We start from the raw sequence: 446,248 nt of genomic DNA, 5'->3' as shown, positions 1-446,248 counted from the left end.
GCACGCTTGGCATTGCCGAGCGTCAGGGCTGCAATATCCGCCACATTGGTAAATCGGAATTCACCTTCGGGCGCTCATTGAACTGGGGTTGCGAAGCAGCGGGCGGCCAGTACCTTGTTTTCATTTCGGCGCACTGCATCCCGACGCATGACGGATGGCTCCAAGCGCTGCTCCAGCCGCTGATCGATGGTGAAGCCGATTATACCTATGGCCGCCAGATTGGTGATGTGGGCTCCAACTTTTCCGAGAAGCGCCTGTTCGAGAAGTACTTTCCATCTTTCGACCGCGTTCCGCAGGAAGGCTTCTTTTGCAACAATGCCAACGCCGCGATCCGGAGAGATGTCTGGGCGCGCTACCGATTTGACGAAGAATGCACAGGCCTTGAGGACATGGTTCTGGCACGCCAGATCGTCATGGATGGTGGCAAGATCGGATATGTCGCGTCTGCGCCGGTTGTGCACATACATGACGAGACCCTCGGCCAGACCCGCAAGCGCTATTATCGCGAAGCGTTGACCCTGCGCACGATCATGCCGGAAGTGCATGTGTCTGCCTTTGATGCGTTGCGCTATTTCATTGCTGGCAGCTTGCATGATCTGGGCGCGGCCTGGAGCGAGCGCTCCCTGTTCAAGCACATGTCGGACATCGTTGGGTTCCGCTTCATGCAATATCTCGGCACTTATCGGGGCCATAATGAACATCGCCGCCTGTCGAGGGCACAAAAGGAAGCCTATTTTTATCCGAAGCCGCCCCAGGATGATTCTGGCCACCTGGAGCCGGCCATGCTCGTGCCGGATGAGCGGCGCGTCGTGCGCACGGCTGAATAAACAGCAGGCAAAATAAGTTTCATTTGTAACTTTTTTTGCCTCAGGTGCTTCATTAGCACAAGATCTGGGCGCATAAGGGTGTTTTGGATACGGCACCAAAGCTGAACCGGAGCACGCAATGCCTCTTGATACAAAAGATGCCCCCAAGAACCGCTATGCGGGTGCGCCTCGCGCAGCGGATTTCACGATCGACCAGGACTGGGCTTCCTATTCTGCGGCCGAACACGACAGGTGGGACAGACTGTTTCGTCGCCAGCAGGAGGTGACATACAACCGGGCCAGCAAGACGGCGCTGGACGCCATGGCAGCCTTGGAGCTATCGGCATCGGGAATACCTGACATGGAGCAGCTGTCAGACAGGCTCGAGGCCATCACGGGATGGCGCGTCGTACCGGTGGCTGAACTTGTTCCTGACGAGATATTCTTCGATCATCTTGCCAATCGCCGCTTCCCCGCAGGCGCCTTCATCCGCCCCGAGGCGGAGTTCGACTACCTGCAGGAACCGGATATCTTCCATGACATATTCGGCCATGTGCCGATGCTGGCGAATCCTGTGTTCGCCGATTTCATGGAAGCCTATGGCAAGGGTGGGCAGCGCGCGATGCAACTTGGCCAGCTGCACAATCTGGCGCGGCTTTACTGGTACACGGTGGAATTCGGCCTGATCCGCGAAGCAGGTGGCTTGCGCATCTATGGCGCCGGCATCCTTTCCAGCCCGAATGAGACAGTGTTCGCGCTGGAAGACGACAGCCCGAACCGGATCGGCTTTGATCTGGCCCGGATCATGCGGACCAAATACATCATCGATGATTTTCAGCAGACCTATTTTGTTATCGACAGTTTCGAGGCGCTGCTGGAGGCCTGCTACAAGGACTTCGGCACCGTGTACGGCGATGTCAAAGGCAACCCGGATCTTGAAGCCCATGAGATCGAGCCGGGCGACGAAGTAATTACGCTCGGCACACTGGACTATTTCCACAAGCGGAAGGCCGTGCGCTGACGCCCTCTTGACCGTTCTGCAAAAAGCCCGCACCCCGCTATGATGCATTATGTTCCCCGCATTCTCGTCACCGGCGGCGCCGGCTTCATCGGTTCCTTCCTGTGCGAGCGCCTGCTCGAGACAGGGGCGGAAGTCCTCTGCGTCGACAATTTCTTCACGGGCCGACGCACCAATGTCGCCCACCTGCTCGATAATCCGAAGTTCGAAGTGATGCGTCACGATGTGACGTTTCCGCTCTTTGTGGAAGTCGACCAGATCTACAATCTGGCCTGCCCGGCTAGCCCGATCCACTACCAGTTCGACCCGGTCCAGACGACCAAGACCAGCGTGCACGGCGCCATCAACATGCTGGGCCTCGCCAAGCGAACACGGGCGCGCATCCTTCAGGCCTCGACATCTGAGGTCTATGGAGATCCGGCGATCCACCCCCAGACCGAAGACTATTGGGGCAATGTGAACCCGATCGGGATCCGTTCATGCTATGACGAGGGAAAGCGCTGCGCCGAAACGCTGTTTTTCGACTATCACCGCCAGCACAAGGTGGAGATCAAAGTCGCCCGCATTTTCAATACCTACGGTCCACGCATGCATCCGAATGATGGCAGGGTCGTTTCCAACTTTATCGTGCAGGCGCTGAAGGGCGAGGACATCACGCTTTATGGCGACGGCGAGCAGACACGCAGCTTTTGCTATGTGTCCGATCTGGTGACCGGTCTGGTGTCGCTGATGGGATCAGGCCCCGATTTCGTAGGCCCGGTGAATATCGGCAATCCGGGCGAGTTCACCATCCGTCAGCTGGCCGAGCGCGTGATTGCGCTGACGGGCGCGAAGTCCAAGCTCGTGCATCGTCCGCTGCCGCAAGATGACCCCAAGCAGCGCCAGCCAGATATTTCCCTTGCACAGGAAAAGCTTGGCTGGGCGCCCACGGTGTCGCTGGACGAAGGTCTGAAACCCACGATTGCCTATTTTGAGAATGAGATTCGGGCGATGAGCTGACTGAGTTGACCAGTGGGCCCGGCAGGACTCGAACCTGCGACCAAACCGTTATGAGCGGTCCGCTCTAACCAACTGAGCTACAGGCCCCACTGAGCCCCCGGTTTAAGCGCGCGGATAACCTGTGGCAATGGCGCAAATCACCCTCTTTGGCCATGTATTTGCATTGATGATGCATGATAGGTCGAGCGAAACGGCGTTACGTGCCGGATTGGTATTGAATTGGCCGATTTCGGCTGCGAGGGTGTGGTTATGAAGCAGGTTTTGGTGACAGGCGGCGCGGGCTATATAGGCACGCATACGTGCGTGGAGCTGATGGCCCAGGGCTATTCGCCCGTTGTCGTGGACAATTTCTGCAATAGCAGCCCGGCATCGCTGGACCGTGTGCGGCGCCTGACAAACCATGAATTGCCTTCCTATGAAGCCGATATTCGTGACACGGCGCAGATCATCGAGATTCTGAAAAAGCATGATTGCGAGTCGGTCATCCATTTTGCCGGCCTGAAGGCGGTGGGCGATTCCGTCGCCAAACCACTGGAATATTACAGCGCCAACGTGATGGGCTCGCACAGCCTGCTGACTGCCATGATGGAAGCCGGTACGAAGCGTTTTGTGTTCAGCTCCAGTGCCACGGTCTATGGCGAGCCAGTCTTCCTGCCCTATACCGAAAGCCACCCGCTCAGCCCGACGAGCCCCTATGGCCAGACGAAGCTCGCCGTCGAGCAGATGCTGAATGATCTGGTGGCGTCTGGCAGTATGACGGATGTGGCGATCCTGCGCTATTTCAACCCGATTGGCGCCCACGCCAGCGGCCAGATTGGCGAAGACCCCCACGGCGTACCGAACAATCTGATGCCTTATGTGGCGCAGGTGGCGGTCGGTCGCCGAACGGAACTGAACGTCTTCGGCAATGATTATGATACGCCCGACGGGACGGGTGTGCGGGACTACCTGCATGTGGTTGACCTCGCCCGCGCGCATGTCCTGGCGCTGCAACGGTTTGAACGGGAACCGGGCGCGATCACAGTTAATCTCGGCACGGGGCAGGGCACGTCAGTTCTCGAGCTTGTAAAGGCCTTCGAAGCGGCCAGCGGACGGGAAGTTCCTATCAATTTCGCGCCCCGGCGCAGCGGTGATATCGCTGCTTTCTGGGCCGACCCAAGTCAGGCGCAATCCTTGCTAGGCTGGCAGGCTGAATACGATATCAGCGACATGTGCCGCGACCAGTGGGCCTGGCAAAGCCAGAACCCGAATGGATACGAGACGAACTGATATCGCAGTCGTTTTTCCAGTCTGAGGCAACTTTCGCCGTCTTGCGGCCTTAATCCTTTGGGACACAGGGCCATCAACAAGAATGGAAATCCAGACATGCTGAAACAGACCAAAATGATCGCTGCAATGAGTGTTTGCATACTGGCGCTTGCGCCAGTTGCCTGCGCGCAGATGCCAACGACGACAAAGGGAGCCTCCCTGACAAGCACAGGGCCATCAATGATGAACAACAATTCGATCCAGCCTGAAACCACTCTGGATGTCAGTGCAGAAGGCGAAGTCATGCGCGCCCCCGACATTGCCTACATCACGGCAGGCGTTCAGGCCGATGCCGCCACCGCGCAGGAAGCCATGCAGCAGCAGGCCAATGCGATGACCGGCGTGTTCGATGCGCTCGCCAAGGCGGGTGTCGAGAAAAAGGACATGCAGACGTCGAACTTCTCACTGCAGCCACGCTACACCTATATCGAAGTTGACGAGGGCAAGGGCCGCACACGCGGCGAGCAGCGCCTCGACGGCTATACAGCGTCCAACCAATTGACCGTGAAGGTTCGCGATCTCGACAATCTGGGCGCCACGATGGACAGCCTTGTGTCGGCCGGTGGCAACACGTTCTCGGGCATCAGCTTTGCCCTCGACAATGATGACGAAGTGCGCGCCGAAGCGCGCCGCAAGGCCGTTACCAACGCGCTGTCGAAAGCAGAGCTGTACGCGACCGCAGCTGGCATGAAGGTCGGCCGAATCGTGACCATGACGGAAGGTGGCGACTATAGCCCCCAGCCAATGGCCATGATGGCCCGCGGCAAGGAAATGGCGATGGATGCCTCGACTCCCATTTCGGGCGGCGAAGTCGGCTACACGGCGCGTGTGAATGTGCAGTTCGAACTTGTGAAATAAGCGGCGAGCAGTCGCTTTTTCAAACCAACGGCGGTTCCTAAAGGAGCCGCCGTTTTTGATTCAGCCTGAGGTCTAAACGTAACCTTCCGCCAGCAGGTCCTTCATGTCCACGATGCCGATGGGGCGCCCGTCTTCGACGACAAAGGCGTTCGAGATGCGGTTGTCGCTGAGCCGCTTTATGACCGTTGCGAGGCGTTCTTTGGGGGCGATTGTGCGCGGATCGGGGGTCATCACGGACCTTGCGTCACCATCCAGCTTGCCGGCGAGCATGGCGCGACGAAGGTCACCATCGGTGACCATGCCGACAATGCGTCCATCGGGCCCGAGGACAGCCACGCAGCCCTTGCGGCCTTCCGAGACGGCCAGGATGACCTCCTGCACACTCGCATCCGTGGCGACGACGGGGATGTCATCAGGGCGGTCGGTAACATAGTCGCCCGCTGTTTGCAGGGAGCGCCCAAGCTTGCCGCCCGGGTGGCGCGAACCGAAATCCTCTCGGCTGAAGCCGCGTCGGTCCATCAGGAGGATGGTCAGCGCATCGCCAAGGGCGAGGGCCATGGTTGTGGATGAGGTGGGCGCGAGGCCATTCGGGCAGGCCTCAGCCACCGTTGGCATGTGAAGGACGACGTCCGACAGGCGACCAAGGGTCGAATCGGGGGCGCGGGTCATGCCGATAACGGGGATGGAATTGCCACGGCAATAGCGCAGGAGGTCGACCATTTCGCGGCTTTCGCCGGAATAGGAGATGGCCAGCAGGACAGAGCCCGGCACGATCATGCCAAGGTCGCCGTGGCTGGCTTCGGTCGGGTGGAGGAAGAAGGAGGGCGTGCCTGTCGAGGCGAGGCTGGCGGCGATCTTCTGGCCAATGTGGCCCGACTTGCCGACGCCGGCGACAATCACATAGCGATCCGTCGCCATGACCAGGTCTGCCGCACGGATGATGGTCTCGTCGAGGCCGGCCTCAAGCTTTTCCAGAGCGTCCCGCTCGATGCGGATAACATTGCGCGCAAGTTCGATTTCTGACTCGGTTTTCAAGGAAGACTCCCTAGAGGCTTTGCGCACAGGCGTCTGCCCGATTGGGAGGGTTCGTCAAGCCTTGGTCGTGTGTTCGGCTGCGTGTGAGTCTAGTTGCCGAACTGGCGAGCCTCGTATTCGCCGACCGTAAAGGCGGGGCGACCGGCGGGAATGACAACCGTTGCGCCAACAAAACTTGTCGGGGTTGCATCACCCTGCTCGAACTCAACCGTTTCATCAGCCGTCTGCCCGGCATCCGCCATCAGAATCTCGCTGGCATCTTCGGCCGTTTCTTCATCCGGCTCCATAGCGACTTCGGCAACCTCGACCGTCTGTTCCACTTTCGGTTCAGGGGTTTTCGGCACGGCCGTCAGGCCACGCAGTGTCGTCGTGGTGGGCTGGAGAGCGCCAAGCGGCTTGCCGTTGAGCATTGGGACGGCCGCACCATTCGGATTGACGGTTGTCGTGTTGAATTCGGAGAAGGCGATCTGGAGGCGGCGGCTTGGATCCATTGGATCAGCCGGCAGCTCGTAGCTCTTGAAAGCGGCTTCGACGAGCGCCTCGACATGGGCGTTGCGCGATTTGGACGTGCTGCCCCCCAGCATGATGGCGACGATACGGTGACCGTCGCGCTTGGCAGATGTCATCAGGTTGAAGCCCGAAGCGCGGGTGTAGCCGGTCTTGATGCCGTCCACGCCGTCGACAGTGTCGAGCAGTTCATTGTGGTTCTTATAGGTCTTGCCGGCCCAGGTGAAGCGAGGGCGTGAGAAGTGATGATAGGACTCGCCATGGTCGTCGATCATGGCCTCAGCCAATATGGCCAAGTCGCGGGCGGTGGTTATCTGGCGGTCATCAGGCAGACCGGATGCGTTCACGAAGCGCGTGTTCTGCATGCCAAGGCTTTTTGCTTTGACAGTCATCAACTGAGCAAAGCGGCTTTCAGAGCCGCCGAGACGTTCGGCAACAACGACGGCTACGTCATTGGCGGATTTCGTGACGAGCGCGCCGATGGCGTCGCTGACTCTGATCGTCGAGCCGGGCTTGAGCTTGAGATTGGATGGCGCCTGGCTGGCGGCGAAGCGCGAAACGGGGAGTTGTTCATCAAGCGACACGTCGCCGGAATTGATCGCATCGAACAGCATGTAGAGCGTCATGACCTTGGTCAGGGACGCCGGATAGCGTGGATCATCGGCGTTGCGAGCGTGGAGAACTTCGTTTGTGTCTTTGTCGATCACAATGGAGGCGTACTTTTCGGCGAAGGCCGCTGGCGTACTGAAGCCGGTCACAACGAGCATTGCCGCCAAGGCAAGCGTTCGGATCGCCAAACCCCAAGTATGCTGTCTCATTGTGGTCTACCTCCGCGAAAGTATGAACCCCGAACCGCCCAAGGTTTACGATAGAGTCCCAAAAATGCGTTGACCACACCTTAACACAGGCGAAGCGCTCAAATTTTGGCAATCTCCGGGTTGCTGTGCAAAAAGCGTGCAGGAATGCTTATGTTGCAGCGCACAATTTTTGTTGCGTAAGCGAATAAAATGTACTATATAAGGCGAACACGAGGAAAAAGGATTCGCCCCATGGCCAAGTCACCTAATTCAGCTCCAAAGTCCAAAACCGCTCCTAAAGCTGCCAAAGCCGAGGCGCATGCGACCGAAGCCGCGACCAAGATGCTGGATGACGGCATGGAAAAAGTCTCCGACATGGCCAGCAAATTCGGCACCTACGCTGAAGACGGCATGAAGAAAATCGCTGAGCACGCCTCCGCTTCAACAGAAGTGATGCGCACGATCGGCAGCCGCAACATGGATTTCTTCACACGCACGCTTGAGCAGGGTGTTGAAGCAACACAGGCCATGACCAGCGCGAAAGACCCGCGCCAGGTTGTCGAAATCCAGACCGGTTTCGCGAAATCCATGATGTCGGCCTACACATCCGAGATGAGCGCGCAGGCTGAGCTTTGCATGCTCGCATGGCGCGACGCTGCCAAGCCTTTCACGAAAGTGTGGGCCACGAAATAACTCCCTAACATCCAGACGGAGTCCACGCCGTCTGACTGTAGAGTGAGTAGAATGAAGAGCCGGACCTCATTGGTCCGGTTCTTTGTTTGTGGGAGCCATGTTTTTCGTGTGGCATCTGCCCTGAAGCAGATTACCATGCTCCTCATGACCGATTTCATCGATTTCCAGACATTCAAGCGCCCGGCCAAGCCAAATAACTGGCTCGTTGCTCCCGACGGTTTCATTGACGCCGCGTTGCCCGACGAATCCTCGCCGGTGTATGACCGCACGCCTGACGCCCTGTTCAAGGATGTCATGGAGATGATCGCCGCGCGAAGCGACTGGAAGATAAAGGCGTCCGACCCTTCGACCGGACGGATCAGTTTCATCGCCGTTACGAAACTTCTCCGGTTCAAGGATGATGTGGATATTCTGGTGCTTCCGGTGGAGGCCCATGACGGGCAATCGACACTCGTCGTCTACTCCCGTTCGCGGGTTGGTTACTCGGATCTCGGTACAAACGGGAAGCGGGTGAACGCACTCCTCAGTGCGCTCGCCATGCCCTAAAAGCAGGCATGACATGCTTTTGCCTCGCTTCGTCCCTTCAATCTCTCGCAGGAACGTATATCTTATGGCCATGAGCGAATTGTCTGAACACGTCCGGATGAGCGATCCGAACCTGCCGGGCCCGCCGGCGGGAACACCGCCGGGCGGTGGCGACGGTATCGGTGTCGATATTGTTACCCAGACGCGGATCAAGACGAAAAAGCCTTCGCTTTACCGGGTTCTGCTGCTCAATGACGACTACACGCCGATGGAATTCGTCGTGTACATTCTGGAGCGGTACTTCAACCGCTCACGCGAGCAGGCGACCCGGATTATGCTGCATGTCCACCAGAAGGGCGTGGGGCTGTGCGGGGTGTACACCTACGAAGTGGCTGAAACAAAAGTCGCTCAGGTGCTTGACCTTGCCAAACGCCATGAACACCCTCTCCAATGCGTTATGGAGAAAGAAGACTAGTTTTTATCACCCCCGACCTGAAAGGTCTGACACGTGCCACGATTGTCCCACTCTCTCGAAACCGCTCTCGAAAAGGCGCTCACACTCGCGTCCGAACGCGACCATGAGTATGCCACGCTCGAGCACCTCCTGCTGGCCCTTACGGAAGACGAGCATGCCCGCGAAGTGATGGGGGCCTGCAAGGTAGATATCGAAGCACTGACTGCCGACCTCGTTCGCTACATTGATGAAGAGCTTTCCAGCCTCATTCTGGAAGAAAGCGAAGGCCGCGTTCAGCCAACGGCCGCATTCCAGCGCGTCGTCCAGCGCGCCATCCTTCATGTCGAAAGCTCGGGCCGCGATGAAGTGACGGGCGCCAATGTGCTGGTCTCGATCTTCTCCGAGCGTGAAAGCCACGCTGCGTATTTCCTGCAGGAGCAGGACATGACCCGCTATGACGCAGTCAACTTCATCTCGCATGGTGTGGCCAAGCAGCCCGGCATGTCCCGCCCCTCCAGCCCGCGCGGCGCGGAAGGCGGCGAAGAAGAGGCCGTCAAGCAGGGCCACGAGGCGCTCGACGCCTATTGCGTCAACCTCAATGCCAAGGCACGCGCCGGCAAGATCGATCCTCTGATCGGCCGCGATGCCGAAGTGAACCGCTGTATCGAAGTGCTCTGCCGCCGCAACAAGAACAATCCGATCCTCGTGGGCGACCCGGGCGTGGGCAAGACGGCGATTGCCGAAGGCCTCGCCAAGAAAATCGTTGACGGCGAAGCCCCGGAAATCCTCGACGAAGCGATCATCTGGTCGCTCGACATGGGTGCACTGCTCGCAGGCACACGCTATCGTGGTGACTTCGAGGAACGCCTCAAGTCCGTGATGAAGGAACTCGAGCAGCAGGAAAAAGCGATCCTGTTCATCGACGAGATCCACACGATTATCGGCGCCGGCGCGACATCTGGCGGCGCAATGGATGCCTCGAACCTCTTGAAGCCCGCGCTTCAGAATGGCGGCCTGCGCTGCATGGGTTCGACGACGTTCAAGGAGTACAAGCAACACTTCGAGAAGGACCGCGCGCTTAGCCGCCGGTTCCGCAAGATCGACGTGGTTGAGCCGACTGTGCCGGATGCCATCAAGATCCTGACGGGCCTGAAATCCCGCTTCGAGGATTTCCACGGCCTGCGTTACACCAATGATGCCATCAAGGCGGCCGTTGAACTGTCGGATCGCTACATTACTGACCGCAAACTGCCGGACAAGGCGATCGACGTGATCGACGAAGCCGGCGCGGCCCAGTGGCTGCTGCCCGCCAACAAGCGCAAGAAGCAGGTTGGCATTAAGGACGTGGAAGCCGTGGTCGCCAAGATCGCGCGCATCCCCCCGAAACAGGTGTCCAGCGACGACATGATCGCGCTGAAATCACTGGAGACGGACCTGCAGCGTGTCGTGTTCGGTCAGGATGCCGCCATTACGGCGCTCTCGGCTGCGATCAAGCTGGCACGCGCGGGCCTGCGCGAACCGAACAAGCCCATCGGCTCGTATCTCTTCACCGGCCCGACCGGCGTCGGCAAGACCGAAGTGGCCAAACAGCTCGCCTCGATCATGGGCGTCGAAATGCTGCGCTTCGACATGTCGGAATATATGGAACGACACACCGTTTCCCGCCTGATCGGCGCGCCTCCGGGCTATGTCGGTTATGATGAAGGCGGCCTGCTGACAGACGGCGTGGACCAGCATCCGCACTGCGTGCTGCTGCTCGACGAAATCGAGAAGGCCCACCCGGACCTGTTCAACATCCTGCTCCAGGTCATGGACAATGGTGCGCTGACGGATGCGAATGGCCGCAAGGTCGACTTCCGCAATGTCATCCTGATCATGACGACGAACGCGGGCGCTTCCGATGCCTCCAAGAACTCGATCGGCTTTGGTCGCGGCAAGAAGGACGACGAACAGGAAGAGGCGCTCAAGCGCCTGTTCACGCCGGAATTCCGCAACCGTCTCGATGCAACGATCACGTTCGGCGGTCTCACACCTGCCATCATCGACCGTGTCGTCGAGAAGTTCATCTTGCAGCTGGAAGTCCAGCTGGAAGATCGCAATGTCTCGATCGAGATCACCAAGGCGGCCCGGGACTGGCTGGCCAAGCGCGGCTTCGACCCCGACATGGGCGCGCGGCCTCTGTCACGTACGATCCAGGAGCACGTCAAGAAACCGATGGCCGAAGAGCTTCTTTTCGGGAAGCTGCAAAAGGGCGGCGTAGTCAAGATCGACGTGGACAAGAAGGACGAGGAAAAGCTCGCTTTCAAATACGTCGCGGAACCTGCCAAGAAGCGCTCCGCCAAGAAGGACGATGCCGAAGAGCCGGCCTGATAGGGCGAGCTCCACGCGTAATGATACAAAGGCCGCCTTCTCTGCAGGGCGGCCTTTTTCATTAGGCTCGCTTTTCTCGTTCTGGTCGGTAAAGTCGCCGCAAAACAGAACACGATCAGGGAGAGATATGTATGGCCGGAACGGTTAAGGGCAGTTGCGATCCAAAGTTTGCCGAGTTGAAGGAAGAATTCGAACGCAATTTTGCGGAGCGAGGCGAAGTCGGCGCATCGGTTTGCCTCTCGGTGAATGGCGAGACTCTGGTCGACCTCTGGGGCGGAAAGGCCAACCCGGAAACCGGCGAGGACTGGCAGGAAGATACAATCTCGATTGTCTTCTCGTGCTCAAAGGCCGCGACCTCCGTCTGCGCCCATATCCTGATCGACCGGGGGGAGTTGAACCCCGCTGCGCTTGTCGCCGACTACTGGCCCGAATTTGCCAAGAACGGCAAAGAGAAGACCACCGTCCAGATGATGCTGAACCATGAGAGCGCGCTGCCGACGCTGCGCGATCCGGTCAAGCCGGGCGGCTATACGGACTGGGACTATATGATCAAGCGCCTCGAGGATGAGGAAGCTTTCTGGGAGCCGGGCACGCGCAACGGCTATCATATGATCAATTTCGGCTGGACCGTCGGTGAACTTGTCCGGCGTGTATCAGGCAAGTCGCTCGGCACGTTCTTCCGCGATGAAGTGACGGCAAAGACAGGCGCGAAATTCTGGCTCGGCCTGCCGGAAGACGAAGACGTCCACATCGCGCCCATCCACACATATGCACCGCAGCCCGGCGATGTGCCCACCGAGTTCACGATCAAGCTGATAACGGAGCCGGACTCGATCCAGCACAAGTCGTTCATGAACAGTGGCGGATGGGACTTCAACGACCGCAAAAGCCAGGCAGCCGAGATTGGCGGCGGCGGTGGTCTTTCCAATGCGCGCGGACAAGTAGCCATGTACACGCCGCTCGCCTGCAATGATGGCAGCCTGGTCTCGAAGGACCGCGTTGCCAACATGAGCATGGTGTCGACCGCGACCCAGCGCGATGCGACCCTGCTCATCCCCACACGTTTTGCCTCCGGTTTCATGAAGTCGATGGACAATCGCGCGCTGAACCTCGGCCCGGGCACCAGCGCCATCATGGGTGACAAGGCCTTCGGCCATGTCGGCGCCGGTGGCTCCATCGGCTTTGCAGACCCCGAATGCGGCATGGCCTTCAGCTATACGATGAACCAGATGGGCGGCGGCCTCTTGCTGAACGATCGCGGCCAGCCGCTGATCGACGCGGCCTATAAGGCGCTTGGCTATCGCACGAATGCGCCGGGGGCCTGGGTGAAGTGAAGTTCGGGCCGGAGACCTTTGGCGAACTTAACGCCGAGGACTATGACGCCCTCCACGATCCGGGCACGACTGAGGAATCCGTTGCGCTGATCAGCGACATTGCGGCGGGTGGGCGTGTGCTGGAACTCGCCATCGGCACGGGCCGGGTGGCCCTGCCACTGGCGGCGCAGGGGCTGGAAGTTCATGGTATCGAAGGCTCACCTGAAATGGTGGCCAAGCTGCGTGAGAAGCCCGGTGGCGATGCCATTCCGGTCGTGATCGGCGACATTGCAGATGTCGCCATCGAGGGTGAGTTTGACCATGTGTTCCTGGTCTTCAACACGCTGTTCAATCTCACCACGCAGGAAGCGCAGGTGCGGTGTTTCGCCAATGTGGCCAAGCGCCTGGCGCCGGGCGGCACATTCCTAGTCGAGACATTTGTACCCGATGCCGAAAAGGCGCGTAGCGGCCAGAACGTGCGCACGATGAAAGTGGGGTTCAGTTCTGTCTGGATCGAAGCGGCGCTACACCACCGTGTCGAACAGCGAATCGATTTCCAGCGCATGCGCATCACGCAGGATGGCATCCGCATGGTGCCGCTTGTTATGCGCTATGCTTGGCCCGCCGAAATGGACCTGATGGCGCAGCTTGCCGGGCTCAGCCTAAAGCATCGCTGGGGTGGCTGGAAGCGAGAGCCGTTCACAGCCGAGAGCGGCATGCATGTATCGGTGTACGAAAAGCCCGCTCACGCAGGCTAGGCCTTCCGCCATTGGCCCGTTCCGAGTCCGTTCAGAGTCCATTCGCCGACCTGTGCGCGGATCAGGCGGAGGGTTGGGTGGCCAACCGAGGCGGTCATGCGGCGCACCTGCCGGTTGCGGCCCTCGGTGATCGTCAGGCTGATCCAGCTGTCGGGCACGGACTTGCGCACGCGGATTGGAGGATCACGTGGCCAGAGGTTTTCCGGTTCGGGGATAGCCTCGGCCTTGGCCGGGGCGGTCTTGCCGTCCTTCAGGCTGACGCCTGTGCGCAGAGCCTTGAGGGCGGCCTCGTCGGGCACGCCTTCGACCTGGACCCAATAGGTTTTCGGCTGCTTGAATTTCGGGTCGCTGATGCGGTTCTGGAGCTGGCCGTCATCGGTGAGGACAAGCAGGCCTTCACTGTCCTGGTCGAGGCGGCCCGCGGCATAGACGCCGGGTATGGTAATGAAGTCCGACAGGGTCTTGCGCGGCGAGCCTTCGGTGCCCTTGTCGGTGAACTGGGACAGCACGCCGAAGGGCTTGTTGAAGAGGATCAGGCGGGGCATCGGCCTATCCTTGCTGGATGACCTCATGGATCGCTTTCAGCTGAGCGAGCAGCGCGCGGGCACCGGAGACAGGCAGGCAGCTCGGCCCGTCGCAGAGGGCGGCGTCCGGGTCCGTGTGGAATTCAAGGAAGACGCCATCGGCGCCTGCGGCCACAGCAGCCTTTGCAATCACGGCGACACCATCCCGGCGCCCGCCGGTGGATGCGCCAGCGGTGCGCGGGTCAGCGCCCGGCAGCTGGACGGCGTGGGTTGCGTCGATGGTAACCGGGCAGCCGAGTTTCTGCATTTCGGGAATGCCGAGCATGTCGACCACGAGATTATTGTAACCGAAGCTGGAGCCGCGCTCGCAGAGGATGACGCCAACATCGGCGGCTTCGCCAATCTTGGTGACGATGTTCTTGGTGTCCCATGGCGCGATGAATTGGGCTTTCTTGACCTGCACGATGCCGCCAGCCTTGGCGGTGGCGCGCGCTGTGGCGACAACAAGGTCTGTCTGGCGGCAAAGGAAGGCGGGTATCTGCACGATATCGGCAATGGCAGCGACCGGCTCGGCTTGCTCGGCCGTGTGCAGGTCTGTGCAGATTGGCACGTTCAGCTCCGCCTTGACGGCTTTCAGGATCTTCAGGCCTTCCTCAAGGCCGGGACCACGATAGGAATGGATGGAGGAGCGGTTGGCCTTGTCGAAGCTGGCCTTGAAAACATAGGGCAGGCCTAGCTCGGCACAGATCGCCTTCAGCTCGGCACCGACTGTCAGCGCCAGCTCTTTGCTCTCCAGAACGTTGAGACCGGCAATGATCGCCAGCGGTTTGCCCTTGCCGATGGTCCAGCCGGATTTTGCATGCGTCAGCGCCGTCATCGTCATCTCTCCTGAAAGTGTCTTTGCACGGGAGATAACCCTGTTTCGGCGGCAAGGTAACCCGCGTCCTTCAGGTCGCAGAATCAAAGAAGCCGCCCTGTCGAGGGGCGGCTTCCGTGAGCCCATGGGGCTAGTCAGGTCCGGGCGGCGTTACAGCGGCCCTACCGCGTCTCTAGGTGTTGATTGGAGGCTGCTCCAGCCAGACACCATAGGACACAGACCCAACGGCCTCACCTGGTTTCTCACTCGACATGGATCACCTCCTTTCAAACGTGCTGCTTGCACGGACTTTGTCCCGGACCATCCAGAACAGGACGAAGTTAAGCATGATTTGCGCCAACACCAAGTTAAGAACGCGCTTTTTGCGTGAACTTTTTGGTTGAAAAAGAAAAACGCCCGGACGTGACGTCCGGGCGTGAATCAAGTGATGAAATTTCAGGCACTTAGCTAGTTTGTACCGATCACTCCAATGGCGAGGCCGATGATGGCGCCGGTCGCCACGGAGGCGAGAATCGCATCGCCCCGGTCATAATCGCGGGCCCAATAGTAACCACGCGGCGGGTCATAGAGGCCGTAGCGGCCATAGTCGCGGATATAAACGGTCTGCGGATGGGGGTGATAATATCCCCCAACGGCATAGCGCGGGACGTAGCGCGGCGGTGGCGCATAGTAGCGCGGCGGGGTGTAATAGACGCGTGCTGGTGCCCGACCGTAATAGCGAGGACCGCTATAGTGGTTATGGTAGTTGTTGTGGCGGTTGTGACCGCGGTAGTCACGACGGTCATCGCGGCGATGGTGACGCCTGTCGTCACGGCGGTCATCCCGGCGACCATCCCGTCGGTCATGGCCACGATAATCATTCTTGCCGGAATAGTGGCCTCCGCGGTCATCATGGCCACGTCGGCCCTGGTCGGCGCTGGCCATAGGGGCGATCAACAAGCCAACCGCTGCAGTCGCCGCTACAAGACGGGAAATACTCTTGAACAGTTTCATGGCACTCTTGCCTCCGATGTTCGGCCGTCCTGACCAATGCCGGAACCGCCGATAAGTTGCCGCACACCTGCGCGACCTTGAAGCAAGAATTAAGCCTTTCGGGCTGAACTGTGCCTGAACACCATGTTAAGGAACCGCCATGGCAGATTTCGGCGATCTTCACGTATCAGGCGAGTTGACGGTTCCCGCCTGGGAACTGAGCGAAGCCTTCGTGCGGGCTTCGGGCCCGGGTGGCCAGAACGTCAACAAGGTTTCGTCGGCTGTTCAGCTGACCTGGGTTGTCGAGGCATCGTCCATTCCGGCAGAGGTCAAAGCGCGGTTCGCCAAGCTCTATGGCAGCCGGATGACGAATGATGGCCGCATCATTGTTGAAGCCAGCGAACACCGCAGCCAGCCAATGAACAGGGAGGCCGCCCGCAAGCGCCTCGCGCAAATGATCCAGAAGGCGTCCATCCGCCCCAAGCGCCGCATTGCGACACGGCCAACGGCTGGCAGCGTGCGCCGGCGCATCAAGGCCAAGAAGCGCCGGGGCGAGATAAAGTCGCTGCGAGGCGATGTAACGCCGGAGGACTAGCTTTCCAGCTCGGCCTTGATGGCAGCATCCAGCTTTGCCATGTCAGCGCCCTCGATATGAGTGCCGCCAACGAAGAAGCCTGGCGTTCCGCCGACTTCGAGCTTGCGGCCCAAGTCTTTCATGTCGGAGAGCTGTTTCTGGATTTCCATCGACTTCATGTCGGCGCGCATTTTCTGCACGTCGATACCGAGTGATTCGGCGATTGCATCGATGCGCTTGTCGGTGAGGTCATCGTTCGACTTCAGCTCCATAAGGGCGACGTGCATCTTGTTGTACTTGTCCTGCTTGCCTGCGGCGAGCGCGGCAAGGGAGGCAGTCTCGCTGACGCCGCCGAAGATCGGCAGTTCCTTGAAGACGACACGCACCTTGCCATCATATTGGGCTGGCAGGCCCTGAACGGTCTCGACCGAGCGTTTGCAATAACCGCAGCGGTAATCAAAGAATTCGACAACCGTCACTTTTGCATCGGCCGGGCCGATCGAAGGATCGCTGGCAAGGTTGTAGAGCTTGTCTTTCTGGCTCGAGATGGCTGCTTGCTGCGCGGCGGCTGCGCTAGCGCGCTGTTTCTCGCCGAGCGCCACGAGGGCGTCTTCGATGACTTCGGGATTCGCGACGATGTATTCGTGCACGATCTCTTCGATCTCGGCCTTGCTCATTTGGCTGGTTGGCTTGCCCTGCGCGCAGGCTGGGGTCAGGGCAATGGCGGTCATCGCCGCTGCGGTGAACAGTTTGCGTATCATGGGGTGGGCCTTTTCAGTATTCGAATACAATGTCGTCGCTAACCGCCATGTATACGGCCAGCGCGGGCAGCGTCCATCACTCCTGACAGAAAGTTGATCAGCGCCGGTCTGTCGTGATGTCGGTTGCGAAATTGCCGAAAGGCATGTCGCGACCGTTGCTCTGGATGGACAGACGTGGGCCCCGGTTGGCGCGGTCATAGAAACTGCGATTGTCCGGATTGTTTGGATCGGTGATCAGCATGATGTCGTCCGCCCGGCGGAAGTTAGGCGTACCACGCTCAAGCTGGTCGGCAGCGCGGTGGGCAAAGGCATTGGCCCTGACGATGTCACCGATTGCGTAAGCGGATTCTGCTGTGGCGAGCTGTGCCTCGGCGCGGCGACCCTGTTTGTCCAGCGTAATGGCGAGCTGCGCCCAGGCGAAGGCATTATCTGGCTCGGCGATCAGTGCGTCGCGCAGGGAGGCTTCGGCGGCTTCCACATCGCCCGGTTCATCGCGGGCATTGAGCGAACGGGCATAGTTGATGAGCAGCAGCGGCTGGCCGGGTTTCAGCTCCAGCGAGCGCTTGTGCGGGGCAACCGATTCAGCCGTGCGACCGCTCTCGAACAGGATCTGGCCTTTCAGCTCGTGGAAGTAAGGATTATCCGGTTCGCGCTCAAGAAGGATGTCGACCTCTTTCAGGGCAACATCGATGTCTGAGACCTGCAGTGCTGCGATGGAGCGGGCATAGTGCGCCGGCTCGCCGTCATCGGTGGCGGGATATTCGTTGCGTACCTTGTTGGCCGTATCGAGGAAGCCGATCAGCTTGGCGCGCATCATGTCGTACTGATACTGCTCGTGCTCGGTCGGCGGTTCGTCCATCAGGCCGGATTGCTCGGCCAGTTGGCGCACGGCGCGGATACGGTCAGAGGCCAGCGGGTGGGACCGGAAATAGGGGTAACGGCGGGCGTTCGAGAGGACTTCCTGGTAACGGAACTTGTCGAAGAAGCGGACGATGCCGCCCGTCGATTCGTGCAGCTGGCTCAGGTATTCCACGGCAGCGGCGTCGGCCATGGATTCCTCGGCGCGCGTGTGGACGAAGAAGTTCAGCGCGGCGAATTGCTGCGAGCTGCCAATCAGGGCTGCACCGGCGCCGCCCTCACCTGCGGCGAGGGCAAGAATGCCGAGGCCGATCGAGATGAGCGCGGGGCGCGAGGCGATCTCGGCGGCGCGTTGGCGGCTGACGCTGTGGCCACACGCGATGTGGCAGGTTTCGTGCGCGATGACGCCCTTGATCTCGTCAGGCGAGTCGGCGGCGATAATCAGGCCGGTATGGATGTGGATGTTCTGGCCGTTCGCCACGAAGGCGTTCAGGCTGGGATCGTTGATGATGTAGAAGCCAACATCCTTGGGGTTGAGGCCTGCGACGGTCAGGATCGGGTCGGTCCATTCGCGCAGGGTTTCCTCGATTTCGGCATCACGGATCAGGCTCTGCGCCGATGCGGTGAAGGCAAAGGCGGCAGCGGCAAGGCTCGTGGCAGCAAGACGCAGCAATTGTCGCGCCATGTCAGGCGTCTCCTCTTCGTGGAACCAGACACCCTGAGCTTAAGCAGCTACGCCAGTATTGGCGAGGGGGTAGGCACATCCATGACAGTAATGTCAGGAATTACCTGAGGCGAATATGAATGAAAGCTCGGGATCAAGCTGGATGCCTGTCTCGGCCCCGGCGGGTAGGGACAGCGCACGCGGCACAAGGGATGTCAGTTGCAGGTCGCCGACATTCATCATGAGACGCGCCATTGGCCCGGTCAGTCGGCTGGAAACAACAGTGGCACTTACAGGAGAGGTGGCATCAGGGATGACGCCTTCGGGCCGGATGACGACGATGGCGTCCGGGGCGATGGCCTCGCTTAGCAGGCCTGCGGGAAGGTCATGGCCCGCGATAATGTTCACGGGGCCCAGCGCTGCGGCAATGTCGGCGCCCTGAGGCTTCAGGTAGACATCTGCGGCTTTGCCCTGCTGCAGGATGCGGCCGGATTTCATGATCGCGATATGATCGGCACTTTCCAGCGCTTCGGCGGGGTCGTGGGTCACCAGCAGGGCGGGCACGCCCGCGGCGCGGATAGCGTCGAGGGCTTCGTCGCGCACGGTTCCACGCAGCGACGGGTCCAGGCCCGAGAAGGGCTCGTCCATCAGGATGGCCGCCGGGCGCGGAGCGAGGGCGCGAGCGATGGCAACACGCTGTTGCTCGCCGCCTGAAAGCTCATGCGGATAGGCGCCGCTGCGGGCACCAAGACCGAGACGTGAGAGCCATTGGGTTGCAATGGCGCGGGCCTCATCCTTCGGCAAGTTGGCGAGGCCAAAGGCGACATTCTGGAAGGCGGTCAGGTGTGGAAACAGCGCGAAATCCTGGAAGATCAGGCCGATACGCCGCTTCTCGGGGGCCAGTGTGTGGCCGGGTTCCGAGAGGATGGTGTCCCCGAGGCAGACCTTGCCTGTGTCGACCGGCTCCAGGCCTGCGAGCAGGCGCAGGAGTGTCGACTTGCCGGCGCCGGAGCCGCCGAGCAGGGCCGTGATGGCGCCTGGCTGCAGGTCCAGCGACACGCCGGATACGACGGCGAGACCGTCATACACGCGGCTGATATTCTGCGCCGAGAGAGGGGTTGGGACGAGGGTCATTCAGGGGCTCCGGGGCGCGCGCGGGAAAGGCGCCAGGACAGGAAGATGACGGGCACAAGTCCGGCCAGCGTGATCAGGAGGGCGGGCAAAGCGGCGGCGGCGAGGCGCTCGTCGGTGGCATAGGCGTTTGCGCGTACCGCCAGCGTATCCCAGTTGAAGGGGCGAAGCATGAGGGTTGCAGGGAGTTCCTTGAGGGATTCCACAAACAGGATGAGGGCGCCGGCTGTTGCGCCCGAGAGGGCAATCGGCAGATCAACTTCGCGGGCCCGGCGCAGGGGCGAGGCGCCGAGACTGCCAGCAGCCTGACTAAGCGAGGCAGGCGCGCGGGCGAGAGCGGCGACCATCGGCTCGGCCCCGGCAGCGGTGAAGCGGCTGGCATAGACCCATGCCAGTGCGATGAGGGCTGACGCGCCGGTCAGCGTAAATGGCAGCAGGCCGAGCACGACCAGCGCACCCATGGCGAGCACGGCGCCGGGAATGGCATAGCCTGACGAAGCGGTAAGCCGGGCAAAGCGCGGCAGCAGGCCGGAAGCGCGCTGGGATAGGGCGATTACAAGGGCCAGCACGAAGGCGAGTGCGGCGCCTGCGCCTGCGAGGATCAGCGTGTTCATCAGCGCAGGGCCAATCGGGGCAAGTGTTTCGCTCGTTTCCACGCTGCGCCAGATGAGGCGACCGACAGGCAGGCCGAAGGAAATCAGGAAGATCGCGATGCAAAGCGCTGTCGCCCTGGCAGCGGCTAGTGGCGTGAGGGGCGCGCGGGCGACGGCGCGCCAGCGGCGGGAATTCTGCTCGCTGCCCCGGCGTCCCCGGCTCCATCGCTCGAACAGGACAAGGCTCAGCACGAGCGATAGCAGGACGAGCGCGAGACGGGCCGCGGTGGCAGGTTCGCCGAAGCTCGTCCAGGCGCGCACGATGCCATAAGTGAGCGTCGGCACGCCGAGATATTCAGCGGCGCCATAGTCTGCGGCGGCTTCCATCAGCGACAGCGACAGTCCGGCCGCGATGGCCGGGCGTGCGGCGGGCAGGGCGACGCGCCAGAAACTGCGGGCGGCACTGGCGCCGAGGCTGCGGGCCGCTTCAAGCGAACAGACCGACTGAGAGATGAAGGCCGCGCGGGCGGTGAGGTAGACATAAGGATAGAGGGTCAGCGCCAGAACGAAGGCGAGACCGGGCAAGGAATGGATGTCCGGGAACCAATAATCGCGGGCGCGCCATCCGGTCGCCGTGCGAAGGGCGGCCTGGATCGGCCCACCAACGCCCATCAGGTCACCATAGGCATAAGCCAGCACATAGCCCGGCGCGGCGAGGGGCAGGATCAGCAGCCACTCGAATACGGCCCGGCCGGGAAAGCGGTACATGGTGACGAGCCATGCAGCCGGAACGGCGAAGGCAAGAATGAACAGGCCGGTCAGCGCGAGCGTGCCGATTGTGCCGAGCAGATAGCCGGTCAGGAGCGTCGTGCGAATATGGTCCCACGCGTCGCCGCCGCCAAAGACCAGACCGGCCACAAGCGTGGCAGCGACTGGCACCGCAATGACAAGGCCCGCCAGAAAGGCGGGCCCGTCACTTGCGCGAATGGCAAGGTTTCGGAAGGGCGCTACACGGGCCAAGCGGATCAGTTCCAGCCGGCCCGGTCGTAGATTTCCTGTGCCTCAGCCTGGTGCTCACCGAGTTCCTGCAGCGGGAATTCGCTCGGCTTGAAATCGGGAAGCTGTTCAAGCCCAGCGGGCAGCGGCATGCCGGCAACCATCGGGAATTCCTTGGTGGCGCTGGTCAGCATCTGCTGGCCCTCTGCGGTGGTCAGCCATTCGATGAAGCGGACGGCATTCTCCTTGTTGGGCGCATGTGCAGCGACGGCCGCGCCGGATACGTTGATGTGCGTGCCGACTCCGTCCTGCTCGGGAAAGGATAGCGCGGTCTTTGCCGTGACGGCTTTCTCGGCGTCTGTGCCTGTGGCCATGCGCACCCAGTAATAATGGTTGATCAGGGCGGCAGAGCATTCACCTGCCGCGATGGACTCGATCTGCGTCGTGTCACCGCCCTGGGGTGGACGGGCAAAGTTGGCAACGACGTTGCGTGCCCACTCAGCCGCCTTGTCAGAGCCCCATCGACCGATAAATTCGCCCATTAGCGAGAGATTGTAGACATTGGAGCTGGAGCGCATGCAGATTTCGCCGTGTAGCGTGCCGTCGGCCAGATCCTGATAATGGGCAACCTCTTCGGGCTTCAGGCGGGTCGGATCGTACACGATGATCCTGGCGCGCCGGGCGAGGCCGAACCAGTTGCCTTCGGGCTCGCGGAAATGCGGCGGGATCAGCGATTCCAGTGTCTCGGAGCGAATGCCTTGGGTGAAGCCGCCTGCCTGAAAGCGGTAGAGCGTGCCTACATCGGAGGAAATGATGACGTCAGCGGGGCTTTTGTCGCCTTCGGCCTTCATCGTTTCGATCAATTCAGGTGCACCAGACTCGCGGAAACGGACATGGATGCCAGTTTCCTTCTCAAACATATCGTACATGACCTTGTCGGAATCATAGTGCCGGGCGGAATAAACATTCAGCACACCGGCGCTGGGAACCGCAGGCGCAGCAACGGGTTCAGCTTTTGTTGCCGCAGGTTCAGCAGGTTTGCCGCAAGCGACCGCGAACAAAGCGATAGCGGTGAGTAATACGGGAAACTTCATGAGATGGAACGATCCTTGTCTGGCTGGCGACTATCAAACATAATTGAGAATGGATCGCAACAAGTGAGGGTAGCGACGTTTTGCCCGAATCTTGCACAGGACGGTCAAGGAATTGGTTTTTCAGCCGAAATGACTCCGCACAGGCCGTCTTCTTCGGTAAATCAGGGACTAACTCCGGTCAGAATAACAGGGGTGGTGGGACATGAATGACATCGTATTGGACCTGGATCTGGGGACGCCAGAGGAACAGGCACTTTGGGAAATGGCTGTCGACTTCTTCGTCAACATGCTCAGTTCCAACGACAATGCCGTGGGTGGGGATGCCCCGGACATGATGGTCCATACGGCTTTCAAGCCGAACGGACGCATCAGCAAGAAGCTGATCTTCCAGGACAGGACATGGGCAGATGCCTTCATGAGCTTCTGGGAAGAGCAGAAAATGCAGGCGGCCGCCGCCTAGGCGTTTCGCTTGACGGCCAAGTCGCCTAGAGAGCCGGGATGAGCCCGAACCCCCGTTCTGCGCATGTCGCCATTATTGGCGCTGGCATTATCGGCCTCGCCTGTGCCTGGGAACTGGTACAGCGCGGCGCGCGCGTGACCCTCTATGATACGCAAACGCCCGGGCGCGGGGCGAGTTGGGCCGCTGCCGGCATGCTGGCACCCGCCTTCGAGGCCGCAGCCGAAGACGGCGCGCATCCGCGGCTGTTCGATCTTTGCATGGAAAGCGCGGCGCTCTGGCCGGGCTTTGCCGCCTCTGTCAGCCAGGCATCAGGGCGCGATCTTGGCTTTTCGCCGGGGCCGTCGCTGGCGCTGGCCTTTGACGGGGCCGAGGCGGCTGGCCTGCACCGTCTCTCAGCCGCCCTGACGCGGCATGGCGTGCAGAGCGACATGCTGCTGCCCGAGGCCGTATGGGACATTGAGCCCGCTGTTTCGCGGGGCGTGCATGGCGCGCTGAGGCTGCCAACTGACGGACAGGTGGACAATCGTGCCATCGTCTCGGCCCTGATTGCGGCCCTTGGTGAACACGAGGCGGTCCGTTTTGTGACCGTTCCGGCACCGCTCGAAGACCGCGACGGGCGCCTCTTCATCGAGGGGCATGACATGATCCTCGCTGCAGCGGGCTGGAACACGGCGGCTATCAAGGTGCGCCAGAATGGCGATGATTTCAGCCTCGTGAACTGGGACACGGCGCTCGACGAGATTGATTGCTATGGGGGGCAGATGTTGTCGGTCTCGCGTGAGCCGGGCTTGCCGACCATGACGCTGCGTTGTGGCGGCATCTATATCGCGCCAAAGCCTGACAGAGTAATCATCGGCGCCACGATGGAGCCGGGCAGGGCGACGCTTGAACCTGACGAGGGCGCGATTGCCGAGCTGCGCGCGGAAGCGGTGCGGCTGTGCCCGGCGATTGCCTATGCGCCCGAACTGGAAACGTGGGCCGGTGTGCGGCCTGGCACGCTGGATCACGCGCCGCTGCTTGGGAAAACGCGGGCTGAAGGGCTATTCGTCGCCTCAGGTCACTACCGGAACGGCATCCTGCTCGCCCCGATCACCGCGAAGATCATGGCGGATGCGATGCTCGACGGGAAAACCGGCGAACTGGCGGCGGCATTCAGCCCGGCCCGCTTTGCGGCTGCGACCGCCTGACGCCGCGCTCATGCTGGACGGGCGCCCCTGCCGCGCCTAAGTCTCCTGACAAGCAGGAGGAAACGCATGCACCAGATCGCCCCCATGAGCGAAGACCAGATGGCCATCAAGGACGCCGTCGCCAAGACGATTGCGCCTTTCGATGACGAATACTGGGGCAAGACGGACGAGACCGGCAAATGGCCGGAAGAGTTCTGCGATGCCATGGCCAAGGGCGGCTGGCTGGGCATCACCTTCCCGGAAGAATATGGCGGCGCGGGCCTCGGCCTGACCGAAGCGGCCTTGATGATGCAGACGGTGACGCGCTCGGGCGCGGGCTATTCCGGCGCGTCGGCGATCCACCTCAACATATTTGGCCCTAAGCCGCTGGAGAAGTTCGGCACAGCGGAACAGAAGCAGGAAAACCTGCCCAAGATCATCTCGGGCAAGGAGAAGATGTGCTTTGCCGTGACCGAGCCGAACTCCGGGCTGGATACGTCGTCGCTGGAGACCAAGGCCGAGCGGACGAACAATGGCTATGTCATCAATGGCCGGAAGATCTGGACCACGGGCGCGCAGCGCGCCGACAAGATCCTGATCATCGCCCGCACGACGCCGAAGGACCAGTGCGCCAAGCCCTATCTTGGCCTGTCGCTGTTCTATACCGACCTTGACCGGGGCAAGATCGAGGCGAACCCAATCCCGAAAATGGGCCGCAAGGCGGTCGAGTGCAACACGCTGTTCATTGACGGTCTGGAAGTGCCGAAGGAACACCTGATCGGCGAGGAAGGCGCGGGCTTTAAATACCTGCTGCAGGGCCTGAACCCGGAGCGCGTTCTGTTTGCCGTGGAAAGCGTCGGCCTTGGCTTTGCCGCGCTGGAGCGCGCCGCGCGCTATGCGCAGGAGCGGGTCGTGTTCGGTCGGCCGATTGGCCAGAACCAGGGCATCCAGCATCCGCTGGCGCGCAGCTGGGCTGAACTCTCGGCGGCGGAATTGATGGCCTACAAGGCGGCCAGCCTTTACGATGCCGGGCAGGATTGCGGTGCCGAGGCTAATGCCGCGAAATATCTCGGTACCGAAGCTGGCTTCACCGCCTGCGAGACCGCTGTGCTGACGCATGGCGGCATGGGCTATGCCAAGGAATACCATGTCGAGCGCATGATGCGCGAAGCCATGCTCGCCCGCATCGCCCCCGTCAGCCGCGAAATGATCCTGAACTTCATCGCCGAACGCGTGCTGGGCCTGCCGAAGAGTTACTAGCTGGCCTAAGGCTACATCTCATCTGCGTCCTTCATGTGTTGGAAGAATTCTTCCTTGCTGTTGGTGCGCGGATAGGGGGTGAACGGAACAGGGACTTCGAGGAAGGCGCAGAGCGGCCCCCAGCCGTCTTTGGCCGAGTGGACCAGCAGGCGCTCGGGCGGAACGGTGGCTTTCACGTTTGCTTCGTGCGCGTGGAAGGTGGCGATCAGTTCGTCCTTTTCGCGGGCGTCGCCGAAGCTGCGCTTCAGCACCTTGCTGACCATTGTGAACCACTCGGTCGCCTGCGGTGGCCATGTTTCGGGCGCCCAGACCGTGGCGAGGATGGTCTCGGAGATGCTGGTATACCAGCTTTCGGCAGAGCGGGTTGAGAGGATGATCCTGGCATCCGGATAGGTCCCGGCGACGTCCTGCCAGAAGGCGGCGGTTGGCCAGTCCACGGCTGATTTGTAGCCATCATAGATGGCCGCATAGTCGGGCTTGCCGGCCAGTGCAGCGTTCCAGAGCGGGACTTGCGCCTCGCCATTATGGATGACTTCGATCATGTGATGGCACGGGCCGAGGCCCAGTTCCTCAAGCGCCAGCTTGAGCGACATTGTGCCGGTGCGGCCGAATCCGGCGCTGATAACAGATAGTGTCATGTGTCCCTCCCACGCCCGGTTCTCCGGGCCTCATTCAGGAGGCTAGCACGGTTACGGAGCATTCTGTAGCGGGGCCTTCGTCCTTCTTCCGGCGGAGGCGGATAGGGAACTTGGCGCTCTACGTGCCGATTGGCTTTCTCAAACCTGCAATTCGGACTAGGCTCTGCAAAAGCCTTGGGAGGGCGTTTGCATGCTTTATTTGATACTCGGTCTGGTCATCTTTTTCGGGGCGCACCTATTTACGACATTCCGGTCGCGGGAGCCGGGAAAGGATATCAAGGTCAAACTTGGCTATCCGACCTATATGGGGCTTTACAGCCTTGTTTCGATTATCGGTTTTGTGCTGATCTGCTACGGGTATGGCGCGTCGCGCGGGGCGGGTATCCTCTATACGCCGCCGAACTGGGGCAAGCATGTGAACATGCTGTTGATGCTGCCGGCACTGATCCTGCTGGTGGCCTCGCAATTGCCGACCGGGGCGATCAAGAAGGCGGCAAAGCACCCGATGCTGGTGGCCGTGAAGCTCTGGGCCTTCGGGCATTTGCTGGCCAATGGCGAGTTGAACTCGGTCATCCTGTTCACTGTTTTCCTGGCCTATGCCGTGATTGACCGGATCGCGGTCAAGAAGCGCGGTGACTTGGGTCCGGCCAAGGATGCGCCGTCTTCGGTGATGGCAGATGTCGGGTCTGTGCTGATCGGGGCAGGGGTCTACGTGGGCTTCGTGCTGTGGCTGCACCAGATTCTGATCGGCGTGCCGATTGTTTGATAATTCGCGGTGAACCCACCTGTTTGGCGGGTTTGGCTCACTATTCGCGTAAAGCCTGCAGGAGTGTGACCCATGAATTATGACTTCAATTACGCCCTTGCGGTGTTTCTCGACAATGTAATGAACCGCTATGCGGCCTTCGACGGTCGGACCAGCCGCCGGGAATTCTGGCATTATGTGTCCATCGCCTTCATCATCTCGATCACGCTGAGCATTCTCTCTGAGATTCCGTATCTCGGCGCGATTTTCAGCCTGTTGAGCCTGCTCATCAGCCTCGCCCTGCTGCTGCCGGGCATCGGCATTGCCATCCGGCGGATGCACGATATCGAGCAGAGCGGCATCATGGTGCTGATCCCCATCTACAATATTTACCTTGCCTGCCAGCCGGGAACGCCGGGAACCAACCGTTTCGGACCGGAACCTGCAAAGGCCTGAACAAGCCCCTGCGCGTTGACTTGTCTTGCTCGCCGGGCGCGGTCAGGCTAAGTCGCGGCCCATGTCGAAACAAACACAGACCCGTCGCAAGACCGTCAAGGACATCGCCGCTGCCAAGGGGAAGACGCCGATTGTCTGCCTCACGGCCTATGATGCGCCCATGGCGAGCCTGCTGGACCCGCACGCCGACCTTCTTCTCGTGGGCGATAGCGTGGGCATGGTCGTCCATGGCCTGCCATCCACCGTTGGCGTGACGATGGAAATGATGATCCTGCACGGTCAGGCCGTGATGCGCGGCGCCGAGCAGGCGCTTGTCGTGGTCGACATGCCGTTCGGGTCTTACGAGACGAATAATGATGATGCCTTCCTGAATGCTGCCCGCATCATGAAGGAAACGGGCTGTCAGGCCGTGAAAATCGAGAGCGGCACCTATGCGGCCGGACAGATCGCTCACCTTGTGGAGCGCGGCGTGCCGGTGATGGGCCATATCGGTCTGCGCCCACAGGCGGTGAACGTAGACGGCGGTTTCCGCGCCAAGGGCCGCACCAATGCCGAGCGCGACCGGGTGATTGCCGAGGCCCGCGCGTCCGCGGATGCTGGCGCCTTTGCCATCGTGATTGAGGGAGTAGCTGAAGACCTCGCCGCCGAGATTACGGCTGAAGTGAGCTGCCCGACCATCGGTATTGGCGCATCAGCGGCCTGTGACGGGCAGGTGCTCGTGACGCATGACATGCTGGGCCTGTTTGATTGGACACCGAAATTCGTGCGCCGCTACGCCGATCTCAGCAAGACGATCAGCGAGGCGGCAGCGGCCTATGCCGACGATGTCCGCACGCGCCGCTTTCCCGGAGATGCTGAAACCTATGCCCTGCGAAAACCTGACCCGGAACAGCGCTGACACGTTGCAGCCTGCCAATAGCGCGTCTAGGTTCCTGACCGAGTCACCAAACCCACCGGAGCGACTGAATTGAGCGATATTTTCGGAGAAGTCGACGAGAGCCTTCGACAGGACAAACTAGAAGGCTGGTGGGGTCGCTACCAGTATTTCGTGTATGGCGCCTTTGGCCTCGTACTCGTCGCGGTGGCCGTGAATGAGTTTGTGCTCATCCCGCGCACCGAGGCGGCGCGTGCCGCACGCGCCCTGGAAATGGAAAAAGGCCTGTCAGAGCTGCATAATGGCTCCTATGTCGAGGCCCAGTCGGCGTTTTCAGACCTTGCCGAGGGTGGCAGCAAGATGGCGCCGCTCGCAGCGAACTATCTGGCCCAGACGCTCTATGAGGGTGGCGGTGATGCCAAGGGGGCTGCGGATGCCCTGGCTGCGATCGGAACGGTCGAGGGCGGCCCTTATGAGCGCCTGGCCCTGCTGAAGAATGCCTATTTCCTGGCTGACGGCCAGTCCATGGTCGAGCTGGAAGCCACTCTGGGCAGCTTGGTTGATGATGAAGGTCCGCTGGGTGCCCTGGCGCGCGAACTTGTTGCCGCCAAGGCGTTTGCGACCGGCGACACGGCCCGCGCCCGTACGGAATTCAACCGGCTGCGTTACGACGCAGCTGCACCTGAAGGCGTCAAGCGCCGCGCAGAGCTTGCATTGGCCGCCATTCCTGCCGGCGCCGAAACGCTCGAAGCGCCTGCGGAAGCCGCGCCTGAAACACCTGACACAGTAACCGAAGCGCCGGCTCCCGCGCCCGCCCCTGCAGAGTCTGAGGAGACTGGCCAATGAGCTCATCGCGTAAACTGGCTGTCGCCATCGCCCTTGGCGCGACGCTGTCGCTTGCTTCGTGCAGCAGCTTCCCGAGCTTTGGCGGCAACAAGGCCAAGGAAAAATCGGCCGAGGACAAGGCTGGCCGGATCACGATGGTTCTGACCGATGAGGCCGTAAAGCCAAACCCTGAACTGGCGGACGTCGCCATCGAGCTGCCGGAGCCACAGGTCATCAAGGCCTGGACCGAGGCCGGCTCCAATGCCACGAAAGTGGTCGGCAATGTCGCCGCCGGTGCGGATCTGAAGATTGCATGGAAAGCCGATGTCGGCGCCAAGTCCGACAAGAAATCGGCTATCACCACGCCGCCGGTGACCAATGAAACCACCGTGTTCACGATGGACGCCGACCAGACCGTCGTCGCGACAAACCTGTCGAACGGCAAACAGGTCTGGAAGAAAAAGCTGAAAGGCCTCACCAAGCGCGACAAGCAGGCGCTCGGCGGCGGTCTCGCCGTGACGGGTGATACGCTGATCGTGGCCAGCGGCTACGGCTTCGTTTCGGCGCTTGATGCCGCTACGGGCACGGAAAAGTGGAAGCGCGAGATGGGCGCACCGATGACGGGCGCGCCGACCATCAAGGATGGCCGCATCTTTGTCGCCTCGAACAATAACGAGATTTTCGCGATGTCGCTGGAAAACGGCGAGACCGAGTGGAGCGATCAGGCGATTTCGGAATCGGCCCGTGTACTTGGCAGCTCCAGCCCGGCTGCCGTCGAAGACTTCATCATCGCACCTTATTCTTCGGGCGAAATCATCGCCTATCTCGCCTCCAACGGTCGCCGGCTCTGGACGGATGCGATCTCTCAGGCTGGCCGGTTCACGCCAATTTCCGAGATCAACGATATTGGCTCGCGGCCCATCCTGTCGGGCGGGCTCGTTTTTGCATCCAGCCAGTCGGGCGTGACGGTTGCCATTGACGGTCGTAGCGGTACGCGGATCTGGTCCATTCCGACCGGTTCGACACAGGCCCCGGCGCTTGCGGGCGAGTTCATGTTCCTTCTCGGGACCGATGATACGCTCTCGGCGATCAACCCGGCTAATGGCGAGGCCTATTGGGTCACCCCGCTGCGGAAGTTCAAAAAAGAGAAAAAGAAGAAGGGCCGGATCAGTTATGCCGGGCCGATCATCGCCTCCGGGCGCATCGTGATTGTCTCGTCGCTGGGAGAACTGCTTGCCTTTTCGCCCCAAACCGGGCAGCAGACCGACTCTGTCAAGCTGGGGTCGACCGCTTATCTCGAACCGATCGCCGTACAGGACAAATTGCTTATCCTCACCGATGAGGCCAAGCTGATCGCCATCCAATAGGGCGCACGGCCCCCAAAGCCCGCCCGTAACTTAGTGAACGGGCAGGCTTATGCCGCTGAAACTCGCCATTCTCGGGCGTCCAAATGTCGGAAAATCGACGCTGTTCAACCGGCTTGCCGGCAAGAAAATCGCGCTGGTCGATGACCAGCCGGGCGTTACGCGTGACCGCAAGCAGGCCGAAGGGCGCCTTGCCTCGCTGCCGCTGATCCTTGTTGACACGGCTGGCTATGAAAACGTGCATGATGACAGCCTGCAGTCGCGCATGCGCGAGCAGACCGAAGCGGCGATTGCCGAGGCCGAGGTGGCGCTTTTCCTGATCGATGCGCGCGTTGGCGTGACGATTGAGGACCAGAGCTTTGCCCAGCTGCTGCGCAAGGCCAATATCCCGGTCGTGCTGGCGGCGAACAAAGCCGAGGGCAAGGCGGGCCGCGATGGACTGAACGAGGCCTGGGAACTTGGTTTCGGCGAGCCTGTTGGCCTTTCGGCCGAGCATGGCGAAGGTATGGCTGACCTCTTTGAAGCGATCCGTCAGGCGCTGGGCGAGGAGGCCTTCGAGCGCGCGCTGGAAGAGGCCGAACCTGATTATACGCGTTTCGGCGGCGAAGACATTCTCGAGAAACTTTCCCATATCGACATCGACGACATGTCGCTGTCAGACGATGATCTCGTCGCCGCCATTGAAGAGGCAGACGTCGATATCGAGCCAGAGCCTGTGCGGCCCGACAAGCCGATCAAGCTGGCCATTGTGGGCCGCCCGAACGCTGGCAAGTCGACCCTTATCAACCAGCTTCTGCAATCAGATCGCCTGCTGACCGGCCCTGAAGCGGGGATTACGCGCGATTCCATTTCCATTGACTGGGAATGGGAAGGCCGCCGCATCCGCCTCGTCGACACGGCGGGCCTGCGCCGTAAGGCACGAGTGCAGGAAAAGCTGGAGCGCATGTCGACCGGCGAGACCATACGCTCGCTCAAATATGCCGACATCGTTGCGCTGGTCATGGACGCCGACGAAGCGATGGAGAAACAGGACCTGCAGATCGCCGACCTCACGCTTCGCGAAGGCCGGGGCATCGTGCTGGTCATCTCCAAGTGGGACAAGGTGAAGGATCCGGACGCGGCAGCGAAGCATATTCGCGACCTGTCCAGCCGCCTCATGCCGAATGCCGGTGGGGCGCCAATCGTGTTCCTCTCGGGTCTGACCGGGCGCAATATCGAGAAACTGATGCCTGCTGTCGTCAGCGTCTATGCCAACTGGACAGCGCGGGTGAAAACCGGCGACCTGAACCGCTGGCTGCGCCATACGGTGGAGCGCCACCCGCCGCCATCGGTGCACGGCAAGCGGATCAAGCCTCGCTACATGGCCCAGATGAAGGCGCGTCCGCCGACGTTCGTGCTGATCGCCTCGCGCGGTGAGCAGATGCCGGATCAGTACAAGCGCTATCTGGTGAATGGTGTGCGGGATGCGTTCGACATGAACGGCGTGCCGATCCGCCTGTTCGTGCGGCAGGGCAAGAACCCCTATGCCGACAAGGCCGCCGCCCAAACGCCGGCGAACCGCTACAAGGCCAAACCGAAGACCAAATTCTAGGGCTTTGGCGGGCGCTAGGCATCGCCCGCCAAATTACAAGACTTGGACGGGGGCGCTTCCTGCGTGTAGGCATGTGCAAAATGCAGTCATGACAACACATAAGGGAGACACAGATGGCATCCAATGTTCCGACCAAAGGCTTGCAACTTCGCTCACACGTAAAGTCCGGTGGGGAGCTTGAGCTCTCACTGGTCGAGGTGGACATTCCGGCGCCCGGCCCTGACGATGTGATCGTGCGTGTCGAAGCGACACCGATCAACCCGTCCGACCTTGGCCTCCTGCTCGGCGCTGCCGATATGAGCACGGCAACTGCTTCAGGCACGGCGGATCGGCCTGTTGTCACAGCCAAGGTTCCGGCTGTCGGGATGCGTGCCATGGCACCGCGGGTCGATGAGTCCATGCCTGTCGGCAATGAAGGTGCAGGCACGGTTGTGGCTGCCGGGTCGTCCCCGGCGGCGCAGGCGCTGCTCGGCAAGACGGTCGCCGGCCTTGGCGGCGAGATGTATTCCCAGTACCGCACGCTCAACGTGGCCCAGTGCATGGAGCTGCCGGAAGGTGCAACCGCGCGCGATGGCGCCTCGTGCTTCGTGAACCCGCTGACATCGCTCGCGATGACGGAAGTCATGCGCATGGAAGGTCACAAGGCCCTGCTGCACACGGCGGCGGCCTCTAACCTTGGCCAGATGCTGAACAAGATATGTATCGCTGACGGCATCGATCTCGTGAACGTGGTCCGCTCTGACGCGCAGGAGAAAATCCTGCGCGATCTCGGCGCGAAACATGTTGTCAATTCCACCTCGCTTGGCTTCATGAACGACCTGATCCAGGCGCTGGCCACGACGGGCGCAACGCTTGGCTTCGACGCTATCGGCGGTGGCCCACTGGCCGGGCAGATCCTCGTCGCGATGGAAGCGGCGGCGAACATGAATGCCAAAGAATATAGCCGCTACGGTTCGGCGACGCACAAGCAGGTCTATATCTATGGCCGTCTCGATATGAGCCCGACGACGTTGCCACCGGGTGTTGGCATGGCATGGGGCGTGGGCGGGTTCCTGCTGACGCCGTTCCTGCAGAAGGTGGGCGCCGAAGGCCGCGCCAAACTGCGCGCCCGCGTGGGCAAGGAACTCAAGACCACGTTTGCCAGCCATTACACGTCCGAAATCTCGCTGGCCGAGGCCCTGCAACTGCCCGTGATCGAGGCCTATAACCGCCGCGCAACGGGCGAGAAATATCTCATCAATCCGAGCAAGTAGACGCCCGGAACTTTAGCGAAAGCAGATGGCAGGCGAGGTATACGGTATGGCAAAGCTTCACGTATTGATCGCGATGACCGCCCTTCTGGCGGCCTGTTCCAAGGCGCCCCCGGCACAAGACGTGTCGGAGGCGCCTGTCGCCTGGCGTCCGTTCACCGATGATAGTCCGTGGAATATGCCGATTGCTGCCGACGCTGTGGCTGACGCGGACTCGGCTGAAATGATTGAGGCGCTTGCCGAAGCTGGCAGCCTTTTTATCAATATCGATCAATGGTCTGTGCCGGTTTATTATATCGACATGTCAGAGACGCCGACGCAGACGGTCTATGATTATTATCCGGGTGAATATGGTCGCGGTTTCGAAATGCCGCGTGAAATTCCGATCCCGGAAGATATGGCCACGCAGAAACCCAGCGCGGGCTATATCGCCATTGTCGACAAGAAAAGCGCCCTCGAATGGGACTTGAACCAGGCAAGCAAGAACGATGACGGCAAGTGGATGACCGGCTTTGGCGTGGTTTCCAGCTTGCGCGGCAAGGGCGTTTATCCGGCATGGAATGAAGCGGAGACGCCCAATGAAGCGGCCAGCGCACTGCCATCCGGATTTCCGCTGGTGGCGGGTTTGATCCGTGTCGACGAAATAGAGAGCGGGCGCATTCCGCATGCGCTGATGATCGCCAGCCCGACTATTCGCTCGGACGTTTTTGTTCGACCTGCCAGCACGGCGCGCCTGCAGCGCAGCGGTTTTACGCCCAGCACGACCGGCCTGCCGCTTGGCGCACGCCTCCAGCTCGATCCGGCCTTCAATATCGAAAAGTCAGACCTGTCGCCGACGGGCAAGATCATCGCGCGCGCCCTGCAGACCTATGGCGCCTTTGTCGGGGATCAGGCCGGCGCCAATGTCCTGTTTGCCGAGGCGGGGCCGGAGCAGCTGGCCGAGTGGCCCGGCCTGTTGAAAGCGGATGAGCTGGCAGCCGTCTTCTCGCCAGAGATGATGGCGAAGCATTTCCGTGTCATTGATATGGGAGAGGCCCTGCCGGCAGAGCCTGTACCTGCGCAGCCTTAGCTCGGCAGCGAGGTGTCATAAGGGCTGTCGAGCGAGAAGACCGGAATGGTCGCCACAATCTCGAAACCGCTTTCATCCTGCAGGTCATATGTGCCGCTCATCATGCCGGATGGGGCGGCAAGCGGCGCGCCGGACGTGTAGCTGAAACGCTCGCCGGGTTGTAGTGTTGGCGTCTGGCCGATCACGCCTTCGCCATCGACGGCCTGCATGCGACCTTGCGCATCGACGATCTGCCAATGGCGGCGAACGATGGTCCAGGCCTGGTCGCTCTCATTCTCTACGTCGACCGTATAGGACCACATGAAACGACCGCGCGAAGGCTCGGATTCGTCATGCATGAACTTCGGGCGGACGCGAATGCGCACGCCTTGCGTGATGTGTTCATAGAGCGGGGGAGCGTGTCGCCTAGCCATCATGTGAAATTGATCTGAATTCCTTCACACACTGTTAAGAGCGTTAACAACATCGGCTTCAAGATCGTCAGGATCTTCAAGGCCAACCGAGAAGCGGATCCAGCTGCGGTCGAGGCCCATGGCGGCCTGCTCTTCGTCGGTCAACGCGCGGTGCGTTGTGCTGGACGGGTGGCAGGCGAGGGACTTGGTGTCGCCGAGATTGTTGCAGATATCGACAAGCTCCAATGAATTCAGGAACTTGAATGCCGCTTCCTGGCCGCCTTTGACGGACAGGGCGATCATCGTGCCGCCGCTCGTCATCTGGCGCTTGTGCACTTCATAGTGCGGATGGTCCTTGCGATGGGGGTAGCGCACGGCAGCGACATTTGGATGGGCCGCAATAACGTCAGCGATACGGGCCGCGCTGGCGCTTTGGGCATCGACGCGCAATTTCAGCGTTTCGAGCCCCTTGAGCACGACCCAGGCGTTGAACGGCGCAGCGGCCGGGCCAACATGGCGCAGGTACGGATCGTACACTTCTTCCATATATTGGGCGCTTGTCAGGATGGCGCCAAGCATGACGCGGCCCTGACCGTCCATGTGCTTGGTGCCGGAATAGACGACCACATCGGCGCCAAGCTCCAGCGGCTTTTGCAGGATGGGCGTTGCGAACACATTGTCCACGACCAGAACGGCGCCGGCTTTCTTGCACAGTTTCGACACCGCTTCGATATCGACACCGTCGAGCAGCGGGTTGGCCGGGCTTTCGATCAGCACGAGCTGGCAGCCCTTGGCGATTTCGCGTTCCCACGCCTCAAGGTCTGCGCCGTCGACGAACACCGTTTCGATCCCGTATTTTGGCATCAGGTTGGCAATGATCCAGCGGCACGAGCCGAACAGGGCTGTCGCCGCGACGACGCGATCGCCAGACTTGAGGGGCGCGAGAATCGCTGAGGAAATGGCGCCCATGCCGCTTGCCGTGACGCGGCAGGTTTCCGCATTCTCGATCAGGGCGATGCGCTGTTGCAGCATTTCGCAGGTCGGGCTGCCATAGCGGGAATAGACGAATCCCGGCTCTTCACCCTTCATGCGGGCCATCGCCTGTTCGGCGCTGTCATAGGCATAGCCGGACGTCAGGTAGAGCGCCTCGGAGATCTCGCCATGCTCTGAACGCATCAGGCCGCCGCGCACCGCTTTGGTTGCTGCTTTCCAGCTGGCCTTGCCTGATGAGTCTGACCCGTTTGCCATGGTAGTATAGTCCTTGTCTTTCCTGTACCGGGTCTTATGCCTGAGAGCACAAGGGGTGCAAGTGATGGTGCAGGAAACGGGCGTTTTGCCCGACCATGAAATTGAGGCGCTGGTCGCCGAAGGTGCAATCCGCAGCGACCTGGCGCTGGAGGTGGGGCAGGTGCAGCCTGCGAGCCTCGACCTGCGACTTGCGCAGGATGCCTACCGCCTGCGCGCAAGCTTCCTGCCTGGCAAGGACCGGACGGTGGCCGAGATGCTGCAGGAGCCCGGCGTGCATATGCACCGCATCGACTTGACGGAAAAAGGCGCTGTTCTGGAGACAGGCTGCGTCTATCTTGTGCCCCTGCAGGAGCACCTGCGTCTACCAGCCGGTATCTCGGCGCGAGCGAACCCGAAAAGCTCCACCGGCCGCATCGACGTGTTTACGCGATTGGTGACGAACCGGGGACGGGCGTTTGACGATGTACCTATGGGCTATTCCGGGCCGCTTTACCTTGAAGTGAGTCCGCGCACCTTCCCGATCATGGTGCGGCCGGGCGACCGGCTGGCGCAGGTGCGGTTCAAGCGCAAGCGTCCGGATGCGCTGAAGGAACGGGTCGTCTCGATTGATCTGGAGCCGCCTGCAGGCCAGCCAGCAGGTTACCGCGCCAAGCTCCATTCCGGTGTGGTCGATTTGCGCGGGATTGGCGCACATGAGGCGGGCCAGTTCTGGGAGCCGGTCTATCCGCGCCATGGGCGCATCGTGCTGAACCCGGAAGACTTCTACATCCTCGTCAGCCGCGAGACGGTGAAAGTGGCCGCTATGGAAGCGGCCGAGATGGCCCCCATTGCGCCCGAGCTAGGGGAGTTCCGGGCCCATTATGCAGGCTTTTTCGACCCGGGCTTTGGGGTGAACAAGGGCGGTAGCCGGGCCGTTCTGGAAGTCCGCTCGCGGGATGTGCCGTTCATCCTTGAGCACGGCCAGCCGGTCGCCAAGCTGATCTATGAGCCGATGGCGGCGAAACCGTCAGGCCTCTACGGCGGCAAGGGCTCCAACTATCAGGGGCAGGGCCTGAAGCTCTCGAAGCATTTCGCGCTCTAAGCTTCGCCCCACAGCCGCATCAGGTTGGCGATGGATTTTGACAGGGTGAGATATTCGGGCGAGCGCACATCATGCGTCTGTCCGAGTGTGGCGCGAAGGTTTTCAAGATCGAACAGGATTTCGCGCGCAGCCGCGTCGCGGATGCTGCTTTCGATCCAGCCGACGCAGACAATGCGCTGGCCGGATGTGACGGGCCGCACCTGATGCAGGCTGGTTGAAGGATAGAGGACGAGGTCTCCAGCGGCTGCCTTGGCATGGTGCGTGATGCCGGCATGGTTGATCTCCAGCTCGCCGCCTTCGTAGCTGCCCGGCTCTGACAGGAAGAGCGTGAAGGAGAGGTCTGTGCGCAGTCGCGCCTCGCCTGTACCCATGAACGGGTTATCGACATGCAAGCCATACATACCGCCATCCTGTGTACGGCTGACGAGCAGCGGCGAGAAGCGACGCGGTTGGGCGGCGGCGGCCAGCACGGGATGCGCGCGGATCGCTTCGCCCAGCATGTCGCGCAGCTTCGCGCCGGTGCGGGAGGAGAGGTCTGCCTGCTCATTGTGCTTCACGGCGCGAGCTGCAGAGCCAGCCGTGGCGGCGCCGTCTACCCAGCGCAGTGTGGCGGCGAGTTCGGTGGCTGTGGCCAGTTGGCCTGCGTCAAGAACGCCCGAAAGGGTAAGAAACATGCTCTTCCTACTTGCGAATGAGTTTCATTTCTGTAAGGCGTGTAGCCCATTACGAGGACACGCGTAAGGGTCGCAAATGCCACACATCTATCACAGCTGGACACGTCTTGGACTGGGCGCACTGATGGGCACGACGGCGCTTGCCGGTTGCGGCCAGTCTGCATCAACGCCCGCGCCTGCTGCTGAGCCGGCGGCAGTTGAAGCGCCAGCTGTCGCGGCTGAAGCACTCGCCGCCGCTCCTGCGCCCGTCGGCTCGGTTGGTGGCGAAGGCGAGGGCGGCGTGGCGATTGAGCTGGCCGAGACCGACCCTGTCGTGTTCAACATCGCGCTGGCTGTCACCGAAGCTCATATCCTGGCGGCGCGTGATGCCTATGCCGATGGCGAGACTGAAGCGGCGGCAGAAATGTTTGCCCATCCTGTGAGTGAAGTCCTGTTCGACATGGAGCCTGTGCTTGAAGCGCGCGGCGTGACACTTTTCGACGGCTTGCTGACGGATGCATCCATGGCCGCTTCGGCTGGCGAGACGCCGGAGCAGATTTCGGCCCGCACGGATGCCATTATCGCGGCCCTGCGCGCGGCAGCTCTCAAGGCGCCTGAAAATGGCACGGCGCCCGCCGATATTAAGATGCACGTCATTGCCGACATGATCGAACGGGCCGTCGCCATGTATCGCAGCGCCGCAGCGAGCGGCGTTTATGAGCCATATCTCGACGGCTATGGCTTTCACAAAGTGGCCGAGACACAGTTTGCTGCGGCGAGGGACGAGATCGCGGCGAGCAATCCGGAGGCGGCTGCATCCATTGGCAATGCCATCGCGGCGCTGGCCGAAGCCTATCCAAGCGCTGCCCCGCAGGACGCGCTCATGGCCGATATTTCGCAACTGACGGTGCTAGCCTCCGACGTGACCCTGTCGGTCAACTAGTATCTCAAGGATGCGGGATCGGGATACCGTGGCGGCCTGACAGGGCGCGCAGGATGGCATCCTTGTCGTCGATAAAGGCGACATCGCCGTTGTGTTTTACGTCCTCATGATCCGCTGTTTCGCCCGCAAGGATCAGCACCGGGCATGACTGGTTATCCGGGCCAAGCAGGCGCACGAGTTCGGTGCGCGGACGTGGCCACGCGATACGGTGCACGTCGATAAGCGCAGCGAGTTCGGGGAACGAAGCCAGCAAGCCTTCCATCAGCGCGCAATGCCAGCAATAAAAAACGTCACCGGGATAGGCGGGGTCTGAAAAGCCCGGCTGCAGCAGGAACAACTGATCTTTCCTACTCATCGAGATTAAGCCTCATCTCCACGATGTGCTGGGCGAACCCGGCCTTTTCATACGCACTGATGGCGGGCGTATTGCCGGAATAGACGGTGAGGCGCACTTCCGGCAGGCCCTTGGCTTTTGCCCAGTCAAAGAAGTGGGCCATCAGCAGCTTGTTGAGGCCCTGACCGCGATAGTCGGGGTGCACATACATGAAGCCGAGATAGGCGTGGTGCGTATCCTGTACATATGACTTGGACTCTTTCGTGCGGGCATATCCCGAGGCGACGAGTTGGCCATCGACTTCCACAACTACCACTTCCGCAGCATCTGAATCGATCAGCTCGCCGATATCGTAATAGCTCACTGGGTCTGGCTTCAGCGTGTGATCATAGGGGCGTTCGGCGGCGATGATGCCCTGCTCGAAGGCTTTCAGCGTTTCGAGCTCGTCGCGCGTGGCTGACCTGACTTTCACGGGGATGCCTCCCTTACGAGCGGGCAGCGACCAGTTGCCGATAGGCGATGCGCTGGCCGGTGCGGGTCTCATCCGTCGAGACCAGTTTAACCAGTTCGGCGGCGACTTCGTCCGGTGACGGCAGGGTCATCGGGTCTTCGCCGGGTTTGGCCTTGGCGCGCATGTCGGTGCGCGTGCCGCCGGGATCGAAGATATTGATCTTCAGGCCCATGTTCTCGGTCTCGTCAGCCCAGCCCATGACCATGGCCTCAAGGCCTGCCTTGGACGCCTGATAAGGGCCCCAGAAGGCAACGGGCTTGGCGGCAACGCTGGACGTGACAAAAACGGCGCGCGGCGCAGGCGACTTGCGCAGCGAAGGAGAGAGCACAGAGATGAGACGCCAATTGGCTGTCAGGTTGATCTCGATCGTTTCCTCGAAGCTGCGCGGACCGACCGATTCCAGCGGGCCGAGCGTGCCGAGGATGCCAGCATTGGCGACGAAGCCGTCGAGCCGGCCGAACCTGTCAGCGATCACCTTGCCGAGCGTGTCGATGCCCTTGGCATCTTTCAGGTCCATCGGCACGAGGATCGCCTCATTGCCCATGGCGCGGATCTCGTCGTCGAGCTTTTCCAGCGCCGCTTTCGAGCGGGCGATGGCAATGACGAGGTCGCCTTGCCGCGCAAGATGGAGCGCAGCGGCGCGGCCGATACCGCGCGAGGCGCCGGTGACGAGAACGAGTCTGGGTTGGTCAGTCATGCCGGGCCCTTAGCGCAGGGCCTACGTGTCGTCCAGCAGGGAGAGCTGGCGTTCCTTGTCCGACTCGTCGTGCTGGTGGTCGACAAGTGGGGTCGGATAGTCGCCCGTGAAGCAATGGTCGGCAAACTGGGGCTGCATGTTGTTGCGCACAGGCTCGCCAATGGCCTTGTAGAGACCAGGCACGGAGAGGAAGCCGAGGCTGTCGACTTTCAGTTCCGCCACCATTTCTTCGTGCGTGTGGATCGCGGCGAAGAGTTCGGACTTGGCGGCCATGTCGATGCCGTAGAAATCAGGGTTCACGATGGGCGGGCTGGCCGAGCGGAGGTGAACCTCCTTGGCGCCGGCTTCGCGGACCATCTGGACGATCTTCTTCGACGTGTTGCCGCGCACGATGGAATCGTCGACCAGGATTACGCGCTTGCCTTCGAGTACGGCCCTGTTCGGGCTGTGCTTCTTGGAAATCGCCGCCTGCCGGCCAATCTGCGTCGGCTGGATGAAGGTCCGCCCGACATAGTGATTGCGGATGATGCCCATGCCGAACGGGATGCCTGAAGCTTCAGAGAAGCCGAGCGCAGCCGGCACGCCGCTGTCCGGCACCGGCACGATGACATCGGCATCCGCCGGCGTTTCCATCGCGAGCTGGTGGCCCATGCGGCGGCGGACTTCATAAATGGAACGGCCCTGAACAATACTGTCAGGGCGCGCAAAGTAGACGTATTCGAAGATGCAGGGGCTGGAGGCGCGGGGCGGGAAAGCCCGGATCGATTCGATACCGTCGTCGGTAATAACGACCATCTCGCCATTCTCGACTTCGCGCACGAATTGGGCGCCGATAATGTCGAGCGCGCAGGTTTCCGACGCGAGCACATAGGCCGTACCAAGCTTGCCGATCACGAGCGGACGCAGGCCGATCGGGTCGCGTGCGCCGATCAGTTTCTTGCCGGTCAGGCCGACAAGGGCATAGCCGCCTTCGATCTGTTGGAGGGCATCAACAAGACGATCCATGAAGCGCGGCTTGGGGCTGCGCGCGACGAGGTGAAGGATGACTTCGGTATCCATCGTCGACTGGAAGATCGCGCCATCGCGCACCAGCTGGTGGCGCAATTCGCGGGCATTGGTCAGGTTGCCATTATGCGCAACGGCGAAACCGCCGAAGGACAGGTCGGCAAAGATGGGCTGGATGTTGCGGAGCATCGGCCGGCCCTGCGTCGAGTATCGGTTGTGACCGATCGCGGCATAGCCGGGCAGGCGGGTGCGCAGATCGCCGCCGAAATGGTCTCCGACGAGGCCCATATGGCGTTCCGATGGGAAGCGCTTCCCGTCATATGTGGTGATACCGCAGGCTTCCTGTCCGCGATGCTGGAGGGCGTGGAGCCCCAGCGCGGCGTAAAGACTGGCTTCTGGATTGCCGTAGATTCCGAAAACGCCGCACTCTTCACGGGGTTTGTCATCGTCATGATCGAACAGGATCATATGAGACCGGAGCCTCCTTTTTGCGTGACAGGTTCGTGACGTCTATTGGCCTGTTTCGGCCTTTGAGGGAAGGGTCGAATGCACATCCTGACCGACTTTCGTGGCGTTCTCGTTCACATAATCGGCAACACTGCTGAGTACGGGGTAGCAGGCTGCGTTCTGAATGAAGCCGGGAACCCGGCTCTCATCGAGCGCGAGGTGGAGAAGGACCACGAAGAATACAAGGGCTATTGCGCCGCGCGCGATGCCAAAGGCGAGGCCCGCGAAATGGTCGAACAGGCCTATGCCTTCGGCGCCCTGGATGTTCTTGGACAGCCGCTGCCCGAACCAGGCCACCAGGACATAAACGCCGATGAAGGCGGTCACGATCAGCACGGCATCTGCCAAGGGGATGGTGAATATGCCGAGATCGAGCTGCGCCAGGTTTTCCGGCAGCATGGCTGTTAAAGGGGCGCTGAAAAACTTGCGCGCATAGATAGCTGCTGTGAGCGCGCCGATGAAGGATCCCATTGTCGCGATTTCGCGCAGGAAACCCCGGGCAAACGCCATAATCGCGGAAATGACGATAACAGCGACGGCGATGGCGTCGAAAGCTGTAACAGAATCAAGCATTAAGGGCGTCCGGGGCGAGCAATTCTACGAGTTCGATAAGCCTCTTAATCGGTATGATCGTCAAGCCATCGACTGCCGCAGGGCTGCCTTCGGGCACATAGGCGCGGGCGAAGCCGAGCCGCGCAGCCTCTTTCAGACGCTGCTCGATACGGGCCACGGGCCGGATTGCCCCAGAAAGGGACACTTCGCCAAAGAAGACGGAGCGTTCCGGCGCGGCATTGTCAGATAGCGACGTGAGCAAGGCGGCAGCGGCGGCAAGGTCGCCGGCCGGTTCGCCGATGCGGTAGCCGCCAGCGACGGAGAGATAGACGTCCATGCCCGCAAAGCCGATGCCGCAGCGCGCTTCGAGTACGGCCAGCAGCATGGCGAGGCGGCCTGTGTCCCAGCCGACCACGCTGCGCCGGGGCGTGCCATAGGCGCTTTTGGCGACAAGGGCCTGCACTTCGGCCAGCACGGGTCGCGAGCCTTCCATGGCTGCAAACACGGCGGCGCCGCCTTCTGCGCCACCGTCTGACGACAGGAAGAGAGCCGAGGGTTCCTTGGCGGGGGCGAGGCCATATTGGTGCATCTCGAAGATGCCGATTTCGTCGGTCGGGCCGAAGCGGTTCTTCACGGCGCGCAGGATGCGGAACTGGTGGCCGCGCTCGCCTTCGAAATAGAAGACGGTGTCGACCATGTGCTCGACCACACGGGGACCGGCGATCGTGCCTTCCTTGGTGACGTGGCCAACCAACACAAGCGCGGCGCCGGATTTCTTGGCCCAGCGCGTGAGTTCCTGTGCGCAGGCGCGGACCTGGCTGACCGAACCGGGGGCCGCTTCGAGACTGTCGGACCACATGGTCTGGATGGAATCGATGACGACGAAATCAGGCTGGGCGGCCTTTAGCGCCGACAGGATCTTGCGCAGGTCGGTCTCGGTGGCGAGCTGGACGGGGCTTTCGGCCACCTTGAGCCGGACGGCCCGTTCCTGGATCTGGGCGGCGGCTTCCTCGCCCGACACGTAGACCGTTTTGAGTCCGTTCCGTGCCAGTCGTGCGGCCACCTGCAGGAGCAGTGTGGACTTGCCGATGCCCGGATCGCCCCCGATCAGTGTCGCGGAGGAGGGAACGAGCCCGCCGCCAAAGGTGCGGTCGAGTTCCTCCACGCCCATGACGATGCGCGTCGGCGCTTCGGTCTTGTCATTGAGGGCGACGAATTCTGTCTTGCTGGAACGCTTGGTGCCGACTTTAGCCGGGGCGAGGCCGCCCGGCACGGCCGCCACGGCTTCCTCGACGAGCGTGTTCCACTCGCCACAGCCATTACACTTGCCGGTCCACTTGGAATGGACCTCGCCGCAGGACTGGCAAATGAAGGCGGAGGTGGGAGCTTTGGCCATGGGTGAGACCTAGCGGTGTTTGGCCGTCAACGGAACGGGCCAGCGAACACAAAGTAGGCACCAGCTGCTATCAGGCCGAAGCCGATGGCATGGTTCAGTGTGAATGCCTCCCTGAGGTACAGCACCGAGAACACGGCGAAGACGACGAGGGTGATGACTTCCTGCATTGTCTTCAGCTGGGCCGTGGACCAGACCGCATGACCGATACGGTTGGCGGGCACCGCGAGGCAATATTCAAAGAAGGCGATGGACCAGCTGACAAGCACGACCAGCCAGAGGGCCTTGTCGGTATGCTTGAGGTGGCCGTACCAGGCGAAGGTCATGAAGACGTTTGAGGCGAGCAGGAGCCCGATGGGGGCGAGGGCGGGCCATGACAACAGGTTGGGCATTGAGCAAATCTCCGGGAAGGGCCGAAGATTCATAGACCGATACGCGGCGCGCCGGAATGGAGCAAAGTCTACTGGCGCTTTCCAATGGCTCTCGTGCAGCAGAACGAGAACATGCCGGCCGAGATGATCAGCGATGGCAGGAGAAGGAGCGGATTAATCTCACTCGAAGCGCCAGACATCCGGCTCAGGACAAGCGCGAGAAAGCCGAAAATACCGATCATCAAGGAGAGAACCCCGTAGATCAGCCATCTCGTGGATTTGATATACATCGCTGCAGTCTCGCGTTTTGCTTCAGGCCCCTAGCAGCTTTACTGACCTCTTTTCTTGCGCGCTATCATATTGTCCATGCACCGGGTCAATTCTTCGATCGTGTCTTCGTCCTGGCATTCGAGTTCGACCCGCGGGGCAGGTGATCTTTCAAGGCATTCGCTATAAGCCGCGAAGGACTGGTTCTTGGCGCTGTCACACTCAGCCTGCGCCGTGCCGGGCTTGGGATCAAAGGCCGTTTCTGGCATCCACGCATATTTGACAAGCCAGTCGTCATCGAGATCAAGTGCGCATTCGCCCCATCCCCCATCTGATGGCGCCTTGTCACAGGCGCTGAGAGAGGTTTGCTCGCCGCCGGTATAATGAAGTGATGCGTTGACGAAATAGTCACGCGCGGGCCAGCTCAAGCCCATTGAGATGACTTCGCCATCTTCTTTGACCAGTGCGAACACCCAATCGGGAAAGTCGAGATCGGCGAAAGCCTTTGTGTAGAAATCGCGTTGGCCCTGCAGGGCGCTTGGCGAATAGCTGCGCGAAATGCCGCTTGGCTTAACGGCCACGCAGGATGCTTTCAGGCAGAGGTCGTTTTCACCCAGGGGCGGTGCGACATCGAGCTGCTTTGCCAAGACAGCAAACTCATCCTTGTGGGAATTGTAATGAGATTTGAAGGACATGGCACTTCGGAAGAAACGTGCGTCATTGTCCCAGCGATCAACGACCATGAACGCAATGAAGATAAAGCCGCCGATACCAATCAGCATCAGCAGGGGGTTCTTGGTCATGTGCGAGCCTCCACAACTAGGGCCAGGCCGAACCTTTGACCCCATTCCATTGCGCGCCTAAGTTGCGCAATTTCGTGAAGATATTGTTTCTATTCCGGGTTGATTTGTTTTTTATGTCGAATTTCGGGAAATGCTACATCGCCGGCTGGATCGGGCCGCTTGCGCGGCCGTGGACGAACTGGTCGACATATTCATTGCCGCTGTGATCGACATCGGCCGCCTTGCCGCGCCAGATGATCTTGCCTTCGAACAGCATGGCGATCTCGTCGGCGATCTTGCGGGCAGACGGCATGTCATGCGTGATCGAGACGGCGGCGGCGCCAAGCTCGCGCACCTGTTCGAGGATCAGGTCGTTGATCGCATCGGCGGTGATCGGGTCGAGGCCGGTCGTCGGCTCATCGAAGAAGATCAGGTCCGGTTCGGAAATGATCGAGCGGGCGAGCGAGACGCGCTTCTGCATGCCGCCGGAAATCTCGGCGGGGTAGAGTCCTGCGACTTCTGAGCCGAGGCGCACTTTCTTCAGCGTGGCAATGGCGCGTTCCTTCGCGTCGCTGCGCTTGAGGCGTTCCTTGTGGATGAGGCGGAAGGCGACATTTTCCCAGACGGTAAGACTGTCAAACAGGGCGCCGGACTGGAACAGCATGCCGACGCGGGCGCGCATCATTTCGCGCGGCTTGCCGGTGGACTGCGTTACGTCATGGCCGTCGAAGAAGACCTTGCCGGAATCGGGCGTCATCAGGCCGAGCGCATTCTTCAGCATGACGGACTTGCCAGAACCCGACCCGCCAATGACGACAAGGCTCTGGCCGGGGGCCACATCAAGATCGACGCCGCGCAGCACTTCATTCCGGCCGAATGTTTTGACCACATTCTCGAGTTTGAGGATCGGTTCGCTCACAGGCCCAGCTCCGCAAACACATTGGACATGATGTAATTGGTCGCCAGAACCAGCACGGCGGCGCCAACCATGGAGAGGGTTGCTGCGCGGCCAACGCCTGTGGCGCCTGCCTGTGATCGGTCACCCTGGTAGCAGCCCATAATGGCAATCACGGCGCCGAAGACGACCGCCTTGGTGAGGCCGACAATGATGTCGTCAGTCGTCACGAAATCGAGCGTGTTGCGCAGGTAAGTCGCCGAATCAAAGTCGAGGCTGAACACGCTGACCAGCCAGCCGCCCATGACACCGATAATGTCTGAGGCTGCCACAAGGATGGGCAGCGAGATGATGGCGGCCAGAAGGCGCGGTGCGTAAAGGTAGCGGAACGGAGAGGCGGACAGGGTTTCCAGCGCGTCGATCTGCTCGGTGACGCGCATGGCGCCGATCTCGGCGGAAATGCCTGCGGAGACGCGTCCGGCCAGCATCAGGCCCGTAATCACGGCGCCAAGCTCGCGCGTGATGCCGAGCACCACGATGTTCGGCACGAACTGTTCGGCGCCGAAGCGGCTGCCGCCACTATAGATGTTGAGGGCGAGCGCGGCGCCGATAAAGACCGCCGACATTCCTACGACCGGAAAGGAATAGAAACCGATCTGGATCATCTGGCGCCAGATCTGGCCGAAGAACCAGCGCGGCGTGACAGCTGCGAAAGCCATGCGCCCGGCGAAGGTCGAGAGGCGGCCGATTTCGGCGAAGGTGCCGAGTACACCAGTACCGATCCAGCGCAGGGGATTGGGGAAGCCGCTTTTATGCGTAGACACGTTCGACACGATTGCTCAGTCCCGTCAGGAGTTCATAACCAAGCGTGCCCGCGCGGGCGGCCTGATCTTCGAGTTTGGCATGCTCGCCGATGAATTCAACGCGCGCGCCTGCTTTTGCCTTATCCTGTGCCTTTGAAACATCAATAGTCGCAAGGTCCATCGAAATCCGGCCCAGCACGGGGCAGGCAATACCGTCGAGATAGGCTATCAGGGCGTTGGCGCCGCCGCGCAACAGGCCGTCTGCATAGCCGATGCCCACTGTCGCGAGCACGGCATCCTGCGCCAGCTTATGAGTCGCGCCATAGCCGACACTTTCGCCCATTTCTGCATCGAAAACGCTGAGTATCGCCGCGTCCAGGGTCAGGCCGGTGCTAATCCGCAGGCCCTTGGGCGGGCGGGTGCCACCATAGAGGGCCAGTCCTGGGCGGATGAGGTCATACCCATAGGCCTTGCCGAGATAGCAGCCATCGGAATTGCAGAGGCTCGCCGGCGTATCAGGGAAGACGTCGCTTATGCCGCTGAAGGCCTTTTGCTGGGCGGCATTCATCGGGTTGGCTTTATCGTCGGCACAGGCGAGATGGCTCATCACCAGAACGGGCTGCAGTTTGTGTAGCGCGGGCAGGGCGGTTGCCAGCAGGGACGGCTTCAGCCCCAGCCGGTTCATGCCGGTGTCGAAATGCAGGGCGGCAGTCCCCTTGGGCGCGCTGGCCCAGGCTTTCACATGGTCCGGTGAAGAGAGGACGGCTGTCAGGCCAGCCGTGACATAGGCCGACATTTCCTTCCGTGTCGGCCCGTTAAGCACGAAAATGCGCGGGCCGAGACCCAGCGTCTTGCGCAGGGCGAGGCCCTCTTCAAGATAGGCCACGAAAAAGCTGGAACAGCCGGCGCGCATCAGGGCCCGCGAAACGGGCCCGGCGCCGAGACCGTAACCGTCAGCCTTGACGACTGCAGACGTTGTCGCGCCCGGATGGAGCCCGTCCAGCGCCCGCCAATTGGCGACGATATTGGACAGGTGGATCGTGGCGCGAGGCAATTGGCTCATTGTTGCGATTTAGAACGCTTCGCGGCCTAAGTCACTTCCTCGCGGCGTGCTCTTTCCAAGCCTCGCCCTTCATGTTCCAGACGGGTGTGAAGAAGACCATCCAGAGAATGATCAATGTCATGCCGCCGGCCGGTACGATCGCGATCTTCTGCGGGCCGAATATATCGACCAGCGCGCCCATCAGGGCGGCGCCAAACGGAGCGCCCGCCATGAAGCCTAGCTGGTAAATGGAGAGCACGCGGGCGAGCTTTTCCTTCGGGGCGGCATCCTGAACGATCGACCGGCTCATCGCGATCGAAATGCCGGCGGCAAGGCCCCAGACGAAAACGATGGTGAGAAAGCCCCAGTGCGGAATATCCCACATCATCGCGAGGATACTGCTTGAGCCGAGGAATTGCGCAATCAGCAACAGGCGGCCCTGGCGTTTGATGCGTCGGAAGATCGACAGCACGACGGAGGAAACGAACGCGCCCATCCAGAAGGTGACGAACATGTCCCGGATACCGTCGGAGCCGAGATGGTAGACGTCGCGATTGACGATTGGGAGGACGACGAGGAAGGCGCCGATCACGAAGATGCCGACGCCGAACATGAGGGCCGTCATGGCCCAGAGCTTTCCGTCAGCACGCACGGCGCGGAAGCCCTCGGCAATGTCGCCGAATGTGGCGCTGATGCCGGTGCGTCCGGTGCGCACTTGACGGCCTCTCGCGAGGTTGAGTGCAAAGAGGGTGCCGACGGCGAGGACGATGCCTTGTGCCAGCAACAGCTTTTCGGCGGCGATGGGGCCGACGCCGAACCCGCCCATCCATTGCGGCATGCGGGTCATCTTGTCGGCATAACCGGCGAGGATCAGCCCTGCGATCTGCGCCAGGAATTGCGCCATCGTGGCGAGCGTCACACCGAGCTGGAGGGTGACGCCCGAACCTACGCGCATGCGCCGTTCGACCACTTCGTTCACGATGGAATCGCGGGCCGGCATCATGAAGGCGCCGACCGTGCCGATGGTCAGGCCATAGATGATCATGCCGACATAGGTGAGCTGCCCGCGCGCCACGGCGACTGCCAGGAAGAGCGCAGGGATGGCGGCAAGCAGGTGGAGAATGATCAGCAGGCGGCGGCCGTCCGCGCGTTCGGCCACCACGCCGCCGATCAGCAGAAAGATCACCGAAGGGCCAGACAGTGCCATATTGGCGAGCCCGAGGGCCAGTCCGTCCAGATGGAGATGGTCGCGGCCCGTAATCAGGTAGGGGAACAGAACCATCTGCAGGCCGAAGGCCATGAACCAGCTGCACTGGACCATCAGGTAGGCAGGCAGTTCGATCTTCACGCCGCGGCGCAGCTGTTTCGCGCGCCAGTGTGTTGCCGTGGACAGGAGGGAGGCGCCTGCACCGAGCGCTTCGCTGACGCCGCTGACCGGGGAGGTCACGTCACCGGCTGCACCCTCGGCCATATCGTCGACGAGTTCTTCGATCCTGTCGCTCATATCGGCTCCCATGGACGATAGCGACTGTATCTACGGCCTAGGCTGGGGGAAAGTAAATCAGCCTGCATCGCTTGCCAGCAGATGCAGGCTCAGTCTTTTTTTTGCTCCGCGGCCTTTATGCGGTCGATGAGGCTTTGCAACTTGTCAGGAACCGGTTCGTTGAGCGCTTCCTGATAGCGCTCACGCAGGGCGTCCCTGAGTCGCTTGGACACGGCGCTGCCGTCTGCGTGGAACGGAGCAACTCCGCCTCGCTTTGGGGTCTTGTCCTGATCGTTGCTCACTTCAGCGCCATGTGTGTCTATTCTTCCCCGGCAGTCCTTTAGCGGCAGGGTTGCGATTACTCAACTCGCCTTTCGGGGAATTTGAATATTCAGCGTCTACATTGTGTCATGATAAGTAATAAAATACAGAAAAAGCATTAGATGCTTTACCTGCGCGCAGGTTATTGAGTACTGAACATTATTGTCCGGTGTCTGAAGAATATATTCCCGGATTTACTTTCAGTATTTTGGACAAATCATGTAACGTCATATGCGTGATGACCTTCGTTTCGACGCCGCTACTCAGGTGAATCGCGTGTAAGTTGTTGTGCTTTGTTACATCCAGAAACTGAAAGAATCGGGCCTCAAGCTCAGCCATGTCTACGCGCATGTTCGCCGGGCTGGTGGAAATCATCGATTCCAGAAATTGTGCGATAAGCTCGTCCTCAGGTCTGCCGTATCTGTTCAGGAAACCGGTTATCGCGCGGAAATGAGGCAGGAGATGAGCCGCGGCGTCTGACAGTGCCCGGACCGGCGCCGCAGACGAAGCAGATCGGCTGACGCCTGCATATGTTGCTACAGAATCGGATACAGAGGCGCCGGCCACGGCTGGCTCGTTCTGGTTTCGGGGCCAGTTACCCTCAGAGATATGACGATCTGTCTTTTTTCGGGGCATTGGTTCGACTGTCCAGGGTTGCATACGCTGGATTGCACCTCATAATTTTTGGCTATCCGTAATCAACTTGTGACGCATGCGTTTGTTCCCCGGCCTGCGCAGTCCCTGCCTGCAGCACCTCTTCTTTTGCCCGCTCCTTACTTTAGCAAGTGCGGTGCGGACGATCAGGGCGGTCAAGGGTGAGTTGCCTTGCCGCCTGAGTGTTTGTAGCCTTCGAGTTGGCGCGTTGCCTCAAGCAGATGCCAAGGGTGGAGTATCATGAGACTGTTCAGGCACCTCGTTAGTTGGGCGCTCGCCCTGTTTCTGATTGTCATGTTCGTGCAGGCGACGATCTATCCGCTGCCGAACCCGCCTGAGGGCTCAGTAAAGTTTTTCGATCCGCCTGGAACCAATATCGTTTTCCAGACCCTTGCCGAGCGTTCGGGCCAGACACTGTTCGAGCCTGCGGGGCGCATTCTTACGGGTGTTCTGGAACTCGTTGCAGCGCTGTTCCTGCTTTTCCCCTTCACACGGCGCTTTGGCGCGATCATCTCGGCCACCATTCTGGGCGCCGCCGTGGCATTTCACCTGTCACCCTGGCTTGGCCGAGAAGTTCCACTTTCACTGGCACCGGGCGAAACGGCGACGGATGGCGGCATGCTTTTCATGCTGGCGATCATCATGCTGGTCTCCAGTCTGCTTATGCTGGTGGTGCATCCCGGACGGCCCGAGTGACCTCATGAATTGATATCTGCGCCTGTACGGGTCGTTAACGGTTTGCGTTCAATCTAACGGCGTTGCGACGCAGGCAAGCCGATGGACGATATGGAAGCGCAGATGAATTCGCCTAAAGGAGGGCGTGCCCGGGACGCCTTGTTCAGGCGGCTGCTGGACCTTGTTGCCATGCCAGCCTCCCGTCTTGCTCACCAGGACCGTAACATGGTGGGCGATATCCTGCTGGACATGTTGTTTCATGCTACGACAGAGGAGCGCAGCCTTTGCGCCAGTCGGCTGGCGACGAGCCGCGAGGCCCCACGCCGTCTTTTGCGCTATCTGGCGCAGTGTTCCTTTGAAATTGCCCAGCCGCTGCTGGAGCAGAATGAGGCATTCGACGCCTGCGACCTGAGCGAGATTGTCGAGTCCACGTCGACCGAGCATCGTATGGCTATTGCCCGCCGCAAGGTCGTGGCGCCGGGTGTTAGCGCGGCACTGGCCGAGCATGGCGAGCCGCACGTGGTGCGCGAACTGGTGGCGAATCCGGGCGCTGTCCTGCCAGAATCTGCTCTCGACAAGCTGCTCACGCGGTCGCGCGACGAATCCCAGCTTTGCGCGCTTATGGTCGAACGGCTGGAGCTGCGTCCGTCGCAGGCAATGGCCATGTTCTGGTGGTCCGATGGCGCCACGCGCCGCAAGATTCTCCAGCGCCACGCAGCTGATCGCCTTGAAGTCATCGAGACCTGCAAGGATGTATTCGAGATGATGGCGGCGGAGAAATGGGCTGACCCGGTCGCGCGCAAGGCCCTGCAGCTGATTGAAAGGCGCCAGCGCAATCGTGAAGCGCTTGAGCGCAGCCCGTTCGACAGCCTGGAAAGCGCGATCAATTCAGCCGCCATGGAAGGCATGAACGCCGAACTTGCTCAGGAAATCGGCTACCTCTGCGGCATCAAACCGGTGACGATTGCCAAGATACTCTCCGACAAGGGCGGTGAGGGGCTCGCCGTGCTATGCAAGGCGACCGGCGTGAAGCGCGACTTCCTGCCTGTTCTCTGGGCATCGCTGCGTCGTCCGCTGGAAATCGACAATGACGAGATGCATCCGCAGTTTGCCATTGTCGCGGAAACCTACGAGATTTTGACCGTCGCTAAGGCCCAGACCACCTTGCGTTACTGGAACTGGTCACTGTCCTCGGCCTTCTCACCGCAGGCATTGCGCGAAGCGCAGGCATCAGGCGCTCCGGCGAACGAAGAAGCGGCGTTCTCGACGTCCCAGCGCACGGCCCGACTGGTTTTTGGTAGCTAGGCTGCGAAAAAGTATCAAAGAGGCTTCCCAAGGGGCCTCCAGCCATTTAGGTCAGGCACTCGTGGATTGGGTTGATACGGGAGCTGAGACGCATAGTGGCGTACTTTCTAGGGCTTTTGTTTGCACTGGTTGCGTTCTGGATCGGCATGTCCGGCCATTTCGAACCCCTCCTGCTGGGACTTGGCGTTGTATCGCTGGTTCTCACGATGATCCTCGCTTACCGGCTTGATATCCTTGACCGCGAAGGTGCGCCCTATGTGCGCGTTATCGGCTTTGCGATGTATTTTCCCTGGCTGATGAAGGAAATCGTCAAGGCCAACTGGACGGTCATCCGGGCCTGCCTGCGCGCCGACCTTGATATCGCGCCGACGCTTGTGAAGCTGAAGACGATCTGCACGTCAGACCTCGCCAAGGTGACGTTCGCCAATTCCATCACGCTGACGCCCGGCACCGTTACGGTCGAGATCGATGGCGACAAGCTGCTCGTGCACGGTCTCTACGAACAGGATTCGCAGCCAGAAGCCTTCACCGAGATGGATCGCCGTTCGGCGCGCGCCATTGACGGCAAGGGAGCCGCCGCATGACCGCCGCCGCCTTGATCGCTATCCTGCTTGGCATGATCCTCCTGCTTATTCGCACGCTGATCGGACCAACGCTTTATGACCGCGTACTCGCGGTGAACTCATTCGGCACGAAGACGGTGCTTGCGCTCGGCCTGCTGGGTTATGTCATGGGGCGCCCTGAGTTTCTCGACATCGCGATCCTCTACGCCATGATCAACTTCGTCTCGACGATCGCGATCCTCAAATTCTTCCGCTACCGTTCCTTCCAGGTGCCGCTCGTGCGCCGCGGTGGTGCCCAGGGAGGCAAGCGCTGATGTCTGACCTGCTCGCCAACCTGCTGCAATTCTTTGAGATGGTGCGCTATCCGGCCGGATCCGCCCTGTGCCTCGTCGGCGCCATTCTATGCGTTATCGGCACCATCGGCGTGATGCGCTTTCCCGATTTCTACACGCGCATGCATGCGGCCAGTATCACCGACACTTCCGGCGCAACGGTCATCCTGATCGGCATGGCGCTGATGGCACCGGGCTGGCTGATCGTCGCCAAGCTGGCCACGATTTTCTGGCTCCTGTTCCTGACCAGTCCGGCAGCGTCACACGCTGTCGTCAATGCGGCGCACACGGCGGGCCTCCAGCCCCTGATTGGCCGGATCGGCAAGAAGGCCGATGACGAGGAGGGCGCAGCATGACCGGCGTGCTTGAGGGCGATATCGGTATCGCATTGGTCAATATCCTGCTTCTGGCAGTTCTGTTCGTCGTCGCCATCTCGATTGCGCGCCTGCGCAACCTGTTCGCCATCGTCATGCTGTCGGGCATCTATTCGCTTGTTTCGGCGACATGGTATGTCGTGGTCGATGCTGTCGACGTGGCTTTTACCGAGGCTGCTGTTGGCGCCGGCATGTCCACAGTCGTGCTGCTGGGCGCCATGCTGCTGACCTCGCGCACCGCCAAGCCGGACAAGAAATTTGCCCGTCTTGGGCCGCTTCTCGTTGTCATCGCGACAGGCGTGATGCTGATCTATGCGACGGTTGACCTGCCGGCGCTGGGCGACCCGAACTCGCCCGTGAACCAGGGCGTTGGCCTCACCTACATGCAGATCAACTGGGCCGACACGGGCATCCCGAACGTCGTTACCTCGGTTCTGGCCAGCTACCGGGGATTCGATACGCTCGGCGAAACAACCGTTGTGTTCCTGGCCGGTCTCGCTGTCGCGCTGCTGCTTGGCTTCGGTGAGCGCTCGCTTGCGGAATCGATCAAGCGCGAAGGCAAGCTGCCGGGAAGTAACGGCAAGTCTGCTTCTGAAACCGGCAAAGAGGAGGACGCTTCGTGAACAGTGATCATCACGTCATTCTTCGTGTCGTGTCGAAGATGCTCATACCGATCATCATGATGTTTGCGTTCTATACGCAATTCCACGGTGATTTCGGCCCCGGTGGCGGTTTTCAGGCCGGCGTGATCGTCGCTGTTGCGGTCATCCTTTACGCGCTCGTCGCGGGTGTTCCGGCCGCCATGCGCGCCGTGCCACCAGCTTTCACCCGCTCGCTCGCCGCTATTGGCGTCATGATCTATGCGGGCGTCGGCTATTGGGCGCTCTTCAAGGGCGGTCATTTCCTCGAATATCAGGCGCTCTTCAACGAGCCGCCGGGGGAACATCACGGCCAGCATATCGGCATCATGCTCATCGAACTCGGCGTCCTCTGCGGCGTGTCTGGTGCCATGTTGACCATCTTCTATGCCTTCGCCGGCCGCGTTGCCGAAATCCGCGACAAAGACTGGTAAGCCATGCTGGAATTCATTCTCGAACGGGCAAACTACTGGGCCATCATCGGATTGATGATGATCGGCCTCTACATCACGTTTGCCAGCGGAAACCTCATCAAGCGCCTTGTCGGCCTGTCCCTGTTCCAGACTTCGGTCTGCCTGTTCTACGTGACGCTGGGCAAGGTTGCCGGTGGCACCGCGCCGATCCTCTATGGTGAAGACGCCGTCGAGCATGGCGGGGGGCACGGCGCAGAGGCCGCGCATCATGCGACGGAAGTCGCCGGCGGCCACGCGCTCGGCAATGCCAGCGCGCCGGTGGAGCTGGTCCACACCTATTCCAACGTGCTTCCCCACGTTTTGATGCTGACGGCTATCGTTGTTGGCGTGGCCACGCTGTCGGTTGGCCTCGCACTGATCGTTCGCATCCGTGAAGCCTATGGCTCGATCGAGAGCGACGAAGTCCGCGAGATCGACCTTGAGACGGCACTCGCGCAGGAAGCCGAGATTGACCAATGGCTCCATGAGGCGGGCGCATGATCGAAATACTGTTGAGTTCCGCGCCGCAATGGGCGCTGATGCATGCCGCGCCGCTGCTCGTGATGGTGCCGCTGATGCTGGCCCCGCTGCTGGCGCTTGTGCCGAGCGGCCGCGTGGCCTGGCTGGTCAGTGTTGCCGCGACCGCGATATCGCTGGTCTTCGCGCTTATCCTGCTGGGCATTGTCCAGTCGCCTGAGTCGGGCGGAGCGATCCGCTATGCCATGGGCAACTGGATGCCGCCGCTTGGGATCGAGTTCCGCATTGATGCGCTGAACGCGATGATCCTGGTCCTGGTCACGACCATCGGCCTGCTGGCATCAATCATGTCTTATCCGACGGTTCTGGCCGAAGTGCGCAAGGAGAAGACGGCGCTGTTCTACTCCGCTTTCCTTGCCTGTTTCGCAGGCCTTTGCGGCGTGGCGAGCACGGGGGATGCGTTCAACCTTTTCGTCTTCCTTGAAGTCAGCTCAATCTCGACTTACGTGCTTGTGGCGCTGGGCGCCTCGCGCGACCGCCGCGCTCTTCATGCGGCCTTCAACTACCTGATCATGGGTACGATTGGCGCGACCTTCTTCATCATCGGCGTCGGCTTCCTTTATGCCGCGACCGGCACGCTCAACATGGTCGATATCGCCTCGAAACTGCCGGCCCTGCAGGGCAGCCGCACAGTGCAGGCAGGCTTTGCTTTCATCGTGGTGGGCCTTGGCCTGAAGGCCGCCATGTGGCCGCTGCACCAGTGGCTGCCGAATGCCTATTCCTACAGCCCCAGCTTCGTCACCATGTTCCTGTCGGCCACGGCGACCAAGGTGGCGCTCTATGCCCTTATCCGTTTCCTCTTCTTCGTGTTCAGCCCGACCTTCGCCTTCGAGCATGCTGCCTTTACGGCGCTGCTGATGCCGGTCGGTATTGCGGCCATGGTGGCGTGCAGCTTCCAGGCTGTGTTCCAGACGGACGTGCGCCGCGTGCTGGCCTATTCGTCGGTCGCGCAGGTTGGCTACATGATCCTCGGCATATCGGTCGGCACGGCAGCTGGCCTCAGTGCGGGCCTGTTCCATCTCCTGAACCATGCGATGATCAAGGGCGCGCTCTTTATGGCGGTTGCCGGTGTCGTGCTCACCTACAAGGGCACAAATATCCGTGACTTTGCCGGCCTTGGCCGCTCCGCTCCCTGGACGATGACGGCTTTCGCGATTGCTGGCCTCTCGCTCATCGGCGTGCCGTTGACAGCAGGCTTCCAGTCCAAGCTTCAGCTGGGCTACGCTCTCTTCGAGCATGGCTGGTGGTGGGCGGTGATCCTCGTCGTGTTCTCAAGCTTCCTGGCTGTGATTTATGTCGGCCGCATTCTTGAAGCGGTCTTTTTCCAGCCGCCGGTCAATCCGCGCAAGACGCATAAGGAAGCGCCCATCGTGCTGCTCGTGCCGCTCTGGATACTGGCGCTGGCCAACATCTATTTCGGTATAACGACCGAGATCCCGCTCGGCCTCGCCCGTGATGCAGCTGCGGCGGCCTTCGGACTGGAGGCGTTCCGATGAGCCCTGACATGCTGATCCTTGCTGCCCTTTGCCTTCCGCTGCTGATTGCTGCGGGCATTGCCGCCGCTGGGCGTTTCCCGAACGTGCGCGAGGGTGTGACCCTTATCGGCTCCGTGATCCTGCTGGGCGTGGTGATCGCGCTGGCCGTGGCCGTGTCGAATGGCGAGACGCCGTATCTTGATCTCGGTGCGGCGGCGCCGGGCCTGTCCTTCACGTTCAAGCTCGAACCGCTCGGCGCGCTCTTTGCGCTGGTCGCGAGCGGACTCTGGATCGTCAACTCGTTCTATTCGATCGGCTACATGCGCGGGAACCGCGAACGCAACCAGACGCGCTTCTACATCTGCTTTGCCTTCGCCATTTTCGGTGCGCTGGGCGTGGCCATGTCGGGCAACCTGTTTACGCTGTTCGTTTTCTATGAAGTACTGACGCTGTCGACGTATCCGCTGGTCGCGCACAAGGGCGATGCAGCAGCCAAGCGCGGCGGGCGCATCTACCTGCTGACGCTGCTCGGCACATCCATTGGCCTGTTCCTGACGGCGGTGATGTGGACATGGACGCTCGCCGGTCAAAACCTCGACTTCGTGCAGGGCGGCCTGCTGGCGGGCCTGAACATCAGCCCGGCCGTTTCGACGGCACTGCTCCTGCTCTTTGCTTTCGGTATCGGCAAGGCGGCGCTCATGCCGGTGCATTTCTGGCTGCCCAACGCCATGGTTGCGCCAACGCCCGTATCGGCGCTGTTGCATGCCGTGGCCGTTGTGAAGGCTGGCGTGTTCACCGTGATGAAAGTGTCCATTTTCATCTTCGGCGAAGACCTGCTTCAGGCCACGCCGGGGCGCGAATTCATTCTGGGGGTCGCCTGCTTCACGATGATTGTCGGCTCGCTTGTCGCGATGACCAAGGACAACCTGAAGGCAAGGCTCGCCTATTCAACGATTGCCCAGCTCGCCTATGTGACGGCCGGTGCGATGATTGCCAACCAGGCCGGTTTCCTCGGTGGCAGCATCCAGATCGCGGCCCACGCTGCAGGCAAGATGACGCTCTTCATGTGTGCAGGCGCGATTTATGTCGCCACGGGCGCGACCAACATTTCCCAGATGCGCGGCCTTGGCCGCCGCATGCCGATGATCTTCATCGCCTTCTTCATCGCCTCGCTTTCGATCATCGGCATTCCGCCAATGGCTGGCGCTTGGGCGAAGTATGAGCTGATGCAGGGCGCCATCAACAGCGGTGACACCTATGTGCCGTGGATCCTGATCGGTTCTTCGCTGCTGAACATCGCCTATCTGCTGCCTATCCCGATCCTGGCGCTTATGCCGCCACCGGGCTCGCCTGAGCCGAAGGCGTTCAAGCGGCCCGGCGGTGCGCCTGCGCTGACCGTGGCGGCGCCGGTCTTCACCGCGGCGCTGTGCATCATCCTCTTCTTCCTCATGGGGCCGCTGGCTGATTTCCTCGCGCCCTCCGTTGGCGGCAGCGCTGCAGCCATCGTCACAGGAGTCCAGCCATGAGCAATGACACGCCTGAAACCCGCGACAAGTCCGGCCGTTTCCTCAGCCGTGCTGCCGAAAAGGCGCACGACCTGCACACCGTTTCCGACGAGGGTGTCCACCCGATGGCAAAGATCCTTTTTGGCTGGACCGAAGCCAAGAATATCGGCGCCATCATGTTCTGGGGCCTCGGCATTCTAGGCGCGGTCCTGATCGTGGCCGACGTTTTCGTGCACCGGCATGACTATTTCACCTTCGCCAATTCGACCGGTTTCTACGGTCTTTACGGCTTTGCCTGCTTCGCCTTTGTGGTGCTGATGGGCTGGCCACTGGGCAACCTGTTGCGACGTGGCGAGAACTATTATGGCGATGCCGGCGGCCCGCCCGCCGACGTTGACCCGGACAGGCCCCTGCCGCCTGAAAATGCACATCCGACTTATGAGGGAGACGACTGATGCCGGCCTTCCTGACCGCCCTGAACCCTGGCTGGCTGTTGATCCTTGCAGGCGTTGTGGCCATTTTCCTGCCCATGCGCCGCGCGCGTCAGGGCATTGCCATTGCCGCGCCGCTAATTGGCATCGCGCTCCTGGCCATGGCCGATCAGAATGTGAACCACCTGACAGCCAGCGTTATGGGCATGGACCTCGTGCTCTACCGCGTCGACGGCCTGAGCTTTGTGTTCGGCCTCGCCTTCCTGATCGCTGCGCTGCTGAACGCCATCTATGCCTGGCATACAGATGACCGCGTGCAGGACGGTATGGCACTGGCCTATGGGGGCGCGGCTGTTGCGGCGGCCTTCTGCGGCGACCTGATGACCCTGTTCATCTTCTGGGAGATCACGGCTGTAACCTCAGTCTTCATGGTGCTCGGGGCAGGGACGCGCGCGTCCTATTTCGCGTCAATGCGCTATCTTGGCGTTCAGATCCTGTCGGGCGTGCTGCTGCTGGCAGGCATCGCCTATGTCTACAAGGATACGGGCGGCATCAGCCTCAAAGTGTTCGAAAACCTGGCTGAGCCGGGCGCACTGCTCATCTTCATCGCTTTCGGTATCAAGGCGGCTTTCCCCTTCCTGCACAACTGGCTGCAGGATTCCTATCCGAAGGCCTCGGTTGTCGGCGCAGTTGTCCTGTCGGCCTTCACGACGAAACTTGCGGTCTATGCCTGTGCGCGCATGTTCCCCGGCCAGGATGCGCTGATCTGGATCGGCGCGATCATGACCTGTTTCCCGGTCTTCTTCGCCGTGCTCGAGAACGACCTGCGCAAGGTTCTGGCCTATTCGACGAACAACCAGATAGGCTTCATGATCTGCGCAATCGGCGTCGGTACACCATTGGCGCTTAATGGCGCCGTGGCCCACGCCTTTGCCGACATCATGTTCAAGGGCCTCCTGTTCATGTCCATGGGCGCCGTCCTTTACCGGACAGGCACGACCAAGGCCTCCGAGCTGGGCGGCCTTTACCGCTCCATGCCATGGACGACTGTGTTCTGCCTCGTCGGCGCCGTGTCGATTTCGGCCATGCCGCTCTTCTCTGCCTTCGTGACCAAATCGATGATCCTCAGCGCCGTGGCGCATGCCGGACTGCCGATCATCTGGCTGATGCTGATGTTCGCTTCCGCAGGTGTGCTTGAGCACTCGGGCATCAAGATCCCGTACTTTGCCTTCTTCGGGCATGACAGCGGACGCCGGGTGAAAGAGGCGCCGTTCAACATGTTGCTCGCGATGGGCATGGCGGCGTTCATCTGTATCGCCATCGGCATTCCGGCCATCGTTCCGGGCCTCGGCTATGAGTGGCTCTACAACCTGTTGCCATATCGCGAAGAGGCGATGTCGTACCAGCCGTTCACCTTCGAGCATATCCTGACGCAGATGCAGCTGCTCGTACTCGCCACGTTCGCCTTTGTCGTGCTCAAGCGCTTCGGCCTCTACCCGCCCGAAAAGCCCGGCACGATCCTCGATACCGACTGGGCCTATCGCAAGGTCGGGTTCGGCATGGCCAAGTGGCTTGGCACGGTCTGGGGCAAGGTTGGTCCGGCCATGACGGCTGTGTTCTTCGGCATCACGGGACGGGCCTATAACCGGATCGAGGCAGCCTTCAGCCCACGCGGCGAACTGGCGCGTGGCGGCCTGACGGGTGCGATGGCGATCTGGACGGCAGCGTTGCTGGGGCTTGTGCTTCTGCTTGCCTTTGTAACAGTCGGCTAGGTATCTATTGGCATCGCAAGTGCCTGTAGATAAATGCAAAGTTGTCTTTAGCCTGTCAGGGCTGCATTTTTAATATTTACTATTAGTGTTCTTCAGATACGCCAGAATATAGTCTGGCTGGGGAGATGCTGATGACTGATGCTCCAAAGAATACTGCACGGGATAGTGTGGTCATCGAACTTGCGAGCGAGATTGTGGCCGCTTTCGTTCGGAACAACTCGGTTTCGGCAGCCGAGCTGCCAGATCTTATCCGAAGCGTCCATGCGTCTCTTTCCGCACTCGGCACAACAGAAACCGACCAGAGCCGGCAGAAACCGGCTGTATCGGTGAAGCGCTCGCTCGGTGAGGATTTCCTTGTCTGCCTTGAGGACGGCAAGAAGTTCAAATCGCTGAAGCGCCACCTGCGGACCAAGTATGACATGTCGCCCGATGAATACCGGGAGAAATGGAACCTGCCACCAGACTATCCGATGGTCGCGCCAGGTTACTCCAAGCATCGTTCAATGCTGGCTAAAAAGATGGGTCTCGGAAAAGGCGAGAAAGCCTAGTTGTTGATCGCGAATACTGTTCGTTACGATGCCGCAACGAAATAAATTTGTAAGACTGGTTAACAAATCCTGTAGTTGACTCTTGATCTGCGACTCCACTCGCGCGATAGGTGATTCTGTCGAATCACCTTGGGGGTGGCCCACGATGCCTAAAAAACCAGTATTCCAGGGCGTAACCATCGCCCAGCAAGCCTTGATAGATTACTGGAAGCAGCTGCGCGATGATGCCGGTTGCGTCCGGCGCGAGGCGATTGATCCCGGCGCGCTTCGCAGCATGCTGGCCAGTATTTCCATCGTCCAGTTTGACGAGTCCGGTGATGGACGGTTCCGGATCGCCGGTTCCCGTCTGCGGGACATTTTCGGCATGGAGGCGCGGGGTCGTCGGGTTGCCGATGTCATCGGCGAGCATGGCGATGCTTTCGCCCTCGGTCTGTCTGTCGCACTTGAACGGCGTGCGCCTGTTGGCGGTGTTATCGAGCAGTCCAACGGGATGCATGCGTGGCTGCGTTTGCCGCTCTTGGATTCCAACGGCGAGCTGACCATGGTGCTTTGCCATGACGAGATGTTGCCCAGCCGCCGCCTGATCCTGCCAAACAAGGACTCTGTCCACACTTCTTCCCCGCGCGCGGCCGCCTGAATCGCCTGCATTGCCTGATGTCGTCTTGATGAAATAGGAAAGTTATCCTACACCTTCCGGAGCCGGGTAGTCTTCTGCCTGCCAACCAGAAGGAGACAGTGATGGCGAAATTCGATCCACAGAAAGACGAGGACCGCGCCTACCTGGCGGCGGCACTGACGGCCTTTGCGCTTGGCCTGAAGCTGGAGGCGGTGCTCTCGCCGGAGCGGGGCAGCCCGATAGAAGCGCGCGCCAGGCATATCGCGATGTATCTCACGCACGTGGCGCTGGGCATGAGCCTCGCCCGGGTGGCGCGTGCCTTTGACCGCGACCGCTCAACCGTCGCCTATGCGTGCCACCTTGTGGAGGACAAGCGCGATGATGCGGATTTCGATGACTGGCTCGATCAGCTGTCGCTGGGCCTGTCGAGCGTTGTTCTACTGGGCATTGCGCCGCAACAGGCCTGTTCCGCTTCACTCAGGCGGTGAGGGCCGCATGGGCGTCGTTGCGAATGCGCTCCAGCATGGAGGCGAGGCCGTTGGAGCGCTGGGCTGTCAGCGCGCCCGATACGCCGATCTCGTCGAGCAGGGCCTTGGCATCAAACGCCGCGGCCTCGGCAGGTTTGGCGCCGGAATAGAGTCTTATGAGCAGTGCGATCAGGCCGGAGACGATCATCGCATCGGATTCGGCCCGCACGATCAACTGACCATCTTCAATATGGGTGACCATCCAGACCTGCGAGGCGCACCCCCGCACGATCGTCTTTTCTGATTTTTCGTCAGGTGCGAGCGCCGGGTTGGCCTTGCCGAGATCGATAATATGGGCGTAGCGCGCCTCCCAGTCTTCCAGCCAGGAAAACTCTTCGCGTATCTCTGCGGCAGCCGATTCAATGCTCATGTGCGTGAAATGGGGCATCGCGCAGCAAATGAAAACCCCCGGCGCCATGATGGCCACCGGGGGTCTGGTATTCTTGAGGGGTGTTCGGGCCTACTGGTAGACGCCGCCGATGCACTTGCCGACATCCGACAGGGCATGCTCGCCGATGCAGAACGGCACTTCATATTGCTGGTTCGCCGCGGCCACACATTGCTGAAGGTTCAGGTTTGCCATGTTGAGGCAACCCTTGGTCTCACGCTCTGCCATGGCTGAGTTGATCTGGCTTGAGTTCGTCTCGGTGCTGGCACCCAGTACGCGATAGGCCGCCAGCGTGGCGATCTGGTCAGCAACAGGTTCCTTGCCGAACTTTACGCGCTTGCGGTTGCCGGTCAGGCCGGATGTGACAGCGGCCGGGAACTTGATGGCGCTGGCTGCGCCGGACACGTTATCCCACAGTGAAGGTGCGCCCGTGCTGCCAGCCTGAACGAGAACAGAGTCGAAGCTTGTGTCGTTCATGGCGGTCACGAGGCCCAGCTTGGCAGGAATGCCGGCCGACTGGCTCAGGTTCAGGCCGCGGGCCTTGGCGCCCGAATTACCGATCTTGGCCTTGGCCCAGCCAGAAGCCTGTAGGGAATAGGCTTGCTCCTTGACGTAAGCGGCCGCGCTGTTGAGGCGGCGGCTATCAGCTTCCGTAGCGGCCAGCGCAGAGCTGACGGCCGTGTCGCCGCCGCTGAGTGTGCGGGCATAACGCACGTCGTTACGCATGCCGCTTTCCAGCGCGTCACGTCCGTAGAAGCTTTCAATGTCGTGCACGGCGGCACGGTATTCCGGGTTTTGCGAAGCGATCAGCGCGGAATACGCGATCCAGCCTTTCGACAGCTGGTCGGGATTATGACCGCCCAGCGAAGTAAGGGCATGGTCGATGTCCCCAGCTGAAGACAGTGGTTTGTCTTTCACGTCTGTGACGTCCGACTGGTACGTGGCATAGACTGCGGCTGTATCCGAAATCGGATCGGTTGCCTGCGCACTTGCGCCTGCTGCCAGTCCCAATCCGACAAATGCCGCCCCGATCATTCTGATGGTTTTCATGGTCTCAACTCTCCCTCACGCGATACGCGATAGTCTTGCCCCATCTTCCCCACCGGGGGAACCTCACCTTGCCTGTCGAAAGCATTACAAATACAGCAAGGGATGGGAACCAGCTTCAGAATGCCTAATGAATCTCTATGGGATGTTAACGAGTCCCCCAGCATGACGCATCGCCGATTAAACTTGGTTAATGTTACATGGTTGGCGCTTATTGCGGCAGCTGCCCTGATTGCTGTGCTGCGCGGCGTGGGAATCATCCCGCTGCTAATCGGTTGCGCGATTGCGATTCTCCCAGCCTGCGTGGGCCTTGTCTTCCTCCGGCAGGGGCGGGAAGCATCCAGCTTTGCGCCGCCGCTCCTTGTAATCTGCTGGACGCTGCTCGCCGTGCTCGGCGTTGCGCTGACCGGCGGACCGTCCTCTCCCTTAACCATATTGTTCGCGCTGGCGCCGCTCGTCGCGCTTAACCTTTCAGACACGGACATGGCGGCTGAGGCGGCCATCTTTGGCGTCATTGCCTACTTCGCTGTTCTCATCATGGGGCGCTTCGGCCTCTTGCCGCCAGCCATGGCAGAGCACCTGCCGCTCACCGTTGCGATTGCCTTTGCGGGCCTTGCCCTGGCCGGGCTGCTTGTCTGGGTGCTCGTGCGGGACCGTTATGCGAATGGCGCAGCCGTGCAGGCGCAGCCAGAGGCTGAGGTCGTCCCGGAGACGCCGCCTACGCCTCTGCCTGTCTTCCCCACAGCATCGGGCCTACTGCTGCTCGACATCGCCCCCGAAGGCCGCGTGCGCAATCTTTCGGGCGACCGCCTCGGACTTGCGACGCTGAAGACAGGCGCCGCGTTGAGCAGCCTGTTTGGCCCTGACGCCGACGTGGCCGCACTGCGCCCGGAAAGCGGCCTTGCGCAGGGCGAGATCGTGCTGGCCGATGGTCGCCTCGCGGCCTACGCGGCAGAGGCGCATGACGGTGGCACGCACTTGCTGCTGCATGATATCAGTGCGGCGCAGCGTCAGAGCGACGAAGCCTCTCGCGCCCTCGAAACAGCTGCGGCCAAACTTCAGGACCGCACCGCCTTCTTTGCCTCGCTGGGCCATGACCTGAAAACACCCCTTAATGCCATCCTCGGTTATGCCGACATGATGCGCGCGCAGATCCGCGGTCCGCTACCGGATGCCTACAAGGACTATCCGGATATCATCCACGAAAGCGGACAGGACCTGCTCCTTCTGGTCGACGACATTCTCGATCTCGCCAAGGCCAATGCGGACCGCCAGCGCCTTGAGCCGGAACCGGTCGACCTCGTAGCCTCCGCTCAGTCCATCATCCGACAGCTCGACAACCAGGCGGAGCGCGCTGGCGTGAAGCTGAAGATGAAGGCCGACGCTGAAGTGTGGGCCGAAGCCGATGCCCGCGCCGTGCGCCAGATCTGGCAGAACCTGGTCTCCAACGCGATCAAGTATTCCGAGCGCGGCGGCACGGTGACTCTCGATGCCTTCGAGGCCGGTGGCGCAGCCGTAATCAGTGTCATCGACCGTGGCGCAGGCATGACGGAAGATGATCTAAAGAAAGTGACAGAGCCTTTCGCGCAGGGTGGTAATTCACGCGGCCGCGCGGGGACGGGCCTTGGCCTCGCCGTCGTACGGAGCTTTGCCGAGTTGCATGGCGGCCTGCTGAACCTCACATCGCGGCCGGGCAAGGGCACACGCGCCGAGGTGACACTGCCGCTGGCAGACCCGGCCGACATCGCGCCCCTTGAGGATGCCGCCCAATAGGCGCACCGTGGCGGCCTGCGGGCCAGCCGCACATCACAGAAAGGTCCGGGAATGGTCCGTCTGCCGTCAAAGCTCTGGGTCGAAGCCCTCATCCGCACCGTTGAGGTTGCTGGCTCCTCTGCGTTCGTCGTGCAGAAGGGCGACGCTGAACGGGGCGACACACTGATCAAGGTATCACGCCTCGATGGCACCGCCGTCGCCTACACGCCCAGTACCAATCTTGAAGGCGAGCGCGTCTTCCGCAATCTGCTCTCCCAGGGTGTCGGCCCGGATGAGGCCAGCGTGGATGCCTATATCAGGCGTGCCCGCGACCGCGACAGCGACCTCTGGGTGGTCGAGATTGAAGACCGCGAGGGCCGTCATTTCCTCACCGAGGATATCGAAGACTAGTTTTGCCCCTTACACCGCGATTTCGCGGCAAGGCCGTTCAGGTAAACTCGCTGTTAACCCGTCCAAGGCAGCCTCGGCTCAAATCCACTGCCGGGGGCGTGCAGACCATGTTGTTCCTACTCAACGATACGATCGCCGAGATTGATATCCCGGAGATCCACCTGTCCAAACGCTGGAAAAGCCTCGGCTGCGGCGACCCGCACGGGATGCGGGCACGCGAGGCGCTGGAATTCGTCACCCGTGTCATCTCGGACCATGTGCGCGAGCACATGCCAATAGACGAAGTCCTGATCCAGGACCTTGGTTCACTGATCATCGCCAAGACCGGCGCCAACGCGGCGCTGTTCCCGGTGTTTGAGTCCAAAGTCAGCGAGCCCCGCCTGACCATCCTGCCGGAAGCCATCCTCAGGGCATTGAAGCAGCGTACCGAACAGGAAGGCACGCCGCCCAATATTGCCGAGATCTGGCCGCTGGCGGCCTGACGGTTTATTTCACCGAAATGGATTTGGTCGTGATGACGGTGCGTCCGTTGCGCGCCTGCAATACGTAGCGAACCGTATAGGCGCCTGCCTTGTCCGGTGCCTCCAGCGTGATCGTCGGGCCCTCTGACGTGTAGCCGTAGGTCAGTTCCCCGCTTGTGTTCGTATAGCCTTCGGGCACCAGGTCGACATAGTCACCCTGATTGGCTGGACCGGTCCATGAGACGTCGAAGCTCGTCCCCTTCTGAACGCTTGCAGGGATGTCCAGCGTCGCCTTGGCTGCAGTCAGCGTCAGTGGTGCGACTGCCTTCACGGAACGTCCCGTTGATGACTGCAGCACATAACGAAGGTCATATTCGCCCGCTTCCCCTGGAGCCTGGATCGATAGCGGGTTTTCGGCTTGCACATAGGTGTAGGACTTCTCGCCACTCGTCTCCTTGTAGCCGCGCGGCACGATGTCGACATAGTCGCCCTGATTGGCTGGCCCGGCCCATGCGACAGAGAAGGTTTCGCCTACGGTCACACTTGCCTTGGATGGCGTCACGTCGAAGGGAATGTCCTTCAGCGTCAGCGGCACAGTTTTCAGTACCGTGCGCCCATCGGCCGATTGCAGCACGTAGCGCACGTCATACTCGCCCGCTTCGCCCGGCAGTTTCACCTCAATCGGATTGACGTCGGTGACGTAGGTGTAGGCCTTTTCACCGCTCGTCTGCTTGTAGCCGCGAGGGACGATGTCGACATAATCGCCTTTCGTTCCTGGCCCGGTCCAGTCGACAACAAGCGCCTTGCCGATAGCGACGGCAGGATTGAAGGCCAGCTCGACGCGGGTGTCGGTCACCTCCAGCGGCACGGTTTTCAATACTGTGCGACCATCGCTGGCCTTGGCGACATAGCGCAGCGCGTAGGCTCCCGGTGTGCCGGGCGCGCGTAGCGTCAGCGTTTCGCCGTCCTTGGTATAGGCATAGGCCTTCTCACCGCTCGTCAGTGTGTAGCCTTCCGGCACGAGGTCGACATAGTCGCCATCATTGTTGGGGCCGCGCCATTTGACCAAGACATTTTGGCCGATGCCGATAGAAGGTTCGGCCACAATCGCGACAGCCGCATCGACCACCTTGATCGTGGTGTTCGCGATCACGGTGCGGCCCTGCGGCGCGTTCCAGACATAGCGCAGCTCATAATCACCGGGCGTTCCCGGCGCGCGCATGGACACTGGGTTGCCATCCTCTGTGTAGCCATAGGACAGCTCGCCATGGGTCTTGGTGTAGCCCGGTGGCACGAGATCAACATAGTCTTCGTCAGCGCCGGGGCCGTCCCAGTTCACTTCAAACATGGAGCCGATCTCGACACTTTCCGGGCCGGTGATCGTGGCCGTCGCGGTCGCCGCTTCCGGCGGGCCGGATTCGACAGCCTCGGCCACCGTGCTCAAGGCATCTGCCAGTTCGCCCGCGTTCGAGGCTTCTATATATTTGCCGCCCGTCTGTTCGGCGAGGCATGCGACCTGCCGGCCTTCAGCTGCGCTGAGGCCAAAGCCGATCACATGGGCCGTAAAGTCCAGTCCGCGCGCCTCCAGCGAGGCACCCGCCGCGCAGGGGTCTGCATCACAGGTCTCGATGCCGTCGGTGACCAGGATGACGGTCGCCCGCGTCTCCTCGATCTTCATGGCATTGGCCGCCGTTTCCACGGCCGCCGTCAGCGGCGTCTTGCCCATTGGTACCAGCTTGTCGACCACATCGGGCAGGGGCGTTGTGGCGCCCGGGCTGCGCAGCAATTCGATATCCTTGCAGTCGCCCTTGCGGCGGTGGCCATAGGCGATCAGGCCGGCCGATCCGATATCCGGATTGCTGGCAACCATTGTGCGCACGGCCTCGCGCGCGATATCACGCTTCGACTTGCCGTCGATCTGACCCCACATGGACCCTGAGGAATCCATGACGACCATGACCTTCATGGGCCCCTTGGGCGTTTCCACCACCGCATCTTCCGGCTTGGCAGGGGCCTCAAGGCTCACGGCGATGGGCTGGGCGCCGCTGTCGCTCTCAAGTGAGGTCTGTTCTGCAGCGATTGCGGGCTCTGAATCCGTGGAATTGGCGTCCGATGCCAGTGTTTGCGGCGCATCGGCGTCTGGTGCCTTGTCCTTGCTGCAGCCTGTAAGCATCAGCGCTGCTGCAGCGCAGCTGACGAGAATTATGTTTGAATAAGCCATGAAAAGCGTCCCCTTTATTCTGGCTGGTCTGTCCCCATGCACATCATACAACGCAATCGCGGCGTGCAAAGCCGCCTTCAACCCCTTCATTCCTGCATGCAAATCGGCTAGTGGCTGGCGGCTGAAACAGAATTGTCCGGAAATACCATGTCCCATATCGCCGAAGCCGCCCGCCGGCGCACCTTTGCCATCATCTCGCACCCGGATGCCGGCAAGACGACGCTGACCGAAAACCTGCTCCTCGCAGGTGGCGCCATCCGTGCGGCTGGCGAGGTTGCGGCGCGCGGTGCGCAGCGGCGCACCCGGTCTGACTGGATGAAGATCGAGCGCGACCGGGGCATCTCGGTTTCGGCCTCGGTGATGACGTTCGAATACAGCGATCTCGTCTTCAACCTGCTCGATACGCCGGGCCACGAAGACTTTTCCGAAGACACCTACCGCACGCTGACAGCAGCCGACTGCGCCGTCATGGTGCTCGACGCCGCCAAGGGTATCGAGCCGCAGACGCTGAAACTGTTTGAAGTCTGCCGCATGCGCGACATTCCTATCATCACCTTCATCAACAAGATGGACCGTGAGGCGCTTGAGCCGATCGAACTGCTCGATGAGGTACAGGACAAGCTCCAGCTAGACACGGCGCCGCTCTACTGGCCTGCCGCCTCCGGCCAGCGTTTTGCCGGCATGAAAGATCTCACCACAGGCGAGTTCTGCCAGTTCGACCGCCGCCCCGGCGAACCGCCGCATATCGGCCCGGCCACACGCATTCCCGGCAGCGATGAAGACCTGCTCGGAAAGCTGGATGATCATGTCTATGCGGAGCTTGTCGAAGGCGTCGAGATGGTCACAGGCCTCCTGCCGAAGTTTGATGAAGAGGCCTTTAATGCCGGCAACATGACGCCTGTCGTGTTCGGCTCAGCCCTGCGCCATTTCGGCGTCGCGGAACTCCTGAACACGCTTCGCGACTTCGCGCCGCCACCACGCGTCCAGAAGGCTGAACGCAAGGGGCAGGTGATAAGTGTTCAGCCCTCTGATAATGACGTCTCCGGTTTCGTCTTCAAGATCCAGGCGAACATGGACCCGAACCACCGCGACCGCGTGGCCTTCCTCCGCCTCTGCTCCGGCGAGTTCAAGCGCGGCATGCGCCTGAAGAGTGCCACAGGCAAACAGCTCAATATCCACAATCCGCTCATGTTCTTGGCGCAGGACCGAGAGATAGCCGAAACCGCCTATGCGGGCGATGTGATCGGCGTGCCAAACCATGGTCAGCTGCGCGTTGGCGACAGCCTCTCGGAAAGCGGCGACATCCAGTTTGCCGGTATCCCCAACTTCGCGCCGGAACTGCTGCGCCGCGCCCGCGTGAAGGACCCGATGAAGGCCAAACACTTGCGCAAGGCGCTCGAAAGCCTCGCCGAGGAAGGCGTCACCCAGCTGTTCAAGCCAGCTATCGGCTCCGACATGATCGTTGGTGCTGTCGGCCAGCTGCAATTTGAAGTCATGATCGAACGTGTGGCGGCTGAATACGGCCTCGAAGTCATGTTCGAAATGGCGCCTTATAACGTCGCGCGCTGGATGGCCTGCGATGATCCGGATAAGCTGGAAGAGTTCCTTGATCGGAACAAGTCAGCGTCAGGCACAGACCTTGACGGCGCACCTGTCTATCTGGCGAAGAATGCCTGGGATGTCGGTTACGCGCAGGAAAAGAACCCGTCGATCCGCTTCACGGCCACGAAAGAGCGCTCGCTCTAGTGTCTTAGCGTATCGTCTTCCGGGGCTTCGCCCAGAAGATCATCCGGCGGCGTTTCAAGCACGGGCGCGAAGAAGGCCTCGTGCGTTGGTGAGAAGCCCGATGTCGCTGCCGGGTTGCGCTCCAGACGTCCGCCGCCACGTTTCAGCTCGCAGCGCGCAGGCGTCTCGCCCACGACCGCGACAAAGCTCCACGCCTTGCACATGTCATTGTCGGCGCAGGCGCTCTGGCAGCTGAGCGCGTCTTCCGATGGCATCACGCTATAGGTCGCGCCAAAGCGGTAGTAGCCCTGTTCATAGCCCACAGGCGCTGGTTCAGCCACGGCATCGGCCTTCAGCGACATTGGCGCTTCGGCAAAGGCGGGCGCTACAAGGCAGGCGGCCAGTGCAAGCAGTCGGATATGGCGCATCGGTCAAACTCCCAAGTCTCCAGCGTCGGAGGCTAGGCCGCGCCGGTTAAGGAAGCTTTTACGCTCAGCTGGTCAGTGCCTCGCGCTTTTCCTCGATTTCCAGCCATTCCATCTCGGCCGCTTCGGCCTCACTACGCGCCGCGCCGATACGTTCGGATTTGGCATTGAAGGCCTTCGGATCGCGCGAATAGAGCGCCGGATCGGCGAGTTCCTTCTCCAGCTTCGCAATCTCCGTATGCAGTTTGGGGATCAGTGCGTCGATTTCTTTCTGGCGGTGCTCGTCCTTGAACGACAGTTTGTTCTGCGGCTTGGGCTTCGGCGCTTCGGCTGGCTTGGCCTTGGCGGAGCGCGCGTCATTGTCGCCATTGCGGCGCACCTGCGCCAGCTGGTCCTGCGCGTCGGTCCAGCCGCCTGCCGTCTGCACCCATTTGCCCTCGCCCAGCGGGCAGAGGCAACTCGTCACCGTACTGTCGAGAAAGGCCCGGTCGTGGCTCACCAGCAGCAGTGTGCCCTCATAGGCCAGCAGCATGTCTTCCAAGAGGTCCAGCGTCTGCAGGTCCAAATCGTTGGTCGGTTCATCCATCACCAGAAGCGTGGACGGCTTGGCAAGGCCAATGGCCAGCGCCAGTCGGTTGCGTTCCCCGCCCGACAGCGCGCCGACAGGCTGGCGCAGCTGTTCGGTCTTGAACAGGAAGTCCTTCGCATAGGCCGCAATGTGCCGCTGCTGCCCTTGAACCATCAGCGAGTCCCCGCCCGATGGCGCCAGCGCCTCCCAGATCGTGTCTTTAGGGTCCAGCGTGTCGCGCGTCTGGTCCAGGTAGGTCACGTCCAGCGTCTTGGCGTGGCGAATGCTGCCCGCGTCAGGTTCGATCTCTCCCAGCAACAGGCGCACAAGCGTTGTTTTGCCCGCGCCGTTCGGGCCGATAATGCCGATCCGGTCGCCGCGCAGGATCTTGATCGACAGGCCATCGGCAATCACCAGCGGCCCGTTCGGCGTTTCGAATGTCTTCGACAGGTCTTTGACCTCGATCACCTTCTTGCTCATCGAGTCGCCGACGCCCGCGCTGAACTCGGCCGTGTTCTTGCGATCATTCAGCGCCGCGCGCATGGCGCCGTGCTGGGCGCGCATGTCGTGCAGCTTGGCGAGGCGGCCCTGGTTACGCTTGCGCCGCCCGGTCACGCCGCGCGCCAGCCAGTGCTGCTCGGCCTTCAGCTGCGTGGTCACGCGCTTCAGCTGGCGTTCTTCTTCCACTTCGATAGCCTCGGCCCATTCGTCGAACTTCACATAGCCATCGGGCGATTTCAGAACGACGCCCTGGCGCAGCCACAGCGTATTGGTCGAGATATTCTCAAGGAAGCGCCTGTCGTGGCTCACCACCAGAACAACGCCATTGAACGCCTTCAGGCGGCCTTCGAGGTATTCGATCATCGGCACGTCGAGGTGGTTGGTCGGCTCGTCCAGCAGGATGACGTCGGGCTCGGCCGCAAAGGCGCGTGCCAGCGCCACGCGCCGCTGTTGGCCGCCCGAAAGCGTTTTCGGGTCCGTGCTGCCATCGACGCCGAATTCCATCAGCTCGGCCTCGGCCATATAGTCATATTCCAGCCCGTCGCTGACATAGGCCAGCACGGTGTCATAGCCGTCAAAGCGCGGCTCCTGCACAACGGTGGCATAGGTCGTGCCTGGCTGGCGCCACACCTGGCCGCTGTCAGCTTCGAGTTGCTCCGAGATGATGCGCATCAGCGTGGACTTGCCCGCCCCGTTGCGCCCCACCAGCGCCGCCCGCTCGCCCTTGGACAGGCTAAGCGTCACCCCCTCGAACAGGGGCTTCGCGCCAAGCGACAGACGCACATCGGACAATGAAATCAGGGGAGGTTGAGCCATCCGCGCCAGATAGCGTGTGCGGGGGGCGAGGGGAAGGGGGCAGTTTCCGTGCGCTCAGTCCTGTGCGACGGCTTTCGCGCCGCCAAGCTTGTCAGGGTTCCGCGTGATGAAGATATGGGTGATCTTCCCATTCTCGATGGCGAAGGCATTTGTCTGGAGGACATCATCGCGTTCGCGGCTGATATAGCCGGGCAGGCCGTCAATCCAGACCGAACGAATGTAAACGGCGGGCTGTAGAGTCATCTTGCGAAACATGCCTGCGAAAAGCCGAACCATGTTATCAATACCGATGATGGGGTTACGCCAGGCATGCGCCTTCCCGCCGCCGTCAGACTGCAGCACGACATTGTCGGCCAACAGGCCCTGCAACGCGTCCATGTTGCCTGAGTTGACCGCTGCAAAGAAGGCCGACACGATCTGCTCGCCTTCCTCCCGCGCGACGGGGTAACGCGGTTTGGCCTCCTGCACGTGAGTGCGCGCGCGGGCGGCCAACTGGCGCACGGCGGCGGGTTCGCGTTTCAACAGGGCGGCGATCTCGTCCATCGGCATGTCGAACACATCGTGAAGCAGGAAGGCCGCGCGCTCCAGCGGCGACAGGCGTTCCAGTGCCAGCATCAGCGGCAGGGTCAGGTCGTCAAGCCGGTCATCCTCCGTCGCAGTTTCAATCAGGGGCTCGGGCAGCCAGCTGCCGACATAGGTTTCGCGCTGCTTGCGCGACGACTTCATCACATCCAGGCAGAGGTTGGTGACGATCCGGTTCAGCATGGCCGCCGGTGTGTGCACATTGTCCTGATCCATGCCTTGCCAGCGCAGCCATGCGTCCTGCACTACATCTTCCGCCTCGGCCATCGAGCCGAGCATGCGGTAGGCAAGGCGCACCAGCATTGGCCGGTGCGACTCGAATAGGGCAGTGGCGCCGTCAGGCGGCGGCATGCTGCAGCTCACTTGTGGGGATCGCCTGGAAGCCGATCTGCAGCCGGTTCCAAAGATTGATCGCGCCGATGCCCAAGCTCAGATTGACGATTTCATCTTCGCTGAAAACGTCTTCGAGAGGGGCATAGTCCGCATCAGATGCATGCGTATCCGCTACACGCGTCAGCGCCTCAGTCCAGGCCAGTGCTGCACGCTCGCGCGCCGAGAACAGGCTGGACTCGCGCCAGGCGTTCAGCATGTGCAGGCGCATGTCGCTCTCGCCAAGCTTGCGCGCCTCAGTCACATGCATGTCGATGCAGAAGGCGCAGCCATTGATCTGCGAAGCGCGCATCTTGACCAGCTCCAGCAGGGTCGGCTCCAGCCCGCTATCCTTCAGGCTGGCCTCCAATGCAATCATTGCTTTCATCGCTTGAGGGACATGTTTGAGCGGGGCTTTGATACGGGGTGTCATGGGTATCTCCTTTGCGGTTGATACACCCCTGACGAGACACCGGCCACAGATGTGACATGGCCCTGGAATTTGTCTGCCTTAGCCTATGTTATCACGGAAGATAAATCGCCTTGGCGTTGACGAATTCCTTCATGCCGAAGCCGCCATGTTCGCGGCCATAGCCGGAATCCTTCACGCCGCCGAAGGGCATGTTCGGGTCAGCCGTGCCGAAGGAGTTGATGCGGACCATGCCGGTATCGAAATGGTCGCGGGCGAGCGCAATCGCCTTCTCCTCGTCCTTCGTAAAGATGCCGCCGCCGAGGCCGTAGCGGCTGTCATTGGCGATGCGCATCGCATCCTTGTCATCCTTGGCCTTGATGATCGAGGCCACCGGCCCGAACAATTCATCGTCATAGGCTGGCGTGCCTGGCTTGCAATTGGCGAGCACGGTCGGCGGGTAATACTGGCCTTTGCCCTCGGGCGGCTTGCCGCCGCAGAGCAGGTCCGCGCCGCCTTCAACGCTTTTCGACACCTGTTCGCACAGCGTATCAAACTGGTCCTTGCTGGAGACGGGGCCAAGCTGGGTATCGTCCTTCATCGGGTCGTCCATCTTCACGGCTTTCATGGCGTCAACAAAGCCCGTGACGAAGGCATCGTAATGCGCCTCGGTCACAATAAAGCGCTTGGCCGAAACACAGGTCTCACCATTGTTGAACAGGCGGCCCTGCACGCACGTTTTCACGGCGAGCGAAATGTCCGCGTCATCGAGTACGAGATAGGCGTCATTCGAGCCGAGTTCGAGAACGGTTTTCTTCAGGTTCTTTGCGGCCAGCTGGCCGATGTGACGCCCGGCGCCATCGCTGCCCGTCATGGTTACAGCGCGCACCAGCTTGTGTTCTATGATCTTGTCTGACGTATCATGGTCAATCACCAGCACGTCGAATAGGCCCTTGGGAAGGCCCGCCGCGAGGCAGACATCGCGCAGCAGCAGGCCACTACCGGTGCATATGCTGGCATGCTTCAGCACGACCGCGTTGCCCGCCATCAGGTTCGCGGCGAGAACGCGCACCGGCTGATAGAGCGGGAAGTTCCAGGGCTGGATGCTGTAGATCACGCCGATCGGGGAATAGGTGACGATGCCGCGCTTCTTGCCGCCGGTATGCTTGCGCTCTTCATCGGCGAGCTCGGAGGGGCCGTTATCAGCGGTGTATTCGAGAATGCGTGCGCACAGCTCGACTTCCATCTTGCCGTCCCGCAGCAGCTTGCCCATTTCCATCGTCATCAGATTGGCAAACTTGTCCGCATTATCGCGCATGCGTGCAGCGATATTGCGAAGGCTCTGCGCGCGCTCGCTATGGGATTTGGTCTTCCAGTCCGTGAACGCGGCATGCGAGGCTTCGAGTTTCCCGAAGGCTGTCTCGGTGCTCATCAGATCATAGGTTGCAAGCGTTTCGTCTGTAGCCGGATTGGTCGTGGTAATATGTTTCGTCATGAATATGTCCTGATAATTGGGAATGGGGCGCGGGTAGGCGCGCTCAGCTGAGCAATGCGAGCAGCTTCTTGGCGGCCTCTGCCGATGAGGCGGGGTTCTGGCCTGTGACCAGTTTGCCGTCTGTCACCACGAAGGAGGCCCAGTCGTCGCCCTTCTTGTAGTGTCCACCATTCTCTTTCAACATGTCTTCCACGAGGAAGGGCACGACATCGGTGAGGCCGACGCCTTTCTCTTCAGTGTTGGTAAAGCCGGTTACGGTCTTGCCCAGCACGAATGGCTTGCCGTCCTTGCCCTTCGGATATTTGAACACCGCCGGTGCGTGGCAGACGGCCCCGATGGGGCGACCGCTGTACGCAAAGGTTTCGATCAGCGAGATGCTGTCGGCATCATTCGCCAGGTCCCAAAGCGGACCGTGGCCGCCGGGATAGAAGATCGCGTCAAAGCCGTCGGCAGAGACTGTGCTGAGCACTTCAGTATTGGCGAGCGCCTTTTGCGCGTCGCCGTCGGCCTTGAAGCGTTTGGTTTCTTCGGTCTGCGCGTCGTCGGTATTGCTCTTTGGATCAAGTGGCGGCTGGCCGCCTTTCGGAGAGGCCAGGGTTATGTCGGCACCGGCATCCTTGAACACATAATAGGGCGCAGCAAACTCCTCCAGCCAGAAGCCGGTCTTGTCGCCGGTATCCCCCAACTTTTCGTGGGATGTCAGGATCATGAGAATTTTCATAGATGTGTCGCCTTGTGTTCAATGAACACGGTCACCAATGGGTTTCGATGCGCGTGGATCAGAGAGTGAATTACTGAACCACACCAACGAACCCATCAATGACTTGTTCCAAGGCGGCGGCAGTGGCTCCCACGACTCCGCTGTGCGGCGCTGGCCTACACCTGTAGCGCCACCTCTTCCTCAACCTGTCCCAAGCGGTCCTTGCCGAAGAACATTTCGTCGCCAACGAAGAAAGTCGGTATGCCGAATGTTCCGCGCGCGATGGCGGCTTCAGTATTGGCAACCAGTTTCGCTTTCACGCCCGGGTCCTGCGTTGCTTCCAGCAGCGCGGCGCCGTCGAGGCCTGCCGCATTCATGGCTTCCACGTAGACGGCCGGGTCGTCCATCTTCAGTCCGTCTTCCCACATGGCTTTCAGGCCCGCTTCGATATAGGTTGCCAAATCTCCGCGCATCTCGGCCGCCACGGCGCCGCGCATCAGTATCAGTGTGTTGACGGGAAAGTGCGGGTTGATCCGAAACGCACTTAGGCCATGCTTCTTCACAAAGCGCATCATCTCGATGCGGTCATATTCCAGCTTGCCCTTGACGTTGCCAAAAGCGATCATGGGCGCAACATTGCCCGTCGCCTTGAAGATGCCGCCTAGCAGGCACGGGATGTAGTTCACCGTCGCCCCAGTGCGCGCCACGATATCCGGCATCACCTTGTGCGACAGATAGGCATTCGGGCTGCCAAAGTCGAAAATGAAGTCGATGGTCTTGCTCATGGGGGCTTCCTCCTACCAGGTTTCTTTCCAGGGCCGCAGGTCCAGTTCGTGCGTCCAGGCCGTGCGCGGCTGCTTGTGCAGCATGACGTAATTTTGCGCGATATGATCCGGGTTCAGAACTGCGTCCTCGTCGCGCAGCGCGTCGACATTCGGCACATTCTCACGGATGAAATTGGAATCGATCGCGCCATCAATTATCGTATGCGCGACATGGATATTCTTTGGGCCGAGTTCGCGCGCCATGGATTGCGCCAGCGCCCGCAGCGCCGCCTTGGCCCCGGCGAAGGCGGCAAGATTCTCGCGCCCCCGTGTGCTAGCCGTCGCGCCGGTGAAGATGATCGTGCCATGCCCGCGCGCCAGCATCTTCTTCGCCACTTCGCGCCCCATCAGGAAGCCGGAGAAACACGCCATCTCCCACACCTTGTGATACACGCGCGCTGTCGTCTCCGTGATCGGGAAGCGCACATTCGCGCCGATATTGAAGACGGCGACATCGATAGGTGCGACATCCGCCTCAATCCGCTCAATGAGGGCAATCATGGCCTCTTCATCGCGCGCATCCATGGGCATCGCCACCGCATCATGCCCGTCATCGCGAATGCTCGCCGCCAGCGCTTCCAGCGCATCGGCATGGCGCGGCCGGCGCACCAGGCAGGCCGTCATGCCCTCGCGCGCAAAGGCCCGGCCAATTGCTGCACCGGTGTCATCCCCCGCGCCAATCACGAGACAGGCAGACTTGTCAGGCATGAAACATCCTCCCTTGTTTTTCGGTTGCTGAATAAGACCATTATTCATTTGGTTTTAATTTGCAACCAATATATTATGGCCAGATAGAAGGAGCCGCTCATGGCCAAACGCCACACGCACACTTGCCCCATTGCGGGTGTCCTGAACATTTTCGGCGACAACTGGACATGGCTCGTTATCCGCGAGGCCTTCTACGGCGCCACGCGCTTCAGCGAGATCCAGCGCAACACGGGCATCGCCAAGAATGTGCTGAGCGCCCGGCTGGACGTGCTCGTCAACGAGGGCATTCTTGTTCGGGAAGACGTCGGCGAAAACGGCACGCGCTATGCCTACCGGCTGACGGCAAAGGGCGAGTCCCTCCATCCCGTCCTGCTCGCGCTTCACCAGTGGGGCAATGAACACGTCTACGGTCCCGGCAATGAACCCGTCGTGCTGCTGGAGCGCGCCACTGGCCAGCCCCTCCAGGCGCTCGCCCCCACATCCCGCGACGGCCACCGCCTCACCCGCGCCGATATCGAAACCCGGCCCGGCCCCGGCGCCAGCAAGGCCACCGTGCGCCGGCTGGCAGAGGCGGGAGAGTAGGCCGGCGCATCGAAAGGACTGACTTTCCGCCACGTCACGCTAAACGTAATGTGAATAATTGGTAAAATTTCTCGTTGTCGGGGATTTTCGATACACCTCCTGCTTGTGAGCCGTTTCAGCGTGTGCTTTGAAATTTTGCACGTCTGGAGGAATGGGGCATGAATTTCGTCATCTGGCGCCGCGCAATCGCGGGCATGATTTTGGCGTGCGGCCTGGCCGCGTGCGGCGGCGGCGGAAGCGGCAGCGACAATGGTGGCGGATCGTCCAACGCGCCGCCGCGTTTCACGAGTCCGACTTCATTTTCCTTCGATGAGAACACCGCTTTCAGTTTCGACCTCTCAGTCTCCGATCCCGAAGGCGACCCGGTCACAATTACTGTTCTGCTTGGGGCTGACAGCAGCCTTTTCAGCTTTGATCCGCCATCGGGTGTTGCGTCGTCTGCTTGGGGTGCTTCCTTCGACTTCGAGCAGCCGTCTGACACAAACAAGGACAATGTATACGAGCAGATCGTCCGCCTGTCCGACGGGCACAATACCGTCGAAACGACCATAAAGGTAACAATAGTTGACGTTGACGAAGCGCCAGTCTTCACCAGTTCTAGCGAATTTAATCTGAATGAGGCGGCCACCGGCCCGGTATTCACATTCAAGGCGGAAGACCCCGAAGGCGCGTCAGTGTCACAATACAAGATCACGGAAGTCAGCACATGGAAGGAAATATCCGGGCGCCTTCTGGAGGCATTTTCCATTGACAGTTCGACGGGTGTTCTGTCCGTCAGGAAGCCGTTCGACGTATCTCTGGATGATCCAAATATTCCGTTTACTGTCGTTGTTGAGGCGAGCGATGGTAACATCGTCGGCAGTGGAAGTGTCGTGGTTCATCTCATCGAACAGCCCCCGCGCGTTGTTGCGGGCGTACGATTGTTTGGCCCTTACGAACGATGGCCAATTGGCGATTTCGGCAGTACGATCGGTGATATCGACGGAGACGGTATCGACGAAGTGTGGATCAACCGTCAGGTGGTCGCAATGCTTGATCAGCCTCCGCTCGAGACAGCCTATCTCGTCTGGGGCAAGACAATGCGTGAGCTGCTTCTCGACGATCCATCGGATCTGGACATTAATGCACTTACGAGTGCGCAAGCAATCAGATTTACGCATGATCCCTATGGCAGCACTGGTTATGAAAAGCGCAGCCAGCTTGTGGCGACGAGCGCTGGTGATGTCGATGGCGATGGAACACAGGACATACTCGTCGGCTTCAGGGAAATGCGTGTTGATAGCTATTTGCCGGATGTCGAGGACGGCCCTATCGCCGCGATTGTTTTTGGCGACGCGGTGAAAAAAATCTCTAACGGCGTCTATGATTTGCTCTCGCCGCCAACGCTTGGACAGGTGAACATATCGGGTGTTTCGCGACGCGACGCATTTGGCTTATCGCTCGGAGGCGGTGAATTCGATGGTGACAGCTATGGAGATATCGTCCTTGGCTCTCCGATAGAGACAAAAACCCGCGTCATTTTCGGCGATGCAGTAAGCGCCGCGAAGACGTCCGGAGACTTGGACATATCCCTTGCCCTCCCCGGAAGCACGATCCTCCTGGAGCAGTATCGCGATGTCGACTATACAGACATGAAGCGTGCGATCGGTGACAATATTGCAAGCCTGGCGGATATCACCGGTGACGGCCTTGATGAACTTGTACTAAGCGCAAGTGCTATCACTGTGCGCGATATCGAGGTCGCGGGAGGGTGGCGCTCACGGTCTGGACTGATCGTGGTTTCAGGCAGTGTGCTTCGCGATGCTAAAGCAGCGCACCTCTCCGAAATCAATGTGGCGAGCGGACCCGTGCAAACTGGAATCGTGAAAATCACCGCTGAGAATGCAGCTGTTGGCGGCATTGCAACAAATGGTGATGTGGATGCAGACGGCCTGGTAGATATTGGTGTCGCTCACATTAACGGGAGACGCTATGACCGCATCGGCACAGTGATTTTCGGGGCGACAATAAAAGCAGCTATAGATGCAGGCGGCGGGGATATCTCGATGGATTTTACCGATCCTTCGGATGGCGTTGTCATTCACTTGCCCGATGAACATAAAGGCGTTGAGGACATTTGGTACCTTCCTTATGGAAGCATTGATTATGCTTACGCAGATACAGGCAGGGAGCCGTCGGTGAGCGTAGCTTTTGCGCCTAGCTTCACGGATGGACCCGGAGATGAATTTTTGATCGGACGCGGGTCAAATACGCCGCTTGACCGCTTCATGGCTGGATCCGTGTTCGTCTTCCGCGATCGGGCTATTTCGGGGGCTGCGACAGCTAACATAAGTCTGTCAGATGACGCGTCGATCAAAAGCGCTGCACGGGTATTTCAGGGTATTTCCGTGCGAGCGATGCTTGGCAAGACTATGTTTGTCACTGATTTTGATGGCGACGGCATAGTGGATCTATCGCTTGCCAGCCCTTCGGCGGGCCCTAAAGCATCACCCTTGTCAGATTTTCATGCTGGCGCGTACTATATCTTGCCTGGCACGATTATGCAGGACGCTTTCACGTCCGATTCGTCCGGCTATGATTTGGCTTTATCATTGGCAAACAAAACGCCGGTGCAATGAAGCTGCTTAGGCATGCTACAGTTTCGGATCTACAGGGTCCGAAACGAACGCACCTCATCCGCGCCTAACACCCGCACTCGCCCTCGGCTAGGCCGTCGAGGGTCAGCGGGCCGAGTTGCGTACGGTGGAGCGCCTCCACATGGTTGCCGACGGGGCGAACCTGGCCCGCACCAATTTCCGCGCACTTATCCAAACTAAAATCGAATAAGTTTTGAAATTTCTCGTTGTTGGGGATTTCGGGCACACGTCTTGCTTGAAAGCGCGTTCGGCGTGTGCTTTGAAATTTTCTAAGTCTGGAGGAATGGGGCATGAATTTCGTCATCTGGCGCCGCGCAATCGCGGCCATGATCTTGGCATACAGCCTGGCCGCCTGCGGCGGCGGCGGCAGCGGCAGCGACAATGGCGGCGGATCGTCCAACGTGGCGCCGCGTTTCACCAGTCCCACGTCATTTTCCTTCGATGAGAACACCGAGGTCTACTTCGAGCTAACCGTTACCGATCCGGACAGTAAAACGCTGACCATCACGGATGACGCGACCGGAGACGGGGCTCTTTTCATTGTGACGATTACACCTGACGCGGCAATTGTCACACTCAATCCATCTGAGCGGACGCTTGACTATGAAGACCCGCTGGATGGCAATGGCGATAATGTCTATGAGCAGAACATCACCTTGTTCGATGGTGAGAATACGGTGCGTACAACAATCAAGGTCACCATACGGGATGTCGACGAGGCGCCGGTATATGTAAATCCCTCGATCACGGCTCCCCAGTCTGCAGTTCTGCAACTTGAAGAAAATCATACGGGTCCTCTGTACACATTCCTGGCAAGCGATCCTGAAGGCGCCGCGATACGATACACCCTTACAGATATAAGCAGGTATGGTGCGAGCGGAGACGCCAGCATGCTGCAGCAGGCCTTCTCGCTCGACAGCACCACAGGCATTCTGACGGTGAATACGCCCTTCGATTTTGAGGCGGAGGATGGCGACGAAGGAATCGGAATGTCTATAGAAGCAACCGATGGCTCGCTGACGGTGAGACTGCGGGTGCTCATAGAAATTCAGGACGTGCCCTACACTGTCGCGGAGGGCGCCCGCATAACCGGGCTTGGGAGCGGCTATTCCAAAAGCGTTGGAGATATAGATGGCGATGGCATAGACGAACTTTGGATCAATTATGGCGTGAGCTCTGCAGGCAATTATTCCTCCAATGGATACACGAGTGGAGGCGCATATCTCATCTGGGGCAAAACCCTCCGAGATGAACTTGCGGACGGGAAGGCCAATCTCGACGCGTCTGATCTGACAGCGACGAAGGCTATCAGGTTCAATGCTGTAGCTCAGGGTGGATCAGGCCGTCCAACCGATCATATCTTTGCAGTCTCGGCGGATGATGTCGATGGCGACGGAACGCCGGATCTTCTTGTAGGCTTTCCGGACGCGCGCCAGAGATATGAGGTCGGCACGGAAGTCGAGGGCCCGGTCGCCGCTGTCGTCTTTGGCAATTCGCTCGTCGACTATAGTGACCTGTCCTACAATCTCCTTTCGCCACCCGCACTCGCGCAAGTCTCGTTCACCGGTACGCCCCGGCGCGAAGCGTTGAGGCTTTCGATTGGTGCGGGCGATTTTGACGGGAACGGTCGTAGCGACATTGTCTTCGCGTCGGGTGAAACCACATCCGGCTGGGTCGTCTTCGGGCCAGCTGTAAGCGCGGCGCGGGCGATGGGTGGGCTTGACCTGACACTGGCCGCGCCAGGCGAAGTGCTGCAATTGCAAGATGCTTTACAAAAGATGCGTAACGCATATGGCTCGGTGCCTTTCAAGGTTGCAGGGCTGCCCGACATTTCAGGGGACGGAAAAGACGAACTTGTCGCCAGCGGTATTGGATACGTAGAGTCGACCGTGTTTGACCCCGAAACAGGCTCTGACCTTCCAGCCGGATACCCAGCCGCTATTCGCCTTGTTTCGGGTGCCGTCATAAGCGATGCAAAAACGACCGGTGCAACAAAGATTGATTTCTCCGACAGCGCACTCGACGCGGGGATTGTGACCCTGACCGGCGCGCGCTTGGCGATAGCCGATGTGATCGCAGGTGGCGACATAGATGCGGACGGTCTGGCCGATATTGCTCTTGGTCATCAGGGCTCGTATTATAGTCAGCGTGTCGCAAGTGTCATTTTTGGATCAGGCTTGCGGGATGCATTGCTTGCGGGCAGCGACTCGACACTGGATTTCGTCGATCCTTCAGATGGCGTGGCAATCTCACTGACAAACCAGACATTTACCCAAAACGAAAACACGCCAATGACGCTGTCTTTCGTGCCGAATGTCACTGACGGTCCAGGCGATGAGCTGATGATCGGATTTATGAATGACGGAGATATCGAATTGCAGGGTATAGGCTCCGTCCTTGTTATCAAGGACACTGCCCTGGCGGGATCATCATCCGCAACGGTGTCATTTTCGAATGATGCGATATCGCCTCTCGCCGCACGAACATTTGAAGGCTTTACGTCGGGGGGGCGTGTCGGCACCTATGTGATCGCCTCCGACATGGATGGGGACGGTATACCAGACATCTCTTTTTCAAGTTCTGACGGCTACTACTTGCTGCCGGGTACGATCATGCAGGACGTCTTTGCAGCGAGTTCGCCCACTTACGACATGGGCACTGTGCTGGCCGTCGAAGTATCAGATAATTAGGACGCAGACGAACGAATCTATCGCGCGCCCGCTGTCACGACAGGCCTGCCACCTCGCCCGCGTCCAGAATCCGCCATTCGCCCTCAGCGAGACCATCGAGGGTCAGCGGGCCGAACTGGGCGCGGTGCAATGCTTCCACATGGTTGCCGACGGCGGCAAACATGCGGCGTACCTGATGGTAGCGGCCTTCGGTGAGGGTGACGCGCGCGGTGCGCTCGCCAGTCACGTCCAGCTTTGCCGGTTTCAGCGGCTTGTCCTCGCCGCGCAGCACGAGCGTACCGCTGGCAAAGGCCTCACCCTCATGCCCTTCAAGCGGGCGGGCGAGCGTCGCGTCATACACTTTCGGCGTCTCCGATTTGGGCGAGATCAGCTTGTGCAGTAATTGTCCGTCATCGGTGAATATCAGCAGGCCGGTCGTCGCCGCATCGAGGCGCCCCACGGTCGACAGCGCCGGGGAGCGCGCCAGATAGCGCGGCGGCAACAGCTCATAGATCAGCTGCCCGCCATCGGCGCGTGAGCAGGTATAGCCCGCCGGCTTGTTCATCAGGATCACCATGCCGGGTGACGGATCCAGCGGTTCGCCATCAAAGGTCACGCCATCGAAAGGCGGCGCAAGATTCTTGCTGCCCGCTTCAATGCCCCCGATACGCCCGCGCCGCACAGCATTCTCAACGTCCTTGCGGCTGCCATAGCCAAGGCCAGCGAGGTATTTTGTTAGCACACGGAGGTCTTTCATTTTTGGCGCTTCGGACGGTCCGCGCGGATGATCTTGTAGCCGCCGGCATCCTCGATGATCTCGAACTGCTTGAAGCAGGCCTTGATCGTTGCCTCATAAGGCAGGTGGCGGTTGGCCACCATATAGAGGCTGCCGCCCGGCTTCAACGCGCGGGAGGCGGCCTGAATGAACGCCTGCCCAAGGTTTGCCGCATCTGCCCGGCCAACATGAAACGGCGGGTTCATCATCACAAAATCATAGCGCGTCTCAGACACGTCGCGTGTCACGTCGGCCCAGCTGATCGTGATATTCTCAAAGCCTTCGAGCGTCTTCTCGGCGCAGGCAATCGCGCGGTGCTCGGCCTCGTAAAGGTCAAGGTGCTTCACCTTCGGGCAATGCAACAGCACTTCCTTGGAGAGATAACCCTGGCCCGCGCCAAAGTCCGCGCCCATGCCCTTGATGTCTTCCGGAATGCACTCGGCCAGCAGTTCAGACCCCGCATCCACACGGTCCCATGAGAACAGGCCCGGCCGGCTCCACATTGCGCCATCGGCCACCGGTTGCGGCTGGTCGGCCGCGACCCAGGCTTCTGCGAGCGCCTTGTTAAAGGTTGCGCTGTCCTTGCGCGCCCAGAAGGCCCGACACTTGTGCTTGCTGAGGCTCTCGGTCTCGCCTGCAATCTCGCCCAGCGTCTTCTCGGCGGTCTTGGCGCCCAGCGTGTTCGGCAGGCAGGCCAGCACGACGCCGCCCTCCGGCGCTGACAGCATCGCGCGCGCATACAGGCCGCGGGCCTCATCCTTTTGGCGCGGCGGCAGGATCAGCGTCAGTTCCGCCGGCGTGAACGTCTCCGTGCCTGCTGGCAGCAGGGTCAGGCCCATCGCCGCCAGCGCTTCATAAGGCGGCTTGAACGTCTGCTGGCAGGTCAGCCGGTCTTTCGGCAATAACGGAATGGCCGGGCCCGGTTCTGCCCGCAGGAACAGGACGTCCCCCGTTTCCGGCACGGTTACACCACCGCCATCAAGGGCGAGCTTCAGGGTTTCAAGAACATCAGTATCCATCCGTCAGCCTGTTAGGCGGAATGAAGCGCCCTGAAAAGCCCGCACTTACTGCGGCGCTGACACGCCCGCCGCCCGGTTGGCCGCCGCCACGCTGAACGCCTGGCTCAGGCCGCGGTAGAAGGAGATGCGCTGCTCGGCTGCCTCGCTGATCACCATGCCGCTTTCGGCGCCGATCAGGCTTTCGGGCGGCTTGCCCGCGTGAACCACTTCCATCATGTCCGACCAAAGGTCTGCCGGCAGGCCGCCCCCGGTCACGCGCTTCATCGGGCTGTCATCATCATTGCCCACCCAGACTGCGCCAACATAGGCCGCAGTGAAGCCGACAAACCATGCGTCGCGCCAATCCTGTGACGTGCCGGTCTTGCCCGCCACGGTCCAGTTCTTGACCCTTGCGCGCCCGCCCGTGCCGATGGGCGCGTTCACCACGCGGGCCATCATGGCGTTCATGTCCTCGGCGAGGTCATAGGGGTACACGCGCTCGCGCTCGTATTCCGGACGCTGGTAAAGCACCATGCCGCGCGAATCCTCGATCTTGTCGATCAGGTACGGGTCCATGCGCAGGCCGCCGGATTCGAACGCGCCAAAGGCCCGCACCAGTTCCCACATCGTCACCGCCTGGCTGCCCAGCGCGATCGACGGGAAAGGCTCCATGTCGCTGGTCATGCCAAAGCGCTTCGCCAGTGCGATCACGCGCTCTTCGCTGCTCTCCTGCGCCAGCTGCGCCGCAACCGTATTGGTCGAACGTGCCAGCGCCTCGCTCAGCGTCATCGGGCCGAGATAGCCGCCGCCGTAATTGGTCGGCTGCCACTTGTCGATCGTCACCGGCTTGTCCACCATCACGTCATAGGGCGAGAAGCCGTCTTCCAGCGCGGCGGCATAGACGAACGGTTTGAAGCTCGATCCCGGCTGGCGTTTCGCCTGTGTCACGCGGTTGAATTCCGAGGTCGCATAGTCCGTGCCGCCCACCATGGCGATCACGCGGCCATCCTTGCCCATCACCAGGGCGCCCACCTGGCTGGCGCCCTGCGCCTTGCCGTCCTCGGCCATGCGCGCAATCAGCAGCTTCTCGATGGCTTCCTGCATTTTGGTGTCGATGGAGACCGTCACCACAAGGTCGCCCGGCAGCTTGGGCAGCATGGCCTTCACGCGCTCGGCGGAGGCGTCGATCACATAACCCATCTGCGGGTCATAGGTCGGCGCTTCGATGATCTTCACATCGGCTTCGCGCGCCTTTGCGGCCTGCTCCTTGGTGATGAATCCCTGATCCACCATTTCCGACAGTACATAATGCTGGCGGTCGCGGGCCCCGGCGAGGTTTTCGCGCAGGTTCAGTTTCGAGGGCGCCTTGGGCAGCGTTGCCAGTAGGGCGGCTTCCTGGATTTCCAGCTTTTCCGGTGGCTTGCCAAAATAATTGCGTGCCGCCGCATCGATGCCATAGAGGCCCGCGCCGAAATAGACGCGGTTCAGATACAGCGACAGGATCTCGTCCTTGCTCAGCTGTTTCTCCAGCTCGCGGGCCAGCTTCATTTCCTGCGCCTTGCGCTTCAGCGTCTGGCGATTGTCGAGCACGAGGTTCTTGATCAGCTGCTGTGTGATGGTCGAGGCGCCCGACACAGTCTCCCCGGCGCGCAAGTTAGAGAAGGCCGCGCGGGCAATTGCGGCGTCGTCGGCCCCGTCATGCTCGTAAAAGCGCTTGTCCTCGGCGGCGATGAAGGCCTGCGGCACATAGGCGGGCAGGGCGGCGACATTGGTGGCGCGGCCATAACGGGGGCCGCGCACGGCCACTGTATTGCCATCCCGGTCCACGAATTCCATCGCCGGTTCGCGGTGCGTCTCCCACAGCTCGGCCGTGTCGGGCAGCTTCGGCATGCCAAAGTACAGCGACTGCCATTTGTAAAAGGCAAACCCGCCCACGGCGAGCAACACACCCAGCACGACAAGGATGATCCAGCCGCGCACGGTCGTGGGCAGCGTGAAAATCGGGGGGCGCGGCACCTTTATCGTGCGCGGCCCGTTCGGAGCAGGGGATCTAGCCATGTCAGCCTGTGGATCGAATCATGAGCGAAAGTCTACATGAAATTTGATTACGGCAGGGTGAAGGCATTGTTCATCTGGCACTGCAGCTAAGGGCATATGCGTATGGTAGCGCGCCGGGGCGGGCCTAATGTGAGGACGCGTATTTCCATCAAACGCCGGGGAGGCTGCTGTTTCGACAGGTCCGTCTGGCACAACTGAGGAGTGCCTTGTCCATGTCAGGACCTTTCCGCCGTTCCATCGCGTTAACGCTGCTTTTGCCCCTCATGACCGGGGCGTGTAACGCCGCGCACGATGATGCGCCCGCACCCATGGTCATCAAGACGGACCCCCAGTCGATTGCCGACGGTCGCAAGATCGCCGAGGCGCAATGCGCCAATTGCCACGCGCTGGATCAGGATCCGAAAATCCGCCCGCAGGACGCCCCGCCGCTGCGCTACCTCCTCGCGCAGTACAATCCCGACACGCTGTCCCAGGATTTCCAGAACGGCATCCATGTTGGCCACGAGATGATGCCGGACTTCGTCTTCGGCCCCCTCGGCGCCGAAGTCGTGCTCGCCTACATTGTCTCGATCCAGGAAGAACCGCCAAAGGCCGATCCCGCAACGGAATAGGCCCTACGCCATCCCCGGCCGCCACGCGTCGCGCACATGCACGGGCAGGCGGCCCGGCTGCAGTGCGATCAGGTCATAGCGCCACCCATGCTCGGCATAGCGCGGGCGCCGGGCCATCCACACATCCGCCGCGCGGGCAATGCGTTGCCAGCTGGCCACGGTCACCGCGCCAAGCGCCGCATCGCGGTTCGCGCGTGCTTTTACCTCAATAAAAGCAACCACTTTTCCCTTCACCGCGATCAGGTCGATCTCGCCAACGGGTGTGCGCAGCCGCGTTTCCAGAATGCGATAGCCCTTGAGCCGAAGCCACAGCGCGGCGCGCGTCTCGGCGGCGCGTCCGCGCCGTTCAGCCCGCTGCCGCGCGCCCTCAGCCATTGGCTTTCAGTTGTAGCGCCCGCTGGTAGACATCGCGCTTGGGCAGGCCCAGCGCATCTGCCACAGCATTTGCGGCGGCCTTGGTCGGTTGGTCCTTCAGCGCGTCCAGCAGGGCCGCGTCGAGGTTTTCCTGTGTGACTTCCGAGTCCAGTGGCGGACCAATCAAGAGCACGATCTCGCCCCTCGGCGCCCCCGCCTCGGCATAATGCGCGGCCAGCTCGGCCAGCGTGCCCCGGCGCGTTTCTTCGAACAGCTTGGTCAGCTCACGCGCCACGGCGGCCTGCCGGTTAGCGCCCAGCGTGGCGGCCAGGTCTTCCAGCGAGGCGGCAAGGCGTGGCCCGCTCTCATAGAAGATCAATGTCCCCGGAACGGTCTTCAAAGCCTCCGCCGCGGCCCGGCGGGCGCCACTCTTGGGCGGCAGGAAGCCCGCAAACAGGAACTGGTCGCTCGGCAGGCCGCTCGCCACAAGCCCCGCCAGCATGGCCGACGCGCCCGGTATCGGGAACACGCGCACGCCTTCTTCAAGCGCGTCATGTGCCAGCTTCCAGCCCGGATCGGAGACAAGCGGTGTCCCCGCATCGGAAATCAGCGCAATCTTCGCCCCCGCCTGCATACGGGAAATAAGTCCCGGTCGCCGTTCCGCCCCATTATGGTCATGGTAAGGGCTCAGCTTCACCCTAAGCCCATAGGCAGACATCAGTTTTCCGGCCACACGCGTGTCTTCGGCCAGCACTTCCTCGACAGCAGACAGGACATCCAGCGCCCTCAGCGTGATGTCACGCAGGTTGCCGATGGGTGTGGAGACAACATAAAGGCCGGGTTGAAGTGTCTGCGCCGGTTGCCCGCCGCGAAGGCTGCCCGTAGAGTCGCCTGAGGCGTGAATCGCTTCGGGCTCAGAAGGATCAGGAGATGACATTGCTTCAACCATTGCTCAGGAAGCTCAAAGCGCCAAGCCTTGTTCTGGCTTCCCTTCTGCTCGCTACGGCCTGTGCCACAGCGCCCGCCCGCCCGCCAGTGCAGATCGGCACCGGCGAACCGCGCGTCGATCCGGTCACCGGGGAGCCTATGACGCCCCGCGAAATCGACGAAGCCCGGGTCAATGAACTCAATCCGCCGAGGTCTGTTCGCGGCGATGGTGGCCTCACACCGCCCTTCATGGAAGGCCGCGATGTCAAACGCGCCGCCGTGCTGCTGCCCTTCTCGCACCCCAATGCGCAGGTCCGCGCCGAGGCTGAAAGCATGCTGGCCGGCATCGAACTCGCTTTGTTTGAATATGCAGGCGACAATTTCCTGATCATGCCGAAAGACACGGCCGGCAAGCAGTCGGTCACCGAGGCCCGCCTCGACGAGTCCCTGAAAGAAGGCGTCGATATTGTTCTCGGCCCGCTCTTCGGCGCCAATGTGAAGGCGATCAAGCCGGTTGCCAGCAAGCAGCAAGTGCCCATCGTCGCCTTTTCGAATGATCGCAGCGCAGCCGGTGGCGGGGCCTATCTCGCCTCGATCTCGCCGGAAGAAGAAGTCACGCGCGTGATGGAATATGCTGCCTCGCGCGGCGTGCGCACCTTCGCATTCCTCGGCCCGAACACCGAATATGGCAAGCAGGTCGAAGCCGCCATGCGCTATCAGGCGGCCCAGCAGGGCGGCGTTATGGCGTCATCCGCCTTCTATGACCCGTCAGGCGGCGCGGGCGCCGAGGCGCGCCAGATCGCCAGTGTGCTGAAATCAGAAGCCGGCCGCGGCAAGGTCGCCGTGATGATCCCGGAACGCGGCGTGAAGCTGCTCTCCGTGGCTCCGCTGCTGCCTTACAATGGCGCCCCGATGCAGAATGTCATGCTCATGGGCACCAGCCTGTGGGATGATTCCAGCATCTGGCGCGAGCCAACCCTGTCGGGCGGTGTCTATGCCGCGCCAGACCCTGCAAACCTCGTCGGCTTCAAGCAGACCTACAAGCGCATCTATGGCCGTAACCCCACTGACCTCGCTGCCGTGGCCTATGACGCCGCTGCGCTCTCGGTTCGCCTCGCGACGGATGACAACATTCGCTACAATGGCGTCACCGATCCCGACGGCTTCATGGGGGTCAATGGCCTCTTTCGGTTCCGTATCGACGGCACGTCCCAGCGCGGCCTGGCCGTGATGCAGATCAATGCATCCGGCCCTTCTGTTGTGGAAAAAGGCATCACGGCCTTCGGCCCGGGGTCCAGTTAAGCTACGCACAATCTGCAGCTATCCCTTGCGGGCGGGGCCGCTTCGCCCCACATGACTGCGCACGACAGGGAAATCGGGAAGACGGCAGTAGATCATGGCAAAACGTGACTATTATGAAGTACTCGGCGTTGCGCGCGACGCAGACGAAAAACAGCTGAAATCCGCCTATCGCAAACTTGCGATGAAGTACCACCCTGACCAGAATCAGGGGAATCCCGAAGCGGAAGCCCAGTTCAAGGAAGTCGGCGAGGCCTATGGCATCCTGTGCGATGCCAACAAGCGTGCCGCCTATGACCGCTACGGCCATGCCGCCTTCGAGAATGGCGGCGCGGGCGGAAACCCGTTTGGCCAGGGCGGCGGCAATCCCGAAGACATTTTCCAGGACCTGTTCAGTCAGGTCTTCGGCGCAGGCGGCTTCGGCGGCGGACGCCGTCGCGGCGGCCCCCAGCGCGGCGCAGACCTGCGCTATGATCTCGAGATCACGCTGGCCGAAGCCTATTTCGGCAAGGACGAAACCATTCACGTGCCCCAGGCCGTGCCGTGCAAGCCCTGTTCGGGCACCGGCGCCGCGCAGGGCAGCACGCCCGAGCAATGTGACATGTGTGATGGCCACGGCCGCGTTCGCGCGCAGCAAGGCTTCTTCACCATGGAGCGCACGTGCCCGCGCTGTTCCGGCAAGGGCAAGATCATCCGCAAGCCCTGCAAGGAATGCGGCGGCGCCGGTCAGGTCCGCGAAGAGCGCCAACTCTCGGTAAAAATCCCCGCAGGCGTCGAAAGCGGCATGCGCATCCGCCTCTCGGGCGAAGGCGAAGCCGGCACGGCTGGCGGCGGCAAGGGCGATCTCTATATCTTCGTTGATGTGGTCGAGCACGACATTTTCGAACGCGACGGGCCAAACCTCTATTGCCGCGCGCCTGTGCCCATGGCCACGGCGGCCCTCGGCGGCGAAATTGAAATCCCGACCATTGACGGTGGCCGCGCCCGCGTCGCCATCCCCGAAGGCGCCCAGACCGGCCGCAAGCTGCGCCTGCGCAACAAGGGCATGCCCTCGGTGCGGTCATCCGGCCAGACCGGCGACCTCTATGTCGAAATGTTCGTCGAGACGCCGCAGAACCTGTCAGCCCGCCAGAAAGAAATCCTGCGCGAATTCTGCGACTGTTCCGGTGCCGACTGCCACCCGGAAAGCGAAGGCTTCCTCGGCCGCATCAAACGCTTCTGGGGCGGCCACGAAGACGAGAAATACCCGAACTAGGGCTTAGCGGCACCCCTCCGCCCACTCGATCACTTCATCAATCAGTTCCTGGCGTGACCATGAAAATGAATGGTCGCCAGAGAGAATGACGGCTGTCAGGTCGATGCCTGGCTCAGCTTCATAGGCCGCGACCAGCGGTTCAATCACGCTGTCGACCGGCACCGACGTGTCCTGGTCCCCGCCGATAATCAGCACGGATTTGCCTGCGAGCTTTGGCGCCAGCAGGCGCGTGTCGAACGCTTCGCGGTTGGCCTTCACCTCGGCAATCGCGTTCGCGCCGGTCAGGCCTGCCAGCATTTGCATCGTGTCCGCATAGGCTGCAAAGCCGTCCGTCCGCTGCGCCGGTGCATCCGCCAGCGGCCCCATATTGGCCGGCGCGATGCCTGCCACGCAGGCAATCGTCTCGTCCCGCGCGGCTGCTTCCAGCGCCGCAAAGCCGCCCATGGAATGGCCGACAAGGATCAGCTTGTCAGGATCGGTACGCAGCTTCTCCGCATTGGCGCGCAGGTAATCGGTCGCCGCTGCAACATCCTCGATCACATGGGTGAAGCTGTACGTGCCCTCGCTGCCCCACGCGCCGCGATAGTGGAAGAACAGGACGTTGAACCCGTCACTGCGCAGGTCCTGCGCCAGGTCCAGATTGCGCTCATTGCCCGGAAAGCCGTGCAGCAGAACCACGGTCGGATGCGGGCCCGGGCCATCGGCCAGATAGGCATGCCCGTTCAGCCGGTCGCCATGGCTCTCGAAATTCAGCTCCACGAGCGAAGGCGGGAAATCCGCATCGAAGGCAGGCGCCGGATCAGCGGCAATCGTCGGTGCGCTCGCGCAGGCAACGAGCATCAGCGCGCTCAGTGATGCGGCGGTCGAGATCATGGTCTTCATGCGTTTCCCCTTTTGGCTTTCGGTCACCCTAGGCCGGTCTGCGCACCCATGCCACGAAAAAGCCCGCCCCCGTTGGCCGGGAGCGGGCTGAATCTAGTCAGGCATAAAAGCCTAGATGCGTTCGATGATGATGGCCGGGGCCATGCCACCAGCGGCACACATCGTGATCAGGCCATAGCGGCCGCCGGAACGCTCAAGCTCGTCCAGCGCGGTGCCGATGAGGATCGAACCGGTTGCGCCGATCGGGTGGCCAAGGGCCATGGCGCCGCCATTGATGTTCACTTTCTCACGGTCAAGATCGAGATCGCGGATGAACTTCTCGGCAACGACCGAGAACGCCTCGTTGATTTCGTAGACGTCGATGTCCTTCGTCGTCAGACCGGCTTTCTCAAGCACTTTCTTCGCCGCAGGCACGGGTGCGTTCAGCATCAGTGTCGGATCGTCGCCCATGTTTGCCGTCGCAACGATGCGGGCGCGTGGCTTCAGGCCGTGCGCGTCAGCGTATTCTTTCGATGTGATCAGCAGGCAGGCTGCACCGTCAACAACGCCGGACGAGTTACCGGCATGGTGAACGTGGTTCATCTTGCCTTCGAGCTGCGGGTATTTCCGTGTCAGGAGGTTGCCGTACGTGTTGCCCTGGTCGTCGACCGGGATGTCCATGTACATGTTGAACACGGTTTTCAGGCCGCCCAGCGTTTCCATCGTGGTCGACGGGCGCGGGAATTCCTCATGATCGAGGGCCAGCGAGCCATCTTCATTGTAAACCGGCACGACAGACTTGTCGAAACGGCCTTCCTTGATGGCGCGGTCGGCGCGCTGCTGGCTGACATAGGCAAGGTTGTCGAGCGCTTCGCGGTCGATGCCTTCCAGCGTGGCGATGGCATCGGCGCAAACGCCTTGCTGGGTCTGTGGGTGGCTGGCGCGCAGGCGGGTGTTGCCGGCGTCCATGACAGGCGGTGTTTTCGGGTCAGCGGAGGCTGCCGTGTAGCTCATCATCTCGGTGCCGCCTGCGATGACGCAGTCTTCCATGCCCGACATGACCTGCGCAGCGGCAAGCGCGACAGACGTGATGCCCGAGCCGCAGAAGCGGTCGAGCGTGACGCCGGAGGCTTTCACGTCATAACCGGCATCAAGCGCCGCCATGCGGCCAAGGTCAGCGCCTTGCGCGCCGCGCTGGCTGCTTGTGCCCCAGATGATGTCGTCCACGGTGGCCGTGTCGAGCTTGTTGCGCTCGGCGAGGGCTTTCAGCACGGTGGCTGCCAGTTGCTGGGGGTGGATGTGCGCAAGGGCGCCTTTGCCCTGTTTGCCAATGCCGCGCGGTGTGCGGCAGGCGTCGATAATATAGGCTTCAGCCATGTGGGTTTCTCCCGGTTTGTATCAATAGTGATTGCTTGCAGCAGGTTTACGCGCACGTAAGCGTCAATGGAAGGGATGACGTTGGGAGAAGGGCTGCTGAATGATGAAGGGCGCCCCCGTAGGGGGCGCCCTTCTGAAGGATACCAGTGCAGGATACTGAAGGGGTGACAGTACCTATTGCAGCGACGCGAAACTGGTGGGGACGATTTCGGGTGTCGGGTATCCTTCAAAATAGGCGTCGAGGTTTACAACATCTGTATTCTCGACGGACTCAAGGACGAGTTTGTTGATGGCGGCAGCGACGAGATCGTCGACGCATTTGCGCTCCATGCGGGTTTTTGTGGCCACGCCAAGGATGGTGCCAGACTGGCTGCGGCAGACCTCGCGGGCGGTCTTTTCAATGGAGGCGTAGATTTCGCTGACGCTGGCATCAGGATTGTACGTAAAGGCGACGTCAGGCGTCTTGTCGGCCCATGCGGCCATGGCTGTGCCGGCAACGATAAAGGCGGCGAGAAAGGATTTGGTGATGTTCATTGGTTCGTCTCTTGAAAAATTTGTGCAGCGGAGTTGCTGTGACGCCGCTCTCTCACCGATCCGGACCACTGGCCTGACGGTCACCGTATGGGTTTTTGATATTCACCTGATCGTTATCTGATCAAAACCTGATCACATTGAATCAAAAGAGATTTTGTTTCGCTCGTCGCAATTGCGGAATCACGTCGATCCTCTAAAACTCGGCTTTGGCGGGAATCTGACGATGCAAACGGAAACGGAATACCATCGCGGCCCATTCCGGGTTGGACTGTGCGAGGTCGATCCGGCGCGTAACCGGATCATCTACAGGGGGGATGCAACGCCTTTGGAGCCGCGCGTGATGGATGTCCTGTGCGCGCTCGCCGATTCAGGCGGGGAAGTCGTGTCGCGCGATGCCCTGATCGACCGTGTCTGGAAGATCGAGCATGGCGCTGACGAAAGCCTGTCGCGGGCGATTTCCCAGTTGCGCAAGGCATTCAAGCTGACCGGCTGTTGCGATGAACTGATCGAGACGATCCCCAAACGGGGTTACCGGCTCATACCTGACGTCAGTTTCGACGTGGAAGAAGACGTTCCGGCGGGTCTGGTAAAACGCAAGGATGCCGCGCCGCCGCCAGCCGAACCCGCGCGCGTCATCCCCGGATGGCAGGTCCAGCTCCGGAAACACTGGCGAGTGGCCATGACAGGCGCAGTGGCTCTGATCATCGTAGTGGCCGGTCTGATCCTCACGGCAGACCCGGGACGTCAGCGGGGCCCGGCGCGCGCCGTTCCCGAGCGGTCCGTCGCCGTATTGCCTTTCGTCTCCATCAGCTCAGACATCGAAGATGGCTATTTCGCCGACGGCCTGTCGGAGGAGCTGCTCAACACGCTGTCCGATATCCCGGATCTCAAGGTCCCGGGCCGCACGGCCACGTTTGCCTTCAAGGGCAAGACCCCGAAATTCAAGGAGATCGGTGAGGTTCTGGGCGTGGCCCACGTCCTGGAGGGCAGCGTGCGGCGTTCCGGCGACCGGATCCGTATATCGGCGCAGCTGATCTCGGTCGACGACGGCTATAATCTCTGGTCGGAATCCTATGACCGCCACGCCGATGACCTCCTTCTGGTCCAGGACGATATCGCCCGCCGTGTCGCCAGTGCCCTCAACTCGCACCTGCCGGCCGGTGACGCGCCCCTGTTCGATGCCGGCACGCAAAATCCCGTCGCCTTCTCCGAATACGTCAAGGCACGCCAATACCTGAACAATCGCGGATGGGGCGTTGCCAAGGCGATATCCGGCTTCGAAGTCGCTATCGAAGCGGATCCCGAATATGCCCGTGCCTATGCCGGGCTCGCCGTGGCCCATACCGTCTCACACACCTATCTGAAATCACCTAAGGAGATTGCCTGGAAACGGGGTGAGACCTATGCCCGGAAAGCCACCGATCTCGACCCGGATCTGGCCGAGCCGTTTGCCGTGCTCGGGGGCATCGCGCTCGACCAGAACCGCTGGGAAGATGCACTCGACCATTTCGAACATGCCGAAGCGCTCGACCCGAAGGATACGACGGCCTTCCTGTGGCACGCGCAGACGCTGATGGAGCTTGGTTACCTCGAAAAGGCCAGTGAGACGATCGCCGGTGGTCTCGTGATCGATTCAGGTTCAGCCATCATGAACCTCGTGGCCGGCTATATCGCACGAATGCGAGGCAATCTCGACACGGCGGATGCCCATTTCGAGACCGCCATTAATGCGGGCATGTCCTATGCCGTGTTTGATCGCGGCCTGATCGCATTTGCCCATAACGATCTCCCGCGCGCAGCAGACCTGATGGCAGAGGCGGCTGTGCTGCAGGAGACAATTGCTGTCGAGGACAAGCCGGCGCTCGTCGCCTATTACCTCACCATCATGCGGCATGAAGCCAGCGTCGACGCAGCCGCCATGGCATTCCCCACCCTTGCTTCGGATGATGATTTCCTGACGCCGTCCTACCTGCTGGCCGGCGAAAGCAGCAATGCGCTGCGCATGATCGCGCTCGACCCTGATGGCGACAAGGACACGTTTGGCAAGCTCTGGAGCGATATTGATCCCGGCCTGCGCCAGGATCCCTACATGAAAACGCTGGTCGAAGAGACCGGCGTGCTCGCCTACTGGCGCGTGCATGGCTGGCCTGACAAGTGCCACGCCCTAGGCGACACCGGCTTTGCCTGTGACTAGACCTTGCCGTCATGGCGCCGGAAAATGGTCCGCCATGCCGGGGGACCATCCCGGCATGACGGACCCTCGCCGCCAGGGTGGGAGGAAACGGTGGCGGCGGGTCTGGGGAAGCCTTTAGCGGGACACGATCTTGATGCGGGCAGGCTGGACATGGCCCTTGCCGGGCCGCGAAGCCGGCATCTGGTAATAGCCACCAAAGCCGACATAGACGATCGACGAGCCGGTATAGATGCGCGGGCCGTCCTTGAACTTTTCGTCCTTCGCTGGCGTGTAGGTCCAGGCCGAGGCCGGGCAATTCACCTGCCGCATGTGGTTAATGTCATCGGCTTTGCCGGGCCGGGCCGACGACACGCGCTCGTCGAGCCGGTCCTTCACGATGTCGGGGCAAAGTTTCGGGTCGAGCCGCCAGTCACCGGCAGAGGCTGTGGCGCCCGCGCCGAGCGCCAGCGCTCCGAGGCAGGCAGCTTTGAGGATGAGGGAAGGGGGCATGGCGTGTCTCCTGTACGATACGACACACCTCTAACGAACGACGCCTCCGCCTCCGTCGCCAACATCTGTACAATGACGAGAGTTTAATGTGGGCCTTAGCCAAAGGCCCGATACGCATGGGTGATCGCAAGGCTGATTCCATGCAGTGCACGGTCGATTTCGCCGAGCGGGCCGATGATGTTGCGATGGATGCGGTCATAGCCATAGGCGTTTGACTTCGCTTCGCTACCGGCTTCGGTCAGCTCCTTGAATGGCGTGTCCTCATCGCGCCCGCGCGGGAAGATCTTGACCAGCATGTCGACAGCATCACTGATCCGCATGTCCAGAACCATGCGCAGCAGGTCGCGCGTATTGGTGTCGTGGCGTTCGGAAATGCGTGGCAATTGCCCGACCAGGACAAAGGCGTGCATCATCAGTGCCTGACGGATCGCATGCAGCGCGTGCAGGTCCAGCCGTCCTTCATGGCGCTCTTCGGGCGAGGGCGCATCGTCCAATTGGGCGAGCAGGCGGTCAAAGCGGCCAAGATCGATCGACAGGAGGTTGGCAATCCGGTTGATCGAGATCGCCGTCTCGTCATCGCGCAGGCCGTAGTACACAGCGCGATAGGCGCCGGCCCGCTCCGGATCGACCATGCGCGAATTGGCGATCCACACGCTCGGGTCAAACACATTGGCATAGGCACGCAGCGCCGGCAGGCTGGTCAGAACGCGGGCGTTCAGCGCCAGCAGGATAAGCGCGTGCATGCGCGGGCTCGTATTGATCAGCTCGACCAGCCGGTCATTCTCGCGTTGCAGGGACGAGCCGATGCCCGCCGCCGTGTTCGCCGGAATGCCCAGCTGCTGCAGCGTCGCATTGTGCGAGATCGCCCGCAGGGCGCGCGGTCCGGTCGGGCCGCCCGTGCGGCGCTTCTGGCGCGACCCGGCTTTCACCACCAGCCCGGCGGCAAAGTCGCCCAGAAGGCGGCCATAGTCAGGATTAACGAACAGGCGCTCATGCCACGCCCGAAGGGAGCGGTAGAAATCCCACACGAGATCGGTGCGCGTATAGAAAGGGTCTTTCGACGTGTCCGGCGGCAGCGACAGCGAGCGACGGCACCAGGCGGCATAGGTCGTCTCGGCCATCACCGGATTGGCAAAGTGCAGGAAGCCATCCCCGCCCTGGAAGCTCACCTCATGCATCAGCGGCAGGTTGCGCGCGGCCGCGCCATTGCGCGTCCACGGCGTCAGCGCATGGTCGAAGCGCTGGCCGAACGTGCCGGGCCACGCGCCGCGTCCCATGGACTCGCCATGCGTGTTGAAAATCAGCAGCGCCACGTCGGCCTTCTTGGCGGCGAGCGCCCGGGCGATCAGGTTATGGATACGCTCGATCGCCATGTCGGCGGCGACCTGCCCGATAAAGCGCCCGGCATCCGAGAAGCCAAGCTGGATCGAGAGATAGCCGCGTTCTTTCACATAGCGCAGGAATTCCGGCTCCTCGAGCAGGCGCTCGATGAAGCGACCGCCGGTTTCCAGTGCTTCGGGCGTTTCGAAGAGTGGTGAGATGTCGAGCTTGTCGGCCACGCCATATTGCCGGGCGAGATAAAGCGCGCCCATGACGGTGGCCGGGTTCTCGCTCTCGGCAATGAGGAAGCGGATCACCGAGCCGGAATCGATATGTTTCAGAATCTGCGCGCACATCATGAACTGGCGCCGCGCGGTCGACTGCTCAAGGAAGAGGTCGGCGAAGTTCACGTCCACCGGCTTGGAGTTGCGCGCCTTCTGCGACAGCTGCGCGAGGGCAAGGCGGCCCAGCTGGCGGTCCTCGGTCTCAAGCCCTAGGTCGCGATTGATGACCGTGCGCACCTGCGCAGCATTGACCCGCAGGTGGATGCGCGCCGTGCCGAGCTGCAGCGACTCCACTTCCGCCCGGAACGCAATCAGGCTGGCGGCCAGCGCATCGTCGGCCTCGGGGATAACGCCATCCAGAACAGTGGTGATCTCGGTCGCATCAATGATCATGCGCTTGCTGTGATTGCTGAGCGCATTGGCGGCCGCGACCAGCTTCTCCGGATCGGTCAGGTCCTGGTCAAACAATTTGGCGTCGCCAGCCGTCTCCTTGGCTGCGCCGCGCAGGCGTACGATCAGGCGGGCCAGCGCCGCGATCTTCGCGCTGCCAGACATGGTTTCCAAACGTTCGCCATAGCGGGCGAGCTGGTCAGCCTTTTCGCGCAGGCGGAAGGTCAGCGATTGCGACCAGTGAATGTCGGTGCGCCCGTCCAGGTCATAGCCGACCCAGCTCGCCAGCGTCGGCAGGAAGGGCCGCAGCTCGCGCCACTGGTCCGGGAATGCCTTGCGTGCCACATCGAGAATGACGCTTGCATAGACCTGCTGCGCTCCGGCGGCGTTCAGCAGCGCGTCCTGAACTTCGTCATGCTCGCCGTTGAGGTTGATGTCCTTGTTCCACTCGCGGCTATCCTCGCGGATATGTTTCAGCAGCGCCGCGCGCGTGGACTTGTTGGGCCGCGTCACATGGGCCGTGAAGGCCTGCCGAAGGGCCCGGGAAAGGGCAAAGGTGGGGTGGGCGGTAAACACGATGCCGCCCGTGTTCTGCTCAACGCTGGCCTTGAACGCGTCGAAGCCCTCCTCGGCGAGCACCTCGAGCATGCCGCGCACATCGGTCCACGCCGCCTTGGCATCGGCATCATAATGCTGCTCACGGAAACGGTCGGCGCGCTCGCTGATCAGCGTCAGGTGCAGGTCGCCGGCAAAGCGCGACAGCTCGCTGATACTGGTGCGGCCGGCCTCGACATCCTGGAACAGCGACTGGGCCAGCGCGAAGACCGAATTGGTCATCGGATCCACCGCAATACGGGCGGATTGGGCGCGCAAAAAGTCCTGCGCAGCTGCGAGTGTAAGCGGTGTCTCGGTTGCATTCGTCATGGGATCAGCACAAAGCCTCCTTTGAGGCCGATGTCAAAGCAGGTGCCCGACAGACGAGCCCTGCATTTCAGCAAGGCATTGAATGCTATTCCACGCAAGATTGTCCGTCTGGTGTGGTACGTGAAGACAATATGTCGTATCAGTAATGTGCCGTTACAGGGGCAAGTGTAGATGCAGATTCGCGCAACAGGCATGATCCTGACAAGCTTGGTCAGCCTTGGCTTGGCTATGCTGCCGGCCATTGCGCAACCGGCGGTCACAAGCACGGACAGGGTGCTCATTCCCGCGTCGGAAACGTCCAGTGTGGTCGAGCCAGCGCCCGCGCCGCTCACCAGCCCGGTGCCCGCCGCCAACCATAATGTCATCACCCCGCCGGGTGTCTGCCGTATCCTGTCGGGCGACGAATGCGCCCACACGGCCACGGCCTGCCTCAAGGCCCGCACCATCAGCCATCTCTATGCCGTTGAGTGGCGTTCCGGGGATGCGGTCGTCGTGCGCGTGCAGGACGGCATGACAGACGCGCAGGAAAAAGGCGCCCGCGGCTGCGCGGCAGATCTACAGAAATGCCTCGCAGGCAAGTGCTGAGCGCCTAGCGCCGCCCGAAGAATTTCACCGCGCCAAGCAGGCCTGCAATGGCTGAGCCGAGACCGCCCAGCAGCACGAATAGCGGGTTGGCCTGGTCGGCAAAGGCAATCGCGCGGTTGAGGCCCGAAACCTGCACCGTCACCGTGTCGCGGAACGTGCGCAGCGGCACGACCGAATCCTGGTCGATGGCATAGATCTCGAACACGAGGTCATGGTCGCCTGCCGACAGCGGCATCACCGACCAGCGCCAGACATTCTCCGTCAGCGGCGACAGTTTCTGGATTCCCGGTGAAAGTTCGACAATCTCGAAATTCGCGCCGCTCACGCGCGCTTCCACCCGCTCGGACACTTTCGCTTCGCCGGTCACGATATTGCCGCCCCTGTTCGGCAGGGCATCGACCGCCGTGTCGTCGCCCGTCGCATCAATCGCGAGGGTCACGTCGAAGGCGCGCTTGTATTCGGCTGTCTTGGGCGTCTCATGTGCCACTGGAACGGTCTGAAGGCTCTCCATGAAAGCCTCGGCATGGGATTTCGAAGGCGGGGGCGGCGGCGCAGCAACGCCAGCCGCTTCAGCAATCGCCTCGGCCGCATCGCCCACGTCGCTGAACGCTTCCTCGGCCACATCGCCAGCGTCATCGAATGCGTCCTGAACAGACGCGACACTGGCCGTCTCGTCGTCAGCAAATTCAGATGGCGACAGCGAACGCGACTTCGCCATCGAGCGGGCTTCAGGGGCGGGGGCCGCGGCCATAGGGGCCTCGTCCAGCACGTCAGGGGCCGCTTCCATGCTGGCCTCCGGCGCAGCTTCCATGGCCATCTCGGCTTGCGGCGCCGCTTCAACAGCATCCGGCATCGGGGCCTCGGTCATTTCTTCCATTGTTACCGGCGCGCCAGCCTCGGCCATTTCCATGGCCGCCGGCTCCTCATAGCTCTTCATGACAGCCGCGCCGCCGAATACGGCAGCCGCAATGCCGCCCAGCAGAAGGAGAATGGAGAAAAGTCTAAGCATCGCGCGCTCCCGATTGGCGATTCAACCCGTTAACCCTAGCAGAGTGTCACGCGGCTGGGAAACGATCCCGACTCGCTTCGTAAAATGCAATTGCGGCAGCATTGGACACGTTCAGGCTTTCCATTTCCGGCGCAATCGGTATGCGCGCCAGCTCGGCGCAGGCCTTGGCCACGGCCGGACGCAGGCCCGAGCCCTCGGCCCCCATCACGATGGCCAGCTTCGCCGTGCCCGCGACAGCATCAGCGAGGTTCCGGCGGCCTTCGCCTGCGAGGCCCACCGTGTGGTAGCCCGCCTCTGCCAGCTGCTCCAGCGCCCGGGCAATATTGACCACCCGCGCTTCCGACACCGTTTCCACGGCGCCCGCAGCGCTCTTCGCCACCACACCGGTCACAGGCGGGGCATGGCGGGTCTGCAATACGAGGCCCTCAAAGCCGAAAGCGGCCGCAGAACGGTAGATCGCGCCCAGATTGTGCGGGTCAGACACTTGGTCCAGCACGCAGATATGGCTGATGCCCCGGTCGATCAGGTCTTCGAGGCTCGCCGGATTCAGCGGCGCCGCCTTCAGTGCGAGGCCCTGATGCACAGCGCCAGCGGGCAGGCGATTGTCCAGATCCTTGCCGAGGATGATTTCCGGCGTGATTCGGGCCGCACCCAGCCGCGCCGCCGCGTTTTCGGTCGCCAGCAGCTTGTGCAGCGTGCGCGACGGATTGGCCAATGCAGCGGTCACCGCATGGGTGCCCCACAGCCAGCCTTCGCCGTCCCCGCCGCCACTGCGCTCGCGCGGGCGGTCCTGCCGTGGGCGCGGCGATCCGTCCCCTCCGGCAGGTGCTTGTGTGTTTCGGCGTTTTGGATGGTTGCGCGCCATTTCTTTCGTCCCTATAAGGCCGTCTCCTGAAGCGGATGAGGGCACGTAATTGACGTGCCTTTAGGCGGTTCGGGGCGACGGCGTCAATTATCGTAAGTCGCAGGCAGCCCTTGGAGGGGTGGCCGAGTGGTTAAAGGCAGCAGACTGTAAATCTGCCCGCATAGCGTACACAGGTTCGAATCCTGTCCCCTCCACCACTGTTTGTGTTATGGTCGAGCGACGCGTCAGGCGCGGGTATAGCATAATGGTAATGCACTAGCCTTCCAAGCTAGCTATCTCGGTTCGATCCCGTGTACCCGCTCCAGAATCGTCCCCGTTTCATTACAACCCTGCCATGAATCGCGCCGCAGAAGCCTTTGATTTAACTTAGGTTATGACTTTCGCGATTTTCCCATAATGCGTGCAACGAAAGCCTTGGGGCGGCGTAGCTGAGAGATGCGGCCCGCCCTGCGCCGCCTTTTCCAGCGAAAGGATTTCCCCATGCCGATGAAGCCCGGAGCCCCCCTCGACAAGGGCGGCGCGCCCCATCAGACCACCAAGGACGGCTACGAAGCCATGACGACCCAGCAGGGCGTGCCTGTCCGCGATGACCAGAACCATCTGAAGGCCGGCACGCCCGGCCCGATGCTGATGGACGACTTCCATTTCCGCGAAAAGATGTTCCATTTCGACCATGAGCGCATTCCGGAGCGCGTGGTTCATGCGCGTGGCTATGCCGCTCATGGCTTTTTCGAGCTGACCGACAGCCTGGAGGAATTCACAAGCGCCAAGGTGCTGACGGAAGTGGGCAAGAAAGTGCCGCTGTTCACGCGCTTCTCCACCGTGGCTGGCAACAAGGGCTCGCCGGACCTTGCGCGCGACGTGCGCGGCTTCGCGGTGAAATTCTACACCGATGAAGGCAACTGGGATCTCGTCGGCAACAATATCCCGGTCTTCTTCATCCAGGACGCAATGAAATTCCCGGACCTGATCCACTCCGCCAAGGCCGAGCCGGATCGCGGCTTCCCGCAGGCGCAGACGGCACATGACAATTTCTGGGACTTCATCTCCCTCTCCCCCGAAGCGATGCACATGGTCATGTGGATCATGTCGGACCGCACCATTCCGCGTTCGCTGCGTTTCATGGAAGGGTTCGGCGTCCACACGTTCCGCCTGATCAATGCCAAGGGCAAATCATCGTTCGTGAAGTTCCACTGGAAGCCAAAGATGGGCATGCAGTCGGTCGTCTGGAACGAGGCCGTCAAGATCAACGGCGCCGACCCTGACTTCCACCGCCGCGACCTCTGGAACGCCATCGAGATGGGCGACTTCCCCGAATGGGAACTCGGCGTGCAGATTTTCGACGACAAGTTTGCCGACAAGTTCGCGTTCGATGTGCGTGATGCGACGAAGCTGATCCCGGAAGAGGAAATCCCCGTCCGCATCATCGGCCGCATGGTGCTCGACCGCCGCGTCGACAATTTCTTTGCCGAGACCGAACAGGTTGCCTTCTGCACGGGCAACGTTGTGCCGGGCATCGGCTTTTCCGACGACCCGCTGCTGCAGGGGCGCAACTTTTCCTATCTGGATACGCAGATCAAACGCCTCGGCGGACCGAACTTCACCCATATCCCCATCAACGCCCCCAAGTGCCCCATGCGCACATTCCAGCAGGATGGCCACATGGCCATGAAGAACCCTGTCGGCCGGGCCAATTACGAGCCCAACAGCTGGGGTACCAAGGATGGCGGCCCACGCGAAGACCCGGATAATGGCTACCAGCACTTCGCCGAGCCCATCAACGGCAAGAAGGAGGCCCTGAGGCCTGAATCCTTCGCTGACCATTACAGTCAGGCGCGCCAGTTCTATATAAGCCAGACCGAGGTCGAGCAGGCCCATATGGGCGACGCGCTCGTTTTCGAACTGAGCAAGGTGGAAAAAGCCGAAATCCGTGAGCGGATGGTGGCGCATCTCGTCAATATCGACAAGGGACTCGCCGATACGGTGGCTGAAGGCCTCGGCATCAAGACGCCGATGGCCATGAAGGCTGCCCGGCCGACGATGCAGGACCTGCCTGCCTCCGACGCGCTCAGCATGCTCAAGAACCCGCCCAAGAGCTTTGCAGGACGCAAACTGGGCGTGTTCCTCTGCGACGACGCCTCAGCGGAATCGTTCAACGCCCTGAAAGAGGCGGTTGAGAAGGCTGGCGGCATGGTGGCGGTCGTCGCACCGACCATCAATGGCGTCGACCTTGATGACCGCACGCACGTTCCCGCAGACGAGAAGATTGATGGCGGGCCGTCTGTGCTTTTCGATGCGGTGGCGCTGATGCTGACCGAAGAATGTGCCGACGACATGGCGAAGAAGCCACCGGCGAAGGACTTCCTCAACGACGCCTTCGCGCACTACAAATATATCGGCTACACGCCTGACTCGATGAAGCTTTTCGAAGCCATCGGCATGGCCGACCACATGGATGGCGGCTGTATCGAACTGGGTAAACCCGCCAGCATAAAGAGCTTCGTTTCAGAAATCGCCAACCTGCGCTTCTGGGATCGCGACGGCGCCTGATAGCGCCTTTGCCTCTGCAACAGGACCAGACCCGCCAGCCTCACCGGTTGGCGGGTCTTTCATTTGGGCGATGGCGATATAGCGCTGGGATGTAGGCGTGACACCGCTGAAGGGATAGCAGGTCGTCAGGGCAAGCGTGGGGGCGCCTGTGCCGCCGGGCCTGAGCAGGCTGGCGTTTGCGTCCACGATACGGGTCTCTGTGAGCGTGTAGATGTGTGGCGTGCCGTCAGGGCCGGTGAGGGTGATCGCGTCACCAATCTCGGCGTGCTGCAGGAAGGCGAAATGGCTGTCCCGGTGGCCCGCGAGTAGCGTCAGGCCGGGCTCACCGGGGGCGGCGGAACCTTCCATCACGCCGGGGCCAAAGGCCAGGGCCTGACCGCTCGTGCCGGTGAGCACGATGGCTGAGGCGTGGAGACGGGGCAGCTCCAGCTTTGCGGCGGGCATCACGTCGGCCCAGGGCCAGGGGCGTGTATCGGATGCGCCTTGCAGTGTCTGCTCCCAGGCGTGGGCGAGGAGTATCTGCGATAGGCTGGCCTTGGCTTTCATGTACGCGCCATTGCCGAACAGGAAGAGGCCGGTGAGGAGGAGGGCTGAGGTGAGAAAGGCCCCCCTCCGGCCCCGGCGGGGCCACCTCCCCCATGTGGGGGGAGGATTCTTGGCGGCTGCGTCACATGGCATGGCGCAACCGAATGCGGCGGAAGACGAGTTTCACCATGAAGCCGAGCAGGACGAGGATGATGCCGGCGAGCAGTTTCAGGTCTGACAGTGTGCCCGTGTTCGGCAGCGGGACGCCGCGATCGACCTGCATGGGGGCGTTCATCTTTTGCGCATCAGGCTTGCGGATGGCGAGGGCGTCGACGGGGATCATCGGCGCGTCGGAGCGGATGCCTTCATGGCCGAAAACCTTGCCGAAATCCCAGCCTGCGGGGAGGTTGAGCGGCACCTGAGCGCTGTCCAGCTCAGCCCCGTCCGGGCGGCTCGGGGTCACGTCAACGGCGACGAGGCTGGTGAGGCGCGAGACGAGATGGTGGGCGAGGGCGACGCTGAGGATCTGGTCGTCGATCAGGTCCGGCAATGTGTCGGCCCGGGCGCGGTCGAGTTCCAGCGAGGCGATTTTCTTGCGGGCCCAGAGTTTGGAAATGCCTTCGCGTTTTGCCGCCTGTTTCAGGGGCAGGCCGACCTTCCAGGGCTGGTCGCCATTGACGCCGGAGACCCAGACAAGGCCGTCCTTTGCGGCGGCATGGGCGGCGATGACGAGGGTCTCGCCGGAATAGACATCCGGCAGCGGCGAAGGCCAGGCCTCGACCTTGGTGCCGTCGGGCCATGTGGCGGCGAGGCTGGTGATGGCGGGGCTTTCAAGCTTGGTGAACAGGGCGCCCATGCGCGCGGCGACTTCATCCACATCGCCAATGTATGTGTAGCTGCCCTGGCCGAGTTCGGCGGCGCGGGACATGAAGAAACTGTTGGGCGCAGAGCCGATGCCGACGGTGAAAATGCGGGCGTCGGCGCGGTACTGGGTGATGGTTTCAAACAGCTGGTGCTCGTTGCCGATGGCCCCGTCTGTGAGGAAGATGACCTGACGCAGGCGGCCGTCGCCGGTGCCATGGTCAGCGAGGGCTTCGCGCAGGGCGGGCAGCATTTCGGTGCCGCCAGTGGCCTCCAGATTGTTCACCCAGCGTGTGGCGCGGGCGCGGTTGGTTGTGCTGGCATCGAGGGGGTGGTCGAACAGGGCGTGGGTCACGGAATTGAACTCGATGACGTTGAATCGGTCCTCGGGTTTCAGACGGGCAATGGCGAGGGCGAGGCTGTCGCGGGCTTGCCTTATGGACTCGCCGCCCATGGAGCCGGATGTGTCGATAATGAAGGTGATTTCGCGGGGTGGGGGCGGCGCGGACTGGGCGGCGACGGGGGGCGTGACCATGAGGAGATAATAGGGCTCTCCGCCAATGGTTTCAGTGAAAAGCGCGGCGCTGGGGGCCTTGGAGGCCTTGGGTGTCCAGGTGAGTTCGAAGTCGCGATTGGCATAGGTACTGCCGGAGGACAGGGTGAGGTTTGCGGCGCCATTGCCGGACCATTCCGTGTCCATTGGATGGTAGGTCGACTCCAGTTTGCCGACCGGGAAGCCGGCATCGAGGGAGACGTTCAATGTCAGCGGGTTGGTATTGCCAAGTTCGGGGTTGAGGACGGGCGGCGAGATGCGGTCACGATCCGGCACGGGGTCGACGACGGCCCAGCCCTCTTCGCCGAGGGAGGCGGTGAGGATTTCGGGGGCCGGCATGTAGCGCGGGGCGACGGTCATGGGGAAGCGGAGGGAGAAGGTGTCGTCGGCGAGGTGGACGGTTTCCTGATACTCGATCTGGACGATGATGGTCTCGCCGGGGCCGATATTGGCGACGGAATTGGTGAAGAGGTTCGGGCGTTCCTGTTCGAGCAAGGCGGTCTTCTTGCCTTCGGATTTGGCCTGTTCGTAGATGGCTTTCGCCTTCTTCTTCTCCTCGATCATACCTTCGATGAAGCGATCACCGATTTGCATGCGGAGCGTATCGACGGCGCTTTCATCAGGCAGGGGGAAGACATAGACGCCTTCGACCCAGCCATCGGTCGTGTTCTCGAACCGCTGGGTGACGCGGGTGCGGGCGATGGGGCCGGAAATGTCGATCTGCACATCCGTCAACAAAGACGGGGCCTGAACGTATTTTCCTTGGGTGGAGGACTTGAAGAGCAGCGTGCCGGTGGTGGCATCATTCGGCGTGACGAGGCGGGGTTCCTGATCGGCCCAGGCGGCGCCAGCGGCAAATGCCGCCGCTGTCAGGGCCGCGCCGAGCCACTGACCTGAACGGGAGAACAGGGGACTCCAGTCTGAGACACGGGCACGGATCCTGACGGCGGCGAACATGGGAAGCTCCTTTCATTGCGGATTTGCAATGATTGGAAGCTGCGCCCCGAATAAGGCAGGAAAGGTCTCGCTTTCAGGCAGGCCCGGTACGTGTTCTGGGCCATTTCCCGATGGGATTGCGGCAGGCCTGTGCCGCAATAGGCGGCCTTCCCCATGGATTTGAGGTGGGGGAAGGCCGCTGGAGGTGTCGGGACTAGTAGGTCAGGCGGACGCCGAACTTGCCGGTCCAGGAATAGGTTTCGTACTGGAGGAGACGATCCCCGTTCGGACCTTTCTGGAAGGCGGTATAGGGTTCGTCACCCATGTTCACGAACTCGACGAAGCCCTGAACCCGGTCGGTGAAGCGATACTTGGCCGAGGCGTCGATCTGAAGGTGATCCTTCACGAAGCGGTCGGTGCCTGCCTCGGAGCCCAACTCGTCGAGATACTCGTCGCGATAGGCGGCGGTGAGGCGGAGGGACAGGCCTTCCTTCTCGTAGCCGAGCATGGCGTTGTATGTGTTCTTCGCAGCGGCTGGGAGCGAGATGGAGCGGAAGCCGCCATCGCCATCCGGCACGTCGCCTTCGGCATCGGTATAGGTGTAGTTCAGCCCGACAAGGACACCGTCGAGCAGGCCGGGGAGGAAGTCCAGCGCCTGCTGGTAGTTCAGCTCAAGACCTTTCACTTTTGCCGTGTCGCCGTTCACGGCGATTGTGGCTTCGGTGAATTCAATGCCCTGGAAGACGCCATTATAAGGCGCGACATCATCTTCGAAGGTCTGCTCGACAATGAAGTCCTTGATATCCTTGTAGAAGACGCCGGCCTGAAGGACGGTGCCGGGGTTTGGATAGTATTCGATGCTGAGGTCGCCGTTCCAGGCCTTGTAGGGATCAAGATCGGGGTTGCCGAACGAGGCTTCCAAGTCTTCGTTGATCGTGGAGTGCGGGGCCATCTGGCCGATGCCGGGACGCACGACGCTGGCGAAGACACCGGCGCGGAGGACGAGGTTTTCCATCGCCTCATACTTCACGTTCAGGCTTGGCAGCACGTTGGTGTAGTCGTTGGAGAAGCTGAGCGGGGTGGCCGTGACAGCGTCTTCGTCAACGAGGTTGCCGGCGAGGTCATCCTTGGTCTGCTCGACACGGAAACCGCCGATGACGGTGAGGCGATCCGTCGAATACTTGCCCTGCGCGTAGGCGGCGTAGATGTCTTCCTGCACGTCATAGGCGCCGGAAATGGAGTCGAGGAAGGAGTCGTCTTCGTTGAGGACAAAGCCCTGCTTGTTTGCGGCATAGAAGGCGCGGACCTTGCCGAGGTCCGGCAGGACGCCGAGCTCTGCGAGGCCGTAGCTCTGCTTGCCGGCAACGTCGGCCAGCGTGTAGCCGTCTGCGCCTTCGAAATCATCATAGATGAGGTTGTTGGCGGAGAAGGACTTCTCTCTCAGACGGATTTTGAGGCCGGTCTTGAATTCGAAATCGGCATTTCCAAGGTCGAACGTGCGGGCGATATCACCCTTGGCCGACCATTCCTTGTCCTTGGACATGCCGTCATTGATAGACAATTCCTTGAACTTGTAGGTCGATGGATCGTTGAAGGCGTCGGCCCCATTGAGGATGGTGAAGATGGGCTTTTCAAGATTGGTGTAGTCGACATTCACGCCGAGTTCGCCGGCATCCTTGAACTTCTTCTCGAAGCGGGTTGGATCCTGCGTATCGTATTCGTGTTCCTGGGCTTCGGAATAGGCCAGCTTGTAATCAAACTTCCAGGGGCCGGTGATCGTGTCGCCGCCGATCTGGTAGGACTGGATGATCTGGCTTTCGAAACGGTCTTTCAGGCCGCGACGTACACGGATCTCGTTGCCGGAGTCGAAGGTGGCGGAATTCGCGTCGCCGCTGACGGGCTCGTCGAAGGTGAAGACGAGACGCTGGCGCTTTTCGGTGTCGTCGAACCTGGAATAGATGGCGCGGGCGTAAAGCGTGGTTTCGTCCGTGGCTTTCCAGTCAAAGGAGAGCGAGCCGCCGAGGCGTTCGCGCTCGACATCATAGTCGCGATACTCAAGGTCTTCAGCGTATGTGACGCCATCATCCGTCGTATTCCAGCCGCCCATCTCGATATTGTCGGTCGAGGTCTTGCGATTGGAGAAGGAGAGGCCGCCCGCAATGCCGAACGTGTCGGTGATCGGCACGGAGAAGTCGACAGAGGCTTTTGGCGAATATTCGCCGTTGAGGTCGTTGTACGAGCCTTCCAGCTTGGTGCTGAGGAAGAGGTCTTCGCGGTCGAAGGCCTTGGTCGTGTTGATCTCGATGGAGGCACCGATCGTGTCGGCGTCCATGTCAGGCGTCAGGGTCTTTTTAACTTCAATCGATTCAACGAGTTCGGAGGCGACCACGTCCAGCGCGACGGCGCGCGTGTCGGCCTCTGGCGATGGCAGGCGGACGCCGTTGATGGAGGAGGCGTTGAGCGTCGGGTCAAGACCGCGAACCGAGATGAAGCGGCCTTCGCCCTGATCGTCGAGGATGTTGATGCCGGTGAGGCGGCGGGTGGATTCAGCGACGTTCTGGTCAGGGAACTGGCCGAGGGCATCGCGGGTGACGACGCTCTGGATCGTGTCGGAGGCGCGCTGGCGGGCGATGGCGCTTTCCATCATGGCGCGCTGGCCAACGACAAGCACGGTGTCGAGGCGCGCGTCGGCGTCAACTTCCGTGACTTGAGCATTGGCGGGTGCGGTGAAACAGAGGCTGGCCGAGGCGAGCGCTGTGGTGAGGAGAAGTGTTTTATATCGCAGTTTCATGTGAATACCCTGTCGAGCCCCTGGGAGAATTGGGGCCCGCATAGGCGGCAAACGTGACAGTCGCGCGACACTTCTTCTGCTGAAATACGACAATTTTGCCTCGGGAAACTTAACTCAGGTTAAGTGTGGTTGCACGGCAACAGGCGGGCGCGTTTTGTCAAAAAAGGTTCATGTTATCATCGCAAAAGCGACACGCTGGACGGGGTTTTCCGCGTTGCATTGGCCTGTGCGCGTGAGGGAGAGATGGCGTCTTCTCCGACCGTGATTCGCGTGGGCGTATAGTACGCTCCATGAACAGTACGCGGCACCGAAGATACGTGAACGAGCGGGAGGCGCGGGACATCCGGTTTCTTGTCTTGCTGGGGCACAGCCATGGCGAGATTGCCGAACGGCTGGGACGCAACCGGAAGACGATTGATCGCACGATCCGCGAGAAGGATCTCGGCGCACCGGAGCGACCGCTGGAACTGGCCTGGCTGACGCTGCGCCATGCCTATGAGTTGCTGGCCGAGAGCGTGGCGGATCGGCGTGAGGTGGATGTGGGCAAGCTGGCGAAGCTGAACAATGAGATGCGGCTGACGGAAGCCGCGATGCGGGCGGCAGCAGGCGATGCGCCGAAGGAGGGAATGGGGGATGGGAGGGAGCCGGATGAGGATGCAATCTGGGCACGACTTGAGGCCGTTGAGCAGGAGCGTGGGCTGGGCGGCGCTGGACTACAGGGTGCGGGCGATGGCGATGCGGATGGGGGTGAACAGTCTTCCGGAGGAGATAAAGGCCTACCTGAGACAAAATCCGTTCGTATTCGAAGCAAGGGATACGCAGGTTCCGCCGGAGGGGGCGTGGCGGACATGGTTGTTCATGGGCGGACGTGGCGCTGGCAAGACGCGGGCGGGGGCGGAATGGGTGCGCATGGCGGTACGGCGGGGATGCCGCCGGGTGGCGCTGGTGGGGCCGGCGCTTTCGGATGTGCGCGAGGTGATGATCGAGGGGCCGAGCGGGCTGCGCCGTCTTAAGGGTGCGGGAGGGCGGCCGATTTATGAGGTGTCGCGGCGGCGGCTGGTGTGGCCGAACGGAGCCGAGGCCTTCGCCTTCTCGGCGGAAGACCCGGACAGTTTGCGGGGCCCGCAGTTTGACGCGGCCTGGTGCGATGAAGTGGCCGCGTGGGCCAAGGGCGAGGCGGTGTGGGACACTTTGCAGATGGGCCTCAGGCTGGGGGCGTTCCCGCGCTGCGTGGCGACGACGACGCCGCGCCCGGTGGACCTGGTGCGGCGGCTGGTGGCGGACGCGGGCAGCATGATGACGCGCAGCACGACGCGGGAGAATGCGGTGAACCTTGCGCCGGGCTTTGTTGACATGATGGAGGCGGCCTATGCGGGATCGGCCATGGCGCGGCAGGAGCTGATGGGCGACCTGCTGGAAGACCCGAAGGGCGCGCTGTTCCTGCGCAGCATGATTGATGCGGCGCGTGTTTATGCGGTGCCGGGGATGGCCGACATTGTGGTGGCGGTGGACCCGCCGGCGACGAGCGGGCCGCGGGCCGATGCGTGCGGGATCATTGCGGCGGGCGTGGCGGAGGCGGCAGGCTTTGGGCGGCGCTGTTTCGTGCTGGGCGATGCCTCGGCGGCGGGCCTGCGCCCGGCAGACTGGGCGGGGCGGGCGGTGTCGCTGGCCGAGGCGGTGGGGGCGAGCATGATTATCGCCGAGGCGAACCAGGGCGGCGAGATGGTGCGCCAGACGCTGGAGAGCGCGGGGTGCCGCCTGCCGGTGCGGCTGGTGCATGCGCGGCTTGGCAAGCGGGCGCGGGCGATGCCGGTGGCGCTGCTGTACGAGCAGGGCAAGGTGGCGCATCTCGGCCTGCTGGCGACGCTGGAAGACCAGATGTGCCGGTTCGGGGCGGAGGGCTTTATCGGGTCGCCGGACCGGGTGGACGCGCTGGTGTGGGCTGTGTGGGCGCTGATGCTGGAGCGGACGGGAGGCCCGCGCATTCGAGCGCTTTAGGCGAGAGCGGCGAGGCCGGTGCGCAGGCCCTTGATGGCGCGTGGCGGGAGGCCTGCGTCGATGTCGGCATGCGTCTGGCGCCAGATCGGGACGGCGGCGGCGAGCGTGCGGCGGCCTTCATCGGTGAGGGCGAGGCGGCGGCTGCGCTTGTCTGCGGGATCGGGCGTTGAGGTGAGGAGGCCGCGCTTTTCGAGGGGCTTCAGGTTGGCCGTGAGCGTGGTGCGGTCCATGGCGAGGAGGCTGGCGACTGCGCCGATGCTGGGCGGCTGTGGCCGGTTCAGCGACATGAGGAGCGAGTATTGGCCGGACGTGATGCCGAGGGGGCGGAAGGCCTCGTCAAAGCGGCGCGAGAGGGCGCGGGCGGCCCGCTGCGCGGCGAGGCAGAGGCAATGGTCGCGGACGTGGAGCGTGGTTTCGAAGGGGACGGCGTGGCTGTTTGACATGGTCTATATATGTTGATATCAACGTAAATGTCAAGACCGGGACGCAAGAGGAGACACGCCATGCCCGAGACCGCCAATGCCGCTATCGAGCTTACGGGCTATAATTGGGTGCCGGACTTTGCGAAGGGCCATGTGCGCGATATCCGCGCGCGCTGGGCACTGGAGGAGGCGGGGATCGACTACCGGATGCGGCTGTTCAATGCGTCCGAGGAGCGCCCGGAAGCCTATCTGAAGGAGCAGCCTTTTGCGCAGGTGCCGGCGCTGAAAGAGGGCGATATCCAGATGTTCGAATCCGGGGCGATCATGCTGTATATTGCGGACAAGAGCGACAAGCTGATGCCGCGTGACCCGGTTGCGAAGGCACGGGTGACGAGCTGGGTGTTTGCGGCGCTGAACAGTGTCGAGACGTTCGTGATGCCGCTGATGATTATCGCCAAGTTCGAGCCGGATGCCGAATGGGCCAAGCTGCGCCGGCCGGGCGCGGAAGCGATGGTGCGCCAGAAGCTGAAGCGGCTGTCGGACTGGCTGGACGAGAAGGATTATCTGGAGGGCGCGTTCAGCATTGGCGATATTGCGATGGCCAGCGTGCTGCGCGACCTGGAAGAGACCACGCTGCTGGGCGAGCGGGCCAATATTGCGGCCTATCACGCGCGGTGCCTTGCGCGCCCGGCGTTCAAGCGGGCGCTGGCGGCGCAGATGGCGGGCTTTACCGAAGGGCCGGTGGTGGCTGCTTAGGCAGGGGCAGCGTCAGCTGACACGGGCGGCGGAAACGGCTTGATCTCCGACACGGGGCAGCGGAGGCTGCGACCTTGAATCAGGAGAGACGGGCCATGACAGATCTTACACGGCGGGCCTTCGGGGCGACGGGGCTGGCGGCGGTGGCGACGGCCTGCGCGGGGGTTCCGGCGTCGCGCGGGCCGGGCGTGGTGATGAAGCAGGTGCCGCCGGTGATTGTCGATCCGGGCCGGGTGGCGCGGGTTGTTGTGGGCCTGAGGCCCTATCGGCCGACGGGTTTCCGCGTGGAGCGGGAGATGCTGGGCGAGAAAGCAATTATCCATAATTATGGCCATGGCGGCGGCGGGATCACGCTGTCCTGGGGCACGGCGCACCTGGCCGTGGAGGAGGGCTGGGACCCGAGCGTGAAGGATTATGCCGTGATGGGCGCCGGGATCGTGGGCCTGTCGACGGCGATGCTGCTGTTGGAGCGCGGGGCCAATGTGACGATCTATGCCAAGGCGCTGTCGCCGGAGACGACATCGAATATTGCGGGCGGGCAGTGGTGGCCAGCGTCTGTGTATCAGGACAGTCTGGTGGATGATGCGTACCGCGCGAAGCATGTGGCGGCGTCGCGCTTTGCGTTCCAGCGCTTCCAGCTGCTGACGGGGCCGGAATATGGCGTCACGTGGGAAGTGAATTATGTGCTGTCGGACACGGCGAAGCCGGAAACGCCCGCGCCGAAGGGCAGCCCGATGCATGAGTTTGTCGTGAACGAGCGGGAGTATGAACCGGGCGAACTGAGCTTCAATGCGCCGTTCGCGAAGAGTTTCGACACGATGATGGTGGATACGCCTTATTACCTGCGGGTGCTGGAGCGGGACATCCGGCTGCGCGGCGGGAAGATTGTGGTGCAGTCATTTGACGATGTGGCGCAGGTGGCGGCGCTGCCCGAAGCGGTGGTGTTCAACTGTACAGGGCTTGGCGCGGGCGTGCTGTTCGGCGACACGGGCATCATGCCGGCGCGGGGGCAGCTGGTGATCCTGCAGCCGCAGGAAGAGGTGGACTATAACATCATCACCGGGAGCCATGCCTACATGTTCGGGCGGCGCGATGGCGTGGTGCTGGGCGGGACGTTCCAGAAGGGCAACTGGTCGCTGGAGCCAAGCGCGGAGGACACGGCGATGATCCTAGCCGAGAACCGGGCGCTGTTCCTGCCGCGGGGCGCGGCGGCCTAGGCGCCGTATCTGCGCCGGGACACTTGGCAGGCTATTTTTGGCACTCTATACGATCCATATATGAATCGTATATGGAGGCCTGAATGGGCATCGTGAATATAGATGACGCATTGCACGACCAGCTGCGCCGGGCGAGCAAGGTGTCGTGCCGGTCGATCAATGCGCAGGCGGCTTACTGGATCAAGATCGGCCTGCTGTGTGAAAGCAATCCGGGGCTGAGCTTCAGCGAGGTGATCGCACGGGAGATGGAAGCGGCAGGCGTTTCGGTGCCGGATCTGGCGGAAAGCGCGCATGACGAAGCAGCCTGAAGAACTGGCGCTGATGGCGGAGTCTGGGCGGCTGCTGGCCTCGGTGTTCGGCCTGCTGGATCGCACGCCGCTGGCGGGCCTGACGACGCTTGAGGTCGATGCGATGGTGGAGCGGTTCATTGTCGAAGACCTGAAGGCGCGGCCGGCGAGCAAGGGGCAGTATGATTATGGCTTCGTGCTGAATTCATCCGTGAACCATGTGGTCTGTCATGGGGTGCCGTCCGAAGCGGATGTGCTGAAGGATGGCGATATCGTCAATTTCGACATCACGCTGGAGAAGAACGGCTTCATCGCGGATTCGAGCAAGACCTACCTGATCGGCGAGGTTAACCCGGCGGCAAAGCGGCTGGTGAAGACGACCTATGAGGCCATGTGGAAGGGCATCAAGGCGGTGCGACCCGGCGCGCGGCTGGGCGATGTGGGCTGGGCCATCGAGCGGCATGCCAAGAAGAATGGCTATTCCGTTGTACGGGAATATTGCGGGCATGGCATTGGCCGCAAGATGCATGAGGACCCGCAGGTGCTGCACTATGGCAAGCCGGGCACGGGACTGGTGCTGCGCGAGGGCATGGTGTTCACGATCGAGCCGATGATCAATCAGGGGCGCCGCTATGTGCGCACCGAGGAGGATGGCTGGACGGTGGTGACGAAGGACGGGGCGCTGTCTGCCCAGTTCGAGCATACGGTGGCGGTCACCTCCGATGGCGTGTCGGTGCTGACATTACGCCCGGAAGAAATGGCGAGGGGCGCGGCGGCCTAGTTGCCGGCGCGGAAGGACTTGCGGCCGAAATAGGCGTTCTTCGGGGCGTCGTCACTGCCGGTTGGGGGCGTGTCGTCGGCGGGTGGTGTCTCGTCGGGTGCGGCTTCCTGAGCGGTGGCATCCGTGGCTTCGGTGGGCGCGAGCGTGCCGTTGAGGAGCTGGCGGATATGCGCGGCCGCGGCGCCGGCGGTCGAGACTTCGAAATCGTCGACATGCTTGTCGAGGCGGCGGGCGAGGAGGCGCGCCTGGTGGGCCGTGAGGCGCTTAAGCTCGGTTTCGAAAAGGTCATTGCCGACGGTTTCGCGCAGGAGGACCATGTCTTCCGTCGTCTGGCCGGCGGAGATCATGAGCTTGCGGACGAGGAGGCCGGCGGCGGCGGTGAAGTCCTTGTCGCCGAGCTTGGCAAAACGGTCGCGATTGTCGAGCAGGGCTGCCAGCACGCCGGCCCCTCCGGTGGCTGTCAGGGTGCTCATTTCAATAGCTCCAGGATTTCCTTCATGAGGGAGTCGATGATGCCGAGGGCCTCGCCGGGCCATTTGGCCGAGAGGGTCGGATCCGGGCCGAGTTCGATCGGGTTGGTCGCAAAGCCGGTCTTGAGAGGAACGACAGTCTTGAACATCCGGAATTCGGCTTCCTTCGAATTGGCAGCATCGCGCATGGCTTGCAGCACGACCTGCTGGTGGGGCGTGTTGTCAAAGCGGGTGGCCAGGACAACCGGCAGGTTCTCGATATCACGATCGCGCAGGTTTTTCATGATGTCGCCGGTGAAAAGATCGAGGCCGAGCGTGGACATGAAATCCGGGATCGTGGGGACGATGATGAGGTGGCTGGCCGCGAGCACGCTTTCGGTCATGACCGAGATGCCGGGCGGGCAGTCGCAGATGATGATGTCGAACTCGCTTTTCAGCAGGTCAAAGTCATCGCGCAGGCGGCGGCCGACCTGGCCTTCGAGGGCCTGCATCGAGTATTTCTTGGCCGTGAGTTCGTAGATCAGCTCGCGCTCTGTCTTGCGCAGGCGCGGAGACGAGGGGATCAGATCGAGGGGCAGCGGCTTGCCGTCATGCGTAACGTCGCTGGCATTGGTGACGACGAATTCGCCGAGGCGCTTTTGCTCGTTTGCGAAGAAATTCTCCAGCAGCCAGTCGGAAATCGTGGCGTAATCATTGATCGCCTGGAACAGGTGTTCATCGCCCTCGTGCCCGTAAACGAGCAGCGATGCGTTGGCCTGCGTATCGAGATCGACGACGAGTGTGCGCCGGCCTGAAGCCGCGAAGGCCTCCGCCAGCATGACGCAGGTGGTTGTCTTGCCGACACCGCCTTTTGAGTTGGCGATCGAGATGACGCGTGCCGACATTCTGCTAGCTCCTCTTCCCCTGTCACAAGCGCGGCACAAAGCAGATTTGGGTCTGCATGGCTATTGCCTGTTTGTTTAAAAATGCAGGGCCGGAAAGCCCATTTCCCTCAACTTTTCAGCCTAGTGCCCGAGGATTGCTAGGGAAAATTATCTTCCGTCCGACCGGCATGCTGACCGGGGTAAATTCACTCCATCGGAAGAAGTTCCATGGAGGCGAGACGAAGCATGAACTGGGGGTGGCCATTTGCAGGAATGCGGCGCGAATCGAAAGCGGCGGCACCTCTGATTGCACTATCGCAATTGGGGGTAGCGGCGTGGGGCGGGCGCGACGCGGCGTCGCTGACGCAGGACGGCTATTTGTGTAACGCGGTGGCCTATCGCTGTGTGCGCATGGTGGCGGAGGCGGCGGCCAGTGTGCCGCTGGTGACGGGGCATGAGGCGGCGGCGAAACTGCTGCGGGCCCCAGCGCCGGACATGGCGGGGGCGAGCTTTCTGGAGGGCGTTTACACGCAGCTTCAGCTGGCCGGGAATGCGTTTGTCGAGGCCGTGCAGATTGATGGGCGGGACGGGATTGCGGCGCTGTTTGCGCTGCGGCCTGACAGTGTGCGGCCGGTGACGGATGCGCGTGGCTGGGTAGAGGCCTGGGCCGTGCGCGAGCGGCGCGGGGAGCGGCTGATCCGGCGCGAGGACACGGGCTGGAGCCCGGTGCTGCACCTGAAACTGTTCAATCCGGCCGATGACGTGATGGGCCTGCCGCCCTTGGGGGCCGCGCGCCGCGCGCTGGACCTGCACAATGCGAGTGCCGACTGGGCGAAGGCGCTGATCGACAATTCGGCGAAGCCTTCGGGCGCGCTGGTCTATGGCGGCGGCGGGCGCTTGCCGGACGAGCAGTTCGAGACGTTGAAAAGCGAACTTGAGGCGCATTATTCCGGCGCGGCGAATGCCGGGCGACCCCTGTTGCTGGAAGGCGGGCTCGAATGGCAGCCAATGTCGCTGTCGCCAGCGGAGATGGATTTTCAGGAGGCCCGCAATGCGGCGGCCCGCGAGATTGCGCTGGCGCTGGGCGTGCCGCCGATGCTGCTGGGCATACCGGGGGATAATACGTATTCGAACTATCGCGAGGCCAATCTCGCCTTCTGGCGGATGAGTGTGTTGCCGCTGGCGGAGAAGATGGCGGCGGCCCTGTCCCTGTGGCTGGATGAGCCGCTGGCCGGGGATGTCGAGGTGCGCTGCGATGTGGACCGGGTGCCGGCGCTGTCGGTCGAGCGCGATGCGCTGTGGGCGCGGCTGGAGGGCGCGGGCTTTGCGACCGTGGATGAGAAGCGGGCGATTGCGGGGCTTGGCACATGAATTTCGAGAAGAAGATCACGCTGGCCTTCGTGATGGCCGTGCTGGTGCAGACCGGCGGCGCACTGGTGTGGGCCGGGGCGGCGGCGGAGCGGATTACCGTCCTTGAGCGGAGCGCCGAGGCCGGGCGGCCTGTGGGCGAGCGGTTGGCGCGTGTGGAGGCGGAGCTGGGCGCTGTGCGCGCGCAGCTGGACCGGATGGAGCGGAAACTGGAGGCGGGGGATGAGTGAATTCTATCAGTCGCCGCCCCTGCCTTCGCAGCCCCTGCCTGCGCAGGGGAAGCGGGAAGATCGGTGCGTGAACCAAGTTCCGTGTGCCCTGCGCAGGCAGGGCCACGGGCCGCGAGAGATGAAGAACCAAAACGCGCTGCTGATTGAGGGCTATGCCAGCCTGTTCGGGGTGGCGGATGCGGGCGGGGATGTTGTGCGGGCGGGCGCGTTTGCGCGGAGCCTGCGCGAGACCCGCGTGTTGCCGATGCTGTTGCAGCATCGCAATGGCGCGGTGGCCGGACGGTGGACACGGATGATCGAGGACGGGCGCGGGCTGTATGTGCGCGGCCTGGTCGAGGCGGAGAGCGCAAGGGGCCTGGCGGCACGCGGGCTTGACGGGTTGTCGATCGGGTTTCGGCCGCGCCTGTGGCGGGCGCGTGTGGAAGGCGGACGGGAGCTGATCGAGGTGGAGCTGGTGGAAGTGTCGCTGGTGGCGAGACCGATGCTGGGGGCGGCGCGGTTTGCGCTGGTGGGCGGCGCGGAACGGAAATGGGCGGCGTGACCCATTCCCGTGTTGCCAGCGGACGCTGGCATCCAGTGCGGATGGGAAAGTGTGCTGCGTGTGGGACTGGGCCCCAGCGTGCGCTGGGGAAGCGGAAAGTTTTGTGAATTTCGGAAGAGGAAAGTGAATGACCAAGGAAACGAAAATGGCGGGGCCGAAGCCGGAAGTGGCCGAGATGATGGCGGCGTTCGAGGCCTTCCGGCAGGCGAATGATGCGCGGCTCGGCGAGATCGAAGCGAAAGGGGCGAGCGATCCGCTGACGGATGAGCGCCTTAGCCGGATTGACCGGCAGCTGGAGGCCCTGAGCCTGAAGATGGCGCGGCCGGAGGCCCTGCCTGCGCAAGGCACGCGTGAAGATGATGCGCGCAGCGAGGCCTGGGGGCGTTACCTGCGCACGGGCGATGATAGCGGCATTTCGCGGCTGGATACGAAGGGCCTGAACACGGGCAGCGATGCGCAGGGCGGCTATGTGGCGCCGCCGGAGCTGGACCGCCTGATTGAGGCGCGGCTGATGGCGGCAAGCCCGATGCGTGCGATTGCGACGGTGCGGCAGACCTCTGCGGGCGTGTTCCGCAAGCCGGTGGGCCTTGGCGCGGCGGCAAGCTGGGTGGGTGAGACGGCGGCGCGGCCGGAGACAGCGACGAACGGGCTGGCGCTGCTGGAATTCCCGGCGGGGGAACTTTACGCGATGCCGGCGGCGACGCAGGCCTTGCTGGAGGATTCCTATGCCGATGTCGACGCCTGGCTGGCCGACGAGGTGGAGAGCGCCTTTGCGGCGCAGGAATCGGCGGCCTTTGTTTCGGGCGACGGGAGCGGCAAGCCGAGGGGCTTTCTCGACTATGAGATCGTTGCCGAGGGCAGCCATGTCTGGGGCAAGATCGGGTCTGTTGCGGGGGACTTTACGGCCGATGACGCGGCCGACCAGATCATCGACCTGATCTATACGCCGAAATCGCAGTTCCGGGCCGGGGCCCGTTTTGTGATGAATCGGCGCACGGTGTCAGCCGTCCGCAAGCTGAAGGATGGCGACGGACGCTACCTGTGGCAGCCCGGAAATGGCGGCGAGCCGGCGACCGTGATGGGCTATCCGGTGACCGAAGTGGAAGACATGCCGGACATCGGCACGGGCAATGCGGCGATTGCGTTCGGGGACTTCCGGCGCGGTTACCTGATTGCTGACAGGCAGGGCGCGCGTGTGCTGCGCGACCCGTATTCGGCCAAGCCCTATGTGCTGTTCTACACGACGAAACGTGTGGGCGGCGGGGTTCAGAACTTCGATGCGATCAAGGCGATGGTGTTCTAGCGCCTTGCGATCCTCCCCCGTTCGCGGGGGAGGTGCCCAACAGGGCGGAGGGGGAAGTGCCCCCATCGACCCGGCCGCTGGCGCGTCCGGGCCACTTCCCCCGCAGGCGGGGGAAGATGAAGAGATACTGCTTTCAAACCAAGGAGAAATACATGATTGAATCCGTAATCATTGCCCTGATCCGTCAGGCCGCGCTGCTGACCAAGCCGCAGCAGGAGGAGTTTACGACCAAGGCGGCGGAGGCCCTGGCGACGCTGATCAAGTCGACCGAGACGGCGATTGATGACGAGCTGGTGCGTCAGGTGGGCCTGCCGGTGGGTGGGATGATCATCAGCAAGCTGACGGCGCTGGTCTAGGCTTATCCTCCCCCGCTTGCGGGGGAGGTGCCCGAAGGGCGGAGGGGGGAGCCCCTTCGACCCGGCCGCTGGCGCGTCCGGCCCACTTCCCCCGCAAGCGGGGGAAGATAAGGGGCTATTCAAACGTGAGGTGGCAGGCGCCGAGGACGCGGAACATGTGGTAGCGGTCGCGGGCGTCGGGGGCGGTGCGCAGGTCTGAATAGGCCTTGAGGGCGATGGGGGTGGCCATGTCGACTTCTTCTTCGAAGCGGGCACTGTCGCCTGTCTCATCCTCGAAGCGGTCCGAGGCCATCTGGGCCCAGTAGCCGGCGGCGAGTTCGCTTTCGGCGGGGCGCAGGTCCGGGCTGAGGCGCTCCATAAAGGCGGCGTCCCAGTCCTGGCCAGCGCTTTGCGACCAGACGGCCCAGTAGGAGGCGCAGCGGACCATGTCGGACGGGTTTTCGGGCGTGACACCGGATTCCACACCGCGCTGGTAGTAGCCGTTCATATAGTCCGTGCTCTGCGCGGTGGCAGGCAGGGCGATGAGGGCGGTGGCGAGAAGGGTGACGCGAAGGGACAAGGGTGGCTCCGGATAGAGGGACTGGACGGGGTTATAGACTGCAAGTGCTGAACCAAAAGCAAACGGCCGGATAGAGGCCGGATATATAACAGGAATTTCAAATGACACTGACGGTGATGACACCGCCGGACGGGGAAGCTTTGTCCCTTGATGCGGCGAAGGACTATCTGCGCATCGGGACGGATGGCGAGGACGCGCTGGTGACGGCGCTGATCGCGGCGGCGCGGGCGCGGCTGGCGGGCGGCGAGGGATGAGGCGGCGCAGGCGTTTGCGTTCGAGGACAAAGGCGGCCTGCCATGGCGCGTGGCGCACCTGCGGCGGCGGGGCGACCTGCTGGACTGGGCGCGGCGCGGGGCGGACGTGACGACGAGCTGGGCGTTTCCAGAGGCGGCCAATGCGGGGCGGTTTGCCGTGGAGGTGGACACAGGGAGCGGCTTTGGGGGGCGGTTTGAGGTGGCCGTGCCCTCGGCAACGCTGGCACCGGGCGTGGCTTCCGCACGGGTGGCGGAGACTGGCGCTGATGGCCGTGTGGGTCCATGGGTTTCAATCGGCGCCGGAACATCCTAACTCTGGGGCGACAGTGATTTCACCTTATTTAGAGGAATAACCGCCCTTGGCCCTAGATCCCTATAGCGTGCTCGGCGTTCCCCGCACAGCGAGCGAGGCCGAGATCAAAAAAGCCTATCGCAACAAGGCGAAAGCCCTGCACCCTGACCTTCATCCCGATGACAATGCCAAGATGGAGGAGTTCAAGCGGGTGTCGCAGGCGTGGGATATCCTGGGCGACAAGGAGAAGAAGGCGAAGTTCGACCGCGGCGAGATTGACGGCGATGGCAACCCTGCAGGCTTTGGCGGGGGCTATCCCGGCGGCGGGGGTGGCGGCTTTCCGGGCGGCGGCGGGGCGCGCTGGCAGACGCGCGGCGGCGGCAATCCGTTTGACGGCGCGCAGGGCGACCCGTTCGAGGACATTCTGGGCGGCATGTTCGGAGGCGGCGGACGCAGGCGGAATCCGGGCCCGCAAAAGGGCCGCGATATCCGCTACCGCGTAGAGATTTCGTTCGAGGATTCCGTGGCAGGCGCGCGGCGCCGGATGACCATGGCGGACGGCACGGCGCTGGACGTGAACATCCCGGCTGGCATCGATTCCGGCCAGACGCTGCGCCTCAAAAGCCAGGGCCAGCCTTCGCCGAATGGTGGGGCGCCGGGCGACGCGCTGCTGGAAGTGGAAGTGCGCCCGAGCACTGTCTGGCAACGTGATGGCAAGGATTTGCGCATGAGCGTGCCGATCAGCCTGAAGACGGCGGTTCTGGGGGGCAGCGTGGAAGTGAAGACGCCGTCCGGCCCGGTGACGCTGAAAGTGCCGGCGGGATCGAATACGGATGCGACGCTGCGCCTGCGCGGCAAGGGCGTGCAGACGAGCACGCCGGGCAACCTCTATGCCAAGCTGAAGATCATGCTGGATGACCCCGCCGACCCCGGCCTGAAGAAATGGGCCGAAGGCAAGGCCTGAGACCTGTCAGATCAGGCGGCTGAGAGCGACGCGAGGGATCTGGCGGATTTCGGGTCGGCCTGGTCCGACGAGATGAAGGGTTCCGGACGGGCGATCAGGAAGCCCTGAATCTCCTCACACAGAAGGCTTCGCAGCAGGCTGGCCTGCTCCTCTGTCTCGACGCCCTCGGCAACGACCGGAATGTCGAGCGAATGAGCAAGGCTAATGATCGCTTCAACGATCGCGCGCGACTTGCGGTCGCCATTCATGGCCGCCACGAAGGAGCGGTCGATCTTGAGCCGGTCGAACGGGAAAGACTGGACATAGCTCATGGACGAGTAGCCCGTGCCGAAATCATCAAGGGCGATCTTGATGCCAATCGCCTTCAGTTGCATCAGGATGGTTGCGGCGAGCTGCTTGTTGAGGATGAGCGCCGTCTCCGTAATCTCGAGTTCAAGACGTGAGGGATTGAGGCCCGTCTCGTGCAAGATGTTGCGTATGTCTTCCACAAGGTCCGGATCGAGGAACTGGCGGGCGGACAGGTTGACCGCGACGGTCTCGTTTGCGTCCCATTCGATGGCAGCTTCGCAGGCGGCACGGATTGTCCAGCGGCCGATATCGTTGATCAGGAGGCTTTGCTCCGCAACCGGAATGAAATTGTCGGGATAGACCATGCCGCGCCCGGGGCGGTTCCAGCGGATGAGCGCTTCGCGGCCCACGATTGCACGCGTATGGCTGCACACTTTGGGCTGGAAGTGGAGGACGAACTGATCGCCCTCGATGGCGTCATGCAGGGCGGTTTCGAGGTCGCGCTTCTGCTCGTGCACTTCATGCAGGGCGGCATCATAGACACGGAAGCAGCCTCGGCCCGCTTCCTTGGCGGCATAAAGGGCGCGGTCGGCAGCGTTGAGCACACGCGCCGTTCCGGTGGCTTCGGGTTCGGCAAGCGCGATGCCGATGCTGGCGCCCATCGACAGGCTGCGCGTGCCGAGCGTGATGGGTGTCGCAAAGGCCTTGAGGATCTTGTTGGCGGTCCATTTGATCTGGTGGATGCTGGAGCGGCCGCGAAGGATGATGGCGAACTCGTCGCCGCCGAGGCGAGCGACCATGTCGGCAGGCGACAGGCAGCCGGAGATCCGGCGGCCGGCAATTTTCAGCAGGCTGTCGCCGGTGGAATGGCCGAACTGGTCGTTCACTTCCTTGAATTCATCAACGTCGATGATGAAGACAGTGAGGTCGGCGCAGGCATAGGGTTTGTCGCGGATGGCGGCTTCGAGTGCCATGTTGAAGGCGGCGCGGTTTGGAAGGCCGGTCAGGGTGTCGCGATAGGCCAGAGCGCGGACCTTGGCTTCCTGGCGTAGCTGGCGCGTGAGGTCGCGCACGGCAAAAACGGTGAAGCCGGCTTCAGAGTCCTGCATGGCGCGGGTGGTGATTTCCACGGTCACGTCATGGCCGCCGGAGATGTGAATGACATGCTCGGCGAGGAGCCTGTCTTTGCCATCGGCGTAATTGTCGAGGTCGTTGAGCTGGAGGATGTCGAAAATGTTGGTGCCCTGCATGTCGTCGCGCGGGATGCCGAGCATGGTTTCGGCGGCCATGTTCGCCTGGATGACCTTGCCGTTTGCGGACACCATGAAGAGCGCCTCCTGCGAGGAATCCGCCAGGGCCGACAGCTTGCGCGATTCAATGTTGCGCATCTGGACGACAAGCGAGTCGAGGCCGGCGGCGAGCGCGGCAAACATCAGGATGAGGCAGATGCTGGTGGCGATGACGACGCTCAGGGCGCCAGCGCCCATCAGCCAGCCAGTGTCAGGTATTGCGGCGAGCGGCGTCATGGTCAGGGCGGCGGTGCCGATGAAGTGAAGGCCAAGAATGGCGAGCATGGCGCAGGCCCAGCTCACCACATTGCGCACGACTGGAAGTGTGCTGAGGCGGAAGCTGTAGGCGAGGGTGTAGAAGCCGCCGCAGAATACGATGGAAAGAAGGACGAGGCGCGGATCATAGGCGATCTCGACACTGTCTTTCATCGCCGTCATGCCGAAATAGTGCATCACGATGACCGTGCCTGAGCCGAGGAGCGCTGCACTGAGCTTGCGAGCGGCGGTGCCGCTATTGCTGGCAACCGCCGTTGCGACCGTGAGTCCGATCACGGCGACCAGCGCTGACATGAGGGTCACGAAGACATCGAACGTGACCGGGAAGCCCGGCTTGTAACCAAGCAGGGCGATGAAGTGCGTGGCCCAGACACCCAGACCGGTCACGATGCCTGCGGCGATGATCCAGCGGCGACTGCCCGTTTCGCTGCGGTCGATCATGCCGCGCTGAAACACCAACAGGGCGCAGACAAGGCTGAAGCCGAGCACAAGCACGGCAATCACCATATGCATAAAATCGTGGTGTTTTGTTAATGAATTGAAAACTATAGACATTTTGTGCTTTCTTCGCGTGCATCACCTATGCGCAGGCGCGTGTATTCGTTCCACTACAGCGTGTTTTAAGTGCGTGAGATCGCAGTTCTCGAGAAAACGGACGGATAAGAGGCCGCAGATCGGTCTGGCACCCCCCTCGGGGGGGATGAATGCAGGGCCGTCTGGCTCTAGGGTGTGACCGAGATGCAGACCTGTGGGGATAAGATGAAACGATACATGTTGTTGCTGCCGCTGGCGGCGCTGGCCGCGTGCGGACAAGGAGAGGCAGCCGGGGAGAAAGACCCTTGCGCGGCGATTTCAACCATCATTGCGGCACGCGCCGAGGCCGAGCCATTTACCAGCCTGCGGGGCGAACAACGTATGCTGGGCGACAGCCCGCTGCCGGATGCCTGGGAATCCAACGCGACCTTTGACGATAGTGCCTGCCGGGTGAGCGTCATGCGCGGCTTCTTTGGTGGCGACACGAATATCCATATCTATACCTGCGACCTGTTCGAGGCGGGAACCATGGACAAGGATGCGGACGGCAAGCTGGCCGAAGCGGCCTATGAGGGTGCCGTTGGCACTGTGAAGGCGTGCCTGGGGGATGCCTGGACCTTCGCGGCGGACACCGAGGATTCGCAGTATGAGGTGTATGGCAAGACGGTCTTCAAGCCGGTCGAGCCCGAGGAGCAGGTGGGCGATTTTATCGCCGACCCGCTCTATGTGGAGATGCACTATGCCGGGTTTGGCGGCGGGCGGAACAGCACGCCAGGCTGGCTGGTGACGCTGCAGGCGCAGAAACAGACCAAGGCTGATTGACCTCAAGGCACCAGGCCCCGGCCGGCGCGAGTCGCGCCTGGGGCGATTTCCGGGCCGGAGGCGGCGTAATCCTGAACAAAACTGATTTCAGACGTTCACTTCACATTCAGGGCTTTGGACCTATACGCTGGGCCCATGAAGCGGATTCTTGCCTCTCTTGCAGCCATTGCGATGCTGTCTGCCGGACCTGCCACCGCGCAGGGCTGGGGCGATTCCTTTTCGCCCAATCAGGCGCGCGATGCCGTGCGCAATGGCAAGACCGTGCCGCTGAGCCGGATATTTGGCATGCTGAAGCAGCAATATGGCGGCTACCAGCTGGGCGCAGACCTTGTGTCCAAGCAGGGTGGCGGCGCCGAATATCATATTGACTGGATGACCGAAGATGGGCGCAAAATGCGCTTTATCGTTGACGCCCAGTCTGGCGCGATCACGGATCGTCGCGGCGGCTAAATCGTGTTAACCCGTTCTACGGAAGGTATTTTTCATGCGTATCCTGGTAGTTGAAGACGATAACGACCTGCGCCGCCAGTTGGCAGACGTGCTGTCGCAATCGGGCTATGCGGTCGATCTGGCTGCGGATGGCGAGGATGGGCACTTCCTTGGCGATACCGAGCCCTATGATGCCGTGATCCTGGACCTGGGCCTGCCGAAAATGGACGGTGTCAGCATCCTGAAGAAATGGCGCGCGGACGGGAAATCCTTCCCCGTGCTGATCCTGACCGCTCGCGACCAGTGGAGCGAGAAGGTGGCAGGCTTTGATGCCGGCGCCGACGATTACCTGTCGAAACCCTTTGTGACCGAGGAATTGCTGGCACGCCTGCGCGCGCTGCTGCGCCGGGCTGCGGGCCATTCGGCGGCGACGCTGGAAGCCGGCAAGCTGATGGTCGATACGCGCGCCGCGCGAGCCATGGTCAATGGCGAACCGATCAAGCTGACCGCGCATGAATACCGTGTGCTGTCCTACCTGATGCATCATCAGGGCCGGGTCGTGCCGCGCACGGAACTGGTCGAGCATATCTACGATCAGGATTTCGACCGCGATTCGAACACGATCGAAGTGTTCATCGGGCGCCTGCGCCGCAAGATCGGCGTTGACCGGATCCAGACCGAGCGCGGCCTTGGCTATCGCCTGATCGTGCCGGAAAACGAGGCGCGCGTTGCAGGCTAGGCGCCTGCCGTGCCAGACCGTTTGAATGGACGCAGCCGACACACCCAAGCCCCGTTTCCTTGACCGCTGGTCGAGCGTTTCGCTCGCCCGGCGGATCATGATTGCGGCGGCGATCTGGGGTTTCGTGGTGCTGATCGGCGGGGCGCTGGCCCTGTCGGCGCTCTACCGCGCCCAGACGCTGACCCTGCTGGAAGAAGACCTCGACCAGACGCTGGTGACACTGACGCGCGAGATGACCCGCGAGGAGGCCTTCCTGGCCGATGGCCGGGTGACCGATACCGAGCGCCAGTTCCTGACCAGCGATGCGCGTTTCCAGACGCAGTATTCCGGCCAGTACTGGGCCGTTGTCGGCCTGACGCCGGACCTGACGATCTCCGGCGACTTCCGCTCAAAGAGCCTCTGGGATGAACCGGTGCCGGTGACCGAGATCCAGATACGCCGCGCGGTGGCCGACCCGGGCACGACACAATTTGATGATTATGCCGGGCCGGCTGACCAGAAGGTGCGCTCTGCGGCCAAGGCGATTCTTGTGGAGAACCGCGAGACGCCGCTTATACTTGTGGCGGCGGCCGACCGGACACCGAATGATGCCGCCGCGACGCGCTTCCGCAACATGTTGTTCGGCACGATGATTGCGCTGTTTGGCGGCGTGTTTGCGGCCATGGTGGCGGGCATCCGATTTTCGCTGCAGCCGCTGAAGCGGATCGAGCGCGACATTGCAGACATCCGCGAAGGCAATCGCCAGACGCTGCGCGACGGCTACCCCATCGAAGTGCGCCCGCTGACCGAGGAGCTGAACAAGCTGATCGGGCATAACCGCGTCGTGGTGGAGCGCGCGCGCACGCATGTGGGTAACCTTGCGCATGCGCTGAAAACGCCGCTCGCCGTGCTGCGCAATGAGGCGAAGGGCGAGACGCAGCTGGATGATGTCGTGCGGCGCCAGACCGAGTCCATGCACGCGAATGTCGAGCATTACCTGAAGCGGGCGCGGATGGCGGCGCGGGCCGAGACGCTGGGCGCACGCACCGATGTGACGCAGGTGGTTGAGGCCCTGGCGCGCTTGCTGAACCGGCTCTTCGATGCGAAGGGCGTGAATGTCAGCGTCGAGGATGGCGCAGGCGCAGTGTTCCGCGGCGAGAAGCAGGATTTCGAGGAAATGATCGGCAACCTGATGGACAATGCCTGCAAGTGGGCGAAGGCGGAGGTGTGTGTGCGCATTTCCGACAGCGCCGAGGCATTGGTCATTGATGTCGAGGATGACGGCCCCGGCCTGCCGCCCGAAGCGCGCGAAGGCGCGATGAAGCGCGGCGTGCGGCTGGACGAGACGACGCCGGGCACGGGCCTTGGCCTGTCCATCGTTGCGGAGCTGGCGGAGTTGCACAAGGGCAGCCTTGAACTGGGCGAGAGCCAGATGGGCGGCCTTCAGGCAAGGTTGAGGTTTCCGAAATCATGACACGGTTGCAGGCAATTATCGTGGGGGTTTGCCTCGTGCTGGGCATCGCTGGCTATGCCGTGTTCGGGCGGCCGGGCATGGGCGACCTGCCGATGAAGGAACGCCAGGCCGAGATCATGGAGAAAATCCGCACGGCGCCGGAAACGCTGACGCCCGCCGAGACGCTGGCGCGGCTGGAGCAGACCTCCATCGACCAGCCCGACGCGCCGGAGCCGCAATATTATATCGGTGTGATCATGCGCCAGCAGAACCGGCCGGACGATGCGGCGCGGGCCTTCCAGTCTGCGCTGCGGCGGGACGGCACCTATGTGCCGGCGCTGATTGGCCTCGCTGATGTGCTGGTGGAACTGGATGGCGGCGGCGTGACCACAGATGCCGCGCGGCTTTATGCGCGGGCCTATGAGTTGGACCCGACCGAAGTGCGCGCCGGCATGTGGGCGGCCATGGGCGCAGCGCAGGCAGGCGATCAGGACAAGGCGGCAGAGATGATGCGCGCCGTGTTTGCCAACCTGCCGGAAGACGACCCGCGCCGGGAACGCTTTGCGCCGATGCTGGATGCGATTGGCCGGGAAGCGCCTGCGGAGCAGTAGGGGGTAGGGCCCTCACCTCCCATTGCTGCGCAATGGGCACCTCCTCTCCCAGAGGGAGAGGGGTTTACAGCTCTACACTACTAACACCTGTCCCTCTGGGAGAGGAGGGGCCCGCGCCCAGAGGCGTGGGAGGTGAGGGTGGCCGAAGCTTGCTGTATCTGCCGCACTGTCAAATCGGGCGGTTCCCAGTATAGATGGCCGTCATGAGAGCCCGGACCCGCAGATTGTGGACATTTGGCGTGGCGGCTGCCCTGTTGCTGGCGGCGGCGGCGCTTGCATTCTTTGCCCTGCGGCAGAATGCGAACCTGTTTTACACGCCCGAAGTGCTGGCCGAAAAAGGCCTGCCTGCGCCCGGCAAGGACGTGAAAGTGGGCGGCTGGGTCGAGCCCGGCTCGCTGACCTATCCCGGCGATGGCAGCGAAATGGTGTTCACCATTATCGACAATAGCCCTGACACGATCACCGTGAGCTTTACAGGCATTGCGCCAGACCTGTTCCGTGAGGGACAGGGCGTGGTGGCGATCGGGTCGTTTGATGCGAGCGGCAAGTTCACCGCGCGGCAAGTGCTGGCCAAGCATGACGAGAATTACCAGCCGCGTGAGCTGCGCCCGCTGGGCGCTGGCCCGGACCAGAACGCCAGCTAGATGATCGAGCTTGGCCACCTTGCCGCGTTCCTGGCGCTGGCCGCCTCGCTGGCGCAGGGCGTGCTGGGCCTGATGGGCGCACGCGCGCTGGCCGGACGCGCGGCGCTGGTGGCGCTTGGCGTGATGACGCTGTCTTTCCTGACGCTTGTGGTGGCCTTTGCGCGGTCGGACTTCTCGCTGGCGCTGGTGGCGAACAATTCCCACACGCTGAAGCCGATGCTCTACAAGGTCGCGGGTGCGTGGGGAAACCATGAAGGCTCGATGGCGCTCTGGTGCCTCGTGACGCTGGGCTTTGGCGGCGCGGGCGCGCTGTGGATGCGCACGGGGCGCGACGTGTTCGAGGCGCGGACGCTGGGCGTGCAGGGCTGGCTTGCGACGGGCGCGCTGTCTTACCTCCTTTTTGCCTCCTCACCCTATTTACGGCTGGACCCGGCGCCGCTGCAGGGGGCGGGGCTGAACCCGATCCTGCAGGACCCGGCGCTCGCCTTCCATCCACCCATGCTTTACCTCGGCTATGTCGGCTTCTCGTTCGTCTTCGCGCTGGCGGCGGCGGGCCTGATGGAGGCGCGGATTGACCGCGTGTGGGCCAAGGAGGCGCGGCGCTGGGCGCTGGCAGCCTTCGTGCCCCTCACCATCGGCATCGCGCTCGGCTCTTACTGGGCCTATTACGAGCTTGGCTGGGGCGGCTGGTGGTTCTGGGACCCGGTGGAAAATGCCTCGCTGATGCCATGGCTGATCGGTGCAGCGCTACTGCACTCGGTGGCGGTGACGGAGAAGCGCGGGAATTTTGCGGCCTGGACGGCGCTGCTGGCCGTGCTGGCCTTCCTGTTCTCGGTGATGGGGGCGTTCCTTGTGCGCTCCGGCGTGCTGACGTCCGTGCATGCGTTCGCGGTGGACCCGAAGCGGGGCATGGTGCTGCTGACCGGGCTGGTGGTTTACGGCACGTTTGCGCTCGGCCTGTTTGCGTTGCGGGCGCCGAAGCTGGAGGGTGGCAAGCCGTGGCAAATGCTGAGCCGCGAGGGCGCGCTGGCGGTGAACAATGTGGTGCTTGTGGTGGCGGCTTTGACCGTTCTGCTGGGCACGCTGTTCCCGCTGATGGCCGAAGCGGCGGGCCGGACAATTTCCGTTGGCGAGCCGTATTTCCGGCTGACTTTTGTGCCGATGCTGGCCGCGTTGCTGGCGATCCTGCCGGTGGTTCAGGTGTGGAGCTGGGCCAAGGCTGACCTCTCGATGCTGTGGAAATGGGCGGCGGGCGGTGTGGCGCTGGTGGCTGTGTTCATGGCGCTGGGCGTGGGCCTTTGGGACATTCCGCTGGGCGCGGCTTTCGGGCTGGCGCTGGGCGTGTGGCTGCTGTTCGGCTCGGTGTGGGAATTGCGACGCCGGGCGGTGACCTGGGGCCGTGTATTCAGGATGCCGTTGCGGGTTTGGGGCATGACGCTGGCGCATATCGGACTCGGCGTTTTCGTGATCGGCGCAGTGGTGGAAACCACGCAGCGCTATGAAGCGACGCTGGCGCTGCCAGCGGGTGGCTCGGGCACGGTTGCCGGGTGGAACATCACGCTGGAGGATGTGCGCGCGATCGAGGGGCCGAACTGGTATGCCGACAAGGCGGACATCACGGCGCGGCGTGGCAGCGCCAAGGCCGAGATGGCGCCGACCAAGCGCTATTATCCTGCCGCGCGTATGCCGACGACCGAGACGGCGATCCACAAGACCGGCACGGGCGACCTTTATGTGGCGCTGGGTGACCGGCGCGATGTGGACGGCGAGACGCGCTGGGTGTTCCGGGTGTATTTCAATCCGCTGATCGATTTGGTGTATCTTGGGGTTCTGTTGATGGGGCTCGGCGCGTTTTTCAGCTTGCTGCCTGTCCGGAGGAAACCTGCATGATCTTGCTGCGTGGGATGTTCCTGAGTATCGCCGCCTGTTTACTGGCTCTGACATGTGCGGCGCAGGCCCTCGACGACCCGGCCGAGGAGGCGCGGGCGCAGTCGCTGATGCGGGAGCTGCGCTGCGTGGCCTGCGAGAATGAGCCGATTTCGCAATCGTCAGCGTCAATTGCCGAGGACATGCGGGCGCGCGTGCGCACGATGGTCGGCGAGGGCGCGAGCGACGACGAGGTTCGCGACTGGTTTGAGAGCCGCTATGGCGAGTTCGTGCTGTTCCGTCCGACGGGCAAGGGTCTTAGCGGGCTGCTTCTGTGGGGCGCGCCGTTTGGCCTGTTGATTGTCGGCGGGCTGATTGCGTTCGGCGTCGCGCGGCGACGGCAGGCGGGCGTAAGCGAAGTCGAGCCGGTGGCGCCTGAAGACGTTTAATAGAGCTGCAGCAGCCCCAGATGCGGGCTGGCGAGCCACACGATCCATCCTGCCAGCGCAATGAAGGGCCCGAAGGCGATGGCCGTGTCGGAGGCCATGGGGCGCTTGCCTGCGAGGCCGGCAATGAGGGCCGCGACCAGTCCCGTCAGGGAAGCAACGAGCAGGACGGGCGCAAGGCCCGGCCAGGCAACCCACATGCCGATGGCGCCGAGCAGTTTCGCATCGCCGCGCCCGAGGCCGTCGCGCCCGCGCAGGCGCTTGTAGGCCAATTCGAGCGCAACGAGCGCGCCATAGCCGACGGCGGCGCCGATGAGGTGATGGGGCCACAGGTCCGGCCGCGTCAGGGCGACCATGATGACGCCAAAGATGAGGACGGTGAAATTCAGCGCGTCGGGCAGGCGCAGCGTGACCATGTCCACGGCCGCGAGCGCGATCAGCAGGGCGCCGAAACTGAGCGACAGGAGAATGGTGCCGGGCGGCGCAAACAGCCACGCGCTGAGGACCATCAGCGGCAGTGTAATCGCGACGAGAACGTGGACGGGCTTCATGCTGAGTTCGAAGAGTTCCGCGCGATTGAGTCTGAGTGCCACGAACGGCATGCGGGCCGTGCAAGTCAAGCCTGAGCGGCGTGTTTCGTTAGGCAGGAGCGGGCGCCGTGGCCTTGCGCCGGGGGGCGGGTTCCCCCAGTTCTTGTGTCTGTAAGCATTCAGGGAGCTGACATGGGCCAATCATATCGCGTCGAATTTCCGGGTTATGACGGAAGCATGCTGGCCGCGCGGCTGGACGAGCCGGTATTCGAGCCGCGTGCCTGGGCGCTGTTTGCGCACTGTTTCACCTGTTCGAAGGACATCTATGCCGCGCGCGAGATTACGGCTGCGCTGGTGGAGCAGGGCATCGGCGTGCTGCGATTCGATTTTACCGGGCTCGGCCATTCGGAAGGCGATTTTTCGAACACGAACTTCTCGAGCAATGTGCAGGATCTGGTCGCGGCGGCCGGTTGGCTGGAGAAGCGGCATGGCGGGCCGCAATTGCTGATCGGGCATTCGCTGGGCGGGGCTGCAGTGGTGGTGGCGGCGCATGAGATTCCGCAGGTGAAGGCTGTGGCGACGATTGGCGCGCCATCGGATGCAGCGCATGTGATCCATTCGATCCGCACCTATGTCGAGGAAATCGAGACAGAAGGCGAGGCGGAGGTTGAGCTGGACGGACGCCCGTTTCGGCTGAAACGCCAGTTCCTGGAAGATGTGCGCGGCGCAAAGGTGACCGGGGCGGCTGCCGCCCTGAAGCGGCCGCTTCTGGTGCTGCATGCGCCGCTGGATGAAACGGTCGGTATCGAAAATGCGACCGGCCTGTTCGTGGCCGCGCGGCACCCGAAATCCTTTATCAGCCTCGACAAGGCGGATCATTTGCTGACTTCGCAGGCCGACGCCAGACGCGCCGGGACAATGATCGCAGCGTGGGCCGAGCCCTATATCTACGAGGCTGGCGTGGCGATGCCGGCGCAGGAAACGGGTGGCACGCGCGACGTATTCGTGCGGGAAACGGGGCGCGGAAAATACGAAAACGCGATTGTCATCGGCGATTTTGTGGGGATTGCGGATGAGCCGGTTGACGTCGGCGGCGGCGGCAAGGGGGCAGACCCCTATGAATATCTGGCGGCCGGACTGGGCGCCTGTACGTCCATGACGCTGCGCATGTATGCCGACAGGAAGGGCTGGCCGCTGGACCGTGTGAGCGTGTCGATCACCCGTACGAGGGACTATCCGGACGATTGCGAGCATTGCGAGGAGGGACGAAAGATCGATGTGTTCCACCGCGCGATCACAATTGAGGGAGCTCTGGACGCGGACCAGCGTGCCCGGATGATGGACATTGCTGACAAATGCCCGGTCCACCAGACACTTGAGGCGGGTGCCAGGGTGCAAACGGTAGAAAACCCAATGAAATCTACCTAACTGTCTTTTAATGACCACATTGCCCCGGACATGTTTATCTAGGCAGTGTTCGGCTAACCGACACAATTTCAGTGACTTGGAGAGACTAATGAAGAATTTTGGCATTTCGAGACAAGCCCTGGTGGCGGCTGTCTTCGGCGCGGCGGCCGTAGGCACGTTCACGCTGTCGCCGAAGATCTTCAGCCCGCACGCGGACGCACAGCCCATCGCCATCGAAGCGCCGCAGGGCGCGCCCCTCAGCTTCGCTGACCTGATCGAACGGGTTGAGCCGTCGGTTGTGAGTGTGAACGTGGTGAGCGAGCGCGAAGTGGGCAAGCTGGCCGACATGGAGCAGTTCTTTGAACAGTTCCGCGGCATGCCCGGCTTTGACGAGTTCCTCGAGAACCGCGAAAAGGAAGAAAAGGAAAACCCGGAGCCCGAGACCCAGGAAGCGCGTTCGCTCGGGTCGGGCTTCCTGATTTCCAAGGATGGCTATGTGGTGACCAATAACCACGTCGTCGAGAATGCCAAAGAGATCGAAGTGACGCTCAAGGACGGGCGCGAGATGGAAGCCGAACTTGTCGGCACCGACCCGCAGACCGACCTGGCCGTGCTGCGCATCAAGGAAAAGGGCGTTTACCCCTACGTTCGCTTCGGCAACTCGCACACGATGCGCAAGGGCGACTGGGTTGTGGCGCTCGGCAACCCGTTCGGCCTCGGCGGTACAGCAACGGCGGGTATTCTGTCGGCTGACGGTCGTGATATTGGCGCCGGTCCTTACACAGACTTTCTGCAGATTGATGCCTCGATCAACCGGGGTAACTCCGGCGGCCCGACCTTTGACCTCAATGGCAACGTGATCGGCGTCAACACGGCAATCTTCTCGCCAACCGGTGGCTCGGTCGGTATCGGCTTTGCCATTCCGGCAGAGCTGGCCGATGAAGTGACCCAGGCGATCATCAAGGATGGACGCGTGTCACGTGGCTGGCTCGGTGTTGCGATCCAGGACCTGACCGAAGACATGGCCGAGGCCCAGGGGCTGAAGGATGATGCCGGTGCAATCATCGCCGACGTCACCATCGGTAGCCCGGCAGAAAAAGGCGGTCTTGAGCGCGGCGACATCATCCTCTCGGTCAATACCCAGAAGGTGAAGGATGCCACGACCACGACGCGTCTTGTTGGCAAGCTGATCGCCAATACCTCGAACAAGTTCGAAATCCTGCGCGGTGGCAAGAAAAAGACTGTCAGCGTGACGGTTGGCGAACGCCCGGATGACCTGACTGCGCGTGTTGTGCCTGCTTCGGGATCGAAAGCCCCGGCCGCTGAAGACAATAGCACGGAGCTCGGCGATCTCGGCGTCACTTTCAAGCCGATGGACGAGGAAACCCGTGAGAAGCTCGGCCTCAAGAGCGGTGAGCACGGCCTCGTCATTACGGACGTGAGCCGCAAGGGCGTGTTCGAGGAAGCGGGCCTTCAGGTCGGCATGGTGATCCTTGAAGCCAATAATGCGCCGGCCACTTCGGTGGATGCATTCCAGAAAGCGATCGCGGATGCGAAGAAATCCGGCCGGACCAAGGTGCTTGTCGCCGTGCGTATCGGTCAGATTACCAACTATCGCACCCTCGACCTGACGACAAAAGGATAGGATAAATGATGCAGGACACCTTGGTGGAGAATACAGCCGTGGGAGACACTATGCGCGTACTGGTCATTGAAGATGATGCCGAGATGGCGAACTTCATCGAAAAGGTGCTGCTGGAAGCAGGCCATAGCGTCGACAAGGCGATTGATGGTGAGCGCGGTCTCGAATTGGCCCGCTCGACCGATTTCGATGCGCTGGTTGTGGATCGCATGCTGCCCGCCAAGGATGGCCTGACCCTGCTGAAGGAATACCGGGAGGCCGGCGGCACCACGCCGGCCCTCTTCCTCTCGGCGCTGGGCGATGTCCAGAACCGCGTTCAGGGCCTGAAGGCCGGGGCGGACGACTATCTGTCCAAGCCCTTTGCGCCTTCGGAGCTGGCGGCGCGTGTCGAGGCCCTCGGCCGTCGTCAGGCGGGTGAGCCACAGGTTACCGCGCTGAAGGCCGGCGACCTGGAGATGAACCTGCTCAGCCGCAAGGTGACCCGTGCCGGCAAGAAGATCGATCTTCAGCCGCGCGAATTCCGCCTGCTCGAATACCTCATGCGCCATGCCGGACAGGTCGTGACCCGCACGATGCTGCTCGAAAAGGTCTGGGACTATAATTTCGACCCCCAGACCAACGTGATCGACGTGCACATCTCGCGCCTGCGCGCGAAGATCGACAAGGAGTTCGATGAGCCCCTGCTGCACACTGTTCGCGGCGCTGGCTATCGTTTGCAGGGCTAGACGGCCCGCCCACAGACTGGCACGAGGCGAGTCATGAAACTCGGCCTGCCGACCTTCCTGCGTACGACGACGTTCAAACTGGCGCTGCTTTACAGCGCCATGTTTGCGGCGTTCTCGGCCGCATTGCTGGTCTATCTCTATTATTCGACGGTGTACTATATCCGCAACGAATCCGACCGGCGGCTCGACCTTGAGTTCGAGCAGCTGGGCAACGCGTATTTTACCGGCGGCATGGAACGGCTGAGCCAGTCCGTGCTGGAGCGCATGACGCGCACGGGCTCGACCTATTTTTATTATCTGGAGGACTCGTCCGGCCGGAAGATTGCCGGGCATTTCGGGCGCATGCCCGTCGCGCCACCGGAAGCCGATTCCAAGACCGTCTATTTCGATTTTGACCAGCCTGAGCCGGATGGTTCTGTCATCGTGCGTTCGGCGGCGGGCAAGTTCGTTCGCCTGCGCGACAATGGCGGGGCGCTGCTGGTGGCCTTCGACACGGCGCAGCAGACGGCTATCGTGGGGCGCATCCAGCGGGCCATCTTCATAGCGGCGCCGATTGGCCTGTTCCTGTCGCTGCTGGGCGGCGTGCTGAGTTCGCGCGGCGCTGCGAGCCGAGCCGATGACCTGGCACGCACGGCGGAAGCGGTGATGGGCGGCGAGCTGGGGCGGCGCGTGCCGGTGCGCGGATCGGGCGACGAGTTCGACCGGCTGGGCCAGCGCATCAATGCCATGCTCGACCAGATCGAGAAGCTGGTGGATGCCACCCGCAACACGGGCAATGCCATCGCACACGACCTGCGCTCGCCGCTGTCGCGGCTGCGCAACCGGCTCGAGATCGCACTGTCGCAGCCGCTGTCGCAGGACGCTGCGAATGCGACGCTCAGCGAGACGGTTGAGGAAGTTGACCGCGTGCTGGCCACGTTCAACGCTATCCTTCGTCTGGCGCGCCTTGAAGCGGGCGCCGAGGGCGAACGGGTGCGCATGGATGTCAGCGAACTGGCCGAAGAGCTGGCGGAACTTTTCGATCCGGCCTGCGAAGAGGCCGAGCTCTCGTTCAAGAGCCAGATCGCACGGCACATGATGATCCTTGGCGACCGCGACCTGATCGGGCAGGCGCTGGCCAATATGCTCGACAATGCCGTGAAATATACGCCGGCCGGCGGGGCGATCTCGTTCACCGTGCAGCGCGGGCCGGACGGGACAATAGACCTGACCGTCGTGGATTCGGGGCCGGGCGTGCCTGAGGCCGCGCGGGCGCTCGTGGTCCAGCGGTTCCAGCGGCTCGATTCCGCGCGTACGCAGCCGGGCTCGGGCCTTGGCCTGTCGCTGGTCGATTCGGTGGCTGACATGCATGGCGGCCGCTTGATGCTGCAGGATGCGGGCGGCCCGCCGGAACGTCCCGGCCTGAAGGCAGTCCTGCGTCTGCCGAGGGCCTGATCCATGCTGAAGATACGCCCTCTTGCCGCCACGCCTGAGGCTGCGCTGGCCGCAGCGCTGGCGAATGCGCCTTACCTGCGGCGCCTGTCGGAACGGACCGAGGCGCGCAGTTTCGAGGCGGCCCTGGCGGATGTGACCGGCCTGCCGGCGGATACGCCCATTGAGGACGCCATGCGCGTGCTGCGCAAGGCCAAGGCGGCGGTGCACCTGTCGCTGGCGGCCGACGACCTGTCGGGCCAGCGCGACGTGATGCAGGTGACGGCGGCGCTGACAGAGCTGGCGACAGCGTCGGTTCAGGCGGCCTTGCGTGTGGCGCTGGGAAGCCGGGGCCTGACCGACACGGGCATCTTCATCTTTGCGCTCGGCAAGATGGGCGCATTTGAACTCAATTATTCCAGCGATATCGACATCGCGGCCTTCTATGAGCCGGACAGCTTTGACGGCGGGGACCGCACGCCGGGCGAGACAGCCCAGCGCGTGATGCGGGATGTCGTCAGACTGCTCGATGAGATTACGGCCGATGGATATGTCTTCCGGACGGACCTGCGCCTGAGGCCGGACCCCTCTTCGACGCCGCTTGCCGTATCGACCCATATGGCGGACGTCTATTACGAGAGTGTCGGCCAGAACTGGGAACGGATGGTCTGGATCAAGGCGCGTGCGGCGGCGGGCGATAGTGCGGCGGCGGCGCGCTTCATTCAGCGGATGAGCCACTATGTCTGGCGGCGCAATCTCGACTATTGGGCGATTGACGACATCCAGGCGATCAAGCGCATGATCAATACCAAGATCGGCGCCAAAGGGCTGGAGAACCCGGCGCCGGATATCAAGCTGGGCCCGGGCGGCATTCGCGAGATCGAGTTCTTCGTTCAAACGCAGCAGCTGATCCTCGGCGGGCGTCATCCCGCCCTGCGGGACAATTCCACGCTGGGCGCCATGGCGGCGCTGCGGGATGCGGGCATTGTGACCGGCGGCACGGCTGAGGCGCTGTCAGTCGCCTACAAGGCGCTGCGCAATGTCGAACACCGCATCCAGATGCGCCATGACGAGCAGACCCATACAATCCCTGCTGATGTAACTGAACGCGAAGGCGTCGCGGCGCTGTGCGGCTATGACTCGCTTGCCGATTTCGACCGGGACCTCCTGGAGACGCGGCAGCTGGTGCAGGAAGCCTATGACGGCCTCTTCGCGCATGAAGGCCAGCAGGACGACGCCAGCGACATCGGCAACCTCGTGTTCACGGGTGTGGATGACGACCCGGAAACCGTGCGGACGCTGGATGGGCTGGGCTTTACCGACCCGAGCCGCGCGATCGGCACGATCCGCAACTGGCACCGGGGCAGTGTGCCGGCGACACGTACGGTACGCGGGCGCGAATTGCTGACGGCGATCCTGCCGCGCATGTTGACCGCGATGGGCGAGACCGGCGAACCGGACGAGGCGTTCCGCTGGTTCTCGCGCTTCTTCAGCGGGCTGTCCTCCGGCGTGCAGACACTGTCCATGCTGCTCGCCAAGCCGGACCTGCTGGACGATCTTGTGGCGACGCTGGCGCTGGCGCCGCGCCTTGCGGAAATCCTGTCGCGCCGGCCGGATCTGCTGGAGGCACTGGTGAGCGGCGATGCGCCTGTGCCCCCGCGCGCGGATGCGGCAACGAACTTTGACGCGGCGCTGGATGACTGGCGCCGGTATCATCGCGAGCAGAGTTTCCTGATCGGGCATCGCCTGCTGCACGGACTGATCAATGCCTCCGATGCGGCGGTTCACTGGTCGCGTCTGGCCGATGAGACGATCCGGCAGATGGCGTCTGCCGCTGAAGTCGAGACCGTGCGCCGCTACGGCGAGGCGCCGGGCACATGGGGCGTGTTTGCCATGGGCAAGCTGGGAGGTTCCGAACTGACGGCGGGTTCTGACCTCGACATCATCGTGATCTATGACGCTCCCTCGCTGGAGGCGCAAAGCTGGTTCACGCGTGTGACGCAGCGCCTGATAACGGCGCTGACGGCACCGACGGCGGAAGGCGCGCTTTATGAAGTCGACATGCGCCTCAGGCCGTCAGGGCGGGGCGGGCCAGTGGCCGTGAGCCTGTCGGCCTTCGAGCGCTACCAGAATGACGAGGCCTGGACCTGGGAACATATGGCGCTGACGCGGCTACGCTTCGTGGCTGGCGATGCCGGGCTGGGCGCAAGTGTGCTGACGGTGGCCAAGGCGGCGATTGCTGCGCGGGCAGAGAAGGATTCCGGGCAGATTGCGCAGGATGTGTCCGACATGCGGATGCGGCTCTACAAGGAAAAGCCGGGCAAGGGCCTCTGGGACCTGAAAACAGAACAGGGCGGCCTGATCGATATCGAGTTCATCGTGCAGGAAGCCATGCTGATGGCGGGCCGGCCGGAGTGCATCTGGCCAAACGTTGAGGACGCCCTGAAGGGTATTCCAGCCAGCGCAGCCGAGCCCGATGCGGACTATGGCGTGCTGGAGGAAGCCCTGGCTTACCTGCATGCACTGCAACAGGTTCAGCGCCTTGCGATAGGCAGCGACATGGAAGCGGACGAGATTCCGGACGGGCTGAAAGACAGGCTATGCCGCGCTGTTGGCGCCGAGGATTTCGCATCGCTGGAGGCGCGGCTCGCGGACCTGAAAGCCAAGGTTCATGAGATTGCTGTAAGGAAACTGCACCTGGTCGCGACGGATTAGCGACCGACCTCCGTTGAACGTGTGATGGGTTAATCACGATAACGGAGGAATACCTCATGAAACGTATAACACTCGCAGCACTTCTTGGATCAGTCGCACTGGTTGTTGCCGTGCCGCTGGCCGCACAGGCCGAACGCGGTGGTGACCGTCATGGCGGCATGCGCGGCGAACATATAAAAGCCGTGGATGCCAATGGCGATGGCGACATCTCAAAAGCAGAAGTTGAAGCCTTTCAGGCCAAGATCTTTGCCGAGGCCGACGCTAACAAGGACGGCTCGCTGACACTGGCCGAAATGAATGCGCACCATGAAGCCATGGAAGCCAAGCGCAAGGCCGAACGCCAGCAAGCCATGTTTGCTAAGCTCGATACTGACGGCAATGGCAAGATCAGCAAGGCTGAATTCGAGACCCGGCCCATGCGCGGCATGGAACGCATGGACACCGATGGTGACGGCACTGTGACCGAGGAAGAACGTGAAGCGGCCCGCGCCAAGATGAAAGACCATCGCGGCAAATGGGTCCATCGCGGAGACGGTGCACCGCCTGAAACGCCAGACGCTGAATAGGCCGGGCTAACGGACAGCCAGGCGGGCCGGAGGCATGATATGCGAATTCCTTTCCTTGCATCGCAGACTCACTTGCGTCCGGCTCGCCTGGCAACCCGCTTTTCATTGCCGACCTGTGGTGAAGGCGTTTCCACTTTGCGGCATCGCAGGATAGACACGGTTTCGTGGCGTTCTCATCAGACCTTGACCAGATCACGCGTGCGGCTGCCGGCGAACGGCAGGCGGTTTCGGCGCTGGTCAATCGCTACAGCCCCGGTGTGCTGGCGCTTGCCACGCGCATGCTGGGCGACCGGGGGGAGGCTGAGGACGTGACGCAGGAAACATTCATCCGGGCCTGGAAGGCCCTGCCGGACTGGGAACCACGGGCGAAGTTCTCGACCTGGCTGCACCGGGTGGCACTGAACCTTTGCTATGACCGGCTGCGCAAGCGCAGCGAAGCGACCATGGCTGAACCGCCGGAGCAGGTGGACATGGCCTTGCGGCCTGACGATGCGCTCGACCAGGCAGAGCGTGTGAAAGCGGTGGAAGCCGCTATCGCCGCATTGCCGGAGCGCCAGGCCGCTGCCTTGACGCTATGCGCGCTGCAGGACCATTCTCAGGCCGAAGCGGCAGACATAATGGAAATCAGCGTCGAAGCGCTGGAGAGTTTACTGGCACGCGCGCGCAGAGCGCTGCGGGCCGTATTGATGGAGAGGAGTGAGGCATGACGCAGACAATGACCGATGCACGGCTGATCGAACTGATCGAAGCCTGGGGCGCGGATGCCAATGCCTATCCGGAAAGCGAGCGCGACGCTGCCAAGGCCCTTCTTGCCAAGGCGCCTGAACGCTTTGCAGCGGAGCTGAAAGCGGCGCGCGACATGGATGTGCTTCTGGGCGGCATGCCGGAGGTGATGCCTTCGGCTGCGCTGACGGCTGCCCTGATCGACAGTGCGCCGCGTGCACGGGCCGAGCGCCGGAGCTGGTTTGCCGCCATGCCCCGCTGGCCCGCTATTGGTGCGCTGGCTTCGCTCGCCATTGGGCTCGCGATTGGACTCGGAACGGCCCAAACTGCCCCGACAAGCACCACTGAAGACCCCGTCGATACGCTCGTCTATGCCGCGCTGGGCTTTGATACGACTTACACGCAGGAGGCCGCTCAATGAGCGAGACCCGTCCAACCCGCCGGATCCCTTTCTGGCTGACGCTTTCTGTTATGGCCAACCTGTTGCTGGTTGGCCTGCTGATCGGCATGGCGCTGCGCTCGCCTATGCACGGGCGCGGACCGGATGGCAGCGACGGCCCGCGTCCGCCCATGCTGGAAGGCGCGAGCCAGGAAGACCGCATGGTCGTTCGCAAGATGATGATGGAGTCTTTCCGCTCTGCCGAAAAGGAAGTGGAAGACCGGCGCGTCGTACGCAAGCAACTTGGCGAGGCGCTGCAGATTGACCCCTATGATGCCGAAGCTGTGCGCAAGGCGTTTGCGAGCCTGCGCATTGCTGATGAGACCGTGCACGCGACAATCCAGGAGTCGCTGGTTCACAGGATGGGCGACCTTACTCTCGCGCAGCGCAAGTCGCTGGCTGAAATGCTGTCACGCGAACCGGGTGATGATCGCGGCCGTCGCAGGATGCGTATGCGCGATGATGTTGGTGGCCCGCCGCCGGACGAGGATTGATCGGGACGCTTCAGCCTTGTGATTTGTGCGCAAGTGCGCCCGCATTGGCTTCCCAGTTCTGCCCGTCGAACCTGTTGATGGTTACGTCCAGTGACTGCCAGTCATCCAGGCAGCGCCATGTCACGGCAAAACCGTCCGGGTTTGAACGCGGTATGTAGAAGCTCTTGATGCCACACTTGCTGCAGAAAAGGTGCTTGGCGCCGCCCGTGTTGAATGTGTACTCCGTCAGCATGTCCTGACCGCTCAGCAGCCGGAAGCGGCTGGCGGGCACAATGACATGGATGTTGCCGCTCATGGCACAGATCGAGCAATTGCAATCCTCGACCTCGAAGGCATCAGGCAGGTCGACCTCGAAGCGGACAGCGCCGCAATGGCAGCCACCTGCATGCCTGCGCAAAGGCATCAGCCTTCTTCCTGCATATGCGTCACGAATGAATCCAGGATGACGAAGAACAGGTCCACTTCCTCCTTGCCGAGCATGTTCTCATCGGACGTCATGAACGTATAGTCGACACCGATGACATAACCGTCTTCATCCGGCTGGCCGATCAGAAAAGCCCTGCCGAACGGGTAGCTGTCATTGTACTCATTGACCTTCATGTAGTCAGCAAGTGCAGGTGAGCCAGCCATGTCGAACGTCGCAAAGATCATGTTGGAAACGCAGTATTTTTCTGCGTTACAATCCATCATACGGATGGAATAATTGTAGCCATCGCGACTGGCATCAATGCGGGCAATCGTATCATCCACCCACTCGATTGCGACATTAGTACTGTCCGTATTGCGCAGCATGACTGCAACGGCGTCAGGATTGCCTGCGTCGGCGGACGCGGTGAAAGCCATGCTGGCGGCGGCAAGTGCAAGGGCGAGAGACTTCAGCATGCGGGTATCCTTTCAGGAATCAAAGTCCGGTCTTGGCTAAATGTCTCACATTTTCAGGTCGCAGAGCAATATACGCCGTGGCCTAACCAACCCAGACGGGCGGTCTGCGCTGTGCCCAGGGCGCTGCCCGCTCAAGTTGCCCGGCCAGAGCGAAGAGCAGTGCTTCCGTGCCATACCGCCCGCCGAACAGCATGCCGATAGGAAGGCCCGATGGCGCGGTTGGCGTTGGGGCGGTCCAGTGCAGGGGCACGGTCATGGCGGGCGCGCCCATCTGGTTGAAGACGGGGCAATGGGGCGTAAAACTGGCGACAGCGGCGCCCATCGTGTCACGATCCGCGGTGAGGGCCATGACGCCAAGCTTTTCCGGTGCGCGAGAGAGCGTTGCAGACAGCGTCATGTCGAAGCCGCCTTCGTCCAGGAAGCGCTCATAGGCAATCGCGGCGGTCTGGAAAGCATTGTTGGCGTGTGCGAGTTCAATCATGGGCACGGTGCGGCCGAGTTGCGCCATGGAGAACGTGATCGGCTCCAACTCGTCTTCGCGCACGGGGCGGCCGAGCGCCTTGGCACGGTTGTCTATCATGGCGGCGATATTGGAGGAAATCGTGAAGAGGGCCGCCTTGCCGAGGGCTTCGCCGTCCATTTGCGGGGCCGCTTCGACGACGGTGTGGCCAAGGCTTTCCAGCAGGTCGGCGGTGTATTTGAGGCCGGCTTCTGCATCTGCATCGGGCTTGGTGCCATTCGGCGCGGTGCGCCAGAGGGCGATCTTTAGCGGCTTGGGGTCGTGGTCCAGTTCCGAAAGGAAAGGGCGGACGGGGGATGGCGCGTAGTAGCGGCTGCCCGCTTCAGGGCCGTGCGTAGCATCCATCAGGGCGGCATTGTCGCGCACGCTGCGGCTTAGGGCGTGGACCGTTGAGAGACCGTTCCAGCCTTCCGTGCGGCCGGGGCCCATGGGGATGCGTCCGCGTGAGGGCTTCATGCCGAACAGGCCGCAACAGGCTGCCGGGATGCGGATCGAGCCGCCGCCATCGCTGGCCTGCGCGAGGGGAAGCACACCCGAGGCGACAGCCACAGCGGCGCCGCCTGAGGAGCCGCCGGACGTGCGGGTGGTATCCCATGGGTTGCGTGTCTGGCCGTAGAGGGTGGATTCCGTGGTCGTTGTCAGGCCGAACTCGGGGGAGGTTGTGGCGCCGAAGAAGACGAGGCCTGCCTTGCGGTAGCGCGCGGCCAGCGTGCTGTCCTCGGCGGCCACATGCCCTTTCCAGGCGACGGAGCCTTGCGTGATGGGGGCGCCTTTGATGTCCACAGCGAGATCCTTGGTGACGAAAGGCACGCCAGCGAATGGACCGTCGCCGAGGGGCTGTTCAAGCTGTTGCCGGGCAATGTCGGGGAAGAGGGCCGAGAAGCAGTTGAGCTGTTCTTGCGCGCCCTCTGCACGGGAAAGGGCGGCGTCCAGCAATTCCGATGGTTTGACCTGTTTTGTGCGAACCAGTTGGGCAAGGCCCAGCGCGTCATAATCTGCGTAGTCGTCCATTGCCTTGCGTCCTCCGGCTTTTTTGCCAGTCTGGGACGTCAGGAGGCGAAAGGGAAGAGACTAGGTGTCGCCGAAGTCCTCGTCAGACAGTGTGAGGGTGACGCGGGTGCCCTTGCCCGGCCAATCGGTGCGCAGTTCGCCGCCAGCCTTGCGGGCAAAGGCATCAATGAGGCGCGAGCCGAGGCCGCTGCGGGGGCTGGCGGGCTTGGCATTCCCGGGCGTGCCGCGCCCATCATCCGTAATGGTGAGGCACCATGGCTGGTGTTCGCTGGCCCGGAAGGTAACGTGGATCGTTCCCGTGTCGCCTTCAGCGAAGGCATGCTTGGCCGCATTGGTGACGACTTCATTGGTGACGAGACCAATGGCGACAGCGGTATCTCGCGGAAGGTCTGCCGGATCGCAGTCAAGTGTGATGGAGACCGTATCGCTGAGGAAGAGAGCGCCCGACAGCTGGCGGATCAATGCCGACAGATAGTCGCGCATGTTGATTTCCTCGACATAGTCGCCGCCGCTATAAATGGCATTGTGAATGGCCGCAAAGCTGTGGACACGCGATCCGGCAATGGCCAGTGCCTCCTGGACATCTTCCGAGGGGTGATGGCGGCGCTGCATTTCCAGCAGGCTGGCCACCATGGCGAAGTTGTTCTTGGTGCGGTGGTCCAGTTCGCGCAGCAGCAGTTCATGTGTCCGGATCTGGGCATTACGCTCGAGCACGGCGCGCCGGACGGCGGCGCGGAAGAGTTCGGCGAAGATAACGATGACCAAGGCAGCTGAGCCATTTACGATGGTACGGGCGCCGTCAGCGGGATCAGCAAACTCAAAGGAATAATGATACGGCAGGACGGCATACCAAGCATAGGCAAAGGCCCCGACGAAGGTGATGAGGCCCGATTGCCAACGGCCAAATAGCGTGGAGATCAGGATAGCCGGATAGATGAGCGAGTACGGCCCCGCTGACGTGGCAAACACGTTGACCACCATGCGGGCGCCGATAGCTGCCAGCACACAGATAAGGCCAAAACCGATTTGTATGAGGATGGGAGGTATTACGTCGGGAAGACGATCAACAAGATCGAGTTCGCCCAGTCTCGATCTGCGTGTCGGCATGGACACTTGCTCCTCACCCGCCTCGTTTCTTGTATTCGAGACTGGCGCGAGCTGTACATAACATTTGTTATGAGGGCTGCTTAATCCAGAGTAACTGCCGTACCGGACACGGCGACCATCATCATGGAGCCGGACTGCCCGATGACCTGATAGTCGAATTTGACGCCTACAATGGCATTGGCGCCGAGGCGTTCAGCGTCGCGCATCATTTCATCCAGCGCCCCGTCGCGGGTCTCCCGGATCGTGCGCTCATAGGAATCTGACCGACCACCAACAATGTTGGTGAAGCTGGCCAGAATATCTTTTCCGATGTGCGCACCAATAATCACTTCGCCGCAGACTATGCCTTTATAGGCAGTGATCGTGCGGTTCTGGATGGTGGGAGTGGTTGAGACGATCATGGCTGCTACTCCGCCGCCACGTCTACGCCATCATCTTCCAGAACTTCCAGCATCTTGATTGCGCTGTCGGCGATGACGGAGCCGGGGGGGAAGATGGCGGTGGCGCCGGCGGCGTAGAGGGCGTCGAAATCCTGTGGCGGGATCACGCCGCCGACGATGATGCGCGCCGTGGCCGCGCCTTCATTGCCAAGGGCGCGCTTCAGTTCCGGCACCAGCGAGAGGTGGCCAGCGGCGAGCGAAGAGGCGGCGACGATGTCAACACCGGCCTTGCGGGCATCGGCGGCGGCTTCTTCCGGCGTCTGGAAGAGCGGACCGATCTCGACATCCCAGCCGAGGTCCATGAGGGCCGACGCGACGACTTTCTGGCCGCGATCGTGGCCATCCTGGCCCATCTTGGCGATGTAGATTTTCGGGCGACGGCCGTGTTTCTTCTCGAAGACAGCTGCGAGCGACTTGGCATCCTCGGCGCGCGGGTTGCCTTTGACGCCGCCGCCATAGACGCCCTTGATCGAGCGGATGACGGCGCTGTGGCGGCCCTGGCTGCGTTCGACGGCTTCAGAGATCTCACCGACAGTGGCCTTGGCGCGGGCAGCATCGACGGCGAGGGCGAGCAAGTTGCCCTCCGTACCGGCGGCGGCCTTGGCGATGGCGTCGAGCTTGGCGTCGACTTCGGCCTGGTTGCGGTCTGCTTTCAGGCGGGCGAGCTTGTCGAGCTGCATGCGGCGCACGGCGGCGTTGTCGACCTTCAGCACGGGCACGTCTTCGTCTTCATCGAGATGGAACTTGTTGACGCCAACGACGGTCTGCGTGCCGCTGTCGATGCGGGCCTGCGTATTGGCGGCGGCTTCCTCGATGCGGAGCTTGGGCAGGCCTTCCTCGATAGCCTTGCGCATGCCGCCCATTTTCTCGACTTCCTCGATATGGGCGAGGGCCTTGGCGGCGAGATCGTGCGTCAGGCGCTCGACGTAATAGGAGCCGCCCCACATGTCGATCGTCTGGCAGGCGCCAGCTTCCTGTTGCAGGAAGAGCTGCGTGTTGCGGCTGATGCGGGCCGAGAAGTCTGTCGGCAGGGCGAGGGCTTCGTCGAAGCTGTTCGTGTGCAGGGATTGTGTCTGTCCGCCGGTTGCCGCGATGGCCTCAAGGCAGGTGCGGATGACGTTGTTGTAAACATCCTGCGCCGTGAGCGACCAGCCGGAGGTTTGGCTGTGCGTCCGCAGGCTGAGGGATTTGACGTTCTTCGGCTTGAATTCTTTCTCGACGAGCTTGGCCCAGATGAGGCGCGCGGCGCGCATCTTGGCGACTTCCATGAACGTGTTCATGCCGATGGCCCAGAAGAAGGAGAGGCGCGGGGCAAACTTGTCGACATCGAGACCGGCGGCGACACCTGCGCGGATGTATTCGATGCCGTCGGCCAGCGTGTAGGCGAGCTCAAGGTCTGCCGTCGCGCCGGCTTCCTGCATGTGGTAGCCGGAGATGGAGATGGAATTGTATTTCGGCATGTTCTGCGACGTGTAGGCGAAGATGTCCGAAATGATCCGCATACTGGGTTTGGGTGGATAAATGTAGGTGTTGCGGACCATGAACTCCTTGAGGATGTCGTTCTGGATCGTGCCGGCCAGCTTGTCGGGCGTGACGCCCTGTTCCTCGGCGGCTGCAATGTAGAGCGCGAGGATCGGCAGCACGGCGCCGTTCATGGTCATTGACACGGACATCTTGTCGAGCGGGATGCCCGAGAAGAGCGTGCGCATGTCGTAGATGGAGTCGATCGCGACGCCCGCCATGCCGACATCGCCGGAGACGCGGACGTGATCGGAATCATAGCCGCGGTGGGTGGCAAGGTCGAAGGCGACCGAGAGGCCTTTCTGGCCGGCGGCCAGGTTGCGGCGGTAGAAAGCGTTGGAGTCTTCGGCGGTGGAGAAACCGGCATACTGGCGCACGGTCCAGGGCTGGTTCGTGTACATGGTCGGGTAAGGGCCACGGCCGAAAGGCGCGAGGCCCGGGTAATCGTCGAGGAAGTCTAGGCCCTTCGTGTCTTCGGCGGTGAAGGCGGTCTTCACGTCGATGCCTTCGGGCGTGTGCCATGGCGCGCCGAGGGATGGCGCAGCGCTCTTGACGTGCGGGGCACCGAGTTCGGCTTTGGTGAAATCAGGAAATTTGGTCATTGGGAAAGCCCCAGTTCTGCGTGCGCGAGCGTTAATGTGTGGAGCACATCGCAGCCCATGAAGATGTTGGAGTCGATGCCGGGCGCTTCGAACTTGCCCGCGAGCCAGAGGTGGCGGACGCCAGCGGCCTTGAGGGCGCTTGCGGCGGCTTCGGCCTCGTCCGGGTAGCGCGTGTCGCTGCCGCAGAGGACCGCGATCTGGCAGCCTGAGGCCTTGAAGGCGGCGACGAGTTCGGGAACCGATTTCGGCACGACAGGCGGCTCTTTGGATTCGAGGCCGCCAGCGGCGAAGAGGTTGCGGGCGAAGTCTGCCCGGCCTGAATGTTCAGCGACGGGGCCGAGCGTGGCGAGAAAGATGGCGGGCGCCTTCTTCGCGGCGGCTGCAGCATCGCGCAGGGCCTCGAAGGGTGCGGCGAGCTGGATGGGGGCGAGCGGCGTGCATGTGAGCACGGCGGCGGGCGCCTTGGGCGCAGGCTTTGGTGTGGCGGCGTCGGCTGTGGGCGCTGCGATCTCGTCGAGTAGCGGGAACTCGCTGACGCCCGTTATCGGCACCTTGCGCTTGGCGATGTCCTTTGCGCGGGCGTCGCGTGTGGCGGCGATGCGGGACTGGAACGCGCCGGAGAGGAGGCTGTCGGCATAGCCGCCTTCGCGTTCGATAGTCTGGAACTCTTCCCAAGCAGCCTTGGCGAGATCGTCGGCGAAGGTTTCGGTGAACCAGGCGCCGCCTGTCGGGTCAGCCACGCGGCCAAGCTGGCTTTCTTCCATGGCGATGATCTGGGTGTTGCGAGCGATGCGGCGGCCGAGTTCTTCCGGTGTGCCGAGCGATGAGTTGAACGGGCGGACGGTGACCACGTCTGCGCCGCCGACTGCGCCTGCGAAGGCGGCGGTCGTGCAGCGGAGCATGTTGGTCCATGCATCGTAGCGCGCGAGCATGCGGGCAGATGTGGTGGCCTGAATGCGCATCGGCGCGGGCGAGATTTCGAGCAATTCAAGGCAGCGGGCCCAGAGGCGGCGGGCTGCGCGGAGTTTGGCGACGCCGAGGCCGTAATTGGCATCGAGGGCCAGCGAGAAGGTGATGCGCGGCGCGAGCGCGGCGAGGTCAGCCTCTGGCAAGCGGCGTAGCGTGTCGACGGCGCTGGCGATCAGGGCGCCGAGTTCCTGTGCGTCGGAGCCACCGGCTTCGTGCACCATGCGGGCGTCGATGCGGATCAGGCTGGCACTTGTGAAAGGGCTGAGGCGGTCTAGCGTGTCGGCGAGGTTGGTGAACGTGTCGTCCAGCGATGCGGCAAGCGTGCCCGTGCGGGCGAGCGCGCCGAGTGGATCGAGGTTGAACGCGAATTTAAATGCGCCAAGGTCGGCAGCGCCTTCTGCCCATGTGGAAAGCAGGCCAGCGGCGATGAAGCCGGGTTCGTCGACCGGATCCAGGGCGATGGTGGCAATCGTGGCATCGACGCCGTCGAGCGCGGTTTGCAGGTCGGCGAGGCCGAGGACCTGAACGCCGTTTTCGCCTGCTGGGTCGAGCGTCAGTTCGATTGATGAGACGCCGCGCTCAAGGTCGCGCAGGATTTCAGCGTTCGTGGTGGCGGGATCTGGATGGGTAAAGGCCTGGCGGATGTCCCAAGGTAGCCATGCGTCTGGCGCGGCGGTGGCGCCGCGCAGGTAGGGCGCCGCACCGGGCGTGCCGAGCGGGTCGGTCGCGGAGGGGAAGTTGCTTTCGCGATAGAGCGGATGGACCTTCAGCCCGTCTGATGTCGTGCGGGTGATTGTGTCGATACCCTTGCCCTTGAGCGCCTTGTCGACGGCGGCCAGCCATTCGGCTTCGGTTGCGTCCGCGAACGCGCTGCTGAGGGGGAGGATGTCATCTGCCATGTCGTACAATGCCTGTATTCATTTCTCTGGCTAGGTAATGGAGTTGACGCAGACGTAAGGCAAGGCCCCGGATACGATATGCGACATTGAAACGGCTGCTGCCGTAGGGGCATGGCACGCCCGGCCGCTTATTGCCAAGGGGCGCCTGATCCGGTCAGGATAGGCGGGCGAGACGGGCTAACGGAGGATTCGCATGAGCACGACATACGAGAAGCCTTCCACGTTGCGGACCGGGCAGGGGCATGAGAGCGGGAAGGTCGGCTTCGTCGAGCTATTCTTCGACCTGGTTTATGTTTTCGCTATCACGATGCTGTCGCATTCCTTGCTGCACCACTTCACGGGAATCGGGCTGGCGGAAACGGCCTTCCTTCTGGTCGCTGTCTGGTGGGTCTGGGTCTATACGACATGGGCGATGAACTGGCTTAATCCGGCGGCGACCTCCGTGCGGCTGATGCTGTTCAGCCAGATGTTTGGCGGGCTGGTGCTGGCGCTGGCCATTCCGCATGCATTCGGCGCAGGCGGGCTCTCGTTTGCCGGGGCCTATGTGTTCATGCAGGTCAGCCGGTCGCTGTTTACGGCCTGGGCTCTGCGGACGCATGAAGGGCACTTCAGGAATTTCATGCGTATTTCGATCTGGTTGATGTTTTCAGGCGTCTTCTGGTTCGCCGGGGCGCTTCTCGAACATGAAGCGCGCTGGATCGTGTGGGGCATCGCGCTGCTAATTGAAATCGCCGGGCCTTACGCCCTTTACTGGACACCCGGCCTTGGCGCATCGAACATGCGGGACTGGGACATTCGTGGCGAGCACATGGCCGAGCGTTGCGGCCTGTTGATGATCATTGCGCTGGGTGAGTCGCTGCTGGTGACCGGGGCGACCTTTGCCGAACAGGCCCCCACGCTGATCCCTATCGCAGGTCTGGTGACGGCCTTTGTGGGGACGGTGGCCATGTGGTGGGTCTATTTCAATATCGGCGCGGAACGGGCGGCTCATCGCATTGCGCAGGCGGAGGACCCCGGCCAGCTGGGAAGGCTGGCCTACACTTACCTCCATATCCCGATCATTGCGGGCATCCTTCTGACGGCGGTATCCGATGAGATCCTGCTGCTGCATCCGATGGGGCACCATGGCGCGACTGCGCCGCTGGAAGGGCTGGCACTGCTGGGCGGGCCTGCGCTTTTCCTGGCCGGGAACCTGTTCTTCAAGAAGGCGGTGTTTGGCAAGTTTGCGCGGTCTCATATTGCGGGCCTCATCATGCTGGCCGCTGCTGCCTTTGCAATGCCGGTGGCTGGGCCACTCGCGCTGGGCATAGTGGGCACCTTGGTGATGGTGATCGTCGGCGCGTGGGAGCATATGGCGGTCAACTCTCGCAAGTCTGTCGCCGGGTAGCTCTTGCCGCCTACAGCCGGCTGGTCTCTAGTGCCTTAAAAAGCAGGCATAATGAGGAAAGACAGAGCGTATGAGACTGAACAAATCGCGGATAGCCCCGCTGGCGGATTCCGAACTCGACCCGGACATGAAGGACACGCTGGCCAAGAACTTCAATGGCCGGCCCGTCTACAATATCTTCCGGACTCTGGCGCGTGCGCCGAAGGCCTACAAGTCGTTCATGCGCTGGGGCGGCTATATCCTATCGGACCATAACAGCATCGCCCCGCGTGAACGTGAGATAATTATTCTGCGCACGGGCTTTAACTGGAAGTCGGGCTATGAATGGGCGCAGCATGTGCGCATCGGCAAGGAATGCGGCCTGACCGATCTGGAAATCCAGCACATCAAGGACGGCCCGCTGGCGCCAAGCTGGACGCCGCTGGAAAGCGCCATGATCCGCGCGGTGGACGAGCTGACGACCGATGCGTTCATTTCCGAGCAGACATGGGGCGAGCTGGCCGAGTTGACCGAGAAGCAACGCATGGACCTCGTCATGACCGTTGGCCAATACACGCAGGTGTCGATGATGCTGAACTCGTTCGGCGTGCAGCTGGACGATGACCTGGAGCTGGACCCGGATCTAGCCAAATGAGCCTCGGTGACGTCTCGGGCCGCCTTGCGGGCAAGGTGGCAATTGTCTCAGGCGCAGGCCAGACGCCCGGCGAGAATATCGGCAATGGCCGGGCTATCGCCCTGCTGTTTGCGCGTGCCGGGGCGAGCGTGCTGTGCGTGGACAGGGATGAGGCGCGGGCCGGCGAGACCGTGGCTGAGATTGAGGGAGAGGGCGGCGTCGCGCAGGCGTGTCATGCCGACATCACCAAGATGGGTGACGCGAGCCGTATCGTGCAGGAGTGTCTCGACGCGTTCGGGCGCGTGGACATCCTCGTCAACAATGTCGGCATTGGCGGCAATGGCGACGGGCCGGCGCACAAGCTGACCGAGGACGCGTTTGACCGGATCATGCGGGTGAACCTTAAAGGCGCGTGGCTGGTGACCAAGGCGGTGTTGCCGAGCCTGCGTGAGCAGCAGAGCGGCGCCATCGTGAACATTTCTTCGCTGGCCTCGATCGCAGGCGGTTTCCAGATGGCTTATGAAGTGTCGAAGGCGGCGATGAACCGGATGACCCAGAGCGTGGCCATGAGTGGGGCTTCGCGCGGTGTGCGCTGCAATGCGATTACGCCGGGCCTGATGGATACGCCGATGGCGGTTGGTGGCATTGCGACGGCGCGGGGCATTTCGGAGCAGGAATTGCGCGAAGAACGCTCAAAGAGCGTCCCGATGAAGTTTATGGGCACGGGATGGGATACGGCGCATGCCGCGTTATTCCTGGTGAGTGATGAAGCGCGCTTCATCACGGGCGCGATATTGCCAGTGGATGGGGGTGGCAGTGTGCGTGTCGGCTAAGCCAGGTCGGATGTGCGGCGTTTATCTCAGCCGTATTTGACGGGCAGTTTCTGCACGGTTGCGCTTGTCGCCGGGTACATGTTTTGGGTGGGCTCAGCGGCCGTGTCAGGGATCTCGGTATCGCAGGTCACGCGGTCGCGACCGCAGTCTTTTGACCGGTAGAGCGCCTGGTCTGCCCGGGTCATCAATTGCGATAGCGATTCCTCTTTTTTGTATTGCGCAACGCCGAAGCTGGCGGTCAACACATCATGCGGCTCGCCCGGTTGTATGTTGGCAGCGGCGAAGCGACGTCTGATCGACTCGGCAAGTTCGGCGGCCATGGAGAGGGGGACACCGGGCAGGAGAAGCCCGAATTCCTCGCCGCCCAAGCGCCCGGCCACGCGGCCGAAGCGGGCATAGTCGCCCATCAGTGCGCCGAAGGAGGCGATCACGCCGTCGCCGAATGCGTGGCCGTAATTGTCGTTGACTGATTTGAAGTGATCGAGATCGGCCAGGATGAGGCTGACGGGCTGCGCCGCGCTGTTTTGCAGGACGAGGTTGCCTGCCTCGTCAAACCCGCGGCGATTGTTGATGCCCGTCAGGACATCCGTAACCGAGTTGTTGCGGAGGTCATTGAAGATCGCCTGGCTGAAAACAAGTATGAGGCACATCCCCATCGTCACAGCGCAGGCGCCTACGACAAAGTGCATCGCGAAGATGAATGTGGTTTCGCTATGATTGGCGTTTGTCAGGGGGCCGCTGGCCAGAACCGCAATGATGGCGGGACGTATGAAGGATTGCGCGCAGCACAGGGCGAGAATTGAGAACGTGACGCGATCCAGAGTCCGGTCCAGCTTTCCGCGAAAAGCAAACAGGCCAATCGAGGCCAGGATGCCGCATCCGGCGTTCGCGCTGAACGACCTTATCCAGTCGGCCTCAATCGCCATGAGGTAGCTGTAGATGGCAAGATGAACGACGAGGAGGCCGCCCAGAACGGTCCACGGCGCCTTGCCGCGATAGTGGAGAAACAGCGCGGCGACGAGCATGCAGGTGGTAATCGCATACAGGCCCGCGATCGGAACCCGCGTTATCAAGAGTGTGCTGTCCTGGAAGATGAGATCCGAGATGAAAGCGATCGCGCCCACCACATAGGAGATCGAGATGACAAGCGTGCTCTTGCTGGGGCGCATGTGATGGATGCCGAGGAAGCCAAGCGAGAACAGCCCGAAAACGAGCGGGTTCATCAGCTGAAAATAGACTCCGGTCGACATTTATCGTCTTCCCCCCATGCGCATTTTTGGCCGTGCACATCGCTCCCACGATGAAACCATTTGCCTGCGCATACGCCATGAAGGTTTCGAAACGATCAATTCGCGGCGTCATTTTCCTAATATCCACAACAGATTACGCGCTATTTTGTCTTGTGCTTGCTTTAGGATAATGCGTGTGCCCCGGCGGGCTTGGCGCATGAGGCAGCGCGTTTCATACTCGACGAAGCGCGCTGACGCATTTCGAGAGTGTAGGGGAGCAGGCGATGGCTGACGAGAAGACGGTCGGACTTCGTGAGGCCGTGTCGATCGGCGTCGGCGGCATGGTGGGAGGCGGCATCTTTGCCGTGCTGGGGCTGGCGGCGGACCTGGCGCAGGGGGGCACGCCGGTGGCCTTCCTGTTTGCGGGCCTTATCGCGCTGATGACGTCCTACAGTTATGCGCACCTCTCCAAGGCCTATCCCGACCGTGGCGGCACAGTGCGTTTCATCAATGAGGGGTTCGGGCGTGGCGTGTTCAGCGGCGGTGTGAATAACCTGTTATGGGTCAGCTATGTGATCATGCTGTCGCTTTATGCCTCCGCCTTCGGATCCTACGCGCCCAACCTGATCCAGATCACGGGCGACAAAAGCCTGGACCAGCACCTGTTTGCCAGCGCGATTATCCTGCTGGCTACGGGGATAAACTATTACAGCATCAAGGTGGTGAGCGCGATTGAGTCCTATGCTGTCATCATCAAGCTGGTGATCCTGCTTGGCTTTGTCGGCATCGGTGCGGTGGGGCTGGTGGGCAATCCCAGCCTGTCACAGCTGAGCCTTGGCAATTGGCCATCGCCACTGACACTGGTGACAGCCGGCATGATCATCTTTGTGGCCTATGAGGGGTTTGAGCTGATCGCCAATGCGGCGCCGGACATCAAGTCACCCGAGAAGAACGTGCCGCGCGCTTATTATATCGCCGTCATTTTCGTGATCGCGCTTTATCTGGCGATTGCGGTGATCACCGTGGGCTCTCTACCGTTCAAGCAGATTTCGGACGCGCAGGATTATGTGTTGGCAGAGGCGGCGAAGCCGATGCTGGGGCAGGCGGGCTTCACGATCATCACGATTGCGGCGCTTATCTCGACCTTCTCGGCGATCAATGCGTCGCTTTATGGCGGTAGCCGGGTGAGCTATGAAATCGCCGAGGATGACGAGCTGCCGCATGAGTTCACGGCGCAATTCTGGAACCAGCCGATTGGTCTTCTGGTGACGGCCGTGCTGACCCTCATAATGGTCAACACGTTGAAGCTGGAGAGCATTTCATCGACAGGCAGTATCGGTTTCCTGCTGATCTTTGCGGTGGTGAACATGGTGGGCTTCCGCAAGGCGGCGGAGATCGGATGCTCGCGGATTGTTGCGGCGACAAGCGCTTTCCTGTGCCTTGCGGTGCTGGCAGCCCTGCTCGTCCACAATTTCCAGACGAGCAAGCTGAACCTGCTGATCGCGGCTGTTACGGTGGCGACGTGTTTTGCCTGCGAGTATCTCTACAAGCACTTCAAGTCCGGCGCAGACAGCTAGGTCGCCGGGGCCCAGTTGCCGTGGAAGCCGGGCGGGATACGGTGGGGAACATGGACGAGGGCGACGGGCGGTGCGGTGAAGCTCATTGCGTCTAGGATCGCGAGGTCGGTCGTGTCCGTGTTTGTGTCGATGACGTAGCCCATTAGCCAGCCGTCGCCTTCGGGCGCATCATCTGATCGAGGCACGAAGACGAATTCGCCGGGCACGCGACCAGAGCCGAAATCATGGGTCTCGCGGGTGCCGGCGTCGAGGTCATGCTTGAAGAGTTTGGTCTGGTCAAAGGCTTCGAATCCGCGATCCTCGGGTAGGGCCATGGTGTAGGCATAGCGGTATTTCTGGCCGGTGAAGCGCTCGTCGGGACGGGGGAATTCCTGAGGGGACTCGTCCAGAACCGTGCGGGTGACATTGCGCGCGATCGGGTCGATGACCCAGCGTTCGAATGTGATCTTCTGGGAGTCCGGGCCCTGCTTGCTGTCGGCGAACATCGTGTCGTGGACAGAGACATCCATGATGACGGTGCCGTCGTCAGCTTCGTAGGCATTGCAGGGGTGGAAGACGTAGCACGGCTCGATATCGCACCAGATGACGTCGTCATTTGTTCCGAGGCGGGGCATCAGGCCGATGCGTGCCTTGTGTGCCGGGTTCCAGCGATAGGGGAAGGACTGGCCGTCGAGCAGCGTCTTCATCGAGAAGGTGACCGGCAGGTCCATGATGACAACGTATTGCTTGGTCACGGCGCAGTCGTGAATGGACGGGCCATGTTCTACGGCAATGGGTTCTTCGCGGATGACCTTGCCGGAGGGATCGACGACCGTGTGGTGAATTTGGGTGGGTTCCATCGCGTAATAGGTGATGGCGTGCATTTCGCCTGTGGCTGGGTCTAGATGCGGATGGGCCGAGAAGGCGTTCTTGAGCGTGCCGCCGAACGGATCGTGGGCGAGCGTGTCGAGTTCGTCATTAAGGCGCACAGGGAAGGCGCCGGCTTCTACCAGGGCCCACGTATTGCCATTATGGGCGATGACATTCGTGTTGGCATTGTCCTGCGTCCCGTGGCGCGGACCAGGGGCATCCTGTTCGCCGAGGGCAGCCGAGACAGCTTTCGAGCGGACCCAGCGATTGCGATACCACAGAGCCTTGCCGCCTTTCAGGCGCACGCCGTGGATCATGCCGTCGCCGGAGAACCAGTGATATGTGGCCGGGTTTTGCGGGGTAACCGGATTGGGGCCGATGCGGATGTAGCGGCCATCCAGCGCGGGCGGTATTTCGCCTGTCACTTTCAGGTCTTCCAGCGTCAGCTCGGCATCAACTGGCTCATGGATGCCTGTCAGGAACGTGTTCTCTTTATTGCCAAGACGCGGGCGCGTGCGATTGAACGCCACGACTTTCATGATGCCTTTGGTGACGTTATCGCGGATAATCGTCTCGACTGAACTGGCCATTGGGAATCTCCGGGGTTGAAACACATGCAAATAATGTTTACAGCGACAACATGAGTGCAAATGATAACACTGTCAACATCCGTTCGAACAAAAGTGGCTACCATCATGGTGACCTGCGCTCGGCGCTGATCGAAACCGGCCTGAAACTGCTGGAGCAGGGCAGCGCGGAAACGCTGAGCCTGCGCGAGATCGCGCGAGAGATCGGCGTTAGCGCGACGTCGATCTATCGCCACTTCCCGGACAAGGATGCGCTTCTGGCGGCGCTGGCGGCCGAAGGCATGGCCAAGCTGGCGCGCGAGCAGAAGGCGGCCGCCAAGGGCAAGGACGGCAAGGAAGCCTTTGCCGAAATGGGGCGCGCCTATGTACGCTTTGCCGTGCGCAACCCGGCGCTGTTCCGCCTTATCTATACATCGCTGCCAGCGGCGACGGACCCGGATTGTGTGAATCCGGAAGAGTCGCCCGGCTGGCTGCTGCGCCAGTCGATAGCGGGACTGGCGGGGGCAAAGGCGACGGCTGCACAGAAGCGTGCGGCGCTGTTGCGTGCCTGGTCGCTGGTGCACGGCTTGGCCATGCTGATCCTCAGCGGACAGATTGCAGGACCGGACGCCGACAGTTTGATCAACGAGGTTGTCAGTGTCGACAGCCTCAAGCTGAGATAGGGGGCAAGTTGCCTGTCCCGACGTTACCGCTTGCCGCCCAGCGGGGGGCATCTAGTTAAAAACCAAAGCCTTTTACCCTGTGAGGAAAACCAATGGCCCTGCCACCTGTTCTGCAAAATCTGCGCGTACCTGTGATCGGCTCGCCCCTGTTCATCATTTCCAATCCCGACCTGGTGATCGCCCAGTGCAAGGCCGGCGTGATCGGCAGCTTCCCGGCGCTCAATGCGCGCCCCGGCCCTGTGCTGGATGAATGGCTCGACAAGATCACGACCGAGCTGGCCGAATGGGACGAGAAGAACCCGGACCGGAAATCGGCGCCCTACGCCGTGAACCAGATCGTGCACAAGACGAACAACCGCCTCGATCATGACGTGGAAATGTGCGTGAAATGGAAAGTGCCTGTGGTGATCACATCGCTGGGCGCGCGGCAGGAAGTGAATGACGCGATCCATTCCTATGGCGGCATCGTGCTGCACGACATCATCAATATCGTGTTCGCCCACAAGGCGCTTGAGAAGGGCGCTGACGGCCTGATCGCCGTGGCGAGTGGCGCAGGCGGCCATGCCGGCACGCTGTCGGCCTTTGCGCTTATCCAGGAAATCCGCGAGTTCTTTGACGGCCCGCTGGCTCTTTCGGGGTCTATTGCGACCGGCAATGCCGTTGCGGCCGCGCAGGCCATGGGCGCTGATTTCGGCTATATCGGCTCGGCCTTCATTGCCTGCCACGAGGCCAATGCGGTCGAAGGCTACAAGGACATGATCGTCGACTCCAAGGCGGGCGATATTGTCTACTCGAACCTGTTCACCGGCGTGCACGGCAACTATCTCGCGCCTTCCATTGCGAAGGCGGGGCTCGACGCCAACAACCTGCCGGAATCCGATCCGTCGGCGATGAATTTCGGCTCCGGTGGCAATCAGGAAGCCAAGGCCTGGAAAGATATCTGGGGCTGTGGCCAAGGCATCGGCTCGGTAAAGACGCGGATGTCGACAGCGGAATATGTCGACCAGCTGGAGCGCGAGTATAATGGCGCGCGCGACGCACTGCAGAAACGCCAAGCCTATACGGCGAAGGCGAAGGTCGCTGCCGAATAGGGCAGGCCCTTTCCCTCAAATGAATAGCCCGCTTGTCCGCTAATACCGGCAGGCGGGCTTTTCTTTTCCGACCGCAATGGCGCCGGGCGCATTATTGCGTCCATGCTGATTGCTCATTTTCCCGATCTCGATTTAGCTGGCTGGCGTTGGCCGCACTTCACACTGCGTGAACTGGCCTGCCGTTGCGGCGGGCGCTTCTGCGCGGGGGCCTATTGGCATGACCCGGATTTTCTTGATGCGCTGGAGGCGTTGCGCGCGGCGGTGGGGCGACCGCTCGTGGTCAATTCCGGGCATCGGTGCGAGGGCTGGAATGCGGCGGTTGGCGGGGCAGCGCAGTCGATGCATCGGACCATTGCGGTCGATCTGGCGCTGGCGGGCCACGACCGGTTTACCCTGCTGACGGCGGCAGAGCGGCTGGGATTTACCGGCGTCGGCCTTGCGAAAACCTTCATCCATCTCGACCGGCGGGCTGTGCCTGCGCGCTGGTATTACAAGGGGAGTGCACGGTCATGGCAGATATAGCGGGCCTTGCGGCCAGCGCGGCGGGTGGCGGCCTTTTCGGCCTTATCGGCAGCGTCATCGGGCGCGCCGCCGGGCTGGTTGAGCGGCGGCAGGAACAGGCGCAGGAGCGGGCCCGGTGGGAGCATGAGGCGCGCATGCTGGACGCGCAGATGCGGGCAAAGCAGCAGGCGAGCGAGGCGGACCTGCGGCTGGCTGATGTGGCGGGCGGCTGGCGCGGACTGGAGGCGTCGCTAGCGGCGGAGGCTGCGATTGGGGCGAGCTATAAATGGGTTCAAGCCGTGCGGGGTGTGACGCGGCCTTTCCTCACACTGCTGCTGTGGCTGATCACCGGGCTTGTCTTTCTTGGCAGCGGCGCGGCGGCTCGCGGGGAGATTGTCGAGACGGCGACGTTCGCAGCGACAGCCGCAACGCTCTGGTGGTTTGGTGACCGGGGGCCGCGCCGCGATCCGCGTTGATACATTTCGGTTGCGTGGTAGCTTCCTCCTTAAAACAATAAGGAGGAAGACGTCATGGCCACAAAGGAAAGGCTGGACCTTGGGTCGGCCAGCGCCTGCGAAACGGCGGCTGCCGTAAGGCGTGGAGATGTATCTGCGCTGGAAGTCTGCGAGGCGGCCATCGCGCGGATAGAGCGCACGGATGGGTCGATCAATGCGGTCGTGGTGCGCGACTTTGATCGCGCCCGCGCCGCTGCGCAAAATATCGACAAGACCCGCCAGCCGAGTGATGCACGCCCGTTGCTGGGGGTATCCATGACGGTGAAGGAATCCATCGATATCGCCGGCTTGCCGACGACATGGGGCATGGACGTTTTCAAGGACCTGCCGGTAACGGAGGATGCGCTGCTCGTGAAGCGCCTGAAGGCGGCGGGGGCGGTGATCCTCGGCAAGACCAATGCGCCGGTCGCGCTCGCTGACTGGCAAACGGAGAACCCCGTCTATGGGCGCACCGTGAACCCCTATGACGAGACGCGCTCTCCGGGTGGGTCGTCTGGCGGCGCAGCGGCGGCGCTGGCGACCGGGATGGTGCCACTTGAGGTAGGCTCCGACATCGGCGGATCCATCCGCGTGCCAGCGCACATGTGCGGCGTGTTCGGGCACAAGCCGAGCTATGGCATCATTCCGCTGAAGGGACATGGGTTTCCGGGAACGGATGGTGTGGATGTTCCACTCGGTGTGGTTGGGCCGATGGCGCGCCATGCGGAAGACCTGAGTGTCGCGCTGGACGTCATGGCGGGGCCGGATGCGGGCGCGGGCTATCGGCTGGACCTGCCGACTGCGCGGCATTCGGCCTTGAGCAAGTATCGCGTGCTTATACTGGACGGCCTGCCTGGCGTTCCTGCCGACAGCGATACGCGGGCGGCGGTGTCCAATCTGGCTGATGCGCTGGCCGAGGCGGGTGCCTCCGTGTCTGATGATACGAGCGTGCTGCCAGACGTGACGGCGATCCATCAGACCTATGTGAAGATGCTCAACACGACGCTTTCGCGCGGTACGCCGGGCGCCCGGCCAATCGATGCGCATGCCTGGATGGAAGTGGTGGACGAACAGATGCGCGTGACACGTGCCTGGCGCGAGCTGTTCGAGACATATGATGTCGTGATCGCACCGATCTTCAGCACGCCCGCTTTCACCTACAAGATAGATCCGGACTGGGGCAATCGAACGCTATCGGTGGATGGCCAGGTGCAGCCCTATGGCGCGCAGCTCGCCTGGGCGGGCCTCGCGACCTTCCCCGGACTACCAGCAACGGCTGTTCCAGTAGCCAAGAGCGTCCAAGGTTTGCCAATCGGCTTGCAGCTGATTGGAGGGCCATTTGAGGACCGCACGACTCTTGGCCTCGCAAGCCTGCTGGAAGAAGCCGGGCTCACCGTGTAATCCATTGGGAATCGCGGCGCGCTTATCGCCGTCACAGCAATTACGGCGGGAGATCTGACACATGGCGACACAGGACAGGCTGCTCGTTATCGACGAGGGCACAACCTCCACGCGGGCCATTGTGTTTGATCGCGGCTTTGCACAGGTCGCCCTCGCGCAACAGGACCTGACGTTGGCCTATCCGGAAGATGGCTGGGTGCAGCAGGATGGCGAAGAGATATGGGAGCGCACGCTGGCGGTATGTCGCGAGGCGATTGAGGCGGCCGGCGGCATCGGACAGATTGCGGGCATCGGGATCACCAACCAGCGCGAGACGACGCTCGTGTGGGACCGGGCGACCGGCAAGCCGATTGCGCCGGCTATTGTCTGGCAAGACCGCCGCACGGCTCGGGTGTGCGAAACGATGAAGGCAGAGGGGCATGAGGCAGCCGTGCAGGCCGAAACGGGCCTGCTGCTGGACCCTTATTTCTCCGCGACCAAGATTGGCTGGATCCTCGATAGTGTGGACGGCGCCCGGGAACGAGCCGAGGCGGGCGAGCTGGCGTTTGGGACGGTCGAGAGCTTCCTGATCTGGAAGCTGACGGGCGGGCAGGTGCACGCCAGCGATGTCACGAATGCCTCGCGCACGCTGCTTTACAGCCTGGGGCTTGGCGGGGACGGGGGCTGGAGCGAGGCGATGGCGGCGCTCTTCAAGGTCCCGATGGGCATTTTGCCTGAGGTGAAGCCCAATGCTGCCGATTTCGGGATGAGCAATGAAAGCCTCTTTGGCGCGGCGCTGCCGATCCTGTCGGCGGCAGGCGACCAGCAGTCGGCGCTGGTGGGGCAGGGGTGCCTCGCGCCGGGCATGGCGAAGATCACTTATGGCACCGGCGCCTTCCTTGTGGCGAACACGGGGGCCGAGCGGCCGGATTCACAAAACCGCCTGCTGGGCACAGTCGGATACGAACTGCCGGGCGGCGGGGCGATGGCGCTGGAGGGCTCGATCTTCAATGCGGGCACAGTGGTCAAATGGCTGCGCGATGATCTTGGGCTGATTGATTCGGCGGAGGAGAGCGAGAGCGTGGCATCGGGCCTCAAGACCAATGGCGGCGTCTTCATCGTGCCCGCCTTTACCGGCCTCGGCGCGCCGCACTGGAACGCGGATGTGCGCGGCACAATCAGCGGACTGACACGGGCGACTACGGCGGCGCACCTTGTTCGAGCCGGGTTGGAGTCGGCGGCCTACCAGACGCTGGATCTACTGGAGGCCTTCGAGGCCGATGGCGCAGGTATTCGCGAATTGCGCGTCGATGGCGGCATGGTCGCAAATGACTGGCTGATGCAGTTCCTGGCCGATATCTGCAACCGGCCCGTGCTGAGGCCCGACTATCGCGAGATGACGGCGTTAGGTGCAGCGGCACTGGCGGCCATGCAGCTTGGCTGGCTGGCGCCCAAGGAATGGCAGGAGCGCCCCGTACAGGGCATCCGGTTCGAGCCGAAAATGGCCGACGCCGAGCGAAACACCCTGATCAAGGGCTGGAACGACGCGATGCGCAGAACGCTGGCCTAGGAGCGCTGGTCAGGCGTAGCCAAGCAGCGCCCGCAGGCCGGGCACGGCATAGTCGACCAGTTTTTTCTGCGCGTCAGGCAGAACGTCCGGCAGGCGGGAATCGTCGACATCAAGATTGTCGCGCGATGTGCTGCTCTGGGCCTTGTCGCTGCCAATGATGACGCGTTCGCGCCAGTCATCTGGCACGGCAATACCGCAATCGTTTAGCAGTTGCGTGAAATACTGCTCGGCGCGCAGGGAATTGATGTCTTTCAGGTGCTGGACCATGTCTTCGTAGCGATACAGACGCGCATGCGTTCCAAGCCATGCGGCGGCATTGAAGGTGAAAATGTCCTTCAATTCGGGGGCCTTGCCATGGATTCCGAAAATCATGAGGTTCATCAGGACTTCGGGTTCCAGCTTGTCGCTGCGCAGATGGCCAATGCCGCCATCGAAATTCTCTGACAGGAAGAAACGGGCGCGCGCGATGACCCAGCTATACGGGTCGCGCACGAGGAGGATGTGGCGGGCCGGCGAAATCGCCATCGCGGAATCGTCAGAGAAAAGCATATGGCCCCAGCTGATCTTGGGTGCTTCGGGCGACAGGGCGCGCAGGTGGCCGCGCAGGTTGGGAATCTGCAGGAACGTGTCGTGGTATTGCTGCTCAACGGGCACGAACATGCGCATGATGTTGCGAATGAGATGGGTGCCGCATTTGGGCACGGAATTGAGGAACACGGGCTGCTCTAGTGGCGCCTGGACGAACTCCTTGTTCCGCTCGTTCAGATTGTCCTGCTTCATCGTGATACGGGGCACTGGGGCATCTCCTTTGGTGTTCCAGAGGGGAGACTATCGCATCTCGCCCAAAGAAGAAGCGGCGGAACATGTTCCGCCGCTTCCATCAGGTGTTTCGGTCTAACTAGAACTTCTTGTTGATGTTCATGAAGAAGCGACGGCCAAACCAGTCATACTGGGAGTAGAAGGCCGATGTACCGACGGTGTTGTATTCGCCGAGGTTCAGCGTTGTCACCGATGGTGGAGCTTCATCAAACACGTTGGCGACACCGACGCGGACCTGGAAGCCGTTTGGCAGTTCGCGGGTCAGCGAGGCGGAGTGGTAGATGACCTGCTCCGTCTTCAGCTTGAAGCGGATCGGGTTACCGAGCGAGGTGCCCGTGTTGCCGCCGTAGCTGTCGATGTTGGACGTGTCGCCGATATAGTTGACACCCCAGTAAGCTGCCCATGGACCGCGTTCGAAGGTCACGCTGGCTTCACCAACCCATTCAGGATCACCGGCTTCACCATTGGAGTCGATCGGGTCGCTCGATGCGAACAGGACCAGTTCATCTTCCATCTGGTATGTTGCCTGACCTTCGAGGGTCATGGAGCCGAATGCAAAGTCGCGGCTGTACTCAGCCTGCATGTCGACACCCTTGTTCGTCTGGGTCGCAACGTTGATGAAGTTATTGGTGACCGTATCGATCAGGTAGTTGGTGTCGTTCCGGGTGAACAGGTCACACAGTGGCTCGGTGGCAAAGTTGTCGGATTCATAGCAACCGAGCAGGATGTTTGCGGCACCAAGCTGGGTGATCTGGTCAGACACTTCGATCTCGTAATAGTCGATGGATGCACGGAAGTTGGCAAATGTCGGAACCCAGATCAGGCCGATGTTAAGAGCATCGGATGTTTCAGCGTCCAGGCTACCGGCATTACCGCTGGCCGAAACCGTGGCACTGCCGCCACCGCCGCCAGGCACGAGGCCCGGTGGAAGATCAGCCGCACAGTTGTTGAAGCGACGTTCCGAAATGTCACCATCGGCAAATGCGTTCACGTAGTTGACGCATGGGTCGATCGTGCGCTGGCCAGCGAAGGCTGTCTGGGAATCAAGGTAGAGTTCGTAAAGAGCAGGTGCCCGGAACGATGTGCCGTAAGTTGCACGTGCCTTGACGGATGGCGTGACCTGCCAGCCGAGACCGACCTTGTAGGTCGTGCCGTCGCCATAGACGTCCACGTCTGTCCAGCGTGCGGACAGGGAGAGGTCGAGGGCCTCGACCAGTGGCTTGTCCTTAAGCAGCGGAATGGCCAATTCGCCAAACAGGGCTGTCGATGTTTTCGAACCGCGTGTGATACCGGCGCTGCTGGAACCCCAGGCGTTGCCGACCTGGAAGACTTCAGCCGGAACATCGTTGATGCGTTCACGGGTGCGGTTGAAGCCAAAGCCGGCTTCCACTGTGCCTGCTGGCAGTTCAAAGAGTGGACCATCAACGAAGGCTTCAATCTGTGCCTGTTCGTAGATCGTGTTGCCGGTTGCCGTGCCGAACAGGAAGTCCCGCTCGTTCTGTGGCAGTTCGCCATTCAGGAGGTCCGGGTTGTACCAGTTCACGTCGACGCATGGTACGCCGCGAACGGGTGTCACGGTGCCTTCGCAAAGGCTGTTGCGGAACTCGTAGGGCGTGATGGCATCGTCATAGATAACGTCGCTGGTGTAATCGCCATCGGACTGCGAGAACTGAAGAAACACGTCATAGTTCCAGTCGGTCAGCGCGCCGTCGAAATTACCGCGGGCACCGCCAACAAGGTTCACGTAGTTCACGGTGACCTTGTCGTCAGAGTGGTTGGTCGCGCCCGTGCCGCTGAGGCCGAAGTATGAGGTCACGCCTGCGCCGGTCAGGACGTCAGGTTGCTGGACTCCCCAACCATTGGCCAGGGCCACCGGGTCGCCGCCAACGGCAAAGCCTGCACCATAGTCGTAGCCGTAAAGGTACTGGTAGGACCAGAACTGGCGGTAACCGTTCACTTTCGTTTCGCGACGGTTCAGCAGGAATTCGCCGTAGAGTTCAGCGCTGCTTGTCAGCTCGAACGTACCGGTGCCGAACAGTGTCACGCGCTCCGATTCAGGGACGAGCGTGGCTTCGTCCTGGAACGGGTGGTCTGCGCTGACAAGCGCTTCGGAGAGACCGGCTGTCGGGCCGTAGTACGAGTCAGGATCCGCGCCTGGCAGGAGCAGTTCGCCAAGACCGACAGCATACCAGCCGGGAGGGGCAATGATGCCCGCGCCGCTTGGGCCGAAGGCTGGCAGGTATTGGGCCAGCGTACCGTCATAGTCGTACTGCAGCAGTGAGCTCTGGCGCTGCCATGGACGCGAAGCATAGTTCGGGTCGAGGTAGTCATAGACCCACTGGTGGCCCCAAAGGGCATCTGTACACTTGTACTTGCCGGTGGCCGGATTGATCAGGTCAGCGCGCTCGCCCGTCTCTGGGTCGAAGACATAGTCTTCACCACAGTTGAAGTAGTCACGGTCGCCCTGTGCGAGTTCTTCCTGCTTGTTGTAGTCGAACGTGAGAAGCACATTGCCGCGGCTGAAATCCTTGCCCCATGCACCGCTGGCGCGCAGCTCTTCGCCGCCGCCTTCTTCAGGACCGCTGTAGAAGAAGTCGATTTCGGACGTATCGCCCGACTTGGTGATGATGTTGACCACACCGGCCACAGCGTCAGAACCGTAGACCGACGACGCGCCGTCTTTCAGGACTTCGATGTTCTGGACGGCGGAAAGCGGAATGGCGTTCAGGTCGAATGCCGAAACGCCACCGCGTGTACCGGCCTTACCGGCGCGACGGCCGTTGATCAGTGTCAGTGTCCGGCTGGCGCCAAGACCGCGAAGCGAAATCGTTTCCGTGCCGATGCCGCCGTTCTGGACAAAGGCAGCAGACGTTGCTGCGGTGACCTGAGGCGAACCAGCCGCGACAGTTGCGGTTTGCAGCAGCGATGCCACATCCGAAATACCTGCCAGCGAAGCCTTGTCAGCCGAGATGATGTCAACAGGCGCGACGCTCGTGTACTCGCTCGACAGGCGCGAACCCGTAACGCGCACGACATCAAGCTTCTTTTCGTCTGCAGCTTCAGTAGCCGGCGCGACGACGGCAACTGCCTCGTCTTCCGTTACATCTGCTTCCTGTGCGAAAACATTGCTGCCAAGTCCGGCGCACAACGCCGTGATGGCAACCGTGCGCAATAGCGCACCGCTGTAATTCATTGGTTTCATGAGTGGCTTCTCCGTTTCCCTCATTTCATGGAGAGCATCCGTCAATGACCCGGCCTCAACTCCGGCAATAAGACGACTACCCCTGCATGAATTGTTGCGATCTCGTAATCTAGAGATCAATGGCGATTATGCATAATTGGCCAAAAGAGTGACATTAGTGACATATTTGCCATAATTCGTGCGCGGATTGCACAAGCTATGCACAGTTTGAGCATCGCAGAGTCCATTTGGGCAAGACTATGCCACGAAGGCGCATTCTGGCAGAAGCGTCTGCTTCAGGTAAACACCGTGAGTTGACATGCCCGCGCCTGCCGGGTGACACCGGAATGAGGGAGACCAACAGACCATGATGAAACCGATCCTGACTTCGCTTCTGCTCGCATGTGGCCTTGCCACGCCTGTCATGGGCCCAGCCAGCGCGGACCCCATTCCAATTGATGACCTTGCCCGCCTTCCGGCCATTGAGAACGTCACCGTTACGACGGACGGCAAGACAATGTTCGCCTTGCTCGGGCCGAGCACGGGCAATGATCGGGATCGCGCCGTGGTTGCGGCATGGGATCTCGAAGACCTGTCAAAGGCGCCGGTCATCGCCGGACCCGATGGCAATGACAGCGAGTTCATGTACCTGCAGGCACTGAAGAATGGCTATGTTCTGACGGCTGTGCGCAGACCTTTCACCGGCTCCCTGCGCGGCTGCAGCGAGGGCAAGTCGACCGGCTCCACGCGCACGTGGGTGGTAAAAACACTCATCACCGACAAGACTTTCAAGAAGTTCGAAGAGCCATTCATCGACATGGGCAGCATGCGCGGCATGAGCAAGAACACCGAAACGTGCCTGCGCATGGAAGCTCGTGGGTCGGTCGTTTCACGCATGGCCGGGGACCCGGACACAGTGCTGATTTCACGCCTCAGCGCGAAATCCTTCGAAACAGAACTTGCCCGTCTGAACCTCAAGGACAACAAGGTTGACGTCGTTTACCAGAACTCCGGCACCCGCGCGGCTGGCTATGCCGATCCTTGGGATGGCGAGGTGATGTCAGAGGCCGATTTCGACGAAACTTCCGATACTTTCTACCAGGACACGTATCTGAAGGTCGAAAAAGGCGGCACCCTGGAGAAACAGGATGCGCTGCGGATTGACCTCGTTGATCGTCGCAAGCTGGAGGTCATCCATTGGGATGGGCAGACTGGCCTTTACTACATCCTGACGAACAAGATGTCAGACAAGGCGCAGATCTACACCTATGATCCGAAGACAAAGACGCTGAGCGACGAGCCGGTTTTCGCGCATCCTGATTTTGATGCGGCGGGCATGGTCACCTCTACTGTTGCGGCAGAGTTCGGCAAGGTTCTGGGCTTTACATACTATGCCGATATTGTCCGCACCACTTGGGTAGACCCGGATCTGGGCGGCATCGTCCTCGGCCTCGAACAGGCTATGCCGGGCGAAAATATCAGCGTCGTTTATGCATCTGACGACCGCAACCGCATCATCTTCGAAGCCTCGTCCGTGAAGAACGCGGGGCGTTTTTACGTGCTGGATGATCGCAAGAACCTGCAATCGCTTGGTGCGGCACGGCCGTGGATCGATCCGGCTGATATCGGTGATACCAAGCTGGTCTATTACGACGCCCGCGATGGCCGCAAAACGCCAGCCCTGCTGACCACGCCTGCCGGCTGGAAAGAGGGTGATGCACCGGGCAAGGCGATCGTGCTGCCGCATGGCGGCCCCTGGGCGCGGGACTTTGGCGGCTGGGATGCCAGCGGATGGATTCCGTTCCTGACATCGCGCGGCTTCGCCGTTCTCCAGCCGCAATATCGCGGCAGCACCGACTGGGGGCTTGACCAGTGGCGCGCCGGTGACGGCCAGTATGGCTACAAGGCGCAGGACGACCTGGAAGATGGCGCTGCATGGCTTGTCTCGAGCGGGCTGGCCAAGGCCGACCGCATGGCGATCTTCGGCTATTCCTATGGCGGCTATGCCGCGATGGCGGCAACGACGCGGACAAACAGTCCCTTCCAGTGCGCCATTGCCGGGGCCGGTTATGCCGAATCCGCCAAGATCAATGTCGGCGTGGACCGCAGCCGCTTTGGCCGCATGGCCTATGCCAACGCTCTCTCAGGCAAAGACGTGATTCGCGATGCGGATCAGGCCAGCATTCCTGTCCTGATCTTCCATGGCGACCGCGACGTGCGCGTGCCCAACACGTTTGGCGAAGCGTTCTATAATGCCGTGAAGGGCCACACCAAGGCCAAATATGTCAGCATTGCTGACCAGCCTCACAGCCTGCCCTGGACGCCGGACCAGCAGCGCCAGTCGCTGGAGGCCATTGAGGACTTCCTTTATGGAGAGTGCGGCCTGAAATAGCTGAAACGACTTGTCGCCACCTCGCTCGCGGGGTGGCGCCTCAGGCCTGATTTTCTGGGAAAACTGGTGCCGCGAGGGAGAATTGAACTCCCGACCTCGTCATTACCAATGACGCGCTCTACCACTGAGCTACCGCGGCGTTGCCGTTTGCAAGTCGCGGCTTTAGCTTAAGCCTACCCAGATGAAAAGACCGTTTCGCCGCGAAAAGCTGTACTTATGTCCCATACGCCGAAAGACCCGCAAATTGCTGCCCGCCGCGCTGAGGCGCTGCGGGCGAATCTGAAACGCCGGAAGGCTGCCTCCCGGAAGGCGAGCGACACGCCGCCTGCGCCTGAAAAGCCAACCAAAAGCTCCTGACGCTGCCTCGGCGCCAACAATGCCCCACCCACAGCACAATCACGCCTTTCCCGCGCCGTGAACCGCTCTATAAGTGCGCCCCATGGATAGATTGAACATTATTGGCGGCGCTGAGCTCAACGGCCGCATTCCCGTTTCCGGCGCCAAGAACTCGGCGCTGAAGCTCATGGTGGCTTGCCTGCTGACCGACGAGCCGATCACGCTGACCAATATGCCAAGCTTGGCGGACACGCGCTTCCTGGCGCAGCTGCTGGAGACTCTCGGTGTGGAGGTCTACTGGCCAAAGGGCGAGTCGACGTGCCACCTCAATGCTGCCGAGCTGAAAAGCACGATCGCGCCCTATGAACAGGTGCGCAAGATGCGGGCGAGCTTCAACGTTCTTGGACCGTTGATTGCCCGTTCCGGGCACGCGACCGTGTCATTGCCGGGCGGTTGCGCGATCGGTGCGCGACCGGTCGACCTCCATTTGCAGGCACTGGAAGCCATGGGCGCTGACCTGAAGGTCGAGCAGGGCTATGTGAAGGCGGCAGCCATTCAGGGCCTCAAAGGCGCTCATATCGTGTTCTCGATGCCGAGCGTCGGCGCGACGGAGCATGCGATGCTGACGGCCACGCTGGCGTCAGGTGAGACCATTCTCGAAAACGCGGCGCGCGAGCCGGAGATCGAGGATCTCGCTGACTGCCTGAACAAGATGGGCGCGAAGATTACCGGCGCCGGCACGTCCACGATCCGCGTCCAGGGCGTGGAAAAGCTGCACGGCACCACGCATGCCGTGATGCCGGACCGGATCGAGGCGGGCACTTATGCCATGGCGGCAGCGGCAGCGGGCGGCGACGTCACACTCGACGGCTGCCCGGTCGAGGCGCTCGGCGCGATGATTGCCAAGCTGCGCGAGGCCGGTGTTACGGTGGACGCCGACGAAGCGGCCCAGACGCTGCGCATCCGTCGCAATGGCACGCGCCTCAAGGCGGTGAACGTATCGACCCAGCCGCACCCCGGTTTCCCCACGGACTTGCAGGCTCAGTTCATGGCACTAATGAGCGTTGCCGATGGCACGAGCATCATCCGCGAGACGATTTTCGAGAACCGTTTCATGCACGCCCCCGAGCTGCAGCGGCTGGGCGCCAATATTCTCGTGCGTGGGCAGGAGGCCGTTGTGAAGGGCGTGCCACACCTGACGGGCGCGCCTGTTATGGCAACAGACCTGCGCGCTTCGGTATCACTTGTGATTGCAGGGCTTGCGGCCGAGGGTGAGACTGTGGTGAACCGTATCTACCATCTCGATCGCGGGTTCGAGCGGCTGGAAGCAAAACTGAATGCCTGCGGCGCCAATATCAAGCGCCTGTCGGGCGAGGACGAATAAGGGGCCAATATGTCCGAGCCACAAGCGCTGCGTCTCCTGGCGGAAACGCCCGAGGACCTTCAAGTCATTGCAGCCGCGGTTCAGGATTCGGTCGTTAAGGCCGGCAGCCTGAAATACGAGGCGCGTATCCGTCGCTTTTCGCTCGAGCTGAACCGGTTCCGCTGGGAAGCTGGCCAGCCGAACCGCAAGGAAGGCGCACGCGTGCGCTCGCTGCTGGCATTTGATGGCGTTCTGGGCGCGAAGACGCGGGCCGTGACGAAAGTCGATCCGGAACTGATCCTCTCGCTGCTTGAAGTGACGTTCACACCAGCCGAAGAACCGCCCGGCGGCACGGTCACGCTTCTATTCGCTGGCGATGGTGAGATTACGCTGGATGTTGAAGTGCTGGATGCAACGCTGCTGGACAGTGATTATGTCTGGCCGACGCGCAACCTACCGAGCCACGAGCGTCGCCGGCGCTAGCCATCAGCCGAATGGCACACGGCCTGTAACTTGTTATTGTCCGGATCGCGTACATACGCGCCGTAATAGTCTGGATGATACTGGGGACGCAGACCCGGTGCGCCCTCATCCGTGCCCCCATTGGCGAGCGCGGCGGCATGGAATGCATCGACCATGGCGCGGCTGTCTGCCGCAAAGGCTACATGCGTGCCATTGCCATTCGTGGCGGGGCGGCCGTCGAAGGTTGGTCCTATGAACAGCATGGGGTTGTTCAACGCGCCATAGGCGATGCCGGTCTCGTGCTCGAACATTACCGGTAGTTTCAGCACGTCTGCTACGGCTTCCCAGAACGGTTTGGCGCGTTCCCAGTCATTGGTTCCAAGCGTGACATGGCTGAACATGTTCTGGTTCCTTCCCTACAGTCATGGTTCTTACTCTAGGTTTGCGTGGCGGAGTGGACAAGCCGCGCCTTGCCAGCCGGGATATGACAGTCCATGTACCGGGTTTTGGAAAGCCGGGTCCCCCTCATGGTCCGTAGATTTGATGCCCTTCAGCCGGATTTCGAAACCGGCTTTGCTGCGTTCCTCGCGGAGGATCGTGGCACAGGGCATGATGTGGCCAGCATTGTGCGCAAAATTCTCGATGATGTTGAGGCATCCGGCGGGCAGGCTGTGGCCGATTACACGGCAAAATTTGATGCGTTGCAGGTCAATCCGACGACCCTTCAGTCTGATAATGTGGACCTTCACGCGCTCGCAGCCGATTGCCCGGCCGACCTGCGCGAGGCCATCGATTTCGCCCATGACCGGATTGCCGCCTATCACACGGCCCAGCGCCCCGCGGACCACCGCTTCACCGATACAGCCGGCGTTGAGCTCGGCTGGCGCTGGACGGCGCTGGAAAGTGTCGGCGTCTATGTGCCCGGCGGCCGCGCAAGCTATCCATCCTCAGTCCTGATGAACACCGTGCCGGCGAAGATTGCCGGCGTGTCGCGCATTGTCATGGTCGCGCCAGCGCCCGGTGGCGAACTGGCACCTGCCGTGGCCTATGCAGCGCTGAAAGCGGGTGTTGATGAATTCTACCCCATCGGCGGCGCTCAGGCCGTCGCCGCGCTCGCCTTTGGCGCTGGCCGCCTGAAGCCGGTCGACAAGATTGTCGGCCCGGGCAATGCCTTTGTGGCCGAGGCGAAACGGCAGGTTTTCGGCCGAGTCGGCATCGACACCATTGCCGGTCCGTCAGAGATCCTCGTCATTGCCGACCACACCGCAAATCCTGACTGGGTGGCTGCTGATCTGCTCTCGCAGGCCGAGCATGATCCATCGAGTCAGTCCATCCTGATCGCCGTGGATAAGGCTGTGGGCAAGGCTGTGGAAATCTCTGTGGAAAACCAGTTGAAGGAATTGGCGACCGGCGAGCGGGCGCGTCTTTCGTGGGAGGCCCACGGCGCCATCATCGATGCGCCAGACCTCGAAACTGCAGCAGCCATTGCGAACCAGATCGCACCGGAGCACCTGGAGCTGGCCATTGCCGATCCGGACGCGCTCCTGCCACTGATCCAGCATGCGGGCGCGGTCTTCCTTGGCCACCTGACGCCTGAGGCGCTGGGCGATTACGTGACGGGCTCCAACCACGTGCTGCCGACCAGCCGCGCCGCGCGTTTTGGCTCCGGCCTTGGCCTCTATGACTTCCTGAAGCGCATGAGCATCCAGCGGGTCAGCCCTGAGGGCTTTGCGGCGCTTGCACCGGCGGCCCTGCGCCTTGCCGAGGCTGAACGCCTGCCGGCGCATGCCCGTTCTGTGTCCATTCGTACCAACCGGAGCGGGGCTGATGGGTGAAAACCGGCTGATCTCGATCCATATCGATGAGGAGACGCTTGGTGCGTCCGGCCCGGATGCGGAGCATGAGCGCCGCGTTGCCATATTCGACCTGATTGAAGAGAACAGTTTCGGCCTGCCGGACCATGACAGGGGGCCCTATGCCCTCAGCCTGTCTCAGGTGGAGCGCAAGCTGGTCTTCGCCATCCGCGACGAGGCCGGCGCGGACGTGCACACCTTTATTCTGTCCATGGGGCCGTTCCGGGGCGTGATCCGCGACTATTTCATGATCTGCGACAGCTATTACGATGCCATCCGCAACCAGACGCCGCATCAGATCGAGGCCATCGACATGGCGCGGCGCGGTATCCACAATGAGGGTTCGGAACTGCTAGCCGAGCGCCTCGAAGGCAAGGTCGATGTCGATTTCCACACGTCCCGCCGCCTGTTCACACTGATCTGCTCGTTGCACGCGGGGCAGACGCGCTAGCGCTATTTGCTTCAGCCGGCGAACATGGCTTTCGCTTTTTCCACGTCATAGGTCCGTTCGGTCAGGTTTTCCGGGTCCCACTCGCTGCGATGGACGGCGAAGAAATCACCGCCATAGACATGGATAGCGCCGGTGAGCTTCTGGATCGGGTTGGTGACCGAATGGATCACGTCTTTCCCGAGCGGCGCGACATCGCCCGTCGACAGGGCTTTCGCGCCAGCGGCCTCGACGCGTCCTGTCGGGTCGTCCTTTATCCGGCGCCAGAAGATATTGTCTTCCCGGCCGCCATAGACGCCGATCACGGCCCACATTTCATGATTATGCGGCATCAGGGTCATGCCGGGCTTCCAGACGACATTCAGGATGGTGAGATCGTCTGCCCGATGGATCGGGAAGATGCCGCCTGCGGTTGGCTCGCCCACGGCGGCCACCACATTTGCCGGATCGCTTAGCGCACGGGTGACGATCTCGCTGACCGCTTTATGGGTCGGGTCATTCGTCACCGCCGCCCGGCAATCTTCGACGAACTGATCAAGATCAAGCATGGTATCCTCCGTGACTTAAAGTGGTAAGCCAGCAGGCGCGGGGGAACAAGCACATGCGCGTCTGACCATCCGCGCTTGCCGGAATCCCTTCTACGGGCTATGGCGCACCCCTATATGCGTTTCGGCGGCGCAACGGTCCGCAGATTATTTGGAGACTTCATGTCGAAGGAAGAACTAATTGAATTTGAAGGCACAGTTGTCGAACTGCTGCCGAACGCGACGTTCCGCGTCAAACTCGAGAACGAACACGAGATCATCGCCCACACTGCGGGCAAGCTGCGCAAGAACCGTATCCGCGTTCTGACCGGCGACAAGGTCATGGTTGAAATGACCCCCTACGACCTTACCAAGGGTCGCATTACCTACCGCTTCCGCTAAACCGATGGCGTCTACCGGACATGCGCCGCTCATTCTCGCGAGCGCCAGTCCGCGCCGCCGGGAACTGCTCGCCCAGATCGGCATCGTCCCGGACCTGATCGCCCCCACCGACATTGACGAAACGCGTCGCAAGGACGAGTCGCCGCGTGCGCTGGCTGAGCGCCTTGCGCGCGAGAAGGCGGCTGCGTCTCCGGAAGCGGGCTATGTGCTGGCTGCCGATACGGTTGTCGCGCTGGGCACGCGTAATCTGGAAAAGGCCGCAGATGCGATGGAGGCGGAGGCCTTCCTCCGGCTGCTGTCAGGGCGCTCGCACCAGTGCATCACAGGCATAGCCGTGAAGGCCCCGGATGGCCGCGTGCAGGCGCGCACTGTGCTCGCCCGCGTGCGGATGAAGCGGCTGACCGATGCGGAGATCGCTGCCTATGTCGCCAGCGGCGAATGGCAGGGTAAAGCTGGCGGCTATGGCATCCAGGGCATGGCGGGTGGTTTCATCAGCCATATCAATGGCAGCTATACGGCGATTGTCGGGCTACCGCTTTATGAGACGAAAGCGCTGCTAGAGGGCATGGGCTGGCGGGCGAAAGCCTAGGCCCGCTCCATCGCTGCCACGGCCAGCAGGCTCAATCCAACAACAGCTGCGACGCCGAGCCATAGCGGATTGGCACTGGCAAGGGCCGTCATGTCGGTTTGCGCCTGCACGATGGACGTCGTGATGGATGTGTCGAGGCCGACCGTATCGGCCAGCAGTTTGGGCAGTTGAGAGGCGGCAACCAGCGCGCCGGCAACGCCGGTTACGGCCAGCAGCAGCTTGCGCATCCGGCCTTGCGCGCGCACCCGGCCCATCACGCCATCGGTGAAGGGTTTCGCCTCCAGTGCGCGGTCTTCGCTCGCGAACAGGGCGGTCAGGTCGGCGTAAGTATCTTCGTCTCGCATGGTTTCTACTCCATCATGCCACTTCAGTGGCGGCAAGGTGTTTGCGAAGGGCGGCCACGCCGCGGTTCACATGGGATTTGATCGTACCGAGCGGCCAGCCTGTGGCTTCTGCAGCTTCCCGGTGGCTGAGGCTGGCAGCGACACAGAGGGTAACGCATATGCGCTGGGCCTCAGGCAGTTTTTCGAGGGCGCGTGACAGGTCCATCTTGTCATTTGCCGAGTCGGCCTGCGTGCGGCCGAAGGGGATGATTTCGGCCGTTTCGTCGAACTCGATCTCCATTTTCTGGCGGCGGCGCACCTGCAGGAATTCACGATAGCAGATCGTGCAGATCCAGGCCGCGAACGTGCCACCGGCATAGGTGCCGATCTTCTGCCAGGCGGTGAGGAAGGTTGCCTGGGCGATATCGTCCCCGTCGCTGGCCGTGCCTGTCAGGCGGCGCGCCATGCCCCGCACCCTTGCCTGGTGACGCCGCACGAGTTCGGCATAGGCGCTTTCGCTGCCACGTGCGGCATCGGCTGCCAGGTCAGGGTCGGTGCGCATGTCGTTGCCTCCCGCGGCGACGATCCACAGATCAGGCTGCTTTGGAGCCATGACCGAATTTCCAGAGGCCAAGATATGCCAGTCCAAGGAAAACCGGAAATGAGGCCACGCCGATCATCGGCATGACGGCTTCGCCTTCTTGCTGACCAACCACCATACCAAGTACGGCGAAAGCGCATCCGAAGGCGATGAAGAGGACGCCGCGGCGCAGGTCAGCCCGAATCGGATCGACCAGAAGCGACATCTTCTCGATCAGTTCCGGCGAGATGGTCTGGCCGCTGTCGATGGCGTGGCGCACGGTTTCGTGGGCCGTGAGGCGCTTTTTGTAATTGAACAGGCTGACCAGCCAGATGCAGACCGGCAGGACAGAAAACAGGACAATAGGGACAAGGACGTCTTCCATTAGGGTATCTTTCTCATTGTTTCACCGGCTCCAAATGTCCGGCCTCATTGGGTAGATGCAGCCAGATGCCCGTTTGGATGCAGGGGGCCTGGAAAAATGTCCTGCCGCCTTTGCTTGCAGCCAGCCGGGCACGCCTGTAATCGCGTGGGCAGCATGGTGAAACTGACGCCCAAAAAGAAGAAGCGCCCGCATGTGGCCGCTGATCTCGCGACCGTCGCAGGGCGCAAACGGGCACGGCGCGAGCTGATCTGGGGCGATCACGGCTTCCTGCGGGCCCGTTTCAGCAACCTGCACCAGATCGCGCCAGACATGTGGCGGGCCAACCAGCCCTCGCCCCGTCAGGTCGTTGAGCATGCCAAGGCACGCGGCATCAAGACGATCATCAACCTGCGCGGCCCCAGCACGAAGGGCTATTACCTGCTGGAGAAAGAGGCCTGCGAAGCGGCGGGCATCGCCCTCGTCGATTTCCAGGTCTTTTCCCGCGACACGCCCACGAAGGAAGCCATTTTCGGCGCACGCGACCTGTTCGCGCGCATCGAATATCCGGCCCTGATGCACTGCAAGTCCGGTGCGGACCGGGCGGGCATCATGTCGGTCCTGTATATGCTGCTGCACGAGAAGGTGCCGTTCGCGGAGGCGCGCCAGCAGCTCTCGTTCAAGTACCTGCACATCAAGCACGGCAAGACGGGCATGCTGGACGCCTTTTTCGATGCCTATGAGCGCTACAATGCCGGCCGCGCGCCTGAGGCCTGGAAGCCTTTCCTCGACTGGGTGGAGGAGGATTATGACCGGATGGCCGTGAAGACTGAATTCCTTGAGAATTTTGGCGCCAAGGTCCAGGTCGACAAGATACTTGGCCGGGAATAGGCGCTTTCCCTAACCCGAGATTCATGGTCAGTTCCGCGATCAACCTGACCATGGAGCCGCCGGAATGCGCCACCTTCTCCTTTCGATTTCTGCCCTCGCGCTGCTCGGCGCCTGTAGCGGCGGCGACAACAAGGCCATCGTGAAGACGTGCGCGTCTGAAGGCGAAGCGGTCGAGACCTGCACCTGCATTGCCGATGCGATGGAAGCCAAGCTAGACCCGGACCTGTTCAAGCGTACGGCGCAGGCCATCGGCCGTGAAAAGCGCGACGTGGAGAACTTTGTGACGTCCCTGACGACAGCGGAACAGCTACAGTTCGCGTCGGTCGTGAATGACATGTTCACCTGCAAACTTGCCCCGCCAAAGGACTAGCCCGGCCTGCCTGACGGGGTGCATTCGGACACCGTTCGGGCCCTGACATTCGTTTCTCGCGTGTAATCGCGTGACGCGAGGCCGCAAAAAGCCTAGATTCTGCCTGCAACACAGAGGGGATGCCCATGAAGTTTCTGATCATCAACAGTTTCCGCATCATGGTCTACGTGGCCTATATCGCGATCATCGTCGGGGGCATCGCGCTCGGCCTCTACCAGAAGGGCGTATTCAGCAATGAAATGTTCGGCCTGACGGGCGGTCTTTCCCAAGTGGCAGACTTCGTCATCTTCACAGCCGGCGGCTGGATCGCTGCCAGCCTTGTCTGCGGCCTGATCGTCACGCTGATGGACATCCGCGACGACATCAACGACCGCCTGCCAGACGCACGCCGCGACGACTGAGCCGGATTTCGGGATGGGACAAATGATAAATGCCGCTGGACTGTTCCGGCGGCATTTTTTCTTGGAGGAATAGGACATGCCACCATTGGAAGCCGCAGCCGTTTATATCGGCATCAATATCCTGCTGCTGATCTATCTATCATCGCGCGTGGTTTTCATGCGTCGTTCCGCGCAGATATCCGTCGGTCATGGCGGGAATGTGGAGCTGGAATTGCGCACGCGCGCACATGGCAATGCCACCGAGTACATCCCGGCCATGATGGTGGGCCTCGTAACGGCGGCCTATATGGGCATCCCGGTGCTATGGATCCACGTTCTGGGCGGCACGTTCACATTTGGCCGCATCCTTCATGCCGTTGGCCTGTCGGGCAATATCCTGCCCGCGCGCGCCTTCGGCATGGTGCTCACATGGATCGCCATGATCGGGATCGCACTCATGCTGATTTATCACGGCCTTGCCTGATTTGAGCGGTTGCGCGGCCCCGCGCGGCGGTCCATCTAGCGCTCATGGCTGAATTCAAGACCCCGCCGGCCGACTTGCTCGCCGGCCTTATCGACCAGTGCCTCAAGGCAGGCGCCGACGCTGCAGACGCCCGTATCGGGGCCGCTGAAGGCGTCAGCGTCTCCGTCCGGGATGGCAAGCTGGAAAGCATTGAACGCGAAGAGAGCACATCCGTGTCGCTGCGGGCCTTTTACGGCAAGCGGCAGGCGCATGTGTCCGGCTCTGATCTCTCCACCGAAGGCCTGCATGCCCTGGCCACACGCTGCGCCGCCATGGCCCGCGCCGTGCCGGAGGACAAGTATTGCGGCCTGCCGGATACGAGCGAGCTTGCGACAGGCGCCCTGGACATGGACCTGAGTGGCGAGCCGGAACTGTCGCCTGAGACACTCGAACACGAATCCCTCGCGGCAGAGGCTGCCGCCTTGGCCGTCAAAGGCATCAAGACGGTCGCCGGTTGCGGCGCATCGTGGAACCGTTCCAGCCGCTGGGTTGCGGCCAGTAACGGCTTCTTCGCCTACAAGACAGGCTCCAGTACCAGCCTCGGCCTCGCCTCCGTCGCCGAGAAAGATGGCGCCATGGAGCGCGACTATGAGAGCTGGTCCGTGCGGCATACCGCTGACCGCCCGACTGCCGAAGCCATCGGCCGCACGGCTGGCGAGCGCACGATTGCCCGCCTTGGCGCGCGCAAACTTGGCACGCAGAAGGCCGCAGTCCTCTATGACCGCCGCGTCTCGTCCGGCCTGCTTGGCGCCCTGATGAGCGCCATTTCCGGGCCCTCCATCGCGCGCGGTGTCAGCTTCCTGAAAGAGGCCATGGGGACGCAGGTTTTTGCCAAGGGCGTCAACATCATCGACGACCCGTTCCGGCCGATGGGCATGGGCTCGCGCAGCCATGATGGCGAAGGCCTGCCTGTGAAGGAGACTTACCTGATCGAGGATGGCCGCCTCACTGAATGGCTGCTCAATGGTCCGTCAGCCCGCCAGCTTGGCCTGAAGCCCAATGGCTTTTCCGCCCTCGGCTTTGGCGATCCACCGGGCGTGACGACATCGAACCTCTACCTTCAGCCGGGCGAGAAAACGCCCGCCGAGCTGATGGCGCAGGCCGGCAAGGGCCTGCTCGTTACCGACATGTTCGGCCCGTCGATCAACCCGAACACCGGCGACTATTCGGTCGGCGTCGCCGGGTTCTGGTTCGAGAATGGCGAGATTGCCTATCCGGTCTCCGAAGTGACGATCGCTGGCGACTTGCCGGCCATCTTCGCGCGTCTCATTCCGGCTTCCGACCTCGAGTTCCGGGGCACGCGCGATGCGCCGAGCATCCTCGTCGAGGACATGAGCCTTGCCGGCAGCTGAACGCACGCTGATTGAAGACCTGGTCACGCTGCGCAGCCTCGCCATCGAGGCTGGCCAACTGGCGCTGTCATACACGCTCGAAGGCCAGTCCGCACGCGCCTGGGAGAAGACCGGCGGCAGCCCGGTCACCGAAGCCGATCTCGCGGTCAACCGGCTCTGCGCCGAACGGCTGATCACGGCGCGGCCTGACTATGGATGGTTGTCGGAAGAGACGCTGGACAATCGCGAAGCCCGCCAGAAGGACCGCTGCTGGGTTGTCGACCCGATCGACGGCACGCGCGCCTATATGCGCGGCGACCCGAACTGGTGCGTCGGCCTCGCTATCGTGGAAGAGGGCAGGGCGGTCGCTGGCGTGCTTTACGCGCCGATGCTGGGACAGCTTTACGAGGCCCGGAAAGGTGCGGGCGCCTATCTCAATGGCGACCTGTTGCGCGTTTCCGAATGCCAGACCGAGGCGGGCTGCCGCCTGATCGCAGCCGAGGAAATGCTGAACTACAAGGGCTGGCCGGAGCCGTGGCCAGCCGTCACCGTGCCCCGCCCGAAACCCAATTCCACACTGTTGCGCATGGCCTTTGTGGCCTCCGGCGCCTGGGATGCGACGCTCGTGCTCTCCAACAAGTCCGACTGGGATCTTGCGGCCGGGACTGTGCTGGTTGAGGAGGCCGGGGGTCTTGCAACCACGCACAAGGGTGAGGAATTGCAGTTCAATCAGGCCATTCCGGCACAGCGCAGCATTATCGCATCTGGAAAACACCTGCATCCTCTGTTAGTGCGCCGGTCAGGATTTGTGGATATACAGGATCCGCAGACAAAGGTGGCCAAGGCCGCACCAACCGCCAAAATGGAGCCAGTCAAAATGGGCGACGCCCCTAAAGCCGAGAAACAGCTTCTTCACATCGTGTTCGGCGGTGAACTGAAGGATGTGAAAGAGGTCGAGTTCGAAGATCTCTCGCAAGTGGACTTTGTTGGTGCCTTCGCCAGCTACAAGGACGCCTATGACGCCTGGAAGGCCGCCGCCCACCGCACTGTGGACAGCGCCGAGACGCGCTACTTCATTCTGCACGCCCACCGCCTGCTCGACCCCGAGACAGGGGAACACCATCACGTCTGATCCGGCCAAACCGGCGCGCCCCACCGGCGCCCTGATGCGACTGGCCCGCGAGCGCTTTGCCACGCACTGGCGCTGGTTCGTGGCTGGAACGCTATGTGCCGCGCTCACATCCATTGCGGCAGCCTCCTATGGCTACCTGCTGAAACTGGTCGTCGAAGGGCTCGAGGCCCTTGCCGGGCCTGACAAGGTCGAGGTGCCAACGTCGCTCTGGTGGCTGATCGCAATTATTGGCGTCGCGGCCGTGGTCCGCTCGCTCGCGCTCTATGGCATGACCATCTTCAACAATACCGGCGTTCAGCGCGCTGTCGTCGACATTCAGGCGGACCAGTTCGGTGCGCTGACGGATGGTGATTTTGCCCGCATCGCAGCGGAGGCATCCGGCGGCTTCGTCTCGCGCTTCATCAATGACGTGAATGCCCTGCGCGACGCGGGCCTGCGCATCGCCAACAATTTGACCAAGGGCATACTGACGGTCATCGGCGTTTTTATCACAATGCTGGTCATGGACTGGAAGCTCACGCTCGTCCTGCTCGTCATCTATCCCATCGCCTTCGCGCCGGTGCTTGCGCTCGGCAACCGGGTGCGCAAGCGCTCGCGTCAATCGCAACGCCAGATCGGCGAGGTCACGTCGCTGCTGGGTGAGGCGTTTCAGTCCGCCCGTGTGGTGAAAGCGTATGGCCTTGAGGATTACCAGAAGGCCCGCGCCGAACGCGGCTTCGTTGAGCGCTCGCGCTTGTTCCTCAAAGTGCTGACAGACCGCGCCGCCGTGGACCCCATTCTCGAAATAACTGGCGGTCTCGCGCTTGTCGGCATTCTCGCGCTGACAGCCTGGCGCATTGCGCAAGGCGACACGTCGCTCGGCAATTTCGTCGGCATTGTTGGCGCCATCGCCGTTGCCGCGCCGGAGCTACGCGCGCTCGGCACACTGAACTCCGTGGCGCAGGAAGGCGGCGCCGCCGCTGACCGCGTGTTCGAGATTACCGATGCCGCGCCCGAGATTGCCGATGCGCCCGGAGCCCAGCCTATCGGCTTTGTCACCGGCACCGTCGCTTTCGACAATGTCCGCTTCGCCTATCCCGATGGCACAGAGGCCCTCAAGGGACTCAGCTTCACCGCCAATCCCGGCGAGACGATTGCGCTTGTCGGCCCGTCCGGTGCAGGCAAGTCGACGGTCTTCAACCTGCTCCTGCGCCTATATGATCCGACCGGCGGCGTCGTTTCCGTAGACGGAACGAATGTGCGCGACATTACGGGTGCGAGCCTGCGCTCCAATATGGGCCTGGTCGCGCAAGATGCGGCCCTGTTCGACGACACGATCCGCGCCAATATCGCGCTGGGCCGCCTCGGTGCCAGCGAAGCCGATATTGAGGCTGCGGCCCGCGCCGCCAATGCGCATGATTTTATCCTCGCGCTACCGGGCGGCTATGATGCTCCGGCCGGCGAGATGGGGCGTAATCTTTCCGGCGGCCAGCGCCAGCGCATTGCGCTCGCCCGCGCTATTATCCGCGCCGCGCCGATCCTGCTGCTGGACGAAGCCACATCCGCCCTCGATGCCGAAAGCGAAGCCAAGGTTCAGGAAGCCCTCGCCGGGTTCGCCAAGGGCCGCACGACGCTGATCATCGCTCATCGCCTGTCGACCGTCCGCGCCGTCGACCGCATCATCGTGATGGAAGATGGCCGCGCCGTCGAAGACGGCAGCCATGGCGTTCTGATGGAGAAGAATGGCGCCTATCGCCGCCTTGTGGACCTGCAGCTCAGCTGATCAGCCCGCCGGGCGTTCCTCTGGCAACTGCGACGCTGCATGCTTCAGGAACCGTGCCAGCTTCTCCGCGCTCTCTGCGCCCTGCACGGCGACGGCGCGGTTGGCGATATAGGTCGGCACGCCGCTGACGCCCATCTGGCGGAAAGCCTCGGCTTCAGCGCGCACATTGTCGACATCGGCATCGCTTTTCAGCAGGTCGGCCACGATGGCCGCGTCGAGATCGATGTCGCGGGCGATATCAACCAGAACCTCATGGTCGCCAATGTCGCGCCCATCCTCGAAGAAGGCCTTGAACAGCGCTTCCTTGGCCTCGGCGCCCTTGTTCTGGCCCTGAGCCCAACGTACGACGCGGTGCGCATCGAAACTGTTCGGGCGGCGGGTGATCTTGTCGAAATGATAGGGGATGCCTTCGGCCTCGCCATAATCGACCAGCGCTTGCCGCATGGTGCCGGAGCGCTCACGGCTTTCATCGGAGCCGCCGAACTTCTCTTTCATGTATTCCTTATAGTCGACGCCCGCGGAAGGGATGGTCGGGTCCAGCTCAAAGGGCCGGAATACGAGTTGAACATCGACCTCGGGCGCGAGCTTGCGCGCTTCCTCGATCCTGCGAAGACCCAGCCAGCACCACGGGCAGACCAGATCGGAAACCATTTCTACAACAACTGTCATGCGCTCAACCTAAGTGCCCCATGGCCGGCACGCAACCGGCGCAAGAATATGTGATCGATGGGGTCTTACTTCTTCCGCCCGCCCAGCACGGCCACCAGCTCTTCCACCTTTTCTCGCCGCGCATCCATGTCGTCGCCCTTCAGGGCGTGGTCCACGCAGGTTGCGATGTGATCATCCAGGATAACGCCCTCCAGCGCGGCCAGCGCCGCCTTGATAGCCTGCACCTGCCGCACGACATCGATACAATAGCGATCTTCGGTGACCATTTTTGCCACGCCGCGCACCTGTCCCTCGATGCGCGCCAGGCGTTTGGCGGCGGCGTCTCTCGTTTCCGGTTTCATGCCGATGTGTCCTTCGTCTGCGAGCCCGCAGTATCGTCTTCGTCACCGGACTTTGAAAGATGGAAATGTTCGAAAGCGAAAATGCCCGCGCCGATCATCACGCCGGTGCCCATGGCAACTGCGCCCGGCAGTGTCAGGCTGTTCTTTTCGTATGAAGCGCCCATCAGAGTTTCAATGCGCGTAGGCGCAGCGCGTTCCCGATCACCGATACGGACGAGAGGCTCATCGCTGCCGCCGCAATCATCGGGCTCAGCAACAGGCCGAAGAAAGGATAGAGCACGCCCGCCGCCAGTGGTACGCCAAGCGTGTTGTAGATGAAGGCGAAGAACAGGTTCTGACGGATGTTGCGCATTGTTGCGTGGCTGAGATTGATCGCCTTGGCGATGCCGGCCATATCGCCCTTCACGAGCGTGACGCTGGCGCTTTCCATGGCGACATCCGTGCCGGTGCCCATCGCAATGCCGACATTGGCCTGCGCCAGCGCCGGGGCATCATTGATGCCATCGCCCGCCATGGCGACGACCGCGCCCGCCTCCTGCAGCTCACGGATGATGCGGTTCTTGTCTTCCGGTGACACATTCGCGCGGACATCGTCAATGCCGACCTGCAGGGCGACGGCCTTGGCCGTTGCTTCGCTGTCGCCGGTCAGCATGACGACTTTCAGGCCCTGCTTGTGCAGTTGCGCGATGGCGTCTTTCGTTGTCGCCTTGATCGGGTCGGCCACGCCGATCAGGCCCGCCGCCTTGCCGTTTACGGCGACGAACATGACGGTCTGGCCTTCCTGCCTGTAAGTCTCGGCCGCCTCGGCGCGCGCTTCATCAAAGCCGCCGACGCGGCGCATCATCTTGGCATTGCCGATGGCGACGGACTTGCCGCCGACGTCGCCTTGCGCGCCTTCGCCGGTTACGGATTCAAAATCACTTGCCTGCGGAATTGCGATCCCGCGATCTTTTGTGCCCTGAACAATCGCTGCCGCCAGCGGGTGTTCGCTCGCACCCTCGACTGCGGCGACCAGCGCCAGCAGGCCAGCTTCATCCCAGCCCTCCGCCGGCTCCACCGTCACCAGTTTTGGCTTGCCTTCGGTCAGCGTGCCCGTCTTGTCGACCACCACAGTGCCGACCTTTTCCAGTGTCTCCAGCGCTTCGGCATTGCGGATCAGGATGCCGTTCTGTGCGCCCTTGCCGGTGCCCACCATGATCGACATGGGCGTGGCGAGGCCGAGCGCACAGGGGCAGGCAATGATCAGAACCGCAACGGCATTCACCAGCGCAAAGGCCAGCGCCGGGTCCGGTCCGAACACAGCCCACACAATGAAGGTCAGCGCGGCAGTGGCGACCACGGCCGGCACGAACCAGGCCGCCACGGCGTCAGCCAACCGCTGGATCGGCGCGCGCGAGCGCTGCGCTTCCGACACCATGCGCACGATCTGCGCCAGAACGGTGTCGTTGCCGACGCGCGTGGCTGTCATCACAATCGTGCCTGTTGTGTTGACCGTCCCGCCTGTCACGCTGTCGCCAGCTGCCTTGGCCACTGGCACGGGCTCGCCCGTCACCATGGACTCGTCGATGCTGGACTTACCTTCGACGACGTCTCCGTCCACCGGCACTTTCTCGCCGGGGCGGATGCGCAGCCGGTCGCCGGATTTTACATCCTCAAGATCAACGTCCTCCTCGCTGCCATCTTCGCGGATGATGCGCGCTGTTGGCGGCGTCAGCTGCAGCAGCGCCCTTATCGCGCCGGAGGTTGCACTGCGCGCCTTCAGTTCCAGAACCTGTCCCAACAGGACCAGCGCCGTGATCACTGCCGCTGCCTCGTAATAGACATGCACCTGGCCATCGTGCCCACGGAAACTGTCCGGAAAAATGCCTGGCGCCACGGTCGCGACGAGGCTGAACAGGAAAGCCGTGCCGGTGCCCAGCGCAATCAGCGTGAACATATTCGGGTTCATGGTTTTGACTGACCGCCAGCCGCGCACGAAGAAAGGCGCTGCGCCCCACAGCACGACAGGTGCCGCCAGCGCTAGTTGGATCCACGGGGCCCAGCCCGCCGGAATGAGTCCGTGCAGCGGTTGTCCGGGGATCATGTCGCTCATTGCGTAGACGAACAGGGGCAGGGCAAAGGCCGTGCTGATCCAGAACCGGCGCGTCATGTCGTCGAGTTCGCTCGTATCTTCCTCAAGCGTCGCTGTTTCCGGTTCCAGCGCCATGCCGCAGATCGGACAGCCGGTGTTTGACGTCTCGCGCACTTGCGGATGCATAGGACAGATCCACACCGTGCCGGAATAATTGTCCGGCACATGGTCATAGGCGCTGTCGTTCTTGTCCGGCTTGCTGCTGCCATGGCAGCACGCCTGCGCAGCCTCGGCTTTGGCCGGCGCGCCGTGATCGTGATGGCTGTGATCGTGGGAAGACGTGTCTGTCGTCATGGGTGCGCACTCCGATACCGGTGTTCACACGCCTATATGATACCCCTGAGGGGTATATGCAAGCCTGTCCTCAGCGTGACAGGAACACCAGCTTGATTTCATAACCCTTTGGCGAGGCATTGCGTTCCAGCGTACCGCCCAGCTGAGAGGCCGCCGCATCGACGAGCCGCTGGCCGAGCCCCTCAACGGCAGAATTGTGCCGTGGGCCGGCAGCATTGCCAGCGCCATTGTCCATTGCTCTCAGCGTGACGTGGCCATCCTCTTCGCGCTGCAGCGAAATCTCGATGTCTCCCGGGCGTCCGTCAGCAAAGCCATGCTTGATCGAATTGGCGACGAATTCGCTGACGATCATGCCCAGCGAAGAGGCATCGGACGAGTTCAGGTCCAGCGTAGCAATGTCGCCGCGTATTTTCACATTCTCCGGCGCAGAGCCCTGCAGCAGGTCCAGCACGCGCGGCAGGAACACACCGATCTGCACGGTCTGCAGGTCGCTGGCTTCATGCAGCTGCTCATGCAGCAGCGATATGGCGTTCACCTTGCGCTCCACCGCGTCAAAGGCCTCGAAGCTCTCTTCGCTCGCGCGGGCCCTATAGAGGTGGATTAGCGAGGCAACCGACTGCAGCGAGTTCTTCACCCGGTGGTCCATTTCCCGGCGCAGGATCATCTGGTCGCGCAGGGCAACGCGCAGGTCCAGTTCGCGCATTACCTGGCGGGCCAGCGTGCGCAGCGCGCCCTTCTGGAAATCATTCAGCTCATGTGGCGCATCGTGCAGCACGCAGAGTGTGCCAATGGGCAGGCCCTCGGGCGACTTCAGCAGCGCGCCCGCATAGAAGCGCAGCCCACCATCCGCCACGCAAAGCGGATTGTCCTGCGTGCGCGGGTCGGCATGCGTATCGGTAATCTCCACGAAATCATCGCTGAGGATGACGTGCGAGCAGATGGAGGTCTCCAGCGGCGTCTCGCGCACGCCAAGGCCGACTTCGGCCTTGAACCACTGGCGGTCCTCATCGATCAGGTTCACCACGGAAATGCTGGTGCCGCAAATGGTTGCCGCCAGCGCGACAATCTCATCGAACTCGGCCTCACGCGCCGTATCCAGAATCTCGTAGCGGTGCAGCGCTTCCAGACGTTCAGCCTGCCGGGGGTGGGGGGCAGCCCGCATGCTCGTTATTCCCTCAAACAGTCTGTCGACGCGCAATGGCCAACAAAAAAACAGCCGCCAACCGGTAGGGCAGACCCACCGAACGGTCAACAGAGCAACACGGTTAACAAGTCCCGGACTTTTCAGTGGTTTTTTGCGCGATCCGCAGGCGCATAAGGCGATCTGGCGCCGTCAGTCGCAACCGGGCTGACGGCTATTCTGCCTCTGGTGTGGCAGACGGAACATCGTCGGGCTCAGCCACCGGCACACCTTCCTTTTCCAGCGCGCGGAGAACATCGCTGGCCATCCATGTCTTCGTGCGCGGCATATGATGTTCGCGTTTCAGCTCCAGCCCGAAGGGCAGGGCCACTTTTTCCGGCGGCCCGGCGCGTACCACTTCATGCTCGGCAAACAGCGTACGCGGCTTCGGCGTCGGCAGCATGGCCGCCAGCGTGAACCCGGCGACGAGTATCGCGCCAGCCCAGACATTCGCCTTGAACACGGCCAGCGCGTCATTCTCCTGGCTGCGCTTCAGCCGTACGGCCTGCCACAGGCCATGTCCGAGGAAAGCCAGCGCCGTCACGGCGCCCGCCCGCACGGATCCATTGATCACCGCCGCCAGCGCGACAAGCGCTGCCGCGCCCATGTGGAAGCAGAAGCTCACCAGAACCGCCCGCTTGCCGAACAGGCGCGCGGTCGAGCGCACGCCGATCAGGGCATCGTCTTCCCGGTCCTGCAGCGCATAGATCGTGTCATAGGCAATCGTCCACAGGACGAGGCCTGCATAGAGAATGAATACCGGCACGGAGAGGCTTCCCGCGGTCGCCGCGCCCACCAGGACGCCCCAGTTGAAGGTCAGCCCCAGCCACGCCTGCGGCCACCATGTCACCCGCTTCATGAACGGGTACGCCGCCACCAGCGGAATGGCCGCCAGCGCCACCAGTTTCGCATCGCCCGGCAGGCAGGCCCACACGGCCAAACCAATCGCCAGCTGCACGCCCATGAAGACAAACGCCTCGCGCAGCGTCACCGCGCCGGAGGGCAGCGGACGCAGCGCCGTGCGCGCCACCTGCGCGTCAAAGTCCCGGTCGGTAATGTCGTTCCATGTGCAGCCCGCCCCGCGCATGGCCACCGCCCCCAGCAGGAACAGCGGCACCCAGAACAGGTCCACGAGGTAAAGCCCCGTGCGCATCCGCACGAAGGCAAGGCCGATCAGGCAGGGCAGGTAGAGCAGCCAGATGCCGACAGGCCGGTCGAGCCGCGCCAGCATGGCATAGGGCTGCATCCAGTCCGGCAGAATCGCCAGCACGCCGGGCAGGGCGCTGTCAGCCGGAATGGCCCGCGTCTCGGGCTTGCCATGTGTGTCGGTCTCGGTCATCGGGCGGCTTATACAGCGAATTGGGCGGTTTCACAGCCTTGCGCACGTTTCGCGCGAAATCGCCTCAGGCCTCGGTCTCGAACGCATATTGCTCGGTGTCGACGCTCGCCTGTGCCATCGCGTTATAGCGCGGGCCTTTCACGGCTTCCGGCTGGAACACATTGTCCAGCAGGGCCATCTGGTCTGCGCTCAGCACCAGTTCCGCCGCCTTGAAATTGTCGCGCAGATGTTTGCGATTGGTGGTGCCGGGGATCGGCACACAGTCCGGCTCCTTCACCAGCGTCCAGGCAATTGCCAGCTGCGATGTCGTCACGCCCAAATCGCCCGCCATCTCCTGCGCCTGTTTCAGCAAAGGCAGGTTCTCGGTCCAGTAGGGCTCGGTCCAGCGCGGGAAAATGCGGCGCATGTCGGCCTCGTGATAATCCTTCGGCGCCGGTGGATTGTCGGCGAGGTATCCGCGTCCGACTGGCGAGAAGGGCACGAAGGTCACACCGAGTTCCTTGCAGGCATCCAGCACGGCGATCTCCGGGTTGCGCGTCAGCAGCGAGTATTCAGATTGCATCGCCGTTACAGGATGCACCGCATGCGCCCGGCGCAGCAGGCCCGCGCCCATTTCCGACAGGCCCACCATGCGGATCTTGCCCTCGGTCACGAGGTCCGCCATCGCGCCCATCGAGTCTTCAATCGGCACGTTCGGGTCTGGCCGGTGCATGTAGTAAAGGTCGATCGTCTCGCGCTGCAGCCGCTTCAGGCTCGCCTCGCAGGCCGCCTTGATGCTCTCCGGCCGCGCGTCCAGCTTCCGCTTGCCATCCTCGAACAGCATCACGCATTTGCTCGCCTGCACGAACTCGCCCTGACGATCCTTCAGCGCCTTGCCGATCAGCGTCTCGTTCTTGCCGAAGCCATAGATCGTCGCCGTGTCGAGGAAATCATAGCCCATATCGAGCGCCTCATTCAGCAGCGCCGCAGCCTCCGCCTCGTCCGATGGCGGCCCGTATCCATGATGCAGGTTCATGCACCCAAGCCCCACGGGATAAACGGTCTCAGGCCCCAGCTTGCGCGGTGTAATGCTCATGATGCGTGCTCTCTGCTGATGTGGTTTCACGGCCAGCCTAACGGCCCATGCCGCATTAGGCCAGTCTCACGACAGGCCCACATAAGTTGCAGTCGAAGAACTGAACCTAGCCCCGCGCGCACCCCTCTCCCCTGGGAGAGGGGCCGGGGGTGAGGGGTCCCTTACTCTCCGCAAACACCGCTCTCGCAGCGACGCCATCACCCCTCATCCCCAACCCTTCTCCCAAGGGAGAAGGGGGCGCGCTGAAGGTATCCCCGGCCGAGCGCAAACCTCCCTAAGGGGCTCATCCTGAGCGAAGCCTGTCCTCGCGAAGGCGGGAATCGAAACACGCGCCCCATGCGGCGAGAGCCGCAAGCCCGCGCCCGCCCTTCAGCGTCGCTCAGGGTGAGCGCTTCTCTCGCACCATCCCCCCCACCGCAGTCCCGGCGAAAGCCGGGACCTCAGGCAATTTAAGAAAGTTTTCACCCGCGAGAGACCCCGGCTTTCGCCGGGGATGCGGACGAGATTTCCTCCACCTTATCCAACCCTAATCCCGCCCGGCCTATACTGGCCGCCATGATAAACACCTCCGCCTTCGTCACCCATGGCATCGCCCACGTGCACCGCGCGCTGGCGACCGTCGGCGTGATGACGCGCGCGCACCTCAACCCCACTACACTGAAACGAACCCTCGCCCAGCGCGCCCGTGCCGAACTTGCCCGCCTCGAGATCATCATCCGGCGCCTGCTCACTTTGATGGCCCTCGCTCTCGTGCTGCCGCCGGTCCCTGTCCGGGCATCGTCCGGGCATCATTCGGATACCGAGCGCGTTGAAACGAAAGCCTCAACCGGGCTGCAAGGCCTGTCGCCACGCTGCCTGGGGCCGGACATGGACAGCGACGGCTTGGCCACAACGACACGCGCTTGCGGTCCCGTCCAAGCCGCCCCAATCCTCGCCCGCCTCGCGGCGCTGCAGGAATTACTCGCCGCCCCCGAAGCCCACGCCAGACGCCTCGCCCGCACCCTCGAGCGCCAGCGCAAAGCCGGCGAAGCGGCACCAATGGCACTTCCCATGACACGCACCCACCGCCTACCGCCAGAGCTTGGCGCCATCGCCACGGCCCTGCCGGAACTCCTCCGCAACGCGTTCAAAAGCTGGGAAAGCTCGGGCTGAATCCAACACTCAATCAGACCCCTTTGCCGGGCGCTGAGAGGCGTTTCCGGTCACACCCACGTCCCCAAATCGCACACCCAACTCTCCCCCCGATGGCCCCTGCGCAGGCAGGGGCCCATGGACTGGCCGCGCCTCACAGCGCTTGGGGAAAGTCCGGTCCATGGATACCTGCCTCCGCAGGTATCCGCGGGAGGTGAGTGGGGCTCTCAAAGGGGGGCATCCCCCACACCCGTGCTCCCGGCGAACGCCGGGACCTCAGGCAATTGAAGAAAGGCAAGAGACCCCGGCTTTCGCCGGGGATATGGATAAACAACCTCAGCTCACCGAAACAGTCTTCCGGTTCACGAACGCCTTGATGCCATCCGCCGCGAGTTCGCGGCCATAGCCCGATTGCTTGACGCCGCCAAAGGGCAGGCGCGGGTCTGAGGCGACCAGTGCGTTCACGAAAGTCGAGCCCGCCTGCAGGTCGCGGACGGCTTCCTCGATCTCGGCTTCGTCCTGCGTAAAGATCGCCGAGCCGAGCCCGAAATCGCTGTGATTGGCCTTCAGGATCGCTTCCGGCAGGCTATCGACGCGCCAGAGATTGGCACCCGGGCCAAACATTTCCTCGTCCGATCCCGGCGTGCCGCGCGGCGCTTCGGAGAGCACTTGCGGCGCAAACCACCAGCCCTTGTCATCCACATCGGCCGGTTTGCTGATCAGCTGCGCGCCACCTTTCAGTGTCGCGTCCACCTGGCTCGCCAACTCGTCGCGGATCGCCTTGGTCGCCAGCGGTCCGATATCCGTCGTGTCCAGCATCGGGTCGCCGACCCGAAGGGCCTCGACCTGTTTCACGAAGTCCCTTGTGAAGGCGTCATAAATATCGGCGTGCACAAAGAAGCGTTTCGCCGCGATGCAGGACTGGCCATTATTCTTGTTGCGCGACTTCACCGCCGTCTCGACCGCCTTGGCAATATCAGCCGACGGCATGACGATGAAGGCATCCGAGCCGCCAAGCTCCAGCAGCGATGGCTTCAACTCCTCGCCCGCAATGCTGGCAACGCTGCGCCCGGCAGGGCCCGATCCGGTCAGCGTCACGGCTTTCACGCGCGAGTCGCGGATCACGCCTTCAATCGCTTTCGATCCGATCAGCAGCGTCTGGAAACAGCCCTCCGGAAAGCCCGCCTCGCGGAACACTTTCTCGATGTTCAGCGCCGAGCCCCAGACATTGGACGCATGCTTCAACAGGCCGACATTGCCCGCCATCAGCGTCGGCGCGGCAAAGCGGAAGACCTGCCAGAACGGGTAATTCCAGGGCATCACGGCCAGAACCGGGCCAATGGGCAGGTTGCGGACATAGGATCGCTTCGCCTCGGTCTCGATCGTCTCGTCTTTCAGATAAGCCTCTGCATGATCCGCATAGTGGCGGCAGACAAGCGCGCATTTCTCGACCTCGGCGATTGCCTCGCGCAGGGGCTTGCCCATTTCCATTGTCATCGTTCGCGCAAAGGCATCCTTGCGGGCGTCGAGAATGTCGGCGGCCTTGTGCATCAGGCGCGAGCGTTCGGTGAAGCTGGACAGGCGCCAGGTCTGGAACCGGTCGTCGGCCCGCTCGATGGCGGCATCGACATTGGCGCTGCCATGCGGCGTAAAGGTCTGCAGCACATCTCCGGTTGCTGGGTTGATCGATGTGACAACAGGCTTACTCATGAGACAGTCCTTCGGCTTAACTTCAATTCTATATAGGCATATAGACCCCGGATGAGTTCCATGCCTCGCCTATTCGTGAACAGTGATCTTGTCGCAGGCACGCCCTTCGAGCTCGACGAGGAGCAGGCGAAATACCTGACCCGCGTCATGCGGCTGGGGGTCGGAGATGCCGCCCGCGTCTTCAACGGTCGCGACGGCGAATGGCGCGCGGAAATCAGCGCCGTCGCGGGCCGACGCGCCGAGATGACCCCAGCCGAGCAGCTGCGTCAGCAGCCGGCACAGGGCGGGGCGCCACTGACTCTCCTCTTTGCGCCGGTCAAGAAATCCGAGACCGACTTCATCGTCGAGAAAGCCACCGAACTGGGCGCCGGCTTCATCCAGCCTGTCATTACCGAGCGCACCCAATCCCGGACCGTGCGCCTCGACCGGTTCGAGAAAATCGCGCTGGAAGCCTCTGAGCAGACCGAGCGTCTGGACATTCCGCTCCTCGCGGATGCCCTTGGCCTCGATGCAGCGCTCGAGTCCCTGCCGGAAGGGACAGCGCTGATCTTCTGTGATGAAGCAGGCGATGAGGCAGATGCTCCCTGGGGTGGCCAGTCAGGCCGTGCCCAGCCGATGGCGCAGGTGCTGGAGGGCCTCAAAGGGCAGGCGGCGGCTATCCTGATTGGTCCCGAAGGGGGCTTCAGCCCTGCTGAGCGGGGATTCCTGCGTGCCCGCGAAGGGACCCATCCTGTCAGCCTCGGTCCGCGCATATTGCGCGCCGAAACCGCCGCTGTGGCCGCGATGACGCTATGGCAGGCCATGTGCGGTGATTGGACCTAGCGGCGTCTAGGTGCGCACATATTTGATGAAGGGCGTTTTGTGGCCGATACGGTCGTACAGCTGGCGCGCAACGGCATTGAATTCCTGCGTCGTCCAGTAGACCGACGCCGCGCCATGGGCATCGGCCGCCTCGTATACCGCCTCGATCAGCGCCCGGCCGATACCTTTGCCGCGCACATCAGGATCGGCATAGAGGTCCTGCAGGTAGCAGGTGTCGCCGATTTCCCAATTCGTGCGGTGGAAGAGGTAGTGCGCGATGCCCACCGCCTGTCCATCTAGCATCGCGATCAGGCCGCGATACTCATTCGGCGCCCCTGAGAGCATGCGTTTGAAACTGGATTCGTAAACCGCTTCATGCCGCTCGGTCTCATAGAAGACGAGATAGGCTTTCCAGAGTCGGCGCCACTCGGCTTCGTCCGAAGCCAGCAGAGGCCGGATCACGAGCGCCTCTGACATGCGTGTCTAGAAAGACCAACGCTTCAGCGGCGTCGGCACGCCGTCCACCCAGCGCCGTTTCCAGTCGAGCACGACGCCGACCCGGTGGTCGATCTTGCCATCCCAATGCGGCTTGAGGCCTACGGCGACCAGAAGGTCGAACAATTCCTGCGCGATCGCGATATGGGCCGCGTCATGCTCGGAATGGGCTGCGCCATAGCTGAAATAGAGCCCGTGGCCCTCCACGGCGCTTTCCGTGTCCTGCTGGTGGAAGAAAACGTAACCGCGTGCCACATGGCCGAGGGCCTCATAATCCTCGATTTCGGCACCGATCTCGGCAGCCCCGCAATTACCGCAGCAGGTGAAGTTGGCCCGCGCGACGACGCCATTGTCTTCCAGCGTATCCATGGCCAGCTCGAGCCGGTCATAATCGGTCAGCACCGGCCAGGAATCCTGCTCATCGACCAGCGTCTGCGCAGCCGCAATAAGGGCGTTGCGCACTTCGATCCGGCGGTCGCGCTCTGACATGGGCGTGTCGAAGTCTTCGGTGAGTTCGAAGAGAATTTCCTCGATCTCATCGGCTTCTTCATAGCCTCCGCGGACGTGGATTCTGGCCCACATCTTCAGGTCGTCGCGCTCGTCTGCCTTCAGCTTGGTCACTTCAGCCCCTTAGACTCTCTCTACAAAGGATAGAATAACCCGGTTGGCGTTGGGATGAAACATACCTATGTGCACTTCCATCGCCGATTTATGGGAGGCCGAGATGACCACACCGACCGCGGACATCGACGAGACCTCCGCACGTATCGAATCCAAGACCGAATTGGTTGCCTATCTTGACGCAGGGTCAAAGCCCCGTGCGGACTGGCGCATCGGCACCGAGCACGAGAAATTCGGCTTCACCACGGCTGACCTGAGGCCGCTGCCTTATGAGGGCAAGGCCTCTATTTTGGCCATGCTGGAAGGCCTGCGCGACACGTTCGGCTGGGAGCCTATCGTCGAAGGCGGTCACCTGATCGGCCTCAAAAAGGACGGCGCGAGCGTCTCGCTGGAGCCCGGCGGCCAGTTTGAACTGTCAGGAGCGCCGCTGGAAACGATCCACCAGACCTGTAACGAGGTCGGCAGCCACTTGGCCGAAGTGCGCCAGATTGCGCAGCCGCTCGGCATCGCCTTCCTTGGCACGGGCGCGAGCCCGCTGTGGAGCCTCGCCGAGACGCCCGTGATGCCGAAGGGCCGCTACCGCATCATGACGGAATACATGGACAAGGTTGGCCGCCTCGGCCGCCAGATGATGTTCCGCACCTGCACCGTGCAGACCAATCTCGATTTCGGCTCGGAAGCCGACATGGTGAAGAAATTCCGCGTCTCGCTGGCGCTTCAGCCACTCGGCACGGCACTGTTCGCCAACTCGCCCTTCCTTGACGGCCGCCCCAATGGCTTCCTCTCCTACCGGTCGCAGATCTGGACCGACACCGACCCGGACCGGACGGGCATGCTGCCTTTCGTGTTCGATCAGGGATTCGGCTTTGAGCAATATGTCGACTATGCGCTGGATGTGCCGATGTATTTCGTGCGCCGTCAGGGCAAGTATCTCGACGCGTCGGGCCTGAGCTTCCGTGATTTCATGGCGGGCAAACTGCCCATACTGCCGGGCGAACTGCCCGCGATGGGGGACTTCGAGGACCATCTATCGACGATTTTCCCGGAAGTGCGGCTGAAGCGCTTCCTTGAAATGCGTGGGTCCGATGCCGGCCCATGGAGCCGACTCTGCGCCTTCTCTGCCTTCTGGACGGGGCTGCTCTATTGCGACCAATGCCTCGATGCGGCTTGGGATCTGGTCAAGGACTGGACCGATGCCGAGCGCGAATCCATGCGTCAGGGCGTTCGCACGCTTGGCCTGCGCACGCCGATTCCCGGCGGCGGCTCGATGCAGGATCTCGCCAAACAGGTGCTGGAACTCGCGCGGCAGGGCCTGCGCAACCGGGCGAACCTCTCCACATCAGGTGATGACGAGACGGGCTACCTCACGGAACTTGATGAGATCGCCAAGACCGGCCTCACACCAGCTGATCGCCTTATCGCCCGTTATCACGGTCCCTGGAACCGCGACGTGCGCCCTATTTTCACAGAAGAGGCCTATTAGGGGCACGACTTTCCCTCTCAGCTTCCCGAAAAAGCAGAAAATACCTTGAGCCATGCGCCAGAGCAGGCTCAATATGCGAAATTCAGGGAAGCTGACGGGAGAGCGCTGCGTGACAGACAATTCGATTGCCGACGGGCAGACATACGACAAGACATTTCTGGGGCATCCGAGGGGACTTTACGTCCTCTTCTTCACCGAGATGTGGGAGCGTTTCTCCTATTACGGCATGCGGGCCCTGCTGGTCCTCTACCTGACCAAGCATTTCCTGTTCGACCGTGAAGCGGCTTACGGCCTCTACGGCGCCTATACGACGCTCGTCTATATCACGCCGGTGATCGGCGGCTTCCTCGCGGACAGGTATCTCGGCGCCCGAAAGGCCGTCACCATTGGGGCGATCTTCCTCGTGCTTGGCCACCTCGGCATGGCGATCGAGGGCGATCCCGTTGCGGCCGGTGAGACGGCCGATCCCGGGGTGCTGAACATCTTTTATCTCAGCCTTGCGCTGATCATCGTGGGCGTCGGCTTTCTGAAGGCCAACATCTCCACGATTGTCGGTTCGCTCTATCCCAAGACGGATGCGCGGCGCGATTCCGCCTTCACCATCTTCTATGTCGGTATCAACACAGGCGCCTTCCTCGGCGCATTGATCGCCGGCTATCTCGGCGAAGTCTATGGCTGGGCCTATGGATTTGGCGCGGCGGGCATCGGCATGTTGCTGGGTCTTGTCGTGTTCGTCTGGGGCAAGCCTGCCCTCAAAGGGGCAGGGGAGCCGAGCAATCCTGCGCTGCTGACAGACAAGATCATCGGTCCGCTCAGCCGCGAACACACGATCTGGGCTGGCGCGCTTGTGACCACGCTGATCGTCTGGTTCCTTGTGCGCAGCCAAGGCGCGGTCAACCTTCTGCTTCTCGCCTCCATGATCGTGACCTACCTGTTTATCGTCTGGCGCGCGGTGGCAAAGCTCAATCCGCACCAACGGAACCGGATCATCGTGGCGCTTGTGCTTATCTCGACGAACGTCCTGTTCTGGGGCCTGTTCGAGCAGGCAGGTTCCTCGCTGAACATCTTCACGGATGAGCATGTCGACCGGAACCTGTTGGGCTGGGAAGTGCCGGCTTCGATGTTCCAGTCGATCAATGCGCTTTACATCATGACGCTCGGTCCGGTTTTCGCCGGGCTCTGGATATGGCTCAGCAAGAAGGGCTGGGAGCCTAGCGCCCCCATGAAGTTCGCCCTGGCGCTGATGCAGCTCGGTCTCGGCTTCCTTGTGCTGGTCTTCGGTGCTGCCGGTGACGGCCTGACGCCGGTCATCTTCATCTTCCTGATCTACCTGCTGCACACGACGGGCGAACTCTGCATGAGCCCGGTCGGCCTGTCGGCCATGACGCGCCTTTCGGTGACCTCGATGGTCGGTCTGATGATGGGCGCGTGGTTCCTGGCATCAGGTGCCGGTAACGCTGTTGCAGCCCTGATTGCGCAGGCGACGGCCTCCGGCGGTGAAGGTGTCGGGCAGGTGCTCGACGTTTATTCAAAGGTCGGCTGGTTTGCTATCGGCGTCGGCGTGCTGTTCGCGGTCGCCTCGCCCTTCCTGACAAAGATGATGCATCTCGCGACGCTCGAGGCAGACGATCTTTCTGAAGACGTCGGCACGGTGGATACGGGTGGATCGAACACCGATCCGGGCGCACCGGACAAGACCCTCGGCTAACAGCCAGACAAAACAAAAGGGCGGCCCGCAAAGGCCGCCCTTTTTTAAGTTCGATGTGCCTATCGGTCCGGCGGGTTGAACGGGTCGGTCGGCAGGCCGCGCTTGATCCAGCCGTCGCCCGCGCCGAGGTGGCCAGCCATCCCTTCGGTCACGTTGAACACGTGGCCAAAGCCTTCAGCGGCCAGTCTCTGCGCCGCCGAGGTCGACCGCGTGCCAGACTTGCAGATTACGGCGACGGGCTGGTCGAGATCACCGAGTACGGCGCCGCGCGCCCGGGCCACAAAATCCGTGTCCTGGAGGGTGGCACCCACGCTATCGCGCGGCATGCCGGTCATCGCCCATTCCGATGGCGTGCGCACGTCGATCAGCACAAGCTCGCCCTTCTGGGACATCTTGTAGGCTGTATCGGCCGCCAGGGTCTCAACATCTGCCATGGCCACACTGCCAAGGCTCATCGCCCCACAAGCCAATGCAAGGAATCGCAGTCTCATTACCGTATCTCACCCTCTACGCCGCGGCCGGGATGCTTAACGAACCCTGCGCCTAATGTGGCGATAAAGTGGCAAAACCCTCACGGGGCCGCAAGAGTCAGTATGAATCCTAACGCGAATTTTATCCGGCGCCGCCCACAGTCAGGGCACCGACCTTCAGCGTTGGCTGGCCAACGCCCACAGGAACAGACTGTCCGGCCTTGCCGCAAACGCCGACGCCGTCATCCATGGCGAAGTCATTCCCGATCATCGACACCTGCTGCAACACGGTCGGGCCGTGGCCAATCAGCGTCGCATTCTTGACGGGCGCCACGACCTTGCCGTTCTCGACGAGATAGGCCTCGGTGCACTGGAACACGAAATTGCCGGACGTGATATCGACCTGTCCGCCACCGAAGTCCACGGCCCAGAGACCGCGCTTGATGGAAGAGACGATCTCGGCCGGATCCTTGTCGCCGCCGAGCATGACCGTGTTGGTCATGCGCGGCATGGTCTGCGCTTCATAGCTTTCGCGGCGGCCATTGCCGGTCGGCGCGACGCCCATGAGGCGAGCGTTCAGGCGGTCCTGCATATAACCTTTAAGGATGCCGTCCTCGATCAGTACGGTGCGCTGGGTAGGCGTGCCTTCATCGTCGAACGAGAGCGAGCCGCGGCGCGCCTCAATCGAGCCGTCGTCGATCACGGTGACGCCCTTGGCGGCCACCTGTTCGCCAATCCGGCCAGCATAGACACTGGTGCCCTTGCGGTTGAAGTCGCCTTCGAGGCCGTGGCCGACCGCTTCGTGCAGCAGTACGGCGGGCCAGCCTGGGCCAAGCACGACTTCCATGACACCCGCAGGCGTAGGGATGGACTGCAGGTTCACTGAGGCCTTGCCAAGTGCGCGGCGGACAAGGTCCTGCCAGCGACCAGGCTGGATCCACTCGTCATAAGCCGCGCGGCCTCCTGCGCCTGCGCTGGCCGATTCACGGCGGCCATTCTCTTCGAGAGTTACCGAGACGTTGAGGCGCACGAGCGGGCGCACGTCGGAGAAGACTGCGCCGTCGGGACGAATGATGTCCACTTCCCGGTGGCTGCCGGCGAGCGAGACGGAGACCTGCACGACACGCGGGTCCAGCGCCCTTGTCCAGGCGTCGATTTCCGCGAGCAGTCCGGTCTTGGCAGAGAAGTCAGGCGCAGAGGTCGGATCGATAGGCGCATAGAGGCGGCGATTTGTTGGCTGGGGGCCATCGGCGAGGCGGCCAGAATAGCCGCGCTTGGCCTGAGAGGCCGTGAGCGCGCCGCGCTTGATGGCGTCGAGCGAGAGTTCAGAGCCGTAGCCGCTGCCTTGCGCTTCGCCTGCCACGACCCGCAGGCCGAAGCCCTGGTCGGTGTCGAAGGCGGCTGATTTCAGGCGTCCATCGTCAAACATGAAACTTTCAGAGCGCGAGCGCTCGATGAAGAGGTCACCGTCATCGCCGCCGGAGACAGCGTCAGACAGGATATCCGCAGCGCGGGCGATATCGAAGGGTAAATCAGTCTGGGTCATGCATCCTAGATGCGTGTGATTGGCCGCTGCAGCAAGTGCAAAGCCTGCTCAAGCCGTTTGCGGCTCCGCATCAGGCTTGGAGTCTGACGAGGCAGGCGCGTCTTTCGCGGCTGTTTCGGCCTCCTTGGTCACCTTGCGTTTCGCGAGCGGCACGTCGCGACGGAAGATGAATTTCAGGATGCGACGGTCCGAGCGGGAGAGATCGTCCCGGTCGGCAAGGAATTTCCCGAAGCTCGACATGCCGGGCACATTGTCGGACACCACTTTCATGGTCAGCAACATGGGCGTCGACAGCAGCATGCCCATGAACGACCAGAGCCAGGCCCAGAGCGCGAAAGACACGAAGACGACAACAGCATTGAGCCGAAGGCGGCGGCCCACCATTACAGGGGTCACGAACTGGCCCTCGAAAGAGGTCAGCCCCCAATAGATGAAGGCTGGCAGGAGCGCCGCTGAAGCCGAATCGAAAGTGACGAGAGCGACGATGAACGAGATGCCGACACCGGCCATCGCGCCGATATAAGGGATATAGTTCAGCAGGAATCCAGCGAGTCCGAACAGGAGCGGATCAGGCATGCCAAGCGCCCACATGGCAAGGCCGATGGCGACGCCGAGCCCCATATTGATCAGCGTGATCGTGAGCAGGTAGACCGATAGCTGGTTCTCGATCGCTCGGGCGACGGCGAGCGCACGCCGTTTATCCTTGAGAGTCGGCATGACCTGGACCAGCTTCTCATAGAACAGGTCACCGGAGGCGATCAGGAAGAAAGCGAGCGTCAGGCAAATGATCATCTGGCCTGCAACGACGGGCATCTTGTCAGTGAATCCGGCCATGAAGCCAGGCTCACGGATGGTCACCGTATCCTTGGCGGGCTCCTTGGAGGCGATGTGCTCGATCTGCTCGGTGGCATCCATCACCGGCTGCACCGTTCCGGTCAGTTCCTTTAGCTTATCGCTGGCATCCTCGATCATTTGCGGTGCATCGGCGAGCCTGTGACTCGCGGCGCCGGAGACAAAATAGCCGAGCGTGCCAACAAATCCGAGGAGAGCGAGGAGGATGAGTGCTGCCGATACGCCGGAAGGGATCCCGATTCTGCCCAATGCACGTCGGACGGGGCTGAAGATCAGCGCCAGCATCATCGCGGTCACGATTGGTACAATAAGGCCCTGAGCCACGGTCAGTGTGCTCAGGGCCATGATCCAGAAAATACCAACGAGCGCCCAGCTATGAGTAGCGGGCGCTCGCTTCGTTTCATCCGTCGAGGCGGACGATTGTGAGGTCATCCCCTACGCAGGCCGCCGAAGATCAGCGAGACTACGAACAGGACAATGAAGATCAGTGCGAGCAGTTTCGCTATGCCAGCCGCAGTGCCGGCAATGCCGCCAAAACCAAGAACGGCCGCGACAAGCGCGACGACGAGAAAGATGATAGCCCAGCGCAACATGGTGTTTCCTTTTCCATTATGAATTCTGAAAAAGGGAACGGCAGGTTGATGAATTGGTTCCACGCAAAGGTTTAGAAAGCGCGATAAGATCGCCTATGCGCCGTCAGGCCTTCAGTTTGTCGAAATCTCGAAACGAGACATTTGCTTACGGGCAAGGTCCGATTCGGGATTCAGCTCATCAGCCATCTTGAAGTCGAAATAGGCGCCCTGAATGTCACCTGTATTCTCCTTGGCGATCGCCCGATTGTAGAACGCCGCGTAGAGATCGTGTGAATTCAGTTGAATCGCCTTGTCGAGCGAGACAAGTGCTGAAGTGTAATCCTTGCGCAGAATGTGGGCGGCACCTTCATTGAGGTAGGTCGCGCCTTCTTCAGGACGCATCTGCTTGGCAATGTCATAGTCGGAAAGCGCCGCATCGAGCCGGCCTGAGCGCATGCGAAGGACACCGCGATTCGTATAGGTTGCGGCCTTGTTGGTGATGTTCATCAGCTCGGCTTCGAGGGCCTTGGTGCAGATGTCTTCACCTTCGCGCGCCGACACACGCTGGTATTTGGCGGCTTCGTAACAGTCTTTGGATACGCCGCTGCCCAGAATGGCGACCTGGGCTGAAGCGAAAGGCGCTGACAGCGCGAATGCAAGTGAAGCGAGTACATATAGTTTAACCATTGACGTCTCCCTATTCGTATTTTTCCTTACATTACCACGATTTCCCATATGCGACGAGCGCCTGCGACAATATTGAGCGCGAAAACTGCTGGGTTGCAGGGGCGGTCTGATATAGATACAGCGGAGCAATTCCAACGAGACGAGGATTCCTTCGTGCGACACTTTTTTGCCGCCCTGTGCGCTTCAATACTGGCTGCACCGGCGTTTGCTGCCATTCCCCACGACGGTGCGCTCGGCTTCCAGCCAGCTGCAACCCGCATTGCAGAACGCATTCACTTCTTCCACAACGACTATGTCCTGTGGATCATCACGGCGATCACGATCTTCGTGTCCGTCCTGCTGGTCTGGGTCATGGTGCGTTACAATCGCAAGTCCAACCCGGTCTCGCGCAAGTTCAGTCACAACTCGCTGATCGAAGTGATCTGGACCATCGTTCCAGCGCTCATCCTTGTCGCGATTGCCGGCCTGTCCTTCCCGAACCTCTACTATCAGGACGTCGTGCCGAACCTCGACAAGATCAAGACCGAGTCGGCAGAGCTTCTCGCTGACGGCAAGTCGGCCGAATATGAGCGTTACACGAAGAACTATTTCCCTGATGCGGCCGAGAAGGGCTTCATCAACGTCAAGGCTCAAGGCAACCAGTGGAACTGGACCTACTCCTATCCTGACATTGTTGACGCCGATGGCGTTGCGCTGGAATTCGTTTCAAACGCTGTCCACAAGGGCACACCGGAAGACAAGCAGAAATACCAAGATTCCACGGGCCGCACGAACTATGATTCGCTGCCGCGTAACCTGGCCGTCGACTATCCGATGGTCATTCCGGCTGGTCGCTACATCCGCTACTATACCGCTGCTGCTGACGTGATCCACTCGTGGACCGTGCCGGCCTTTGGCGTGAAAACGGACGCTGTTCCCGGTCGCCTCAACGAGGGCTGGTTCCTCGTCGATGCGCCGGGCGTTTACTACGGCCAGTGTTCCGAACTGTGCGGTATCGACCATGCCTACATGCCGATCGAGGTGCGCGTTGTTCCGCAGGCCCAGTTCGACCAGTGGGCTCAGCTGATGCTCGCAGGCGACTATGAAGGCGCCTATTCAGCGGTCCAGACCATCGCCGCCATTGAGCCGAGCACCAAGCTCGCTGCCAACCACTAAGCTTTGAGAGAAGAGTAGATACGCCATGCCAATGGATGAAATCGCCCTCGACCATCATCACGATGCCCACGACCACAAGCCAGGCTTCTTCAAGCGCTGGTTCCTGTCGACCAACCACAAAGACATCGGCACGCTCTACCTCATCTTCGCGATGTGTGCGGGGGTTGTCGGTTACACGCTGTCAGGTCTGATCCGCTGGGAACTGGCTGAGCCGGGCATCGGCCCTATGCTCTGGATCGTCGAGCACCTGCAAGGCGTGCAGGGCGATGCGGCTATTACGCATGCCAAGCAGTTCTACAACACGGTCATCACCTATCACGGCCTAATCATGATCTTCTTCATGGTCATGCCTGCCCTTATCGGTGGTTTCGGCAACTGGTTCGTGCCGCTGATGATCGGCGCGCCGGACATGGCCTTCCCTCGCATGAACAACATCTCTTTCTGGATGACGGTTGCTGCGTTTGTCCTGGCCTGTATCTCGATGACGGTTCCCGGCAACTCGGCCGGTAATGGTTTCGGTGGTGGCTGGGTGCTCTATCCGCCGCTCTCGTCGACGACCGGCCACCCCGGCCCGGCCATGGACGTGCTGATCCTGTCGCTCCATACGGCCGGCATCGCGTCCATCCTTGGCGCCATCAACTTCATCGTCACCATCCTGAACATGCGCGCCCCTGGCATGACCATGCACAAGATGCCGCTGTTCGCCTGGGGCGTTCTCGTCACGGCCGTGCTGCTGCTCCTGTCGCTGCCTGTCCTGGCGGGTGCGCTGACCATGCTGCTGACCGACCGTAACTTCGGCTCGCAATTCTTCAATCCGGCCGGCGGCGGCGACCCCGTCATGTTCCAGCACCTGTTCTGGTTCTTCGGTCACCCTGAAGTCTACATCATGATCCTGCCGGCTTTCGGCATCGTCAGCCACATCGTCTCGACCTTCTCCAAGAAGCCGATCTTCGGCTATCTCGGCATGGCCTATGCCATGGTGTCGATCGGCGTCATCGGCTTCGTCGTGTGGGCTCACCACATGTACACAGTCGGCATGAACGTGGACCTGAAGGCCTACTTCATCGCGGCCACCATGGTCATCGCGGTGCCCACGGGCATCAAGATCTTCTCGTGGATCGCAACGATGTGGGGCGGCTCCATGGAGTTCAAGGTCCCGATGCTCTGGGCCATCGGCTTCATCTTCCTGTTCACCGTTGGCGGTGTGACGGGTGTGGTTCTGGCCAACGCCGGTATCGACCACGCTCTGCACGACACCTATTACGTCGTGGCGCACTTCCACTACGTGCTGTCGCTCGGCGCCGTGTTCGGCCTCTTCGCTGGATGGTATTACTGGTTCGAGAAGATGTTCGGCATCAAGTACAATGGCTTCCTCGGCGGCCTGCACTTCTGGCTGATGTTTGTGGGTTCGAACGTTCTGTTCTTCCCGCAGCACTTCCTCGGTCTCCAAGGCATGCCACGCCGCTACATCGACTATGCAGACGGCTTCCACACCTGGCACTTCGTGTCGTCCATCGGTTACGCCATCACGCTCGTCGGCACGCTGGTCTTCTTCATCGGCCTCATTGAAGCCGTGGTCCGCCGCCGCAAGGGTGAAGCCAACCCATGGGGTGAGGGCGCCACGACGCTGGAATGGACGCTGCCTTCGCCGCCACCATTCCACCAGTTCAACGAACTGCCCCACGTTACGAACAAGGGCGGCCACTAGCCGGAAACGGTACGGCTTGAACATTCGGCGGCCCTTCGTGAGTGATCGCGGAGGGCCGTTGTGCTTTGAGGATATCCGATGGTCGCGCGTACCAATCTTGTCGCGATAGCTTTTCTTGCGCTCCCGTTGCTGGTGCTCGCGGTCTATGCGCTTGTCGGGCTTACTGGCGGCGTCAATTCCATCGATGCGTCGCTGACCGATACCTATTATGTCGTCCAGCCTTGGCAGTCTTCCATGGCCCTTGGGCTGGCTTCCGTGGGTTTTGGCGTCATGTACCTGGCCGGGAAGTCGGTGGCGGGGCTGCGCTTCCGCCCTCAGCTTATATGCCTCCATTTAGGGCTTTGGCTGACCGGAATTGGCCTGATCATGGCAGCTTCGGTGGCGCAGGCTGACATTTCCAGCGGCCTCCAAGCCTCCAGCACAGCGGTGGCAGCCGGGTATTGTGTCACGCTGCTTTCATCGCTGGTTTTTGCCATATGCATGGCTGAAGCCATTTACAGGCGCATTCGCCAGGGCAAAGAGCTATAAGACAGACTATGACAGACGCACCCGCCACACCTGCAAAGCGCTACGCCACCGCGAGCGACTATGTGAACCTGATGAAGCCGCGCATCATGATGCTCGTCGTCTTCACGGCGGCGGCTGGCCTGATTGCGGCCTCCAGCGCCACGCATACGCCGATCAATCCACTGATGGCCGTTATTGCGCTGCTTGCCGTTGCGCTTGGCTCCGGCGCGGCTGGCGCGATCAACATGTGGTTCGACTCCGATATCGACGCGATCATGACGCGCACCGCGACACGCCCCATCCCATCTGGCGCCGTGCCGCGCGAAGAGGCGATTGCCATGGGACTCATCATGTCCGGCGTCTCGGTCATGCTGATGTGGCTCGCGTCCAACTGGCTGGCGGCGGCGCTGCTCGCCTTTTCCATCTTCTATTATGGCGTCATCTACACAATGTGGCTGAAGCGCTCGACGCCGCAGAACATCGTCATCGGTGGCGGGGCAGGGGCATTCCCGCCAGTTATTGGCTGGGCTGCCGTCACGGGCAATACGCCGCTCGACGCTTGGATCCTGTTCGCCATCATCTTCTTCTGGACGCCGCCGCACTTCTGGGCGCTCAGCCTGCTGGCCCATGGCGAATACGAGAAGGCGGGTGTGCCGATGCTGCCGGTCACGCATGGCGCCAAGGCCACCCGTCTGCAGATGCTCATCTACACGATCCTGCTCGTGCCGCTCGCGCTTGCGCCTGTGGTGACGGGCCTTGGTGGCTGGATATATGCGGTCACGGCCGGTGTGCTTGGGGCCGTCTTCCTCTCCTATGCCGTACGGGTTTTCCTGTCCAAGGCAGGCGATGATGATTGCACCGGCGCCGAGAAGAAACTGGCCCGGTCCATGTTCCTGTTCTCGATCCTCTATCTCTTCGTCGTGTTTGCCGCGCTGATCCTTGAGCACGCGACCGGATTGTATTTTGCCGTAAAGGGCTTCTGAGATGACGGATTCCAAAGAGCCCTATGAGGGCGAGTTCATCCCGGCCGCGCACATGACGCCGGAAGCGGTCGCTGCCCGCAAGAAACGCAATCTCTGGCTCGGCCTTGCCCTGCTGGGCTTTGTTGTTCTCGTGGCCATCACCACAATGATCCGCCTGGCAAATGCCAATCTCAGCGAAGGCGCTGGCTTCTATTACAGCAATAGCGGCGGCAGCGCGCGCGAAGACGAGCGCATGCCGATTGATGACCAGCCGGCCCTTCCGCCGGGCATGACGCAAGACCAGGCCGCGCCGCCTCCTGGTCTGGAGCCTGAAGGATCGCCAGAATGAAACTGTCGAATGTCACCATCGGCCTCATCGCGGCTGGCGTTTTCACCGGCATGCTCGGCCTCGCCTTCATGGCAGAGCCACTTTACAAGAGCTTCTGTCAGGTCACCGGCTTTGGCGGCACCACGCGAATCGCCACCCGCGCACCCAAGGAAATCCTCGATCAGGAAATCACCGTCCGATTCGATGCGAACGTGGCCGATACGCCGCTGACCTTCCGCCCGCTGCAGCGCGACCAGGTGGTCAAGATTGGCCAGCACGGTCTCGCCTTTTTCGAGGTCGAGAACCCGACTGACAGGCCGATTCGGGTGATTGCGAGCTATAATGTGACGCCGCACTTCGCCGGACCGTATTTTTACAAACTGGAGTGTTTCTGTTTCGAGGAGCGCGTTATCGCCCCTCACGAATCGAAGAAACTGCCGGTCGTTTACTTCATTTCGCCCGATATTATCGATGATCACGTGGCCAACCAGCTTGAGACAATCACGCTGAGCTATACGTTCTTCGACAGTACCGAGTACAAGGGGCCGCTGAAGCAACAGGCGCAGGGTGCGGCGAATTCGGCCACGCCCGGCTGAACCTGTTGCGTTTCGCCTGCGGAGCGGGCTAAACAGCGCAAAGCTATACGTGATAATTTCAAGGGGTTTCCCAAGCCATGTCCAGCGGCGACGTCAAACACGACTACCATCTCGTCAATCCCTCCCCATGGCCACTGCTCGGTTCATTGTCCGTTGTGGTTCTGGCCCTTGGCGGTGTGACCTTCATGAAGGGCCTTTTCGGCATGGAAAAGGGCACCATTTGGCTCATGGCCCTGGGGTTTGCCATGGTCATCTGGGTGATGATCGGCTGGTGGCGTGAAGTCGCCAAAGAGGGCGCTCTCGGCGATCATACGCCGGTTGTGTCCATCGGCCTGCGTTACGGCATGATCCTGTTCATCGCGTCGGAAGTCATGTTCTTCGTGGCATGGTTCTGGGGCTTCTTTGAATTCTCGATCTTCGAGCACGCCCGCGTTGGCGACACATGGGACGCAACCAACCCGCTCTATGCTGATGCGCTGGCCCGTTTCAAAAGCTGGCCGCCAGCTGGCGTCGAAACCTTCGACCCCTTCCACCTGCCGCTGATCAACACGCTGGTCCTGCTCCTGTCGGGCACCACGGTCACTTGGGCACACCACGCGCTGCAGCATGATGATCGCTCGGGCGCCAAGCTTGGTCTGCTGATTACGCTCATCCTCGGCATGGCGTTCACCGCGCTCCAGGTCATCGAATATAGCGAAGCCGGCTTCACCTATGACGGCACGCTCTATGGGTCGGCCTTCTTCATGGCGACCGGCTTCCACGGTGCGCACGTTGTCATCGGTACAATCTTCCTGGCAGTCTGCCTGATGCGCCTGATGATGGGTGGCATGAGCGCGAAGAAGCATCTCGGCTTCGAATTCGCGGCCTGGTACTGGCACTTCGTTGACGTGGTGTGGCTCTTCCTCTTCGCCTTCGTGTACGTTGCACCGTACCTGATTTTCGAGGGCGGCAAGTAAGCGCCTTCCTGCGAACCTGAATTCATTCCAGGCCCGCCGGCGCGTCGATCCGCCCGGCGGGCCTTTTTCATAAAAGGCCCCCACTGCCATGTCCTTCCGCCCGCTTCCGGTGCTCACGTTTTTCACGCTGGTCAGCCTCGTGATCCTCGTCCTGCTGGGGAACTGGCAGTATCGGCGCTTCAGCGAAAAAATGGCGCTCGACAATACGCCCATCGCCTGGACCAATATTGATGGCAATGTCGTGCCCGGCAGCGAGGCCATGGTCTATTCCTACACCGATGGCAGCGCCGCCTGGCGCCGGGTCGTCGCGATCGACACGGGCGAGGAAGTCGTCTTCACGCCCATTGAAGTTCTCTACCAGGTCGACCCACCGCAGCCCTGCCTTGGCCCTGCTTGCGGCGCGGGTCTCCGATTCGCCGCGCGTGGCCTCTACCAGAGCCCGCGGGGGCGCAATGCCTTCACCGGCACGGACAGCCCGGAGATAGGCATCTTCTATACGCTCGACCCGGCTGTGCTTGGCGCGCTGCTGCCGGCGGATGATGCTACCCGCGTGCACGGCCGCGTTTTCGAGCCTGATACCATCCAACTGACCGAGAACGGTCGCTCAATGGCCGGGGAAAACCCCTTCGCGCGGGCCAGACCGGACAGCGAATTGCCCCCGCAGCGCCATTTCGGCTATGCGATTACGTGGTGGGGGCTCGCCATGGCGCTGCTCGGCGTGTATCTCGCCTTCCATTACCAGAAGGGCCGCCTGCGGTTTCGCAAAGGGAGCGATGCGTGAAATACATTTCGACACGCGGACAGGCCGGGCCTGTTGATTTTACAGGCGCTTGCCTCGCAGGCCTCGCGCCCGATGGCGGCCTCTATGTGCCGGAGAGCTTTCCGCAGATTACCCCGCCAAAGGCCGACGAGCCCTATGCCCATGTCGCCGCGCGCATCCTGTCAGCCTTCGCTGGCGATGCGATTCCCGAGGCGGACATGCTGGCCATGTGCGAGCGCGCCTATGCCAGCTTTGCGCACCATTCGGTTGCGCCGCTGACGCAGGCCGGCCCCGGCCTCTGGCTGATGGAATTGCACCACGGCCCGACGCTGGCATTCAAGGACGTGGCGATGCAGATCATCGCCCAGCTCTACGACTACATGCTGGCCAAGAGCGGCAAGCGCCTCTCGATCGTCTGCGCCACGTCCGGCGACACCGGCGGCGCCGCAGCAGCGGCCTTTGCCGGGTCGAAGCATGCCGACCTCTTCATTCTGCACCCGCACGAGCGGATTTCGCCTGTGCAGCGCCTGTTCATGACCACGACCGGCGCCAGCAACGTCACCAACCTCGCGCTTGATGGCGACTTCGACGATTGCCAGGCGATCGTGAAATCGCTCTTTGCGGACAAGATGTTCGCCGAGGATGTCGGCCTCTCCGGCGTCAACTCGATCAACTGGGCCCGTATCGCGGCGCAGTGCGTCTATTATGCCACCGCGCAGGCAGCTCTCGGCGGCCGCATCCGCTTCGTCGTGCCGAGCGGCAATATGGGCGACGCGCTGGCCGGCTATGTCGCCGCGCGCTGCGGCCTGCTCACCGGCGGCTTTGAAATCGACTGTGCGGTCAACGAGAATGACGCGCTGGCCCGCCTGTTCAATGACGGTGTCATGTCACGCGCCCCGGCCGTGGCAACGCCGAGCCCCGCCATGGACATTTCCGTGCCCTCGAATTTCGAGCGCCTGCTTTATGAAGCAACTGGCCGCGATGCCGAAGCCGTTCGCCAAGTCTATGAAAGCTACAAACAGTCCGGCGAAGCGAAGTTGCCGGACAGTGCCCGGACCCGGCTTGGCTGTGTCGGCATCACGGCGTCTGCCGTCAGCAATCGCGACACGATGGCCGAGATGAAGCGTTTCGAGGGCGAGACCGGTTGGCTTATCTGCCCACACACGGCTGTCGGCACCTGGCAGGCCCGCCAGACACCGCGCAGCGATGTCTCGACCGTCGTGCTGGCCACCGCCGCCGCCGCGAAATTTCCTGAAACGGTTCTGGAGGCGACGGGCCTTGAGGCGCCTCTGCCGCACAAGTGCGGCCCGCTGCTGACGCGCGGCGAAGTGTTTGACCGGCTGCCGGCTGACGTTACCGCCGTGCGAAAGGCGATTGAAGCCAAGGCCCGCGCGAGCGTCTGATGGCTCTTCCGCTGCGCGATACGTTGATCACGGGTGACCGTGTCGTACTCGTCCCGCCGCGCAGGTCTGATTATGACGAATGGGCTTCGCTGCGCACAGCCAGCCGTGACTATCTCGAACGCTGGGAACCGCTCTGGCCGGGCGATGCGCACTCGAAAGCCGATTGGGCGCGGCGCCTGAAAGTCTGGACGGCGGCCTGGAAAGAGGGGCGCGCCTATGTGTTCCTGATCCGTCGGATGTCAGACAATGCGCTGATCGGCGGGATATCCCTGACCCATGTGCGACCGTGGCCTGCGTCGAGCGCCAGCCTCGGTTACTGGCTGGGGCAGGAGTTCGAAGGCCATGGCTATATGCGCGATACGGTCAGCCTGATCTGCGATTGGGCCTTTGCGCGTCTCGCCCTCTGGCGCATCGAAGCGGGCACGCTTGCCGAGAACAACCGGTCACGAAATGTCCTCGAGGCGGCAGGGTTTGAGGAAGAGGGGTATGCTCGCGCCTATCTCGAGATCGCAGGTGAACGCCGCGACCACGTCCTTTTCGGGCTCGTCAGGCCGCAAAATCAAAGCTAGATTCAATTCAATGGCCACACCCCCTAGCACGCAGCCTCATGGCAACTGGCATTGGCATGCGCCGACGCAGCGCCTCGTTATCGATGCGCCAAAGGCGACTGTGCTGTCTGAACTGACGGGAGAATGGTCGATTGATGCCTTCGAGCAGATGTTGGAAGGCCTTAGCCGCGGGAGACTGGCCAAGGCCTTTGGTACCGTAGACGGGCCGGTGCGCTGCGCCCTACGCCTGTCGAGCGGACGTGACGTGCACCTTGTCGGCGCCTTCGTCAGGCGATCCGAAGCGCGGGGCCTGTTGTTGGTCGGTGATGATTTCCCGGAGATAGACCCGTCCGACCTGCAGCCGGGACCGGATCTTGCGCCCGTCTTCCAGCCAATCATTTCATTGCGTGACGGACGCATCGCCGGTTTCGAAGCGCTCGCCCGCTGGGACGGTACAGAAGGCACGTCGCCCCCCAGTCGCTATGAGGACGAGGCGCTGGCCTCCAACATGCTGATCCGGTCGGCGGAAACATTGGCCATGCTGCGCGAGACATCGGGGCGCGATGATGTGTTCATGCATGTGAACCTCACGGCACGAGACCTAGCGCGCGGAACCTTTCCTGCGCTCGTCGAGGCGCTGATGAATGGCTACAACTTGCCACCGCGCGCGCTGCGTATCGAACTGACGGAACAGGCCGCGCTGCGCGATGCCGGTCATGCGCTGTCGGCGGCGATGGCGCTGAAAGCGGTGGGCGCCGGGCTAGTGCTTGATGATTTCGGGACGGGGCATTCCTCGTTCGCCTGGCTGGCGGACCTGCCCGCGGACAGTTTGAAGATCGACCATGGCCTGACCTGCCGCCTGGGCCAGCTGCGCATCGATACAATCCTGACGACGATCACGCTGCTGGCGAGCCGGCTTGGCATGACGAGCACGGCTGAAGGCATTGAGAACAAGGATGACGCGGTGAAGCTGCGTGGCCTTGGCTTTGATCATGTGCAGGGCTTCGCCTTTGCCCGGCCGATGAGCGCCGAGGCGGCGGCGGCTTTTCTGGTCGGCTGATCAGGCGCTACCGCCCTCGACATGGAGGCGGCCCGAATCAATTCCCATCCGGCCTAGCGCGTGACGCCATTTGAGGTCGTGGCCTTCACCGAAGACGAGATCGTCATCCGGTTCACCAACAATCCAGGCATTGGCCGCAAGTTCGATTTCCAGCTGTCCGGCGCCCCAGCCAGAATAGCCAAGCGCCAGCACGGATTTGCGGGGCGCGGCGCTTGAGCCGATCAGCTGCAGCATGTCGCGCGTGGCCGTCATGCAGAAGGCGCCATCAATCTCCAGCGTGGCGCCTTCGCTGATGACATCATCGGTGTGGATAACGAAGCCGCGATCGGTATTGACCGGTCCGCCATCCAGCACGGGGGCATCCGGTACGCCGAGTTCCGTGGAGACGTCGAGCTGCTCGAACAGTTCCGGTAGGCGGATGCCTTCCATCGGCTTGTTCAGCACGATGCCCATCGCAAAGTCCGGCGAGTGCGCGCAGACGAGGATGACCGACCGCGAAAAGCGCGGGTCGCCGATGCTCGGCAGGGCGATCAGAAGCTTGCCGGTCAGGTCTGTGTCCATGGGCGATGAGGCTCCTTTTTCCCGAGGCTGGGGCAAGGCTGGCATTTTGGCAAGGGCGTTGCGCCTTGTCGCAGCAGCGCGTCGGCCCTATGTCCAAGGCCATATCAGCAAGGAGATACACAGATGAGCATCAAGGTTGGCGACAAGCTTCCAGAAGCAACTTTCATGGAAATGACCAGTGACGGCCCTCAGCCGCGCACGACGGCAGATGTTTTTGGCGGCAAGACAATTGCCCTCTTCGCCGTGCCGGGCGCCTTCACGCCGACATGCTCAGCCCGCCACCTGCCGGGCTTCATCGACAAGGCTGATGACATGAAGGCCAAGGGCGTCGACGAGATTGTCTGCACTTCGGTAAATGATGTGTTCGTCATGGGCGCATGGGGCAAGTCGGCTGAAGCTGGCGAGACCGTACGCATGCTGGCCGACGGGAATGGCGCCTTCGCTTCGGCGGTTGGCCTTGAGCTGGACGGTTCGGGCTTTGGCATGGGCCAGCGTTCGCAGCGCTATTCCATGCTTGTGAAAGACGGCGTCGTGGCGGAGCTGAATGTCGAGCAGGGACCGGAATTCAAGGTTTCCAGCGCGGATTACCTGCTCGGCCAGCTTTAGGCTCGCTGCGTAACATCTATTAAACAAATCAACATATTGTCGGCGCGTTCAGGGGGACTGGGCGCGCCGATTTCGTTGTTTTTTTATTGATTATCGGCAAACTGCCCCCCACATAAATACAAGAGATAATGGAGAGGGACACATGGATCCGGTTTATTTGGTTGTCGCGCTGATCGCGGTTGTTGGTTTCATCGGGCTGACGTCTGCGTTCAAGTTCGTGCCGCAAGGCTATAACTGGACCGTGGAGCGGTTCGGCCGCTACACGCGGACGCTGTCGCCCGGCATGTCGGTCATCATGCCGTTCGTCGATCGCGTCGGTCGCAAGATGAACATGATGGAGACCGTGCTGGACGTGCCCCAGCAGGAAGTCATCACCAAGGACAATGCCATGGTGTCGTGTGATGCCATCGTTTTCATTCAGGTGATCGATGCCGTTAATGCGGCCTATGAGGTCAACAATCTTCACAACGCAATCCAGAACCTGTCACTGACCAATATCCGTACCGTGGTAGGCTCGATGGATCTCGACGAGGTTCTCTCCAACCGGGACGATATCAATGCGCGGCTGCTGCACGTGATTGATGCGGCGACGAACCCCTGGGGCGTGAAAGTTACGCGGATCGAGATTGCCGATCTCAGCCCACCAGCCGACATTACTGAAGCGATGAACCGCCAGATGAAGGCCGAGCGCCTGAAACGAGCGGAAATCCTGACGGCCGAGGGCGACAAGCAGTCGGCCATCCTCAAGGCCGAGGGCCAGAAGCAGGCGAAAATCCTGGAAGCCGAGGGTCGGCGTGAAGCCGCCTTCCGCGATGCCGAGGCGCGTGAGCGCGAAGCCGAGGCCGAAGCCAAGGCGACGGCCATGGTGAGCGAGGCGATTGCCAAGGGCGACGTCAACGCAATTAACTACTTCCTCGGACAGGCCTATGTTGCCGCCTTCGAGAAACTGGCGACCAGCCCACAACAGCGCACGGTGATCATCCCGGCTGAGTTCTCCAGCATCCTCGGAACGATCGAGGGCATTCGGGGCCTGACAAGCGCCGCGAAAGACGCGCAGGACCGTCCGCGGCCGCAGGGCGGCGCGGTGCCGCCGACGCGGCGACAGGACTAGGCCCCTAAACACAACCGAGGAGACCCCAGGTCATGGAACAAATTCTAGGCGAACTGACTGTCTGGCACTGGCTGGCACTGGGCCTTGTCCTCTTTGGTATCGAGATGATGACCGGCACATTCGACCTGCTGATGGTGTCCATAGCGGCGTGGCTAACCGGGGGCTTTGCCTGGATTGCGCCGGAGGCCTATGCCGTCTGGCAGGGGCAGCTGGTCTTCTTCGGCATTGCGGCACTTGTGCTCATTGTCCTTGGGCGGACGCTGCTGTCCGGCGTGCGCAATCGCGGCGAGGAACACCCGACGCTGAACAAGCGCATGGTAAGCCTTGTCGGTCAGCGCGGGCAGGCGACGGGCGACTTTTCCGGTGGCACAGGCCAGATCCGGATCGGCGATTCCGTCTGGCGGGCCGAAGCCGCCGACCGGATGGTACCCATCCATGCCGGCGACTCGGTGGTCGTTGAAGGCGCGCAGATGACCACGGCCATTGTGCGCAAGGTGTAAGGCTTACTGGCCGGCCTTGATGAAGGCGCGTACGTCGTCTGAGAGTTTCTTGCCGTCCTGTTCGGCGAGATACATCATGTGGCCGGCATCATAATAATCGTACTCGACGCGCTCTGGCACGATGCCGTTCTTCTGGAGGGCCATCTCGGCGCCGAAGAAGGGCGTGGCGAGATCGTACCAGCCGCTGGCCAGCAGTACTTTCAGCTCCGGGTTCTCCCGCATGCCCTTGCCGAGCCAGGGCGTGACGTTGACATATTCCGGCCAGCCTGAATCATTCGTGCTCCAGTTCCACTTGGAGCCGGGCTCGCCTGTCAGCACTTTATAAGGGCGATTGAAGTCTACTTTCAGTTCGCGGGTGAGATAGTCGTTGAGGGCGGCGACATAGGCGACGTCCATTCCGTGGCCTGATGGATCGTTCTCCGGCGAGTCGCTGGTGCCCTCAGGGTCCACACCCTTGTAGCGACCATCGAAGCGGCCGACGGTGTAGCCTTCGCGGCGCAGGAGTTCCTTGCGGAAACGGGTCGGGTCAACCCGTAGCTTGGCTTGCTGGATCCACTCGGCCGAGACACCGAGATAGGCGCTCATGTCCTCGGCGATGGCCGCTTCCTGTGCGTCGCTGAGCGTGTTGCCCCGGATGAGGGCCGGGGCGAGCGTGTCGGTCGCATAGGTGCGGGCGGCCTGGACGAAGGCGTCGAAATTGCCGTTCCATTTCGTCTTGTCGGCCTTGCCGTGATACCAGGCGATGGCGGCCTCGGAGGGGAAGTAGGCCAGGTGGGCGGTGTCATTGCCGGGGGCGAATTCGCCGGTCTGGAAATCCAGGATGGCGGAGATGAGGATCACACCGTTGAGGCCGATGCCGTTCCAACCGCCTTGTAGCTTTTCGGTGAGGGCCGCCGCACGTGTGGTGCCATAGCTTTCGCCGGCGAGGAATTTCGGGCTGTTCCAGCGGCCATTCTCGGTGATCCAGATGCGGATGAATTCGGCGATGCTCTCAGCGTCCTCGTTGACGCCGTAGAATTCCTTGCCGTCATTGTCGCCGAGGGGGCGGGAATAGCCGGTGCCGACGGGGTCGATGAAGACCATGTCGGTCACGTCGAGCAGGGAGTTCTGGTTGTCGCGGATATTGTAGGGCGGCGCGCCGACGCCGGAGGCATCAGAGGGCGTGACGACCTGTTTCGGGCCGAAGGCGCCCATGTGGAGCCAGAGCGAAGCCGAGCCGGGGCCGCCATTGAAGATGAAGGTGACGGGGCGCGCGCGGTCGCCGCCATCGCGGACATAGGAGACGGAGAAGATCGAGGCTGTCGGCTCGCCCTTGTCGTCGCGCAGATAGGTCTCGCTGGCGACGGTCTTGTACTTGATCGCGGCGCCGTTCAGTTTCAGCGTGTGGTCGGAGGCGAAGCGCTCGGGATTGGGGATGTCGGCCTTTTCCTTGGCTGCTTCAGGCTTGTCGGTCTTTTCGTCAGCAAATCCGGGTGCGGCCACGAGGGCCAGGCACAGGGCCAGAAAGAGTGCGCGCATCTTGTAATTCCTCAGTATTTCCATTTGGCCGGGACAGTACCAGCCAGTTGTCTGAGGGCAAGGCCAGAAGGAAGGTGGCCCCGCACCTGGTGGGATGCGGGGCCGATCGTCATGCCGTTTGAGGGGGGCTAGCCAGGCATGACGACGGAGTCGATGAGGTGAACAACCCCATTTGAAGCATCAATGTCGGTTGCAGTGACCGTGGCGGTTGCGCCGGTGGCATCCGTGAGGACGACATTGCCGTCGACGATGGAGGCCGTCAGGGGGGCGCCATTCACGGTGGTGATCGTGTAGGTGCCGCCATTGTCGGTGATCGCCTGAACCAGATCAGCGGCCATCACTTCACCGGCCACAACGTGATAGGTCAGCACGGCGCTGAGCGTTTCCTTGTTTTCCGGCATGAGCAGCGTTTCGACCGTGCCGTCCGGCAGTTTGGCGAAGGCGCTGTTCGGCGGCGCAAACACTGTGAACGGTCCGTCGCTGTTCAGCGTGTCGACAAGACTGGCGGCTGTTACAGCGGCGACGAGTGTGGACAGATCGTCCGTTCCGGCGGCGACTTCAACAATGGTGCCGGCTTCAGGGGCGGCGTCTTCCATCATGGGCTCGGCGGCGGGCATTTCAGCCTCGACGGCCATTTCGGTTTCGGCAGCGGCCGGCGCGGCATCATAGTCGGCCTTGTCGGATGCGTCTTCGCAGGCGGCGAGCGTCAGCGAAGCGGCAATGGCAGTGGCGATAAAAAGGTGTGTTTTGAGGGGCATAAGTGTCTCTCCTGGCGATGCGCGTGTGTGCGCATACCCCTGTGTACGCAGGCGAGCGGAGACGGTTTACTTTTTGTTAAAATAAATTCTGGCGCCCGCTAGCCGGAATCCCACGCGCCATCGAGGGCTGCATCGGCGCCCCAGCAGACATAGGTGATCGCGGACCGGGTCAGCTCGCCCAGCGGGCGGCTGGCGCGGCCGGGCATCAGGCTGCGCGGTCGGATGGGGGAAAGGCGGGTAAGGCGGCCTGCCTCGCGGGCGCCGCGCAGGCGCGCGATAAGGCGGGCAAGCCGGGCGGCATGGGCATCCGGGGCGGCCAGCACGGCGTCGAGGCGTGAGAGGCGTGCGAGCAGCGGCGCGGCAGGTAGCGGGGGCAGGGGCGCTTCGCTGGGCAGCGGGCGCCAGTCCATGCCGGAGCCGAAGACGAAGATGCGCGGGCCGAATTTGACGACTGGCATGGCGTCTGAGGGCAGGCGGATTGTGAGGGGTTCGGTGAGGAGGAATTGGGCTTGGGAAGCCGCCCCTGCCCTCGTCCCTGCCTTCGCAGGGAGAACGGGGCTCTCGTGTGTGGGGGAAGGGGTTGAATCGCCTGAGACCCCGGCTTTCGCCGGGGATGCGGGAAAAATGGGGGAAAGCGGCTCTTTCAGCGCGAGGATGAGCAGCATGCGGCGCACCATGGATTCGGCGGGGCGCAGGATGCGGAGAACCTCGTTATGCACATGCCGCGCGACGGTTTCCGCCGCCGGTTCCTTCACCAGCTGCCGCGCCCACCAGGCAAGCTTCTTCGCACGCGGCCAGTTCCAGGCGAGCAGGTCGAGCAGGAGGGCGGGCGTGAATTGCATGCGGCGTATGATACGCGCGGTGCGGAGGGGTGGGATAAGTTTTTGTTTTGCTTGGTCGTCGCTGCGGGCTTCCGGATGGGGTGAAGGTTCGGTGACCCCTCACCCCCAACCCCCTCTCCCGAGGGAGAGGGGGCTTTTAAGGACGCGCTCCCTTCTCCCTTGGGAGAAGGGTCGGGGATGAGGGGTGGCGATATTTCCTACAGACCCAAGTGTTCAGTGACGATGGCCAGAAGGTGATCCGCGCTTAGCGCTGTTTGTGTGTCGATACGGAGGAAGTGCCAGCCGCGTTGCTCGATGTCCGATTGGCGCCGAGCGTCTGCGGATTGGGCTTCGGGGCTATCATGGATGCTGCCGTCGATTTCGATAACGAGCCAGGCTTTCGGGATGGCGAAGTCGACGACATAGCCTGCGATAGGGTGTTGGCGCCGGACGGGGAAGCCGTGGGCGCGTAATGTGCGAAGGCTCTGCCATGCTGCGGCTTCCGGGGCGTTGGCCGTTTGCCTCAAGCGACGGGCGCGGCGTGTGTCCGGGGAGCGGGGCATGGGGATATCATGGCAGGGAATGATGGATGTGGGGAGTCTGTGACCCCTCACCCCCGGCCCCTCTCCCGCGGGAGAGGGGAGAAGGGCCCTAAAACGGTGACTTCGGCAGGGACAGCTTGAAGATGATCGCCAGTGCACGGAGGGTGAAGGCCGCTGCGAGGCCGCCGGTGAAGGCGGTGGTTTCGGGGAGGCCGCAGGTGGCGAGGGCGAAATAGACGCCGGCGCCGAGCAGGGCGGCGGTGGCGTAGATGTCTTTCTTCAGGAGCAGCGGTTCCTCATTGGCGACGACATCGCGCATCAGGCCGCCAGCGCTGGCGGTGAGGGCGCCCATGATGAGGACGACGACGAGGCCGTGATCGAGGCTCATGGCCTTGGCTGCGCCCGTGACGGCGAACAGTGACAGGCCGAAGGCATCGGCCCAGCGCAGGGGCCGGAAGTTTTCGAGCCAACGGTGGCAGACGAACGCTGTCAGGCCGCCCGCGAGAGCGAGGAGAAGGGTCGGCGTATCCGACAGCCAGAAGACGGGCTGGTCGAGGATGAGGTCGCGCAGCGTGCCGCCGCCAATGGCGGGCAGGAAGGCGAGCACGATGACGCCGAACAGGTCCATGTCCTTGCGCACGGCGACGATGCCGCCGGAAATGGCGAAGACGAAGACGCCGACGCGGTCAAACAGGGTAAGGATGAGGTCGGGGGACATAGGCCCGCTCCTGTCGTGGGTTCAGGGGGCGCGCCGGTGGGCGGGGCTTCCCGGCATCATGGCAGACGGATGGGTGCGTGGCGAGTGGGGTGTCCCCTCACCCCCGGCCCCTCTCCCCGGGGGGAGAGGGGGGCAGGTGCTATGCCTGCGGTTCCAGCTTGTCCTGCGTCTTGGTGTCGAAGTCGCTGGCGTCGTGGCGTTCGCGCAGTTGGGATTCCGGCTTGCCGAAGGTGCGGTTGACCATCTGGCCGCGCTTGACGGCAGGGCGGGCGCCGACCTGTTTCATCCAGCGGATGACATGGGTGTATTCGTGCACCTGAAGGAATTCGCCAGCCTCGTAGACCGCGCCGGTGACGAGGGCGCCATACCAGGGCCAGACGGCCATGTCGGCAATCGAGTATTCGTCGCCGGCAAGGTATTCATTGTCCTTCAGGCGACGGTCCAGCACGTCGAGCTGGCGTTTCACTTCCATGGCGTAGCGATTGATCGGGTATTCGTACTTCTCCGGGGCATAGGCGTAGAAGTGGCCGAAGCCGCCGCCGAGGAAGGGCGTCGCGCCCATCTGCCACATCAGCCAGGAGATGGCCTCGGTGCGCTTGTGATGGTCGGTCGGCAGGAAGGCGCCGAACTTTTCCGCGAGATAGAGGAGCATGGAGCCGGATTCGAAGAGACGGGTCGGCGGATTGGTGGAATGGTCCATCAAAGCCGGGATCTTGGAGTTCGGGTTGATGTCGACAAAGCCGGAGCCGAATTGCTGGCCCTCGCCGATATTGATCAGCCAGGCGTCATACTCGGCGCCGGTGTGGCCTGCAGCGAGCAGTTCCTCGAACATGATGGTGACTTTGACGCCATTGGGCGTGCCGAGGGAGTAGAGCTGGAACGGATGCTTGCCGACGGGCAGCTCTTTCTCGTGGGTCGGGCCCGCGATGGGGCGGTTGATGGCGGCAAAGCGGCCCCCGCTTTCCTTGTCCCAGGTCCAGACTTTCGGCGGGGTATAGGTCGGGTCGCTCATGTCGCTTGCTCCGTGGTTTTTGGTGTGGCGTTGGGCTTACATGTAGGAAGGCGCGGGCATTTGTGAATGACAATCCGGTGAGGGCCTATTCGGCGGGGCGGCCTTCATCGAGGAAGGCGATCACGGCGCGGGGCAGTTCGGGGTCGACCACGGCGCCGACATGGGTGCCGGTGAGGCCGTGATAGGTGGCGCCGGGGATGAGGGCGGCGAGGCCGGGGCCGGAGCCATTGTCGAGATCCTCGTCGCCGGTGAGGATCAGCGTTGGCACGTCGAACGTGGCGAGCAGGTCTGCGGGCGTATAGGTGCGGGCCGAGAGGGCGCCGAGATAACCTTCGAGCGTGCCGCCGGTGGCCTTGGCGCGGGCCAGCATGCCTTTGGCGACGGGCGTGTCCTCGCCAGCGAGGGCTTCCATTAGGGCGGCGCGAAAGCCGGTGTTGCGATCCGTGTTGAACTCGTCAGCGGCGGAGTCGCCTATGCCGCCAAGGGCCATGCGGCCGGTATTGCGGGAGAGGAGATGCCAGCGCAGGGCGCTGATGGCGCCCATGGAATAGCCGACCGTGGCGTAGGGGTCTTCGCCAAGGTGCGCGACGAGGGCGATCTGGTCGCGGGCGACGGCATCGCCGGGCCAGTCTTCGGGCGCGGCAGTGTAGGGCGAGGCGCCGTGACCGCGCAGGTCTGGCGCGACGACGTGATAACCGGCGTCGGCGATCTTCCGGGCGATGCCGGGCTGGAAATAGTTGAGGTCCGCATTGGCGGTGAAGCCGTGGAGGAGGATGACAAGGGGCCCCGTGCCGAGTGCCTGATAGCTGATCTGTGTGCCATCGAAGGATTCGTAAGTGTGCATTGTCGGGGCCTCCTCGGCGCGGGCAGTAGCGATAGGGAGGAGGGCCAAAGCGAAGGCCAGCGCGGCGAAGCGGATCATGTGTCTCTCCCTTTTGTCGTTTCTTTTGCTGCACCTGACGCGGGGAGCGCGCGCGGGTCAAGCCTGACGCAAGGCCATGAAAAAACCCGTCCGGTTTCCCGGACGGGCTGAGGCGGGGGTAAAAGCGTGACTAGAGGACTTCGAGCATTTCCTGGACCAGTGGGTGGCGGACGACATCGCGGCCTTCGAGGCGGATGACGGCAGCGCCGGCCAGTTTTTCGAGCCGTTCGGCAGCGTTGGCGAGACCGGAGAATTCCGGCAGCAGGTCGGTCTGGGCCGGGTCGCCGGTGATGACCATCGTGGAGTGCCAGCCGAGGCGGGTGAGCAGCATCTTGATCTGCGTATAGGTGCAGTTCTGCGCCTCATCGACGACGATGAAGGCATTGTTCAGTGTGCGTCCGCGCATAAAGCCGATGGGCGCGATCTCGATGACGCCTTCCGACAGCATGTGCTTGAGCTGGCCGGGCGAGAGGCGGTCGGACAGGGCATCGTAGAGGGGGCGCAGGTAAGGCGCGAGCTTGTCTTCCATGGCGCCGGGCAGGAAGCCGATCTGCTCGCCAGCCTCGACAGCGGGACGGGAGAGGATGATGCGGGCGACCTTGCCCTTTTGCAGGGCTTCGACCGCCTTGCAGACGGCAAGATAGGTTTTGCCGGTGCCGGCCGGGCCGAGTGCGGCGACAAGCGCATGGGTGTCCATGGCGTTCATCAGCTGGGCCTGGTTTTCAGACCGGGGTTTGACGGTTTTCTGGTAGCGCTGGGTCCGGTCGGCCTCGCCGTTTGCGGCGGCGGGGCGGTTACGGGTATCTGCATCGTCGGGATGCCAGCTGCGGCCTCCTTCGATAGCGTGGAGAAGGGGCGGCTGGCCACGACCGGCATCCTGAATCCAGGCAGTGGCTTTCACCTCTGATGCTGTTTTCATTCGCTTGGCGGGGTTGCGTTTACCCATGGGAGGACTCCTTGGTTCCAGGCAGAAAAAAAGCCGTCAGCAGAATTGCGGACGGCTTGGCGAAAAACGAGGGAAGAAAGGCCGGGCCGCCCTGAGGGCGGTGTGGCCAGTCCGGGAACATGCGCTCCCGGCGGCGAGGTGTGACTAGGTCTCTGGATGACCGTCTCCACGTCCGAATCTGTTGATGACTAAACACTAACAGGGTTATCAAATCCTTTAAGCGATATTCCGCAAGCGAAACGAGAGGACGAATCATCATGGCAATCTACCAGATAGGAGAGGTGCGCCCCACGCTGCCGGCAAGCGGAAACTATTGGGTCGCCGAGAATGCCCAAGTTATGGGCAACGTGATCCTGAAGGAGAATGCCTCTGTCTGGTATGGCGCCACTGTGCGCGGCGACAATGACCCGATCACGATTGGCGAGAATACGAACATCCAGGATGGTAGCGTGCTGCATACCGATATTGGCGCGCCGCTGACCATCGGGCGGGATGTCACCGTGGGTCATATGGTGATGCTGCATGGCTGCACGATTGGCGACGAAACGCTGATCGGCATTGGCTCGACCATTCTCAACCGTGCGAAGATCGGCAAGAATTGCATCATCGGGGCGCACACGCTGATCCCCGAGGGCAAGGAAATCCCGGACAATTCACTGGTAATGGGATCACCCGGCAAAGTGGTGAAAGAGCTGTCAGGCCCTCAGGTGCAGATGCTGAAGATCTCGGCCATGCATTATGTCGAGAACTGGAAGAAGCACCGGGATCAAATGACGCGGATCGACTAGATTTCGTCGGTGCGCTTGTAGCGGATGGCGAAACGCTTCTGCTCCACGCGCACCACTTCGCCGCGCACATTGCCCGCGATAACAATGTCGCCGACCAGCGGCGTCTCGTCTTCGGCCTCGAAACTGGCGCCTGTCAGCGAGATGTCGAGCACGCGGCATCGGATTTCGCTGCCGTCGCTCAGTGTGAGCACGGCTGGACCGGATGTGGCGACCCGCACGGCGGCACGATCTTCGACCAGGCTGAGTCTGTCCTTGTTGAACAGCCATGTCAGCCGGTCCGCGAGCTTGTCGCGTTTGTGCTGTGCGGCATTGAAATGCACCGCAAAGCCCTGAGGCACTGGGCGGATCACCGTGGCGGCGACGCGCCCGAGATCATTGAAGTAACAGACAATTTGTGCGCCGGGCTGAGGCTTGTGGGCGGACCGGATCATTGCGCCGGAGCAGGATATGTCGACGGTCCGCATATCATGATCGGCGCTGGTCTCATCGAGCAGTCGTCCGACGAGGCTGAGCGCGATACGCTTGTGGAGTCGCCTGTCCTTGTTGGGATTGATCAGCGTGCTTGTGCTGACCATTCTAGCATTGGGAACGGTCATTTCGTGCTCCTGAAAGCCGTGTCTCTCCAAGCATGTCCCACGGTGAGCACTTTACTTAGGTGGTTTTCGTTCACAAAGTGTTGCCGAAACAGGTCGGAACTCGCGTTCCCGGCGACATTACATTTCCCATACAGGGCGGAGCCAGACAGCCATGGAAACTTATGATTACATTATCGTCGGCGCCGGTAGCGGTGGCTGCGCCCTGGCAAATCGCCTGTCGGCTGACCCGGCGATCAAGGTTTGCCTGATCGAGGCGGGCAAAAAGGACAATGCGTTGATGGTGCGGATGCCGGCGGGCGTCGGTAGCCTGATCAAGCAGGCGAATGATCACAATTGGGGCTTTTATACCGAGGCCCAGAAGCACATGAATGGCCGCAAGCTCTACTGGCCACGCGGCAAGGGTTGGGGCGGATCGTCCTCAATCAATGGCATGGTCTATATTCGCGGCCATGCGGGCGACTATGACCAGTGGGGCCAGATGGGCCTGAAGGGCTGGAGCTATGCCGATGTGCTGCCTTACTTCAAGCGCTCGGAAGGCTATGAGGGTGGCAATAACGCATTTCATGGCGGCGCTGGCCCGCTGCGCGTTTCGGAAAGCCCGATGTCGAGCCCGATCTATCGCGCCTTCATCCAGGCGGGTGAGCAGGCCGGCTACAAGGTTACGGATGATTTCAATGGCGCCCAGCAGGAGGGCTTTGGCCGTTACCAGCGCACCATTCACAAGGGCGAACGCTGGAGCGCGTCGTTCGGCTACCTGCGCCCGATCGAGGGCGTGCGGCCGAACCTGACAGTGATTTCGACAGGACTGGTGACGCGCGTGCTGATCGAAAATGGAAAAGCAACGGGCGTTGAAGTTGTTGAAGGCAAGGGCGCGCTGACCCAGCAGATACATGCCGACAAGGAAGTCGTGATCTGCGCGGGTGCGGTGCAGTCCCCGCAGATTCTGATGCTGTCAGGTATTGGTAATCCGGAACATCTTGACCGTTTCGGCATCAAGGCGACCGTGAAGTCGCCGGGCGTGGGGCAGAACCTGCAGGACCATCTGGACGTCACCGTGATCCACGAGATGACCCAGCCCGTGTCGGCCTATTCCCAGCAGAAGGGTATGAAGAAACTCGGCGTTGGCCTGCGATACCTCTATAACCAGACCGGCGCTGGCGCGGATAATTTCCTGCAGGCAGGGGCTTTCCTGAATTCGCGTGAAGGCCTGTCCATGCCGGACATCCAGCTTCACCTGGTGAATGCGATCATGATGGATCATGGCAACCACGACCCGCAGAAGGACGGCTTTACCGTTCATGCGTGCCAGCTGCGACCGGAAAGCCGCGGTACGATCTGTCTCGCCTCGGCGGATCCGTTTGCGCACCCGACTATCGATCCGAACTATCTGGCCACGGAAGAAGACCGCCGCGTGATGCGCGAGTCGGTAAAAATGGTGCGCGAGATTTGCGGGCAATCCGCTCTCAATGCCCTCCGCGGCAATGAGATCATGCCGGGCGCGAGTGTCTCAACGGATGATGACATTGACAGCTTCATCCGCCGGATGGGCGAGACAATCTATCACCCCGTCGGCACGGTTGCGATGGGGACGAGCGAGTCGAGCCCAGTCGACGCAGAGCTGCGTGTTCGCGGTGTGGATGGGCTGAGAGTGGTGGACGCGTCCGTGATGCCAACCCTGATCGGGGGAAACACAAACGCGCCGACAATCATGATCGCCGAGAAGGCTGCAGACATGATGCTGGGCAAGCGGGCGCTGGCACGCGAAGAGAGCCTGACGCCCGCCTGACCAGGTTAGGCGTTGGCGGTTACAAGGCGCAGTTGTGGACCTTCGGAACGGGTGTCTGGTGGCACCAGCATGGAGATGCGGTGGCGCCAGATGGGGCGGCCCTTGAGCATGGGTTCGCCGCCAAGCGTCTGGTAGAGACCGAGCAGGCGCGGTGTGTCGTTATGGGCGCCGCTGCCGGGGCGTACGAGCGGCATGAGCGTGATTTCGACTTCCACGCGCTGGCCCGTCAGGGTTTCGCCGCGTCCGCGGATAATACCGGGGGCGCCGTCAAAGCGGACGGCTTCCATGAAGTGAGCCATCATCTCCCGGTCGGGACCGCTCCAGAGCTGGAGGAAGTCGTGATTCGTCAGGTCACGTCCCAGCAGGCCCGAAAGGCCCTGACCTGCGGTGCGGAACAGCCAGCCATATTCGCGGCTGTGCTGCACCACGAACAGTTGCGTCATCAGCTCGGGGTGTTCGGCGACGCGGGGGTCGTCAACCGTATTGGTGGAAGGCGTCCGACCCATCCGGCGCCATGCGTCGACCAGGATCCGGGTATTTGGGTGTAGCGACCGGTCTTGCATGACTGGCATTCTCCGTAATTTACATTGACCCGACCCGGGCCATTCATCCGGTGCTATTCGCAATAAGCATTCCAGTTTCAGGAGTACGCGTTTGGCGAAATTCGCGTCGGTTTGGCCCCTAAATTCCCCTCATAGGCAACATCAGCGGGTGCCCGGTGTCATGGCAGGGGGCGCGTGGCGGGTCTGCCGTGCCAAGGCGAAACAGTCCTCCGCTCCGCTGAGAGGCGAGGATATGGGAGGCGGCAATTGCGTCGCGGACGGAGCGCCTGCGCACGCCAAGATGACGGAAAAGACAGAATGCACCCTTGCGCAGAATCGCGGCTCAGATACTTATTTGCTCACCGTCAAATAATCGCCGCCGCGACTTTCGCGGCTCCTCTCAGACCTTAAAATAAAATACCAGGGAGAATACCGAGTGTCCCAGACACCTTCGCGTACGCAAGTACGCCCGAATTTGAACTATCTTAAAACGGCACTGACCATGAGTGTGGGCCTTGCGGCCTTTGCGGGCCTTTCCGCGCCGGCCGTTGCCCAGGAAACAGAAAACGACTCGCCGCGCACGATGCAGACCGTGACCGTGACGTCCACAAAGCGCGAGCAGACGCTGCAGGATGTGCCCGTTGCCGTGTCGGTGGTCGACGAAAGCGTGATCGCCAAGGCGCAGATCACCGACCTTAACGACCTCCAGTCGCTGGTGCCATCGCTGAGCGTCGGCCAGCTCCAGTCTTCTTCGAACACAAACTTCGTGATCCGTGGCTTCGGCAACGGCGCCAACAATGCCGGTATCGAACCTTCGGTCGGCGTGTTCATCGATGGTGTGTACCGCTCCCGCTCGGCCTCACAGATCTCTGACCTGCCGAATATCGAGCGCGTTGAAGTGCTGCGCGGTCCGCAATCGACCCTGTTTGGCAAGAACGCATCGGCGGGTGTGATCTCTGTGGTGACCAAGAAGCCTTCGTTTGAGCCCATGGCCAGCGTTGAAGGCACTGTCAGCAATTTCAATGGCTATCGCGGCAAGGTCTATGGCACGGGTCCTATCACGGACACGCTTGCTTTCGCCCTTGGCGGCAGCTTCAGCAAACGTGATGGCTATATCGAGGATATCGGCGACGGTCCCGACACCAATGAGCGCAATCGTTATGGCATCCGTGGCGAGCTGCTGTTCGAACCGAGCGAGGACATGTCGTTCCGCCTTATCGGCGACTATGACACGATTGACGAAATCTGCTGCGGCGCCGTCAATATCGTGAACGGGCCGACAGGTGCGGTCATCAACGCACTCGGCGGCCAGGTCGTTACGGGCGACCTCTATAAGGTGGGCTACAATTTCGGCTCCACGAACAATATCGACAATGGCGGCCTGTCGCTGCAGGGCGACTTCGACCTTGGCAACATGACGCTGACCTCTATCACGGCTTACCGCCAGACGAGCGTCGAGCAGAACGCTGATTCCGACTTCACAACGGCAGACCTTCTCAGCGTCAATGCGAACCAGACTGACATCGATACATTCACGCAGGAAGTCCGGCTGACGTCCGACACGGATGGCCCGGTCGACTGGATGGTCGGCGGCTTCTACTTTGATGAGACGGTGGATATCGGCAACCAGATCTACTTTGGTGACGATTTCCGCGGCTTTGCGGATATCCTGTCCGGTGGAGCGGTCGGTCAGATTGAGGCGGCGCTCGGCCTTCCGGTCGGCCAGGTGTTCGGCCAATCAGGTCAGGGCCTGACAGAGCAGTTCGGCCAGGACAACACGGCATGGTCCATGTTCGGCACGGTTGACTGGCATGCCACGGATCGCCTGACGGCGACTGTGGGCCTCAACTATACTGAGGACAAGAAGGATGCCTTCGGTAACATCGTGGACACGGATGTCTTCTCCGGCGTCGACCTTGTCGCGCTTGGCTTTGCCCAGGCGCTTGGCAACTTTGGTGTCGATGCCACTGACCCGGCGCAAGTCGGTGCGTTCGCTGTTAATAATCCGGCGGTCTTTGCGGGTATTCAGGCGGCTGTGCAGGATCCGGATCAGAACCCGCTTCTTGCCCTTCAGGCTCTGCAATTCCTGCCGCCTTTCCTCAACTTCCCGAACGCGGTTGAGGACGGCACGTCCAAGGATGACAAGCTGACTTACACCTTGCGCCTCGCCTATGATGCGACGGACAATGTGAACCTCTATGCGTCCTACGGCACGGGCTTCAAGGCGACGTCCTGGAACCTGTCCCGCGACAGCCGCCCGTTCTCGAGCGACTTCACACCCGGCTCGCCCGTAACGAGCCCTGGCTCGTCGCCTATCCGCGATGCGGGCCTGGCAGTGAACAACCTCTCGGTGGGTACGCGTTATGCGGGGCCTGAGCTGGCCACCGTCATCGAACTGGGCGCGAAATTCGCCTACAATACGTTCGCAGTGAACCTCGCCGTGTTCGACCAGGAGATCGAGGGCTTCCAGTCCAACACATTCTCCGGGACCGGCTTCAACCTGACCAATGCCGGCAAGCAGTCGACACAGGGCCTCGAAGTTGATGCCTCTTGGAACGCGACGGACAACCTGTTGCTGACCTTTGCGGGCACGTTTCAGGATCCGGTCTATGATGACTTCACCAGTACGGGCATCAAGATCGACCCCGCTCTGCCGCTGTCGGCAACGAACGAGCTCGATCTGTCCGGCCAGAAGCCCTACGACATTCCCGAAGTGGCGACCTCGACATCGGCGACTTACAGTTTCGATGTGAACTCGCTGGCTTCGTTCGTGCGTGTTGACTGGCAGTATGAGAGCGAGACGGATTATTCCGACGATCCGACCAATCAAGCGCTCATCAATGACAAGCACAAGATCAGCACATTTAACGCGTCAGCTGGCTTTACGACTGAGAATGGCCTGGGCGTGACTGTGTGGGGACGCAACATCTTTGATGACGAGTACATCACGGTGGCGTTCCCGACGACGGCCCAGTCCGGTTCGTTTAACGGTTATCCGAGCCAGCCGCCGACATACGGCATCACGGTGCGCAAGTCCTTCTAGGTCTCGCGTCATATTATATATGGAAAGCCCCGTCGCTTGCGGCGGGGCTTTTTGCATTCAGCGACCGGCATATGCCCGCAGCGAGACCAGTGCGAGGATGAGGCCGAGCGATTCGAAAGCGATGAAGAGGTAGAAGTCGGGCGTTGGGGCAGGGCCAAGGGCCAATGCAGCGGCGCGGGCGAACACGTAACCGCCCAGATAAGTGACGAGAAACCAGAGTGCGGATCTCAACATGGACTGTCGGATGGCGCCAGCGGCCATCAACACCGCTGCGCCGAGGCTGACACCGCCGTAGACACCGCGCATCTCATAGGCGCCGTTGGGCCCGCTGACGTCCACACCGAGGCTGGTGGTCATGCCGATTGGGTCCAGCAAGGACCAGAGCCCGAAGGCGGCGAAGCTGGCGGCCATGGCCGCGAGAAAGAGGCGAATCATCATGGCCCACAATCTAGGCCGTGATTCGCCACCGGAAAGCAGAAAGCGCGCGATGCAGGCCTTGCCTGCCATTGCAGGCGCGCATGACTATATAAGGAACGAAGTGATTCCTGTGCAGGAGGCTGAATGGCCCGCAATTCCGGACGCCCGCCCATTATCAATGCTCCGCCATGGGTGACGGGGATCGCACTGGTGCTGCTGGCGGCGCATGCGATTCGCGTTTTCCTGCCATCGGCGATGCAGGATGAATTGCTGTGGGAGACCGCGCTGTTTCCGGAACGATTCTGGGGCTGGGCCGGGGCGAGCATGCCGCCCGGCGCGGCGGAACCCTATTCAAATGCGCTTACAGCGCTCGCCACCCTGCTGACCACCGGCCTTGTCCATAGTGACTGGGTCCATGTCGGGCTTAACTCGGCCATGCTGCTGGGCGTCGGCAAGCCGGTCTATGAATACCTCGAGCGGACCGGGCCGAGGGAGCGAAACCGGGCGGGATATGTCTTCCTTCTATTATTCCTTGTGAGTGTTGCTGGCGGCTCTGTCGCTCACCTTGCGGCGACTTATCCGGCCGGTCCCCCTGCGATTGGCGCTTCCGGCGGCGTCTCGGGCCTGATCGCGGCAGTCCTTTTGGCGCAGCAGGGAGCGCGGCCTCGTCTGCTATCGCGAACGTTTCTGGGCGCGAGCCTGGTCTTCCTTGTCGCCAATGTGGTGCTCGCGCTGGTCGGCCCGTCCATGATGGGCGCATCCATTGCGTGGCAGGCCCACGTTGGTGGCTATGTTGCGGGGGCGCTGATGTGCCGATTCGTTATATGGCGACGCGAGGGCCTCGCGGCCTGATTTGTCTTCCTCATCGATTCGGTGCGCCGGATATGATAGAGTGCCTCAATAAAGAAACCGGATTCACCGGTAGAGGCTTGGAGGATGCTACATGACGATTGACCAGATTCTGAATGATAAGGGCCGGGAAGTGATCTCGGTTGGCGCCGATGATACGCTTGGTGATGTCGCCAAGGTGCTCGACAAGCGCCGAATCGGTGCCGTCGTGGCGCTGGACTCCGACGATTCGATCATTGGCGTATTGTCCGAGCGCGATATTGTTCGCCAGGTTGCCCGTAACGGACAGGCCGCTTTGGACATGAAAGTGAGCGATGCGATGACTCGCGATGTCGTCACGGTGCCCTCAACGATGGCAATTGAGGTCGCCATGCAGCTCATGACAGACCGCAGAATCCGCCATTTGCCCATTCTCCGGAACGATAGACTTATCGGTTTTGTGTCGATCGGAGATCTCGTGAAGTGGAAAATCGCTGAAACCGAGGCTGAGGCCGAGGCAATGAAGTCTTATCTTTCAGCGCAGTACTGAGCCTCCTGCAACAAAACGTGCAGATTTCTGCCGAAAGGCTGTTTTCAGGGGTTGCGGCTTCAGACCATGGGGGGTATTCCCCGGCCTCCGCTGAAGACGCCCTTGGGTTTCCGAAGCGGGCCCGCAGATCGGGCTGCTAAATGAGAAAAAAACTTCTTGCTTTTTTCTTCGAATAGCGGCTATATATGCGGCTCCTTGAAATGCCTGATTTTGCAGGCCGTACCATACGGTCTACCAAGTCATTTGTGCCCAAGTCCAGCAGAACGGTGGTCAAACACTAATCTGCAGAAAGCGCAGAAAGGGTGTTGACGGGAAACGAGGCGGTCGTTAGAAGCTGCCTCTTCTTGAAATGCCTGATTTTGCAGGCCGTACCATACGGTCGACAAATTCATTTGTGCCGAAATTACAGCAGAAACGGTGGTCAAACACCAAACTGCAGAAGGCGCAAAAAAGGGTGTTGACGGGCAATGAGGTGGCCAATATAAGCCGCCTCTTCCGGACAGGGCGGCGCCCTGGATGGCCTACCGGAACTACGGTTCCAGCTGTTTGACATTGTAAGAGATTAGGAAGAGAAACGCAGGCGGCGTGACGGCTTGCGGACGAGGATTTCGGTCCTTGTCCAGACGATCACGACGGATGCGTTTCTTGAGAAAATTCTTTTTCCATCGATCAGGTTTCGGCCTGATCTTTGTGACTAAGGGTTTCTCGTCAAAGAACGCAATTACTTGATGCTTATATAGCAACAGTTGCCGTCCTTATTCCAAAGGACGGATCGTCAGATCAACACTCAACTTGAGAGTTTGATTCTGGCTCAGAACGAACGCTGGCGGCAGGCTTAACACATGCAAGTCGAACGATATAGTGGCAGACGGGTGAGTAACGCGTGGGAACGTACCTTTCACTACGGAATAGCTCTTGGAAACGAGTGGTAATACCGTATACGCCCTCCGGGGGAAAGATTTATCGGTGAAAGATCGGCCCGCGTTAGATTAGCTAGTTGGTAGGGTAATGGCCTACCAAGGCGACGATCTATAGCTGGTCTGAGAGGATGATCAGCCACACTGGGACTGAGACACGGCCCAGACTCCTACGGGAGGCAGCAGTGGGGAATCTTGCACAATGGGCGAAAGCCTGATGCAGCCATGCCGCGTGAATGATGAAGGCCTTAGGGTTGTAAAATTCTTTCGCTAGGGATGATAATGACAGTACCTAGTAAAGAAGCCCCGGCTAACTTCGTGCCAGCAGCCGCGGTAATACGAAGGGGGCTAGCGTTGTTCGGAATTACTGGGCGTAAAGCGCACGTAGGCGGACTTTTAAGTCAGGTGTGAAATCCCAGGGCTCAACCCTGGAACTGCATTTGAAACTGGAAGTCTAGAGACCAGGAGAGGTTAGCGGAATACCGAGTGTAGAGGTGAAATTCGTAGATATTCGGTGGAACACCAGTGGCGAAGGCGGCTAACTGGACTGGTACTGACGCTGAGGTGCGAAAGTGTGGGGAGCAAACAGGATTAGATACCCTGGTAGTCCACACCGTAAACGATGAGAGCTAGTTGTTGGCAGGCATGCCTGTCAGTGACGCAGCTAACGCATTAAGCTCTCCGCCTGGGGAGTACGGCCGCAAGGTTAAAACTCAAAGAAATTGACGGGGGCCCGCACAAGCGGTGGAGCATGTGGTTTAATTCGAAGCAACGCGCAGAACCTTACCTACCCTTGACATGTCCAGTATGGTTTCCAGAGATGGATTCCTTCAGTTAGGCTGGCTGGAACACAGGTGCTGCATGGCTGTCGTCAGCTCGTGTCGTGAGATGTTGGGTTAAGTCCCGCAACGAGCGCAACCCTCATCCTTAGTTGCCATCACGTTTGGGTGGGCACTCTAAGGAAACTGCCGGTGGCAAGCCGGAGGAAGGTGGGGATGACGTCAAGTCCTCATGGCCCTTACGGGTAGGGCTACACACGTGCTACAATGGCAGTGACAATGGGATAATCCCCAAAAACTGTCTCAGTTCGGATTGTCGTCTGCAACTCGACGGCATGAAGGTGGAATCGCTAGTAATCGTGGATCAGCATGCCACGGTGAATACGTTCCCGGGCCTTGTACACACCGCCCGTCACATCATGGGAATTGGTTCTACCCGAAGATCGTGTGCTAACTTCGGAGGCAGCGAGCCACGGTAGGATCAGTGACTGGGATGAAGTCGTAACAAGGTAGCCGTAGGGGAACCTGCGGCTGGATCACCTCCTTTCTAAGGATGCTTTGGATTGTCTGGTTCGCCAGGCTCTAAAGCTCTAAAGAACATCGCCTCCTTGAGAGGCAAAACATATAGCGGTCTTCACGCCGTCTTCGTTTCTCTTCCTTCGTTCGTAATTCAGGTCGCATCGTTGTGACCTGAACATTAAGCGAGCCCCGCGGGCGCTTGTTATCGCCTGTCTTCGACTTTGACTGTGTGGCTCTGATGAGTTGCTGGTCACGGGCCGGTAGCTCAGGTGGTTAGAGCGCACGCCTGATAAGCGTGAGGTCGGAAGTTCAACTCTTCCTCGGCCCACCATCGAAACCTGTTCCGGCAGGGTAGGGAGCGCGCTGCGAGTGCCCGGTTTGGGGCCTTAGCTCAGCTGGGAGAGCGCCTGATTTGCATTCAGGAGGTCAGCGGTTCGATCCCGCTAGGCTCCACCATTCGCGTATGTACGAACGAAAGAAGTTTACCGTTTCCGGGCCCGTTGGGCTTGGGATATTTGTCATTGTAAGGGAAAGATTGATCCGGCTGGCCGCCATGCCTCGTGCATGAACGTCACCAGCATCAGCCGAATAACCTGCCTCACAGCAATGTGGGATCCAGGTCAAAGGGTCAGTCTGCAAGAAACCAACATGTCTGATCGAGATCCATGTTTGTGGCAAACGCTATGCGTTTTCTACTGCACATGGGTTTCAAAAACGATCAAGCGTCAAAAGGGCATCCGGGGGATGTCTTGGCGGTAAGAGGCGATGAAAGACGTGGCACTCTGCGATAAGCACCGGGGAGGCGAGAGCACCCTTTGATCCGGTGATTTCTGAATGGGGAAACCCATCTCCGAGATGTTGGATAATTCGAGCGCTTCGGCGCTCGACCTGTCTAACATTTCACTAGTGAGATATTTTAACCTGAATACATAGGGTTAAAAAGCAAACCCAGGGAATTGAAACATCTAAGTACCTGGAGGAAAGGACATCAATTGAGACTCCGTTAGTAGTGGCGAGCGAACGCGGACCAGGCCTGGTCTGAAACAAGGCGAAGCATCTGGGAAGGTGCGCCATAGTGGGTGATAGCCCCGTAGCCGTAAAATGAAGACCTTTTAGAGTAGGGCGGGACACGTGAAATCCTGTCTGAACATGGGGGGACCACCCTCCAAGCCTAAGTACTCCTTACCGACCGATAGTGAACAAGTACCGTGAGGGAATGATGAAAAGCACCCCGATGAGGGGAGTGAAACAGATCCTGAAACCGGATGCCTACAAGCTGATGGAGCCGCAAGGTGACATCGTACCTTTTGTATAATGGGTCAGCGACTTAGTGTTGCGTGCAAGCTTAAGCCGTTAGGTGTAGGCACAGCGAAAGCGAGTCTTAATAGGGCGACTGAGTACGTAGCATTAGACCCGAAGGCAAGTGATCTAGGTATGGGCAGGCTGAAGGTGCAGTAACATGCACTGGAGGGCCGAACCGTTGAGCGTTGAAAAGCTCTCGGATGACCTGTGCCTAGGGGTGAAAGGCCAATCAAACTTGCTGATAGCTGGTTCTCCGCGAAAACTATTTAGGTAGTGCGTCACGATGAGACTCTGGGGGGTAGAGCACTGAATGGGCTAGGGGTCCTCACCGGATTACCAAACCTTCTCAAACTCCGAATACCCAGAAGTTATGCGTGGCAGACACACGGCGGGTGCTAACGTCCGTCGTGAAGAGGGAAACAACCCAGACCGCCGATTAAGGCCCCCAAGTTATAGCTAAGTGCGAAACGATGTGGAGGTGCTGAGACAATCAGGAGGTTGGCTTAGAAGCAGCCATCCTTTAAAGAAAGCGTAACAGCTCACTGATCAAGCGCCTCTGCGCGGAAAATGTATCGGGACTAAAGTTATACGCCGAAATCGCGGGCTCAGTAATGAGCGGTAGCGGAGCGTTCCGTAAGCCTGTGAAGGTGAACCGTGAGGTTTGCTGGAGGTATCGGAAGTGAGAATGCTGACATGAGTAGCGACAAAGAGGGTGAGAGACCCTCTCGCCGAAAGACCAAGGGTTCCTGCGTAAAGTTAATCTGCGCAGGGTTAGCCGGCCCCTAAGGCAAGGCCGAAAGGCGTAGTCGATGGGAACCACGTTAATATTCGTGGGCCAAGGGATGAGTGACGGATTTCGAAAGTTGTATCCTCTTATTGGATTGAGGATGCGGCCTGGAAGTCCCTGGAAATAGCCTCCCTATTAGACCGTACCCGAAACCGACACAGGTGGTCAGGTAGAGCATACCAAGGCGCTTGAGAGAACTATGTTGAAGGAACTCGGCAAATTACCTCCGTAACTTCGGGAGAAGGAGGCCTCACATTGGGCAACCAGTGCTGAGGGGCACAAAACTGGGGGTTGCGACTGTTTATCAAAAACACAGGGCTCTGCGAAGCCGTAAGGCGACGTATAGGGTCTGACGCCTGCCCGGTGCTGGAAGGTTAAAAGGAGGAGTGCAAGCTCTGAATTGAAGCCCCAGTAAACGGCGGCCGTAACTATAACGGTCCTAAGGTAGCGAAATTCCTTGTCGGGTAAGTTCCGACCTGCACGAATGGCGTAACGACTTCCCCACTGTCTCCAACATAGACTCAGCGAAATTGAATTCCCCGTGAAGATGCGGGGTACCCGCGGTCAGACGGAAAGACCCCGTGAACCTTTACTACAGCTTCACAGTGGCATTAAAGAATATATGTGTAGGATAGGTGGGAGGCTTTGAAGCATGGTCGCTAGATCGTGTGGAGCCAACCTTGAAATACCACCCTTGTCTTCTTTGATGTCTAACCGCGCCCCTGGATGGGGCCGGGACCCTGTGTGGCGGGTAGTTTGACTGGGGCGGTCGCCTCCCAAAGTGTAACGGAGGCGCGCAATGGTAGGCTCAGAGCGGTCGGACATCGCTCGTTGAGTGCAATGGCATAAGCCTGCCTGACTGTGAGATCGACGGATCGAGCAGAGTCGAAAGACGGTCATAGTGATCCGGTGGTCCCGAGTGGAAGGGCCATCGCTCAACGGATAAAAGGTACTCCGGGGATAACAGGCTGATGATGCCCAAGAGTCCATATCGACGGCATCGTTTGGCACCTCGATGTCGGCTCATCACATCCTGGGGCTGGAGCAGGTCCCAAGGGTTCGGCTGTTCGCCGATTAAAGTGGTACGTGAGCTGGGTTCAGAACGTCGCGAGACAGTTTGGTCCCTATCTGCCGTGGGTGTTGGAGACTTGAGAGGATTTGTCCCTAGTACGAGAGGACCGGGATGAACACACCTCTGGTGGACCTGTTGTGGCGCCAGCCGCATTGCAGGGTAGCTATGTGTGGACTAGATAACCGCTGAAAGCATCTAAGCGGGAAACTAACCTCAAAACTAGGTCTCCCTGAGAGCCGTGCAAGACCAGCACGTCGATAGGCTGGGTGTGGAAGTGCAGCAATGCATGGAGCTAACCAGTACTAATTGCTCGATAGGCTTGATCGTGAAACTCGTGTGTAGTTGAAAGCGCATTGCTTTTGCTCATACTTGGACCTCGAAAAGACATTTTGGTTTCATATTGCATTATACCTTGCTGATTTCCGCCGACCCGGTGGTTATGGCAGGGGGTCCCCACCCGATCCCATCTCGAACTCGGTCGTTAAGCCCCCTTGCGCTGATGGTACTACGTCTTAAGGCGTGGGAGAGTAAGTCGCTGCCGGGTCCGCAGAACTCAGTAAGTATAATGCCTCTTGCAGACACACATCTTTCCTTTACCTCGAATGGTCATCTCGCGATGACCTGCCGTGACGGACGTCCGTGTCCTACACGGGCATCTTGTCCGGCTCAGCCAGAAACGGCGGGCCGGATTTGCATTTCAGGGGCTGGTCTCCTAAATGTACAAAAGTTGACGCGGGATGGAGCAGTCCGGTAGCTCGTCAGGCTCATAACCTGAAGGTCACAGGTTCAAATCCTGTTCCCGCACCCAAATTAGCCCCTGATTTCCTAACGGAAGTCGGGGGCTTTTTGCGTTTTGCGACTTTATTTGGATGATCGACACTCCAGGGTCTTGGCGGGGGCTTAATGATAGGCGCCGTCTGCGTTAACCAAGCCATTGGAACGATCGGCGTGCCTTGGGCATAGGTCTGGTGGAAGTCTCCTCCTCTTCCACCCTTTCTTCAGTGCCGGCGCAGAATGCGTCGGCATTGTTGATTTGGGCATGGGAGATACGAAAAAGCGCGCCAACCCCGGGGGCAGCGCGCTCGTTCTGGCTCAAATAAGCCGGGCTGATTATTCAGGCTTGTTGGCGTCAGCGGTCTCTTCGATCTTGTCGCCAGCAGCTTCGATGTCCTGGCCAGCGCCTTCAACCGTGTTGCAGGCTGTGAGGAAAAGAACGAGCGCAGCGGCGCCCACGGTTTTCATTACGGTTTTCATGTTCAGGTCTCCTTGCATTTAACCCGCAAATTTATCGCGCCTTCGGATCACCTGTTCCCAAAATAAATGGTAAATCCTGACTCTTATGCGTTCAGCGTTTTGTACTGCCGGGATCCGGTTGGTAGCGGATAATACCGTGCAGGAACATATCCACGACAATGTTCACTGACGTCCTGATCTCTTCTGCATTCGGACGCACATCCTCATCCAGTAGCGCGCGTGAGACGAGGCCTGAGCGTGTCATCTCCAGGAAGAGCGTGGCCGTGCGATAGGGATCCTCAAGGCGAATCTCGCCGGCTTCCTCGCGGTCTATAAGGTAGTCGACAAGTGCCTGGCGAATTTTGTCTGGTCCTCTGCGCTGGAACTCCCTTGGAATTTCTGGGAATTTCCGGGCGAGGCCGACAATCAGACGATACATCTCCAGCGATTCCGGTTCCAGCAGCTTGCTTGTGAATTGCTCGCCGATGCGACGCAGACCCTCTTGCACGGGCGTATGGGCGGAGAGTTCGACACCCATACTTTCTGTTATCTGACGCACACGCGCATCCAGCATGGAGATGAAGAGACCCTGCTTGTCGCCGAATTGCGAATAGAGCGTTGAGAGCGATCCGCCTGCGCGCAGCACGATTTCCGACATGCTGGCCGCTTCATATCCCTGTTCCAGGAATACCTGACGCGCGGCCGCTATAAAGGCGGCGCGCCGCTTGTCGCCCCGGGTCTGAGGCTCGGCCTCCTTGATCGCTTTGTTATGAGCTGCGGACATCCCGGCCGGGCTCCTCCCTGTATGTTCTTTTTCAGAACTCTTCTTGAAACCGTAATTGACATTACACATTTCTCGGGTGTAATCAACATTACACTTGCTGACGCAGTTGTGTGCAGCAGTCTGAAGAGGTGTGCACATGGCCCTGAAGGCTTTCCCGTCCGTTCCGAAAGTAGTCGAGCCGACCAAGGAAGCGGAAGACACAGGGACTCTCGTAAACGATACGGTAGAAGCGTCGGCGCCGGCCGCTCCCGTAAATATTCGCCGCTATGTGATGTTTGCCGTCGCCGGTCTCGCAGTGCTTTTTGGGCTGTGGAAGGGCGTTGAGTGGTGGAACACTGGTCGGTTCGAAGTTCGCACCGACAATGCCTACATCCGGGCCGACATCACGACCGTTGCTTCAAAGATCCAGGGCTATGTGTCCAAGGTCGCTGTTACGGATAACCAGGTCGTCCAGGCGGGTGATCTTCTCGTTGTACTCGAGGGGGGCGACTATGATGCCCGCCTGGCCGAAGCTCAGGCCGCCCTGTCGCAGGCTGAAGCCGCTGCAGCTCAAGCGCGCGCACAAGTCGCTTCAATGCAATCGCTTGAAGCCTCCGCCGTCGCAGACATTGCTGCTCAAAAAGACCGTGTGATCGAGGCACGTGCGGCCGAGCAGTCGGCCAAAGCCAATGCCAAGATCGCCAGCGAAGATTTCGTCCGATACACCGAACTTACAGAGAAGGGACATTACCCGGCGGCTCAACTCGACACGGCACACGCAAAGGCAGATGCGGCGAAGGCCAATGCCGACCAGGCAGCCGCCGCCATCACCACACAGAAAAGCCAGCTCAGTGTCGCTCAGGCAGGACTCGGGCGGGCTCGGCAGGACATTACGGCAGCCGAGGCAGCCGTGGCCGGCGCTGACGCACAAGTCGAAGCCGCACGCGCACGGGTGCAGGCCGCGCAGCTCGATGCGGGTCGCGCTGAGATTCGCGCACCAATTTCGGGTGTCGTAGCCAATCGCGTTGTTTCTGAAGGGCAATTACTCAGCCCCGGTCAGCAGGCCCTTTCAATAGTGCCTGTCGATCAGGCCTATGTTGTTGCCAATTTCAAAGAGACCCAGGTTGAGAATATGCGGCCTGGCCAGAAGGTGGAGCTGCACGTCGACGCGTACCCCGATCTCAAGGTGGAGGGCACTGTCCAGTCGCTGGCACCGGCGTCCGGTGCCCAGTTCAGTCTCATCCCGCAAGATACGGCGACCGGTAACTTCACCAAGATTGTCCAGCGCGTTCCTGTGCGTCTTGCGATTTCGAAAGAGGCGCTCGATACCGGATTGATGCGGCCGGGCCTGTCGGTCGAGGCGGTGGTCAACGTCAAACCTTCAAAGTCGTGAGATGAGCACGTCGTCAACGACGCATCCTGAAAACGCCCAGGCCGTGGCCGAGGGTGAGAAGATCCCGATTACGCTCCATATCGGCTTTCTGGCGATGATAATCGGCATGTTCATGTCGATTTTGGACGTGCAGATTGTTGCCAGCTCCATCCGCCAGATTCAGGCCGGCGTATCGGCCAGTGGCGACGAAATTGCCTGGGTGCAGACCGGTTACCTGATTGCAGAAGTTGTCGGCATTCCCCTGTCCGGCTTTCTCAACCGAGTGTTCGGTTTGCGCCGCCTGTTCATGATGTCGGCGGCGGCCTTTACGGTCTCCAGTGTTCTTTGCGCCATGTCATGGGATCTGGATTCCCTTATCTTTTTCCGCTGCGTGCAGGGTTTTGTCGGTGCGGCCATGGTGCCGTCCACAATGGCGGCCGCGTTCACCCTGTTCCCAGGCGGACGCTCGATGACGCAGCAGGTCATGATCGGCATGGTCGCCACGCTCGCCCCCTCGATCGGGCCAACGCTGGGTGGCTGGGTTACGGAACATATGAGCTGGCATTGGTTGTTCCTGCTTAATGTCATACCGGGCGTTGCGGCAGTTGTTCTCGTGTGGATGTACGTGCCGCGCCAGAAGGGCGAGACGCATTTGCTGCGCCGCGTCGATATCATCGGTCTCGCAGCCATGGCGCTCATGCTTGGTTCGTTTGAATGGGTTGTGGAAGAAGGCCCGGCGGAGGGCTGGACCCAGAGCAGCATGATTATCCGCTGGATGTTCTATTGCACCGTCGCGACCGTCATCTTCTTCTACCGCTCAACCCGATCCGCATATCCGATTGTTGACCTATCGGTGTTCAAGGACCGAAACTTTGCATCCGGCGCCATAGTCGGCGCGGTTGTCGGGTTCGTTCTATATGGCTCGGTTTACGCGCTGCCGCTTTTCCTGGGGCAGGTGCAAGGCTATTCAGCCCTTCAGATCGGTCAGATCATGAGCGTATCTGGTGTTGCAATGTTCATTGGTGGCCCGATTGGAGGCGCCCTGACGCGGCGTTTCGATCCGCGTCTTGTACTCGGCAGCGGGCTCATTCTCGTGACGGTTGGCGTTATGGGGAATGCGCACATGACGCATGAATCCAGTTTCAATGAACTGTTCTGGCCACAAGCCATACGCGGTATCGGACTGATCCTCACCATGGTGCCGACCACCAACCTGGCGCTTGGCACCTTGCCGCCACCACGCGTGGCGAATGCGTCCGGTCTGTTTACTGTATGTCGAAATCTTGGCGGCGCCGTGGGCATCGCGTTCCTGAATACGCTTATGCTGCATTACAATTCGCTGCATAAACAGGAATTGTCGGCGGGCATGAGCATGGCGCGGCCCGAAGTCCAGGCATGGCTATCACAGGCGTCCAGCCGACTTCAGGCGGCCGGCGTTCCCGACCCTGATGCGTCGGCGATGATGCAGTTGGGGCAAAGGGTGCAGATGGAAGCGCTGGTCATGACCTACAATAATCTGTTCATGGCGATGGCCATGGCATCGGCCGCTGCGTTTCTGGTTGTCTTCATCTTGCAGAAGCCGAATCCCGCTGCGGGGCCTGTTGCAGCGCATTAATAGCACGCAGAGAAAAGGGCGCCGAGTTACCAGCGCCCTTTGTCTTTATGAATTTTATCATCCAGCTTCTGTCTAGACGACGTTCTTGCCTTGAACGGCCCGGACAACGAATGTCAGGACGAGCAGCGCGAGGAATACGAAGAAAAGGATCTGCGCGATACCTGCCGAAGCGCCTGCGAGACCGCCAAAGCCCAGAGCGGCAGCGACGATGGCGAAGATGAAAAATGCGAGTGCCCAACCGAGCATGATAAGTCTCCTTGTAAATGTTAGCCGGCTTGATGCGCCGTTACATTACCAACTCGGAGGGGGCAGAGGCGGTTCCGGAAATTAACTTTGGAACTTTTTCAAGTCGTTCTGCGTTTTATGAACAGCACCTGATGCGTCTCGCGACTGGCTGGCAGGATTTGCAGCGGCATCTCAAGTCAGCATCAGGATTAACACGACACATGATCACTCGGGGGCCTTGCTTGAAGCTGTGCGCATTGATTAATCCAGACTCTGGATCCACGCCTAAAAATTCCGAAGACGCGCTGCTCGCAGAACTTGAAGCCATGGGGCTCACCGCACAGGTGATGCCCGCTGTTGGCGGAGAGATCGTATCTGCTGTGTCTCAAGCGCTCGCCACAAAACCTGACGCCTTGATTGTGTGGGGCGGCGACGGATCCGTCGCGTGTGCCCTTTCAGCGAGCGGTGTCGCCGGTCCGCCTGTCTTGGCCTTACCGGGTGGGACGATGAACCTGGTTCACAAGCGTCTCCATGGCGAGCTCACAGACTGGAAGGAAATCCTGCGTCGCGCGTTACCGTCCGAGGCGGAGCCTTTTGCGGCTGGCTGTGTCGACAAGCACCTCTTCTTTGTCGCGGCCATGATGGGGCAGGTGACCACACTCGCTGAATCACGAGAGGCCGCACGGCATGGCCAGATCATCAAGGCAGCGGAATTGGCAGTTCAGTCGGGTGCCATGAATATCGAACGCAGGTTGCGGCTTGAAGCCGTCCACGCAGACGGCAACCAGAGGCTAGACGCCGTGGCAGCGGCCGTCGTGATTGGCGATGGCCCGATCCCAAAGTTGGAAGTAGCCGCCATTGATCCGCGATCGACGTTTGATTGGGTAACGATCGCCGTCGATGCCCTCGTGCATGGATGGCGCGACGCGGAGTCGATCGAAATGGACGAGACGCGTACAGTTACGATTACTGATATTGAGGGCCTCGAGTTTCCAGCCACCATCGATGGCGAGACGGTCAGCATGCCCAGCGGCACGACCATCAGTCTGAAACGCCATGCTGCCAATGTTCTACGCGCCAGGCTTGGCTGATGCGGATAGTGCAACTCGCAGACCTGCACTTCGGCGCGGAAGACCCTCGCGCCATTGAGGCTGCGACAGATTCAGTCAGCCAGCTAGATCCGGATGTGGTGGTGGTCAGCGGAGACATGACCCAGCGCGGCAAGCACCGCGAGTTTGACATGGCGCGCAAGTGGATTGACGAGCTGAACCGGCCTTGTCTCATCGTACCGGGAAACCACGACACGCCGCTGTTTAACTTGGTGTCACGCGCCAGTAGTCCATTCCAGCGCCACGATCATTACTTCGACTCCTATGCCGACATGCTGCGGGTGGATGATGTCCGCATCGACGGGCTGAATACAGCGCGCGGTTGGCAGGCCCGCTCAAATTGGGCTGAAGGCTCCGTGCGCCTGCGTCATCTGGCGAATATTTTGAACCGTGATGTTGATCCCGATGTCGTGCGCCTTCTGGCGTGCCACCATCCGTTCCGGTCTCCCAAGGATGCGCCCTTGAGGACTCGTACACGTCGGGGGAGCGCCGCCAGCGAGATGATGGCCGAAAGTCATGTGTCGATCTTGCTGACTGGGCATGTGCACACGCCCCATGCCGAGATCATTGAGGAGCGCAATGGCCGCTATCTTGCCATCTCTGCCGGCACGCTTTCGACACGCCTGCGCAATGCCCCGCCCGCGTTCAACAGTCTCGATATTACAACAACGACCGTTTCGGTGACGACGCATGACTTCAAAGGTTCAGCATTCGAGCCATCCTCACTGGGCAGCTGGAAAGTCGCTTATCTCAAGCAATCATAAGCTGTCGCTCGGTCAGGAACCGTCCGGCATGTGAAGCTTCAGCTGGCAGCCGACACCGGGGCTTGCCTCCACTTCCAGTGTCGCGGCGAGCTGGCGCGAAAAAGCGCTCATCAATTTGGTGCCGAGGCCGCGTCCGTTTTCCTGATCGGATGGCGCGGAGGGGTCATACCCGCGGCCATTATCGGAAATTTTCAGCGTCGTTCCCGTCTCGTCGACAGAGAGGGATACGGTAATCACGCCACCTTCTGGTCCAAACGCATATTTCATCGCATTTGTGATGGCTTCGACAATGAAGAGGGCCATCGGTATGGCGTCATCTGCTGGCCGCATGACGTCTTCATAGTCCTGGACAATCTCGACGCCGGATTCCTCCATGCCGAGCGCTTCTGACAGGTGAGACACGAGGCCTGTCAGGAAAGGCTTCAGATGGACCTGCTCCAGACGCTCATTCTGATAAAGGGTCTGGTGCACAATCGCGAGCGCATCGATGCGGTGCCGGGCAGCAGAAATGGCTGCTTTCGCTTCTGGGTCGCGCAACTGTCGGCCTTGGAGATTGAGGAAGCTTGTAACGATCTGGAGATTGTTTTTGACCCTGTGGTGGATCTCCCGCACGGCCGCATCGCGGCTTGCGATGGCCATCTTCAGATCCTGGTCGCGTTCACCGATATCTTTGGCCATGACGTCCATGGCGCGGGCGAGCCTTGAAATTTCGTCAGGCGCCTTGTCGAACGTCTGGCCGGCTTTGAACTGGTAGCGACCCGCCCCGTAAACGCGGACGGTTCGCGTGAGCCGCGACAGCCACCGTAGCACGAGCGAGTCGATCGCAAGCCAGACCGCGAGCAAGGCTACACTGAAAGCAATAAGCGGCAGGCCGATGGATGTCAGGGGGCGCAGCGTGAAATCGCTCCAAAAACCCGGAGATTCCCGCGATATGGCAGCGAATACATTGCCAGGCCCCAGAGGCTTTATGACGACATCCAGTGGTTTGGCGCCCTTGTCCTTCAGTACGAAAAGGGCCGGGGTTTGCTCCTTTGAGACAGTCGCCACCCAATCTGGATTGAGCTTGGCGAAGCGGCTGCTCCCAAAAGCTTCGCCACGATCGTCCACGACGGCGACTTCAATACCAGTTGGCGGGCCAGCTTCATGAGCAAGGGCTGCGAGTTGCGCCGTGTGCAATTCAAAGCCGACCGATCCAACAAATGTGCCTTCATCGTCATCAAGGCGCAGGAGGATTGAGAACAACCAGTCACTGTCCCGGTTGCTGTAATACGTGTCGCTGCGAACGAGTTTTTCGCCGCGTTTCAGCCGTTCATTGTTTTCAGGATCAGGTAAAGTCCATCCTGCGTCTGACGGGGCCGAACAGGTCGCAACGCCCTCCGTGTCGAAATGGGCGACATTTGCCAGTGGGGCGATTATCTCTGACAGATTATTGTAAACTTTCGTGCATCTTCCTCGCGCCAAGTCGTCGCGATTTAGAGTCAGCAAAAGCGCTGCCTGATCTATGGATTTCTCAACACTGTCCAACGCGTCGTCTGACAGAAGAAGAAGATCTACCCGGCGCTCGTCGAGTCCCTTCGCTGCGTCGAGATAAGCCGAAAAAACTGAAAGCAGCAGAATAGGCATCAGGGCCGCCACCAGCGTCATGACGAGACGCTTGCGCAACGATCCTGATTTCCTATTGGATTCCGTGTCTTTCAGCTCAGATTGTTGGAGCACCAGCTATCTCGTCCGCCTGATCCATGATGTCGTCAAAAGCCCTGCTGGCGGACATGCCTGAGTCACTATTATAGCCTGTATTATTTGATTCCAGGATCTCTATGACAGCCTTGCGTGCGCGTGACACGCGGCTTTTTATTGTACCCACTGCGCATCCGCAAATCGCTGCCGCCTCTTCATAGGCCATACCACCAGCACCCACGAGAATAAGCGCTTCCTTCTGATCGACGGGCAGTTTGGCCAGCGCATTACGAAGCGCCAGAAGCTCAAGGCTATCGGTCGGGTTGCTGCTGGACAGCAGTGTGGCTTCAGCCACTTCCGGATCGAGCGGCTGACGACGCCAGCTGCGGCGTTTCTCGGAATAGAAAGCGTTACGCAGGATGGTGAAGGCCCAAGCCTTCATATTAGTACCAGCATGAAATGACTCACGCGCATTCCACGCTTTCAGCATGGCGTCCTGCGCAAGGTCATCCGCGAGCGTCGCATCGCGGCACAGACTGCGAGCAAAGGCACGCAGGTGCGGGATAAGCGTCGTAAGCTCTTGCTTGAACGCTTTATCATCGAGTTTTTCGGGCTCTGGTTTCATCGCGCGACGCTCACTCGGAATCCGCAGGACCGGACGAACGCTTTTGGTCTGCCTGTTCCAGCAGTTTCAAGAACTCATCTGGTACATCTTCCTGGGCAACATCCTCGTAAATGCGACGAAGTTGATCGCCAATTTTTGCACCGCGACGCTTCAGATCAGCATCGGATTTCTGCTGACCTGTCTGCTTCTTCTTGTTCATTGGCTGGACTCTGGATTCGATCAATGGATTGTACCTGCTGTTCAACTCACATACTTGAACTGCGGGCAATGGGTTTTGTTCCACCGCAAAATGTTTTTTTGCAGAAACCTGCAACCATTTTGGTCCGGGTGGGTTAAGAACGAGAAATATCGTAAGAGGGTTCCCATGGATTTGGTTAAAAATTTCGCTCCGCATCTGCCGTTCCTGCGCCGCTATGCGCGTGCGCTTACGGGTAGCCAGGACAGTGGCGACGCATATATCCGCGCTTCTCTCGCGGCTCTGGTTGAAGACCCTGACCAGATCGATCGCGAAATTGACGCGCGTACCGCACTTTATCGATTTTTCCATGTAATCTGGGGCGGAACAGGTGCCCAACTTGAAGCGCCGGATGATTCAGACGTAAATCCAGCTGACCGCCGTCTTCAGGCACTTGCGCCCATTCAGCGCCAAGCTTTCCTTTTGACGGCCCTTGAAGGGTTTTCCGTCAAGGAAGCCGCGTTCATTCTTGGCGTGTCAGAAGACGAGCATACCGAGCTGGTTACGGCGGCGCACCGCGATATCGAGCAAGAGCTCAAGACAAAAGTGCTTATCATTGAGGATGAGCCGATTATCGCGGCCGACCTCGAAAATCTTGTCGAAGACCTTGGCCATGAAGTCACAGGCAACGCGACGACGCGTACAGAAGCTGTCGAAATGGCGAAATCCACCAAGCCTGGCCTGATCCTTTGCGATATCCAGCTTGCTGACGGTTCTTCAGGTATTGATGCTGCGCATGATATTCTTGAGATCATGGATGTGCCGATCATCTTCATCACGGCATTCCCAGAGCGTCTGCTCACGGGTGAGCGACCTGAGCCGACATTCCTGATCCCGAAACCTTTCCAGGAAAACACGGTCAAAGCAGCGATTGGCCAAGCCTTGTTCTTCAACCCGGCCAAATCGCCTAACGTTGTGGCGTGATCTGATCAGCGAAACAGCGCGAGCAAAATGACCATGCCTACCAGCGCCAGTACGATGCCGAACCCAAGGGTTTTGGTCATTCCACTGATGCGCTGACCCTGGCGGGCTTCTTCTTTCTTAATCGTCGTTTCGTCTTCAGGCATACGCTTCTCCTTTCCCTACTGACGCGCCTCGGCGCGTCAGGTTCCTTCGAGTATCAAGTGCGGTATGTTGGAGCGCGTTTGCCGTTCGTTTTTCCATTGGTGGCAGCGCCGGCGTGTGATGTGTCATTTGCCATCGGAAACTTGGACAGATCCAGTCGGCGCAGGTGCAGATAGTCCGTGTTGAAATGACATAGGCGCGCGAGCCGCTCCCGGTCATCAATCAGGATAACACCCCGGGTCTCTTCAATAAGACCCGCGTGGCGCATTGCCGACATTGTTCGGGAGACGTGTACAGGGGTAAGGCCGAGTGCATCGGCGAGGTCGACGCGCGTCAGCGGAAGCGGCAACTGGCTGTGATTTGTGCCCATTGCGCCATTCATGCGTCTTTGCAGCTCGAGAAGAAGGTGGCCAATTCGCTCCTTGGCAGAGCGTCTGCCGAGTCGGACGATTTGTTCACGGAGGATGGACTCTTCCTGTACGGCGGCCCACCAGAATGACGAAGATATATCGCCGGAGGTTCGAAGCAGCTGAACGAATTCGCGCGTGTCTATCACGAGGATTGATACATCGGTCACGCTCGTGACGGTATGGTCGGCCTCAAGACACGCAAGAGCCTGAAGATCGAAAATATCTCCGGGCAACATGAAGTTGACGATCTGCCTTCGCCCGTCTTCCAACGTGCGATGCCTAACGGCCCATCCCTTGTTGACGATGAACAGCGTCTCCGCGACTTCACCGACGCGAACGATGTCCTCGCCAGCGCGGTACGTGACTGTTTTGGTGGTAAACTCGTCGATCAGTGCCCAGATTTGATCGTCCATAACGGCATACTGGGAAAGCCGATTCTTGAATGCTTGCATGGGGATCGTACTCCTGACCGCATACGGGGTTCCGCGTATTATCGCGAACCGCTTTAAAACATAGGCATTATCATGGAACAAAGCGACAGTGAGGCCGTTAATTCGCAGTTGAACCTACTGATTTTCCTCCAAGGAGCATGAAATGGACACCAAGACCGCCACTGGCACAAAAATTAAATCCGACATCGATTCCGATGTTGATGCGCTGAAAACTGATATCGCTGCACTGCGTGATGATCTGCGTCAGGTCGTCAAAGACATGCGCGGCCTCGCCGCCGTGCGCGCTCAGGCTGGAGTCGACAAAGGTACCGAGCTCGCCAAGGAAGCTGGCGAACAGATTGGCGAAGCGAAAACCGCTATGGAAAGCCGTATTCGCGACAATCCTCTCGGCGCCATCGGCATCGCGTTCGGAGCAGGGGTTATCCTTGCAATGATGCGCCGGAACTAGGCACTCATGGACACAACGAAGCTTCGCCTCTTCGCGGCCGTCGCCGGGATCGTATTCGGTCTTGGCGGCGTATTCGCGCTTGCAGTGGCATTGACCCTCGCACTGGCCATTTATCTCGGCACAGTGGGGGCCACGTTCACCGTGGCGGCGCTCTTCCTGTCTGCGGCGTGTATTTGCTTGTTCCTCTTCCTCCAGCCGACCAAATCATCTGCGGATGAGCTAGACGACATTGAGGATGCAACGGCAGATGCACTGGCAGACCTGCCGTTCGACGCGCTGAAGTCGGTAATTGAAAAGCGCCCCCTGACGGTTGCCGCCCTCGCGCTGCTGGCGGGATATTCTGTTGTGAGAGACCCTGCAGCTGTTGCGCGCCATGCGCAGCGATTCATGGTAGGGTTGCTCTAAGCGGACCATCAGGCCCGTAGATTATCGTGAGCAGCCGGACCGGAGATTCATGCGTTCTGCCATCCTGATTTTCTCAGCTCTTACGGCTGGCCTCGCGCTTGGGCGAAAGTTCCTGGCAGGTGAAGTGGCCAGCCGCAAGAACAAGGTTATCGAAGCCGCCGCGATAGAGGCGCGTCAGCGCATTCGCGAACAGGCCAATATCGTCCTGAAGGACAGTTTCGTCCATTTCGCTGCAGCGACCGGTGTTAAACTCCTCATACTCATCACACTTTGGCTATTCTGGCGGACGCAATTGCTTGGCCACGATGCCATTTCCGTGGCGGTCATCGTCTGCCTGGTCGGTTTTGTTATCCGGGATGCCTGGGTCATCTATCCAACCGCGCGCTTCGTTCTCAGCGCGCTTGTGCGCAATGGCTGGCACCCCATCCGGGCGCTGGGAGAGACCATTGCAGCACTCGTCTTTGAAGAAGTGCTGATGGAAGCCGAAGCGCTGCCCCAGCCGCGTTCGCACATGCTGCTTATCAAACTCTCTGGTCACGATCAGGACACGATGCACACGGAGATCGCTGCCGCCGTGGCTGATATTGCTCGCCAGTCCTCCTGGTATGATCTGCGGCCCTATATCTTCAGCGCCGCCGCCAAGACCGTCTCAATCATGGTGCTATATGGCGCGACCGTCGCCCTCCTGATCTCGCGTCTGCCGCACTATTGATCCGGCCTAGGCGCGGAAACAGTCGGCCACGCGGGCGAGCCAGCGCCTCACTTCATCGCCTTTCTCGTCCAGCGAATTGCCATGCCGTACCAGGATAAGGTCGAGCGATGGGATGAGCACAGTATACTGGCCCTGATATCCATTGGCGGAAAAGCTGTCCGGCCCGCACATGCCAAGCCACCAATGCGCGCCATAGCCCAGCGGCTCCGTCGGCGGTGTCGGTGTTGGCGTGCGCGCATAGTCGACCCAGCCTTCCGGCAGGATACGCCGACCATCCCACGCACCATCACGCATATAGAGCAGGCCAAACCGCGCAAAATCCCGCGCCGTGCAATAGCAGAATGACGAGCCGATGAACGTGCCCTGCGCATCGAATTTCGGCAGCGGCGATTTCATCCCGATGGGCTCAAACAATTCGCGAAACATGAAGGCGCGGAAACCGTCACCCGATTGCCCAGAGGCGCGCGCGGCGCAGCGGGCGACGATATTGGTCGTGCCGCTGGCATAGCTCCAGGCTGATCCCGGTTCATGCACCAGCGGAAAGCCAGCTGCGAAGCCGCCCACATCATCCTTGCCTGAGCCGAACAGCATCTCGATCACATCCGACACGCCGGCATCGACATAGTCTTCCGCAAATTTCAGCCCGCTCGACATGCGCAGCAACTGGTCCAGCGTGATGCGGCGGCGCGGGTCGTCCGCCCCTTGCCACTCCGGCACGTCAGCGGGGGCCTGCACGTCAATCTTGCCCTCGCGCACCAGTATGCCGACCAGCGCATGGGTCATGCTCTTGGCCTCTGACCAGGACGGATAGGTGTCCGTCGCCAGATTGTCCTTCCCATATTGCTCGGCGACGATGCGTCCGCCCTGAACCGCCAAAAAGGCATGCGTCTCGCCCATACTGGCTAGCGCAGCCTCACTGAAAGCGAGATCCAGAAGCCGCCCAAGTTCCCCCGAGTCCACCCCAGCGCCCAGCGGCCCCTCCGGCCAGCGCTCAGACGGCCACGCCACACCCTCAGGCTGGGACGGCAGGGGCACAAGCGTAGGGGAAGATGACATGGGCGGGCCTCGGCATGGAGTTTCAGCTATGCCTAGTAAGCAAAGCTGAGCCCATACCGAAAGGCCAAACGCCGAAATTGCCGGTGCCTTGGCTCATAAAGATGTGACGGGAATACTGGCGGCATGGAGCGGGTGAAGGGAATCGAACCCTCGTATTCAGCTTGGGAAGCTGCTGCTCTACCATTGAGCTACACCCGCATGCGGCGCCTATTTGAGCCGGAATGGTCCGGCGCGCAATAGGCGCCTGCCGTCACTTGAGTACCACCACCGCAACTGAGCGCGGTGGCAAGTCCAGAACCAACTTCTTGCCTTTTGCCTTCACCGTCAGCGGCACCGGGTGCACGGCGTCCGGATCGGAGAACGTGTTGCCCGCATCCATGGTTTTCGCCGTCAGCAACCGGCCCTCGGCCTTTTTCGCGCCGAACGAAGTCAGGTCCACGTTATGGCTGGCCCTGGCGTCTGCATTCACCAGCGCCACGATGAGCTGGCCATCCGCCGTCCGCGCAGCGCTCAGGCTGATCGCGGGCACAGTGACCTCGCCCAACGTATAGTCCGGCGATGCATAGGAGACCGGCAGAGCCTCGGCGCCCATGAACGGCTTGTACATCTCGAACACATGATAGGTCGGCGTCAGCACCATGTCCGCCCCGTCGGTCAGGATCATGGCCTGCAGCACGTTCACCATCTGCGCGATGTTCGTCATCTTCACGAGGTCGGCATTGCGGTGGAAAATGTTGAGGTTCAGCCCAGCCACCACCGCATCGCGGATCGTGCCCTCCTGGTAGAGCGCCGGCGGATTCTTGGCCTCATCCTGATCCACCCACATGCCCCACTCATCGACATAGAGGCCAAAGCCCTCCGGCAAGTCCTCGTGCTTGGCGATGATCGCGCGCTGGTCGGCAATCACGCCCTCCATGCGCAGGGTGCGCTTGATCGTTGAGGCCCATTCGGCTTCCGGAAAGCCGGTGGCCGCGCCTTTCTCGCTCCATTCCCCGGTCGGCAGCGTGTAGACGTGCAGCGACACACCTTCGATCAGACCGGCGATATAGGGGTGGCCCAGCAGCGTGTCGGTATATTCCGGGTTGCCGTCATGGGCGCCCGACAGGATGCGCACGGGCTGGTCGCCGGCGGTCTTCGCGAAACTGGCATATTGCGCATAGAGATCGGCATAGGCACCGGCTGTCAGGGCCCCGCCGCAGCCCCATGTCTCGTTGCCGATGGACAGGAAGTCGACCTTGTAGGGTGTTACGCGCCCATTCGCTGACCGCTCGGCGGCGCGGTCACCTGCCTCTGCGGTCAGGTATTCCAGCCAGTCGGCGGCTTCGGCGGTGGTGCCGGTGCCAAGGTTCAGGTTGAGATAGGTCTTCGCGCCGAGCCGTTCCGCGAGATTGAAGAATTCATGGCTACCAAAAGCGTTCGGCTCTTCCGTGCCGCCCCACACCATGTTCACCCGCACCGGGCGCTTGTCGCGAGGGCCGATGCCGTCGCGCCAGTGGTAAAGATCGGCATAGCAGCCGCCGGGCCAGCGGATAACCGGAATGTCCAACGCCTTCAGCGCACCGAACACATCATCACGTATGCCGTCCGTATTGGGGATGTCACTGTCCGGGCCGACCCAGATGCCGCCATAGGGCTGGGTGCCAAGATGTTCGAGAAACTGGCCGTATATTTCCGGCGCGATCGTGTGCGTCTCGGCGGCGAGGTCCACGTCGATTCTTGTCTGTGCGGCTGCAGGAATGGCCCAGAGCAGGGCGCACGCCAGACTGGCAACCAGTTGAACTCTCATTTTTCTCTCCCTTATTATTTTAGCGCTAACATTGCTGCGAGAGCCCCCGCCTGGTCAAGGTGCATCCGGAATTCCGGGCGCCGCATCAGCCACTGGCTAAGCAGGCAGGTTGCAGGTAGAAGGCCCGCATGAACGGATTTCTCGCAGTTGCAGCAGGCGGCGCCCTTGGCGCATCCATGCGTTATGGCATCAGCCAGCTCACAGTGCGGCATCTGCCGCAGGGCTGGCCCTATGGCACATTCGCGGTCAACATTCTGGGCAGCCTGGCCATGGGCCTGCTGATCGGCTGGCTGGCCTTGAAGGCCGAAGGCGTCAGCCAGACCACGCGCCTTTTCCTCGCCACCGGCGTGCTCGGTGGCTTCACGACATTCTCGGCCTTTTCGCTGGAAGTGGCTGAGTTCCTCCGTACCGGCGATACAGGCAAGGCGATCGCCTATGCCGGTCTCTCACTGGTCCTTGGCGTTTCGGCGCTGCTACTGGGCCTTTGGCTCGCACGGAGGCTCTACGCATGAGCGGTCAAATCATCACCGAAACCGTCACCGACAAGGAAGAAGGCACCCGCCTCGACCGCTGGATCAAGCGCCGCGTGCCGGTCACGCAAGGCCAGGTCGAGAAATGGCTGCGCACCGGACAGGTCCGCGTCGATGGCGGCCGCGCCAAGGCAAACATGCGCCTTGAGGCCGGCATGGCCGTGCGCCTGCCGATCCTTGACGGGGAAGCGCCGCGCCAGCGCGACCCCGCCGCCAATGCCTCCCAGAAAGATCGCGAGTTCCTCAAAGAGCTGATCATCTACGAAGACGACGAGATGATCGCCTTCAACAAGCCTGCCGGCCTCGCCGTGCAGGGCGGATCGGGGCAGGGGCGCCATATCGACGGCATGCTACCTGCGCTATCCGAAGGCGAGCACCGCCCGGTCCTCGTGCACCGTCTCGACAAGGATACCTCCGGTGTCCTGCTCGTCGCGAAATACCCCGCTGCTGCGGCGCGCCTTGGTGATCTCTTCCGGGGCCGCGAAATGGACAAGGTCTACTGGGCCATCACCGTCGGCGTACCTAACCCGCCATTCGGCCAGATCCGCTGCTGGATGGTCAAAGGCGTGCCAGACGACCGCGAGGAAAGCGGCTGGCGCCCGGTTAGCCCGAACGTCAAACGCCGCGACGCTGACCGCGAGCGCATGATGCGCACCGCGCAGGGCGTCGAAGGCGCGAAACATTCGATCACCGATTATGCCGTCGTTTCGACGGCGGGCCAGAAGGCCGCCTGGGTCGCGCTGAAGCCACTAACGGGCCGCATGCACCAGTTGCGCTTCCACATGCTGGAAATGGACACGTCCATCCTCGGTGACTTCAAATACCAGAGCCGCCGCGAAGTGCCCAATGGTCTCGCGCCGGGCCTGCACCTTCACGCCCGCGCGCTGATCATCCCGCGCCCCATCGGCAAGCCCATCTCCATCATCGCGCCGCTCTCGCCGCACATGAAGGAGACATTCGAAACACTCGGTTTTCTCGAACAGGAAGCGGGCAAGAACCCGTTGGCGCCTTTCGTCTGATGCTGAAACTGGCAATTTGGGATATGGACGGCACCATCGTCGACAGCCGGGACGTTATCCAGACGGCGATGGTCCGCGCATTCGAAGCGGAAGGGCTCATGCCGCCGGCCTATGATGCGACACGCCAGATCGTCGGCCTTGGCCTCCGAGAATCCTGTCAGATTCTCGCGCCGGATAATCTTTCTCCTGAGCGCGTAGACACGCTGGTCGAAGCCTATCGCAATGCCTTCATCGCGCGCCGGACCGATCCGGACTTCAAGGAGCCGCTCTATGAAGGCGCCCTCGAAACCCTCCAGATGCTGCGCGACGACGACTGGCTAATCGCCATGGCGACCGGCAAGTCCCATCGCGGTATCCGCGCGATCTTCGACATGCACCCGCTTGAGTCTTATTTTGATACAATCTGGTGCGCCGATGACGGCCCCGGCAAGCCACATCCCTTCATGGTCGAACAGTCCATGAAGGCGCTAGGCGCGGAAGCCCACCAAAGCCTGATGATCGGCGACGCCATCCACGATATCAATATGGGCAATGCGGCAGGCGTAAGAACGCTTGGTGTCACATGGGGATTTGGTGCAGCGCACGAGCTGGAAGCTGTCGGAGCCCACGAAATTCACCATTCCTACAACACGTTGCAAGAAAGCCTGCTTCGTTTCGCGCAGGCCACAGGGAACTAAAGGCTGCTCACCACGTAGCTGTGTCATAGGTGCTGACACAAGCTAAGGGTGGCTAACATGACATGGAAGATTGAAGCTGGAATCGTGGGCGGAGCCGCACTCGTTCTCGGTGGCTTCCTCGCAGTCATGGCTAACCAGCATGAGACCTCGCGTCCGGATCCCGTCGATCATTTCGTCCAGTCAGATTACGATGTCTTTGACCGCGACTTCAAAATGGGTAGCGCAGATTGCGCTATTGGCCTCGCGTCGCAGAAGATATGCATGCACAAATCGCCCCTGGAAAAGGAACTCCGGGTTGGACAGACGTTGCCCGCTTATATGCCAGCTCTCGGCGCGGAATTCCGAATTATCGTGAAAACGGCGCTAAAGTCCGACAATCTCAGAACGGTGCGCTATGGCCAGACCCTGGTCTTGATTGATGCCGAAACGCGTGAAGTGAAGGACATCCTTCGCCTCAATGCGCCTGATTTCATGGCTGCCCAGGCTGATACAACACAGCCCAAGGTCTGAAATCCCCCTTGGAACAAAGCGCCAGCAGGCCTAAAGGCTGCGGCATGACAAGTTCCGAACCCACTGACAAACCGAAACGCTTCTACAAGCAGGCCGCCGTCGAGACCATGGACGACGGCTGGACTGTTGCTCTGGACGGTCGCACGATCAAGACGCCGGCTCGCGCTGGCCTGGTCCTGCCGACCGAGCGGCTCGCTCGTGCCATCGCAGCAGAATGGCAGGCCCAGGACGCGAATATCGATCTCCTCGCCATGCACCTCACGCGCCTCGCCAATGTCGCAATCGACCGGGCGGAGGAAACGCGCGAGGAAATGGCTGACGAACTGGCGCGCTACTGCGAGACAGACCTGATCTGCCATATCGCCGACACGCCTGATGAACTGGCCGAGGCCGAGGAAAAGCACTGGGCGCCTGTGCGCGACTGGGCAGGCGATACGCTTGGCGTCAATCTGGTGCCCGTCATAGGGATTGTGGCCTCGCCCCAGCCGGATTCATCACTGGAAGCCGCGCGCGATCATGCGCTGTCGCTCGATGCATTCCGCCTGACGGGACTTCTCTTCGGTGCGGGCCTGTTCGGCTCGGCTCTTTTGGCCCTCGCCGTCGAGCAGGAGGCGCTCAGCGCCGAGGACGCCTACGAGATTTCGCGCATTGATGAGGCCTGGCAGGCTGACAATTGGGGCGAGGATGAGGAGGCCAAGGCGGTCACGGAAGCCCGCCGGCTTGAAGCCAAGGCGCTCGGGGTCTGGTTCCGCGCACTGGTCTGATCGCGTCGTCGCTGCGTACAATGGGCAAGGAAACGCGCACACCGCGTGCTTTTTTGTCCGGAGTCAGCCTTGATCATCGTCCATCATCTTGAGAATTCCCGTTCGCAACGGGTCCTGTGGCTGCTGGAAGAGCTGGGCATTCCCTATGAGGTGAAGCGCTACGAGCGCGACGCCGAGACCATGCTGGCGCCGCCTGAATTGAAAGCCATCCATCCACTCGGCAAGTCGCCTGTGATTGAGGATAATGGCGCCATCATCGCCGAAACAGGTGCCATTTTCGACTATATCCTGCAAACGTATGCAGGTGGGCGCCTCAGCGCGCCCGCGGGCACACCCGAGGCGCGTAAACTTACCTACTGGCTTCACTATGCCGAAGGATCGGCAATGCCGCCTTTGCTGCTGAAGCTCGTATTCATGCGCATGCCTGAAGGGGCGCCGGGCCTTCTGCGCCCACTCGTTCGCCTGATCGCCTCGACTGTCCAGCAGAGGCTGGTGGACCCGCAACTCACCACCCATCTGGCCTATTGGGAAAGCGAACTGGCCCGTACAGGCTGGTTCGTGGGTGACGGCCTGACGGCCGCCGACATCATGATGAGTTTCCCGCTGGAAGCGGCGGCGAGCCGCGGCGGTGCTGACAAGAGCGCCCCCGTCATGGACTTCCTGAATCGCATACATGCGCGCCCGGCTTATCAACGCGCGCTAGAGGCGGGCGGCCCTTACGCCTACGCGTAGCGGAAGCTGCACACAAACTGCCTCCTCCGGCGATAGATCGCACGGATGCTACTGTATTTGAACATGGCTGCGGTTCCCTATTTCGGGTAAAATAGGATTGATTGTATCAATCCAGCGAATAGCGAATCGCGCGTCCGTGTGGAAATGTCTAGAGCATAGGAACGCGGGCTATGGGTGCGGAAACAAACGACACGGCAGAGATTTCCATACTGAAGGAGGTCGGCCCCGCAGGCCCGAAGGTCGTCGATTACGTTTCGGCTTTCGAGAATTCCGCGGTGGGCATTGGGCATATCAACATGACAGGCCATTGGGAGTATGCCAACGGGGCCTTGGCTCGCATCCTCGGCTACTCAGCGTCCGAGCTTAAGGGCTTGTCGTCCCTGGATATGACGCACCCGGACGATGCGCAGCTCGATGCCGACCGTATTCTCAAGCTCATTACGGGTGAAGTTGAGCATTATGCCGTCGACAAGCGTTTTCGTCGGTCTGATGGCGCTTATATCTGGACGCGCAAGACACTGGTGGTGCGGCGGCGGAAAGATGGTTATCCAGAATACCTGATCGCGGTGATCGAGGACATTGATCAGCGCAAGAAGACCGAGGCCCAGAATGCATTCCTCATCCAGGAGCTTGCGCATCGATCACGCAACCTTCTGTCTGTCATAAGCTCCCTCACCAGCCTGCTTGCGCCGACCTGCCATTCTGTGCCGGAGTTTGAAGAAAGGCTGCTTGAGCGCCTGCACGCCATTTCACGGTCCAACGATTATCTGCTCGGCCAGTATAATGAAGGTGCTTCCCTCAATGCCTTGGTGCGGAGCCAGATAAGCGCATTTGTCGGATCTCATATGGAACAGGTCACCTTTGATGGTGTCGATATACCCATCAACGCAAAGTGCTCGGAGACACTTGTCCTGGCGCTGTATGAGCTGACATCCAACGCGCTTAAATATGGCGCTTTGTCTGCGAGTGGCGGTCATATACATGTCGCCTGGAAAATCATTGGTGCTGGCAATGAGGCTCGATTCCGCTTCTCTTGGAGCGAGCGGTCACCCCATTTGCTGGACGAACCGGGCGCACCGGGATTTGGGTCCCGTATTCTGGGTAGCCTCGCGCCCATGAGCGTACGCGGCTCTGTGACACGGGAATTCTCGTCAGAAGGCATGTCATGGACCCTTGAGGCCCCCCTGTCGGCGGTTATCGCGCAAGTTTCAGCCTAACCCGGCGGAAGCCATTGTCCCACTTGCCATCCCGGCTGCGCGCTTTATCAGTCACTGCTTCAGTTTTATGGCAGGGAGAGGCCCCCTCATGCAGGATGTAATCGACGCTCTGGAAGCACGCCGCGAAGTCGCACGCCAAGGTGGCGGTGCCGCGCGGATCGAGAAACAGCACGAGAAGGGCAAGCTTTCTGCCCGTGAACGCGTCGCTGTCCTGCTCGATGAGAACAGTTTCGAAGAATTCGACATGTTCGTGGAACACCAGTGCGCCGATTTCGGCATGGAAGAGCAAAAAATTCCCGGCGACGGCGTTATCACAGGCCAAGGCACCATCAATGGCCGCCTCGTCTACGTCTTCTCGAAAGACTTCACCGTCTTCGGCGGCTCGCTCTCCAAGGCCCACGCGGCGAAGATCGTCAAAGTCCAGAAAATGGCCGTGCAGAACGGCGCGCCCGTTGTCGGCATCTTTGATGCAGGCGGCGCGCGCATCCAGGAGGGCGTTGATTCGCTCGCCGGTTATGCCGACATCTTCATGGAAAACGTCCTCTCCTCGGGCGTCATCCCGCAAATTTCCGTCATTATGGGCCCGTGTGCCGGCGGCGACGTCTACTCGCCCGCGCTGACAGACTTCATCTTCATGGTGAAGGACACGTCCTACATGTACGTGACTGGCCCTGACGTGGTGAAAACCGTCACCAATGAGGAAGTCACCCACGAGACCCTCGGTGGCGCCTCCGTTCATGCCAACAAGTCCGGTGTCGTCGACGGCGCCTTCGAGAACGACATTGAGGCGCTGACGCAAATGCGCCGCCTGATCGACTTCCTGCCTTTGTCAAACCGCGAAGAGGCGCCCGTGCGCCCCGTGCACGACACGGTGGACCGCGTGGAGAACAGCCTCGACACGCTGATCCCGCCAAACCCGAACACGCCCTATGACATGAAGGAACTGATCTCCAAGGTCGCCGACGAAGGCGACTTCTTCGAGATCAGCCCGAATTTCGGCGCCAACATCATCTGCGGCTTTGGCCGCATCGAAGGCTCCACGGTCGGCTTCGTCGCCAACCAGCCGATGACGCTCGCGGGCGTGCTCGATATCGATGCCTCCCGCAAGGCGGCCCGCTTCGTACGCTTCTGCGACTGTTTCAACATTCCTGTCGTCACCTTCGTTGACGTGCCGGGCTTCATGCCGGGCACCAAGCAGGAATATGGCGGCCTCATCAAGCATGGCGCCAAACTGCTCTTCGCCTATGCCGAAGCCACCGTGCCGAAAGTCACCGTCATTACACGGAAGGCCTATGGCGGCGCCTATGATGTGATGAGTTCGAAGCACCTGCGCGGCGACGTGAACTATGCCTGGCCCACGGCCGAGATCGCCGTGATGGGCGCCAAGGGCGCGGTCGAGATCATCTACCGCAAGGAACTGGGCGACAAGGACAAGATCGCCGCGCGCACCAAGGAATACGAAGACAACTTCGCCAATCCTTATGTCGCCGCCCGCAAGGGCTATATTGACGACATCATCATGCCGCACTCGACCCGCAAACGCATCGCCAAATCCCTCCGCACCCTGCGCACCAAGCAGCTCGAGAACCCCTGGAAGAAACACGACAACATTCCTCTTTAGGGCTTCGCCGAAGGACATAATCAATGGTCGTCTACTGGATCGTCGGAGGCATGGTGCTAGCTGTCCTCGGCGCTCTCGGGGCGACCATTTTTTATACGCACACTTATACCATCGGGTTCGACATTTCGATCATAGGAATGGTGCTGATCGCGCTTGTGGGCGCGCTCATGGGGTGGGGCGCGTGGGGCTTTCGCTGCTTGTTCATGAGAGGATAGTCTCCATGATTCAGCCATCTGCGCCAAAAATCAGAGGCAAGTTCAAAGACGTGGCGTCGCGAGTTCTACAGGCTATCGTCGCAGTCGCGGTTTTGACTACTGTTATAATGTTCGTGGCGAACCAAAATCGTCAGGGGCAAGGCGTTGTTCCTGCGAGCATCGAAATTGGCAAGACGCTTGCCTACAAGCCGGACAGGCTTGGTTTGCCGGGAGGTGGTTGTTCTGGGGCGGTCTTCCGGCTCCGGGCGTCTTCCGCCCGCGCTATTGACGCGCAGGGCCTCACCTTCTTTGAAGGCATCCGGCGACCACGACAGTACGAGCAGATGGATGCGAGATACCGTGAGAGTAATTATTACGGCCAATGGCGCCCGACTCCCATAACGCATGACGTGAAAATCAATGAAGGGGCGTTCGCGTGGTACAGCGCGTTGAAGTGTTCCAATCTTAGTGATGACTGGAAAGCGGAAATGCGGCGTCAGATGCTGGTTTCCGGCAGCTATTACGCCGCTTCCCGGAACGGACACATTCTCGTCTCTCCCAAAGATAAGACTGTTTCCTATTTCTATGCAGATTGATCTCCACATCCGCCCCGCGCTTCCCGCAGACAGGGCCGCCTTCGTCGCCATCCTGCACGACACGTTCGAGTCCACTTGGCGCCCGCAGGTCACGCGCGCTGCCGTCACCGCCTATCAGCAAGGCAACCGCCCCGCCGCCTATGTCACCGAGCGCGGCCATCTCTTCCATGTGGCGACCCGCGCGGGCGCCGTTATCGGCCTCGTCGACTGGCACGATGATTTCGTCCACGCCCTCCACATCCATTCCGCCCATGCGCGCAGCGGCGCGGGCACCGCGCTGATGGACCTCGCCGAAGCCGAAATCGCCCGCGCCGGTTTCGCCACGGCCCGGCTCGAAACTGACACATTCAACACGCGGAGCCAGGCCTTCTACGCCGCGCGCGGATACATTGAAAAAGACCGCTATCCGGACCTTGAATGGAACAGCAATCTCACCACCCTTCTCCTCGAGAAAGTGTTGGGAAGACCCTAAGGATTCCCCGCCCTCAAGCGCCCCAGATCGTCTCCGCGTAGCGCAGGAAGTTCAGCCCCATGATCTTCTCGATCCGGGCCTCACGCCATCCCTTCGCGGCGAGCAGGCCCTGCAGCTTGCGGAACTGCTCCGGCCCGCGCAGGTCCGCGACGAACGGATAGGTGTCGGGCCGCTCGCCCGCAGCGCTGATGCCTGCGGCGCGCCGCTCGGCGATCTCTTTCGCCAGCACGGCCTCATAGGCGGCGAGGTCGTCGATCTGCGTCACGCTGCCATCCGTGCCGATTCCGACATGGTCTTCGCCGCAGATGTTCACCGCATGCGCGAGATGCGCCACCACGTCTTCGGCGGTTGCGTGGCCAGTCGAGTTCAGGAAGGGCATGAAATAGATGCCGACAAAGCCGCCCCGCTCGGCCACCTGGCGCAGCTCCGCATCGGTCTTGTTGCGCGGCAGGTCCGTCAGCGCGCGGCAGCCCGTATGATTGATCGAGATCGGCTGTTCCGAGGCGAGCGTCGCCTCGAGGCAAGTCTGTTCCCCGCTGTGCGACAGGTCCACCATCACGCGGTTCGCATTGCAGCGCGCGATCACGTCGCGGCCGAGCGGCGTGAGGCCCCGGTTCTTCGGCGCCATGGATCCGTCGCCGAGAAGGTTGGCCGGGTTGTAGGTAAGCTGGAAGACGCGCACGCCGAGCGCCGCAAACGTGTCCACCCGTTCCGGTGTCTCGCCCATCATCGCGCCATTCTGGAAGCCATAGATAAGGCCGATCTTGCCCTCATCCTTTGCGCGGCGAATATCTGCGGCACTGTAGACCTTCATCAGGTCGCCCGAATGCGCGCGCACCAGCGCGTCCGTCGCGGCAATTTCGTTCACGGAGTATTCGTAAGGATCGAAGGGCCCCGCAACATAGCCGAGCGTGACGTTCACGGCCGTCAGGCCCGAGGCGTGCGCCTCAGCCAGTACGCGCGGCGACACATCCGGCACATTGCCATCGCTCGGATGGTTCGGATCACCGAGGCCACCAAGCGCGTTGACCACGATCATGTCGTTCTTGCTGGCCGCTGTGCCCGTCGCCACGCGCGGGCCCGCCGCAGCGCAGCCCGATACGGCCGCCACGCCAGCCAGGAAGGCCCTGCGATCAATTGCCATCGGCCATCTCCGCCTCGGTCACCGGCACATAGTCTGCCCGGCGGTATTGTGCCCCGCGCTTCACGGTCATCTCGACGGAGCGGATGTTCTGAATGTCCGCCAGCGGGTCATCTGCCAGAACCACGAAATTCGCGAGCTTGCCGGGCGCCACCGTTCCCATCTCCGCCTCAACGCCAATGGCCCGCGCGCCGACATCGGTCGCCGAATGGATCACCTCAAGGGCTGGCATGCCAACGTCCTGCGCCAGGAAGACCAGCTCGTCGAACACATCCGGCCAGTCGCTCTCTGCGCCGGACACCGTGTCCGTCCCGGTCGAGATCGGCACGCCCGCCTTCCAGGCCTGCCGCGTCAGCCGTATCGTGGCCGCGCCGGTGCAGCGCAGCGGCTTCGCGTGCGGGTCTGCCTTGCGTATCGCCTCCTGCAACACGAACAGGCTGCCCGTCGCATCAAGGATGGTGCCTTTGTCCAGCATGCTGGCATAGAGGCCCGCCATCACAGGGTCTTCCGGCTGTTCCAGATAGGCTTCGTCAACCGGGGTGCGGTCCTCATAGGCCGCTAGCATCGCCGGGCCCGCCTCATACGCGAGGTAGCAGACATGGCTGACCGTATCGACGCCCGCATCGATCCCCTCGGCCGGGCGCGTCGGGAACACGGCGCTGTGAGCCCACACTCTCAGGCCCTGCCGGTGCCCTTCCGCAGTGATCGCGGCCACAAGCTCAGGCGGCAGGTCAGCATAGATCTTTATCGCTGTGGCGCCGGTGCCCCGGGCGAGCATCACGGCCTCTTTCAGGTCCGTTTCCGCGTCGATGGCCTGCATCCAGGGCGCGGTGCCGGGCGCATATCCCATGCTGGCCGCCGCGACCCGCGGGTCTGCGAAGAAAGGCCGTCCGGCGAAGAGGGCGACATAGTAGATATCCGGCGCCGCAATCTCCGCGTAGCGGGCCTCCCGTGCGAGTTCGGCGACCGAACGCACATCGTCCGCCATGTCCCGCACGGCGGTCACCCCGCCATAGAGGTTCCGGCGCAGCATGGCGCGTGCCATGGCCGGGGCGGGCGGCGTCGCCATATGGACATGCGTGTCGATCAGGCCGGGCATCACGTACCGCCCTGCGAGGTTCACGATAATGGCGGGCGTCGCCTCCTGCGGCGCTTCCCCGTGCGGCACGACGGCGAGAATGCGCTCGCCCTCGACCACGATGTCCTGATGCTCAAGGGCCGGGCCGCCGGTGCCGTCGATCAGCGTGGCATCTGCATAGATGGTCCTGACTGGGCCGGCCTCTTCGGCACTGGCCACAGGGACGGAAAGGAAAAACGAGGCAATCAGCATCGCGGCGGTGGCGGGGCGGGCAGGGTGTTTCAGCATGCAGGCTAGGTTCCACTGGCGCCCGGCTCCGTCAAGCGGCTCGGCGAACCCACTCGGACGAACCGACCCGAAACACCCCCTTGCTGCCCCTAAGGGAAACCCGCCTACATTCCTCCCATCGTTATCAAACACCGTCGGAATACCGGCACAAAGGAAGGAAAACACCCATGGCTGAAGCCTATATCTGCGCCGCCGTGCGCACCGCCGGGGGCCGCCGCAATGGCCGCCTTTCGGGCATCCACGCCAACGATCTCGGCGCCCGCGCGCTTGATGCTGTGGTCGCCCGCGCCGGCATTGACCCGTCTGTCATCGAAGACGTTATCTTCGGCTGCGTCACGCAGGCTGGCGAACAGGCTGGCCAGGTTGGCCGCATGGCCGTGCTCGCCTCGGGCCTGCCCGACAGCGTCCCCGCCGTCACCATCGACCGCCAGTGCGGCTCGTCCCAGCAGGCAATCCAGTTCGCCGCGCAGGCCATCATGTCCGGCACGCAGGATGTCGTCATCGCAGGCGGCGTGGAATCCATGTCGCGCGCCATCATGGGGTCGAACTACCTACCGGGCTCCGGCATCTCGCCCATCTCTGATGCCATCAAACAAAAATATGGCGTGAAGGGCTTCAGCCAGTTCGTCGGCGCTGAAATGGTTGCCAAGAAGCATGGCTTCACGCGCGACGACACCGATGCCTTCGGCGTCGAGAGCCAGCGCCGCGCGGCTGCGGCCACCGAGGCCGGCGCCTTCAAGGACGAGATCGTGCCTGTGGAAATCGTCACGCCCGAAGGCGAGATCGAAATGCATACGGTCGATGAAGGCATCCGCCCCGGCACGACGAAAGAGGCCCTCGCTGGCCTGAAAACCATGGCCGAAGGCGGCATCCTTACCGCCGGCACATCCAGCCAGATCTGCGACGGGTCGTCCGCAGTCCTCGTCGCTTCAGCGGAAGCCGTGAAGCGCTACGGCCTGACGCCGCTCGCGCGCATCCACAATCTCACAGTCACCGCTGGCGATCCGGTCATCATGCTGGAAGAGCCGCTCTTCGCCACCGACAAGGCACTCGCCCGCGCTGGGCTGAAGATCGGCGATATTGATCTCTATGAGGTCAACGAAGCCTTCGCGTCCATCCCCATGGCCTGGGCCAAGCACACGGGCGCTGACCCGGACAAGCTCAACGTCAATGGCGGCGCCATTGCCCTCGGCCACCCGCTCGGCGCCACCGGCACCAAGCTGATGACCACGCTCATCTACGGCCTCAAGGCCCGTAACAAGCGCTGGGGCCTGCAAACCATGTGCGAAGGCGGCGGCGTCGCCAACGTCACGATCATCGAAATGGCCTGATGAAATATGGCGGGGAAGGCGCTTTGGCTTTCCCCGTCACCTTTTCCGCACAAGGGCCCATATCAGGACGCCGAGTGACGACGCTACGGCCAGTCCCGCCAGAATGTCCTGCGGTCCGTCCACCAGCAAGGCCCACACCAGGCCCGTCAGGCCGATCACGAACAGCGAGGCTGGCACGGCAAAAATCTGCCCAAGGCTGGCCTTGCGTTTCATGCGGATGTCACCGGCCCGCGGCCCGCCACAGGGCGCTTCGCCCGCACCCGTGCCACCCACAAGTACATCCCGCTTGCCAGAACGATGATCGTGATCACGTCGAGCACGGCCCAGACCATTTTCAGGAACAGCCCGCCATAGTCGCCAAAATGCAGCGGTCCTGACAGGGATAGCGCCTTCACGTACCAGGGCATTTCTCGCATGCCTGCAAAGCTGCCATCGTCGGCGCTTACCAGTGCTGGCGCGATGATATGTTCAGTCAGCGGCGTCTGGCCATGAAGGAAGATGGCGTAATGGTAGTCGGTGGAAAAGCCACTGCCCGGGAATGCCACGAACTGCAACTCCATGCCCGGCGCTTCGGCAACGGCACGGTTTACCGCAGCGTCCAGTGATGCGTAGACAGCCGGTTGCGGTGCATCGGCATAAGGCGCCACCAGATCAGCCAGTTCATGCGTTTTCCAGTTATCGATGATTGGCGTTGCCAGCGTGTTCATGACCCCCGTCAGGCCGACCACGATGACCCAGGCTACCGTCACCACGCCGAGCAGGTTATGATAATCGAGCCATTTCAGCCGGGTCGACTGGCCACGGCGGACAGTGCCGAATTCAAGCTTCCGCATGAACGGCGCATACAGCACCACGCCGGAAACGATCGCCGCAACGAACAGCGTACCCATTGCGCCGAGGAACAACATGCCCGGCAAACCGAGGAACATGTCGGTGTGCAGTTGCAGAAGGAAATCCATCACCGCTCCGCCAACATCCGCTGGCGGAACAAGGGCGCCGCTCGTCCGGTCGAATGACGCGAAGTGCATCGCGCCGCCGGGGGCGTCCGCTGTTGGTCCGGTCGTCACGTTCACAACCGGCCGGTCGATATCAAAACTCATGAAGATCGGCACTTCGCCGGGCCGTTGTGCCAATGCACCGGCGAGCAGCGCGTCGAGGTCCAGCAAGGGGCCATCGGGGTGGGCGGCCTCCCATGTCGCCGGGTTCAGCGCATCGTCAATCTCGTCATGAAAGATCAGCGGCAAGCCGGTGAGGCAGAGCATCAACAGGAAACCTGTGCACACAAGGCTCGTCCATGTGTGCACCTGGCTCCATGCCCGGATCGTCGATGATTTCATTGCGCCTGCCGGATCATCTTAGAAGTCTATCGATGCCGATACCATCAGCGTGCGAGGATTGCCTTGGATCAGGTAATTCGCACCCGGGAAGCCACCTGTCGAGGCCCAGTAGGTTTCATCCGTTACGTTCTCGACACGGGCACGCAACGTGACAGGGCGTTCCGCCATGTTCAGCGTATAGCGGGCGCCAAAGTCCAGCCGTGTCCAGCTATCGATCTCGGTTGTGTTTGTTTCGTTCACATATTGCTCGCCGGTAAACACGATCCGGCCGTCCAGCGTCAGGCCGGTTAGGGCTGGTACATCCCATTCGGCATTCAGGTTTGCCTGTGTTTCCGGCACGCCGATCACGGTATTGCCTTCGTTCACGCCACCCTCGGTCTTCGCCAGTTCGGTATCCAGGAAGGTCGCGCCGCCAATCAGACGGAAACCGTCAACAGGTTCACCGAACACGCTGAGCTCAATGCCCTGATTCTCCTGCTCGCCGGATGACTGAAACACCTGGTTCACCACAATGGCATTAGGCCGCGTTAGCGAAAAGACGCTCAGTGTGCCGCCAAAATTGCCGCCATCATACTTGACGCCGGCTTCCACCTGCTCGCCCTTGAATGGCTCCAGCACCTCGCCAGCATTGAGGATGGCCACGCCGCCACTGGTGCTGGGGGCAATGCTTCCCGGCTGCAGGCTTTCAGCATAGTTGCCATACAGCGAAATGGCAGGGCTCAGCTTGTAGACGAGACCGAAGGCGGGTGTGGTCGCGCTGTCGGAATATCCAGAAAGGCGCAAACCGGAATTATAGTCGAACGAGGTTGTCTCGATGTCCTGATGCCGCACGCCAATCGTGGCCAGAAGGCGACCCTCGATGAAGGACAGCGTGTCCGCGATGGCATAGCTCTGATTGTCGACCTCCTCGGTCTTCAGGGGATCGTTCAGTTCGCCGCCAAGGAAGAAGTCCGGCACAGGCGCGGCGACGGCCACAGGGTTGTAGAGATCGCTCGCAAACGGCGTGGCAAAGCTGGAGAATGCATAGGCGTTCTTCGACTCAACCTTGATGGTCGAGGCGGATACGACGAGGCTGTGGCCCACAGGCCCTGTATCGAATGTCGCGCGTGCGCCCGTGTCGAACGAGAGAACGTCATCCTCGCGCGTGTTGTCGAAACGGTAAGCGGTCAGGCTGCCATCGGCCGCCGCACTGGGATTGGCCAGCACATTGGCTTCCTCGCCATTGCGCACGCCACCGGCGAGCCAAACGCTGATATTGTCTGTTACGTCATATTCGCCGCGCGCCACGGCGAACAGTTGCTCTTCGTCCGTATAGGTCCATGGCTGGGCATAGTTGACGTCGGAATCCGGCACATCAGGTACGTCGCCCAATGGTGTCACCTGCGGGCGCGGCGCATCGATATGATTTTTCTGGTAGCCCGCGTCAGCCGAGAAGCGGAAGCGCTCGCCGGCATAGTCCGTGCCAAGCGAGATGACAGACAGTTCGCGCTCCTGGCCGGAGATCGAAGTTTCGCCCTCGCGCCGCACCGCGTTCATGCGAACGCCCCATTCTTCGCTGGTCCCGAACCGTGTGCCGAGATCAAGGGCGGCATAAACCTGGCTGTCGCTCTCGAAGCCGATTGTCGCACGCCGCACGCCACCATCGGGCGCGCGCTTGGGAACAAGGTTGATCGTGCCGCCAACGCCGCTACCGCCCGGCGCTGCGCCATTGATGAAAGCGTTGGCGCCGCGGAACACTTCCACCCGCTCGAACAGCTCGGCCGCCACATATTGGCGGGGCAGAATGCCGTAGACGCCATTCAGCGTTATATCGTCTGAATACACCGGAAAGCCGCGCACGATGTAGACTTCCTGAAAGTTTCCGAAGCCTTTGGCCACGCGCACGACAGGGTCGTTCTGCAGCACGTCGCCAACGCTGTCGGACTGCTGCGCCGACACGAGGTCGGCCGTGTAGGTCGTGCCTGAGAAAGGCGCGTCGAGATAGTCGAGATTTCCCAATAGTCCGGCACGGCCACCGCGCCCCACTTGGCCGCCAGCATATTCTTCCAGCAATTCCACCTGCGAGGCAGACCCCGTCACGGTTACGGTGTCGAGCACGCGCGCAGACGCATCTGACGACGAATCCTCCTGCGCAGAAGCAGAGACAGACAATGCGCCAAGCGCCACGCCCGTGAGCGCCCATTTCCAGCCAGCGGAATTCATCATTTTCTTCACCAATCCAGTCAATTTACCCCGTCTGTAAATGCAAGTCATTCTCAGATCAACAGGACTTATGTAGACGAGATGCATGCTGGAGATGCTTGTGTATTGGGGGCACAGTTCTCCAATCTTTCCCCACCCCCTTCCGGCTGACGTATAATAGCGACGATGCCGGACTACAGCCTCTTCCGCCCCATGCAGGGCTTGCCTTGGTACCTCGTACTGATCTGGCCGGTGATCTATTTCCGGATTCAGCGCCTGATGGACTGGTTCCAGGTCAATGGCGGCCCGGGCTCGCAAATGTTCTGGGGGCTCAGCAAAACAGGTCACGCCGTCCTTATCCGGGTATCAGACGACCTGTCCGGGCATCGTTCGGGGTGTTTTCGGGCACCGGTCTCGCCTCGCCTGAGACTTGCTCTGGCTGCCGAAACAATCAGCCCGTGTCCCCTGCGCAGGCAGGGGCGGCGAATCCCGGCCAGTCGCACGCCCGCGCCCCTGCCTGCGCAGGGGGCACGGGCTTGCTTGCTGCCGCTGCCGGACACCTGACCGCGAACACCATCCTGAAAACCCAAACTTCACCTCCAAGCGCCTTCACAGGCGTCGCAAACATTTGCCCATAATCTGGATTCCTCTGATCATCTGTGCCACCTAATCCGCTGAAAGCGCCGCAAGGGCGCGCGGTACGGCAGAGGAAACGCGATGATCAACCGGCTCACACTTATGGCGCTGGGCGGCGCCTTCTTTCTCGGCGGCTGTGCTCACGAGGCGGAAGTCGCGCCCGCAACCATCGTCGAGGCCGAAGCGCCTGAGGCTCCGGAGCCGGTGACCGAGGCCTATACGGTCCGCCTCTTCGGCGCCGATATCGGCGAGATGACCGCCGTGACCACAGGCCCCGGCATCAAGGTCGACTATGAATACCGCAACAATGGCCGCGGGCCGACCATGGCCGAAACCATTCTCCTGGGCGAGGACGGATTACCCGTAAGCTGGACCGTCGATGGCAACACCACGTTCGGCAACAAGGTCACCGAAACCTTCGCCCTTGATGATGGCACCGCCCGCTGGGTCGATACGACGGGCCCGGGCATGGCCGACGCTGACGAAGCGAAAATCTACATCGCCCAGAATGCCTCGCCCTATGCGCTCGCAGTCTACGCCCACGCGCTCCTGGCCGATGATGACCAGACTCTCGCCGCCTATCCGGCAGGTGCTCTCCACCTTGAGGCCCTCGAAGACGTCACCGTTGAAGGCGGTCCCGAGCCCATCGGCACCACGGCCTATGCCCTGACCGGCGAAAGCCTAGACCCGACTTATTTCCTGATGGACGCTAATGACGCCTTCTTCGCCGTCATCAGCCCACGCTTCCTCGTCATCCGCAAAGGCTATGAAGGCGCCGAGGCCCAGCTCACCAATCTTGCCACGCGCCTTGCCTCAGAGCGCTATGAGACGATCCAGACCAGGACCGCCCATAATTACGGCACGCCCGTCCGCATCGCCGACGTGCGCATCTTCGATCCGGTGAAGAAGGCGCTGACCGGCCCGGTCTCCGTCCTCGTCGAAGGCACCACGATCAAGGCGATCGAAGCGGCCAATGTCAGCCATCCCGACGAGACCATTATAGATGGCAATGGCGGAACCCTGATCCCCGGCCTCACAGACATGCACGGCCATGTTGGCCAGGACGATGCGCTGCTCAACATCGCCGCCGGTGTCACGCTGATCCGCGACATGGGCAATGACAATGCGAAACTGGCCGAACTGATTGGCAAGATCGACGACGGAACGCTCGCCGGCCCGCGCATCGTCAGGAACGGTTTCATTGAGGGCAAGAGCCCGTTCAACTCCAATAACGGCATGCTCGTCTCCAGCAAGGAAGAAGCCGTCGCCGCCGTCGACTGGTATGCTGACCAGGGCGACTATTTCCAGATCAAGATCTACAACTCGATCAACCCGGACTGGGTGCCTGCCATGGTCGCTGAAGCCCGCAAGCGCGGCCTCGGTGTCACCGGCCATGTCCCGGCCTTCACCAATGCCAATACCATGATCGAAGCCGGTTATGATGAGATGACCCACATCAACCAGGTCATGCTCGGCTGGGTGCTTGAGCCCACCGAAGACACGCGCACCCTCCTGCGCCTCACCGCCCTGCAGCGCCTGCCAAAGGTCGACTTGGACAGCCCGCAGGTCCAGCACACGCTCGACCTTATGGTCGAGAATAATGTTGCCATCGACCCGACCTATGAGATTCACGAAGCGCTGCTTCTCTCCCGCAACGGCGAAGTGCAGGCTGGTGTGGTGGATTATATCGATCATATGCCCGTCGGCGAGCAGCGCGATGCCCGCGCGGCCTGGTCCAATATTGAAACGCCGGAAGACGATGCAGCCTATGCCGGCGCCTTCGACCAGATCACCGGCACGCTGAAGCGCATGAAGGATCGCGGCATCTTCATCCTGATGGGCACCGACATGGGCGGGGCCTTTACCCTGCACCGTGAATTGGAGCTCTATCAGAATGTCGGCTTCACCCCGGCCGAAATCCTGGCGCGCGCAACCCAGGAAGCGGCCGACTATGTGAAGCTCGGCGATAAGGTTGGTTCAATCACGCCCGGTAAGAAAGCGGACTTCTTCCTTGTCCCCGGCAACCCGGTCGAAGACCTGAAGGCGATCAAGACGATCAAACTCGTATCCAAGGATGGGACGATTTACTTCCCAACCGAAATCTATCCGTATTTTGGCATCGAGCCCTTTACCGAAATTCCCGATGTGATGGCGCCTGCATCGGCCAATTAGGGCGCTGCTACGCGCATTCTGTAAAATCTGTTCCGGGAGGCGCTGTAAAAAGTTCAGCAAGCCTTAGCAAAATCTTACGGCCGCAGCGGGCCCGAAAGGGCATGCTGCGGCTGTTTTAGTTAACCCAATTGTTTGAATACTTTCGGAAAATTAACACAGAGGTCCCAAGTTGCGGGCCGCGCGTTAACCATCATTACCTATCTGCAAGAATGATGCGGCTTTAGGGCTTAGTTTACGGGTCCGGCGCATTGTGGGCGAAGGTTAATACCAAGCCTTCCGTTGTTAAGAGGTGATACAATGCTGAAGAAAACTGTGCGCTGGGGCGCAGACGTCGGCTGTCAGTCGAAAATCAAGCCGCTCGACCCGAAAGCTGACATGTCGGAGTTTGGCCTGAAGGGTAAGCTGGCCGAAGGCGAGCTCGGCTTCAACCGCGCGCTGACCAAGCGCGACGCCAAGAAAGATGCCGCAGACGCCATCCCTGCGTCCGATGCGATTACGCAGGACCAGTGGAGCGAACGCGAACAGCAAATTGCAGAACGCGCGGAATCCGTGCGCCGGGGGCTCACCACCTGGCTCAGCACGACCGCAGCGAGCGTGCGTAACTTCATTCATGACTGCACGCCCATCGACATCTATCCCGATCAGCTGCGCGAGGCGATCAAGTCGGAAGAGAACGAGTATCGTCACTACGAACTCGATGATGTCAGCGATGCCAAGCAGAGCCATTCGGCGGCTATCGTGGAACTCCAGCAGTTCCGCGCCCGCCATGGCGACAAGATCGGCGACCGCACGCCCGACATTAAAAAGAATGTCGAGCAGACCGTCGCGATCCTCGTCTTCATCATGCTGCTTGAAGGCGGCTTCAACGCGCTGCTCTTCAAGGATGCGCAGGCCTCCGGTCTTCTTGGCGGCCTGATGATCGCCTTCGCCGTCAGCGCCGTGAACGTGTGCTTGGGTGTCATCACCGGCTTCTTCGGCATGCGCTATGCGCTGAACCATCCCAACATGGCCATGCGCGTTATTGGCGGCGTCGTTCTGGCTTTAGGCCTAACCAGCGGTATTTTGCTCAACTTCTTCGTCGCGCATTTCCGCGACGCCGTTGAGACCGGGCTGATCGCGGCGACCGCTGCTGGCACGATGGGTGAATTCTCGATGTTCAATATCGCGCCAGGCGATGTGATCGCTGGCATGTTCCCTAACATTATCGGCCTGCACAGCTTCATCGCGCTTGGCCTGCTTTTCATGGGCCTCACCGTGTTCGGCCTCGCGGTCTACGAAGGCTATGACCGCATCTCCGACCGCTACCCCGGCTATGGCCGTGTCTGGCGCAAGGAGCGCAAGGCCTATGAGCGTCGCCAGCAGGTGCGCAACGACGTGCGCGACGACCTGTCGGACTATTTCACCCAGTGCCGCATGTGGTTTGAGACACAGCTCTCGCGTCACGTATCTGCCAAGCGTGAAATCGAGAAGGCGCTGAACGAACTCGAAGCCCGCCGCGACATTGCCATGGCCATCGCCGCCAAGGCCGCTGACCAAGAGCGTTCGCTGAAAGTGGCTTACCGTCAGGCCCACCGCCGCGCCCGCAACCAGCTGCGCGACAAGTTGGGCGAGCAGGCCGCATGCCCGGCCTATTTCGACGAGATCGTCACGCCGCAACTGCCGCCCTTCGATTATACGAAGGAACGTGATCAGGCGAATGATGCGATCAAGGCCATCGACCAGAACCTGAAAGCACTGAACATGACCCGCGAATGGCTGGAGCAACACATCCAGCAGGTCCAGAAAGGACTGTCGAGCATCGACAAGAAAGTGGGCGAAGAAATCGAGAAGGTCCGTGAAGGCAAATCTGCTGGCAAGGCCTTCGTATCCGTGGACGAAGCGCGCCGCGCCTAAAGCGGGCGGCAGGAGGCAAGACAATGGCTAGAAGACGCGAAAGAGGACCCTGGTTCTGGCGTGGCATGATCGGCGCGATGCTGGCGGGCGTATTCGGCCTGTTCGCGCTGGTGGCGTTCAACATTCCGCCGTCCGTCATGCCTGAAACCGCCTGCCGCGTGGACCGCAAGGATCCCGCCCATACCGTCATCCTGCTGGACCAGTCAGATCCGTTCAATCCGAACGACCTCGACTGGGTGCATGAGTTCGTCGATACCGAAGCCCGCGCCCTGCCGAAGTATGGCCGGCTTACCGTGATGACGCCGAACGCGGCGAGCCCCTATGATCCAAAGGTCATCTTCGTGAAATGCTCGCCGGGCAGCGTTGCCGATGCCAACCCGATCACGCAGAACCCCAAGATGATCGAGCAGACCTGGCAGTCGACCTTCTACAAGCCGCTGATAGCCGAGATCGAAACGGCCCTTCAGGACACCCGCCAGCCAAGCTCGCCTTTGTTTGAATCGCTCTATACGATTGCCGACCGGGCTGACTTCCAATCAAGCGCCGAGAACCGCCGCGTCGTGGTCGTGTCGGACCTGATGCAGCATTCCGATGGCTTCTCGTTCTACAAGGTCGGCGCGGACTATGATGCCTATCTTGGCTCCAAGGCGGCCGAGACCAAGCCGCACATGGACCATGTCCAGGTCGTCGCGCGCATCGTGCCCCGGCAGATCTACGACCTGCCCTTGGCGGACGTGAAAGCCTTCTGGCGGGCCTATTTCACTGAGGCGGGCGCCGAGTACGGCTCGGTCAACTAGGCGCCATCTATCGTGTTCCTTACGAAGGCCGTCTCGCAAGGGACGGCCTTCCTGCATTCCCGGCGCGTCAAAGATCGCCATTTCCCGGTGGCCTGCTTTGGTGTAACCGCGCGGCATGACCGATATTCGTCCTCTTCCGCATGTCCTGAACATCAAACCCTATGTGCCCGGCGGCAAGCTGGCCGGTGCCAAGGGGCGCGTGGCCATGCTGGCCTCCAACGAGAACCCGTTCGGGCCGAGCCCCAAGGCCATCGAGGCCATGCGCGAGGCTGCGGCCAGCGTCCACGTCTATCCTGATCCGGGCTATGGTGCGCTGCGCGAGGCCATCGCTGCGGCAACCGGCATTGCCGATCCGAACCGGATTGCGGTCTCGTCTGGCTCTGACGAGATTATCCACTTGCTGACGCAGTGCTATGCCGGGCCCGGCGACGAGATCCTCCAGACCGAGCACGCGTTTTCGATGTACGCCGTCTCGGCCATGTCACACGGGGCAACATGCATTTCGGTTCCCGAGACTGACCTGACCGCTGGCGCCAACGCCATCCTCGGAGGCGTGTCGGAGCGCACGAAAATCCTGTTCCTTGCGAACCCCAACAACCCGACGGGCACGATGATGACCGTCGAGGCGCTGACGGCCCTGCAGGACGCCCTGCCGCCGCATGTCCTCTTCGTGATCGACGGCGCCTATGCCGAATATGTCAGCCCTGAGTATGAGGCCGCGATCCGCGACCTGGTCGACCGGCGCAGTAATACGGTGATGATGCGCACCTTTTCCAAGATCCATGGGCTCGCCGCAGCCCGCCTCGGCTGGGCCTACCTGCCGCAGCAGGTGTCAGAGGTTTTCCAGCGCATTCGCGGCCCCTTCAACGTGAATGGTCTCGCAGTGGCGGCTGGCATGGCCAGCATCGGCGACACGGAATTCCTGACCAAGAGCCGCGAGCACAATACGCTCTGGCGGGCGAAGCTGACTGAGGCGCTGAAGGCGATGCGGCTGCCCACACCGCAGTCGCACGCGAACTTCGTTATTCCCGACTTCGGGACGGCTGAACGCGCGGCGGCGGCGAATGAATGGCTGAAGGCGCGTGACATCCTTGTGCGCGCTGTGGGTGGCTACGGCCTGCCGACGCGCCTGCGCATCAGCGTAGGCTCAGCCGAGGATAACGAGGCCGTGCTGGCCGCGCTGAAGGATTTCACCGCGTCGCACTGATATTGTCGATGAGGCGGGTCTTGCCCATCCACGCCGCGCCCAGCAGCCGCGCGACCGTGCCCGGTGCCAGCGGCGCATCCGGCAGGTCCAGCAGCGTGTCCGGATCGACCAGGCTGATATAGTCCAGTTTCCGGAACCCGGCCGCCGTCACGAGGGCGCGCGCTTCGTCCAGCGCCACGGATGGCGTCACCCCGATCGCCAGCCGTACCGACGCGCGATGCAAAGCGGCCTGCAGGGCGCCCGCCGCGATTCGCTCATCGGCGGTCAGGTAGAGGTTGCGCGATGACTGGGCGAGGCCGTCAGCATCCCGTGTGGTCTCTCCCCCGATGATTTCCACAGGAAATCCGAGGTCACGCACCATGCGACGAATGATCTGCAGCTGCTGGTAGTCCTTCTCGCCGAACACGGCGACGTCTGGTTGCACATGAATGAAGAGGCGCGCGACCACGGTGGCCACACCATAGAAGAAATGGGGCCTGTAGACGCCGTCCAGCAGGTCCGACATGCCTTCCACGCGCACGTTCGTGGTGTTTCCGTCGGGATACATCTCTTCAACTGTTGGCAAATAAACGAGGTCGCACCCGACCGATGCGAGCTTCGAAATATCGGCGTCGGAGTCGCGCGGATAGGTGTCGAAATCCTCTCCGGGAGCGAATTGGGTCGGGTTCACGAAGATGCTGGCGACGGTTCGCGAGGCCTTTTCCCGTGCCTTTTCAACGAGGGAGAGGTGCCCCCTATGAAGAGCGCCCATTGTGGGCACGAAACCGACCGTCTCGCCTGCCTGTTTCCATGCCCGGATCAGCTGTCCTAGCTCGGCGCGCGTGCGAACGACCGCGACCGGTTTACCTGTACTCGAATTCACTTTGAAAAGGCCCCGACTGGCTATGAAGTAAACGAGTTGTTAACCCAAACGGGGGATTTTTAAACCCATGACACACCGCATCCTCGCTCCGATTAAGTCTTTCGCGCTTTCTGCAGCCCTTCGGGTCGCTGCTGGCAGGTTCAAAACACTTGAAGCCACGGCGCCAGAGCCGAGGATCAGGTCATTCGCACCTGAAGATATGTCGGACGACTGGATGTTTGAAGGTCGCGTCACGCCGGTTTCGGCTGATGCGCATGTCTTCTCGCGTGAGATGTCGCGCGTGTCCGGCGCGCTCAGCGGATTGCGGTCACTGCTCACACAGATTTCGGCGCATGCGCCAGTTTATGATGCCATTCCGGAAGAGGCTCCATTCGGCGCGCTCGTCGGTGACGCATTCCTCTTCGACGGCGAGCCAATGGCTGCAAGCTATGGTCCCGCGCCGACCGAAGATGCCTACCTCTTTGAGGACGCACCGATGTATATGCCAGCTGCGACACGTCGCGGTAGTGAAGGCGTGTCGCGCGTCGCCTGAGGGCTTCGACCTTGTTTGTTTTAACCGCTGAGAACGTGTGGAGTCGCTCAACATGCCCGCTGATGGATTCGCCCCGGTAAGTAAGGTGGGTGTCCCGGACATGTCAGTGCAGCAACGCGACGCGCGTGTAATTGTCGTCGGCAATGAAAAAGGCGGAGCGGGCAAGTCGACCGTCTCCATGCACCTGTCCGTCGCGCTGATGCGCATGGGCAAGAAGGTGGGCATCGTTGACCTCGACGTGCGCCAGCGTACCCTGACCCGCTATCTCGAAAACCGCCTGCGCTGGATGCAGTCCACCGGCGCAAAGCTGCCGATGCCGGAAATCATCCGCGTCGATGCCAGCACCGAGCGCGATCTCGACAAGGCCGAAGCGGAAGAAACCGAGCGTTTCCTCTCCAGCCTCGCACGCCTCAAGAAAGCCTGTGACTTCGTGCTGGTCGATGCGCCCGGCGGTGACACGTTCCTGTCGCGCCTTGCGCATGTCAGCGCCGACAGCCTGATCACACCGCTGAATGACAGCTTCGTCGACTTTGACCTTTTGGGCGACGTGAACCCGCAGACGCTGGAAGTCATCCGGCCGAGCTTCTATTCCGAGATGGTCTGGTCGTGCCGCAAGAAGAAGGCACAGGCGAGCCGCCGTCCGATCGACTGGATCGTGATGCGTAACCGCATGTCGCCGCTGGCGGCCAAGAACAAGGAACGCGTCGGCGAAGCGCTTGAGAATCTCTCCAAGCGCATCGGCTTCCGCCTCGCGCCGGGCCTTTCCGAGCGCGTGATCTACCGGGAGCTCTTCCCGGCAGGCCTCACCCTGCTGGACCTCACCGAGAAGGGCTCGAATGTGTCCTTCACGATGAGCCACGTGGCTGCGCGCCAGGAAATGCGCGACCTCCTGATCGTTCTGCAATTGCCGGAACTCGTAGGCGCCGAAATCGAGTTCTAGTGACGCAGTGTCCGGTCACGGATCCTGTCAAAGCCTGCCTTGATCGCCGCAAAACGCTCATCCACACCTGACTCGAACATGTTGTCAGTGAAGATGTACGGCCAATCTTCCTCAATGCCTTCCCGCACCAGTTCGCCAACATAGAGCGGATCGATACCCTTGTTGATAAGGTCGGCCGCCATCTGGGCGAATTCGGATTTGTTCGCTTCGGCCGCTGCAGCTTCCATATCGATCTTGTCATTATACCGGCCGGGCAGGTTGCGGCCTGATTCCATGATTTTCGTGCGGATGAAGCCCGGGCAGAGAACGGAGACGCCGATGCCGCGCAGGGCGAGCTCCGGGCGCAGGCCCTCCGAGAGGGCCACGACGCCGTATTTGGTGACGTTGTAGGCGGGCGCGACAGCGGCGACGAGGCCGGCCATCGAGGCCGTTGAAACAATCTGGCCGCCTTCGCCATGCGATTCGATCAGCGGGCCAAAAATCTCGATGCCCCAGATGACGGACATGAGGTTGACGCCAATGGTCCAGTCCCACGCCGCATCGTTCCACTGGCCATAGCCGCCTGCGCCGCCGACGCCGGCATTGTTGACCAGGATATGGACCTTGCCGAAGCGCTTGATCGTTTCATCGGCAGCCGCCTGTAACTGATCCTTCAGCGAGACATCGGCGAGCACGCCGGCGACATCCGCATTGGTCTGTTTGAGGTTGCTGATGGCTGTGTCGAGCGCATCCTTTTCGATGTCGCACATCATCACTTTGACGCCCGCTTGAGCGAGCGCTGTGGCGATGCCGAGCCCAATGCCTGATGCTGCGCCTGTTACGAATGCCGTCTTGCCAGCCAGATCTTTCATTTCCGTCCCTCGTTTTCTTTAAGCATGCGCCCCGCATGTCGCGGCGACAAGTCGTGACGCATCGGAACCCTAGGCAGGAATGGCTGCAACCCTTATAGGCCTCGCGCATGGCCACATTTCCCTTCCAGATCAAAGCCACCGAGGGCGCAGCCCGCACCGGTACACTGACCACGCCGCGCGGCGAAATCCGCACGCCGGCCTTCATGCCCGTGGGCACGGCGGGCACGGTCAAGGCGCTCTATATGGACCAGGTGAAGTCGGCAGGCGCTGACATCATCCTTGGCAACACCTATCACCTGATGCTGCGGCCCGGCGCTGAGCGCGTGAAGCGGCTCGGCGGCCTGCATAGCTTTGCCCACTGGGATGGTCCCATGCTGACCGACAGCGGCGGTTTCCAGGTCTGGAGCCTCGCCCAGCTGCGCAAGATGGACGCCGATGGCGTCACCTTCCAGAGCCATATCGATGGCTCCATGCACCGCCTGACGCCTGCGCGCAGCATCGAGATACAGGCCGACCTGCTGGGCGCCGACATTTCCATGCAACTGGACGAGTGCACCAACTTCCCGTGCACCCATAAGGAAGCCGAGCGCAGCCTGACCCTGTCGCTCGACTGGGGGCAGCGTTCGCTGGATGCTTTCGGTGACCGCGACAGCCAGACCCTGTTCGGCATCATCCAGGGCTCCAACTTCGCTGACCTGCGTGAGCAGTCCGCCAAGGGCGTCGTGGCGCAGGGCTTTGGCGGTATCGCGCTGGGCGGCCTCGCTGTGGGCGAAGGCCACGAACAGATGTGCGCGACGATCGACATGACCGTGCCACACCTGCCGGGCCACCTGCCACGCTATGTGATGGGAGTGGGCAAGCCCATCGACCTGGTTGAGAGTGTGGCGCGCGGCATCGACATGTTCGATTGCGTGCTGCCGACCCGCTCAGGTCGTCATGGGCAGGCCTGGACATGGGCCGGACCGGTCAACGTCAAGAACGCGCAATTCGCCGAAGACCTGTCACCACTCGACGAGGGCGTCGATTGCCCGGCCAGTCGCGACTATTCGCGGGCCTATTACCACCACCTGTTCAAGGCTGGGGAATATCTCGGCCCCATGCTCCTCAGCTGGCACAATACGGCTTTCTTCCAGTCCCTGATGGCCGAGATCCGCCTCAGTATTCTGGAGGGACGGTTTGAAGCCCTTCGCTCTGAATTGGCGGTGCGGTGGGCCGGGACAAAGTCGTCTCCGAAGGCTGAGCCTGAGGCTTAGGTGCAGGCAGGGGCTGCGGTGTATCGCCCCGGAACTGTATGCTGTTGTCCGGCACTGCCTGAACCATGAAGTCCGGCCGGGCAGGGGGCGGGCAGCCCTTCGCGAGCCCATATCCTTTCAGGTACGCCCGCTGCTGGGCGCCGATCTTGAAAGCGCGGTTATACTTCTTCTCGTGGCTTTCGGCGCCGGTTGCCTTGCGGATAAGGCCGCGAAACGGGATGAACCCGCGCGCTTCGGACGCTAACGCATTGAGCGTCGCCTCGGCCGCCGAATCAGCCAGGATTTCTGTTTTCAGCCGGTCGTCGGGGCTGGGCGTATCCCAGTCGGGCCCCAAAACCCTGTCGAGCTTGGCGAGGCGGGCCTCGACATCCTCGCATGTCATGGTCGGCGACAGCTGGTATGGGCTCTCAACGCCATCCAGAACCTGCGGAATCTCTTCCCGGCGCAGGTTCAGGTCTTCGAGCGGCGACAGGGCAGCGTCTGGCAAGCCTTTGCGGGTCTGCGTGATGGCGCTGTTGGCAGCGGTGCTGACATCTGCACGCAGGGAAGGGTTGGCGGCATTCTCCACCGGTTGGCTGGATTGCGGATTACTCGCGCAGGCGGCGAGGCCCAATGATAGGGCCAGATAGGCGATTTTAGTGCTCATGAGGCGAGGGTGAAGTGAAAAATATGGCGACATCAAGCCATCCTGTGCAGGTAGCGGTTGACCCGGAAGGCGCCGTTGCCTAAATGGCGCCTTCGGCGTGCCCATAGCTCAGCTGGTAGAGCAACTGACTTTTAATCAGTAGGTCGCAGGTTCGAACCCTGCTGGGCACACCATCCCCCCTCTTTCAAACAGAATACGCCGATGAAAGAGCGGGACGCGGCGTCGGAAAACGCCGCCGATTTGCGCCAAAAATTCCCACATCAGACTCCGCCGGATACTTGGCTTGAAGCCATGTATCGCCTCACATCCCTTACGGGATGGGCGGGTATGCCGCTTAAGCGGAACGTGCGCTGGTCTCAGCCATTGGTTCTTCAGACATGAAGGAGAACCATATGACCCAGGAAACAGCCGACAAAGACCCGCAGCGCGAACAGGACCTGAGCGAACAGCGTGGCTATGGCGAAACGCACGGCCGCAAGGACGAGACGGCAGAATCAGGCTTTCGTCGCGGCGAGGCCACAGATCTCGGCGGCGACCATGGCGTGCTTCGTGACGACGGCCAGCCTCGTCCCGAAGGTGATGACAGCCAGCATATAGATGCCCAGCGAAGCGACGTGGTAAGCCCAAGAGACGAGCGCATGCCGAACACGCCTAAGACCCTCAACGCCGACAAGGGCAGCCGCAACGCCACGCCTGGCGCTTTGAAGCCTGCTCCGGATGGTGAACTGCTGGAGGATGCTTATTCGCAGAACGATCCCGGCGTTGAAACCAAGCAATAGGGCCGTTTGCTCGTGTCACCTGTAAGGCTATATGCACCTGCAGGAGTCGCGGGAGATAAAGCCTATGAACGGAAACCTGACGAGACGGGCCCGCTTGCGAGACGATGTTCTTGCGCGCGCCAGAGATCAGGTGCTGCTGATGGGCATTCTGAACGTCACGCCTGATTCCTTTTCAGATGGCGGCCAGTTCCTGAATCCCCGTGCAGCCATGGCGCAAGTCGAGGCGCTGGATGCTGATGGCGCTGACATCATTGATGTTGGGGGCGAGTCCACCCGTCCCGGCGCTGCCGAGGTGAGCGCTGAAGACGAGATTGAACGGGTTCTCTCGGTCATTCCCGGCTTGTGCGCCAGTTCATCCCGGATTGTCTCCATCGACACCTACAAGGCCGAGGTTGCCCGCGCAGCGGCTGCCGCTGGCGCTGTTATCATCAATGATGTCTGGGGCATGACGCGGGATGCGGGCATGGCGCAGGCCGTGGCCGAAACCGAAAGCGCTGTGGTGGTTACCTACAATCGCGGCGACATACAGCCCGACATCAACATTGCCGACGACATGCGCGATTTCTTTGCGAATGCCTTTGCCATGGCGGCAGCGGCGGGCATTCCGCGTGAGCATGTGATTCTCGATCCGGGCGTCGGCTTCGGTAAGACGTGGCAGCAGAACTTTGACGTGTTGGCGCGTCTCGACGTGCTGATGGATTTCGGCGTTCCGGTTCTGGTGGGCGTATCGCGCAAGTCTTTCATTGGCCGCCTTCTGGACCGCGAGGTGCAGGACCGGCTGATCGGCACGCTTGCCGCTGGGCTCGCCAGCGTCCAGAGAGGCGCCACGATACTGCGGGTGCACGATGTACGTGAACACGCGGACGCCCTGAAGATGCTGAAGGCGATAGACGAGGCAGGATGACAGACCGGATTTTCGTTTCGAACCTCCATATCCATGGCCACCATGGGGTTATGGATGCGGAGAAGTCGCTCGGGCAGCGCTTTATGGTCGATATTGACTGCGCTGTGGCGCGGCCGGCTGATGCGGCGGACCAGATGAGTGATACGGTTCACTATGGTGAGCTGTGTGACCTGGCGACTGAAGTGTCGGCGGCGACGGTGTTTAACCTGATTGAAACGCTGGCGCACAAGCTGGCTGAGGCCATCCTGAAAAAATTCGAGCTTGTTCAGACGGTTACCATCACCGTGCGCAAGCCGTCGGCGCCGATCAAGTATGCTGTCGACCATGTCGGCGTGTCCGTGACGCGCAGCCGCGATGGCTGAGGTTGCGCTGGGACTTGGGTCCAACATGGGTGACCGTGTGGACCATCTTGTGACCGCTTTGAGGGCTATTGAGTCCATTCCCGGGTGCTTCGGAGTCCATTCCTCGTCCGTTTACCGGACAAAGCCCTGGGGCAAGGTCGACCAAGGCGACTTCCTGAACCTCTGCGTCTTGACCGAGACCGATCTGGCGCCGCTCGACCTACTGGCGGCGGTGAAGGGCATTGAGCGTGATCTGGGACGTGTGGAGCGCGAGCGCTGGGGGCCGCGCGAGATTGATATCGACATTCTGACCATGGACGGCGTGACGCTGGAGAGCGACATGCTGACCCTGCCGCATGCGCGCATGAGCGAGCGCCTGTTCGTGCTGATGCCTCTGGCGGAGATTGCGCCGGGCCTGGTGGTGAACGGGGTGCCCGTAAAGGAAACGGCCCGCGCGCTGGAAGCGGCGGGCCGTCCGGATGATTGCGTATTGGATGCGGACGCGTCTGAGACGATCCGGGCCGCTTTCGCCGCCTAGAGGTTCTTGACGATATCCTCGACCATCTTCTTGGCATCAGCGAGCAGCATCATCGTGTTGTCGCGGAAGAAGAGCTCGTTCTCGATACCGGCATAACCGGAGCCCATCGAGCGCTTGATGAAGAGGACCGTACCGGCATTTTCCACATCGAGGACAGGCATGCCGTAGATCGGTGATGTCTTGTCGGTCTTGGCGGCCGGGTTGGTCACGTCATTGGCGCCGATGACGAAGGCGACTTCGGAATTGCGGAAGTCGGAGTTGATGTCTTCGAGTTCGAAGACTTCGTCATAGGGCACCTGCGCTTCGGCGAGGAGCACGTTCATATGGCCGGGCATACGACCTGCAACAGGGTGGATGGCGTATTTGATCTCGACGCCTTCTTCCTTGAGCTTGTCGCACATCTCTTTCAGGGCGTGCTGGGCCTGGGCGACCGCCATGCCATAGCCGGGCACGATGATGACCTTGGAGGCGTTCTTCATGATGAAGGCCGCATCCTCCGCCGAGCCGCGCTTGAACGGACGGTCGACCTGAACACCGCCGCCACCAGCGGCTGCATCGTCGCCGCCGAAGCCGCCGAGGATGACCGAGATGAAGCTGCGGTTCATGCCCTTACACATGATGTAGGAAAGGATCGCGCCCGAAGAGCCGACGAGCGCGCCGGTGATGATGAGGGCGAAGTTGCCGAGCGTGAAGCCAAGCGCCGCAGCGGCCCAGCCCGAATAGGAGTTCAGCATCGACACGACGACGGGCATGTCGGCGCCGCCAATCGGGATGATCAGCGTGATGCCGAGGATCAGCGCAAGCGCGGTGAGCGCAAGGAAGGCCCAGTGAGCGTGCCCGTGGCTGGCCATCAGGACGCCGACAAGGATAACGATTCCTGCAGCCAGCGCGATGTTCAGCACATGGCGACCGGGCAGCATGATTGGCGCGCCGCCCATGTTGCCATTGAGCTTGGCGAAGGCGATCAGCGAGCCGGTGAAGGTGAGCGCGCCGATGGCCGAGCCGAGCGATAGCTCGATCAGGGAGGCCACGTGGATGCCCTCTGCGTCTGCAATGCCGAAGCCGAGCGGGGCGTAGAGCGCAGCGCCAGCAACCAGCACGGCGGCGAGGCCGACGAGGCTGTGGAAGGCGGCGACGAGTTGCGGCATCGCGGTCATGGCGATGCGCTTGGCGATGACAGCGCCTACGGTGCCACCGATGGCGACAGCGCCGAGGATGATGCCCCATGTGGCGACATCAAGCTGGTTCCAGAGGAGGGCAATGGTCGTGCCGACGGCGATGGCCATGCCGATCATGCCGTTGCGGTTGCCCTTGCGGCTGGTGGCCGGGGAGGACAGGCCGCGCAGGGCCAGGATGAAGAGTACGCCTGCAACAAGATACAGGGCGGGTGCGAGGGTGGAGTGGAAACTATCCATCAGATTACTCCCCCTTCTTTTTATACATGGCGAGCATGCGTTGGGTGACGAGGAAGCCGCCGAAGATGTTGACGCTGGCGAGCATCACGGCGACGCCGCCGAGGATCTTGGCGATCCAGTTGTCGGCGGTGAGGCCGGCCGCGGCAGCGGCGACAAGCGCGCCAACGATGATCACGGACGAGATGGCATTGGTCACGGCCATCAGTGGCGTGTGCAGGGCGGGTGTGACGCTCCACACGACGTAATAGCCGATGAAACAGGCCAGCACGAAAATGGCGGCGAGGAAGATGGTGGGGTTAACGCCGCCGGCGTCTGCAAAGGCAGGCGCAGCGAGGAGGAACGCCGTGGCGGCGAGGCTGCTGAGGCGTTTCATGATTTCACCCTGTCATTCACGGTTTCGCCATTGCGCGTAAGCAGCATGGCGGTGACGATTTCGTCATCGGTATCGAGGTTGAGCGCGCCGGTTTCGGCTGTCACGAGCGGCAGGAAGGCCAGCAGGTTCTTGGCGAAGAGCGAGCTTGCATCGGCGGGCAGGCGGGCAGGGAGGTTTGAGAAGCCAGCGAGCTTCACGCCGCCGACATCGACAATCTCGTCGGATTTCGATAGCGGGCAGTTGCCGCCTTGCGATACGGCCATATCGACAATGACCGAACCCGGCTTCATTGTTTTCACCATGGCCTCGGTGACGAGGACAGGCGCTGCGCGGCCGGGAATCAGGGCCGTCGTGATGACGATATCCTGCTTGGTGATGTGGCTGGCGGTGAGTTCGGCCTGCTTGGCCTGGTATTCCGGCGACATCTGCTTGGCGTAACCGCCAGCGGTTTCGGCGGCCTTGAACTCTTCATCCTCGACCGCGATGAACTTGGCACCGAGCGAGGCGACCTGTTCCTTGGCGGCGGGGCGAACGTCCGTTGCCGTAACCACGGCCCCCAGACGACGGGCCGTTGCGATAGCCTGAAGGCCGGCAACGCCGACGCCCATGATGAAGACCTTGGCCGGCGCAATCGTGCCAGCGGCGGTCATCATCATTGGCATGGCGCGGCCATAGATTTGCGCGCCTTCGATGACGGCGCGGTAGCCTGCGAGGTTGGATTGAGAAGAGAGGGCGTCCATGGACTGCGCGCGGGATATGCGCGGGGTGAATTCCATCGACAGGGCTGCGATTTTTTTGGCGTTGAGCGCGTCCAGCAGGCCGGGCTCAATGGCGAACGGGTCCATGAGTGTGATCAGGGCAACGCCGTCCGGAAGGGCTGCCACTTCGGCAACTTCCGGCACACGTACCTTGAACACCACATCGGCACCCTTGGCGGTTTCAGCGGCATCACTGCCGATCCGCGCACCTTCGGCCTTGTAGGCATCATCCATAAAGCCCGCGACCGTTCCCGCACCCGACTCAACGGTTACGGAATGTCCCAGACCAACCAACTTCTTGACGGTCTCCGGTGTTGCGGCCACACGGGTCTCACCGGAGCGTCGCTCCCTCAGCACTGATATTTTCATGTGAGGGAGATAGGGGCAATTTATTGCCTCACGCAACACCAAATTTGGAGATATGGGGCATGGGTATGTTTAGTTTGGCTAATCGGACGGCGTTGGTCACCGGCGCATCGAGCGGGTTGGGCCGCCACTTTGCAGGTGTGCTGGCAGATGCGGGCGCGCACGTCGTGCTGGCCGCGCGGCGGATGGACCGTCTTGAAGAAGTGGCTGCCGAGATCGGGTCACGTGGCGGCAAGGCCATGACGGTCGCGATGGACGTGACCAGCGACAAGAGCGTCAGCGACGCGTTTGCGACGATCGGCGAAACGCTGGGCCGCCCGTGTGACGTGATCATCAACAATTCGGGCATGTCGCGCGAAGGCTGGTTCCGCGACATGGCGGAGGAAGACTGGAACGCCGTCATCGACACGAATCTCACGGGCGTGTGGCGGGTGGCCAAGCATGGCGCGAATGCCATGGTCGCGGCCGGGGCCAAGGGATCAATCGTGAATATTGCTTCGATCACGGCGCACCAGCCGCAGATGATGACCACGGCCTATTGCGTGTCGAAGGCCGGGGTGGATCACATGACCCGCCAGATGGCCGTCGAAATGGCGCGCTTCGGCGTGAGGGTGAACGCGATCTCGCCGGGCTATTTCAAGACCGAGATAAATGATGAGTATCTCGACTCCGATGCCGGCGACGCGATGCGCAAGCGGGTGCCGATGCGCCGGTTCGGCGAATATGCCGAGCTAAGCGGGGCGCTGCTGCTGCTCTCGTCGGATGCGGGCAGTTTCATGACCGGATCAACGATTGTGGTTGATGGCGGGCATCTGCTGATGCCGCTCTGAGGCGCGGCGGTCAGGGTCAATAAAGGCCTAACCATTTCGATACGCTGCGTTAGGCAAAACTTAGGGCCTGTCTGCCATAAGCCGGTAACCAATCCACCGGAGAGCCCCATGGCTGCCAAGCCCGTTGAAAAGCCACTGCCGCACGCTGAAGCCGAACAGGCGTCTGCCGAGAGCCCTGTAAAGGCTGTCGAAAGCCACGGCGCGCTTCGTCATGTGGCTTCGCCTGCGCATGCGCTCCAGGCGCGCATCGCCGCGAGCCTGAACACATCCTATCATGTCTCCGGGCGCCGCATTCTGGCGACCGTGCTGGTGGCGCTGTTGTCCACCTGCGTCGCCGGAATCGTCATTTTCGCCGCGCTCGTCTAGGCACCCCAAGCTGGCCTTGGTGTCCATAATGGGCGATAGGTCTTCCCAACTCGATACTTAACAGGAGCCGCCAATGCGCGTCAGGAAAGCAGTTCTCCCGGTTGCGGGCTTTGGTACACGGGTTCTGCCCGCCACGAAAACCATCCCCAAGGAGATGCTGCCCGTCGTTGACCGGCCGGCGATCCAGTATGTCGTCGATGAGGCGCTTGAAGCGGGCATCGAGCACATCGTCTTCGTGACGGGGCGCAACAAGGGCGCCATCGAGGACTATTTCGACATCTCGTATGAGCTGGAAGAGTCCCTCAAGAAAAAGAACAAGACGGCGATCCTCGAGCAGGTCCAGCAGACCGTGATGCCCGCTGGCACGGCAAGCTTCGTGCGCCAGCAGTCGCCGCTGGGCCTTGGCCACGCGATCTGGTGTGCGCGTGATATCATTGGCAATGAGCCGTTCGCGGTTTTGCTGCCGGATGTGATCGTCAAGGGAAAGCCGTCGTGCCTTGCGCAGATGGTGAAGGCCTATGACGAGGTGGGCGGCAATATCGTGGCGGTCGACCCTGTGCCGATGGAGCGTGTGTCGTCCTACGGCGTGATCGCGCCGGAATCGCGGGATGGCCGTCTGATCACGATGTCGGGCATGGTTGAAAAGCCGCCGATGGAATCTGCGCCGTCGAACCTGGCGATTACGGGCCGCTACATCCTCCAGCCGGAAGTGTTCGGTCTGCTTGCCGATCAGGGCAAAGGCGCGGGTGGCGAAATCCAGCTGACCGATTCCATGGCGCGCCTGATGGAGATGCAGGACTTCTTCGCCTACGAGTTCGAAGGCCTGCCTTATGATTGCGGTTCGAAGCTCGGCTATTTCGAGGCGGTTCTGGCCTTTGCGCTCGACAATCCGGAAACGGCCGAGGGCGCACGCGAGCTGGTCAAGAAGATGGCTGCAGGGCTCTAGTCTTCTGACAGGAGCGGCGCTTCGGGTGCCGCCTTGAGACCGTTCGTGCCGCCAGCCTGTCCATTCCGTGCCCCTTCTCGGACCGTTCCGTGTCCGTTGGCGGGACACGGCACGCGATATTGCCATTCGTTACGTATTTTTGATCGCATCCCGGCGAATGCGGTTTGAATTGGATTGCGTGCAGGTCTAAGGGCTTGGCGCATGACAGAGACCCTTTCCCTCCCGACTTTCGATGATGTCCTGGCCGCTGAAAAGCGGATTGCAGGCGTTGTGTGTGAAACGCCAATCCTGACCCATGCGGCGCTTGATGCGGCGGCGGGAGCTGAGTTGCTTGTGAAGGCCGAGTGCCTGCAGGTGACGGGCAGTTTCAAGATACGCGGCGCGATGAACCGGCTGGCGCAGATACCGGAAGCGGGACGCAAGGCGGGTGTCGTGGCGTTCTCGTCCGGCAACCATGCGCAGGGCGTGGCGCGGGCGGCGCGGCTGCTGGGCATGCCGGCATTGATCGTGATGCCCTCCGATGCGCCGCAGGTGAAAGTCGATGGCGTGCTGGCCGATGGCGGCGAAGTGCATCTCTATGATCGCAACAGTGAAGACCGCGAGGCGATTGCGCGCGATATTGCGGCGGCGCGGGGCGGGGCGATTGTCGTGCCGGCTTTTGATGATTTCAACGTGATTGCCGGGCAGGGCACGCTGGGGCTGGAATTTGCGCGGCAGGCGGCGGCCATGGGTAAGCCGCTGGACCATCTCATATGCTGCGCTGGTGGCGGCGGGCTGATCAGCGGCGTCGCGCTGGCCTTTGAGGGCCTGTCGGCGGGCACGAAGATCTGGACGGCCGAACCGGAGACCCATGACGACTGGGCGAAGTCTCTGGCGGCTGGGGAACTCGTGGCCAATGCACCGGGCATGCGCACCTTCTGCGATGCGATCGTGACGCCGCAGCCGGGCAACCTGACCTTTGCGATTGGCAAGCGCTTGCTGGCCGGTGGACTGGCTGTGAGCGACGCGGACGTTCGCACGGCCATGCGGCAGGCGTTCCGCTATCTCAAGATTGTTGCCGAGCCAGGCGGCGCAGCAGCGCTGGCAGCGGCAGTGCGCGGCCTGCCTGACGCGATGCGCGGGAGCCGTGTGGGCGTGGTCGTGACGGGCGGCAACGTGGATGCGGCCCTTTATGCAGACGTGATTGCAGGCCGCGACTAAATATCGGGGTCGCCATGTGCTAGGTTTAGGGGGCAATCCGCAAAGGAGCCGCCGATGACCATGCTGACCTGCCAATGCTGTATTGCTGGCGGCGGGCCGGCTGGCCTGATGATGGGATACCTTCTGGCGCGCGCGGGTGTGGACGTGATCGTGCTGGAAAAGCACGCTGACTTCCTGCGCGATTTCCGGGGCGATACGGTGCACCCCTCCACGCTGCAATTGTTCAAGGAGCTGGGCCTTGATGAAGGGTTGCTGACCCGGCCCTACCAGAAAACCGAGCATCTGATGGTGAGTATTTCCGGCGAGCCCTACAAGGTGGCGGACTTCAGCCGCCTGCCGCTGGAGCATGGTTTCATCGCGATGATGCCGCAATGGGACCTGCTGGATTTCGTGGCCGATACGGCGCGCGAATTGCCGAACTTCCGCCTGTTCATGTCGACCAAGGCCGAGACGCTGATTGAAGAAGACGGAAAGGTGGCGGGCCTGCGCGCCGAGGGCGAGGACGGACCGCTGGAAATTCGCAGCCTGCTGACCGTTGCTGCTGATGGGCGCGACTCGCGGCTGCGTGACCAGTCGGGCCTTGAGGTCGAGGACATGGGCGCGCCTATTGATGTGTTCTGGATGCGGCTGCCTCGGAAGGCCGACGCCGCCCTCGACTCGATGGCGCGGGCCGATGCGGATGGCTTTCTCGTGCTGATCAACCGGGGGGATTATTGGCAATGCGCGCTACCCTTTCCGAAAGGGGCTGCCGACACGATCCGCGCTGAGGGATTGGAGGCCTTCCGTGAGCGGATAGGGCGTTTGGCGCCAGACCTTGCGTCGGCGACGGGCGCGATTGGCAGCTGGGATGACGTAAAACTGCTGACCGTTCAGATGAACCGTCTGAAGACCTGGTGGCGGACCGGGTTGCTCTGCATTGGCGATGCGGCGCATGCCATGTCGCCGATTGGCGGGGTGGGGATCAATCTGGCGGTTCAGGATGCCGTGGCGGCGGCGCGCATGATAGCGCCGGACCTTCGCGAAGGCCGCGCACCGGACGCGAAGCTGGCCGCCGTGCAGAAGCGTCGGGACTGGCCCGCGCGGATGACGCAGCGCGCACAGATTGCCGCGCAGGACCGCGTGCTGGTGCCCGTCATTCGCGGCGGCGCGCCGCTGAAGGCGCCCTTCATTTTCAAACTGATTGACCGCGTTCCAATTCTTCGGGGGCTGACCGCGCGGGCGGTGGGCATGGGCCTGAGGCCGGAGCATTGGCCCGATGACAGCTGACATCCTGCGGCGTTGACCTTTTTTCCCGGCATTCGACGCCTTATTTTGGTGACATGACACAACGCATTTACTGCGCCATTGGCGACATTCACGGCGAGCTTGACCGATTGAAGGACCTGCACGCGCAGCTGGCCTTTCATGTGCGCCAACACCTGCGTGATGCGGACGTCACACTTGTGCACCTCGGTGACCTGATCGACCGGGGGCAGGATTCGTGCGGGGTGGTGGACTACCTGATCGACCTTGAAGCGCGGATGGGCCCGCGCGCCCTGACCCTGCGCGGCAATCATGAGCAGATGATGATTGAAGCGCTACGCGAGCAGAGTGCTGAGTCTCGCAGCCATTGGCTGGAGTGGGGCGGTGAAGAGACGATGGACAGCTATCGGCGCCGGGGCCTGGACGGGCCGCCGGACCACCATCTCGACTGGCTGCAATCGCTGCCGACCCTGCATCATGACACAGAGCAGGGGCTGGTCTTTGTCCATGCCGGGGTGGACCCGGACAAGTTTCCGGACTGCGGCGAGCGCGTGCAGATGTGGACGCGGCGCAAGGATTTCTTCGATGCCCGCTGCTGGACGTCACCGGACCTTGTCGGGCAGACGGTTGTGCACGGGCATTCGCCGACAGAGGACAACGCGCCCGACGTGGCGCATGGTGGCCGACGCATCAATGTCGATACGGGCGCCGTTTATGGCGGGCAGCTAACTGCGGCCATACTGGTGCCGGGGCAGGCGCCAACCTTCCTTCATAGCTAAGGAAAGTGCGATCAGAACATGCGCCAGCGAAGCATGTTTTGCGTGCAAAGCCATGATTCATTTGCGCTTAATATAGATTGTTTTTTGGTTAACAGGGCGTTCTGCCGCCCCCTGACATTTAGCCTGTCGTCTTCAATAGACTTTATCGCCTGAGCCCTAGTGTTCGACTCTGACCTGGTGGCGGTCGTGGAACAAAGGGCAACATGCAATGAAGGCAACAACGCTGATAAGCCTTGGTCTTTCGCTGGTATTGGGCGTGGGCGCGGTCTTTCTGGGCCGCAGCTACATGACATCCGACAAGAACGAGGCATCTGCGGCAAGCGTTGTGCCTGCAGTCGAGATGTCGTCCGTAATTGTTGCAACTTCTGTCATCCAGACGGGCGACATGATTGACCATTCCATGCTGAAAGCAACGCTGTGGCCAGCCGATGCTGTGCCCGCCGATGCTGTGCGCAGCCTGGAGGACCTCAAGGATGTCGCCTATGCGCGCGGCCTGATCGTGGCGGGCGAGCCGCTGATGCGTGCAAAGATTGATGAGACAGGGTCCGTGCTGACGCTGGCCGCGGCCATTGCGCCCGGCATGCGCGCGGTTGCCATTGTTGTCGGAAGCGACACGGGCGTGGCTGGATTTGTGCTGCCGGGAGACCGGGTTGATGTGAACGAATTCGTTCCGCGCGAAGAAGCGGGCGGCGGCAGGGCGGGCAATGGCGAGCGGATGTCGGGCAATGTGATTGCGCGCACGGTGATCAAGAATGTGAAAGTGCTGGCGATCGACCAGACGTTTGATGCGGGCCTTGAAGGCGCGCTGCCATCCAATACGGTGACGCTGGAAGTTTCCCCCGATGATGCCCTGATGCTTGGCGCGGCGAGCCAGCGCGGCGCGCTGGGGCTGGCGCTGATTGGACGCAAGGAAGAAGCTGAGGTTGTGGCGGAAATCCGCCGGGCGCCCGTTCCTGTTTCCCGGCCACGTATTGTGCGCGCCCCGTCCACGGCGCGTATCCGTGTGATCAATGGCGATGCCGAGACAGAAGTGACAACGCCGGTGGCGGCGCCCAAGGCGCCCGCCGGAGGAGCAAGCCAATGAAGATGACGCACAAGTTTTATGTGGCAGCCCTTGCGCTGGTCGCAATGATGGCGCCGCCAGCGTCGGCTTGGCTGCAGCGTAGCGCGCCTGAGGGGGCGGATGTACTTGTGCTGGAAAAAGGCCGTTCCACGGTTGTGGAGGCTGAAGCGAAATTCGCGACTCTGGTGGTGGCTGATCCGGATATTGCCGATGTGATGGCCACGTCCGACCGGTCGTTCTTCCTGCGTGGCAAGGTGCCGGGCACGACCACCGTGCTGATCTATAGTGCCGCTGGCGAGATCGCCGAGCTGATTGATGTCGAGGTGGAGCTGGGGCTCGACGAGCTGCGCACCGACCTGAAGAACCTGCTGCCGGGTGAGGATATCAATGTTTATCCCGTGCATGACGGCGTGTTTCTGGATGGCAAGCTGACCACGGCCGCTGCCGCGGATATGGCTTTGCAGCTGGCTGAGCGGCATGTGCCGGGCGGCGTCGCCAATGGACTCTCCGTTGGGCAGAGCCAGCAGGTGTTGCTGGAAGTGCGCTTTGTCGAGGCGAGCCGGACGGCCGTGAAAGAGATCGGCTTTGGCAACTCGTTCGATGCCAATGACGTGGTGGGCGTGACCGACAGCGGTACCGTTTCAGGGGTCGCGGAAAAGACCATCGCGCTGTTCACCAATGTCGGTAACGAGAATGTCGATATCACGCTGCGGGCACTCGAGCAGAAGGGCGTGATCCGTACACTGGCGGAACCGAACCTTGTGGCACTGTCGGGCGACACGGCGAGCTTTCTGGCGGGCGGGGAATATCCGATCCCGGTGTCGAACACGAATGGCGAGATCACTGTCGAGTTCAAGAAGTTTGGCGTGAGCCTGGATTTTACGCCAACCGTCCTCGGCGACGGCCTCGTGAACCTGCGTGTGCGCCCTGAGGTTTCTGCGCTGGATCGCGGCAACGGCATCCGCGCGAACAATATCGAGATACCGGGCATTTCGGTGCGGCGTGCGGATACGACCATTGAGCTGCATGACGGGCAGGCCTTTGCGATCGCGGGCCTGCTCCAGAACGATTATTCCAATGATGTGCGCCAGACGCCATGGCTGGGCAGTGTGCCGATCCTTGGCAACCTGTTTGCGTCCAAGCGTTACCAGAAGAACGAGAGCGAACTGGTGATTATCGTCACGCCGCGGCTTGTGCAGCCAGCGGCGCATCCGGGCATGCTGGACACGCCGTTCGACGCATTCGCCGAGCCGACCGAAGCGGAACTGTTCCTGCTCGACAAGACGGCGATTGTTCAACCCGCAGGTACAGGAGCCACGCAATGACGTGTGATTTGAAAACCATTGGTGCCGTGGCCGGGATATCCTTGCTGACAGCCTGCGCGAGCTTTGACCATCAGGATGCATCCCTTCTGGGCGGCGCGAATGAGCACAATATCGCCGCGCAATCCGTGCGTGATGTAAACCTGCCCAACTCCCGTGAGGTCGAGTCTTCCTCTGGCGTGCGGGCAGCCAAGGCAGTCAAGGCGCTCAATGAGGGCACGCGACAAGAGCCGGGTCAGGCCTCAGCGAACCAGACGGGCAGCTGACATGTTTGAACCCGTCCGAAAGCCTGAAGCCAATGCGCCGCCATCCGGTCGCATCATTCCCGCACTGGCCGTTCTGGTGCGACCTGAACTGATGGAGGATCTTCAGGGTGCTTGCGCCGAGCTGTCCGACCTTACCGGCCTCTCGTCTTCCGAGATCGTGCTGCGCCATGGCGGCGGCCTTGTGCTCGTTGAGCAGGGCGTTGCCGGTTATGACCAAGTGATCCTTACGCTGGCCGTCGAGCGACCCGGCACGGCCGTGATCGTCATTTCGGACCAGCTGCCGGGGCATATGGTGCGCGCTTTGATGAAGCTCGAAGCGTCCGACATTGTACCGACGACTGCGGGCATCGAGGAAATCATCGATGTGGCAGAGCAGCTGCGTGAGACGCGGTCCATCCAGGGTTCGGGTGCGACATCGAAATGCTGGGCCTTGCGCGGCGCTGTGGGCGGCGCGGGCGTCTCGACATTGTCCATTGAAAGCGCCTTCAGCCTCGCGCGCAAGGTCGGTCCGGGGAAAGTGTGCCTTGTCGACCTCAATCTCGCGGACGGGATGACAACGTCGTTCCTGGAAGCGGTGCCCAAGCTTGACCTGCATGCCCTGGCGGCAGCGCCCGAGCGCCTGGACCAGCGGCTTCTGGCGGCATGGTGCTGGGAGCATGAAGATGGCGTGTCGCTGATCGCTGCGCCCCGGAACCCGGATGCGGACATGCTGGCGACGGAAGAGGCGATCCTGCGCCTGCTGGACGTGGCCTGTAGTGCGTTTGAATATGTAATTGTCGACATGCCCCGGCATATGATGCCCTGGACCAAATCCGTTCTGGGCGCTGTCGATGAAGCGATTATCGTTAGTGAGCTGACGGTGCCAAGCTTGCACGCTGCCGCTGACATGTGTCGCGAAACGGATGCGCTGCGTCCGGATGGCGCCAAGTCCAAGCTGGTTCTCAACCGCATGTTCCCGAAGAAACGCTTTCGCGCCGAATTCGCCGTGGACAAGGCCGAGCAGGCCATTGAACGCGAGATTCATACAACAATCACTTCCGACTGGGACGCGGCACGTACGGCGGTCAATCTCGGCAAACCGATTGCTGACGTGAAGCCGAAGAGCCCGCTTGTCGCCGATGTTGCGGCTTTCGTGGACAAGCTGCTGCCGGAAGATGCCATTGAAGCGATGCCGCAAGCCGGCAAGAAAAGACGTGCGAAATGAGCCGGTTTGGATCCAGCTCCGTACCTGCGACGCCGCTCGTGATTCCCGCCGATCCCGCTGCGGAGACAAGGCCGACGGCCCAGATGGCTGCGGCAAAGGTCAAGACCGATGAAAAGGCTTTCGACCTGCTGGACGCCAAGTTGCGCGTGCATGCAAAGCTGATCGACGAACTGGACCTGTCGGCGCTCGACAAGATGGACGATGCCACGATGCGCCAGCGCGTGCGCGGCATCATTTCCGAGATCATTCGCAAGGAAGAGATGGCGCTTTCATCGGTGGAGGAAATGTCTTTCGCGGATGCCGTCATGGACGAGATGACGGGCCTCGGCCCGATCGAGCCGCTGCTGAAGGATGATTCCATCGCGGACATCCTGATCAACGGCTATGACCAGGTCTACATCGAACGCCATGGCGAGCTTCAGCTGGCGCCTGTCCGCTTCGCCGACAATGATCACCTCCTGCGCATCGTTCAGCGCATCGTGTCCGCTGTGGGCCGACGCGTGGATGAGAGCCAGCCGCTGGTTGATGCGCGCCTGCTTGATGGAAGCCGGGTCAACGCAGCCATCGCGCCGATTGCCATTGACGGTCCGCTGGTCTCGATCCGGAAATTCTCCAAGTCCCCGCTGACGATGGACAAGCTGGTCGGCTTTGGCGCCATTCCGGGCCCCGTGGCCGAGTTCATTCTCGGCGCCGTGAAGTGCAAGGCCTCAACGGTCATCTCGGGCGGTACCGGCTCGGGCAAGACGACCCTGCTTAATGCGCTCTCTTCCGCGATCAGCCCCAAGGAACGGATGATCACGATTGAGGATGCGGCCGAGCTTCAGCTCCAGCAGCCGCATGTGGCGCGCATGGAAACACGGCCCCCGAACATCGAGGGCAAGGGCGAAATCCGTCAGCGGGAGCTCGTCAAGAACGCGCTGCGCATGCGACCCGACCGCGTCATCCTCGGCGAGGTGCGCGGCGAGGAAGCGTTCGACATGCTGCAGGCCATGAACACGGGCCACGAAGGCTCCATGGCGACGATCCACGCCAACAACCCGCGCGATGCGATCACCCGTCTTGAGCAGATGGTGATGATGGGCGGGATGAAGATTTCCGAAGAAGCCATCCGGGGGCAGATCGCCTCGGCCGTGAACTTCATTGTTCAGGCTTCGCGCCTGTCTGACGGTTCGCGTAAGGTCATGTCCATTGCCGAGATTACCGGCATGGAAGGCTCGGTTATCCAGATCCAGGAAATCTTCAAGTACGAGCGCACCGGCACGTCGGAAGAAGGCAAGGTTATCGGCAAGTTTGTCGCGACCGGGCTGCGCCCGAAATTTCTCGACGAGATGGAACGACGCGGCGTGCATATGCCCAAGGGCATGTTCGATCCGTCAACGGTGTTCTAGTCGTGTTTGGCTTGCCAGATATTTCCAGTCTCAACCTGTTCCTCGTGATCCCGGGGATCATGGCGGCGGGGGCTTTCTTCTTTGTTATCCAGTCGGTTCTGGACCTGCTGAACCAGGCGAAGACCCAGCGGATTGTGAACCGGCGCCTGCAATTCAAGGACAAGTACGCGACGACAAGCGAGGCCATGGTCGAGCTGCGCAAGAGCAGGGGGCTTGATTCCGATGGCAACTTCGCGATGCCCCTGCAGCGGTTCAACCAATTGGTCGTGCGTTCCGGTCTGCCTTACCAGCCCCTGAAATGGTGGGCCATGTCAGCAGGTGGCGGCGTCGCGGCAGCGGCTGCGTACATGTATTTTGTTGGCGGCTGGATGCCGGCGGTCGGTATTTTCCTGCTCGTCTGGGCTGTCGGTCCGCTGGTTGTTCTGAAACATGTTGGGGGCAAGCGCCGCAAGAAACTGGCGGAGCAATTGCCCGACGCCTTGCAGATCGTCTGCCGCAGCCTCGAGGCGGGCCACCCGGTCGCCACCGCCGTCGCCCTTGTTGCCCGCGAGATGCCGGACCCGATCGGCACGGAATTTGGCATGACGGCTGACGAAGTGTCCTATGGCTTCTCGCTGACCAATGCCGTGCAGCGCATGGCCGAGCGGGCGGGCGACCCGGATGTTGAACTGTTCGGCGCAACTGTGCGCCTGCAGGAACGCACGGGTGGCAATCTCTGCGACTTGCTGAAGGCCAATACGACGACAATCCGCGAACGCCAGACGATGCGCCTGAAGGTGAAGGCCGCCTCGTCGGAGGGACGCGCGTCGGCCATGATCCTGACATCGGCGCCTTTCCTCGTGATGCTCGCCATCCACCTCACCCGGCCTGAATTCTACGGTAGCGTTATTGACGAGCCGCTCATTCGGTATGGCTTTGCAGGCCTGTTTACGTGGATGTTCATTGGCAATTTGGTCATGCGCAAAATGATCAATTTCAAGATGTAGAGCCTGACGATGAATGCTGACCTTTCATCCTTTCCGGCGCTATGGGCGCCGCTGCTCATGCTGGGCGCAGCCATGGCTTTGGCATTTCCGCCTGTCCTGACATTCCTGAAGAGCCGGCGAGACATGGAAAGCGTCGAGCGCCGGTTGGCGCGGCGCAGTCCTGCGTCGGAAGCGGAGGCCGCGGCGCGGAACAAGAGCCGTATTGGCCGGGCGGTTACCGGTCTCGCCGACCAGATGGCGCCGGGCGATGATGAGCAAGGTGTCAGCGTTGCCAAGGCGCGCCTCGCCGCTGCGGGCTTTACCGGCCAGTCGGCGGTTGGCCGGTATTATTTCGCGCGTCTCTTGTGCATTGTCCTGCCACAGCTGGCACTGCTCGCAGCGCTGCCATATTTGACAGAGCTGCCGGGAAACATGCCGATCATGATCTCGGTTATGCTGGTGTTGGTCGGCCTGATCGCGCCGGGCATGTATCTCGACAAGCGAACCAAGGCGCGCCGCCAGGAATGCTCGTCCGGGTTTCCGGACATGATGGACCTGCTGGTCGCGTGCGTGGAGGCGGGGCTCAGCCTTGATGCCTCGGTGCAGCGTGTGGGCGAGGAGCTGGAGCTGCGCCACCCGATCATTGCGGGATTCATGCGCACGCTGTCGCTGGAACTCCGGGCCGGCCGGGCGCGCAAGGCTGCATGGCGCGGATTTGCCGACCGGATGGGAATCGAAGAGGCCGGTTCGCTGGCGACGATGCTGCGTCAGGCCGAGGAAATGGGCACGAGTCTTGGCCAGACCCTGCGGGTCTTCTCGGCTGATATGCGTCAGCGCCGCATTCTCTATGCCGAGGAAAAGGCCATGGCTCTGCCGGCAAAATTGACTTTACCCTTGGTTTTTTTCGTTTTTCCGGTGCTTCTGGGCGTGCTGATCTTGCCAGCGGTCGTTATGTTCCAGAGAGTGCTTTGATGAAAAGGGCGCTAGGCGAGTCAGGCAGGGGTTGCTAGATAGTTCAGCATGAGCACGACTTATCTCGATTTTGAAAAGCCTATCGCCGAACTCGACGCCAAGATTGCCGAGCTCGAAGCCATCTCCGGCCAGAAGGGTGGGCCGTCCATCAAGGACGAGCTCAACAAGCTGAAGGCCAAATCGACCAAGCAGCTGAAAGACATTTATTCGGACCTGTCGGCCTGGCGGAAGACGCAAGTTGCCCGGCATCCGGATCGTCCGCACCTGTCAGACTATATCGCCACAATTTTCGAGGATTTCGAGGAATTGGCAGGCGATCGCCTGTTCGGCAATGACGAGGCGATTATCGGCGGTCTTGCGCGCTTCAAGGGCCGCTCTGTGGTCATCATGGGCCATGAGAAGGGCCGCACCACCGAAAAGCGCCTGAAGCACAATTTCGGCATGGCGCACCCGGAAGGCTACCGCAAAGCGGTGCGCCTGATGGACATGGCCGAGAAGTTCAATCTTCCTGTCCTCAGCTTCCCTGATACAGCTGGTGCCTATCCCGGCAAGGGCGGCGAAGAGCGCGGGCAGGCGGAAGCGATTGCGCGTGGCACCCAGCGTGGCCTGTCGCTGGGCGTGCCGTTCGTGACGCTGATCATCGGTGAAGGCATGTCGGGCGGCGCCATTGGCATCGCGGCGGCCAATACGGTCCTGATGATGGAACATGCGATCTATTCCGTCATCTCGCCGGAGGGCTGCGCGTCCATCCTCTACCGCGACCCGGCCAAGGCGCGCGATGCGGCAGACGCGATGAAGATTACGGGGCCTGACCTGTTGAAAACGAAGGTGATCGACGGCGTGGTGAAAGAGCCTGTCGGCGGCGCGCACCGTGACCCGCAACGGGCCATGGCTGCCGCAGCCAAGGCGCTTGATACGGCGCTCAAGGACCTGGAAGGCCTCTCGCCGCAGGAACTGCGCCGGCAGCGCCGGGATCGCTTCTACGCGATTGGCCGCGAGATCCTTTAAGGCTTGCTTGTAATCGGCCGCCCGAACCGTCAGGCTGCGCGCCAGATCGTTGGAGGGCATTCCATGCGTCATATCATTACCGGACTAGCTGTTTTGCTGGCCGTTGCGTGCTCGCGAGGCGAAGCGGAGAAGCAGCAGCATCACAGCGAAGGCGCGGTAATTTATCCGGCCGCCAGCGTTGTGACGATGACGGGTGAGGACGCTGCGGCGACGGCCGTTGCGGTCAAGAACGGGCGTATCGTGGGCGTTGGCACAGAGGCGGAACTCGCCAAGGACCTGCCGAAGGCAGAGGTGGACCGCACATTCGAGGGGCTGACCATCGTGCCGGGCCTGATCGACCCGCATGTGCATGTGATGCTGGGCGCGCTGCAATATGCGTTGCCACTGACACCGCCCTGGCCAATGGCGACGCCCGACGGCATGCGGATGGGCATTGGCACGCGGGAGGGATTCCTGTCGGAAGTCGCCGCGATTTCGGCCTCCATGCCGCCGGGCCAACCTGCCGTGATCTATGGCTATCACAACCTGGTGCATGGTGACCTGACGCGCGCCGATCTTGATGCGATCTCGGCTGAACGACCGATCGTGATCTGGCATTATTCAAGCCATGACTTCTATCTCAACAGCGCGGCGATCAAGCGGGCCGGGTTCACGCCTGCGCTGGCGGAGAAGTTCCATGGTGTGGACCTCGACGCCAAGGGCGAGCTGACGGGGCGTATCTATGAGGATGCGGCCTTTGCCGTGGTGCAGGCCTATGCCGATGTGATCCTGGCGCCGGAGAATGCGAGCGCGGGATTCCATGGGTTTTCGCGCATGCTGCGCCATGCGGGTGTCACCACGACCGTCGAGATGGGCTATGGCCTGTTCGGCTACGAGCTGGAAGACGCCAATATCCGCAATAACTGGGTCGATCCGCAGACATCCGGGTACAATCTCTATCTCGTGCCGGAGTTTCGCGCGCTGGCGCGGACGTATGGGGATGGGCGGGTTCGGGCCATGCTTGATCTCGCGACGGGCGCGCGTGGGGCTGCGGCGCCGGTTCTGCCGCGCGTGAAATTCTTTACCGATGGCGCTTTCTACAGCCAGACCATGCGCCTCTCTCCGCCCGGATACCTCGCCGGGCAATCAGAGGGCACAGAGGGGCTTTGGGTGCTGAAACCGGAGCAGATCGTGCCGGCTATCCAGCCTTACTGGGATGCCGGTCTCGGTGTGAATATCCATTCCAATGGTGATGCCGCTCAAGGCGCGACACTGGCGGCGCTCAGCAAGTTGCGCGAAGGCGGCGCGGGGAATTCCTTTACCATCGAGCATGGCGGCCTGTTTTCGCCGGAGCAGGTGGCAGAGGCGGGGCGTTTGAAGGCCAACGTCTCGGCTGCCAGCCACTATGTCTACTACATGGGCGAGCCCTATGCCGATCCGCTGGGACAGCCGCGCGCACAGTGGATTACGCCGCTGGGCGCCTTGAAAAAGGCAGGGGCTGTCGTGGCCGTTCACTCCGATGCGCCGCTGGCGCCGCCGGAGCCGCTGCGGGCGGCGGGTGTGCACATCACGCAGGCCACCAAGGAGGGCGGCGTGTATGAGGCGAACATGGCGCTGACGCCTTACCAGGCGCTGGAATCTGTAACGCTTGATGCAGCAAAGGCGGTGGGGCTGGACAAGGAGATCGGGTCGATCGAAGTTGGCAAGCGGGCGGACTTTACAATTCTGGGCGCCAATCCGCTGACTGTGGCGGGGGAGAACTGGACCGGCATTCCGGTCTGGGGCGTTGTTTTGGCAGGGGAAAAGCGCCCTCTGGACGACTGACAATGGCGGAAAAGGACTGGATTGCACGCTATCTCGCGCCGCTGGCGCAGGGCGCCGGCGCGGCTGGCCTGCGCGATGACGTGGCGCAGCTGGGTGTCTCTGATCCTGTAGCAATTACAACAGATGCGATGGTGGAGGGGGTGCATTTCCTTGGCACGGACCCCATCGATACCGTAGCGCGCAAGCTGGTGCGGACGAATGTGTCGGACCTGCTGGCGAGCGGGGCAGAACCAGCCGAAGCGCTGCTTGTGCTCGGCTGGCCCAAGCGGCGCGGCGAGGCGGAAATCGCAGCATTTGCAGCAGCTTTGGGCGATGAGCTGGCGGCCTGGGGGGCTGAGCTGATTGGCGGCGATACGGTGACGAGCCCCGGCGGGCTGTTCCTTTCTTTGACACTGACGGGGCGCTGCCTCAATGCGGGCCCTGTGCGGCGGACGGGTGCCAAAGCGGGCGATTGCGTGTGGCTTACGGGGACAATCGGGGCCGCCGCACGGGCGTGGCAGGACCATTCCCGGGGTATTCCGAGTCCATTCCCGGGTTCTTCCGGGACCGATGCCTACCGTTTGCCGGTTCTTCCGCCCCTCGCGACGGCCAAATTGGTGGCTGGTCACGCGAGCGCGGCGATGGATGTGTCCGATGGCTTGCTGATTGATGCCAAGACTCTGGCCAAAGCCTCCGGTGTCGCCATGGAGATGGATCTCGGCGCGGTGCGCTTCTCGGGCGGCGAGATGGACCTTGCCGAAATGCTGAAACTGGCGACCTGGGGCGATGACTATCAGACGCTGTTCACGGCGCCGGAGAACAATTCCAAGTTGATCTCGCGTGAGGCGCAAAATTCTGGTATCGAAATCACCTGTATCGGGAAAATTGTTGCTGGATCAGGCCTTTCCCTCGAACGCGGGGGCCGAAACGTTAACCTGCCTGAAACTCTGGGGTTCGAGCATGGTTAGTGGGGGCAGCTGATATTCGCTCCTGAAGGGAGGCGGGTTGCCTCATTCAGGTGCGGCTGGCAGCAATTACCCACCATAACCAGGTTTTGGAGATCCGGGAGCAACCCGGGCCCGCTAAAGAACTCAGGGAAGGAAGGAAATACCCATGTGGTTTTATCTAGCACTCGCCGCGGGCGTTGTGTCTGTCCTGTACGGTTACCTACAGATCAATTCGATCATGAAGGCCCCGTCAGGCGACCATCGCATGCGTGAAATAGCGCTGGCCATTCAGGAAGGCGCAAATGCCTACCTCAAACGCCAGTATCGTACGATCGCCATTGTTGGCGCTGTTGTTGTTGTGATCCTGCTTGTCGCGCTCGGTTGGAAATCGGCGCTCGGCTTTATCATCGGTGCCGTCCTGTCGGGCGCAGCCGGGTTTATCGGCATGCTTGTTTCGGTTCGGGCCAATGTGCGCACGACCGAAGCCTCCAAGAACGGCCTAGCGGCTGGCCTTGCACTGGCGTTCAAGTCTGGCGCCATTACCGGCATGCTCGTGGTTGGCCTCGCGCTGCTCGGCATCGTTCTCTATTACGGCCTGCTGACCGGGCCGCTCGATCTCGACCTGTCGGTGCGTGACGAGAAACGCCAGGTGATCGACGCGCTCGTGTCGCTCGGCTTCGGCGCTTCGCTGATCTCGATCTTTGCCCGTCTCGGCGGCGGTATCTTCACCAAGGGTGCGGATGTCGGCGGCGACATGGTGGGCAAGGTGGAAGCCGGCATTCCAGAAGATGACCCGCGCAACGCGGCCACCATCGCGGACAATGTGGGCGACAATGTCGGCGACTGTGCCGGCATGGCGGCCGACCTGTTCGAAACCTATGCCGTGACGCTGGTTGCGACCATGGTGCTGGGCGGGATCTACTTCTCAGGCTCTGCGGACATTTCCGCTGTCATGATGCTGCCGCTGGCGATTGCCGCCGTCTGTATCATCACTTCGATCGTGGGCACGTTCTTCGTGCGCCTCGGCAAGAACTCCACTGACGTCATGTGGGCGCTCTACAAGGGCCTCATCGTGACCGGCGTGCTGTCGATTGGTGGACTTGCGATTGCCATCAGCAGCGTGTTGCCGAACGGGTTCGGCGTGCTCAATGAAGCGGCCCAGCGCCTCGGCATGACCGGAGAGATTACGGGGCTCGACCTCTTCCTCTGCGGTGTGACCGGCTTGGTTGTGACGGGCCTCATCGTCTATATCACGGCCTATTATACCGAGACCAAGTTCCGCCCTGTCCGCTCGATAGCGAAAGCATCCGAGTCCGGCCATGGCACGAACGTGATCCAGGGGCTGGCCGTGTCACTTGAATCGACGGCGCTGCCTTCGATCACGATCATGGCGGGCATCCTGCTCACCTTCAATCTCGCGGGCCTCTATGGCATCGCGATTGCCACGACGACGATGCTGGCGCTGGCCGGTATCATTGTTGCCCTCGATGCCTTCGGCCCGGTGACGGACAATGCCGGCGGCATCGCGGAAATGGCTGAACTGCCGTCTGACGTTCGCAAGACGACTGACGCGTTGGACGCTGTTGGCAACACGACCAAGGCCGTGACCAAGGGCTATGCGATCGGATCGGCGGGCCTCGGCGCGCTGGTGCTGTTTGCGGCCTATTCGGAAGACCTGAAATACTTCATCTCTCAGGCCGACCCCGGCACGTTCTTCCACAATGTCGTGGTGGATTTCTCGATCTCCAGCCCCTACGTCGTGGTTGGCCTCCTGTTCGGCGGTCTCTTGCCGTTCCTCTTCGGCGGCATGTCGATGATGGCGGTGGGCCGCGCAGCGCAGGCTGTGGTCGAGGAAGTGCGCAGGCAGTTCCGCGAAATGCCGGGCATCATGAAAGGCGAAGTGAAGCCTGATTATGGCCGGGCCGTGGATATCCTGACGCAGGCCGCGATCAAGGAAATGGTGGTGCCGTCGCTGTTGCCGGTGCTGTCACCGCTTGTTCTGTTCGGTGTGATCATGCTGATCGCCGGACCGGGCGCTGCCCTGTCAGCTGTCGGGGCCATGCTGCTCGGCGTGATTGTGACGGGCCTGTTCGTGGCCATCTCGATGACATCGGGTGGCGGCGCATGGGACAATGCGAAGAAGTATATCGAGGACGGCCATCATGGCGGCAAGGGCTCTGAAGCCCACAAGGCCGCTGTCACGGGCGATACAGTCGGTGATCCGTACAAGGATACCGCTGGCCCGGCCGTGAACCCGATGATCAAGATCACGAATATCGTGGCCTTGCTTCTGCTCGCGGTGCTTGCCGCTCACTAGGCGTCAATGCCTGATCCAATAAAAAAGCCCCGGTGCAGATGCGTCGGGGCTTTTCCTTTTGGGGTGTCGTTTCGATCAGGCGATGTCGAACCGGTCGGCGTTCATCACCTTGGTCCAGGCGGCGACGAAGTCCTTGATGAACTTCTCCTTGCTGTCGTCCTGGGCGTAGACTTCAGCATAGGCGCGGAGGACCGAGTTGGAACCAAAGACCAGGTCCATGCGGGTGGCGGTCCACTTCACCGCGTCGCTGGCGCGATCGCGGATTTCGTAGAGGCCGTTGCCGGATGGGCGCCAGTAATTGTTGGTGTCCGTCAGGTTGACGAAGAAGTCGGTGGACAGGGCGCCGACATTATCCGTGAACACACCGTGCTTCGTGCCGCCATGGTTCGTGCCAATGGTGCGCATGCCGCCGACAAGGACAGTCATTTCCGGCGCGGTGAGGCCCATCAGCTGGGTCCGGTCGAGCATCAGCTCTTCCGGGCTGACATCGTACTCGGCCTTCTGGTAGTTGCGATAACCGTCCACCAGTGGCTCGAGTGGATTGAAGGAATCCGCATCGGTCATCTCGGCGGTTGCGTCGCCGCGACCGGGTGAGAAAGGCACCTTCACGTCATGACCAGCCGCCTTGGCTGCTTTTTCAACGCCGACATTGCCGGCGAGGACGATGACGTCAGCCAGGCTGGCGCCAGAGCCGGAGGCGATGCCTTCGAGCACTTTCAGGACTTTGGCCAGACGGGCTGGCTCGTTGCCTTCCCAATCCTTTTGCGGCGCGAGGCGTATGCGTGCCCCATTGGCGCCGCCGCGCATGTCGGACTGGCGATAGGTGCGGGCGCTGTCCCAGGCGGTGGAGACCATTTCGCTGACGGAGAGGCCGCTGGCGGCGATCTTCGCCTTGACGGCATCGACATCATAGCCTGTGTTGCCGGCCGGGATCGGGTCCTGCCAGATCAGGTCTTCCTGTGGCACTTCGGGGCCGAAGTAGCGTGCCTTTGGTCCCATGTCGCGGTGGGTCAGCTTGAACCATGCGCGGGCGAACTGGTCGGAGAAATAATCAAAGTCGTTATAGAAACGCTCGGAGATTTTCCGGTAGTCCGGGTCCATCTTCATCGCCATGTCGGCATCGGTCATGATCGGCATTTTGCGGATCGAGGGATCCTCGACGTCGACCGGCATGTCTTCTTCCTTGATGTCGACAGGCTGCCACTGCCATGCGCCGGCGGGGCTCTTCTTCAGTTCCCACTCATGGTTCAGCAGGAGGTCGAAATAGCCATTGTCCCATTGGGTCGGGTGGGTGGTCCACGCGCCTTCAAGGCCGCTGGTCACGGCGTCGCTGCCAATGCCGCGGGTCTTGTGGTTGATCCAGCCGAGGCCCTGTTCCGTGATGTCGGCGGCTTCCGGCGCCGGGCTGAGATTCGACTCCAGGCCATTGCCGTGTGCCTTGCCGACGGTGTGGCCGCCTGCGGTGAGAGCAACGGTTTCCTCGTCATTCATCGCCATGCGGGCGAAGGTGACGCGGACATCATGGGCGGATTTCAACGGGTCGGGTTTGCCGTCGCGGCCCTGAGGGTTGACGTAGATGAGGCCCATGTGGACGGCGCCGAGCGGCGCTTCCAGCGAGGCCGGGTCCTCGGAGTTGGCGTAGCGCTGGACGCTGTCGGACAGCCATTCCTTTTCCGAGCCCCAGTAGACGTCTTCTTCCGGCGCCCAGATGTCTTCGCGGCCGAAGGCAAAACCGAAGGTCTTGAAGCCCATGGATTCGTAGGCGACGTTGCCGGCGAGAATGTAGAGGTCGGCCCAGGAAACCTTGTTGCCGTATTTCTTCTTGATCGGCCACAGGAGGCGGCGGGCCTTGTCGAGATTGCCATTGTCCGGCCACGAATTGAGGGGCGCGAAGCGCTGGTTGCCGGTGCCCGCGCCGCCGCGACCATCGAACAGGCGGTAGGAGCCTGCGGCGTGCCAGGCGAGGCGGATCATCAGGCCGCCGTAGTGGCCCCAGTCAGCGGGCCACCAGGGCTGGCTGTCCGTCATCAGATCGGTGAGGTCTTGCTTGAGGGCTTTGACGTCGAGCTTTTTCAGCTCTTCGTGATAGTCGAAGTCCTTGCCCATGGGGTTGGTCTTGGTGTCGTGCTGGCTGAGGATGTCGAGGTTGAGTGCGTTGGGCCACCATTCCGTGACCGTGCGACCCATAGAGGTCATCCCGCCATGCATGACCGGGCATTTGCCAACGCTGGGTGTGTCGTTTCCGTCCATTATTTTCTCCGATGCTGATTGACCGCATTCTCTGCAAGTTGACGGAGGGTAACATGGCGCGGGCCAGCGCCCCAATTGAAACTAGGATGCGGGTCTATAGGCAAAATCTATAGGTCAGGCGCGCGTGGATTATTCAATGACCGGACGGCATTGAGCCGAGGCGTCTTATTGCGTGACCTCAAGGTGCATGCGGGCGCGCAGGGCTTCGCCTTCGAAGTAGATTCGGATTTCATAAGAACCGGGCTCCCGAACGGTAAGTTTCCATTCGCCTGCCGGTTTGGAAGACGAATAGCCCCTTGCGACGCTCCGGCCGGTCCCCGTGTCGATCAGGCTGATCCTCGCGTTGACGTGAGGGAAGCCTGACCAGTTCAATGTGAAGTGCTTGCCGACTTTCGGGCTAGGTGCGGACAGGGAGAGAGCGGGCCGGGCGTTGCGGCTGCCCGTGCCAGCGACGACGAAGTCCAGGCAGTCTGCGTAGGCGTCCGGTGAAGACGCATCAGATGGCAATTCAGTGCTGTAAGCGAGGCAGGCTTTATAGGGGCCGGTGAAGGGGGCGAGCGAGTGGCCCTCCCGTTCATAGACACCGCTCGTGGTTTTGGCAGGTATGTAGAACCATCCGCCGGGTCTTGGCTTTTCGTCGCCCATATAGATGAGGGCGATGCGCGCCGGTTTTCCCGACAAGCCGGAATAGGTGAGGCGCAGGGTCTCGTCGCGGGCGAGGGTCGCGTCATCAATCGCGAGATACAGGGACGTGCGCGGCCCGGTGGGCAGGGCGATAATTTCGAGGTCGCCAGCAGGTGTCGCGGCTTCGGCGAGGGTATCCGGAAAGCAGCCGCCTTCGTAGCACGCCATACTGGCGGGACAGGAGACTTCGGCGCAAGGATCTGCCGCTTCAGTCTCGCCGAAACTGGTCGGGAAACATCCACCCTCATAGCAGGCCATGTCAGAGGGGCAGGAAATGTCTGCGCAGGGATCAGCCGGCGCGTCCATCTGAGGGAAGCATCCTCCCTGATAGCACGCCTCTCCCGCCGGACAGAGGACGCCGGCGCACGGGTCAGTCTGGATTTTTGTGGAGGGCTTGCAGGCGCCATTGCTGGCGACGGAACCTGCTGGGCATGGAGCATCGGCCGGGGCGTCGATGCTCTCGAAGCATCCACCCTCGTAGCAGACCATTGATGATGGACAGCTCACCTCAGCGCAGGGATCGACTGGCGGGGTGGCTGGCGGCTCATCGAGGCTGAGAAAGCATCCACCTTCGTAGCACGTCATGTCGGCGGGGCAGCTGATGCCCTCACAGGCATCGACTGGAGCAGCAGACGGTTCATCGAGGCTCAAAAAGCATCCGCCTTCGTAGCATGCCATATCGGATGGGCAGGTCACATCGGCGCAGGGGTCATCTGACGGTCCGTCACCGAAACTCGTCGGGAAGCAGGCGCCTTCGTAACAGGCCATGTCCGATGGGCATGAAATTTCGGCACAGGCATCGACCGGCTTCTGCTGGGCGGAGGCTGTCAGGCCGAACGCCAGTAGGGCGGCCAGACAGGCCAGTGCTGAAACGATGGTCGAAAATCGAAATCGCATGCGTAGAACATCCAGGTTGCATGATGTCTACGTAATTGCCGCGGCTAGTCCGCCACCTGATACGGTTTCAGTCCGGTTTGAAACCGATCTGGATTTCGCGGTGGGAGTCGGCGTCCTGGATTTTCACGGTGCCGGAGTTGAGGCCCTTGCCCTCGAAGAGGATCTTGGTCTCGCCCATGAAGGGTTTTTGCGACTCGACGCTATATCCCGCCTCGCGAAGGTGCGAGATGTAGTCAGCGGCCAGATCTTCGGCGCTATGGTCTGATATGGCGCGGAGGCTGTAGCCGACGCTTCCCATGTCCATGACTTGCGTGATCTTGAAATCGTCAGGGAGCCACATGTCCTTGGGAAGACTGTCCGGGCGCTCAGAGGGCGCTTGGGCGGCATCGAGTGTTTCCCTGGCGCCGCCGCTCTTGAGGCCTTTGATGTGATCGCGCAAATCGCTGGTGGACTCCCTGGCGTGCTCGGCGACTTCATTCCGTGTCTCGGCCTTGGAATTGCCGCAGGCGGCGAGCGCAACGGCGAGGCAGGCCGCCAAAGGTGCGTGGAAAAAGATGCGGTTCATGGGCGAGGGCTCCTTACGCAATTGAAGTGGGCCGGGAGTGGCCGTCATCATGGTCAACGCAGTGGGGCGACACCGTCCGCCACGTTTTTGCTAGCGGATATGCTGCGGCGGCGGCGTGACGCCCATCCAGCCATTGATCTCGCTGGCGAGCATGAGGGCATGCTGCTTGCTGAGGCTGGCATGCGTGCTGATGATCCAGCGCACGCTTTCATCGGTTGTGGCTTGATAGGGGCGGCTTGTTGCCTGCAGCACGTCGTCGGGCAGGTCACCGCTGGCGAGGGCCAGTTTGTAGCGCTTTTGTCCATTCTCGCCGGCACTGTTTGAGCGGTAGCCGAGTTCCACATAGGCATAGCGGAACTTGGACAGGTTTCGGATGAGGCTGCGTTTCCGCATGAAGCCCCATTCCACGGGAATGATGGGCTGGGTCGTAAGGGTTACGCGGTCTGCCAGCCGATCAAACACCACTTCCAGATGGTTCGAGCCAAGCAGCCCGACGAGCAGGATGCCGATCCCGAGCAGCAAGAGGATGAGGCGGGCGTGCTCGACGTCCGAGGCGAGATCGAGAACCGCGAGCGTGATCATGACGGTGCCGCCGAGCGAGACCAGGGCGGCGCTGACCCAGCTTGGTTCTGTCAGGACAAGCGTATCCGCATCGTGCCGTATTTTCATTTCAATGCCCGCCCCTGTGATGTCCTGACCCTGCCTCATGCTCCACGCGAAAAAGGGCCCATGCCCGCCATAATTTCTGGCGGGGTCGTTGCCCGGCATGCGTTGAAGGTAGTGGAGATGCAGTCAGAGGAGTTTCAGATGCGGTTCAGTTCAGGTGTGGGGCGCGGCACACGCGCGCTTTTGTTCGGGATATGTCTCGTGACAGCGGTGGGCTGCGGCCAGACGAGTGCCGAGCCATCGGCGCCGTCGACGCGCGACGAGACGCCCTCTCAGAGTGCAGACTGCGCGATACCGTTTCCGGAGGGTATTCCGGTTCCGGACGGGTTGAAAATCGAGACGTGCAATCAGGCCGACGACCTGACCGGTTTTCATGGCAAGGCGCCGCTGCCGAAGGGTGTCGATGCCAGCTTTGCGGCGCTGAAGGCCGATTATGAGGCGGGTGGGTACACGCTTTACGACCAGACGAGCGGCAAGATCCGCAGTCTCATCTTCGGCGGCGAGGGGCACAGGAAAGGGCAGATCCAGCTCAATCCGAAAGAGGGATACCTTTCGGTGGCGATCAACCTCTATCCGTCAGACATGGAGGAATAGGCGATGAGCCGAAAGCGTGCTGCGATCTTGCTGGCGAGCGCCCTTGTGCTGGCATCCTGCGGGGCGGCTGAGTCGCCGATGAAGGAGATGAAAACGGGGCAGACGGCAGCGGAAGCGAAAGGCAACGCGGCATCAGCGCGGCCGGCATGGTTGCCCGGTGATATCCCTCTGCCGGATGATCTCGTGATCTTCGAGACGAACCGGATGACGCTGCCGGGGGATTCGTCCGTCAGTCATATGCTGAAGGGGTATTCCTGGGCGGATACGGATGCGGCGGGCGTGACGAGCGGATTGCGGGAGACGATTCTTGCTGCCGGGTATGAGCCTGAGGGCAATGAAGCGTCGGTGACGCCTCAACTCATCCAGTTTTCGGGAAATGGCCTTGCGCAGGGCAAGACAGCGTTCATGCAAGTGGACGCCGATGGCGACCATCTCGTTCTGTCGCTAAGCCTGTCCCTGCCGGAATAGGCAGCCTACTGGCGGCGGCCTGTCGGGTTGCCCGGTGTGGCTTCGTCGCTGTTTGGCAGGCGCACGGCGCCGACTGTGCCGAAGATCTGTTCCCAGAGGCCAAGCTCGCGGCCACGGGTCGGCGTCTCGCGGGAGGCGTAGTTGATCACTTCGCCATCGGCAGCGGTGTATTCGAGCACTTCATCGACCTTGTCATCCTCGCCAAAGCGAATGGCTGTGATCGAACGCTTGGTGATTTTCGGCTTCAGGAAGGCGATGCGTTCCTGAACGTCGGACATGTAGATCCACGTCTTGTCGTCGAAAATGCCCTCGGTGGAGGGGCTGCCGAGCTGTGCCAGCACAGAGGAGCGGGTGTCTTCATCGGGTTTCATGTCACGGGGCTGAGCGTCATCCGCCACATAGCCGTGAAAGTCGCGCGCGGGCGTGAGGCATGCCGTAAGCGGCAGGGTGAGAAGGCCAATGGCCAAAATCGCACGTCGCGACATGGAGAAACTCCTGTTAAGGCTTTGCGAAAGACCTAGCGGTTGCAGCCCCCCCTTGGCAACACAGGAGTACATAGGTGACAGGAATTTCAATCGGCTGGCTGGCGCGGCGGCGGGCCCGCAAGGCGGCTGCAGGCAACGCCTATGCCGGCTTGATGAAGGCGGCGCTGGCCCCGGATTTCTACCTGACAGGCGACGTTGCGGACACATTCGAGGGGCGCGCAGGCATGGTGATGGTCCATGCGGCGCTGGCCCTGCGGCGGATACGGGGCATCCCCGGCAAGGAGGCCGCGCGGCTGGCCGCCGCCCTGAATACGCGCGTTCTGGACGGATTTGACGCCGCCTATCGGGAGCAGGGCGTGGGTGATTCGTCGATTGCGCGAAAGGTGCGCAAACTGGCCGAAGCCTATTACGGTATGGGCCTCGCCCTGACGGCAGCGCTGGATGAAGCGAGCGCTGAAGCGCGCAAATCCGCTGTTGAGGGCGTACTGGCCCGTAATGCGGTGACCGAAAGCAGCCGCGCGGCAGGGCTTGCGGCATGGCTGTGCACGCTCGCCGATGGGCTGGAAGCGCAACAGGACTCGGAGATTTTAGCTGGAAATCTTGACTGGTAGACGGGCGCCAAAGTGCGTTAGCACGTACAGGCGCAGCGTTGCCAAGGTTGGTGACGCGCCGTAAACAGCGCCAGAGTGGAAACGCCAAGTTTCCCCGCAGCAGGAAGGCCCGAATGGCTAAAGGCACAATTCTCTCGATTGATGCCATGGGCGGCGATGCCGCGCCCGGTGTCGTGGTTGATGGCCTGGCTGTCCTGCTGGCAGATCGCGCGGATATTTCGGTGCTGCTGCATGGCAATGAACCTGTGCTGGCGCCCCTCGTGGCGGCGCAAAAGGCCCTGGCGGGCCGCTGTCAGATCATCCATTCCGACACAGTCATTACCAGCGACATGAAACCCAGCCAGGCCCTGCGGCGCGGCAAAGGTTCGTCGATGTGGAATGCGATCGAGGCCGTCAAGAATGGCGAGGCCGGCGCAGCTGTTTCGGCTGGGAATACCGGCGCCCTGATGGCGATTTCCATGCTGATCCTGCGCAAGATGGAGGGCGTGCACCGCCCGGCCATGACGGCGCTGTGGCCAACCCTGCGCGGACGCACCGTTGTGCTTGACGTGGGCGCAAACCTTGAGGCCGATGCGGCGCAGCTGGTGAGCTTTGCGATCATGGGCGAGGCCTATGCCCGCGCGGCGCTTGGCATTGCCAAGCCAACCATTGGCATTCTCAATATCGGCTCTGAAGAGATGAAGGGTCATGATGAAGTGCGCGAGGCCCATGAATGGCTGCGCGCCGCGAAGCTCGACATCGACTATCGCGGCTTTGTCGAAGGCGATGACATCTCAAAGGGGGCCGTCGATGTCGTGGTGACCGACGGTTTTACCGGCAATGTGGCGCTGAAGGCGGGCGAAGGCGTTGCCCGCATGCTGGCGAGTCGGATGCGCGAGGCCTTCACTGCCAGCCTGATGACGAAGATCGGTGCGGCACTGGCCATGGCAGGCCTGAAGACACTGCGGTCGCAAATGGACCCGAGCAATGTGAATGGCGGCGTCCTGCTGGGGCTGGGTGGTGTATCGGTCAAAAGCCATGGCGGCACCGATGCCCGTGGCTTTGCAAAGGCGTGTGAATTGGCTGCAGACCTTGCCAGCAGCCATTACCGCGACGAAATACTCGCCAATCTCTCGCGTATAAGAGAAGGTGGCCTGGCCGCCGAATAGGCGCGGGCGGGCAAGGAAAGGACGTTCATGACACGACGCAGCTTCATTCGCGGCACTGGCGGATACCTTCCCGAGAAGGTGCTGACCAATGAAGACCTGTCGACAATGCTCGACACGTCAGACGAGTGGATTCGCGAGCGCACCGGCATCCAGAAGCGCCACGTTGCGGCGGACGGCGAGCTGACATCCGATATTGCGACGGCGGCGGCCCGTCAGGCGCTGGATGCTGCGGGCATGACGGCTGAGGACATTGACCTGATCGTGCTGGCGACGACGACGCCTGACCAGACTTTTCCGGCAACGGCAACGGCCGTGCAGGCCAAGCTTGGCTGCGGCCCCAGCGCGGCGTTTGACGTGCAGGCGGTGTGTTCCGGCTTCCTGTTCGGGCTGGCGACGGCGGACAGCATGCTGAAGCAGGGCCTGTTCAACCGGGCGCTGGTGATCGGCGCAGAAACATTCACGCGCATTCTCGACTGGTCTGACCGTGGCACGGCTGTGCTGTTCGGCGACGGCGGCGGCGCGGTGGTGATTGAAGCAGTGGAATGGGATGGCACGAATGATGCCGGCATTATCACGCACCACATCCGCACGGACGGCACCAAGTCTGACCTGCTCTATGTCGATGGCGGCGTCAGCTCGACCGGCACGATCGGCCATGTGCGCATGGAGGGAAACCGCGTGTTCAAACATGCGGTGACGAATATTTCCTCGGCCATCCAGGCCGTGCTCGATGAGACCGGCCTGACGGCGGAGGACATTGACTGGTTCGTGCCGCATCAGGCCAACAAGCGCATTCTCGACGGCGTCGCGCGCAAGATCGGCATTCCGGAAGAGAAGGTCGTCATTACGGTCGACCAGCACGCCAACACGTCTGCGGCGTCCATTCCGCTGGCGCTGAACCATGCTGTGCGCTCCGGCCGGGCAAAGAAGGGTGACCTGATCCTTTCCGAGGCCATGGGCGGCGGATTCTCGTGGGGCGCCAGCCTGTTCCGCCTTTGATCCGGCGCGGCCGATTTCATCCACAATTTTCGGGTCTAATCGGGCAATCTGAAACTTCTCAATGATTTAAGCTGACGGGTTTGCTAGGAATCCGTTAAGATTCATTGGCTACCCATTAACGAAAGGCGAAAGACCGTCATGAGCAACCAGACCCTGACCCGTGCTGAAGTAACCGACGCCATTGTCCGTGAAGTGGGCGTGACGCGTCAGGAATCCTCTGACCTACTGGATCGTACGCTCGACATGATCGGCAGTGCACTTGAGCATGAAGACGAAGTGAAGCTTTCGCGCTTTGGCAATTTCGTGGTGCGCTCGAAGGCTGCGCGCGAAGGCCGTAACCCCAAAACCGGCGAAGAAGCCGTGATTGCGCCGCGCCGCGTCGTCACCTTCCGGCCATCTCCCATGCTGAAGGCCCGCGTCGACAAGGGCTGAAACAAAACAAGGATAGCGATATGACTGCCTCACGGAACCGAGTTGAAAAATCCGCTAACGCTTTCCGCTCGATTGGAGAGGCAGCTGCTGAACTTGGCCTTGAGACGCACGTCCTTCGCTATTGGGAAAGCAAGTTTCCGCGCGATGTGAAACCGGTGAAGCGCGCCGATGGCCGCCGCCTGTTCCGCCCGCAGGATATTGAAGCCCTGCGCGGCATCCAGATTCTCGTGCATGAGCGCGGCATGACGCTGAAAGGCGCCAAGTCCATCCTCGCAGAGCAAGGGCTTGCGGCCGTACTCTCTGGCGCGGCCAAGCTGGGCACAGCGGCCAGCCCGGCGCGCGAGCTGCAGAAGAAGGTCGCGAAGGCATTCGATGCCGAGCTGCCTGATACGTCCGCGCCCAAGCGGCAGGAGCGCCTTGAGGGCGCATTGGTCGAGCTGACAGACCTGAAAGCCCGCCTTGATGCGATGCGTGGCCGCCGCGCTGCCTAAACCCATATAAGCGATTGCGGAACCGGGGCGGCTTGGCTACAAGCCGCCAGAGTCGGAGCGTGGCGCAGCCCGGTAGCGCACTCGCCTGGGGGGCGAGGGGTCGTAGGTTCGAATCCTATCGCTCCGACCATTTTCACTTTTGACAGGTACAGTTTGCACCGCGGAATGGGGTGGCTCAAACGCCTGTTTCGACCTGTTCCTGATAGCGTGTGGCGACGTGAACGATGAGGACCGTCGCAATGTGGGAAACAAAGCCCACCGTCCACCAGATCAATGGCCATTTCATCACGAACGTGTCGCCGCCAACGCCTATGCTGATGCCGACAAATACGACGACACCGATGGCATAGCCTGCCAGATGGATCCACAGGGAGAGCCGTATCGCCGCCCGTGTGTTTGCATTCCGGCGGGCAACCGTATTGGCCGCTTCGGCCGCCTGATCGACCGACAGTGCGATGACATCGACATTGTACGCGGCCGCCAGCGCCTTGAGCGATTCCTGCGAGGCCGGTTTGCCATTTTCGATGCGCTGGATGGTCCGAAGGCCAATCCCGGCGAGGTCTGCCACATGTTCCTGCGACCAGTAACGCTCTTCACGCCACCGCTTGATCTTGGCTGCATCTGCTTTGAAGGACATTTTTTTCTCCTGCGTTTCCCATTATCAGATGGACCCAGGAGACCGCAAATGACGTCCCTCCTCCACGCCAGCGGTACGCCATCGCCCCGCCACAAGGCCGCCAGTGCGCCGCCAGCACAGGCATTTCTCGACATTCCGCTCGACTGTACATATTCAGGCCCTCGCAGCAGCCTGAGGGCCATGTTGGTCGGTGCAGAGTGCGAAAAGGGAAAGTGCCATGTCCAAGTTTGTTATGGCTGCAGTGCAGGCCGGGTCAAAACTCTTCGATACGGACGCAACCCTTTCCCTCTTTGCCGGCAAGTTGACCGAAGCTGCGAAGACGGGCGCGGACCTGGTGGTGTTTCCGGAGGCGTTTATCGGCGGCTATCCGAAGGGCATTGATTTCGGCGTGCGTGTGGGCATGCGCTCGCCTGCGGGACGCGAACAATTCCGCCAGTATTTGGATGGGGCGATTGAACGGCACTCGTCGCAGATGGACGAGATCAGGTCGCTCGTCAAAGAGGCGCAGGTCAACGTTGTTCTGGGGATTATCGAGCGCGATGGTGGGACACTTTACTGCTCCAGCGCGACGATCGGACGGGATGGCAATATCCTCGCCTGGCATCGCAAACTGATGCCGACGGCTATGGAAAAGGTCATCTGGGGGCAGGGCGACGGCTCCACCATTGAGGTCGCCAAATCGGACATGGGCGTGATCTCGATGGCGATCTGCTGGGAGAATTACATGCCGCTCCTGCGCTCGCATCTCTACAGCCAAGGAACGCAGGTGCATTGCGTGCCGACGGTGGACGACCGGGATGTCTGGTTGCCCACACTGCAGATGATTGCCCTGGAGGGGCGGTGTTTCGTGGTGAGTGCCTGCCAGTTCATGACGGTGGGCGATGTCTCTGCGGACTGGTTTGAGCCCGTTCAGGGCACGCAGCCCGACACGGTGCTGATACGCGGCGGCAGCTGTATCATTTCACCGATGGGTGAAGTGCTGGCGGCGCCCGTGTTCAACAAGGCAGCCATCGTGTCTGCCGAGATCGACATGGACGAGATCAAGCGGGCGAAGTTTGATCTGGACGTGAGCGGCCATTACAGCCGCCCGGATGTGTTCAAACTGTCCGTGGACACAAAGCCGCAAAGATAGCGCTGCGGCCTGCTACCGCCCTGAGGCTGAAGCAGGCCGAGCCATTTTGCCTATTTCGTTTCCAGATCCAGCTCGTCGGTCTTGCCGACAGCGGCGAGGGCGAAGGCGTATTCCGTCGCGGTTTCCTTCAGTCCTTCGAAGCGGCCAGAGGCGCCGCCGTGACCGGCGTCCATGTTGATGCGCAGGAAGTAAGGCCCGGCTTCAGGGGCCTCATGGCGCAGCTTGGCGGCCCATTTGCTGGGCTCCCAATAGGTGACGCGCGGATCGCTCAGGCCACCTGTGATCAGCATGGGCGGGTAGGGCTTGTCGGAGACATTGTCATACGGACTGTAGGTCGCGATCGTGTCGTAATCCGTATCGCTGGTCAGCGGGTTGCCCCATTCCGGCCATTCGGGCGGGGTGAGCGGCAGGCTCTCGTCCGACATCGTGTTGACGACATCGACGAAGGGCACAGCTGCGATAATGCCGCCGAAGAGTTCAGGGTCCATGTTGGCGGCCGCGCCCATCAGGAGGCCACCGGCAGAGCCGCCCATGCCGACGAGCTTGCCTTTGGACGTGTAGTTCTGGTCGACAAGGTAATGGCCTGCGGCAACATAGTCCTTGAACGTATTGGTTTTCTTGTCGAGCTTGCCATCGAGATACCATTGGTAGCCCTTGGCCATGGAGCCGCGCGGATGGACGATGGCGTAGATGAAGCCGCGATCAACGAGGCTTAGGCGGCCGGTGCGGAAGTCTGCCGGGATGGTAATGCCGTAGGAGCCATAGCCGTAGAGCAGAACAGGCGCGGTGCCATCAAGCGGCGTATCCTTGCGGCGCAGCAGCGTGACGGGCACTTCGGCGCCATCCCATGACGGCGCCATGACGCGCTCGGTGACATAATCGTCGGGATTGTGGCCCGAGGGGACTTCGCGGGTCTTGCGCAGCGTGCGCGCGTGGCTGACGAGGTCATAGTCGATGACCTGGTCCGGCGTGGCCGGCGAGGCATAATCGAAGCGCAGGATGGGCGTGTTATAGTCATAGCCGCTGTCGAGGCCGAGATCATAGGCGGCTTCATCGAAGCTGATCGCGTGTTCGGCGCCATCCGCGCGTGCGCGTACGACGATACGGGGCAGGCCGTTCTCGCGCTCCATGCGGGCGAGATAGTCCTTCTGCGGCTGCATGCCGAGGAGGAGCGTGCCGGGGCGGTGGGGGATGACTTCTTCCCATGCGTCGCGTGAGGTTGCCTCCATCGGGGCCTTCATCATCTTGAAGTCGACGGCGCCATCAAGGTTGGTGATGATGTAGAATTGCCCGTCCCAGTGGACGACGGAATATTCATTGTCCGTCTGGCGCGGCGCGATGAGGTGAAGCTCGGGATCGAGTTCCGAAGCGGAGAACCAGTAGACTTCCGATGTCGTGTGGCCGGAGGCGTTGATGAAGACCACATCCTCGCTGGCGCTCTTGCCGACGCCGACGAAGAAGCCGGGATCCTTTTCCTCATACAGGAGCGTGTCTTCGCCCGTGGCGAGGTTGCGCTGATAGACGGCGTTGGGGCGCGCATTCTCGTCGCGGTGGACCCAGACGATAGCCTGGCCGTTTGCCGTCCACTCAAAGTCGCCATAGGCATTGTCGATCTCGGCGGCGGTGTCGGCACCGGTGGCAATGTCCTGGATGTGGATCTTGTAGAACTCGCTGCCCTGTGTATCGACCGCGTACGCGACCAGTTTGTGGTCGGGGCTGGTATCGATGCCGCCGAAGGAGAAATAGTCCTTGCCTTCGCCCATGGCGTCGCCGTCGAGCAGGATGGTTTCGGGAGCGTCGGGGTTGAAGGCATCTTCAGCCGGCCGCCGCGCGATGATCGGGTATTCGCCGCCCTGACGATAACGCGTGTAATAGGCCCACGGGCCGTCGATCTCGGGAACGGTGCTGTCGTCTTCCTTGATGCGGCCGCGCATTTCGGCGAACAGTTCATCGCGCAGTTCGGTCGTCGGGTCTTCAAGTACAGCCTTGGTGTAGGCATTTTCGGCTTCAAGATAAGTGCGGATATTTGCATCGAGCACGGACGGATCGCGCATGACTTCCTGCCACTTGTCATCCTTCAGCCAGTTATATGGATCATTGCGGGTGCGGCCGACCTGCGTGATCTCGTGGTCGATGCGCTCGGCGACGGGGGGCTGGGGGGCTGGCGTGGCCGCTGGCGCTTCGACGGCAGTGTCGGTGAGCTTGGTATCAGTCATTGTGCATCCGGTCAGAAGGGCAGCGGTCGCTGCGCTGGCAAGAAGGAAAGAAAGGCGCATACGGCCGGCTCCTGTGTCAGTTGAGGCTTAGGGTCGGGGCGGAATGGATCAGGCGGGATGGAGCCTGTCCAGACCTATTCGTCGGGTTGGAAGTCCAGCACGACGCCGTTGATGCACCAGCGCTCGCCGGTTGGCGGCGGGCCGTCCTTGAAGACGTGGCCCTGATGCAGGCCGCAGATGGCGCAGTGGCATTCGGTGCGCGGGATGATCATCTTGAAGTCGGTCTTGGTTGCGACAACGCCTTCGGAGGCAGGCTGCCAGTAGCTTGGCCAGCCGGTTCCGCTTTCAAACTTGTGTTCGGACGACCAGAGCACGGTATCGCAGCCCTTGCAGTGATACTTGCCTGCGCGCTTCTCGCTCTCGTAATTGCCGGGTGTGAAGGCGCGCTCCGTGCCTTCCTTCACGCCGACGCGGAACTCTTCCTCGGTGAGGACTTCGCGCCATTCGCGGTCGGATCGCTGGATTTTGGTGCCTGTGGCGGACATGGGGGACTCCTGTGTCGGGTTCCCGGTCAATATAGGCCGATTATGCCTCAGCGCCATTGGTTGTGTGTCGTCAGGCCTTAAACGAACGGCGCCGGGACATCTGGTGTCCCGGCGCCGCAAATGAGTCTGATTGTGGCTGTTGGGCCTAGCCGTAGAGAACGGTGATCGATTCAGCGACGAGGGCGGGGCGCTCCTGGCCTTCGATCTCGATCGTGTTTTCCATGATCATCTGCTTGCCGCCGGACTTTTCAGTCACGGACGTGCATTTCTGGCGCAGGCGAACCTTGGAGCCGACGGGCACCATATTGGTGAAGCGGACTTTGTCGGAGCCATAGTTGATGCCGCGGGTCACGCCGGAGACGTTCAGCGTTTCGCCGCCGAGCATTGGCAGCAGGGACAGCGTCAGGAAGCCGTGTGCGATGGGGCCGCCCATGGCCTTGGTGGCGCGCTCGACATCAACGTGGATCCACTGGTGGTCGCCGGTTGCTTCGGCAAACTTGTTGACGCGGTCCTGGTCGATTGTGTGCCAGTCGGACACGCCGGTTTCAGTGCCTGCGATGGATTCGAGATCTGCGTAGGCGACTTTTTTCGGGTTAGCCATAAGGATATTCCTCCTGAGTTTATGCTTGGGCCTTTTCTGGCGCGGGCAGCGCCATCCGGCAAGGTTTACTGAGCGTCAATCTGCTGGACGTAGAGCTGATTCTCGCAAATACTTCGCCAATGGGCTGAATTGGGAGACGCCATATGACAGATTCGAACCAGATTTCCGTTGATCCGAACACCAAGGGCAACGCGAACCTTATCTATATTCTCTACCTTGTGGGCATCGTAATCGGCGTCACGCCGATTATCGGGGTCATCATGGCCTATATTGGCAAGGGTCAGGGCGACCCCGTGCTGGAAAGCCATTACAACAATCAGATCAACATCTTCTGGAAGGCCCTGCTTTACAGTGTGATCGGGGCTGTTCTGACAATGGTTCTGATCGGCATTCTGATCCTGCTCGCGACGCTGGTCTGGTACATCGTGCGCTGCATCAAGGGTATGCAGGCCCTGTCGGCCGGCCAGCCGATTGAAAATCCCGGTAGCTGGATGTTCTAGGCTGCGATGACGCCGAATATGGAAACAGCCGCTCCAATCCAGGGCGGCTGTTTTCGTTTCAGCCGTGCTTGCCCGTCAGCTTGGCGAGCCATTTGAACGAATCCTTCGGCGTGCGCTTGAGCGTTTCAAAGTCGACATGGGTGACCCCGAACCGGGTGGTGTACCCCTTTGCCCATTCGAAATTGTCGAGCATCGACCAGACGAAGTAACCCCGCACATCCGCGCCTGCCGCGCGCGCTTCCAGCAGAGCGGCCAGGTAGCGGTCGATGAAATCGATACGCACGTCATCTTTCACACGGCCCTGCGCGTCTGGCTCGGCCAGATCGGCAACGCCATTCTCGGTGACGAAGATCGGCAGGCCGTATCGCTCCGCCGTCTCGATCAGGATATCGCGGAAGCCCTCAGGGGAGGCATTCCAGCCCATCAGGGTAATCTCGCTATCCTCGGGTGGATTGGCCCAGCGATAGCCTGCGGGCCCGTCATCGGCCGTCGCGTAGAGCGGGGAATAGTGGTTGAGGCCAAACCAGTCGAGCTTCTGGTTGATCAGCGCCTCGTCGCCCGGTCGGATGCGATCACCGAGCGCGGCTGAGACGATCGGGTCGTATTTGCCAAGGATCATGGGATCGGCGAAGGCGCGGTTCCACCAGGCATCGAGCCTCGCCGCTGCGAGGCGATCAGGGTCTGTGTCGTGTCTCGGCAGGCAGGGCTGCATGTTGGGGACGACGCCGAGTTGGGCACTGGCTGGCAGGGCGTCCCGCAGCGCCTGTATGGCCGACCCATGGGCGAGATTCACGCCATGCACCATGTCGCGATAGAGATCGTAGTCACGGATGCCCGGCGCGTGGATGCCCATCTTGTAGCCGAACATCGCGAAAACATTGGGTTCGTTGAAGGTGGCCCAGTGCGTGATGCGGTCGCCAAGGCGGTCCGCCATGAGGGTCGCGTAATCCGCAAAGAGCGGGGCGATTTCGCGACTGGTCCAGCCCTTGCCCGCGTCGTGCAGGGCGAGCGGCAGGTCCCAGTGATAGAGGCAGGCCCATGGCGCAATGCCGTTTTCGAGCAGGCTGTCCGTCAGCCGGTCATAGAAATCGAGCCCTGCCTCGTTGGGCTTTCCCTTGCCCTCAGGCAGGACGCGGCTCCACGAGAAGGAGAAGCGATAGGCGTCCAGCCCGAGCTGTCGCATGAGGCCCACATCTTCGCGGTAGCGATGGTAGTGGTCGCAGGCAACGTCGCCTGTGTCTCCATTGTCGATGCGGCCGGGCTCTCGGCAGAAGGCATCCCAGATGCTCGGCGCGCGGCCGTCCTCATCATGGGCGCCCTCTATCTGGTACGAGGCGGTCGATGCACCCCAGATGAAATCCTTCGGAAAGTCACCTGGCTTGACCATGTCAGACGATCCGGCTCTTGGAGTTGCCCCAATACTTGTCGCGGATGAGGCGCTTGTAGAGCTTGCCGGTCGGGTGGCGCGGGAGTTCGGGATCGAAGTCGATCGATTTCGGGCATTTGATCTTCGAGAGGTTTGCCTGACAGAAGGCCATCAGCTCGGCAGCGAGTTCCTCTGAGGGCGCCTGGCCCGGAGCAGGCTGGACAACCGCCTTCACCGCTTCGCCGAACTCCTCGTCCGGCACGCCGATCACGGCGCAGTCTGCGACTTTTGGGTGGGTGATCAGGATGTTCTCGCATTCCTGCGGATAGATGTTCACGCCGCCCGAAATGATCATGAAGGCCTTGCGGTCTGTCAGGTAGAGGAAGCCGTCTTCATCCACTTTGCCGACATCCCCAAGGGACGACCAGTCAGCGTGGCTGGCGTGGAGGGCGCCTTTCGATTTTTCGGGATCGTTATGATAGGTCGGCGGAACAGTGCCGCCGAAATAGACTTGGCCCTCTTCGCCGACCGGCACTTCATTGCCCTGCTCGTCGCAAATGTGGACTTCGCCATGGACGGGCTTGCCGACTGTGCCCTTGTGGGTCAGCCAGTCAGCGCTGCGCGCCCATGTCATGCCATTGCCCTCAGAGCCGGCATAGTATTCGTCGATAATGGGGCCCCACCAGGCGATCATCTGTTCCTTGACCGGCACAGGGCAGGGCGCAGCAGCGTGGATGGCGAACTGAAGGCTGGAGACATCATATTTCTCGCGCACCTCAGGGGGCAGTTTCAGCATTTTTACGAACATGGTCGGGACAAGCTGGGAATGCGTGACCTTGTACTTCTCGACCAGCTGCAAGTATTTTTCCGCGTCGAACTTTTCCATGATGACGAGCGAAGCGCCGAGCTTGGTCATCGACATGCTCCAGCGAAGCGGCGCCGCGTGGTAGAGCGGCGCGGGCGACAGGTAGATCGAGGTCTCGGTCACACCGGCGAGGCCCCGGCAGATCTGCACGAGCACATTGTCGGCGTCGATGGGCAGGTTGCGTTCCAGCGGGGGACGGATGCCCTTGGGGCGCCCGGTCGTACCGGACGAATACAGCATGTCCGTTCCGGCCATCTCGTCCGGAATGGGCGTGACCGGAAATTTGGACTGATGGGTTTCGAGCGGCGTGAAGCCCGGAATGTCGCCATCAATGGACCAGTAGTGGCCGAGGTCGGTGACGGATTTTACATCCTGCGCGACAGCGGACTTGTGGGCGTCAGCGATCAGCAGCTTCGCGCCGGAATCCTCGATGATGTATTGTACTTCGGGTGTCGTCAGGCGGGACGAGATACAGACGAAGTAGAGGCCGGAGCGCTGGGCGGCCCAGCAGACTTCGAAATAGCGGGCCGAGTTTTCGGCAAAGAGGGCAATCGTGTCGCCAGGCTGGCAGCCAGCCTCGCGCAGGGCGTGAGCGATCTGGTTGGAGCGCTCATCGAGCTGGCGGAAGGTGACGACCTCACCGCTGCCCGCCATCGTGTAAGCGGGGTGATCAGGCCGGGATTTGGCGTGATGAAAGGGGTGCATTTGCGTCTCTCTCCATTGATGCGGTGGCCGCTCTGGTGGGGCCTGCTTCAGGTTTTGGTCGAACTTAACCAGACCGCGCCCGGCGTCCACTGGCGACGCAGGGGAAAGCGCTAAAAGCTGCGGGTCCAGTAATCCATCCGGTGGACGATCTTTGGCCCGTTCGGTGTTTCCGGCCACTCAAAATGGCTCACCGCGCCGTCGAGGCGGCAGTAGCCCCGTGCTTTCCAGAAGGGATCAAGCGGGCTGTAGCCTTCGGGACGAAGGGGATGGTCTGCCGGGCGGTCCACGGCGCAGAAACAGGCCCGCTTGTAGCCATGGGCAAGGGCATGGGCCTCGCGCACGTCGAAGAAGGCATGGCCGATGCCGTGACCGCGATAGGCGGGCAGCAGGACGGACTCGCCAAAATAGAAGGTCGTCGAAAGATCTATCCCCGCATCGACGAGTGGTTCGGCAAACTCGACATGGTGGCCTGTCAGGGCTGACCCTGTGGCGCAGCCGACAATCTCGCCATCATCATTCTCGGCAGTGACGATCAGCGCATCGGGCGCCTGCGAGAATGTGTTCAGGTAGTCGAGTTCATAGCCTTCGCTGCCAGCGTATAGATAGGGAAAGGCGCGGAAGACCTCGATGCGCAGGCGGGCAAGCGCAGGCAGCGCCTGTTCCATTTCCCCACCTGTCAAAGAGCGGACTTTCATGAGACCTGCCGGATCCATTCCTGAAGATTGTAATAGGTGGTGACGCGCGTGATCTGGTCTTCACTGATCTCGAAGAAGGCGCCGGCGGGCAGGCGGTATTCCTGGCCGTGGGCTTTCGGCAGCCCGTCATCGGTTTTCTTGTAGGTGCCATTGACGATGAACTCGGCTGCGGCGCGGGTTCCGTCTGCGGAGGTCATGATGGCGATGCCCGTCAGGTTCTCGTCATAGCACTCATCCATATGCGCAATGAAGGCGGCGAACTTTTCCTTGCCGCCCCGGCGGACACCCTCGTTGACGTCATGGCTGATCGTGTCGCTGACGCAGGCGAGCATGCCTTCCCAGTCCTTGGCATTGAAGGCGGCGTAATAGCGGGCGACGAGGTCGGCGGGGCTCATTGTGTTTTGCTTCCTGTGCGTGGGAGACCGGGTGTGCCGGCAAGTTCCGGGTGTTGGGAAACGTATGTAGCCTTCAGTTCGACCGAGCGGTTATGATGACCGTCCGGGCTCCAGCCTGGCGCATTGATGGCCCGGCGCACCCAGCGGTCAGGGCGCAGGCCGTCCCGCGCGCAATCGCGTAGCAGAGCGCCGAGTTCATGAAAGGCGATGATGAAGGGATTGTAGCTCTGCAGCGGTTTGACGATGCCATAGACAGGCTTTTCGTCATCGAGTTCGGGTACATAAGTGCCGAACATCTTGTCCCACGTTATGAACACGCCGGCATAGTTTGCGTCGAGGTAGCGCGGGTTGGTTGCATGGTGCACGCGGTGATGGGACGGCGTGTTGAATACGGCCTCGAACCAGCCGGGCATACGGTCCACCGCCTCGGTATGGATCCAGAACTGGTAGATCAGGTTCAATCCGCCCACGAAGAATATGACATAGGGGTGAAAGCCGATCAGAACCATCGGCACGCCAACGAGGATCAGGCCGGTGAACGGTCCGAACCAGGGCTGGCGCAGGGCTGTTGTCAGATTGTAATGCGTGCTCGAATGGTGCGTGACATGCTCCATCCAGAACCAGCGCATGCGATGGGCCAATCGATGCTTCCAGTAATAGGTGAAGTCATAGATCACGAATGCCAGCACAGCGCTCCACCATGTGAACGGGATGCTTTCAAAGCCCCAGCCGGAGATCGTCGAAATGGAGAAGCGGTAAGGCCAAGCGAGCATCATTAGCCAGATCGTGACCATGCCTGTCAGCGTGTTGACCACGACATTGCCGATGCCCATGGCCATTGAGGCGAGCGCGTCCTTGGTTTCATAATTGCCCTTGGCGCGTCCGCTGCGCACGGCCCACCATTCCCATATCACCGATATGAGGAAGACTGGCGCGGCGAGGGTCGTCGGCTGTATTGTTGCAAGCCACTCCGGCATTTATGTCGGGTCCGCAATCGCGGCGCCGTCCCGCTTGTAGACATGGCCGTCCTTCATGATGAAATCGACCTGCTCAAGGATGGAAATGTCCTTGATCGGGTCGCCGCTGACCGCCACCAGATCTGCCGCGCAGCCGACATCGAGGCAGCCGAGCATGCCGGTCTTGTCGAGCGCTTCGGCGGCGGTTGCGGTGGCTGCGGTGATGGCCTGCATCGGCGTCATGCCGAACTGAACCATGCGCGAGAATTGTTTCGGGTTGTCGCCATGCGGATAGACGCCCGAGTCAGACCCGAACACCATTTTCACGCCGGCCTTGTTGGCTTCTGTGAAGCTGGCGCGCTGGATTTTCGAGATCGCGCGTTCCTTGTCCATGGATTCTGCCAGCACGCCATTCTTCTCGCCTTCGGCCAGCGTGTATTCGGTGTTGTAAATGTCCATCGAGAGATAGGCGCCCTTTTCCTTGGCGAGCGCGATTGTCTCGTCGTCCAGAATGCTGGCGTGTTCGATTGTGTCGACTCCGGCGATAAGGGCGTTGCGTATGCCGACCGTGCCATGGGCGTGGCTGGCGACTTTCAGGCCGCGTGCGTGCGCTTCTTCGACAGCGGCCGTGAGCTCTTCCAGGGTGCCCTGCGCGGCGCCGAGGGACGTGCCCTTGGAGAACACGCCGCCGGTGGAACAGGTCTTGATAAGGTCAACGCCATACTTGATGTTCTCACGCACTTGCGCGCGCATTTCCCAAGGACTGTTGGCCACGCGCTCACCCTTCAGGGCGTATTCCGACGGCAGCAGGTTGTTATCCGAGCAGTGACCACCCGTGATGCCGACCGGCGGGCCGGAGACGTACATGCGCGGGCCGGGCACTTCACCCTCATTGATGGCGTCGCGCAGAGCGACATCGCCATAGCTGCCGGCGCCGACATTGCGGACCGTGGTGAAGCCGGACAGCAGCGTACGGCGGGCATTCTTTACACCCTTGATGGCCTGGCGCTCGTCCGACAGGGCGAGCGAGGCATAGCCGCCGTCTGTGGGGTCGCTGGTCAAATGGGCATGCATGTCGATAAAGCCGGGCAGCACCGTCTCGGATGACAGGTCGATCACTGTGGCCCCACGCGGCACCTTGATGGCTTTCTGGGTGCCAGAGGCCGTCACTTTGCCCTCTTCAATGACCAGCGCGACGTCTTTCAGCACTTTGCCGCTGACCGGATCGACGAGGCTGCCTGCCTTTACATAGACAGGCTGGGCCTGAGCGATGGCGCCGGTTGCGAGCATGGCGGCTGACAGGAGCAGCGAGCGGGAAAACATCATGGGAAGGCCTTGTTCATCTGCGATTTGCGCGACTATCAGGGCCAAATCGCCGGACGGTCAACCCGGGTGCAGCTTTCCCCTGCGACGCGCTTGACGTTGGGCGTCTGGCAGGCAGTGTGTCGCCAGCAATTGCCCAAAGGGAGATACAAGATGGCGCAGCCGAAAAAGTTCGAGCAGATTATCCTGGATATTGAGGATGGCGTTGCCATTCTGACGCTCAACCGCCCCGAAAAGATGAACGCCTTCACGGGCAAGATGATGTACGAGATGATCGAAGCCTTCGATATCACGGACGCCGATGACAGCGTACGCGCCGTGATCGTGACCGGCTCGGGCGATCGCGCATTCTGCGCCGGCGCTGACCTCTCCGAAGGCGCCAAAACGTTCGACTATGATGCCCGTGCCGATTCCGGCGAGGCAGGACGCACGCAGGACGTGGATATCCAGCGCGATGGCGGTGGCCGCGTGACCCTGCGCATCTTTGACAGCCTCAAGCCCGTGATCGGCGCCATCAACGGCGCGGCCGTCGGTATCGGTGTGACGATGCAGCTGCCCATGGATATCCGCATTGCATCTGACAATGCGCGCTTCGGCTTTGTATTCAACCGCCGCGGCATCAACCCGGAAGCGGCGTCGAGCTACTTCCTGCCGCGCCTCGTCGGCATCCAGCAGGCGCTGGCCTGGTGCTATTCCGGCCGCGTGTTCCCGGCTTCTGAAGCGCTTTCCGGTGGCCTCGTGCTGTCCGTCCATCCGCAGGCCGAGCTGCTTGATGTGGCCAAGGCCATGGCACGCGAGATTGCGGACAATACGGCCGCCGTCTCCACGTCGCTGACGCGCCAGATGATGTGGCGCATGCTGGGCGCGAGCCACCCGATGGAAGCGCATATCGTGGATTCCGCTGCGATCTACTCGCGCGGCAAGACGCCGGACGCGAAAGAGGGCGTGATGAGCTTCCTCGAGAAGCGCAAACCGGAATACCCGGTCAAAGTGTCCGACGGCATGCCGAACTTCTTCCCCTGGTGGGAAGAGCCTGAGTTCGAGTGGATCGGCGGCAAGGACTAAACGCCATGATGCCGGAATTCCAGTTCGTTGAAATCAATGGCGTAAAAATCCGTGTGGCCGTGGCGGGAGAGGGGCCACTGGTCGTTCTCGTGCACGGCTTCCCGGAGAGCTGGTATTCCTGGCGTCACCAGATCAAGGCGCTGTCTGAGGCGGGCTACCGTGTCGCGGCGCTGGACGTGCGCGGGTATGGCGGCTCTGACCGGCCGCATGCAGTCGAAGCCTATGACATGGAAAGCCTCTCCGGCGATGTGGCCGGTGTGGCGAAGGCCCTGTCGCCGGGCGAAAAGGCCGTTGTGGTTGGTCATGACTGGGGCTCGCCCATCGCGTGGAATACGGCTCGGCTGCATGCGGACACGTTCCGCGCTGTGGCCGGCCTCTCCGTGCCCTATATTCCGCCGGGCGAGATCGTGTTCATTGATGCGGTGAGGGCATTCTTCACTGCGCGGGGGTTGTTCTTTTACCAGGTCTATTTTCAGGATCAGGGCCCGCCGGAGGCTGAGCTGGAAAACGATCCGGCCGAGACGATCCGCAAATTCTACTACGCCATCTCGGGTGATGCGCCCGAGGGCACCTGGCCAACCGACAAGAAACATGGCGATACGCTGCTGCACCGCCTGCCGGAGCCGCCTATGCCGCTGCCCTGGCTGTCGGAAGAGGATGTCGCCTATTACGACTCGCAGTTCCGTGAGTCCGGCTTTCGTGGCCCGCTCAACAGGTATCGCAACTGGCACCGAGACCATGCTTATCTCACAGGGCATAGCGCACCGATGACCATCGCCCAGCCGTCGCTCTATATTGGCGGCACCAAGGATCTCGTGCTGAAGATGTCGCCGGGCGACATGCTGGCCGCAATGAAGGCGAGCCTTGGCGACCTGCGCGGCGCGACCTTGCTGGAAGGCTGTGGCCACTGGACCCAGCAGGAGCGGCCCGAAGAGGTCAACAAGCTCCTCCTGGACTGGCTCGGCGGGCTTTAAGCCCCTTACACATTCGACCGATAAACCTGAAAGGCTCCCGCATGGTGATCTGGCGGCAAACGAATATTGATCTCGACAAGATCACTGCGGCCCAAGAGGGCACGATGGGTGGCATCCTGGGGATCACACTCGTGAGTATTGGTGACGATACGCTGACGGCGCGCATGCCGGTGGATCACCGTACGCTTCAGCCGCATGGACGCCTGCATGGCGGCGCCTCGGTGGCGCTGGCAGAAACGGTCGGATCAATTGCCGCCAATCTCGTACTGGACTCAAATGAGAGTGTTGGCGTCGGCCTCGAAATCAATGCCAATCATGTGCGTCCGGTGAAAGAAGGTTTCGTCTTCGGCACGGCGAAGGCAGAAGCGCTGGGCCGAACCACACAGATCTGGACCATCCGCATCACGGATGAAGAGGATCGGCTTGTGTGCCTGTCGCGTTTCACGGTGGCCGTGATCCCGGCCAAAAGGGCCTCGCCGACCTGACAAAGGATTCCTTATTTGCTGCTGGCGGCCATGATGCCCATCAGCTGGCGTTCGGCTGACAGTAGGCGCGTCGGACCATCAGGCGCAGGCAGGGCATCGCCATTTGCGGCCAGTGTCATTATCGCGGGGTGTATATAGGACTTCTTCGCAATGGCGGGCGTATTGCCGAGACGCGCTGCGGCGGCTTCGCTCAGCGCCTTGAGCGTAGGCTTCTCCTCGCGCATCAGCACTTCGGTCGCTGCCGTGCTGCCGGACCATGTCCGGAAATCCTTTGCGCTGAAGGCCCGACCCGTCAGGTCGTGGATGAACTCGTTCACGTCGTGCGATGTGATGCAGTGCCCGTCCACTTTGAACAGGGCTTGGCCCGGAAGCTGTTGCAGGTGCTTCACTGCTTCAATCAGCAACTTGTCCTCGATCAGGACATCGCGCACCTTACCGCCCTTGCCGATATAATGCAGTTCCAGCAGCTCGTCGTGAATGTCGACATGCGCGTTGGACAGTGAGACGGCGCCGATGGCACTCGTGCGGCCTTCCTTGCCGATGCGCAGCGCGCCCTTGTCGAGCAGGCGAACGACACAGGCGCAGGCGAAGTCTACCGGATCGTCCAGTTCAAGGAGGCGTGACTGAACCTGACGGCGAAGGGCGGGCAGGCCCCGGCCAAATTCCAGCATGTCGGCAAACTTGGCCTCATCGCGCACGCGGCGCCATTCAGGGTGGTAGATGTATTGTGTGCGGCCAGCCTCATCCTCGCCGGTGGCAAGGATGTGTGCGCGGCCCGCAGGGCTGAGCCAGACATTCTTCCAGGCAGGCGGAACGGCGAGCGTCTCCAGCCGTGCGCGCTCCTCGCCGGAAATCGTGTCGCCGCTCTCGTCGACATAGCGCCAGCCTTTGCCGCGTCGCTGGCGCCGCCAGCCGGGCTTGTCCGTGTCTGCCCAGACAAGCTTCGCATGGCGGGCGCCAACCGTTTCGCGTGCAAGGGGTACAGTCGAGCTGAAAGGCATGTTCGCAGAACTCCCGCCCTGCGAACCGGGTTCCTGCCCCTTGTCAAAAATTAGCGACGGTCGTGATTTAGAAGTTCACCCGGTTGGAAACGGCGCCATCGACGATGAGATTGGCGCCCGTCGTGTAGGAGGAGAGTGGGCTTGCCAGGAACACGGCAGCGTTCGCGATCTCCTGCGGTGTGGCGCAGCGGCCCATCGGATTGCGCGAATTGGCCTGTTTGAAGAATTCCGGCTGGTTGGTTTCGACCATGTGCCAGATGCCGCCCTCGAAATAGACCATGCCGGGCGACACGGTGTTCACGCGCAGGCCAATGCCGGCATGCTGGCGGGCGAGGCCCTTGGCCATGTGGATGAGCGAGGCCTTGACCGGGCCGTAGGAGCCGGCGCTGTCGGCAATGGCCGCAGAGATCGACGTGATGATGACGAAGGCGGCGTCGCCATTGGCCTTTGCGGCTTTGGTGAGGAAGGGTGATGCGGCGTCGAACGCATTGACGGCGCCGAGCACGTCCAGCTCGAAATTCTTCTTCCAGGCATCGGGATCATTGCCCTGCGCCATGGCGCCGGCATTCGAGATGAGGATGTCGATGCCGCCGAGTTCGTCACCAGCCGCCTTGATCCATGCCTTCAGTGCCGCGCCATCGGTTATGTCGACCGAGCCGCCTGTGGCCTTGATGCCGAGCGCTTCAAGCTCGCTCACCGCTTCAGTCACCTGATCGGCATTTCGGGCGCAGATGGCGACATTGGCGCCTTCGGCTGCCAGCGTATCGGCGATGGAGCGGCCTATTCCGCGTGTGCCACCGAGAATGACGGCGTTCTTGCCCTTGAGTTTGAGGTCCATGCGTTCTCTCCCTGTCTGACCGCCATGATAGGCTGGTGCTTTGGTGTGCACTGTGGCGCGTCTGCGCGGATATTCCAACTGCCCTTGCGTCGCGCCTTGCCATTGGTTCGGCTGGCTGCTTGATGGGAGGAATGCAGACACTCCTTCCCCTCGCCACCGAAATCGGCGCCCGCCTCAAGGCGCGCGGCGAAACGGTCGGCATTTCCGAATCCTCCTCAGGTGGGCTGATCTCTGCCGCGCTCCTGTCGGTGCCCGGTGCCTCGGCCTATTATCGCGGCGGCGGCGTCATTTACACGCCGCAGGCCTTTCGCGGACTGATGGGGCTGGACCGATCCGTCATGACCGATGGCATGCGTTCGTCTACCGAACCTTACGCCCGCCTTATGGCCCGTACGATACGAGGCCGTCTTCAGTCCGATTGGGGGCTCTGTGAAACAGGCGCATCAGGTCCGGGCGGGAATGGCTATGGCGATGCGTCAGGTCACACGTGTGTCGCTCTGGTTGGCGAACATGGAATCGAAGTCTCCCGCACACTGGAGACGGGGCTCGACGATCGTGTTGAAAACATGCGCCTCTTCGCCATGGATGCGCTGGAGCTGTTGCACGCTGCGCTCGCCTGAACGAGACGACGCCGCGTCATCCACGTAGTTTCCCGGATAGGCCGCAGCGGCCGGAAAGTCCGTAATGATGCTCTGTCCTCAGTAGAGGGAGAGCGACATGGATGGCAGTTTTCAGATCGAGACATCAAGGTCTCATAGCACGACAAATGGCGCTGCCGACGCAGCGTTTCGGGCCGAGGTCGATGCTTTTCTAGATACAGCGCTGACGGATGAACTGCGCGCAGCTGGCCGGGCCACAACAGGCCTCAAATCATCGCCCGAAGCCTGTGCGGCATGGCGCGATATCTTGCTCGAACGCGGATGGGTCGCGCCATCCTGGCCTATCGCCTATGGCGGCGCTGGCTGGAGCACGGAGCAAAGGCTCTATTTCGAGAATGCCAGCGCCGAACGCGATGCGCCCATCCTGCAATCCTCCGGTATCCGGACCATTGGCCCACTGATCATTGCGGAGGGCACGCAGGCGCAGAAAGATCTCTATCTTCCTGCCATACTCAGCGGCGCGCATGAATGGTGCCAGGGATTTTCCGAGCCGCAGGCAGGTTCTGACCTATCCGCCCTGTCGCTCCGGGCCGAGCGCGACGGCGACGACTTCATCCTGACGGGATCGAAGCTCTGGACCAGCTTTGCCAATTACGCGACGCACATGTTCCTGCTGGCCCGCTGTGATGCCGGTTCGCATGGAGGCCATGGCCTTGTCTTCCTGCTGGTCGAGATGGACCGACCCGGTATCGAGGCGCGCCCGATCCGTTTCATTGATGGCGCGTGCGAGACCAATGAGGTTTTCTTCAATGGCGTGCGCACGCCGGCGGCGGATCGTATTGGTGATGTGGGAGAGGGCTGGAAGGCCGCCAAGCGCCTGATGGAGATTGCACGGTCCAACAACACAACAACCGGTCTGCTGCGCCGCGCCATGCGGGCCGCGAAGCAGGGCGCTGCCGAGGCAGGCTGTATGGATGGTGAGATGCAGATGCGTCTTGCGGACATGGTAAGGCGCATTGATGCGTTTGAAGCGCTTGAGGCGCATGTCTCGGCAGGCGGAATCGATATTGGTCCGGCGCCAGCCACTTCGGCGCTCAAGCTGCTGGCGACAGAGCTGCATCAAGCCATCACGGAAATTGCGCTCGATGTGGCGCCGCATTCGGCCTTCGCTCAGGAAAAGTATTTCGCGACGCGTGCGGCGACGATCTATTCAGGCACGAGCGAAGTCCATCGCAATATCCTCGCCCGCGCTATCGGCTGTCCCTAGCCGCGGCGCAAGTCGATTACAGGCCCTGAGCCTTGACCTTATCCCGTCCGGCCTTCTTTGCCTCGTAGAGATATTTGTCGGCCTGCTCAATCAGTCCACGCATGGTCATGCCTGCCTCTAGGCGCGCAACGCCGAACGAGGCTGTCACGCTTGCGATACGGGTCGGGTCGCCTTCGACAGGAACTTCGGACGCCTTGAGTTCGCTCTTGATCGCCACGAGAAGATTGTAGGCGGAGACAACATCTGTCTGGGGAAGGATGATGCCGAATTCCTCGCCGCCGATCCGCGCGACCATGTCATGGCCCTTGATATTACCCTTGATGCACTGGGCGAACATTTTCAGGACGGAATCGCCTGTCTGGTGACCGAAATTGTCGTTGACCTGCTTGAACAAGTCGATGTCGGCCATAGCGAGGCAGAGCTTGCCGCCCGAAGCGAAAGCGTGGCTGATTTCTTCTTCGAGGCGGTCATCGAAAGCACGCCGGTTGGCGATCGCAGTCAGGGGATCGCGCATGCACTGATTACGGACTTCCTCTAGTTCCTGATGCAGGGTTGCGAGCTGTTTCTGGGAATCGCAGAGGCCCTGGCTCAACTCCTTGGTCGTATCAATCATGCGCCGATTGTCGCTGACGAGACGTGACACCAGTGATGCGAGCCCGCCGCCCGAGGATGCATCCGGAAGGCGCGTTTCGACATCATTGAGCGACGCCTGATAGGTAACATTGGTCGATACGCTCTGCTGGATAATTTCGAGAACGCTTTCGATTTCCTTTTCGATTGCACCGCCAATGCTTTGCGTTGCGGCCTGGCCCGTGTCCGGCAGCAGCAATTCCTGGTAGATGGAATCGATATCATAAGGGCTGAGCGTGGTCTTGTTGGCCAGCAATTGATCCACGCGCTCGACAACCTGGGCATCTTCGCCAGCAGCATAGGCATACCAGAGCGCATAGGCCTGTGGATCCGGCGGTGTGCGGTGTTGTTCAATCAGTGCAAAGGCTTTGCCCGCATTCTGATAGACTGCGGTCGCCTCCTTCGAGGCGCCGGAAGACGGTTGAACGTCATCCTCGCTCGCTTGCGCGCTATGTATCACTTTGCGTCCCCACGACTGTGCCATTAACCATAGTCTGTCTAGTGGCGCATATTTTATGCGAGGTTAATACCCGTCAGACGCGATTTCACGGAAATATACGTTAATTGTCATATTTTAAGGCAAGGATTGCACAAAATACCACCCTAAGTAGTGACCAGCAGGGTGCCGTCTTCCTTGTAAAATGGCTCCTGAGGCCATGTGTCGAGGAGTTCCAGAACTGTTTCGCTCGGCCGGCAGAGCCTGATTCCGCGAGGTGAGCAAACGATCGGTCGATTGACCAGGACAGGATGCTGCAACATGGCGTCCAATATCGCCTCATCAGGGACATCAGGCGCAAGCAGTCCGAGATCTGACGCGGGGGACTTTGTCTCCCGTAACGCCTGGCGAGGTGTCAGGTCAGCTGCGGCCAGCAAGGCGAGCAATTGGGACCGTGTCCAGCCCTCACTCAGATAGTCGACGATGACCGGCGTATATCCGGCAGCCTTGATGATGGCGAGCACGTTACGAGACGTTTCGCAGGCTGGATTGTGATGGATGACGATCATCTATGACGACGCATTTGGAAGAAAACGCCTACGTGTGGCGTTGGCAAAAGCGACAAGTGAAAGCATTACAGGTACCTCTACCAACACACCTACGACAGTTGCCAATGCAGCGCCTGAGTTTAACCCGAACAGGCTGATGGCCACGGCTACGGCGAGTTCGAAAAAGTTTGATGTTCCAATCATGGCGCCTGGCGCGGCAATGTTGTGAGGCACCTTCCAAAGCCATGCTGCGCCATAGGCGAGCGCAAAGATTCCATAAGACTGGATAAGGATGGGTACCGCGATCAGTGCAATGATCAATGGGCGTTCAAGAATGACCTGTCCTTGAAATCCGAAGAGAAGAACGACTGTTGCAAGCAGTCCTGCAATCGAAGCAGGCTTCATTCGTTCCGTAAAAGCCGAAACGGCCTTATGCCCCCCCTTCGAGATGAGCAGATGGCGCGTCATCACGCCTGCAAGCAGTGGCAGCAAGACATAGAGCCCAACAGAAAGCAGCAGTGTCTCCCACGGCACCACAATATCGGTAACACCAAGCAGGAAGGCCACGATGGGGGCGAATGCAAATACCATTATCGCATCATTAATGCTGACTTGCGCGAGCGTGTAGTTTGGGTCGCCTTTGGTTAGCTGTGACCACACGAAGACCATAGCAGTGCAGGGGGCGGCGCCCAGAAGGATCAACCCGGCCAGGTAGCCTTCGGCATCGGCTGCTGGAATCAGGTCGGCAAACAAGTGCTTAAAGAAGAGAACGCCTAATGCGGCCATTGTGAACGGCTTGATGAGCCAGTTTACAACAAGCGTAATGATCAGGCCTTTCGGCTTTTCGCCAACACGTTTCAGGCTGCCAAAATCGACACCGATCATCATTGGCCAAACCATGGCCCAGATCAGCACCGCAACCGGAAAATTGACATTGGCGTAAGACAGGTTCGCGAGTGCCGAAAATACTTGCGGGACAATGAGCCCGAACCCAACGCCGACGGCGATTGCGATTGCCACCCAAGCGGACAAGTATCGTTCAAACGTGCCCACAATGGCCCCTCTTCGCTAGCCGCAGCAGGCGATCCTGTCAGTGATTTCTGAGATGGGTACGCAGATATCCGCGTGGCCCTGGCAGCAGTCTTCCACGAGATATACCATCAAGTCTGCCATAGCATGGAAAGCTGCACGATAGATGATGGATCGCCCGTCCCTTGTGCTGGTCACAAGTCCGGCGTGAGACAGGATGTTGAGCTGAGACGATAGTGTATTGGCTGCAACGTTCAGTGAACGCGCAATATCGCCAGCGCTAATGCCCTCATTGCCGGCGCGCACAAGCAATCGGAACACAGCCAGTCTGTTTGGCTGGGCAAGCGCAGAAAGGCGGGCAACGGCAACATTTGATTCCATATTTCAACGATAGTGGAAATAAACAGACCAAGCAATGGCTATCTTGGGCATATGAATTTTCGGTAGTGCTAGTCTTCTTCGCGTTCGATGCCGGCGCGATCAAGGTTTCCGAAGCGCGTGATATTGGCGTCAAAGGCGAGGTCGACCTTGCCAATCGGGCCGTGGCGTTGCTTGCCGATGATAACTTCGGCAATGCCGTAGATCTGGTCCATCCGGGCCCGCCATTGGGTCCATTTCTCGTTCGAGGAGGGATCATTCGGGTCTGCGCCGGGCTCAGACCGGGCGAGATAGTATTCCTCGCGATAGACGAACATCACGACGTCGGCATCCTGCTCGATCGAACCGGATTCGCGAAGGTCAGACAGTTGCGGACGTTTGTCGTCGCGTTGTTCGACGGCACGCGACAGCTGTGACAGCGCCAGGATGGGCACGTTGAGGTCCTTGGCGAGCGCTTTCAACGCGGTCGTGATCTGGGTCACTTCCTGCACGCGGTTGGCGTTGGAATTGCCATTGGTGACCGTGATCAGCTGCAGGTAGTCGATCACGATCAGGTCGAGGCCGGCCGACCGTTGGAGCCGCCGCGCGCGGGCCGCGAGCTGGCTGATCGAGATACCGCCGGTATCATCGATATAGAGCGGCAGGTTCTGCAGCTCTTCGGTGGCCTCGCGAAGGCGTTCGAAGTCCGATTTGTCGAGGTCGCCCTGCCGGATGCGGTGGGTCGTGATGCCTGTCCGCTCGGCCAGAATACGTGTCGCGAGCTGCTCGTTGGACATCTCCAGCGAGAAGAAGCCGACAACCGCGCCTTCGACCGTCTTCCTTGAGCCGTCATCCTGCACTTCGGCGCGATAGGCCGCCGCGGCATTGTATGCGATGTTGGTGGCCAGCGATGTCTTACCCATGGAAGGACGACCGGCGAGGATGAGCAAGTCGGACCGGTGGAAGCCGCCGAGCTTGTCATCGAGGTCACGCAGCATGGTCGGGATGCCGGCGATCTTGCCTTCGCGCTTGAAGGCCGCTTCAGCCGACTTGAGTGATTCGACGAGGGCTTCGGCAAAGCTGGTAAAGCCGCGCCCGGTAGAGCCGCGCTCGGCGAGATCGAACAGTTGGCGCTCGGCCAGCTCGATCTGGCGGGCGCCGTCTTCATCGGGACCCGGCGTCAGCGCGCGGCCTTTGAGTTCGCTACCGATATCAACCAGCGCGCGGCGCATCGCCAGGTCGCGGATCATGTAGGCATAGTCTGAGACTTCCGGTCCGAAAGCCGCACTGTCCAGCAACTGTTCCAGATAGCGCGCGCCGCCGATCTCGGTCAGCTTCTCGGCTTTCTCGAAATGCTCGCGCAGGGTGACCCCGTCAGCGACCCGGCCTTGCTGGATCATGGTGGCGGCGACGTCATACAGCTCCTGGTGGGCAGGGGCATAGAAGTCCGACGGGCGCAGGATATCAGCGACGCGCTGATAGGCATTGTTATCGAACAGGATTGCGCCCAGCACAGCGGCTTCGGCCGACAGGTTGTTCGGCGCGGTCAGCATGTTTTCGGAGGGGTGATCGTCGAGAGGCATAAGTTAATCATAGCCTAAAAGACGCGGGAAAGCGCGCGCCTCCGGCAGCCTTTACGGCAGCGTTCACCTTTTACTCTTTTTGAATCACAAAAAAGCCGCAGCTGTGGATAGCTGCGGCTTTCTGATTTTATATCGCTGTCGCGAGAGGACTAGTCCTCGTCGTCCGAACCGCCGATCATGTCGGAAAGCTCGGCTGCAGCTTCTTTCAGCTCGCTGGCCTGTTCGCTGGCAAATGCAGCGTTAGCTTCCTGCAGGGAGGCAACGATGTCTTCGCCTTTTTCCTGGCGTTCGGCTTCTTCCGTCGAACGGGCCACGTTGGCCTGAACGGTGACGGTGACTTCCGCGTGAAGGCGGATCGACACTTCATAGAGGCCAATTGCCTTGATCGGCTTGTCGAGGCGCACGCCGCTAAGCGGAACCTTGAAGCCGGCTTCAGCAGCTGCTTCAGCGATGTCACGGGCGGTGACCGAACCGAAGAGCTGGCCGGTGTCGCCAGCTTGGCGGATCATCGTGAAGACTTTGCCTTCAAGTTTCTCTGCTTCGGTCTGGGCAGCCGCACGGGCCGTTGCGTTCCGCTGCTCGATCACATCACGCTCAGCTTCGAACCGCGCGCGGTTCTTGTCATTTGCGAGAAGGGCCTTGCCCTGCGGGATGAGGAAGTTGCGCGCGAAGCCGTTCTTCACGGAGACTTCGTCTCCGATCTTTCCAAGGCGCTCGACGCGTTCAAGAAGGATCACTTGCATGGTTGTGTCTCCTACTTCACTTCAAACGGAAGCAGGGCCAGCATGCGGGCGCGTTTGATCGCCTGTGCAAGCTTGCGCTGGTTCTTGAGGTTGACGGCCGTGATGCGGCTAGGAACGATCTTCCCTTTTTCAGAGATGTAACGCTGCAGCAGTTTCACGTCTTTGTAGTCGATTTCCTGGGCGTGTTCGCCGGTAAACGGGTCCACCTTGCGGCGACGGCCGAATGGGCGACGGGCAGGAATGTTCGTGATGTTCAGTTTCTGAGCCATTTGATGTCCTTTCCTGTCCTAGTCGCGACGACGTTCTTTGCGCGACAGGACAGCCGAAGGCTCGTCACTGTGCGACTCGACGCGGATCGTCATGTAACGCATCACATCGTCGGAAATGCGCAGGCGGCGTTCCAGTTCGTGGATCGCTTCGGCTGGGCCGTCGATGTTCAGGAGCGAATAGTGCGCCTTGCGTTGTTTCTTGATCGGATAGGCAAGGTTGCGCAGGCCCCAATATTCTGTGCGGCCGACAGTTGCGCCTTTTTCCTTGAGGAAGCCGGACAGTTCTTCGACAAAAGTGTCGACCTGTGCCGGCGAAATGTCAGGTCGTGTGATCACGACATGCTCATATAGTGCCATGTTTTTATTCCCAAAAATGAGGAGTGCGGCGCTCGGCAGCGGGAAACTGCCCAGCGATGGCCCCTCTTCGTCCGGCTCATTCCGGGCTATTGAGGACCGCATCCCTGCGTGTGAACGCGCGTCTTAAGCCCAAAATGGCGCAGATTTCAAGCGCTTGCTTACATTCGCGAGCGCCATTAGGCACGACGGAAAATCCGGAGGACCAGACAATGACAGGATTGGCATTCATATTCCCGGGCCAGGGCAGCCAGGAAATCGGCATGGGCAAAGCGCTCGCAGATGCTTTCCCGGCGGCAAAGGCAGTCTTCGCAGAAGTTGATGAAGCGCTTGGCCAGAACCTGTCTGACCTGATGTGGAACGGCGATATCGCCGACCTGACCCTCACAGCCAATACACAGCCTGCCCTTATGGCCCACAGCGTGGCCGCGATGCGGGCACTTGAGGCCGAATTTGGCCTCTCTGCGGCCGATGCGATGTTCGTGGCGGGCCATTCGCTGGGCGAATATTCGGCGCTGGCCTCAGCTGGCGCGATCAGCCTCGCAGACACAGCGCGTCTCCTGCGTATTCGCGGCAATGCCATGCAGGGCGCTGTCGCACCGGGTGAGGGCGCGATGGCGGCGCTTCTGGGGGCTGACGTCGCCCAGGCTGAAGCCGCCTGCGTGGCAGGCCGTGAGGCTGGCGGCGTGTGCGAACTCGCCAATGACAATGCGCCGGGGCAGCTGGTTCTGTCTGGCTCCACGGCCGCCGTTGAAGCCGCGTGCGCCCATGCCAAAGAGAATGGTGTGAAGAAGGCGATGCTCCTCAACGTGTCCGCACCGTTCCATTGCTCGCTGATGCAGCCTGCCGCCGATGCCATGGCTGAGGCGCTGGCTGGCATCGAGATCAAGGCGCCTGTCGTGCCGGTCGTTGCCAATATTTCGGCCTCGCCAACGTCTGACCCGGATACGATCCGCAAGAACCTGGTCGATCAGGTCACAGGCCGCGTGCGCTGGACCGAGAGCGTCCAGTTCATGGTCGGCAAGGGCGTGACCACGACCGGAGAAGCTGGCGCAGGCAAAGTGCTGACCGTCATGCAGCGCCGCATCGAAAAGTCACTGAATGGTTTCACACTCGGCACGCCCGAGGATCTTGAAGCCTTCGCAGCAGCCATCAAGGGAGAAGCCCATGTTTGATCTCACCGGCCGTACGGCCCTGGTTACCGGCGCATCGGGCGGCATTGGCCGCGCCATCGCCACAGCCCTGTCAGAGGCAGGCGCCAAGGTCGCCCTCTCCGGCACACGTGAGAACGTGCTGGAGGAGGTCGCAGGCACGCTGAAGAGCGAGAGCGCCATCGTCACCTGCAACCTGTCTGACGCCGAGGCTGTCGACGGACTCGTGGGCCGTGCCGAAGCCGCCGTAGGGCCGCTGGACATCCTCATCGCGAATGCAGGCATCACGCGGGACAAACTGCTCATCCAGATGAAGGATGAGGACTGGAATGACGTGCTTCAGGTGAACCTTGGCAGCTATTTTCGCCTCACGAAGACAGCCGTTCGCGGCATGATGAAGCGCCGCTATGGCCGCATCATCGGAATCACTTCGGTAGTCGGCGTCACCGGAAACCCCGGCCAGACAAATTATTGTGCCTCGAAAGCCGGCATGATCGGTTTCACCAAATCGATCGCGCAGGAAGTGGCCAGCCGCGGCATCACCGCCAATACAATTGCGCCCGGATTCATCGAATCACCGATGACGGATGGGCTGCCGGAAACGCAAAAAACCGCGCTGCTTGGGCAGATCCCTTCGGGCCGTCTGGGACAGGGGGCAGACATCGCTGCAGCCGCAGTGTATCTTGCTTCCAGCGAGGCCGCTTACGTTACGGGTCAAACGCTACATGTAAATGGCGGTATGGTAATGATCTGATTTCGCTACAGTAACCGTTGCGACTAGGGCTTGGCGCTTTCGCCAAGGGTGTGCTAGGCGCAACACAATGGTTCAGAAATGAGCCGGCTATCGGGCATATCTAGAGAGGTATTCATGTCTGACGTTCTTGAGCGTGTTAAAAAAATCGTAGTCGATAATCTCGACGTGGACGCCGACAAAGTTGTTGAGAGCGCAAGCTTCATCGACGACCTCGGCGCTGACTCGCTGGACCTGGTTGAACTGGTCATGGCCTTTGAAGAAGAATTCAACATCGAGATCCCAGACGATGTGCAGGAATCCATCCGCTCCGTTGGCGATGCGGTGACTCACATCAAAGCCCACATCTAAATAGGGCTGATACTGCATGTCTGACCGCCGCGTTGTTATAACGGGTATCGGGATTGTCTCTCCGCTCGCCTTCGGGCGCGAGGCAACCTGGGAACGCCTGATTGCTGGAAAATCCGGAGCGAGGCGCATCGACGTCTTCGATCCCGAAGATATGCCTTGCAAGATTGCGTTTCAGGTACCGTGGACCAACGGACGTGGCGGTGGGGCAGGCGACCCCCATGCGTTTGATCCGGACAAGTTTGTCTCCCCCAAGGAGCTGCGCCGGATCGACGAGTTCATTCTCTACGCCATCGCGGCGGCTGAAGAAGCTGTCGAGGACGCAGATTGGCGTCCCGAGGACGAAGAGAGCAAGGAACGCACGGGTGTCATGATTGGCTCCGGCATCGGCGGCCTTGAATCCATCTACAATACGGCTGTCACCCTGCACGAGCATGGCCCGCGCAAGGTCAGCCCGTTCTTCATACCGTCTGCGCTGATCAACCTTGCCTCCGGCCAGGTCTCGATCAAGCACGGCTTCAAGGGACCGAACCACGCGGTCGTCACGGCCTGTGCCACTGGCGCGCATGCCATCGGCGACTCTGCGCGTCTCATCAAGTTCGGCGATGCCGACGTGATGCTGGCGGGTGGGTCTGAAGCCGTTATCGGACGCATCGCGATTGCGGGCTTCTGCGCCGCAAAGGCGATGTCCACAGCCTTCAACGATACGCCTGAAAAGGCCTCGCGTCCTTACGACAAGGATCGCGACGGCTTTGTCATGGGTGATGGCGCGGCTGTGCTTGTTCTCGAAGAGTACGAGCATGCCAAGGCGCGCGGCGCGAAGATCTATGCCGAAGTTTCCGGCTATGGCCTGACCGGCGACGCCTATCACATCACCGCACCGGCTGAAGGCGCCGAAGGCGGCTATCGCGCCATGAAAATGGCCCTCAAGAATTCCGGTATTGATCCTACCGAAGTCGACTACATCAACGCACACGGCACCTCGACACCGAAGGGTGACGAAGGCGAAGCCGGCGCGGTTGAGCGGGCCTATGGCGATCACGCCAAGAACCTCTCCATGTCGTCGACCAAGTCGGCCATCGGCCACCTTCTGGGCGCTGCCGGCGCGATCGAGACCGCGTTCTGCGCGCTCGCCATTCGCGACCAGATCATGCCGCCGACGCTGAACCTCGACAATCCGAGCTTCGAGACACCGATCGACCTCATTCCCCACAAGGCCAAGAAGGGCCGCGTGCGGGCTGCCATGTCGAACAGCTTCGGGTTTGGCGGCACCAATGCGTCGCTTGTCATACGGGAAGTGAAATAGGCCACTATCGCCGGGCAGGGGCGGGCATGTAGGCTGGCATTGCCAGATTCGTGTGAGGCGTTTCATGAAGTTCATCCGAGCCCTGTTGTCACTCATCGTGGCTGTCGTAATCCTCACGGCGGCTGTCGTTGGTGCTGGCTGGATCTGGCTTGGCAATGAAGTCGCCAAGGATGGGCCATCCTCCGCTGAAACCCTGTTTGTCGTTGAACCCGGCGAAGGCTTCTCCACAGTCTCCACCCGACTTGAGAATGACGGCGTCATCCGCTCGGCCTGGCTGTTACGGCTCAAGGTTCGGATTGATGGGACAGAGGGCGCGCTGAAGTCCGGTGAGTTCGTGATCGAACCGCAGGCCAGCATGGGCGAAATCCTGGAGATACTCATCGAAGGCAAGGCCGTGATGCACAAGATCACGCTGCCTGAGGGGCGCACCACGGCGCAAATTCTTCGTCTTGTTGAATCCGATCCGGTGCTGATTGGCCCAATGCCGGAACTCCCCGTTGAAGAAGGCAGCCTTCTTCCGGATACGTATCTCTTCCACCGCGGCATGACGCGGGCAAAGATGATCGCCCAGATGGCCAAGGCGCAGGACGATCTGCTGGCCGAGCTTTGGCCGACACGTCAGGAAGGCCTGCCGATCAGTACGCCGCAGGAAGCCGTGATTCTCGCCTCTGTCGTGGAGAAGGAGACGGGCAATGCGGCAGAGCGGCCCGAAGTCGCCGCTCTGTTCATCACGCGTATGAAACGCGGCATGCGGCTGGAGAGCGACCCGACGATCATCTACGGCGTCTCTCAGGGCGAGCCTCTGTACAACAAGGCTGGCAAGCGCCGCACGCTCCTGCGCTCTGAAATCGACCGCAAGACCGACTGGAATACTTACCAGATTGATGGCCTGCCAAAGACGCCAATTTGCAATCCTGGCCGTGACGCGATTGCCGCAGTGCTAGATCCGCCCGAAACCGAGTACATCTTCTTCGTGGCAGACGGCAAAGGGGGGCACCTCTTCGCCAAGACGCTGGCCGAGCATAATCGGAATGTGGCGGCCTATCGGAAATACGAGCGCGGCGAGATCGCGCGGGAAAGGGCAACAAATGAGTGAACTGTCCGGCATGACCGGCTTTGCCCGCGTCACGGGGGAAGCGTCCTGGGGCAGTTGGGCCTGGGAAGCGAAAAGCGTGAACGGCCGCAGCCTCGACGTGCGCGTGAACACGCCGCCGGGCTTCGACGCGCTGGAGCGCGGCGTTAAGGCGGCCGCGTCGAAACTGTTCAATCGCGGCTCGCTTCAGGTGTCGCTGCGAATCGACATGAGCGCGGGCGACGAGAAAGTCACCGTCAACGAGCCGCTTCTGGCGGCGCTGACGGATGCGGCGCAGGCGATTCATGGCGTTGGCCTTTCAGGCGAGGCGATTGCCACGCTGATGACGCTGAAGGGCGTCGTCGAAACGGGCGGCAGCTCGCTGCGCGAACTGGCGCAGGACGAAGCGGCCATCGCGACACTGGCGCAGGCGGCGGAGACCGCGCTGAATGAACTCGCTGCCGCGCGGCTGGCCGAGGGCGCTTCGCTCAAGGACGTGCTGACGGGGCTGGTCAGCGAGATGGAGGGCTTTGCGGCCACAGCGGCGAAACTGGCTGAGGGCCAGCCCGCGCTGCTTAAGGCGCGCCTCACAAAACAACTCGATGAACTTGACGCCGAGGGCCGCGTCGATGCGGACCGGGCTGCGGTGGAAATCGCGCTTAGCGCGGCGAAAGCCGATGTGCGCGAGGAGCTGGACCGCCTGTCGGCGCACTTTATCGGCGCGCGGGAATTGCTTGCTGCCGGTTCGCCGGCAGGTCGCAAGATCGACTTCCTGGCGCAGGAACTGAACCGCGAAGCCAACACACTTTGCTCGAAATCTGTCAGCCTGGATTTGACGAATGCTGGTCTCGGCCTCAAAGGGGTGATTGACCAGTTCAAGGAGCAGGCCGCGAATGTCGAATGAGCAAATGGGAAAGCGCAGGGGGCTGATGCTCGTCCTGTCGAGCCCGTCGGGCGCAGGCAAGACGACGCTGTCGCACATGCTGCTGAACGAGTTCGAGGACGTGAACCTTTCGGTCTCCGCCACGACGCGAAAGCCACGCCCGAACGAGCAGGAAGGTGCGCACTATCACTTCAAGTCCGTTGAGGATTTCAAGGCCATGATCGCGGGCCGTGAATTCCTCGAATGGGCCCATGTGTTCGACAAGTATTATGGAACGCCGCGCGCCGACACGGTGGCGAAGCTGGAGAGCGGCGAGGACATCCTGTTCGACGTGGACTGGCAGGGCGCCGATGCGCTGCATGACCAGATGCCGAATGATGTCGTCTCGGTCTTCATCCTGCCGCCAAGCATCGAAGAGCTGGAAGCGCGCCTTGCCGCCCGCGAAGGCTCGACGCCGGAAGACGTGGCCCGCCGCATGGTGGATGCGCGCCGCGAGATCATGCACTGGCGCCGCTATGACTATGCCATCGTCAATGACAATCTCGAGGAGGCGTACCAGCGCCTGCGCCGCATCCTGCTGGTGGAGCGCCTGAAACGGTTGCGCCAGCTGGACCTTGAAGACCATGTCCGCCGCCTCCTTGGCGAGGCCTGAGACAACCGAACCGTTTAGCCGTTTTTGCAAGTCCTCCCGGAAAGGGCCAGCGCATGACGAACGATAATGAACCGCAGACCGGTGGCCAGATGCCTGAGCCGCCGGCCCCTCCGCCGCGCCCCAAGGCGAAGCGGGTGTGGCTCCTATGGCTGCTCCCGTTCGCCGCGATTGTTCTGGTCGCCTGGTATGTCCTGCGCGGCGGCATGGACCGCTCGCACACATTCGAGGAAGTGACCGATATTGTGGTCGAGCCGTTTGACGGGAAGCCGTAACTGGTAGGCCGTATCCCCGGCGAAAGCCGGGGTCTCTCGCGGGTGAAAACTTTCTTCAATTGCCTGAGGTCCCGGCGTTCGCCGGGACTGCGGTGGGGGGGATGGTGCGAGAGAAGCGCTCACCCTGAGCGACGCCGAAGGGCGGGCGTGGGCTTCTTCTTTTCATCGCATGGGGCGCGTCCTTCGATCCCCGCCTTCGCGAGGACAGGCTTTGCTCAGGATGAGCCCCTTTGGAGGCTTGCGCACGGCGCCGTGATACCTGCAGTGCGCTCCCTTCTCCCTTGGGAGAAGGGTTGGGGATGAGGGGCGATGGCGTCGCTGCGAGCGGCGGGGCTTGTGGGACGTTCCGTGACCCCTCACCCCCGGCCCCTCTCCCAGAAGGGAGAGGGGGGCGCGCGGGGCTAGGCTCGGTTCTCCAATTCCCTGAGGTCCCGGCGTTCGCCGGGAGTGCGGCGTGTGGGGAAGGCGCCTCCTAGTCCGGGCGGGCGTCCTTCAGGTTGCCGGCGTAGAAGGTACGGATGTCGGCGACCAGCGCGTCCATTGCGCCGTCGTTGAGGTACATCATGTGGCCGCCCTGGTAGTAGGTGAGGGCGACGCGGTCCTGCGGGATGCCATAGCGGCCGAACGTGATCTCTGCATCGAAGAAGGGGCAGATCAGGTCGTAATAGCCGCTGGCCACCATGACCTTCAGGGCCGTGTTGTGGCGCATGGCGGTCGTCAGCTGGCGGCCGACATTGACGTAATGCGGCTCCCAGGATTCGCCTTCCGCCTTGTCGTCAAAGTCCCATTGCGAACCTGCCTCGCTGCTGGACACCATGTAGGGCCGGTCCATCTCGACGCCGAGATCGGTCGACAAGTACTGGTTCATCAGCGCGGAATAGGCGGAGCTGACGAAATAGCTCGCTGCGTCGTCTTCCGGGGCCTCGGCGATATCGTCGGCCTCGTCGCCGGCATAGCGGCCATCGAGGCGGCCGAGGGCCAGGCCCTTGTCGCGCAGGAGCTCCTTCTGGAAACGGGGCATCAGGATGCGGAGGCTGGAGCGCTCGATATAGACGGGATCAAGGCCGGTGAAATAGGCGAGCCGGTCGCGGATATGCGCGCGTTCATCCGGGCTGAGACGGTCGCCCTTGAGCAGCGCCGGGCCATATTCATCGCGGGCAAAGGCGCGGGCCTCGCCGAGGAAATCGGCCTGGACCACGCCCTGGCCAGCCTTGCCGTGATATTGCGCGGCGGCGGCCATGCTCGGCAGGTAGGTGATGTAGGAATAGACATTGTCGTCGACCGAGGTGGAGCCCTCATAGTCGAGCGCCTGCGAGATCAGCACGATGCCGTTGAGGGCGATATCGACGTCGCCTGTGGTCAGTTCATTGGCGAGATAGGCGGCGCGTGTCGTGCCGAAACTTTCGCCGGCGAGGTATTTCGGGGCGTTCCAGCGTTTGTGCTTTGTGATCCAGATGCGGATGAATTCGGCAATCGAGCTGGCGTCGCCGTCTTCGTTCCAATAGTCCGCGTTTTCGCCATCGCCCACGACGCGGCTGTAGCCTGTGCCGACAGGATCGATGAAGACAAGGTCGGTGACGTTGAGCATGGATTGTTCATTGTCGAGGAGCCTGTAGGGCGCGGCGCCATCATCCGCGTCGGCATCGCTGGCGACTTCAACGCGCTTCGGGCCGAGCAGGCCGAGGTTCAGCCAGACGGAGGCCGAGCCGGGGCCGCCATTGAAGACGAAGGTGACGGGCCGGTCAGCGCCCGCATTGTCGCGGATATAGGAAATGGTGAAGAGGCTGGCGGCGGGGTCGCCCTCTTCATTGGCGATATAGGTTTCGCCCGCTTCGACATGATAGGCGATTTTCTGGCCGCCGAAGACGCCGCTATGCTTGCTCTCGAACATGACCGGATCGGGCACGGGCTTGGATTCGGTCTTTTCGTCGTCCGGTTTGGCGGTCTCCGGGTCGGCAAAGGCAGGCGTGGCAAAGGCCATTACCAGGGCCATGAACAGGGCGCGCATCATCATATCTCTCCGTCCGGGGGCCCACGGCATGACCGGGGCAGGCTTGCGGTTTGGAAGGGAGGTACTTGATTGTAAAGGTAAAAACCAGTCGCCGGAGCGCGGGGGCGTCAAAGCGCCCCGGGTTTTGGTGCCACGGTTTCCGGCAACATGGCGCGAGACGCGCTGTGGCGCACCTGCGTGCTTTCCATTCACGACTGTGGCGGCTAAGTCTTAGAGGGTTGAGATCGGGCAAGGGAGCGTGTGGATGCCAGCAGGGTTTGAATGGGGTTGGGACAATGCGCGGGCACTGCTCGGCATTGCGGTCATCTTCGCCATCGCATGGAGCCTCAGCGAGAACCGCAAGGCGTTCCCCTGGAAGATCGTTCTGGGATCTGTCGCCATACAGTTTGCCTTTGCGCTCGTCCTGTTCGGCATTCCAGTCGTGCGCGATGCGCTGTTTGCCGCAAACATGGTGGTCGATGGCCTCATCGCCGCAACGGCCTATGGCACAGAGTTCGTATTTGGCCCCATCTTCGGGACGCAGGCCGGATGGGAAGGCTTTACAGGCCAGCCGGGGCCCATTTTCGCCGTGCACCTCCTGCCGCTGATCATCGTCGTCGCGTCGCTGTCCGCCGTGCTTTGGCACTGGCATATCCTGCGCTGGGTAACCAAGGGCTTTGCCAGCGTGTTCCGGCGCTTCATGGGGCTGGGCGGGGCAACCTCGCTGGCCGTGGCGGCGAATGTGTTCATGGGCATGACCGAGGCGCCGATCCTGATCAAACCGTACATCAAGGGCATGACGCGGTCTGAAATCTTCATCATGATGACGGCTGGCTTCGCCACCGTGGCGGGTAGCGTTCTGGTGCTCTACGGGGTGTTCCTGAAGGACGTATTGCCGAATGCGCTGGGCCAGCTGCTGGCCGCATCGCTGATCGCGGCGCCGGCCGCCGTGGCGCTCGCTTTGGTCATGGTGCCCGAGACGGTGGACGAGACGCAGCGCGCCCACGAGCCTGATTTCGAATATGATTCCACGATGGATGCTTTCTCGACCGGCGCCAGCGACGGCCTGAAAATCATCGCCAATATCGTGACCATGCTGATCGCGGCCTTTGCGGCGCTTTACCTTGTGAACCTCGGCCTCGGCGCCTTGCCGGATTTCGGCGGCGCGCCGCTTTCCATCGAGCGCATCCTCGGATGGATCTTCGCGCCTGTCATGTACATGATTGGCGTGCCGATGGGCGAGGCGGCGCAGTCTGGCTCGCTGATGGGCATCAAGACGGTGCTGACCGAGTTCGTCGCCTTCCTGCAGCTGTCAGGGGATGCGGCCGAGGGCCTCAGCCCGCGCGCGCGGATGATCACGGCGCATGCGATCTGCGGCTTCGCGAACTTTGGCTCCATCGGCATCCTGCTCGGCGGGCTCAGCATTATCGAACCGACACGGCGCTCGACCTTCCTTGAGCTGGCGTGGAAGACGCTGCTGGCGGGAACGCTGGCAACATGTATTTCCGGCGCGATTGTCGGCGCGCTGCCGTTCGCACTGTTTGCGCACTGAGCTGACGCTCGGGGAGGGCTCGCCAAGGGGCGGGGATCGCCCTAAGTCTCGGACATTGCAACCAAGCCGAAGGGTTTTCCATGCCGCACCGACTGATTGCGACCTCCGCCAGCCTTGCCGTTCTAGCGACATGTCTTGCGGGGCAGGCGGCAGCGCAGGAGGGTCCTGACGAGCCAGAACCTGAACTGGTCTGCGTTTTGATGATGCAGCACATTGAAGTGGAGGATGATCTAGATTTATCCCGACCGGATAGTTCACGCTGCAAAAATGTGCATCGCCGAATGAAGCCAATCAAGGTGTACGGGGATCGTCAGTTCAGCGATCCCGGCAGCTTCTCCGCTGCTACCAGCAAGGATATCGCCGACACGCTCGCCGATCACCCCGCTGAGATTCTGAACACGCTGCCGGGCGTCAACATCCAAATGAATTCCGGGCAGGAGCATTTGATTGCCATCCGCTCGCCGGTGCTGACCGGCGGGGCAGGACAGGGCAGTTTCCTGATCCTCGAGAATGGCGTGCCGACGCGCTCGCCCGCCTTTGGCAACGTCAACAGCCTGATGGAGCCGCATCATGAAGTGGCCGAGGCCATCGAAGTGGTGCGCGGGCCGGGGAGCGCCAAGTATGGCTCGAACGCCGTGCACGGGCTCGTCAACGTGATCCTCGGCAAGCCGGGCGATGGCAGCTTTGCCAGCGCGAGCTATGGCACGCTGGGGCGCTATCGCAGTGACGCAGCACTGGACGATGGCGAACATGTGCGCCTCGGCCTGTCGCTGCAGCATGACAATGGCTGGCGCGACAATACGGGCACCGACCAGCAGAAATTCTCGGCCGTCGGCGCTTATTCGCTGGGCGCGTGGGATGTGACGCCGTGGCTGTCAGCCTCGAACCTGAATCAGGAATCGGCGGGCTTTGTGAATGGCACTGACAGCTACAAGGACCGTGATCTCGTCAAGCAGAACCCGAACCCGGAAGCCTATCGCGACGCATGGTCGGCGCGGCTGGGTATGCGGGCTGAACGCGAACTCGGGCCCGGCACGCTGGTGCTGACGCCGTATGCGCATAGCCAGGCGATGATCTTCTCGCAGCACTTCCTGCCCAATGGCGGCGTCGAGAAGAACGGCCATACGGGCGGCGGCCTGATGGCGCGCTATGGCTGGCAGGCGAGCGAGATGCTGGAACTGCGCGTGGGCGCGGATGTGGATGTGGCGAGCGGCTACCTCAAGGAAATCCAGCCGGACCCGTTCGGCTTCTTTCCTGGCGACGGGCGCTTCCCGCAGGGCGTCCATTATGACTACACGGTCGACACGACCGAGCTGGCGCTATGGGGCGAAGCCGAGTTTGCGCTGGGCAACAATGTCAGCGTGCTGGCGGGCCTTCGCGGCGAGACGCATGAATATGATTATTCGACCGCTGCGCCGGTCGGCATCAATGGTCGCTTCAATGTGCCGGCCGACCGGACGGATGATTTCGACCTGCTGACGCCGAAGCTGGGCCTGATCTGGTCGCCGGGTGATGTGAGCTATTACGTGAACTATGCGCGCGGCGAGCGGGCACCGCAGGCCTCCGATCTCTATCGGCTACAGAGCCTGCAGGTGGCCGGGCAGGTGAAGACCGAGACGCTGGACAGCGTTGAGTTCGGTGCACGCGGCAGCGCCGTGGACGGACGGCTTGTGTTCGATGTCGCTGCCTACTGGATGGACAAGGAGAATTTCTTCTTCCGCGACAGTGACGGCCTCAACGTGCCGGACGGCTCGACGCGCCATGTCGGCGTGGAGGCCGCAGCGGCGTTCGATATTACCGATACGCTGGCGCTGAAGGGCAATGTCAGCTGGTCTGACCAGACCTATACGTTCGACCGCGTTGTCGGCTCAGGCACCGAGACAATCAGCGATGGCAACCAGATCGACACGGCGCCGGAATGGCTGGCCGATGCCTCGCTCGACTGGCAGGCGACAGAGGCGCTCGGCCTATCCCTATCGGTGGAACATGTCGGCGAATATTTCATGGATCCCGCAAATACGGCGACCTATCCGGGCCATACCGTGCTGTCGGCGCGGGGGTCCTATGCCTTCGGCGAGGGGACGGAAGTGTTCCTGATCGTGCGTAATCTGACGGACGAGGCCTATGCCGACCGCGCGGACCTCGCCTTCGGCAATGGTCGCTACTTCCCAGGCGAACCGCTCAATGCGACGCTGGGCGTGAGGAAGACATTCTAGATGAAGGCAGGCTCATCCTGAGCGAAGTCGAAGGATGAGCCGGGAGGTCAGTAGCACGCGCCCGTCCTTCGACTTCGCTCAGGATGAGCGCTACGATAATGAAAAGGGAGAGAGAAACAGATGAAACTTTACCAGAGCCCAAAGGCGCCAAACCCGGATCGCGTGGTCTTTTTCCTGCGCGCGAAAGGTAAGCTCGACGCTGTGGAGATGATCGATGTGTCGATCATGGATCAGCAGCACAAGACACCGGAATACCGTGAGGTCTCACCCTATTCGCAGGTGCCAGCGCTGGTGCTGGGCGATGGCACGGCGATCACCGAGAGCCGCGCGATCTGCACCTATCTGGAAGGCATCTTTCCCGAGCCAAACCTGATGGGCACGGACCCGAAGGAGAAGGCCCTGATTGAGATGTGGGACCGGCGCATCGAGCTGATGTTCTTCATCCAGTTTGCCGGCTGGTTCCGCAATTCGCACCCGATGATGGCGCCGCTGGAAGTGCCGCAAAGCCCCGAGGCTGCGGCCAAGGGCGAGAAAGCGGCGCGGTCGATGGCCAAGCGCCTCGACGCGCATCTTGCGACCCATGAGTTCGTCGCGGCAGACCGTTTCTCGATTGCGGATATCACGCTCTACATCGCCGTGGGCTTTGCCCGCGTGATGAAATGGGAGCCGCACAAGGAATTCGAACACCTTGGCCGCTGGCACGCCGCGATGACCGCGCGTGGGTTCGCGAAGGGCTGAGCCCTCGCAAACCCACTATTGGCGTCAGGCGTTCTTGATCGACATGCCGCCATCGACCGGGATGTGAACGCCATTGAGGAATGAGGCAGCCGGCAGGACCAGCGACAGGGTCATGTTGGCGACCTCTTCCGGAATGCCGTAACGGCGCAGCGGCACGCGGCGCTTGGCATAGATTTCCTTGTGCTCGTCAGGAATGCCGCTCGTGATGCCGGTGATGATCGGGCCGGGGCAGATGCAGTTCACGGTGATGCCTTCGCGGCCGAGATCGACCGCAAGGCCGCGCGTCAGGCCGATCACGCCATGCTTGGCGGCAACGTAAGGCGAGTTGCCGGGCGTTGCGCCGAGGCCTTCGGTGGAGGCGATATTGACGATACGCCCCCAGCCATTCTTGCGCATGTAGGGCAGGGCGGCGCGGATGGCGCGCTGGTGCGAGGTGAGCATGACATTGATGCTCGGGCCCCAGCTGTCTTCATAGCTTTCCTCGCCGACATCGCCCGCTTTGGCGAAGCCGGCATTGTTCACGAGTATGTCCATGCCGCCGAAATGGGCGGCGGCCTCGTCGACCACGCGCTTGATGGCGTCAGCGTCGCTCACGTCCAGCGCCCAGCCCTTCACATGACCGATGCCAGCCGCGTTTATCTCGTCGACAACGCGGTCAACGTTTTCCTGTTTCAGGTCGGTGACCGCGACATTCGCACCTTCGCGGGCGAAGAGGTGGGCGGTTGCCCTTCCCATGCCGCTGGCCGCGCCGGTGATGAGGGCGGTCTTGCCTTTGATGGAGCGGGAAAGTTCCTGATAGGGGGGCTGGGTCATGCTTTGGGCCTTTTCACTTTGATTGTGCCGGAAAAATTGAGAACGGGGCGGCCGTCAGCCGTGATGATGCCGCGTACGAAGGTGATGGAGCGGCCCTGGCGCAGCAGGTCGCCCCGCGCCTCGAGCAGCTCGCCCTCACGGGCGCCATCGAGGAATTCTGCGGTAAAGGCGACGGTAAGGCCATAAACGCCCTCCATGCCCTGATGGCCGATGGCGAAGAGGGCATAGTCCGCGAAGGTCATCAGGCAGCCGCCGTGCACGACGCCGCCGGCGTTCATGTGCTTGCGCTGGGCGCGAAAGGCCGCAACCGGGCCTTTTTCGTCGGTCCGCATGTAGAACGGGCCGGCCGTGTCGTATTCGAATGGCTCTTCGGGCCAGGTGTGCCAGCCCTTGAACTCGCCTTCTGTTACTTCCGTCGTCACCATTTGCGGCTTGTTCCTCCCTTTTGGCTTTGATACCGCACGGTCACCCTTCGACAAGCGTGCCCCAACGGCATATCATCTTGCCGACAAACATAAATGGGAGCCTCCATATGGCCTTCGATGCCGAAATCCGCGCCGCCCTGATCGAGCAGGTCAATCGTTTTGTGACCGAGAAATGCATACCGATCGAGGCCGAAGTCGGCGACAATGATGCCGTGCCGCAATCCATCGTCGACGAGATGAAGAATCTCGGCCTGTTCGGCATTGCCGTGCCGGAAGAATACGGTGGCCTCGCGCTCGACATGGAAACCGAATGCCTCGTGGCGTTCGAGCTCGGCCACACGTCGCCAGCCTTCCGCTCGGTTGCAGGCACCAATATTGGTATCGGCAGCCAGGCGCTGGTCCTGTTCGGTACGGATGCGCAGAAATCCAAATGGCTGCCCGGCATTGCCAGTGGCGACCTGATCGCGAGCTTCGCGCTGACCGAGCCGGAAGCAGGCTCTGACGCCGGCAGCCTGACCACGAAAGCCATCCGCGACGGCGACCATTACGTGCTGAACGGCACCAAGCGCTACATCACCAATGCCAACAAGGCGGACCTGTTCACCGTCATGGCGCGCACCGATCCGTCGACGCCGGGCGCCAAGGGCGTCAGCGCCTTCATCGTCGAGCGTAATACGCCGGGCGTGTCGGTCGGCCAGCCCGAGAAGAAGATGGGCCAGCAGGGCGCGCATATCTGCGACGTGATCTTCGAAAACGCACGCGTGCCGGTCGAGAACCGCCTTGCGGGCGAGGGCGAAGGCTTCAAGGTGGCCATGAGCGTGCTCGACAAGGGTCGCCTGCACATCTCGGCTGTCGCCACGGGTGTGTCAGAGCGCCTGATCAAGGAAATGGTCAACTATTCGCTGGAGCGCAAACAGTTCGGCAAGCCGATCATGGAACACCAGATGATCCAGGCCATGATCGCCGACAGCCAGGCCGAGACCTATGCGGCCCGCTGCATGATCCTCGACGCTGCCCGCCGCCGCGATGCGGGCGAGGATGTCACCATGCTGGCCTCGTGCACGAAACTGTTTGCCACCGAGGCCTGTGGCCGCGTGGCAGACCGCGCCGTGCAGGTGTTCGGCGGGGCCGGTTACGTCACCGATTATGGCATTGAGCGTTTCTACCGCGACGTCCGCATCTTCCGCCTCTATGAAGGCACGACTCAGATTCAACAGATCATCATTGCGCGGGAACTCGCCCGCGCCGCCAAAGCGGGAAAGCTATAAATGTTCGACCACGACCCTACAGACCCGCACGAAGTTGGCCTCAATCCGGACCGTCTCGCGGCCATTCCTGAGTATTTCAGAACCAATTATATCGACACCGGCAAGGTGCCGTGCATGGCGACGCTTATTTCGCGCGGCGGCGAGATTGCGCTGGAAGACTATTCCGGCACGACGCATCTCGGCAGCGGCGAGCCCATCGGCCCGCACACGATCTTCCGCATCTATTCGATGACCAAGCCGATCACGTCGCTGGCCGCCATGATGCTGTTCGAGGAAGGCAAGCTGCGCCTCGACCATGATGTCAGCCGGTACATTCCCGAATTCGCGGACGTGATGGTCTATGAGAGCGGCGAGGGTGATGCGATCAAGACCCGCAAGCCGGACCGGCCGATGAAAGTGCTGGACCTCTTCACCCATACGTCAGGCCTCACCTATGGCTTCATGATGCAGCATCCCGTGGATGCGCTGTACCGCAAGGAAAAGATCGGTCGGCCTGACGAGACGCTCCTGCAAATGTCGAAGCGCCTCGCAAAGCTGCCGCTGCAATGCTCGCCCGGTGATGAATGGTGGTACAGCCACTCGATCGATGTGCTCGGGGCAATTGTCGAGATTGCATCCGGTATGGAGCTCGACGCCTTCTTCCGCGAGCGCATCACGGGCCCACTTGGCATGCACGATACAGATTTCTGGGTGCCGGAAGACAAGATCGACCGCCTGATGGCTTGCTACCAAAAAGATGCGCAAACGGGCGAAACAACGCTGGCCGATGCGGCAGGCGCCGAGTCGCGCCTCTATGCGAAACGACCGACTCTGCTGAATGGCGGCGGCGGTCTTGTATCCACCATGCGCGACTATCATCGCTTCTGCCTGATGATCCTGCGCGGCGGCACGCTTGATGGTGAACGTATTATCAGCCCCAAGACGCTGGAATTCATGCGCCAGAACCATCTTCCCTTTGGCCAGACCATGCGCGACATGGGCAAGTCCATGTTCACCGAAGTCATGGCCGATGGCGTCGGCTTTGGCCTTGGCGGCTCGGTGGTTACCGATGTCGTCGCCGGCATGCAGCCGGGCAGCGAGGGCACGTTCAGCTGGGGCGGTCTGGCCTCCACCTATTTCTGGATTGACCCGGAAGAAGAGATCATCGGCATTCAGGCGACGCAGCTCATGCCGTCCTCCTCCTATCCGATGCGCCAGCAATTCCAGCAGCTTGCCTATGCGGCGATCGACTGGTGAGCGAGCCGGGACATAGTGCAGTGCGCGAGGCGATCCTGTCGCTGACCGCCGAATGCGGCGTCGGCAAGACGATCAGCGCCGAACAAGCGGCCCGCGCTGTGAGCGAGGAGAACTTCCAGCGCGTGCTCAAGGATGTGCGCGCTGAAGCCGTCCGCCTCGCCAAGGCGGGCACGATTGCGATTTACCGGAAGGGCAAGCCTGTGGAGAATCTCGACACGTTCAAAGGCGTATACCGTCTCGGCCTGCCGCCAGCCTAAAGTCCCTATGGTTTGTAGGGGCTGCCATAGCGGCGTAGCTTGGTTCGCACCGTTTCACCGGTGATATGCAGCATATAGAGCCGGTCGAATTCGCCCAATTCGTTAATTTCCGTACCGGGATCTCCGCCCAGAAATTCCACCAGTGGGGGAGTCGTGTTGGAATGACCCACAACCAGAATTGTGCCGGTCTGCGCCCTCAGCTGGTTCGCGAAGGCGGGCAGGTCTGAGGCATCATATAGCTCCACAGGCAGGCTCAGGGCCGCTGCCAGCGGCGCCGCTGTCTGGCGTGTCCGCGCCGTATCTGTGGAATAAATCTGCGTGATCCCGGCATGTTTCAGCGTCAGCGCCAGTTCTTCAGCGCGTGCGAGACCTTCAGCGGTCAGCGAGGGGTCATCGCCGACCTGCTTTTCCGCGTGGCGAACAAGGTAGATCACCGTTTCCGGTGGTGGCGGTGAAGACATGCAGGCGGCAGACAGAACCGCAGCGGCCATCAGGCCCGCAAAGGCGCGCCGGGAAACCCTCATGCGACTTGGGGTCTGGCGATGGGGTCATCCAGCGAGAAAGCGTAGGAACTCGGGCCGTGCATGCGCAGATGCTGCAGGCGGTCCCATCCGTCACTCATCGTGAAACGCTCGTCACGTGGGGCCCACCACATGACGAATCCGGGGCCCTGGCTGCGGTCGAGCTGCGATTGCAGGCGGCGCATGCCGGCAGGGTGCGTCTTGCCGGAATAGACGAAGCGCCGCATTTCCTCGAGCGATGTCCAGCCGGCCATGGTGCAGACATCCGGTATGCCCAGCTCTTCCGCATAGGGGAATGCCTGATACAGGTCGCGCCAGATGCCACTGGGCTCGCGAACGCCATGGCGATGCCAGTGAAGCCCTTCGAAGGAGTCGGCGTCGCTGAATATTCGCGGCAGGATCGACAGGAAAACCCGCACGAACTCATTCTCGAACGTAAACGCGCCTGTCGGGCGCGCACAGTTGAAATGAATCAGCCTGTAATCCATGCAGGTAACCGCCCCCCCCGGCCCAAATATATAGTCGCCGGGAAAATGTCACGGATGCCTTACTCCAGTGTTAACTGGAGCGGAATTTCTGCAATCTGAAGATGATTATTTGCCTTTGAAGACGGCTTTCCGCTTGCCGAGAAAGGCCTTAACGCCCTCAGCAAAATCTTCAGACCGGCCAGCGGTGCGCTGGGACAGGCGCTCGGCCCGCAGGGCTCCTTCGAAATCGCCGTCACAGGCCGACCAGATCAGCTTGCGCGTCATGGCGAGCGCCATTGTCGGACCTTCGCTGAGCTGCTTGGCCAGCTGTTTTGCCGTGTCCATCAGCGCGTCGTCTTCGACCACGCGGTTGACGAGGCCCCAGGACATGGCCTGTTCGGCAGGAATCTTTTCGCCCAGCAGGGCCATTTCCATGGCGCGAACACGGCCGATCGTGCGGGCCAGCAGGTAGGTCGAGCCACCATCGGGAACGAGGCCGATGCGGCGGAATGCCTGCAGGAAGTAGCCGCTCTTGGCGCAGATCACGAGATCGCCGATCAGGCCGAGGGCGCAGCCGACACCGGCTGCCGCGCCGTTCACGGCCGTGATGACCGGATGCGGGTGGTCCTGAATGGCCAGGATGAGCGGATTATAGTGGGTTTCCAGGGCGCGGCCGGCATCGGGCATCGAGCCCGGATGGCTGAGCGCCGTGCCGCTGCCGGGGTTTGCGCCGAGGTTCGCACCAGAGCAGAAGCCGCGGCCTTTGCCTGTGAGGATCGTGCAGCGGGCTTCGCGCGCAGCCGTCTCGAACGCATGCAACAGTTCTTGTGCGGTATCGATTCCGCAGGCGTTCATGGTGGACGCATCGTCGAAGCTGATGATGGCCGTATCGCCGTCCAGTTCGTAGGAAATTTTTGAATAGGCCATCTTTGTTTCTCTCCCGGAAGTTTGTGTCGGCAATCTAGTAAGTTTGCCCGCCTTGTGAACGCCTCACGCAAGGGCAATGCATTTCGCTTTGTTAAGTGCTGAACGCGAGCTACACTGTTCACTTACAAATATGGCTATGGGAGATTCTGGAATGGCACTCGACAGCGCAACAGGCAGCGGCATGAGCTCCATCCTCACGCGACAAAAGGCGGCAAACCTGCGCGACGGCATACCGTCCGCTGCGAAAAGGATCGAATGGCTCGACAAGTCCATCGACCTTCTGATCACCCACGGCGACGCCTTCAACGAGGCCATGTGCGAGGATTTCGGCCATCGTTCCAAGGACCAGTCGGCCTTTACCGACATTGCGTCCTCGATCGCCGCGCTCAAGTTTGCCAAGAAGCACCTTCACAAGTGGATGCAGCCAGACAAGCGCGGCGTCGAGTTCCCGCTCAATCTTCTGGGCTCCAAAGCGCAGATCCAGTTCCAGCCAAAAGGCGTGATCGGCGTCATCAGCCCGTGGAACTTCCCGGTCAACCTGACCTTCACGCCGCTTGCGGGTGTCTTCGCCGCCGGCAACCGTTGCATGATCAAGCCGTCGGAATTCACCGAGGCGACGTCGGAACTGATGAAGTCCGTGATTGCGCAATATTATGACGAGGAAGAAATGGCCGTAATCACCGGCGGCCCCGAAGTCGGCGCCGAGTTCACGAAGCTGCCTTTCGACCATATCCTCTTCACTGGCGCGACTTCTGTTGCAAAGCACGTCATGCGTGCGGCAGCCGACAACCTTGTCCCGCTCACGCTTGAGCTGGGCGGCAAGAGCCCGGTCATTCTTGGCCGCTCCGCTGACATGCAGAAAGCCGCCAACCGCATCATGGCCGGCAAGACACTTAACGCCGGGCAGATCTGCCTCGCGCCAGACTATGCCTTCGTGCCCAAGGAAAAGACCGCCGAGTTCACAGCGGCTGCCACGAGTGCGGTCCAGAAAATGTTCCCGTCCGGACTGAAGGACAATGACGACTACACGTCCATCGTAAATCAGCGCCACTATGATCGGATCATGTCCTATATAGAGGACGCGCGGGCCAAAGGCGCTGAAGTGATCGAAATCAATCCGACCGGAGACAATTTCTCGCAACAGCCTCACCACAAGATCGCACCGCACATCATCGTCGACCCGACCGACGACATGACCGTGATGCAGGACGAGATCTTCGGCCCCATCCTGCCGATCAAGTCCTATGGTGAAACCAGTGATGCGATTGCCTACATCAACGCCCATGACCGCCCGCTGGGGCTCTACTATTTCGGCGAGGATTCGGCCGAGCGCGACAAGGTGCTCAACAATACGACTTCGGGCGGCGTTACCGTCAATGATGTGCTCTTCCATGTCGCACAGGAAGACCTGCCATTCGGCGGCGTTGGCCCCTCCGGCATGGGCAGCTACCATGGCCGCGAAGGCTTCTACGAATTCAGTCACCGCAAGTCCGTCTATACCCAAACCGGCAGTGAGATGCTGGCCATGATCCGTCCTCCCTATGGCGACGCTTTCCGCAAGCAGGTGAAAGGTCGCCTGAAGCGTTGACGGTTTAGACTTTCGTATTACCTCCCGCACTATATTGAGCCGTTGGCACGGAGGCCATGACATGTTGAGTTCGCTTGAAGGCTTCAAGTCCGTGGTGCTCGATCAGCTCGGTGAGGGCGTTATTATCGCTGACGCCGATGGCCGAATTATCAGCGTCAATCGCGCTGCGGAGGAAATTCACGGACGCTCACTTGTCGGTGGTGCCCCTGATTCGTATTCGGATGATTATCAGTTGCTGACGATGGATGATGCGCCCCATCCGCCTGACGAGCTGCCGCTCGCACGTGCCGTGATGCGTGGCGAGGATGTTGTTGACGCTCCCTGGAAGATCCGCCGACCCGACGGCACGGTCGTCATCGCCGTGGGAACGGCACGACCTGTACGCGACTCCGAAGGTGTCCAGATCGGTTCCGTCCTGACGCTCCGTGACGAGACATCACGCGTCATCGCGGAACAGGCCTTGCTTCAGGCGCTCGAAATGAAGGAGCTGCTCCTTTTCGAGGTCAATCACCGGGTCCGCAACAGCCTCCAGATCGTGGCCTCGCTCGTTGCCCTGCCAATGAAGCGCATTGACGACGAGATTGCGCGCGAGACGCTTTCACTTACGCGGCAGCGGATCGAAGTGATCACGGCCGCCCATCGCAGCTTGTACGAGCTTGGCACGCACGACCATGTCGACTGCGCCCAGCTCCTGCCCGACCTTTGTGCAACCGTCGTGCAGACTTACTCTGTGGACGATCATATTCGGCTGACATGCCAGACAGAGGGCGAGATCGTGCTTCCGGTCAGCAAGGCTGTCTCGGTCTGCCTTGCGGTGACGGAACTTGTGACCAATGCCTGCAAGTATGCCTTCACGCAGCGCGACAAGGGGGCGATTCACGTCGCGCTTGAAAGCGATGGCGAGACTGTGCGCATTGAAGTCGAAGACGACGGCATCGGCATGCCCGCGCACGGCCCACGCACCAAGCACTCCGGCATCGGCACCATCCTGGTCGAATCATTGACGCAATCTGTTGGTGCTGATGTCAAAATTGAAACAGGACCGGCAGGCACGAAATACGTAATCACGTTCAACCGGCCTCCGGCGGAACATGATTTCTCGTCTTCCCTGATCGCAAAACGGCGCAAGGCAGCCTCGTAAGGCTCCTGCGCCGATTGGCAAATTCTAACGTTTCAGGAAGGCCGGTACGTCGTCGCCGAAGCCTTTTACACGCTCCGGTGCGGGGGCGAGGATAAGATCGTCATCCTTGCGCTTCTGGTCGCGTGGCGGGCGTCCGCCGCGTGAGCTGCGCTCGGACGAACGGGCCGGCTTCTCAGCGGTTTCCGCTTTTTCCTTCGGCTCGGCCTTCTCGGACTTGTCAGCTTTCGGGGCGCGCTGGCGTTTCGGCTTTTCAGCGCGTTCGGCCTTCTCGGAAGGTTCTGGCTTCTCGGCGACGTCCGCCTTTTCGGCGACTTCGGCTTTCGGTGCTTCTTCCTTGGCTTCCACCTTCGGAGCGTCGTCGCCGGACGAGCGGCGCGAACGGCCACGTTCGGGGCGATCACCACGGCCACGGCTGCTGCTTCCGCTGCTGCGGCTGCTGCCACCACTGCGTCCGCCACGGCTCGAGCGTTCTTCCGGCGGCAGGTTCTCAAGCTCTTCGAGCAGGCCTTCGGGCATATATTCCTCGACGTCCTGCTGGATCATCTTGAGGACAAAGCCCCAGGACTTTTCGTCGCTCGGCGAGACGACCGTAAAGCTCTTACCGCTCCGTCCGGCACGACCTGTCCGGCCGATCCGGTGGACATAGTCCTCGTCTTTCGGTGGCGGCGAATAGTTGAACACATGGTCGACGTCCGGAATGTCGAGACCACGGGCGGCCACGTCAGATGCGACCAGCAGTTTCAGGTCGCCATCGCGGAAGCGCTGGAGCACTTCGGTGCGGAAGGCCTGCGGCAGGTCGCCGTGGATGGCGGCAGCGTCATGGCCATGCTTCTGCAGGGAAGCCGCAACGATATCGACTTCGACCTTGCGGTTGCAGAACACGATACCGTTTTTCACATCACACGACTCAATCACGCGGCGCAGCGCGGTGCGCTTGGCCTTGGCGTCATTGCTCGGAATATGGACGACATGCTGGGTGATCGTCTTGGCGGCGTCCGTTGGGCGCGCAACCTCAATCTTCACCGGGTTGATCTGGAAGCTCTTGGCAAGCCGCTGGATGTCGGTCGGGAACGTGGCCGAGAAGAGCAGCGTCTGGCGCTTCGGTGGCAGCTTGGCGACGATCTTTTCGATGTCCGGGATGAAGCCCATGTCGAGCATGCGGTCGGCTTCATCGATGATGAGATAGTCGACACCCATCAGCAGCAGCTTGCCGCGTTCGAACTGGTCCATCAGCCGACCCGGCGTCGCGATCAGAACATCAACACCGCGCTGGAGCAGGCCTTCCTGCTCCTTAAAGCTCACGCCGCCGATCAGCAGCGCCATGGTGAGCTTGAGATACTTGCCGTATTTCTCGAAATTCTCGGCCACCTGGGCGGCGAGTTCGCGCGTGGGGCAGAGAATCAGGCAGCGCGGCATGCGCGCCCGGGCCCGGCCGCGGGCGAGACGGTGGATCATTGGCAGCACGAAGGCGGCCGTCTTGCCGGTGCCGGTCTGGGCAATGCCCGTCACGTCGCCGCCGGAAAGAATGTGGGGGATGGCTTCCATCTGGATCGGCGTGGGGGTTGTGTACCCAGCTTCTTCTACAGCTTTCAGCACGTTCGGCCCGAGGCCGAGATCTGCAAATGTTACGTCGTTCAAAGTGTTTCCAGTCCAAGGATTGTTGATAATACCCGACGCTGCCCGAATGGCAGCTTTGCCGGGCGAATCCTGAGCCCGGAGCGTCTGTTGCGGTGCACATAATGCAAAAACGCCCGCCAGTACAGGCGGGCGTCTCAGTTTCCGTAAATTCACGGATGGGGTGACGTCTGATTAACCGAGGTTCTTGTTGGCAAAGTCCCAGTTGATCAGCTTGTTGATGAATGCGTCCATATAGTTCGGACGGCTGTTCTGGTAGTCGAGGTAATAGGCGTGTTCCCAGACATCCATGGTCAGGATTGGCGTCACACCAGCTTCTGTCAGCGGTGTTTCGGCGTTTGGCGTCTTGGTAATGGCCAGTTTGCCATCCTTCAGCACCAGCCAGGCCCAGCCTGAACCGAACTGGCCGCCACCGGCTGCCTTGAAGTCTTTCACGAACTGGTCGTAGCCGCCGAGATCGCTCTCGATCTTGGCGGCAATCTTGCCGGTTGGCTTGCCGCCGCCGTTTGGTGTCATCGAGTGCCAGTAGAACGTGTGGTTCCACACTTGGGCGGCATTGTTGAACAGGCCGGCCTTGGATTTGTCAGCGGCAGTGACCTTGATGATCTCTTCGAGCGACTTGCCCTCGAGATCGGTGCCTTCAATCATCTTGTTGAGATTGTCGACATACGCCTGATGGTGCTTGCCGTGGTGGTAGTTGAGGGTCTCCTCGGAAATGTGAGGAGCGAGGTCTCCGCGTCCATAAGGGAGGTCGGGAAGGGAAAAAGCCATGAGATCGTCCTTTCTTGCATAACATTGACTGGTGTATCAGCGCGTCTTCCCACATATGGGTTCCATGTCAAACGAGACTAGCCCTCTGAGCAAAACACAATGGAAGGCAATCGACGCCCGCGTTAAGCGCGTGGACGAAGATCGCTGGATATCCAGTCGTTTCGCCCCCGAAATATACCGCAACGCCCTGATAGCACTTTATGCGCTGGCTTACGAGTTGGCCCGCGTGCGGCTGGCCGTGACCGAAGACACGCTCGGCGCCATCCGCTTCCAGTGGTGGCGCGATGCCCTCTCCGAGATCGAGGCCGAGAAGACGCCGCGCTCCCATGACGTCTGCCTCGCTCTCTATGAGGAAGTCGCGTGCCAGCGCCTGAAAGTGGGCGCCCTGCAGAAACTGGTCGATGGCTACCAGGCCGCTTTCGAGGCTGAGGACCGCGCGCGCGAGCCTGAGGCCTGGCTCGCCGCGGTCGCCGCCAGCGTGCTCGCCGGTGCCCATGGCTGGGGTACGGAGATACAGGAAGTCGCGCCTGCCTATGCCGCGACCCGTCGCAGCGACACCAAGGCGTTCGGCCCACACGTTGCCCCGGCGCCGAAGCCCATCCGGCCTGCCATCGCCCATTTCCGCCTGCGCAAGTTCTACTCAGAAGGCCGCGATCCGAACGCTGTCACCAAGCGTCTCAGCATCATGAAGGCGATGAATACCGGGCAGGTCTGACAATCTGTCTCCTGAACAAGTCTGGAACCAGACCGGTTTTTGTGCGCTTCTCCTGACAAGGCAGGAGAAATAAATGAAACATAGAAATGTCGCATCGGCTGCGCTCATCATGGCGCTCGGCGCAACACTGGGCGCCTGCAATGGCAACCAGACACTCCCCATCGAGACTGGCTTTGGCCCGGCGCCCGACCTGCCCAAACCCACAGACAAGCTCCTGCCGACCGTGAATGTGGCCACCGCCAAGGCATGGACAGGCGATGCGAAGCCGACGCCCGCCGCCGGCCTCGCGGTCAACCAGTTTGCCGCAGACCTCGACCATCCCCGCTGGCTCTACCAGCTGCCGAATGGCGACGTACTCGTCGCTGAAACCAATGGCCCGCCGCGCCCGGAAGATGGCGACGGCATTCGCGGCTTCTTCATGAAGCGCGTCATGGCCAAGGCTGGCGCCGGCGTGCCCAGTGCAAACCGCATTTCCCTCCTGCGCGATGCGGACGGCGACGGCGTGGCTGAAACCCACACGACCTATCTTAGCGGCCTCAACTCGCCCTTCGGCATGACGCTTGTCGGCGACACGCTCTACATCGCCGATACGGATGCCATCGTGACCGTGCCCTATGTTGAGGGCAACACCACGAACACTGCCACGCCCCAAGAGTTCTTTGCCCTCCCGGCGGGCGAGATAAACCATCACTGGACCAAGAATGTCGTCGCCAGCCCTGACGGCACCAAGCTCTACGCCTCTGTCGGCTCCAACAGCAATGTCGCCGAAAACGGCATCGAGGCCGAAGAAGGCCGCGCCGCCATCTGGGAAATCGACATTGCCTCCCGTGAGGGCCGCGTCTTCGCCACGGGCCTGCGCAATCCCGTCGGCATGGATATCGATCCGTCCACCGGCACGCTCTTCACTGTCGTCAACGAACGCGATGAACTCGGCAACAATCTCGTGCCGGACTATCTCACCTCTGTGAAAGACGGCGCCTTCTATGGCTGGCCCTACAGCTATTACGGCCAGACCATCGACACGCGCGTCGAGCCGCAAAAACCGGATCTCGTCGCCAGCGCCATCGCGCCGGATTATGCCCTCGGTTCGCACACGGCCTCGCTCGGGCTCGACCTGACGAGCGGGTCGACCGGCGCCATGGCCACGCATTACGGCGAAGGCGCCTTCATCGGCCAACATGGCTCGTGGAACCGCAAGCCGCGCAGTGGCTACAAGGTCATCTTCGTGCCCTTCGCCAATGGCATGCCATCAGGCGAGCCAGTGACCGTGCTCGATGATTTCATGACTGATGACACCGCCCATGGCCGCCCTGTCGGCGTCCTGCTCGACCAGTCCGGCGCTCTCCTTGTTGCAGACGATGTCGGCAACCGCATCTGGCGCGTCACGGCGCAGTAAAGCCTAACGCCGCGCGCCTTCAATCAGCGCGCGGCCATCAAGGCTCGGCGACCGGAACCCGCCATCATGCGCAAACGGCATCACCGCGCCTGACCGCAAAGCCCCAAGCACGGCGGCGAAATCCGTCTCGCAGCGAAACCCGAGTTCCCGCTCTATCCGCGAGGCGTCATAAACGCGCCCGATCTGCTGCGGCAGGCGCCACCCCCGGCTTGCATAGAGGTCAGCGGCATCCGGGAAGTGCTGCAATATGACCGCAGCGGCATCGCGCTTCAGGGCGGCACATTCCGACCGCGCAAACGGGCTCAGCGCCGATACGATATATAGCCCAAAGCCCACATCCGGCGCCTTCTCCAGCGCCACGAGATGGGCTCGCGCTGCGTCCTCAACCGTCAGCCGACGGTGCAGGAATTCATTGGCTTTCAGATTTTCCGGCGGTGGGTTCGACAGCGTGTCATCATCCTCGGGAAAGAAGCGCGACGTGCGCAGCACAACGCAGTTCAGCCCGGTCTCCAGCGCAAACTGCCGGCACAGCCCCTCAGCCGCCAGTTTCGTCACGCCGTAAATATTGCGCGGCGCCAGCGGCCCCTGATCCTCGTCCAACCACACGGCCTCCGCCGATGCCTCGTCCCGGATGGCCTGCGAAATCATCAGCGATGTCGTGGATGTCATCACGAACCGGTCATGCCCCGCCGCCACCGCCGCCTCCAGCAGGTTCAGCGTGCCGGTCACATTCGTGTCGATAAAGGCCTGGCGCGGAAACCGCGCAATATCCGGCTTGTGCAGCGCGCCTGCATGAATGATAGCTTCAATGCCATGATCCGCGAATATCTGGTCGACCAGCGCACGGTTTGCGACAGTGCCGATCACCTGCGTAAACGGTCCCGGCGCCACATCCAGCCCAACGACGCGGTGCCCGCACGCCTCCAGCAAGGGCGCCAAGTGGCGTCCCAGCCAGCCCGTCGATCCGGTGAGCAGAAGTTTCAAAGGCCTGCTCCCTGACTGTCTCTATTCCGCGGGCACCAGCTCGGCTTCACCCGCCAGCCACGCATCGACATCCTGCAGCGCGCGCACGGCCTGGGCCATCTTCTTGGCCCGGCCCTTGTCCTTGCCGCGAAGGCGTTTGCCGTCCGGGCCGACTTTCGAATAGTCGGTAATGTCCGGAAACAGGCCGAAATTCACGTTCATCGGCTGGAAGGTCTGCTTGCCCTGCAAATGGCCGCCTGTGATGTGCAGCACCAGCGAGCCGAGCGCCGTGGTCGGCGGTGGCGGGGGCAGGGTGCGGCCGAGGCGTTCGGCCGCCGCAAAGCGCCCGGCGAGCAGGCCCATGGCCGCGCTCTCGACATAGCCTTCAACGCCCGTCACCTGACCTGCAAAGCGCAGGCGCGGTATGGATTTCATGCGCAGCTGCTCGTCCAGCAGTTTCGGCGAATTCAGGAACGTGTTGCGGTGGATGCCGCCCAGCCGCGCGAACTCGGCCTTCTCGAGGCCGGGGATCATGCGGAAGATTTCCGCCTGCGCGCCATGTTTCAGCTTGGTCTGGAAACCCACCATGTTCCACAGCGTGCCGAGGGCATTGTCCTGGCGCAGCTGCACAACGGCGTGCGATTTCACGGTCGGGTCGTGCGGATTGGTCAGGCCGACCGGCTTCATCGGTCCGAAACGCAACGTCTCGCGCCCGCGCTCGGCCATCACTTCGATTGGCAGGCAGCCTTCGAAATAGGGCGTGTCTTTTTCCCAGTCCTTGAACTCGGTCTTAGGTGCCGCGATCAGCGCATCGAGGAAGGCATTGTACTGGGCCTCGTCCATAGCGCAGTTGATATAGGCCGCCGTGTCGCCGCCGGGGCCGGGCTTGTCATAGCGGCTCTGGCGCCAGGCCTTCGTCATGTCGACGGAGTCCATGTAGATGATCGGCGCGATGGCATCGAAGAAGGCGAGGTCGCCTTCGCCCGTATGCGCATGGATCGCCTCGGCCAGCGCCTGCGAGGTCAGCGGGCCGGTCGCGATGATCACGCTGTCCCAGTCTTCGGGCGGAATACCGGCGATTTCCTCACGCACGATGGTGACCAGCGGATGGGCTTCCAGCTTGGCGGTAATCGCCTCGGCAAAGCCCTCGCGGTCGACGGCCAGCGCACTGCCAGCGGGCACCTGATGGTCAGCCGCCGTGGTGATAATCAGGCCGCCAGCCCGGCGCATTTCCTCATGCAGAACGCCCACGGCATTGGTCGTATGGTCGTCCGAGCGGAACGAATTGGAGCAGACCAGCTCGGCCAATTGGTCCGTCTGGTGGGCTTCTGTGCCCTTTACGCCCCGCATTTCATGCAGGATCACGGGCACGCCCGCGCTCGCTGCCTGCCATGTCGCTTCCGATCCGGCCATGCCGCCACCGATAATATGGATAGGTTTGATGCTCATGGGTGGGACATGCGCAGGCCAGCCCGGCGCGTCAAGATGGTGTTTGCCGCCCGGCGCCTTGCGGTTTAGGTGTGGAACCAATGAGGAGTCGCACCATGGACGTGAAGCTGCCCGTTGCGGGAATGGTTGCCGAGGCCTGGGGCCTCGCCCTCCGCGCCGCCCTGCCGAGCCTTCCGTGGCTGGCGGGTCTGATGGTCACGGCTGGGCTCTATCGGCTCACGCTTTACCTGCAGGTCGGCGCCATTATCAACCTCATGCTGCTGGTCGTTGTGTTCGCCGCTGGCGTCGCCTTCTCGCTCAGGGTCTATCGCAGCATGCTGGGCGCATCCTCTGGCACATTCCTCAAACTCGCCCACGCCAATCTCGCCATCTATATGGCCTTCCTTTTCGTGGGCGTGTTCATCGCCTTCTTCCTCGCCATCCTGCCGGGCATCCTGCTGGAAGTCTCGGGCCGAACGGATCTTGATGCGAAAACCGATCCTGCAATCGTGCAGGCCGCCTTCATGGACATGTTGCCCACGGCCTATGGCGCTGTCTTCATCCTGGCTTGCGCGCTCGGCCTCTGGGCGCTTTGCTTCTTTGCCATACGCCTCCTGCTCGTTGGCGCCGCGACGGTCAGCCGGGGCGAGACCATGGTGTTTCGCACATGGCCGTGGACCAAGGGCCATGCGCTCCGGCTCAGCATCGCGGCCATGGCCACCCATGTCGGCCCCTTCTTTGCGGCGATAGCCATAAATGCCGCGCTCGCGCCGCTGCTCGGCACAGCCCCCGCCGGCCTGTTCATCGGCGGTGCCCTTGGTGTACTCCTGTTGGCGCCCTTCCTGCTCGCCGGACACGGCCTCGCCGTCAGCGCCCTGCCGCGTCTCGCGCCCGACGCTGCGGAACTGGCCGAGATTGCAACGTCCGGCTGACTCCGCTTAGATACCTTTAAGTGGCAATCAGGTGGGGAGACCAAGGCCAATGAATCCAGTGAGTTTTGATTTCGGCAATGCGATGATGCATTTCCGTAAAACAGGTGGCCCCAAGGGCTTCCTGCTCAGCTATGGCGCGACCTACGTCTTGCTATATGTGATCCTCTCGGCGGTAAGCATCGGGCTGCAATGGCCCATTTACGGCGCCATGTTCGATCCTGCGGCGATGGAAGACCCCTTGGTCATGGAAGCCGCCATGATGCAGCACATGGGGCGCGTCCTGCTCGGTTACGCGGTCCTGATTCCGCTTGGCCTTGCCTTCTGGATGATCTTCGAAGGCGCAAACCAGCGTCGCTACATGCGGGCTGAAGGCTTCCGACTGCGGCTCGGCGGCGATGAATGGCGCCTCCTCGTGGTGGGGCTGATCTGGTTTGTCCTGTTAATCGGGCTGTATCTCGGCGGTATCATCGCATTTATCGTGCCTATGGCCATCGCGGCCGCAACCGGCACAGGCGAGGGCGCCATGATTGGCGGGCTGCTGACCTTCATCCTCGCGCTCGCCTACATGATTTTTGCGCTCTGGCTATGTGCCCGTTTTTCACCCGCCGCCGCGCTCACCGTGCGGGATCGCAGCATCCGGTTCGGACAGGCCTGGCGCGTGACGAAAGGCAAGGCATGGACCATTGTCGGCAGCTGGATCGTCCTCGGCCTGATCATGTCTGTCGTGTTCTTCGTGATCTACATGATCTTCGTGGTCGCCATCGTTGCCTCGCTTATGCCGATGATGAACGGAATGGAATCAGAGGATCCCTCGGCAATATTCCGCGCCATGCTCTCGCCCGCCGTCCTCATTCCCGGCGCCTTGCTGGTGGTCGGCATGGTCTTTTTGCAAGGCTGCGGCATGCACATCTTTTCCGGACCGGCAGCACTGGCGGCCCGCACCGATCCGGAATGGGCTGACCATCCGGCAATCGACGACACATTTGTCTAGGGGGTCGGCTGTAGCAGCAGCTGCGTATGGCAGGATCACGGGGTTGAAGCGGAGGGGACACTATGCCGACACGATTCTCATTTGACGGCGCGCTGTCAAACGCCTTCCGGGCGGCGCATATGCGCAGCTTTCCATGGCTCTTCGCGGCTGCCTTTGCGCTTGTCGTCACGATAGCCTCACTGATCCTGACATATCTCGCCAGGGACACGTTCATGGAGGTGATGTCCGGGTTTGAGTCCTTCGCCGAAACCGCGAGCGATGAGCCCGATCCGTACACCGTGTTCAGCTTCTTTTTCGGCATGATGGCCTCGCTTGTCCCGTGGGCTATTGCGGGCGGCCTCGGCTACTGGGTCATCCGGGCCGTATTCGAAGCGGCTTCCCAGCGGCGCTACATCCGCGACGAGCGCTTTTCCCTGCGCCTGGGGGCAGACGAGCTGCGCATGATGGTTGTGCTCCTCTTGTGGTGGCTACTCTACACGGTCACTTTCGGCTTGCCGGTCCTCTACATATTCAACGGCGTAATGGGCATTTTCGAGATCGGGATTGACGATATGTCGGAAGAGGAAATGGCGCGGAAAATGATCCCGCTTGTCTTTGGCGGGATGGGGCTGATGCTGCTTGTCATGCCCGTTTATGTATTCCTCGCGACGCGACTCGCGCCCTGTTTCGCGATGACGATCAAGGACCGCAAAATCGTCTTCCTCGATGCCTGGAACGTCTCGCGCGGCCGCTTCTGGCCCATTCTCGGCGCCTTTGTCATCCTGTCGGTTGGTGGCGGCATTGCCTCTTCCGTCATCAGCCAGGTGCTTCAGCTGATCATCCTGATGCCGTTCACGGGCAGCATGAACAACGTCCAGTCTGCCGAAGAAGCCTTCGGCGCAATCTTCTCGCCGTCATTCCTCGTGCCGATGGCTATTTATGGCTTCGCAACCTCGTTCATGTCCGGACTGCTGCTGCATTTCACAGGCGGACCGGCCGCGTTTGCCGCCCGCCACGATCCCCGCGGCGGGGTCGACGATGCGGCCCAGATGGCGGTGTTCGACTAGGCGCCTATTTCGCGGCGCTGGCCGATTTGGACTTTGTCTTCTTCGCCGGTGTCGCCGCCTTCGCCTTGGCGGCCGGTTTTGCCTTCGCAGCCTTCTTCGGCGCTTCAGCCTTGGCCGCAACTGATGGCGTCTTCGCCCGGTCGCGCTTGTTGCGCTGGGCGCGGCGTTCGTCCTGCCGACGGAAGGTCTCGGCCAGGAACTTGCCGGTCCAGCTTCCTTTCGTGGCCGCGATGTCTTCCGGCGTACCGGCCGCAATCAGCTGGCCCCCGCCATCGCCGCCCTCAGGGCCAATATCCAGCACCCAGTCGGCCGTTTTCACGACGTCCAGGTTATGCTCGATCACGACCACCGTATTCCCGGCATCGACCAGTTCATGCAGCACTTCCAGCAGCTTGCGCACGTCATCAAAGTGAAGGCCCGTGGTCGGCTCATCGAGAATATACAGCGTCCGCCCGGTCGCGCGTTTCGCCAGTTCCTTGGCCAGCTTCACACGCTGCGCCTCGCCGCCTGACAGCGTCGTTGCCTGCTGGCCGACCTGGACATAGCCCAGCCCCACCTGCACCAGCGTCTCCATCTTCGTCGCAATCGCCGGCACCGCCGAGAAGAATTTCGCGGCCTCTTCAACGGTCATGTCCAGCACGTCGGCAATCGACTTGCCCTTGAACGTCACTTCCAGCGTCTCGCGATTGTAGCGCTTGCCCTTGCAGGTCTCGCACGTGACATACACGTCCGGCAGGAAGTGCATCTCGATCTTGATGACGCCGTCGCCCTGGCAGGCCTCGCAGCGGCCGCCCTTCACGTTGAAGCTGAACCGTCCGGCCTTGTAGCCGCGCGCCTTGGATTCCGGCAGGCCGGTATACCAGTCGCGGATCGGCCCGAAGGCGCCCGTATAGGTTGCCGGGTTCGAACGCGGCGTGCGCCCGATCGGGCTCTGGTCGATGTCGATCACCTTGTCGAGATGCTGCAGGCCCTCGAGGCTGTCATAGGGCTGTGGCGGGCTCGACGCGCCGTTCAGCTTGCGCGCCAGTGCCTTGTAAAGCGTCTCGATGATCAGCGTGGACTTGCCGCCGCCCGACACGCCCGTGATGCAGGTGAAACTGCCGAGCGGGATCGTCGCGGTGACGTTCTTGAGGTTGTTGCCCGTCGCGCCCTTCAGCGTGATTTTGCGCTTCGTCTTCTCCACCGGGCGGCGCTTCGGGATCGGGATTTCCTTCTGCCCGTTCAGGTAATCTGCCGTCAGCGATTTCGGGTTCGCGAGCACCTCTTCAGGTGTCCCTTCAGCAATGATCTCGCCGCCATGGATGCCGGCTGCGGGGCCCATGTCGATCACATGGTCCGCCGTCAGGATGGCGTCCTCGTCATGCTCCACCACGATCACCGAATTGCCGAGATCGCGCAGCCGCTTCAGCGTCTCCAGCAGACGCGCATTATCCCGCTGGTGCAGGCCGATCGACGGCTCGTCGAGCACATAGAGCACGCCCGTCAGGCCCGAACCGATCTGGCTGGCGAGACGAATCCGCTGGCTCTCGCCACCCGACAGCGTGCCGGAGCCCCGGCTCAGCGTCAGGTATTCAAGGCCCACATCATTCAGGAAGTTCAGCCGGTCATTGATCTCTTTGAGAATGCGCGACGCGATCTCGTTCTGCTGCTTGGTCAGCGTCTTCGACACTTTGCCAAACCAGTCGCCGGCATCCTTGATCGAGAATTCGGCCGCCGATGAAATGTCCAGCGTCGCGATCTTTACCGCCAGCGCCTGCGGCTTCAGCCTTTTGCCGCCACAGGCCGGGCAGGGCGCTGCCGACTGGAACTTCGCCACTTCTTCGCGCACCCAGGCCGAGTCCGTCTCGCGATAGCGCCTCTCCAGGTTCGGGATCACGCCCTCGAACGTCTTCTTCACCTCATAGCGGCGCATGCCGTCATCATAGACGAACTTGATTTCCTGCTCGCCGGTGCCGTGCAGGATCATCTGGTGAATGTCTTCCGGCAGCTGGTTCCACGGCTTCTTCAGGTCAAACCGGTAATGCGTCGACAGGGCCTGCAGCGTCTGCGTCTGGTAGGGCGAGGTCGACTTGGCCCAGGGCGCAATCGCGCCATTCAGCATGTCGAGATCCTTGTCCGGCACGACGAGGTCGGCGTCCACTTTCAGCTGGTTGCCGAGGCCGTCACAGGTCGGGCAGGCGCCGAACGGGTTGTTGAACGAGAACAGGCGCGGCTCGATTTCCGAAATCGTGAAGCCCGAGACAGGGCAGGCGAAATTGGCGCTGTAGGTGATGCGCTTCGGCTCGGTCTCGCCCTCTTCAAGGTCGGCATATTCGGCCAGCGCAATGCCCTGCGCGAGGCCAAGCGCCGTCTCGAAACTCTCCGCGAGGCGCTGCTGCATGCCTTCGCGCACGACCACGCGGTCCACGACCACGTCGATGTCATGCTTGAACTTCTTGTCGAGCTTTGGCGGGTTTTCCAGCTCGTGGAATTCCCCGTCCACCTTCACGCGCTGGTAGCCATTCTTCAGCAGCTCGGCGAATTCCTTGCGATACTCGCCCTTGCGGCCGCGGATCATCGGCGCCAGCAGGTAGAGCCGTGTGCCCTCCGGCAGCTCCATCGTACGGTCGACCATCTGGGTCACCGTCTGGCTCTCGATCGGCAGGCCTGTCGCCGGCGAATAGGGCACGCCGACGCGCGCCCAGAGCAGGCGCATATAGTCGTAAATCTCGGTGACAGTGCCGACGGTCGAGCGCGGGTTCCGGCTCGTCGTCTTCTGCTCGATGGAGATCGCGGGCGACAGGCCCTCGATGCTTTCCACGTCCGGCTTCTGCATCAGCTCAAGGAACTGGCGCGCATAGGCCGACAGGCTTTCGACATAGCGCCGCTGCCCCTCGGCATAGATCGTGTCGAAGGCCAGCGAGGATTTGCCCGAGCCTGACAGGCCGGTCATCACCACAAGCTCACCGCGTGGAATGTCCACGTCGATATTCTTGAGGTTGTGTTCCTTGGCTCCGCGCACGCGGATGAAAGGCGATTCTAGTCGGGCCATGGGGGAAAGCTCGTTACGGTGGCGAAACAGGTATGGGAATGTTGCTAGGCTCTATGTGTGGCGTGAGTCCAGCTTGACCACAAGAACAAAGTGTGAACATTTGTCAGTCGCTGCTTTTTTCATCCCCGGCTGTGGAAATACGGCTGGGGAGGCGACAGGCGAGGCCGGTCGCGGTAGAAGAGAACAGATTCGATAATGAAACAAGCCTGAGCGGAGATGGATAGATGGCAGGATCAGTGAACAAGGTCATTCTTATTGGGAATGTCGGGCAGGATCCAGAGATCCGCCAGTTCCAGAATGGTGGCCAGGTCGCCAGCTTCACGCTGGCCACGTCGGAGACGTGGAAAGACAAGGCGACTGGCGAGCGCAAGGAAAAAACCGAGTGGCATCGCATCTCGATCCTCAGCGAAGGCCTCGTCCGCGTCGTCCAGAACTATGTGAAGAAGGGCTCCAAGCTCTACATCGAGGGCCAGCTGGAAACCCGCAAGTGGCAGGACAAGGACGGCCAGGACAAGTACACGACTGAAGTCGTCCTGCGCGGCTTTGGCGGCACGCTCACCATGCTGGACAGCGCGGGTGACCGTGCCGGTGGCGGTGCCCGTTCCGGCGGCAATGATTTCGGTTCCCAGCAGGGCGGCGCGCGCAAGATGAGCGGCCCGGCCGAGAGCTTCAGCCAGGACCTCGACGACGAGATCCCGTTCTAGGACCCACCGCATGCAGCGCCTGATCGCTCGCCCTTCGCACATCGCCGCCGGTCTCCTTATGGTCACTGTCGCTGCTGTGCTGGGGGCGTGCATGTCCATGGCGCCGCTACCCGAACTATCGGCAAGCGTGGCGGCAGAGGACGTTGATCCCGCTACATCCACGCTTGTCATCTACCGTCTGGAAGACGAACGGACCTGGATCAGCAATCCGGCCCGCGCGTCTGAGCGGTTCAGCCCGGCCTCCACATCGAAAATCCCGCACACGCTCATCGCCATTGAAACCGGCGCCGTTACCGGCCCGGACGAAGTGTTCAAATGGGACGGCCAGAAGCGTTTCATGGACAACTGGAACGAGGACCAGACCTTTGCGGATGCCTTCAAGCGGTCCACGGTCTGGATCTTCCAGACCGTGACACCGCGCATCGGGTCTGCAGTCCTTCACGACTGGCTGCAGCAGCTCAATTACGGCAATGCCGATGTCGGCCCGGCTGACAATGTCACGCAATACTGGCTGGCAGGCCCGCTGGCGATCTCTGCCGAGGAGCAGGTCGCCTTCCTGGCCCATCTCGCCCGCCGCACGCTGCCGCTCTCTGCGCGCACCTATGACCTCGCCGTGCCGGTCATGGTGGCCGATTCCGGCGCGGGCTGGACGCTTTACGGCAAGACAGGCTGGCACAGTGTCGATGGCGAGCCGGAGATCGGCTGGTATGTCGGCTGGCTCGAGCAGACCGGCGGCGAAGCGCCCGGCACCTATGCCTTTGCCTTCAACATGGACATGGCCGCCCCCGATGCCGACCTGCCGAAACGCAAGGGCGTGGTCCTGCGCGCGCTGTCCGATCTGCGGGCCCTCCCGGCCGCTAACTAGGCTGCGCGCGCGTTCGGGCTTTTTGGCCGCTATCCGGGCTGTTTCCGTAACGTATCCGGGCTTTTTACGGGCATGTATTCGTGCAGTTTTTTGCCCATTTCGTGGGTCGTCCGCCAACTGCTAAAACACCCCCGAAAGGGTGGCTTTCCACACCCCCGGCTGCTAGTGTTTTTCTCAGTGATTATGGGCGATTCGGGCCAATGCCCCGCCCTGTGAGACCGGACACGCAGAAAGCCCTTCCATGAGCGACGATACGACCCCGCCGGACGAGCCGGAAACCCCTGAGAATTCGGGCGAAAACCCCGCCCTCCCGGACGGAATCGAGCTGATTTCCATCGAATCCGAGCTGAAAAGCTCCTATCTCGACTATGCGATGAGCGTCATCGTCAGCCGGGCGCTGCCGGATGTGCGCGACGGCCTCAAACCCGTTCACCGCCGCATCCTTTACGGCATGCAGGTCGGCGGCAACACGCCGGACAAGCCCTACAAGAAATCTGCCAACATCGTCGGCGCCGTCATGGGTAACTTCCACCCCCATGGCGACAGCGCGATCTATGACGCCCTCGTGCGCCTGGCCCAGCCCTTCTCCATGGGCCTGCCAATGGTCGACGGGCAGGGCAATTTCGGTTCGATCGACAACGATCCCCCGGCCGCCATGCGTTACACCGAAAGCCGCATGACCAAGGCGGCGACCTACCTGCTCGCCGATATCGACAAGGACACGGTCAACTTCCAGGACACCTATGACGGCTCCCAACAGGAGCCGATGGTCCTGCCGGCCCAGTTCCCGAACCTGCTCGTCAATGGCGGCGGCGGCATCGCGGTCGGCATGGCCACCAACATTCCGCCGCACAATCTCGGCGAAGTCGTCGACGCCACGCTCGCGGTGATCGAAGATCCGACCATCGACGATGAGGCCCTGCTCGAAATCGTCCCGGGCCCAGATTTCCCGACAGGCGGCCTCATCATGGGCCACGCCGGCAGCCGCAAGGGCCTGACCACGGGCCGTGGCTCGGTCATCATGCGCGCCAAGACCGACATCGAAGAGGCCAAGAATGGCCGCCAAGCCATCATCGTCACCGAGATTCCCTATCAGGTGAACAAGGCCGCGATGATCACCAAGATCGCCGAACTCGTTCGTGAAAAGCGCGTCGAAGGCATCTCCGACCTGCGCGACGAATCCGACCGTAACGGCATCCGGGTCGTCATCGAGATGAAGAAGGATGCCAGCGCCGAAGTCGTGCTGAACCAGCTCTTCCGCTTCAGCCAGCTGCAGACCAGTTTCGGCGTCAACATGCTTGCCCTCAATGGCGGCCGCCCGGAACTGATGAACCTGCGCAAGGTGCTCGACTACTTCATCACCTTCCGTGAGGAAGTCATCGTCCGCCGCACCAAGTTCGAGCTCAACAAGGCCCGCGATCGTGCGCACGTCTTGGTCGGTCTCGCGCTCGCTGTCGCCAACATTGACGAAGTCATCCGCATCATCCGCCACGCGCCTGACCCGGCGACGGCGCGTGAGCAATTGCTCGCCAAGGCCTGGCCGATCATGGATATGGGGCCTCTGCTGGAACTCATCGCAGACCGGCGCACGCGCTGGTCCGGCGGCGACACGATCTACCTGTCGGACGAGCAGGCCCGCTCAATCCTCGACCTGCGCCTCCACCGCCTCACAGGCCTTGGACGCGACGAGATCGGCAATGAGGCCAAGGGTCTGTCGGAGAAGATCGCCGATCTCCTCGATATCCTGCGGTCGCGCCCGCGCATCCGCGAGATCATCAAGGCCGAACTGAACGAAGTGAAAGAGAAGTTCGCCGTGCCGCGTCGTTCGCAATTCGCGATGGGCGGTCTCGACATGGAAGACGAGGACCTCATCGAGGTCGAAGACATGGTCGTCACCGTCACTCATGGCGGCTACGTCAAGCGCACGCCGCTTTCGACTTACCGGACCCAGCATCGCGGCGGCAAGGGCCGTTCGGGCATGTCCATGAAGGACGAGGATTTCGTGGTCGAGCTGTTCTCGGCAACCACGCATACCGAAGTTCTGTTCTTCTCCTCGGCCGGCATGGTCTACAAGGAAAAGGTCTGGCGGCTTCCTGTCGGCGGGCCGAACTCGCGCGGCAAGGCGCTGGTCAACATCTTCCCGCTGGCGGCCGACGAACGTATCGAGAGTGTCATGCCGCTGCCGGACGACGAAGCCGCGCACGAAGTGATGGACCTCATGTTCGCCACCCGCTCCGGCACCGTCCGCCGCAACAAGCTGGCAGACTTCACGCGGGTCAATCGCAACGGCAAGATCGCCATGAAGCTGGATGACGGCGACGGCATTGTCTCGGTCAAGATCTGTACCGAGCGCGATGATATCCTGCTCACTACGGCGCTGGGCCAGTGTATCCGCTTCCCCGTCACCGACGTGCGCGTGTTCGCAGGTCGCAACTCGACCGGCGTGCGGGGCATCCGCCTTGGCGCCAGCGACGAAGTCATCTCCATGGGCATCCTGCGTCATGTCGCGGTCACGTCTGAGGAGGCACGCGCCTATATCAAGCACGCTGCGGCCATGCGCCGGGCTGCCACGGGCGAAGAAGAGGAAATCAGCGAGGACGAAGGCGAAGAGGTCGTCGACGAAGCCGCCCTCAGCACGGATCGTCTCGTCGAGCTTGGCGCGGCCGAGGAATTCATCCTCACCATCGCTGACGACGGCATGGGCAAGCGCTCGTCCGCCTATGATTACCGGGTCACCGGTCGCGGCGGCAAAGGCCTCGTGGCGCAGAATATCTGGGGCCGCGACAAGAAGAGCGGGCCGACCAAGAAAGTCGCCCAGTCCTTCCCTGTCGGCGATGGCGACCAGGTCATGCTCGTCACCGATGCCGGCCAGCTGATCCGCACCCCGGTCGACCAGATCCGCATCGCGGGACGTTCCACGGGCGGTGTCTGGGTGCTGCGTACGCACGAAGGCGAGCACGTTGTTTCTGTTGCACGGCTTGTAGAAGACGCTGAAACCGATATGGATGGGGAAAATGGTGGCCCAGCCGAGGCTGGATCACCGGAAATGCCTGAATAACAGGGCCGGAATACAGGGAAGGGGCACCAGTGCATCGTATCGGACTTTACCCGGGTACATTCGATCCTCCGACCAATGGTCATATCGATATTTTCGGTCGCGCCATGAAGCTGGTCGACACGCTTGTCATTGGCGTCGCCGTCAATGAGGCCAAGAAGCCTTTGTTTTCGTTGGAAGAACGCGTGCAAATGGTGAAAGCCGAGTGCGCGCGATTCAACGGCCCCGGCATGGCTGAAATCAAGGTCATGCCGATGCATGGCCTGCTCATGAAATTCGCCGAGGCTTGCGGCGCGCAGATGATTCTGCGCGGTTTGCGTGCCGTTCAGGACTTCGAATACGAATTCCAGATGACGGCGATGAATGAGCAACTGAATCCCGACATTGAAACAGTCTTCCTGATGGCCGATGTTAGGCACCAGGCGGTCGCGTCGCGGCTCGTGAAAGAAATTGCGAGTCTCGGTGGCGATATAGCGCCGTTTGTAAGCCCTGACGTGAAACGCGCCCTCATGGAGAAATATCAGAAATGAAGCTCGCACCCCTGGTAGTGGCCGCATCGACCCTGTCGCTGGGTCTTTTCGCGTTTGCGCAAACAAAAACGGAAGCGCCAGCTGAAAGCGCGACGCCTGCCGAAGCCGCTTCGCCCGCAGAAGAAGCGCCTGCTGAGGCCGCTACGACTGTCACCGTGGAAGAGGCCAAGGCCGATCCCGCCAACTGGCGTGCCGTCGATCCCGAACGTCTCTTCATTTTCGACACCAACAAGGGCCGCGTCCTGATCGAGGCCTTCCCGGAAGTTGCGCCCAAGCATTATGCGCAATTCTCGGCCATCATCCGCTCCGGCGACTTTGACGGCACCACCTTCCACCGCGTCATCAACGGCTTCATGGCACAGGGCGGCGACATCTTCGCACTCAAGGGCCGCGAATCGGGCCTGCCGGACATTCCGGGCGAGTTCACCTACCGCCGCGACCCGGCGACAATGCCGCTCAACTTCGCCATCGGCCCGGCCGACACAGCCAAGTATGGCTATGTGAATGGCTTCCCGATGATGACGCAGGCCTCCTTCTTCAGCGAAATGTCCAAGGATGGCCTGGTCGAAAGCTGGATCCCGCATTGCCGCGGTGTCGTCTCGACGGCGCGCACGTCAGACCCGGACTCGGCCAATTCGCAATTCTTCCTGATGCGCGACACGTCCCAGCATCTCGACAAGCAATACACGGCCTGGGGCCGCGTCGTTCAGGGCGAAGACGTTGTGCTGGCCATCAAGGCCGGCAAGGAATCCCTCAATGGCGAAGTCGCCCTGCCTGACATCCTGATGGGGGCCAAAGTGGCGGCTGACCTGCCGAAGGCCGAACGCCCGAACGTCTGGGTCGAGCGCACCGATGGTCCGATCTTCATGGCCGCAAATGCCGATGTCGACGAAGATCTGAACGTGTGTGACCTGCCATCCGTACCGGCCGTCGTCGAACGCTAGGTCGCGCTGCCTTCACGGGCCGATAATCCATGACGCCCATGAATCTCGCCGATTTCCATTTTGACCTTCCCGAGCGCCTCATCGCCTTGCGTCCGGCTGACCCGCAGGACTCTGCGCGTCTCCTCGTCGTGCATGGCGATGGGCGTCTGGAAGATGCGACCGTGCGTGACCTGCCGCGCTACCTGACGGCGGGCGATGTCCTCGTCTTCAACGACACGCGCGTGCTTCCTGCTGCGCTGAAGGGCGTGCGGCCCGCCCGCGACGAGATCGGGGCCGATGTGTCCTGCGACGTGAACCTGGTCGAGCGCATCGACGACCACACATGGCGCGCGCTGGCCCGGCCCGGCAAACGCCTCAAAGCTGGTGATCCGATCCATTTCGCCGAAGGCTTCCGCGCAACGATTACGCAGCGCCTTGATGGCGGCGAAATCGAGCTGGCCTTCGACCAGTCCGGTCCCGCGCTCGAACAGGCGCTTGATGCCCACGGCGGCATGCCGCTGCCGCCCTATATCGCCCGCCGCCGTCCGGCGGATGCGCGCGATCGCGAGACCTACCAGACCAGTTTCGCCGGGGATGACGCCGCCTCCGTCGCTGCGCCCACAGCAGGGCTTCATTTCACACCGCGCCTGCTCGCCGAGATTGATGCAGCTGGCCTCGCCCGTGAAACCGTGCGCCTGCATGTCGGGCTCGGCACGTTCAAGCCGCTCGAAGAGGCGCAGCTGGCGGCCAACCGCCTCCATGCCGAATGGCGCCGCCTGACGCCCGAAACCGCCACGCACCTCAATGCCGCGCGCGCCGCCGGTCACCGCTGCGTGCCGGTCGGCACCACCGCCATGCGCACGCTGGAAAGCTGCACCACGCCCGAGGGCACCCTCGCTCCCGCGACTGGCCCGACAGACATTTTCCTGAAACCCGGCGACGCCGTGCGCGCCACCGATGCGCTCGTCACCAATTTCCACCTGCCCGGTTCAAGCCTGTTCATGCTGGTCTGCGCACTGATGGGAACCGATGTGATGCAGGCGGCCTATGCCCATGCCATCGCGTCGGACTATCGCTTCTATTCCTATGGCGACGCCTGCCTGCTGCTTCCCTGAAAAAAATGCCCCCGCTCGTGAAACGAACAGGGGCGAGTATATAGCGGAGGTTCAGTCGCGCTATTTCAGGCGGGCCGAGACGCGCGTGGCGTCTGGCTCGAATTCTTTCCCGGCAGCATCAAAACAGAAAACTGTGTCCTGACGCGCCTTGGCATGGTTCACCCATGTGTACTGGAAGGCCTTGTAACAATCATAACCCTGGCGAGCGTCATCCCACGCATTGGCGCGAGTAACTTGCGCGACGGGATACCATTGGTTCGATTGATGGCCCTGATACGTAAATTCCGGGTGAACGTGGTTGGGGTCGTTACCAAGAACACGAACGCTGACGCCAATTGTTGTCTGGGAGGTGTTGGAAACCCCTGCTTCAGCAGATGCGGGCAGGGAAAATGCTGCGCTCATCAGGGCAATCGCCCCCAAGGCGGCAACATATTTCTGAATTGTCTTCATTCTGAATTCCGGTTTCGTTTGCCCGCCGGGATTTCGATCAATTCCTGTTCCGGATGAACAGGGATGAAGACCGGAACCCGGTGGAGAGATAAAAATGCAAACGATGGAATTAGAGGGGCGTTCTGCCCGCAACATAACTTGGCTCGTGTAGCATTGCGTTGATTATTTTACGCCCGAGCCGCGAAATGGTTCGGCGATTGCTGCAGACTGAATTGGATGGCTGCCATGCATTTTTGGGATGACCCTGCGTAAGCTGTGCGCAAAAAAATCCCCACGCCTGGGCGCAGGGATTTTTAATCGCGAGATCAATCACGGGTATCTAGTGAATGCGCACGCTCGCTCTCACGCCTTGCGGTTCATAACGGCGGTCATGGTCGTCATAGCAGAACGTCGTGTCATAGCGAACGCGCTCGCCATTCTCCCAGCCATACTGGAAGCTCTCATAGCAGTCATAGCCATTGTAGCGGGCATCATAGCGATGGGCGCGGCGAACTTCGTTGCGCGCGTACCAGCGGTCTGATTCATAGCCATCATAGGTATAATGGCCATGGGCATGGGCGCGCTCAGGCGGCGGGGCGCTCGTGCGGACGCCGACTTTGACATCCGTGTCCACGCCGACCCCAAGGCCCAGCTGGGCGGATGCGGGCAGTGTTGCAACGGCCGAACCGATCCCGAGGGCACCAATTACAGCGATGTATTTCAAGGACTTAATCATGGTCAGCTCCTGTGTAGCTTAACCAAAGAACGGCTCAGCCACAGGAGGGTTCCTCAGGAAAGGGCCTAGCCAGCCTCTCTCCAATCGAGCGTCAGGGAGTGCCCCGTCTTTAGGGACATCCAGGCTGCAGAAAAGTCAGACAGCCCGCTGCGCACCGTATCGACCCTCGTCTGATCGAGCGGGACAGAGGCGACGAAGGACTGGGCGAATCCGGCATCGGCGACGTCCTGCAATGTTTCGAGTTCAGCCGGGCCGCCCCAGATTTCGGCTTCGAAACATTCCACCAGCCGCTCCGCCTGCAGGAGCTCGACGATCTCCTCTTCAGGCATATGTGCCTTCGACGCGCTGGCATGCCCGGCGGCAGACGCAATGGCGCCAACATCATCGGGTGACACGCCACCTGCCACCATGCCCCAGAAACCTCTGCGGAACCCGAATGTACGCTCAACATAAAAATGCACGGCGTCGTGCGGAATGGGACCCTTCTTCGGAAACGTGCACCGGGCGACACTGCCATCATCGCGCGTGGCCGTGAGCGTATCTTCGCGAACCCCTTTCACAATTTCGATCTTCATGGATCAGTTCCCGGGACGCAGCTCTTCCATCGACCGGATGGCCTTCGCCGCCGTGATACGCGCCAGGTGGCGGCCTTTCTCATCACGCCAGTCGGCCTCAACGAGGCCCGTCGTGCGGCCCCGGCTGACCAGCCGCCCCTCGATCGTGATCAGGCCATGCGGCACCGGGCGCAGGATCCGCGTCTGCAATTCCATCGTCGTGAACCATTCGCCGTCTTCCAGCGCGCTCGCCATCGTCATCGACACGATATGGTCCGACAGGCCCGCGACCCATCCGCCGAACACGCGCTGGTCGCCAATGTCGCGGTCGCCCGTGTTTGGCCACTCATACAGCGTGTGGCCATACGAGACGTCCTTCAGCCAGAGATCAGGCCGGATACCGAGATTCCTGATGCCGGGGGGAAAGTCCCATGTGCCCGCTTTCAGGCGGCCAAAGAATTCGGTCTGCTGGGCAGACATTTCGGTACGGCTCATGCGAGGCGGGCTCCATTGGGCACCGGCAGGTCGGGCGAGAACATGACGATGGCGCCGTCGGCATCGGGAAACCCGAGCGTCAGCACTTCCGACATGAACTTGCCGATCTGGCGCGGTGGGAAATTGACGACAGCGGCAACCTGTTTGCCGATCAGTTTTTCAGGTTCGTAGTGCACCGTCACCTGCGCCGAACTCTTCTTCACGCCCACACCGGCGCCGAAATCGATCACCAGCCGCAGGGCAGGTTTGCGCGCACCCTCCAGCGGCGCCGCTTCCAGCACCGTGCCGACACGGATATCCACCTCGCGAAAAGTCGCAAAGTCAGTCTCCGCGCCGGGCGGTGAGTCAGGTTCGTCAGTCAGGTGCATGAATGCCTCAGCAGGTGGCGCCGCCATCGACGACCATCATCTGGCCCGTCATGTAGGCACCGGCCTTCGAGGCGAGATAGACAGCCGCGCCGGCAATCTCTTCCGGCTCGCCAATGCGGGCCATGGGCGTGCCGGAAAGGGCCGATTTCAAATTCTTCGGGTCTTCCCACAGGGCGCGGGCAAAGTCGGTGCGGATAAGGCCCGGGGCGATACAGTTCACGCGGATATTGTCCTTGCCGTATTCGGTGGCGAGGTTGCGCGCCAGCTGGAAGTCAGCCGCCTTGGAGATGTTGTACGCGCCAATGATGGGCGAGCCGCGCAGGCCGCCAATCGACGAGACGAGGATGATGGCGCCGTCCTTTCGCTCGCGCATCTGGGGCATGCACATCTGGATCAGCCAGTGGTTCGAGATGATATTGTTCTGCAGCACCTTCTCGAACTGGTCGTCCGAGATGCCTTCCATCGGCCCGTAATAAGGGTTGGCGGCCGCGTTGCACACGACAATGTCGACCTTGCCGAACGCCTTGTTCGTGGCGTCGACCATGGCCTGGAGTTCATCCTTCGACGAGATGTTCGCGGGCACGGCAATGGCTGTTCCGTCGCCATGCTTTTCATTGATGCCGGCGGCCACTTCCTGGCACGGGCCGGGCTTGCGCGACGAGATTGTCACCTTGGCGCCCGCGTCGGCCATGGCCTCGGCAATCGCCCGGCCGATGCCGCGCGACGATCCTGTGATGATGGCTGACTTTCCGGATAGATCAAACAGGCTCATGGCGCCGCTCCCTCATGTTTTATGTTGGCGCGACGGTAAGGGCTGATCAGCCTTCGGGCTAGGGGTATCCTTAGGAAAGGCGAGCCTTATCAGGGCAAATCCCATTCGGCGTTGAGAATCTCGGCCAGGCCCTCGGTCCGCTTGCGCACGACTTCCGGCGTCCAGGCGTCCTGCTCCACAAGGTCGCGGGTCAGGGCAAAGTCCGCCCCGCCGCCGCCATTGAAGTACACTTCCTTCTTGGCGCGATAGTCCAGCCGGTCAGCCTTCTGGTTCACCTTGTTGGTCAGCAGCACGAAATTGCCCAGCGTGTCGCATTGCTCGCGGCGCTTGGCAGGGTCTGGCCAGGTAATCATCCAGTGACTGTCTTCCTGCACGTTGCGGGGCAGGACGTGTTCAACCGTCGCATCGGATTCCGGTGGGATCGTGAAGCCGCCATCAAGCGCGGCGTTCAGGCGAAGGGCCATCGCGCGGCGTTGACCAAAAGTCGCAAAGCGCCCCAGCAGACGCTCACGCACCTTGCGGGCCTCATCCTTGGAAATGGCGAACGGGCCATTCTTGGCCATCAGCGTGCGCTCATTGGAAATGGCGTCGCTCACCTTGTTGAAGCGCTTGTTGCGCTGGTCCTTGTCATGGATGATCAGCTGGATCATGTAGCCAAGCCGTTCGAGGCGCGTGAAGAATTCCGGCGCGAGCGGCGAGTCGAGTCCGCGCTCCACCAGGAACTTCAGCGCCGGCGCGCGCCAGCTTTGCTGCTCAAGCGCACGCAGCTGGTTCAGCTTGTCAGAGACGAGTTTTGCATGCGGGCCGTCGTCCACTTTCGCCGTTGTGATCTGGCGGTATGCGGCCACGTAGCTCGGCAGCATGTCGTCAAGGAATTTGCGCGGGTCGATCTTGGAGAGAACCGCCTTCTGGAAACCGGCCACGAGATCGCCCTTGGGCGAGCGGTCATGGATGGCGCGGATCTGGCGCAGCAGGTCGTCGAACGCGCCGCCGCCCAGCACGGCCTCATGTTCCGCCCAGCGCTCGGCATAGGCATTGGCTTCCTTCACCGAGAACTTGGCCTTCTGGAACAGCTCCGTCTTGATGATGTCGTGGGCGTCCGGTTCCTTGCCGCGGGTGTTGAGAACGCGGAACACCTTGAAGCCCTGATCCTTGTCATTCACGACGACACGCACCAGTGCGCAGCCATTGACCACAGTGTCGGTCAGCGCGCGTCGCCGCTCGTCCGACACCTGTTTCAGTTCCTTCAGCATGGCCCTGGCATTCCCAACCATACGTTGCTGGCTGTCGCTCTCGCCGGGTTCGTTTTCGAGTGTGCGGGTCGCGCCGGGGCGTTGGATCGTGTCGCGGAAAAACGCGCCATCCATATAGTTCAAAGTCAGTCGCCAGCTGGCCGCTTCGCCCAGCATCGGGCGGTCCTCGTCGGCAATCATCGCGTGCAGTGCAGCGGACCGGTCCTTGTCGGTCTCAAGGTCGCGCAGAACGGCCAGGAGAATCGTCAGCGTCGTCAGCCGCTGCTGACCGTCGACAATCTCCACCATTCCGGACTCCGCGCCGTTCACGAGAACGACTGCGCCGATGAAGTGTGGGATGTCGCTGTCAGTCGCCTCGGCAAGGTCGCCGAGCAGGTCGAGCGCCTCGCGCTCTCCCCAGGAATAACTACGTTGGTAGGGCGGCATGCACAGGCGTTCTCCTTGTGCAAAAATACCGCTAAGCGAGCTCTCCTGAGCCCGTACGCCAAGGTCCATTACAATTCCCCTATACAGGCTTCTTCCCTAGCCCTTGCCAAACACCATCACAACGCGGGATGAACGGTTCTCAAGGTCTTTGGGCAAAAGTGTGACGGGAGAGTAACGGTATGCGTCTGGTGAGATTCAAACAGGGTGATGAAGTGCGTTTCGGCCACCTTCAAGCCGACTGTGTAGTGCCGCTTGCAGCGGACACATTCGTCGAAGCGCTGACGGCCAGCCCGCAGGGCGAATCCACACCTCTTGGCGAGGTCGCGCTGCTTTCCCCTGTGGAAAAGCCTGGCAAGATTCTTGGCATAGGCGTCAACTACGCGGCGCACGCGGCTGAGAGCGTCAGCTTCATCGACACCAAGAAGCCGGAAGTGCAAAAGTGGTTCAACAAACAGTCTACCGCCGTGAACGGGCCCTACGCCCAGGTCCACCTGCCCAAGGTCTCCGAACAGCTCGACTATGAAGGCGAGCTTGTCGTCATCATCGGCAAGCGCGGCCGCCATGTGCCCCGCGAGCGCGCCTTCGAGATCGTCGCCGGCCTGACTGTTGGCTGCGACTATTCGGTGCGCGACTGGCAGCGCGCCAGCCAGACCATGATCATGGGCAAGGGCTTCGACACGCATGCCGTCTTCGGCCCGGCCATGGTGACGATGGACGAGATCAACGACCTGCCAAATCTCGAACTGCGCACCTTCGTGAATGGCGAGCAGCGCCAGACCGGTTACATCCGCGACCAGATCCACGACATCTCCGCCCAGATCGCCCACCTCACGGCGGCCTTCACGCTGGAGCCGGGCGACGTCATCTTCACCGGCACACCCGCCGGCGTCGGGGCAGGGCACGAGCCACCGAAATGGCTGAAGGCCGGTGACAAGGTGCGCGTCGAAATCGACTGCCTCGGTTTCACTGAAAACGAAATCGTAAGGGAACCGGGCGACACCGTGATCGGGTAGACCGGAGCCTGAGGGGCATGCGCGCAAGAATACTGCTGGCTTTTCTGCTCGTTGCCGGGTGCAGCGCAGAGAAGGGTCCGGGAATGGTCCCGGAAGTCCCTCGGAAAGTCACCTCAGCGGACTTTGCACTCCTGCCATGCGGCCCCGGAACGGTCCCGCAAGCCTGCGTATTGGTCATGGCGGGCGGAAAGCGTGTCCTCTTTGGCACACCTTCCGGCACTGTTCAGGGGCTGACCGAGACGGACCTCCGAAATCTCGATGCCGTGATGCTCTTTTCCCTGCGCGGGGAAGACATTGAAGGCCTTGATGATATTCGCAATGCCAGCTGGCGCGCGGGCCATGAAACGCCGTTGCGCGTGTCCGGTCCGGTCGGCACCAGCGCCGTCCTCTCCGCCATCAACAAGGCATACGAAACCTCTGACGCTTTCACCTTTGTTGAACAGTCGCCACCCGGTGGTTTCAACGCCGCTGTCCTCCAGCCTTTGCCCGGCGAGAGGGACACCAAGACGCGCGTCTTCAACACCGGCGATCTCGTCGTCACGCACCTTGTGAATGACAAGGAGCAGGTCGGTTACTGGGTTGATTATAATGGTGTTCGCGTCGTGATCGAGCCATGCGGCATGACCCAGGCCTCGCACTTCTCAGACCCCGCAAGGCTGACACTTTCATGCGAAGGGGCAGACCTGTCCTGGCCCGTTACGGACGTGGTTTTTGTACCTCTGGTCGCGCCAAAGAAGGCCGCCGAATCACCATAAGACGACGGGGCCCCGCATCTCTGCAAGGCCCCGCTCTCCCCCGAGATTGCCCCCGCTCCGGCCAATAAAATGGCCACGGACCAGTGCACTCGGATAGGCTGTGGGTATCGGTGGGGTTAACCTTTGTCTAGTCGCTGAAGACGTGTCATGAGTGTGACTCAAAAGGTCTGTGACTTTGACGCAACGGTGGCTGGAGCGGGATTGTGGAAGGTGGCAAATTACGCCATTTCCACGCAATTCGTTAACCAATGGGGCCTATTTGTTAAGGTTGATGGAAAGAACTGGGTGCTGACCGAATGACTTTTGTCTTGTTCCTGCTCTACATCGCAATAGGCGGCGGCGTCGGCTATTGTGTAAATACGTTTGCAGGACTCGGCCTGCCTCTGTCGATCACGAGCGGCGCGATCACCACGGTGATTCTCGCGCAGATCCATGTTCTCGTCGCCAGCAGCCGTTCCCACCGCGAAATTGACGAACGCGTCGAACGTGTCGAGCGCACGACGCGCGACACGGCTGAGCGCGTCGACGTCATCGGCGCGCGTACAGAGGCTGTCGAGACCACCATTAAGCATGAACTGACCGAGCGCCGCGACGCCCTCGTCTCCGAGATGAAGCAGCTCGAAGGTCTGATCGACCGCCTCTCGCGCAGCTTCGAAGCCAAGCTCGCCGAACCGTCCGTCGTCTCCTCCGTGGCGCCGCAGGATGATGCCATCCTGCGCGATGTGCGCGATGCCCTGAAAGATGGCCGGGTCGACCTCCATCTCCAGCCCATCGTGTCGCTGCCGCAGCGCCGCGTGGCCTTCTATGAAGGCTTCACGCGCCTGCGCCGTCCGGATGGCTCACTGATTCTGCCTGCCGAATTCCTGGATGCGGCCCGCCGCGCCAACCTGATGGGCATCATCGACAATTTCACACTTTTCCGCTGCGTGCAGATCGTGCGCCGTCTGGCCGAGCGTGACCGCCGCGTTGGTGTGTTCTGCAACATCGCTGCGTCGTCGCTGGAAGACACCACATTCTTCCCGATGTTCCTGCAATTCATGACCGAGAATCGCGACCTCTCCGGCGCCGTGATTTTCGAGATCCGCGCTGACCGTTTCGAAACCAGCTCCGCCACGATGCGCGAGAACATGGCCAAGCTGACCGCGCTCGGTTTCCGCTTCTCGATCGACCATGCGTCCGACCTGTCACTGGACCTGCCGCGCCTTCAGGCGTCGAGCGTCCGCTTCGTGAAGATGAACGGCCACACGCTGATCGAACAGCTGCGCGACCCGCATGGCTCGCGTCCTGTCTCGTCGATCAACCGCCGCGTCGATGGCGCGGAAGTCACCGCCATACTCTCGCGCTATGGCGTGACCATGATCGCCGAGAAGATCGAAGACGAAGCCAGTGTCGTGGAAATCCTCGAATATGACATCCCGTATGGTCAGGGCCACATCTTCGGTGCACCCCGCCCAATCAAGGCGTCGCTGATGGAAGAAACGGCGCCCCCCAGCGAGCTGATGCAGCGTCTGTCGAATTTCGGCTGATCGCCTCCGGCATCATTTCGCCCCAATCGCTTCGCTAAATGGGCCCCGTACATGAGACGGGAGTGACCCATGCGCATTCTGGCTTTGCCTTTCCTTCTGTTCGCGGCGGGGCTTTCCGCATCGGCCCAGACTGCGCCCGAAGTGGTCAAGGTCGAGGCCATCCTGCCGGATCCGCAAGGCGACGAGATGGAGCCTGCACCCGCGCTTGAGCTGATCGAGGACCACTCGGTCGTCCTGCTCGACCTCACCATGTCCGTCGAAGCCTATCCCTCCTTCGAGAACGCAGATGGCACATACTCGACACTGGATGGCGATTGCGAATTCGGGCCGATGGAGGGCGTTCGCATGATGTCCGTGCCGACAGGTTCCAACCATCTCCTGCTGAACATCCGTCCCGGCGACCCCAGCCAATTCGCCGCCAACAGCGTGTCGTGCGATTACATGCCCAGCCTGCAGATCGGCGAGAATATCGGCCAGGTCGTGAAGGTGCGCGGCTGCTATCTAGCCAACTATCACTCGATCCCCACAGCGGCGATGTACGTGCTCAACCCGCTACCGGCGAGCGCCTGCGGCCTGACGCAATAATGCACCGCTGGATTGACCGGGGGTGCGGCGCGGCCTAGGTCGCGGCGCATGACACAGCTGCGTTTTCCCGAAGGCCTGTCCGCGATTGCGGGCGAATATGACTCGATCCTCTGCGATGTGTGGGGCGTGATCCACAATGGGCGCGCCATCTTCGCCGAGGCCTGCGAGGCGCTCGTGAAGTTCCGCGCACAGGGCGGCCACGTTTGCCTGATTACCAATGCGCCCGTGCCCAAGGCGCAGGCCATCCGCTATTTCGAACCACTGGGCGTGCCCAAGGATTCGTTCGATGATTGCGTGACCTCAGGCGATGCCACGCGCGCTGAACTCAAGCTGCGCAGCGGCCAGTCCATCTGGCGTCTTGGTGGCGACGAGGGCTGGGAGCATGACCGCTTCCTCTATGAGGGGCTCGACCTGAAATTCGAAGACAGCGCCAATGCCGACCTGCTGCTCTGCATCGGCCTGCGCGACATGTACAATGACCAGCCCGAGGAATACCGCGACGAGCTGAAAGAAGGGGTCGATCGCGGCCTGACGATGATCTGCGCCAATCCGGACAAGCAGGTACGTGTCGGCGGCAAGCTCTACTGGTGCGCTGGCGCGCTGGCCGACATCTACGAGGATTTGGGCGGCACCGTCGTCTATCCCGGCAAGCCGCATGCGGGCATCTATCGCCTCGCGCTGGAGCGGCTGAACGCGCTTGGCCACACGCCTTCGCGCATCCTCTGCATCGGCGACAGCCCCGCCACGGACATTCGCGGCGCCACCCGGCAGGGCTATGACAGCCTCTATGTCGGCACGGGCCTCAAGGAACACGGACCTGACTTCCAGCAGGAAGTCACCGACCTGCTCGCCGACTATGGCGAAAACGCCACTTACGCCATGTCGGGTCTAAGGTGGTGACGTGGGCATCTGCCCCGTGTATCGAACTTCTCGGACAATTATTGGAGATCCGGACGTATGAGTGAATTCACCGGCTTTAAGTATGAAGACCTGGAAATCGGCATGTCGCACGAAACCGTGCACACGATCTCCGAAAACGACATCCAGCGTTTCGCGGAAGTGTCGGGCGACTATAACCCGCTGCACATGAACGAGGAGTTCGCTGCCAAGACCGTGTTCGGTCGCCGCATTGCCCATGGCGCGCTGACCGCGAGCTATATCTCCGGCATCCTCGGCAACAATTTGCCGGGCCCTGGGGCGATCTTCATCGGTCTCTCCATGCGCTTCAAACGCCCTGTGCACATTGGCGATACGGTCACCGTGCGGGCCGAAGTGGCGGAGAAGCAGGACCGGGGCAACCGGGTGACCCTGAAAGTGGAATGCACGGTCGACGACAAGCGCGTCATCACCGGCGAAGCTGAAGTGGTTGCGCCGCGCCGAGACGCCTGATGGCTATCTTTGCAGACTATCGCGGGTTGCCCGCCAGCGCGCGCGGTGCGTCCGTGGCGCTGGGCAATTTCGATGGTCTGCATGCCGGGCATCGCGCGGTCATGGAAGCCGCGCGCAAGGCCGGCCAGGGCAAGCTGTCAGTGGCGACCTTCGAGCCGCCACCGCGCGCCTATTTCCGGCCCAACGACCCACCTTTCCGCATCCTGAGGCCCGAGCGTCGTAACAGGCTCATCCTCGCAGAAGGGGCCGATACGGTCTTCGAACTGCCTTTCAATGGCGAGATGGCGGCGATGACCGACGAGGCCTTCGTGCGTCAGGTCCTGGTCGAGGGGCTGGGCGTGTCGCACGTCTCTGTCGGTTTTGACTTCCGCTTTGGACGTGGCCGCATGGGCAATGTGGCCCGCCTGTCGAGCCTTGGCCGCGCCCTCGGCTTTGGTGTTTCCGTGGTCGAGGAAGTGCTGGAATTTGGCGCCAAGGCCTCCTCCACTGCCATCCGTCAGGCCCTGATGGCCGGCGAGCCTCAAGTGGCGGCTGAGATCCTTGGGGACTGGTGGATTGCTGACGGCATTGTCGAGTCCGGCGAGAAGAACGGCCGCACATTCGGCTTCCCGACGGCGAATATCCATCTCAACGACCTGATCCACCCACGCCACGGCGTCTATGCTGTCCGGGCCCGCGTCGAGGGCGAGCAGGACTGGCGCGACGGCGTCGCCAATTTCGGCCGCACGCCGACCACGGGCCTGCGTGATCCACTGCTGGAAACCTTTATTTTCGACTTCGATCAGGACCTATATGGCAAGTGGCTGGAGGTCCAACTGGTGGCCTATCTGCGGCCGGAACTGAAGTTCGACAGTGTCGATGACATGATCGCCCAGATGCACAAGGACGCCGCCGAATCACGCGTTCGCCTGAAAGCGGCTTCCTCACTGCCAAATTAGCGCCCGATTCACCCGGATAAGTGATAGTTGTTCCGGAACTTTGAAACCCCTCCGGTGTTGGGATTCATATGCAGAAAGCGCTCCTGTCACTATGTCTTTGCGCTGCGGTGCCGCTGGCTGCGGTTGCGCAGGCGCCGACTGTTGGCGTGCGCGCGCGCGATATGATCGTCGGCTCGGTGGGCACAGGTGACCTTCAACTGCTGCTGGATGATATGGGCGCGCATTACACGACGTCAGGCGTCAATGACCGTCAGGCCCCTTATGTGTTCGCCACCAGCAAGGACGGCATGTCGTTTGGGGTCTACACGGCCTGCGCCAATCCTGACGGGACGGACTGCCGGGGCATTGAATTCCTTGCCGTTTTCAAATCGGATCTCTCGGTTGAGCAGGTCAGCGCGATTGACCAGGCCTATGCGGCCGTTTCCATCTACAAGTCAGCTCCCGATACGGTGAACGTCTCGCGATACGTCATACTTGACCATGGCGTGACCTGGGCGAACCTTCTGGAAAATGGCGAGGTCTTTGAAGTTCTGTGCGAAAAACTGACAGAGGAACTGTCGGATACCTCTTCTGCACAGGTGGCGGATTCCGCCTATGGTGGCCTGCGATAGTGACAGGGCTTTCCCCGCCTGCTAGGCGGAAAAGCATGGCACGGATACACAGCATTCGAATTAGACGCCCGGCGGCGCACTGACCCGATTTGACGGGGCGGGCGAAGCCGGGAATTCATGCTGCTGAACCCATCCAGAAACCCGTGGTAAAACCATCGGAAACCCGTATCAAACCCCTATGATACCGCAAAAAGCCATACTGATCCCATGACCGATTCCCTGACTGACCGCGATTACCGCGACACGCTGTTCCTGCCGACAACCGAATTCCCGATGCGAGGCGGCCTGCCGCAGCGCGAACCGGAATGGATCAAGCGCTGGGACGAGATGAACCTCTACAAGTGGCTGCGCGCCGACGCGAAGTCGCGCGGGGCCAAGCCGTGGATCCTGCATGACGGCCCGCCCTATGCGAACGGCCACATCCACCTCGGCACGGCGATGAACAAGATCGTCAAGGACATCATCGTGCGTTCGCACCAGATGACGGGCCATGACGCGGCCTATCTGCCGGGCTGGGACTGCCATGGCCTGCCCATCGAGTGGAAGGTGGAAGAGGAATTCCGATCCAAAAACCGCGGCAAGGATGACGTGCCGGGCGACGAGTTTCGTGCCGCCTGCCGCGCCTATGCCGAAAAATGGGTCGAGATCCAGGGCAAGGAATTCCGCGCGCTTGGCATTGAGGGCGAATGGGACAATCCCTACCTCACCATGAAGTTCGAGAGCGAGGCGACCATCGTTGCCGAATTCCTGCGCATGGCCATGCAGGGCGCCCTCGTGCGCGGCGCCAAGCCGATCATGTGGAGCCCGGTCGAGCGTACAGCCCTCGCAGAAGCGGAAGTGGAATATTACGACCGTAAGGTGCCGGTGATCTGGGTGAAGTTTCCCGTTAAGGCGTACAAGCTTGGCATTGAGAAGCGGAACCCGGATGGAACAAGGGATACTCAACTTTCCGAGTTGCTGAATGATACGAGCGTTGTGATCTGGACGACCACACCTTGGACGATCCCAGCGAACCAAGCCGTGAGCTTTAGCTACGGTATTACCTACAATATCTACGAGGTATTGTCCGTTATGACCGAGGAAGAACTCGGTTTTGCGCCGTATGCGCGGGTGGGGGAAAAACTCATTATTGCGGAAAATTTGGCGGAAGACGTCAAAGAGGCAGCCAAGATCAAAGAATGGCGCGAATTGTCTGTTTTCAAGCCCGAAACCGTAGAAAGCCTTTCGCATCCGCTCTCTGAAATGGATCCCTTCTTCGACCACCCCATCCCGATGCTCGCTGGCGACCATGTCACCGCCGATGCCGGTACGGGCTTCGTGCACACGGCGCCGGCGCATGGTGAGGATGACTTCAACGTCTTCATGGCAAACGGCCACAAGGCCTCCGACATCCGCCAGATCGTCGATGCCGATGGCTGCTACACGCCGGACGTACCGCGCTTTGGCGGCATGGATATCATCCGCACCAGCGGCAAGAAGCGCGGCGACCCAGGTAAGGCCAATCAGGAAGTCATCGCGGCACTCGCCGAGAGTGGCAACCTGCTGGCGCGCGGCATCACCACAATCCGCGATGCGCACTCGTGGCGCTCCAAGGCGCCGGTTATCCGCCGGGCCACGCCGCAATGGTTCATCTCGATGGACAAGCCGGGCCCGAACGGCAAGTCGCTGCGCGAGAACGCGCTCGCCGCCATCGACGCGACCGAATTCTTCCCCGCCGTGGGCCGTAACCGCCTGCGCTCCATGGTCGAAGGGCGGCCCGATTGGCTGATCAGCCGTCAGCGCAACTGGGGGGTTCCGATCACCATCTTCGTCGACAAGAGCGGCCAGCCGCACACGGCCGCGCTTCCTGCCGATCAGGCGCAGGCCCTCAACGAGACGATCAAGGCGGCCATCGCGGCTGGCGGCGTCGAAGCCTGGTTCAGCACACCGAAGGAGGGTTTCCTCGGCGCGCACGGCCTGAATGCCGACGATTGGGACAAGGTGACGGACGTTCTCGACGTCTGGTTTGATAGCGGCACGACGCACGCCTTCGCCCTGCGCGAGCGCGGCATCATCGACGCCGAAACCGGCCAGGCCGACCTCTACATGGAAGGCTCTGACCAGCACCGCGGCTGGTTCCAGTCCTCACTGCTGGAATGCTGCGCAACGCGCGGAATGGCGCCTTACAAGCAGGTGCTGACGCACGGCTTCATCGTCGATTCCGAAGGCAAGAAAATGTCGAAATCGATCGGTAACACGATCGAGCCGGAACAGATCGCCAAGCAATACGGCATCGAGATCCTGCGCATCTGGACGGCCAGCGGTGACTATACAGAAGACCTGCGCATCTCCGACGAGATCATCAAGGGCTCGGTCGAATCCTACCGCAAGCTACGCAACACAGTGCGCTACATGCTTGGCGCCCTCGACGGCTGGACCGAGGCTGAGGCCATCGAAGCGCGCAAGATGCCCGGCCTTGAGCGCTGGGTGCTGCACCGCCTGTCTGAACTCGATGAACAGGTGCGCGCGGCCTATGATGTCTACGACTTCAAGAAGGTGATGAGCCTGCTCATCAATTTCTGCGGCGTCGACCTTTCGGCCGTCTATTTCGACGTACGCAAGGACAGCCTCTATTGCGATCCGCGTTTCGAGACAGAGGAAGTCTGGGACGGCGACACGGCCAATTTCGGCAATCGCCGCCGCGCGGCCCGCACCGTCATGGCCGCTGTGCTGGAGCGCCTGCTGACATGGCTCGCCCCCGTCATGCCGTTCACGATGGAAGAGGCCTTTCTCGAAAGCCACCTGAAGGGCAGTGTCGCCTCTGTCCACCTGCTGCAATTCCCCGACACGCCGGTCGGCTGGCGCGATGCCGACCTCGCCGCACGCTGGGAGAAGATCTTCACCGTTCGCCGCGTCGTCACCGGCGCGCTGGAAGTCGAACGCCGCGAGAAGCGTATCGGCGCCTCGCTCGAATCCACGCCGCGTGTGCTGATCGCCGACGAATCCCTCATCAAGGCCTTCGAAGGCGAGAATGCGGGCGACCTGTTCATCACGTCTGGCGCAGAGCTGGTGCATTCCTCGACCAGCGAAGGCGGCGGGTTCACGCTCGACGATACGCCGGGCGTTGTTGTGCATCCGGTCAAGGCGAGCGGCGTGAAGTGCCGCCGCAGCTGGAAATACTTCGATCCAGCCAAAGCTGACCCGGCTTTCCCGGACATCACGCCCCGTGATGCCCTGGCCGTGAAGGCCTGGGACGCGATGCACGACTGATCAGAGGAGCCCTCACCTCCCATCGCTTCGCGATGGGCCCCTCCTCTCCCAGAGGGAGAGGAGTTTGACGGCTCTGAACCACTTAACCCCTCTCCCGCTTGCGGGAGAGGAGGGGCCCGCTGCCGAAGGCAGTGGGAGGTGAGGGGTCCAAGTGTACAGAATCGCTTGATCGCCCGGGCGGGGTCTGCAATCTGCTCGGCATGAAGTTCAATCCGGCTAATATCTGGGCGCTGGCCCTGGTGCCCGTCGTCATTCTGGCTGACCAGGTGTCGAAGTGGCTGATCCTGTCCGAGCCGCAATTCAATGCGCTCGCCTGCCTTAACGCGCCTGTGCCGTGTGGCCGTATTCCGCTGCCGGGGCCGATCGACTTCAGCATGCTGTGGAACCGGGGCATGAGCTATGGCTTCCTGCAGTCCGAAGGCCTGATGCGCTGGGTGCTGAGCGCCGCCATGCTGTTGATTGCGCTGGGTTTTCTTGTCTGGCTGCTGCGCGCAGAGGGCCGCCTGCTGAAACTGTCGCTGGCCATGGTTGTCGGCGGGGCCTTCGGCAACCTGATCGACCGGGTGCGTTTCGGCGCTGTTGTCGACTTTATCGACGCCGGCGCACTGCATTTCCCGTGGGTCTTCAATGTGGCCGATGCTGCGATTAGTGTTGGTGCGGTCTTGCTGTTTGTCGATCAGTTCTTACTGTCGGGCCGAAAGCAGGCTAAGCCCGCAAATGAGAATTAAACCGATGCCAACCGGAGGCGAGGACGCCCTATCATGATGAAACCAGTTCTTTTGATTGCGGCCGGCGCGGCCCTTGCGGCCACCACGGCCTGCACATCCGGCGGTGGCGGCACGCGTACGCCTGACGAGTTTCGTGTGGTTACCAAGGCGCCACTGATCGTGCCGCCGGAATATGCACTGCGTCCGCCTCCAGCCGGTGGCTCGCTGCCCGCTGAAGTCGATACGGCCCGCGCCGAGGTGGCAACTACGTTCGGCACGACTGTCGGCAAAGATGCCAGCAAGTCTGAGCGCGCGCTCGTGGCTTCGGCTGGCGCCAATGCTGTGAACCCGATGGTTCGTGCGCAGGTCGACTATGAAGAGACCAAGACGATCCGCAAATCCACTGGCGTGGTCGACAAGATCCTCTTCTGGCGCAAGGACAATGTTGAAGACATCGAAGCCGTCAGCACCGACAATGCGACCGGCGGCGGCGATATCGAGATCGTCAAGGCCAAGCCAGGCGCTCGCCTGAAGCTGCCAGGAACCTGATCCAAGACTGATAGATGCGCGCAAGAGACGACCAGAGGGAGTAGCCCATGAAACGGATAATCACCGGAGGGCTGCTCGCGGTCGCTCTATTCTGCGGAGGCGCGTCGGCGGAAGACGCCGCCTGGACACCAGAGACCTTCACGCTCGACAATGGCATGCAGGTCGTGGTCGTGCCGGATCATCGCGCGCCCGTCGTCACGCACATGGTCTGGTACAAGGTCGGCGCCGTTGACGAGGAGCCGGGCAAATCGGGCCTCGCCCACCTGTTCGAGCACGTCATGTTCAAGGAGACCGAGAATCTCGGTCCCGAAGAGTTCACCACGATCGTCCAGCGCAATGGCGGACAGCTCAACGCCTTCACCAGCTGGGATTACACCGCCTATTTCGAGCGCGTGGCCAAGCCGCAGCTGAAAACCATGATGGAGCTTGAGGCCGAGCGTATGCGCAACCTCAAGATCAATGATGATCCCAAAGGCCCATTCATCTCCGAGCGTGATGTCGTCAAGGAAGAGCGCCGCCAGCGGATCGACAATGATCCGGGCTCCATCCTGCAGGAACAGGTCCTCTCCGAACTCTGGAAGGGCCACCCTTACGAGATCACCGTCATCGGCAAGATGGATGAAGTGGCAAAGCTCTCGCCCGCCGATGGCATGGCCTTTTACCACAAATACTATTCGCCCGAGAACGCGATCCTCGTCGTCGCCGGTGACGTGACGACAGATGAAGTCCGCACGCTTGCTGAGGAAACCTATGGTCAGATCGAGCCCACGGGCACGGTCGACGGCACCCGCAAATGGGCCCCAGTGCCGCTGCTGACCGAGAACAAGCTGCTCGTTCATTCCGACCCAAAAGTGCGCCAGCCAAGCTGGAGCCGCTATTACAGCGGCCTGTCGGAGTCGCGTCAGCGTCGCGAATCCTATGCGCTGGATGTAGGCCTGTCGGTGCTGGGCGGTGGCATGACCAGCAGGCTCTATCAGGCGCTGGTGGAGGACGAGCAGATCGCCATCAATGTCAGTACATTTGCCTGGACGACGTTGCACGATGAGGGCCCGGCAGTGATCAGCGCGAGCCCGGTCGACGGAGTTTCACTGGACGAACTTGACACGGCCGTGATGGCAGAAGTCCGCAAGGTACTCGCGGAAGGCTTCACCGATGAGGAAGTCGAGCGCGCCCGCAATTCGCTTGCCGCTGAAGCAATCTATGCCCGCGACAGCCAGTCCAACATGGCCAACACGTTTGGCTCCACGCTGGCACTGGGTGGCACGATCGATGACATCCTGAACTATCCCGACACGATCAAGTCGATCACGACCGAAGAGGCGCTGGCCGCCGTTCGCACCGTGTTTGGCGAGGATCGGCACTATATCGAAGCGGAACTCATTCCAGCCGAAGGAGACCAGTAAGATGACCTACCTTAAGCTGATGATGGGCGCCGCCAGTGCGCTCGTGCTCACCGCCTGCGCCTCTGCTCCTGTCACCGAGGCGGCCCCGGAAACACTGGTCGAGGCACCTGCTGCCGAACCGGCCATGAAGGTGGATGTCCACAAGGGCGACTTTGTCGAGATCCAGCAATTTGTGACGCCGGGCGGCGTATCCGTCTGGCTCGTCTCCGAGCCGTCCATTCCGATTGTCTCGGTCGAGATGGCGTGGAAGGGCGGCGAGACGTCTGATCCGGAAGGTCTTGAAGGCCTGTCCGATGCGGTCGTGTACAACATGAATGAAGGCGCGGGCGATCTTGATTCGCTCGGCTTCCAGACGCGGATGGAAGAGCTGAACATGAGCTTCGGCTGCTCCACCGGCAATGACTGGACAAGCTGTTCGGCGTCCATGCTGAAGGAAAATGCGCCAGAAGCGATGGGCCTGATCGCGACAGCCTTTGATGAGCCGCGTTTCGATGAGGGCCCGTTCGAGCGCTTCCAGCGCGAGAACCTCATCGGCATCAAGCAGCGCGAAACGAGCGCTGGCTGGCTGGCTCGCAAGGCCATGACCGACGCGCTCTATCCCGGCCATCCGTATGCCCGTCAGACCAGCGTCGAGAGTATTGCTGCCCTGACGCCGGAGCTGGCGCGCGAACAGATGCGCAAGCTGATGGTCAAGGACCGGCTCCTGGTAACCGCCGTGGGTGCGGTGACGCCGGAAGAACTCGCCCCGATGATCGACATGGCCCTTGGTGGCCTGCCGGAAACGAGCGAGCTGCCGCCTGTCGCCGATATCACGCTGCCCACACCACCGGCCGAGCCCATCGTTGTTGACCTGCCACAACCGCAAAGCCTCGTGATGTTTTCCGCGCCCGGCCTTGAGCGCCACGACCCGGATTTCTTCGCCGCCTATGTGCTGAACTACACAGTTGGCGGTGGTGGTTTCGAGAGCCGCCTGATGAAGACGCTGCGCGTCGACAAGGGCCTGACCTATGGTGTCAGCACGGGGCTTTCCACGTCAGACCATCTCGACACGTGGACTGGCGGTGGCCAGACCAAGAACGAGAGCGCGGGCGAATTCCTGGCAGGTATCCATGACGAGCTGAACCTTTTCGTCGCCGATGGCATGACGGAAGAGGAACTCTCTGACGCCAAGGCTTATCTCACTGGTTCATATGCGCTCGGCTTCGATTCCAATGCGAAGATTGCTGACCAGATCATGTCGGTGCGCCAGCAGGATCTCGGCATCGACTATTTCGATACGCGCAATGCGAACATGAATGCCGTGACGCTGGACGATGTGAACCGGGTGGCGAAGGAATATCTCTCCCCCGAGAACTTCATCTATGTCGTGGTCGGCGAGCCGGAAGGCGTGGAATAGTCAGTCCGGTGTCTTGCGCGGCGTCGCGAGGCCCGGGGCGGCGATGCCCCTGACATAGTCCCGGCGGAAAGCGTAAAGCTCCGCCGGGCGCCCGCCCGTTCCGGTCTCAAGACGGCCTGTGCCCTCAACCAGCCCGGTCTTGTCCAGCGCGCGGCGGAAGTTCTGCGTGTGCAGGGAGAGGCCAAGAATGCCTTCCACGGCGCGTTGCAGCGATGACAGCGTGAACCGCTCCGTCAGCAATTCAAACACGACAGGCCGATACTTGATCTTGCCCCGCAGGCGCGACAGAGCCGTGGCGAGGATGCGGCGATGGTCTGACGCCATCGGCGCGCCGAGTGTCACGGCTGGCTTCGACAGGCCGGCATCGCGTGCGCACTCGGCAACCAGCCCGGCTTCATAAAGCAGCTCGTAGCGTTCCAGCACGCGCTCTTCCACCCAGCGGGCCCCATCGAGGCCGAACGCGATACGGGCACGGTCCAGCCGCTTCGGATTGCCGGCAGCCCATGTGTAAAGATGCGGCGCAAGCTCGCCATCGATCATGGACGGGCGGCCATTGCGATGGTCTTCCCACGGGAAATAGCGATACCAGCCCTGCCAGCGCGCCTCGAACGCCGCGCCAGTAGGCGCTGCATCCGGCATCAGCGCGAGATAGCCGACGGAGATGACCCGCGCGGCGGGGGGCGCATCTGTCAGCGTCGCCTCGGGCGTGTCACGGTCCTTGTCGCCAAACGTATAGAGCTGTTCGACATAGCCGAGTTCAAAGCCGGTCTGCTCGCGCACCCAGCCGCGCAGCGACAGGTCGAACGTGCGGTGGCGTTCAGGATCGAACGGGCCGAAGGGCAGGGCGTCTTCGCCCGTCTCCCGGGTTGTGATCAGCACAAGTGGGTTGCCATCATCAATGGCGACCATGACCGCAGAAAGGCCGATCAGGACGGAAAGGGTCATCGGCGCTGGCTCATTTCAAAGTCATGATGCAACTGGTCGTAGCGCGCAAGGAAAGCTTCCTGCGCTTCGGGCACGGCGAGCGGCTTCAGTTTCAGGTGCATGCCTTCCGGCGGCTTGCCGAACAGCTTGTTTGATTCGTCCTCGGAGAAACCGGCGAGCTGGACCGCCTCGAACCAGGCGCAGATAAGGTCGGCGCGCTTGATCAGTTTCTTCAGGCGCTGCGGCGTTACAGGCACGAGTTCGAATCGGATGTGGATGGCTTCCTGCAGGCGCGCTTCGATGGATTTGTAGCTTTCGCCGAGCAGGGCCTTGAAGGGCGAGATCATGTCGCCGATCACGTATTCCGGGCTGTCATGCAAGAGGGCCGTCAGGCAGTCGCGCGGATTGAGGCCCGGGTTCAGCTCGCGGCAGATGCTTTCCACAATGACGGAATGCTCGGCCACGGAGAAGGCATGTCCGCCCTTTGTCTGACCGTTCCAGCGGGCAACACGGGCCAGGCCATGGGCAATGTCCTCGATTTCCACATCCACCGGCGAGGGGTGCGCAAGATCGAGTCGGCGGCCTGACAGCATGCGCTGCCAGACGCGGGGAGGCTTAACAGAACGCTTCACTGGTGTGCTCATCGGGGCCATCATTAAGCTATTGGTAGCAAGGGTAAAGAAACGGAGGCGATACGGTTACAAACTGACCCCATTTCCGCCTCGATCCAAGAATGCAGTGTTAAGGCCTTTCCGGCATAAGGGTTGCACCACACCGGACAGAGACCGCTCAGCCAGATGCGGCCAGACCTAGGACAAGACATGATCGACATGATGACACAGTTCGTTTCGGGCCAGACACTGCCATTCTGCGTGCTGCTTGGGGGCTGTATCATTATGGTTGTCGAAGCGGCTCGCGCCAGCCGCCGCGCCCTCTGGGGCGACATGTTCTCCGAAGACCTGGAAGAATAGTACGTCCGGGGCTTCGCGCCTCAGGCCGTCTTTTCCACCAATACAGTCCCTGCCGAATAGCCTGCGCCGAATGAGCAGATCAGGCCTTTCTCGCCTGCTTTGAAATCATCCGAATGCTTGTGGAAAGCGATGATCGATCCGGCCGACGACGTGTTGGCATAGGTGTCGAGCACGGTCGGGCTTTCATCATCGGTTGCTTCGCGACCCAGCACTTTTGACGAGATCAGCCGGTTCATGTTGGCATTCGCCTGATGCAGCCACATGCGGCGCAGGTCTGCGCCTGACATGTTCAACTCGCCGAGATGTTCGCCGATCATTGTCGCCACCATGGGCACGACTTCGCGGAAAACCTTGCGGCCTTCCTGCACGAACAGCTTGTCCGGCGAACCGACGCCTTCCGGCGCAGCGCGGTTCAGGAAGCCGAAATTGTTGCGAATATTGTTCGAGAACTCGGTCTTCAGTTTCGTGCCGAGGATTTTCCAGTAACCCGCCGGTGCGATGCTCTCTTCTTCCACGAGCACGGCTGTGGCGACGTCACCGAAGATGAAATGGCTGTCGCGGTCGGTGAAGTTGAGGTGGCCGGAACATATTTCCGGATTGACCATGAGCACTGATTTCGCGCTGCCGCTGCGGATGAAGTCAGCAGCTGTCTGGATGCCGAACGTGGCGGAGGAGCAGGCGACGTTCATGTCGAAGGCAAAGCCGCTGCAGCCAAGCGCGGCCTGGATTTCAACGGCCATGGCCGGATAGGCGCGCTGCATGTTTGAGGCGGCGCAGATGACGGCGTCGACATCTTCCGGCTTGCGGCCAGCGCGTTCGAGCGCTTGGCGGGCCGCATGAATGGCCATTTCGGCCATCACGGAAATCTGCTCGTTCGGGCGTTCCGGAATGCGGGGGGCCATGACGCCCGGATCCAGCACGCCTTCCTTGTCCATCACGTGGCGCGACTTGATGCCCGATGCCTTCTCGATGAACTCGACCGAGGAATGGGTCTTGGGCTCTACGGTGCCATCGGCGATGTCGGTGGCGTACGCGATGTTCCAGTTGTCGGCCCACGCGTTGTAGCTCGCGACCAGTTCTTCATTGGAAATCGATTCGGGGGGCGTCCAGAGACCTGTCGCCGATATAACTGCTGTCTTCATCTTGCCCTCAGCAAGGGCGCGGCGGAATCCGCGCCTCATGTATTTCGATGCACTTGCTGTAACGCGCGTTGCGCAGCTGGTCGAGAGAAGAGGTGCAGGTCGCTAGCGGGGCAGCTCGATGCCGGGATCGGACGATTCGCGGGCCATTTCAGGGGAAACGCCGCTGGCTACGCGATCGGCCTCGCGGTTTTCGTAGCTGCGCTGCCGCGCGGCGATGCTTTCGGCTTCGGCACGGGCTGCCGCTTCAAGCAGGGCAATCTGGGTCGTCACGCAGGACTTGCGGGCTTCAGGGCCCGGAGAGTTGGCGCAGCGTGACCAGGCAATCTGCTCACGTTCTTTTGCGATCTTGTCGGAGGCGCATGCACCAAGAAGCAGGGCGCCCGACAGGAGGGCAGTCAGGATGAGGGCGTTCTTCATGTTGGCTCCACGGTGTTGGGGTCACAGAGGCCGGGAATGGCCGCTCAGTTGTTGGGCGCAAGGTCCGTCGGATTGCTGTCGCTTGCGGCTTTGGCGTCTTTCGCCTTCGTCTTCTCATAGGCACGGCAGGCATCCTCGTCCGCCGGCGAATCGATCAGGCTGCAATCGGTGCTTTCCTGGCTCTGCGTCGCGTCTTCCGTGATGCAGGCCGAAAGCAGGAGTGCCGGAAGGATCAGGATAGCCAAACGCATTCTCAGGTCCTCTGTACAGCGCTGTGTCGGGGGCAATGTATCTCATGATCATTCACCATGCCAACGGCCTGTGCCCATGCGTAGACAATCGTTGGCCCGACGAATTTGAAGCCGCGCTTCTTGAGATCCTTGGACATGGCGGTTGACCAGTCGGTGAATGTCGGCGCCTTGCGGAAATCCTTCCAGCTGTTGACGATCGGCTCGCCGCCCACCCAGTCCCAGCAATAGGCGGAAAAGTCTTCGCCCGCTGTGGCCATGTCGAGATAGGCGCGGGCATTGCCAATCGTCGCCTCGATCTTTTTGGGGCTGCGGATGATGCCCGGATTTTGCAGCGCTTTTTCGATACGCTTAGGCGTCCAGCGCACGAGGCTTTCCGGATCGAACCCGTCAAATTCCTCACGGATCGACTCGCGCTTGCGCAGGATGGTGATCCACGAGAGGCCGGCCTGCATGCCGTCGAGTTGCAGCTTTTCCCAGAGGGCGCGGCTGTCGCGCTCCGGCACGCCCCATTCCTCGTCATGATAGTCGCGATAGAGTTTGTCGTTCAGCGGCGCCCAGCCGCAATAGGGTGCGTCAGTCATTGGCCGCCGTGAGTGCAATGAGTTCCATCTTGAGCCATTCGGGCCGGTCGATTGTGACCGGGCGGCCACCACAGGTGAAGGCCTTGCCGGCCGCATCGGCCTGAACCATGCGGTCGGTGCGGATCAGGGCAAGGCCCATTTCGCCGGATACGCTGGTGACATTGCCGATGGACGAGCCCGCAAGGATATCTGCGCCGCGCTTCAGGCCTTCGCCGCGCACAGGCAGCGTGCGCTTGCGCACCTTGGCCTTGCGCTTCATGCGGCTGGCGACTTCCTGGCCGACAAAGCAGCCCTTCTTGTAGTCGATACCGTTCATAATATCGAGGTTCACGTCGGTGGGAAACACTTCGGAGCCGCGATAGTCAGCGCCCCATTCGGGCACGCCTGCGGCGATGCGCGTCTTGTGCCATTCCTCGTAAGACATTTCGACACCGATCTCGGCAGCAGGCGAAATGGCGCGGTGCGGCAGCTGCGTGGAGCGCACGTCGACCCAGCTGCCTTCGGTGACAACGTCATCGGTCAGCTGCTCGATCTCGACTTCGGAGCGCAGGCGGAACAGCTTCAGGCGCTTTTCCAGCTCGTCGGCGGCGTGGCTGTGCACATCCAGATAAATATTCTCGAGCGACAGCATGGCCAGATAGTCGGCGATGATCTTGCCCTGCGGGGTGAGCAGCGCGCCATAGCGCATCTCGCCCGTGTTCCAGTTGTCGACCGAATGGGTGACGGTGCGCTCCAGCAAGGCCAGCATGTCCGGTCCGGACAGGCGAATGATGGAGCGATCGGGCAGGGCGCGTTTTGACATGTGGGTAATCTAGTGTGCCCGGCCCGCTTTGTCTGCGCCTTTCCATGCTGCGTAGAGACCCGTCGCCAGGCCGCTTTTCAGGACCGAACCGATCAGGAAGGGCACAATGCCTGCAACGACAGCGGTTTCAGCGCCGACAAAGCCCGAAAGCCAGGCTGCGCCAAGGCCAAGCACGAGGCCGTGAAGGCCGAGGAAACCGGCCAGACGCAGGGCGTGGGCGCTGATCTTGTCGCCCTTGGGCAGGTAACCGGCCAGGAATGCTGCAATGGGGAAGGCGGCCAGATAACCCGCCGTCGGGCCTGCAAAGGCGATAAGGCCGGATTTGCCATCCGCCAGCACCGGGGCGCCGGTAAAGGAAAGCGCAAGCCAGGAAAGGACCATCGCGGCGCCCATGCGCGGGCCGAACAGGGCGCCAAGCAGCAGGACCGTCATGGTCTGCAGCGTCACCGGGACCGGATACATGGGCACGGAAATGTAGGAGGAGGCTGTCAGCGCCGCGACGCCGAGGGCGCCGATTGCCAGCGGGCGCAGGGCGGGATGGGCGAAAGCGTCGGTCGCAGTGTGTTTCATGGGTGGTCCTGTAGCTGATAAGGGGCGGTTGTGCGGTGCAGCAGGGGCGAGGTCAAGCACTGCGGCAGTGTCACGGGATGACAGGCCTCGCCCACGGGAGCATAAGGAGCCTATGAGCAAGACGTATGACCTGATCCTGAAGAATGGTACCGTGGTGTCGCCCGGAGGCGAAGAGCGCGTGGATGTGGCGATCAATGGCGAGAAGATCGTCGCGATCGGCAAATTCGACGCCTCGCAAGCGGGCGAAGTCTATGACGCGACCGGCCTGCACATATTGCCGGGCGTGATCGACAGCCAGGTTCACTTCCGCGAGCCGGGGTTGGAATACAAGGCCGACTTGGAAACCGAGGCGCGCTCGGCGGCGCTGGGCGGGGTGACCGCCGTGTTCGAAATGCCGAACACCAATCCGTCGACAATCACGCCTGCCGCGCTGACCGACAAGCTGAACCGCGCCAGGGGCCGCATGGATGTCGACCACGCCTTCTATGCAGGCGCGACCAATGACAATCCGCACCTGCTGGCCGAGATGGAGCAGATGCAGGGCTGTTGCGGCGTGAAAGTGTTCATGGGCGCCTCGACCGGCGACCTGCTGGTCAAGGATGATGAGGGCGTCGAAGCCGTGCTGCGCGCGATCAAGCGCCGGGCGGCGTTCCATTCGGAAGACGAATACCGCCTCGAAGAGCGCCGTTCTCTGGCCGTTCCGGGTGACTGGCAGAGCCATATCGTGGTGCGCGACGTGGAAGCGGCCGTCAGCTCGACGCGGCGCCTGCTGCGGCTGGCGCGCAAGACCGGCAAGCGCATCCATGTGCTGCATATCTCGACGGCGGAAGAGATGGAGCTGCTGCGCGATGCCAAGGATGTGGCGTCAGTCGAAGTGCTGCCGAACCACCTGACCTTGGCAGCGCCCGATTGCTATGAGCGGCTGAAGGGCTTTGCCCAGCAGAACCCGCCGGTGCGCGAACAGCGCCATCAGGATGCGCTCTGGCGCGCGCTCAATGCGGGCATCGTCGATGTGCTGGCGACCGACCACGCGCCGCACACACGCGAAGAGAAAGAGCGGCCTTATCCCGCGTCGCCTTCGGGCATGCCGGGCGTGCAGACGTTCGTGCCGCTGATGTTGACGCATGTGGCCAATGGCAAGCTGAGCCTGCGCCGGTTTGTCGAGCTGACGAGCGCCGGGCCGCAGCGCGTGTTCGGCATCGCCAACAAGGGCCGCATCGCCGAAGGCTATGACGCCGACTTCACCGTCGTCGATCTGAAGCGCAAGGAAACCATCACGAATGAATGGGCCAAGGCCAAATGCGGCTGGACCCCCTATGACGGCATGGAAGCCACCGGCTGGCCCGTGGCGACAATCATCCGTGGCAATTTCGTGATGCGCGACGGCGAGATCACGCAAAAGGGCGGCGGCAAGCCCGTCCGCTTCAACGAGACGCTGGAGCCTGCGGGTTGATCCCACCGAGCGACCTTCTTGAGCCGCTCAAGACGCGCTACGCAGAGCCGCAGCGCCACTATCATACATGGGCGCATATCGAAGCTTTGCTGCGTCACTTCGGGCGACTGAAGCCGCACCTCAATCGGCCTGAGGCCGTGCTCTGGGCGCTCTACTGGCATGATGCGATCTATGACCCGATGGCCAAGGACAATGAGGACGAGAGCGCCGACCTGCTGCAGGCGGAGGCGGGCACACATCTTGCGCCGGATGACCTTGCGCTTGCGGACAAGATCATCCGGGCGACGGCTAAGCATGTCGTTCCGGAAGGACTGAGCCCGGAGGACGAAAGCGATCTCTGCTTCTTCCTCGACATGGACCTTTCGATCCTCGCGGCGCGCCCGGACGTGTTCGACCAGTATGAGCGCGACGTACGCGCGGAATATGCTGCTGTTCCGGACATGGCGTTTCGGGCCGGACGGTCGATGATCCTGCAAGGCTTCCTGAAGCGGGACCGACTCTATTTCACCGATACGTGCCGTGCGGAGTGGGAAGAGGCGGCGCGCGCGAATCTCGCACGGTCGGTGGCGGCGCTTGAGGCATCCCTATGAGTGATCGCAAGGGGCTGAACCGGCAGCTGTTCTGGCTGTACGAGGGGCATGGAACGTGGCCGTTCGTTTTCCGCTGGGCGATGCTGATCTTCGACATGGTCACGATCGTCTACTTCCTGTGGGCGCCATTTGAAGCGCGGGGGCGGACGCATTTCATTGTCGATTACCTGATTGGCGGGGTGATCCTGCTCGACCTGCTGGCCCGGCTCTATATCGCGCGGCACAAGCATCTCTTTTTCATGAAATGGATCAACTGGGCGGACATGATTGTCGTGGTGACCATGTTTGCGCCGCTGCTGGTATCGAACTTTGCGTTCCTGCGGGTGCTGCGGGCGGTGCGTGCGGTGCGGGCTTTCACATTCGTGAAGCGCATCCGGGTGCTGACGCCTTTCTTCCAGCGGCACGAGCGGATTATCGACAAGGTGACGAACCTTGTCGTGTTCGTGTTCATCACGGCGGCTTTGGTCTATGCGCTGCAGGTGGGGCGTCCGGGCTCCGACGTGCACACCTATATCGACGCGCTTTATTTCACGGTGACCAGCCTGACCACGACGGGCTATGGCGATGTCATTCTCGAGGGGCAGCTGGGCCGCTTTGTGGCCATTCTCGTGATGGTGCTGGGCCTTTCCATGTTCCTGCAATTGCTGCGGGCGATCATCGAGCCGAGTGACAAGGTGGAATGCGAATGCGAGGATTGCGGCCTGTTGCTGCATGACCGCGACGCCGTTCACTGCAAGCATTGCGGGCGCGTGATGCATATCGATACAAGAGGGCAAGTATGAGTACGTCTGGCATTCCGTTCCGCGAAGTTCCCTACCTGCCGCTGAAGCTGGACGTGGACCGCCGGCCGGACGGCACGATCTACCTGAACAATGGCCAGCCCCTGAAGGCGCACCCCCCGCACTTGCTGGCGCCGCTGGTGAAATGGGCCGCCGAAGCGCCCGAGCGGATCTGGCTGGCCGAGCGCGTGCCGGAAGATCCGGCCTCCGATGGCTGGCGCGAGATGACCTATGGCGACGGGCTGGAGCGGGTGCGCCGCCTGGCACAGGCCTTCATCGAGGCAGGCGCTGGGCCCGATGCGCCGGTGATGATCCTGGCGTCGAACTCCATCGACAATGCGCTGATCATGTATGCCGCCATGTGGGCGGGCAGCCCTGTTGTGCCGGTGACGCCGGCCTATGCGCTGCTCAGCGAAGACTTCGCGCGCCTGAAATATATCGACCAGCTGACCGAGCCGAAGATCATCTATGTCGAGGATGGCGCGGCCTACCAGCGCGGGCTTGATGGCATGGGCGTGGGCGACCGGCTGGTGATCTATAGCCGCCGCGAGCCGAAGGGATGCGACTGCGTCAGCATTGGCCGCTTCGCCAAGGAGCCGACGCAGGCGGTGGATGACGCGTATGACGCGCTGGCGCCGGACACGGTCGCGAAATACATGCTGACGTCCGGTTCGACCGGCGAGCCGAAAGCGGTGATCAACCTGCACGGCATGGTGGCGGCGAACGCCAAGATGATCCGGTCTGTATGGGACGAGGGGCGCCTCGACGCGATCTGCGGCGGGCCGCAGGTGATGTGCAACTTCCTGCCGTGGAGCCACACCTATGGCGCCCATTCCATCCTGCACAATATGCTGGACTGGGGCGGCACGCTCTATATCGACAATGGCGCGCCGACGCCTGCGCGCCTGCCGGAAATGATACGCAGCCTGACCGAAATTGCCACGACGCAGCACACGACCGTGCCCGCCGCCTGGGCGGCGCTGGCAACGGAGCTGGAGCGCAATGACGCGCTGGCTGAGACCTTCTTCAAGCGGCTCGTGTCGATGGCCTATGGCGGTGCAGCCATGGGGCAGGATATCTATGAGCGCATCCAGGCGGTGGCCGTGCGCGTGACCGGCGAGCGCATTTCGCTGTCGGCTGGCTATGGCGCGACGGAGACATCGCCGACCGCCTCGAACGTGCACTGGCCGAATGATGTTATGGGCCTGATCGGCCTGCCTCTGCCGGGCAATACGTTCAAGCTGGTGCCGAATGCGCAGAAGCTGGAATTGCGCGTGAAGGGCGTGAACGTGACGCCGGGCTATTTCCGCAATGCCGAGCGCACGCTTGAGGCGTTTGACGATGAGGGCTTCTATCGGCTTGGCGACGCGGTGCGCTTTGTCGATCCGGACCATCCTGAAAAGGGCCTCGCCTTTGACGGGCGCACGGCAGAGGAATTCAAGCTGGCGAGCGGGACATGGGTGTCAGCCGGCACGGTGCGCGTGCAGGCCGTGGCAGCCACCGGCGGCGCGCTGTCTGACGCCGTGGTGTGCGGCCTGAACGAGGATGCGATCTGCTTGCTGGGCTTCCTCAACGAGGCCTGGTGCCAGCGCTTTGTCGGCGAAGCGTTGCCGCTGGCCGAGCTGGCGCATCATCCCAAAGTCATCGCGGCGGTGAAGGAAGGCCTTCAGGCCTATAATGCCAAGAACCCGAAACCGTCGGCCCGGATTGCGCGCGTTTTGCTGCAGGAAACGCCGCCGCAAACTGATGCGGGCGAGATTACCGAAAAGGGCTACATGAACCAGTCGCGGACGCTGGACTTGCGAAAAGCCGATGTTTCGAAGCTGTATTCGCATTCTCTATTTGAGGGCGTAATAGATATAGGCGCCTGAAGACAGAAAATCGGTTATTTTCCTCTTCGGAGGCCGTCTTTTCTGTCGCAATTCATTTCATCTATACTTAGGCTGAGGCTGGAGCCGCTCGTCCACCCTTTGCGCGGCTCCAGCCAGATCCCCTTTGGCTGCGGGCGGGTCGCAAGACTACCAGGCTAACGCCAAGTCTGTCCGGTAGATTGCGGCCCGTCCCGCTTTGACCCCTCCCGCGAACACGCTAAACACATGCGCAAACACACAAGGGACGGATACGAATATGGCGAGTGAACCTGAACGCAACATGACTGGTGCGGAAGCCCTCGTCTCGACCCTGGCCGACCATGGCGTGAGCGCCTGTTTTGCCAATCCCGGCACATCGGAAATGCACCTCGTGACGGCGCTGGACCATGAGCCGCGCATCAACTCGGTGCTGTGCCTGTTCGAGGGCGTGGCGACGGGCGCAGCCGATGGTTATGCGCGGGTGTCGGGTGGCCCGGCGATGACGTTGCTGCACCTCGGTGCGGGTTACCTGAATGGCGGCGCGAACATCCATAATGCGCGCCGCGCGTGGACGCCGATGGTCAATGTGATCGGCGACCATGCCGTGCCACACCAGCGCTATGACGCGCCGCTCGCGTCCGACATTCGCGGCATGGCGGGGCCGAACGCTGTCTGGATAAAATCGGCTGATACGGCGGCGTCGGCAGGTGAGCTGGCAGCGGAAGCGTGGGAGGCGAGTCTCTCGCCGATCTCCGGTCCAGCGGCGCTGATCCTGCCGGCGGATACGGCCTGGCTGGAAGGCGGCAAGCCCGGCAAGAAGCGCGCGCGGCCGTCGCTGCGGGCGCCGGATGCGGCGCGTGTCGAGGCGGCGGCGAAGGCCATCAAGGGCGCGTCGAAACCGATGATCCTGATCAATGGTACGGCGCTGACCGAGGCGGGCCTCGCGACAGCGGCGCGGCTGAAGGCGGCCGGTGTGCGCGTGGTGACAGACACGTTCTTCCCGCGTCAGGCGCGGGGTGCCGGACGGTTCATTCCGGACCGGATGCAGTATTTTGCCGAAGGCGCGATGACCGACCTTGAAGGCTGCGACCTGATGCTGGTGGCGGGCACGCAGGTGCCGGTGGCGTTCTTTGCCTATCCGGGCAAGCCGAGCGTGCTGGTGCCGGAAGGCTGCACGCCGATGATCCTTGGCGGACCGGAGAGCGACAGTGCGGCGATCCTTGAGGCGCTGGCCGATGAACTCGGCGCGAAAGAGGCGGCGCCAATGGCGACGCTGGAGCAGCCGGGCCTGCCGAGCGGCGGGCTGAACGCGGTGGCCATGGGCCAGTCGATTGCGCGGCACATGCCGGAAGGCACGTTTGTGTCGGATGATGCGGTGTCGAACGGCCTGCCGACCTTCCTGATGACGCAAAAGGCCAAGCCGCATGACTGGATGCAGCTGACCGGCGGGGCGATCGGGCAGGGCATGCCGCTGGCGCTCGGCGCGGCTGTGGCGGCGAAGGATCGGAAAGTGCTGTGCCTGACGGGCGACGGTGCGGCCATGTATACCAATCAGGCGCTGTGGAGCATGGCGCGCGAGGGGGCGAATGTGGTGACGGTCGTGTTCGTCAACCATTCCTACCGTATCCTGAATATCGAGCTGGCGCGCACCGGCGCGGGCAATCCCGGGCCGACAGCGAAGAGCATGCTGGAGCTGGACCAGCCGGAGATTGACTGGGTGGCGCTGTCGAAAAGCCTCGGTGTGCCGGCCGTGGCGGTCGATACGGCGGAAGCGTTCGACCAGGCGCTGGAGCGGGCTTTTGCGGCGGAAGGTCCGCAGTTGATCGCAGCGCATGTGCCTGCCCGATAAGGCATGCGTAGTGCTATTGAATGATGTGGTTAATGGGGCCACATGGGAATCATGAGCACTTATCCATCTTCCGAATATGAACGCGACCACCTGATCCCGCAGAGGCCCGGCGTCGGCCAAATGGCTGGCCGCGTGGCGGTTGGCGCAACACGCAGTACGTTCAAGTTCGTCGCTTTTATCCTTAATTTCTTCGTTCCGGGACTGGGCACGATCTTTGTCGGCCGTATCGGAACAGCGATCATTCAGCTGATGCTGATCCCGGTGGGCGTGATTCTCATTCCGTTCAGCGGCTTCGGCTTCCTCGTCCTGATCGCCAACTGGGTCTGGTCGCTCACCACGGTTGTGCAGGCCTGGCGCCATCCCGGCGTGATTTACGTGCGCGAGCGTTCGCGCCGCTAGGGTTTTCCCTCTGTTAAGATTCCTCCGTTAGCTGTCTAAAGTGGCTGATAGAGGAGACGGGCCATGGAAGACATGAGCTGGGGCGTGATCGCCGCGATTGCCGTGGTGGCGATTGTTGTGCTGTCGATCATCTATAATTTTGCCAAGGGGCGCATCCATGCAAGCGGCAATGCGCCTATTACGGCGTCACCTCCCGATTCCCAGACTGCACCTGATCCTGTGACGGCAGCCATGCTGATGTCGAAAATCGTGACAGCTGCCAACACGCAGAACGCCTTCGACGATTATATCAAGGACCATACGCGCGATCAGCTGGATGACGTTCCGGTCTATACCGTTGCCCACATCATTACGGCGTCCATCCCCTCCCGATCCCGGAAGAAATGGCTGAGCGCCGTGGCGGCGGCTACTGTGCCGCGCGGGGCCGATCCTGAACTGGTCAACACGGCGGACTATTTTTGGGACGTGAACGAGAAATGGCTGTTCAGCGAGACGGCCTTTGCGGACTTCTGCAATCAGTATCTTATCGCCTACGCGAATGAATGGCCTTCAGCCGTTCACGAACGGATTTTGCTCGCTGGATATACGGCGCTGGCATCGCGTGACTTGGCTGAAGCACCGGATTCGCCTGACATGACGCGGGTTGTTTCCGACTTTATGGCTGGGCTGGATAGCGTCGCGGAGGTCTATTTCGGTGCTGAGGCCGAGCCGACGCGGGCGCGTTTTCAGGCCGAGGCCGAGCGGTTGGCGCCTGCCGTGCGGGCGAACATGGGCTGATCCTGGAGCCTGCGCCAAAAGCCGGACTGGCGGGGCCATCCGGTTTGCCTTGGCAAAAAGGGCGCGGGAGGAAAGCTCCGGGCGCGCGTTGTCAGTCTGTTGGTCAGGTAGGGTAGAAGGTGCGCACCTTCGGCCTGCCATCCCGCGCCAGTCGTGAACGAGCCACACGAGCTGGGAACTCGTGCAGCATGGCCATTATAAGGCCGGGCGGGCACCGGTAGGAGAAGATGGGCTGGATCAACTGTCTGCGTTGAGGTCTTGGAGTGGAGAGAGCGCTCATCCTGAGCGAAGTCGAAGGATAAGCGCGGAGGAGGGCACATGTCGCCCGGCTCGTCCTTCGACTTCGCTTAGGATGAGCCTTTGGGAGACTCAGGCCTCGCCGTCGCCGCCTGCATCACCCTCGAAACCCTGCCTTGGGCGGGCGACGCGGTCGCCGAGGTCTTCGAGGTCGATGAAATTGTCGGCTTCGCGACGCAGCTCGTCGCCGATCATGGGCGGATTGGAGGCGACGGTGGAGACGACCGAGACGCGCACACCCCGGGCTTTCACGGCTTCCACGGCCCGCCGGAAGTCGCCATTGCCGCTGAACAGCACGATATGATCCACATTGGCGGCCATTTCGAGCATGTCGATGGCCAGTTCCACATCCATGCTGCCCCGGACGCGCTTGCGGCCCTCCCGGTCGGTGAACTCACGGGCGGGCTTCTTGATGACATTGTAGCCATTATAGGCGAGCCAATCGACCAGCGGGCGGATGGGGCTGTATTCGTCTGTTTCGACCAAAGCGGTGTAATAATTGGCGCGCAGGAGGCGTCCTTTGCCCTGAAATTCCTTCAAGAGCTTGCGAAAATCGATCTCCAGATCGACCGCGCGGGCCGCAGAATAGAGATTCGCGCCATCAATGAACAGCGCCAGGCGCTCGTCCTTGTAAAAGGCCATTGGCTTAATTCCTAAGGTAATATAGGGTATAGGCTAATAAAAACGCCGAAAATACTTATAGAACTGGCATACTCAGGCTGCGTTTCAGGCGCAAGGCCGGGTTGCGCCAGCTTGTTGCACTGCATATAAGGGTCGGCTTCAAGGAGATTGACTGCCCATGGCCCGCGTGACTGTCGAAGACTGCATCCAGAAAGTGCCGAACCGTTTCGAGCTCGTCCTGCTCGCTGCACATCGTGCCCGCATGATCCGTGAAGGTTCGCCGCTTACGGTGGACCGCGACAATGACAAAGACCCTGTCGTGTCGCTGCGCGAGATCGCTGAAGAGTCTGTCGACCTGAAAGTCGTCAAGGAAGCCATGATTTCCAACCTGCAGGAAGTGCGCCCGAGCGAGGAAAGCGAACGCGAAGCCGACCGTATCGCGCTCATGTCCGGCCCGGCTGCGACCGAAGACGACGTGATGCGTGCCTATCAGGCTGAAATCGAGTCCGGACGCGACGACCGACTCTAGGAGGCTCTATGGACGGCAGCGCCCTTTCCGCTGAGGACAAAGGGGCTGGCGACACGGCTGGCAAAGCCGTTTCGGCTGACGCTCCACTTGCATCTCCACATGTGCTTTCCCGCGAAGAATTGATCGCCAAGGTGCGGGCCTATCACCCGCGCGTGAAATCCGAGCTGCTGGGCGCGGCCTATGACTTCGCCAAGCTGCACCATGGCGAGCAGACGCGCGATTCCGGCGACGCCTATTATTCCCATCCCGTTGAGGTCGCGAGCCTTCTGGCCGATGTGCGCCTCGATGAAGTGACCATCGTGGCAGGCTTGCTGCACGATGTGGTCGAAGACACCGGAATCGACATTGGCGACATTGAAGTGCGCTTCGGCGCCGATGTGGCCGAACTGGTCGATGGCGTGACCAAGCTCGATGCGCTGGAATTCACGTCCAAGGAATCCGCGCAGGCCGAGAACTTCCAGAAATTTATCCTCGCGACGACCAGCGACCTGCGCGTGCTGCTGGTGAAGCTGGCCGACCGGCTGCACAACATGCGCACGCTGCATTACCGCAAGAAGGCAGAAAGCCGCCAGCGCACCGCCCGCGAAACGATGGACATCTATGCGCCGCTGGCCCGCCGTGTGGGCCTCTATACGCTAGCTGCCGAGATGGAAGACCTGGCCTTCCAGGAGCTGAACCCGGAAGCGCGCCGCGCGATCCACTACCGGCAGGAAGAGCTGGCGCGCGAGAATGCCGATGACCTCGACCGGATAGATGGCGATCTGCGCCAGCTGATGGAAATGGCTGGCATCAAGGCCAAGATCAAAGGGCGTCGGAAACAGCCCTATTCGCTGTGGCGGAAACTTGAGCGCAAATCGATCTCGTTCCTGGATGTGGCTGACCTCTTTGCCTTCCGCATCATCGTCGACGAGGTGGAGGAATGCTACCGCGTGCTGGGCGAGGTGCACACGCTGTGGGCGTGCATCCCTGACCGTTTCCGCGATTATATCTCGGTGCCGAAGCCAAACGGCTATGCCTCGCTGCACACGACCGTGCGCGCGGCTGGCAACCGCCGCGTTGAGTTGCAGATCCGCACACGGGCGATGGACCGCACGGCCGAGTTCGGCGTGGCGGCGCACTGGGGCTACAAGAACAAGTCCTATGGCTTCGATGTGGATTCGGCGCGGGCGGCGGGTCTTGATCCGGCGGCCAACCTCGAGGCCTTTGCCGAGCTGATACAGGATGGCGCCGAGCCGAGCGAATTCCTCGAGCATGCGAAGCTGGAAATGTACCGCGAGCACGTGTTCGCGTTCAGCCCCAAGGGCAAGCTGATCATCCTGCCAGCGGGCGCCATGCCGCTGGATTTTGCCTATGCCGTGCACTCGGCCGTGGGCGACACGACAATTGGCGCCAAGATCAATGGCGAGGTGAAGTCGCTGCGCCGGCCGCTGAAGAATGGCGACGTGGTGGAAATTCTGCGCGGCAAGACGCCCGCGCCGGTGATCGGCTGGGAAGCGATGACACTGACGGGCCGTGCGCGGTCTGCCATCCGCAAACTGGTGCGCGAGCGTGACCAGATCGAGTTCCGGCGCCTTGGCGTTGGCCTGATCAATATGGCGCTGCGCCGCGCAGGCATCGACCCGATTGATGTGAAGATGACGCACACGGCCCAGCTCGCCGGATTTGAAAACCGTGAGGAGATGGCCGAAGCCGTCGGGCGCGGACGCGTCTCCTCGGCTGACATTATGGAAGCGGCCTTCCCGGGCTATCGGGCCGAGCGCTTTGACGCCGACAACAAGCTGCGCCTCGACAGCGAGCATGCGCCGCTGCTGGTGTCCGGCACGGACCTGACGCCGGGCGTGACCCTGCACCTCGGCCAGTGCTGCTGCCCGCTGCCGGGTGACCGGATCATGGGTGTGCAGGAGCCCGACGTAGGCCTCGTCGTGCATATCGCGAGCTGTCCGAAACTGGCCGAGTATGACGACCATCCGGAGCTTTGGGTGGACCTGAAATGGACCGAGCTGGCCAAGACCGGCGCGGTGGCCGTGGGGCGTATCCGTATCAATGCCGCGAACGAAAAAGGCGTGCTGGCCAAGCTCTGTACGGCGGTTGCCCAGTCCAATGGCAATATCATCCGGATCGCCACAAGCGAGCGCGGCACCGATTTTACCGAGCTGGTGATGGAGATCGAGGTTGAAGACCTGAAGCGCCTGACGCAGATACTTGCCGCACTGCGATCCCTGGCCGTTGTGGACCGGGCCGTGCGCGACCAGGAGCTAGAATATGACGAATGAAGACGTACTCGCGGTGTTTCGCGAGGCAGGTGCCCTCCTGGAGGGGCATTTTATCCTTTCCTCCGGACGGCGCAGCCCCGTCTTCCTGCAGAAGGCGCTCGTCTTTTCGCAGCCTGACCTGTCGGAAAAGCTGTGCAAGGCGCTGGCGTCTAAGCTGACGGCGGCCTTTGGCAAGATCGACGTGGTGGCCGGGCCGGCCGTTGGCGGCATCATTCCGGGCTATGAACTGGCGCGGCACCTGAAGGCGCGGGCGATCTTTGCCGAGCGCGTGGATGGCAAGCTTCAGTTCCGGCGCGGCTTTTCGATTGCCGAGGGCGAGCGCGTGCTGATCGCTGAGGATATCGTGACGACGGGGCTTTCCTTCCGCGAGACGGTCGAGGCGCTGGACAAGCTGCCGGGCGAAGTCGTCGGCGGGGCGTGCATCATCGACCGTTCCAACGGCAAGGCGGATGTCGGCTGCAAGCTGGTATCGCTGGCGGCGGTGGACTTCCCGGATTATGCGGCAGATGACCTGCCGCCGGAACTCGCCGCGATGGAAGCGGTGAAGCCCGGTTCGCGGGGCCTTGCCTGATGGCGGAGCGGATACGCCTCGGCGTGAATATCGACCATGTGGCAACGATCCGGAATGCGCGCGGTGGCTCGCACCCTGACCCGATGCGCGCGGCACTGATGGCGACGGAAGCGGGCGCCGATGGCATCACGTTGCATCTGCGCGAGGATCGCCGGCATATTCGCGATGGCGACCTGACGGAGATCCGCACGGCCACGGCGCTGCCGATCAATATGGAAATGGCGGCGACCGAGGAAATGCTCGAGATCGCGCTGAAGTTCAAACCGGAAACGGCCATGTTCGTGCCGGAAGAGCGGGCTGAGCTGACGACCGAAGGCGGCCTTGATGCGGCGCGGGGGCACAATCATCTCGCAAACTTTGTCCGCCAGCTGAACAAGAATGGCAGCCGGGTTTCCTTCTTCATCGAGCCGGACATGGTGCAGCTGCATGCCGCCCATGCACTGGGCGTGCAGATCACCGAGTTCCATACGGGTCGCTATGTCGAGCTGGTGCAGGCGGGCGAAGCCAAGCTGGCCGAGCTGGAGCTGGACCGGATCCGCAATTGCGCCGAAGAGGCCCAGCGCATTGGCATCGAGCCGCAGGCCGGGCACGGACTGACGTTTGATACGGTTAAACCGGTCGCGGCCATTCCGCAGATTACCGAGCTGAACATTGGCCACTTCCTTGTCGGCGAGGCGATCTTCATTGGCCTGCCGGCCGCGATTGGTGAGATGCGCCGCCTGATGGATGAGGCGCGCGCATGATCATCGGGATCGGCAACGACCTTTGCAATATCGAGCGGATCGAGAAAACGCTGGCCCGTTTCGGTGAGCGGTTCGAGAAGCGCGTCTTCACCGAGACCGAGATTGCGCTGGCCCGCCGCCGCAAGCTGACCGCCGAGACCTATGCCAAGCGCTTTGCCGCGAAAGAGGCCTGCGCCAAGGCGCTGGGCACCGGCGTGCCGCGCCGGGGCGTGCACTGGCAACATATGGGCGTCGTCAACCTGCCGAGCGGCAAGCCGACCGTGGCGCTGACCGGCGGTGCGGCCGCACGTCTCGCGGCGATGACGCCGGAAGGCCACACCGCCGTCATCCATCTCACCATCACCGATGACCATCCGTGGGCGGAAGCCCAGGTGATTATCGAAGCGCTTCCGGCCGTCTGATGAAAGCCGCCCGTCCCAAACGCACCCGCCTGCGTGCCGCCGCGAAAGCACACGTGCCGAGCCTCTCGGATGCGGACGTGAAGGCGATCCAGGAGCGGATCGGCTATAGTTTCAAGGACCGCGACCTGCTGGTGCGCGCGCTGACCCATCCGAGCGCTGTATCGGCGGCGGACTCTGTTCGTCTGTCGAACCAGCGGCTGGAATTCCTTGGCGACCGCGTTCTGAATCTGACCATTGCCGAACGCCTGATCGAGCGCCGCAAGACCGAGAGTGAGGGCGATCTTGCCCCGCGCCTCAACCGGTTCGTCAGGAAGGGCGCCTGCGCCGAGGCCGTGCGCCATTTCGGCCTGCAGGACTATATTATTCTGTCGGACGGCGAAGTGGCCTCAGGCGGACGCGACCGGGAATCGACCTTGGGCGATGCCTGCGAGGCCATGATTGGCGCGATCTATCAGGATGGCGGCCTCTCTGCCGCGCGCAAATTCATCGAGCGGGGCTGGGCACAGCAATTTGAGTCCGCCCCCGTGGAAACGCGCGATCCGAAGACGCTGTTGCAGGAATGGGCGCAGGGCCAAGGCCTTCCGCTGCCGAAATATAGCGTCGTCAGCCGTTCGGGCCCTGACCACGCCCCTGTTTATGAGATAGAAGTACAAGTGGCGCCCCATGGCGAGGCAATTGCCACCGGATCCTCCAAACGCGACGCCGAGCGCAATGCAGCCGCCTTGCTGCTGAACACCCTGACTGGAACACAATGACTGAAACCGAAATCACCCGCGCAGGTTTTGCCGCCATTATCGGCGCGCCAAATGCGGGCAAGTCCACGCTTACCAACCGCCTCGTCGGCGCCAAGGTCGCCATCGTGACGCACAAGGTGCAGACGACGCGCTTCCCCGTGCGGGGCGTGGCGCAGGTGGGCGACGCGCAGATCGTGCTGGTCGATACGCCGGGCATCTTCGTGGCCAAGCGCCGGCTCGACCGGGCCATGGTGAAAGCGGCCTGGAGCGGCGCGGCGGACGCGGATGCCATCGTGCACCTGATCGACAGTTCTGCCTGGGTGGCCGACAAGGCGGGCAATGCCACCGGCGCGCAGAAGATGTCGATTGCCGACGACCTGCGCGTGATCGAGCAACTGAAGCTGACCGAGAAGCGCGCCTTCTTGGCGCTCAACAAGATCGACCTTTTCCCGCACGATCAGGTTCTCCCCGTGATGGGCGAACTGAATGACACGGGCGTCTACGACGAGATCTTCATGATCTCGGCCGAGAATGGCGATGGCGTGGACCGGCTGTCAGCGGCACTGGCGGATCGCATGCCTGCGGGCACGGCGCTCTATCCGCCAGACCAGACCGCCGACCTGCCGATGCGCCTTCTGGCTGCTGAAGTGACGCGCGAGAAGCTGTTGCTGCGCATGCACCAGGAACTGCCTTACCAGCTGATGGTGGAGACCGAGAGCTGGGAAGAGCGCAAGGACGGGTCTGTCCGTGTACAGCAGGTCATCATTGTCGGGCGCGATGGTCACAAGGCTATGGTGCTGGGCAAGAATGGCGCGTCGATCAAGGAGATCGGCCGCATGGCCCGCAAGGAACTGATGGAGATGCTCGACCGGCCCGTGCACCTGTTCCTGTTCGTGAAAGTGGACGAGAAATGGCAGGAGCGCCGCGACAGCTATTCCGGCATCGGCCTGGAGTTTGATGTCTAGAAGCCCCTCTCCCCAGGGAGAGGGGTTGGGGTGAGGGGACGCCGTGGTGCCCCCGGGAGCATGATTTGATGGATTGCCTGAATGATGCCGCTCGCCTCCGCAACCAGATGCCAATGGGCAAGCCTGTGACCCCTCACCCCCAACCCCCTCTCCCAGAGGGAGAGGGGGCTTCAGCATGAACTGGACCGATGAAGGCCTGATCCTTGGCGGTCGCCGGTTTGGTGAGGGCGGTCTCATCATTGATGTGCTGACGAAGACCAGGGGCCGCCGGTCGGGCCTTGTCTATGGCGGCGCCTCGCGGGCGCGTCGGGCGCAGTATGAGGCCGGGAATACCGTTTCATTATCGTGGACAGGCCGGCTGGAGGAACAGCTCGGACGCTTTGACGTGGCGGAGGCGAGCCGGGAGCGGGCCTCGCGCGTGCTGGACGATGCCGGTGCGCTGTCGGCCATATCGGCGGTGACGACGCTTCTGCGCGGTGCGCTGGACGAGGGCGATGCCGCCGGTTCGGCGCTCTACGAGGCAACCACCATCCTGCTCGACCAGATCGAGGCGCGCGAAGTTTGGCCAGCGCTTTATGTGCGGTGGGAGCTGGGTCTTCTGTCGGCTTTGGGCTTTGGGCTTGATCTCGATGAATGCGCGCTGAGCGGTGCGAACGATGGACTCACCCATGTATCGCCGAAGACGGGCCGGGCTGTGCGCGGCTCAGAGGCGGAAGAATATGTCAGCCGTCTGCTGCGCCTGCCGGGCTTCCTTGTGACGCCGGGCGCGCCGGTGGGTGTGGATGACATTGCCGACGGGCTGGCGCTGACGGGCTATTTCATCGAGGCGCGCGTGTTCAACGGCATGAACCGCGCCGTACCGGCCCAGAGGGCCCAGCTTGTGGCGCGGCTCCTGAAGCGGGTCTAGACGCTGGCGCTTGGCCGGGCGCCGACTTTCTCGAACCATGCGGTGAGATGCTGGAAGGCCGGGTTCAGCGGCTGGCCGACCTGGTTGCCGAAGGCGAGGAAGCAGAACAGCATGATGTCAGCGAAACTGAAGCTGTCACCGGCCACATAGGCGCGGCTGGCGAGCTGGCCGTCGAGGAATTTCAGCTTGTCCTGCGCGCGGGCTTTCAGGCCCGGTGCGGCTTCCGGCAGGCAGCGCGTGCGATCCTTGAACATGGCGAGTCCTTCGGAGAAGCGAAAGCCGTTGGTCATGGGCTCGAGCACATTGAGGTCCACCCAGCGGGTCCAGCGGCGCGTCTGCGCGCGTTCCTCGGGATTGGCACCGAACAGGCTGTCGCCGGTATGCGTCTCGTCGAGGTACTCGCAGATCGGCCAGATCTCGGTGATGATGGAGCCATCGTCCAGTTCCAGCGCGGGCGACTGGGCGGCCGGATTGACCGACAGATAGGGCACGCCGAGGTTTTCGCCCTTCACGATATCCACGTCCTGCGTGGGCAGGGTGATGTCGCGCTCGGCCATGTACATGCGCACGACGTGCGGGTTGGGGCCGATGGATGTGTAGAGTTTCATGTGGCGCTTCCCTTTGGAATGATTATTGTTTTTAGCTTGTCGCGAGGATGTAGATCGCTCGTCCTGCCAGCGGGAACAGCATCAGTGTCGAGGCGATGAAGAAGTAGAACCGGATCATCACCTTGTTGGCCGTCGCCTGCCAGAGCGAGTGTCCGATCCTGACGATGACATAGGCCCATGCAAAGCCGACATCCACCATGCCAGCCGCGCCGCTGATGGCGAGGGCCAGCGCCAACGCATAGAAGATGGTCGGCTGTTCCATCAGGTGGTTGTAATTGTCGGAAATCTGGCGGACTTCCGAGGGCAGAGCGCTGAAGGCGTCGCTGCGTGTATGCTTGGCCTTCTCAGGATGCATCCGTGCCTTTTGCATGGCCGGGACGCGCGTGACGAGCATCCATATCCACATCACCAGTGACCAGGCCGCGAGGACCGCGACGGGCAGAAGCATGGCATGGGTCATTCGAAACTCCCTGATCTTCTTGTTTTTCAGCAGTGTAGCGAAGAAAAGCGCCCGCAGAAGGGGCGACGCTGGGGCAAGGCTTTAGCGGCAGACGCGGCCCGGCCCCATGTCGAAGTGGAAATGGTCCTTGTGGGCGGCGTTATAGTCGGGCCCGAGGGTGACCGAGAAGATATCGCAGCCGCCATCATGGACGCGTTTCAGGAATTTCTCCTCCTTGCCGCCCTGATTCCAATGGGTTTTCACGTCGATCAGGCGGCCATCTTCCAGCCGGAATCCGGAAATATCGACCGCATTGGCATGGGCATGCTGGGAGAGGCGGCTGCTGCCGGCGATGTTGCGGCAGGAGAAGCTGCCATAGGTCTCGATCCGGGCGATGGGAGAGCCGAAGATTTCCACAGCTGCGGGCCGGGCGACATGGCGCTCCCATGTATAAACGGCCGCGGTCTCTGCGCAGGTCATGCTGAGCGTGGCGGAATAGGGCGTTAGCGTGCGGTCAAGCGTCAAGGCATTGTAAAGGCCGCATTTTTCGCCCTTTTCCGCGTCTTCCAGCGGCGTGTAGAGCACGCCGGCATCGTCCAGGGCCTTGAAGCAGACTTCGCGCTGGTCGCGGGCCCGCTGCAGCTTGGCGTGGGTAGCGAGGCCAATGCGATCGGTCAGGTCTATCGGCGCAAACGGGTTATGCCGGGGCGGGGCCAGCCATACCAGCATGGCCACCAGCAGGAGCGGTACGCCGAGAAGGAGGAGCCAGGCCCGAAACTCAGTCATGTACTTGCGATTTACCCATTTCTTAACCAAACCCCCGTCTTTGTTAATGCTGCACAGCGGCTCCGAGTCGGTATAGATTCGGTCCTGCACCAGAATGTGGCACGAGATGCAAAGAGGCCAGAATGTCCGACCTGCTAGATGACGGCCCGGAAGACCGGATCATAAACGAACCCATGAGCGAGGCGCTGTCGAAGCGCTATCTCGCCTATGCGCTCTCGACCATCACCTCCCGCGCCCTGCCGGATGTGCGCGACGGGCTGAAGCCTGTCCAGCGCCGTATCCTGTATGGCATGCGCGAACTGCGGCTGGATCCCGAAGGCGGCTTCCGCAAGTGCGCCAAGATCGTTGGCGATGTGATGGGTAACTGGCACCCGCATGGTGACAGCTCGATCTATGACACTCTGGTGCGCCTCGCGCAGGATTTCAACGTTCGCTACCCGCTGGTCGATGGCCAGGGCAACTTTGGTAACATCGATGGGGACAGCGCGGCTGCCTATCGTTACACCGAAGCGCGGATGACGCATGCGGCCGAGCTGCTGCTGGAAGGCCTCGACGAGAACGCGGTCGATTTCCGCGCCAACTATGCCGAGAATGACGAAGAGCCGGTCGTCCTGCCGGCGGGATTCCCGAACCTCCTCTGCAATGGTGCGACGGGCATCGCGGTCGGCATGGCGACCAGCATTCCGCCGCACAACGCGGCTGAAGTGATCGACGCGGCGCGCTTCCTGATCGAGACGCCGAAAGCGACGACTGAACAGCTGATGGGCTTCGTGAAGGGGCCTGACTTCCCGACCGGCGGCGTGATCGTCGAGACGCAGGAAGCCATGCTGGACGCCTACGAGACGGGCCGTGGCAGTTTCCGCATGCGCGCCAAGTGGGAAGTCGAAGACACCGGCCGGGGCACGTACCAGATCATCGTGACGCAGATTCCGTATCAGGTTCAGAAGTCGCGCCTGCTGGAGAAGCTGGGCGAACTGCTGGAGCAGAAGAAGCTGCCACTGCTGGACGATGTGCGCGACGAAAGCGCCGAAGATGTCCGACTCGTGCTGGTGCCGCGCGCCAAGACGGTTGAGCCGGACGTGCTGATGGAAAGCCTGTTCAAGTCGTGCGACCTGGAAACGCGTTTCAGCATGAACATGAACGTGCTGCACAAGGGCGCGCCGCAGGTCATGGGCCTCAAGGCCGTGCTGCAAGCCTATCTGGAGCATCGCCGCGAAGTGGTGGTGCGCCGGGCCGAGTTCCGCCTCGACAAGATCGAGAAACGCCTCCACCTCCTCGATGGCTATCTGGTCGCCTACCTCAATATTGATGAAGTGATCCGCATCATCCGTGAGGAAGACGAGCCGAAACAGGTGATGATCGCCCGGTTTGGCATCACGGACATTCAGGCCGAAGCCATCCTCAACCTCCGCCTGCGTGCATTGCGCAAGTTGGAAGAGATGGAAATTCGCGGCGAGCACGCGAAGCTGGTCGAAGAGCGCGACGAGCTGGTCAAGCTGATCGGATCAACCGCGCGCCAGTGGACGACGGTTTCGAAACAGCTGAAAGCCGCCCGTGATACGCTCGGCCCGGATACCGAGCTTGGCCGCCGCCGCGCGCAATTCGAGGACGCGCCGGACGTCGACCTCGCTGCCGCATTGGAAGCCTCCAAGCCGAAGGAGCCGCTGACGGTGGTTCTCTCCGCCCAAGGCTGGATACGCGGCATGAAGGGCCACGGGCTCGACCCGGATTCGACCAAGTTCAAGGATGGCGACGAGCTGTACCTGACCGAAGAAGTGATGAGTACGGACAAGATCATCCTGATGGCATCCGATGGCCGCGCGTTCACGCTGATGGCCGACAAGTTGCCGGGCGGACGCGGGCATGGCGAGCCGATCCGGCTGTCCATCGACCTGGAAGACAATGTCGATATCGTCTCCATGTTCCGCTACGAGGAAGGCCGCAAACGCGTCATGGCCTCGACGGTCGGTTATGGTTTCGTGGTCGACGAGAAAGAGCTGGAGTCCAACCGCAAGGCGGGCAAGCAGGCCGTGAACCCCGGCGAGGGCACACTGAACGTATGTATCCCGGTTGAGGGCGACATGCTGGCTGTGGTCGGCACGAACCGGAAGATGCTGATCTTCCCGCTCGACGAGCTGCCCGAAATGGCACGCGGCAAGGGCAACAAGCTGCAGGCCTATCGCGGCAAGGATGCGATGGCTGACGTGATGACCTTCGACAAGGAAGACGGCCTGATTGTGATGACCGGCGGTCGCCACCGCGCCTTCCCGGAATGGCAGGAATGGATCGGCAAACGCGCCCAGGCCGGCAAGACCGTGCCAAAAGGCTTCCCGAAGTCGGGCACGTTTAATGGGTAGGCTGAGGATGACGTAATGGCCGTAGTCCTGTTCAACATTCAGGCGAACGGCTCATCCTGAGCGAAGTCGAAGGACGAGCTGGGGCGTGTTGCGATCCTTCGACTTCGCTCAGGATGAGCGCGGCTCTGGTGGCAACTATAAAGGCGCACTGAACCTCTAACCTTCCTCAATGGCCCCTCCGGCCCTAAATGGTAGCCAGTGTTATTGAATAGGAGACAGCCATGTCCCAGCCCAAGCCCGTTTTGCGTATCCATCCTGCCGAGCGCGACGATATCGCTGATCTGGTAACGCGGCGGCCTGTGCCGGGGCGCGGTATCAACAATGTCGGCGCCTTCCTCTTCCTCAATCATCACGGGCCCCAGACCTACAAGCCGGGCAATCGCGGCCTGCCCTTCGGGCCGCATCCGCATCGCGGGTTCGAGACGGTGACCTTCATTCTCGAGGGCGACCTCGCGCACCGCGACAGCGCCGGGCATGAAAGCATTATCAGCAAGGGCGGCGTGCAATGGATGACCGCCGGCAGCGGCCTCGTGCATGAAGAGGTCTCGCCGGAAGCGTTCAAACGCAGCGGCGGGCCGATGGAAATATTGCAGCTTTGGGTGAACCTGCCGTCGAAGCTGAAAATGGTCCAGCCGCGCTATGTGGGCGTTCAGGCCGACCAGATTCCGGTGGTGGAAAAAGATGGCGTGAAACTGCACCTCGTATCTGGCGAATGGGAGGGCCAGACCGGCGCGATCGAGTCGCTGACGGGCGTGTTCATGACCTGGCTGGAGATGAAGGCGGGCAGCCGGATTGGGTTTGATTCGCTGGCGGGCCGCGATGTGTTTGCCTATGTCGCGCGCGGCGAGGTGGCGATCAACGGCACGTCGGTGAAGGGCTTCAATCTCGCCGAACTCGGCGCGGGCGACAGTGTGGAACTGGTCGCCAGTTCTGACGCCGTGGTCCTGTTCGGCCATGCCGAGCCGATTGACGAACCGGTCGTTTCGCACGGCCCGTTCGTGATGAACACGGTCGCGGAAATCCACGAGGCCTATGCGGACTATCAGGCAGGCAAGTTCAGCGCGCCGGTGAATGTGGGCTAGGGCTCGCGGGGCGGTAGGCTCATCCTGAGCGAAGTCGAAGGACGAGCCGGGGCGTGTTGCCATCCTTCGACTTCGCTCAGGATGAGTGCAGCTCTTGTGGAATCATAATGCCAGCTGCTCCACAACGTCGCTCATCAGCGGGCCGATCTCGGTGTGCAGCACAAGGTCTGCCATCTGGTCCTGATCGGTCGCCTCGCGGTTGACGATGACGAGTTTCGCGCCGTTGCGCTTGGCTTCGAGCGGTATGCCGGCGGCGGGGTAGACGACGAGAGATGAGCCAAGCACGAGGCAGAGGTCGCACAGCAGCGCCTCTTCGGCGGCATGGGCCATTTCGGCTTCCGGCATGGCTTGGCCAAACGAGATGGTCGCGGTCTTGATGAGGCCCTTGCAGAAGATGCAGGTGAGATCTTCGCCTGCCTCCCAGCGGGATTTGAGCTTTTCGATCTCGTAGCGCTTTCCGCAATTGAGGCAGCGGGCATAGGTGGCGTTGCCATGGATCTCGATTACCTTATCGGCTGGCACGCCGGAATCCTGATGCAAATTGTCGACATTCTGCGTCACCACCGCGCCGACCTTGCCAGTCGTGACGAGTTTCGCGATCGCATCATGGCCGGCATTGGGGCTGGCATCGGTCCAGCCGGCCGAGCGGTTGAAGACGCGGGTCCAGGATTCGCGGCGCTTCTCGGCGGAGGACACGAAGTCCTGGAAATAGATCGGGGCCATCTTGGACCACACGCCGCCGGGGCTGCGAAAATCCGGTATGCCGCTCTCCGTGGAAATGCCCGCACCCGTGAAAACCATCACGCGGGTGGCGGCGTCGATCATGCGCGCAAGGGTGGCAGCATCGGACATGGATATGATGCTACATGACTTATCGGCGAAGGCCAGACACTGATTTTCTGTTTTCCCTCACCTCCTACACCCTTCGGGTGCGGGTCCCCCCTCTCCCAGAGGGAGAGGGGTTGCCGCTCTGAGTGACTTAACCCCTCTCCCTCTGGGAGAGGAGGGGCCCATCGTACAGCGATGGGAGGTGAGGGGTTATTTGTACATGCCCTCGCGCAGGTTGATGCCGTGCTCGACATAAGCCTTCATGGCACAGAGCATCTGCATCCACCCCGAACAATTGCCATAGGAGGATTTCAGGCCCGCAGGCGTTTCGCGCCAGCCTTCCTCGGCAATGGTGACAAGGGTGCGGCCGTCATCTGTGGGCTCGAAGCGCATCGTGACTGTGGTCTGATAGGGCGCGGAGGCCGCCGGATCGTGCGCGTCCCATTTGAGGATGATACGCTTGTCCTTTTCCACCTCGACGACATGGACCGGGAAGGCGCCGGGAAAGTCGCTGAAATCCCACGTTACAATGGCGCCTGTCTCGATACGCCCCTTCGCGCCGCCCGTGGTGAAATAGGCTGACAGTTTGTCCGGGTTCACGACAGCTTCGAACACTTCGGATACCGGGCGGTTGATACGGCCGCTGACTTCAAATTTCAGGTCCATCACATCACTCCTTGTCTTGGCCTCAATCATGTTGTAAAAATATAACATGTCAAGTGATGATCAAACCGACCTCGTCTTCAAGGCTCTCGCTGCGCCCATAAGGCGCGACCTGATGGATGCCCTGAAGGACAATCCGCAGACCACCGGCGAGCTGTGCGCGCGCTTTGACAGGCTGAACCGCTGCACGGTCATGCAGCACCTCGGCGTGCTGGAGGAGGCGGGCCTCGTGATCGCCCGCAAGCAGGGGCGCCAGCGCTGGAACTATCTCAATGCCCTGCCGATCAAGCAGATCCATGACCGCTGGATTGGCGCTTATGCCTCCGGCGCCGTCGACCTGCTGGCGCGCATGAAGGACGACATGGAAAACCTCCCGGCCAACGAAGAGGCGTAAGCGTGCTTGCCACAGTGTAATTCAATCGATAAAATCGATTGATAATATAATTATACACCGTTGGAATGATTGTTCATGGCCCTGTATCTCCAAGGCATTCCAATGAAGGCCGAGATGATGCTGACCCTGTTCCACACACAAACCCATGCGCCAAAAACAGCCGCTTCCACTGCACCCAGCATCCTGCCGGGCCTGTTGCTGGCAATGCTGATCGCGGCGGCGGCCTTTGCGCTGCGCATGCTGCCGGGCGTCCATGTGCTAAGCCCGCTGATCCTCGCCATCCTTCTCGGCATGGGCTTCCACAACCTGATCGGCACACCGGCCAGCGCCAAGGCGGGCGTCAAGTTCAGTCTGAAGCGCGTGCTTCGCGCCGGGATTGTGCTGCTCGGACTGCAGCTGACGCTGTCGCAAGTCGTGGCTGTTGGCGGCACAGGCGTGCTGGTGATTGTGGTGACGCTGGCCTCGACATTCGCCTTCACGGTCTGGCTTGGGCGCATGCTGAAAGTGGACGCGCGGCTGACAGAACTGATCGCGGCGGGCACGTCGATCTGCGGCGCGTCGGCCGTGATCGCCACCAATACGGTGACGCGGGCGCGTGATGAGGATGTCGCCTATGCGGTGGCTTGCGTGACCGTTTTCGGGTCGCTGTCCATGATGCTTTACCCCGTGCTGGGCGGCCTGATGGACCTTGGCCCGCACGCCTTTGGCCTTTGGGCCGGGGCGTCGATCCATGAAGTGGCGCAGGTCGTTGCGGCGGCTTACCAGCGCGGCACCGAGGCCGGGGAGTTCGGCACGATTGCCAAACTGACCCGCGTCATGATGCTGGCGCCGATGGTGCTCGGGCTCGGCATGCTGGCCGCGCGGCGCCTCAAGGCATCGGGCGGGGAGGCAAGCCGCACGGCGCCGCCGCTGCCATGGTTCGTGTTCGGCTTCATCGCCATGGTCGGCTTGGCGAGTCTGGATGTTGTTCCGCACGCGGTGTTGCAGCCTGTCTCCACCGCCACGCAATTCCTGCTCGCCATTGCGCTTGCCGCCATGGGCCTTGAGACAGACGTGCGCAAGCTCGCGGCCGAGGGCTTTCGCCCGGCGATTGTCGGAGCGGGCGGATGGATTTTCATTACGCTTGTCAGCCTCGTGCTGATCCGGCTCACGACGGGATGAGACTTACATGACGCTCGAACAGCTCCGCATCTTCGTCGCCGTCGCCGAGCGGGAACACATGACCCGCGCCGCCGAGGCGCTGAACCTGACCCAGAGTGCGACAAGCGCGGCGATTGCTGCGCTGGAAGAGCGTCATGACGTGAAACTGTTTGACCGGGTTGGGCGGCGCATCGTGCTGACGCAGACCGGGCATGCCTTCCTGGACGAGGCCCGCGCCGTGCTGGCCCGCGCAACACTGGCTGTGCAGGCGCTGGACGATCTGGCGGGCCTGCGCCGCGGTGTGCTGCGGCTTGGTGCGAGCCAGACCGTGGCGAACTATTGGCTGCCGCCGCTGATGCAGGCTTTCAGACTGGCGCATCCCGGCGTGACGCTGGACCTGCAGATCGGCAATACGGAGCAGATCGCCGAAGCCGTGGCCGACCTCTCGGTCGATCTCGGCATCGTGGAGGGCAAACCGCAGCGCAATGACCTGAAGCAAACGGCTGTGACCGGCGACCGGACAGCGATTATCGTGCCGAAGGGCCATGAGTGGACCGGGAAGCCCCCGCGAACGGGCAAGGACTACCGCGCTGTGCCTTGGGTGCTCCGCGAGCCGGGGTCCGGCACGCGGGCCATGCTGCAAGACTTGCTGGCCGGCCATGGCCTCACCCTTGGCGATCTCGATGTGGCGCTTGAACTGCCCTCGAACGAGGCCGTGCGGTCCGCCGTGCAGGCGGGCGCAGGCGCGAGCCTGTTGTCGATGCTGGTGGCGGAGCCGTCGATCATGGCCGGGACATTGTGCGAAGTGGCGGTCGGCCTGCCGCCGCGCAGTTTCCATATCCTGCGCCACAAGGAACGCCATGAAACGGGGCTGGAACAGGCCTTTATCCGCCTCGCCGACGCGCAGGGCCCAGACGCGGAAGCCTGACATCCGAGGCGTCACTTGCCTCTGCGGCAGATGGCGGTTACGCCTGATATATCGTTTTTGTGGAGGGACGGCCCATGAGCCCCATTCTGATCGTACTTGCGGTCGCAGTCGCCATCGTCGGCTTTATCATCCTGATCTACAACGGACTGGTGATGAAGCGCCAGCGGGTCAACCAGGCCTTTGCCGACGTGGACGTGCAGCTGAAGCAGCGCCAGAACCTGATCCCGAACCTGGTCGAAACCGTGAAGGGCTATGCCAAGCACGAGCAGGAGACATTCCAGCAGGTGATCGCGGCGCGTGCGGCGGCCCAGTCGGCCTCTACCCCGGCCGAAATGAGCCAGGCCGAAGGCATGCTGACCGGCGCATTGGGCAAGCTGTTCGCACTGGCCGAGGCCTATCCTGACCTGAAAGCCAACCAGAACTTCATCCAGTTGCAGAACGAGCTGTCGACCATCGAAGACAAGCTGGCCGCCGCGCGCCGCTTCTACAACTCGGCCGTTCAGGACTACAACACGTCGCGCGAACAGTTCCCGGGGTCTGTCATCGCTGGCATGTTCAGCTTCGAGCCGCGTGACTTCTTCGACGTCGGCGTGGAAGGCCGCGAGGCGCTCTCGACGCCGCCGGAAGTTAAGTTCTAGTCAGAGCGTTTATCATGTAGTGTGCCTCCCATGCCTGTCGTGGGAGGACGCATGATGAAACCTTATCTATTTGTATCGGCCCTGTTTCTGGGCGCGTGCGTCAGTTCCGGCGCAAGCTGGAGCGCATCGACCTGGGACGGCCTCGTGCCGCAGACGATTGCGACGCAGAATTATGCCTTCATGGCCGCGCCGATGGCGGGGCAGGGCTTCAAGCTGAAACTCTCAATCAAGACCGATGGCAGCTTTGGTGTCGCCAATGCGGGCCCGCCAACGGATGACCAGCTGACAGAGGCGGCCATCGTCGCGGCGCCGGATGGCTGTACGTTCGTGTCGCTCGAACGCACGCCGGATGGCGGGGCGGAAGCCGCTTACGATTGTAAATAGGTTGAGCCTCTAACTTCATCCGCAGTCCCGGTGAACGCCGGGACCTCAGGCAATTGAAGCAGGAAGCCAGCCGCAAGAGACCCCGGCGTTCGCCGGGGATGCGGAGTTATTACAGGGATTGAGCCTCGCCGCGCGCCTTGAACCATGGCGTGATCCGCTCGAGCGCATCCTCCAGCTCCGGGGTTGAGACGGCGAACGAGAAGCGCATGAACTTGTGGCCGTTGACCGGGTCGAAGTCGACGCCGGGGGCGGTGGCGACGCCGGTGTCCTTCAGCAGCTGCATGCAGAAGCCGAGGCTGTCATCGGTGAAGCGCGAGATGTCCGCATAGATGTAGAAGGCGCCGTCTGGTGGGGCGATGCGTTCGAGGCCGAGCGCGGGCAGGGCGGCGAGCATCAGGTCGCGGTTGCGGCGGTATGTGTCGAGGTGGCCTTCCAGCTCGTCGCGGCAATCCATGGCGACGAGGCCCGCGTGCTGGGAAAGCGATGGCGCGGTGAGGAACATGTTGCCGATATAGGCGGCCGTGCGGCTGGCCATGCTGTCGGGCGACACGATCCAGCCGAGACGCCAGCCCGCCATGGAAAAGTATTTCGAGAAGGAGTTGATGACGTAGGCGTCGCTCGTGTGTTCCAGCACCGAGGCGGTGTGCGGGCCGTAGGAAAGACCGTGATAGATCTCGTCGGAGATGATGCGGATATTCCGCGCGGCGCAGACCTTCACGATGGCCGCGAGTTCCTCGGCGGGCAGGATGGTGCCGGTCGGGTTCGCAGGGCTGGCGATGATGAGACCGGCGGGGGCGGGATCGAGCGCGGCGATCTGGGCGGCAGTCAGCTGGAAGCGCGTTTCCTCGCCGCATTCGATTTCGACGGGCACAAGCTTCAGTGCCTTCAGCGTGCCGCGATAGGCGACATAGCCGGGCCGGGCGAGCGCGACCTGATCGCCGGGATTGAAGGCGGATGACAGGGCCAGCACGAGCGCGGGCGAGGCGCCGCAGGTAATGGCAAGGCGTCGGGGCGTGACCTCGACGCCGTACGTGTCGCCATAGTGCTGGCAGATGCGCGCCTTGAGCTGGGGACTTTCCCAATAGCCCATGGATTCGGCCTCGAGCACGGAATGCGCCGTTTCGACGGCGCGTTTCGGGGCGCCGGTCGAAGGCTGGCCGAATTCCATGTGGATGACAGAGCGCCCGGCCGCCTGCAGCTCGTGCGCAAGACGGCTGACGGCGATGGCCTGAAACGGGGAGACGTCGCTACTCAATTGGCGGCGAGGCTCGGCAGCCATGTGGCGAGGGCGGGAACGAAGCCGACGAGAATGATCATGGCGATCTGTAGCCCGATGAAGGGCACAGCGCCACGCCAGATGTCCATGGTTTTGATCTCGTCCGGGGCCGCGCCGCGCAGGTAGAAGAGGGCGAAGCCGAAGGGCGGCGTCAGGAAGCTGGTCTGCAGGTTGAGCGCCATCAGGATGGCCAGCCAGATGGGATCAAAGCCCAGCATGATGAGCGGCGGTGCGACGAGCGGGACGACGACGAAGACGATCTCGATGAAGTCGAGGAAGAAGCCGAGCACGAACATGACGAGCATGGTCATGGCGAGGGCGCCCCATTTGCCGCCGGGCGCCTGGTGCAGCATTGCGGCCACCATCTCGTCGCCGCCATAGCCGCGGAAGACCAGGCTGAATAGCGAGGCGCCGATCAGGATGAGGAAGACCATGCTGGTGATATGTGTGGCGCTGGTGAGCGCGGGCAATAGCTGGCGCATCTTGCGCAGCACGAGGAGGCCCGCTGCGACGCCAGCGAAAAAGACCAGGCTGGCGAGCACGGTGAGGATGATGCCGATGGAGTTGGCGCCGCTGATACTGGCGACGCCCGCGCGCAGGTCCATCGTGTTTCGCAGGACGAGGATGGCGATGATGCTTCCAAGGCCCGCAAGGATGAGCGGCGCGAGGCGGCTCTTGGCTTCGTCGGCAAGGCGTATGCCTGCGAGGAGGACCGCGCCGGCTGCGCCAATGGCGGCGGCTTCCGTGGGCGGGGCAACGCCGCCGAGGATTGCGCCCAGTACGGCGATGATCAGCAGGAGCGGCGCGCCAAGACCGAAGGCGACCTCTTTTACGGTCAGCGGCTCTGTGTCTTCCGTGAGTGTAACAGGTGGGCATGTGGCCGGGCGGAAGATGGCCATGGCTGCGATATAAAGCAGGTAGAACACGACGAGCAGGACACCGGGGATCAGCGCGCCAGCGAACAGGTCTCCGACCGAGACGACGCCGGAGCCCGCGCCCTTGAGGCTGGCCTGGCTGGCGGCATTTGAGACGGCATCGGCGAGCAGGATCAGCACGATGGAGGGCGGGATGATCTGGCCGAGCGTGCCGGAGGCGGCGATGGTGCCGGTGGCGAGCTTGGGATCATAGCCCTGACGCAGCATTGTGGGCAGGGCGATCAGCGTCATTGTGATGACGGTGGCGCCCACAATGCCGGTGGAAGCAGCGAGCAGCGCGCCGACGAGGACGACGGCGTAACCAAGTCCGCCACGAACTTTCGCGAGCAGGCGGCTGGCAATGTGCAACAGGTCTTCTGCCACGCGGGAGCGTTCGAGGATCACGCCCATCAGCACAAAGAGGGGCACAGCCACCAGCGTCTGGCTCTGCATGATCGAGGCGCCCTGGATACGGCTCGGGAAGGCGATCAGGAAGGAGGGCGAAAAGGTGCCGGTGGCGATACCGAGCAGCGCAAACAGGAGCGCGACGCCGCCGAGTGTGAGCGCCACGGAATAGCCCGCCAGCAGGCCGAGAATGGCGCAGGCGAACATGGCGACAGCGAGGATGATCTCAAACTCCATCATGGCCTCCCCCGGTTTCGCCCTCAATGGGTGTGGCGGCGGGCAGCAGCTTGCCGGTGAGGCGGAGCGCAGCCTTCAGGGCGACGGAGAGACCGGCGGTCATCAAGAGGACAGCGAAGACCGGTACGAGTGTCTTGAACAGGAAGAGGATCGGCAAGCCGTCGGATTCGCGCGAGCCTTCGAGCAGGCTCCACGAGCGTGTCAGGCCCTGTTCGCCATTGGTGATGAGGCGCAGGCAGATCGGGAAGAGGAAGAGGTATGTGCCGACAAGTTCGATCCAGTTGCGGCCTGCTTCGCCGAAGCGGGGGCGCAGTATGTCGACGCGGACATGGGCGTCATCGCGCAGGGCGGCGGCCGAGCCGAGCATGAACATGGCGGCGAAGGCATAGATGACGATTTCGCTGAGCCAGGTGAAGGAGAGGCCAAAGGCATAGCGCAAGATGACGACCGCGAGCTGGGCGAGTACGAGGATCAGCGCGCTGGCAATGGCGAGGCCCAGCGCGCCGCCCGACAGCACGTCGAGGAAGGCGATCATGCGCTTGGCGAACCGGTCGATCAGGCCTGGAAAGGCGAGGGTGACAAGCGGGACGGCAAAGAGGGGCAGGCAGAGGATGCCGAGGACTTTCAGCCAGGCGCCGAGGTAGAGGTAAAACGTCGGATCCATGGTGCCCCCAGCCAGCCTATTTGCCGAGTTCGCGGGCGGGATAATAGGCGCCGTCAGAAACCTTGGCCCAGCCGCGCATCAGTTTGAGGCTGGCCTCGAAGCTCTCATAGATGCGCTTCTCGATGCCGTCCTTGCCGCTGGCGGCGCGCACGTCATAGGCGGCTTCCGACATGGCTTTCACCACTTCCGGCGGGAAAGAGCGCAGCTGTGTGCCATGTTCTCGGACGAGCAGGTCGAGGTAGACGGAGTTCTGGTAGGTGAACTCGCCGAGCGATGTGTGGTTGGTGGATTCGCAGGCGGCCTTGATGATGGCCTGCTCGCCAGCCGTGAGGCTTTCCCACACTTTCAGGTTCATGCCGACGGCGAGGCTTGCGCCGGGCTCGTGGAAGCCGGGGCCGTAATAATAGGGCGCCTCGCGGTGGAAGCCGAGGGAGTAGTCGTTCCACGGACCGACCCATTCGGTGGCGTCGATGGAGCCGGTCTGCAGGGCCTGATAGATCTCGCCGCCGGAGAGCGCGATAGCCGAGCCGCCAAGCGCGCGCAGCACGTCGCCGCCTTGCCCCGGAATGCGCATCTTGAGGCCGACCAGATCGTCGAGGCTGTTGATTTCCTTGCGGAACCAGCCGCCCATCTGGTGGCCGGTATTGGCGCCCTGGATGGCTTTCACGCCGAACTGGCCGGAGAGTTCGTCCCAGAGTTCCTGACCGCCGCCGAAATCGATCCAGCCCATGATTTCCTGGGCGGTCATGCCGAAGGGCACGGCGGTGAAGAAGGGGAAGGCGGGGGACTTGGCGGTCCAGTAATATTCGGCGCCGTGGTACATGTCGGCCGAGCCGTTTGCGACGGCGTCGAAGCTTTCGAAGGCGGGGACGAGTTCACCGGCCGCGAAGACCTTGATCTCCATCAGGCCGTCGGACATGGCGTAGACACGTTCCGACACGCGCTCGGCGGCGCGGCCGAGGCCGGGCAGGCCCTTGGGCCATGTGGTGACCATGTTGAACTTGCGGCGGTTGCGATTGATCTTGGCGGGCGCGAGGACCTGCGCGACTTCCGGATTGGCAAAGGCGGCGGCTGCGCCAGCTGCGCCGAGGAGGCCGGCGCCGACGATATTGCGTCGGTTGATCATCAGATGTCCTCCCAGAGAGCCCCGCCCTGCACTCCGTCAGGGTCTATTCGTCGTCTCTTAGCGTCCGCCACTGGTCGCCGTCCAGCACTTCGAGGGGCTTGTAGCGCCGTTTATAGTCCATTTTCGGACTGCCTTTGACCCAATAGCCGAGATAGACGTGCGGCAGGCCGCGATCCTGGGCATGCTGGATATGGTCGAGGATCATGTAATGGCCGAGGCCGCGCGATTCCTGCTCGGGATCGAAGAAGGTGTAGACCATCGAGAAACCGTCGCGCAGCACGTCGGTGATCGAGACTGCCACAAGGGGCGAGTCTTCGTCAGGGCCGTCGCGGTATTCGAAGATCAGGCTCTGTACCGGGCTGCCGCCGACCATGGTGGCATAGTCGCGATAGGTCATCTCGGACATCCCGCCCTTGTCGTGGCGGGTCTGGACGTACGTTTTAAGCAGGCGGAACTGTTCGCGGGTCGCCTCGGCCTTGACCGGGGTGCGGATGAGGCCTGCATTGCGGGCAATGGCGCGGCGGTCATTGCGCGACTGGACGAATTCGCGTGTTGGCACGCGCACACTGCGGCAGGCATTGCAGCGCGGGCAGGCGGGCCGGTAGGCGATCGTCTGGCTGCGGCGGAAACCGGCCTGGCTGAGCGAATTGTGGATGGAATCGGACTCGGGCACCGAGAGATTGGTGAACGCCTTGCGCTCGCGCATTCCCGGCAGATACGGGCACGGCGCAGGGTTCGTCACGTAGAAACGGAGCGACCTTTCGAGCCCTGGAGGCAGTATCTGGGAGTCCATGAACTTCATGATGTGCGACGATACACTTACAGATCGAACCGCCAAGGGGCGAACAGCGTAAAGACACACCAAAGCAATAAAACGAGCGGCACGCCAAATTTCATGAAATCGCCGAACTTGTAGTGTCCGGGGCCCATGACGAGCATGTTTGTCTGATAGGCGAAGGGGGTCGCGAAGCTGCAATTGGCCCCGTAAATGACCGCCAGAAGGAAGGGCAGCGGGTCGCTGACGCCGAGTTCCGTGGCCGCCGATAGGGCGATGGGCGAGAACAGGATGGCGGTGGCGGCATTGGTCAGCAGATTGGTCAGGATGGCGACGCTGATGAACAGGGCCGACAGGACCGCGAGCGTGCCATAGGGCGCCGCATAGTTGACCACAGCATGCGCAATCGCAGCAGCTGCGCCGGTTTTCTCCAGCGCCATGCCCATTGCGAGGGCGGCGCCGATGACGAGGAAAATGCGCAGGTCGAGCGAGCGGCTCGCCTGGCGCGTGTTGACGCAGCCGACGACGAGCATGGCCACGGCGGCCAGCACGGAGGCGTGCAGGATGGAGACAAGCCCTGTCGCGGCTAGGCCGACCATGGCGAGCGCGATGACGCGGGCAGCGACGGCGCGCGTGGTCAGCGGGATTTCGGTCTGGGACCATTCGAGCAGGATGATGTCGCGGCTGGAGCGCAGGTCGACAAAGGCATCGACCGGGCCGCAGAGGAGCAGCGTGTCGCCGGATTCGAGGCGGATTTCGCCGAGCTTGGTGCGAATCATCCGGCTGCGGCGCTGGATGCCGAGCGTCACGGCGCGGGTAAGGCGGCGGAAACCGAGCATCTCGACCGTGCGGCCGACCATGCGCGAGCCGGGCGCGATGACGGCTTCAGTGAGGGCGAGGGCACCGGATCGGCTGTTCTCTTCGAGGTCGCCGCCGGCTGATTCCCAGACCTGCTGGAGGAAGTCCGGCTGGCGGGCGAGCACGTTCTGCAGGGCGGCGCGGGTGGCCGCGACGATGACAAGGTCGCCGGGCTGGAGCGTGATGTCTTCATAGGGGGGCAGGAAGGCGCGCTCGCCGCGCTGGATCATGCGGACGGTCATGTCGGGCAGGTCGGCGAACATGCCGGCGACGGGCTTTTTGCCCTTCAGGAAGTGGCCGAAAGTAACCTCGATCTGGGCGACGAACTGTTTGCCGGAGGGCTGGGCCAGCTCGTCGCTGAGGCCGCGGCGGTTGGGCAGCAGGAATTTCGAGAAGATGGCGATGTAGACGAGGCCGGTGCCGGCGAGGATCAGGCCCATGGGCGTCTGGTCGAAGAAGCCGAGCGTGCGCCCGTCGATACGCTGGAAGGCCTCGGCGGCGAGCAGGTTGGTCGATGTACCGATCAGCGTGGTCATGCCGGCGAAGATGGACGCGAAGCTGAGCGGCATCATCAGCTTGGACTGAGAGGCGTTCATCCGCTTGGCGATGGCGCTCATCACCGGCAGGAACATGATGACGATGGGCGTATTGTTGACGAAGGCGCTGGTGACAAAGACGGCAAGGAAAGCGAGCACGAGCGTGGTGACTGGGCGTTTCTCGTAGCCGCCGACAAGCGCCTTGGTCGGGCCATCGAGCGCGCCGGTCTGGAACAGGCCCTGACCCACCACGAGCAGCGCCATGATGGTGATCAGCGCCGGATTGCCGAAGCCCGAGAGAAGTTCAGCCGCGCTGACAGGCGTGCCATCAGCGCCATAGGCGCCGGGAATGGTGAACAGCAGGAGCAAAGCCGCAATGACGCCGACAGAGACAAGCTCCATCGGCCAGCGGTCCGACATGTAGAAACCAATTGCAGCAACAATAACCGCGAGGCTTGCCCACATGGGCCAGTGGGCCAGGAAATCAGCGATCATCAAGGCTCCGGTTCATCCGTCCGTCCTGATCCCTCTACAGGTTATCAGTCGTTTGTGTGAACCAATATGCTGACCCGGCGGTTCGCTGACAAGTGCGGCTGACCGGCATCGAGGGGGCGCGTGTCGGCGAGGCCGGTCACGGCGCGGATACGGGAAGCGTCCAGACCGGCGGCAATCAGGGCGCGGCGCGCCTCGTTGGCCCGGTCTGCCGAGAGTTCCCAGTTGGAATAGGCACTGCTCGTGGCACTGAAGGCATCCGTATGGCCTTCAATGGAAATCGTCTGTGAAAACGGGGAAAGTGCCTCGCCGGCGGCCGTCGCAAGGGCGAGGCCCTGGGCGGTGAAGGCGCCGCTGCCCGAATCAAACAGGGGGCGGCTTTCGCTATCGACGAGATCGATACGCACGCCATCAGCTTCACGGGTGAGGAGAACACTTTCACCCGCATTCGCGAGGTCCGACTGGGCCTGAAGGGTGGATATCAGCTGGCTGGCGGTCGAATCGGGCAGGACAGCCGTCATCGTCAGCGTGGGGGCAGCTTTGTTGTGGAAAGTGGCGGCGATCTCTGCGCGGTCATCAGCGGACACGCCGCTGATCAGCCACATGATCAGGAAGAAGGCCATGAGCGCGGTCAGGAAGTCGGCATAGGCCATCTTCCATGTGCCCGTTTTACGGGCGGGCGCGACGGGCATTCTGCCCGCATATCGCCGAGAGTGAGTGGCAGTCGCCATGCGCTCGAAACCGATCCTTCTGATCAACACTCGCAGTCATAGCAGGGCTTGGTGAAGGCCGGGTCTAGGTGGAACGGCGGATTTCGATGAAATTTCAACGAATTCAGGGGCGGATTGATGGCCGGATTGGCGCGCTGGGCAGCTTGTCCACGCAGAACGCCTTGAAGTCATTCGGCTAAGGCGTCACTGATGGCAAAGACACAGGAGACTCATGTATGGCGCGGACGGCATTTCTTGGACTGGGCGTGATGGGCTTTCACATGGCGGGCCACCTCGCCCGGGCCGGCCATCAGGTCAGCGTGTGGAACCGGACAGGCGCCAAGGCCGCCAAGTGGAAGAAAGACCACAAGGGCGAAGTGGCGAAAGACCCGGCAACGGCGGCCTTTGGCGCCGAGTTCGTGTTCCTCTGCCTCGGCGACGACCCGGACGTGCGCACCGTGTTCGACGCGCTGGAGCCGAGCCTCGGCGCTGGCATGATCGTGGTGGATCATACGACGGCCTCGGCGGGCCTCGCGCGCGAACTGTACGAACGCTGCAAGGCCAAGGGCGCGCATTTCATCGATGCGCCGATCTCTGGCGGTGAAGCAGGCGCGATCAATGGCAAGCTGACCATCATGTGTGGTGGCGAGGCGAGCGCCTTCGCGGCGGCTGAGCCGGTTATGGCGGCCTTCGGCAAGAAGATGACGCTGATTGGCGAGAGTGGCGCGGGGCAACTGGCCAAGTCTGTCAACCAGATCTGCATCGCGGGCATCGTGCAGGGCCTCGCGGAAGGGCTTCACTTTGCCGAGAAGGCGGGACTGGACGCGGCCAAGGTGATCGAGGCGATCAGCGGCGGCGCGGCCCAGAGCTGGCAGATGGAAAATCGCTGGAAGACGATGGTCGAGGGGCATTTCGAACATGGCTTCGCGGTCGACTGGATGCGCAAGGATTTGCGGATCACACTGGAGGCGGCGCGCGACAATGGCGCGAGCCTGCCGACCACGGCAACAGTGGACCAGTATTATGCCGACGTGCAGGCCATGGGCGGCGCGCGCTGGGATACGAGCAGCCTGATCGCCCGCCTGACGCGGGAGACCTAGGCGCGTGCGGCGCCTGGACATCCACCTCGCAAAGGATGCCGCCTGCGATACGGTGATCAGCGCCATCAAGGCGGCGGACCCGATTGACTATGTCGTCATGGAGACCGAGCAAAAAGACCGCTGCATGATTGCGGTGTTCATGCGCGATGGCACCAACCAGACTCTGATGGACAATATCCAGATGGCGCTGGAGGGCCGCGATGACTGGCGCATTGCCGTGCTGCCGATCGAGGCGACAGCGCCGAAGCTGGAAGAGGCCAAGGGCGAGAAGGCGAAGAATGCCGATCAGTCGACCCGCGAGGAATTGTTTTCGGACATTTCAGATGGTGCGCGGATGGACCGGCATTTCGTCATCATGGTTATCCTGTCGACCATCGTGGCAGCGATAGGCCTGAACTCTGACGGGATCGCGGCTGTGATCGGGGCCATGGTGATTGCGCCTCTGCTGGGCCCGATCCTCGGCTTTTCGATGGGCGCCGCGCTTGGCGATTTCGACCTCTTGAAACGGGGCGGCACGACGCTGGCCGTGGGCATCGTCACGGCGCTGGCCGTCTCCTTCGCGATCTCGTTCATGTTGCCGCTGAACCTGCAGAGCCACGAGCTGATGTCGCGCGCCGAAGTGCGGGTGGACGGGCTGGCGCTGGCCATGGCGGCGGGCGGCGCGGCGGCGTTGTCGCTGACGCGCGGGCAAGCCGAGGCGCTGGTGGGCGTGATGGTGGCGGCGGCCCTGTTGCCACCGGGCGCGGCGCTGGGCCTGTTTGCAGGCGGTGGCGAGTATGACCTCGCCTTGCGCGCGGCCCTGCTGCTGGCGCTGAACGTGGCGAGCCTCATCCTGTCGGCGTTGATCGTGTTCCGGCTGCGCAAGATACGGCCGCGCAAGTGGATCGAGCAGAAGAATGCGACCTGGGCGGTGTGGCTGAATGCGGGGCTTTCAGCATTTTTCCTGATCGTCGCGGCTACGCTGATCGTGCTGCTTGACCTCGGGGCCAAGGTCGAAATCGGCTAAGTGCAGGATATTTTGGACTTTTTGGGCCTGTGGCTGTAAGGTGACACAAACTTCCACTTCAAAGGACTGTGTCACACCCCCATGACGTTTGTAGAACCTGTTGCCGCTGCCTCCAAATCCCGTGTTGAACGCTATATTTCCAATCTCGATGACCCGCAGCGCAAGGCGGAATCGGAAGAGCTGCTGGCGCTTTTCGCCCGTGTAACGGACCTGCCAGCCATGATCTGGGGCACGCACAAGGTGGGCTATGGCCGTTATGCCTATACGCTGGACGGTGGCCGCAGCAGCGAGTTCATGATTGCCGGGTTCGAGCCCGCCAAGAAGCACATGATCGTCTACCTGTCGCCGGACTTCGAAGACTTCACGGCGCAACTGGAAATCCTCGGCAAGCATGAGAAGGGCAAGTCCTGCATCTTCATCAAGGCGCTGAAGGATGTAAACCTCGGCGCGCTGGAAGAACTGGTGCGCCTCGGCATGGCGTCGACCGAGAAGAATTTCACGACAAGCGAGAGCTGATCAGGGGCGGGCATGTGCCTGCCAATTCAGCACGTCGTCATGCCGCGCCCTGGTTTGCGCGTGCGGCATGGACGCGGCGCGTTTGATAGGAGAAGACAGGGCTGAACCAGCCAGTGGACCTAACCCGACATGAGCGAGCCTTTTGCTTTCCGTCACCGCGTTGCGACGGAGGCCGACATACCGGCCATAATGAACGTGATGAAGGCATCGATTGCCGAGAACATGAAGGCCTTCCTGTCGGCCGAGGAAATCATTGCGGCGCAGGAAACGATGGGGCTCGACCGCTCGCTGATCAATGATGGCACTTATTTCGTGATCGAGACCGACGTGGACGGCGAGACCGTCATGGCGGCGTGCGGCGGCTGGGGCAAACGGCGTACGCTCTATGGCGGCGACCAGACGGCAGGGCGCGACGACTCGCTGGCCGACCCGGCGGTACATGCAGCCCGCATCCGCGCGATGTACACCCACCCGGACTGGACGCGGCGGGGCATCGGCACGCTGCTGCTGGACCTTGGCGAGAGTGCGGCCCGGGAGGCCGGGTTCAGGACGATCGAGCTGGGCTCCACCGTGCCGGGCTATCCGCTTTATCTGGCGCGCGGCTATGAGCCATTTCACCGCGAGGAACAGGTTGCGGCGAACGGTCAGGTGAAGACCGTCATCCACATGCGCAAGGCGCTTTAGAGCGCGCCCATGGCGAGGCCGGCGCCGAGGGCCTGGCCGAGATTGGCGCAGCGTGTCAGGCTCGCCTCCGGAATGGTCTTTGGCGCGAGGATGTCTTCCTGCGTCTTCGTATTCGTGCAGACGATGATGGGTGGCTGGGCTTCCTTCAGGCGCCAGCCCATCGCGATGCGGCGAATCTGGCGGGCGGCATTCTCGCCATCGCTACCGGCGCAGACCATCTGGGCATAGGGGCGCCCCTCGACCTGGCCGAGCATCGGATAATAGCAGCGGTCGAAGAATTCCTTCATCTCGCCGGAGAGGCCTGCAAGGTTTTCCGGCGCGGCGAAGAGGAATCCGCTGGCGGCGAACATGTCGAACGGGGTCGTGTCTTCGGCGCGCTTGAGGACGGTCTCTGTTTCGGCGCGCGCGGCTTCGGCGGCCGCCTCTGCCATTTGCAGGGTGCCACCAGTGCGTGAGTGCCAGACGATGAGAAGCTGCGCCATCTCCGCGTCATAAAACGAAACGTGCGGGATAGGCAATCCGGCCAATGGCGAGAATGTACAATCCCCCCGCAGCTTGTGGGCGCAGCATGGCGTCAAAGAAACCATGACGGGGAAACGCACGATGTCGCAGGCCTGGAAATCGATTCTTCAAACACTTGGCAAGGCCTCGTTCTTTGGTGCCTACGACATGCCGGAGGATGAAAAGCAGGCGCGGACCGATGCGCAGATCGCGGCCATTCAGGCGATGCACCGGCAGAACATCCAGTCGCGCGACAACATGGACCGCCAGACCGTGCAGAGCGCGTGGGACCAGTATTACAAGCGCCAGGAAGAGCGGAAAGAAGCCGAGGGCGGCGAGGTCTGTGGCACGGTCTATGGCGAAGGCAACTCGACCTACCGGACCTGCATGTCGCGGGCGACGGCGATGAAACATTATCGCGGGAATTTCTGAAAATGGAGATCCGCATGATCCGGATGATTGGGGCAATGTGGATGGCGCTCGTAGTGGGCGTATTCGCAACGGCGCTTGCGCAGGAACCTGTGGCGCCTTCCGAAACCGCAGCGACGCTTGATCCCGGTGTGGCATTGAAAGCGCCGAAGAGTGGTACATTGAGCGCCCTGTCACCAATCCCCAAAATGCTGGTCGGGTGGGAAGCGAAGAAGAAGTGGGGGCTGGAGCGCGGCGACGCGGTGCCCTTCCATTATGCGCGCTACACGGTGAGCGCCGATACCAAGGTCAAGAAGGGCACCGCCCGCGCCGGGACCGACCTTTACGGAATCTATTACAACAGCGCGAACGGCGCGGCGAAAAAGGATGGCGACTGGGTCGTCAAACCGGAATGGTCTGGGGTTTTTCCGATCAATACCGACCAGATGCTGGTGCGGGCACCTGGGACTGAGACCTGGTATGTCCTGCGCCTGTCGAACGGCAAGCTCAAGAAGCTCGGCGACGGGCAGATCGGCATGACCCATGTCGTGGATGAGGAGGTGACAGACCTCGTCAATCTCTATGGAGATGAACTCTATTATCTTATCACCGCCGATGATGGCACGCGCCAGACGATCCACCTGCTGAGCTGGAATTCGTTCGCGCAGGAATACTCTCTACGCCCCGCAATCGACAATGTCGTGCCGGCCGCGACGCTTGGAGAGTCTCCGGTCAAGGTGACGCTCAAACAGGATTTCTTTGTGCGCCGCTACAAGGTGGACGGCTCGGTCTATGATCTCGTGGTTGAGAAGGATCCAGCTGTAAAGTCTACGCCCCAACCGGGTACCGTCTCCACGCTGGAAGTGACCTACCCGTTCAAGCAGGCGATGTATGTGCTGGATGCGGAAAAGCAGCTCTATGTTCCGGTTGAGGACAACTGGTCCGCCAGATCAATGGGCGGCGTCCATGGCGAAGATCCTGGCTATCTCGGCGTGCGGCCCGTTGGTCGCGGCGTCACGACCGGCCTCAAGGAACACCCGCTGGAAGCTTACGCCGATGGCTTCATGGTCGCCGTGTGGAACACGTCGAATGGCCTGCGCCTTGCGCCGATAAAGCCTGACTGGAAAAGCTATATGTATTCGATCGATACCTGGGGCATTACGTATTACCCGGACAGATCGAATTACTATTTCAATTACCTGATGCCGCATCACGCGGTGGGATCGAAAGCGGCGGCCGCCTTCACCGAAATCTATCCGGTCTACATACCGGAAGACGTCCGTAATGACCCCAATCCAGAAACTGCCGTGTACAATGGCATTTACTGCGTGTTCCCTGATGGAACGGTCGATGTGAACGTCACACAGGTTGGTTACAATGAGGGCTGGTACTTTCGAGCCAATCCGGAACGGCTGGCGGACATGGACGCCGCGCGCGAATTCGTGACGGAGTCCATGACGGTCGAGGGGCGCCGGGCGATCCATGCCCACCTCAACAAACTCATTGCTGACAATGAGGCCCGAAAGGCAGCGTCGGAACTCCGGAAGAAAGAAGCTGAACAGGCGGCGATCGTGGCGCGCCGGGAAGCGGAAGAACAGGCTCTCGAAGCCAAGCATGATCAGGTAAGAAGGAAACTCGCAGTGGGTGACTATTACGGCGCGCTGGACCTCGCCTATAGCGGCGACACGCGCTTCCTGCCCGAAGCCATCGTGGCGGTCATGAAGGCCGGGTATGGGGACATGGTCACCCTCGACATGGCCGAATCCTGCATGGCCTGGGCCGATACCTGGCAGCAGTCCTATTGCGGCAATCGGATATGGACGCTGAAACCTGCACCAAATCGCACGGTTCAGTACGGCCCCGCCTATTCAGGTTCATCCGGCAGCTCGGCGGCATCGGCAGATACCAGCCAGTATGACATCATGGAGGCGGCTCGTCAGAGCTCCCGCGACGCTTATAATAGTGGCAATACGGGCAGCTATATGTGCGGTTCGGGCCAATCCTGCAAATAGGGCTGCGCTAGTCGTCAAAGCCTCTGAACACGGCGGCTTCGTCGACGGATTTGCGGGTGGAGACGACGGCGTTGGCGGGGAAGCTTTCGTCAGGCCAGCCCATGGCGACGCAGGTCTGGATGACCTGATCGTCCGGGATGCCGGCATGCTCGCGCACGACGGGACTCTGCATGATGCCTTGTGAGTTGATGACGCAGCCGAGGCCCTTGGACCATGCGGCGTTGACCAGGCAGTTGACCACGCCGCCGCAATCGAAGGGGGCGATGTCGCTGCCCTGAATGGACTTGTCATAGGTGATGACGATGGAGACCGGCGCGTCGAACTGGCGAAAGCCGCGCAGGATCCAGTCCTGCCGGGCTTCCTTGTCGTGGCGTTCGATGCCCATGGCTTCGAATAGCTGGATGGCGATGCCGATCTGGCGTTCGCGGTGGGCGCCTGCATAATCAGGGCCGAGGCGGAATTCGCGGCTGTGCGGCACACCGGCGAGGTTGCGTTCGACATTGCCTGCGCGGATCTTGTCGAGGACTTCACCGGCGACGACGTAGAAGTTCCAGGGCTGGGTGTTGAGCGAGGTGGGCGCGCGCATGGCGAGCTGAAGGATCTCGCGGATCAGGGCCTTTGGGACAGGTTTCTTCTGGTAGCCGCGAATGCTGCGCCGACCCATGATCACGTCATCGAATTCCATCTGGAAGCTCCCTTATTTTCTTGC

453 protein-coding genes, 10 tRNA genes and 3 rRNA genes (1 of these 466 cut by a window edge) are annotated in these 446,248 nt (G+C 61.6%); 272 read left to right on the top strand and 194 right to left on the bottom strand.

Features of this window, described 5'->3' with window-relative positions; all coding sequences use genetic code 11:
• The 3 genes from V7651_RS02610 to V7651_RS02600 form a co-directional block, all read left to right on the top strand.
• Positions 1-827, top strand: partial view of a glycosyltransferase family 2 protein gene (locus V7651_RS02610; protein ID WP_034738752.1) — the 3' portion only. The gene continues 136 nt to the left of window position 1, outside the view; only the last 827 of its 963 coding nucleotides appear in the window; its start codon lies off the left edge, out of view; it ends in the stop codon at positions 825-827.
• A 118-nt stretch (positions 828-945) separates the two neighbouring features.
• Positions 946-1,827 carry a phenylalanine 4-monooxygenase gene (gene phhA, locus V7651_RS02605; protein ID WP_034738753.1) on the top strand — a complete coding sequence of 294 codons (882 nt, stop codon included), beginning with the start codon at positions 946-948 and terminating at the stop codon, positions 1,825-1,827.
• Between the two features lie 42 nt (positions 1,828-1,869).
• Positions 1,870-2,823, top strand: coding sequence for a UDP-glucuronic acid decarboxylase family protein (locus tag V7651_RS02600; protein WP_034739119.1), 954 nt, complete (start codon positions 1,870-1,872; stop codon positions 2,821-2,823).
• A 13-nt stretch (positions 2,824-2,836) separates the two neighbouring features.
• Here the strand turns inward: V7651_RS02600 and V7651_RS02595 are convergent.
• Positions 2,837-2,910, bottom strand: a tRNA-Ile gene (locus V7651_RS02595).
• A 162-nt stretch (positions 2,911-3,072) separates the two neighbouring features.
• Between V7651_RS02595 and galE the strand changes: the two genes are divergently transcribed.
• A complete protein-coding gene (gene galE / locus V7651_RS02590; RefSeq protein ID WP_335612085.1) occupies positions 3,073-4,092 on the top strand; it encodes a UDP-glucose 4-epimerase GalE in 1,020 nt (339 codons plus the stop codon).
• 219 nt (positions 4,093-4,311) lie between these two features.
• Positions 4,312-4,989 carry an SIMPL domain-containing protein gene (locus tag V7651_RS02585; RefSeq protein WP_162176911.1) on the top strand — a complete coding sequence of 226 codons (678 nt, stop codon included), beginning with the start codon at positions 4,312-4,314 and terminating at the stop codon, positions 4,987-4,989.
• 72 nt (positions 4,990-5,061) lie between these two features.
• Here the strand turns inward: V7651_RS02585 and V7651_RS02580 are convergent, their stop codons facing one another.
• Both V7651_RS02580 and V7651_RS02575 read right to left on the bottom strand, forming a co-directional pair.
• Positions 5,062-6,024: a KpsF/GutQ family sugar-phosphate isomerase gene (locus V7651_RS02580; protein ID WP_241765674.1), complete on the bottom strand. Its 963-nt coding sequence runs from the start codon at positions 6,022-6,024 to the stop codon at positions 5,062-5,064.
• An 89-nt stretch (positions 6,025-6,113) separates the two neighbouring features.
• Positions 6,114-7,349 (bottom strand): D-alanyl-D-alanine carboxypeptidase family protein, encoded by a 1,236-nt coding sequence (locus V7651_RS02575; RefSeq protein ID WP_335612084.1) that lies wholly within the window; start codon positions 7,347-7,349, stop codon positions 6,114-6,116.
• Positions 7,350-7,580: 231 nt separating this feature from the next.
• Between V7651_RS02575 and V7651_RS02570 the strand changes: the two genes are divergently transcribed.
• The 6 genes from V7651_RS02570 (at position 7,581) to V7651_RS02545 (ending at position 13,441) form a co-directional block, all read left to right on the top strand.
• Complete coding sequence (locus V7651_RS02570) at positions 7,581-8,021, top strand: phasin family protein (RefSeq protein ID WP_034738763.1); 441 nt, start codon at positions 7,581-7,583, stop codon at positions 8,019-8,021.
• Between the two features lie 135 nt (positions 8,022-8,156).
• Positions 8,157-8,567 carry a DUF1499 domain-containing protein gene (locus tag V7651_RS02565; protein WP_335590736.1) on the top strand — a complete coding sequence of 137 codons (411 nt, stop codon included), beginning with the start codon at positions 8,157-8,159 and terminating at the stop codon, positions 8,565-8,567.
• A 97-nt stretch (positions 8,568-8,664) separates the two neighbouring features.
• Complete coding sequence (gene clpS, locus V7651_RS02560; RefSeq protein ID WP_051615154.1) at positions 8,665-9,021, top strand: ATP-dependent Clp protease adapter ClpS; 357 nt, start codon at positions 8,665-8,667, stop codon at positions 9,019-9,021.
• Positions 9,022-9,054: 33 nt separating this feature from the next.
• On the top strand, positions 9,055-11,370 hold the full coding sequence (gene clpA, locus V7651_RS02555; protein ID WP_335590737.1) for an ATP-dependent Clp protease ATP-binding subunit ClpA: 2,316 nt from the start codon (positions 9,055-9,057) through the stop codon (positions 11,368-11,370).
• 131 nt (positions 11,371-11,501) lie between these two features.
• Entirely contained in the window at positions 11,502-12,704 is a 1,203-nt protein-coding gene (locus tag V7651_RS02550) for a serine hydrolase domain-containing protein (RefSeq protein ID WP_335612083.1), read from the top strand.
• Positions 12,701-13,441: a class I SAM-dependent methyltransferase gene (locus tag V7651_RS02545; protein ID WP_335612082.1), complete on the top strand. Its 741-nt coding sequence runs from the start codon at positions 12,701-12,703 to the stop codon at positions 13,439-13,441. Before V7651_RS02550 ends, V7651_RS02545 begins: the two co-directional genes overlap by 4 nt.
• Here V7651_RS02545 and V7651_RS02540 read toward each other — a convergent pair.
• The 3 genes from V7651_RS02540 to V7651_RS02530 form a co-directional block, all read right to left on the bottom strand.
• Positions 13,438-13,986 carry an rRNA large subunit pseudouridine synthase E gene (locus V7651_RS02540; protein WP_335612081.1) on the bottom strand — a complete coding sequence of 183 codons (549 nt, stop codon included), beginning with the start codon at positions 13,984-13,986 and terminating at the stop codon, positions 13,438-13,440. The two genes, V7651_RS02545 and V7651_RS02540, sit on opposite strands and share 4 nt — an antisense overlap.
• 4 nt (positions 13,987-13,990) lie before the next feature.
• On the bottom strand, positions 13,991-14,842 hold the full coding sequence (gene kdsA / locus V7651_RS02535) for a 3-deoxy-8-phosphooctulonate synthase (protein WP_335612080.1): 852 nt from the start codon (positions 14,840-14,842) through the stop codon (positions 13,991-13,993).
• A 447-nt stretch (positions 14,843-15,289) separates the two neighbouring features.
• On the bottom strand, positions 15,290-15,835 hold the full coding sequence (locus V7651_RS02530; RefSeq protein ID WP_335612079.1) for an RcnB family protein: 546 nt from the start codon (positions 15,833-15,835) through the stop codon (positions 15,290-15,292).
• Between the two features lie 139 nt (positions 15,836-15,974).
• Here V7651_RS02530 and arfB point away from each other — a divergent pair, with 139 nt between their 5' ends.
• On the top strand, positions 15,975-16,409 hold the full coding sequence (arfB, locus tag V7651_RS02525; protein ID WP_035536979.1) for an alternative ribosome rescue aminoacyl-tRNA hydrolase ArfB: 435 nt from the start codon (positions 15,975-15,977) through the stop codon (positions 16,407-16,409).
• Here arfB and V7651_RS02520 read toward each other — a convergent pair.
• The 5 genes from V7651_RS02520 to V7651_RS02500 all read right to left on the bottom strand — a co-directional run bounded on the left by V7651_RS02520 (position 16,406) and on the right by V7651_RS02500 (position 22,485).
• Positions 16,406-17,149: a DsbA family protein gene (locus V7651_RS02520; protein ID WP_035536981.1), complete on the bottom strand. Its 744-nt coding sequence runs from the start codon at positions 17,147-17,149 to the stop codon at positions 16,406-16,408. The genes arfB and V7651_RS02520 overlap by 4 nt on opposite strands.
• A 97-nt stretch (positions 17,150-17,246) precedes the next feature.
• Positions 17,247-18,692 carry a M48 family metalloprotease gene (locus V7651_RS02515; protein ID WP_335612078.1) on the bottom strand — a complete coding sequence of 482 codons (1,446 nt, stop codon included), beginning with the start codon at positions 18,690-18,692 and terminating at the stop codon, positions 17,247-17,249.
• Between the two features lie 93 nt (positions 18,693-18,785).
• Positions 18,786-19,805 carry an ABC transporter ATP-binding protein gene (locus tag V7651_RS02510; protein WP_335612077.1) on the bottom strand — a complete coding sequence of 340 codons (1,020 nt, stop codon included), beginning with the start codon at positions 19,803-19,805 and terminating at the stop codon, positions 18,786-18,788.
• Entirely contained in the window at positions 19,802-21,415 is a 1,614-nt protein-coding gene (locus tag V7651_RS02505; RefSeq protein ID WP_335612076.1) for an ABC transporter permease, read from the bottom strand. The genes V7651_RS02510 and V7651_RS02505 overlap by 4 nt, the downstream gene beginning before the upstream one ends.
• A 5-nt stretch (positions 21,416-21,420) precedes the next feature.
• On the bottom strand, positions 21,421-22,485 hold the full coding sequence (locus V7651_RS02500) for an extracellular solute-binding protein (protein WP_335612075.1): 1,065 nt from the start codon (positions 22,483-22,485) through the stop codon (positions 21,421-21,423).
• Positions 22,486-22,687: 202 nt separating this feature from the next.
• Between V7651_RS02500 and V7651_RS02495 the strand changes: the two genes are divergently transcribed.
• The 3 genes from V7651_RS02495 (at position 22,688) to V7651_RS02485 (ending at position 25,371) form a co-directional block, all read left to right on the top strand.
• Positions 22,688-22,945 (top strand): hypothetical protein, encoded by a 258-nt coding sequence (locus V7651_RS02495; RefSeq protein WP_335590747.1) that lies wholly within the window; start codon positions 22,688-22,690, stop codon positions 22,943-22,945.
• Between the two features lie 38 nt (positions 22,946-22,983).
• Positions 22,984-24,132: an NAD(P)/FAD-dependent oxidoreductase gene (locus tag V7651_RS02490; protein ID WP_335590748.1), complete on the top strand. Its 1,149-nt coding sequence runs from the start codon at positions 22,984-22,986 to the stop codon at positions 24,130-24,132.
• 66 nt (positions 24,133-24,198) lie between these two features.
• Positions 24,199-25,371: an acyl-CoA dehydrogenase family protein gene (locus tag V7651_RS02485; RefSeq protein ID WP_335590749.1), complete on the top strand. Its 1,173-nt coding sequence runs from the start codon at positions 24,199-24,201 to the stop codon at positions 25,369-25,371.
• An 11-nt stretch (positions 25,372-25,382) separates the two neighbouring features.
• Here the strand turns inward: V7651_RS02485 and V7651_RS02480 are convergent, their stop codons facing one another.
• The gene (locus V7651_RS02480) at positions 25,383-26,009 is read right to left on the bottom strand and encodes a sulfotransferase family protein (protein WP_335590750.1); all 627 of its coding nucleotides are present in this window, start codon (positions 26,007-26,009) and stop codon (positions 25,383-25,385) included.
• Between the two features lie 190 nt (positions 26,010-26,199).
• Between V7651_RS02480 and V7651_RS02475 the strand changes: the two genes are divergently transcribed.
• The 8 genes from V7651_RS02475 (at position 26,200) to V7651_RS02440 (ending at position 34,183) form a co-directional block, all read left to right on the top strand.
• Complete coding sequence (locus tag V7651_RS02475; protein WP_335612074.1) at positions 26,200-26,775, top strand: NnrU family protein; 576 nt, start codon at positions 26,200-26,202, stop codon at positions 26,773-26,775.
• Positions 26,776-26,847: 72 nt separating this feature from the next.
• Positions 26,848-27,210: a DUF805 domain-containing protein gene (locus tag V7651_RS02470; protein WP_335612073.1), complete on the top strand. Its 363-nt coding sequence runs from the start codon at positions 26,848-26,850 to the stop codon at positions 27,208-27,210.
• A 61-nt stretch (positions 27,211-27,271) separates the two neighbouring features.
• On the top strand, positions 27,272-28,108 hold the full coding sequence (gene panB / locus V7651_RS02465; RefSeq protein WP_034738820.1) for a 3-methyl-2-oxobutanoate hydroxymethyltransferase: 837 nt from the start codon (positions 27,272-27,274) through the stop codon (positions 28,106-28,108).
• Between the two features lie 69 nt (positions 28,109-28,177).
• Entirely contained in the window at positions 28,178-28,930 is a 753-nt protein-coding gene (locus V7651_RS02460) for a hypothetical protein (protein WP_035536996.1), read from the top strand.
• The gene (locus V7651_RS02455) at positions 28,927-30,276 is read left to right on the top strand and encodes a PQQ-binding-like beta-propeller repeat protein (RefSeq protein WP_035536998.1); all 1,350 of its coding nucleotides are present in this window, start codon (positions 28,927-28,929) and stop codon (positions 30,274-30,276) included. Before V7651_RS02460 ends, V7651_RS02455 begins: the two co-directional genes overlap by 4 nt.
• Positions 30,277-30,325: 49 nt before the next feature.
• A complete protein-coding gene (gene der, locus V7651_RS02450) occupies positions 30,326-31,864 on the top strand; it encodes a ribosome biogenesis GTPase Der (protein WP_035537002.1) in 1,539 nt (512 codons plus the stop codon).
• A 113-nt stretch (positions 31,865-31,977) separates the two neighbouring features.
• Entirely contained in the window at positions 31,978-33,117 is a 1,140-nt protein-coding gene (locus tag V7651_RS02445) for a zinc-binding dehydrogenase (RefSeq protein WP_335592081.1), read from the top strand.
• Positions 33,118-33,163: 46 nt separating this feature from the next.
• A complete protein-coding gene (locus V7651_RS02440) occupies positions 33,164-34,183 on the top strand; it encodes a hypothetical protein (RefSeq protein ID WP_035537006.1) in 1,020 nt (339 codons plus the stop codon).
• On the opposite strand, the gene apaG is transcribed toward V7651_RS02440, so the two are convergent.
• Both apaG and metZ read right to left on the bottom strand, forming a co-directional pair.
• Positions 34,180-34,599 carry a Co2+/Mg2+ efflux protein ApaG gene (gene apaG / locus V7651_RS02435; RefSeq protein ID WP_241766939.1) on the bottom strand — a complete coding sequence of 140 codons (420 nt, stop codon included), beginning with the start codon at positions 34,597-34,599 and terminating at the stop codon, positions 34,180-34,182. The two genes, V7651_RS02440 and apaG, sit on opposite strands and share 4 nt — an antisense overlap.
• Positions 34,600-34,620: 21 nt before the next feature.
• The gene (metZ, locus tag V7651_RS02430) at positions 34,621-35,823 is read right to left on the bottom strand and encodes an O-succinylhomoserine sulfhydrylase (RefSeq protein WP_035537008.1); all 1,203 of its coding nucleotides are present in this window, start codon (positions 35,821-35,823) and stop codon (positions 34,621-34,623) included.
• Positions 35,824-35,887: 64 nt separating this feature from the next.
• On the opposite strand from metZ, the gene V7651_RS02425 reads away from it, so the two are divergent.
• Positions 35,888-36,904 (top strand): 2'-deoxycytidine 5'-triphosphate deaminase, encoded by a 1,017-nt coding sequence (locus tag V7651_RS02425; RefSeq protein ID WP_035537010.1) that lies wholly within the window; start codon positions 35,888-35,890, stop codon positions 36,902-36,904.
• On the opposite strand, the gene V7651_RS02420 is transcribed toward V7651_RS02425, so the two are convergent.
• Entirely contained in the window at positions 36,901-37,578 is a 678-nt protein-coding gene (locus V7651_RS02420; protein WP_335612072.1) for a Fe2+-dependent dioxygenase, read from the bottom strand. The genes V7651_RS02425 and V7651_RS02420 overlap by 4 nt on opposite strands.
• A 76-nt stretch (positions 37,579-37,654) precedes the next feature.
• On the opposite strand from V7651_RS02420, the gene V7651_RS02415 reads away from it, so the two are divergent.
• Complete coding sequence (locus V7651_RS02415) at positions 37,655-38,500, top strand: hypothetical protein (protein ID WP_335612071.1); 846 nt, start codon at positions 37,655-37,657, stop codon at positions 38,498-38,500.
• Between the two features lie 4 nt (positions 38,501-38,504).
• On the opposite strand, the gene V7651_RS02410 is transcribed toward V7651_RS02415, so the two are convergent.
• The 15 genes from V7651_RS02410 to V7651_RS02340 form a co-directional block, all read right to left on the bottom strand.
• Entirely contained in the window at positions 38,505-38,855 is a 351-nt protein-coding gene (locus V7651_RS02410) for a DUF3088 domain-containing protein (protein ID WP_335612070.1), read from the bottom strand.
• Complete coding sequence (locus V7651_RS02405; RefSeq protein WP_335612069.1) at positions 38,848-39,306, bottom strand: GNAT family N-acetyltransferase; 459 nt, start codon at positions 39,304-39,306, stop codon at positions 38,848-38,850. The genes V7651_RS02410 and V7651_RS02405 overlap by 8 nt, the downstream gene beginning before the upstream one ends.
• Positions 39,307-39,319: 13 nt before the next feature.
• On the bottom strand, positions 39,320-40,042 hold the full coding sequence (locus V7651_RS02400) for an SDR family NAD(P)-dependent oxidoreductase (protein WP_335592075.1): 723 nt from the start codon (positions 40,040-40,042) through the stop codon (positions 39,320-39,322).
• Positions 40,043-40,063: 21 nt separating this feature from the next.
• Positions 40,064-41,515: an amidophosphoribosyltransferase gene (purF, locus tag V7651_RS02395; protein WP_035537020.1), complete on the bottom strand. Its 1,452-nt coding sequence runs from the start codon at positions 41,513-41,515 to the stop codon at positions 40,064-40,066.
• A 42-nt stretch (positions 41,516-41,557) separates the two neighbouring features.
• On the bottom strand, positions 41,558-42,127 hold the full coding sequence (locus tag V7651_RS02390; RefSeq protein ID WP_035537022.1) for a CvpA family protein: 570 nt from the start codon (positions 42,125-42,127) through the stop codon (positions 41,558-41,560).
• Positions 42,120-43,502 (bottom strand): DNA repair protein RadA, encoded by a 1,383-nt coding sequence (gene radA, locus V7651_RS02385; RefSeq protein WP_335612068.1) that lies wholly within the window; start codon positions 43,500-43,502, stop codon positions 42,120-42,122. Before radA ends, V7651_RS02390 begins: the two co-directional genes overlap by 8 nt.
• Before the next feature lie 26 nt (positions 43,503-43,528).
• Positions 43,529-43,891, bottom strand: coding sequence for a DMT family protein (locus tag V7651_RS02380; RefSeq protein ID WP_035537026.1), 363 nt, complete (start codon positions 43,889-43,891; stop codon positions 43,529-43,531).
• 68 nt (positions 43,892-43,959) lie between these two features.
• Positions 43,960-44,160, bottom strand: a complete 201-nt coding sequence (locus V7651_RS02375; RefSeq protein WP_335612067.1) for a hypothetical protein — start codon at positions 44,158-44,160, stop codon at positions 43,960-43,962.
• 39 nt (positions 44,161-44,199) lie between these two features.
• A complete protein-coding gene (locus V7651_RS02370; protein ID WP_335612066.1) occupies positions 44,200-44,940 on the bottom strand; it encodes a hypothetical protein in 741 nt (246 codons plus the stop codon).
• A gap of 133 nt (positions 44,941-45,073) precedes the next feature.
• Entirely contained in the window at positions 45,074-45,838 is a 765-nt protein-coding gene (locus V7651_RS02365; protein WP_335612065.1) for an ABC transporter ATP-binding protein, read from the bottom strand.
• A complete protein-coding gene (locus tag V7651_RS02360) occupies positions 45,835-46,647 on the bottom strand; it encodes an MlaE family ABC transporter permease (protein WP_335612064.1) in 813 nt (270 codons plus the stop codon). The genes V7651_RS02365 and V7651_RS02360 overlap by 4 nt, the downstream gene beginning before the upstream one ends.
• A complete protein-coding gene (alr, locus tag V7651_RS02355; RefSeq protein ID WP_335612063.1) occupies positions 46,625-47,680 on the bottom strand; it encodes an alanine racemase in 1,056 nt (351 codons plus the stop codon). Before alr ends, V7651_RS02360 begins: the two co-directional genes overlap by 23 nt.
• 31 nt (positions 47,681-47,711) lie before the next feature.
• The gene (locus V7651_RS02350) at positions 47,712-49,163 is read right to left on the bottom strand and encodes an MFS transporter (RefSeq protein WP_335592071.1); all 1,452 of its coding nucleotides are present in this window, start codon (positions 49,161-49,163) and stop codon (positions 47,712-47,714) included.
• Between the two features lie 89 nt (positions 49,164-49,252).
• Positions 49,253-49,444 carry a NepR family anti-sigma factor gene (locus tag V7651_RS02345; protein ID WP_335612062.1) on the bottom strand — a complete coding sequence of 64 codons (192 nt, stop codon included), beginning with the start codon at positions 49,442-49,444 and terminating at the stop codon, positions 49,253-49,255.
• 178 nt (positions 49,445-49,622) lie between these two features.
• Complete coding sequence (locus V7651_RS02340) at positions 49,623-50,123, bottom strand: hypothetical protein (RefSeq protein ID WP_335612061.1); 501 nt, start codon at positions 50,121-50,123, stop codon at positions 49,623-49,625.
• A 234-nt stretch (positions 50,124-50,357) separates the two neighbouring features.
• Here V7651_RS02340 and V7651_RS02335 point away from each other — a divergent pair, with 234 nt between their 5' ends.
• The 15 genes from V7651_RS02335 to V7651_RS02265 all read left to right on the top strand — a co-directional run bounded on the left by V7651_RS02335 (position 50,358) and on the right by V7651_RS02265 (position 61,828).
• Positions 50,358-50,813 carry a hypothetical protein gene (locus V7651_RS02335; protein ID WP_335612060.1) on the top strand — a complete coding sequence of 152 codons (456 nt, stop codon included), beginning with the start codon at positions 50,358-50,360 and terminating at the stop codon, positions 50,811-50,813.
• A gap of 102 nt (positions 50,814-50,915) precedes the next feature.
• Positions 50,916-52,097, top strand: coding sequence for a DUF2336 domain-containing protein (locus tag V7651_RS02330; protein WP_335612059.1), 1,182 nt, complete (start codon positions 50,916-50,918; stop codon positions 52,095-52,097).
• A gap of 95 nt (positions 52,098-52,192) precedes the next feature.
• Entirely contained in the window at positions 52,193-52,681 is a 489-nt protein-coding gene (locus V7651_RS02325; RefSeq protein ID WP_035537036.1) for a Na+/H+ antiporter subunit E, read from the top strand.
• Complete coding sequence (locus tag V7651_RS02320; protein ID WP_035537037.1) at positions 52,678-52,974, top strand: MrpF/PhaF family protein; 297 nt, start codon at positions 52,678-52,680, stop codon at positions 52,972-52,974. Before V7651_RS02325 ends, V7651_RS02320 begins: the two co-directional genes overlap by 4 nt.
• The gene (mnhG, locus tag V7651_RS02315; protein ID WP_084146181.1) at positions 52,974-53,348 is read left to right on the top strand and encodes a monovalent cation/H(+) antiporter subunit G; all 375 of its coding nucleotides are present in this window, start codon (positions 52,974-52,976) and stop codon (positions 53,346-53,348) included. The genes V7651_RS02320 and mnhG overlap by 1 nt, the downstream gene beginning before the upstream one ends.
• Positions 53,345-53,989, top strand: coding sequence for a DUF4040 domain-containing protein (locus V7651_RS02310; protein ID WP_051624605.1), 645 nt, complete (start codon positions 53,345-53,347; stop codon positions 53,987-53,989). Before mnhG ends, V7651_RS02310 begins: the two co-directional genes overlap by 4 nt.
• Entirely contained in the window at positions 53,986-54,438 is a 453-nt protein-coding gene (locus tag V7651_RS02305; RefSeq protein WP_035537038.1) for a Na(+)/H(+) antiporter subunit B, read from the top strand. The genes V7651_RS02310 and V7651_RS02305 overlap by 4 nt, the downstream gene beginning before the upstream one ends.
• A 3-nt stretch (positions 54,439-54,441) precedes the next feature.
• Positions 54,442-54,957: a cation:proton antiporter subunit C gene (locus V7651_RS02300; protein WP_035537039.1), complete on the top strand. Its 516-nt coding sequence runs from the start codon at positions 54,442-54,444 to the stop codon at positions 54,955-54,957.
• On the top strand, positions 54,954-56,489 hold the full coding sequence (locus V7651_RS02295; protein WP_035537040.1) for a monovalent cation/H+ antiporter subunit D family protein: 1,536 nt from the start codon (positions 54,954-54,956) through the stop codon (positions 56,487-56,489). The genes V7651_RS02300 and V7651_RS02295 overlap by 4 nt, the downstream gene beginning before the upstream one ends.
• Positions 56,486-57,994 (top strand): proton-conducting transporter transmembrane domain-containing protein, encoded by a 1,509-nt coding sequence (locus V7651_RS02290; RefSeq protein ID WP_335612058.1) that lies wholly within the window; start codon positions 56,486-56,488, stop codon positions 57,992-57,994. Before V7651_RS02295 ends, V7651_RS02290 begins: the two co-directional genes overlap by 4 nt.
• The gene (locus V7651_RS02285; protein ID WP_335592065.1) at positions 57,991-58,428 is read left to right on the top strand and encodes a hypothetical protein; all 438 of its coding nucleotides are present in this window, start codon (positions 57,991-57,993) and stop codon (positions 58,426-58,428) included. The genes V7651_RS02290 and V7651_RS02285 overlap by 4 nt, the downstream gene beginning before the upstream one ends.
• On the top strand, positions 58,428-60,176 hold the full coding sequence (locus tag V7651_RS02280) for a Na(+)/H(+) antiporter subunit D (protein ID WP_035537042.1): 1,749 nt from the start codon (positions 58,428-58,430) through the stop codon (positions 60,174-60,176). Before V7651_RS02285 ends, V7651_RS02280 begins: the two co-directional genes overlap by 1 nt.
• A 131-nt stretch (positions 60,177-60,307) precedes the next feature.
• Positions 60,308-60,724: a Ros/MucR family transcriptional regulator gene (locus V7651_RS02275; protein WP_199285875.1), complete on the top strand. Its 417-nt coding sequence runs from the start codon at positions 60,308-60,310 to the stop codon at positions 60,722-60,724.
• 145 nt (positions 60,725-60,869) lie between these two features.
• The gene (locus V7651_RS02270; RefSeq protein WP_084146182.1) at positions 60,870-61,361 is read left to right on the top strand and encodes a PAS domain-containing protein; all 492 of its coding nucleotides are present in this window, start codon (positions 60,870-60,872) and stop codon (positions 61,359-61,361) included.
• Between the two features lie 101 nt (positions 61,362-61,462).
• Entirely contained in the window at positions 61,463-61,828 is a 366-nt protein-coding gene (locus tag V7651_RS02265; protein WP_335612057.1) for a helix-turn-helix domain-containing protein, read from the top strand.
• On the opposite strand, the gene V7651_RS02260 is transcribed toward V7651_RS02265, so the two are convergent.
• Together V7651_RS02260 and V7651_RS02255 are read right to left on the bottom strand one after the other, a co-directional pair.
• Positions 61,818-62,237, bottom strand: a complete 420-nt coding sequence (locus V7651_RS02260) for a SufE family protein (RefSeq protein ID WP_335612056.1) — start codon at positions 62,235-62,237, stop codon at positions 61,818-61,820. The two genes, V7651_RS02265 and V7651_RS02260, sit on opposite strands and share 11 nt — an antisense overlap.
• Before the next feature lie 90 nt (positions 62,238-62,327).
• Positions 62,328-63,305: a hypothetical protein gene (locus V7651_RS02255; RefSeq protein ID WP_035537050.1), complete on the bottom strand. Its 978-nt coding sequence runs from the start codon at positions 63,303-63,305 to the stop codon at positions 62,328-62,330.
• Between the two features lie 183 nt (positions 63,306-63,488).
• Here V7651_RS02255 and V7651_RS02250 point away from each other — a divergent pair, with 183 nt between their 5' ends.
• The 3 genes from V7651_RS02250 to V7651_RS02240 all read left to right on the top strand — a co-directional run bounded on the left by V7651_RS02250 (position 63,489) and on the right by V7651_RS02240 (position 65,947).
• Positions 63,489-65,075, top strand: coding sequence for a sensor histidine kinase (locus V7651_RS02250; protein ID WP_335612055.1), 1,587 nt, complete (start codon positions 63,489-63,491; stop codon positions 65,073-65,075).
• Between the two features lie 51 nt (positions 65,076-65,126).
• Positions 65,127-65,465, top strand: coding sequence for a DUF1491 family protein (locus V7651_RS02245; protein WP_035537053.1), 339 nt, complete (start codon positions 65,127-65,129; stop codon positions 65,463-65,465).
• Between the two features lie 107 nt (positions 65,466-65,572).
• The gene (locus tag V7651_RS02240) at positions 65,573-65,947 is read left to right on the top strand and encodes a hypothetical protein (protein ID WP_335592060.1); all 375 of its coding nucleotides are present in this window, start codon (positions 65,573-65,575) and stop codon (positions 65,945-65,947) included.
• A gap of 4 nt (positions 65,948-65,951) precedes the next feature.
• Here V7651_RS02240 and V7651_RS02235 read toward each other — a convergent pair whose 3' ends face one another.
• Positions 65,952-68,147 (bottom strand): vWA domain-containing protein, encoded by a 2,196-nt coding sequence (locus tag V7651_RS02235; protein ID WP_335612054.1) that lies wholly within the window; start codon positions 68,145-68,147, stop codon positions 65,952-65,954.
• Positions 68,148-68,294: 147 nt separating this feature from the next.
• On the opposite strand from V7651_RS02235, the gene V7651_RS02230 reads away from it, so the two are divergent.
• A complete protein-coding gene (locus V7651_RS02230; RefSeq protein WP_335612053.1) occupies positions 68,295-69,893 on the top strand; it encodes a peptide chain release factor 3 in 1,599 nt (532 codons plus the stop codon).
• Here the strand turns inward: V7651_RS02230 and V7651_RS02225 are convergent.
• From V7651_RS02225 to V7651_RS02190, 8 genes are all read right to left on the bottom strand, one after another.
• Positions 69,890-70,300, bottom strand: coding sequence for a PAN/Apple domain-containing protein (locus V7651_RS02225; RefSeq protein WP_335612052.1), 411 nt, complete (start codon positions 70,298-70,300; stop codon positions 69,890-69,892). The genes V7651_RS02230 and V7651_RS02225 overlap by 4 nt on opposite strands.
• A 64-nt stretch (positions 70,301-70,364) precedes the next feature.
• A complete protein-coding gene (locus V7651_RS02220; RefSeq protein ID WP_335612051.1) occupies positions 70,365-72,182 on the bottom strand; it encodes an ABC-F family ATP-binding cassette domain-containing protein in 1,818 nt (605 codons plus the stop codon).
• A gap of 54 nt (positions 72,183-72,236) precedes the next feature.
• Positions 72,237-73,115, bottom strand: a complete 879-nt coding sequence (locus V7651_RS02215; protein WP_335612050.1) for a sigma-70 family RNA polymerase sigma factor — start codon at positions 73,113-73,115, stop codon at positions 72,237-72,239.
• Entirely contained in the window at positions 73,102-73,566 is a 465-nt protein-coding gene (locus V7651_RS02210; RefSeq protein ID WP_335612049.1) for a carboxymuconolactone decarboxylase family protein, read from the bottom strand. The genes V7651_RS02215 and V7651_RS02210 overlap by 14 nt, the downstream gene beginning before the upstream one ends.
• A 91-nt stretch (positions 73,567-73,657) precedes the next feature.
• Positions 73,658-75,037, bottom strand: a complete 1,380-nt coding sequence (locus V7651_RS02205) for an NAD-dependent succinate-semialdehyde dehydrogenase (protein ID WP_335612048.1) — start codon at positions 75,035-75,037, stop codon at positions 73,658-73,660.
• A 43-nt stretch (positions 75,038-75,080) separates the two neighbouring features.
• Complete coding sequence (locus tag V7651_RS02200) at positions 75,081-75,758, bottom strand: type 1 glutamine amidotransferase domain-containing protein (protein ID WP_335612047.1); 678 nt, start codon at positions 75,756-75,758, stop codon at positions 75,081-75,083.
• 155 nt (positions 75,759-75,913) lie between these two features.
• On the bottom strand, positions 75,914-76,522 hold the full coding sequence (locus V7651_RS02195; RefSeq protein ID WP_335612046.1) for a 2-hydroxychromene-2-carboxylate isomerase: 609 nt from the start codon (positions 76,520-76,522) through the stop codon (positions 75,914-75,916).
• 12 nt (positions 76,523-76,534) lie between these two features.
• Entirely contained in the window at positions 76,535-77,269 is a 735-nt protein-coding gene (locus tag V7651_RS02190; RefSeq protein WP_035537066.1) for an SDR family oxidoreductase, read from the bottom strand.
• A 99-nt stretch (positions 77,270-77,368) separates the two neighbouring features.
• Between V7651_RS02190 and V7651_RS02185 the strand changes: the two genes are divergently transcribed.
• The 3 genes from V7651_RS02185 (at position 77,369) to V7651_RS02175 (ending at position 83,177) form a co-directional block, all read left to right on the top strand.
• Positions 77,369-77,851, top strand: a complete 483-nt coding sequence (locus V7651_RS02185; RefSeq protein WP_335612045.1) for a winged helix-turn-helix transcriptional regulator — start codon at positions 77,369-77,371, stop codon at positions 77,849-77,851.
• A 158-nt stretch (positions 77,852-78,009) separates the two neighbouring features.
• On the top strand, positions 78,010-80,469 hold the full coding sequence (locus V7651_RS02180) for a cadherin repeat domain-containing protein (protein ID WP_335612044.1): 2,460 nt from the start codon (positions 78,010-78,012) through the stop codon (positions 80,467-80,469).
• Positions 80,470-80,777: 308 nt separating this feature from the next.
• Positions 80,778-83,177 (top strand): cadherin repeat domain-containing protein, encoded by a 2,400-nt coding sequence (locus tag V7651_RS02175; RefSeq protein WP_335612043.1) that lies wholly within the window; start codon positions 80,778-80,780, stop codon positions 83,175-83,177.
• A 34-nt stretch (positions 83,178-83,211) separates the two neighbouring features.
• Here the strand turns inward: V7651_RS02175 and V7651_RS02170 are convergent, their stop codons facing one another.
• The 3 genes from V7651_RS02170 to V7651_RS02160 are packed head-to-tail and all read right to left on the bottom strand — an operon-like array spanning position 83,212 to position 86,987.
• Positions 83,212-83,913, bottom strand: coding sequence for a pseudouridine synthase (locus V7651_RS02170; RefSeq protein WP_335612042.1), 702 nt, complete (start codon positions 83,911-83,913; stop codon positions 83,212-83,214).
• Positions 83,910-84,950: a class I SAM-dependent methyltransferase gene (locus V7651_RS02165; protein ID WP_335612041.1), complete on the bottom strand. Its 1,041-nt coding sequence runs from the start codon at positions 84,948-84,950 to the stop codon at positions 83,910-83,912. Before V7651_RS02165 ends, V7651_RS02170 begins: the two co-directional genes overlap by 4 nt.
• 45 nt (positions 84,951-84,995) lie before the next feature.
• Complete coding sequence (locus V7651_RS02160; RefSeq protein WP_335612040.1) at positions 84,996-86,987, bottom strand: transglycosylase domain-containing protein; 1,992 nt, start codon at positions 86,985-86,987, stop codon at positions 84,996-84,998.
• 212 nt (positions 86,988-87,199) lie between these two features.
• Between V7651_RS02160 and V7651_RS02155 the strand changes: the two genes are divergently transcribed.
• Positions 87,200-87,598 (top strand): c-type cytochrome, encoded by a 399-nt coding sequence (locus V7651_RS02155; protein WP_156950411.1) that lies wholly within the window; start codon positions 87,200-87,202, stop codon positions 87,596-87,598.
• A 3-nt stretch (positions 87,599-87,601) separates the two neighbouring features.
• Here the strand turns inward: V7651_RS02155 and V7651_RS02150 are convergent, their stop codons facing one another.
• Positions 87,602-87,973: a YraN family protein gene (locus V7651_RS02150; RefSeq protein ID WP_335612039.1), complete on the bottom strand. Its 372-nt coding sequence runs from the start codon at positions 87,971-87,973 to the stop codon at positions 87,602-87,604.
• Positions 87,966-88,889, bottom strand: coding sequence for a 16S rRNA (cytidine(1402)-2'-O)-methyltransferase (rsmI, locus tag V7651_RS02145; protein WP_335612038.1), 924 nt, complete (start codon positions 88,887-88,889; stop codon positions 87,966-87,968). The genes V7651_RS02150 and rsmI overlap by 8 nt, the downstream gene beginning before the upstream one ends.
• Here rsmI and V7651_RS02140 point away from each other — a divergent pair.
• The gene (locus tag V7651_RS02140; RefSeq protein ID WP_335612037.1) at positions 88,889-90,181 is read left to right on the top strand and encodes a penicillin-binding protein activator; all 1,293 of its coding nucleotides are present in this window, start codon (positions 88,889-88,891) and stop codon (positions 90,179-90,181) included. The genes rsmI and V7651_RS02140 overlap by 1 nt on opposite strands.
• A 94-nt stretch (positions 90,182-90,275) precedes the next feature.
• The gene (dnaJ, locus tag V7651_RS02135) at positions 90,276-91,433 is read left to right on the top strand and encodes a molecular chaperone DnaJ (protein ID WP_035537081.1); all 1,158 of its coding nucleotides are present in this window, start codon (positions 90,276-90,278) and stop codon (positions 91,431-91,433) included.
• Positions 91,434-91,436: 3 nt separating this feature from the next.
• On the opposite strand, the gene V7651_RS02130 is transcribed toward dnaJ, so the two are convergent.
• The 3 genes from V7651_RS02130 to V7651_RS02120 all read right to left on the bottom strand — a co-directional run bounded on the left by V7651_RS02130 (position 91,437) and on the right by V7651_RS02120 (position 94,205).
• Positions 91,437-92,315 (bottom strand): alpha/beta hydrolase family protein, encoded by an 879-nt coding sequence (locus V7651_RS02130; protein WP_335612036.1) that lies wholly within the window; start codon positions 92,313-92,315, stop codon positions 91,437-91,439.
• 111 nt (positions 92,316-92,426) lie between these two features.
• On the bottom strand, positions 92,427-93,671 hold the full coding sequence (locus V7651_RS02125) for an acetyl-CoA C-acetyltransferase (protein ID WP_335612035.1): 1,245 nt from the start codon (positions 93,669-93,671) through the stop codon (positions 92,427-92,429).
• A gap of 174 nt (positions 93,672-93,845) precedes the next feature.
• Positions 93,846-94,205, bottom strand: coding sequence for a hypothetical protein (locus tag V7651_RS02120; protein ID WP_035537085.1), 360 nt, complete (start codon positions 94,203-94,205; stop codon positions 93,846-93,848).
• A 223-nt stretch (positions 94,206-94,428) separates the two neighbouring features.
• Between V7651_RS02120 and V7651_RS02115 the strand changes: the two genes are divergently transcribed.
• Complete coding sequence (locus V7651_RS02115) at positions 94,429-96,399, top strand: winged helix-turn-helix domain-containing protein (RefSeq protein WP_335612034.1); 1,971 nt, start codon at positions 94,429-94,431, stop codon at positions 96,397-96,399.
• A gap of 114 nt (positions 96,400-96,513) precedes the next feature.
• Here V7651_RS02115 and V7651_RS02110 read toward each other — a convergent pair whose 3' ends face one another.
• Complete coding sequence (locus V7651_RS02110; RefSeq protein WP_335612033.1) at positions 96,514-96,888, bottom strand: hypothetical protein; 375 nt, start codon at positions 96,886-96,888, stop codon at positions 96,514-96,516.
• Between the two features lie 95 nt (positions 96,889-96,983).
• Complete coding sequence (locus V7651_RS02105) at positions 96,984-99,806, bottom strand: phosphoenolpyruvate carboxylase (protein ID WP_335612032.1); 2,823 nt, start codon at positions 99,804-99,806, stop codon at positions 96,984-96,986.
• Between the two features lie 171 nt (positions 99,807-99,977).
• Between V7651_RS02105 and V7651_RS02100 the strand changes: the two genes are divergently transcribed.
• A complete protein-coding gene (locus tag V7651_RS02100) occupies positions 99,978-100,391 on the top strand; it encodes a hypothetical protein (RefSeq protein ID WP_335612031.1) in 414 nt (137 codons plus the stop codon).
• Between the two features lie 4 nt (positions 100,392-100,395).
• Here the strand turns inward: V7651_RS02100 and V7651_RS02095 are convergent, their stop codons facing one another.
• Together V7651_RS02095 and V7651_RS02090 are read right to left on the bottom strand one after the other, a co-directional pair.
• Positions 100,396-101,400 carry a hypothetical protein gene (locus V7651_RS02095; protein WP_335612030.1) on the bottom strand — a complete coding sequence of 335 codons (1,005 nt, stop codon included), beginning with the start codon at positions 101,398-101,400 and terminating at the stop codon, positions 100,396-100,398.
• Positions 101,401-101,446: 46 nt separating this feature from the next.
• A complete protein-coding gene (locus V7651_RS02090) occupies positions 101,447-102,265 on the bottom strand; it encodes a TrmH family RNA methyltransferase (protein WP_335612029.1) in 819 nt (272 codons plus the stop codon).
• Positions 102,266-102,377: 112 nt separating this feature from the next.
• Here V7651_RS02090 and V7651_RS02085 point away from each other — a divergent pair.
• The 3 genes from V7651_RS02085 to V7651_RS02075 all read left to right on the top strand — a co-directional run bounded on the left by V7651_RS02085 (position 102,378) and on the right by V7651_RS02075 (position 104,815).
• Positions 102,378-102,462 (top strand) — tRNA-Tyr (locus V7651_RS02085).
• Positions 102,463-102,495: 33 nt separating this feature from the next.
• Positions 102,496-102,569, top strand: a tRNA-Gly gene (locus V7651_RS02080).
• A gap of 176 nt (positions 102,570-102,745) precedes the next feature.
• Complete coding sequence (locus V7651_RS02075) at positions 102,746-104,815, top strand: catalase (RefSeq protein WP_335612028.1); 2,070 nt, start codon at positions 102,746-102,748, stop codon at positions 104,813-104,815.
• Here the strand turns inward: V7651_RS02075 and V7651_RS02070 are convergent.
• The 3 genes from V7651_RS02070 to V7651_RS02060 form a co-directional block, all read right to left on the bottom strand.
• Complete coding sequence (locus tag V7651_RS02070; protein ID WP_335612027.1) at positions 104,771-105,493, bottom strand: class GN sortase; 723 nt, start codon at positions 105,491-105,493, stop codon at positions 104,771-104,773. The two genes, V7651_RS02075 and V7651_RS02070, sit on opposite strands and share 45 nt — an antisense overlap.
• Positions 105,483-107,711: a marine proteobacterial sortase target protein gene (locus tag V7651_RS02065; protein ID WP_335612026.1), complete on the bottom strand. Its 2,229-nt coding sequence runs from the start codon at positions 107,709-107,711 to the stop codon at positions 105,483-105,485. Before V7651_RS02065 ends, V7651_RS02070 begins: the two co-directional genes overlap by 11 nt.
• A 193-nt stretch (positions 107,712-107,904) precedes the next feature.
• Entirely contained in the window at positions 107,905-110,481 is a 2,577-nt protein-coding gene (locus tag V7651_RS02060) for a TonB-dependent receptor (RefSeq protein ID WP_335612025.1), read from the bottom strand.
• A gap of 633 nt (positions 110,482-111,114) precedes the next feature.
• On the opposite strand from V7651_RS02060, the gene V7651_RS02050 reads away from it, so the two are divergent.
• Entirely contained in the window at positions 111,115-112,479 is a 1,365-nt protein-coding gene (locus V7651_RS02050) for a DNA-packaging protein (RefSeq protein ID WP_472850102.1), read from the top strand.
• Here the strand turns inward: V7651_RS02050 and V7651_RS02045 are convergent.
• The gene (locus V7651_RS02045; RefSeq protein WP_035537093.1) at positions 112,476-112,922 is read right to left on the bottom strand and encodes a MarR family winged helix-turn-helix transcriptional regulator; all 447 of its coding nucleotides are present in this window, start codon (positions 112,920-112,922) and stop codon (positions 112,476-112,478) included. The genes V7651_RS02050 and V7651_RS02045 overlap by 4 nt on opposite strands.
• Positions 112,923-112,982: 60 nt before the next feature.
• On the opposite strand from V7651_RS02045, the gene V7651_RS02040 reads away from it, so the two are divergent.
• From V7651_RS02040 to map, 4 genes are all read left to right on the top strand, one after another.
• Positions 112,983-113,657: a glutathione S-transferase family protein gene (locus V7651_RS02040; protein WP_335612022.1), complete on the top strand. Its 675-nt coding sequence runs from the start codon at positions 112,983-112,985 to the stop codon at positions 113,655-113,657.
• Between the two features lie 95 nt (positions 113,658-113,752).
• On the top strand, positions 113,753-114,874 hold the full coding sequence (locus tag V7651_RS02035; protein WP_335612021.1) for an FAD-dependent oxidoreductase: 1,122 nt from the start codon (positions 113,753-113,755) through the stop codon (positions 114,872-114,874).
• A gap of 83 nt (positions 114,875-114,957) precedes the next feature.
• Positions 114,958-115,182 carry a ParD-like family protein gene (locus V7651_RS02030; RefSeq protein WP_335612020.1) on the top strand — a complete coding sequence of 75 codons (225 nt, stop codon included), beginning with the start codon at positions 114,958-114,960 and terminating at the stop codon, positions 115,180-115,182.
• A complete protein-coding gene (map, locus tag V7651_RS02025; RefSeq protein ID WP_335612019.1) occupies positions 115,166-115,942 on the top strand; it encodes a type I methionyl aminopeptidase in 777 nt (258 codons plus the stop codon). The genes V7651_RS02030 and map overlap by 17 nt, the downstream gene beginning before the upstream one ends.
• On the opposite strand, the gene V7651_RS02020 is transcribed toward map, so the two are convergent.
• Positions 115,939-116,415: a hypothetical protein gene (locus tag V7651_RS02020; protein WP_335612018.1), complete on the bottom strand. Its 477-nt coding sequence runs from the start codon at positions 116,413-116,415 to the stop codon at positions 115,939-115,941. The two genes, map and V7651_RS02020, sit on opposite strands and share 4 nt — an antisense overlap.
• Positions 116,412-117,296 (bottom strand): ParA family protein, encoded by an 885-nt coding sequence (locus tag V7651_RS02015; protein WP_051624616.1) that lies wholly within the window; start codon positions 117,294-117,296, stop codon positions 116,412-116,414. Before V7651_RS02015 ends, V7651_RS02020 begins: the two co-directional genes overlap by 4 nt.
• Positions 117,297-117,521: 225 nt before the next feature.
• Between V7651_RS02015 and V7651_RS02010 the strand changes: the two genes are divergently transcribed.
• The 5 genes from V7651_RS02010 (at position 117,522) to V7651_RS01990 (ending at position 121,073) form a co-directional block, all read left to right on the top strand.
• Complete coding sequence (locus tag V7651_RS02010; RefSeq protein WP_335612017.1) at positions 117,522-118,646, top strand: phage portal protein; 1,125 nt, start codon at positions 117,522-117,524, stop codon at positions 118,644-118,646.
• Entirely contained in the window at positions 118,643-118,873 is a 231-nt protein-coding gene (locus tag V7651_RS02005) for a hypothetical protein (RefSeq protein WP_335612016.1), read from the top strand. The genes V7651_RS02010 and V7651_RS02005 overlap by 4 nt, the downstream gene beginning before the upstream one ends.
• Positions 118,874-118,991: 118 nt before the next feature.
• Positions 118,992-119,414 carry an HK97 family phage prohead protease gene (locus V7651_RS02000; protein ID WP_335612015.1) on the top strand — a complete coding sequence of 141 codons (423 nt, stop codon included), beginning with the start codon at positions 118,992-118,994 and terminating at the stop codon, positions 119,412-119,414.
• 127 nt (positions 119,415-119,541) lie between these two features.
• On the top strand, positions 119,542-120,717 hold the full coding sequence (locus V7651_RS01995; RefSeq protein ID WP_335612014.1) for a phage major capsid protein: 1,176 nt from the start codon (positions 119,542-119,544) through the stop codon (positions 120,715-120,717).
• A gap of 152 nt (positions 120,718-120,869) precedes the next feature.
• Positions 120,870-121,073, top strand: coding sequence for a hypothetical protein (locus V7651_RS01990; protein WP_035537293.1), 204 nt, complete (start codon positions 120,870-120,872; stop codon positions 121,071-121,073).
• Between the two features lie 115 nt (positions 121,074-121,188).
• Here V7651_RS01990 and V7651_RS01985 read toward each other — a convergent pair whose 3' ends face one another.
• On the bottom strand, positions 121,189-121,632 hold the full coding sequence (locus V7651_RS01985; protein WP_335612013.1) for a hypothetical protein: 444 nt from the start codon (positions 121,630-121,632) through the stop codon (positions 121,189-121,191).
• Positions 121,633-121,733: 101 nt separating this feature from the next.
• On the opposite strand from V7651_RS01985, the gene V7651_RS01980 reads away from it, so the two are divergent.
• From V7651_RS01980 to V7651_RS01970, 3 genes are read left to right on the top strand one after another with little or no spacing between them, the layout of a single operon-like run.
• Positions 121,734-121,886: a hypothetical protein gene (locus V7651_RS01980; protein WP_335612012.1), complete on the top strand. Its 153-nt coding sequence runs from the start codon at positions 121,734-121,736 to the stop codon at positions 121,884-121,886.
• A gap of 49 nt (positions 121,887-121,935) precedes the next feature.
• Complete coding sequence (locus V7651_RS01975; protein ID WP_335612011.1) at positions 121,936-122,199, top strand: hypothetical protein; 264 nt, start codon at positions 121,936-121,938, stop codon at positions 122,197-122,199.
• 46 nt (positions 122,200-122,245) lie between these two features.
• Entirely contained in the window at positions 122,246-123,142 is an 897-nt protein-coding gene (locus tag V7651_RS01970) for a DnaJ C-terminal domain-containing protein (protein WP_035537306.1), read from the top strand.
• 11 nt (positions 123,143-123,153) lie between these two features.
• Here V7651_RS01970 and V7651_RS01965 read toward each other — a convergent pair whose 3' ends face one another.
• Positions 123,154-125,508: a bifunctional diguanylate cyclase/phosphodiesterase gene (locus V7651_RS01965; RefSeq protein WP_335612010.1), complete on the bottom strand. Its 2,355-nt coding sequence runs from the start codon at positions 125,506-125,508 to the stop codon at positions 123,154-123,156.
• A gap of 246 nt (positions 125,509-125,754) precedes the next feature.
• Between V7651_RS01965 and V7651_RS01960 the strand changes: the two genes are divergently transcribed.
• The 8 genes from V7651_RS01960 (at position 125,755) to V7651_RS01925 (ending at position 132,521) form a co-directional block, all read left to right on the top strand.
• Positions 125,755-126,351: a hypothetical protein gene (locus V7651_RS01960; protein ID WP_335612009.1), complete on the top strand. Its 597-nt coding sequence runs from the start codon at positions 125,755-125,757 to the stop codon at positions 126,349-126,351.
• 135 nt (positions 126,352-126,486) lie between these two features.
• Positions 126,487-126,801, top strand: a complete 315-nt coding sequence (locus tag V7651_RS01955) for a PepSY domain-containing protein (protein WP_335612008.1) — start codon at positions 126,487-126,489, stop codon at positions 126,799-126,801.
• Positions 126,802-126,835: 34 nt separating this feature from the next.
• Positions 126,836-127,519, top strand: a complete 684-nt coding sequence (locus tag V7651_RS01950) for a response regulator transcription factor (RefSeq protein ID WP_034738975.1) — start codon at positions 126,836-126,838, stop codon at positions 127,517-127,519.
• A 25-nt stretch (positions 127,520-127,544) separates the two neighbouring features.
• Positions 127,545-128,972: an ATP-binding protein gene (locus V7651_RS01945; RefSeq protein WP_335612007.1), complete on the top strand. Its 1,428-nt coding sequence runs from the start codon at positions 127,545-127,547 to the stop codon at positions 128,970-128,972.
• A complete protein-coding gene (locus V7651_RS01940; RefSeq protein WP_335612006.1) occupies positions 128,969-129,562 on the top strand; it encodes a tetratricopeptide repeat protein in 594 nt (197 codons plus the stop codon). Before V7651_RS01945 ends, V7651_RS01940 begins: the two co-directional genes overlap by 4 nt.
• Before the next feature lie 203 nt (positions 129,563-129,765).
• Positions 129,766-130,206: a cytochrome c maturation protein CcmE gene (locus tag V7651_RS01935; RefSeq protein ID WP_335612005.1), complete on the top strand. Its 441-nt coding sequence runs from the start codon at positions 129,766-129,768 to the stop codon at positions 130,204-130,206.
• Entirely contained in the window at positions 130,207-132,096 is a 1,890-nt protein-coding gene (locus tag V7651_RS01930; protein WP_335612004.1) for a heme lyase CcmF/NrfE family subunit, read from the top strand.
• Complete coding sequence (locus V7651_RS01925; protein WP_335612003.1) at positions 132,093-132,521, top strand: cytochrome c-type biogenesis protein; 429 nt, start codon at positions 132,093-132,095, stop codon at positions 132,519-132,521. Before V7651_RS01930 ends, V7651_RS01925 begins: the two co-directional genes overlap by 4 nt.
• On the opposite strand, the gene V7651_RS01920 is transcribed toward V7651_RS01925, so the two are convergent.
• Positions 132,518-133,111, bottom strand: coding sequence for a prepilin peptidase (locus V7651_RS01920; RefSeq protein ID WP_335592199.1), 594 nt, complete (start codon positions 133,109-133,111; stop codon positions 132,518-132,520). The two genes, V7651_RS01925 and V7651_RS01920, sit on opposite strands and share 4 nt — an antisense overlap.
• A 129-nt stretch (positions 133,112-133,240) precedes the next feature.
• Between V7651_RS01920 and V7651_RS01915 the strand changes: the two genes are divergently transcribed.
• The 9 genes from V7651_RS01915 to V7651_RS01875 all read left to right on the top strand — a co-directional run bounded on the left by V7651_RS01915 (position 133,241) and on the right by V7651_RS01875 (position 143,169).
• The gene (locus V7651_RS01915; protein WP_335612002.1) at positions 133,241-134,476 is read left to right on the top strand and encodes a bifunctional alpha/beta hydrolase/OsmC family protein; all 1,236 of its coding nucleotides are present in this window, start codon (positions 133,241-133,243) and stop codon (positions 134,474-134,476) included.
• An 88-nt stretch (positions 134,477-134,564) separates the two neighbouring features.
• Positions 134,565-136,100 carry a Do family serine endopeptidase gene (locus V7651_RS01910; RefSeq protein ID WP_035537316.1) on the top strand — a complete coding sequence of 512 codons (1,536 nt, stop codon included), beginning with the start codon at positions 134,565-134,567 and terminating at the stop codon, positions 136,098-136,100.
• A gap of 50 nt (positions 136,101-136,150) precedes the next feature.
• A complete protein-coding gene (locus V7651_RS01905) occupies positions 136,151-136,822 on the top strand; it encodes a response regulator transcription factor (protein ID WP_035537317.1) in 672 nt (223 codons plus the stop codon).
• A 33-nt stretch (positions 136,823-136,855) separates the two neighbouring features.
• Positions 136,856-138,256 (top strand): HAMP domain-containing sensor histidine kinase, encoded by a 1,401-nt coding sequence (locus V7651_RS01900; protein WP_035537319.1) that lies wholly within the window; start codon positions 136,856-136,858, stop codon positions 138,254-138,256.
• Between the two features lie 3 nt (positions 138,257-138,259).
• The gene (locus V7651_RS01895; RefSeq protein WP_335612001.1) at positions 138,260-140,947 is read left to right on the top strand and encodes a bifunctional [glutamine synthetase] adenylyltransferase/[glutamine synthetase]-adenylyl-L-tyrosine phosphorylase; all 2,688 of its coding nucleotides are present in this window, start codon (positions 138,260-138,262) and stop codon (positions 140,945-140,947) included.
• Positions 140,948-141,003: 56 nt separating this feature from the next.
• Positions 141,004-141,513 carry an EF-hand domain-containing protein gene (locus tag V7651_RS01890; RefSeq protein WP_335612000.1) on the top strand — a complete coding sequence of 170 codons (510 nt, stop codon included), beginning with the start codon at positions 141,004-141,006 and terminating at the stop codon, positions 141,511-141,513.
• A gap of 164 nt (positions 141,514-141,677) precedes the next feature.
• Complete coding sequence (locus V7651_RS01885; RefSeq protein ID WP_335611999.1) at positions 141,678-142,220, top strand: RNA polymerase sigma factor; 543 nt, start codon at positions 141,678-141,680, stop codon at positions 142,218-142,220.
• Positions 142,217-142,657: a hypothetical protein gene (locus V7651_RS01880; RefSeq protein ID WP_335611998.1), complete on the top strand. Its 441-nt coding sequence runs from the start codon at positions 142,217-142,219 to the stop codon at positions 142,655-142,657. Before V7651_RS01885 ends, V7651_RS01880 begins: the two co-directional genes overlap by 4 nt.
• Positions 142,654-143,169: a periplasmic heavy metal sensor gene (locus V7651_RS01875; RefSeq protein ID WP_335611997.1), complete on the top strand. Its 516-nt coding sequence runs from the start codon at positions 142,654-142,656 to the stop codon at positions 143,167-143,169. The genes V7651_RS01880 and V7651_RS01875 overlap by 4 nt, the downstream gene beginning before the upstream one ends.
• Positions 143,170-143,179: 10 nt before the next feature.
• Here V7651_RS01875 and V7651_RS01870 read toward each other — a convergent pair whose 3' ends face one another.
• The 7 genes from V7651_RS01870 to V7651_RS01840 form a co-directional block, all read right to left on the bottom strand.
• Positions 143,180-143,572 carry a GFA family protein gene (locus V7651_RS01870; RefSeq protein ID WP_335611996.1) on the bottom strand — a complete coding sequence of 131 codons (393 nt, stop codon included), beginning with the start codon at positions 143,570-143,572 and terminating at the stop codon, positions 143,180-143,182.
• Complete coding sequence (locus V7651_RS01865; RefSeq protein WP_035537328.1) at positions 143,572-144,051, bottom strand: YbjN domain-containing protein; 480 nt, start codon at positions 144,049-144,051, stop codon at positions 143,572-143,574. Before V7651_RS01865 ends, V7651_RS01870 begins: the two co-directional genes overlap by 1 nt.
• A gap of 82 nt (positions 144,052-144,133) precedes the next feature.
• Positions 144,134-145,582 (bottom strand): amidase, encoded by a 1,449-nt coding sequence (locus V7651_RS01860; RefSeq protein WP_335611995.1) that lies wholly within the window; start codon positions 145,580-145,582, stop codon positions 144,134-144,136.
• A gap of 60 nt (positions 145,583-145,642) precedes the next feature.
• On the bottom strand, positions 145,643-146,689 hold the full coding sequence (locus V7651_RS01855; protein ID WP_335592207.1) for a sensor histidine kinase: 1,047 nt from the start codon (positions 146,687-146,689) through the stop codon (positions 145,643-145,645).
• Between the two features lie 80 nt (positions 146,690-146,769).
• Positions 146,770-147,090 carry a YbjQ family protein gene (locus V7651_RS01850; protein ID WP_035537336.1) on the bottom strand — a complete coding sequence of 107 codons (321 nt, stop codon included), beginning with the start codon at positions 147,088-147,090 and terminating at the stop codon, positions 146,770-146,772.
• Positions 147,091-147,095: 5 nt separating this feature from the next.
• Positions 147,096-149,252: a methylmalonyl-CoA mutase gene (gene scpA, locus V7651_RS01845; RefSeq protein ID WP_335611994.1), complete on the bottom strand. Its 2,157-nt coding sequence runs from the start codon at positions 149,250-149,252 to the stop codon at positions 147,096-147,098.
• A complete protein-coding gene (locus V7651_RS01840; protein WP_335611993.1) occupies positions 149,249-151,120 on the bottom strand; it encodes a methylmalonyl-CoA mutase family protein in 1,872 nt (623 codons plus the stop codon). The genes scpA and V7651_RS01840 overlap by 4 nt, the downstream gene beginning before the upstream one ends.
• Positions 151,121-151,313: 193 nt before the next feature.
• Here V7651_RS01840 and V7651_RS01835 point away from each other — a divergent pair, with 193 nt between their 5' ends.
• The 3 genes from V7651_RS01835 to V7651_RS01825 all read left to right on the top strand — a co-directional run bounded on the left by V7651_RS01835 (position 151,314) and on the right by V7651_RS01825 (position 153,953).
• On the top strand, positions 151,314-152,507 hold the full coding sequence (locus tag V7651_RS01835; RefSeq protein ID WP_335611992.1) for a low temperature requirement protein A: 1,194 nt from the start codon (positions 151,314-151,316) through the stop codon (positions 152,505-152,507).
• Positions 152,508-152,577: 70 nt separating this feature from the next.
• Entirely contained in the window at positions 152,578-153,141 is a 564-nt protein-coding gene (locus V7651_RS01830; RefSeq protein WP_335592211.1) for a carboxymuconolactone decarboxylase family protein, read from the top strand.
• Positions 153,138-153,953: an SDR family NAD(P)-dependent oxidoreductase gene (locus V7651_RS01825; RefSeq protein WP_035537348.1), complete on the top strand. Its 816-nt coding sequence runs from the start codon at positions 153,138-153,140 to the stop codon at positions 153,951-153,953. Before V7651_RS01830 ends, V7651_RS01825 begins: the two co-directional genes overlap by 4 nt.
• 26 nt (positions 153,954-153,979) lie before the next feature.
• Here the strand turns inward: V7651_RS01825 and V7651_RS01820 are convergent, their stop codons facing one another.
• A complete protein-coding gene (locus V7651_RS01820; RefSeq protein ID WP_035537350.1) occupies positions 153,980-155,203 on the bottom strand; it encodes a GGDEF domain-containing protein in 1,224 nt (407 codons plus the stop codon).
• Positions 155,204-155,466: 263 nt separating this feature from the next.
• On the opposite strand from V7651_RS01820, the gene V7651_RS01815 reads away from it, so the two are divergent.
• Positions 155,467-156,759 (top strand): APC family permease, encoded by a 1,293-nt coding sequence (locus V7651_RS01815; RefSeq protein WP_035537353.1) that lies wholly within the window; start codon positions 155,467-155,469, stop codon positions 156,757-156,759.
• On the opposite strand, the gene V7651_RS01810 is transcribed toward V7651_RS01815, so the two are convergent.
• Positions 156,756-158,198 (bottom strand): 8'-apo-carotenoid 13,14-cleaving dioxygenase, encoded by a 1,443-nt coding sequence (locus V7651_RS01810; protein ID WP_035537356.1) that lies wholly within the window; start codon positions 158,196-158,198, stop codon positions 156,756-156,758. The two genes, V7651_RS01815 and V7651_RS01810, sit on opposite strands and share 4 nt — an antisense overlap.
• A 50-nt stretch (positions 158,199-158,248) precedes the next feature.
• On the opposite strand from V7651_RS01810, the gene V7651_RS01805 reads away from it, so the two are divergent.
• From V7651_RS01805 to glpK, 6 genes are all read left to right on the top strand, one after another.
• Complete coding sequence (locus V7651_RS01805; protein ID WP_035537358.1) at positions 158,249-158,857, top strand: TetR/AcrR family transcriptional regulator; 609 nt, start codon at positions 158,249-158,251, stop codon at positions 158,855-158,857.
• 92 nt (positions 158,858-158,949) lie between these two features.
• Complete coding sequence (locus V7651_RS01800; protein WP_335592217.1) at positions 158,950-159,948, top strand: NAD(P)H-dependent flavin oxidoreductase; 999 nt, start codon at positions 158,950-158,952, stop codon at positions 159,946-159,948.
• 102 nt (positions 159,949-160,050) lie between these two features.
• On the top strand, positions 160,051-160,470 hold the full coding sequence (locus V7651_RS01795; protein WP_335611991.1) for a D-Ala-D-Ala carboxypeptidase family metallohydrolase: 420 nt from the start codon (positions 160,051-160,053) through the stop codon (positions 160,468-160,470).
• Positions 160,458-160,925 carry a hypothetical protein gene (locus tag V7651_RS01790; RefSeq protein ID WP_035537362.1) on the top strand — a complete coding sequence of 156 codons (468 nt, stop codon included), beginning with the start codon at positions 160,458-160,460 and terminating at the stop codon, positions 160,923-160,925. The genes V7651_RS01795 and V7651_RS01790 overlap by 13 nt, the downstream gene beginning before the upstream one ends.
• 54 nt (positions 160,926-160,979) lie before the next feature.
• Positions 160,980-162,344, top strand: a complete 1,365-nt coding sequence (locus V7651_RS01785) for an amidase family protein (protein WP_335611990.1) — start codon at positions 160,980-160,982, stop codon at positions 162,342-162,344.
• A gap of 61 nt (positions 162,345-162,405) precedes the next feature.
• Positions 162,406-163,893, top strand: coding sequence for a glycerol kinase GlpK (gene glpK, locus V7651_RS01780; protein ID WP_035537365.1), 1,488 nt, complete (start codon positions 162,406-162,408; stop codon positions 163,891-163,893).
• 9 nt (positions 163,894-163,902) lie between these two features.
• On the opposite strand, the gene V7651_RS01775 is transcribed toward glpK, so the two are convergent.
• Positions 163,903-164,688 (bottom strand): hypothetical protein, encoded by a 786-nt coding sequence (locus V7651_RS01775; protein WP_335611989.1) that lies wholly within the window; start codon positions 164,686-164,688, stop codon positions 163,903-163,905.
• A gap of 103 nt (positions 164,689-164,791) precedes the next feature.
• The gene (locus V7651_RS01770) at positions 164,792-167,914 is read right to left on the bottom strand and encodes a TonB-dependent receptor domain-containing protein (RefSeq protein ID WP_335611988.1); all 3,123 of its coding nucleotides are present in this window, start codon (positions 167,912-167,914) and stop codon (positions 164,792-164,794) included.
• A gap of 346 nt (positions 167,915-168,260) precedes the next feature.
• Here V7651_RS01770 and V7651_RS01765 point away from each other — a divergent pair, with 346 nt between their 5' ends.
• The gene (locus V7651_RS01765) at positions 168,261-170,285 is read left to right on the top strand and encodes an alpha/beta hydrolase family protein (RefSeq protein WP_335611987.1); all 2,025 of its coding nucleotides are present in this window, start codon (positions 168,261-168,263) and stop codon (positions 170,283-170,285) included.
• 64 nt (positions 170,286-170,349) lie between these two features.
• Here the strand turns inward: V7651_RS01765 and V7651_RS01760 are convergent.
• Positions 170,350-170,424 (bottom strand) — tRNA-Thr (locus V7651_RS01760).
• Between the two features lie 300 nt (positions 170,425-170,724).
• Here V7651_RS01760 and murA point away from each other — a divergent pair.
• Positions 170,725-172,005: a UDP-N-acetylglucosamine 1-carboxyvinyltransferase gene (murA, locus tag V7651_RS01755; protein WP_035537373.1), complete on the top strand. Its 1,281-nt coding sequence runs from the start codon at positions 170,725-170,727 to the stop codon at positions 172,003-172,005.
• A gap of 9 nt (positions 172,006-172,014) precedes the next feature.
• Positions 172,015-172,467: a DUF2948 family protein gene (locus V7651_RS01750; RefSeq protein ID WP_335611986.1), complete on the top strand. Its 453-nt coding sequence runs from the start codon at positions 172,015-172,017 to the stop codon at positions 172,465-172,467.
• Here V7651_RS01750 and V7651_RS01745 read toward each other — a convergent pair.
• On the bottom strand, positions 172,464-172,847 hold the full coding sequence (locus V7651_RS01745) for a VOC family protein (RefSeq protein ID WP_335611985.1): 384 nt from the start codon (positions 172,845-172,847) through the stop codon (positions 172,464-172,466). The two genes, V7651_RS01750 and V7651_RS01745, sit on opposite strands and share 4 nt — an antisense overlap.
• Positions 172,848-172,973: 126 nt before the next feature.
• Between V7651_RS01745 and hisD the strand changes: the two genes are divergently transcribed.
• Together hisD and V7651_RS01735 are read left to right on the top strand one after the other, a co-directional pair.
• Positions 172,974-174,281, top strand: a complete 1,308-nt coding sequence (gene hisD, locus V7651_RS01740; RefSeq protein ID WP_335611984.1) for a histidinol dehydrogenase — start codon at positions 172,974-172,976, stop codon at positions 174,279-174,281.
• The gene (locus tag V7651_RS01735) at positions 174,274-174,750 is read left to right on the top strand and encodes a UPF0262 family protein (RefSeq protein ID WP_335611983.1); all 477 of its coding nucleotides are present in this window, start codon (positions 174,274-174,276) and stop codon (positions 174,748-174,750) included. The genes hisD and V7651_RS01735 overlap by 8 nt, the downstream gene beginning before the upstream one ends.
• A gap of 11 nt (positions 174,751-174,761) precedes the next feature.
• On the opposite strand, the gene V7651_RS01730 is transcribed toward V7651_RS01735, so the two are convergent.
• A complete protein-coding gene (locus tag V7651_RS01730) occupies positions 174,762-175,295 on the bottom strand; it encodes a cysteine dioxygenase family protein (protein ID WP_335611982.1) in 534 nt (177 codons plus the stop codon).
• Positions 175,296-175,454: 159 nt separating this feature from the next.
• Here V7651_RS01730 and infA point away from each other — a divergent pair, with 159 nt between their 5' ends.
• Together infA and V7651_RS01720 are read left to right on the top strand one after the other, a co-directional pair.
• Positions 175,455-175,673 carry a translation initiation factor IF-1 gene (gene infA, locus V7651_RS01725; RefSeq protein WP_034739045.1) on the top strand — a complete coding sequence of 73 codons (219 nt, stop codon included), beginning with the start codon at positions 175,455-175,457 and terminating at the stop codon, positions 175,671-175,673.
• A gap of 4 nt (positions 175,674-175,677) precedes the next feature.
• The gene (locus V7651_RS01720) at positions 175,678-176,262 is read left to right on the top strand and encodes a Maf family protein (RefSeq protein ID WP_035537384.1); all 585 of its coding nucleotides are present in this window, start codon (positions 175,678-175,680) and stop codon (positions 176,260-176,262) included.
• Here the strand turns inward: V7651_RS01720 and V7651_RS01715 are convergent.
• The 3 genes from V7651_RS01715 to V7651_RS01705 are packed head-to-tail and all read right to left on the bottom strand — an operon-like array spanning position 176,259 to position 177,550.
• Positions 176,259-176,606 (bottom strand): hypothetical protein, encoded by a 348-nt coding sequence (locus V7651_RS01715; RefSeq protein WP_335611981.1) that lies wholly within the window; start codon positions 176,604-176,606, stop codon positions 176,259-176,261. The two genes, V7651_RS01720 and V7651_RS01715, sit on opposite strands and share 4 nt — an antisense overlap.
• Before the next feature lie 13 nt (positions 176,607-176,619).
• A complete protein-coding gene (locus V7651_RS01710) occupies positions 176,620-177,147 on the bottom strand; it encodes an RNA polymerase sigma factor (protein ID WP_335611980.1) in 528 nt (175 codons plus the stop codon).
• Positions 177,148-177,178: 31 nt separating this feature from the next.
• Complete coding sequence (locus V7651_RS01705) at positions 177,179-177,550, bottom strand: DUF6249 domain-containing protein (RefSeq protein ID WP_051624650.1); 372 nt, start codon at positions 177,548-177,550, stop codon at positions 177,179-177,181.
• Positions 177,551-177,703: 153 nt separating this feature from the next.
• Here V7651_RS01705 and V7651_RS01700 point away from each other — a divergent pair, with 153 nt between their 5' ends.
• From V7651_RS01700 to V7651_RS01670, 7 genes are all read left to right on the top strand, one after another.
• Positions 177,704-178,417, top strand: a complete 714-nt coding sequence (locus V7651_RS01700; RefSeq protein ID WP_035537389.1) for a protein tyrosine phosphatase family protein — start codon at positions 177,704-177,706, stop codon at positions 178,415-178,417.
• Positions 178,418-178,481: 64 nt separating this feature from the next.
• Entirely contained in the window at positions 178,482-178,787 is a 306-nt protein-coding gene (locus tag V7651_RS01695; RefSeq protein ID WP_051624651.1) for a hypothetical protein, read from the top strand.
• 125 nt (positions 178,788-178,912) lie between these two features.
• Positions 178,913-179,188, top strand: coding sequence for a hypothetical protein (locus V7651_RS01690; protein ID WP_035537507.1), 276 nt, complete (start codon positions 178,913-178,915; stop codon positions 179,186-179,188).
• A gap of 76 nt (positions 179,189-179,264) precedes the next feature.
• The gene (locus tag V7651_RS01685) at positions 179,265-179,651 is read left to right on the top strand and encodes an MAPEG family protein (protein WP_335611979.1); all 387 of its coding nucleotides are present in this window, start codon (positions 179,265-179,267) and stop codon (positions 179,649-179,651) included.
• A gap of 44 nt (positions 179,652-179,695) precedes the next feature.
• Positions 179,696-181,042 (top strand): TldD/PmbA family protein, encoded by a 1,347-nt coding sequence (locus tag V7651_RS01680; RefSeq protein ID WP_335611978.1) that lies wholly within the window; start codon positions 179,696-179,698, stop codon positions 181,040-181,042.
• On the top strand, positions 181,029-182,153 hold the full coding sequence (locus V7651_RS01675; RefSeq protein ID WP_335611977.1) for an inositol monophosphatase family protein: 1,125 nt from the start codon (positions 181,029-181,031) through the stop codon (positions 182,151-182,153). The genes V7651_RS01680 and V7651_RS01675 overlap by 14 nt, the downstream gene beginning before the upstream one ends.
• Before the next feature lie 34 nt (positions 182,154-182,187).
• On the top strand, positions 182,188-183,915 hold the full coding sequence (locus V7651_RS01670; RefSeq protein WP_335611976.1) for an ABC transporter ATP-binding protein: 1,728 nt from the start codon (positions 182,188-182,190) through the stop codon (positions 183,913-183,915).
• On the opposite strand, the gene V7651_RS01665 is transcribed toward V7651_RS01670, so the two are convergent.
• From V7651_RS01665 to V7651_RS01635, 7 genes are all read right to left on the bottom strand, one after another.
• Entirely contained in the window at positions 183,916-184,584 is a 669-nt protein-coding gene (locus tag V7651_RS01665; protein ID WP_335611975.1) for a DsbA family oxidoreductase, read from the bottom strand.
• Between the two features lie 65 nt (positions 184,585-184,649).
• The gene (locus V7651_RS01660; protein WP_335611974.1) at positions 184,650-184,925 is read right to left on the bottom strand and encodes a metal-sensitive transcriptional regulator; all 276 of its coding nucleotides are present in this window, start codon (positions 184,923-184,925) and stop codon (positions 184,650-184,652) included.
• The gene (locus V7651_RS01655) at positions 184,922-185,089 is read right to left on the bottom strand and encodes a hypothetical protein (RefSeq protein WP_156950421.1); all 168 of its coding nucleotides are present in this window, start codon (positions 185,087-185,089) and stop codon (positions 184,922-184,924) included. The genes V7651_RS01660 and V7651_RS01655 overlap by 4 nt, the downstream gene beginning before the upstream one ends.
• Positions 185,089-187,350, bottom strand: a complete 2,262-nt coding sequence (locus tag V7651_RS01650; protein ID WP_335611973.1) for a copper-transporting P-type ATPase — start codon at positions 187,348-187,350, stop codon at positions 185,089-185,091. Before V7651_RS01650 ends, V7651_RS01655 begins: the two co-directional genes overlap by 1 nt.
• 70 nt (positions 187,351-187,420) lie before the next feature.
• Positions 187,421-188,512, bottom strand: a complete 1,092-nt coding sequence (locus V7651_RS01645) for a sensor histidine kinase (RefSeq protein WP_335611972.1) — start codon at positions 188,510-188,512, stop codon at positions 187,421-187,423.
• 193 nt (positions 188,513-188,705) lie between these two features.
• Positions 188,706-189,869 carry a 4-hydroxybenzoate octaprenyltransferase gene (ubiA, locus tag V7651_RS01640; protein WP_335611971.1) on the bottom strand — a complete coding sequence of 388 codons (1,164 nt, stop codon included), beginning with the start codon at positions 189,867-189,869 and terminating at the stop codon, positions 188,706-188,708.
• A 64-nt stretch (positions 189,870-189,933) separates the two neighbouring features.
• Complete coding sequence (locus V7651_RS01635; RefSeq protein WP_335611970.1) at positions 189,934-190,944, bottom strand: aldo/keto reductase; 1,011 nt, start codon at positions 190,942-190,944, stop codon at positions 189,934-189,936.
• A gap of 555 nt (positions 190,945-191,499) precedes the next feature.
• On the opposite strand from V7651_RS01635, the gene V7651_RS01630 reads away from it, so the two are divergent.
• A complete protein-coding gene (locus V7651_RS01630; protein WP_335611969.1) occupies positions 191,500-192,096 on the top strand; it encodes a hypothetical protein in 597 nt (198 codons plus the stop codon).
• Between the two features lie 315 nt (positions 192,097-192,411).
• Here V7651_RS01630 and V7651_RS01625 read toward each other — a convergent pair whose 3' ends face one another.
• Positions 192,412-193,785: an NAD-dependent succinate-semialdehyde dehydrogenase gene (locus tag V7651_RS01625; RefSeq protein WP_335611968.1), complete on the bottom strand. Its 1,374-nt coding sequence runs from the start codon at positions 193,783-193,785 to the stop codon at positions 192,412-192,414.
• Positions 193,786-193,845: 60 nt separating this feature from the next.
• On the opposite strand from V7651_RS01625, the gene V7651_RS01620 reads away from it, so the two are divergent.
• Positions 193,846-194,607, top strand: coding sequence for a 16S rRNA (uracil(1498)-N(3))-methyltransferase (locus V7651_RS01620; RefSeq protein ID WP_335611967.1), 762 nt, complete (start codon positions 193,846-193,848; stop codon positions 194,605-194,607).
• 6 nt (positions 194,608-194,613) lie between these two features.
• On the opposite strand, the gene V7651_RS01615 is transcribed toward V7651_RS01620, so the two are convergent.
• Positions 194,614-195,063, bottom strand: coding sequence for a GNAT family N-acetyltransferase (locus tag V7651_RS01615; protein WP_335611966.1), 450 nt, complete (start codon positions 195,061-195,063; stop codon positions 194,614-194,616).
• Positions 195,064-195,069: 6 nt separating this feature from the next.
• Positions 195,070-195,702 carry a DUF6891 domain-containing protein gene (locus tag V7651_RS01610; RefSeq protein WP_051624653.1) on the bottom strand — a complete coding sequence of 211 codons (633 nt, stop codon included), beginning with the start codon at positions 195,700-195,702 and terminating at the stop codon, positions 195,070-195,072.
• 103 nt (positions 195,703-195,805) lie between these two features.
• Between V7651_RS01610 and V7651_RS01605 the strand changes: the two genes are divergently transcribed.
• Positions 195,806-197,185 carry a glutamate--cysteine ligase gene (locus tag V7651_RS01605; RefSeq protein WP_335611965.1) on the top strand — a complete coding sequence of 460 codons (1,380 nt, stop codon included), beginning with the start codon at positions 195,806-195,808 and terminating at the stop codon, positions 197,183-197,185.
• Positions 197,186-197,294: 109 nt separating this feature from the next.
• Complete coding sequence (locus V7651_RS01600) at positions 197,295-198,893, top strand: peptide MFS transporter (protein ID WP_335611964.1); 1,599 nt, start codon at positions 197,295-197,297, stop codon at positions 198,891-198,893.
• A 59-nt stretch (positions 198,894-198,952) separates the two neighbouring features.
• Here V7651_RS01600 and V7651_RS01595 read toward each other — a convergent pair whose 3' ends face one another.
• The 5 genes from V7651_RS01595 to V7651_RS01575 all read right to left on the bottom strand — a co-directional run bounded on the left by V7651_RS01595 (position 198,953) and on the right by V7651_RS01575 (position 203,020).
• Positions 198,953-199,384 carry a rhodanese-like domain-containing protein gene (locus V7651_RS01595; protein WP_084146215.1) on the bottom strand — a complete coding sequence of 144 codons (432 nt, stop codon included), beginning with the start codon at positions 199,382-199,384 and terminating at the stop codon, positions 198,953-198,955.
• A gap of 121 nt (positions 199,385-199,505) precedes the next feature.
• Complete coding sequence (gene tldD / locus V7651_RS01590) at positions 199,506-200,909, bottom strand: metalloprotease TldD (protein WP_035537418.1); 1,404 nt, start codon at positions 200,907-200,909, stop codon at positions 199,506-199,508.
• Positions 200,910-200,957: 48 nt separating this feature from the next.
• Positions 200,958-202,193 carry an AI-2E family transporter gene (locus V7651_RS01585; protein ID WP_335611963.1) on the bottom strand — a complete coding sequence of 412 codons (1,236 nt, stop codon included), beginning with the start codon at positions 202,191-202,193 and terminating at the stop codon, positions 200,958-200,960.
• The gene (locus V7651_RS01580) at positions 202,190-202,354 is read right to left on the bottom strand and encodes a DUF1328 domain-containing protein (RefSeq protein ID WP_034744699.1); all 165 of its coding nucleotides are present in this window, start codon (positions 202,352-202,354) and stop codon (positions 202,190-202,192) included. The genes V7651_RS01585 and V7651_RS01580 overlap by 4 nt, the downstream gene beginning before the upstream one ends.
• Positions 202,355-202,465: 111 nt before the next feature.
• Positions 202,466-203,020, bottom strand: a complete 555-nt coding sequence (locus V7651_RS01575; protein ID WP_335611962.1) for a tetratricopeptide repeat protein — start codon at positions 203,018-203,020, stop codon at positions 202,466-202,468.
• A 153-nt stretch (positions 203,021-203,173) separates the two neighbouring features.
• On the opposite strand from V7651_RS01575, the gene coxB reads away from it, so the two are divergent.
• The 11 genes from coxB (at position 203,174) to V7651_RS01520 (ending at position 213,003) form a co-directional block, all read left to right on the top strand.
• Positions 203,174-204,175: a cytochrome c oxidase subunit II gene (gene coxB, locus V7651_RS01570; RefSeq protein WP_335611961.1), complete on the top strand. Its 1,002-nt coding sequence runs from the start codon at positions 203,174-203,176 to the stop codon at positions 204,173-204,175.
• 25 nt (positions 204,176-204,200) lie between these two features.
• A complete protein-coding gene (gene ctaD / locus V7651_RS01565; protein WP_156950422.1) occupies positions 204,201-205,883 on the top strand; it encodes a cytochrome c oxidase subunit I in 1,683 nt (560 codons plus the stop codon).
• 78 nt (positions 205,884-205,961) lie between these two features.
• The gene (locus tag V7651_RS01560) at positions 205,962-206,411 is read left to right on the top strand and encodes a hypothetical protein (protein ID WP_335611960.1); all 450 of its coding nucleotides are present in this window, start codon (positions 205,962-205,964) and stop codon (positions 206,409-206,411) included.
• An 8-nt stretch (positions 206,412-206,419) separates the two neighbouring features.
• Positions 206,420-207,373, top strand: coding sequence for a heme o synthase (gene cyoE, locus V7651_RS01555; RefSeq protein ID WP_035537527.1), 954 nt, complete (start codon positions 206,420-206,422; stop codon positions 207,371-207,373).
• A 1-nt stretch (position 207,374) separates the two neighbouring features.
• Complete coding sequence (locus tag V7651_RS01550) at positions 207,375-207,701, top strand: hypothetical protein (RefSeq protein ID WP_335611959.1); 327 nt, start codon at positions 207,375-207,377, stop codon at positions 207,699-207,701.
• A complete protein-coding gene (locus V7651_RS01545; protein ID WP_051624656.1) occupies positions 207,698-208,276 on the top strand; it encodes a cytochrome c oxidase assembly protein in 579 nt (192 codons plus the stop codon). The genes V7651_RS01550 and V7651_RS01545 overlap by 4 nt, the downstream gene beginning before the upstream one ends.
• Positions 208,277-208,353: 77 nt before the next feature.
• Positions 208,354-209,232 (top strand): cytochrome c oxidase subunit 3, encoded by an 879-nt coding sequence (locus V7651_RS01540; protein ID WP_335611958.1) that lies wholly within the window; start codon positions 208,354-208,356, stop codon positions 209,230-209,232.
• 88 nt (positions 209,233-209,320) lie between these two features.
• Positions 209,321-210,013: an SURF1 family cytochrome oxidase biogenesis protein gene (locus V7651_RS01535; RefSeq protein ID WP_335611957.1), complete on the top strand. Its 693-nt coding sequence runs from the start codon at positions 209,321-209,323 to the stop codon at positions 210,011-210,013.
• On the top strand, positions 210,010-211,395 hold the full coding sequence (thrC, locus tag V7651_RS01530) for a threonine synthase (RefSeq protein ID WP_335611956.1): 1,386 nt from the start codon (positions 210,010-210,012) through the stop codon (positions 211,393-211,395). Before V7651_RS01535 ends, thrC begins: the two co-directional genes overlap by 4 nt.
• Positions 211,395-211,964: a GNAT family N-acetyltransferase gene (locus V7651_RS01525; RefSeq protein WP_335611955.1), complete on the top strand. Its 570-nt coding sequence runs from the start codon at positions 211,395-211,397 to the stop codon at positions 211,962-211,964. Before thrC ends, V7651_RS01525 begins: the two co-directional genes overlap by 1 nt.
• 10 nt (positions 211,965-211,974) lie before the next feature.
• Positions 211,975-213,003 carry an EAL domain-containing protein gene (locus tag V7651_RS01520; protein ID WP_051624657.1) on the top strand — a complete coding sequence of 343 codons (1,029 nt, stop codon included), beginning with the start codon at positions 211,975-211,977 and terminating at the stop codon, positions 213,001-213,003.
• Here the strand turns inward: V7651_RS01520 and V7651_RS01515 are convergent, their stop codons facing one another.
• Positions 213,004-213,564 carry a YqgE/AlgH family protein gene (locus V7651_RS01515; protein WP_035537435.1) on the bottom strand — a complete coding sequence of 187 codons (561 nt, stop codon included), beginning with the start codon at positions 213,562-213,564 and terminating at the stop codon, positions 213,004-213,006.
• Between the two features lie 123 nt (positions 213,565-213,687).
• Here V7651_RS01515 and V7651_RS01510 point away from each other — a divergent pair, with 123 nt between their 5' ends.
• From V7651_RS01510 to V7651_RS01500, 3 genes are all read left to right on the top strand, one after another.
• Positions 213,688-214,170: a peroxiredoxin gene (locus V7651_RS01510; RefSeq protein WP_035537436.1), complete on the top strand. Its 483-nt coding sequence runs from the start codon at positions 213,688-213,690 to the stop codon at positions 214,168-214,170.
• A gap of 142 nt (positions 214,171-214,312) precedes the next feature.
• Positions 214,313-215,281, top strand: a complete 969-nt coding sequence (locus V7651_RS01505) for an SPFH domain-containing protein (RefSeq protein WP_035537440.1) — start codon at positions 214,313-214,315, stop codon at positions 215,279-215,281.
• 32 nt (positions 215,282-215,313) lie between these two features.
• Positions 215,314-215,781 carry an NfeD family protein gene (locus tag V7651_RS01500; RefSeq protein ID WP_035537442.1) on the top strand — a complete coding sequence of 156 codons (468 nt, stop codon included), beginning with the start codon at positions 215,314-215,316 and terminating at the stop codon, positions 215,779-215,781.
• 3 nt (positions 215,782-215,784) lie between these two features.
• Here the strand turns inward: V7651_RS01500 and V7651_RS01495 are convergent, their stop codons facing one another.
• The 8 genes from V7651_RS01495 to V7651_RS01460 form a co-directional block, all read right to left on the bottom strand.
• The gene (locus tag V7651_RS01495; RefSeq protein WP_335611954.1) at positions 215,785-217,299 is read right to left on the bottom strand and encodes a S10 family peptidase; all 1,515 of its coding nucleotides are present in this window, start codon (positions 217,297-217,299) and stop codon (positions 215,785-215,787) included.
• 128 nt (positions 217,300-217,427) lie between these two features.
• The gene (locus V7651_RS01490) at positions 217,428-218,057 is read right to left on the bottom strand and encodes a fasciclin domain-containing protein (protein WP_335611953.1); all 630 of its coding nucleotides are present in this window, start codon (positions 218,055-218,057) and stop codon (positions 217,428-217,430) included.
• Between the two features lie 98 nt (positions 218,058-218,155).
• Positions 218,156-218,899, bottom strand: coding sequence for a hypothetical protein (locus V7651_RS01485; RefSeq protein ID WP_335611952.1), 744 nt, complete (start codon positions 218,897-218,899; stop codon positions 218,156-218,158).
• Positions 218,900-219,096: 197 nt separating this feature from the next.
• Positions 219,097-219,441: an endonuclease domain-containing protein gene (locus V7651_RS01480; RefSeq protein ID WP_335611951.1), complete on the bottom strand. Its 345-nt coding sequence runs from the start codon at positions 219,439-219,441 to the stop codon at positions 219,097-219,099.
• A gap of 88 nt (positions 219,442-219,529) precedes the next feature.
• On the bottom strand, positions 219,530-220,138 hold the full coding sequence (locus V7651_RS01475) for a trimeric intracellular cation channel family protein (protein WP_335611950.1): 609 nt from the start codon (positions 220,136-220,138) through the stop codon (positions 219,530-219,532).
• Positions 220,139-220,277: 139 nt separating this feature from the next.
• Positions 220,278-221,150, bottom strand: a complete 873-nt coding sequence (gene yghU / locus V7651_RS01470; RefSeq protein WP_335611949.1) for a glutathione-dependent disulfide-bond oxidoreductase — start codon at positions 221,148-221,150, stop codon at positions 220,278-220,280.
• An 85-nt stretch (positions 221,151-221,235) separates the two neighbouring features.
• On the bottom strand, positions 221,236-222,072 hold the full coding sequence (locus V7651_RS01465; protein WP_335611948.1) for an alpha/beta fold hydrolase: 837 nt from the start codon (positions 222,070-222,072) through the stop codon (positions 221,236-221,238).
• A 130-nt stretch (positions 222,073-222,202) separates the two neighbouring features.
• Positions 222,203-223,018 (bottom strand): PhoH family protein, encoded by an 816-nt coding sequence (locus V7651_RS01460; protein WP_335611947.1) that lies wholly within the window; start codon positions 223,016-223,018, stop codon positions 222,203-222,205.
• Between the two features lie 257 nt (positions 223,019-223,275).
• On the opposite strand from V7651_RS01460, the gene V7651_RS01455 reads away from it, so the two are divergent.
• Positions 223,276-223,806 carry a gamma carbonic anhydrase family protein gene (locus V7651_RS01455; protein ID WP_035537464.1) on the top strand — a complete coding sequence of 177 codons (531 nt, stop codon included), beginning with the start codon at positions 223,276-223,278 and terminating at the stop codon, positions 223,804-223,806.
• Here the strand turns inward: V7651_RS01455 and V7651_RS01450 are convergent.
• Complete coding sequence (locus V7651_RS01450; protein ID WP_051624660.1) at positions 223,803-224,402, bottom strand: PilZ domain-containing protein; 600 nt, start codon at positions 224,400-224,402, stop codon at positions 223,803-223,805. The genes V7651_RS01455 and V7651_RS01450 overlap by 4 nt on opposite strands.
• Before the next feature lie 151 nt (positions 224,403-224,553).
• Here V7651_RS01450 and V7651_RS01445 point away from each other — a divergent pair, with 151 nt between their 5' ends.
• Positions 224,554-226,188, top strand: coding sequence for a choline dehydrogenase (locus V7651_RS01445; RefSeq protein WP_335611946.1), 1,635 nt, complete (start codon positions 224,554-224,556; stop codon positions 226,186-226,188).
• 5 nt (positions 226,189-226,193) lie between these two features.
• Here the strand turns inward: V7651_RS01445 and V7651_RS01440 are convergent, their stop codons facing one another.
• Positions 226,194-226,751, bottom strand: a complete 558-nt coding sequence (locus tag V7651_RS01440) for a PAS domain-containing protein (RefSeq protein WP_335611945.1) — start codon at positions 226,749-226,751, stop codon at positions 226,194-226,196.
• Between the two features lie 415 nt (positions 226,752-227,166).
• Between V7651_RS01440 and V7651_RS01435 the strand changes: the two genes are divergently transcribed.
• Positions 227,167-229,773 (top strand): TonB-dependent receptor, encoded by a 2,607-nt coding sequence (locus tag V7651_RS01435; RefSeq protein WP_335611944.1) that lies wholly within the window; start codon positions 227,167-227,169, stop codon positions 229,771-229,773.
• Positions 229,774-229,830: 57 nt separating this feature from the next.
• Here V7651_RS01435 and V7651_RS01430 read toward each other — a convergent pair whose 3' ends face one another.
• Positions 229,831-230,211 carry a DUF4345 family protein gene (locus V7651_RS01430; RefSeq protein ID WP_335611943.1) on the bottom strand — a complete coding sequence of 127 codons (381 nt, stop codon included), beginning with the start codon at positions 230,209-230,211 and terminating at the stop codon, positions 229,831-229,833.
• A gap of 123 nt (positions 230,212-230,334) precedes the next feature.
• Between V7651_RS01430 and V7651_RS01425 the strand changes: the two genes are divergently transcribed.
• From V7651_RS01425 to V7651_RS01390, 8 genes are all read left to right on the top strand, one after another.
• Positions 230,335-231,042, top strand: a complete 708-nt coding sequence (locus V7651_RS01425; RefSeq protein ID WP_335611942.1) for a rhomboid family intramembrane serine protease — start codon at positions 230,335-230,337, stop codon at positions 231,040-231,042.
• 91 nt (positions 231,043-231,133) lie between these two features.
• On the top strand, positions 231,134-231,568 hold the full coding sequence (locus tag V7651_RS01420; protein ID WP_335592119.1) for a CBS domain-containing protein: 435 nt from the start codon (positions 231,134-231,136) through the stop codon (positions 231,566-231,568).
• Between the two features lie 788 nt (positions 231,569-232,356).
• Positions 232,357-233,811, top strand: a 16S ribosomal RNA gene (locus V7651_RS01415).
• A gap of 226 nt (positions 233,812-234,037) precedes the next feature.
• Positions 234,038-234,114 (top strand) — tRNA-Ile (locus tag V7651_RS01410).
• Positions 234,115-234,163: 49 nt separating this feature from the next.
• Positions 234,164-234,239: transfer RNA gene (locus tag V7651_RS01405), tRNA-Ala, on the top strand.
• 260 nt (positions 234,240-234,499) lie between these two features.
• Positions 234,500-237,271 (top strand): 23S ribosomal RNA (locus V7651_RS01400).
• 102 nt (positions 237,272-237,373) lie between these two features.
• Positions 237,374-237,488, top strand: a 5S ribosomal RNA gene (gene rrf, locus V7651_RS01395).
• Together the 16S, 23S and 5S rRNA genes with 3 tRNA genes alongside form the textbook arrangement of a ribosomal RNA operon.
• Positions 237,489-237,675: 187 nt before the next feature.
• Positions 237,676-237,752 (top strand) — tRNA-Met (locus V7651_RS01390).
• Positions 237,753-238,054: 302 nt separating this feature from the next.
• Here the strand turns inward: V7651_RS01390 and V7651_RS01385 are convergent.
• Both V7651_RS01385 and V7651_RS01380 read right to left on the bottom strand, forming a co-directional pair.
• On the bottom strand, positions 238,055-238,198 hold the full coding sequence (locus V7651_RS01385) for an entericidin A/B family lipoprotein (protein ID WP_035541124.1): 144 nt from the start codon (positions 238,196-238,198) through the stop codon (positions 238,055-238,057).
• 91 nt (positions 238,199-238,289) lie between these two features.
• Entirely contained in the window at positions 238,290-238,961 is a 672-nt protein-coding gene (locus tag V7651_RS01380) for a TetR/AcrR family transcriptional regulator (RefSeq protein ID WP_335611941.1), read from the bottom strand.
• Between the two features lie 136 nt (positions 238,962-239,097).
• Here V7651_RS01380 and V7651_RS01375 point away from each other — a divergent pair, with 136 nt between their 5' ends.
• Complete coding sequence (locus V7651_RS01375; RefSeq protein ID WP_335611940.1) at positions 239,098-240,333, top strand: HlyD family secretion protein; 1,236 nt, start codon at positions 239,098-239,100, stop codon at positions 240,331-240,333.
• Position 240,334: 1 nt separating this feature from the next.
• Positions 240,335-241,927, top strand: coding sequence for a DHA2 family efflux MFS transporter permease subunit (locus tag V7651_RS01370; RefSeq protein ID WP_335611939.1), 1,593 nt, complete (start codon positions 240,335-240,337; stop codon positions 241,925-241,927).
• A gap of 72 nt (positions 241,928-241,999) precedes the next feature.
• Here the strand turns inward: V7651_RS01370 and V7651_RS01365 are convergent, their stop codons facing one another.
• Positions 242,000-242,173, bottom strand: coding sequence for a DUF1328 domain-containing protein (locus tag V7651_RS01365; RefSeq protein ID WP_035541123.1), 174 nt, complete (start codon positions 242,171-242,173; stop codon positions 242,000-242,002).
• Between the two features lie 236 nt (positions 242,174-242,409).
• Here V7651_RS01365 and V7651_RS01360 point away from each other — a divergent pair, with 236 nt between their 5' ends.
• Positions 242,410-243,243: a diacylglycerol/lipid kinase family protein gene (locus V7651_RS01360; RefSeq protein ID WP_335611938.1), complete on the top strand. Its 834-nt coding sequence runs from the start codon at positions 242,410-242,412 to the stop codon at positions 243,241-243,243.
• Entirely contained in the window at positions 243,243-244,025 is a 783-nt protein-coding gene (locus V7651_RS01355) for a metallophosphoesterase family protein (RefSeq protein ID WP_335611937.1), read from the top strand. Before V7651_RS01360 ends, V7651_RS01355 begins: the two co-directional genes overlap by 1 nt.
• A 12-nt stretch (positions 244,026-244,037) precedes the next feature.
• Here V7651_RS01355 and V7651_RS01350 read toward each other — a convergent pair whose 3' ends face one another.
• The 3 genes from V7651_RS01350 to V7651_RS18665 are packed head-to-tail and all read right to left on the bottom strand — an operon-like array spanning position 244,038 to position 246,526.
• A complete protein-coding gene (locus V7651_RS01350; RefSeq protein WP_335611936.1) occupies positions 244,038-245,687 on the bottom strand; it encodes a sensor histidine kinase in 1,650 nt (549 codons plus the stop codon).
• Positions 245,688-245,724: 37 nt separating this feature from the next.
• Positions 245,725-246,327, bottom strand: a complete 603-nt coding sequence (locus V7651_RS01345; protein WP_035541121.1) for a sigma-70 family RNA polymerase sigma factor — start codon at positions 246,325-246,327, stop codon at positions 245,725-245,727.
• A 10-nt stretch (positions 246,328-246,337) separates the two neighbouring features.
• The gene (locus V7651_RS18665; RefSeq protein WP_035541120.1) at positions 246,338-246,526 is read right to left on the bottom strand and encodes a NepR family anti-sigma factor; all 189 of its coding nucleotides are present in this window, start codon (positions 246,524-246,526) and stop codon (positions 246,338-246,340) included.
• Between the two features lie 165 nt (positions 246,527-246,691).
• On the opposite strand from V7651_RS18665, the gene V7651_RS01340 reads away from it, so the two are divergent.
• Positions 246,692-247,486: a response regulator gene (locus V7651_RS01340; protein WP_418887214.1), complete on the top strand. Its 795-nt coding sequence runs from the start codon at positions 246,692-246,694 to the stop codon at positions 247,484-247,486.
• Positions 247,487-247,491: 5 nt separating this feature from the next.
• Here the strand turns inward: V7651_RS01340 and V7651_RS01335 are convergent, their stop codons facing one another.
• Together V7651_RS01335 and V7651_RS01330 are read right to left on the bottom strand one after the other, a co-directional pair.
• Positions 247,492-247,629, bottom strand: a complete 138-nt coding sequence (locus tag V7651_RS01335; protein ID WP_156950534.1) for a hypothetical protein — start codon at positions 247,627-247,629, stop codon at positions 247,492-247,494.
• Positions 247,630-247,682: 53 nt separating this feature from the next.
• Positions 247,683-248,489: a Crp/Fnr family transcriptional regulator gene (locus V7651_RS01330; protein WP_335591385.1), complete on the bottom strand. Its 807-nt coding sequence runs from the start codon at positions 248,487-248,489 to the stop codon at positions 247,683-247,685.
• Between the two features lie 142 nt (positions 248,490-248,631).
• Here V7651_RS01330 and V7651_RS01325 point away from each other — a divergent pair, with 142 nt between their 5' ends.
• Genes V7651_RS01325 through V7651_RS01315 form a run of 3 tightly spaced genes read left to right on the top strand, consistent with a single transcriptional unit; the run spans position 248,632 to position 250,054 of the window.
• On the top strand, positions 248,632-248,937 hold the full coding sequence (locus tag V7651_RS01325; protein ID WP_035541118.1) for an ElaB/YgaM/YqjD family protein: 306 nt from the start codon (positions 248,632-248,634) through the stop codon (positions 248,935-248,937).
• Positions 248,938-248,943: 6 nt separating this feature from the next.
• The gene (locus V7651_RS01320; RefSeq protein ID WP_034739681.1) at positions 248,944-249,342 is read left to right on the top strand and encodes a hypothetical protein; all 399 of its coding nucleotides are present in this window, start codon (positions 248,944-248,946) and stop codon (positions 249,340-249,342) included.
• Positions 249,343-249,391: 49 nt separating this feature from the next.
• The gene (locus tag V7651_RS01315) at positions 249,392-250,054 is read left to right on the top strand and encodes a hypothetical protein (RefSeq protein ID WP_335611934.1); all 663 of its coding nucleotides are present in this window, start codon (positions 249,392-249,394) and stop codon (positions 250,052-250,054) included.
• 6 nt (positions 250,055-250,060) lie between these two features.
• On the opposite strand, the gene V7651_RS01310 is transcribed toward V7651_RS01315, so the two are convergent.
• The 3 genes from V7651_RS01310 to V7651_RS01300 form a co-directional block, all read right to left on the bottom strand.
• On the bottom strand, positions 250,061-251,110 hold the full coding sequence (locus V7651_RS01310; protein ID WP_335611933.1) for a serine hydrolase domain-containing protein: 1,050 nt from the start codon (positions 251,108-251,110) through the stop codon (positions 250,061-250,063).
• Between the two features lie 124 nt (positions 251,111-251,234).
• Positions 251,235-251,308: transfer RNA gene (locus V7651_RS01305), tRNA-Gly, on the bottom strand.
• A 52-nt stretch (positions 251,309-251,360) separates the two neighbouring features.
• Complete coding sequence (locus tag V7651_RS01300; RefSeq protein ID WP_335611932.1) at positions 251,361-252,896, bottom strand: alpha-N-arabinofuranosidase; 1,536 nt, start codon at positions 252,894-252,896, stop codon at positions 251,361-251,363.
• Positions 252,897-253,024: 128 nt separating this feature from the next.
• On the opposite strand from V7651_RS01300, the gene crcB reads away from it, so the two are divergent.
• The 11 genes from crcB (at position 253,025) to V7651_RS01245 (ending at position 261,228) form a co-directional block, all read left to right on the top strand.
• Positions 253,025-253,408: a fluoride efflux transporter CrcB gene (gene crcB / locus V7651_RS01295; RefSeq protein WP_335611931.1), complete on the top strand. Its 384-nt coding sequence runs from the start codon at positions 253,025-253,027 to the stop codon at positions 253,406-253,408.
• A complete protein-coding gene (locus V7651_RS01290) occupies positions 253,405-254,445 on the top strand; it encodes an RluA family pseudouridine synthase (RefSeq protein WP_035541401.1) in 1,041 nt (346 codons plus the stop codon). The genes crcB and V7651_RS01290 overlap by 4 nt, the downstream gene beginning before the upstream one ends.
• Positions 254,445-255,122: an HAD family hydrolase gene (locus tag V7651_RS01285; protein WP_335611930.1), complete on the top strand. Its 678-nt coding sequence runs from the start codon at positions 254,445-254,447 to the stop codon at positions 255,120-255,122. Before V7651_RS01290 ends, V7651_RS01285 begins: the two co-directional genes overlap by 1 nt.
• A gap of 57 nt (positions 255,123-255,179) precedes the next feature.
• Complete coding sequence (locus tag V7651_RS01280) at positions 255,180-255,632, top strand: hypothetical protein (protein WP_035541396.1); 453 nt, start codon at positions 255,180-255,182, stop codon at positions 255,630-255,632.
• Positions 255,633-255,676: 44 nt separating this feature from the next.
• Complete coding sequence (locus V7651_RS01275; RefSeq protein ID WP_335611929.1) at positions 255,677-256,396, top strand: ATP12 family chaperone protein; 720 nt, start codon at positions 255,677-255,679, stop codon at positions 256,394-256,396.
• 69 nt (positions 256,397-256,465) lie between these two features.
• Positions 256,466-257,128, top strand: coding sequence for a glutathione S-transferase family protein (locus V7651_RS01270; RefSeq protein WP_335611928.1), 663 nt, complete (start codon positions 256,466-256,468; stop codon positions 257,126-257,128).
• Between the two features lie 170 nt (positions 257,129-257,298).
• Complete coding sequence (locus tag V7651_RS01265; protein ID WP_335611927.1) at positions 257,299-258,345, top strand: sensor histidine kinase; 1,047 nt, start codon at positions 257,299-257,301, stop codon at positions 258,343-258,345.
• A gap of 88 nt (positions 258,346-258,433) precedes the next feature.
• The gene (locus V7651_RS01260) at positions 258,434-259,966 is read left to right on the top strand and encodes an acyl-CoA carboxylase subunit beta (RefSeq protein ID WP_335611926.1); all 1,533 of its coding nucleotides are present in this window, start codon (positions 258,434-258,436) and stop codon (positions 259,964-259,966) included.
• Positions 259,967-259,989: 23 nt separating this feature from the next.
• Entirely contained in the window at positions 259,990-260,181 is a 192-nt protein-coding gene (locus V7651_RS01255; protein ID WP_335611925.1) for a hypothetical protein, read from the top strand.
• Positions 260,182-260,186: 5 nt separating this feature from the next.
• Positions 260,187-260,756: a hypothetical protein gene (locus tag V7651_RS01250; protein ID WP_335611924.1), complete on the top strand. Its 570-nt coding sequence runs from the start codon at positions 260,187-260,189 to the stop codon at positions 260,754-260,756.
• Positions 260,746-261,228, top strand: coding sequence for a GNAT family N-acetyltransferase (locus tag V7651_RS01245; RefSeq protein ID WP_335611923.1), 483 nt, complete (start codon positions 260,746-260,748; stop codon positions 261,226-261,228). Before V7651_RS01250 ends, V7651_RS01245 begins: the two co-directional genes overlap by 11 nt.
• A gap of 13 nt (positions 261,229-261,241) precedes the next feature.
• Here V7651_RS01245 and V7651_RS01240 read toward each other — a convergent pair whose 3' ends face one another.
• Together V7651_RS01240 and V7651_RS01235 are read right to left on the bottom strand one after the other, a co-directional pair.
• Positions 261,242-262,372, bottom strand: coding sequence for a dipeptidase (locus tag V7651_RS01240; RefSeq protein ID WP_335611922.1), 1,131 nt, complete (start codon positions 262,370-262,372; stop codon positions 261,242-261,244).
• The gene (locus V7651_RS01235) at positions 262,362-263,735 is read right to left on the bottom strand and encodes an amidohydrolase family protein (protein WP_335611921.1); all 1,374 of its coding nucleotides are present in this window, start codon (positions 263,733-263,735) and stop codon (positions 262,362-262,364) included. The genes V7651_RS01240 and V7651_RS01235 overlap by 11 nt, the downstream gene beginning before the upstream one ends.
• Before the next feature lie 167 nt (positions 263,736-263,902).
• Between V7651_RS01235 and V7651_RS01230 the strand changes: the two genes are divergently transcribed.
• On the top strand, positions 263,903-265,066 hold the full coding sequence (locus V7651_RS01230) for an acetyl-CoA C-acetyltransferase (protein ID WP_335611920.1): 1,164 nt from the start codon (positions 263,903-263,905) through the stop codon (positions 265,064-265,066).
• Between the two features lie 36 nt (positions 265,067-265,102).
• On the opposite strand, the gene V7651_RS01225 is transcribed toward V7651_RS01230, so the two are convergent.
• Genes V7651_RS01225 through V7651_RS01215 form a run of 3 tightly spaced genes read right to left on the bottom strand, consistent with a single transcriptional unit; the run spans position 265,103 to position 268,608 of the window.
• On the bottom strand, positions 265,103-265,279 hold the full coding sequence (locus tag V7651_RS01225) for a hypothetical protein (protein WP_335611919.1): 177 nt from the start codon (positions 265,277-265,279) through the stop codon (positions 265,103-265,105).
• Complete coding sequence (locus tag V7651_RS01220) at positions 265,276-266,403, bottom strand: PepSY-associated TM helix domain-containing protein (protein WP_335611918.1); 1,128 nt, start codon at positions 266,401-266,403, stop codon at positions 265,276-265,278. The genes V7651_RS01225 and V7651_RS01220 overlap by 4 nt, the downstream gene beginning before the upstream one ends.
• 18 nt (positions 266,404-266,421) lie before the next feature.
• Positions 266,422-268,608 (bottom strand): TonB-dependent receptor, encoded by a 2,187-nt coding sequence (locus V7651_RS01215; protein WP_335611917.1) that lies wholly within the window; start codon positions 268,606-268,608, stop codon positions 266,422-266,424.
• Positions 268,609-268,770: 162 nt separating this feature from the next.
• On the opposite strand from V7651_RS01215, the gene V7651_RS01210 reads away from it, so the two are divergent.
• The 5 genes from V7651_RS01210 to hisC all read left to right on the top strand — a co-directional run bounded on the left by V7651_RS01210 (position 268,771) and on the right by hisC (position 275,289).
• Positions 268,771-269,148, top strand: coding sequence for a hypothetical protein (locus tag V7651_RS01210; protein ID WP_335611916.1), 378 nt, complete (start codon positions 268,771-268,773; stop codon positions 269,146-269,148).
• 153 nt (positions 269,149-269,301) lie between these two features.
• Positions 269,302-271,392, top strand: a complete 2,091-nt coding sequence (locus V7651_RS01205; protein WP_335611915.1) for an amidohydrolase family protein — start codon at positions 269,302-269,304, stop codon at positions 271,390-271,392.
• A 297-nt stretch (positions 271,393-271,689) separates the two neighbouring features.
• On the top strand, positions 271,690-273,285 hold the full coding sequence (locus tag V7651_RS01200; protein WP_035540830.1) for a cation:proton antiporter: 1,596 nt from the start codon (positions 271,690-271,692) through the stop codon (positions 273,283-273,285).
• Positions 273,286-273,308: 23 nt separating this feature from the next.
• The gene (locus V7651_RS01195) at positions 273,309-274,082 is read left to right on the top strand and encodes a hypothetical protein (protein ID WP_335611914.1); all 774 of its coding nucleotides are present in this window, start codon (positions 273,309-273,311) and stop codon (positions 274,080-274,082) included.
• 115 nt (positions 274,083-274,197) lie between these two features.
• Positions 274,198-275,289, top strand: coding sequence for a histidinol-phosphate transaminase (gene hisC, locus V7651_RS01190; protein WP_335611913.1), 1,092 nt, complete (start codon positions 274,198-274,200; stop codon positions 275,287-275,289).
• Here the strand turns inward: hisC and panC are convergent.
• Positions 275,273-276,151 (bottom strand): pantoate--beta-alanine ligase, encoded by an 879-nt coding sequence (gene panC / locus V7651_RS01185; RefSeq protein ID WP_335611912.1) that lies wholly within the window; start codon positions 276,149-276,151, stop codon positions 275,273-275,275. The genes hisC and panC overlap by 17 nt on opposite strands.
• Before the next feature lie 67 nt (positions 276,152-276,218).
• Between panC and V7651_RS01180 the strand changes: the two genes are divergently transcribed.
• Positions 276,219-276,683 carry a hypothetical protein gene (locus V7651_RS01180; protein ID WP_035540836.1) on the top strand — a complete coding sequence of 155 codons (465 nt, stop codon included), beginning with the start codon at positions 276,219-276,221 and terminating at the stop codon, positions 276,681-276,683.
• 100 nt (positions 276,684-276,783) lie between these two features.
• A complete protein-coding gene (locus V7651_RS01175; protein WP_051614835.1) occupies positions 276,784-277,623 on the top strand; it encodes a division plane positioning ATPase MipZ in 840 nt (279 codons plus the stop codon).
• On the opposite strand, the gene V7651_RS01170 is transcribed toward V7651_RS01175, so the two are convergent.
• Positions 277,620-278,474 (bottom strand): SDR family NAD(P)-dependent oxidoreductase, encoded by an 855-nt coding sequence (locus V7651_RS01170; RefSeq protein ID WP_335611911.1) that lies wholly within the window; start codon positions 278,472-278,474, stop codon positions 277,620-277,622. The two genes, V7651_RS01175 and V7651_RS01170, sit on opposite strands and share 4 nt — an antisense overlap.
• Positions 278,475-278,581: 107 nt before the next feature.
• On the opposite strand from V7651_RS01170, the gene tgt reads away from it, so the two are divergent.
• On the top strand, positions 278,582-279,727 hold the full coding sequence (gene tgt, locus V7651_RS01165) for a tRNA guanosine(34) transglycosylase Tgt (RefSeq protein ID WP_335611910.1): 1,146 nt from the start codon (positions 278,582-278,584) through the stop codon (positions 279,725-279,727).
• Here the strand turns inward: tgt and V7651_RS01160 are convergent.
• Positions 279,630-280,373: a hypothetical protein gene (locus tag V7651_RS01160; RefSeq protein ID WP_335591360.1), complete on the bottom strand. Its 744-nt coding sequence runs from the start codon at positions 280,371-280,373 to the stop codon at positions 279,630-279,632. The two genes, tgt and V7651_RS01160, sit on opposite strands and share 98 nt — an antisense overlap.
• A 97-nt stretch (positions 280,374-280,470) precedes the next feature.
• Here V7651_RS01160 and V7651_RS01155 point away from each other — a divergent pair.
• The 5 genes from V7651_RS01155 to folK all read left to right on the top strand — a co-directional run bounded on the left by V7651_RS01155 (position 280,471) and on the right by folK (position 282,935).
• A tRNA-Lys gene (locus V7651_RS01155) sits at positions 280,471-280,546 on the top strand.
• A gap of 219 nt (positions 280,547-280,765) precedes the next feature.
• Positions 280,766-281,152, top strand: coding sequence for a hypothetical protein (locus tag V7651_RS01150; RefSeq protein ID WP_335611909.1), 387 nt, complete (start codon positions 280,766-280,768; stop codon positions 281,150-281,152).
• Positions 281,153-281,216: 64 nt separating this feature from the next.
• Entirely contained in the window at positions 281,217-282,056 is an 840-nt protein-coding gene (folP, locus tag V7651_RS01145; protein WP_335611908.1) for a dihydropteroate synthase, read from the top strand.
• Positions 282,053-282,418 carry a dihydroneopterin aldolase gene (gene folB, locus V7651_RS01140; RefSeq protein ID WP_335611907.1) on the top strand — a complete coding sequence of 122 codons (366 nt, stop codon included), beginning with the start codon at positions 282,053-282,055 and terminating at the stop codon, positions 282,416-282,418. The genes folP and folB overlap by 4 nt, the downstream gene beginning before the upstream one ends.
• The gene (gene folK / locus V7651_RS01135; RefSeq protein ID WP_335611906.1) at positions 282,411-282,935 is read left to right on the top strand and encodes a 2-amino-4-hydroxy-6-hydroxymethyldihydropteridine diphosphokinase; all 525 of its coding nucleotides are present in this window, start codon (positions 282,411-282,413) and stop codon (positions 282,933-282,935) included. Before folB ends, folK begins: the two co-directional genes overlap by 8 nt.
• Here the strand turns inward: folK and V7651_RS01130 are convergent.
• From V7651_RS01130 to V7651_RS01120, 3 genes are read right to left on the bottom strand one after another with little or no spacing between them, the layout of a single operon-like run.
• On the bottom strand, positions 282,932-284,350 hold the full coding sequence (locus V7651_RS01130; protein ID WP_335611905.1) for an NAD(P)(+) transhydrogenase (Re/Si-specific) subunit beta: 1,419 nt from the start codon (positions 284,348-284,350) through the stop codon (positions 282,932-282,934). The genes folK and V7651_RS01130 overlap by 4 nt on opposite strands.
• 4 nt (positions 284,351-284,354) lie before the next feature.
• Positions 284,355-284,723, bottom strand: a complete 369-nt coding sequence (locus V7651_RS01125; protein WP_335611904.1) for a proton-translocating transhydrogenase family protein — start codon at positions 284,721-284,723, stop codon at positions 284,355-284,357.
• Positions 284,720-285,850 carry a Re/Si-specific NAD(P)(+) transhydrogenase subunit alpha gene (locus V7651_RS01120; RefSeq protein WP_035540848.1) on the bottom strand — a complete coding sequence of 377 codons (1,131 nt, stop codon included), beginning with the start codon at positions 285,848-285,850 and terminating at the stop codon, positions 284,720-284,722. Before V7651_RS01120 ends, V7651_RS01125 begins: the two co-directional genes overlap by 4 nt.
• 59 nt (positions 285,851-285,909) lie before the next feature.
• Here V7651_RS01120 and V7651_RS01115 point away from each other — a divergent pair, with 59 nt between their 5' ends.
• The 17 genes from V7651_RS01115 to V7651_RS01035 all read left to right on the top strand — a co-directional run bounded on the left by V7651_RS01115 (position 285,910) and on the right by V7651_RS01035 (position 304,444).
• A complete protein-coding gene (locus tag V7651_RS01115) occupies positions 285,910-286,677 on the top strand; it encodes an SDR family NAD(P)-dependent oxidoreductase (RefSeq protein WP_035540850.1) in 768 nt (255 codons plus the stop codon).
• 108 nt (positions 286,678-286,785) lie between these two features.
• Positions 286,786-287,043, top strand: coding sequence for a hypothetical protein (locus tag V7651_RS01110; RefSeq protein ID WP_035540852.1), 258 nt, complete (start codon positions 286,786-286,788; stop codon positions 287,041-287,043).
• Between the two features lie 73 nt (positions 287,044-287,116).
• Complete coding sequence (gene galU, locus V7651_RS01105; protein WP_335611903.1) at positions 287,117-287,989, top strand: UTP--glucose-1-phosphate uridylyltransferase GalU; 873 nt, start codon at positions 287,117-287,119, stop codon at positions 287,987-287,989.
• Positions 287,990-288,190: 201 nt separating this feature from the next.
• Complete coding sequence (locus V7651_RS01100; protein ID WP_335611902.1) at positions 288,191-289,189, top strand: threonine ammonia-lyase; 999 nt, start codon at positions 288,191-288,193, stop codon at positions 289,187-289,189.
• Positions 289,190-289,243: 54 nt separating this feature from the next.
• Positions 289,244-290,455, top strand: a complete 1,212-nt coding sequence (locus V7651_RS01095; RefSeq protein WP_335611901.1) for an FAD-dependent oxidoreductase — start codon at positions 289,244-289,246, stop codon at positions 290,453-290,455.
• A 53-nt stretch (positions 290,456-290,508) separates the two neighbouring features.
• Positions 290,509-291,210, top strand: a complete 702-nt coding sequence (locus V7651_RS01090) for a metallophosphoesterase family protein (RefSeq protein WP_335611900.1) — start codon at positions 290,509-290,511, stop codon at positions 291,208-291,210.
• 208 nt (positions 291,211-291,418) lie between these two features.
• Positions 291,419-292,294, top strand: coding sequence for a Flp pilus assembly protein CpaB (gene cpaB, locus V7651_RS01085; RefSeq protein WP_335611899.1), 876 nt, complete (start codon positions 291,419-291,421; stop codon positions 292,292-292,294).
• The gene (locus V7651_RS01080) at positions 292,291-293,598 is read left to right on the top strand and encodes a type II and III secretion system protein family protein (RefSeq protein WP_335611898.1); all 1,308 of its coding nucleotides are present in this window, start codon (positions 292,291-292,293) and stop codon (positions 293,596-293,598) included. The genes cpaB and V7651_RS01080 overlap by 4 nt, the downstream gene beginning before the upstream one ends.
• Positions 293,595-293,861, top strand: a complete 267-nt coding sequence (locus V7651_RS01075) for a hypothetical protein (protein ID WP_035540865.1) — start codon at positions 293,595-293,597, stop codon at positions 293,859-293,861. Before V7651_RS01080 ends, V7651_RS01075 begins: the two co-directional genes overlap by 4 nt.
• A 1-nt stretch (position 293,862) precedes the next feature.
• Positions 293,863-295,065: a CpaE/TadZ family protein gene (locus tag V7651_RS01070; protein WP_335611897.1), complete on the top strand. Its 1,203-nt coding sequence runs from the start codon at positions 293,863-293,865 to the stop codon at positions 295,063-295,065.
• Positions 295,062-296,453 carry a CpaF family protein gene (locus V7651_RS01065; RefSeq protein WP_335591341.1) on the top strand — a complete coding sequence of 464 codons (1,392 nt, stop codon included), beginning with the start codon at positions 295,062-295,064 and terminating at the stop codon, positions 296,451-296,453. The genes V7651_RS01070 and V7651_RS01065 overlap by 4 nt, the downstream gene beginning before the upstream one ends.
• An 11-nt stretch (positions 296,454-296,464) precedes the next feature.
• A complete protein-coding gene (locus tag V7651_RS01060) occupies positions 296,465-297,439 on the top strand; it encodes a type II secretion system F family protein (RefSeq protein WP_335611896.1) in 975 nt (324 codons plus the stop codon).
• 9 nt (positions 297,440-297,448) lie between these two features.
• Positions 297,449-298,390, top strand: a complete 942-nt coding sequence (locus tag V7651_RS01055) for a type II secretion system F family protein (protein ID WP_335591339.1) — start codon at positions 297,449-297,451, stop codon at positions 298,388-298,390.
• 48 nt (positions 298,391-298,438) lie between these two features.
• Positions 298,439-299,398, top strand: coding sequence for an acetyl-CoA carboxylase carboxyltransferase subunit alpha (locus V7651_RS01050; RefSeq protein ID WP_335611895.1), 960 nt, complete (start codon positions 298,439-298,441; stop codon positions 299,396-299,398).
• Between the two features lie 63 nt (positions 299,399-299,461).
• Positions 299,462-301,201 (top strand): amidohydrolase, encoded by a 1,740-nt coding sequence (locus V7651_RS01045; RefSeq protein WP_335611894.1) that lies wholly within the window; start codon positions 299,462-299,464, stop codon positions 301,199-301,201.
• 2 nt (positions 301,202-301,203) lie between these two features.
• Positions 301,204-302,148, top strand: coding sequence for a thiamine-phosphate kinase (thiL, locus tag V7651_RS01040; protein WP_335611893.1), 945 nt, complete (start codon positions 301,204-301,206; stop codon positions 302,146-302,148).
• 145 nt (positions 302,149-302,293) lie between these two features.
• Positions 302,294-304,444, top strand: coding sequence for a sodium-translocating pyrophosphatase (locus tag V7651_RS01035; protein WP_035540886.1), 2,151 nt, complete (start codon positions 302,294-302,296; stop codon positions 304,442-304,444).
• Between the two features lie 75 nt (positions 304,445-304,519).
• Here the strand turns inward: V7651_RS01035 and katG are convergent, their stop codons facing one another.
• The 4 genes from katG to V7651_RS01015 all read right to left on the bottom strand — a co-directional run bounded on the left by katG (position 304,520) and on the right by V7651_RS01015 (position 309,509).
• A complete protein-coding gene (gene katG / locus V7651_RS01030) occupies positions 304,520-306,694 on the bottom strand; it encodes a catalase/peroxidase HPI (RefSeq protein WP_335611892.1) in 2,175 nt (724 codons plus the stop codon).
• Positions 306,695-306,859: 165 nt separating this feature from the next.
• Positions 306,860-308,275: a hypothetical protein gene (locus V7651_RS01025; RefSeq protein WP_335611891.1), complete on the bottom strand. Its 1,416-nt coding sequence runs from the start codon at positions 308,273-308,275 to the stop codon at positions 306,860-306,862.
• Between the two features lie 67 nt (positions 308,276-308,342).
• The gene (locus V7651_RS01020) at positions 308,343-308,840 is read right to left on the bottom strand and encodes a hypothetical protein (protein WP_335611890.1); all 498 of its coding nucleotides are present in this window, start codon (positions 308,838-308,840) and stop codon (positions 308,343-308,345) included.
• A gap of 90 nt (positions 308,841-308,930) precedes the next feature.
• Positions 308,931-309,509 carry a hypothetical protein gene (locus V7651_RS01015; protein WP_335611889.1) on the bottom strand — a complete coding sequence of 193 codons (579 nt, stop codon included), beginning with the start codon at positions 309,507-309,509 and terminating at the stop codon, positions 308,931-308,933.
• 138 nt (positions 309,510-309,647) lie between these two features.
• Between V7651_RS01015 and V7651_RS01010 the strand changes: the two genes are divergently transcribed.
• Positions 309,648-310,100, top strand: a complete 453-nt coding sequence (locus V7651_RS01010) for a hypothetical protein (RefSeq protein WP_335611888.1) — start codon at positions 309,648-309,650, stop codon at positions 310,098-310,100.
• A gap of 3 nt (positions 310,101-310,103) precedes the next feature.
• On the top strand, positions 310,104-310,568 hold the full coding sequence (locus V7651_RS01005) for a hypothetical protein (RefSeq protein WP_335611887.1): 465 nt from the start codon (positions 310,104-310,106) through the stop codon (positions 310,566-310,568).
• Between the two features lie 5 nt (positions 310,569-310,573).
• On the opposite strand, the gene V7651_RS01000 is transcribed toward V7651_RS01005, so the two are convergent.
• The gene (locus tag V7651_RS01000) at positions 310,574-311,053 is read right to left on the bottom strand and encodes an outer membrane protein assembly factor BamE (protein ID WP_035535781.1); all 480 of its coding nucleotides are present in this window, start codon (positions 311,051-311,053) and stop codon (positions 310,574-310,576) included.
• Between the two features lie 74 nt (positions 311,054-311,127).
• Here V7651_RS01000 and V7651_RS00995 point away from each other — a divergent pair, with 74 nt between their 5' ends.
• The 6 genes from V7651_RS00995 (at position 311,128) to V7651_RS00970 (ending at position 314,864) form a co-directional block, all read left to right on the top strand.
• A complete protein-coding gene (locus tag V7651_RS00995; protein WP_051624465.1) occupies positions 311,128-311,664 on the top strand; it encodes a ubiquinol-cytochrome C chaperone family protein in 537 nt (178 codons plus the stop codon).
• 113 nt (positions 311,665-311,777) lie between these two features.
• On the top strand, positions 311,778-312,812 hold the full coding sequence (gene plsX / locus V7651_RS00990; protein WP_335591331.1) for a phosphate acyltransferase PlsX: 1,035 nt from the start codon (positions 311,778-311,780) through the stop codon (positions 312,810-312,812).
• Between the two features lie 27 nt (positions 312,813-312,839).
• Positions 312,840-313,811 (top strand): beta-ketoacyl-ACP synthase III, encoded by a 972-nt coding sequence (locus V7651_RS00985; RefSeq protein ID WP_335611886.1) that lies wholly within the window; start codon positions 312,840-312,842, stop codon positions 313,809-313,811.
• Between the two features lie 138 nt (positions 313,812-313,949).
• Positions 313,950-314,243, top strand: a complete 294-nt coding sequence (locus V7651_RS00980; RefSeq protein WP_034737518.1) for an integration host factor subunit alpha — start codon at positions 313,950-313,952, stop codon at positions 314,241-314,243.
• Positions 314,244-314,263: 20 nt separating this feature from the next.
• Positions 314,264-314,734, top strand: coding sequence for a MerR family transcriptional regulator (locus tag V7651_RS00975; protein ID WP_035535785.1), 471 nt, complete (start codon positions 314,264-314,266; stop codon positions 314,732-314,734).
• Between the two features lie 53 nt (positions 314,735-314,787).
• A tRNA-Pro gene (locus tag V7651_RS00970) sits at positions 314,788-314,864 on the top strand.
• Between the two features lie 45 nt (positions 314,865-314,909).
• On the opposite strand, the gene V7651_RS00965 is transcribed toward V7651_RS00970, so the two are convergent.
• The gene (locus tag V7651_RS00965) at positions 314,910-315,371 is read right to left on the bottom strand and encodes a helix-turn-helix domain-containing protein (RefSeq protein WP_335611885.1); all 462 of its coding nucleotides are present in this window, start codon (positions 315,369-315,371) and stop codon (positions 314,910-314,912) included.
• Between the two features lie 217 nt (positions 315,372-315,588).
• On the opposite strand from V7651_RS00965, the gene V7651_RS00960 reads away from it, so the two are divergent.
• Positions 315,589-316,503: a carbon-nitrogen hydrolase family protein gene (locus V7651_RS00960; RefSeq protein ID WP_335611884.1), complete on the top strand. Its 915-nt coding sequence runs from the start codon at positions 315,589-315,591 to the stop codon at positions 316,501-316,503.
• A 50-nt stretch (positions 316,504-316,553) separates the two neighbouring features.
• On the opposite strand, the gene V7651_RS00955 is transcribed toward V7651_RS00960, so the two are convergent.
• The 3 genes from V7651_RS00955 to V7651_RS00945 all read right to left on the bottom strand — a co-directional run bounded on the left by V7651_RS00955 (position 316,554) and on the right by V7651_RS00945 (position 319,865).
• The gene (locus V7651_RS00955; protein ID WP_335611883.1) at positions 316,554-318,719 is read right to left on the bottom strand and encodes a S9 family peptidase; all 2,166 of its coding nucleotides are present in this window, start codon (positions 318,717-318,719) and stop codon (positions 316,554-316,556) included.
• 134 nt (positions 318,720-318,853) lie between these two features.
• On the bottom strand, positions 318,854-319,264 hold the full coding sequence (gene msrB, locus V7651_RS00950; RefSeq protein ID WP_035535789.1) for a peptide-methionine (R)-S-oxide reductase MsrB: 411 nt from the start codon (positions 319,262-319,264) through the stop codon (positions 318,854-318,856).
• Between the two features lie 145 nt (positions 319,265-319,409).
• Positions 319,410-319,865: a MaoC family dehydratase gene (locus V7651_RS00945; RefSeq protein ID WP_335611882.1), complete on the bottom strand. Its 456-nt coding sequence runs from the start codon at positions 319,863-319,865 to the stop codon at positions 319,410-319,412.
• A 143-nt stretch (positions 319,866-320,008) separates the two neighbouring features.
• Here V7651_RS00945 and V7651_RS00940 point away from each other — a divergent pair, with 143 nt between their 5' ends.
• Positions 320,009-320,365, top strand: coding sequence for a DUF4870 family protein (locus V7651_RS00940; protein ID WP_035535791.1), 357 nt, complete (start codon positions 320,009-320,011; stop codon positions 320,363-320,365).
• Positions 320,366-320,423: 58 nt separating this feature from the next.
• Here the strand turns inward: V7651_RS00940 and V7651_RS00935 are convergent, their stop codons facing one another.
• From V7651_RS00935 to V7651_RS00910, 6 genes are all read right to left on the bottom strand, one after another.
• Positions 320,424-321,752: a GH1 family beta-glucosidase gene (locus tag V7651_RS00935; protein ID WP_335611881.1), complete on the bottom strand. Its 1,329-nt coding sequence runs from the start codon at positions 321,750-321,752 to the stop codon at positions 320,424-320,426.
• A 1-nt stretch (position 321,753) separates the two neighbouring features.
• Positions 321,754-323,301: an acyl-CoA synthetase gene (locus V7651_RS00930; protein ID WP_335611880.1), complete on the bottom strand. Its 1,548-nt coding sequence runs from the start codon at positions 323,299-323,301 to the stop codon at positions 321,754-321,756.
• A gap of 110 nt (positions 323,302-323,411) precedes the next feature.
• Positions 323,412-323,966: a GNAT family N-acetyltransferase gene (locus V7651_RS00925; protein WP_335611879.1), complete on the bottom strand. Its 555-nt coding sequence runs from the start codon at positions 323,964-323,966 to the stop codon at positions 323,412-323,414.
• A 26-nt stretch (positions 323,967-323,992) separates the two neighbouring features.
• Positions 323,993-324,391 carry a ketosteroid isomerase-related protein gene (locus V7651_RS00920; RefSeq protein WP_335611878.1) on the bottom strand — a complete coding sequence of 133 codons (399 nt, stop codon included), beginning with the start codon at positions 324,389-324,391 and terminating at the stop codon, positions 323,993-323,995.
• On the bottom strand, positions 324,388-325,368 hold the full coding sequence (locus V7651_RS00915; RefSeq protein ID WP_335611877.1) for a sterol desaturase family protein: 981 nt from the start codon (positions 325,366-325,368) through the stop codon (positions 324,388-324,390). The genes V7651_RS00920 and V7651_RS00915 overlap by 4 nt, the downstream gene beginning before the upstream one ends.
• Positions 325,369-326,670, bottom strand: a complete 1,302-nt coding sequence (locus tag V7651_RS00910) for a Xaa-Pro dipeptidase (RefSeq protein WP_418887213.1) — start codon at positions 326,668-326,670, stop codon at positions 325,369-325,371.
• A 153-nt stretch (positions 326,671-326,823) separates the two neighbouring features.
• Here V7651_RS00910 and V7651_RS00905 point away from each other — a divergent pair, with 153 nt between their 5' ends.
• Genes V7651_RS00905 through V7651_RS00895 form a run of 3 tightly spaced genes read left to right on the top strand, consistent with a single transcriptional unit; the run spans position 326,824 to position 329,194 of the window.
• Complete coding sequence (locus tag V7651_RS00905; protein ID WP_035535796.1) at positions 326,824-327,735, top strand: crotonase/enoyl-CoA hydratase family protein; 912 nt, start codon at positions 326,824-326,826, stop codon at positions 327,733-327,735.
• A 5-nt stretch (positions 327,736-327,740) separates the two neighbouring features.
• On the top strand, positions 327,741-328,709 hold the full coding sequence (locus V7651_RS00900; RefSeq protein WP_335611875.1) for an alpha/beta fold hydrolase: 969 nt from the start codon (positions 327,741-327,743) through the stop codon (positions 328,707-328,709).
• A 41-nt stretch (positions 328,710-328,750) separates the two neighbouring features.
• A complete protein-coding gene (locus V7651_RS00895) occupies positions 328,751-329,194 on the top strand; it encodes a hotdog fold thioesterase (protein ID WP_335611874.1) in 444 nt (147 codons plus the stop codon).
• An 11-nt stretch (positions 329,195-329,205) separates the two neighbouring features.
• On the opposite strand, the gene V7651_RS00890 is transcribed toward V7651_RS00895, so the two are convergent.
• Positions 329,206-330,195 (bottom strand): DNA topoisomerase IB, encoded by a 990-nt coding sequence (locus V7651_RS00890; RefSeq protein ID WP_335611873.1) that lies wholly within the window; start codon positions 330,193-330,195, stop codon positions 329,206-329,208.
• Between the two features lie 67 nt (positions 330,196-330,262).
• Entirely contained in the window at positions 330,263-331,033 is a 771-nt protein-coding gene (locus V7651_RS00885; RefSeq protein ID WP_335611872.1) for an SDR family NAD(P)-dependent oxidoreductase, read from the bottom strand.
• Between the two features lie 131 nt (positions 331,034-331,164).
• On the opposite strand from V7651_RS00885, the gene V7651_RS00880 reads away from it, so the two are divergent.
• A complete protein-coding gene (locus tag V7651_RS00880) occupies positions 331,165-331,653 on the top strand; it encodes a CinA family protein (protein WP_035535800.1) in 489 nt (162 codons plus the stop codon).
• Between the two features lie 97 nt (positions 331,654-331,750).
• The gene (locus tag V7651_RS00875) at positions 331,751-332,899 is read left to right on the top strand and encodes an acyl-CoA dehydrogenase family protein (protein WP_335611871.1); all 1,149 of its coding nucleotides are present in this window, start codon (positions 331,751-331,753) and stop codon (positions 332,897-332,899) included.
• Between the two features lie 16 nt (positions 332,900-332,915).
• Here the strand turns inward: V7651_RS00875 and V7651_RS00870 are convergent, their stop codons facing one another.
• From V7651_RS00870 to rpsF, 8 genes are all read right to left on the bottom strand, one after another.
• Complete coding sequence (locus V7651_RS00870) at positions 332,916-334,013, bottom strand: GGDEF domain-containing protein (protein WP_335611870.1); 1,098 nt, start codon at positions 334,011-334,013, stop codon at positions 332,916-332,918.
• A gap of 119 nt (positions 334,014-334,132) precedes the next feature.
• Positions 334,133-334,534 (bottom strand): arsenate reductase (glutaredoxin), encoded by a 402-nt coding sequence (gene arsC, locus V7651_RS00865; protein ID WP_335611869.1) that lies wholly within the window; start codon positions 334,532-334,534, stop codon positions 334,133-334,135.
• Positions 334,535-335,566, bottom strand: coding sequence for an ACR3 family arsenite efflux transporter (gene arsB, locus V7651_RS00860; protein WP_335611868.1), 1,032 nt, complete (start codon positions 335,564-335,566; stop codon positions 334,535-334,537). It abuts the gene before it with no gap.
• Positions 335,567-335,581: 15 nt separating this feature from the next.
• Positions 335,582-335,923, bottom strand: coding sequence for an ArsR/SmtB family transcription factor (locus tag V7651_RS00855; protein WP_035535804.1), 342 nt, complete (start codon positions 335,921-335,923; stop codon positions 335,582-335,584).
• A 68-nt stretch (positions 335,924-335,991) separates the two neighbouring features.
• Entirely contained in the window at positions 335,992-337,482 is a 1,491-nt protein-coding gene (locus V7651_RS00850; RefSeq protein WP_035535805.1) for a replicative DNA helicase, read from the bottom strand.
• A gap of 149 nt (positions 337,483-337,631) precedes the next feature.
• Positions 337,632-338,225, bottom strand: a complete 594-nt coding sequence (gene rplI, locus V7651_RS00845; protein WP_035535806.1) for a 50S ribosomal protein L9 — start codon at positions 338,223-338,225, stop codon at positions 337,632-337,634.
• A gap of 11 nt (positions 338,226-338,236) precedes the next feature.
• The gene (gene rpsR, locus V7651_RS00840) at positions 338,237-338,494 is read right to left on the bottom strand and encodes a 30S ribosomal protein S18 (RefSeq protein ID WP_034737477.1); all 258 of its coding nucleotides are present in this window, start codon (positions 338,492-338,494) and stop codon (positions 338,237-338,239) included.
• Between the two features lie 18 nt (positions 338,495-338,512).
• A complete protein-coding gene (rpsF, locus tag V7651_RS00835; RefSeq protein WP_034737475.1) occupies positions 338,513-338,851 on the bottom strand; it encodes a 30S ribosomal protein S6 in 339 nt (112 codons plus the stop codon).
• A 209-nt stretch (positions 338,852-339,060) separates the two neighbouring features.
• Between rpsF and fabD the strand changes: the two genes are divergently transcribed.
• From fabD to V7651_RS00795, 8 genes are all read left to right on the top strand, one after another.
• On the top strand, positions 339,061-340,023 hold the full coding sequence (gene fabD / locus V7651_RS00830; RefSeq protein WP_335611867.1) for an ACP S-malonyltransferase: 963 nt from the start codon (positions 339,061-339,063) through the stop codon (positions 340,021-340,023).
• On the top strand, positions 340,016-340,753 hold the full coding sequence (fabG, locus tag V7651_RS00825; RefSeq protein ID WP_335611866.1) for a 3-oxoacyl-[acyl-carrier-protein] reductase: 738 nt from the start codon (positions 340,016-340,018) through the stop codon (positions 340,751-340,753). Before fabD ends, fabG begins: the two co-directional genes overlap by 8 nt.
• A 114-nt stretch (positions 340,754-340,867) precedes the next feature.
• The gene (locus V7651_RS00820) at positions 340,868-341,101 is read left to right on the top strand and encodes an acyl carrier protein (protein WP_034737469.1); all 234 of its coding nucleotides are present in this window, start codon (positions 340,868-340,870) and stop codon (positions 341,099-341,101) included.
• A gap of 16 nt (positions 341,102-341,117) precedes the next feature.
• A complete protein-coding gene (gene fabF / locus V7651_RS00815) occupies positions 341,118-342,404 on the top strand; it encodes a beta-ketoacyl-ACP synthase II (protein ID WP_035535809.1) in 1,287 nt (428 codons plus the stop codon).
• Between the two features lie 64 nt (positions 342,405-342,468).
• The gene (gene mltG, locus V7651_RS00810; RefSeq protein WP_335611865.1) at positions 342,469-343,500 is read left to right on the top strand and encodes an endolytic transglycosylase MltG; all 1,032 of its coding nucleotides are present in this window, start codon (positions 342,469-342,471) and stop codon (positions 343,498-343,500) included.
• On the top strand, positions 343,493-344,380 hold the full coding sequence (locus tag V7651_RS00805) for a YicC/YloC family endoribonuclease (RefSeq protein WP_335611864.1): 888 nt from the start codon (positions 343,493-343,495) through the stop codon (positions 344,378-344,380). The genes mltG and V7651_RS00805 overlap by 8 nt, the downstream gene beginning before the upstream one ends.
• On the top strand, positions 344,370-345,011 hold the full coding sequence (gmk, locus tag V7651_RS00800; protein WP_335591305.1) for a guanylate kinase: 642 nt from the start codon (positions 344,370-344,372) through the stop codon (positions 345,009-345,011). Before V7651_RS00805 ends, gmk begins: the two co-directional genes overlap by 11 nt.
• A 53-nt stretch (positions 345,012-345,064) precedes the next feature.
• Positions 345,065-345,283 carry a hypothetical protein gene (locus V7651_RS00795; protein ID WP_335611863.1) on the top strand — a complete coding sequence of 73 codons (219 nt, stop codon included), beginning with the start codon at positions 345,065-345,067 and terminating at the stop codon, positions 345,281-345,283.
• Between the two features lie 472 nt (positions 345,284-345,755).
• Here V7651_RS00795 and V7651_RS00790 read toward each other — a convergent pair whose 3' ends face one another.
• On the bottom strand, positions 345,756-347,297 hold the full coding sequence (locus V7651_RS00790) for a S10 family peptidase (RefSeq protein ID WP_335611862.1): 1,542 nt from the start codon (positions 347,295-347,297) through the stop codon (positions 345,756-345,758).
• Positions 347,298-347,538: 241 nt separating this feature from the next.
• Here V7651_RS00790 and V7651_RS00785 point away from each other — a divergent pair, with 241 nt between their 5' ends.
• The 3 genes from V7651_RS00785 (at position 347,539) to V7651_RS00775 (ending at position 351,779) form a co-directional block, all read left to right on the top strand.
• Complete coding sequence (locus V7651_RS00785) at positions 347,539-348,825, top strand: NupC/NupG family nucleoside CNT transporter (RefSeq protein ID WP_035535815.1); 1,287 nt, start codon at positions 347,539-347,541, stop codon at positions 348,823-348,825.
• Positions 348,826-349,106: 281 nt separating this feature from the next.
• Complete coding sequence (locus V7651_RS00780; RefSeq protein WP_335611861.1) at positions 349,107-351,041, top strand: TonB-dependent receptor; 1,935 nt, start codon at positions 349,107-349,109, stop codon at positions 351,039-351,041.
• 120 nt (positions 351,042-351,161) lie between these two features.
• Positions 351,162-351,779 (top strand): glutathione S-transferase family protein, encoded by a 618-nt coding sequence (locus tag V7651_RS00775; protein ID WP_335611860.1) that lies wholly within the window; start codon positions 351,162-351,164, stop codon positions 351,777-351,779.
• Between the two features lie 24 nt (positions 351,780-351,803).
• On the opposite strand, the gene V7651_RS00770 is transcribed toward V7651_RS00775, so the two are convergent.
• Together V7651_RS00770 and V7651_RS00765 are read right to left on the bottom strand one after the other, a co-directional pair.
• Positions 351,804-352,592 carry an SDR family NAD(P)-dependent oxidoreductase gene (locus V7651_RS00770; protein ID WP_035535817.1) on the bottom strand — a complete coding sequence of 263 codons (789 nt, stop codon included), beginning with the start codon at positions 352,590-352,592 and terminating at the stop codon, positions 351,804-351,806.
• The gene (locus tag V7651_RS00765; RefSeq protein ID WP_051624468.1) at positions 352,589-353,017 is read right to left on the bottom strand and encodes a PaaI family thioesterase; all 429 of its coding nucleotides are present in this window, start codon (positions 353,015-353,017) and stop codon (positions 352,589-352,591) included. Before V7651_RS00765 ends, V7651_RS00770 begins: the two co-directional genes overlap by 4 nt.
• A 107-nt stretch (positions 353,018-353,124) precedes the next feature.
• Here V7651_RS00765 and V7651_RS00760 point away from each other — a divergent pair, with 107 nt between their 5' ends.
• From V7651_RS00760 to V7651_RS00750, 3 genes are read left to right on the top strand one after another with little or no spacing between them, the layout of a single operon-like run.
• The gene (locus tag V7651_RS00760; protein ID WP_335611859.1) at positions 353,125-354,285 is read left to right on the top strand and encodes an acyl-CoA dehydrogenase family protein; all 1,161 of its coding nucleotides are present in this window, start codon (positions 353,125-353,127) and stop codon (positions 354,283-354,285) included.
• Complete coding sequence (locus V7651_RS00755; RefSeq protein ID WP_335611858.1) at positions 354,286-355,521, top strand: serine hydrolase domain-containing protein; 1,236 nt, start codon at positions 354,286-354,288, stop codon at positions 355,519-355,521. It abuts the gene before it with no gap.
• Positions 355,518-355,778, top strand: coding sequence for a DUF3253 domain-containing protein (locus tag V7651_RS00750; RefSeq protein WP_335611857.1), 261 nt, complete (start codon positions 355,518-355,520; stop codon positions 355,776-355,778). Before V7651_RS00755 ends, V7651_RS00750 begins: the two co-directional genes overlap by 4 nt.
• A gap of 5 nt (positions 355,779-355,783) precedes the next feature.
• On the opposite strand, the gene V7651_RS00745 is transcribed toward V7651_RS00750, so the two are convergent.
• The 3 genes from V7651_RS00745 to V7651_RS00735 all read right to left on the bottom strand — a co-directional run bounded on the left by V7651_RS00745 (position 355,784) and on the right by V7651_RS00735 (position 357,693).
• A complete protein-coding gene (locus V7651_RS00745; RefSeq protein WP_335611856.1) occupies positions 355,784-356,302 on the bottom strand; it encodes a SixA phosphatase family protein in 519 nt (172 codons plus the stop codon).
• Positions 356,299-356,787: a DUF3291 domain-containing protein gene (locus V7651_RS00740; RefSeq protein WP_035535823.1), complete on the bottom strand. Its 489-nt coding sequence runs from the start codon at positions 356,785-356,787 to the stop codon at positions 356,299-356,301. The genes V7651_RS00745 and V7651_RS00740 overlap by 4 nt, the downstream gene beginning before the upstream one ends.
• Positions 356,788-356,892: 105 nt before the next feature.
• The gene (locus tag V7651_RS00735; protein ID WP_034737436.1) at positions 356,893-357,693 is read right to left on the bottom strand and encodes an enoyl-CoA hydratase/isomerase; all 801 of its coding nucleotides are present in this window, start codon (positions 357,691-357,693) and stop codon (positions 356,893-356,895) included.
• A 151-nt stretch (positions 357,694-357,844) separates the two neighbouring features.
• Between V7651_RS00735 and V7651_RS00730 the strand changes: the two genes are divergently transcribed.
• Together V7651_RS00730 and V7651_RS00725 are read left to right on the top strand one after the other, a co-directional pair.
• The gene (locus tag V7651_RS00730; RefSeq protein ID WP_035535824.1) at positions 357,845-359,281 is read left to right on the top strand and encodes a coniferyl aldehyde dehydrogenase; all 1,437 of its coding nucleotides are present in this window, start codon (positions 357,845-357,847) and stop codon (positions 359,279-359,281) included.
• Positions 359,282-359,342: 61 nt separating this feature from the next.
• Positions 359,343-360,422 carry a sensor histidine kinase gene (locus V7651_RS00725; protein ID WP_051624471.1) on the top strand — a complete coding sequence of 360 codons (1,080 nt, stop codon included), beginning with the start codon at positions 359,343-359,345 and terminating at the stop codon, positions 360,420-360,422.
• A 24-nt stretch (positions 360,423-360,446) separates the two neighbouring features.
• Here the strand turns inward: V7651_RS00725 and V7651_RS00720 are convergent, their stop codons facing one another.
• Both V7651_RS00720 and V7651_RS00715 read right to left on the bottom strand, forming a co-directional pair.
• Positions 360,447-362,060 carry a DEAD/DEAH box helicase gene (locus tag V7651_RS00720; protein WP_035535825.1) on the bottom strand — a complete coding sequence of 538 codons (1,614 nt, stop codon included), beginning with the start codon at positions 362,058-362,060 and terminating at the stop codon, positions 360,447-360,449.
• Between the two features lie 171 nt (positions 362,061-362,231).
• Positions 362,232-362,828 carry a superoxide dismutase gene (locus tag V7651_RS00715; RefSeq protein ID WP_035535826.1) on the bottom strand — a complete coding sequence of 199 codons (597 nt, stop codon included), beginning with the start codon at positions 362,826-362,828 and terminating at the stop codon, positions 362,232-362,234.
• Positions 362,829-362,892: 64 nt separating this feature from the next.
• On the opposite strand from V7651_RS00715, the gene V7651_RS00710 reads away from it, so the two are divergent.
• Positions 362,893-363,543 (top strand): squalene/phytoene synthase family protein, encoded by a 651-nt coding sequence (locus V7651_RS00710; protein WP_162174797.1) that lies wholly within the window; start codon positions 362,893-362,895, stop codon positions 363,541-363,543.
• Positions 363,544-363,616: 73 nt separating this feature from the next.
• Positions 363,617-364,939, top strand: a complete 1,323-nt coding sequence (locus tag V7651_RS00705) for a PQQ-dependent sugar dehydrogenase (protein WP_035535827.1) — start codon at positions 363,617-363,619, stop codon at positions 364,937-364,939.
• A gap of 3 nt (positions 364,940-364,942) precedes the next feature.
• On the opposite strand, the gene V7651_RS00700 is transcribed toward V7651_RS00705, so the two are convergent.
• A complete protein-coding gene (locus V7651_RS00700; protein WP_051624473.1) occupies positions 364,943-365,923 on the bottom strand; it encodes an NAD-dependent epimerase/dehydratase family protein in 981 nt (326 codons plus the stop codon).
• A gap of 21 nt (positions 365,924-365,944) precedes the next feature.
• Complete coding sequence (gene trmFO / locus V7651_RS00695; protein WP_035535946.1) at positions 365,945-367,351, bottom strand: methylenetetrahydrofolate--tRNA-(uracil(54)-C(5))-methyltransferase (FADH(2)-oxidizing) TrmFO; 1,407 nt, start codon at positions 367,349-367,351, stop codon at positions 365,945-365,947.
• A 95-nt stretch (positions 367,352-367,446) separates the two neighbouring features.
• On the opposite strand from trmFO, the gene V7651_RS00690 reads away from it, so the two are divergent.
• From V7651_RS00690 to V7651_RS00680, 3 genes are all read left to right on the top strand, one after another.
• Entirely contained in the window at positions 367,447-368,262 is an 816-nt protein-coding gene (locus V7651_RS00690) for a hypothetical protein (RefSeq protein ID WP_035535828.1), read from the top strand.
• Between the two features lie 49 nt (positions 368,263-368,311).
• Positions 368,312-369,253 carry a DUF4013 domain-containing protein gene (locus V7651_RS00685; protein WP_035535829.1) on the top strand — a complete coding sequence of 314 codons (942 nt, stop codon included), beginning with the start codon at positions 368,312-368,314 and terminating at the stop codon, positions 369,251-369,253.
• A 62-nt stretch (positions 369,254-369,315) separates the two neighbouring features.
• Positions 369,316-370,299, top strand: coding sequence for a hypothetical protein (locus tag V7651_RS00680; RefSeq protein WP_035535830.1), 984 nt, complete (start codon positions 369,316-369,318; stop codon positions 370,297-370,299).
• Between the two features lie 4 nt (positions 370,300-370,303).
• On the opposite strand, the gene uvrA is transcribed toward V7651_RS00680, so the two are convergent.
• The gene (uvrA, locus tag V7651_RS00675; RefSeq protein WP_035535831.1) at positions 370,304-373,330 is read right to left on the bottom strand and encodes an excinuclease ABC subunit UvrA; all 3,027 of its coding nucleotides are present in this window, start codon (positions 373,328-373,330) and stop codon (positions 370,304-370,306) included.
• A gap of 224 nt (positions 373,331-373,554) precedes the next feature.
• Here uvrA and ssb point away from each other — a divergent pair, with 224 nt between their 5' ends.
• The 6 genes from ssb (at position 373,555) to queA (ending at position 380,522) form a co-directional block, all read left to right on the top strand.
• Positions 373,555-374,034: a single-stranded DNA-binding protein gene (gene ssb / locus V7651_RS00670; protein WP_035535832.1), complete on the top strand. Its 480-nt coding sequence runs from the start codon at positions 373,555-373,557 to the stop codon at positions 374,032-374,034.
• A 58-nt stretch (positions 374,035-374,092) separates the two neighbouring features.
• The gene (blaOXA, locus tag V7651_RS00665; RefSeq protein ID WP_035535947.1) at positions 374,093-374,899 is read left to right on the top strand and encodes an OXA-1090 family carbapenem-hydrolyzing class D beta-lactamase; all 807 of its coding nucleotides are present in this window, start codon (positions 374,093-374,095) and stop codon (positions 374,897-374,899) included.
• A gap of 241 nt (positions 374,900-375,140) precedes the next feature.
• Positions 375,141-377,957 carry a DNA gyrase subunit A gene (gene gyrA / locus V7651_RS00660; RefSeq protein WP_035535833.1) on the top strand — a complete coding sequence of 939 codons (2,817 nt, stop codon included), beginning with the start codon at positions 375,141-375,143 and terminating at the stop codon, positions 377,955-377,957.
• A gap of 29 nt (positions 377,958-377,986) precedes the next feature.
• Positions 377,987-378,484, top strand: a complete 498-nt coding sequence (gene coaD / locus V7651_RS00655; RefSeq protein ID WP_034739824.1) for a pantetheine-phosphate adenylyltransferase — start codon at positions 377,987-377,989, stop codon at positions 378,482-378,484.
• The gene (locus tag V7651_RS00650; RefSeq protein WP_051624475.1) at positions 378,481-379,428 is read left to right on the top strand and encodes a peptidylprolyl isomerase; all 948 of its coding nucleotides are present in this window, start codon (positions 378,481-378,483) and stop codon (positions 379,426-379,428) included. The genes coaD and V7651_RS00650 overlap by 4 nt, the downstream gene beginning before the upstream one ends.
• Before the next feature lie 38 nt (positions 379,429-379,466).
• Positions 379,467-380,522, top strand: coding sequence for a tRNA preQ1(34) S-adenosylmethionine ribosyltransferase-isomerase QueA (queA, locus tag V7651_RS00645; RefSeq protein WP_035535949.1), 1,056 nt, complete (start codon positions 379,467-379,469; stop codon positions 380,520-380,522).
• A gap of 60 nt (positions 380,523-380,582) precedes the next feature.
• Here the strand turns inward: queA and V7651_RS00640 are convergent, their stop codons facing one another.
• The 7 genes from V7651_RS00640 to V7651_RS00610 all read right to left on the bottom strand — a co-directional run bounded on the left by V7651_RS00640 (position 380,583) and on the right by V7651_RS00610 (position 385,624).
• On the bottom strand, positions 380,583-381,107 hold the full coding sequence (locus tag V7651_RS00640) for a hypothetical protein (RefSeq protein WP_162174798.1): 525 nt from the start codon (positions 381,105-381,107) through the stop codon (positions 380,583-380,585).
• Between the two features lie 184 nt (positions 381,108-381,291).
• A complete protein-coding gene (locus V7651_RS00635; protein ID WP_035535835.1) occupies positions 381,292-381,687 on the bottom strand; it encodes a hypothetical protein in 396 nt (131 codons plus the stop codon).
• Between the two features lie 65 nt (positions 381,688-381,752).
• On the bottom strand, positions 381,753-382,262 hold the full coding sequence (locus V7651_RS00630) for a hypothetical protein (protein ID WP_035535836.1): 510 nt from the start codon (positions 382,260-382,262) through the stop codon (positions 381,753-381,755).
• Between the two features lie 3 nt (positions 382,263-382,265).
• Positions 382,266-382,736 carry a PaaI family thioesterase gene (locus V7651_RS00625; protein WP_051624476.1) on the bottom strand — a complete coding sequence of 157 codons (471 nt, stop codon included), beginning with the start codon at positions 382,734-382,736 and terminating at the stop codon, positions 382,266-382,268.
• On the bottom strand, positions 382,733-383,104 hold the full coding sequence (locus V7651_RS00620; protein WP_035535951.1) for a tRNA-binding protein: 372 nt from the start codon (positions 383,102-383,104) through the stop codon (positions 382,733-382,735). The genes V7651_RS00625 and V7651_RS00620 overlap by 4 nt, the downstream gene beginning before the upstream one ends.
• Positions 383,105-383,111: 7 nt before the next feature.
• Entirely contained in the window at positions 383,112-383,876 is a 765-nt protein-coding gene (locus tag V7651_RS00615; protein WP_035535837.1) for an SDR family NAD(P)-dependent oxidoreductase, read from the bottom strand.
• Positions 383,877-383,965: 89 nt separating this feature from the next.
• Complete coding sequence (locus V7651_RS00610; RefSeq protein WP_035535838.1) at positions 383,966-385,624, bottom strand: DUF262 domain-containing protein; 1,659 nt, start codon at positions 385,622-385,624, stop codon at positions 383,966-383,968.
• Between the two features lie 110 nt (positions 385,625-385,734).
• Here V7651_RS00610 and V7651_RS00605 point away from each other — a divergent pair, with 110 nt between their 5' ends.
• From V7651_RS00605 to V7651_RS00545, 13 genes are all read left to right on the top strand, one after another.
• On the top strand, positions 385,735-386,568 hold the full coding sequence (locus V7651_RS00605; RefSeq protein WP_035535839.1) for a fumarylacetoacetate hydrolase family protein: 834 nt from the start codon (positions 385,735-385,737) through the stop codon (positions 386,566-386,568).
• Between the two features lie 17 nt (positions 386,569-386,585).
• A complete protein-coding gene (locus V7651_RS00600; protein WP_156950359.1) occupies positions 386,586-387,323 on the top strand; it encodes an MBL fold metallo-hydrolase in 738 nt (245 codons plus the stop codon).
• Positions 387,324-387,619: 296 nt separating this feature from the next.
• Positions 387,620-388,849, top strand: coding sequence for an EAL domain-containing protein (locus V7651_RS00595; protein WP_035535841.1), 1,230 nt, complete (start codon positions 387,620-387,622; stop codon positions 388,847-388,849).
• Positions 388,850-388,918: 69 nt separating this feature from the next.
• A complete protein-coding gene (locus V7651_RS00590; protein WP_035535842.1) occupies positions 388,919-389,434 on the top strand; it encodes a hypothetical protein in 516 nt (171 codons plus the stop codon).
• A 48-nt stretch (positions 389,435-389,482) separates the two neighbouring features.
• The gene (locus V7651_RS00585) at positions 389,483-390,334 is read left to right on the top strand and encodes a TIGR01459 family HAD-type hydrolase (protein ID WP_035535843.1); all 852 of its coding nucleotides are present in this window, start codon (positions 389,483-389,485) and stop codon (positions 390,332-390,334) included.
• A gap of 57 nt (positions 390,335-390,391) precedes the next feature.
• The gene (locus V7651_RS00580) at positions 390,392-390,823 is read left to right on the top strand and encodes a MaoC family dehydratase (RefSeq protein ID WP_035535844.1); all 432 of its coding nucleotides are present in this window, start codon (positions 390,392-390,394) and stop codon (positions 390,821-390,823) included.
• A complete protein-coding gene (gene ribF / locus V7651_RS00575) occupies positions 390,823-391,761 on the top strand; it encodes a riboflavin biosynthesis protein RibF (protein ID WP_035535845.1) in 939 nt (312 codons plus the stop codon). Before V7651_RS00580 ends, ribF begins: the two co-directional genes overlap by 1 nt.
• A gap of 68 nt (positions 391,762-391,829) precedes the next feature.
• Positions 391,830-392,372, top strand: a complete 543-nt coding sequence (locus V7651_RS00570; protein WP_035535846.1) for a type III secretion system chaperone family protein — start codon at positions 391,830-391,832, stop codon at positions 392,370-392,372.
• Positions 392,373-392,579: 207 nt separating this feature from the next.
• Positions 392,580-395,621, top strand: a complete 3,042-nt coding sequence (gene ileS, locus V7651_RS00565; RefSeq protein ID WP_035535847.1) for an isoleucine--tRNA ligase — start codon at positions 392,580-392,582, stop codon at positions 395,619-395,621.
• Positions 395,622-395,821: 200 nt separating this feature from the next.
• Positions 395,822-396,349, top strand: a complete 528-nt coding sequence (lspA, locus tag V7651_RS00560; protein ID WP_051624478.1) for a signal peptidase II — start codon at positions 395,822-395,824, stop codon at positions 396,347-396,349.
• A 33-nt stretch (positions 396,350-396,382) separates the two neighbouring features.
• The gene (locus tag V7651_RS00555) at positions 396,383-396,877 is read left to right on the top strand and encodes a DUF3035 domain-containing protein (protein ID WP_051624479.1); all 495 of its coding nucleotides are present in this window, start codon (positions 396,383-396,385) and stop codon (positions 396,875-396,877) included.
• Positions 396,878-396,924: 47 nt separating this feature from the next.
• A complete protein-coding gene (locus tag V7651_RS00550; protein WP_035535848.1) occupies positions 396,925-398,280 on the top strand; it encodes a M16 family metallopeptidase in 1,356 nt (451 codons plus the stop codon).
• Between the two features lies 1 nt (position 398,281).
• Entirely contained in the window at positions 398,282-399,676 is a 1,395-nt protein-coding gene (locus tag V7651_RS00545) for a M16 family metallopeptidase (protein WP_051624480.1), read from the top strand.
• Here the strand turns inward: V7651_RS00545 and V7651_RS00540 are convergent, their stop codons facing one another.
• Both V7651_RS00540 and V7651_RS00535 read right to left on the bottom strand, forming a co-directional pair.
• The gene (locus V7651_RS00540) at positions 399,677-400,621 is read right to left on the bottom strand and encodes an NUDIX hydrolase (RefSeq protein WP_335611855.1); all 945 of its coding nucleotides are present in this window, start codon (positions 400,619-400,621) and stop codon (positions 399,677-399,679) included.
• Positions 400,618-401,253, bottom strand: coding sequence for a YfbR-like 5'-deoxynucleotidase (locus tag V7651_RS00535; protein ID WP_051624497.1), 636 nt, complete (start codon positions 401,251-401,253; stop codon positions 400,618-400,620). The genes V7651_RS00540 and V7651_RS00535 overlap by 4 nt, the downstream gene beginning before the upstream one ends.
• Positions 401,254-401,421: 168 nt before the next feature.
• On the opposite strand from V7651_RS00535, the gene V7651_RS00530 reads away from it, so the two are divergent.
• Positions 401,422-401,571: a hypothetical protein gene (locus V7651_RS00530; RefSeq protein WP_155839227.1), complete on the top strand. Its 150-nt coding sequence runs from the start codon at positions 401,422-401,424 to the stop codon at positions 401,569-401,571.
• A 20-nt stretch (positions 401,572-401,591) separates the two neighbouring features.
• Here V7651_RS00530 and V7651_RS00525 read toward each other — a convergent pair whose 3' ends face one another.
• The 6 genes from V7651_RS00525 to V7651_RS00500 form a co-directional block, all read right to left on the bottom strand.
• Positions 401,592-402,713 (bottom strand): beta-ketoacyl-ACP synthase III, encoded by a 1,122-nt coding sequence (locus V7651_RS00525; protein ID WP_035535955.1) that lies wholly within the window; start codon positions 402,711-402,713, stop codon positions 401,592-401,594.
• 102 nt (positions 402,714-402,815) lie between these two features.
• A complete protein-coding gene (locus V7651_RS00520; RefSeq protein ID WP_035535851.1) occupies positions 402,816-403,130 on the bottom strand; it encodes a hypothetical protein in 315 nt (104 codons plus the stop codon).
• 44 nt (positions 403,131-403,174) lie between these two features.
• Positions 403,175-403,381 (bottom strand): hypothetical protein, encoded by a 207-nt coding sequence (locus V7651_RS00515; RefSeq protein WP_035535852.1) that lies wholly within the window; start codon positions 403,379-403,381, stop codon positions 403,175-403,177.
• A gap of 2 nt (positions 403,382-403,383) precedes the next feature.
• Positions 403,384-403,962 carry a DNA-3-methyladenine glycosylase I gene (locus V7651_RS00510; protein ID WP_035535853.1) on the bottom strand — a complete coding sequence of 193 codons (579 nt, stop codon included), beginning with the start codon at positions 403,960-403,962 and terminating at the stop codon, positions 403,384-403,386.
• On the bottom strand, positions 403,955-404,764 hold the full coding sequence (ygfZ, locus tag V7651_RS00505) for a CAF17-like 4Fe-4S cluster assembly/insertion protein YgfZ (RefSeq protein ID WP_335611854.1): 810 nt from the start codon (positions 404,762-404,764) through the stop codon (positions 403,955-403,957). Before ygfZ ends, V7651_RS00510 begins: the two co-directional genes overlap by 8 nt.
• 9 nt (positions 404,765-404,773) lie before the next feature.
• On the bottom strand, positions 404,774-405,334 hold the full coding sequence (locus tag V7651_RS00500; RefSeq protein ID WP_335611853.1) for a biotin transporter BioY: 561 nt from the start codon (positions 405,332-405,334) through the stop codon (positions 404,774-404,776).
• 112 nt (positions 405,335-405,446) lie between these two features.
• Between V7651_RS00500 and V7651_RS00495 the strand changes: the two genes are divergently transcribed.
• The 7 genes from V7651_RS00495 to V7651_RS00465 all read left to right on the top strand — a co-directional run bounded on the left by V7651_RS00495 (position 405,447) and on the right by V7651_RS00465 (position 413,031).
• Positions 405,447-406,787, top strand: a complete 1,341-nt coding sequence (locus tag V7651_RS00495; protein WP_335611852.1) for a dihydroorotase — start codon at positions 405,447-405,449, stop codon at positions 406,785-406,787.
• Complete coding sequence (locus V7651_RS00490) at positions 406,784-407,377, top strand: HD domain-containing protein (protein ID WP_335611851.1); 594 nt, start codon at positions 406,784-406,786, stop codon at positions 407,375-407,377. The genes V7651_RS00495 and V7651_RS00490 overlap by 4 nt, the downstream gene beginning before the upstream one ends.
• Positions 407,374-408,159: a potassium channel family protein gene (locus tag V7651_RS00485; protein WP_335611850.1), complete on the top strand. Its 786-nt coding sequence runs from the start codon at positions 407,374-407,376 to the stop codon at positions 408,157-408,159. Before V7651_RS00490 ends, V7651_RS00485 begins: the two co-directional genes overlap by 4 nt.
• Complete coding sequence (locus V7651_RS00480) at positions 408,156-410,027, top strand: feruloyl-CoA synthase (protein WP_335611849.1); 1,872 nt, start codon at positions 408,156-408,158, stop codon at positions 410,025-410,027. Before V7651_RS00485 ends, V7651_RS00480 begins: the two co-directional genes overlap by 4 nt.
• Positions 410,028-410,307: 280 nt before the next feature.
• Positions 410,308-411,855, top strand: a complete 1,548-nt coding sequence (locus V7651_RS00475; RefSeq protein WP_418887212.1) for an acetolactate synthase large subunit — start codon at positions 410,308-410,310, stop codon at positions 411,853-411,855.
• 51 nt (positions 411,856-411,906) lie between these two features.
• Positions 411,907-412,254 (top strand): hypothetical protein, encoded by a 348-nt coding sequence (locus V7651_RS00470; RefSeq protein WP_156950361.1) that lies wholly within the window; start codon positions 411,907-411,909, stop codon positions 412,252-412,254.
• A gap of 63 nt (positions 412,255-412,317) precedes the next feature.
• A complete protein-coding gene (locus V7651_RS00465; protein WP_335611847.1) occupies positions 412,318-413,031 on the top strand; it encodes a hypothetical protein in 714 nt (237 codons plus the stop codon).
• Between the two features lie 369 nt (positions 413,032-413,400).
• Here V7651_RS00465 and V7651_RS00460 read toward each other — a convergent pair whose 3' ends face one another.
• Entirely contained in the window at positions 413,401-413,970 is a 570-nt protein-coding gene (locus tag V7651_RS00460; RefSeq protein ID WP_335611846.1) for a LabA-like NYN domain-containing protein, read from the bottom strand.
• Positions 413,971-414,127: 157 nt separating this feature from the next.
• Between V7651_RS00460 and rpoZ the strand changes: the two genes are divergently transcribed.
• The 8 genes from rpoZ (at position 414,128) to recO (ending at position 421,072) form a co-directional block, all read left to right on the top strand.
• Positions 414,128-414,478, top strand: a complete 351-nt coding sequence (gene rpoZ / locus V7651_RS00455) for a DNA-directed RNA polymerase subunit omega (protein WP_034736985.1) — start codon at positions 414,128-414,130, stop codon at positions 414,476-414,478.
• Positions 414,479-414,486: 8 nt separating this feature from the next.
• A complete protein-coding gene (locus tag V7651_RS00450; protein WP_335611845.1) occupies positions 414,487-416,751 on the top strand; it encodes a RelA/SpoT family protein in 2,265 nt (754 codons plus the stop codon).
• Positions 416,741-417,322 (top strand): orotate phosphoribosyltransferase, encoded by a 582-nt coding sequence (gene pyrE, locus V7651_RS00445; RefSeq protein WP_035535863.1) that lies wholly within the window; start codon positions 416,741-416,743, stop codon positions 417,320-417,322. The genes V7651_RS00450 and pyrE overlap by 11 nt, the downstream gene beginning before the upstream one ends.
• On the top strand, positions 417,322-418,065 hold the full coding sequence (locus V7651_RS00440) for a pyridoxine 5'-phosphate synthase (RefSeq protein WP_335611844.1): 744 nt from the start codon (positions 417,322-417,324) through the stop codon (positions 418,063-418,065). The genes pyrE and V7651_RS00440 overlap by 1 nt, the downstream gene beginning before the upstream one ends.
• Positions 418,062-418,466, top strand: coding sequence for a holo-ACP synthase (gene acpS, locus V7651_RS00435; protein ID WP_335591893.1), 405 nt, complete (start codon positions 418,062-418,064; stop codon positions 418,464-418,466). The genes V7651_RS00440 and acpS overlap by 4 nt, the downstream gene beginning before the upstream one ends.
• Positions 418,466-419,221 (top strand): ribonuclease III, encoded by a 756-nt coding sequence (gene rnc, locus V7651_RS00430; RefSeq protein WP_335611843.1) that lies wholly within the window; start codon positions 418,466-418,468, stop codon positions 419,219-419,221. Before acpS ends, rnc begins: the two co-directional genes overlap by 1 nt.
• Positions 419,218-420,165, top strand: coding sequence for a GTPase Era (era, locus tag V7651_RS00425; RefSeq protein WP_335611842.1), 948 nt, complete (start codon positions 419,218-419,220; stop codon positions 420,163-420,165). Before rnc ends, era begins: the two co-directional genes overlap by 4 nt.
• A gap of 175 nt (positions 420,166-420,340) precedes the next feature.
• Positions 420,341-421,072 (top strand): DNA repair protein RecO, encoded by a 732-nt coding sequence (gene recO / locus V7651_RS00420; protein ID WP_035535867.1) that lies wholly within the window; start codon positions 420,341-420,343, stop codon positions 421,070-421,072.
• On the opposite strand, the gene V7651_RS00415 is transcribed toward recO, so the two are convergent.
• The 3 genes from V7651_RS00415 to V7651_RS00405 all read right to left on the bottom strand — a co-directional run bounded on the left by V7651_RS00415 (position 421,069) and on the right by V7651_RS00405 (position 422,905).
• Positions 421,069-421,680 carry a glutathione S-transferase family protein gene (locus V7651_RS00415; protein ID WP_335611841.1) on the bottom strand — a complete coding sequence of 204 codons (612 nt, stop codon included), beginning with the start codon at positions 421,678-421,680 and terminating at the stop codon, positions 421,069-421,071. The genes recO and V7651_RS00415 overlap by 4 nt on opposite strands.
• Positions 421,681-421,711: 31 nt before the next feature.
• Positions 421,712-422,140, bottom strand: coding sequence for an MAPEG family protein (locus V7651_RS00410; RefSeq protein ID WP_335611840.1), 429 nt, complete (start codon positions 422,138-422,140; stop codon positions 421,712-421,714).
• 81 nt (positions 422,141-422,221) lie between these two features.
• Positions 422,222-422,905 (bottom strand): extensin-like domain-containing protein, encoded by a 684-nt coding sequence (locus V7651_RS00405; protein WP_335611839.1) that lies wholly within the window; start codon positions 422,903-422,905, stop codon positions 422,222-422,224.
• Between the two features lie 122 nt (positions 422,906-423,027).
• Here V7651_RS00405 and parC point away from each other — a divergent pair, with 122 nt between their 5' ends.
• Both parC and V7651_RS00395 read left to right on the top strand, forming a co-directional pair.
• The gene (gene parC, locus V7651_RS00400) at positions 423,028-425,262 is read left to right on the top strand and encodes a DNA topoisomerase IV subunit A (protein ID WP_335611838.1); all 2,235 of its coding nucleotides are present in this window, start codon (positions 423,028-423,030) and stop codon (positions 425,260-425,262) included.
• Between the two features lie 221 nt (positions 425,263-425,483).
• Entirely contained in the window at positions 425,484-426,344 is an 861-nt protein-coding gene (locus tag V7651_RS00395; protein ID WP_335611837.1) for a pirin family protein, read from the top strand.
• A gap of 102 nt (positions 426,345-426,446) precedes the next feature.
• On the opposite strand, the gene V7651_RS00390 is transcribed toward V7651_RS00395, so the two are convergent.
• Both V7651_RS00390 and V7651_RS00385 read right to left on the bottom strand, forming a co-directional pair.
• The gene (locus tag V7651_RS00390) at positions 426,447-427,196 is read right to left on the bottom strand and encodes an SIR2 family NAD-dependent protein deacylase (protein ID WP_335611836.1); all 750 of its coding nucleotides are present in this window, start codon (positions 427,194-427,196) and stop codon (positions 426,447-426,449) included.
• Positions 427,197-427,382: 186 nt separating this feature from the next.
• Positions 427,383-427,838, bottom strand: coding sequence for an SRPBCC family protein (locus tag V7651_RS00385; RefSeq protein WP_335611835.1), 456 nt, complete (start codon positions 427,836-427,838; stop codon positions 427,383-427,385).
• Positions 427,839-427,884: 46 nt separating this feature from the next.
• Here V7651_RS00385 and V7651_RS00380 point away from each other — a divergent pair, with 46 nt between their 5' ends.
• From V7651_RS00380 to V7651_RS00360, 5 genes are all read left to right on the top strand, one after another.
• On the top strand, positions 427,885-428,229 hold the full coding sequence (locus V7651_RS00380) for an ArsR/SmtB family transcription factor (RefSeq protein ID WP_335591903.1): 345 nt from the start codon (positions 427,885-427,887) through the stop codon (positions 428,227-428,229).
• 183 nt (positions 428,230-428,412) lie between these two features.
• On the top strand, positions 428,413-429,390 hold the full coding sequence (locus tag V7651_RS00375; protein WP_418887211.1) for a YeiH family protein: 978 nt from the start codon (positions 428,413-428,415) through the stop codon (positions 429,388-429,390).
• A gap of 7 nt (positions 429,391-429,397) precedes the next feature.
• Positions 429,398-430,297 carry a LysR family transcriptional regulator gene (locus tag V7651_RS00370; RefSeq protein ID WP_335611833.1) on the top strand — a complete coding sequence of 300 codons (900 nt, stop codon included), beginning with the start codon at positions 429,398-429,400 and terminating at the stop codon, positions 430,295-430,297.
• Positions 430,298-430,371: 74 nt separating this feature from the next.
• A complete protein-coding gene (locus V7651_RS00365; protein WP_034737018.1) occupies positions 430,372-430,935 on the top strand; it encodes a LemA family protein in 564 nt (187 codons plus the stop codon).
• 51 nt (positions 430,936-430,986) lie between these two features.
• Positions 430,987-431,319, top strand: coding sequence for a hypothetical protein (locus V7651_RS00360; RefSeq protein ID WP_035535877.1), 333 nt, complete (start codon positions 430,987-430,989; stop codon positions 431,317-431,319).
• A gap of 109 nt (positions 431,320-431,428) precedes the next feature.
• On the opposite strand, the gene V7651_RS00355 is transcribed toward V7651_RS00360, so the two are convergent.
• From V7651_RS00355 to V7651_RS00325, 7 genes are read right to left on the bottom strand one after another with little or no spacing between them, the layout of a single operon-like run.
• Complete coding sequence (locus V7651_RS00355) at positions 431,429-432,598, bottom strand: pyridoxal phosphate-dependent aminotransferase (protein ID WP_335611832.1); 1,170 nt, start codon at positions 432,596-432,598, stop codon at positions 431,429-431,431.
• Positions 432,571-434,151: a TRAP transporter large permease gene (locus V7651_RS00350; RefSeq protein ID WP_418887210.1), complete on the bottom strand. Its 1,581-nt coding sequence runs from the start codon at positions 434,149-434,151 to the stop codon at positions 432,571-432,573. The genes V7651_RS00355 and V7651_RS00350 overlap by 28 nt, the downstream gene beginning before the upstream one ends.
• Positions 434,141-434,815, bottom strand: a complete 675-nt coding sequence (locus V7651_RS00345; protein WP_335611830.1) for a TRAP transporter small permease subunit — start codon at positions 434,813-434,815, stop codon at positions 434,141-434,143. Before V7651_RS00345 ends, V7651_RS00350 begins: the two co-directional genes overlap by 11 nt.
• A gap of 16 nt (positions 434,816-434,831) precedes the next feature.
• Positions 434,832-435,941: a TRAP transporter substrate-binding protein gene (locus tag V7651_RS00340; RefSeq protein WP_035535880.1), complete on the bottom strand. Its 1,110-nt coding sequence runs from the start codon at positions 435,939-435,941 to the stop codon at positions 434,832-434,834.
• Between the two features lie 43 nt (positions 435,942-435,984).
• Positions 435,985-436,734: an arginyltransferase gene (locus V7651_RS00335; RefSeq protein ID WP_035535962.1), complete on the bottom strand. Its 750-nt coding sequence runs from the start codon at positions 436,732-436,734 to the stop codon at positions 435,985-435,987.
• Positions 436,735-436,760: 26 nt separating this feature from the next.
• Positions 436,761-438,605 (bottom strand): SLC13 family permease, encoded by a 1,845-nt coding sequence (locus V7651_RS00330; RefSeq protein ID WP_335611829.1) that lies wholly within the window; start codon positions 438,603-438,605, stop codon positions 436,761-436,763.
• 44 nt (positions 438,606-438,649) lie between these two features.
• Positions 438,650-439,294: a flagellar motor protein MotB gene (locus V7651_RS00325; RefSeq protein WP_335611828.1), complete on the bottom strand. Its 645-nt coding sequence runs from the start codon at positions 439,292-439,294 to the stop codon at positions 438,650-438,652.
• A gap of 254 nt (positions 439,295-439,548) precedes the next feature.
• On the opposite strand from V7651_RS00325, the gene V7651_RS00320 reads away from it, so the two are divergent.
• The 4 genes from V7651_RS00320 (at position 439,549) to V7651_RS00305 (ending at position 442,618) form a co-directional block, all read left to right on the top strand.
• Complete coding sequence (locus tag V7651_RS00320; protein WP_035535882.1) at positions 439,549-440,412, top strand: NAD(P)-dependent oxidoreductase; 864 nt, start codon at positions 439,549-439,551, stop codon at positions 440,410-440,412.
• Between the two features lie 4 nt (positions 440,413-440,416).
• Positions 440,417-441,418 (top strand): TIGR00341 family protein, encoded by a 1,002-nt coding sequence (locus tag V7651_RS00315; RefSeq protein ID WP_035535883.1) that lies wholly within the window; start codon positions 440,417-440,419, stop codon positions 441,416-441,418.
• A gap of 81 nt (positions 441,419-441,499) precedes the next feature.
• Complete coding sequence (locus V7651_RS00310) at positions 441,500-441,934, top strand: DUF1801 domain-containing protein (protein ID WP_335611827.1); 435 nt, start codon at positions 441,500-441,502, stop codon at positions 441,932-441,934.
• A 129-nt stretch (positions 441,935-442,063) separates the two neighbouring features.
• Complete coding sequence (locus V7651_RS00305; protein WP_335591475.1) at positions 442,064-442,618, top strand: GNAT family N-acetyltransferase; 555 nt, start codon at positions 442,064-442,066, stop codon at positions 442,616-442,618.
• Here V7651_RS00305 and V7651_RS00300 read toward each other — a convergent pair.
• A complete protein-coding gene (locus V7651_RS00300) occupies positions 442,615-443,100 on the bottom strand; it encodes an NAD(P)H-dependent oxidoreductase (RefSeq protein WP_335611826.1) in 486 nt (161 codons plus the stop codon). The genes V7651_RS00305 and V7651_RS00300 overlap by 4 nt on opposite strands.
• Positions 443,101-443,203: 103 nt before the next feature.
• Here V7651_RS00300 and V7651_RS00295 point away from each other — a divergent pair, with 103 nt between their 5' ends.
• Together V7651_RS00295 and V7651_RS00290 are read left to right on the top strand one after the other, a co-directional pair.
• The gene (locus V7651_RS00295) at positions 443,204-443,551 is read left to right on the top strand and encodes a hypothetical protein (protein ID WP_335611825.1); all 348 of its coding nucleotides are present in this window, start codon (positions 443,204-443,206) and stop codon (positions 443,549-443,551) included.
• A gap of 14 nt (positions 443,552-443,565) precedes the next feature.
• Entirely contained in the window at positions 443,566-445,539 is a 1,974-nt protein-coding gene (locus V7651_RS00290; RefSeq protein ID WP_335611824.1) for a hypothetical protein, read from the top strand.
• A gap of 7 nt (positions 445,540-445,546) precedes the next feature.
• On the opposite strand, the gene V7651_RS00285 is transcribed toward V7651_RS00290, so the two are convergent.
• The gene (locus V7651_RS00285; protein ID WP_335591472.1) at positions 445,547-446,224 is read right to left on the bottom strand and encodes a nitroreductase; all 678 of its coding nucleotides are present in this window, start codon (positions 446,222-446,224) and stop codon (positions 445,547-445,549) included.
• Positions 446,225-446,248: the final 24 nt, after the last annotated feature.

It is taken from the genome of Hyphomonas oceanitis, from assembly GCF_036964545.1.
GTDB classification, from domain to species: Bacteria; Pseudomonadota; Alphaproteobacteria; order Caulobacterales; family Hyphomonadaceae; genus Hyphomonas; species Hyphomonas oceanitis.
This window is presented reverse-complemented; position numbering and strand designations above follow the sequence as displayed.

What these genes read in the sequence shown, in the direction of transcription:
- ribF (WP_035535845.1), top strand. Translation starts at nt 390,823, where the DNA reads ATGGCTATCTTTGCAGACTATCGCGGGTTGCCCGCCAGCGCGCGCGGT.
- galU (WP_335611903.1), top strand. Translation starts at nt 287,117, where the DNA reads ATGCGCGTCAGGAAAGCAGTTCTCCCGGTTGCGGGCTTTGGTACACGG.
- V7651_RS02515 (WP_335612078.1), bottom strand. Translation starts at nt 18,692, where the DNA reads ATGGCGCGACAATTGCTGCGTCTTGCTGCCACGAGCCTTGCCGCTGCC.
- V7651_RS01180 (WP_035540836.1), top strand. Translation starts at nt 276,219, where the DNA reads ATGACACACCGCATCCTCGCTCCGATTAAGTCTTTCGCGCTTTCTGCA.
- V7651_RS02010 (WP_335612017.1), top strand. Translation starts at nt 117,522, where the DNA reads ATGAACTGGGGGTGGCCATTTGCAGGAATGCGGCGCGAATCGAAAGCG.
- V7651_RS01890 (WP_335612000.1), top strand. Translation starts at nt 141,004, where the DNA reads ATGAAACGTATAACACTCGCAGCACTTCTTGGATCAGTCGCACTGGTT.
- V7651_RS02225 (WP_335612052.1), bottom strand. Translation starts at nt 70,300, where the DNA reads ATGCGCCATATCCGACTGCTTGCACTGGCCGCCTGCCTTGTAGCGCCC.
- V7651_RS00530 (WP_155839227.1), top strand. Translation starts at nt 401,422, where the DNA reads ATGATCGACATGATGACACAGTTCGTTTCGGGCCAGACACTGCCATTC.
- V7651_RS01375 (WP_335611940.1), top strand. Translation starts at nt 239,098, where the DNA reads ATGGCCCTGAAGGCTTTCCCGTCCGTTCCGAAAGTAGTCGAGCCGACC.
- V7651_RS01110 (WP_035540852.1), top strand. Translation starts at nt 286,786, where the DNA reads ATGGCTGCCAAGCCCGTTGAAAAGCCACTGCCGCACGCTGAAGCCGAA.
- rpsR (WP_034737477.1), bottom strand. Translation starts at nt 338,494, where the DNA reads ATGGCTCAGAAACTGAACATCACGAACATTCCTGCCCGTCGCCCATTC.
- V7651_RS01075 (WP_035540865.1), top strand. Translation starts at nt 293,595, where the DNA reads ATGACGTGTGATTTGAAAACCATTGGTGCCGTGGCCGGGATATCCTTG.
- V7651_RS00765 (WP_051624468.1), bottom strand. Translation starts at nt 353,017, where the DNA reads ATGGTGACGACGGAAGTAACAGAAGGCGAGTTCAAGGGCTGGCACACC.
- V7651_RS01385 (WP_035541124.1), bottom strand. Translation starts at nt 238,198, where the DNA reads ATGAAAACCGTAATGAAAACCGTGGGCGCCGCTGCGCTCGTTCTTTTC.
- V7651_RS02020 (WP_335612018.1), bottom strand. Translation starts at nt 116,415, where the DNA reads ATGAGCACCCTGACAGCCACCGGAGGGGCCGGCGTGCTGGCAGCCCTG.
- V7651_RS01545 (WP_051624656.1), top strand. Translation starts at nt 207,698, where the DNA reads ATGAAACTGTCGAATGTCACCATCGGCCTCATCGCGGCTGGCGTTTTC.
- rplI (WP_035535806.1), bottom strand. Translation starts at nt 338,225, where the DNA reads ATGCAAGTGATCCTTCTTGAACGCGTCGAGCGCCTTGGAAAGATCGGA.
- V7651_RS01750 (WP_335611986.1), top strand. Translation starts at nt 172,015, where the DNA reads ATGTCCGAGCCACAAGCGCTGCGTCTCCTGGCGGAAACGCCCGAGGAC.
- V7651_RS18665 (WP_035541120.1), bottom strand. Translation starts at nt 246,526, where the DNA reads ATGAACAAGAAGAAGCAGACAGGTCAGCAGAAATCCGATGCTGATCTG.
- V7651_RS02285 (WP_335592065.1), top strand. Translation starts at nt 57,991, where the DNA reads ATGAGCAATGACACGCCTGAAACCCGCGACAAGTCCGGCCGTTTCCTC.
- tgt (WP_335611910.1), top strand. Translation starts at nt 278,582, where the DNA reads ATGGCCACATTTCCCTTCCAGATCAAAGCCACCGAGGGCGCAGCCCGC.
- V7651_RS00895 (WP_335611874.1), top strand. Translation starts at nt 328,751, where the DNA reads ATGGTGATCTGGCGGCAAACGAATATTGATCTCGACAAGATCACTGCG.
- V7651_RS02165 (WP_335612041.1), bottom strand. Translation starts at nt 84,950, where the DNA reads ATGGATACTGATGTTCTTGAAACCCTGAAGCTCGCCCTTGATGGCGGT.
- V7651_RS01065 (WP_335591341.1), top strand. Translation starts at nt 295,062, where the DNA reads ATGAGCCGGTTTGGATCCAGCTCCGTACCTGCGACGCCGCTCGTGATT.
- V7651_RS02015 (WP_051624616.1), bottom strand. Translation starts at nt 117,296, where the DNA reads ATGTCGGCACGCGTCATCTCGATCGCCAACTCAAAAGGCGGTGTCGGC.
- V7651_RS00790 (WP_335611862.1), bottom strand. Translation starts at nt 347,297, where the DNA reads ATGATGATGCGCGCCCTGTTCATGGCCCTGGTAATGGCCTTTGCCACG.
- V7651_RS00985 (WP_335611886.1), top strand. Translation starts at nt 312,840, where the DNA reads ATGACACGACGCAGCTTCATTCGCGGCACTGGCGGATACCTTCCCGAG.
- V7651_RS01895 (WP_335612001.1), top strand. Translation starts at nt 138,260, where the DNA reads ATGCTGAAGATACGCCCTCTTGCCGCCACGCCTGAGGCTGCGCTGGCC.
- purF (WP_035537020.1), bottom strand. Translation starts at nt 41,515, where the DNA reads ATGATCCTGTTCGATCATGACGATGACAAACCCCGTGAAGAGTGCGGC.
- V7651_RS01670 (WP_335611976.1), top strand. Translation starts at nt 182,188, where the DNA reads ATGCGACTGGCCCGCGAGCGCTTTGCCACGCACTGGCGCTGGTTCGTG.
- ubiA (WP_335611971.1), bottom strand. Translation starts at nt 189,869, where the DNA reads ATGACCGAGACCGACACACATGGCAAGCCCGAGACGCGGGCCATTCCG.
- V7651_RS01770 (WP_335611988.1), bottom strand. Translation starts at nt 167,914, where the DNA reads ATGAAACCAATGAATTACAGCGGTGCGCTATTGCGCACGGTTGCCATC.
- V7651_RS02440 (WP_035537006.1), top strand. Translation starts at nt 33,164, where the DNA reads ATGGCAAAGCTTCACGTATTGATCGCGATGACCGCCCTTCTGGCGGCC.
- V7651_RS01650 (WP_335611973.1), bottom strand. Translation starts at nt 187,350, where the DNA reads ATGACGACAGACACGTCTTCCCACGATCACAGCCATCACGATCACGGC.
- V7651_RS02170 (WP_335612042.1), bottom strand. Translation starts at nt 83,913, where the DNA reads ATGAAAGACCTCCGTGTGCTAACAAAATACCTCGCTGGCCTTGGCTAT.
- V7651_RS00510 (WP_035535853.1), bottom strand. Translation starts at nt 403,962, where the DNA reads ATGACTGACGCACCCTATTGCGGCTGGGCGCCGCTGAACGACAAACTC.
- V7651_RS01905 (WP_035537317.1), top strand. Translation starts at nt 136,151, where the DNA reads ATGCGCGTACTGGTCATTGAAGATGATGCCGAGATGGCGAACTTCATC.
- era (WP_335611842.1), top strand. Translation starts at nt 419,218, where the DNA reads ATGACTGAAACCGAAATCACCCGCGCAGGTTTTGCCGCCATTATCGGC.
- V7651_RS01575 (WP_335611962.1), bottom strand. Translation starts at nt 203,020, where the DNA reads ATGGTTAAACTATATGTACTCGCTTCACTTGCATTCGCGCTGTCAGCG.
- V7651_RS00405 (WP_335611839.1), bottom strand. Translation starts at nt 422,905, where the DNA reads ATGACTGAGTTTCGGGCCTGGCTCCTCCTTCTCGGCGTACCGCTCCTG.
- V7651_RS01265 (WP_335611927.1), top strand. Translation starts at nt 257,299, where the DNA reads ATGGGTGCGGAAACAAACGACACGGCAGAGATTTCCATACTGAAGGAG.
- V7651_RS01940 (WP_335612006.1), top strand. Translation starts at nt 128,969, where the DNA reads ATGACACGGTTGCAGGCAATTATCGTGGGGGTTTGCCTCGTGCTGGGC.
- V7651_RS02335 (WP_335612060.1), top strand. Translation starts at nt 50,358, where the DNA reads ATGAGACTGTTCAGGCACCTCGTTAGTTGGGCGCTCGCCCTGTTTCTG.
- V7651_RS01950 (WP_034738975.1), top strand. Translation starts at nt 126,836, where the DNA reads ATGCGTATCCTGGTAGTTGAAGACGATAACGACCTGCGCCGCCAGTTG.
- infA (WP_034739045.1), top strand. Translation starts at nt 175,455, where the DNA reads ATGTCGAAGGAAGAACTAATTGAATTTGAAGGCACAGTTGTCGAACTG.
- V7651_RS01475 (WP_335611950.1), bottom strand. Translation starts at nt 220,138, where the DNA reads ATGTCCCCCGACCTCATCCTTACCCTGTTTGACCGCGTCGGCGTCTTC.
- V7651_RS00290 (WP_335611824.1), top strand. Translation starts at nt 443,566, where the DNA reads ATGATCCGGATGATTGGGGCAATGTGGATGGCGCTCGTAGTGGGCGTA.
- V7651_RS00350 (WP_418887210.1), bottom strand. Translation starts at nt 434,151, where the DNA reads ATGGAGTTTGAGATCATCCTCGCTGTCGCCATGTTCGCCTGCGCCATT.
- V7651_RS00395 (WP_335611837.1), top strand. Translation starts at nt 425,484, where the DNA reads ATGTCCCAGCCCAAGCCCGTTTTGCGTATCCATCCTGCCGAGCGCGAC.
- panB (WP_034738820.1), top strand. Translation starts at nt 27,272, where the DNA reads ATGTCGAAACAAACACAGACCCGTCGCAAGACCGTCAAGGACATCGCC.
- V7651_RS02075 (WP_335612028.1), top strand. Translation starts at nt 102,746, where the DNA reads ATGCCGATGAAGCCCGGAGCCCCCCTCGACAAGGGCGGCGCGCCCCAT.
- V7651_RS01280 (WP_035541396.1), top strand. Translation starts at nt 255,180, where the DNA reads ATGACATGGAAGATTGAAGCTGGAATCGTGGGCGGAGCCGCACTCGTT.
- V7651_RS00940 (WP_035535791.1), top strand. Translation starts at nt 320,009, where the DNA reads ATGACAGATTCGAACCAGATTTCCGTTGATCCGAACACCAAGGGCAAC.
- V7651_RS00385 (WP_335611835.1), bottom strand. Translation starts at nt 427,838, where the DNA reads ATGGACCTGAAATTTGAAGTCAGCGGCCGTATCAACCGCCCGGTATCC.
- scpA (WP_335611994.1), bottom strand. Translation starts at nt 149,252, where the DNA reads ATGACCAAATTTCCTGATTTCACCAAAGCCGAACTCGGTGCCCCGCAC.
- V7651_RS02270 (WP_084146182.1), top strand. Translation starts at nt 60,870, where the DNA reads ATGCCTAAAAAACCAGTATTCCAGGGCGTAACCATCGCCCAGCAAGCC.
- V7651_RS01485 (WP_335611952.1), bottom strand. Translation starts at nt 218,899, where the DNA reads ATGCAATTCACGCCCGCCCTCCTGCTCGACCTGCTCGCCTGGAACTGG.
- V7651_RS00485 (WP_335611850.1), top strand. Translation starts at nt 407,374, where the DNA reads ATGAGTGATCGCAAGGGGCTGAACCGGCAGCTGTTCTGGCTGTACGAG.
- V7651_RS00945 (WP_335611882.1), bottom strand. Translation starts at nt 319,865, where the DNA reads ATGGCTAACCCGAAAAAAGTCGCCTACGCAGATCTCGAATCCATCGCA.
- V7651_RS02420 (WP_335612072.1), bottom strand. Translation starts at nt 37,578, where the DNA reads ATGTTTCTTACCCTTTCGGGCGTTCTTGACGCAGGCCAACTGGCCACA.
- V7651_RS02330 (WP_335612059.1), top strand. Translation starts at nt 50,916, where the DNA reads ATGAATTCGCCTAAAGGAGGGCGTGCCCGGGACGCCTTGTTCAGGCGG.
- V7651_RS01620 (WP_335611967.1), top strand. Translation starts at nt 193,846, where the DNA reads ATGCCTCGCCTATTCGTGAACAGTGATCTTGTCGCAGGCACGCCCTTC.
- V7651_RS00360 (WP_035535877.1), top strand. Translation starts at nt 430,987, where the DNA reads ATGATGAAACCTTATCTATTTGTATCGGCCCTGTTTCTGGGCGCGTGC.
- V7651_RS00630 (WP_035535836.1), bottom strand. Translation starts at nt 382,262, where the DNA reads ATGAAGATCGAAATTGTGAAAGGGGTTCGCGAAGATACGCTCACGGCC.
- V7651_RS02340 (WP_335612061.1), bottom strand. Translation starts at nt 50,123, where the DNA reads ATGCAACCCTGGACAGTCGAACCAATGCCCCGAAAAAAGACAGATCGT.
- V7651_RS01450 (WP_051624660.1), bottom strand. Translation starts at nt 224,402, where the DNA reads ATGACCGTTCCCAATGCTAGAATGGTCAGCACAAGCACGCTGATCAAT.
- V7651_RS00635 (WP_035535835.1), bottom strand. Translation starts at nt 381,687, where the DNA reads ATGATTAAGTCCTTGAAATACATCGCTGTAATTGGTGCCCTCGGGATC.
- V7651_RS02380 (WP_035537026.1), bottom strand. Translation starts at nt 43,891, where the DNA reads ATGCCCAACCTGTTGTCATGGCCCGCCCTCGCCCCCATCGGGCTCCTG.
- V7651_RS00650 (WP_051624475.1), top strand. Translation starts at nt 378,481, where the DNA reads ATGAAGCTCGCACCCCTGGTAGTGGCCGCATCGACCCTGTCGCTGGGT.
- V7651_RS01560 (WP_335611960.1), top strand. Translation starts at nt 205,962, where the DNA reads ATGGTCGCGCGTACCAATCTTGTCGCGATAGCTTTTCTTGCGCTCCCG.
- V7651_RS00915 (WP_335611877.1), bottom strand. Translation starts at nt 325,368, where the DNA reads ATGCCGGAGTGGCTTGCAACAATACAGCCGACGACCCTCGCCGCGCCA.
- V7651_RS01120 (WP_035540848.1), bottom strand. Translation starts at nt 285,850, where the DNA reads ATGAAAATATCAGTGCTGAGGGAGCGACGCTCCGGTGAGACCCGTGTG.
- V7651_RS00550 (WP_035535848.1), top strand. Translation starts at nt 396,925, where the DNA reads ATGAAACGGATAATCACCGGAGGGCTGCTCGCGGTCGCTCTATTCTGC.
- gyrA (WP_035535833.1), top strand. Translation starts at nt 375,141, where the DNA reads ATGAGCGACGATACGACCCCGCCGGACGAGCCGGAAACCCCTGAGAAT.
- V7651_RS01595 (WP_084146215.1), bottom strand. Translation starts at nt 199,384, where the DNA reads ATGAGACTGCGATTCCTTGCATTGGCTTGTGGGGCGATGAGCCTTGGC.
- V7651_RS02530 (WP_335612079.1), bottom strand. Translation starts at nt 15,835, where the DNA reads ATGAAACTGTTCAAGAGTATTTCCCGTCTTGTAGCGGCGACTGCAGCG.
- V7651_RS01645 (WP_335611972.1), bottom strand. Translation starts at nt 188,512, where the DNA reads ATGCGGGCTGCCCCCCACCCCCGGCAGGCTGAACGTCTGGAAGCGCTG.
- V7651_RS00745 (WP_335611856.1), bottom strand. Translation starts at nt 356,302, where the DNA reads ATGAGGGTTTCCCGGCGCGCCTTTGCGGGCCTGATGGCCGCTGCGGTT.
- V7651_RS01880 (WP_335611998.1), top strand. Translation starts at nt 142,217, where the DNA reads ATGACGCAGACAATGACCGATGCACGGCTGATCGAACTGATCGAAGCC.
- V7651_RS01810 (WP_035537356.1), bottom strand. Translation starts at nt 158,198, where the DNA reads ATGGCCAGTTCAGTCGAGACGATTATCCGCGATAACGTCACCAAAGGC.
- V7651_RS01370 (WP_335611939.1), top strand. Translation starts at nt 240,335, where the DNA reads ATGAGCACGTCGTCAACGACGCATCCTGAAAACGCCCAGGCCGTGGCC.
- V7651_RS01700 (WP_035537389.1), top strand. Translation starts at nt 177,704, where the DNA reads ATGGTGAAACTGACGCCCAAAAAGAAGAAGCGCCCGCATGTGGCCGCT.
- V7651_RS02040 (WP_335612022.1), top strand. Translation starts at nt 112,983, where the DNA reads ATGCCCGAGACCGCCAATGCCGCTATCGAGCTTACGGGCTATAATTGG.
- apaG (WP_241766939.1), bottom strand. Translation starts at nt 34,599, where the DNA reads ATGATGGCTAGGCGACACGCTCCCCCGCTCTATGAACACATCACGCAA.
- V7651_RS00785 (WP_035535815.1), top strand. Translation starts at nt 347,539, where the DNA reads ATGCCAGCAGGGTTTGAATGGGGTTGGGACAATGCGCGGGCACTGCTC.
- ileS (WP_035535847.1), top strand. Translation starts at nt 392,580, where the DNA reads ATGACCGATTCCCTGACTGACCGCGATTACCGCGACACGCTGTTCCTG.
- V7651_RS00500 (WP_335611853.1), bottom strand. Translation starts at nt 405,334, where the DNA reads ATGAAACACACTGCGACCGACGCTTTCGCCCATCCCGCCCTGCGCCCG.
- pyrE (WP_035535863.1), top strand. Translation starts at nt 416,741, where the DNA reads ATGACGAATGAAGACGTACTCGCGGTGTTTCGCGAGGCAGGTGCCCTC.
- V7651_RS00685 (WP_035535829.1), top strand. Translation starts at nt 368,312, where the DNA reads ATGAATCCAGTGAGTTTTGATTTCGGCAATGCGATGATGCATTTCCGT.
- V7651_RS01695 (WP_051624651.1), top strand. Translation starts at nt 178,482, where the DNA reads ATGCGCCACCTTCTCCTTTCGATTTCTGCCCTCGCGCTGCTCGGCGCC.
- V7651_RS00525 (WP_035535955.1), bottom strand. Translation starts at nt 402,713, where the DNA reads ATGAAGACAGCAGTTATATCGGCGACAGGTCTCTGGACGCCCCCCGAA.
- V7651_RS00705 (WP_035535827.1), top strand. Translation starts at nt 363,617, where the DNA reads ATGAAACATAGAAATGTCGCATCGGCTGCGCTCATCATGGCGCTCGGC.
- V7651_RS01515 (WP_035537435.1), bottom strand. Translation starts at nt 213,564, where the DNA reads ATGGACACAGACCTGACCGGCAAGCTTCTGATCGCCCTGCCGAGCATC.
- V7651_RS01115 (WP_035540850.1), top strand. Translation starts at nt 285,910, where the DNA reads ATGGGTATGTTTAGTTTGGCTAATCGGACGGCGTTGGTCACCGGCGCA.
- V7651_RS01535 (WP_335611957.1), top strand. Translation starts at nt 209,321, where the DNA reads ATGTCCTTCCGCCCGCTTCCGGTGCTCACGTTTTTCACGCTGGTCAGC.
- V7651_RS01175 (WP_051614835.1), top strand. Translation starts at nt 276,784, where the DNA reads ATGTCAGTGCAGCAACGCGACGCGCGTGTAATTGTCGTCGGCAATGAA.
- V7651_RS01875 (WP_335611997.1), top strand. Translation starts at nt 142,654, where the DNA reads ATGAGCGAGACCCGTCCAACCCGCCGGATCCCTTTCTGGCTGACGCTT.
- V7651_RS01925 (WP_335612003.1), top strand. Translation starts at nt 132,093, where the DNA reads ATGATCTTGCTGCGTGGGATGTTCCTGAGTATCGCCGCCTGTTTACTG.
- V7651_RS01235 (WP_335611921.1), bottom strand. Translation starts at nt 263,735, where the DNA reads ATGCTGAAACACCCTGCCCGCCCCGCCACCGCCGCGATGCTGATTGCC.
- V7651_RS00975 (WP_035535785.1), top strand. Translation starts at nt 314,264, where the DNA reads ATGACTGCCTCACGGAACCGAGTTGAAAAATCCGCTAACGCTTTCCGC.
- crcB (WP_335611931.1), top strand. Translation starts at nt 253,025, where the DNA reads ATGAACGGATTTCTCGCAGTTGCAGCAGGCGGCGCCCTTGGCGCATCC.
- V7651_RS01525 (WP_335611955.1), top strand. Translation starts at nt 211,395, where the DNA reads ATGGCTCTTCCGCTGCGCGATACGTTGATCACGGGTGACCGTGTCGTA.
- V7651_RS02045 (WP_035537093.1), bottom strand. Translation starts at nt 112,922, where the DNA reads ATGTCAAACAGCCACGCCGTCCCCTTCGAAACCACGCTCCACGTCCGC.
- V7651_RS00535 (WP_051624497.1), bottom strand. Translation starts at nt 401,253, where the DNA reads ATGGCCCCGATGAGCACACCAGTGAAGCGTTCTGTTAAGCCTCCCCGC.
- V7651_RS02130 (WP_335612036.1), bottom strand. Translation starts at nt 92,315, where the DNA reads ATGAAGACCATGATCTCGACCGCCGCATCACTGAGCGCGCTGATGCTC.
- V7651_RS01840 (WP_335611993.1), bottom strand. Translation starts at nt 151,120, where the DNA reads ATGGCAGATGACATCCTCCCCCTCAGCAGCGCGTTCGCGGACGCAACC.
- der (WP_035537002.1), top strand. Translation starts at nt 30,326, where the DNA reads ATGCCGCTGAAACTCGCCATTCTCGGGCGTCCAAATGTCGGAAAATCG.
- V7651_RS02120 (WP_035537085.1), bottom strand. Translation starts at nt 94,205, where the DNA reads ATGAACATCACCAAATCCTTTCTCGCCGCCTTTATCGTTGCCGGCACA.
- V7651_RS00370 (WP_335611833.1), top strand. Translation starts at nt 429,398, where the DNA reads ATGACGCTCGAACAGCTCCGCATCTTCGTCGCCGTCGCCGAGCGGGAA.
- V7651_RS02400 (WP_335592075.1), bottom strand. Translation starts at nt 40,042, where the DNA reads ATGACTGACCAACCCAGACTCGTTCTCGTCACCGGCGCCTCGCGCGGT.
- V7651_RS01495 (WP_335611954.1), bottom strand. Translation starts at nt 217,299, where the DNA reads ATGCGCGCACTCTTTCTGGCCCTGTGCCTGGCCCTCGTGGCCGCACCC.
- folK (WP_335611906.1), top strand. Translation starts at nt 282,411, where the DNA reads ATGGCTGAGGTTGCGCTGGGACTTGGGTCCAACATGGGTGACCGTGTG.
- V7651_RS02495 (WP_335590747.1), top strand. Translation starts at nt 22,688, where the DNA reads ATGAATGACATCGTATTGGACCTGGATCTGGGGACGCCAGAGGAACAG.
- gmk (WP_335591305.1), top strand. Translation starts at nt 344,370, where the DNA reads ATGTCGAATGAGCAAATGGGAAAGCGCAGGGGGCTGATGCTCGTCCTG.
- V7651_RS01340 (WP_418887214.1), top strand. Translation starts at nt 246,692, where the DNA reads ATGGATTTGGTTAAAAATTTCGCTCCGCATCTGCCGTTCCTGCGCCGC.
- V7651_RS00620 (WP_035535951.1), bottom strand. Translation starts at nt 383,104, where the DNA reads ATGCACCTGACTGACGAACCTGACTCACCGCCCGGCGCGGAGACTGAC.
- dnaJ (WP_035537081.1), top strand. Translation starts at nt 90,276, where the DNA reads ATGGCAAAACGTGACTATTATGAAGTACTCGGCGTTGCGCGCGACGCA.
- V7651_RS01440 (WP_335611945.1), bottom strand. Translation starts at nt 226,751, where the DNA reads ATGCAAGACCGGTCGCTACACCCAAATACCCGGATCCTGGTCGACGCA.
- V7651_RS01300 (WP_335611932.1), bottom strand. Translation starts at nt 252,896, where the DNA reads ATGAGAGTTCAACTGGTTGCCAGTCTGGCGTGCGCCCTGCTCTGGGCC.
- V7651_RS01345 (WP_035541121.1), bottom strand. Translation starts at nt 246,327, where the DNA reads ATGAAACCAGAGCCCGAAAAACTCGATGATAAAGCGTTCAAGCAAGAG.
- kdsA (WP_335612080.1), bottom strand. Translation starts at nt 14,842, where the DNA reads ATGACGGCGCTGACGCATGCAAAATCCGGCTGGACCATCGGCAAGGGC.
- V7651_RS02375 (WP_335612067.1), bottom strand. Translation starts at nt 44,160, where the DNA reads ATGTATATCAAATCCACGAGATGGCTGATCTACGGGGTTCTCTCCTTG.
- V7651_RS00610 (WP_035535838.1), bottom strand. Translation starts at nt 385,624, where the DNA reads ATGGACCTTGGCGTACGGGCTCAGGAGAGCTCGCTTAGCGGTATTTTT.
- V7651_RS01615 (WP_335611966.1), bottom strand. Translation starts at nt 195,063, where the DNA reads ATGTCAGAGGCGCTCGTGATCCGGCCTCTGCTGGCTTCGGACGAAGCC.
- cyoE (WP_035537527.1), top strand. Translation starts at nt 206,420, where the DNA reads ATGACAGACGCACCCGCCACACCTGCAAAGCGCTACGCCACCGCGAGC.
- V7651_RS00325 (WP_335611828.1), bottom strand. Translation starts at nt 439,294, where the DNA reads ATGCCCGTCGCGCCCGCCCGTAAAACGGGCACATGGAAGATGGCCTAT.
- V7651_RS00960 (WP_335611884.1), top strand. Translation starts at nt 315,589, where the DNA reads ATGTCCAAGTTTGTTATGGCTGCAGTGCAGGCCGGGTCAAAACTCTTC.
- V7651_RS02600 (WP_034739119.1), top strand. Translation starts at nt 1,870, where the DNA reads ATGCATTATGTTCCCCGCATTCTCGTCACCGGCGGCGCCGGCTTCATC.
- V7651_RS01050 (WP_335611895.1), top strand. Translation starts at nt 298,439, where the DNA reads ATGAGCACGACTTATCTCGATTTTGAAAAGCCTATCGCCGAACTCGAC.
- V7651_RS01325 (WP_035541118.1), top strand. Translation starts at nt 248,632, where the DNA reads ATGGACACCAAGACCGCCACTGGCACAAAAATTAAATCCGACATCGAT.
- V7651_RS00730 (WP_035535824.1), top strand. Translation starts at nt 357,845, where the DNA reads ATGGCACTCGACAGCGCAACAGGCAGCGGCATGAGCTCCATCCTCACG.
- V7651_RS02240 (WP_335592060.1), top strand. Translation starts at nt 65,573, where the DNA reads ATGTTGTTCCTACTCAACGATACGATCGCCGAGATTGATATCCCGGAG.
- V7651_RS01125 (WP_335611904.1), bottom strand. Translation starts at nt 284,723, where the DNA reads ATGAAACGCCTCAGCAGCCTCGCCGCCACGGCGTTCCTCCTCGCTGCG.
- V7651_RS02065 (WP_335612026.1), bottom strand. Translation starts at nt 107,711, where the DNA reads ATGTTCGCCGCCGTCAGGATCCGTGCCCGTGTCTCAGACTGGAGTCCC.
- V7651_RS01765 (WP_335611987.1), top strand. Translation starts at nt 168,261, where the DNA reads ATGATGAAACCGATCCTGACTTCGCTTCTGCTCGCATGTGGCCTTGCC.
- fabG (WP_335611866.1), top strand. Translation starts at nt 340,016, where the DNA reads ATGTTTGATCTCACCGGCCGTACGGCCCTGGTTACCGGCGCATCGGGC.
- V7651_RS01070 (WP_335611897.1), top strand. Translation starts at nt 293,863, where the DNA reads ATGTTTGAACCCGTCCGAAAGCCTGAAGCCAATGCGCCGCCATCCGGT.
- V7651_RS01935 (WP_335612005.1), top strand. Translation starts at nt 129,766, where the DNA reads ATGAGAGCCCGGACCCGCAGATTGTGGACATTTGGCGTGGCGGCTGCC.
- V7651_RS01540 (WP_335611958.1), top strand. Translation starts at nt 208,354, where the DNA reads ATGTCCAGCGGCGACGTCAAACACGACTACCATCTCGTCAATCCCTCC.
- V7651_RS00780 (WP_335611861.1), top strand. Translation starts at nt 349,107, where the DNA reads ATGAAGCCAATCAAGGTGTACGGGGATCGTCAGTTCAGCGATCCCGGC.
- V7651_RS00465 (WP_335611847.1), top strand. Translation starts at nt 412,318, where the DNA reads ATGGAAGACATGAGCTGGGGCGTGATCGCCGCGATTGCCGTGGTGGCG.
- galE (WP_335612085.1), top strand. Translation starts at nt 3,073, where the DNA reads ATGAAGCAGGTTTTGGTGACAGGCGGCGCGGGCTATATAGGCACGCAT.
- V7651_RS00470 (WP_156950361.1), top strand. Translation starts at nt 411,907, where the DNA reads ATGAGCACTTATCCATCTTCCGAATATGAACGCGACCACCTGATCCCG.
- folP (WP_335611908.1), top strand. Translation starts at nt 281,217, where the DNA reads ATGAACGGAAACCTGACGAGACGGGCCCGCTTGCGAGACGATGTTCTT.
- phhA (WP_034738753.1), top strand. Translation starts at nt 946, where the DNA reads ATGCCTCTTGATACAAAAGATGCCCCCAAGAACCGCTATGCGGGTGCG.
- alr (WP_335612063.1), bottom strand. Translation starts at nt 47,680, where the DNA reads ATGAGCCAATTGCCTCGCGCCACGATCCACCTGTCCAATATCGTCGCC.
- V7651_RS00365 (WP_034737018.1), top strand. Translation starts at nt 430,372, where the DNA reads ATGAGCCCCATTCTGATCGTACTTGCGGTCGCAGTCGCCATCGTCGGC.
- V7651_RS01660 (WP_335611974.1), bottom strand. Translation starts at nt 184,925, where the DNA reads ATGAAACCGGAAACGAGAGACGCCGCCGCCAAACGCCTGGCGCGCATC.
- V7651_RS01230 (WP_335611920.1), top strand. Translation starts at nt 263,903, where the DNA reads ATGGCTGAAGCCTATATCTGCGCCGCCGTGCGCACCGCCGGGGGCCGC.
- V7651_RS01095 (WP_335611901.1), top strand. Translation starts at nt 289,244, where the DNA reads ATGACCATGCTGACCTGCCAATGCTGTATTGCTGGCGGCGGGCCGGCT.
- V7651_RS00595 (WP_035535841.1), top strand. Translation starts at nt 387,620, where the DNA reads ATGACTTTTGTCTTGTTCCTGCTCTACATCGCAATAGGCGGCGGCGTC.
- V7651_RS00760 (WP_335611859.1), top strand. Translation starts at nt 353,125, where the DNA reads ATGGCCTTCGATGCCGAAATCCGCGCCGCCCTGATCGAGCAGGTCAAT.
- V7651_RS02150 (WP_335612039.1), bottom strand. Translation starts at nt 87,973, where the DNA reads ATGGCTGAGGGCGCGCGGCAGCGGGCTGAACGGCGCGGACGCGCCGCC.
- V7651_RS01960 (WP_335612009.1), top strand. Translation starts at nt 125,755, where the DNA reads ATGAAACGATACATGTTGTTGCTGCCGCTGGCGGCGCTGGCCGCGTGC.
- V7651_RS01225 (WP_335611919.1), bottom strand. Translation starts at nt 265,279, where the DNA reads ATGAAACGCAAGGCCAGCCTTGGGCAGATTTTTGCCGTGCCAGCCTCG.
- V7651_RS01045 (WP_335611894.1), top strand. Translation starts at nt 299,462, where the DNA reads ATGCGTCATATCATTACCGGACTAGCTGTTTTGCTGGCCGTTGCGTGC.
- ygfZ (WP_335611854.1), bottom strand. Translation starts at nt 404,764, where the DNA reads ATGTCAAAACGCGCCCTGCCCGATCGCTCCATCATTCGCCTGTCCGGA.
- V7651_RS01035 (WP_035540886.1), top strand. Translation starts at nt 302,294, where the DNA reads ATGTGGTTTTATCTAGCACTCGCCGCGGGCGTTGTGTCTGTCCTGTAC.
- radA (WP_335612068.1), bottom strand. Translation starts at nt 43,502, where the DNA reads ATGGCCAAAGCTCCCACCTCCGCCTTCATTTGCCAGTCCTGCGGCGAG.
- V7651_RS00600 (WP_156950359.1), top strand. Translation starts at nt 386,586, where the DNA reads ATGCGCGCAAGAATACTGCTGGCTTTTCTGCTCGTTGCCGGGTGCAGC.
- V7651_RS01605 (WP_335611965.1), top strand. Translation starts at nt 195,806, where the DNA reads ATGACCACACCGACCGCGGACATCGACGAGACCTCCGCACGTATCGAA.
- V7651_RS00680 (WP_035535830.1), top strand. Translation starts at nt 369,316, where the DNA reads ATGCCGACACGATTCTCATTTGACGGCGCGCTGTCAAACGCCTTCCGG.
- V7651_RS01945 (WP_335612007.1), top strand. Translation starts at nt 127,545, where the DNA reads ATGGACGCAGCCGACACACCCAAGCCCCGTTTCCTTGACCGCTGGTCG.
- V7651_RS01955 (WP_335612008.1), top strand. Translation starts at nt 126,487, where the DNA reads ATGAAGCGGATTCTTGCCTCTCTTGCAGCCATTGCGATGCTGTCTGCC.
- V7651_RS01900 (WP_035537319.1), top strand. Translation starts at nt 136,856, where the DNA reads ATGAAACTCGGCCTGCCGACCTTCCTGCGTACGACGACGTTCAAACTG.
- V7651_RS00585 (WP_035535843.1), top strand. Translation starts at nt 389,483, where the DNA reads ATGACACAGCTGCGTTTTCCCGAAGGCCTGTCCGCGATTGCGGGCGAA.
- V7651_RS00735 (WP_034737436.1), bottom strand. Translation starts at nt 357,693, where the DNA reads ATGGCCTATTCAAAAATTTCCTACGAACTGGACGGCGATACGGCCATC.
- V7651_RS01630 (WP_335611969.1), top strand. Translation starts at nt 191,500, where the DNA reads ATGATAAACACCTCCGCCTTCGTCACCCATGGCATCGCCCACGTGCAC.
- murA (WP_035537373.1), top strand. Translation starts at nt 170,725, where the DNA reads ATGGATAGATTGAACATTATTGGCGGCGCTGAGCTCAACGGCCGCATT.
- V7651_RS01715 (WP_335611981.1), bottom strand. Translation starts at nt 176,606, where the DNA reads ATGCGAGACGAAGATACTTACGCCGACCTGACCGCCCTGTTCGCGAGC.
- V7651_RS02190 (WP_035537066.1), bottom strand. Translation starts at nt 77,269, where the DNA reads ATGCCTGACAAGTCTGCCTGTCTCGTGATTGGCGCGGGGGATGACACC.
- V7651_RS02035 (WP_335612021.1), top strand. Translation starts at nt 113,753, where the DNA reads ATGACAGATCTTACACGGCGGGCCTTCGGGGCGACGGGGCTGGCGGCG.
- V7651_RS02030 (WP_335612020.1), top strand. Translation starts at nt 114,958, where the DNA reads ATGGGCATCGTGAATATAGATGACGCATTGCACGACCAGCTGCGCCGG.
- V7651_RS01860 (WP_335611995.1), bottom strand. Translation starts at nt 145,582, where the DNA reads ATGGACGACTACGCAGATTATGACGCGCTGGGCCTTGCCCAACTGGTT.
- parC (WP_335611838.1), top strand. Translation starts at nt 423,028, where the DNA reads ATGTCCGACCTGCTAGATGACGGCCCGGAAGACCGGATCATAAACGAA.
- V7651_RS01000 (WP_035535781.1), bottom strand. Translation starts at nt 311,053, where the DNA reads ATGTCGCGACGTGCGATTTTGGCCATTGGCCTTCTCACCCTGCCGCTT.
- V7651_RS02490 (WP_335590748.1), top strand. Translation starts at nt 22,984, where the DNA reads ATGAGCCCGAACCCCCGTTCTGCGCATGTCGCCATTATTGGCGCTGGC.
- V7651_RS01635 (WP_335611970.1), bottom strand. Translation starts at nt 190,944, where the DNA reads ATGAGCATTACACCGCGCAAGCTGGGGCCTGAGACCGTTTATCCCGTG.
- V7651_RS01250 (WP_335611924.1), top strand. Translation starts at nt 260,187, where the DNA reads ATGATTCAGCCATCTGCGCCAAAAATCAGAGGCAAGTTCAAAGACGTG.
- V7651_RS02500 (WP_335612075.1), bottom strand. Translation starts at nt 22,485, where the DNA reads ATGAAGTTTCCCGTATTACTCACCGCTATCGCTTTGTTCGCGGTCGCT.
- V7651_RS02125 (WP_335612035.1), bottom strand. Translation starts at nt 93,671, where the DNA reads ATGGCTGAAGCCTATATTATCGACGCCTGCCGCACACCGCGCGGCATT.
- V7651_RS00390 (WP_335611836.1), bottom strand. Translation starts at nt 427,196, where the DNA reads ATGTCCGATGCTGCCACCCTTGCGCGCATGATCGACGCCGCCACCCGC.
- V7651_RS01130 (WP_335611905.1), bottom strand. Translation starts at nt 284,350, where the DNA reads ATGGATAGTTTCCACTCCACCCTCGCACCCGCCCTGTATCTTGTTGCA.
- mnhG (WP_084146181.1), top strand. Translation starts at nt 52,974, where the DNA reads ATGTCTGACCTGCTCGCCAACCTGCTGCAATTCTTTGAGATGGTGCGC.
- V7651_RS01425 (WP_335611942.1), top strand. Translation starts at nt 230,335, where the DNA reads ATGGCCCGCAATTCCGGACGCCCGCCCATTATCAATGCTCCGCCATGG.
- V7651_RS01550 (WP_335611959.1), top strand. Translation starts at nt 207,375, where the DNA reads ATGACGGATTCCAAAGAGCCCTATGAGGGCGAGTTCATCCCGGCCGCG.
- V7651_RS02575 (WP_335612084.1), bottom strand. Translation starts at nt 7,349, where the DNA reads ATGAGACAGCATACTTGGGGTTTGGCGATCCGAACGCTTGCCTTGGCG.
- V7651_RS01490 (WP_335611953.1), bottom strand. Translation starts at nt 218,057, where the DNA reads ATGCCCCTCAAAACACACCTTTTTATCGCCACTGCCATTGCCGCTTCG.
- V7651_RS02320 (WP_035537037.1), top strand. Translation starts at nt 52,678, where the DNA reads ATGACCGCCGCCGCCTTGATCGCTATCCTGCTTGGCATGATCCTCCTG.
- V7651_RS00965 (WP_335611885.1), bottom strand. Translation starts at nt 315,371, where the DNA reads ATGTCCTTCAAAGCAGATGCAGCCAAGATCAAGCGGTGGCGTGAAGAG.
- V7651_RS01735 (WP_335611983.1), top strand. Translation starts at nt 174,274, where the DNA reads ATGGGTGAAAACCGGCTGATCTCGATCCATATCGATGAGGAGACGCTT.
- V7651_RS02245 (WP_035537053.1), top strand. Translation starts at nt 65,127, where the DNA reads ATGGTCCGTCTGCCGTCAAAGCTCTGGGTCGAAGCCCTCATCCGCACC.
- arsC (WP_335611869.1), bottom strand. Translation starts at nt 334,534, where the DNA reads ATGATCGTCATCCATCACAATCCAGCCTGCGAAACGTCTCGTAACGTG.
- arfB (WP_035536979.1), top strand. Translation starts at nt 15,975, where the DNA reads ATGGCAGATTTCGGCGATCTTCACGTATCAGGCGAGTTGACGGTTCCC.
- V7651_RS01460 (WP_335611947.1), bottom strand. Translation starts at nt 223,018, where the DNA reads ATGGGTAAACGCAACCCCGCCAAGCGAATGAAAACAGCATCAGAGGTG.
- V7651_RS02115 (WP_335612034.1), top strand. Translation starts at nt 94,429, where the DNA reads ATGCAAACGGAAACGGAATACCATCGCGGCCCATTCCGGGTTGGACTG.
- V7651_RS00935 (WP_335611881.1), bottom strand. Translation starts at nt 321,752, where the DNA reads ATGGTCAAGCCAGGTGACTTTCCGAAGGATTTCATCTGGGGTGCATCG.
- lspA (WP_051624478.1), top strand. Translation starts at nt 395,822, where the DNA reads ATGAAGTTCAATCCGGCTAATATCTGGGCGCTGGCCCTGGTGCCCGTC.
- V7651_RS00715 (WP_035535826.1), bottom strand. Translation starts at nt 362,828, where the DNA reads ATGGCTTTTTCCCTTCCCGACCTCCCTTATGGACGCGGAGACCTCGCT.
- V7651_RS01430 (WP_335611943.1), bottom strand. Translation starts at nt 230,211, where the DNA reads ATGATGATTCGCCTCTTTCTCGCGGCCATGGCCGCCAGCTTCGCCGCC.
- V7651_RS00615 (WP_035535837.1), bottom strand. Translation starts at nt 383,876, where the DNA reads ATGAGCCTGTTTGATCTATCCGGAAAGTCAGCCATCATCACAGGATCG.
- V7651_RS01420 (WP_335592119.1), top strand. Translation starts at nt 231,134, where the DNA reads ATGACGATTGACCAGATTCTGAATGATAAGGGCCGGGAAGTGATCTCG.
- V7651_RS02445 (WP_335592081.1), top strand. Translation starts at nt 31,978, where the DNA reads ATGGCATCCAATGTTCCGACCAAAGGCTTGCAACTTCGCTCACACGTA.
- V7651_RS02105 (WP_335612032.1), bottom strand. Translation starts at nt 99,806, where the DNA reads ATGACGAATGCAACCGAGACACCGCTTACACTCGCAGCTGCGCAGGAC.
- V7651_RS01790 (WP_035537362.1), top strand. Translation starts at nt 160,458, where the DNA reads ATGGCAGATATAGCGGGCCTTGCGGCCAGCGCGGCGGGTGGCGGCCTT.
- V7651_RS02565 (WP_335590736.1), top strand. Translation starts at nt 8,157, where the DNA reads ATGCTCCTCATGACCGATTTCATCGATTTCCAGACATTCAAGCGCCCG.
- V7651_RS00850 (WP_035535805.1), bottom strand. Translation starts at nt 337,482, where the DNA reads ATGCCTCTCGACGATCACCCCTCCGAAAACATGCTGACCGCGCCGAAC.
- V7651_RS00910 (WP_418887213.1), bottom strand. Translation starts at nt 326,670, where the DNA reads ATGTTTTCCCGCTCGCTGCTCCTGTCAGCCGCCATGCTCGCAACCGGC.
- V7651_RS01260 (WP_335611926.1), top strand. Translation starts at nt 258,434, where the DNA reads ATGCAGGATGTAATCGACGCTCTGGAAGCACGCCGCGAAGTCGCACGC.
- V7651_RS02310 (WP_051624605.1), top strand. Translation starts at nt 53,345, where the DNA reads ATGACCGGCGTGCTTGAGGGCGATATCGGTATCGCATTGGTCAATATC.
- V7651_RS00775 (WP_335611860.1), top strand. Translation starts at nt 351,162, where the DNA reads ATGAAACTTTACCAGAGCCCAAAGGCGCCAAACCCGGATCGCGTGGTC.
- V7651_RS01990 (WP_035537293.1), top strand. Translation starts at nt 120,870, where the DNA reads ATGATTGAATCCGTAATCATTGCCCTGATCCGTCAGGCCGCGCTGCTG.
- V7651_RS00460 (WP_335611846.1), bottom strand. Translation starts at nt 413,970, where the DNA reads ATGGCCTTTTACAAGGACGAGCGCCTGGCGCTGTTCATTGATGGCGCG.
- V7651_RS00355 (WP_335611832.1), bottom strand. Translation starts at nt 432,598, where the DNA reads ATGGCTGCCGAGCCTCGCCGCCAATTGAGTAGCGACGTCTCCCCGTTT.
- folB (WP_335611907.1), top strand. Translation starts at nt 282,053, where the DNA reads ATGACAGACCGGATTTTCGTTTCGAACCTCCATATCCATGGCCACCAT.
- V7651_RS02265 (WP_335612057.1), top strand. Translation starts at nt 61,463, where the DNA reads ATGGCGAAATTCGATCCACAGAAAGACGAGGACCGCGCCTACCTGGCG.
- V7651_RS00805 (WP_335611864.1), top strand. Translation starts at nt 343,493, where the DNA reads ATGAGTGAACTGTCCGGCATGACCGGCTTTGCCCGCGTCACGGGGGAA.
- V7651_RS00890 (WP_335611873.1), bottom strand. Translation starts at nt 330,195, where the DNA reads ATGCCTTTCAGCTCGACTGTACCCCTTGCACGCGAAACGGTTGGCGCC.
- V7651_RS00440 (WP_335611844.1), top strand. Translation starts at nt 417,322, where the DNA reads ATGGCGGAGCGGATACGCCTCGGCGTGAATATCGACCATGTGGCAACG.
- V7651_RS00520 (WP_035535851.1), bottom strand. Translation starts at nt 403,130, where the DNA reads ATGAAGAACGCCCTCATCCTGACTGCCCTCCTGTCGGGCGCCCTGCTT.
- V7651_RS02390 (WP_035537022.1), bottom strand. Translation starts at nt 42,127, where the DNA reads ATGCTTGATTCTGTTACAGCTTTCGACGCCATCGCCGTCGCTGTTATC.
- V7651_RS00540 (WP_335611855.1), bottom strand. Translation starts at nt 400,621, where the DNA reads ATGACCCTTTCCGTCCTGATCGGCCTTTCTGCGGTCATGGTCGCCATT.
- V7651_RS02200 (WP_335612047.1), bottom strand. Translation starts at nt 75,758, where the DNA reads ATGAAAATTCTCATGATCCTGACATCCCACGAAAAGTTGGGGGATACC.
- V7651_RS02095 (WP_335612030.1), bottom strand. Translation starts at nt 101,400, where the DNA reads ATGCTTAGACTTTTCTCCATTCTCCTTCTGCTGGGCGGCATTGCGGCT.
- V7651_RS01520 (WP_051624657.1), top strand. Translation starts at nt 211,975, where the DNA reads ATGGCCACACCCCCTAGCACGCAGCCTCATGGCAACTGGCATTGGCAT.
- trmFO (WP_035535946.1), bottom strand. Translation starts at nt 367,351, where the DNA reads ATGAGCATCAAACCTATCCATATTATCGGTGGCGGCATGGCCGGATCG.
- V7651_RS01380 (WP_335611941.1), bottom strand. Translation starts at nt 238,961, where the DNA reads ATGTCCGCAGCTCATAACAAAGCGATCAAGGAGGCCGAGCCTCAGACC.
- V7651_RS01455 (WP_035537464.1), top strand. Translation starts at nt 223,276, where the DNA reads ATGGCAATCTACCAGATAGGAGAGGTGCGCCCCACGCTGCCGGCAAGC.
- V7651_RS00570 (WP_035535846.1), top strand. Translation starts at nt 391,830, where the DNA reads ATGCAGAAAGCGCTCCTGTCACTATGTCTTTGCGCTGCGGTGCCGCTG.
- V7651_RS00880 (WP_035535800.1), top strand. Translation starts at nt 331,165, where the DNA reads ATGCAGACACTCCTTCCCCTCGCCACCGAAATCGGCGCCCGCCTCAAG.
- V7651_RS01965 (WP_335612010.1), bottom strand. Translation starts at nt 125,508, where the DNA reads ATGCATATGGTGATTGCCGTGCTTGTGCTCGGCTTCAGCCTTGTCTGC.
- V7651_RS00925 (WP_335611879.1), bottom strand. Translation starts at nt 323,966, where the DNA reads ATGGAACAGGCGCTGCCTGCGCTTGCCCGCCTGCGCATCGAGGTCTTC.
- V7651_RS01080 (WP_335611898.1), top strand. Translation starts at nt 292,291, where the DNA reads ATGAAGATGACGCACAAGTTTTATGTGGCAGCCCTTGCGCTGGTCGCA.
- yghU (WP_335611949.1), bottom strand. Translation starts at nt 221,150, where the DNA reads ATGAGCGACCCGACCTATACCCCGCCGAAAGTCTGGACCTGGGACAAG.
- V7651_RS01580 (WP_034744699.1), bottom strand. Translation starts at nt 202,354, where the DNA reads ATGTTGCGCTGGGCTATCATCTTTCTCGTCGTCGCGCTTGTCGCGGCC.
- V7651_RS01020 (WP_335611890.1), bottom strand. Translation starts at nt 308,840, where the DNA reads ATGAACCGCATCTTTTTCCACGCACCTTTGGCGGCCTGCCTCGCCGTT.
- V7651_RS00690 (WP_035535828.1), top strand. Translation starts at nt 367,447, where the DNA reads ATGGACGTGAAGCTGCCCGTTGCGGGAATGGTTGCCGAGGCCTGGGGC.
- V7651_RS01505 (WP_035537440.1), top strand. Translation starts at nt 214,313, where the DNA reads ATGGATCCGGTTTATTTGGTTGTCGCGCTGATCGCGGTTGTTGGTTTC.
- V7651_RS00740 (WP_035535823.1), bottom strand. Translation starts at nt 356,787, where the DNA reads ATGGATTACAGGCTGATTCATTTCAACTGTGCGCGCCCGACAGGCGCG.
- V7651_RS01255 (WP_335611925.1), top strand. Translation starts at nt 259,990, where the DNA reads ATGGTCGTCTACTGGATCGTCGGAGGCATGGTGCTAGCTGTCCTCGGC.
- V7651_RS01205 (WP_335611915.1), top strand. Translation starts at nt 269,302, where the DNA reads ATGATCAACCGGCTCACACTTATGGCGCTGGGCGGCGCCTTCTTTCTC.
- V7651_RS01445 (WP_335611946.1), top strand. Translation starts at nt 224,554, where the DNA reads ATGGAAACTTATGATTACATTATCGTCGGCGCCGGTAGCGGTGGCTGC.
- V7651_RS00955 (WP_335611883.1), bottom strand. Translation starts at nt 318,719, where the DNA reads ATGACTGATACCAAGCTCACCGACACTGCCGTCGAAGCGCCAGCGGCC.
- V7651_RS01730 (WP_335611982.1), bottom strand. Translation starts at nt 175,295, where the DNA reads ATGCTTGATCTTGATCAGTTCGTCGAAGATTGCCGGGCGGCGGTGACG.
- V7651_RS01275 (WP_335611929.1), top strand. Translation starts at nt 255,677, where the DNA reads ATGACAAGTTCCGAACCCACTGACAAACCGAAACGCTTCTACAAGCAG.
- V7651_RS00900 (WP_335611875.1), top strand. Translation starts at nt 327,741, where the DNA reads ATGATGCCGGAATTCCAGTTCGTTGAAATCAATGGCGTAAAAATCCGT.
- V7651_RS02205 (WP_335612048.1), bottom strand. Translation starts at nt 75,037, where the DNA reads ATGACGAAACATATTACCACGACCAATCCGGCTACAGACGAAACGCTT.
- V7651_RS00285 (WP_335591472.1), bottom strand. Translation starts at nt 446,224, where the DNA reads ATGGAATTCGATGACGTGATCATGGGTCGGCGCAGCATTCGCGGCTAC.
- V7651_RS02410 (WP_335612070.1), bottom strand. Translation starts at nt 38,855, where the DNA reads ATGAGTAGGAAAGATCAGTTGTTCCTGCTGCAGCCGGGCTTTTCAGAC.
- V7651_RS01160 (WP_335591360.1), bottom strand. Translation starts at nt 280,373, where the DNA reads ATGAGCACTAAAATCGCCTATCTGGCCCTATCATTGGGCCTCGCCGCC.
- V7651_RS02070 (WP_335612027.1), bottom strand. Translation starts at nt 105,493, where the DNA reads ATGCCATGTGACGCAGCCGCCAAGAATCCTCCCCCCACATGGGGGAGG.
- V7651_RS00795 (WP_335611863.1), top strand. Translation starts at nt 345,065, where the DNA reads ATGACGAACGATAATGAACCGCAGACCGGTGGCCAGATGCCTGAGCCG.
- V7651_RS01710 (WP_335611980.1), bottom strand. Translation starts at nt 177,147, where the DNA reads ATGCGCACCGACCCTGACCTGGCAGCCGATGCCGCACGTGGCAGCGAA.
- cpaB (WP_335611899.1), top strand. Translation starts at nt 291,419, where the DNA reads ATGAAGGCAACAACGCTGATAAGCCTTGGTCTTTCGCTGGTATTGGGC.
- glpK (WP_035537365.1), top strand. Translation starts at nt 162,406, where the DNA reads ATGGCGACACAGGACAGGCTGCTCGTTATCGACGAGGGCACAACCTCC.
- V7651_RS00380 (WP_335591903.1), top strand. Translation starts at nt 427,885, where the DNA reads ATGTCAAGTGATGATCAAACCGACCTCGTCTTCAAGGCTCTCGCTGCG.
- V7651_RS02585 (WP_162176911.1), top strand. Translation starts at nt 4,312, where the DNA reads ATGATGAACAACAATTCGATCCAGCCTGAAACCACTCTGGATGTCAGT.
- V7651_RS00980 (WP_034737518.1), top strand. Translation starts at nt 313,950, where the DNA reads ATGAGCAACCAGACCCTGACCCGTGCTGAAGTAACCGACGCCATTGTC.
- V7651_RS02255 (WP_035537050.1), bottom strand. Translation starts at nt 63,305, where the DNA reads ATGAAAACCATCAGAATGATCGGGGCGGCATTTGTCGGATTGGGACTG.
- V7651_RS00820 (WP_034737469.1), top strand. Translation starts at nt 340,868, where the DNA reads ATGTCTGACGTTCTTGAGCGTGTTAAAAAAATCGTAGTCGATAATCTC.
- V7651_RS02175 (WP_335612043.1), top strand. Translation starts at nt 80,778, where the DNA reads ATGAATTTCGTCATCTGGCGCCGCGCAATCGCGGCCATGATCTTGGCA.
- V7651_RS01315 (WP_335611934.1), top strand. Translation starts at nt 249,392, where the DNA reads ATGCGTTCTGCCATCCTGATTTTCTCAGCTCTTACGGCTGGCCTCGCG.
- V7651_RS01720 (WP_035537384.1), top strand. Translation starts at nt 175,678, where the DNA reads ATGGCGTCTACCGGACATGCGCCGCTCATTCTCGCGAGCGCCAGTCCG.
- V7651_RS00410 (WP_335611840.1), bottom strand. Translation starts at nt 422,140, where the DNA reads ATGACCCATGCCATGCTTCTGCCCGTCGCGGTCCTCGCGGCCTGGTCA.
- V7651_RS01330 (WP_335591385.1), bottom strand. Translation starts at nt 248,489, where the DNA reads ATGCAAGCATTCAAGAATCGGCTTTCCCAGTATGCCGTTATGGACGAT.
- V7651_RS01100 (WP_335611902.1), top strand. Translation starts at nt 288,191, where the DNA reads ATGACAGAGACCCTTTCCCTCCCGACTTTCGATGATGTCCTGGCCGCT.
- V7651_RS02290 (WP_335612058.1), top strand. Translation starts at nt 56,486, where the DNA reads ATGAGCCCTGACATGCTGATCCTTGCTGCCCTTTGCCTTCCGCTGCTG.
- V7651_RS01010 (WP_335611888.1), top strand. Translation starts at nt 309,648, where the DNA reads ATGCGGTTCAGTTCAGGTGTGGGGCGCGGCACACGCGCGCTTTTGTTC.
- V7651_RS01785 (WP_335611990.1), top strand. Translation starts at nt 160,980, where the DNA reads ATGGCCACAAAGGAAAGGCTGGACCTTGGGTCGGCCAGCGCCTGCGAA.
- V7651_RS01480 (WP_335611951.1), bottom strand. Translation starts at nt 219,441, where the DNA reads ATGCCCCGCTCCCCGGACACACGCCGCGCCCGTCGCTTGAGGCAAACG.
- V7651_RS02260 (WP_335612056.1), bottom strand. Translation starts at nt 62,237, where the DNA reads ATGAGCATTGAATCGGCTGCCGCAGAGATACGCGAAGAGTTTTCCTGG.
- V7651_RS01655 (WP_156950421.1), bottom strand. Translation starts at nt 185,089, where the DNA reads ATGGGCGCTTCATACGAAAAGAACAGCCTGACACTGCCGGGCGCAGTT.
- msrB (WP_035535789.1), bottom strand. Translation starts at nt 319,264, where the DNA reads ATGTCCGCCACAGGCACCAAAATCCAGCGATCCGACCGCGAATGGCGC.
- V7651_RS00870 (WP_335611870.1), bottom strand. Translation starts at nt 334,013, where the DNA reads ATGGCACAGTCGTGGGGACGCAAAGTGATACATAGCGCGCAAGCGAGC.
- V7651_RS00590 (WP_035535842.1), top strand. Translation starts at nt 388,919, where the DNA reads ATGCGCATTCTGGCTTTGCCTTTCCTTCTGTTCGCGGCGGGGCTTTCC.
- V7651_RS01310 (WP_335611933.1), bottom strand. Translation starts at nt 251,110, where the DNA reads ATGTCATCTTCCCCTACGCTTGTGCCCCTGCCGTCCCAGCCTGAGGGT.
- V7651_RS01795 (WP_335611991.1), top strand. Translation starts at nt 160,051, where the DNA reads ATGCTGATTGCTCATTTTCCCGATCTCGATTTAGCTGGCTGGCGTTGG.
- V7651_RS01625 (WP_335611968.1), bottom strand. Translation starts at nt 193,785, where the DNA reads ATGAGTAAGCCTGTTGTCACATCGATCAACCCAGCAACCGGAGATGTG.
- hisD (WP_335611984.1), top strand. Translation starts at nt 172,974, where the DNA reads ATGGTCCGTAGATTTGATGCCCTTCAGCCGGATTTCGAAACCGGCTTT.
- V7651_RS01705 (WP_051624650.1), bottom strand. Translation starts at nt 177,550, where the DNA reads ATGGAAGACGTCCTTGTCCCTATTGTCCTGTTTTCTGTCCTGCCGGTC.
- V7651_RS01285 (WP_335611930.1), top strand. Translation starts at nt 254,445, where the DNA reads ATGCTGAAACTGGCAATTTGGGATATGGACGGCACCATCGTCGACAGC.
- V7651_RS02275 (WP_199285875.1), top strand. Translation starts at nt 60,308, where the DNA reads ATGACTGATGCTCCAAAGAATACTGCACGGGATAGTGTGGTCATCGAA.
- V7651_RS02180 (WP_335612044.1), top strand. Translation starts at nt 78,010, where the DNA reads ATGAATTTCGTCATCTGGCGCCGCGCAATCGCGGGCATGATTTTGGCG.
- V7651_RS00580 (WP_035535844.1), top strand. Translation starts at nt 390,392, where the DNA reads ATGAGTGAATTCACCGGCTTTAAGTATGAAGACCTGGAAATCGGCATG.
- V7651_RS02155 (WP_156950411.1), top strand. Translation starts at nt 87,200, where the DNA reads ATGTCAGGACCTTTCCGCCGTTCCATCGCGTTAACGCTGCTTTTGCCC.
- V7651_RS02480 (WP_335590750.1), bottom strand. Translation starts at nt 26,009, where the DNA reads ATGACACTATCTGTTATCAGCGCCGGATTCGGCCGCACCGGCACAATG.
- V7651_RS02210 (WP_335612049.1), bottom strand. Translation starts at nt 73,566, where the DNA reads ATGACACCCCGTATCAAAGCCCCGCTCAAACATGTCCCTCAAGCGATG.
- V7651_RS01830 (WP_335592211.1), top strand. Translation starts at nt 152,578, where the DNA reads ATGAGACTGAACAAATCGCGGATAGCCCCGCTGGCGGATTCCGAACTC.
- V7651_RS02425 (WP_035537010.1), top strand. Translation starts at nt 35,888, where the DNA reads ATGGTGCAGGAAACGGGCGTTTTGCCCGACCATGAAATTGAGGCGCTG.
- V7651_RS01215 (WP_335611917.1), bottom strand. Translation starts at nt 268,608, where the DNA reads ATGATGAATTCCGCTGGCTGGAAATGGGCGCTCACGGGCGTGGCGCTT.
- V7651_RS01240 (WP_335611922.1), bottom strand. Translation starts at nt 262,372, where the DNA reads ATGGCAATTGATCGCAGGGCCTTCCTGGCTGGCGTGGCGGCCGTATCG.
- V7651_RS00480 (WP_335611849.1), top strand. Translation starts at nt 408,156, where the DNA reads ATGAGTACGTCTGGCATTCCGTTCCGCGAAGTTCCCTACCTGCCGCTG.
- V7651_RS01365 (WP_035541123.1), bottom strand. Translation starts at nt 242,173, where the DNA reads ATGCTCGGTTGGGCACTCGCATTTTTCATCTTCGCCATCGTCGCTGCC.
- V7651_RS02570 (WP_034738763.1), top strand. Translation starts at nt 7,581, where the DNA reads ATGGCCAAGTCACCTAATTCAGCTCCAAAGTCCAAAACCGCTCCTAAA.
- V7651_RS01170 (WP_335611911.1), bottom strand. Translation starts at nt 278,474, where the DNA reads ATGAAAGATCTGGCTGGCAAGACGGCATTCGTAACAGGCGCAGCATCA.
- V7651_RS02110 (WP_335612033.1), bottom strand. Translation starts at nt 96,888, where the DNA reads ATGCCCCCTTCCCTCATCCTCAAAGCTGCCTGCCTCGGAGCGCTGGCG.
- V7651_RS01355 (WP_335611937.1), top strand. Translation starts at nt 243,243, where the DNA reads ATGCGGATAGTGCAACTCGCAGACCTGCACTTCGGCGCGGAAGACCCT.
- V7651_RS01915 (WP_335612002.1), top strand. Translation starts at nt 133,241, where the DNA reads ATGGGCCAATCATATCGCGTCGAATTTCCGGGTTATGACGGAAGCATG.
- V7651_RS01800 (WP_335592217.1), top strand. Translation starts at nt 158,950, where the DNA reads ATGGCCCTGCCACCTGTTCTGCAAAATCTGCGCGTACCTGTGATCGGC.
- V7651_RS01465 (WP_335611948.1), bottom strand. Translation starts at nt 222,072, where the DNA reads ATGATCCGCTTCGCCGCGCTGGCCTTCGCTTTGGCCCTCCTCCCTATC.
- V7651_RS01745 (WP_335611985.1), bottom strand. Translation starts at nt 172,847, where the DNA reads ATGTTCAGCCATGTCACGCTTGGAACCAATGACTGGGAACGCGCCAAA.
- V7651_RS01510 (WP_035537436.1), top strand. Translation starts at nt 213,688, where the DNA reads ATGAGCATCAAGGTTGGCGACAAGCTTCCAGAAGCAACTTTCATGGAA.
- V7651_RS01290 (WP_035541401.1), top strand. Translation starts at nt 253,405, where the DNA reads ATGAGCGGTCAAATCATCACCGAAACCGTCACCGACAAGGAAGAAGGC.
- V7651_RS01665 (WP_335611975.1), bottom strand. Translation starts at nt 184,584, where the DNA reads ATGACAGTTGTTGTAGAAATGGTTTCCGATCTGGTCTGCCCGTGGTGC.
- V7651_RS00605 (WP_035535839.1), top strand. Translation starts at nt 385,735, where the DNA reads ATGCGTCTGGTGAGATTCAAACAGGGTGATGAAGTGCGTTTCGGCCAC.
- rsmI (WP_335612038.1), bottom strand. Translation starts at nt 88,889, where the DNA reads ATGTCATCTCCTGATCCTTCTGAGCCCGAAGCGATTCACGCCTCAGGC.
- recO (WP_035535867.1), top strand. Translation starts at nt 420,341, where the DNA reads ATGAACTGGACCGATGAAGGCCTGATCCTTGGCGGTCGCCGGTTTGGT.
- blaOXA (WP_035535947.1), top strand. Translation starts at nt 374,093, where the DNA reads ATGGTCACTGTCGCTGCTGTGCTGGGGGCGTGCATGTCCATGGCGCCG.
- V7651_RS00450 (WP_335611845.1), top strand. Translation starts at nt 414,487, where the DNA reads ATGGACGGCAGCGCCCTTTCCGCTGAGGACAAAGGGGCTGGCGACACG.
- V7651_RS02300 (WP_035537039.1), top strand. Translation starts at nt 54,442, where the DNA reads ATGCTGGAATTCATTCTCGAACGGGCAAACTACTGGGCCATCATCGGA.
- V7651_RS00905 (WP_035535796.1), top strand. Translation starts at nt 326,824, where the DNA reads ATGGCGCAGCCGAAAAAGTTCGAGCAGATTATCCTGGATATTGAGGAT.
- V7651_RS00300 (WP_335611826.1), bottom strand. Translation starts at nt 443,100, where the DNA reads ATGGCGCAGCTTCTCATCGTCTGGCACTCACGCACTGGTGGCACCCTG.
- V7651_RS01090 (WP_335611900.1), top strand. Translation starts at nt 290,509, where the DNA reads ATGACACAACGCATTTACTGCGCCATTGGCGACATTCACGGCGAGCTT.
- V7651_RS00320 (WP_035535882.1), top strand. Translation starts at nt 439,549, where the DNA reads ATGGCGCGGACGGCATTTCTTGGACTGGGCGTGATGGGCTTTCACATG.
- V7651_RS01195 (WP_335611914.1), top strand. Translation starts at nt 273,309, where the DNA reads ATGGCTAGAAGACGCGAAAGAGGACCCTGGTTCTGGCGTGGCATGATC.
- uvrA (WP_035535831.1), bottom strand. Translation starts at nt 373,330, where the DNA reads ATGGCCCGACTAGAATCGCCTTTCATCCGCGTGCGCGGAGCCAAGGAA.
- rnc (WP_335611843.1), top strand. Translation starts at nt 418,466, where the DNA reads ATGAAAGCCGCCCGTCCCAAACGCACCCGCCTGCGTGCCGCCGCGAAA.
- V7651_RS01210 (WP_335611916.1), top strand. Translation starts at nt 268,771, where the DNA reads ATGCCGGACTACAGCCTCTTCCGCCCCATGCAGGGCTTGCCTTGGTAC.
- V7651_RS01005 (WP_335611887.1), top strand. Translation starts at nt 310,104, where the DNA reads ATGAGCCGAAAGCGTGCTGCGATCTTGCTGGCGAGCGCCCTTGTGCTG.
- map (WP_335612019.1), top strand. Translation starts at nt 115,166, where the DNA reads ATGACGAAGCAGCCTGAAGAACTGGCGCTGATGGCGGAGTCTGGGCGG.
- rpsF (WP_034737475.1), bottom strand. Translation starts at nt 338,851, where the DNA reads ATGGCACTATATGAGCATGTCGTGATCACACGACCTGACATTTCGCCG.
- V7651_RS02520 (WP_035536981.1), bottom strand. Translation starts at nt 17,149, where the DNA reads ATGATACGCAAACTGTTCACCGCAGCGGCGATGACCGCCATTGCCCTG.
- fabF (WP_035535809.1), top strand. Translation starts at nt 341,118, where the DNA reads ATGTCTGACCGCCGCGTTGTTATAACGGGTATCGGGATTGTCTCTCCG.
- V7651_RS02370 (WP_335612066.1), bottom strand. Translation starts at nt 44,940, where the DNA reads ATGACCAAGAACCCCCTGCTGATGCTGATTGGTATCGGCGGCTTTATC.
- V7651_RS02005 (WP_335612016.1), top strand. Translation starts at nt 118,643, where the DNA reads ATGAATTTCGAGAAGAAGATCACGCTGGCCTTCGTGATGGCCGTGCTG.
- V7651_RS00295 (WP_335611825.1), top strand. Translation starts at nt 443,204, where the DNA reads ATGACGGGGAAACGCACGATGTCGCAGGCCTGGAAATCGATTCTTCAA.
- V7651_RS01815 (WP_035537353.1), top strand. Translation starts at nt 155,467, where the DNA reads ATGGCTGACGAGAAGACGGTCGGACTTCGTGAGGCCGTGTCGATCGGC.
- V7651_RS01855 (WP_335592207.1), bottom strand. Translation starts at nt 146,689, where the DNA reads ATGCCGACACGCAGATCGAGACTGGGCGAACTCGATCTTGTTGATCGT.
- V7651_RS00725 (WP_051624471.1), top strand. Translation starts at nt 359,343, where the DNA reads ATGTTGAGTTCGCTTGAAGGCTTCAAGTCCGTGGTGCTCGATCAGCTC.
- ssb (WP_035535832.1), top strand. Translation starts at nt 373,555, where the DNA reads ATGGCAGGATCAGTGAACAAGGTCATTCTTATTGGGAATGTCGGGCAG.
- V7651_RS02220 (WP_335612051.1), bottom strand. Translation starts at nt 72,182, where the DNA reads ATGGCTCAACCTCCCCTGATTTCATTGTCCGATGTGCGTCTGTCGCTT.
- V7651_RS02050 (WP_472850102.1), top strand. Translation starts at nt 111,115, where the DNA reads ATGGGAGGGAGCCGGATGAGGATGCAATCTGGGCACGACTTGAGGCCG.
- V7651_RS01825 (WP_035537348.1), top strand. Translation starts at nt 153,138, where the DNA reads ATGAGCCTCGGTGACGTCTCGGGCCGCCTTGCGGGCAAGGTGGCAATT.
- mltG (WP_335611865.1), top strand. Translation starts at nt 342,469, where the DNA reads ATGAAGTTCATCCGAGCCCTGTTGTCACTCATCGTGGCTGTCGTAATC.
- V7651_RS01585 (WP_335611963.1), bottom strand. Translation starts at nt 202,193, where the DNA reads ATGACCTCACAATCGTCCGCCTCGACGGATGAAACGAAGCGAGCGCCC.
- V7651_RS02060 (WP_335612025.1), bottom strand. Translation starts at nt 110,481, where the DNA reads ATGAAACTGCGATATAAAACACTTCTCCTCACCACAGCGCTCGCCTCG.
- V7651_RS00875 (WP_335611871.1), top strand. Translation starts at nt 331,751, where the DNA reads ATGGATGGCAGTTTTCAGATCGAGACATCAAGGTCTCATAGCACGACA.
- V7651_RS00625 (WP_051624476.1), bottom strand. Translation starts at nt 382,736, where the DNA reads ATGAGCCGTACCGAAATGTCTGCCCAGCAGACCGAATTCTTTGGCCGC.
- clpS (WP_051615154.1), top strand. Translation starts at nt 8,665, where the DNA reads ATGAGCGATCCGAACCTGCCGGGCCCGCCGGCGGGAACACCGCCGGGC.
- V7651_RS00710 (WP_162174797.1), top strand. Translation starts at nt 362,893, where the DNA reads ATGTCAAACGAGACTAGCCCTCTGAGCAAAACACAATGGAAGGCAATC.
- V7651_RS02475 (WP_335612074.1), top strand. Translation starts at nt 26,200, where the DNA reads ATGCTTTATTTGATACTCGGTCTGGTCATCTTTTTCGGGGCGCACCTA.
- V7651_RS01220 (WP_335611918.1), bottom strand. Translation starts at nt 266,403, where the DNA reads ATGAAATCATCGACGATCCGGGCATGGAGCCAGGTGCACACATGGACG.
- V7651_RS01690 (WP_035537507.1), top strand. Translation starts at nt 178,913, where the DNA reads ATGAAGTTTCTGATCATCAACAGTTTCCGCATCATGGTCTACGTGGCC.
- V7651_RS02235 (WP_335612054.1), bottom strand. Translation starts at nt 68,147, where the DNA reads ATGGCTTATTCAAACATAATTCTCGTCAGCTGCGCTGCAGCAGCGCTG.
- V7651_RS00340 (WP_035535880.1), bottom strand. Translation starts at nt 435,941, where the DNA reads ATGATCAACCGACGCAATATCGTCGGCGCCGGCCTCCTCGGCGCAGCT.
- V7651_RS01870 (WP_335611996.1), bottom strand. Translation starts at nt 143,572, where the DNA reads ATGCCTTTGCGCAGGCATGCAGGTGGCTGCCATTGCGGCGCTGTCCGC.
- V7651_RS01200 (WP_035540830.1), top strand. Translation starts at nt 271,690, where the DNA reads ATGCTGAAGAAAACTGTGCGCTGGGGCGCAGACGTCGGCTGTCAGTCG.
- plsX (WP_335591331.1), top strand. Translation starts at nt 311,778, where the DNA reads ATGGCTAAAGGCACAATTCTCTCGATTGATGCCATGGGCGGCGATGCC.
- thiL (WP_335611893.1), top strand. Translation starts at nt 301,204, where the DNA reads ATGGCGGAAAAGGACTGGATTGCACGCTATCTCGCGCCGCTGGCGCAG.
- V7651_RS02185 (WP_335612045.1), top strand. Translation starts at nt 77,369, where the DNA reads ATGGCCAAACGCCACACGCACACTTGCCCCATTGCGGGTGTCCTGAAC.
- metZ (WP_035537008.1), bottom strand. Translation starts at nt 35,823, where the DNA reads ATGGCAAACGGGTCAGACTCATCAGGCAAGGCCAGCTGGAAAGCAGCA.
- V7651_RS01150 (WP_335611909.1), top strand. Translation starts at nt 280,766, where the DNA reads ATGACCCAGGAAACAGCCGACAAAGACCCGCAGCGCGAACAGGACCTG.
- V7651_RS02195 (WP_335612046.1), bottom strand. Translation starts at nt 76,522, where the DNA reads ATGAGCAAGACCATCGACTTCATTTTCGACTTTGGCAGCCCGAATGCC.
- V7651_RS02510 (WP_335612077.1), bottom strand. Translation starts at nt 19,805, where the DNA reads ATGACCCTCGTCCCAACCCCTCTCTCGGCGCAGAATATCAGCCGCGTG.
- V7651_RS00885 (WP_335611872.1), bottom strand. Translation starts at nt 331,033, where the DNA reads ATGGACCTCAAACTCAAGGGCAAGAACGCCGTCATTCTCGGTGGCACA.
- queA (WP_035535949.1), top strand. Translation starts at nt 379,467, where the DNA reads ATGAATCTCGCCGATTTCCATTTTGACCTTCCCGAGCGCCTCATCGCC.
- V7651_RS01015 (WP_335611889.1), bottom strand. Translation starts at nt 309,509, where the DNA reads ATGAAAATACGGCACGATGCGGATACGCTTGTCCTGACAGAACCAAGC.
- V7651_RS00770 (WP_035535817.1), bottom strand. Translation starts at nt 352,592, where the DNA reads ATGACCCAGCCCCCCTATCAGGAACTTTCCCGCTCCATCAAAGGCAAG.
- V7651_RS00515 (WP_035535852.1), bottom strand. Translation starts at nt 403,381, where the DNA reads ATGCGTTTGGCTATCCTGATCCTTCCGGCACTCCTGCTTTCGGCCTGC.
- V7651_RS01025 (WP_335611891.1), bottom strand. Translation starts at nt 308,275, where the DNA reads ATGCGATTTCGATTTTCGACCATCGTTTCAGCACTGGCCTGTCTGGCC.
- V7651_RS00545 (WP_051624480.1), top strand. Translation starts at nt 398,282, where the DNA reads ATGACCTACCTTAAGCTGATGATGGGCGCCGCCAGTGCGCTCGTGCTC.
- V7651_RS01820 (WP_035537350.1), bottom strand. Translation starts at nt 155,203, where the DNA reads ATGTCGACCGGAGTCTATTTTCAGCTGATGAACCCGCTCGTTTTCGGG.
- V7651_RS00415 (WP_335611841.1), bottom strand. Translation starts at nt 421,680, where the DNA reads ATGAAACTCTACACATCCATCGGCCCCAACCCGCACGTCGTGCGCATG.
- V7651_RS01685 (WP_335611979.1), top strand. Translation starts at nt 179,265, where the DNA reads ATGCCACCATTGGAAGCCGCAGCCGTTTATATCGGCATCAATATCCTG.
- V7651_RS02455 (WP_035536998.1), top strand. Translation starts at nt 28,927, where the DNA reads ATGAGCTCATCGCGTAAACTGGCTGTCGCCATCGCCCTTGGCGCGACG.
- V7651_RS00475 (WP_418887212.1), top strand. Translation starts at nt 410,308, where the DNA reads ATGACTGGTGCGGAAGCCCTCGTCTCGACCCTGGCCGACCATGGCGTG.
- V7651_RS01835 (WP_335611992.1), top strand. Translation starts at nt 151,314, where the DNA reads ATGAGCACGACATACGAGAAGCCTTCCACGTTGCGGACCGGGCAGGGG.
- V7651_RS00330 (WP_335611829.1), bottom strand. Translation starts at nt 438,605, where the DNA reads ATGATCGCTGATTTCCTGGCCCACTGGCCCATGTGGGCAAGCCTCGCG.
- V7651_RS01680 (WP_335611978.1), top strand. Translation starts at nt 179,696, where the DNA reads ATGGCTGAATTCAAGACCCCGCCGGCCGACTTGCTCGCCGGCCTTATC.
- V7651_RS00930 (WP_335611880.1), bottom strand. Translation starts at nt 323,301, where the DNA reads ATGCACCCCTTTCATCACGCCAAATCCCGGCCTGATCACCCCGCTTAC.
- rpoZ (WP_034736985.1), top strand. Translation starts at nt 414,128, where the DNA reads ATGGCCCGCGTGACTGTCGAAGACTGCATCCAGAAAGTGCCGAACCGT.
- V7651_RS02160 (WP_335612040.1), bottom strand. Translation starts at nt 86,987, where the DNA reads ATGGCTAGATCCCCTGCTCCGAACGGGCCGCGCACGATAAAGGTGCCG.
- V7651_RS02540 (WP_335612081.1), bottom strand. Translation starts at nt 13,986, where the DNA reads ATGCCCCGCCTGATCCTCTTCAACAAGCCCTTCGGCGTGCTGTCCCAG.
- V7651_RS02550 (WP_335612083.1), top strand. Translation starts at nt 11,502, where the DNA reads ATGGCCGGAACGGTTAAGGGCAGTTGCGATCCAAAGTTTGCCGAGTTG.
- V7651_RS02100 (WP_335612031.1), top strand. Translation starts at nt 99,978, where the DNA reads ATGCAGATTCGCGCAACAGGCATGATCCTGACAAGCTTGGTCAGCCTT.
- V7651_RS00755 (WP_335611858.1), top strand. Translation starts at nt 354,286, where the DNA reads ATGTTCGACCACGACCCTACAGACCCGCACGAAGTTGGCCTCAATCCG.
- V7651_RS02280 (WP_035537042.1), top strand. Translation starts at nt 58,428, where the DNA reads ATGCCGGCCTTCCTGACCGCCCTGAACCCTGGCTGGCTGTTGATCCTT.
- V7651_RS02415 (WP_335612071.1), top strand. Translation starts at nt 37,655, where the DNA reads ATGCCACACATCTATCACAGCTGGACACGTCTTGGACTGGGCGCACTG.
- V7651_RS00335 (WP_035535962.1), bottom strand. Translation starts at nt 436,734, where the DNA reads ATGGACTCCCAGATACTGCCTCCAGGGCTCGAAAGGTCGCTCCGTTTC.
- V7651_RS01980 (WP_335612012.1), top strand. Translation starts at nt 121,734, where the DNA reads ATGACACTGACGGTGATGACACCGCCGGACGGGGAAGCTTTGTCCCTT.
- fabD (WP_335611867.1), top strand. Translation starts at nt 339,061, where the DNA reads ATGACAGGATTGGCATTCATATTCCCGGGCCAGGGCAGCCAGGAAATC.
- V7651_RS02485 (WP_335590749.1), top strand. Translation starts at nt 24,199, where the DNA reads ATGCACCAGATCGCCCCCATGAGCGAAGACCAGATGGCCATCAAGGAC.
- V7651_RS01055 (WP_335591339.1), top strand. Translation starts at nt 297,449, where the DNA reads ATGAATGCTGACCTTTCATCCTTTCCGGCGCTATGGGCGCCGCTGCTC.
- katG (WP_335611892.1), bottom strand. Translation starts at nt 306,694, where the DNA reads ATGGACGGAAACGACACACCCAGCGTTGGCAAATGCCCGGTCATGCAT.
- V7651_RS01995 (WP_335612014.1), top strand. Translation starts at nt 119,542, where the DNA reads ATGACCAAGGAAACGAAAATGGCGGGGCCGAAGCCGGAAGTGGCCGAG.
- acpS (WP_335591893.1), top strand. Translation starts at nt 418,062, where the DNA reads ATGATCATCGGGATCGGCAACGACCTTTGCAATATCGAGCGGATCGAG.
- V7651_RS02000 (WP_335612015.1), top strand. Translation starts at nt 118,992, where the DNA reads ATGAAGAACCAAAACGCGCTGCTGATTGAGGGCTATGCCAGCCTGTTC.
- V7651_RS01865 (WP_035537328.1), bottom strand. Translation starts at nt 144,051, where the DNA reads ATGCTGAAGTCTCTCGCCCTTGCACTTGCCGCCGCCAGCATGGCTTTC.
- V7651_RS02090 (WP_335612029.1), bottom strand. Translation starts at nt 102,265, where the DNA reads ATGGCGCGCAACCATCCAAAACGCCGAAACACACAAGCACCTGCCGGA.
- V7651_RS01500 (WP_035537442.1), top strand. Translation starts at nt 215,314, where the DNA reads ATGGAACAAATTCTAGGCGAACTGACTGTCTGGCACTGGCTGGCACTG.
- V7651_RS00345 (WP_335611830.1), bottom strand. Translation starts at nt 434,815, where the DNA reads ATGGATCCGACGTTTTACCTCTACCTCGGCGCCTGGCTGAAAGTCCTC.
- V7651_RS02350 (WP_335592071.1), bottom strand. Translation starts at nt 49,163, where the DNA reads ATGAGCGACAGGATCGAAGAACTCGTCGACGATATGGCCGAGGGTGCA.
- V7651_RS02295 (WP_035537040.1), top strand. Translation starts at nt 54,954, where the DNA reads ATGATCGAAATACTGTTGAGTTCCGCGCCGCAATGGGCGCTGATGCAT.
- V7651_RS02215 (WP_335612050.1), bottom strand. Translation starts at nt 73,115, where the DNA reads ATGCCGCCGCCTGACGGCGCCACTGCCCTATTCGAGTCGCACCGGCCA.
- V7651_RS01245 (WP_335611923.1), top strand. Translation starts at nt 260,746, where the DNA reads ATGCAGATTGATCTCCACATCCGCCCCGCGCTTCCCGCAGACAGGGCC.
- V7651_RS01850 (WP_035537336.1), bottom strand. Translation starts at nt 147,090, where the DNA reads ATGATCGTCTCAACCACTCCCACCATCCAGAACCGCACGATCACTGCC.
- V7651_RS00640 (WP_162174798.1), bottom strand. Translation starts at nt 381,107, where the DNA reads ATGTTGCGGGCAGAACGCCCCTCTAATTCCATCGTTTGCATTTTTATC.
- V7651_RS01335 (WP_156950534.1), bottom strand. Translation starts at nt 247,629, where the DNA reads ATGCCTGAAGACGAAACGACGATTAAGAAAGAAGAAGCCCGCCAGGGT.
- V7651_RS00495 (WP_335611852.1), top strand. Translation starts at nt 405,447, where the DNA reads ATGAGCAAGACGTATGACCTGATCCTGAAGAATGGTACCGTGGTGTCG.
- V7651_RS01930 (WP_335612004.1), top strand. Translation starts at nt 130,207, where the DNA reads ATGATCGAGCTTGGCCACCTTGCCGCGTTCCTGGCGCTGGCCGCCTCG.
- V7651_RS00305 (WP_335591475.1), top strand. Translation starts at nt 442,064, where the DNA reads ATGAGCGAGCCTTTTGCTTTCCGTCACCGCGTTGCGACGGAGGCCGAC.
- ctaD (WP_156950422.1), top strand. Translation starts at nt 204,201, where the DNA reads ATGCCAATGGATGAAATCGCCCTCGACCATCATCACGATGCCCACGAC.
- V7651_RS00920 (WP_335611878.1), bottom strand. Translation starts at nt 324,391, where the DNA reads ATGAGCCCCGCCGACCTCGTCGCCCGCTATTACGCCGCCTTCAATGCC.
- V7651_RS02230 (WP_335612053.1), top strand. Translation starts at nt 68,295, where the DNA reads ATGTCCCATATCGCCGAAGCCGCCCGCCGGCGCACCTTTGCCATCATC.
- hisC (WP_335611913.1), top strand. Translation starts at nt 274,198, where the DNA reads ATGACCGATATTCGTCCTCTTCCGCATGTCCTGAACATCAAACCCTAT.
- V7651_RS01805 (WP_035537358.1), top strand. Translation starts at nt 158,249, where the DNA reads ATGAGTGCAAATGATAACACTGTCAACATCCGTTCGAACAAAAGTGGC.
- V7651_RS00555 (WP_051624479.1), top strand. Translation starts at nt 396,383, where the DNA reads ATGATGAAACCAGTTCTTTTGATTGCGGCCGGCGCGGCCCTTGCGGCC.
- V7651_RS02470 (WP_335612073.1), top strand. Translation starts at nt 26,848, where the DNA reads ATGAATTATGACTTCAATTACGCCCTTGCGGTGTTTCTCGACAATGTA.
- V7651_RS01910 (WP_035537316.1), top strand. Translation starts at nt 134,565, where the DNA reads ATGAAGAATTTTGGCATTTCGAGACAAGCCCTGGTGGCGGCTGTCTTC.
- V7651_RS01320 (WP_034739681.1), top strand. Translation starts at nt 248,944, where the DNA reads ATGGACACAACGAAGCTTCGCCTCTTCGCGGCCGTCGCCGGGATCGTA.
- tldD (WP_035537418.1), bottom strand. Translation starts at nt 200,909, where the DNA reads ATGACCCAGACTGATTTACCCTTCGATATCGCCCGCGCTGCGGATATC.
- V7651_RS00310 (WP_335611827.1), top strand. Translation starts at nt 441,500, where the DNA reads ATGACGTTTGTAGAACCTGTTGCCGCTGCCTCCAAATCCCGTGTTGAA.
- V7651_RS00855 (WP_035535804.1), bottom strand. Translation starts at nt 335,923, where the DNA reads ATGGAATCAAATGTTGCCGTTGCCCGCCTTTCTGCGCTTGCCCAGCCA.